The 388,495-nt window shown below is 69.1% G+C and carries 298 protein-coding genes, 2 tRNA genes, 1 other RNA gene, 5 pseudogenes and 1 riboswitch (1 of these 307 cut by a window edge); of the genes and pseudogenes, 144 read left to right on the top strand and 162 right to left on the bottom strand.

Going from position 1 to position 388,495, the window contains the following annotated elements:
* Positions 1 to 242: 242 nt before the first annotated feature.
* The gene (gene soxR / locus M3U25_RS09950; RefSeq protein WP_242080790.1) at positions 243 to 680 is read right to left on the bottom strand and encodes a redox-sensitive transcriptional activator SoxR; all 438 of its coding nucleotides are present in this window, start codon (positions 678 to 680) and stop codon (positions 243 to 245) included.
* Positions 681 to 781: 101 nt separating this feature from the next.
* Here soxR and M3U25_RS09945 point away from each other — a divergent pair, with 101 nt between their 5' ends.
* Entirely contained in the window at positions 782 to 2,167 is a 1,386-nt protein-coding gene (locus M3U25_RS09945; RefSeq protein ID WP_355497783.1) for an MFS transporter, read from the top strand.
* A 147-nt stretch (positions 2,168 to 2,314) separates the two neighbouring features.
* On the opposite strand, the gene M3U25_RS09940 is transcribed toward M3U25_RS09945, so the two are convergent.
* Both M3U25_RS09940 and pdxH read right to left on the bottom strand, forming a co-directional pair.
* A complete protein-coding gene (locus tag M3U25_RS09940; RefSeq protein WP_355498549.1) occupies positions 2,315 to 3,115 on the bottom strand; it encodes a cobalamin-binding protein in 801 nt (266 codons plus the stop codon).
* 67 nt (positions 3,116 to 3,182) lie between these two features.
* Complete coding sequence (gene pdxH, locus M3U25_RS09935) at positions 3,183 to 3,782, bottom strand: pyridoxamine 5'-phosphate oxidase (protein ID WP_160946412.1); 600 nt, start codon at positions 3,780 to 3,782, stop codon at positions 3,183 to 3,185.
* Positions 3,783 to 3,915: 133 nt separating this feature from the next.
* On the opposite strand from pdxH, the gene M3U25_RS09930 reads away from it, so the two are divergent.
* Together M3U25_RS09930 and aroB are read left to right on the top strand one after the other, a co-directional pair.
* On the top strand, positions 3,916 to 4,458 hold the full coding sequence (locus M3U25_RS09930; protein ID WP_017910873.1) for a shikimate kinase: 543 nt from the start codon (positions 3,916 to 3,918) through the stop codon (positions 4,456 to 4,458).
* Positions 4,455 to 5,564: a 3-dehydroquinate synthase gene (gene aroB, locus M3U25_RS09925; RefSeq protein WP_355497787.1), complete on the top strand. Its 1,110-nt coding sequence runs from the start codon at positions 4,455 to 4,457 to the stop codon at positions 5,562 to 5,564. The genes M3U25_RS09930 and aroB overlap by 4 nt, the downstream gene beginning before the upstream one ends.
* A gap of 77 nt (positions 5,565 to 5,641) precedes the next feature.
* Here the strand turns inward: aroB and M3U25_RS09920 are convergent, their stop codons facing one another.
* Complete coding sequence (locus tag M3U25_RS09920) at positions 5,642 to 6,460, bottom strand: AraC family transcriptional regulator (protein ID WP_355497790.1); 819 nt, start codon at positions 6,458 to 6,460, stop codon at positions 5,642 to 5,644.
* 111 nt (positions 6,461 to 6,571) lie between these two features.
* On the opposite strand from M3U25_RS09920, the gene M3U25_RS09915 reads away from it, so the two are divergent.
* A complete protein-coding gene (locus M3U25_RS09915; protein ID WP_355497793.1) occupies positions 6,572 to 7,597 on the top strand; it encodes an alpha/beta hydrolase in 1,026 nt (341 codons plus the stop codon).
* Positions 7,598 to 7,665: 68 nt separating this feature from the next.
* Here the strand turns inward: M3U25_RS09915 and M3U25_RS09910 are convergent, their stop codons facing one another.
* From M3U25_RS09910 to M3U25_RS09890, 5 genes are all read right to left on the bottom strand, one after another.
* Positions 7,666 to 9,108, bottom strand: coding sequence for an efflux transporter outer membrane subunit (locus tag M3U25_RS09910; RefSeq protein ID WP_355497796.1), 1,443 nt, complete (start codon positions 9,106 to 9,108; stop codon positions 7,666 to 7,668).
* Positions 9,108 to 12,308: an efflux RND transporter permease subunit gene (locus M3U25_RS09905; RefSeq protein ID WP_355497799.1), complete on the bottom strand. Its 3,201-nt coding sequence runs from the start codon at positions 12,306 to 12,308 to the stop codon at positions 9,108 to 9,110. The genes M3U25_RS09910 and M3U25_RS09905 overlap by 1 nt, the downstream gene beginning before the upstream one ends.
* Positions 12,305 to 13,519: an efflux RND transporter periplasmic adaptor subunit gene (locus tag M3U25_RS09900; RefSeq protein WP_355497802.1), complete on the bottom strand. Its 1,215-nt coding sequence runs from the start codon at positions 13,517 to 13,519 to the stop codon at positions 12,305 to 12,307. Before M3U25_RS09900 ends, M3U25_RS09905 begins: the two co-directional genes overlap by 4 nt.
* 334 nt (positions 13,520 to 13,853) lie before the next feature.
* Complete coding sequence (locus M3U25_RS09895; protein ID WP_242159436.1) at positions 13,854 to 14,177, bottom strand: cupin; 324 nt, start codon at positions 14,175 to 14,177, stop codon at positions 13,854 to 13,856.
* Positions 14,174 to 14,797, bottom strand: a complete 624-nt coding sequence (locus M3U25_RS09890) for a cysteine hydrolase family protein (RefSeq protein ID WP_355497806.1) — start codon at positions 14,795 to 14,797, stop codon at positions 14,174 to 14,176. The genes M3U25_RS09895 and M3U25_RS09890 overlap by 4 nt, the downstream gene beginning before the upstream one ends.
* 92 nt (positions 14,798 to 14,889) lie before the next feature.
* Between M3U25_RS09890 and M3U25_RS09885 the strand changes: the two genes are divergently transcribed.
* The 4 genes from M3U25_RS09885 (at position 14,890) to mdtD (ending at position 18,977) form a co-directional block, all read left to right on the top strand.
* On the top strand, positions 14,890 to 15,843 hold the full coding sequence (locus tag M3U25_RS09885; protein ID WP_355497809.1) for a helix-turn-helix domain-containing protein: 954 nt from the start codon (positions 14,890 to 14,892) through the stop codon (positions 15,841 to 15,843).
* A 66-nt stretch (positions 15,844 to 15,909) separates the two neighbouring features.
* Positions 15,910 to 16,164, top strand: coding sequence for a WGR domain-containing protein (locus tag M3U25_RS09880; protein ID WP_355497812.1), 255 nt, complete (start codon positions 15,910 to 15,912; stop codon positions 16,162 to 16,164).
* A gap of 10 nt (positions 16,165 to 16,174) precedes the next feature.
* The gene (gene hemE / locus M3U25_RS09875; protein WP_355497815.1) at positions 16,175 to 17,242 is read left to right on the top strand and encodes a uroporphyrinogen decarboxylase; all 1,068 of its coding nucleotides are present in this window, start codon (positions 16,175 to 16,177) and stop codon (positions 17,240 to 17,242) included.
* A 304-nt stretch (positions 17,243 to 17,546) separates the two neighbouring features.
* The gene (gene mdtD, locus M3U25_RS09870) at positions 17,547 to 18,977 is read left to right on the top strand and encodes a multidrug transporter subunit MdtD (protein ID WP_355497818.1); all 1,431 of its coding nucleotides are present in this window, start codon (positions 17,547 to 17,549) and stop codon (positions 18,975 to 18,977) included.
* 150 nt (positions 18,978 to 19,127) lie between these two features.
* On the opposite strand, the gene M3U25_RS09865 is transcribed toward mdtD, so the two are convergent.
* Both M3U25_RS09865 and M3U25_RS09860 read right to left on the bottom strand, forming a co-directional pair.
* Complete coding sequence (locus M3U25_RS09865) at positions 19,128 to 22,703, bottom strand: ATP-binding protein (RefSeq protein ID WP_242159442.1); 3,576 nt, start codon at positions 22,701 to 22,703, stop codon at positions 19,128 to 19,130.
* Positions 22,704 to 22,795: 92 nt separating this feature from the next.
* The gene (locus M3U25_RS09860) at positions 22,796 to 26,368 is read right to left on the bottom strand and encodes an ATP-binding protein (protein WP_355497821.1); all 3,573 of its coding nucleotides are present in this window, start codon (positions 26,366 to 26,368) and stop codon (positions 22,796 to 22,798) included.
* Positions 26,369 to 26,599: 231 nt separating this feature from the next.
* Here M3U25_RS09860 and M3U25_RS09855 point away from each other — a divergent pair, with 231 nt between their 5' ends.
* Genes M3U25_RS09855 through M3U25_RS09845 form a run of 3 tightly spaced genes read left to right on the top strand, consistent with a single transcriptional unit; the run spans position 26,600 to position 28,422 of the window.
* The gene (locus M3U25_RS09855) at positions 26,600 to 27,277 is read left to right on the top strand and encodes a YceI family protein (protein ID WP_355497824.1); all 678 of its coding nucleotides are present in this window, start codon (positions 26,600 to 26,602) and stop codon (positions 27,275 to 27,277) included.
* Complete coding sequence (locus M3U25_RS09850) at positions 27,274 to 27,840, top strand: cytochrome b (RefSeq protein WP_242159445.1); 567 nt, start codon at positions 27,274 to 27,276, stop codon at positions 27,838 to 27,840. Before M3U25_RS09855 ends, M3U25_RS09850 begins: the two co-directional genes overlap by 4 nt.
* A 12-nt stretch (positions 27,841 to 27,852) precedes the next feature.
* The gene (locus tag M3U25_RS09845) at positions 27,853 to 28,422 is read left to right on the top strand and encodes a YceI family protein (protein ID WP_160946428.1); all 570 of its coding nucleotides are present in this window, start codon (positions 27,853 to 27,855) and stop codon (positions 28,420 to 28,422) included.
* Positions 28,423 to 28,498: 76 nt separating this feature from the next.
* Here M3U25_RS09845 and M3U25_RS09840 read toward each other — a convergent pair whose 3' ends face one another.
* The gene (locus M3U25_RS09840) at positions 28,499 to 28,738 is read right to left on the bottom strand and encodes a glutaredoxin family protein (protein ID WP_355497828.1); all 240 of its coding nucleotides are present in this window, start codon (positions 28,736 to 28,738) and stop codon (positions 28,499 to 28,501) included.
* A gap of 86 nt (positions 28,739 to 28,824) precedes the next feature.
* Between M3U25_RS09840 and M3U25_RS09835 the strand changes: the two genes are divergently transcribed.
* The 5 genes and pseudogenes from M3U25_RS09835 to M3U25_RS09815 all read left to right on the top strand — a co-directional run bounded on the left by M3U25_RS09835 (position 28,825) and on the right by M3U25_RS09815 (position 36,958).
* A complete protein-coding gene (locus M3U25_RS09835; RefSeq protein WP_355497831.1) occupies positions 28,825 to 30,207 on the top strand; it encodes an L-serine ammonia-lyase in 1,383 nt (460 codons plus the stop codon).
* 111 nt (positions 30,208 to 30,318) lie between these two features.
* Positions 30,319 to 33,405, top strand: coding sequence for a two-component regulator propeller domain-containing protein (locus M3U25_RS09830; protein WP_355497834.1), 3,087 nt, complete (start codon positions 30,319 to 30,321; stop codon positions 33,403 to 33,405).
* Positions 33,406 to 33,473: 68 nt separating this feature from the next.
* A complete protein-coding gene (locus M3U25_RS09825; RefSeq protein ID WP_355497837.1) occupies positions 33,474 to 34,484 on the top strand; it encodes an alpha/beta hydrolase in 1,011 nt (336 codons plus the stop codon).
* 422 nt (positions 34,485 to 34,906) lie between these two features.
* Positions 34,907 to 35,368 (top strand): annotated as a pseudogene (locus tag M3U25_RS09820) (Ig-like domain-containing protein); the annotation flags it as partial.
* Positions 35,369 to 35,719: 351 nt separating this feature from the next.
* A complete protein-coding gene (locus tag M3U25_RS09815) occupies positions 35,720 to 36,958 on the top strand; it encodes a glycoside hydrolase family 18 protein (RefSeq protein WP_355498552.1) in 1,239 nt (412 codons plus the stop codon).
* A gap of 165 nt (positions 36,959 to 37,123) precedes the next feature.
* Here M3U25_RS09815 and M3U25_RS09810 read toward each other — a convergent pair whose 3' ends face one another.
* The 3 genes from M3U25_RS09810 to M3U25_RS09800 are packed head-to-tail and all read right to left on the bottom strand — an operon-like array spanning position 37,124 to position 40,457.
* The gene (locus M3U25_RS09810; RefSeq protein WP_355497840.1) at positions 37,124 to 38,209 is read right to left on the bottom strand and encodes a homoserine dehydrogenase; all 1,086 of its coding nucleotides are present in this window, start codon (positions 38,207 to 38,209) and stop codon (positions 37,124 to 37,126) included.
* On the bottom strand, positions 38,206 to 39,423 hold the full coding sequence (locus tag M3U25_RS09805; RefSeq protein ID WP_160946433.1) for an O-succinylhomoserine (thiol)-lyase: 1,218 nt from the start codon (positions 39,421 to 39,423) through the stop codon (positions 38,206 to 38,208). The genes M3U25_RS09810 and M3U25_RS09805 overlap by 4 nt, the downstream gene beginning before the upstream one ends.
* The gene (locus tag M3U25_RS09800; RefSeq protein ID WP_355497844.1) at positions 39,420 to 40,457 is read right to left on the bottom strand and encodes a homoserine O-succinyltransferase; all 1,038 of its coding nucleotides are present in this window, start codon (positions 40,455 to 40,457) and stop codon (positions 39,420 to 39,422) included. The genes M3U25_RS09805 and M3U25_RS09800 overlap by 4 nt, the downstream gene beginning before the upstream one ends.
* A gap of 70 nt (positions 40,458 to 40,527) precedes the next feature.
* Positions 40,528 to 40,646, bottom strand: a riboswitch (SAM riboswitch).
* 244 nt (positions 40,647 to 40,890) lie between these two features.
* Here M3U25_RS09800 and M3U25_RS09795 point away from each other — a divergent pair.
* The 7 genes from M3U25_RS09795 to M3U25_RS09765 all read left to right on the top strand — a co-directional run bounded on the left by M3U25_RS09795 (position 40,891) and on the right by M3U25_RS09765 (position 48,861).
* On the top strand, positions 40,891 to 41,625 hold the full coding sequence (locus M3U25_RS09795) for a M23 family metallopeptidase (RefSeq protein WP_355498555.1): 735 nt from the start codon (positions 40,891 to 40,893) through the stop codon (positions 41,623 to 41,625).
* Between the two features lie 67 nt (positions 41,626 to 41,692).
* The gene (locus tag M3U25_RS09790) at positions 41,693 to 42,088 is read left to right on the top strand and encodes a GntR family transcriptional regulator (RefSeq protein ID WP_355497847.1); all 396 of its coding nucleotides are present in this window, start codon (positions 41,693 to 41,695) and stop codon (positions 42,086 to 42,088) included.
* A complete protein-coding gene (locus M3U25_RS09785; protein WP_355497850.1) occupies positions 42,054 to 42,992 on the top strand; it encodes an ABC transporter ATP-binding protein in 939 nt (312 codons plus the stop codon). Before M3U25_RS09790 ends, M3U25_RS09785 begins: the two co-directional genes overlap by 35 nt.
* Positions 42,989 to 44,377 carry a hypothetical protein gene (locus M3U25_RS09780; protein ID WP_355497853.1) on the top strand — a complete coding sequence of 463 codons (1,389 nt, stop codon included), beginning with the start codon at positions 42,989 to 42,991 and terminating at the stop codon, positions 44,375 to 44,377. The genes M3U25_RS09785 and M3U25_RS09780 overlap by 4 nt, the downstream gene beginning before the upstream one ends.
* Positions 44,378 to 44,453: 76 nt before the next feature.
* A complete protein-coding gene (locus M3U25_RS09775; RefSeq protein WP_160946436.1) occupies positions 44,454 to 46,058 on the top strand; it encodes a peptide chain release factor 3 in 1,605 nt (534 codons plus the stop codon).
* Between the two features lie 108 nt (positions 46,059 to 46,166).
* The gene (locus tag M3U25_RS09770) at positions 46,167 to 46,838 is read left to right on the top strand and encodes a hemolysin III family protein (protein ID WP_010344180.1); all 672 of its coding nucleotides are present in this window, start codon (positions 46,167 to 46,169) and stop codon (positions 46,836 to 46,838) included.
* Positions 46,839 to 46,890: 52 nt separating this feature from the next.
* Entirely contained in the window at positions 46,891 to 48,861 is a 1,971-nt protein-coding gene (locus tag M3U25_RS09765) for an AsmA family protein (protein ID WP_355497858.1), read from the top strand.
* A 154-nt stretch (positions 48,862 to 49,015) separates the two neighbouring features.
* Here M3U25_RS09765 and M3U25_RS09760 read toward each other — a convergent pair whose 3' ends face one another.
* The 3 genes from M3U25_RS09760 to mtgA form a co-directional block, all read right to left on the bottom strand.
* A complete protein-coding gene (locus tag M3U25_RS09760) occupies positions 49,016 to 49,444 on the bottom strand; it encodes a CBS domain-containing protein (protein ID WP_242159464.1) in 429 nt (142 codons plus the stop codon).
* A complete protein-coding gene (locus tag M3U25_RS09755) occupies positions 49,404 to 50,426 on the bottom strand; it encodes a glycosyltransferase family 2 protein (RefSeq protein ID WP_355497861.1) in 1,023 nt (340 codons plus the stop codon). The genes M3U25_RS09760 and M3U25_RS09755 overlap by 41 nt, the downstream gene beginning before the upstream one ends.
* A 453-nt stretch (positions 50,427 to 50,879) precedes the next feature.
* Positions 50,880 to 51,623, bottom strand: a complete 744-nt coding sequence (mtgA, locus tag M3U25_RS09750; RefSeq protein WP_355498558.1) for a monofunctional biosynthetic peptidoglycan transglycosylase — start codon at positions 51,621 to 51,623, stop codon at positions 50,880 to 50,882.
* 81 nt (positions 51,624 to 51,704) lie between these two features.
* Between mtgA and M3U25_RS09745 the strand changes: the two genes are divergently transcribed.
* From M3U25_RS09745 to M3U25_RS09725, 5 genes are all read left to right on the top strand, one after another.
* Entirely contained in the window at positions 51,705 to 52,598 is an 894-nt protein-coding gene (locus M3U25_RS09745) for an Hsp33 family molecular chaperone HslO (protein WP_160946440.1), read from the top strand.
* 115 nt (positions 52,599 to 52,713) lie between these two features.
* Positions 52,714 to 53,574 carry a hypothetical protein gene (locus M3U25_RS09740; RefSeq protein WP_242159466.1) on the top strand — a complete coding sequence of 287 codons (861 nt, stop codon included), beginning with the start codon at positions 52,714 to 52,716 and terminating at the stop codon, positions 53,572 to 53,574.
* A 227-nt stretch (positions 53,575 to 53,801) separates the two neighbouring features.
* Positions 53,802 to 56,687, top strand: a complete 2,886-nt coding sequence (locus tag M3U25_RS09735; protein ID WP_355497866.1) for a TonB-dependent receptor — start codon at positions 53,802 to 53,804, stop codon at positions 56,685 to 56,687.
* A gap of 78 nt (positions 56,688 to 56,765) precedes the next feature.
* Entirely contained in the window at positions 56,766 to 58,604 is a 1,839-nt protein-coding gene (locus tag M3U25_RS09730) for a sulfotransferase (protein WP_355497869.1), read from the top strand.
* A complete protein-coding gene (locus M3U25_RS09725) occupies positions 58,601 to 59,167 on the top strand; it encodes a 2OG-Fe(II) oxygenase (RefSeq protein WP_355497872.1) in 567 nt (188 codons plus the stop codon). The genes M3U25_RS09730 and M3U25_RS09725 overlap by 4 nt, the downstream gene beginning before the upstream one ends.
* Before the next feature lie 43 nt (positions 59,168 to 59,210).
* Here the strand turns inward: M3U25_RS09725 and M3U25_RS09720 are convergent, their stop codons facing one another.
* Both M3U25_RS09720 and M3U25_RS09715 read right to left on the bottom strand, forming a co-directional pair.
* Complete coding sequence (locus tag M3U25_RS09720; RefSeq protein WP_355497875.1) at positions 59,211 to 60,503, bottom strand: aspartyl/asparaginyl beta-hydroxylase domain-containing protein; 1,293 nt, start codon at positions 60,501 to 60,503, stop codon at positions 59,211 to 59,213.
* Positions 60,503 to 61,114, bottom strand: coding sequence for a TetR/AcrR family transcriptional regulator (locus tag M3U25_RS09715; RefSeq protein ID WP_209029670.1), 612 nt, complete (start codon positions 61,112 to 61,114; stop codon positions 60,503 to 60,505). The genes M3U25_RS09720 and M3U25_RS09715 overlap by 1 nt, the downstream gene beginning before the upstream one ends.
* 139 nt (positions 61,115 to 61,253) lie before the next feature.
* Here M3U25_RS09715 and M3U25_RS09710 point away from each other — a divergent pair, with 139 nt between their 5' ends.
* The 3 genes from M3U25_RS09710 to M3U25_RS09700 all read left to right on the top strand — a co-directional run bounded on the left by M3U25_RS09710 (position 61,254) and on the right by M3U25_RS09700 (position 65,202).
* Positions 61,254 to 62,174 (top strand): alpha/beta fold hydrolase, encoded by a 921-nt coding sequence (locus tag M3U25_RS09710; protein WP_355497879.1) that lies wholly within the window; start codon positions 61,254 to 61,256, stop codon positions 62,172 to 62,174.
* Positions 62,171 to 64,657 carry an acyl-CoA dehydrogenase gene (locus M3U25_RS09705; RefSeq protein ID WP_160946445.1) on the top strand — a complete coding sequence of 829 codons (2,487 nt, stop codon included), beginning with the start codon at positions 62,171 to 62,173 and terminating at the stop codon, positions 64,655 to 64,657. Before M3U25_RS09710 ends, M3U25_RS09705 begins: the two co-directional genes overlap by 4 nt.
* A gap of 68 nt (positions 64,658 to 64,725) precedes the next feature.
* Entirely contained in the window at positions 64,726 to 65,202 is a 477-nt protein-coding gene (locus M3U25_RS09700) for a hotdog fold domain-containing protein (protein ID WP_355497883.1), read from the top strand.
* A gap of 42 nt (positions 65,203 to 65,244) precedes the next feature.
* Here the strand turns inward: M3U25_RS09700 and M3U25_RS09695 are convergent, their stop codons facing one another.
* Together M3U25_RS09695 and M3U25_RS09690 are read right to left on the bottom strand one after the other, a co-directional pair.
* The gene (locus M3U25_RS09695) at positions 65,245 to 65,598 is read right to left on the bottom strand and encodes a DUF1304 domain-containing protein (protein WP_010344196.1); all 354 of its coding nucleotides are present in this window, start codon (positions 65,596 to 65,598) and stop codon (positions 65,245 to 65,247) included.
* 82 nt (positions 65,599 to 65,680) lie between these two features.
* Positions 65,681 to 67,027 carry an MFS transporter gene (locus M3U25_RS09690; RefSeq protein ID WP_355497887.1) on the bottom strand — a complete coding sequence of 449 codons (1,347 nt, stop codon included), beginning with the start codon at positions 67,025 to 67,027 and terminating at the stop codon, positions 65,681 to 65,683.
* A 209-nt stretch (positions 67,028 to 67,236) separates the two neighbouring features.
* On the opposite strand from M3U25_RS09690, the gene M3U25_RS09685 reads away from it, so the two are divergent.
* On the top strand, positions 67,237 to 68,835 hold the full coding sequence (locus tag M3U25_RS09685; RefSeq protein ID WP_355497890.1) for a choline dehydrogenase: 1,599 nt from the start codon (positions 67,237 to 67,239) through the stop codon (positions 68,833 to 68,835).
* Positions 68,836 to 69,208: 373 nt separating this feature from the next.
* A complete protein-coding gene (locus tag M3U25_RS09680; RefSeq protein WP_355497893.1) occupies positions 69,209 to 70,561 on the top strand; it encodes a serine hydrolase domain-containing protein in 1,353 nt (450 codons plus the stop codon).
* Between the two features lie 1,281 nt (positions 70,562 to 71,842).
* On the opposite strand, the gene M3U25_RS09675 is transcribed toward M3U25_RS09680, so the two are convergent.
* The 11 genes from M3U25_RS09675 to nudE form a co-directional block, all read right to left on the bottom strand.
* On the bottom strand, positions 71,843 to 72,283 hold the full coding sequence (locus M3U25_RS09675) for a hypothetical protein (protein ID WP_355497896.1): 441 nt from the start codon (positions 72,281 to 72,283) through the stop codon (positions 71,843 to 71,845).
* Between the two features lie 314 nt (positions 72,284 to 72,597).
* A complete protein-coding gene (locus M3U25_RS09670; protein WP_355497898.1) occupies positions 72,598 to 72,942 on the bottom strand; it encodes a hypothetical protein in 345 nt (114 codons plus the stop codon).
* 566 nt (positions 72,943 to 73,508) lie between these two features.
* Complete coding sequence (gene gcvH, locus M3U25_RS09665; RefSeq protein WP_017910465.1) at positions 73,509 to 73,904, bottom strand: glycine cleavage system protein GcvH; 396 nt, start codon at positions 73,902 to 73,904, stop codon at positions 73,509 to 73,511.
* Positions 73,905 to 74,004: 100 nt separating this feature from the next.
* On the bottom strand, positions 74,005 to 75,111 hold the full coding sequence (gene gcvT / locus M3U25_RS09660; protein ID WP_242159482.1) for a glycine cleavage system aminomethyltransferase GcvT: 1,107 nt from the start codon (positions 75,109 to 75,111) through the stop codon (positions 74,005 to 74,007).
* Between the two features lie 335 nt (positions 75,112 to 75,446).
* On the bottom strand, positions 75,447 to 75,878 hold the full coding sequence (locus M3U25_RS09655) for an NfeD family protein (protein ID WP_160946452.1): 432 nt from the start codon (positions 75,876 to 75,878) through the stop codon (positions 75,447 to 75,449).
* A gap of 3 nt (positions 75,879 to 75,881) precedes the next feature.
* The gene (locus M3U25_RS09650) at positions 75,882 to 76,844 is read right to left on the bottom strand and encodes an SPFH domain-containing protein (protein WP_355497905.1); all 963 of its coding nucleotides are present in this window, start codon (positions 76,842 to 76,844) and stop codon (positions 75,882 to 75,884) included.
* A gap of 68 nt (positions 76,845 to 76,912) precedes the next feature.
* Complete coding sequence (locus M3U25_RS09645) at positions 76,913 to 77,215, bottom strand: DUF962 domain-containing protein (RefSeq protein WP_355497908.1); 303 nt, start codon at positions 77,213 to 77,215, stop codon at positions 76,913 to 76,915.
* Between the two features lie 420 nt (positions 77,216 to 77,635).
* A complete protein-coding gene (locus M3U25_RS09640; protein ID WP_355497910.1) occupies positions 77,636 to 77,959 on the bottom strand; it encodes a YnfA family protein in 324 nt (107 codons plus the stop codon).
* Positions 77,956 to 78,732 (bottom strand): nucleoside triphosphate pyrophosphohydrolase, encoded by a 777-nt coding sequence (gene mazG / locus M3U25_RS09635; RefSeq protein ID WP_242161153.1) that lies wholly within the window; start codon positions 78,730 to 78,732, stop codon positions 77,956 to 77,958. Before mazG ends, M3U25_RS09640 begins: the two co-directional genes overlap by 4 nt.
* Before the next feature lie 129 nt (positions 78,733 to 78,861).
* Positions 78,862 to 79,662 carry a 3'(2'),5'-bisphosphate nucleotidase CysQ gene (cysQ, locus tag M3U25_RS09630; protein WP_355497913.1) on the bottom strand — a complete coding sequence of 267 codons (801 nt, stop codon included), beginning with the start codon at positions 79,660 to 79,662 and terminating at the stop codon, positions 78,862 to 78,864.
* Positions 79,659 to 80,201 carry an ADP compounds hydrolase NudE gene (gene nudE / locus M3U25_RS09625; RefSeq protein ID WP_202406913.1) on the bottom strand — a complete coding sequence of 181 codons (543 nt, stop codon included), beginning with the start codon at positions 80,199 to 80,201 and terminating at the stop codon, positions 79,659 to 79,661. The genes cysQ and nudE overlap by 4 nt, the downstream gene beginning before the upstream one ends.
* A gap of 86 nt (positions 80,202 to 80,287) precedes the next feature.
* On the opposite strand from nudE, the gene bioA reads away from it, so the two are divergent.
* Positions 80,288 to 81,679: an adenosylmethionine--8-amino-7-oxononanoate transaminase gene (bioA, locus tag M3U25_RS09620; RefSeq protein ID WP_355497916.1), complete on the top strand. Its 1,392-nt coding sequence runs from the start codon at positions 80,288 to 80,290 to the stop codon at positions 81,677 to 81,679.
* A complete protein-coding gene (locus M3U25_RS09615; RefSeq protein ID WP_355497919.1) occupies positions 81,670 to 82,401 on the top strand; it encodes a 16S rRNA (uracil(1498)-N(3))-methyltransferase in 732 nt (243 codons plus the stop codon). Before bioA ends, M3U25_RS09615 begins: the two co-directional genes overlap by 10 nt.
* A 186-nt stretch (positions 82,402 to 82,587) precedes the next feature.
* Here M3U25_RS09615 and M3U25_RS09610 read toward each other — a convergent pair.
* Together M3U25_RS09610 and M3U25_RS09605 are read right to left on the bottom strand one after the other, a co-directional pair.
* Positions 82,588 to 82,857, bottom strand: a pseudogene (locus M3U25_RS09610) (ester cyclase); the annotation flags it as partial.
* Between the two features lie 195 nt (positions 82,858 to 83,052).
* Positions 83,053 to 84,075 (bottom strand): glucokinase family protein, encoded by a 1,023-nt coding sequence (locus M3U25_RS09605; RefSeq protein WP_355497922.1) that lies wholly within the window; start codon positions 84,073 to 84,075, stop codon positions 83,053 to 83,055.
* A gap of 874 nt (positions 84,076 to 84,949) precedes the next feature.
* Here M3U25_RS09605 and M3U25_RS09600 point away from each other — a divergent pair.
* The 22 genes from M3U25_RS09600 (at position 84,950) to M3U25_RS09495 (ending at position 121,243) form a co-directional block, all read left to right on the top strand.
* The gene (locus M3U25_RS09600) at positions 84,950 to 87,601 is read left to right on the top strand and encodes a TonB-dependent receptor (RefSeq protein WP_355497925.1); all 2,652 of its coding nucleotides are present in this window, start codon (positions 84,950 to 84,952) and stop codon (positions 87,599 to 87,601) included.
* A 99-nt stretch (positions 87,602 to 87,700) separates the two neighbouring features.
* Entirely contained in the window at positions 87,701 to 89,395 is a 1,695-nt protein-coding gene (locus M3U25_RS09595) for an alpha-L-fucosidase (protein WP_263392610.1), read from the top strand.
* Positions 89,392 to 90,447: a glycosyl hydrolase family 18 protein gene (locus M3U25_RS09590; RefSeq protein ID WP_355497929.1), complete on the top strand. Its 1,056-nt coding sequence runs from the start codon at positions 89,392 to 89,394 to the stop codon at positions 90,445 to 90,447. The genes M3U25_RS09595 and M3U25_RS09590 overlap by 4 nt, the downstream gene beginning before the upstream one ends.
* A gap of 119 nt (positions 90,448 to 90,566) precedes the next feature.
* Positions 90,567 to 93,059, top strand: coding sequence for a family 20 glycosylhydrolase (locus tag M3U25_RS09585; protein WP_355497932.1), 2,493 nt, complete (start codon positions 90,567 to 90,569; stop codon positions 93,057 to 93,059).
* Between the two features lie 16 nt (positions 93,060 to 93,075).
* Entirely contained in the window at positions 93,076 to 95,775 is a 2,700-nt protein-coding gene (locus M3U25_RS09580) for a glycoside hydrolase family 2 protein (RefSeq protein ID WP_355497935.1), read from the top strand.
* 11 nt (positions 95,776 to 95,786) lie between these two features.
* Complete coding sequence (locus M3U25_RS09575) at positions 95,787 to 98,462, top strand: glycoside hydrolase family 3 C-terminal domain-containing protein (RefSeq protein ID WP_355497938.1); 2,676 nt, start codon at positions 95,787 to 95,789, stop codon at positions 98,460 to 98,462.
* Between the two features lie 636 nt (positions 98,463 to 99,098).
* Complete coding sequence (locus M3U25_RS09570; protein WP_355497941.1) at positions 99,099 to 102,071, top strand: TonB-dependent receptor; 2,973 nt, start codon at positions 99,099 to 99,101, stop codon at positions 102,069 to 102,071.
* 859 nt (positions 102,072 to 102,930) lie between these two features.
* Positions 102,931 to 104,850: a beta-galactosidase gene (locus M3U25_RS09565; protein ID WP_355497944.1), complete on the top strand. Its 1,920-nt coding sequence runs from the start codon at positions 102,931 to 102,933 to the stop codon at positions 104,848 to 104,850.
* The gene (locus M3U25_RS09560) at positions 104,847 to 106,217 is read left to right on the top strand and encodes an APC family permease (protein WP_355497947.1); all 1,371 of its coding nucleotides are present in this window, start codon (positions 104,847 to 104,849) and stop codon (positions 106,215 to 106,217) included. The genes M3U25_RS09565 and M3U25_RS09560 overlap by 4 nt, the downstream gene beginning before the upstream one ends.
* Entirely contained in the window at positions 106,214 to 107,149 is a 936-nt protein-coding gene (locus tag M3U25_RS09555; RefSeq protein ID WP_355497950.1) for a carbohydrate kinase family protein, read from the top strand. Before M3U25_RS09560 ends, M3U25_RS09555 begins: the two co-directional genes overlap by 4 nt.
* Positions 107,124 to 108,566 carry a 6-phospho-beta-glucosidase gene (locus tag M3U25_RS09550; protein ID WP_355497953.1) on the top strand — a complete coding sequence of 481 codons (1,443 nt, stop codon included), beginning with the start codon at positions 107,124 to 107,126 and terminating at the stop codon, positions 108,564 to 108,566. Before M3U25_RS09555 ends, M3U25_RS09550 begins: the two co-directional genes overlap by 26 nt.
* Positions 108,567 to 108,736: 170 nt before the next feature.
* Positions 108,737 to 110,176, top strand: a complete 1,440-nt coding sequence (locus tag M3U25_RS09545) for a glycoside hydrolase family 125 protein (protein ID WP_355497956.1) — start codon at positions 108,737 to 108,739, stop codon at positions 110,174 to 110,176.
* 113 nt (positions 110,177 to 110,289) lie between these two features.
* Positions 110,290 to 112,632 carry a GH92 family glycosyl hydrolase gene (locus tag M3U25_RS09540; protein ID WP_355497959.1) on the top strand — a complete coding sequence of 781 codons (2,343 nt, stop codon included), beginning with the start codon at positions 110,290 to 110,292 and terminating at the stop codon, positions 112,630 to 112,632.
* 134 nt (positions 112,633 to 112,766) lie between these two features.
* Positions 112,767 to 114,617 carry a beta-galactosidase family protein gene (locus M3U25_RS09535; protein ID WP_355497962.1) on the top strand — a complete coding sequence of 617 codons (1,851 nt, stop codon included), beginning with the start codon at positions 112,767 to 112,769 and terminating at the stop codon, positions 114,615 to 114,617.
* Positions 114,618 to 114,935: 318 nt separating this feature from the next.
* Positions 114,936 to 115,817, top strand: a complete 882-nt coding sequence (locus M3U25_RS09530) for a hypothetical protein (RefSeq protein ID WP_355497965.1) — start codon at positions 114,936 to 114,938, stop codon at positions 115,815 to 115,817.
* A gap of 71 nt (positions 115,818 to 115,888) precedes the next feature.
* A complete protein-coding gene (locus M3U25_RS09525; protein ID WP_355497968.1) occupies positions 115,889 to 116,722 on the top strand; it encodes a hypothetical protein in 834 nt (277 codons plus the stop codon).
* A gap of 587 nt (positions 116,723 to 117,309) precedes the next feature.
* Entirely contained in the window at positions 117,310 to 117,984 is a 675-nt protein-coding gene (locus tag M3U25_RS09520; RefSeq protein WP_295946827.1) for a hypothetical protein, read from the top strand.
* A 329-nt stretch (positions 117,985 to 118,313) separates the two neighbouring features.
* On the top strand, positions 118,314 to 118,673 hold the full coding sequence (locus M3U25_RS09515; RefSeq protein WP_355497971.1) for a SymE family type I addiction module toxin: 360 nt from the start codon (positions 118,314 to 118,316) through the stop codon (positions 118,671 to 118,673).
* A gap of 249 nt (positions 118,674 to 118,922) precedes the next feature.
* Entirely contained in the window at positions 118,923 to 119,378 is a 456-nt protein-coding gene (locus M3U25_RS09510; protein ID WP_160946479.1) for a hypothetical protein, read from the top strand.
* Positions 119,379 to 119,820: 442 nt separating this feature from the next.
* The gene (locus tag M3U25_RS09505; protein ID WP_355497976.1) at positions 119,821 to 120,351 is read left to right on the top strand and encodes a hypothetical protein; all 531 of its coding nucleotides are present in this window, start codon (positions 119,821 to 119,823) and stop codon (positions 120,349 to 120,351) included.
* A gap of 119 nt (positions 120,352 to 120,470) precedes the next feature.
* Positions 120,471 to 120,827 (top strand): hypothetical protein, encoded by a 357-nt coding sequence (locus M3U25_RS09500; RefSeq protein ID WP_355497979.1) that lies wholly within the window; start codon positions 120,471 to 120,473, stop codon positions 120,825 to 120,827.
* Positions 120,828 to 120,847: 20 nt separating this feature from the next.
* Positions 120,848 to 121,243, top strand: a complete 396-nt coding sequence (locus tag M3U25_RS09495; RefSeq protein ID WP_355497982.1) for a hypothetical protein — start codon at positions 120,848 to 120,850, stop codon at positions 121,241 to 121,243.
* 114 nt (positions 121,244 to 121,357) lie between these two features.
* Here the strand turns inward: M3U25_RS09495 and M3U25_RS09490 are convergent, their stop codons facing one another.
* Together M3U25_RS09490 and M3U25_RS09485 are read right to left on the bottom strand one after the other, a co-directional pair.
* On the bottom strand, positions 121,358 to 122,233 hold the full coding sequence (locus M3U25_RS09490; RefSeq protein ID WP_355497985.1) for a hypothetical protein: 876 nt from the start codon (positions 122,231 to 122,233) through the stop codon (positions 121,358 to 121,360).
* Between the two features lie 227 nt (positions 122,234 to 122,460).
* Positions 122,461 to 123,468 (bottom strand): NAD(P)-dependent alcohol dehydrogenase, encoded by a 1,008-nt coding sequence (locus M3U25_RS09485; RefSeq protein ID WP_355497988.1) that lies wholly within the window; start codon positions 123,466 to 123,468, stop codon positions 122,461 to 122,463.
* Positions 123,469 to 123,616: 148 nt separating this feature from the next.
* On the opposite strand from M3U25_RS09485, the gene M3U25_RS09480 reads away from it, so the two are divergent.
* Positions 123,617 to 124,003, top strand: coding sequence for a helix-turn-helix domain-containing protein (locus tag M3U25_RS09480; protein ID WP_355498563.1), 387 nt, complete (start codon positions 123,617 to 123,619; stop codon positions 124,001 to 124,003).
* 409 nt (positions 124,004 to 124,412) lie between these two features.
* Here M3U25_RS09480 and M3U25_RS09475 read toward each other — a convergent pair whose 3' ends face one another.
* The 3 genes from M3U25_RS09475 to M3U25_RS09465 form a co-directional block, all read right to left on the bottom strand.
* Positions 124,413 to 125,135, bottom strand: coding sequence for a hypothetical protein (locus M3U25_RS09475; protein ID WP_355497991.1), 723 nt, complete (start codon positions 125,133 to 125,135; stop codon positions 124,413 to 124,415).
* A gap of 82 nt (positions 125,136 to 125,217) precedes the next feature.
* Positions 125,218 to 125,676 carry a hypothetical protein gene (locus M3U25_RS09470; RefSeq protein WP_355497994.1) on the bottom strand — a complete coding sequence of 153 codons (459 nt, stop codon included), beginning with the start codon at positions 125,674 to 125,676 and terminating at the stop codon, positions 125,218 to 125,220.
* Positions 125,677 to 126,033: 357 nt separating this feature from the next.
* Positions 126,034 to 127,410: an alpha-L-fucosidase gene (locus tag M3U25_RS09465; RefSeq protein WP_160946483.1), complete on the bottom strand. Its 1,377-nt coding sequence runs from the start codon at positions 127,408 to 127,410 to the stop codon at positions 126,034 to 126,036.
* A gap of 114 nt (positions 127,411 to 127,524) precedes the next feature.
* On the opposite strand from M3U25_RS09465, the gene M3U25_RS09460 reads away from it, so the two are divergent.
* Entirely contained in the window at positions 127,525 to 128,613 is a 1,089-nt protein-coding gene (locus M3U25_RS09460) for a sialidase family protein (protein WP_355497998.1), read from the top strand.
* 263 nt (positions 128,614 to 128,876) lie between these two features.
* Here the strand turns inward: M3U25_RS09460 and M3U25_RS09455 are convergent, their stop codons facing one another.
* From M3U25_RS09455 to pilG, 15 genes are all read right to left on the bottom strand, one after another.
* Positions 128,877 to 129,596, bottom strand: a complete 720-nt coding sequence (locus tag M3U25_RS09455) for a copper homeostasis protein CutC (RefSeq protein ID WP_355498566.1) — start codon at positions 129,594 to 129,596, stop codon at positions 128,877 to 128,879.
* 14 nt (positions 129,597 to 129,610) lie between these two features.
* Positions 129,611 to 130,675 (bottom strand): N(4)-(beta-N-acetylglucosaminyl)-L-asparaginase, encoded by a 1,065-nt coding sequence (locus M3U25_RS09450; protein WP_355498001.1) that lies wholly within the window; start codon positions 130,673 to 130,675, stop codon positions 129,611 to 129,613.
* Between the two features lie 94 nt (positions 130,676 to 130,769).
* Positions 130,770 to 131,153 carry an ankyrin repeat domain-containing protein gene (locus M3U25_RS09445; protein WP_355498004.1) on the bottom strand — a complete coding sequence of 128 codons (384 nt, stop codon included), beginning with the start codon at positions 131,151 to 131,153 and terminating at the stop codon, positions 130,770 to 130,772.
* Between the two features lie 58 nt (positions 131,154 to 131,211).
* Complete coding sequence (locus M3U25_RS09440) at positions 131,212 to 131,595, bottom strand: hypothetical protein (protein ID WP_355498007.1); 384 nt, start codon at positions 131,593 to 131,595, stop codon at positions 131,212 to 131,214.
* Between the two features lie 245 nt (positions 131,596 to 131,840).
* Complete coding sequence (locus tag M3U25_RS09435) at positions 131,841 to 132,173, bottom strand: hypothetical protein (protein WP_355498010.1); 333 nt, start codon at positions 132,171 to 132,173, stop codon at positions 131,841 to 131,843.
* Complete coding sequence (locus M3U25_RS09430) at positions 132,160 to 133,098, bottom strand: RHS repeat-associated core domain-containing protein (RefSeq protein WP_355498013.1); 939 nt, start codon at positions 133,096 to 133,098, stop codon at positions 132,160 to 132,162. Before M3U25_RS09430 ends, M3U25_RS09435 begins: the two co-directional genes overlap by 14 nt.
* Before the next feature lie 100 nt (positions 133,099 to 133,198).
* The gene (locus M3U25_RS09425; RefSeq protein ID WP_355498016.1) at positions 133,199 to 133,558 is read right to left on the bottom strand and encodes an ankyrin repeat domain-containing protein; all 360 of its coding nucleotides are present in this window, start codon (positions 133,556 to 133,558) and stop codon (positions 133,199 to 133,201) included.
* Positions 133,559 to 133,565: 7 nt separating this feature from the next.
* Entirely contained in the window at positions 133,566 to 138,347 is a 4,782-nt protein-coding gene (locus tag M3U25_RS09420; RefSeq protein ID WP_355498019.1) for an RHS repeat-associated core domain-containing protein, read from the bottom strand.
* A 316-nt stretch (positions 138,348 to 138,663) separates the two neighbouring features.
* Entirely contained in the window at positions 138,664 to 139,140 is a 477-nt protein-coding gene (locus M3U25_RS09415; RefSeq protein WP_355498022.1) for a chemotaxis protein CheW, read from the bottom strand.
* 73 nt (positions 139,141 to 139,213) lie between these two features.
* Positions 139,214 to 140,551 carry a chemotaxis protein CheB gene (locus tag M3U25_RS09410; protein ID WP_355498025.1) on the bottom strand — a complete coding sequence of 446 codons (1,338 nt, stop codon included), beginning with the start codon at positions 140,549 to 140,551 and terminating at the stop codon, positions 139,214 to 139,216.
* The gene (locus M3U25_RS09405; protein WP_355498028.1) at positions 140,538 to 147,842 is read right to left on the bottom strand and encodes an Hpt domain-containing protein; all 7,305 of its coding nucleotides are present in this window, start codon (positions 147,840 to 147,842) and stop codon (positions 140,538 to 140,540) included. The genes M3U25_RS09410 and M3U25_RS09405 overlap by 14 nt, the downstream gene beginning before the upstream one ends.
* A 111-nt stretch (positions 147,843 to 147,953) precedes the next feature.
* On the bottom strand, positions 147,954 to 149,990 hold the full coding sequence (locus tag M3U25_RS09400) for a methyl-accepting chemotaxis protein (protein ID WP_355498031.1): 2,037 nt from the start codon (positions 149,988 to 149,990) through the stop codon (positions 147,954 to 147,956).
* Between the two features lie 40 nt (positions 149,991 to 150,030).
* The gene (locus M3U25_RS09395) at positions 150,031 to 150,561 is read right to left on the bottom strand and encodes a chemotaxis protein CheW (protein WP_017910264.1); all 531 of its coding nucleotides are present in this window, start codon (positions 150,559 to 150,561) and stop codon (positions 150,031 to 150,033) included.
* Position 150,562: 1 nt separating this feature from the next.
* Positions 150,563 to 150,925: a response regulator gene (locus M3U25_RS09390; protein WP_010343242.1), complete on the bottom strand. Its 363-nt coding sequence runs from the start codon at positions 150,923 to 150,925 to the stop codon at positions 150,563 to 150,565.
* Between the two features lie 17 nt (positions 150,926 to 150,942).
* Positions 150,943 to 151,344 carry a twitching motility response regulator PilG gene (pilG, locus tag M3U25_RS09385; protein WP_003472648.1) on the bottom strand — a complete coding sequence of 134 codons (402 nt, stop codon included), beginning with the start codon at positions 151,342 to 151,344 and terminating at the stop codon, positions 150,943 to 150,945.
* 242 nt (positions 151,345 to 151,586) lie between these two features.
* Here pilG and gshB point away from each other — a divergent pair, with 242 nt between their 5' ends.
* The 3 genes from gshB (at position 151,587) to M3U25_RS09370 (ending at position 156,944) form a co-directional block, all read left to right on the top strand.
* The gene (gshB, locus tag M3U25_RS09380; protein ID WP_355498036.1) at positions 151,587 to 152,537 is read left to right on the top strand and encodes a glutathione synthase; all 951 of its coding nucleotides are present in this window, start codon (positions 151,587 to 151,589) and stop codon (positions 152,535 to 152,537) included.
* Complete coding sequence (locus M3U25_RS09375; RefSeq protein WP_355498040.1) at positions 152,534 to 153,415, top strand: energy transducer TonB; 882 nt, start codon at positions 152,534 to 152,536, stop codon at positions 153,413 to 153,415. The genes gshB and M3U25_RS09375 overlap by 4 nt, the downstream gene beginning before the upstream one ends.
* Positions 153,416 to 153,944: 529 nt before the next feature.
* The gene (locus M3U25_RS09370) at positions 153,945 to 156,944 is read left to right on the top strand and encodes a TonB-dependent receptor (RefSeq protein ID WP_355498042.1); all 3,000 of its coding nucleotides are present in this window, start codon (positions 153,945 to 153,947) and stop codon (positions 156,942 to 156,944) included.
* 4 nt (positions 156,945 to 156,948) lie between these two features.
* Here the strand turns inward: M3U25_RS09370 and M3U25_RS09365 are convergent.
* The 6 genes from M3U25_RS09365 to mrcB form a co-directional block, all read right to left on the bottom strand.
* A non-coding RNA gene (locus M3U25_RS09365) (sX9 sRNA) lies at positions 156,949 to 157,024 on the bottom strand.
* 122 nt (positions 157,025 to 157,146) lie between these two features.
* Positions 157,147 to 158,067 carry an ADP-ribosylglycohydrolase family protein gene (locus M3U25_RS09360; RefSeq protein WP_355498045.1) on the bottom strand — a complete coding sequence of 307 codons (921 nt, stop codon included), beginning with the start codon at positions 158,065 to 158,067 and terminating at the stop codon, positions 157,147 to 157,149.
* On the bottom strand, positions 158,064 to 158,768 hold the full coding sequence (gene tsaB / locus M3U25_RS09355) for a tRNA (adenosine(37)-N6)-threonylcarbamoyltransferase complex dimerization subunit type 1 TsaB (protein ID WP_355498048.1): 705 nt from the start codon (positions 158,766 to 158,768) through the stop codon (positions 158,064 to 158,066). Before tsaB ends, M3U25_RS09360 begins: the two co-directional genes overlap by 4 nt.
* 61 nt (positions 158,769 to 158,829) lie before the next feature.
* The gene (locus tag M3U25_RS09350; protein ID WP_355498051.1) at positions 158,830 to 160,833 is read right to left on the bottom strand and encodes an ATP-dependent DNA helicase; all 2,004 of its coding nucleotides are present in this window, start codon (positions 160,831 to 160,833) and stop codon (positions 158,830 to 158,832) included.
* Between the two features lie 162 nt (positions 160,834 to 160,995).
* Positions 160,996 to 161,517: a tetratricopeptide repeat protein gene (locus M3U25_RS09345; RefSeq protein ID WP_355498053.1), complete on the bottom strand. Its 522-nt coding sequence runs from the start codon at positions 161,515 to 161,517 to the stop codon at positions 160,996 to 160,998.
* Between the two features lie 23 nt (positions 161,518 to 161,540).
* On the bottom strand, positions 161,541 to 163,973 hold the full coding sequence (gene mrcB / locus M3U25_RS09340) for a penicillin-binding protein 1B (protein WP_355498056.1): 2,433 nt from the start codon (positions 163,971 to 163,973) through the stop codon (positions 161,541 to 161,543).
* A 93-nt stretch (positions 163,974 to 164,066) separates the two neighbouring features.
* Here mrcB and M3U25_RS09335 point away from each other — a divergent pair, with 93 nt between their 5' ends.
* Complete coding sequence (locus M3U25_RS09335) at positions 164,067 to 166,163, top strand: glycosyltransferase (RefSeq protein ID WP_355498059.1); 2,097 nt, start codon at positions 164,067 to 164,069, stop codon at positions 166,161 to 166,163.
* A 219-nt stretch (positions 166,164 to 166,382) separates the two neighbouring features.
* On the opposite strand, the gene M3U25_RS09330 is transcribed toward M3U25_RS09335, so the two are convergent.
* Both M3U25_RS09330 and M3U25_RS09325 read right to left on the bottom strand, forming a co-directional pair.
* Positions 166,383 to 167,906, bottom strand: coding sequence for a hypothetical protein (locus M3U25_RS09330; protein ID WP_355498572.1), 1,524 nt, complete (start codon positions 167,904 to 167,906; stop codon positions 166,383 to 166,385).
* A gap of 122 nt (positions 167,907 to 168,028) precedes the next feature.
* On the bottom strand, positions 168,029 to 170,182 hold the full coding sequence (locus tag M3U25_RS09325; RefSeq protein ID WP_355498062.1) for a bifunctional (p)ppGpp synthetase/guanosine-3',5'-bis(diphosphate) 3'-pyrophosphohydrolase: 2,154 nt from the start codon (positions 170,180 to 170,182) through the stop codon (positions 168,029 to 168,031).
* A 195-nt stretch (positions 170,183 to 170,377) separates the two neighbouring features.
* On the opposite strand from M3U25_RS09325, the gene pqqA reads away from it, so the two are divergent.
* The 7 genes from pqqA to M3U25_RS09290 all read left to right on the top strand — a co-directional run bounded on the left by pqqA (position 170,378) and on the right by M3U25_RS09290 (position 176,240).
* Positions 170,378 to 170,527, top strand: a complete 150-nt coding sequence (pqqA, locus tag M3U25_RS09320; protein WP_355588567.1) for a pyrroloquinoline quinone precursor peptide PqqA — start codon at positions 170,378 to 170,380, stop codon at positions 170,525 to 170,527.
* Positions 170,528 to 170,773: 246 nt separating this feature from the next.
* Positions 170,774 to 171,673 carry a pyrroloquinoline quinone biosynthesis protein PqqB gene (pqqB, locus tag M3U25_RS09315; RefSeq protein WP_242161115.1) on the top strand — a complete coding sequence of 300 codons (900 nt, stop codon included), beginning with the start codon at positions 170,774 to 170,776 and terminating at the stop codon, positions 171,671 to 171,673.
* 34 nt (positions 171,674 to 171,707) lie between these two features.
* Positions 171,708 to 172,454: a pyrroloquinoline-quinone synthase PqqC gene (gene pqqC, locus M3U25_RS09310; RefSeq protein ID WP_242161116.1), complete on the top strand. Its 747-nt coding sequence runs from the start codon at positions 171,708 to 171,710 to the stop codon at positions 172,452 to 172,454.
* Entirely contained in the window at positions 172,451 to 172,729 is a 279-nt protein-coding gene (pqqD, locus tag M3U25_RS09305; protein ID WP_242161117.1) for a pyrroloquinoline quinone biosynthesis peptide chaperone PqqD, read from the top strand. The genes pqqC and pqqD overlap by 4 nt, the downstream gene beginning before the upstream one ends.
* Positions 172,726 to 173,844, top strand: coding sequence for a pyrroloquinoline quinone biosynthesis protein PqqE (gene pqqE / locus M3U25_RS09300; protein ID WP_242161118.1), 1,119 nt, complete (start codon positions 172,726 to 172,728; stop codon positions 173,842 to 173,844). Before pqqD ends, pqqE begins: the two co-directional genes overlap by 4 nt.
* Positions 173,845 to 173,941: 97 nt before the next feature.
* The gene (locus M3U25_RS09295; RefSeq protein ID WP_355498069.1) at positions 173,942 to 174,454 is read left to right on the top strand and encodes a hypothetical protein; all 513 of its coding nucleotides are present in this window, start codon (positions 173,942 to 173,944) and stop codon (positions 174,452 to 174,454) included.
* A gap of 10 nt (positions 174,455 to 174,464) precedes the next feature.
* On the top strand, positions 174,465 to 176,240 hold the full coding sequence (locus tag M3U25_RS09290; RefSeq protein ID WP_355498073.1) for a chloride channel protein: 1,776 nt from the start codon (positions 174,465 to 174,467) through the stop codon (positions 176,238 to 176,240).
* Between the two features lie 622 nt (positions 176,241 to 176,862).
* On the opposite strand, the gene hrpA is transcribed toward M3U25_RS09290, so the two are convergent.
* Positions 176,863 to 180,999: an ATP-dependent RNA helicase HrpA gene (hrpA, locus tag M3U25_RS09285; protein ID WP_355498076.1), complete on the bottom strand. Its 4,137-nt coding sequence runs from the start codon at positions 180,997 to 180,999 to the stop codon at positions 176,863 to 176,865.
* A gap of 93 nt (positions 181,000 to 181,092) precedes the next feature.
* On the opposite strand from hrpA, the gene M3U25_RS09280 reads away from it, so the two are divergent.
* The 4 genes from M3U25_RS09280 (at position 181,093) to M3U25_RS09265 (ending at position 185,738) form a co-directional block, all read left to right on the top strand.
* The gene (locus M3U25_RS09280; protein WP_355498079.1) at positions 181,093 to 181,659 is read left to right on the top strand and encodes a Dps family protein; all 567 of its coding nucleotides are present in this window, start codon (positions 181,093 to 181,095) and stop codon (positions 181,657 to 181,659) included.
* 421 nt (positions 181,660 to 182,080) lie between these two features.
* Positions 182,081 to 183,889, top strand: a complete 1,809-nt coding sequence (gene recQ, locus M3U25_RS09275) for a DNA helicase RecQ (RefSeq protein WP_263392568.1) — start codon at positions 182,081 to 182,083, stop codon at positions 183,887 to 183,889.
* Between the two features lie 148 nt (positions 183,890 to 184,037).
* Entirely contained in the window at positions 184,038 to 184,532 is a 495-nt protein-coding gene (locus tag M3U25_RS09270) for a hypothetical protein (RefSeq protein ID WP_242161124.1), read from the top strand.
* Between the two features lie 579 nt (positions 184,533 to 185,111).
* Complete coding sequence (locus M3U25_RS09265) at positions 185,112 to 185,738, top strand: TetR/AcrR family transcriptional regulator (RefSeq protein ID WP_355498084.1); 627 nt, start codon at positions 185,112 to 185,114, stop codon at positions 185,736 to 185,738.
* Between the two features lie 282 nt (positions 185,739 to 186,020).
* Here M3U25_RS09265 and M3U25_RS09260 read toward each other — a convergent pair whose 3' ends face one another.
* Entirely contained in the window at positions 186,021 to 186,932 is a 912-nt protein-coding gene (locus M3U25_RS09260; RefSeq protein ID WP_355498087.1) for a LysR family transcriptional regulator ArgP, read from the bottom strand.
* A 105-nt stretch (positions 186,933 to 187,037) separates the two neighbouring features.
* Between M3U25_RS09260 and M3U25_RS09255 the strand changes: the two genes are divergently transcribed.
* Entirely contained in the window at positions 187,038 to 187,655 is a 618-nt protein-coding gene (locus M3U25_RS09255; protein ID WP_355498090.1) for a LysE/ArgO family amino acid transporter, read from the top strand.
* A gap of 263 nt (positions 187,656 to 187,918) precedes the next feature.
* Here the strand turns inward: M3U25_RS09255 and M3U25_RS09250 are convergent.
* The 15 genes from M3U25_RS09250 to M3U25_RS09180 form a co-directional block, all read right to left on the bottom strand.
* A tRNA-Lys gene (locus M3U25_RS09250) sits at positions 187,919 to 187,994 on the bottom strand.
* A gap of 64 nt (positions 187,995 to 188,058) precedes the next feature.
* Positions 188,059 to 188,724, bottom strand: coding sequence for a 7-cyano-7-deazaguanine synthase QueC (gene queC / locus M3U25_RS09245; protein ID WP_026143259.1), 666 nt, complete (start codon positions 188,722 to 188,724; stop codon positions 188,059 to 188,061).
* Positions 188,725 to 188,907: 183 nt separating this feature from the next.
* On the bottom strand, positions 188,908 to 189,585 hold the full coding sequence (gene queE / locus M3U25_RS09240) for a 7-carboxy-7-deazaguanine synthase QueE (RefSeq protein ID WP_355498095.1): 678 nt from the start codon (positions 189,583 to 189,585) through the stop codon (positions 188,908 to 188,910).
* A 46-nt stretch (positions 189,586 to 189,631) separates the two neighbouring features.
* Positions 189,632 to 190,459: a tol-pal system protein YbgF gene (gene ybgF, locus M3U25_RS09235; RefSeq protein ID WP_242161130.1), complete on the bottom strand. Its 828-nt coding sequence runs from the start codon at positions 190,457 to 190,459 to the stop codon at positions 189,632 to 189,634.
* Positions 190,460 to 190,465: 6 nt separating this feature from the next.
* Positions 190,466 to 190,984 carry a peptidoglycan-associated lipoprotein Pal gene (gene pal, locus M3U25_RS09230; protein ID WP_010344309.1) on the bottom strand — a complete coding sequence of 173 codons (519 nt, stop codon included), beginning with the start codon at positions 190,982 to 190,984 and terminating at the stop codon, positions 190,466 to 190,468.
* Between the two features lie 68 nt (positions 190,985 to 191,052).
* Complete coding sequence (tolB, locus tag M3U25_RS09225; protein ID WP_010344310.1) at positions 191,053 to 192,372, bottom strand: Tol-Pal system beta propeller repeat protein TolB; 1,320 nt, start codon at positions 192,370 to 192,372, stop codon at positions 191,053 to 191,055.
* 171 nt (positions 192,373 to 192,543) lie between these two features.
* Entirely contained in the window at positions 192,544 to 193,545 is a 1,002-nt protein-coding gene (gene tolA, locus M3U25_RS09220; RefSeq protein ID WP_242161131.1) for a cell envelope integrity protein TolA, read from the bottom strand.
* Positions 193,535 to 193,972, bottom strand: coding sequence for a protein TolR (tolR, locus tag M3U25_RS09215; RefSeq protein WP_010344312.1), 438 nt, complete (start codon positions 193,970 to 193,972; stop codon positions 193,535 to 193,537). Before tolR ends, tolA begins: the two co-directional genes overlap by 11 nt.
* A gap of 37 nt (positions 193,973 to 194,009) precedes the next feature.
* Positions 194,010 to 194,786, bottom strand: a complete 777-nt coding sequence (gene tolQ, locus M3U25_RS09210; RefSeq protein ID WP_017907448.1) for a protein TolQ — start codon at positions 194,784 to 194,786, stop codon at positions 194,010 to 194,012.
* Entirely contained in the window at positions 194,783 to 195,256 is a 474-nt protein-coding gene (ybgC, locus tag M3U25_RS09205; RefSeq protein WP_039725849.1) for a tol-pal system-associated acyl-CoA thioesterase, read from the bottom strand. Before ybgC ends, tolQ begins: the two co-directional genes overlap by 4 nt.
* A 39-nt stretch (positions 195,257 to 195,295) precedes the next feature.
* Entirely contained in the window at positions 195,296 to 196,333 is a 1,038-nt protein-coding gene (gene ruvB / locus M3U25_RS09200) for a Holliday junction branch migration DNA helicase RuvB (protein WP_355498106.1), read from the bottom strand.
* 185 nt (positions 196,334 to 196,518) lie between these two features.
* Positions 196,519 to 198,360, bottom strand: coding sequence for a potassium transporter Kup (locus tag M3U25_RS09195; RefSeq protein WP_242161157.1), 1,842 nt, complete (start codon positions 198,358 to 198,360; stop codon positions 196,519 to 196,521).
* Positions 198,361 to 198,491: 131 nt separating this feature from the next.
* Entirely contained in the window at positions 198,492 to 199,076 is a 585-nt protein-coding gene (gene ruvA / locus M3U25_RS09190) for a Holliday junction branch migration protein RuvA (RefSeq protein ID WP_010344317.1), read from the bottom strand.
* A gap of 124 nt (positions 199,077 to 199,200) precedes the next feature.
* On the bottom strand, positions 199,201 to 199,797 hold the full coding sequence (gene ruvC, locus M3U25_RS09185; RefSeq protein ID WP_242161134.1) for a crossover junction endodeoxyribonuclease RuvC: 597 nt from the start codon (positions 199,795 to 199,797) through the stop codon (positions 199,201 to 199,203).
* A gap of 82 nt (positions 199,798 to 199,879) precedes the next feature.
* Positions 199,880 to 200,614: a YebC/PmpR family DNA-binding transcriptional regulator gene (locus tag M3U25_RS09180; protein WP_010344319.1), complete on the bottom strand. Its 735-nt coding sequence runs from the start codon at positions 200,612 to 200,614 to the stop codon at positions 199,880 to 199,882.
* Between the two features lie 282 nt (positions 200,615 to 200,896).
* Between M3U25_RS09180 and M3U25_RS09175 the strand changes: the two genes are divergently transcribed.
* A complete protein-coding gene (locus tag M3U25_RS09175; RefSeq protein WP_355498112.1) occupies positions 200,897 to 201,799 on the top strand; it encodes a hypothetical protein in 903 nt (300 codons plus the stop codon).
* A 92-nt stretch (positions 201,800 to 201,891) separates the two neighbouring features.
* On the opposite strand, the gene M3U25_RS09170 is transcribed toward M3U25_RS09175, so the two are convergent.
* The 5 genes from M3U25_RS09170 to aspS all read right to left on the bottom strand — a co-directional run bounded on the left by M3U25_RS09170 (position 201,892) and on the right by aspS (position 205,558).
* A complete protein-coding gene (locus M3U25_RS09170) occupies positions 201,892 to 202,515 on the bottom strand; it encodes an alpha/beta fold hydrolase (RefSeq protein WP_355498115.1) in 624 nt (207 codons plus the stop codon).
* Between the two features lie 7 nt (positions 202,516 to 202,522).
* Positions 202,523 to 202,834, bottom strand: a complete 312-nt coding sequence (locus tag M3U25_RS09165; RefSeq protein WP_237473103.1) for an I78 family peptidase inhibitor — start codon at positions 202,832 to 202,834, stop codon at positions 202,523 to 202,525.
* A gap of 98 nt (positions 202,835 to 202,932) precedes the next feature.
* Positions 202,933 to 203,451 carry a GNAT family N-acetyltransferase gene (locus M3U25_RS09160; RefSeq protein WP_160946517.1) on the bottom strand — a complete coding sequence of 173 codons (519 nt, stop codon included), beginning with the start codon at positions 203,449 to 203,451 and terminating at the stop codon, positions 202,933 to 202,935.
* Positions 203,452 to 203,454: 3 nt separating this feature from the next.
* A complete protein-coding gene (locus tag M3U25_RS09155) occupies positions 203,455 to 203,775 on the bottom strand; it encodes a DNA primase (protein ID WP_355498120.1) in 321 nt (106 codons plus the stop codon).
* Positions 203,776 to 203,806: 31 nt separating this feature from the next.
* Positions 203,807 to 205,558, bottom strand: coding sequence for an aspartate--tRNA ligase (gene aspS, locus M3U25_RS09150; protein ID WP_355498123.1), 1,752 nt, complete (start codon positions 205,556 to 205,558; stop codon positions 203,807 to 203,809).
* A gap of 157 nt (positions 205,559 to 205,715) precedes the next feature.
* Here aspS and M3U25_RS09145 point away from each other — a divergent pair, with 157 nt between their 5' ends.
* Positions 205,716 to 206,669 (top strand): DUF3011 domain-containing protein, encoded by a 954-nt coding sequence (locus M3U25_RS09145; RefSeq protein ID WP_355498127.1) that lies wholly within the window; start codon positions 205,716 to 205,718, stop codon positions 206,667 to 206,669.
* A gap of 176 nt (positions 206,670 to 206,845) precedes the next feature.
* Here M3U25_RS09145 and M3U25_RS09140 read toward each other — a convergent pair whose 3' ends face one another.
* Together M3U25_RS09140 and M3U25_RS09135 are read right to left on the bottom strand one after the other, a co-directional pair.
* Positions 206,846 to 207,184, bottom strand: a complete 339-nt coding sequence (locus M3U25_RS09140) for a zinc ribbon domain-containing protein (RefSeq protein WP_355498130.1) — start codon at positions 207,182 to 207,184, stop codon at positions 206,846 to 206,848.
* A 71-nt stretch (positions 207,185 to 207,255) separates the two neighbouring features.
* Positions 207,256 to 208,539, bottom strand: a complete 1,284-nt coding sequence (locus M3U25_RS09135; protein WP_242080623.1) for a cation:proton antiporter — start codon at positions 208,537 to 208,539, stop codon at positions 207,256 to 207,258.
* A gap of 440 nt (positions 208,540 to 208,979) precedes the next feature.
* Between M3U25_RS09135 and M3U25_RS09130 the strand changes: the two genes are divergently transcribed.
* Both M3U25_RS09130 and M3U25_RS09125 read left to right on the top strand, forming a co-directional pair.
* Complete coding sequence (locus M3U25_RS09130) at positions 208,980 to 211,322, top strand: TonB-dependent receptor (protein WP_355498576.1); 2,343 nt, start codon at positions 208,980 to 208,982, stop codon at positions 211,320 to 211,322.
* Positions 211,323 to 211,392: 70 nt separating this feature from the next.
* Complete coding sequence (locus M3U25_RS09125; protein WP_355498135.1) at positions 211,393 to 213,561, top strand: phosphocholine-specific phospholipase C; 2,169 nt, start codon at positions 211,393 to 211,395, stop codon at positions 213,559 to 213,561.
* Between the two features lie 114 nt (positions 213,562 to 213,675).
* Here M3U25_RS09125 and M3U25_RS09120 read toward each other — a convergent pair whose 3' ends face one another.
* Together M3U25_RS09120 and bla are read right to left on the bottom strand one after the other, a co-directional pair.
* Positions 213,676 to 214,617: an alpha/beta hydrolase gene (locus M3U25_RS09120; protein ID WP_355498579.1), complete on the bottom strand. Its 942-nt coding sequence runs from the start codon at positions 214,615 to 214,617 to the stop codon at positions 213,676 to 213,678.
* A 318-nt stretch (positions 214,618 to 214,935) separates the two neighbouring features.
* Positions 214,936 to 215,844, bottom strand: coding sequence for a class A beta-lactamase (gene bla, locus M3U25_RS09115; protein ID WP_355498138.1), 909 nt, complete (start codon positions 215,842 to 215,844; stop codon positions 214,936 to 214,938).
* A gap of 98 nt (positions 215,845 to 215,942) precedes the next feature.
* On the opposite strand from bla, the gene ampR reads away from it, so the two are divergent.
* Positions 215,943 to 216,821 (top strand): LysR family transcriptional regulator AmpR, encoded by an 879-nt coding sequence (ampR, locus tag M3U25_RS09110; protein WP_355498141.1) that lies wholly within the window; start codon positions 215,943 to 215,945, stop codon positions 216,819 to 216,821.
* A 207-nt stretch (positions 216,822 to 217,028) separates the two neighbouring features.
* Complete coding sequence (locus M3U25_RS09105) at positions 217,029 to 217,319, top strand: hypothetical protein (RefSeq protein WP_355498144.1); 291 nt, start codon at positions 217,029 to 217,031, stop codon at positions 217,317 to 217,319.
* A gap of 439 nt (positions 217,320 to 217,758) precedes the next feature.
* On the opposite strand, the gene M3U25_RS09100 is transcribed toward M3U25_RS09105, so the two are convergent.
* The 3 genes from M3U25_RS09100 to M3U25_RS09090 all read right to left on the bottom strand — a co-directional run bounded on the left by M3U25_RS09100 (position 217,759) and on the right by M3U25_RS09090 (position 220,228).
* A complete protein-coding gene (locus tag M3U25_RS09100) occupies positions 217,759 to 218,052 on the bottom strand; it encodes a YcxB family protein (RefSeq protein ID WP_355498147.1) in 294 nt (97 codons plus the stop codon).
* Between the two features lie 6 nt (positions 218,053 to 218,058).
* The gene (locus M3U25_RS09095; RefSeq protein WP_355498150.1) at positions 218,059 to 218,274 is read right to left on the bottom strand and encodes a hypothetical protein; all 216 of its coding nucleotides are present in this window, start codon (positions 218,272 to 218,274) and stop codon (positions 218,059 to 218,061) included.
* 94 nt (positions 218,275 to 218,368) lie between these two features.
* A complete protein-coding gene (locus M3U25_RS09090; protein WP_242080618.1) occupies positions 218,369 to 220,228 on the bottom strand; it encodes an ABC-F family ATP-binding cassette domain-containing protein in 1,860 nt (619 codons plus the stop codon).
* A gap of 253 nt (positions 220,229 to 220,481) precedes the next feature.
* Here M3U25_RS09090 and M3U25_RS09085 point away from each other — a divergent pair, with 253 nt between their 5' ends.
* The 5 genes from M3U25_RS09085 (at position 220,482) to M3U25_RS09065 (ending at position 229,974) form a co-directional block, all read left to right on the top strand.
* On the top strand, positions 220,482 to 222,872 hold the full coding sequence (locus M3U25_RS09085; protein ID WP_355498155.1) for a TonB-dependent receptor: 2,391 nt from the start codon (positions 220,482 to 220,484) through the stop codon (positions 222,870 to 222,872).
* A gap of 202 nt (positions 222,873 to 223,074) precedes the next feature.
* On the top strand, positions 223,075 to 225,456 hold the full coding sequence (locus tag M3U25_RS09080) for a TonB-dependent receptor (protein WP_355498158.1): 2,382 nt from the start codon (positions 223,075 to 223,077) through the stop codon (positions 225,454 to 225,456).
* 885 nt (positions 225,457 to 226,341) lie between these two features.
* Positions 226,342 to 228,726: a TonB-dependent receptor gene (locus M3U25_RS09075; protein ID WP_355498161.1), complete on the top strand. Its 2,385-nt coding sequence runs from the start codon at positions 226,342 to 226,344 to the stop codon at positions 228,724 to 228,726.
* Between the two features lie 157 nt (positions 228,727 to 228,883).
* Positions 228,884 to 229,168: a hypothetical protein gene (locus M3U25_RS09070; RefSeq protein WP_355498164.1), complete on the top strand. Its 285-nt coding sequence runs from the start codon at positions 228,884 to 228,886 to the stop codon at positions 229,166 to 229,168.
* A gap of 374 nt (positions 229,169 to 229,542) precedes the next feature.
* On the top strand, positions 229,543 to 229,974 hold the full coding sequence (locus M3U25_RS09065) for a hypothetical protein (protein ID WP_355498167.1): 432 nt from the start codon (positions 229,543 to 229,545) through the stop codon (positions 229,972 to 229,974).
* Here M3U25_RS09065 and M3U25_RS09060 read toward each other — a convergent pair.
* Positions 229,964 to 231,478 carry an MASE1 domain-containing protein gene (locus tag M3U25_RS09060; protein WP_355498170.1) on the bottom strand — a complete coding sequence of 505 codons (1,515 nt, stop codon included), beginning with the start codon at positions 231,476 to 231,478 and terminating at the stop codon, positions 229,964 to 229,966. The genes M3U25_RS09065 and M3U25_RS09060 overlap by 11 nt on opposite strands.
* Positions 231,479 to 232,000: 522 nt before the next feature.
* Here M3U25_RS09060 and ybaL point away from each other — a divergent pair.
* From ybaL to M3U25_RS09015, 9 genes are all read left to right on the top strand, one after another.
* Positions 232,001 to 233,680 (top strand): YbaL family putative K(+) efflux transporter, encoded by a 1,680-nt coding sequence (ybaL, locus tag M3U25_RS09055; RefSeq protein WP_242161055.1) that lies wholly within the window; start codon positions 232,001 to 232,003, stop codon positions 233,678 to 233,680.
* 203 nt (positions 233,681 to 233,883) lie between these two features.
* Complete coding sequence (locus M3U25_RS09050; RefSeq protein WP_355498175.1) at positions 233,884 to 234,615, top strand: aldolase/citrate lyase family protein; 732 nt, start codon at positions 233,884 to 233,886, stop codon at positions 234,613 to 234,615.
* Positions 234,616 to 234,643: 28 nt separating this feature from the next.
* Positions 234,644 to 236,773: a TonB-dependent siderophore receptor gene (locus tag M3U25_RS09045; RefSeq protein WP_355498178.1), complete on the top strand. Its 2,130-nt coding sequence runs from the start codon at positions 234,644 to 234,646 to the stop codon at positions 236,771 to 236,773.
* A 246-nt stretch (positions 236,774 to 237,019) separates the two neighbouring features.
* The gene (locus M3U25_RS09040) at positions 237,020 to 238,246 is read left to right on the top strand and encodes a siderophore biosynthesis protein PvsA (RefSeq protein ID WP_355498181.1); all 1,227 of its coding nucleotides are present in this window, start codon (positions 237,020 to 237,022) and stop codon (positions 238,244 to 238,246) included.
* Positions 238,243 to 240,039, top strand: coding sequence for an IucA/IucC family protein (locus M3U25_RS09035; RefSeq protein WP_355498184.1), 1,797 nt, complete (start codon positions 238,243 to 238,245; stop codon positions 240,037 to 240,039). Before M3U25_RS09040 ends, M3U25_RS09035 begins: the two co-directional genes overlap by 4 nt.
* Positions 240,036 to 241,208 carry an MFS transporter gene (locus M3U25_RS09030; protein ID WP_355498187.1) on the top strand — a complete coding sequence of 391 codons (1,173 nt, stop codon included), beginning with the start codon at positions 240,036 to 240,038 and terminating at the stop codon, positions 241,206 to 241,208. The genes M3U25_RS09035 and M3U25_RS09030 overlap by 4 nt, the downstream gene beginning before the upstream one ends.
* Positions 241,186 to 242,943 (top strand): IucA/IucC family protein, encoded by a 1,758-nt coding sequence (locus tag M3U25_RS09025; RefSeq protein ID WP_355498190.1) that lies wholly within the window; start codon positions 241,186 to 241,188, stop codon positions 242,941 to 242,943. The genes M3U25_RS09030 and M3U25_RS09025 overlap by 23 nt, the downstream gene beginning before the upstream one ends.
* Positions 242,940 to 244,193: a type III PLP-dependent enzyme gene (locus tag M3U25_RS09020; RefSeq protein WP_355498193.1), complete on the top strand. Its 1,254-nt coding sequence runs from the start codon at positions 242,940 to 242,942 to the stop codon at positions 244,191 to 244,193. The genes M3U25_RS09025 and M3U25_RS09020 overlap by 4 nt, the downstream gene beginning before the upstream one ends.
* Before the next feature lie 53 nt (positions 244,194 to 244,246).
* Positions 244,247 to 244,561, top strand: coding sequence for a PsiF family protein (locus tag M3U25_RS09015; RefSeq protein ID WP_017910801.1), 315 nt, complete (start codon positions 244,247 to 244,249; stop codon positions 244,559 to 244,561).
* A gap of 254 nt (positions 244,562 to 244,815) precedes the next feature.
* Here the strand turns inward: M3U25_RS09015 and M3U25_RS09010 are convergent, their stop codons facing one another.
* Both M3U25_RS09010 and M3U25_RS09005 read right to left on the bottom strand, forming a co-directional pair.
* Positions 244,816 to 245,886 carry a sterol desaturase family protein gene (locus M3U25_RS09010; protein WP_355498196.1) on the bottom strand — a complete coding sequence of 357 codons (1,071 nt, stop codon included), beginning with the start codon at positions 245,884 to 245,886 and terminating at the stop codon, positions 244,816 to 244,818.
* 117 nt (positions 245,887 to 246,003) lie between these two features.
* Positions 246,004 to 247,272: an MFS transporter gene (locus M3U25_RS09005; RefSeq protein ID WP_355498199.1), complete on the bottom strand. Its 1,269-nt coding sequence runs from the start codon at positions 247,270 to 247,272 to the stop codon at positions 246,004 to 246,006.
* A 29-nt stretch (positions 247,273 to 247,301) separates the two neighbouring features.
* Here M3U25_RS09005 and M3U25_RS09000 point away from each other — a divergent pair, with 29 nt between their 5' ends.
* Positions 247,302 to 248,132 (top strand): helix-turn-helix transcriptional regulator, encoded by an 831-nt coding sequence (locus tag M3U25_RS09000; RefSeq protein ID WP_355498202.1) that lies wholly within the window; start codon positions 247,302 to 247,304, stop codon positions 248,130 to 248,132.
* A 100-nt stretch (positions 248,133 to 248,232) separates the two neighbouring features.
* Here M3U25_RS09000 and M3U25_RS08995 read toward each other — a convergent pair whose 3' ends face one another.
* The gene (locus M3U25_RS08995; protein ID WP_355498205.1) at positions 248,233 to 248,604 is read right to left on the bottom strand and encodes a helix-turn-helix domain-containing protein; all 372 of its coding nucleotides are present in this window, start codon (positions 248,602 to 248,604) and stop codon (positions 248,233 to 248,235) included.
* 97 nt (positions 248,605 to 248,701) lie between these two features.
* On the opposite strand from M3U25_RS08995, the gene M3U25_RS08990 reads away from it, so the two are divergent.
* On the top strand, positions 248,702 to 249,448 hold the full coding sequence (locus M3U25_RS08990; RefSeq protein WP_355498208.1) for an SDR family oxidoreductase: 747 nt from the start codon (positions 248,702 to 248,704) through the stop codon (positions 249,446 to 249,448).
* 62 nt (positions 249,449 to 249,510) lie between these two features.
* Here the strand turns inward: M3U25_RS08990 and M3U25_RS08985 are convergent, their stop codons facing one another.
* Positions 249,511 to 251,547, bottom strand: a complete 2,037-nt coding sequence (locus M3U25_RS08985; protein WP_355498211.1) for an FUSC family protein — start codon at positions 251,545 to 251,547, stop codon at positions 249,511 to 249,513.
* Between the two features lie 47 nt (positions 251,548 to 251,594).
* Between M3U25_RS08985 and M3U25_RS08980 the strand changes: the two genes are divergently transcribed.
* Positions 251,595 to 252,545 carry a LysR family transcriptional regulator gene (locus tag M3U25_RS08980; protein ID WP_355498214.1) on the top strand — a complete coding sequence of 317 codons (951 nt, stop codon included), beginning with the start codon at positions 251,595 to 251,597 and terminating at the stop codon, positions 252,543 to 252,545.
* 192 nt (positions 252,546 to 252,737) lie between these two features.
* Here the strand turns inward: M3U25_RS08980 and M3U25_RS08975 are convergent, their stop codons facing one another.
* The 3 genes from M3U25_RS08975 to clpB all read right to left on the bottom strand — a co-directional run bounded on the left by M3U25_RS08975 (position 252,738) and on the right by clpB (position 257,386).
* Positions 252,738 to 254,024 (bottom strand): O-acetylhomoserine aminocarboxypropyltransferase/cysteine synthase family protein, encoded by a 1,287-nt coding sequence (locus M3U25_RS08975; protein ID WP_017917425.1) that lies wholly within the window; start codon positions 254,022 to 254,024, stop codon positions 252,738 to 252,740.
* A gap of 126 nt (positions 254,025 to 254,150) precedes the next feature.
* Positions 254,151 to 254,801: an HAD-IA family hydrolase gene (locus M3U25_RS08970; protein ID WP_242161040.1), complete on the bottom strand. Its 651-nt coding sequence runs from the start codon at positions 254,799 to 254,801 to the stop codon at positions 254,151 to 254,153.
* The gene (gene clpB / locus M3U25_RS08965) at positions 254,801 to 257,386 is read right to left on the bottom strand and encodes an ATP-dependent chaperone ClpB (RefSeq protein WP_242161039.1); all 2,586 of its coding nucleotides are present in this window, start codon (positions 257,384 to 257,386) and stop codon (positions 254,801 to 254,803) included. Before clpB ends, M3U25_RS08970 begins: the two co-directional genes overlap by 1 nt.
* A gap of 216 nt (positions 257,387 to 257,602) precedes the next feature.
* Here clpB and M3U25_RS08960 point away from each other — a divergent pair, with 216 nt between their 5' ends.
* Entirely contained in the window at positions 257,603 to 258,307 is a 705-nt protein-coding gene (locus M3U25_RS08960) for a glutathione S-transferase (protein ID WP_160948382.1), read from the top strand.
* A gap of 215 nt (positions 258,308 to 258,522) precedes the next feature.
* Here M3U25_RS08960 and M3U25_RS08955 read toward each other — a convergent pair whose 3' ends face one another.
* From M3U25_RS08955 to M3U25_RS08940, 4 genes are all read right to left on the bottom strand, one after another.
* The gene (locus M3U25_RS08955) at positions 258,523 to 259,356 is read right to left on the bottom strand and encodes a DUF3014 domain-containing protein (RefSeq protein ID WP_355498221.1); all 834 of its coding nucleotides are present in this window, start codon (positions 259,354 to 259,356) and stop codon (positions 258,523 to 258,525) included.
* A gap of 302 nt (positions 259,357 to 259,658) precedes the next feature.
* Positions 259,659 to 261,257: a hypothetical protein gene (locus tag M3U25_RS08950; protein WP_355498224.1), complete on the bottom strand. Its 1,599-nt coding sequence runs from the start codon at positions 261,255 to 261,257 to the stop codon at positions 259,659 to 259,661.
* A gap of 97 nt (positions 261,258 to 261,354) precedes the next feature.
* Positions 261,355 to 261,813 (bottom strand): GNAT family N-acetyltransferase, encoded by a 459-nt coding sequence (locus M3U25_RS08945; protein WP_355498227.1) that lies wholly within the window; start codon positions 261,811 to 261,813, stop codon positions 261,355 to 261,357.
* Between the two features lie 94 nt (positions 261,814 to 261,907).
* Complete coding sequence (locus tag M3U25_RS08940) at positions 261,908 to 262,387, bottom strand: DUF3574 domain-containing protein (protein ID WP_355498230.1); 480 nt, start codon at positions 262,385 to 262,387, stop codon at positions 261,908 to 261,910.
* A gap of 244 nt (positions 262,388 to 262,631) precedes the next feature.
* On the opposite strand from M3U25_RS08940, the gene M3U25_RS08935 reads away from it, so the two are divergent.
* From M3U25_RS08935 to M3U25_RS08910, 6 genes are all read left to right on the top strand, one after another.
* Positions 262,632 to 265,070: a TonB-dependent receptor gene (locus M3U25_RS08935; RefSeq protein WP_355498233.1), complete on the top strand. Its 2,439-nt coding sequence runs from the start codon at positions 262,632 to 262,634 to the stop codon at positions 265,068 to 265,070.
* A 163-nt stretch (positions 265,071 to 265,233) separates the two neighbouring features.
* Positions 265,234 to 265,986, top strand: coding sequence for a trehalose-phosphatase (otsB, locus tag M3U25_RS08930; RefSeq protein WP_355498236.1), 753 nt, complete (start codon positions 265,234 to 265,236; stop codon positions 265,984 to 265,986).
* A gap of 76 nt (positions 265,987 to 266,062) precedes the next feature.
* Positions 266,063 to 267,844, top strand: a complete 1,782-nt coding sequence (locus M3U25_RS08925; RefSeq protein ID WP_355498239.1) for a glycoside hydrolase family 15 protein — start codon at positions 266,063 to 266,065, stop codon at positions 267,842 to 267,844.
* Positions 267,841 to 269,211 carry an alpha,alpha-trehalose-phosphate synthase (UDP-forming) gene (gene otsA / locus M3U25_RS08920; protein WP_160948496.1) on the top strand — a complete coding sequence of 457 codons (1,371 nt, stop codon included), beginning with the start codon at positions 267,841 to 267,843 and terminating at the stop codon, positions 269,209 to 269,211. Before M3U25_RS08925 ends, otsA begins: the two co-directional genes overlap by 4 nt.
* Before the next feature lie 363 nt (positions 269,212 to 269,574).
* Positions 269,575 to 272,007, top strand: a complete 2,433-nt coding sequence (locus M3U25_RS08915; RefSeq protein ID WP_355498582.1) for a membrane-bound PQQ-dependent dehydrogenase, glucose/quinate/shikimate family — start codon at positions 269,575 to 269,577, stop codon at positions 272,005 to 272,007.
* A gap of 309 nt (positions 272,008 to 272,316) precedes the next feature.
* Positions 272,317 to 274,173: a methyl-accepting chemotaxis protein gene (locus M3U25_RS08910; protein ID WP_355498243.1), complete on the top strand. Its 1,857-nt coding sequence runs from the start codon at positions 272,317 to 272,319 to the stop codon at positions 274,171 to 274,173.
* Between the two features lie 19 nt (positions 274,174 to 274,192).
* Here the strand turns inward: M3U25_RS08910 and M3U25_RS08905 are convergent, their stop codons facing one another.
* The 4 genes from M3U25_RS08905 to rluD form a co-directional block, all read right to left on the bottom strand.
* Positions 274,193 to 274,612: a thiol-disulfide oxidoreductase DCC family protein gene (locus tag M3U25_RS08905; RefSeq protein ID WP_355498585.1), complete on the bottom strand. Its 420-nt coding sequence runs from the start codon at positions 274,610 to 274,612 to the stop codon at positions 274,193 to 274,195.
* A gap of 10 nt (positions 274,613 to 274,622) precedes the next feature.
* On the bottom strand, positions 274,623 to 275,165 hold the full coding sequence (locus tag M3U25_RS08900; protein ID WP_160947592.1) for a DUF4166 domain-containing protein: 543 nt from the start codon (positions 275,163 to 275,165) through the stop codon (positions 274,623 to 274,625).
* Positions 275,150 to 275,923, bottom strand: coding sequence for a peptidoglycan editing factor PgeF (gene pgeF, locus M3U25_RS08895; RefSeq protein ID WP_355498247.1), 774 nt, complete (start codon positions 275,921 to 275,923; stop codon positions 275,150 to 275,152). The genes M3U25_RS08900 and pgeF overlap by 16 nt, the downstream gene beginning before the upstream one ends.
* A 112-nt stretch (positions 275,924 to 276,035) precedes the next feature.
* Positions 276,036 to 277,043: a 23S rRNA pseudouridine(1911/1915/1917) synthase RluD gene (gene rluD, locus M3U25_RS08890; RefSeq protein WP_160947590.1), complete on the bottom strand. Its 1,008-nt coding sequence runs from the start codon at positions 277,041 to 277,043 to the stop codon at positions 276,036 to 276,038.
* A gap of 116 nt (positions 277,044 to 277,159) precedes the next feature.
* Between rluD and M3U25_RS08885 the strand changes: the two genes are divergently transcribed.
* The 4 genes from M3U25_RS08885 to M3U25_RS08870 all read left to right on the top strand — a co-directional run bounded on the left by M3U25_RS08885 (position 277,160) and on the right by M3U25_RS08870 (position 281,544).
* Complete coding sequence (locus M3U25_RS08885) at positions 277,160 to 278,035, top strand: outer membrane protein assembly factor BamD (RefSeq protein WP_019797124.1); 876 nt, start codon at positions 277,160 to 277,162, stop codon at positions 278,033 to 278,035.
* A gap of 275 nt (positions 278,036 to 278,310) precedes the next feature.
* On the top strand, positions 278,311 to 279,255 hold the full coding sequence (locus M3U25_RS08880) for a hypothetical protein (RefSeq protein WP_355498252.1): 945 nt from the start codon (positions 278,311 to 278,313) through the stop codon (positions 279,253 to 279,255).
* A gap of 52 nt (positions 279,256 to 279,307) precedes the next feature.
* Positions 279,308 to 280,045: an ATP-binding cassette domain-containing protein gene (locus M3U25_RS08875; RefSeq protein ID WP_355498255.1), complete on the top strand. Its 738-nt coding sequence runs from the start codon at positions 279,308 to 279,310 to the stop codon at positions 280,043 to 280,045.
* A gap of 41 nt (positions 280,046 to 280,086) precedes the next feature.
* Complete coding sequence (locus M3U25_RS08870) at positions 280,087 to 281,544, top strand: glycine betaine ABC transporter substrate-binding protein (protein WP_355498588.1); 1,458 nt, start codon at positions 280,087 to 280,089, stop codon at positions 281,542 to 281,544.
* A 250-nt stretch (positions 281,545 to 281,794) separates the two neighbouring features.
* Here the strand turns inward: M3U25_RS08870 and M3U25_RS08865 are convergent, their stop codons facing one another.
* Positions 281,795 to 283,003: an aminotransferase class V-fold PLP-dependent enzyme gene (locus M3U25_RS08865; protein WP_355498258.1), complete on the bottom strand. Its 1,209-nt coding sequence runs from the start codon at positions 283,001 to 283,003 to the stop codon at positions 281,795 to 281,797.
* Positions 283,004 to 283,073: 70 nt separating this feature from the next.
* On the opposite strand from M3U25_RS08865, the gene egtB reads away from it, so the two are divergent.
* On the top strand, positions 283,074 to 284,363 hold the full coding sequence (egtB, locus tag M3U25_RS08860; RefSeq protein WP_355498261.1) for an ergothioneine biosynthesis protein EgtB: 1,290 nt from the start codon (positions 283,074 to 283,076) through the stop codon (positions 284,361 to 284,363).
* Positions 284,360 to 285,343 carry an L-histidine N(alpha)-methyltransferase gene (gene egtD, locus M3U25_RS08855; RefSeq protein ID WP_355498264.1) on the top strand — a complete coding sequence of 328 codons (984 nt, stop codon included), beginning with the start codon at positions 284,360 to 284,362 and terminating at the stop codon, positions 285,341 to 285,343. Before egtB ends, egtD begins: the two co-directional genes overlap by 4 nt.
* A 213-nt stretch (positions 285,344 to 285,556) precedes the next feature.
* Here the strand turns inward: egtD and M3U25_RS08850 are convergent, their stop codons facing one another.
* The 4 genes from M3U25_RS08850 to sucC all read right to left on the bottom strand — a co-directional run bounded on the left by M3U25_RS08850 (position 285,557) and on the right by sucC (position 292,154).
* The gene (locus M3U25_RS08850) at positions 285,557 to 287,194 is read right to left on the bottom strand and encodes an NAD+ synthase (protein WP_242161025.1); all 1,638 of its coding nucleotides are present in this window, start codon (positions 287,192 to 287,194) and stop codon (positions 285,557 to 285,559) included.
* A gap of 455 nt (positions 287,195 to 287,649) precedes the next feature.
* Entirely contained in the window at positions 287,650 to 289,746 is a 2,097-nt protein-coding gene (locus tag M3U25_RS08845) for a pyrroloquinoline quinone-dependent dehydrogenase (RefSeq protein WP_355498269.1), read from the bottom strand.
* 340 nt (positions 289,747 to 290,086) lie between these two features.
* The gene (gene sucD / locus M3U25_RS08840; protein ID WP_355498272.1) at positions 290,087 to 290,962 is read right to left on the bottom strand and encodes a succinate--CoA ligase subunit alpha; all 876 of its coding nucleotides are present in this window, start codon (positions 290,960 to 290,962) and stop codon (positions 290,087 to 290,089) included.
* 22 nt (positions 290,963 to 290,984) lie between these two features.
* Positions 290,985 to 292,154: an ADP-forming succinate--CoA ligase subunit beta gene (gene sucC / locus M3U25_RS08835; protein ID WP_010342227.1), complete on the bottom strand. Its 1,170-nt coding sequence runs from the start codon at positions 292,152 to 292,154 to the stop codon at positions 290,985 to 290,987.
* A 375-nt stretch (positions 292,155 to 292,529) separates the two neighbouring features.
* On the opposite strand from sucC, the gene M3U25_RS08830 reads away from it, so the two are divergent.
* Together M3U25_RS08830 and M3U25_RS08825 are read left to right on the top strand one after the other, a co-directional pair.
* The gene (locus tag M3U25_RS08830; RefSeq protein ID WP_355498276.1) at positions 292,530 to 294,143 is read left to right on the top strand and encodes an ATP-binding protein; all 1,614 of its coding nucleotides are present in this window, start codon (positions 292,530 to 292,532) and stop codon (positions 294,141 to 294,143) included.
* A gap of 82 nt (positions 294,144 to 294,225) precedes the next feature.
* On the top strand, positions 294,226 to 295,614 hold the full coding sequence (locus tag M3U25_RS08825) for a sigma-54 dependent transcriptional regulator (RefSeq protein WP_242080579.1): 1,389 nt from the start codon (positions 294,226 to 294,228) through the stop codon (positions 295,612 to 295,614).
* Between the two features lie 236 nt (positions 295,615 to 295,850).
* Here the strand turns inward: M3U25_RS08825 and pilB are convergent, their stop codons facing one another.
* The 3 genes from pilB to M3U25_RS08810 all read right to left on the bottom strand — a co-directional run bounded on the left by pilB (position 295,851) and on the right by M3U25_RS08810 (position 298,666).
* Positions 295,851 to 297,584, bottom strand: a complete 1,734-nt coding sequence (gene pilB, locus M3U25_RS08820) for a type IV-A pilus assembly ATPase PilB (protein ID WP_355498280.1) — start codon at positions 297,582 to 297,584, stop codon at positions 295,851 to 295,853.
* A gap of 34 nt (positions 297,585 to 297,618) precedes the next feature.
* A complete protein-coding gene (locus tag M3U25_RS08815; protein ID WP_355498283.1) occupies positions 297,619 to 298,020 on the bottom strand; it encodes a pilin in 402 nt (133 codons plus the stop codon).
* 238 nt (positions 298,021 to 298,258) lie between these two features.
* On the bottom strand, positions 298,259 to 298,666 hold the full coding sequence (locus M3U25_RS08810) for a pilin (RefSeq protein ID WP_295938320.1): 408 nt from the start codon (positions 298,664 to 298,666) through the stop codon (positions 298,259 to 298,261).
* A 369-nt stretch (positions 298,667 to 299,035) separates the two neighbouring features.
* Between M3U25_RS08810 and M3U25_RS08805 the strand changes: the two genes are divergently transcribed.
* From M3U25_RS08805 to coaE, 3 genes are read left to right on the top strand one after another with little or no spacing between them, the layout of a single operon-like run.
* Positions 299,036 to 300,295 (top strand): type II secretion system F family protein, encoded by a 1,260-nt coding sequence (locus M3U25_RS08805; RefSeq protein WP_355498287.1) that lies wholly within the window; start codon positions 299,036 to 299,038, stop codon positions 300,293 to 300,295.
* A gap of 6 nt (positions 300,296 to 300,301) precedes the next feature.
* The gene (locus M3U25_RS08800; protein ID WP_355498290.1) at positions 300,302 to 301,165 is read left to right on the top strand and encodes an A24 family peptidase; all 864 of its coding nucleotides are present in this window, start codon (positions 300,302 to 300,304) and stop codon (positions 301,163 to 301,165) included.
* A 13-nt stretch (positions 301,166 to 301,178) separates the two neighbouring features.
* Positions 301,179 to 301,802 carry a dephospho-CoA kinase gene (gene coaE, locus M3U25_RS08795; protein WP_355498293.1) on the top strand — a complete coding sequence of 208 codons (624 nt, stop codon included), beginning with the start codon at positions 301,179 to 301,181 and terminating at the stop codon, positions 301,800 to 301,802.
* A gap of 111 nt (positions 301,803 to 301,913) precedes the next feature.
* Here the strand turns inward: coaE and M3U25_RS08790 are convergent, their stop codons facing one another.
* From M3U25_RS08790 to rimK, 4 genes are all read right to left on the bottom strand, one after another.
* On the bottom strand, positions 301,914 to 303,248 hold the full coding sequence (locus tag M3U25_RS08790) for a HAMP domain-containing sensor histidine kinase (protein WP_355498296.1): 1,335 nt from the start codon (positions 303,246 to 303,248) through the stop codon (positions 301,914 to 301,916).
* Entirely contained in the window at positions 303,241 to 303,918 is a 678-nt protein-coding gene (locus M3U25_RS08785) for a response regulator transcription factor (RefSeq protein ID WP_010340533.1), read from the bottom strand. Before M3U25_RS08785 ends, M3U25_RS08790 begins: the two co-directional genes overlap by 8 nt.
* A 14-nt stretch (positions 303,919 to 303,932) precedes the next feature.
* On the bottom strand, positions 303,933 to 304,379 hold the full coding sequence (locus M3U25_RS08780) for a hypothetical protein (RefSeq protein ID WP_355498299.1): 447 nt from the start codon (positions 304,377 to 304,379) through the stop codon (positions 303,933 to 303,935).
* Between the two features lie 258 nt (positions 304,380 to 304,637).
* On the bottom strand, positions 304,638 to 305,531 hold the full coding sequence (gene rimK, locus M3U25_RS08775) for a 30S ribosomal protein S6--L-glutamate ligase (protein WP_355498302.1): 894 nt from the start codon (positions 305,529 to 305,531) through the stop codon (positions 304,638 to 304,640).
* Positions 305,532 to 305,815: 284 nt separating this feature from the next.
* Here rimK and M3U25_RS08770 point away from each other — a divergent pair, with 284 nt between their 5' ends.
* Entirely contained in the window at positions 305,816 to 308,125 is a 2,310-nt protein-coding gene (locus M3U25_RS08770) for a TonB-dependent receptor (protein WP_355498305.1), read from the top strand.
* Positions 308,126 to 308,344: 219 nt separating this feature from the next.
* Here the strand turns inward: M3U25_RS08770 and M3U25_RS08765 are convergent, their stop codons facing one another.
* A complete protein-coding gene (locus M3U25_RS08765; protein WP_355498308.1) occupies positions 308,345 to 310,369 on the bottom strand; it encodes a phosphocholine-specific phospholipase C in 2,025 nt (674 codons plus the stop codon).
* A gap of 230 nt (positions 310,370 to 310,599) precedes the next feature.
* On the opposite strand from M3U25_RS08765, the gene M3U25_RS08760 reads away from it, so the two are divergent.
* Positions 310,600 to 311,220 carry a histidine phosphatase family protein gene (locus M3U25_RS08760; protein WP_355498311.1) on the top strand — a complete coding sequence of 207 codons (621 nt, stop codon included), beginning with the start codon at positions 310,600 to 310,602 and terminating at the stop codon, positions 311,218 to 311,220.
* 153 nt (positions 311,221 to 311,373) lie between these two features.
* Here M3U25_RS08760 and M3U25_RS08755 read toward each other — a convergent pair whose 3' ends face one another.
* Positions 311,374 to 311,982 (bottom strand): NAD(P)H-dependent oxidoreductase, encoded by a 609-nt coding sequence (locus M3U25_RS08755; protein WP_355498314.1) that lies wholly within the window; start codon positions 311,980 to 311,982, stop codon positions 311,374 to 311,376.
* Positions 311,983 to 312,053: 71 nt separating this feature from the next.
* Here M3U25_RS08755 and M3U25_RS08750 point away from each other — a divergent pair.
* A pseudogene (locus M3U25_RS08750) lies at positions 312,054 to 312,209 on the top strand (LysR family transcriptional regulator); the annotation flags it as partial.
* A 250-nt stretch (positions 312,210 to 312,459) separates the two neighbouring features.
* Positions 312,460 to 313,014 (top strand): substrate-binding domain-containing protein, encoded by a 555-nt coding sequence (locus tag M3U25_RS08745; protein WP_355498317.1) that lies wholly within the window; start codon positions 312,460 to 312,462, stop codon positions 313,012 to 313,014.
* 412 nt (positions 313,015 to 313,426) lie between these two features.
* Here the strand turns inward: M3U25_RS08745 and M3U25_RS08740 are convergent, their stop codons facing one another.
* Complete coding sequence (locus tag M3U25_RS08740) at positions 313,427 to 313,651, bottom strand: hypothetical protein (RefSeq protein ID WP_355498320.1); 225 nt, start codon at positions 313,649 to 313,651, stop codon at positions 313,427 to 313,429.
* A gap of 173 nt (positions 313,652 to 313,824) precedes the next feature.
* On the opposite strand from M3U25_RS08740, the gene M3U25_RS08735 reads away from it, so the two are divergent.
* Positions 313,825 to 314,832 (top strand): hypothetical protein, encoded by a 1,008-nt coding sequence (locus M3U25_RS08735; RefSeq protein ID WP_355498323.1) that lies wholly within the window; start codon positions 313,825 to 313,827, stop codon positions 314,830 to 314,832.
* 426 nt (positions 314,833 to 315,258) lie between these two features.
* Here M3U25_RS08735 and M3U25_RS08730 read toward each other — a convergent pair whose 3' ends face one another.
* From M3U25_RS08730 to M3U25_RS08715, 4 genes are all read right to left on the bottom strand, one after another.
* Positions 315,259 to 316,104 carry a hypothetical protein gene (locus M3U25_RS08730; protein ID WP_355498326.1) on the bottom strand — a complete coding sequence of 282 codons (846 nt, stop codon included), beginning with the start codon at positions 316,102 to 316,104 and terminating at the stop codon, positions 315,259 to 315,261.
* A 14-nt stretch (positions 316,105 to 316,118) separates the two neighbouring features.
* The gene (locus tag M3U25_RS08725; protein ID WP_355498329.1) at positions 316,119 to 318,971 is read right to left on the bottom strand and encodes an RHS repeat-associated core domain-containing protein; all 2,853 of its coding nucleotides are present in this window, start codon (positions 318,969 to 318,971) and stop codon (positions 316,119 to 316,121) included.
* Between the two features lie 76 nt (positions 318,972 to 319,047).
* Positions 319,048 to 320,898 carry a DUF6531 domain-containing protein gene (locus M3U25_RS08720; RefSeq protein WP_355498332.1) on the bottom strand — a complete coding sequence of 617 codons (1,851 nt, stop codon included), beginning with the start codon at positions 320,896 to 320,898 and terminating at the stop codon, positions 319,048 to 319,050.
* 217 nt (positions 320,899 to 321,115) lie between these two features.
* Complete coding sequence (locus M3U25_RS08715) at positions 321,116 to 321,511, bottom strand: H-NS family nucleoid-associated regulatory protein (RefSeq protein ID WP_355498335.1); 396 nt, start codon at positions 321,509 to 321,511, stop codon at positions 321,116 to 321,118.
* A gap of 89 nt (positions 321,512 to 321,600) precedes the next feature.
* On the opposite strand from M3U25_RS08715, the gene M3U25_RS08710 reads away from it, so the two are divergent.
* Positions 321,601 to 321,864: a hypothetical protein gene (locus M3U25_RS08710; RefSeq protein WP_355498338.1), complete on the top strand. Its 264-nt coding sequence runs from the start codon at positions 321,601 to 321,603 to the stop codon at positions 321,862 to 321,864.
* Here M3U25_RS08710 and M3U25_RS08705 read toward each other — a convergent pair.
* The 4 genes and pseudogenes from M3U25_RS08705 to M3U25_RS08690 form a co-directional block, all read right to left on the bottom strand.
* Positions 321,861 to 322,319, bottom strand: coding sequence for a hypothetical protein (locus tag M3U25_RS08705; RefSeq protein ID WP_355498341.1), 459 nt, complete (start codon positions 322,317 to 322,319; stop codon positions 321,861 to 321,863). The genes M3U25_RS08710 and M3U25_RS08705 overlap by 4 nt on opposite strands.
* A gap of 79 nt (positions 322,320 to 322,398) precedes the next feature.
* Positions 322,399 to 323,723 (bottom strand): annotated as a pseudogene (locus tag M3U25_RS08700) (site-specific integrase).
* 252 nt (positions 323,724 to 323,975) lie between these two features.
* Positions 323,976 to 324,049 (bottom strand) — tRNA-Gly (locus tag M3U25_RS08695).
* Positions 324,050 to 324,310: 261 nt separating this feature from the next.
* Positions 324,311 to 326,134: an autotransporter domain-containing protein gene (locus M3U25_RS08690; RefSeq protein ID WP_355498344.1), complete on the bottom strand. Its 1,824-nt coding sequence runs from the start codon at positions 326,132 to 326,134 to the stop codon at positions 324,311 to 324,313.
* 171 nt (positions 326,135 to 326,305) lie between these two features.
* On the opposite strand from M3U25_RS08690, the gene thiS reads away from it, so the two are divergent.
* The 4 genes from thiS to M3U25_RS08670 all read left to right on the top strand — a co-directional run bounded on the left by thiS (position 326,306) and on the right by M3U25_RS08670 (position 330,096).
* Entirely contained in the window at positions 326,306 to 326,506 is a 201-nt protein-coding gene (thiS, locus tag M3U25_RS08685) for a sulfur carrier protein ThiS (RefSeq protein WP_017914741.1), read from the top strand.
* Between the two features lie 64 nt (positions 326,507 to 326,570).
* Positions 326,571 to 327,365: a thiazole synthase gene (locus M3U25_RS08680; RefSeq protein WP_019796478.1), complete on the top strand. Its 795-nt coding sequence runs from the start codon at positions 326,571 to 326,573 to the stop codon at positions 327,363 to 327,365.
* A 10-nt stretch (positions 327,366 to 327,375) separates the two neighbouring features.
* Positions 327,376 to 328,161, top strand: coding sequence for a tRNA (guanosine(46)-N7)-methyltransferase TrmB (trmB, locus tag M3U25_RS08675; protein ID WP_355498349.1), 786 nt, complete (start codon positions 327,376 to 327,378; stop codon positions 328,159 to 328,161).
* Positions 328,162 to 328,227: 66 nt separating this feature from the next.
* Positions 328,228 to 330,096: an SLC13 family permease gene (locus M3U25_RS08670; protein ID WP_355498351.1), complete on the top strand. Its 1,869-nt coding sequence runs from the start codon at positions 328,228 to 328,230 to the stop codon at positions 330,094 to 330,096.
* A gap of 31 nt (positions 330,097 to 330,127) precedes the next feature.
* Here M3U25_RS08670 and M3U25_RS08665 read toward each other — a convergent pair whose 3' ends face one another.
* Positions 330,128 to 330,466, bottom strand: a complete 339-nt coding sequence (locus M3U25_RS08665) for a Rieske (2Fe-2S) protein (protein ID WP_160947568.1) — start codon at positions 330,464 to 330,466, stop codon at positions 330,128 to 330,130.
* Positions 330,467 to 330,669: 203 nt separating this feature from the next.
* On the opposite strand from M3U25_RS08665, the gene M3U25_RS08660 reads away from it, so the two are divergent.
* From M3U25_RS08660 to M3U25_RS08640, 5 genes are all read left to right on the top strand, one after another.
* Positions 330,670 to 330,942 (top strand): hypothetical protein, encoded by a 273-nt coding sequence (locus M3U25_RS08660; protein ID WP_017910413.1) that lies wholly within the window; start codon positions 330,670 to 330,672, stop codon positions 330,940 to 330,942.
* Between the two features lie 119 nt (positions 330,943 to 331,061).
* A complete protein-coding gene (locus M3U25_RS08655; RefSeq protein WP_355498356.1) occupies positions 331,062 to 331,769 on the top strand; it encodes a fumarylacetoacetate hydrolase family protein in 708 nt (235 codons plus the stop codon).
* 110 nt (positions 331,770 to 331,879) lie between these two features.
* Complete coding sequence (gene mscL / locus M3U25_RS08650) at positions 331,880 to 332,299, top strand: large-conductance mechanosensitive channel protein MscL (RefSeq protein WP_019798175.1); 420 nt, start codon at positions 331,880 to 331,882, stop codon at positions 332,297 to 332,299.
* 93 nt (positions 332,300 to 332,392) lie between these two features.
* Complete coding sequence (locus M3U25_RS08645; protein ID WP_355498361.1) at positions 332,393 to 333,808, top strand: M28 family peptidase; 1,416 nt, start codon at positions 332,393 to 332,395, stop codon at positions 333,806 to 333,808.
* 61 nt (positions 333,809 to 333,869) lie between these two features.
* Positions 333,870 to 334,922, top strand: a complete 1,053-nt coding sequence (locus M3U25_RS08640) for a LacI family DNA-binding transcriptional regulator (RefSeq protein WP_355498364.1) — start codon at positions 333,870 to 333,872, stop codon at positions 334,920 to 334,922.
* Between the two features lie 27 nt (positions 334,923 to 334,949).
* On the opposite strand, the gene M3U25_RS08635 is transcribed toward M3U25_RS08640, so the two are convergent.
* The 3 genes and pseudogenes from M3U25_RS08635 to M3U25_RS08625 all read right to left on the bottom strand — a co-directional run bounded on the left by M3U25_RS08635 (position 334,950) and on the right by M3U25_RS08625 (position 336,499).
* The gene (locus tag M3U25_RS08635; protein ID WP_355498598.1) at positions 334,950 to 335,222 is read right to left on the bottom strand and encodes a hypothetical protein; all 273 of its coding nucleotides are present in this window, start codon (positions 335,220 to 335,222) and stop codon (positions 334,950 to 334,952) included.
* Positions 335,212 to 335,544 (bottom strand): annotated as a pseudogene (locus M3U25_RS08630) (cytochrome P450); the annotation flags it as partial. The pseudogene M3U25_RS08630 and the gene M3U25_RS08635, both read right to left, overlap by 11 nt.
* A 112-nt stretch (positions 335,545 to 335,656) precedes the next feature.
* Entirely contained in the window at positions 335,657 to 336,499 is an 843-nt protein-coding gene (locus M3U25_RS08625) for a TrmH family RNA methyltransferase (RefSeq protein WP_355498367.1), read from the bottom strand.
* 470 nt (positions 336,500 to 336,969) lie between these two features.
* Here M3U25_RS08625 and M3U25_RS08620 point away from each other — a divergent pair, with 470 nt between their 5' ends.
* Entirely contained in the window at positions 336,970 to 338,031 is a 1,062-nt protein-coding gene (locus tag M3U25_RS08620; RefSeq protein WP_355498371.1) for a hypothetical protein, read from the top strand.
* 43 nt (positions 338,032 to 338,074) lie between these two features.
* Here the strand turns inward: M3U25_RS08620 and M3U25_RS08615 are convergent, their stop codons facing one another.
* The gene (locus M3U25_RS08615) at positions 338,075 to 338,632 is read right to left on the bottom strand and encodes a GNAT family protein (RefSeq protein WP_355498374.1); all 558 of its coding nucleotides are present in this window, start codon (positions 338,630 to 338,632) and stop codon (positions 338,075 to 338,077) included.
* A gap of 153 nt (positions 338,633 to 338,785) precedes the next feature.
* Here M3U25_RS08615 and M3U25_RS08610 point away from each other — a divergent pair, with 153 nt between their 5' ends.
* Together M3U25_RS08610 and M3U25_RS08605 are read left to right on the top strand one after the other, a co-directional pair.
* A complete protein-coding gene (locus M3U25_RS08610; RefSeq protein WP_242161000.1) occupies positions 338,786 to 339,529 on the top strand; it encodes a polysaccharide deacetylase family protein in 744 nt (247 codons plus the stop codon).
* Complete coding sequence (locus M3U25_RS08605; protein WP_160947559.1) at positions 339,526 to 340,647, top strand: glycosyltransferase family 4 protein; 1,122 nt, start codon at positions 339,526 to 339,528, stop codon at positions 340,645 to 340,647. The genes M3U25_RS08610 and M3U25_RS08605 overlap by 4 nt, the downstream gene beginning before the upstream one ends.
* A gap of 37 nt (positions 340,648 to 340,684) precedes the next feature.
* Here M3U25_RS08605 and M3U25_RS08600 read toward each other — a convergent pair whose 3' ends face one another.
* The 5 genes from M3U25_RS08600 to cysD form a co-directional block, all read right to left on the bottom strand.
* Complete coding sequence (locus tag M3U25_RS08600) at positions 340,685 to 343,810, bottom strand: efflux RND transporter permease subunit (RefSeq protein WP_355498378.1); 3,126 nt, start codon at positions 343,808 to 343,810, stop codon at positions 340,685 to 340,687.
* Positions 343,807 to 344,901, bottom strand: coding sequence for an efflux RND transporter periplasmic adaptor subunit (locus M3U25_RS08595; RefSeq protein ID WP_355498381.1), 1,095 nt, complete (start codon positions 344,899 to 344,901; stop codon positions 343,807 to 343,809). Before M3U25_RS08595 ends, M3U25_RS08600 begins: the two co-directional genes overlap by 4 nt.
* Before the next feature lie 163 nt (positions 344,902 to 345,064).
* Positions 345,065 to 347,743, bottom strand: a complete 2,679-nt coding sequence (locus M3U25_RS08590) for a M1 family aminopeptidase (protein ID WP_355498385.1) — start codon at positions 347,741 to 347,743, stop codon at positions 345,065 to 345,067.
* 166 nt (positions 347,744 to 347,909) lie between these two features.
* A complete protein-coding gene (cysN, locus tag M3U25_RS08585; protein ID WP_355498388.1) occupies positions 347,910 to 349,910 on the bottom strand; it encodes a sulfate adenylyltransferase subunit CysN in 2,001 nt (666 codons plus the stop codon).
* Positions 349,910 to 350,818 (bottom strand): sulfate adenylyltransferase subunit CysD, encoded by a 909-nt coding sequence (cysD, locus tag M3U25_RS08580; RefSeq protein WP_355498391.1) that lies wholly within the window; start codon positions 350,816 to 350,818, stop codon positions 349,910 to 349,912. Before cysD ends, cysN begins: the two co-directional genes overlap by 1 nt.
* A 193-nt stretch (positions 350,819 to 351,011) precedes the next feature.
* On the opposite strand from cysD, the gene M3U25_RS08575 reads away from it, so the two are divergent.
* The 3 genes from M3U25_RS08575 to M3U25_RS08565 all read left to right on the top strand — a co-directional run bounded on the left by M3U25_RS08575 (position 351,012) and on the right by M3U25_RS08565 (position 355,466).
* Positions 351,012 to 352,886 (top strand): assimilatory sulfite reductase (NADPH) flavoprotein subunit, encoded by a 1,875-nt coding sequence (locus M3U25_RS08575; RefSeq protein WP_355498394.1) that lies wholly within the window; start codon positions 351,012 to 351,014, stop codon positions 352,884 to 352,886.
* A gap of 118 nt (positions 352,887 to 353,004) precedes the next feature.
* The gene (gene cysI, locus M3U25_RS08570; protein ID WP_355498397.1) at positions 353,005 to 354,729 is read left to right on the top strand and encodes an assimilatory sulfite reductase (NADPH) hemoprotein subunit; all 1,725 of its coding nucleotides are present in this window, start codon (positions 353,005 to 353,007) and stop codon (positions 354,727 to 354,729) included.
* Positions 354,726 to 355,466, top strand: coding sequence for a phosphoadenylyl-sulfate reductase (locus M3U25_RS08565; RefSeq protein WP_242160991.1), 741 nt, complete (start codon positions 354,726 to 354,728; stop codon positions 355,464 to 355,466). Before cysI ends, M3U25_RS08565 begins: the two co-directional genes overlap by 4 nt.
* Before the next feature lie 357 nt (positions 355,467 to 355,823).
* On the opposite strand, the gene M3U25_RS08560 is transcribed toward M3U25_RS08565, so the two are convergent.
* From M3U25_RS08560 to M3U25_RS08550, 3 genes are all read right to left on the bottom strand, one after another.
* Positions 355,824 to 357,248 (bottom strand): PepSY domain-containing protein, encoded by a 1,425-nt coding sequence (locus M3U25_RS08560; protein WP_355498401.1) that lies wholly within the window; start codon positions 357,246 to 357,248, stop codon positions 355,824 to 355,826.
* Positions 357,248 to 359,302: a TonB-dependent receptor gene (locus tag M3U25_RS08555; protein ID WP_355498404.1), complete on the bottom strand. Its 2,055-nt coding sequence runs from the start codon at positions 359,300 to 359,302 to the stop codon at positions 357,248 to 357,250. Before M3U25_RS08555 ends, M3U25_RS08560 begins: the two co-directional genes overlap by 1 nt.
* Positions 359,303 to 359,369: 67 nt before the next feature.
* Complete coding sequence (locus M3U25_RS08550) at positions 359,370 to 359,774, bottom strand: DUF2946 family protein (RefSeq protein WP_355498407.1); 405 nt, start codon at positions 359,772 to 359,774, stop codon at positions 359,370 to 359,372.
* Between the two features lie 413 nt (positions 359,775 to 360,187).
* On the opposite strand from M3U25_RS08550, the gene arsC reads away from it, so the two are divergent.
* The gene (arsC, locus tag M3U25_RS08545) at positions 360,188 to 360,613 is read left to right on the top strand and encodes an arsenate reductase (glutaredoxin) (RefSeq protein ID WP_355498410.1); all 426 of its coding nucleotides are present in this window, start codon (positions 360,188 to 360,190) and stop codon (positions 360,611 to 360,613) included.
* A gap of 132 nt (positions 360,614 to 360,745) precedes the next feature.
* Positions 360,746 to 361,948 carry a GAF domain-containing sensor histidine kinase gene (locus M3U25_RS08540; protein ID WP_355498413.1) on the top strand — a complete coding sequence of 401 codons (1,203 nt, stop codon included), beginning with the start codon at positions 360,746 to 360,748 and terminating at the stop codon, positions 361,946 to 361,948.
* A 351-nt stretch (positions 361,949 to 362,299) separates the two neighbouring features.
* On the opposite strand, the gene M3U25_RS08535 is transcribed toward M3U25_RS08540, so the two are convergent.
* A complete protein-coding gene (locus M3U25_RS08535) occupies positions 362,300 to 362,887 on the bottom strand; it encodes a phospholipid scramblase-related protein (RefSeq protein WP_160947545.1) in 588 nt (195 codons plus the stop codon).
* A gap of 632 nt (positions 362,888 to 363,519) precedes the next feature.
* A complete protein-coding gene (locus tag M3U25_RS08530) occupies positions 363,520 to 364,503 on the bottom strand; it encodes a LysR family transcriptional regulator (protein ID WP_242160985.1) in 984 nt (327 codons plus the stop codon).
* A 167-nt stretch (positions 364,504 to 364,670) separates the two neighbouring features.
* On the opposite strand from M3U25_RS08530, the gene cobA reads away from it, so the two are divergent.
* A complete protein-coding gene (cobA, locus tag M3U25_RS08525; RefSeq protein WP_355498418.1) occupies positions 364,671 to 365,855 on the top strand; it encodes a uroporphyrinogen-III C-methyltransferase in 1,185 nt (394 codons plus the stop codon).
* Positions 365,856 to 365,880: 25 nt separating this feature from the next.
* A complete protein-coding gene (gene cysK / locus M3U25_RS08520; protein ID WP_242080543.1) occupies positions 365,881 to 366,840 on the top strand; it encodes a cysteine synthase A in 960 nt (319 codons plus the stop codon).
* Between the two features lie 699 nt (positions 366,841 to 367,539).
* Here cysK and xdhC read toward each other — a convergent pair.
* The 15 genes from xdhC to M3U25_RS08445 all read right to left on the bottom strand — a co-directional run bounded on the left by xdhC (position 367,540) and on the right by M3U25_RS08445 (position 384,970).
* A complete protein-coding gene (gene xdhC / locus M3U25_RS08515) occupies positions 367,540 to 368,601 on the bottom strand; it encodes a xanthine dehydrogenase accessory protein XdhC (protein ID WP_242160983.1) in 1,062 nt (353 codons plus the stop codon).
* Complete coding sequence (gene xdhB / locus M3U25_RS08510; RefSeq protein WP_355498423.1) at positions 368,591 to 370,924, bottom strand: xanthine dehydrogenase molybdopterin binding subunit; 2,334 nt, start codon at positions 370,922 to 370,924, stop codon at positions 368,591 to 368,593. The genes xdhC and xdhB overlap by 11 nt, the downstream gene beginning before the upstream one ends.
* Positions 370,917 to 372,389: a xanthine dehydrogenase small subunit gene (gene xdhA, locus M3U25_RS08505; RefSeq protein ID WP_355498426.1), complete on the bottom strand. Its 1,473-nt coding sequence runs from the start codon at positions 372,387 to 372,389 to the stop codon at positions 370,917 to 370,919. The genes xdhB and xdhA overlap by 8 nt, the downstream gene beginning before the upstream one ends.
* A gap of 1 nt (position 372,390) precedes the next feature.
* Positions 372,391 to 372,756, bottom strand: coding sequence for a hydroxyisourate hydrolase (uraH, locus tag M3U25_RS08500; RefSeq protein ID WP_355498429.1), 366 nt, complete (start codon positions 372,754 to 372,756; stop codon positions 372,391 to 372,393).
* A complete protein-coding gene (locus M3U25_RS08495; RefSeq protein WP_355498432.1) occupies positions 372,720 to 374,162 on the bottom strand; it encodes an FAD/NAD(P)-binding protein in 1,443 nt (480 codons plus the stop codon). Before M3U25_RS08495 ends, uraH begins: the two co-directional genes overlap by 37 nt.
* Positions 374,159 to 374,650 carry a 2-oxo-4-hydroxy-4-carboxy-5-ureidoimidazoline decarboxylase gene (gene uraD, locus M3U25_RS08490; RefSeq protein WP_355498434.1) on the bottom strand — a complete coding sequence of 164 codons (492 nt, stop codon included), beginning with the start codon at positions 374,648 to 374,650 and terminating at the stop codon, positions 374,159 to 374,161. Before uraD ends, M3U25_RS08495 begins: the two co-directional genes overlap by 4 nt.
* Positions 374,647 to 375,027: an oxalurate catabolism protein HpxZ gene (gene hpxZ / locus M3U25_RS08485; protein ID WP_242160978.1), complete on the bottom strand. Its 381-nt coding sequence runs from the start codon at positions 375,025 to 375,027 to the stop codon at positions 374,647 to 374,649. The genes uraD and hpxZ overlap by 4 nt, the downstream gene beginning before the upstream one ends.
* The gene (gene puuE, locus M3U25_RS08480) at positions 375,024 to 375,914 is read right to left on the bottom strand and encodes an allantoinase PuuE (RefSeq protein ID WP_355498437.1); all 891 of its coding nucleotides are present in this window, start codon (positions 375,912 to 375,914) and stop codon (positions 375,024 to 375,026) included. Before puuE ends, hpxZ begins: the two co-directional genes overlap by 4 nt.
* Positions 375,911 to 377,107 carry an alanine--glyoxylate aminotransferase family protein gene (locus M3U25_RS08475; RefSeq protein WP_355498592.1) on the bottom strand — a complete coding sequence of 399 codons (1,197 nt, stop codon included), beginning with the start codon at positions 377,105 to 377,107 and terminating at the stop codon, positions 375,911 to 375,913. Before M3U25_RS08475 ends, puuE begins: the two co-directional genes overlap by 4 nt.
* A 52-nt stretch (positions 377,108 to 377,159) precedes the next feature.
* Positions 377,160 to 378,404 (bottom strand): allantoate amidohydrolase, encoded by a 1,245-nt coding sequence (locus M3U25_RS08470; protein WP_355498439.1) that lies wholly within the window; start codon positions 378,402 to 378,404, stop codon positions 377,160 to 377,162.
* Positions 378,405 to 379,124: 720 nt separating this feature from the next.
* Positions 379,125 to 380,048, bottom strand: a complete 924-nt coding sequence (locus tag M3U25_RS08465; protein ID WP_242160975.1) for a LysR family transcriptional regulator — start codon at positions 380,046 to 380,048, stop codon at positions 379,125 to 379,127.
* 145 nt (positions 380,049 to 380,193) lie between these two features.
* Complete coding sequence (locus tag M3U25_RS08460) at positions 380,194 to 380,607, bottom strand: tetratricopeptide repeat protein (RefSeq protein ID WP_355498441.1); 414 nt, start codon at positions 380,605 to 380,607, stop codon at positions 380,194 to 380,196.
* Between the two features lie 11 nt (positions 380,608 to 380,618).
* On the bottom strand, positions 380,619 to 382,199 hold the full coding sequence (locus M3U25_RS08455) for a gamma-glutamyltransferase (protein WP_355498444.1): 1,581 nt from the start codon (positions 382,197 to 382,199) through the stop codon (positions 380,619 to 380,621).
* The gene (locus M3U25_RS08450) at positions 382,199 to 383,656 is read right to left on the bottom strand and encodes an AtzE family amidohydrolase (RefSeq protein WP_242160972.1); all 1,458 of its coding nucleotides are present in this window, start codon (positions 383,654 to 383,656) and stop codon (positions 382,199 to 382,201) included. The genes M3U25_RS08455 and M3U25_RS08450 overlap by 1 nt, the downstream gene beginning before the upstream one ends.
* Before the next feature lie 189 nt (positions 383,657 to 383,845).
* Positions 383,846 to 384,970: a nucleoside hydrolase gene (locus M3U25_RS08445; RefSeq protein WP_355498447.1), complete on the bottom strand. Its 1,125-nt coding sequence runs from the start codon at positions 384,968 to 384,970 to the stop codon at positions 383,846 to 383,848.
* Positions 384,971 to 385,255: 285 nt separating this feature from the next.
* Between M3U25_RS08445 and M3U25_RS08440 the strand changes: the two genes are divergently transcribed.
* Positions 385,256 to 385,762: an isoprenylcysteine carboxylmethyltransferase family protein gene (locus M3U25_RS08440; RefSeq protein ID WP_355498449.1), complete on the top strand. Its 507-nt coding sequence runs from the start codon at positions 385,256 to 385,258 to the stop codon at positions 385,760 to 385,762.
* Between the two features lie 22 nt (positions 385,763 to 385,784).
* On the opposite strand, the gene M3U25_RS08435 is transcribed toward M3U25_RS08440, so the two are convergent.
* On the bottom strand, positions 385,785 to 386,288 hold the full coding sequence (locus M3U25_RS08435) for a hypothetical protein (RefSeq protein ID WP_355498452.1): 504 nt from the start codon (positions 386,286 to 386,288) through the stop codon (positions 385,785 to 385,787).
* 125 nt (positions 386,289 to 386,413) lie between these two features.
* Between M3U25_RS08435 and M3U25_RS08430 the strand changes: the two genes are divergently transcribed.
* Both M3U25_RS08430 and M3U25_RS08425 read left to right on the top strand, forming a co-directional pair.
* The gene (locus M3U25_RS08430; protein WP_355498455.1) at positions 386,414 to 386,956 is read left to right on the top strand and encodes an O-acetyl-ADP-ribose deacetylase; all 543 of its coding nucleotides are present in this window, start codon (positions 386,414 to 386,416) and stop codon (positions 386,954 to 386,956) included.
* Between the two features lie 251 nt (positions 386,957 to 387,207).
* A protein-coding gene (locus M3U25_RS08425) for a ShlB/FhaC/HecB family hemolysin secretion/activation protein (RefSeq protein WP_355498458.1) crosses the window boundary here: on the top strand, positions 387,208 to 388,495 show its 5' portion. 410 nt of this gene lie beyond the right edge of the window; 1,288 of the gene's 1,698 nt are visible here — the first part of the coding sequence; its start codon is at positions 387,208 to 387,210; its stop codon lies off the right edge, out of view.

Genomic DNA, 388,495 nt, shown 5'->3' with positions numbered 1-388,495 from the left:
CACAAGCGGCAGCGCCGCGACATCCACCTGTACCGCGTCGGGACTGAAGTCCCTCCCACACCACTCGACCCCACATTGCGTCGCCGTCGCGTCTCGTAGGAGCGGCTCTTGTCCCCGGTTTTGGATCAGCCGCGACCGGGCGTGACCGGGAAAGCCCCGTCGCGGCTGACGCCGCTCCTACGCAGGCCAGACCTGGCGACCGCACCGACACCACACGTGGTTGCCGCGCGCAGACGCGCCGCTCAGTCCTCTGCCCAGCGCTGCGGGCCATCACCGTGCGCGGCGAGAGTATCGGCCGGGTTGCTCAGCCGGCAGCGGCGCAGCGACAGGCAGCCGCAGCCGATGCAGTCGGTGAGCTGGTGGCGTAGGCGAGTGAGCTGCAGGATGCGCGCGTCCAGTTCCTCGCGCCAGGCCGCCGACATCCGCGCCCATTCGGCACGGGTCGGCGTGCGCGCGTCGGGCAGCTGTGCGAAGGCGGCCTTGACACTGTCCAGCGGCACGCCGACGCGTTGCGCCACGCGGATCACCGCCAGCCGGCGCAGCACGTCGCGGGTGTAGCGGCGCTGGTTGCCGGCGGTGCGTGCGCTGCGGATCAGGCCCTTGCTCTCGTAGAAATGCAGCGCCGACACCGCCACGCCGCTGCGCGCGGCAACCTGCCCCACGCTCAGTTCCTCCTGCATCGCTTGACCTCGAGTCCGGTTGAGGTTGCATGCTGCATGGCCTGCAGGCGCCGATGCAAGTCGCCACCGGCAGCCGTCCATCCGCTTTCCCAGGTATCCCGATGCAAGACCACGCCACCGCCGCCGATGTCCCGCCCGCCCCCGCCGCTGCCGGCTCCGTGCTGGCGCCGGCCTATCGCGCCACGACCATCGGGATGGTCGCGCTGGTCTCGCTGATCGCCTTCGAGGCGCTGGCGGTGGCCGCGGCGATGCCGACCGTGGCCCGCGAACTGGACGGCCTGCGGCTGTATGCGCTGGCCTTCGGCGGGACCCTGGCCACCAGCGTGATCGGCATGACCGTGGCCGGGCGCTGGAGCGACCTGCACGGGCCGGCGGCGCCGCTGTGGGCCGGGCTGGCCTGCTTCGTGTGCGGCCTGCTGCTGGCCGGCTTCGCTCCGTCGATGACGCTGCTGCTGGCCGGTCGATTGGTGCAAGGCCTGGGCGCCGGCGCGATCTCGGTGGTGCTGTACGTGCTGGTCGCGCGGCTGTATCCGCAGACGATCCGCCCGCGCATGTTCGCCGCGTTCTCCGCCGGCTGGGTGGTGCCGTCGCTGATCGGCCCCAGCATCAGCGGGCTGATCGTCGAGCACGTCGGCTGGCGCTGGGTGTTCCTGGCGGTGCCGCTGCTGGCGCTACCCGCGGCAGCACTGCTGTGGCCGGCGTTGCGGCGCCTGCCGCCCGCCGCGAGCGCGGACGGCGCCAGCGGCGCGTCGCGGCTGTGGTCGCTGGGCGCGGCGGCCGGTGTCTGCCTGCTGTACCTGGGCGGCCAGCAGCGCGGCCTGTGGGCGGCGCTGCTGCTGCCAGCCGCATTGGCGCTGCTGGTGCTGTGCACCTGGCGGCTGCTGCCTGCTGGCACGTTACGTGCCGCACGCGGCCTGCCCAGCGTGATCGCGCTGCGCGGCATCGCCGGGTCGGCATTCTTCGGCTGCGAGGCGTTCCTGCCGCTGCTGCTGTCGCGCGAACGCGGGCTGTCGCCGGTGTGGGCGGGCGTGGCGCTGAGCGCCGGCGCGCTGGGCTGGTTCGCCGGCTCCTGGTACCAGGGCCACTACGGCCGCGACGCCACCCGCCTGCGGCGGCTGCGGCTGGGCTGCACGCTGATGGCGCTGGGCATCGCGGCCACGACGCTGGCGCTGCTGCCGGCGGTGCCGGCGGTGCTGGCGATCGGCGGCTGGACCGCCACCGGCCTGGGCATGGGCCTGATCTACCCGACCCTGGCGGTGCTGACCCTGACCCTGTCGCCGCCGGCGCGGCAGGGCCGCAACAGTTCGGCGCTGCAGTTGAGCGAGGCGATCGCGGTGGCGACCACGCTGGCGATCGGCGGCTCGCTGTTCGCCGCGCTGCTGGCGTATTCGGCGGCCGCGGCCTATCTGTCGACGTTCGCCGTGGCCGCGCTCATGGCCCTGCTCGGCCTGGGCATCGCCGGCCGTACCCAGCCTGCGTCCGGCTGACGGAATCGCCGCGTCTGGCGCCTGCCGCGGCGTGGTGGCGTGCGCGACAAGAAGGATCGCGGAAGCGGCGATCGTCCATGGCCGCACGATGACGCGGCCATGGATGCGCGTTGCGCCCGTTCGGCTGGTGGCCTGGCAGGCGCGCGCCTAGCGCGCGCCCACGCCCTTGGCCCAGGCCTGGATGATGTCGGCGATGGCGCGCACGCCGTCGGTGAGCGCGGCCGGCCCCGGCTGCAGGATCAGCGGCGACTTGATCTCGAACAGTTGCCCGTCGCGCACCGCCGGAATCGCCGCCCAGCCCGGCCGCGCGGCGACGCGCTCGGGGCGGAAGCGCTTGCCGCACCAGGAGCCGAGGATGATGTCCGGCGCACGCCGCACCACCTCGTCGCCATTGGCGAGGATCCGCGCCTTGGCCAGCGGCTGCACCGACAGTTCCGGGAACACGTCGTCGCCGCCAGCGATGCCCACCAGTTCGGCCACCCAGCGGATGCCGGTGATGATGGGCTCGTCCCATTCCTCCAGGTACACCCGCGGCCGGCGCGGCAAGGTGGCGGCCTGCGCGGCGATGGCGTCGAGGCCGCGCTGCAGCTCGTCGGCGTAGGCGTCAGCGCGCGGTCCGGCGCCGACCAGCGCGCCGAGCCGGCGCACGTAGTCGAGGATGCCGTCGACGCTGCGGTGGTTGGCGATCCAGACCTCCATGCCGTGCCGCACCAGTTCGGCGGCGATGTCGGCCTGGATGTCGGAGAAGCCGATCGCCAGGTCCGGCTGCAGCTTCAGGATCTCGCCGATCTTGGCGCTGGTGAAGGCGCTGACCTTGGGTTTGTCGCGGCGCGCCTGCGGCGGGCGCACGGTGAAGCCGCTGATGCCGACGATGCGCTGCTGCTCGCCGAGCGCGTACAGCGTTTCGGTCGGCTCTTCGGTCAGGCAGACGATGCGCTGCGGGCCCATGCTCACCGCGCCTCGCGCGGACACGCGTTGACAGCGGCGGCGACGCGGCAGGCCGGGCCGGCACCCCTCACGGGAACAGCATCCGCTTGCTCCAGTGGCCGGCGGCGTCGGCTTCGTAGCGCCAGCGCTCGTGCAGGCGGTACTTGGCGCCGTACCAGAACTCGACACTGCGCGGCACCACGCGGAACCCGCCCCAGCCGTCCGGGCGCGGCACCTCGCGGCCCTCGAAGGTGGCCTCGGCCTTGGCCACGCGCTCCTCGAATTCCTCGCGCGAGGCCAGCGTGCGCGACTGCGCCGAGGCCCAGGCGCCGATCTGGCTCATGCGCGGCCGCGAGGCGAAATAGGCGTCGGCCTCGGCCGCGGCGACCAGTTGCACCTCGCCGTCGATGCGTACCTGCACCCCGTCCTCGCGCATGCGCCGCCACAGGAACAGCAGCGAGGCCTGCGGATTGGCCTGCAGCTCGCGGCCCTTCTGGCTGTCCAGGTGGGTGTAGAACACGAACCCGCGCGCGTCGTAGGCCTTCAGCAGCACCACCCGCGACGACGGACGCGCCTCCAGCGTGGCCGAGGACACGACCATGGCGTTGTATTCGGCCTCATCGCTGGTGCGCGCCTCGGCGAACAGGTCGGCGAACGTGGACAGGGCTTCGGCGTAGAGATCGGGCATGGCGACAGGCACTCGGCGGACGATGCGCCATTGTCGCGCCATGCACCGCGCGACGCACGCCTCGCCGCGCGGCGCCCGCCCGAGGGGTCTGCGCGGCGCGCGAGGCGGCACCGGTCTCTGCTAGCATCGGCGGATGAATCCCGCCCCCAACCTGGTGCTGGTCGGCCCGATGGGTGCCGGCAAGAGCGTCATCGGCCGCCGCCTGGCCGAGCGCTTCGGCCTGGTCTTCGTCGACAGCGACCAGACCATCGTCGAGCGCACCGGCGCCAGCATCGCCTCGCTGTTCGAGCACGCCGGCGAAGCCGGCTTCCGCGAGCACGAGCGCGCGGTGCTGGAAAGCATCCTGAGCACGCCTGGCCACCTGATCTCCACCGGCGGCGGCGCCGTGCTCAACGCCGACAGCCGCCGCGAGATGCGCGAACACGGCTTCGTGGTGTACCTGCGGGTCGGCGTGGCCGCGCAACTGCAGCGGCTGCACCGCGATCGCAGCCGTCCGCTGCTGCAGCGCGGCGACCGCGAGCAGGTGCTGCGCGACCTGCATGCGGTGCGCGAACCGCTGTACCGCGAGGTCGCCGACCTGATCCTGGACACCGACCACTTCACCCCGGCCGAAGCCACCGCACAGCTGGTCGTGCGCCTGGCCGCGTCGTGGAAACTTCCGGAACCCACTGCATGACGGCAGCATCGCGCACGGTCGAGGTCGCTGGCGACCCGGCCTACACCATCCGCATCGGCCCCGGCCTGCTCGACGACGGCACCGCCCTCGCCACCCACGTGCGCGGACGCCACGTCCTGCTGCTCAGCGACAGCCAGGTGGCGCCGCTGTATGCCGCGCAGGTCCGCGACGCGCTGCTGGCGGCGCGCCCCGAATTGCAGATCGGCGACTTCGTGATCCCCGCCGGCGAGGCCTCCAAGACCCTGGACCACTTCGCCGCGGCGATCGCCGCGCTGGCCGCCCTGGGCGCCACCCGCGACGCCTGCGTGCTGGCGCTGGGCGGCGGCGTGGTCGGCGACCTGGCCGGCTTCGCCGCCGCCTGCTGGATGCGCGGCGTGGATTGCGTGCAACTGCCGACCACGCTGCTGGCGATGGTCGACTCCTCGGTCGGCGGCAAGACCGCGGTGGACATCCCACAGGGCAAGAACCTGGTCGGCGCGTTCCATCCGCCGCGCGCAGTGCTGGCCGACACCGCCACGCTGCGCAGCCTGCCGCCGCGCGAACTGCGCGCCGGGCTGGCCGAGGTGATCAAGTACGGCGCCATCCGCGACCCGCTGTTCTTCGAATGGCTGCATGCCGAGCGGCGCGCGCTGCTGGCCGGCGAGCCGGCGGCGCTGGCGCAGGCCATCGCGCGCAGCTGCGAGCACAAGGCCGAGATCGTCGCCCGCGATCCGCTGGAGAAGGGCGAGCGCGCCCTGCTCAACCTCGGCCACACCTTCGGCCACGCCATCGAGACCGAACAGGGCTACGGCGCCCCGGACAACGCCAACCTCAACCACGGCGAAGCGGTGGCGGTGGGCATGGTGCTGGCTGCCGAACTGTCGGCCCGGCTGGGCATGGCCAGCGCGCAGGACACGGAGAAACTGCGCGCGCTGCTGCAGGACTTCGGCCTGCCGACCGCGCTGCCGGCGGGGCTGGCGCCGGAGGCGCTGCTGGCGCGCATGCGCCTGGACAAGAAGAACCTGGCCGGTCGCCTGCGGCTGGTGCTGTGGCGCGGCATCGGCCACGCCGAGATCGTGCCCGACGTGGACGAGGCCGAGGTGCTGGCGGTACTGGCCGCCGGCTGAGCCGGCGCAGCGCTTACGCAGCAGTCGCCCGCGCGCGCCGGTGGCGCTGGCGCGCCTGCACACGCCCCCAGCCGCACTCAGCGTGCCTGCCGCCACGCGCGCGGGGTCTGCCCGACCTGCGCCTTGAACACGCGCGACACCGCGGCCTCGCTGCCGTAACCCACCTCGTCGGCAAGCTGCTTCAGCGGCCGTCCTTCGCGCAGGCCGCGCTGCACCAGGGCAATGCGCCAGTCCTGCAGGTACTGGCCCGGCGTGCAGCCGAGGGTCTCGCGAAAACTGCGCGCGAACGCACTGCGCGACATGCCGGCACGGGCGGCCAGGCTCTCCAGCGTCCACGGCTGCGCCGGGGCGTCGTGGATGCTGGTCAACGCCAGCCGCAGCCGCGCATCGGCCATCCCGGCGAGCATGCCGCCATCGGTAAGCCCCTGCTCCATCAGTTCGCGGATCACGTGCACCAGCACCACCTCGAACAGGCGATTCAACACCGCCTGGCGCCCGCAATGCTGGGCGAACGCTTCCTCGAACAGCAGGTGCAGCAGCGTCTCACCCTGGCGCAGCGCGTCCAGCGGCAGGCAGATGCAGGCCGGCAAGGCGCGCACCAGCGGATTGGCCGCGCCGCCGCTGAAGCGCAAATGCGCGCAGGCGAAATCCGCGCCGCGCTGCGCATCGGTCTCGAAGCGGTGCGGCATGGCCTGCGGGTACAGCAGCAGGCTGGGCCGGTCGATCCGCAGCACGCTGCCATCGCCGTTGTGGACGACCACGCTGCCCTGGCGCAGCAGATGCAACTGGCCGCGGTCGCCATCGTCGAGCCGGTGCAGGCCGCACAGCGTGCCGGCGTGGAAGACCTCGGCGCTGACCGAGAAGTGGGTCAACAAGGCGGCCAGGCGGTCGGTCACTCAGGACTCCGGGTAAAGTTTCGCGGACGATTCGCCACCCATCGTATCGCCTTGGCGCGCAAAGTCACTCCTGTCGCCGGCACCCTGCCCGGCATGCCACAGGAAACCGCCATGAAGACCCTGCTTCCCTTGCTCGCCACCTCGCTGCTGGCCGGTGCGATCGGCGCCGCCAGCGCCGCAACGCCGGCCGACCAGCCCGCGCCGTTGCGCCCGGTCGCGACGTTCCTCGATGCGCTCAACGGCAGCGGCGGCAAGCCGATCGAGCAGCTCACGCCGGCGCAGGCGCGGCAGGTGCTGCGCGATGCCCAGGCCAATACGCCGTTGCCGCCGGCCGAGGTCAGCCGCACCACCATCCAGGCCGACGGCAAGCCACTGAACCTGGTGATCGTGCGGCCGCCGCACACCGCCGGCCAGGTGTTGCCGGCCTTCATGTTCTTCCACGGCGGCGGCTGGGTGCTGGGCGACTTCCCGACCCACGAACGCCTGATCCGCGACCTGGTCAACGCCTCCGGCGCGGTGGCGGTCTATGTGGACTACACGCCGTCGCCGGAAGCGCAGTATCCGGTCGCCATCCACCAGGCCTACGCCGCCACCCGCTGGGTCGCCGAGCACGGCGCGCAGATCGGCGTGGACGGCCAGCGCCTGGCGCTGGCCGGCAACAGCGTCGGCGGCAACATGGTCGCGGCCGTGGCGCTGCAGGCCAAGGCCGCGGGGACGCCGGCGCTGCGCTACGACCTGATGCTGTGGCCGGTGACCGACGCCCGCTTCGACGATGGCTCGTACCAGCAGTTCCAGAGCGGCTACTTCCTCACCCGCAACATGATGACCTGGTTCTGGGACAACTACACCACCGACCCCAAGGCCCGTGCCGAGATCACCGCCTCGCCGCTGCGCGCCACCCCGGCGCAACTGGCCGGCCTGCCGCCGACGCTGATCCAGACCGCCGAACTGGACGTGCTGCGCGACGAGGGCGAAGCCTTCGGCCGCAAGCTGGACCAGGCCGGAGTGACGGTCACGGTGACCCGCTACAACGGGCTGATCCACGATTTCGGCCTGCTCAATGCCCTGCGCGACGTGCCCGCGGTGCGGACCGCCATCCAGCAGGCGGGCGACGGCCTGCGCGAGCACCTGAAGTAAGCGCACCACCGGCGGCACGCCATGCAGCGTCCCGGCTGCAGCGTCCCGCCAACCCGCGCCCCGCGCACTCAGGGCTGGGCGCGCTCCAGCGACGCATCCCCGCCCAGGGTGCGATACAGCGTCACCCGATTGGTGGCCGCGGTCAGTTCCACCGCGACCAGGCTGCGCTGCGCGGCGTAGTAGCTGCGCTGCGCATCCAGGTTGGACAGCGCGCTCTCCACGCCGACGCGGTAGCGCTGCGCGCTGGCATCGTAGGTATTGGCGGCATCGGCGAGCAGAGCGTGCTGCGCGCGCAACTGCGCATCGATGGTGCCGCGCCGGGCCAGGGCATCGGCCACTTCGCCGAAGGCGGTCTGCAAGGACTTCTCGTAGCTGGCCACGGCAGCGTCGCGCTGCGCCTCGGTGTAGCGCACGTTGGCACGCGCCGCGCCGCCATCGAACAAGGTGTAGGCGGCGCTAGCACCCAACAAGCCGTTGAAGGCGTCATGGGTGAACAGGTCCGACAGCGCCGTGCTGGTCAGCCCCAACAGGCCACTCAGGCTGATGCGCGGAAACAGCGCGGCGCGGGCGGCGCCGATCTCGGCATTGACCGCGCGCAGTTCGTACTCGGCCTGCACCACGTCGGGCCGGCGCAGCAGGATGGCCGTATCCAGGCCGGCCGGCGGATCGCCGATGCGCGCCGCGGCCTCCTCGATCGAGGCCGGCAGCAGTGCCGGATCGACCGGAGCGCCCACCAGCAACTGCAGCGCATTGACGTCCTGCGCCATCGCCGTGGTTTGCGCGGCCAGGTCGGCCTGCGCGGCATGCAGCACCTGGTTGGCCTGGTCCAGCGCCGAATGCGGCACGATGCCGCCGTCCACGCGCTGTGCGGTCAGCGCCACGCTGGCGCCGGCACTGCGCACGGTGTCCTGCGCGATCGTCAGCAGGCTGCGGTCGCTGGCATAGGTCAGCCAGGCCGTGGCGATGTCGCCGACCAGGGTCAGGCGGGTGGCGCGTGCCGCCGCCTCCTGTTCCAGGTAGCGCTGCTGCGCGGCCGCGGTCATCGCATGCAGCCGGCCGAACAGATCGAGTTCGAAGGCGGTGACGCCCAGGCCCAGGTCGTAGCTGCTCGCATAGCCCGCCGCTGGCGCGGCCGCGGTGGTGCCGCCCTGCGCCCCGTCGGCCGGGGCCGCGCCCTTGCCGTGGTAGGAACGCGCATAGGTCGCGCTGGCGCCGACCTCCGGCAGCAACGCGGCGCGCTGGATCCGGTACTGCGCCCGCGCCTGGGCGATAGCGGCGAGGGCGATCCGCAGATCGCGGTTGTGGTCCAGCGCCTGCGCGATCAGCGCCTGCAGCCGCGGGTCGCCGAACACCTGACGGTAGCCCAGCGACGGCAGCGTGGCCTCGTGTTGCGCCAGGTAGGCATCGCCGACCGGCCACGACGGCGGGATCGGCGCAGCGGGCCGCACATAGGCCGGCGTCAGGCTGCACGCCGACAGCAGGCACGCGGCGCCTAGCACGAGCGCGCGCATCAGGCCGGCTCCGGCCGCGTCGGCGCAGACGGTGGCGCCGCGCCGTCGCGGCGCGCGCGGCGGCGCGCCAGCCATTCGGCCATCGCGATGTGGAAGGCCGGGGTCAGGTACAGGGTCAGCGCCTGCGAGAACAGCAGGCCGCCGACCACCGCGATGCCGAGCGGGCGGCGCGCCTCGGCGCCGGCGCCGACGCCCAGCGCGATCGGCAACGACCCCAGCACTGCCGCCAGCGTGGTCATCATGATCGGGCGGAAGCGCACCGTCGCCGCTTCCAGCATCGCCGCACGCGGCTGTTTCCAGCGTTCCTCGCCCGAGCGCTCCAGGTCCAGCGCGTAGTCCACCATCATGATGCCGTTCTTCTTGACCAGCCCGACCAGCAGGATCAGGCCGACGAAGCTGAAGAGATTGAGCTCCTGGCGGAACAGCACCAGCATGAGGATGGCGCCGAACCCCGCCAGCGGCAGCGAGGTCAGGATGGTGATCGGATGCAGCGCGTTCTCGTACAGGATCGCCAGCACGCCGTAGATCAGCAGCACGGTGATCAGCAGCAGCATCGGCAGCGTCTTCATCGAATTCTCGAAGGCCTGCGCCGAACCGGCGAACTGGCCGCTGATGGCGCGGGCGTCGCCCTTGCCCAGGGTCTGCGCCATCAGGTTGCCGATGCCGGCGGCGGCATCGCCCAGCGACACGCCCGGCGCCAGGTTCATCGACAAGGTCACCGCCGGCAAGCCGGCGTAATGGTTGATCGCCACCGGCCCCACGCCCATGCGCACGTCGGCCACCGCGCGCAGCGGCACCATCGGCCCGCCGGCCGCGGTCAGCACCGCGCTGGTGCCGGAACTGCTGTTGGAGGTCTGCGTGCCGATCGCGGTGATGCCCGGGTTCTGGTTGCCGTTGAACGACAGCGCATCCAGGCCGTTGAGGTCGGCCTGTGCCGCGGGGTCGACCTGCAGCAGCACCTCGTATTGGTCGGTGTCGCCGTAGATGGTGCTGATCTTGCGGCCGCCGTAGGCGCTGGCCAGGGTGTCCTGCAGGCCGGCGGCAGTGACGCCCAGCGCGGCCGCCTGCTCGCGGTGCAGCACCACCTCGATCTCCGGGTTCTTGAGCTGCAGGTCGCTCTGCGGATCCTGCACGTCGCGCAGTTGCCGCAGGCGTTGCAGGATGGTGTCGGACTGGGCGTACAGCGCCTTCTGGTCGGTGGACTGCAGCACGTACTGCAGCGAGCCGTTCGAGGCCGTCGGCCCCATGTCGATCGCCGGCGGATTGCGCATGTTGAGGGTGATGCCCTGGATCGCGGCGACCTGCTTGCGCACGTCCTGGATCACCTCCTCGGCGCTGCCGCTGCGCTCGGACAGCGGCTTGAGCCCGATCAGCAGGCGCCCGCTGTTGCTGAGCGAATTGTCCGAACCGATCACCGATTCGACATTGGCCACGTTGGGATTGCGCTGGATGATCTTCACCACCGCCGCCTGCTTGGCGACGAAGTCGGCGAACGCGGTGCCCTCCGGCACGCGGGTGTCGCCGTCGATCTTTCCCGAATCCACCTGCGGGATGAAGCCTTTCTCGACCACCGCGTAGACGCCGGCGGTGCCGACCAGGGTGGCCAGGCCGATGACGCACATCAGGCCGATACGCTCGGTCGCCCAGGCCAGCGAGCGCGCATAGCCGCGTTCGCTGGCGTCGACCAGCCGGTCGAAGCGCTCGAACACCCAGCCCGTGCTCTTCCTCGGGTCGAGCCAGCGGCTGGCCAGCATCGGCGTGAGGGTCAGCGAGACGATGCCGGACAGGATCACCGCGATCGCGATGACCATGCCGAACTCGGAGAACAGCCGCCCCACCAGCCCGCCCATGAACACGATCGGCAAGAACACCGCCGACAGCGACACCGTCATCGACAGCACGGTGAAGCCGATCTCGCGCGAGGCGGCGATGGCCGCGTCCATGCGGCTGGCGCCCTGCTCGGCATGGCGGACGATGTTCTCGATGACCACGATGGCATCGTCGACCACGAAGCCGACCGACAGCGTCAGCGCCAGCATCGAGATGTTGTCGAGGCTGAAGTGCAGCAGGCGCATCACCGCGAAGGTGCCGATCAGCGAGGTCGGCAGCACCAGCGCCACGATCAGGGTCGCCATCCAGCTGCGCAGGAACAGAAGAATCACCACGATCACCAGCACCAGCGAGCCGACCAGGGTCCATTCCACGTCCTCCACCGAGGCGCCGATGTAGTCGCCGCGGTCGTAGAGCACGTCGAGCTGGGCGTCGCCGGGCAGCTGCGCACGGATTCCCGGCAGCGCCGCCTGGATGCCCTGGGTCACCGACAGCGTGTTGGCGCCGGGCTGGCGGTGGATGTTGATCTCGATCGCGCGCTGGCCGTTGAGCGAGGCGGCGGTCTGCAGGTTCTCGACGCTGTCCTCGGCATGGCCGACGTCGCGCAGGCGCACCGGCGCGCCGTCGGCATAGGTCAGCACCATGGCATCGAAATCGGCCGCGCGCTTGAGCTGGCCGTCGGCGCGCACGGTGTAGGACCGCGCACGCCCCATCAGCGTGCCGGCCGGCGCGTTGCTGTTGCCCGCCTGCACCGCCGAGACCACCTGATCGAAGCCCAGGTGGCGGGCGGCGAGCAGGTGCGGATTGACGAACAGGCGCACCGCGTACTTCTGCGCGCCGTTGACGTCGATCTGGCCGGCACCCGGCACCGAGGCCAGGCGCAGCGCCACGCGATCCTTGGCGAACTGGTTGAGCAGCGGCAGCGCGATGGTTTCGGAGCGCAGGATCAGGTGCATGATCGGTGCGGCGCTGGGATCCTCCTTCTGGATCTGTGCCGGGTTGATCTCGCGCGGCAGCAGCCCCGCCGCCTGCGAGACCGCGTTCTGCACGTCCTGCGCCGCGGCATCGACATTGCGGCTCAAGGCGAACTGCAACACGATGCGGGTGCTGCCCACGCTGCTGGTCGAGCTCATCGTGTCCAGCCCGGGCAGGCCGCTGAACTGCCGCTCCAGCGGCGTCGCCACCGCCGCGGCCATGGTCTCGGGATTGGCGCCGGGCAGCGACATGTTGACGGTGATGGTCGGGAAGCTGACGTCGGGCAGCTCGCTCACCGGCAGCGCAAAGTAGGCCATGGCGCCGGCCAGCATCAGCCCGATCATCAGCACCGAGGTCATCACCGCGCGGTGGATGAACAGCGCCGACAGGTTCACGCAGGCCGTCCCGCCGCCGCTTTCGGCGTGGCGTGCGGGTTGCCGGATTGCACGGCGGTGCCGTCGCGCAGTTCGTTGGGCATCGTGAGGATGACGCGGTCGCCCGCACGCAGGCCCTTGGCGATCACCGCCTGCCCGTCGATCATCCGCGCCACGCTGAGTGGCCGCGCCACGGCGCGCCCACCGACCACGCAGTACACGTACGGCCCCTGCTGTCCCTGCTGCAAGGCGCTCTCGGGCACCGACAGCGCCTGCGGGTCCTCTGCCAGGATCACCCGCACGGTGACGAACTGTCCCGGCCACAGCGTGGCGCCGGCGTTGGCGAAGCGCGCGCGCAGCTCCAGGGTGCCGCTGCTGGTGTCGAAGGCATTGTCGAGAAACGCCAGCTCGCCGCGATCGAGCAGCGTGCCGTTCACCGCATCCAGCGCCAGCACCGGCAGCCCCAGGCCCTGGTGCCCCAGCGGTGCGGCGCGCACGGCATCGACCTGCACATGCGCCAGGGCGAAGCGCACCTCGATCGGCGTGCTGACGTTGAGCGTCACCAGCGCGGTGCTGGACCCGCTGGACACCAAATTGCCCGGCTTGACCGCGATGGCGCCGGCGCGGCCATCGATGGGGGCGCGGACCTGGGTGTAGGCCAGCGACAGCTGCGTCTGCTCGACCTGCGCCTGGTCGGCGGCGACGGTGCCGCGCAGCGAGCGCAGCGTGTCGGCCGCGGTGGTGTAGGTCTTGGGATCGACCGCGCCGGTGCTGGACAGCTTGGCGTAACGCGCCTCGGTGTCGGCCGCATCCGCCGCCAGCGCCTGGTCGCGGGCCAGGGTGGCGCGCGCCTGCGCCAACGCCGCCCGCAGCGGCCGCGGATCGATGGTGAACAGCAATTGCCCGGCGTGGACCTGTTCGCCGTCATGGATCAGCACCGACTGCAGCACCCCGTCGGCCTGCGCGCGCACCTCCACGGTCTGCGGCGACAGCAGGGTGCCGGAGGTCTCGATGATGTCGGGCACCCGGTGCGGTGCGACGGTCATGGTCTGCACGCGCAAGGGTTCGGGCGCCGGCGCGGGCTGCTGGCGGTGCGCGGCCCAGTACCAGCCGCCGAGGATCAGCAGGCACAGCGCGGCCAGTCCGGCGAAGACGGTGATCCGCCCCAGGCCGCGCGCCTTGCGTGGCGTTTGATCAGCGCTCGCGCGCCGCCGTGGCGCGCGCAGCGGCATGACATCGTCGAAGGTGGCAGCAGGCCTCGCGGGATCCCGTCCCGCGCCGACATCAAGGTGCTGTCCAGGGAATCGCCCATCGCTCTGGCTTCGCATGCCGGCCGCGTCCGCACTCGTGGTGAATGGCGATGCCGTGACACCAGGATCTCTGTGCGCACGCAGCGGCATAGCCTGTCCCAATGACGCCAGATCGACAGTGATGGCTCCGTGATAGAACGCACAGCATCAGGTGCGGTGTGCGCCGCGCTGTGCACACGTCATCGACGGACCCACGTCTCCGCCACCGCGTGGGCGAGGACCGCAGCGCGCGCCGGCCAAGAGTGCGCCCGAACGCTCACGGACTGCCGTCGCGCTCCACCACCAGCACCCGCGCCGCGCCCTGCGGGTGCGCCACGTGCTCGGTGCCCTCCGGCGCATGGAACACGTCGCCGGCCTGCAGCAGCGCGGCCTGCTCGACGCCGTGCACGCGCCAGTGCATCTGCACCTGCCCGTCCAGCACCACGAACACCTCCTGGCCATCGTTGACGTGCCAGACATAGGGCTGGTCGGTCCAGTGGATGCGCACGCCGATCCCGTCCAGCAGCGCCACCGGCAGCGCCTCCCAGGCGCGGGTGCCGGTGAAGTCGCGCGCCCGCAGCACCCGCGGCGCGGCGCTCATGCCAGGCCCCGCGCGCGGCGGCTGGACTGCAGCACGTTGTCGCGCGGCAGCGGCCGCCCCGCCTGCACCGCCGCGATCCACTGCGCGGTGTCGGCGACCGCGGCGAAATTGCTGTGGAACACCACGCCGAACACCCGGTGGATCTCCTCGGCGCTGGCCTGGCCGGCGGCGTTGGCGTACGGCAGCGCACCGCTGGCGTCGCCCAGCACTTCCACCGCCAGCCCGCGGTGGAAGGCCTCGTACACGGTGGAGGCGTTGCAGTTGTGGGTCATGTAGCCGGCCACGGTCAGGGTGTCGATCGCCTGTGCCTGCAGCCAGTCGGCCAGGTCAGTCCCGGCGAACACGCTGGGCTTGGTCTTGCGCAGCAGCCGCGTGTGCGGCCGCGCGGCGACCTGCGGGTGCAGGTCCCAGCCGGGGCTGCCGTCGGCGAACACCGGGGACTGCGCCGGCGCGGTGTGCTGCACCACCAGCACCGGCACGCCGTGCGCCTGGGCCGCGTCCATCGCCTGCAGGAGGTTGGGCAACGACTGCGCCACCGGCGGATAGGCGATGGGTAGCGCGCCGTCGAAGTAGGCATTCTGGACATCGATGACCAGCAGGGCGCGGCGGGGAGAGGACATGCGGTGGCTCCGGGGCGAAAGGATCGCCAGTGTCGGCGGGCGCCCGCGGCCCGACGAGTGGCCCGAAACACCGTTTTCGCTAAAATCGGGCCATGTCGCCGCATCGCATCGCCGTGGTCGCCTTCGACCGCATCAGCCCCTTCCACCTCGCGGTGCCCTGCCAGGTGTTCGAGGCGCGGCCCGACACCGGCCTGCCGGCCTTCGACCTGCACGTGTGCGCCGCCGAGCCGGGCCTGCTGCGCACCGATGCCGGCTTCGCCATCCAGGTGCAGCACGGCCTGGACGCGCTGGACGGCGCCGACACGGTGATCGTGCCGTCCTGGCGCGATGCCGCCGAGCCGGCGCCGGCAGCGCTGTGCCAGGCGCTGCGCCGCGCCCATGCCGCCGGCGCGCAGGTGGTGGGCCTGTGCCTGGGCACCTTCGTGCTGGCCGACGCCGGCCTGCTCGACGGCCGCCCCGCCACCACCCACTGGGCGGCGCTGGCGCGCTTCGCGCAGCGCCACCCGCAAGTGCGGCTGCAGCCGGACGTGCTGTACGTGGACGACGGCGACGTGCTGACCTCGGCCGGCACCGTGGCCGGCATCGATTGCTGCCTGCACCTGGTCCGGCGCCGCCACGGCGCCGAGGTCGCCAACCGCATCGCCCGGCGCCTGGTAGTGGCGCCGCACCGCCAGGGCGGGCAGGCGCAGTACGTCGAACAGCCGCTGCCGGCCAATCGCCGCGACGCGCTGCTCGGCCCGACCCTGGACTGGATGCTGCAGCGGCTGGAGCAGCCGCTGCGCCTGGACGCGCTGGCGGCGCACGCGCGGATGAGCCGGCGCAGCTTCACCCGGCAGTTCCGCCAGGTGACCGGGACCACCGTGGTGCAGTGGCTGGCGCACCAGCGCCTGGTCCGCGCCCAGCAGCTGCTGGAGCGCACTGACCTGGCCCTGGAGCGGATCGCCGCCAGCTGCGGCTTCGGCAGCGCCGGCGCGCTGCGCCAGCAGTTCGCGCGCGCCCTGGGCGTGCCGCCCTCGGCCTACCGCCGCGGCTTCCGTGCCGGTTGAGGCCGGCCCGCTGCGTTCCGCCGGCCGCGCCACGTCGCCCACACCGGCACCCGCTACAATCGGCGCATGCGCGTCTTCCTCCAGCAACGCCCCGACGGCAACGAGCCGCCACGCTACCTGCAGTTGACCCTGCAGCCGGACCTGTTCGGCGGCTGGGAGCTGCTGCGCGAAAGCGGCCAGATCGGCGGCCGCGCGCAGCTGCGGCGCGAACTCTACCTGCAGCAGGAAGAAGCCAACGCCGCCTTCGAGAAAGCCCGCGACGCCCAGCTCAAGCGCGGCTTCCAGGTCATGTTCACCCGTGGCGCCGACGCGCCGCGCTAAGGAATCCCCCATGCTCAAGAACGACCGCCTGCTGCGCGCGCTGCGCCGCGAGCCCGTGGACCAGACCCCCGTGTGGCTGATGCGCCAGGCCGGGCGCTACCTGCCCGAGTACCGCGCCACCCGCGCCCGCGCCGGCAGCTTCCTGGCCATGGCCAAGACCCCGGAGCTGGCCTGCGAGGTGACCCTGCAGCCGCTGGCGCGGTTCCCGCTGGACGCGGCGATCCTGTTCTCGGACATCCTCACCATTCCCGATGCGATGGGCCTGGAGCTGTACTTCGTCGAAGGCGAAGGCCCCAAGTTCCGCCACCCCGTGCGCGACGCGGCGGCGATCGCCAAGCTCGGCGTGCCGGACATGGAGACCGAGCTGCGCTACGTGATGGACGCGGTGCGGGTGATCCGCCGCGAACTGGACGGCAGCGTGCCGCTGATCGGCTTCTCCGGCAGCCCCTGGACCCTGGCCTGCTACATGGTCGAGGGCGGCGGCAGCGACAACTATGCGCGGATCAAGGCGCTGGCGCTGAACGATCCGGCCGCGCTGCACGCGCTGCTGTCGGTCAACACCGACGCGGTGATCGCCTACCTGGCGGCGCAGCGCGCGGCCGGCGCGCAGGCGCTGCAGGTGTTCGACACCTGGGGCGGCGTGCTGAGCCCGGCGATGTACCGCGAGTTCTCCCTGCCCTACCTGCAGCGCATCGCCCGCGAACTGGCGCGCGGCGACGGCGCCGAGCGCACCCCGCTGATCCTGTTCGGCAAGGGCAATGCGCCCTACCTGGAAGAACTGGCCGGCTCCGGCGCCGAAGGCGTGGGCGTGGACTGGACCATCGACCTGGCCGACGCCGCGCGCCGCACCGGCGGCCGCGTCGCCCTGCAGGGCAACCTGGACCCGGCGATGCTGTACGGCGCGCCGGAGGCGATCGACCGCGAAGTGCAGCGCGTGCTGCGCAGCTACGCCGACGGCAACGGCGGCTCGCTGGACGGCCACGTGTTCAACCTCGGCCACGGCCTGTCGCCGGACATGCAGCCCGAGCATGTCGGGGCGTTGGTGGCGGCGGTGCAGCGGCATAGTCGGCGTGGTTGAACGCCGGGATTCGGGATTCGGGATTCGGGATTGCAGTCTCGCGCACGGTCGGCGATCTGACCGCGCGCTCGATCTCTTGCGCTTCGTAGGAGCGGCTTCAGCCGCGACAGGATGTTGCGGGAATGCCCGTCGCGGCTGAAGCCGCTCCTACAAAAACACGCGCATGCCGCCGTCTGCGGAGGCCTGCACGGCGCCGCTCGCTGAGCGCGGGCTGCATCGCCTACACGCACTGCACGCGACTGCACGACACGGCGACGCGATCTGCGCGATCCTAGTGTCCCCCTCGCGTCGCCCCTGCGTGCCGATGTCCGCGCCCTCCTCCGATCCGATCGCCGTTCCCAACGCGCGCAGTTTCCGTCCGCTGCTGTGGCTGGTGTCGCTGGCCATCTTCATGCAGATGCTCGATGCCACCATCGTCAACACCGCGTTGCCGGCGATGGCGCGCAGCCTCGGCGAAAGCCCGCTGCAGATGCAGTCGGTGGTCTTCAGCTATGCGCTGGCGGTGGCGATGTTCATTCCCGCCTCGGGCTGGATCGCCGACCGCTACGGCACGCGCCGCACCTTCCTGACCGCGATCGTGCTGTTCACCCTCGGCTCGCTGCTGTGCGCGGCGGCGCCACGGCTGCCGTATCTGGTGGCCGCGCGCGTGCTGCAGGGCATCGGCGGCGCGATGCTGCTGCCGGTCGGCCGGCTGGCGGTGATGCGCTCGGTGTCGCGCGCGCAGTTCCTCAGCGCGATGAGCTTCATCGCCATCCCTGCGCTGATCGGGCCGCTGGTCGGGCCGACCCTGGGCGGCTGGCTGGTGCAGGTGGCGTCCTGGCACTGGGTGTTCCTGATCAACCTGCCGATCGGCGCGATCGGGTTCGCCGCGGCGCTGAAGATCATGCCGGACTTCTACGGCGAGCAGCGCACCCGCTTCGATTTGGTCGGCTACGCGATGCTGGCCTTCGGCATGGTCGCGCTGTCGCTGGCGCTGGACGGCATCTCCGAGCTGGGCCTGCGCCACGCCTTCGTGATGCTGCTGGCGATCGGCGGGCTGGCGGCACTGATCGGTTACTGGCTGCACGCGGCCAACGCGGCGGCGCCGCTGTTCCCGCTGCACCTGTTCAAGGTCGTCAGCTTCCGCATCGGCATCCTCGGCAACCTGTTCTCGCGCGTGGGCAGCGGCAGCATGCCGTTCCTGATCCCGCTGCTGCTGCAGGTGGGCCTGGGCATGAGCCCGATGGACGCCGGCCTGATGATGATCCCCGTGGCGCTGGCCGGCATGGCCTCCAAGCGCGCGGCGGTGAAGCTGGTGGAACGCTTCGGCTACCGCCGGGTGCTGATGACCAACACGATGCTGGTCGGCACCGCGATGGCCAGCTTCCTGCTGTTCGACGCCGGCCAGCCGCTCGGCTGGCGGCTGCTGCAACTGGCGCTGTTCGGCGCGGTCAACTCGCTGCAGTTCACCGTCATGAACACGGTGACCCTGCGCGACCTGGACCGCGACCAGGCCAGCGCCGGCAACAGCCTGCTGTCGATGGTGATGATGCTGGCCACCGGCTTCGGTGCCGCGGCGGCCGGTAGCCTGCTGGCGGCGTTCAACACCCACCTCGGCGATACCCACGGCGCCACCGCGGCGCTGCATGCGACCTTCGTCTGCGTCGGCGCCATCACCCTGACCTCGACGCTGATCTTCTGGCAGTTGCCGGATACCCGGCCGCATCCGAAGCAGGTGGAAGAGGTGGCGGAGTAGCCGGGATTGGGGATTGGGGATTCGTAACGGCGGCGCGTTACGGGCTGGGGCTCTCGCAGGAGCGGCTTCAGCCGCGACGGGGCATCACCGGGAACGCCCCGTCGCGGCTGAAGCCGCTCCTACGACGACGATGGCGGCGCGACGCGCGGGCTAAGGGCCACCGTCGTTGCCATCGCGCTCCCCGGCTCCTGGCACTTCGTCGACGCCCGGCTCCCCCTCCACCGCGTCGGCCAGCATCTCGCCGGTCACCGGTTTGCGCAGGAAGCCGCTGAAGCCGGCGGCGCGTGCCTGCGGTTCGGCGTCGGCGTCGGCGCGGGCGGTGACCGCGATCAGCGGCATGGCGTAGCCGAAGGCGCGCAACTGCCGCGCCAGGGCCAGGCCGTCCAGGCCCGGCAGGTCCAGATCCAGCAGCGCGATGTCGAAGCTGCTCGCCGCCGCTTCGGTCAGCGCGGCCAGCGCGTGCGCGGCGTGGGTGACGTGGTGGCCGCGTGCGCGCAGCAGGCCGCCGACCACCTCGGCCACGGTCGGGTCGTCCTCGACCAGCAGGATCCGCTGCGGCGTCGCGGCGCTGCTGGAGCCGCGGGTGTCGCGCGGCGCCTGCGGCAGCGGCTCGGGCGTCCACGGCAACGGCAGTTCGACCAGGAAACGGGTGCCGGCACCGAGGCGGCTGCGCAGTTCGATGCGTCCGCCCATCGCCACCGCCAGTTCCTGGCTGATCGCCAGGCCCAGGCCGCTGCCGCCGTAGCGCGCGGCGGTACGCGGTCCGTCGGCCTGCTCGAAGCGCTGGAACAGCCGCGCCTGCTGTTCGGCATTGATGCCCGGCCCGGTATCGGCGACCTCGAAACGCACGCCCTGCTGCGGCTGCAGCGGCGCCACCCGCAACTGCACGCTGCCGTGCTCGGTGAACTTGATGGCGTTGTTGAGCAGGTTCAGCAGGATCTGCCGCACCCGCGTGGCGTCGCCGCGCGCGGTGACGTGCGGCGGCATGGCGTTGTCCAGGGCGAAGGCGAGGCCGCGGCCGCGCGCCATCGGCCCCATCATCGCTTCCAGTTCGGCGATCAGCCGGACCAGGTCGAACGGCTGCTGCTCCAGTTCCAACCGCCCGGCCTCGATCCGCGCCAGATCCAGCGCATCGTTGACCAGGCGCAGCAGGTGCGAGCCGGCGTCGCGGATCGATTCGGTGTAGCGGCGCTGCTTGGGGTCCAGCGGCGTGGCCAGCAGCAGTTCGCTCATGCCCAGCACGCCGGTCATCGGCGTGCGCACTTCGTGGCCGAGCGTGGCCAGGAAGCGGGTCTTGGCCAGCGAGGCCTGCTCGGCCACTTCCTGCTTGTGCACCGCCAGTTGCCAGGCGGCGCGCCGGCGCAGGCGGCGCCGGTACAGGTAGGCCAGCAGCCACAGCGCCAGCACCGCCAGCACCGCCAGCCCGGCCACGCCCCAGGGGCTGCGCCACCACGGCGGCAAGACGCGGAAGTGCAGCGTGATCACCTTCGACCATACCTTGTCGGCCGTACGCGCCTGCATCTCCAGGGTGTAGTGGCCCGACGGCAGCCGCGAGAACAGCCGCTCGCCGCTGGCACCCACGTCGACCCAGTCCGGGTCGTAGCCGCTGAGGCGGAAGCGGTAGGTATTGGCGTCGGTGTCGGAGAACGACAGCAGGCGCGCGACCACGTGCAGATCACGGTCGCCTTCCTGCAGCGCGATATGGTCGGCGTGCAGCAGATCCAGCCCGCGCTCGCCGCGGCGCACGCCGATGCGCTCGATCACCAGCGGCGGCTGTCGCCGCGACGGCACCACCTGCGCCGGCTCGAACAGCACCACCCCGTCCGGGGTGCCGCCGAGGATCTGCCCGCTGCGCGCCTGCACCAGGGTGCGGGCGCGGAACTCCTGGTTCGGCAGGCCGTCGTGCACGCCATAGGAGCGGATCGCCTTGCTCGCCGGATCGACCCGGATCAGCCCGCGCACGCTGCTCAGCCAGGCCACGCCACTGGCGTCGACCACCAGGCCATTCGGCGCCAGGGCCGGGAATTCCTGATCGGCATCGATGCGGTCGAGCAGGCTCAACCGGCGGCCATCCCAAAGATAGCGCTCCAGTTGGCCGACGCCGGCCAGCCACACCACATTGCCGTCGCTGATCGCGAAGGTGCTCAGCGGCCGCTGCGGCGCGCCGGGCACGGGCGCGAAACGCGCCTGCGCCGGATCCCAGGCGAGCAGGCCGTGCTGCCCCAGCAGCCAGAGCTGGCCCTGCGGCCCGGGCCGCACTTCCGCCACCACCAGTTCCGCGGGCAGGCCGGCGGTTCCCGGCGCCATGGTGCGCAGCACGCGGCCGTCGAGGTCGCGCACCTGCACGCCGCCGATATCGCTGAAGATCCACGCGTGGCGGTCGCTGCTGAAGGCGATTTTCTCCACTTCCGCCGGCATCGCCGGGTCGACGGCGGCATCCTTGGCCCAGCGCCGCACCTCGCCGCTGACCGGGTCGTAGCGCAGCAGCCCGCCGAAGGTCGCCGCCCACAGCCGCCCTTGCGGATCCTCGGCGATCGCGCGCGACCAATCGCGCCCGAACATCGCCTGCATGTGCCGATGCACGACACCGGTGCCCGGATCCAGCTTGTCCAGCACGCCACGCGTGCCGGCCAGCCACACGCCGCCATCGCGGGAGGCGGCGGTGCCGAGCACGTAGGGATTGCCCATCGACTCCGGGTCGTCCACGCGGTAGGACAGTACCGAGAACTGCTGCCAATTCGCCGGCAGGTGCCACAGGCCGGCATTGGAACTGGCGAACCACAGGCCGCCCTCGCGGTCCTCGAAGGCCAGCGCCCAGTTCGGCTTGACCAGCCCGTGCGCGGAGTTGCTGTACAGCGGCACGTTGCGGATCACGCCGGACTCGCTCTCGCGGCCCAGCCCGTCCATGGTGTCGAACCAGCGCGTGCCGTGGCGGTCGTGGACCAGCATCGCCAGCACGCTCTCGTCGGGCACGTTGCGCCAGTACGGCTCCACCACGCTGGCATCGGCGCGCAGCAGGCGCACCCCGCCCTGGGTGGACACCCACAGGGTATCGTCGCGTTCGGGCGTCAGTCCCTGCACCTCCGGCCGCGGCAGCGCGGCGGCGTCGACGCGCTGGAAGTCGTGCCCGGTCCAGCGCGCCAGGCCACTGCGGGTTCCCACCCACAGGGTGCCGTCGGCCGTGGTCGCCAAGTGCGTGACGGTCGCCGAAGGCAGGCTGCGCGCATCGCCGGGGATCGGCATGAAGCGGCGCAGGCGGCCGTCCGGCTGCACCTGGTGCAGGCCGCCGGTGGCGGTGCCGAACCAGATGCTGCCGTCCGGCGTGGAGGCGATCGCCCACACCGTGGTGCCGCCGATCTGCGGATACGTGCTGCGATCGTAATAGCGGAACTGGCGGCGGTCGGCCGAGAGCATGCCCAGGCCGGCGCCGTCGGTCCCGAACCAGACCCGGTTCTGCGCGTCCACGTGCACGCACCAGATCTTGTTGGCGTGCAGGCCGTCCTCGATCCGCCAGATGCGGTAGCCGCGTCCGTCGAAGCGGGCCAGGCCGTCGCTGCTGGCCAGCCACAGGTAGCCGAGCTTGTCCTCGGCAAAGCCGTTGATGCTGTTGGACGGCAGGCCGTCGGCCACGGTCAGCTGGCGCGGCTGCGGCGTCGGCGGCACTGCCGCGCCGGCGACGGCGGACCACGCCAGCAGCAGCCATCCCAAGATCCGTCTCGACCGCATCGCCTCTGTCTCCCCCGACGGGCATCCGTCCCGCGTCACCGGTGCCATCGTCGGCGATAAGCGCCGGCGCTGGCAACCGGCCCGGCATCGGCTCAGAGCGGCGGCGGCGCGCCGTCCAGCACCGCGTCGATCGCGGCTTCCAGCATCTGCCCGGTGACCGGCTTGCGCACGAATCCGGCGAATCCGGCCGCGCGTGCCGCCGCCTCGGCCTCGCCGTCGGAACGCGCGGTCACCGCCAGCAGCGGGAAGCCGTAGCCCAGCATGCGCAACTGCCGCGCCAGCGCCAGGCCGTCGAGTGCCGGCAGGTCCAGGTCGAGCAGGCCGATGTCGAAGCTGCCCTGGCTGGCCTCGGTCAGCGCCTCCAGGCCGTGCGCGGCCCACACCACCTTGTGCCCGCGGCCGCGCAGCAGTTCGACCATCACTTGGGCCACGGTCGGTTCGTCCTCGACCAGCAGGATGCGCAGCGCGGTGCGCGCCCGCGGGGCCGCCGCCGGCACCACCACCGCCGGTTCCTGCGCCGGGCGCCAGCGCAGCGGCAGCCCCACGCGGAAACGCGCGCCGTGCCCGAGCCGGCTCTCGACCTGAATGCGCCCGCCCATCGCCATCGCCAGTTCCTGGCTGATCGCCAGGCCCAGGCCGCTGCCGCCCTGGCGCACCGCGGTGCGCGGACCGTCGCCCTGTTCGAAACGCTGGAACAGCCGCGCCTGCTGCTCGGCACCGATGCCCGGGCCGGTGTCGGCCACCTCGATGCACAGCCCGTGGCTGTCCTGCGCCGGCGCCACCGTCAGCGCCACCGAGCCGCTGTTGGTGAACTTGATCGCGTTGCCGAGCAGGTTCAACAGGATCTGCCGCACCCGCAGCGCATCGCCTTCCACCGTGGTCGGGCCGGGCATGGCGTCGTGCAGATCGAAGCGCAGCCCGCGCGCCTGCGCCAGCGGCGCCATCAGGTTGACCACCTCGGCGATCAGCGCCTGCAGCGCGAACGGCTGCGACTCCAGGCGCAGGCGCCCGGCCTCGATCCGCGCCAGGTCCAGCGCGTCGTTGACCAGGTGCAGCAGGTGGGTGCCGGCGCGGCGGATCGACTCGGTATAGCCGCGCTGCTTGGGATCCAGCGGCGTGGCCAGCAACAGTTCGCTCATGCCCAGCACCCCGGTCAGCGGCGTGCGCACCTCGTGGCCGAGCGTGGCCAGGAACCGGGTCTTGGCCAGCGAGGCCTGCTCGGCCAGTTCCTGCTTGTGCAGGGCCAGTTCCCAAGCATGCTGGCGGCCCAGGCGGCGCCGGTAGGCGCGCAGCGACACCAGCAGCAGCAGGCCGGCGGTGGCGAGCATCCCGACGATGCCCCAGACGCTGCGCCACCACGGCGGCTGCACCCGGAACGGCAGGCGCAGCGTCGGCGACCAGGCACCGTTGCGGGTGCGCGCCTGGATCTCCAGCACCTGCGCGCCGTCGGGCAGCTGCGGCAGGGTGCGTTCGCCGCTGGCGCCGGTGCTGACCCAGTCGCGGTCGTAGCCCGGCAGGCGGAAGCGGTAGACGATGTGCTCGGGATCGATGTAGGACAGCAGCCGCACCGCCACGCGCAGGTCGCGGTCGTCCGAGCGCAGGGTGAAGTCGCCGCGCGTCGGCAGGGTCAGCAGGCGCGGGCCACGCCGCACCTGCACGCTCTCCATGCTCAGGGACAGCGGCACCGGCACCGGATCCGGCTGCTGCGTGTCCAGCAGCGCCACGCTGCCGTCGGCAGCAGCGGCCACCAGCACGCCGTCGGCGGTCATCAACAGGCCGCGCCGCACCAGCTCCTGGCTGCCGAGCCCGTCGCGGGTGCCGAACGCGCGCACCGCCGGGGTGCGCCGCGGATCGACCCGGAACAGGCCGCGGCGCATGCCCAGCCAGGCGCGGCCCTGCGGATCGGCGACCAGCGCGCTGGACTCGGTGGCCGGCAGGCCGTCGGCCACCGCGTAGCGCTGGCTGCGCTGCCAGTGCGTGCCGGTGTACCGCCACAGCTCCAGGCCGGACAGGCGATGCAGCCACAGCGTGCGCGCGTCGGCGAAGGCGAACGACTGCACCTTCTCGCCGGCCAGCTCCGGCGGCGTACGGAACTGCCCGGCCGCCTCGTCCCAGTGCTGGAAGCGCTCGGCGGCCACCCATGGCACCCCGTCGGGGGCCATCGCGAAGGCGGCGATGTCGGTCCCGGCCAGGCCGTGCTGGCCGCCGGGGATGTTCTGCAGGACGTGGCCGGCGCCATCGCGCACCTGCAGGCCGTAGCCCGGCGCGGCGATCCACAACCGCTGGCGGGCGTCCAGTTGCAGCCAGGCCAGGGTGCCGTCCGGGATCGCATCGGCCTCGCCGGCGGCGCGGGTCCAGCGCTGCAGGTTGCCGCCGTCCAGCGGGCCGCGCAGCAGCGTGCTGCTGCCGCCGATCCATAGCGCCCCACGCGGGTCATCCAGCACCGACAGCATGCGTCCGCTCGGCGCGCCGTTGGCCCAGTGCGGCGCGCTCAGCGCACCGTTGGTGGTGTCGAGGCGGAAGACGCTGGCGCCGGAGCCGAGCAGCCAGGCTCCGCCGGCCCGCGCCGGCGCTAGGCCGACGTACTGGTCGGCGGGCAGGCCCTGCGCGGTGCTCAGCACCGCCAGGCGGCGCCAGTCCGGGCGCAGGTAGCCCAGGCCGCGCGTCGGCAGCGGTACCCACAGGCCGCCTTCGCGGTCGCGCAGCACCGCCTCCACCACGCTGGCGCCGGACACCGCCGCGCCACCGGTATCCACCCGCCGCGCCGGCCCGTCGGCCGGCTTGTGCCACAGGCCCTCGCCATTGCCGAGCCAGTAGCCGCCGGCGCCGTCCTCGGCGATGGCGCTGACCGCGCGGTGCAGCGCGTCGACCCAGTCCGCGCGCAGCCAGCGCCCGGCGCTGTCGCGCCGGAACAGGCCGGTATTGCCGCTGAACCACAGGCCGTCGCCGAGCGGGGTGATCGACGTGATCACCTGCGCCTTGTCCGGCACGCCGTCGTCGATGCGATACGCGCTGACGCGCTGGCCGTCGTAGCGCAGCAGCCCCTTGAAGGTGCCCACCCACAACACCCCGGCATCGTCGAAGGCCAGGGTCAGCACCGCGCTGTCGAGCATCGCGTCCACCGCCGGGTCGCCGGCGCGGATGCGCTGCACCCGGCCATCGCCGCCCAGCCGGTACAGGCCGCCGCGGTAGGTGCCGAAGAACACCGCGTCGCCGCGGCTGGCGATGGCGAACACCTCGTCGCTGCGCATCGCCGGCTGCGTGGCCATGTTGAAGTGGCGGAAGCCGCGCCGGTCCGCGCCGAGCACGCTCAGCCCGCCGCCCTCGCAGGCCACCCAGATGCGGTCGCGCGCGTCGATATGCATGTCCTGCACGTAGTTGCAGCGCAGCGAGGCCGGATCGGCCGGGTCGTGGCGCCAGACCCGGAACTCGCGCCCGTCGTAGCGGGCCAGGCCGTCGCCGCTGGCGATCCAGAGATAGCCGTCGCGGTCCAGCTGCAGCGCGGAGATGTCGCTGGACGGCAGCCCCTGCTCGCTGGAGAACACCCGGAACCGCGGCAGTTCCGGCACGCCGGCGCAGGCGTCGGCGCAGAGGCCGGCCAGCGCCAACAGGCACAGCAGCCCCCAGCGGCGCCACGGGCGTGGGGAACGCGGGATGGGGGACATGGACATCGGCTCCGGCAAAAGACGTCGGCGGATGAACACCGGCGCACTGCCGGGGCCGGACGCGCGCGGCGGCCGCTCCGTGTGCCGCTCGCCGCGGCAGCGTTCTTATACCCCGCGCCGGCGTAAAAATCACACCTGTCGCGGCATGCAACGAACCGTTACGCGCCGCAGGTACGCAGCCGGGCCGGACTGTGACTAGAATCCGGCGACCTCCCCGCGCGGCCCCGCTCCATGCTCAAACCCTCTCTCGTGGCCCTCCTGCTGGCCTTGCCGGGCGCCGTCTTCGCCGCGCCGGCGCAGTACGCGCTGGACCCGGTGCACACGCGGGTGCTGTTCGCGATCGAGCACGCCGGGTTCTCCAAGGCGCTGGGCACCGTGTCCGGCAGCACCGGCACCCTGGTGTTCGACCCGGACGACTGGCGCAGCGCGCGGCTGCAGGCGCGGGTGCCGTTGCAGCGGCTGGACCTGGGCGACGAGAAATGGAACCGCGCCGCGCTGGCGCACAACCTGCTCGATGGCGAGCACTACCCGGAGGCGCAGTTCGTCTCCACCCGCGTGGAGCCGATCGACGCGCAGCACGCCAAGGTGATCGGGCAGTTGACCCTGCACGGCGTCACCCGCGAGGTGACCCTGGACGTGACCCTGAACGCTGTGAAGCGCCATCCGCTGCCGCCGTTCCGCCGCACCGCCGGCTTCTCCGCCACCGCCACGCTGCAGCGCGCCGACTTCGGCATCAGTGCCTGGCCGTCGGTGATCGGCGGCACGGTGGACCTGCGCATCGAGGCCGAGGCCACCCGCGAAGGCGGCGCCAAGGCCGAGCCGGAGCCGGCACCGAGCAGCAGCACACCGGCCGCACCCACCGATACCCCCGCGCCGGCGGCGCCGGCCGCGCAGGACGACACGCCATGAGCGCACGCAACAGCGCCGAACGCTGGGGGAGCGTCAGCCAGACCCTGCACTGGTTGATCGCCGCCCTGATCCTGCTGCTCGGCGTGGTCGGCCTGACCATGGGCGAGCTGCCGAAGACGCCCAAGTATTTCTGGGTCTACACCGCGCACAAGTCGCTGGGCCTGACCGTGCTGGCGCTGGTGATCGTGCGGCTGGGCTGGCGCCTGTACGCCGGCGCGCCCAAGCCGGTGCCGGGCACGCCCAGCTGGCAGGAGCGCATCGCCAGCGCCACCCATGTGCTGCTGTACGTGATGATCTTCGCCCTCCCGCTGTCCGGCTGGCTGTACGACTCCAGCAGCGGCCTGCGCCCGTTCCGCTGGTTCGGCCTGGTCGCCGTGCCCAAGCTCAGCGCTCCGAACGAGCATCTGCGCGACCTGTCGCACGCGGTGCACGAGTGGGGCTTCTGGCTGCTGATCGCGGTGGTCCTGGCGCATGCCGGCGCCGCCTTCTACCACCACCTGTTCCAACGCGATGCCACCCTGGCGCGGATGCTGCCGCGCGGTTGGCTCACCCCCAAGTCCTGAGGAGCCGTTTCGATGTCGACCCGTTTCGCGTCCCCCGCCGCCGTCGCCGCCAGCCTGGTGGCCCTGCTCGCCGCCGCTCCGGCGGTCCAGGCCGCCGACTATGTGCAGGCCCCCGGCTCGACCCTGGTGTTCGCCAGCAAGTACGACGGCGAAGTGTTCACCGGCCAGTTCCCCGGCTTCGACACCAAGCTCAGCTTCGACCCGGCCAACCTGGCCGGCGCCAAGCTCGACGTGACCATCCCGCTGGCCGGCGCCAAGAGCGGCAACAACGACCGCGACTCCACCCTGCAGGGCCCGGACTTCTTCAACGTCGCCAAGTTCGCCACCGCGCACTACCGCGCCGACAAGTTCCGCGCACTGGGCAACAACCAGTTCGCCGCCGACGGCACCCTGGAGTTGCGCGGCGTGTCCAAGCCGGTGACCCTGACCTTCACCTGGACCCCGGGCGCGCAACCGGTGCTGGCCGGCAAGGCCACGGTCAAGCGCCTGGACTTCGGCGTGGGCGGCGGCGACTGGGCCGATACCAAGACCATCCCCAACGAAACCGCGATCAGCACCAAGGTGGTATTCAAGGCGAAGTGATTCGCCACAGGCCGCGGCGCGCGGCCGCTGAGCGGCGGATTTCCTCGTCGGGTCCGCCGCTTTTTTTATGCGAGGCTCAGGCGCGTTCGTCCAACGCGGCCAGCCAGGCGCGCACGCCGGCGGCATCGAACGGCCAGTCCAGTTCGCGCCCGTCCGCGGCGCGCAGCACCGGCACGCGCACGCCGTAGCGCGCCTCCAGCACCGCGTCGTCGTCGATGAACACGCTGTCCGGCTCGGCCACGCGCGCCTGCGCCAGCACCTGCAGGGCCTGGTCGCACAGATGGCAGTCGTCGCGCTGGTACAGGATCAGGGACATGCTCGCGTCCAATGCTGCGCTGCGGACCTGTGCCGTGCGCCGGAAGCATAGAATAGACGGTCTTTCGCCCACCCTTCGGCACGCGCATGGCTGTCAGCACCTTCGACCTGTTCAAGATCGGCATCGGGCCGAGTTCCTCGCATACCGTGGGGCCGATGCGCGCCGCCGAGCGCTTCGTGCACCGCTGGCTGTTCGACCAGGGTCGCCTGCAGGACGTAGTGCGGGTGCGTGCGGAGGTGTTCGGCTCGCTGGCCCTGACCGGGCGCGGCCACGGCACCGACAAGGCAGTGCTGCTGGGCCTGGAAGGCCAGCGTCCGAACCTGATCGACCCGGACATCATTCCCGGCGCGCTGGAGCGCATCCGCGGCAGCAAGCGCATCAACCTGCTCGGCCAGCACGAGATCGCCTTCGACGAGAAGCGCGACCTGGCGATGAACAAGCGGCAGAAGCTGCCGTACCACACCAACGGCATGCGCTTCACCGCCTATGCCGCCAACGACGAAGTCGTCGCCACCCGCGACTACTACTCGGTCGGCGGCGGATTCGTGGTCAACCAGGACGACGCCGCCGACGACCGCATCGTCGCCGACGAGACGCCGCTGCCCTACCCGTTCAAGAGCGGCGACGAGCTGCTGGCGCAGGCCGCGCGCAGCGGCCTGAGCATCGCCGCGCTGATGTTCGAGAACGAGAAGTGCTGGCGCAGCGAGGACGAGATCCGCGACGGCCTGCGCGAGATCTGGGGCGCGATGCAGGCCTGCGTGACGCGCGGCATCCGCGAGGAAGGCACCCTGCCCGGCGGCCTGCACGTCTCGCGGCGCGCGCCGGCGCTGTACCGCGAACTGTCGTCCAAGCCGGAAGCGGCGATGCGCGATCCGCTGACCACGCTGGACTGGGTCAACCTGTACGCGCTGGCGGTCAACGAAGAAAACGCCGCCGGCGGCCGCGTGGTCACCGCGCCCACCAATGGCGCAGCCGGCATCATTCCGGCGGTGCTGCATTACTTCGACCGGTTCTGCCCCGGCGCCGACGAACAGCGCGTGTTCGACTTCCTGCTCACCGCCGCGGCGATCGGCATCCTGTACAAGGAAAACGCCTCCATCTCCGGCGCCGAGGTCGGCTGCCAGGGCGAGGTCGGCGTGGCCTGCTCGATGGCGGCCGGCGGCCTGGTCGCCGCGCTCGGCGGCAAGCCGGGGCAGATCGAGAACGCGGCCGAGATCGGCATGGAGCACAACCTGGGCCTGACCTGCGACCCGATCGGCGGCCTGGTGCAGATTCCGTGCATCGAGCGCAATGCGATGGGGGCGGTCAAGGCGATCAACGCCAGCCGCATGGCGATGCGCGGCGACGGCAAGCACAAGGTGTCCCTGGACAAGGTGATCCGCACCATGCGCGACACCGGCCGCGACATGCAGGACAAGTACAAGGAAACCAGCCGCGGCGGGCTGGCGGTGAACGTGATCGAGTGCTGAGCCGCCTTGGACGCTGGCCCGTGCGATCGCCAGCGTCCCCGTCGCTGCGCGGATAAAGATCGGCGCGGCGATGCCGCTAACGCAAGAGACGTCGGCCGATCCGGCATTGGCATGCTCTTGCGTTTCCCACACGCCTCCTGGCGCCTGCTGGCGCTACAGCTGGCCATGCTCTCGACAGCGTGGAGCGCGTGTGTGCCGCAGGCGCGGGCACTGCAGCCGGACAAGCAGTTCAACCACTACGAGCGTGAAGGCTGGGGCCTGGACCAGGGCCTGCCGCAGCTGAGCGTGCAGGCGTTCGCGCAGGACCGCCAGGGCTATCTGTGGATCGGCACGATGGGCGGGCTGACCCGCTTTGACGGCGTGCGCATGACCTCGTTCAACGAAGGCGCGCCGGCGCACCTGCCGGGCAACCTGATCAAGGCGCTGCACGTCGATCCCGCCGGCACGTTGTGGATCGGCACCTACCGCGGCCTGTCGCGCTACCGCGACGGACGCTTCGCCACGCTGCTGCCGCAGGATCCCCAGGCGCCGCTGCTCAACATCGAGGCGATCGCCACCGATGCGCGCGGCACCGTGCTGGTCGCGGCGCAGGATGGCGTGTACGCGGTGCAGGACGATCGCCTGCAGCTGCGCTACCGCATCGCCGGCGGCGCCTCTGCGCTGCTGCCGCGCACCGACGCGCTGTGGGTGGGGACGCGCGGCGCCGTGCTGCGCTTCGTCGCCGGCCAGGACGCGCCGGAGGCGCTGGCACTGCCGCAGGAGGCCGGCGCCGCGCCGGTGCAGCACCTGCTGGAGGCGCAAGGCACGGTCTGGGCCGGCACCCACGACGGCCTGCTGTTGCGCCGCGACGGGCGCTGGCAATGGCTGCCCGATGCCAGCGGCCTGAGCCGACGCGCGGTGCAGGCCCTGTTCGAAGACAGCGACCGCAACCTGTGGGTGGGACAGCCCGGCGCGCTGCTGCGCGTGCGCGATGGCGCGATCGTCGAGCGCAGCCCGGAAAGCAAGCCGAACATCGGCGTCAACGCCATCTTCGAGGATCGCGAGCGCAACCTGTGGCTGGGCAGCAGCTGGAACGGCGCGACCCGGCTGTGGAACGGCTGGACCCGCCGCTACAGCACCCACGAAGGGCTGGACGACGCGCTGGTCTGGACCCTGGCCCGCGACCCGGACGGATCGCTGTGGGTCGGCACCGACAGCGGCCTGTCGCAGTTGCGCGCTGGCCGCTACCAGCAGCACCTGAGCCTGGCCCAGTTGCACAACGAGGCGCCCTACACCTTGCTGGCCGAACCCGGGCAACTGTGGATCGGCACGCGCCATGGCGCCGCCCTGTACCGCGACGGCCGGCTCAGCCAGCCGGCCTGGATGGCGCCGCTGCGCGACCTGCAGGTCAGCGGCATCGTCCGCGACCGTGCGCAGCGGCTGTGGTTCGCCAGCGACGACGGCCTGTTCCGCAGCGACGGCACGCGGCTGCGCCGCTACGGCACGACCGACGGCCTGCGCGATCCGCGCGTGCGCCTGGTCCACGAGACCCGTGGCGGCCGCCTGCTGGTCGGCGCGCAGTCGGGCCTGTACGAACTGCGCGGCGAGCGCCTGGTCGCCCTCGCCCCGCCGGGCTCGGCGCTGGCCAGCGCCGACATCACCGCGATCCACGAACTGCCCGATGGGCAGTGGCTGGTCGGCACCCTCAACGAGCAGTTGTGGTTGTTCGACGGGACGCACTGGTATGCGTTCGGCGAGCAGGACGGGCTGCCGGTGAACGCCGCCTTCTTCATCGCCGACGACGGCCGCGGCGGGATCTGGGTGGCCGGCCTGCGCGGGGTCTACCGCGTGCGCCTGGCCGACCTGCAGCGCCACGCGGCGTCGCCGCAGGCGCCGCTGAACGCCGAACTGATGCTCACCGAGCGCGCGCAGCGCCATGGCGGTGTGCAGGGCATGTGCTGCAACGGCGCCGGCAACGGCAAGGGCTTCATCGAGCACGGCGCGCTGTGGCTGCCTAGCCGCGACGGCGTGGTCGCCCTGGACACCGCCGGCATCGTCAAGAATCCGGTAGCGCCGCAGCCGGTGGTGGAGCGGGTACGCGCGCTGGGCCAGTGGCTGACACCGCAGGCGCTGCCCGCGCCGCTGCCCGAAGCCGCGCGCGACCTCGACTTCGAGTTCACCGCCGCCTCGTTCCAGGCGCCGCAGAACGTCGAGCTGCGCTACCGGCTGCTCGGCTACGACCGCAACTGGCGCACCCTCGACGACATCCGCCAGCGGTCGGTCAGCTACACCAACCTGCCCGGCGGCGACTACGTGTTCGAGGTCACCGGCAGCAACAACGCCGGCGTGTGGGCGGCGGCGCCGGCGCGGCTGCCGCTGCGCATCGCGCTGCGCTTCCAGGAAACGGCGTCCTACAAGCTGCTGCTGGCACTGGGCGCGTTCGCCCTGCTGCTGTCTGCCGTGTGCCTGGCGCGGCTGCACAACCGGCGCCAGCGCGAGATCCTGGAGCGCCAGGTGCGCGATCGCACGCAGGCGCTGCAGGCAGCCAACCAGCGCCTGCAGGAGGCCAGCTTCACCGACGAACTGACCCAGTTGCGCAACCGCCGCTACCTGTCGCTGCACATTCCCAGCGACATCGCGCTGTACCGGCGCATGGCCGCCAACGACGAGGACATGCTGTCCTCGGGCATGCTGTTCGCGCTGATCGACATCGATCACTTCAAGTCGATCAACGACAGCGGCGGCCATCACACCGGCGACGCGGTGCTGCAGCAGATGGCGCAGTTGCTGGTGCGGCTGACCCGCGAAAGCGACTACGTGGTGCGCTGGGGCGGCGAGGAGTTCCTGCTGGTGCTGCGCTCCGCGCCGCGCGAGAACCTCACCATGGCCGCCGAACGGCTGTGCCGCGCGGTGGCCGCGCACCCGTTCGTGTTCGACCACGGCCGCCAGGGCCGGGTCACCTGCTCGATCGGACTGGCCGAATTCCCGTTCGTGCACGATCCCGACAACCTGCTCGGCTGGGAACAGCTGCTGGTGCTGGCCGACCGCGCGCTGTACCAGGCCAAGGCCAAGGGCCGCAACGGCTGGGCCGCGTACCGGCCGGTGCTCGGCGCACAGGCCGAACAGGTGCTGGCGGCGCTGCAGGAACCGCTGGGGCAGATGCAGCGCCACGCCTGCCTGACCCTGGTGCACAACGGCGGCAGCCTGCCGCCGGCGTAATGCGTTGACGCCTCGCACGCGTGGGCCGGGCTAAGGTCGTGCTCCATCACGCCTGCCGCCCCGCTCCCATGCGCCATTGCCTGCTGCTCGCCGCCCTCGCCCTGTCGCCGCTCGCATCCGCCACGGCCACCGACGCATCGCCGCGCTACGGCGCGCAACTGGAAGGCTTCGCCTATCCCTACCCGGTGCACTGGTACCGCTTCGAGTCGCAGCGCCAGTCGCTGCAGATGGCGTACATGGACGTGGCCCCGACCGGCACGCCGAACGGGCGCACGGTGGTGGTGCTGCACGGCAAGAACTTCTGCGCGGCGACCTGGGCATCGACGATCGCCGCGCTGGTGGCACAGGGCTACCGGGTGCTGGCGCCGGACCAGATCGGCTTCTGCAAGTCGAGCAAGCCGCAGGCCTACCAGTTCACCTTCGCGCAACTGGCGGCCAACACCCATGCGTTGCTGCAACAGGCCGGGGTGACCCGCGCCGTGGTCGTCGGCCATTCGATGGGCGGCATGCTCGCCGCGCACTACGCGCTGCAGTATCCGCAGGACGTGAGCCAGTTGCTGCTGGTGAACCCGATCGGGCTGGAGGACTGGAAGGCGGCCGGCGTGCCCTGGCGCAGCGTCGACGCCTGGTACGCCAAGGAGCGCAGGACCGACGCGGCCTCGATCAAGCAGTACCAGCAAACCGTCTACTACGGCGGCCAGTGGAAGCCCGAGTACGACCGTTGGGTGAGCATGCAGGCGGGCATGTACGCCGGCCCCGGCGGCGATCGCGTGGCCTGGGACCAGGCGCTGACCTCGGACATGGTGTTCAACCAGCCGGTGGTGCAGCGCTTCCCGCAACTGCGGGTACCGACCACGCTGTTCATCGGCCAGCGCGACCGCACCGCGATCGGCAAGGATCTGGCCCCACCAGCGCTGGCCGCGACCCTGGGCGACTATCCAGCCCTGGGCAAGCGCGCGGCCGCGGCGATCCCCGGCGCGCGTCTGGTCGCCTTCGACGACCTCGGCCATTCCCCGCAGGTGGAAGCGCCGCAGCGCTTCAATGCCGCGTTGCTCGAGGCGCTGGTCAAGGCGCCCTGACCCCACATTCGCCACGCCATTGGTGCCGGCACGGCGGCACGAACGCGGCGTGTCGCGCATCGTGGCGGCGTGCCGGCGGCGACAGCACGTCGCCTGGGGCGCCGCACGCACCTCGCCCCGCCACGCACCGTGCCAGCCCGCGCCCCGCATACGCAGACGTGCCCGATATGCAGCCATTGCGCTGCAGCATCAGCCGTTCATGAAAACGTTGTCATCGCGGTGATTTTGGATACATCTCGCATTCGTCTGAATTGTCTGTTGACAACGTTGTCTTCTGGCCAGAACCCTGCGCCTGCCCGGTCCGCGCACGAACGCCACACGACGTCGGCGCCACACGCTCCCGGGTGATCGGATCCAAGGAACCAGACAGCGGCGAACCGCCGCTCCTCAGTCGCGTTACCTACCGCATCGGAGGCGTCACCATGCACACGAAATCCGCTGGATCGTGGTTGCTGTTCTGCTGTTTCGTCCTGGCCGGCCTCATGCCCGGCCAGGCCTGGGCCGCCGCGTGCAGCGGGGTCGCCGCCTGGAATCCGGCCACGATCTACGCCGCCGGCGATACCCTGACCTACGCCGGTCACCTGTACCGCGCCAACGGTCCGATCTGGAACACCGCGCCGACCTACTGCACCAGTTGCGGCTGGTATCAGGACCTGGGCACCTGCGACGGCAGTTCGGCCAACCAGCCGCCGAGCGTGGCCCTGACCGCGCCCACCGCCGGCACCCGCTTCGTGGTCGGCAACACCATCACCCTGCAGGCCTCGGCCAATGATGCGGACGGCAGCGTCGCGCGGGTCGAATTCTTCCGCGGCGCCACCTCGCTGGGCAGCGTGAGCGGCGCGCCCTACACGCTCGCCTGGAGCGGCGCGGCGGCCGGCAGCTACAGCCTGACCGCCGTGGCCACCGACAACGCCGGCGCGCGCAGCACCTCCGCGGCGGTCGCGATCACCGTCGCGGCGCCATCGAGCGACACCACCGCACCCAGCGTGCCGACCGGCCTGGCCGCGGCCACACGCGCCAGCAACGCCATCACCCTGAGCTGGAATGCCGCCGCCGACAATGCCGGCGGCAGCGGCCTGGCCGGCTACGACATCCTCCGCGACGGCAACCGCGTGGGCACCTCCACCACCACCGCTTACACCGATTCGGCGCTGACCGCCGACACCGCGTACGCCTACGCGGTCCGCGCCCGCGACAACGCCGGCAACGTCTCGGCGAGTAGCGCCACGCTAAGCGTGCGCACCCTGCCCGCCAGCGCCGGCGGCGGCAAGCGCGTGATCGGCTACTTCACCCAATGGGGCATCTACGGCCGCAACTACCAGGTGCGCGACATCCAGACCAGCGGCGCGGCCGGCTACCTGACCCATATCAACTACGCGTTCGGCAACGTCCGCAACAACCGCTGCGAAGTCGGCGTCACCCAGCCCTCCGACAGCAGCACCGGCGCCGGCGGCGACGCCTTCGCCGACTACACCAAGGCGTTCTCCGCCGCGCAGAGCGTGGACGGCGTGGGCGACACCTGGGACCAGCCGCTGCGCGGCAACTGGAACCAGTTGAAGAAGCTCAAGGCCGCGCACCCCGGGTTGAAGGTGCTGATCTCGCTGGGCGGCTGGACCTGGTCGCGCGGATTCTCCAGCGCCGCGCGCGCCGAGAACCGCCAGGCCTTCGTCGCCTCCTGCATCGACGCCTACATCCGCGGCAACCTGCCGATCACCGACGGCGCCGGCGGCAACGCGGCCGCGGCTGGCGTGTTCGACGGCATCGACATCGACTGGGAATACCCGGTGGCCTGCGGCATCGCCTGCGGCACGCCCGAGGACCGGCAGAACTTCACCGCGTTGCTGGCCGAGTTCCGCCGCCAGCTCGACCAAGTGCGGCCGGGACTGCTGCTGACCGTGGCGGTCGGCGCCGGCATCGACAAGATCCGCGTCACCGACCCGAACCTGTACGCGCAATACCTGGACTACCTCAACGTGATGACCTACGACTTCCACGGCGCCTGGGATCCGCAGACCAACCATCACTCGGCGCTGTTCGAATCGCCGGCCGATCCATCCAGCGGCGACCAGCGTTACTACAACAGCAACGACGCCATCCAGGCCTTCCTCGACCGTGGCGTGCCGGCCGCCAAGCTCAACCTCGGCATCGGTTTCTACGGGCGCGGCTGGACCAACGTGCCCAACGTCAACCACGGCCTGTACCAGAGCGGCAGCGCCGCGGCGGGCACTTACGAAGCCGGCATCGAGGACTACAAGGTGTTGCGCGGCCGCGCCGGCACCAGCTACGTCGACGCCCAGGCGCGCGCGCACTGGAAGTACGACGGCAGCACCTTCTGGAGTTACGACGACCCGGCACTGGTCACCGAGAAGATGAACTACGTCAAGGCCCAGGGCCTGGGCGGCGCGTTCTTCTGGGAATTCAGCGGCGACTACCAGGGCGAGTTGCTGAAGACCATGGGCCAGGGTCTGCAATGAGGTGAGGCGCCAGCCGCCGCGCGACGCGCGATGGCCGCACCACGTGGCCCGCACCGCAGCCGCCTCTGCGTTGCGGGCCATGCCCACAACTTGCCGGCTGGCCGTCATCGCCAGCCAAGCCCGATCGCGATGCCCGCGACTGAGTGCGGGCGTCGTTCACTTCGTTCAGCGCACCGCGATCCGCAGCACGTCGTCGAGCAAGGCCGCCGCGGTGACATCGGCACCGGCGCCCGGCCCCTGGATCAGCAGCGGCTGCTGCAGGTAGCGGTCGCTGTGGATGGCGACGCGGTTGTCGGTGCCGGCGCCGCTGGCCAGCGGATGCGTCAGCGGCAGCGCGCGCAGGCCGACCGAGGCGCCGTGCGCATCGAAGCGGCCGACGAAGCGCAGGCAGGCACCGTCGGCCTGCGCCTGCGCCAGGCGCGCCGACAACGGCGCGTCCAGTAGTTCCAACGCGGCATCCAGCTGCGCCAGCGGCACTGCGGCCAGCTCTGCCGGCACCAGCGACGCCACCTGCACCTGCTCGGCGCGCAACGGCAGGCCCGCGGCACGGGCCAGGATCAGCAACTTGCGCCGCACGTCCTCGCCGGACAGGTCCTCGCGCGGATCGGGTTCGGTGTAGCCGGCGGCCGCGGCCTCGCGCACGCACTCGGAAAAGGAACGACGGCCGTCGTAGCGGTGCAACAGCCAGGCCAGCGAGCCGGACAGCACGCCTTCCACCGCGTGGATGTGGTCGCCGCCGGCGACCAGCGCGCGCAGGCTGCTCAGCAACGGCAGCCCGGCGCCGACCGTGGCGCTGTCGCCGTAGTGGGTGCTGGCGGCATGCCGCGCCGCATGGATCTGTTCGGCGCGCGCCAACGCGGCGCCCTGGCCGAGCTTGTTGGCGGTGACCACGTGCACGCCGCGCCGCAGCCACTCGGCATGGCGCTGCGCCACCGCCTCGCTGGCGGTGGCGTCGACCACGATGTCGCCCCGGCCCAGGTCGTCCGGAAGCGTCACCGCCTGCGCCGTGCGCGCGGCGGCATTGGCTGCGGCCAGCGCCTGCGCCGGTGCCAGCGCGCAGTCGGCGACGGTGCGCGAATTGGCCAGCCAGGCGAAGGTCGGCAAGCCGGGCCGGCGCTGCTGCAGCGCCTGGTAACGCGCGACGAAGGCGCGACCGACCGTGCCGGTACCCAGCAGGCCCAGCCGCGCAGTTGCGGTGGCGGGCGCCGCACGCAGCGGCGCCGCCGGCGCATCGGCCAACCCGCTGCTCACGCGTCCACCCGTTTGCGTGCCAGCGCCTCGCCGGCGCGCTGCGCGCGCTGCAGGCCGGCCTGCAGGTCGGCGACCAGGTCCGCGCTGGATTCGATGCCCACCGACAGGCGCAGCAGGCCGTCGGAAATGCCGGCCTTGGCGCGCGCCTCGGCGGTCATCGCCGCATGGGTCATGGTCGCCGGGTGCGCGATCAGGCTCTCCACGCCGCCCAGCGATTCGGCCAGGGTGAAGTAGCGCAGGCCGTCGACGAAGGCGCGCACCTCGGCCTCGCCGCCAGCCAGTTCGAAACTGATCATCGCGCCGAAGCCGCGCTGCTGCCGCGCCGCCACCGCGTGGCCCGGATGCGAGGCCAGGCCGGGGTAGTACACCTGGCGCACCGCGGCGTGCGTGGTCAGCAGCTCCACCACCGCCTGCGCGTTTTCCTGGTGCGCGCGCAGGCGCGCGTCCAGCGTGCGCAGGCCGCGCAGGGTCAGGAACGCATCGAACGGCGAGCCGGTCAGGCCCAGCGCATTGGCCCACCACACCAGTTGCTGGTGCAGCTCGGGATCGGCGGCGATCACCGCGCCGCCGACCACGTCGCTGTGGCCGTTGACGTACTTGGTGGTGGAGTGGATCACCAAGTCGGCGCCGAACGCGATCGGGGTCTGCAGCGCCGGCGACAGGAAGGTGTTGTCGACCACCGCCAGCGCGCCGGCCTTGTGCGTGGCGTCGATGACGAAGCGCAGGTCGGTGATGCGCAGCAGCGGGTTGGACGGGGTCTCGATCAACACCAGCTTCGGCGCCTGCGCCAGCGCATCGGCCAGCGAGCGCGGATCGGTCAGGTCGGCGGTGATCAGCTCGAAGTGGCCCTTCTTGGCCAGCGCGTTGAACAGCCGCCAGCTGCCGCCGTATGCGTCGTGCGGCACCACCAGCTTGTCGCCGGGCTGCAGCAGCGCGTTGAGCACCAGATTGATCGCACCCATGCCGGTGGCGGTGATCACGCCGCCGGCGCCGCCTTCCAGTTCCGCCAGCGCTTCGCCGAGCAGGTCCCGGGTGGGGTTGCCGCTGCGGGTGTAGTCGTACTGGCGCTTGTTGCCGAAGCCGTCGAAGCTGAAGTTCGACGACAGCACGATCGGCGGGGTCACCGCGCCGTAGGCGGTGTCGCGGTCGATACCGGCGCGGACCGCAGCGGTGGCGGCACTACAGGGCAGATCGGTGTCGTGGGCAGTGCTCATGCGGCAACTCCGGTGGGGCGAAGGGCGGTGGCGAGAATCGCGTCGATGCGATCGGTTTCTTTCAGGAAGGCGTCGTGGCCGTAGGGCGAACGCAGCACGCGCAGGCTGCCGCGCGGGCCCAGCCCTTCGACCAGGGTGACCAGGTCCGACAGCGGCACCAGGCGGTCGCCTTCGACCGCCACCACCACCGTGGGCACGGCGACGGCGGCCGGATCGATGCGGTGCAGGTCGATGGATTCGGACAGGCGCAGGTAGGCGTTGACCTGGGTGCGCGCCACGTACTGCGCGCCGGCGGCGTCCAGGTAGTCTTCGGCGGCGACGCGGACGCGGCCGTTGATCACTTCCGGCGCCGCGTCGAAGCGCTCGCCGAATTCCTCGGGCGTGCGATAGCTGAGCATGGCGAACTGCCGCGCCAACGACAGCCCGTGGCTCTCGGCGCACTGCAGCTGCCCCAGCGCCACCGCGCGGCGCTGCAGCGCGCGCCAGGCCGCGGCATACGGATGCGCGCGGTGCGCGCCGCTGACCGCGATCAGCTTGTGCAGGCGTTGCGGATGCCGCACCGCCAGTTGCAGGCCGACCAGCGCGCCGTAGGAGTAGCCGACGAACCCCTGCAGTTGCGCGATGTCCAGCGCGTCCAGCAGCGCGGCGATGGCATCGGCCTGGTCTGCGCTGTCGATCGGCGCGTCCAGGCTGCCGTCGGCGCCGACGAAATCGAATGCCAGCAGCCGCCGCTGGGTCGGATCCAGCGCCCGCCCCGGCCCGACCAGGCCTTCGGCCCAGCCCTTCTCGGGAAAGCTGGCGTTGGCGGCCAGATGACGGTGCGCGGAGATGCCGCCGGCGACGAACACCACCGGTGCGGCGACCGGGCCGCTCAACTCGTAGCGCAGGCGCAGCAGTTGCACGCCGGCATGGCGCAGCGGCAACGCGACGGCGATCTCGCCACGCATCGCGTGCACGCCGTCGGCCGGCGCAGCAACGCGGTCGTGGGACGGAATGGCGGAGGTGGGGCGATCAGGCGAGTTCACGAGGCGCATGGCGGTATCCGGAGAGGAACGGCCATCGAGCTTCGCGGAGCTCGCGTTCGCCATGCAGAGGGCATGGATCGAACCATCTTTCGGCGGACGCGTGGGTCCCCGCAGGATTTGGCACCTACACGAACGCTTGCGCGTCCGCTGGCTGCCCCGGCATCAAAGGGCCTGTCCCTCCGCCGGTCTCGATGGTGGAGCCACGATGCCAGCGATTTTCGGCAATGTCAATCTCTTTATTCGGATGAAGCGATATGATTTTTCGATCCCTGGCCTCGGCCATACTCCGTTTCCCCCATCGCGCCTCACGTCCGTGCGCCGACGCCGTCCCCGCCGCTGGCTTGCCGTGGTCTTGTCGCTGGCGGCAGCGACCGGCGCGCAGGCGCAGCCGCTGCTGCGCTGGAATGCCCCGCGGGCCGTGCCACCACCACCCCCGGCATGGCTGGAGGTGAAGGCCCGCGACAGCGGCCTGCGCGAGGTCGCGCTGGGCAATCCGCTCGGCGGCCCGGTGCAGATCCGCCTGCTGGGCGATAACGACGACTTCACCGCCGTGCCCGCGCTGCCGCTGACCGTGGAGCTGGCCGCCGGCGAGCGCCGCGTGGTCGCACGCCTGTATCCGCCCGGCAACTTGGCCGAGACGGGCGCCGATGGCGCCCGGCTGCGCATCGAGGCGGTGCCCGGCTCGCCGCGCGCCCATGCCGACGCGGTGCTGTACGCCCTGCCCTTCGCCGATCGCCCGGTGCGCATCGACCAGGGCTTCGGCGGCGCGTTCAGCCATCGCGATCCGGCCAATGCCTATGCGCTGGACTTCGCCCTGCCCGAGGGCACGCCGATACTGGCCGCGCGCGAGGGCGTGGTGATGGAGGTACGCGACGACTTCCGCGAGTCCGGCACCGATCCACGCCTGGGCCAGGCCGCCAATCTGGTGCGGGTGGTGCACGCCGACGGCAGCATGGCGATCTATGCGCACCTGGCCGCCGGCGGCGTGCAGGTGCGGGTCGGCCAGGCGGTGCGGCGCGGCGAGCGTCTCGGCCTGTCCGGCAATACCGGCCTGAGCAGCGGCCCGCACCTGCATTTCGCCCTCCAGCTCAACCGCGGCCTGCGCCTGCAATCGGTGCCGTTCCGGATGGCCGGCCCACTGGGCGAACTGCGCTTCGCCCATCCCACCCCACCCTGAGCGCACCGCCTACCGTTCGTCGGCAGACGCCTTGACATGCGCCAAGTGTATTGATGTATTAATACACATGGATGCAACCCACCTGCACGTGCAACCCAGCGCCCCCGAGCCGATCTACCGGCAGATCGCCGAGCAGATCCGGCGCCTGGTCGCCGCCGGGCAACTGCGCCCGGGCGACGGCCTGCCCTCGGTGCGCGAGGTCGCCGCCGCCCACGCGGTGAACCCGATGACGGTCTCGCGCGCCTACAGCCAGCTCGAGGCAGAGGGTGTGCTGGAACGCCTGCGCGGCCGCGGCATGGCCATCGCCGCGACCGCCGCCGCACCGCAGCGGCAAGGGCAGCGCCTGGAGCTGATCGAACCGCGCCTGCAGGAACTGGTCCGGCATTGCCGCGAACTGGGCCTGCCGGCGCATCCCGTGATCGAACGTCTTGAACAGTTGTTTGGAGAACCTGGCGATGAGTAGCGTGGCGATGGCGGCCGCAGAACCGGCCGAACTGGACATGGACCTGCCGGTGGCGGCGCACGACCTGGACCTGGCCTTCGGCACCAGCACGGTGCTGCAGGGCGTTGACCTGCAGGTGGCACGTGGCGAGGTGGTCGGGCTGATCGGCTGCAACGGCGCCGGCAAGAGCACCCTGCTGGCCTGCCTGCTCGGCCTGCTGCAGCCGCAACGCGGCCAGGCGCGGGTGTTCGGCGGCCCGGCCTTGCGCCTGGACGATGCGCGCAAGGCGCAGTTGGGCTTCGTGCCGCAGCAGCCGCAGGCCTTCGGCTGGATGCGCGTGGAGGAACTGCTCGCCTTCGCCGCACAGCTCTACCCGCACTGGGACGCGCAGCGCGCGGACACGCTGCTGCGCCGCTGGGAACTTGACCGTACCCAGAGCATCGGCAAGCTCTCGCCCGGCCAGGCCCAGCGTCTGGCCCTGGTGCGCGCGCTGGCCGCACGGCCGGCACTGCTGGTCCTGGACGAACCCGCCTCGGCGCTGGATCCGGTCGCACGCCGCGATCTGATGCGCGAGATCGTCACCGAAACCTGCGACGCCGGCACCACCGTGCTGTTCTCCAGCCACATCGTCAGCGACCTGGAACGCGTGGCCTCGCGCGTGGCGTTCCTGCACCAGGGCCGGCTGTTGCTGGACCAGCCGCTGGACGAACTCAAGGACCGCGTACTGCGCATCGGCATCCCCGCGTCGGCGGCCGCGACGCTGGAGGCACCGCTGCGCGGCGAACTGGCGCGCCGCCAAGGCGCCGACGGCGGCATCGTGGTGGTACTGCATGCCACCGAGCTGCCGTCCGCGCTGTTGACCGTCCCCGGCATCCGCATCGACCGGCTGGGCCTGGAAGACCTGTTCATCGAGGTGGTCGGATGAGCCGTCTTCCTGCAGATCTGCGACTGCTCTACAGGGCATCGGGCGTAACCGGGTGGCTGTACCCGCCAGCCCTGGCCGCCGCCTTCGCCTGCACCTGGCTGCCTGAAAAAGCCGCTTACATCCTGCCGCCGATCCTCACGGCGATCCTGGCGATGTTCGTGTGGATGCTGCTGGGCGCTCGTCTGCTGAGCCTGCTCGAGCAGGGGCGCCAACTCCGCCTGCCCGGCGTGGCAACGCGCTGCGCCAGCCTGTTCGGCGCCGCGCTGATCATGACGGTGTTGCTGCCGACGCTGCTGTTGGCCGCGCGTTCCGTCGACCCTGGCCTCTCCCTCTCTGTCCTGCTGCTCAGCGCAAGCTTCGGCATGTTGGTCGCCACCCTGCCGGCGTGGTGTGCACCCTTGATCGGCATCTTGCCGGGGACGTTCGGCGGCCTGTTCCCCGAGGCCAGTTTCGCGCCACTGGCCATGCATCCGCGCGCCAGCATGCTGCTCGCCGCGCTCGCCTGCGGCCTGACCAGCATGTGGTCGTACCGGTACCTGCGTGGTCGCCCGGCCGATGCGCTGTCGGCATGGACGCGCCCGATGTGGATCGGCCTGCAGCAGCGCCAACCCGGCGACGGCACCACCAAGCAGGCGGTCGAGTCGCAGGGTGGGCGCCTGGGCTGGATCCAGGGCATCGCACGCCCCGCCTTTCCCTCCGATCTGCGCCATCAACCAGAACGCACCATGCGCTATGCGCTCGGCCCCGGCTTCGCTCCCGGCAGCGCGGCCAACACCCTCCTGGCCGCGCTGGTCACGCCGGCGCTGCTGCTGGTGTTGTGGACGCCCCTGTTGCTGCGCACGCAATCGCCGACGCTGCCGCTGGTCATGGCCAACGTCATGGCCAACCTGTCCAGCGTGAAGTTCCTGCAACGGTTGTGGCTGTGGCGCAAGCACGGCAACCTGGGGCTGATGGAAAGCGCGCTACTGCCCGGCCTGGGCGCCCCCGGGCAGGCCGGCAAGCTGTTCAACCAGGTAATCCTGAAGCGCGCGATCGCGGCGATGCTGCCCTGGCTGGGCATGTCCTGGCTACTTGGCGTGCTCAAGCATGCGCCACCGGCCTATTACCCGCTGACCGTGTCGATCACCCTATCCGCGACCCTGGCAGCCAGCAGCCTGCTGCTGGCCTGCATGCGCTGGCCGCGTGGCGCGCTGGCGCTGAGCGCGGTCCAGTTCGTCCTGGCCATGCTGGGCGGGATCAGCATCGGCCAGGTCGGCCTGCCCGGCGCCATGGCGCCGCACTGGCTGGCACCAGCCTGGAGCCTGCTGCTGCTCGGCATGGTCATCGCCTACAACCTGGTGGCGCGCCAGTCCAGCAAGCGCCCGCATCCCTGGCTGCTCAACTGAACGGCCCATACGGGAAGCCCGCTATAATCGCCGGCTTCCTCCGTTGCCGATGACGCCCCTTGCGGGCGTGCCGCCCATGTCCGAAGTCGCCACCGAAGCTGCGCGCCGCCGCACCTTCGCCATCATTTCCCACCCCGACGCCGGCAAGACCACGCTGACCGAAAAGCTGCTGCTGTTCGGCGGGGCGATCCAGATGGCTGGCTCGGTGAAGGGCCGCAAGGCCGCGCGCCACGCCACCTCGGACTGGATGGCGCTGGAAAAGGAGCGCGGCATCTCGGTGACCTCGTCGGTGATGCAGTTCCCGTACGAAGGCAAGATCATCAACCTGCTCGACACCCCCGGCCACGCCGACTTCGGCGAGGACACCTACCGCGTGCTCACCGCGGTGGACTCGGCGCTGATGGTGATCGACGTGGCCAAGGGCGTGGAAGAGCGCACCATTAAGCTGATGGAAGTCTGCCGGCTGCGCGACACGCCGATCATGACCTTCATCAACAAGCTCGACCGCGAGGGCAAGGATCCGATCGACCTGCTCGACGAGGTGGAGACGGTGCTGGGCATCGAGTGCGCCCCGGTGACCTGGCCGATCGGCATGGGCCAGCGCCTGAAGGGCGTGGTGCATCTGGTGACCGGCGAAGTGCACCTGTACGAGCCAGGCCGCAACTTCACCCGCCAGGATTCGACCATCTTCCCGTCGCTGGACGCGCCTGGTCTGGCCGAGAAGATCGGCGAGCAGATGCTGGCCGAACTGCGCGAGGAACTGGAACTGGTACAGGGCGCCAGCCACGCCTTCGATCTGGCGGCCTACCGCGCCGGCAAGCAGACCCCGGTGTTCTTCGGCTCCGGCGTCAACAACTTCGGCGTGCAGCCGCTGCTGGACTTCTTCGCCGAGCACGCGCCGCCGCCGCAGCCGCGCGCCACCACCGGCCGCCAGGTGCAGGCCGGCGAGGACAAGCTCACCGGCTTCGTGTTCAAGATCCAGGCCAACATGGATCCGCAGCACCGCGATCGCGTCGCCTTCATGCGCATCTGCTCGGGCCGCTTCGCCGCCGGCATGAAGACCCTGCACGTGCGCACCGGCAAGGAGGTCAAGCTGGCCAACGCACTGACCTTCATGGCCAGCGACCGCGAAATCGCCGCCGAGGCCTACCCCGGCGATGTCATCGGCATCCACAACCACGGCACCATCTCCATCGGCGACACCTTCACCGAAGGCGAGTCGCTGTCGTTCACCGGCATTCCCAACTTCGCCCCGGAACTGTTCCGCCGCGCGCGCCTGCGCGATCCGCTCAAGCTCAAGCAGTTGCAGAAGGGCCTGGCGCAGCTGTCCGAGGAAGGCGCCACCCAGTTCTTCCGCCCGTTGATGAGTAACGACCTGATCCTGGGCGCGGTCGGCACCCTGCAGTTCGACGTGGTCGCCTACCGGCTCAAGGACGAGTACGGCGTGGACGCCAGCTTCGAGCCGGTCGGCGTGGTCACCGCGCGCTGGGTGCACTGCGACAACCCCAAGAAGCTGGAAGAGTTCCGCGAGAAGAACGCGATGAACCTGGGCATCGACGCCGCCGGCGAACTGGTCTACCTGGCGCCGACCCGGGTCAACCTGCAACTGGCGCAGGAACGTGCGCCGGACGTGCGCTTCGCCGCCACCCGCGAACACGCGCACAGCGTGGCGGTGGAATGACCGCCATGTGACCGCGGGCGTGCGCCGGCTGAGCGCACGCCCAACGGCGTCGCAGTCCTGCGCTGCAGCGGATGCGAACCGCTCGCAATTGCGCTACCGTGCGGACCCATGGATGCAGACCGGTCGCCCGCTTACTCGAACGCCGACGCGCAGCCTTCCACGGACTGGCGCGATGAACTCGCCAGTGCGCTGACCCACGGCCTCGGCGCGATCGCCGCGCTGGCCGGCGGCTCGGTGCTGATCACCCTCGCCGCCATCTACGGCGACGGCTGGCAGCTCGCCACCGCCATCGTGTTCAGCGTCACCTTGCTGCTGCTGTACGTGGCGTCCACCCTGTACCACGCCATTCCGCATCCCGGCGCCAAGGCGCGCCTGCAGATCTTCGACCACTGCGCGATCTACCTGCTGATCGCCGGCACCTACACCCCGTTCACCCTGATCGGCCTGCGCGGCCCGTGGGGCTGGGGCCTGTTCGCGGCGATCTGGACCATCGCCGTGGCCGGCGTGATCTTCAAACTGTTCTTCACCGGCCGCTTCCGCCTGCTCTCCACCATCCTGTACATCGCCATGGGCTGGCTGATCGTGGTGGCGATCGAACCACTGCTGCGCTCCATCGACGCCTGGACGTTGGGCTGGCTGCTGGCCGGCGGCCTGTTCTACACCCTGGGCACGTATTTCTATCAGCGCGACACCGTGCGCTACTTCCACGCCATCTGGCATCTGTTCGTGCTCGCCGGCAGCGTCTGCCACTTCGTGGCGGTGACCGGCCAGGTGCTCTGAGGCAGCAGTTCGCTTTCGCACCCCGTGCACGGCGGCTGCCTAGGATGGCCGCATGGCACCCGACCCTGCTTCCGCATCCGGCGCACGCCGCCGCTCCTGGCCCTGGCGGCGCAACGACGGCCGCCTGCGGCGTTGGCCGTTCGTGCTCGGCGCGCTGGTGCTGCTCCTGCTCGTCATCATCCTGATCTTCGACTGGAACTGGTTCAAGGCGCCGGTGGAACGCGCGGTGCAGGCACGCACCGGCCGCGCCTTCCATATCGACGGCAACCTCGACGTGGACCTGGGCCGCGTCATCACCGTGCGCGGCGATCGCCTGCGCTTCGCCAATGCGGACTGGTCGAAGCAGCCGCAGATGGCCAGCGCCGACCGCGCCGAACTGGATATCGCGCTGTGGCCGCTGCTGCGCGGCCGCGTGCGCATTCCCGAGATCCGCCTGACCAAGCCCGATCTGCTGCTGGAGACCGGCCCGGCCGGACAGCCCGGCAACTGGGCGTTCGGCCAGTCCGACGACGGCGGCAGGCCGGTGGTCCTGGGCGCCTTGCTGGTGCAGCAGGGACATCTTCGTTTCCAGGATCCGGTCGGGCGCACCGAGATCGACATTGCCGTCGACAGCCAGGTCGGGCAGCGCCGCCGTGGCGATGCCGCCCCGCCGATCGCGGTCAGCGGCGACGGCCGCTGGCGCGGCAATCCCTTCACCCTGAAAGGCAATACCGCCTCGCCGCTGGAACTGAGCGAGAGCGACCATCCGTTCCGCGTCGACCTGCGCGGCAGCGCCGGCAGCACCCGCGCACACATGCGCGGCACGCTGACCAATCCGTTCCAGTTGCGTGTGTTCGACCTGCAACTGCAACTGGCCGGCACCGACATGGCGCACCTGTATCCGCTGCTGGGCATCGCCATCCCCTCCACGCCGCCCTACCAACTCGACGGGCGCCTGCAGCGCGACGGCGAGCGCTGGCGCTACCAGGACTTCCGCGGCCGCGCCGGTGACAGCGACCTGGCCGGCACGGTGCAGATCGACACCGCCGGGCAACGCCCGTTCCTGCGCGCCGACCTGCGTTCGCAGCGGCTGGATTTCGACGACCTGGCCGGCTTCGTCGGCGCGCCGCCGCGCACCGGCGCCGGGGAGACCGCCAACGCCGAGCAGAAGGCGCAGGCAGCCAAGCTCGCCGCCACCGACAAGGTGCTACCGTCCACGCCGTACGACCTCGGCAAGCTGCGCGCGATGGATGCCGACGTGCGCTGGAAAGCGCAGCGCATCAATGCGCCGTCGCTGCCGCTGGACGACATGGACGCACACCTGAAGCTCGATGATGGTGTGCTCTTGCTGCAACCGCTGAACTTCGGCGTGGCCGGCGGCGACCTGCGCTCGGATATCCGCATGGATGCGCGCAAACCCACGCTGTTCACCCGCGCGCAGGTGTCGATCCGCGGCGTGCAGTTGGGCAAGCTGTTCCCCGACGGCAAACTGGCCAAGGAAGCGGCCGGCGCGATCGGCGGCGAGATCGCGCTGGCCGGCAGCGGCAACTCCATCGCGCAGATGCTCGGCAGCGCCGACGGCAACGTCGCCATCGGCATGGGCAAGGGCCGCATCAGCAACCTGGTGATGGAACTGGCCGGCCTGGATATCGCCGAATCGCTGAAGTACCTGGTGACCAAGGACCGCGAGATCCCGGTGCGCTGCGCGTTCGGCGACTTCGGCGTCCAGCACGGATTGATGACCTCGCGCGGCCTGGCCTTCGACAGCACCGATACCCTGCTGGTGGGCAGCGGCACCATCGACCTGAGCCAGGAACGCCTGGACTTGCTGCTGAAGGCGCAACCGAAGGACCACAGCATCCTCGCCCTGCGCTCGCCGCTGCGCGTCGGCGGCACCTTCAAGGACCCGAGCTTCCGCCCCGACTTCAAGGCCCTGGGCGTCCGCGGCGCGATCGCCATCGCCCTGGGCAGCATCGCCCCGCCCGCCGCGCTGCTGGCCACCATCGAGACCGGGCCGGGCAAGGATATTCAGTGCGGGCATTGAAGCCGGGAATGGGGAATCGGGAATAGGGAGTCGCAGGATCAAAAGCGGATTCCGCGCATCCATCTCGTCGGGCCACCGATGTCTCAAGGTGGATTAAGGAGATCGGCGCTTTTGATTTCCTGTTCCCGATTCCCAACTCCCGATTCCCAGCCCCTCAGCTCCTGATGTACTCCTGCAACTGATCCAGCTCCTGGCGCTGCTCCTCGATCACCGCCTTGACCAGGTCGCCGATCGAGATCACGCCGATCACGCGGCCGGCGTCCACCACCGGCAGGTGGCGGATGCGGTGCCCGGTCATCAGTTCCATGCACTGCTGCACGCTCTGTGCGGAATCCACGGTGTGCACCTTGCTGCTCATGATGTCGCGCACCGGCGTGGTCGCCGAGGAGCGGTCCTGCAGCACCACCTTGCGCGCGTAGTCGCGCTCGGACAGGATGCCGGACAGCTGTCCGTCCTGCAGCACCAGTACCGCGCCGATGCCCTTGGCGGCCATCAGCCGCAGCGCCTCGATCACCGCCGTGTCCGGCGCGACCGCATGGATCTCATTGCCCTTTTCGCTCAAGACCTGCCGTACCGTGCGCATCGCTGCCTCCCGGTTCGCTGGATCGCACGGCCGAGCATACTCCTTCGCCCGGTGCACGCCAGGTCTCCACCAGGTACAGCGGACGTTGCTTGGATTCCTCGTACAGGCGGCCCAGGTATTCGCCGATCAGGCCCAGCGCGATCAGCTGCACGCCGCCCAGGAACAGGATGACCGCCATCATCGTCGGCCAGCCCGCTACCGGGTCGCCCCACAGCGCCGCCTTGACCACCACCCAGATCGCGAACAGGAAGGCGCCGACCGCCGTCGCCAGCCCCAGGTAGGTCGCCACCCGCAACGGTGCGGTGGAGAACCCGGTGATGCCGTCCAGGGCGAAATTCCACAGCCGCCACAGACTGAACTTGCTGCGCCCGGCCAGCCGCGGCGCGCGCCGGTACGGCACCGCCAGGCGGCGGAAGCCGATCCAGCCGAACAACCCCTTCATGAAGCGGTGGCGCTCGCGCAACTGCCGCAGCGCGGCCAGCGCGCGCGGCGACAACAGGCGGAAATCGCCGGTATCGGCGGGGATCGGCGTCTTCGACAGGCGCCCGATCACCCGGTAGAACAACGCCGCGGTGCCGCGCTTGAGCCAGCCCTCGCCTTCGCGCACCAGGCGCGTGCCGTAGATGTCGTCGTAGCCGGCGCGCCAATGCGCCACGAACTGCCCGATCAGTTCCGGCGGATCCTGCCCATCGGCATCCAGCAGCATCGCCGCGCCGCGCTCGACACAGTCCAGGCCCGCAGTCAGCGCCAGTTCCTTGCCGAAGTTGCGCGACAGGCGCAGCGCGCCGACCCGCGGATCGGACGCGGCCAGGGTCTGGATCGTGTCCCAGGTTGCGTCGCGGCTGCCGTCGTCCACGTACAGCACGCGCCCCTCCAGCCCCGGCACGGCGTCGAGCGCGGCGAGGATGCGGGGGTGCAACAGCGGCAGGGTCTGCGCCTCGTTGAACGCAGTGACGACGACGGTGAGGCGTTCGGATTCCATCGGCGGATGGTACGGAGCGGCCTGCGCGTTCACCAGCGGCGGGCGCTTCGCTTGGCAAAAGCGGGAGCTCTTCCCTTCTCCCACTGGGAGAAGGTGCCCCGAAGGGGCGGATGAGGGTCCGCCTGCCGCCGAACCCCAATGCGCACGTGCGGCCGCACCCTCACCCCAACCCCTCTCCCGAGGGGAGAGGGGCTCAGACTTCCTTCTCCCACTGGGAGACGGCGCCCCGAAGGGACGGATGAGGGTCCACCTGCCGCCGACCCCACACGCGCGCGCCGCCGTACCCTCACCCCAACCCCTCTCCCGAGGGGAGAGGGGCTCAGACTTCCTTCTCCCACTGGGAGAAGGTGCCCCGAAGGGGCGGATGAGGGTCCGCCTGCCGCTGAACCCCAATGCGCACGTGCGGCCGCACCCTCACCCCAACCCCTCTCCCGAGGGGAGAGGGCTTCAGGCCTACGGCGCCTGCAGGTAGGCCGGGCCGCCCAGTTGCCGGGTCTGGCGCTGGATCCAGTTGGCCCGCCCCTGCACATAGGGGCCGGGGCGCGTGGCGTTGTAGCGCTGCGGCGCCGGCAGCACCGCCGCCAGCAGCGCGCTCTGCGCCGGGGTCAGTTGCGCCGCGTCCTTGTTCCAGAAGCTGCGCGCCGCCGCCTGGGCGCCGTACACGCCGTCGCCGAACTCGGCCACGTTGGCGTACACCTCGAGAATGCGCTGCTTCGACCACAGTGCCTCGATCAGCACCGTGTACCAGGCCTCCAGCCCCTTGCGCAACCAACTCCGGCCCTGCCACAGGAACAGGTTCTTGGCGACCTGCTGGCTGATCGTGCTGGCGCCGCGCAGGCGCCCGCCACGCGCGTTGTGGTCGCGCGCCTTCTCGATCGCGTCCAGGTCGAAGCCATGGTGGCTGGGAAAGCGCTGGTCCTCCGCGGCGACCAGCGAGATCGGCAGGCTCGGCGCGATCTGCGCGGTATCGCGCCAGTCGTAGGCGATGCGGTACGACCAGTCGCCGCCGGCCCAGGCGCCGAGCTGGCGCTCCAGCATCATCGCCGAGAACGGCGGGTCGACGAAGCGCAGCAGAAGCACCTGCGACACGCTCGCCAGCACGAAGACCAACGGCGCCAGCAGCAGCCAGCGCCGCCAGCGCCTGGCCCGCGGACGCACCGGCGCAGCACCACTTGCATCGCGGCGCGCCGCCCCCATTCCTATGCTCTCTTCGATCTGGTCCACCGTGACGATCCACTCTCGTGCGGTCGCCATCTTCCCATGCGCAGCGAGGCCGCAATGCATTCTTCCGACGATCGTCTGACCCGCTTCCTGCTACCCGGCGCCGGTGTGCGCGGTGTGCACGTGCGCCTGCACGACACCTGGCGCGAGATCCTGGCGCCGGCCAGCTACCCCGCCGCGGCCACCGAACTGCTGGGCGAGGCCTGCGTCGCCGCGGCCCTGTTCACCGGCCACACCAAGGTCGACGGTCGCCTGTCGGTGCAGTTGCGCAGCCAGGGCGCGCTGCGCACCCTGTTCGCCGAGTGCACCGCGGCCGGCACGCTGCGCGGCATCGTCCAGTTGAGCGAAGGCCAGGACGCGCCGCGCGACCTACGCGCGCTGGGCGACGACGCCCTGCTGGCGATCACCATCGAGAACCCCGGCCTGGACCCGCGCGAACCGCAGCGCTACCAGAGCCTGGTGGCGATGTCCTCGGCCGAGCTGGACGAAGCCTTCGAGGACTACTTCCGCCAGTCCGAACAGTTGCCGACGCGGCTGATCCTGGCCGCCGACGGCAGCCACGCCGCCGGCCTGCTGCTGCAGAAGCTGCCCGGCGACGCCGGCGACGAGGACGGCTGGAACCGCGCCGGTGCGCTGTTCGAGACCGTCGGCGAGGCCGAACTGCTGGCGACGCCGGCCGAGACCCTGCTGCACCGGCTGTTCCATGAGGAGACCCCGGAACTGCTCGGCGACCGTCCGCTGCGCTTCGGCTGCTCCTGCTCGCGCGAACGGGTGGCCGCGATGCTGCGCTCCCTCGGAGAGGAGGAAGCCCGGGCCGCGGCCGAGGCCACCGGCCAAGTTGAGATCCGCTGCGAATTCTGCGGCCGGCACTATGACTTCCCCTTGACGGAATTCGGAGTATTGTTTGCCGTAACGCAGGCTGAACCGACGTCCTCGGAGCGCTTGCACTAGCGGAAATGCGCGTCGCGACCGGGGAGTCCGACTTGTTAAAGAAACATAAACCCACTAGCATCAACCACCCTGTCCGGCGGGAACTTTCGTGCCCGCCCCAAGTCTCAGACTGCTGATGCGACCCTTCCTGCGCCTACCGCTCGCCCTGCTGATCGCCCTCGCGGCGAGCACGGGCGCGCACGCGCAGAGCAAGCCGGCCAACGGCCAGGACCGCACCGTGCTGCCGGTCTGGAACAAAGGCAGCGGCAAGGTCGAGGCGCTGCTGTACCTGGAGCCCACCGGCGAACAGGCGGTCGGCGCGCGCTGGCACTTCGGCCGCAACTCCCTGGATGCCGCGTTCGGCCTGTCCTCCGGCGACTCGTTGGGCCTGTTGTGCAACAGCGCCAGCGGCAGCAGCATCAGCGGGCTGGCGAGCCACTGCATGCTGGCCAGCCTGGGCGACGACGACGGCACCAGCGGCCACCATGTCGCCGCCACCACCACCTTCAACCGCCCCGGCGGGCGTCTGTCGCTGTCGGCCGGCACCGGCCGCGAGAACCTCCCCGCCTGGCTGGCCGGCGCCAACAAGACGCCGTCGATGCGGATGGAGCAGAACGATCTGACCGTCTTCGCGCAGCAGAACATCGGCCGCGAGGGCTTCGTCTCGATCGGCGGCACCTACGCCAAGGCGCGCCTGGTGCCGATCGCCGACGCCACCCCGGCCATGCTCGACCGCTGGGACAGCAAGAGCCTGAGCATCGGCGGCGGCTACGGCTCGTTCAGCGCCAACGTCATCGGCCGCGTGGTCGACGCCCCCGGTCAGCCGGGCAAGTGGACCGGCCTGGGCGTGGGCCTGACCTGGCGCACCCCGTGGAGCGGCCAGCTGACCGTCGGTGCCGAGAACGTCATCACCCGCGGCAAGAACCCGTTCTCGCCGAACAACATCAGCACCGAAGAGGGGACCATCCCCTATGTGCGCTACGAGCAGGACCTCTAGCGAACGGTCGCAACACGTTGTTCCGCAAAGAAAAAGCCTCCTCGCGGAGGCTTTTTTGTTGCCTGAGTTTACGTGATGCACATCACTTAAATTGCACCCTCATTAACGACTCTTTAATTTCTCTGAAGACAAAGTTAACATCGGCTCACCCCGCGGTTTTTGGCATCGCATTTTCGGCGCCTCCGCAGGAGAACTCAGCTGACATACACCTTTCGGAGAGAGAGCCAATGAATTGCAAGACCCATCGCTTGCGCGACGCGATCGCGTTCGCACTCGCTGCCGGCACCACCGCGTTGCTCAGCACCGGCGCTGCCGCGGCCCAGGACACCGCGTCCAACGATGCGTCCAAGACCCTGGACACCATCCAGGTCACCGGCTCGCGCGTTGCCCGCGTTGAAACCGAGACCGCCAGCCCGGTGGTCGTGATCGATCGCGCCGCGATCGAGCAGACCGGCAAGCTGACCCTCGGCGACCTGGTGCAGGAACTGCCGGCGATGTCCGGCGCGCCGGCCACCCCGGCGGTCAACAACGGCGGCGGCGACGGCAAGTCCTCGGTCGACCTGCGCGGCCTCGGCGACGAGCGCACCCTGCTGCTGGTCAACGGCCGTCGCGTCGTCAACAACGACGTCAACTCGATCCCCGCCAGCGCCGTGGAGCGCATCGAAGTGCTGACCAGCGGCGCCTCGGCGGTGTACGGCTCCGACGCCGTGGCCGGCGTGGTCAACTTCATCCTGCGCAAGGACTTCGAAGGCCTGGCGGTCACCCTCGATTACGGTCAGGCGACCCACCTGAGCGACGGCGCGCGCAGCGGCGGCTCGCTGACCTTCGGTCAGGTCGGCGACCGCGGCAACATCATGGTCGGCCTGAACTACAACAAGTTCGACGGCATCTCCTCGGCCAACCGCAAGTACTCCAAGGACGCGACCTACCTGTACAGCGGCGCGGTCACCGTGCTCGGCTCCAGCCGCAATCCGCGCGGCCGCATCACCGTGCCGACCGCACTGCGTCCGCAGTACGGCGGCTGCTCCACCGTCACCCTGAAGCCCGGCGCGACCGGCGCCTCGCAGGGCGATTATCGCTGCTACTCCGGCGCGACCGACTCCTTCAACTACCAGGCCACCAACCTGATCATGACACCGCAGGAGCGCACCAACGCGTTCTTCCTGGCCAACTATCAGATCACCGACAGCATCAACGCCTTCGCCCAGGTCTACCACAACAAGACCAGCTCCAACTTCGCGATCGCGCCGCTGCCGTTCGACGCCCGTGGCGACAAGGTGGTGATCTCCGCCAACAACTTCTACAACCCGTTCGGCACCAACTTCGGCGCGGACAACGGCGGCAACCAGTACAACCAGCTGCTCACCCGCTTCACCTCGCTGGGCCAGCGTCGTTCCTACTACAGCACCATCACCGACCAGGTCGTGGCCGGCCTGGAAGGCTTCGTCGGCGACAGCACCTGGAAGTGGGACGCGGCCATGAACTACGGCCACTACACCCGCGAAAACACCAGCTACGGCTACGTGTACTACGCCGGCCTGCGCGACGCGCTGGGCCCGTCGTTCCGCGACACCGATGGCGTGGTCAAGTGCGGCAGCGCCGGCGCGGTGATCGCTGGCTGCACCCCGTTGAACATCTTCAACATCAACGACCCGCAGACGGTCGCGACGCTCGGCAAGTACGAAGCGCGTCCGACCTACTCCACCACCTACCAGATGCGCAGCTTCGAAGCCAACGCCAGCGGCGAGCTGTTCTCGCTGCCGGCCGGCGCCACCCAATTGGCGGTGGGCGTGTCCTGGCGCGAGGAGTACCAGAAGAACGCGGTCGACTACATCGCCATCGCCAATGCCAACGGCAACTGCTTCATCTCGCAGGAAGCCTGCGGCACGCCGCTGAGCGGCAAGTACAACGTGAAGGAGCTGTACGCCGAACTGTACGTCCCGCTGCTGTCCGAGGTCCCGTTCGCGCATCTGCTGGCGCTGACTCTGGGCTCGCGCTACTCGGACTACAACACCTTCGGCAACACCACCAACAGCAAGGTCCAGCTGGAGTGGCGTCCGATCCAGAACCTGCTGCTGCGCGGCACGGTCGCCGAAGTGTTCCGCGCCCCGACGATCGAGAACCTGTATGCGGGCGCCAGCGGCGATGCGCCGAACTTCGCCGACCCCTGCATCGGCTACGGCCGCACCGGCACCCCGCGCGACCATGAAGCGGCGTGCGGCGCCGGCGCCGGCGCGACCGCCATCCCGGGCGCCACCGGCATCACCCCGAGCGGCATGTCGCAGACCACCGGCGTGTGGTCGGGTTCGACCGCTGCCGGTTTCGCTCTGAAGCCGGAGCAGGGCAAGTCGTTCGACTGGGGCGTGGTCTATGACCCGGAATGGCTGCCGGGCTTCTCGGCCAGCCTGGACTACTGGCGCCTGTACCTGAACGACACGATCAACCGCGCCGATGCGCAGACCGTGGCCGACATCTGCTACAGCGACAACAGCAGCCCGTTCTGCGGCTTCATCAACCGTTACTCCGACGGCCAGGTGAACTTCATCCGCGAGCCGATCGTCAACCTGGGCCGCCTGGACACCAAGGGCTGGGATCTGGCGCTGCGCTACCGTCTGCCGGACACCGCCTGGGGTAGCTACACCTTCGGCCTGGACGGCACCTACATCGCGCGCTACGACAACAAGACCAACCCGGCCGATCCGGCGGGCGTGGTGACCCATATCGCCGGCACCTACAACAAGAGCTACGGCCTGTACTCGCGTGTCCGCGGCCGCCTGTTCGTGAACTGGCAGAAGGGCGACTTGGGCGCGAGCTGGCGCGTGCGCTACGTCGGTCCGTTCGACATCGGCAGCGCCGATCCGGCGCAGAACCGCAGCGCCGACGCCGGCTATCCGAACGTGGTGGTCCCCTACGGTTCCTACTTCCTGCACAGCGTCAGCGTGAACTACGCGCTGCCGTGGTTCAATTCGAAGGTGGAAGTGGGCCTGGACAACGTGTTCGACAAGCAGCCGCCCATGCTGTATCAGAACAACGTGCTGAACGCCAACACGGACGTGAACAGCTTCGACACCGTTGGCCGCTACCTGTGGGCTCGCTACAGCATGAGCTTCTGAGTTCGCTCAGTCCGCTCCTGACGTGACGACGAGGGCCGCGCGACGCATTCGCGCGGCCCTCTTTTTTGGCAGACCGGAATGAACGCACCACAGCTGCAACACGCGATCCATCTCATCGAACAAGGCCGGGCCGACACCGCAGCAGACCTGTGCCGGCAAGCGCTGGCCACAATGCCGCACGACGCCGGCTGGCTCACGCTGCTGGCAATGGCGCTGCAACAGAGCGGCGACGTGGCCGGAGCCGCCACGCACTACGGCACCCTGACCCGTCTGCAGCCGCACGAGTCGGCGCACTGGGCCAATCTCGGCATGGCGCTGCGCACCCTTGGCGAGCATGCCAACGCCGACCAGGCCTACCGCCAGGCGCTTGCGCTGGCGCCGCAGACCTATCACTACCTGGTCGACCACGGCCTGCTGTTGTTGGACATGGGCGACATCGCGCGTGCACGGCACCGCCTGCTGGATGCGGTCGACCTGGATCCGGCGCAACCGGAAGCGCGCATCCACGCCGCCATCGCCTGCTTCGAATGCGGCGACGCGCAACGCGCCGCCGCCCTGCTCCCGCCACCAGCGCTGTGGCCACACCTGCCCGACGACCTGCGCGAGGACCTGGCCGGTGCACTGATCCAGGTCGGCAGAACCGACGAAGCCGAGGCACTGCTGTCGCAGACGCTGCACGGCCAGGCGCCGTCGCTCTCCAACCTGATCCGCCTGGCGCAACTGCACGAACGCACCAATCGCATCCCCGAGGCCGAGGCGCTGTGGCAGCAGGCGAGCGCCATCGCCGTGCAGGACGACCGGCAGACCCGCATCGACCTGCTGCAACTGCAGGCGGCGCTGGCGCTGCGCCGCAAGGACTACGCCGCTGCACGCGGCGCCAATGTCGAATTGCTGGACCTGCGGCCGCAGGTGCAGATCGAGGCCAATGCGTACTTTGCGCTGGCCGGCATCGACGACAAGCAGGGCGAGCCCGCCGCGGCGATGACCATGCTGGAGAAGGCGCATGCGCTCCAGTTCAAGCTCGCCGCCGAGACCGTGCCGGACATCGCCCACTCCGGCGAAGAACCGCTGCAGATCTCCAGCCAGTGGCTGCAGACCCCGTTCGCGACCGACACGCATGACACGGCGCCGCACAGCGACGCCTCGCCGGTGTTCATCGTCGGCTTCCCCCGCTCGGGCACCACCATGCTGGAACAGATGCTCGATGCGCATCCGCGCTACGCGTCGATGGACGAGCGCGCGATCCTGCAGCGCTGCATCGAATGGATGGAAGCGCAGGGCAAGCGCTATCCGTACGACCTGGATGCCCTGGACCACGCCCAGGTCGAGGCAATGCGCCAGGTGTACTGGGCGGAAGTCGCCAAGGTCGTGGCCCTGGCCCCAGGCCAGCAACTGGTCGACAAGAATCCGCTGAACATGTTGCGCCTGCCGGTCATCCTGCGCATGTTCCCCGCCGCGAAGATCATTCTCGCCCTGCGCCACCCCTGCGACGTGCTGTTGAGCTGCTACATGCAGAACTTCCGCTCGCCCGCCTTCATGGTGCTGTGCTCCACGCTCGAGCGCCTGGCCAAGAGCTACGTGAACGCGATGCGCTTCTGGATCCACCATCAGGCGCTACTGCAGCCGCAGCTGCTGGTCCTCAAGTACGAGGAAACGGTGGCCGATTTCCCTGCGCAGGTGCAACGCATCGGCGATTTCCTGGGCATCGACCAGGCCGGCTTCCTGGCCGATTTCGCGCAACATGCCGCACGCAAGGGCTACATCAGCACCCCCAGTTACGCGCAGGTGGTGGAACCGGTGAACCAGCGCGCGGTGGGACGCTGGCATCCCTATGCGCCCTGGCTGGCCAGTGCGCTGCCGATCCTGCAGCCGGTCGCGACACATTGGGGCTATGACCTGGAGGCGCGCGCACCATGAAAGCGCTGAGCGACTACATCCGCACCTACGACGACGCGCTACCCATCCCGTTCTGCCAGCAGTTGATCGACGGGTTCGAATCTTCCCGCACGCACCACCTGCGCAACGGCAGCACGCTCCACGCCGCGCTCGGCGAGAGCAACTGGACCGAACTGGACATCGGCAAACTGGCCGATCCGGCCTTCCTGGGCTTCTTCCTGGACAGGGTCGAGCGCTACCTGGCCCGCTATAACCAGGAGCTGGGCCTGACCCTGCCCATTCCGTACCGGCCGACCATCGACCGGCTGATCCTGAAGAAGTACCAGGTCGGCGGCACCGATCGTTTCCAGCCGCACTTCGACGCGGTCGACGCGGTCTCGGAACGCTACCTGGTGTTCCTGTGGTACCTCAACGACGTCCGCGAGGGAGGAACCACACGCTTCTGCGACCTCGACGTGGAAACCACGCCCCGCGCAGGCAGGCTGCTGATGTTCCCGCCCTACTGGATGTACCAGCACGTCGGCGAGCCGCCGGTGTCCAACGACAAGTACATCCTGTCGACCTACCTCATGTTCAAGCGCTGAGCGTCGCCACGAACTAAACGGTACGCGACGCGGCAGGCACGGCTCACACGCCGGCGCGCAGGTTGAACGCGCCGATCGTCTCCACCAGTTGCCGCAGCGCCAGCGTCTCGGCTTCGTCCAGATCCGGGTGCCAGGTGTCGAGGATCATCACCACCCGCACCCGATCGCTGTGGTTCCAGGCCTGGTGCAGGCAGGTGTCGTTGAACGTCACCAGGCGTCCGACCTCCCAGGCATGGGCGATGCCGGCCACCTCGAGCGCGCAGTCCGGCGGCACGATCAACGGCAGGTGGGTCACGACGCGCGCGTTGGTCACGCCGTAATGCGGCTTGATCGTGGTGCCGGGCGCCAGGATCGAGAACAAGACCTCCGGTGCGTGCCCATCGATCCGGGTCAACGGCACCTGCGCCAACGCGGCCGCCGTCCGCGGGCAGCGCTGCTGGTTCTCCGCGTAGGCCTGCCCGTGCCGGTAGAAGAAATACGCATCCCAGGCACCGTCGCCCCGCTGGCCGGCGAGATAGTCCTGCGGCGAGGTGCCGTTGCTGAAATCCAGGAACGGTTGCACCGACTGCCGCGACGCCAGGACCTGATGCGCCTCCTCGACGATTCCGGCGGCGGCATCCTGCAGCCGGTCGTACCAGGGGAACCGCGCGGCCCCCAGGTAGGGAGACGGATCCAGCTCCGGGATGTACAGGAAGGTCGGGTGCTGGCCATCGTCCGCCGGGCGCGGCTGCAGCCCGAGATAGATGCGCAATGCCGCCATTACCCGGCGCAGCGCGGTCTCGCCGAAGCGATCGAGCAACGGCTGGATCGCCGCGACGAACAACGCATGCCGCCCCTGATCGATCCGCTGCATCGCGGCCACCACGCGCGTCCGCAACTCGGGCGCGGTACTGGCCTGATCCAGCCAGCGTCCCCTGGCCTGCGCCGTGCGCACCGCCGCGAAGTACATCGGCAGCGCATCGTCGTGGCGCCCGAGCGCCTCCAGGCTTTCGGCATACCACAGCCGCACCAGGAAGGCGTCGGCAGCCAGCCGCAAGGCGTGCTCGAACGCGGGCACGGCCTGCGCATGCTCGCCTAGCCGGGCCAGGCAGATCGCGCTCCGGCTCCAGGCCTCCGCACTGGGTTCGGCCGCCGTCACCAGCGCCCAGGCCTCGGCGGCACGCGCGAACGCGCCGCTGTCCATCAGCAACATCGCATGTGTGCGGCGCAGCGCCAGATCGGCGGGCGCTGCGCTCAGGGCTCGCTCGCACAACGCATCGGCAGCCCGGTAGTCGCCCTCGGCCACGTGCCGATGCACGGCCTCCAGCACGTCGGCAGCAACCGGACCGCGCGCCATCAGCCGGGAATCAAGGTCACGATGACGTGCTCGACGTAGGCCTCGAAGTCCTCGCGCGCCTGCTTGGGCTGGTGCAACTGCAGCGACAGCTGCAGGAAGCCGACGTAGGCGGCATAGGCCAGCCGAGCGCGGTGTTGCGCGTCGGTCCGGCTGAGCCCGGCCTGGCGGAACGAGGCGATCAGATACTCCATGCGCCGCTGCGAGACCCGGTCGATCACCGGCCGCACCGCGGGATGGTCGAGCGCCTTCAACAGTTCGCTGTAGATGACATGCGGCTTGACCTCGTGCGCGACCAACTGGAACAGCGCGCGCAGGCGCGTGCGCGGATCCGGCACCTCTTCCAGGCTGCCGAACACCTGCTGCTGCTCGACCAGTTCCCAGCGTTCCAGCGCGGCCTGCAGCAGCGCATCGCGCGAGGGGAAGTGCCAGTAGAAGCTACCCTTGGTGACGCCCAGGCGCCGCGCCAGCGGCTCCACCGCCACCGCGCTCACGCCCTGTTCGGCGATCAGGTCCAGGGCAGCCTGCGCCCAGTCTTCGGCACTGAGCCGGTTGTTGCGGCCACCGCCGGAAGCGGCGCCGTCGTCGGAGGAAGGAGCGGGCGCGGTATTCATCCGTGGATTTAACCATACGGGGACGTCGGTTGCAGTATGTGGCCTTCGCGGGGCGGGCGCAAATGCCCGGCAGCATTGGCTTTTCGCACCCATACTGCATCGTATTGACATGCCGCGCATGGCGACCATACTATCTCGTATGGTTTCCGCACCCGCCACCGTCCCGCATGCCGCCTCGGCCACCCTCTCGGGTGCCGGCGAGTTGGCGCTGGCCGCGACCGTCACCGGTCCCGGCGAGGCCGGTTCGGTGTTGTTCGCGCATGGCTTCGGCCAGACCCGGCACGCGTGGGCGACGACCGCCGCGGCGCTGCAGGCGCACGGCTACCGCAGCGTTGCCTACGATGCGCGCGGCCATGGTGATTCCGCACGCAACCCGGCGGACCTTCCTTATCGCGGCGAGCAGTTCACCGACGACCTGATCGTGGTCGCCGGCGAGATGTCGCCGCCGCCGGTGCTGGTCGCCGCCTCGATGGGCGGGCTGTTCGGGCTGATCGCCGAATCGCGCTGGCCGGGCCTGTTCCGCGCGATGGTGCTGGTGGACATCACCCCGCGTTGGCAGCCGGCCGGAGTCGAGCGCATCCTCGCCTTCATGAGCGCGCATCCGCAGGGCTTCGCCAGCCTGGACGACGCTGGCGACGCCATTGCCGCCTACCTGCCGCAGCGCGCGCGCAAATCGCCGGAGGCGCTGCGCAGCGTGCTGCGCCAGCACACCGACGGCCGCTGGTACTGGCACTGGGATCCGCGCCTGGTCGAAGAGCTGGCGCGCGACAGCGACCAGCACCAGGGCGCGATCGCGCAGGCCGCCGCGCACGTGCAGTGTCCGCTGCTGCTGATCAGCGGCGGCCGCAGCGACCTGGTCACGCCGCAGACCATCGAAGAATTCCTGTCGCTGGTGCCGCATGCGCAGCATGCGCATCTGCCCGAGGCCACGCATATGCTGGCCGGCGACGACAACGCCGCATTTACCGCCACTGTGTTGCACTACCTGGACGCCCTGCCACCGGCCTGCGCCGGCGCATCGTCCGCCGTCACCGAGTACCTCCCCGGAGCACGCCCATGAGCATCATTGCCCCCTTCCTCGTGTTGTTGCTGGCCGGCGCGTTCGCCGCCTATCACCGCATGCGGCTCGCCGTCTGGGCCGCGTTGAGCGCCACGCTGCTGGTCGCGTGCTGGCTGCTCGGCGCCAGCCACGTCGCCACCATCGTCGCGGCCGTCGTGCTGGCGGTGATCGCGGTGCCGCTGCTGTTGCCGTTCGTGCGCAAGCCGCTGCTCACCGCACCGATGCTGAAAGTGTTCCGCAAGGTGCTGCCGCCGCTGTCGCAGACCGAGCGCATCGCCCTGGAAACCGGTTCGGTCGGTTTCGAAGGCGAACTGTTCACCGGCGATCCGGATTGGCAGAAGCTGCTGAACTATCCCAAGCCGCAGCTGACCGCCGAAGAGCAGGCCTTCCTCGATGGCCCGGTCGAAGAGCTGTGCCGGATGACCAACGACTGGGAGATCACCCACGTCCATGCCGACCTGCCGCCGGAGATCTGGAGCTTCATCAAGAAGAACAAGTTCTTCGGCATGATCATTCCGAAGGAGTACGGCGGCCTCGGCTTCTCCGCGCTGGCGCACCACAAGGTGATCCAGAAGATCGCCTCGGTCTCCAGCGTGGTCAGCTCCACCGTCGGCGTGCCCAACTCGCTGGGCCCGGGCGAACTGCTGCTGCACTACGGCTCCAAGGAGCAGAAGGACTACTACCTGCCGCGTCTGGCGGTGGGCCAGGAAGTGCCCTGCTTCGGCCTGACCGGTCCGTTCGCCGGCTCCGACGCCACCTCGATCCCCGACTACGGCATCGTCTGCAAGGGCGAGTGGAACGGCGCCAACGTGCTCGGCGTCAAGCTGACCTTCGACAAGCGCTACATCACCCTGGCCCCGGTGGCGACCCTGGTCGGCCTGGCGTTCCGCATGTACGACCCGGAAGGCCTGATCGGCGACACCAAGGACATCGGCATCACCCTGGCGCTGCTGCCGCGCGAGACCCCCGGGGTCGAGATCGGCCGCCGTCACTTCCCGCTGAACTCGCCGTTCCAGAACGGCCCGATCCATGGCCGCGAGGTGTTCATCCCGCTGAGCCAGCTGATCGGCGGCGTGGAGATGGTCGGCAAGGGCTGGAACATGCTCAACGAGTGCCTGGCCGTGGGCCGCTCGATCACCCTGCCCTCCACCGCCAGCGGCGGCGCCAAGTTCGGCGCGGTCGTCACCGGTGCGTATGCGCGCATCCGCAAGCAGTTCGGCCTGTCGGTCGGCCGCTTCGAAGGCGTGGAAGAGGCGCTGGCGCGGATCGGCGGCAAGGCCTATGCGATCAGCGCCCTGTCGCAGGCCACCGCCGCGGCGGTGGACCGCGGCGACGTGCCGTCGGTGCCGTCGGCGATCGCCAAGTATCACTGCACCACCATGAGCCGTGAGGTCATCAGCGACGTGATGGACGTGGTCGGCGGCAAGGGCATCATCCTCGGCCCGCGCAACTTCGCCGGCCGCAGCTGGCAGGCCGCGCCGATCGCGATCACCGTGGAAGGCGCCAACATCATGACCCGCAGCCTGCTGATCTTCGGCCAGGGTGCGATCCTGTGCCATCCGTGGGTGATGAAGGAAATGAAGGCCGCCGGCAACCCGGACCACAAGGCCGGCGTCGACGAGTTCGACCGCAACCTGTTCGGCCACATCGGCTTCGCCATCTCCAACGCGGTGCGTTCGCTGTGGTTCGGCCTGACCGCCGCGCGCATCGGTGCCGCGCCGGGCGATGCCTACACCCGCCGCTACTTCCGCAAGCTGGACCGCTATTCGGCGAACCTGGCGCTGATGGCCGACGTGTCGATGCTGATGCTCGGCGGCAAGCTGAAGTTCAAGGAGTCGCTGTCCGGGCGCCTGGGCGACGTGCTGAGCCACATCTACATGACCAGCGCCATGCTCAAGCGCTACCACGACGATGGCGCACCGGCCACCGACCAGCCGCTGCTGGCCTGGGCCTTCCACGACAGCGTGCACAAGATCGAGCTGGCGCTGTCGGCGGCGCTGCGCAACTTCCCGATCCGTCCGGTCGGCTGGCTGATGTGGGCGCTGATCTTCCCGTGGGGCCGCCGTGCCGAAGCGCCGGGCGACCGCCTGGGCCACCGCGTCGCCGCGCTGCTGATGACCCCCAACGAAGCCCGCGACCGCCTGGGCCAGGGCGTGTTCCTGACCCCGTGCGAGAACAACCCCGGCGGCCGCATCGCCAGCTACCTGACCAAGGCCGTGCTGGCCGAGCCGGTGGAGCGCAAGTTCCTGAAGGCGCTCAAGAGCAAGGGCATCGAGTCGCTGGACTTTGCCTCGCAGCTGGACGAGGCGGTGCGCGAAGGCGTGTTGTCTGCCGACGAGCGCCGTCAGCTGGAGGAACTGCGCGAGATCACCATGGACACGATCAGCGTCGACGACTTCGACACCGACGAGCTGCGTTCGGCGAGCTATTACCAGCGCGCCGCTGCGGCGGCCGACGACGGGCATTCGCGCGAAGCGGCCTGATCGTCCCGGCCATGCGACACCCACGACGGCGGACTTCGGTCCGCCGTCGTGCGTTTGAGGAGACAGCCATGAGCCAACTGCTTTCGCTCTATCGCCGCATGCAACGCTGGCCAGCCGGTTCCTGGCTGTTCGCGCGCGCGGTCTGCTTCAAGGCGCCCTACTTCGCCAGCATCGCGCCGCGCATCACCGTCCTGCAGCCGGGCCGCTGCGAGGCGCGCATCGCGCATCGGCGGCGGGTCAGCAACCACATCGGCACCGTGCACGCGATCGCGCTGTGCAACCTGGCGGAACTGGCCGGCGGTCTCATGGTCGACGCCAGCCTGCCGCCGTCGATGCGCTGGATCCCCAAGGGCATGCAGGTGGAATACCGCAGCAAGGCGCTCGGCCCGATGCATGCGGTGGCCACCCCGGACGTGGCGATCGTCGCCGCCGAGCGCAGCTACGACCTGCCGGTCAGCGTGGAGATCCGCGACGCACGCGAACAGGTGGTGTGTTTCGCGCGCATCGCGATGTGGGTGTCGCCACGCGCGTCGACCTCGGCCTGATCGCTGCGCCGCGTGTGCGGTGTGCGGTGTGCGGTGTGCGGCTCAGTACGCCAGCAGCACCGCGGCGATGGCCAGCGCCGCCGGCAGCGCCTGCACGAACACGATGCGGCGGCTGACGCTCCAGCCGCCGTACAGGCCGGCCACGACCACGCAGCCGAGGAAGAACAGCATCACGTCGACCCGCTGCGCGACCAGGCCCCAGGCCAGGCCGGCGGCTAGGAAGCCGTTGTAGAGCCCCTGGTTGGCCGCCAGCACGCGCGTGGCCTGCGCCTTCTCCGGGCTGTTGCGGAACACCTTCATGCCCAGCGGACGCGTCCACAGGACCATCTCCAGCACCAGGATGTACAGGTGCAGCAGCGCGACCGCGCCCACCAGGATCGAAGCCAACAGGATCATCGTGCTATCCGGCACAGGAAACAGGGCGCCAGCATAGCCAGCGTCCCGATGGGCGGCCAGTCCCCTGCTTCGCGGCGCCGCCTCAGCGCGTCGGCGGCGTGCGTTCCGGCGGCAGCTTGGCCGCCTCGCGCAGCAGCCGCCACGCGCCCAGGGTCATGCCGGAGGCGGCCAGCAGGCCCGCGACGAACACCACCTGCGAGCCGAAGCCCGACAGCAGTTTGTACAGCCAGGCGAAGCTGAGGTCGCTGCCACGGTAGATCACCGTATCGATCGCCGCGCCGGCCTTGTAGCGCCATTCGCGGCCGACCCGCGTGTACAGGGTCTCGCGGGCCGGCTTGGCCAGGGAGAACTCGCCGGCGCGGGTCATCACCTGCACCACCGCCACCAGCATCGGCAACGGCGAGACCGCCAGCACCGAATAGCCAATCAGGATCGCGCAGCCGGGGATCAGCAGCGCCGGCCCGATGCCGAAGCGCGACAGCAGCGCGCGGGTGACCAGCAGTTGCAGGACCAGGGTCAGCGCGTTCACCGCCAGGTCGATGCTGGCGTAGAAGGCGGTACTGGCCGCCGCATCGGTGTACAGGCGGCGCACGATCGCCGCCTGTTCGTTGTACAGCAAGGTGCCCACGCCCACCCCGAACACCGACATCAGGGCCAGCCAGCGCAGCAGCGGTTCGCGCGCGATCAGCTTCAGCCCGGCCAGCACGTCGCCGCCCATCGGCGCCTCGCCGCCAAGCACGCCGCGCTCGCGTTCGCGGGCGACCGCCCACAGCCGCAGGCGCAGCAGGCAGATCACGCTGACCACCAGGAAGCCGGCCGATACCAGCATCAGGTTGGCGATGCCGATGCGCTCGACCAGGCTGCTGGCGATCACCGGCCCCAGGAACGCGCCGAGCGTGCCGGCGGCGCCGATGTAGCCATAGCAGGCGCGCGCTTCGGCGTTGCTAAAGACATCGGCCATGAAGCTCCAGAACACCGCCACCGCGAACAGGTTGAATACCGAGATCCACAGGAAGAAGGCCATGCCGCGCCCGGGCACGCCACTGTCGAACAGCACGTAGAACAGCAGCAACGTGGCGATGAAGAAGCCGTACACCACCGGCAGGAACACCCGCCGCGGATAGCGGCTGACCAACGCACCGTAGACCGGCTGCAGCAACAGCATGATCAGGAAGGTGCAGGTGAACAGCACCTGCAGCGCGAACTCCTTCAGCGGCATGCCGTGCGCCGCGAAGAACGCGATCATCGCCGGCGGGAACACCGCGGCCACGTCGGCGGAGGCCCCCATGGCCTCGCGCACCGGCCGCAGCACGTAGTAGCCGCTGAGCAGCGAGAAGAAGTACAGGAACGCCCACGCCAGCGGCGGCGAATCGCGCAGGGCGCCGCGCAGCCGCGCCAGCGCGCCGGGAGCATGCGGGGTGGCGCTCATCGGCGGCGGACCCTGGCGCAGGAACGGGACATCGGCGATTTTCGGGGGCGGAAAACGCGCACGGTAGCTGATGCACCGCAACACCGCCAGCGTGCGCGCCCTCCGCCACCCGCGCCCCGCGCGCGCTGCGCCCGGCGGCGGTCCACGCCGAGCATATGCTCTATCCTCGGCGACTAGCGTCGGCGCCAGAAACTCAGGGGACACCGCGGGTGTACGACTTCATCATCATCGGCGCAGGCTCGGCCGGCTGCGTGCTCGCCAACCGCCTGAGCGAGGACCGCGACTGCAAGGTGCTGCTGATCGAGGCCGGCCCGCGCGACCGCAATCCCTTCATCCACATGCCCGCCGGCCTGGCGCGCCTGGCCAACAACCGCCGCATCAACTGGAACTATCTCACCGAGGCCGAGCCGGCCTTGAACGATCGGCGGCTGTGGTGGCCGCGCGGCAAGGTGCTGGGCGGCTCCAGTTCGATCAACGCGATGTGCTACGTGCGCGGCGTGCCCGCCGACTACGACGACTGGGCGGCCGACGGTGCCGATGGCTGGGACTGGCGCGGCGTGCTGCCCTATTTCCGCCGCAGCGAATGCAACAGCCGCGGCGGCGATGCGCTGCATGGTGGCGACGGCCCGCTGCACGTCTCCGACCTGCGCTACCACAACCCGCTCTCGGACGTGTTCGTGGCCGCGGCGCAGGAGGCGGGCTTCCCGCACAACTCCGATTTCAACGGCCCGCAGCAACAGGGCGTGGGCCTGTACCAGGTCACCCAGAAGGACGGCGCGCGCTGCTCGGCCGCGGTCGCCTACCTGGCGCCGGCGCGCGCACGGGAGAACCTGCAGGTGGTCACCGACGCGCTGGTGCTGCGCCTGCTGATCGAAGGCGGACGCGCGGTCGGCGTCGCCTATGCCCAGGGCGGCCGCGAGGTGCAGGCGCGCGCGGCGCGCGAGGTGCTGCTCAGCGCCGGCGCGGTGAACTCGCCGCAGGTGCTGATGCTCTCGGGCATCGGCCCGGCCGACGCGCTGCGCCGCCACGGCATCACGGTGCAGTTGGACCAGCCGCAGGTCGGCGCCAACCTGCAGGATCATCTGGACGTCTGCACGCTGTACCGCACCCGCCCGGGCATCAGCTACGACCGCCGCAACCAGGCCAAGATCGCCTTCGACTATTTCCTGCGCGGGCACCGTGGCGCCGGCAGCAGCAACATCGCCGAGGCCGGTGGCTTCATCCGCTCGTCGTTGGCGCCGGATGCGCGCGCCGACATCCAGTTGCACTTCGTGCCGGCCATGCTCGACGACCACGGCCGCAACCGCCTGCCCGGCGACGGCTTCACCCTGCACGCGTGCCACCTGCAGCCGCGCAGCCGCGGCCGCATCGCGCTCAACGACGCCGACCCGCGCACGCCGGCGCGGATCCAGGCCAACTACCTGAGCGATCCCGACGGCTTCGACCTGCGCATGCTGGTCGAATGCGCGCGCCTGGCGCGGCACATCCTGCGGCAGCCGGCGTTCGATGCGTGGCGCGGCGCGCCGCTGCTGCCGACGCGCGAGGACCTGGACGAGGCTGGGCTGATCGCCTTCATCCGCGCCAAGGCAGAGACCATCTATCACCCGATCGGCACCTGCCGCATGGGCAGCGACGCGCAGGCGGTGGTCGACCCGCAGCTGCGCCTGCGCGGTCTCGACGGCCTGCGCGTGGTCGATGCCTCAGTGATGCCGCGCCTGGTCAGCGGCAATACCAACGGCCCGACGATGATGATCGCCGAGCGCGCTGCCGACCTGATCCGTGGGCGTGCCGTTCTGCGGGAGGGCTGAGACGGCGGCGGGACGATGCAGGAGGTCTGCTTCGTGGGGGGCGATTGCCGATCGGCGCTAGGGCGGTTTCGCTGGTGCGGGCTGACGCACCCTCACCCCAACCCCTCTCCCGTGGGAGAGGGGCTAAGGCGGGCTTGCGCGGCACGGCGATTGCATGTCCGTGGGCATCCGCCGCAGTCCCCGCCACCGCTCCGCCGGCAGGCCTGCACACCCCCGTCCGACGCGGGAAATCCCCAGCAGGATCAAGGCGATGCCTATTCATCTTCTCCCAGTTTGTGCATTCGAGAAATCCGGCGCTAGAATCGTTGCCGGCAGCACCTCACAGGCCTCAGGCGCAATGACACAGAACAGCAGGCACCGGCTCCTTCGACCGGTGGCAACCGGGTTGCTCGGGGCATTGTTGCCCTTTGCGATGTCCTCCACCGCACAGACGCCGGCGCCCGCCCAACCGCTGCCGCCGCCGCTGCATACCGAAGCCACCCGCTATACCTCGCCGACCCAGCCGCTGCCCTACCGCGCGTCGCTGACCCAGAGCCAGGTACTGCCGCTGGCCAAGGACTTCGACGTGGCCGCGCTGGAGTCGGTCGCCGAACAATTGACCTATGGCGAGCGCGTGCCCGGTCTGGCAATGGCCATCGTGCACAACGGTCAGGTGCTCAGCGCGCGCGGCTACGGCGTGACCGACGTCAACCGTCCCGAACCGGTCGATGCGCACACCGTGTTCCGCCTGGCCTCGCTGTCCAAGGCCTTCGCCGGCACCATGGCCGGCCTGCTGGTCACCGACGGCACCCTGCGCTGGGACAGCAAGGTGGTCGACTACGTGCCCGGCTTCCAGCTCAGCGACCCGGTGGCCACGCGCCAGTTGAACGTGGCCGACCTGCTCAGCCACCGCGTCGGCCTCACCTACAACGCCTACGACCGCGACGTCGAATCCAACCTCGACTACTACACCCTCAGCCACAAGCTGGCCTATGCGCCGCTGAAATGCGCGCCGGGCGAGTGCTACGCCTACCAGAACGTCGCCTTCAGCCTGATCGGCGACGTGGTGTTCGCCGCGTCCGGCAGCTTCTACGAGCAGTCGGTGGAACGCCGCATCTTCAAGCCGTTGGGCATGAACGACGCCAGCATGGGCCTGGCCGGCATCCAGGCCAGCCCGCGCTGGGCGCGCCCGCACGTGCGCAGTCGCAACGGCTGGGTCTCGCTGACGCCCAAGCCGACCTACTACCGCCTGGCGCCGGCCGCCGGCGTCAACGCCAGCATCAGCGACATGGCGCAGTGGCTGATCGCGCAGACCGGGCATCGCCCGGACGTGCTGCCGGAGCCGCTGCTGGCGACCCTGCACGCGCCGCTGATCCTGACCCCCGGCGAGATGCGCTCGGGCTGGCGCCGCGCACGCGTCAACTCGGCCAGCTACGCGCTGGGCTGGCGCGTGTTCGACTACTCCGGCCACCAGGTGATCTTCCATGCCGGCGCGGTGCAGGGCTACCGCGGCCTGATCGCGCTGGTGCCGGAACGCGACCTCGGCGTGGCGATCCTGTGGAACGGCGAAAGCGGCCTGCCTTCGGGCCTGCTGCCGACCGTGCTCGACCGCGCGATCGGCCTGCCGGCGCAGCGCTGGCTGGACGTGGACACCGACTTCGGCAGCGACAACCTGATGGCCGAGCGTCCGGACCCGAAGGACAAGAAGGGCGCGTCCTCGTCCAAGTCGGTGGCCTCGCCGCACTGAGCGCGGCCTCCCGCAGCATCCTCGCAGCAAGGCGGCGCAAGCCGCCTTTCTGCTGTCTGCAGCGCTGATCTGCGCTGCGTTGCAATACACCCTGCTCCGTTGCAGAGACGCAGCCTTGCCCCGCTTGCGACGATGCGGTGATGCGGCGGCAGGGCCACATCGCGAAGGCGCGGGCGCGGAAGCAACAGCCGACGACCTTGCACGACGAACGTCCAGCGACTGCGTCAGCCCGACGGCAGCGGCGGTCGAAGCGCACGGTTAAAGCCACGGCAATGGCGGGCCCTGACCTCCACGATCACGCGCAGGGCGTGCACTGCGCCCTCTTGGCGTCCTCCGCGGTCCCACGTCGGATGGGCAAGGCACCCCGAATCGCCGCACGCTGCCGCTGGCGTGCTGGCGGCGTGGCTCACCGCCGCGCGAGCGCTGGGCAGCACGCACACGCAGATCGCGCCTGCTGGCCACTCTCTCCACGACGAGAAGTAGTTTGTACGACGGGCTTTACCCGGAACACCCGTCGTGGCGCTGCTCCAACAGGACAAGCGGTCCCCGGCTCAAGGTGGCGAAAACAGGTGCTCAGAGATCCACTGCAATCCACGCAATGCGCGGAAGCAGCGATGTGCTGCCCACCGTCGGGCAAGGCACGCTGACGCGCTGCATGCGTAGTGCACGCTGCCTGGCTGAGCCGCTGGATGTCAGGCGCGCCTCGGTAGCCGCAGCGGCCCCCATTCCGACGACCAGCCGATCCATGGTCGGTCGGTGCATTCAATGCGATCCCCTCCACTGCCGCCCACCGCCGCATGGTGGCTGACCTGCCGCTTTCGCGCAGGCCCGTCGCCGCACCCGCGTGCACGTGCGGTGCGCACGTGATCGCCGGGGCGGCACATGCACTCGGGATGACCTGATGGATGCGCAGCCGTCGCAGGTATCCGATCGCGCAGCGGTCGTCCCGACATGCAGCCGCGTCCCCATGCGAGACCCACAGGCAGATCCCCACCTGCCGATCTGGCGATCAGGGCACGGAGAACGGTCGAGGTGGTTGAAACGGGCGGACGCGGCAGGCGGCCGCTGATCGGCGGTGCGAGACACAGGGGCACGATGACCACATCGCCACCTGGCCAGCCGCACGCAGCGAGCAGTCTTCGAGGATCGAGAACACGGATGCCGCCGCCAGCGTCGGGCAGAGAAGCGCGATGCAATCGCGCACGGCAGGACGCCGCAAATAAAAAACTCCCTCCCCGCTGGGCACCGGGGAGAGAGTCTAGGAACAGCGATCGGGATGGATCAGATCAGCGGCGCGGGCGTGGCCGGCAGCGCGACCGGAGCGGCCTTCTTCTTGCGAGCGGCCGGCTTCTTCTTCGCCACGGTCTTCTTGGCGGTGGCCTTCTTCGCGGCCGGCTTCTTGGCAGCCGACTTCTTCACCGTCTTCTTCGCCGCGGTCTTCTTGGTCGCAGCCTTCTTCGCGGTCTTCTTCACCGCCTTCTTGGCGACGGCCTTCTTCGCGGTCTTCTTGGTGGCGGCCTTCTTCGCCGTCTTCTTCACTGCCTTCTTGGCAACGGCCTTCTTGACCGCCTTCTTCACCTTGGCGACCTTCTTGGCCACCTTCTTAGCGACCTTCTTGACCGCCTTCTTTACCGAAACCTTCTTCGCTGCCGGCTTCTTGGCGGCAGTCTTCTTGACCGCCTTCTTAGCGGCCGGCTTTTTCGCAGCTTTTTTCGTGGCCATGGGATGGCTCCTCGTCAGTGAACTATGGATTGAAAATGCCCAGTTAAAGCAACCTCGCGGCGATGCTCCGCCTGCGGGAACCGCCGGCGCGCGCTGCGGGCCGGATCGGATACAGAAACACCCGTACCGGATGTCGATACGGGTGCGATGCCAGGGGAGACGTTGCGTTTCTCGGAGGGAAGCGACTCCAACTCCACCATCTTCGGGTTCCTGGCGGATGTCCAAGTTGTGCTTCGCGTTCTGATGTCGATCCGATTCACTCGCTTGCGCAGCAACGTCTGCTGGGCGAAACCTAATCACGGTTTTTTTTACTGTCAACACTTCCGCGCAATTTTTTTTTCGCTGGCGCGCGCGCCGCGACCGCCGCATGCCGCGCCAGCCGCCTTGCCGACGCCACCGATCGCCGATGCCGGCACCACAAGGAAAACGGCGCGCGCAAAAAAAGCAGGGAAATTTCCGTGTTTTCTGTAACGACACGACGCCGCGATCGCATTGCGGACCGGTCGCGACGACGCGTCGGCAGCAATCGCGGGAGTAGACGCCAGGCTGTCCGCTAGCTGAAAAAAAATTTCGCGACCACGCGCGGTTCCGGCATCGCACAAGTGCAAATGCGCAAAAGTGCGCAAACTTTTTTGCGTCGTGCGCCGGTCGCGACGCATGCGATGCGTCGCGCGAGGCGCCACCGAAACGTGGCGCCTCGCGTCACTGCGACGCGACCTGCGCGCACGTCGCCGCCATGCCACAACGCAGGCGACCACCCTCGCCCACCTCCACGCCATGCCGTCGCCGACACCTTCGCGCGGTTGCGTCGAGCGACACCGATCGAACAGGTCGCCGACTGGCGCCGGCGCGCGCCTCGCCGGCGCGCAGCGACGACATGCGAGACGCACACCGCGTCGCCGCTGTCTGTTCCCCCCTGATCCACACCGTGCCGCATGCCGTGCCGCACCTGTGCCGCGTCGGAAAACCGGCGCCGCGCGGCGCGCGGGTCGCATGCAGCGGACGCGGCCACGCGCGGCAACCGTGCTGCACTCGCGGTGCAGCCCGGCCATAACCTCACGCCGTCTTCGCATCGACGCATGCCACGACGCCAGCGACGCAGGTTGCCGCGACGGCCATGCCGAGGAGGGCGACGCCGATGCGGACGACGTGGCCGCTGCGCGCAGCCCCAAAAAAAACCGGCCGCACGAGGCGGCCGGTTCGGGTGTCGCGACGGGCGGTCGGCTCAGTGGCCGTCGTCCTCGAGCAGTTCGGCGTACTCGTCCGGCGACAGCAGTTCGTTCAACTGCTCGGCATCGTCCGCTTCCAGCACCAGGATCCAGCCTTCGCCGTAGGCGTCTTCGTTGATCGTTTCCGGCTTGTCGCTCAGCGCGGTGTTGACCTCGACCACCTTGCCGCTCAGCGGGCTGTACACGTCCGAGGCGGCCTTGACCGACTCGACCACGGCCACGCCGTTGCCGGCTTCGACGTGATCGCCGACGTTCGGCAGCTCGACGTAGACCAGGTCGCCAAGCAGGCCCTGGGCGTGGTCGGAGATGCCGATGGTCACGCGACCGTTGCCCTCGACGCGGGCCCACTCGTGGGACTTGAGGAATTTGAGGTCGCCAGGGATCTCGCTCATGGGGCTGCTCCGGAAGAAGACGGTATCGAGGATGGGAGGCTAGTGTAGCGAACCGCGCGCGTGGGAACGACGTCGCACGCGCCGCGGCCGAGGACGGGACTCAGCCGAGCACGCCGGGCTGGACCTGGCCTTCGCGCACGAACGGGAACTTGACCACGCGCACCGGCACCTCCTTGCCGCGGATGTCCACGCGCACCGCGCCCGGCTCGCCGGCCGGCACCCGCGCGAAGGCGATCGCCTTGCCCAGCGTCGGCGAGAAGGTGCCGGACAGGATCTCGCCGTCGCCGTTCGCGGTCAGCACCTTCTGCCCGTGGCGCAGCACGCCCTTCTCGTCCATCACCAGGCCGATCATCTGCCGCGGCGCGCCGCCGGCCTTCTGCGCCTCAAGCACGGCGCGGCCGATGAAGTCGCGGCCCTCGTCGAGGGTCACGGTCCAGGCCAGCGCGGCCTCGTAGGGCGACACGCTGTCGTCCATGTCCTGGCCGTACAGGTTCATGCCCGCCTCCAGGCGCAGCGTGTCGCGCGCGCCCAGGCCGGCCGGCTTGACCCCGGCGCCGATCAACGCCTCCCAGAACGCCGGCGCCTGCTGCTGCGGCAGCACGATCTCGAAGCCGTCCTCGCCGGTGTAACCGGTGCGCGCGACGAACAGCGGCACGCCGTCGACCGAGGTCGCCTCGAGCGCGGCGAAGCGGCCGAGCTTCTGGGCGGCGGCGCGGTCCTGCTCGCGCAGCAGGCCAATCGCCTTGGCGCGCGCGTTCGGCCCCTGCACCGCGATCATCGCGAAGTCGTCGCGCTCGCGCACCTGCACGCCGAACGCCTGCGCCTGCTCGCCGATCCAGGCCAGGTCCTTGGCGCGGGTGGCGGCGTTGACCACCAGGCGGAAGAACGCATCGGACATGTAATAGACGATCAGATCGTCGATCACCCCGCCCTGCGGGTTGAGCATGCAGGTGTACAGCGCCTTGCCCGGCACCTTCAGCTTGTCCACCGAATTGGCCAGCAGGTGGCGCAGGAACGCGCGGACCTGCTCGCCGTGCAGATCGACCACGGTCATGTGGCTGACGTCGAACATGCCGGCGTCGCGGCGCACCTGGTGGTGCTCGTCGATCTGCGAGCCGTAGTGGATCGGCATGTCCCAGCCGCCGAAGTCGACCATCTTGGCGCCGAGGGCGCGGTGGCTGTCGTTGAGGATGGTCTTCTGGGTCATGGCGCGGGTCCGTGAGAAAAGTCCCCCATTATCGCTGGCTGTGAGCCGGGATTGGGGAGTCGGGAATGGGGAATCGTAAGAGCGGCTGTCCTGGATCCGAAGGACTGGCGCTCGATCGCCGCTACCGTAGGAGCGGCTTCAGCCGCGCCCCGCAGAAGGGCCGGGGATTGGGGAATCGGGATTCGGGATTCGCAAGAGCGGGCGTCCTGAGCCGAAGGACTCGCGCTTGATCGCCGCTCCTACGCGCAGGAAGATTAGGAAGGCAGAGGTGCCGCGCACTCGCGGCACCAATCCCGAATCCCCAATCCCCAATCCCCAATCCCCAATCCCGGCTTTCAAGCCGCCTGGACCAGCAGCGTCATCCCGTCCACGCCGACGATGCGCACGGTGCTGCCGGCCGGCAGGTCGGGGCCGCCGACGACCCAGAAGGCGTCGTCGACCTTGGCGCGGCCGCGGCCGCCGTGGATCGGCTGGTCCAGGGTCACCACGCGGCCGATCAGTTGCTCGGCACGGCGGTTGAGCAACGGCTGGTCGCTGGTCCGGCCGCGGTTGCGGAACCAGGTGCGGTACACCTGGATCGAGACGAAGCTCAGCACCACGAACGCGCCGACCTGCAGCAGCAGGGAGATGTCCGGGAACACCAGCACCGCGAGGAACACCGCCGCCGCGGCAAAGCCCATCCACAGCATGAAGGCGCCCGGCGCGAGCGACTCGGCAGCGAACAGCAACAAGGTCAGGGCACCCCAGGCCACTACCTCAATGCGCATGGCTCAGACTCCGCTGCGCGGCGGCACGCGCGGCACTGCCGGCGGGGTGGCCTGCTTGTTCAGCGCCTCGCGCGCCAGTTCGGCGATGCCGGCAATGGAGCCGATGATGCCGCTGGACTCCATCGGCATCAGCACGAACTTCTGGTTCGGGGCGGTGGCCAGCTCCTTGAACGCCTCCACGTACTTCTGCGCGATGAAGTAGTTGATCGCCTGCACGTCGCCTTCGGCGATCGCCTTGGACACCATCGCCGTCGCCCGCGCTTCGGCCTCGGCCAGCCGCTCGCGCGCCTCGGCGTCGCGGAACGCGGCCTCCTTGCGGCCTTCGGCCTCCAGCACCGCCGCCTGCTTCTCGCCGTCGGCGCGCAGGATCTCCGACTGCCGCGAGCCCTCCGCCTCGAGGATCTGCGCGCGCTTCTCGCGCTCGGCCTTCATCTGCCGGGCCATCGCATCGACCAGGTCGCGCGGCGGCTGGATGTCGCGGATCTCGATGCGGGTGACCTTGATGCCCCACGGATTGGTGGCATGGTCGACCACGTTCAACAGCTGCGCATTGATGGTCTCGCGCTGGCTCAGCGACTCATCCAGGTCCATCGAGCCGATCACGGTACGGATGTTGGTCTGCACCAGGGCGATGGTGGCGATTTCCAGATTCGACACTTCATACGCGGCCTTGGCGGCATCCAGCACCTGGAAGAACACGACGCCGTCCACGCGCACCACCGCGTTGTCCTTGGTGATGACGTCCTGGCTGGGCACGTCCAGCACCTGCTCCATCATGTTGACCTTGCGGCCCACGCCATACACCCACGGGATCAGGAAGTGCAGGCCGGGCGACAGCGTGTGGGTGTAGCGGCCGAAGCGCTCCACCGTCCATTGGAATCCCTGCGGCACCATGCGCACGGTCTTGAACAGCACCACCACGCCGAAGAACAGGATCACCAGCGTAAGGAAAAAGGTAGACGGCATCAGGTTGCTCCATTAACCAGAATAAGGAATCGAATCGGCAGTATAGCCAGCGCACGCAAGCGTGCCGGTCACCAGCGGATGCGGCCCAGCAGCATGTCCTTGAACATCACCCAGTCGCCGGCGAGCGAGTACAGCGGGTGCTTGAAGGTGGCCGGGCGGTTGTTCTCGAACACGAAATGGCCGATCCAGGCGCAGCCGTAACCGCAGACCGGCGCGGCCCATAGCCAGCGCGGCTGACCGGTGCACAGTGCCAGCAGCAGGCTCGCCAGCACGCCGACACTGCCGACGAAATGCAGCCGACGCGACAGCGGATGGCGGTGCTCGCTCAGATAGAACGAATAGAACTCGCGGAAACTGGCGAAGCGGCGCATGCGATGGCCCTCCCGAGGCGACGCAGGACACCAGCATACGCCGGGAGCATGGGCGTATGCTCGCAGCGTGTGACGCCTCCTGGGGCGCAGGCGCCGGACACGGACAGGTGGTGAGCGACAGTGCCGCGCCAGGCATGCCCGCAACGCTGCAGCCTGGTGTAAACCGCGTACCTGGAGGGCACCACCAGCAAATCGCATCGCCTCGGCACAATGGGCTGCGAACTCCCCTGCAGGAGCGGCTTCAGGGCACCTCTAACGCGCTGTGCCGCGACTCCGCGGGGCACGCCGTGCGCGTCGTAGGAGCGGCTTCAGCCGCAACGCGCGTCACCGAGAGCGCCCGTCGCGGCTGAAGCCGCTCCTACGGAGTCCGCCTCTCATTCGTCGCAATAGACTTTTCGAGGATCGCCTATCGCGCAGGCCTCAACCCTGCCGCGGCGCGAACATGATCACCGCCATGCCGAGCATGCACAGGCCGGCACCGAGCAGGTCCCAGCGCGTGGGACGCATGCCCTGCACCGCCCACAGCCACAGCAAGGCGACGGCGACATAGACGCCGCCGTAGGCCGCATAGACGCGGCCGCTGGCGGCCGGGTGCAGGGTCAGCAGCCAGACGAAGACCGCCAGGCTGCCTGCGGCCGGCACCAGCAGCCAGGCGCTGCGTTGTTCGCGCAGCCAGAGATAAGGAAGGTAGCAGCCGACGATTTCCGCGACGGCGGTCAGCACGAACAGCAGCAGCGTCTTCATCCGGCCGCGGCGCGCTCTTCGTCCTTGGCGCGCTGCCAGTACGCCTCCTGCTCTACCAGGGCCAGACCGTCCAGCGCGCCGCCGTCCTGCTGCGCCAGCCGTTCCATGGCGCGGAAGCGGCGCTCGAACTTGAGGTTGGCATGGCGCAGCGCGGCGCCGACGTCGACCTTGGCATGCCGCGCCAGGTTGGCACAGACGAACAGCAGGTCACCGATCTCGTCCTGCAGGCGGGCCGGGTCGGCCGCGGCGCCGTGCGCCAGCTCCGCCCGCACTTCTTCCAGTTCTTCCTGCACCTTGTCCAGCACCGGCGCCGGGCCGGGCCAATCGAAGCCGACCCGCGCCGCGCGCGACTGCAGCTTCAGCGCGCGCTGCCATTCCGGCAGGCCACGGGCGATGCCGGCCAGCGCCGAGCCGTCGCGCTCGCCGGCGGCGGCACGCTCGGCGCGCTTGATCTCTTCCCACTTCAGCGTCTGCTGCTGGGCATCGGCCACCTGGCTGTCGCCGAACACGTGCGGGTGGCGGCGCACCATCTTGTCGCAGATCGCCGCGACCACGTCGTCGAAGCCGAACGCGCCCTGCTCGCGCGCCATCTGCGCATGGAACACCACCTGCAGCAGCAGATCGCCGAGTTCGTCCTTCAGCCCGGCCAGGTCCTGGCGGTCGATCGCGTCGGCCACTTCGTAGGCCTCTTCGACCGTGTAGGCGGCGATGCTGGCGAAGTCCTGCTCCAGGTCCCAGGGACAGCCCTGCGCGGGATCGCGCAGGCGCGCCATGATGTCGAGCAGGGCGGGAAGGTCGTAGCGGGCTGGGGTCACGGGCGGGTTCCGGTGCGACGGCACCGCTGCCGCCTGTCCCCTAGTGTGGCAGAGCGCGCGCCATGCGGCGCGCGCGTGCGGTGCGGCTCAGCCCAGCCAGTCGCGCCAGGGCTGCGCCGGATCGCCGAGCGCCACGAAGTCGCCATTGAGCAGCGATTCGCGGCGGTTGTAGCGGAACGGCTTGCCGGTCGCGGCGGCCAGCAGCGCACCGCCGGCGGATTGCAGCACGCACTGCCCGGCGGCGGTGTCCCACTCGGAGGTCGGGCCGAAGCGCGGGTACACGTCCAGGTCGCCGTCGGCGATGCGGCAGAACTTCAGCGAGGAGCCCTGCGCGACCAATTCGATCTCGCCCATGCGCTGCAGCAGCGCGTCGGTGCGCGCGTCGCGGTGCGAGCGGCTCGCCGCCACCCGCAGCGGCGCGGTGGCCGGGCACCGCGTGTTCAACGCGGTATCGCGAAAGCCCTCGCGGCGGTACGCCTGCTCGCCGCGCACGGCGTGCCAGACGCGGCCATCGACCGGCGCCTGGACCACGCCGAACACCGGCGCGCCCTGGTGGATCAGCGCGATGTTGACGCTGAACTCGCCATTGCGCTTGACGAACTCGCGGGTGCCGTCGAGCGGGTCGACCAGCCAGTAGGTGGTCCAGTGCTGGCGCACCTCCCACGGAATCTGTGCCGATTCCTCGGACAGCACCGGCAGGTCCGGGGTCAGCCGTTCCAGGCCTTCGACGATGATCTGGTGCGCGGCCAGGTCGGCCTGGGTCAACGGACTGGTATCGGCCTTGTGCTCCACCTCGAAGCCGGTGGCGTAGACGGACATGATCGCCGCGGCGGCATCGATGGCGATGGCGATCACGGTTTCGCGCAAATCACTGGTCAGACGGATCATTCGGCGCGACCCAGCCACTCGCGGGCGATGAACAGCGCCGCCAGCGAACGCCCCTCGGAAAAATCCTCACGCAACATCAGTTGATCCAGTTCAGCCAGTTTCCAGGGCACCACTTCCAATTCCTCCGGCTCGTCGCCGGCTAGTCGTTCGGGATAGAGATCTTGCGCCAGCACCAGCCACGACTGGTGGCTCATGTAGGTCGGCGCCAGGGTCATCGCGCGCAGCACGCGCAGTTGCCGCGCACCATAACCGGCCTCTTCCTTGAGCTCGCGGTCGGCCGCCTGCAGCGGCGTCTCGCCGGCGTCGATCCGGCCCTTGACCAGGCCCAGCTCGTAGCGGTGCACTCCGGCGGCGTACTCGCGCACCAGCAGCACGGTCTGCGCATCCAGCATCGGCACCACCACCACCGCGCCGTGGCCCGGCGCCTTGAGCCGGTGGAACACGCGGCGTTCGCCGTTGCTGAACTCCAGGTCCAGTTCCTCGACCCGGCGCTCGGTGGCCGATTCGCTGCGCTCGCGCACGGCATGGATGACCGGCAACGGACGGGTCACGCCGGCACCCTGCGGCGCCGGGCGGCGTCGATCGATAGAATGCGCGGAGCGAAGAACCTGTTCATGAGCGCGAAATGCTATCAGACCTGACCGCAGCACAGATGGCCGACGCGTGGCGCCAGCGCGACCTGGCCGTGCTCTGGCACCCGTGCACGCAGATGCGCGAGCACCCCGATACCCTGCCCCTGGTCCCGATCGCACGCGGTGAAGGCGCCTGGCTGATCGACCACGGCGGCCGCCGCTACCTGGATGCGGTGAGCAGTTGGTGGACCAACCTGTTCGGCCACGGCGAACCGCGCATCGCCGCGGCCATCGCCGCCCAGGCCACGCAGCTGGAACAGGTGATGCTGGCCGGTTTCAGCCACGAACCGGCGGTGCTGCTGGCCGAACAGCTGCTGGCGCTGGCGCCGCGCCAGGAGGGCCGCGCGCCGCTGGCCAAGGTGTTCTATGCCGACAACGGCTCGGCCGGCGTGGAAGTGGCGCTGAAGATGGCCTTCCATTATTTCCAGAACCGCGGCGAGCCCGGGCGCACCCGCTTCGTCGCGCTGGAGAACGGCTACCACGGCGAGACCATCGGCGCACTGGCGGTCGGCGACATCCCGCTGTACCGGCGTGTGTATGCGCCGCTGCTGGCCGAGGCGCTGTTCGCGCCCTCGCCCGACGCCTACCAGGCCGCGCCCGGGCAGAGCGCGCGCGAACGCGCCGATGCCGCCGCCGATGCGCTGGCCGACCTGTTCGACCGCCATCCCGGCGAGATCTGCGCGGTGATCCTGGAGCCACGCCTGCAGTGCGCCGGTGGCATGCGCATGCACGACCCGGCCTATCTGCGCCGGGCGCGCGAACTGTGCGACGCCAACGGCGCCTTCCTGATCGCCGACGAGATCGCCACCGGCTTCGGCCGCACCGGCACCCTGTTCGCCTGCGAGCAGGCCGGGGTGATGCCGGACCTGCTGTGCCTGTCCAAGGGCCTGACCGGCGGCTTCCTGCCGCTGTCGGCGGTGCTGGCCACCCAGCATCTCTATGACGCCTTCCTCGACGACAGCCGCGAGCGCGCCTTCCTGCATTCGCACAGCTACACCGGCAACCCGCTGGCCTGCGCGGCGGCGCTGGCGTCGCTGCGGATCCTGCAGGAGGACGATGTGATCGCGCGCAACCGCAGCACCGCCGAAACCATGCGCGCGCTGTCGGCGCCGTTCGCCGAGCATGCGCACGTGGCCGACGTGCGCCAGGCCGGCATGGTGGTGGCGTTCGAACTCACCCGTAACGGCGACAAGCGCACGCCCTTCCCGGCGGCGGCGCGCGTGGGCCTGCATGCCTACCGTGCCGCGCTGGCGCGCGGCGTGGTGCTGCGCCCGCTGGGCGACGTGCTGTACTGGATGCCGCCCTACTGCGTGGATGCCGCGCAGCTGGCACTGCTGGCCGAGACCACCTTGGCGGCGATCGACGAGGCGGTGGCATGCGCCTGACCCGCTGCCATGTGGACCTGCCGCTGCATGCCGGCGCCGAGCTGAGCCTGCCGGAGGACGTCGCCAACCATCTGCTGCGCGTGCTGCGGCTGCGCGAAGGCGACCCCTGCGTGCTGTTCAACGGCGACGGCAGCGATTACCACGCCGAACTGCTGCAGGCCGGCAAGCGCAACGCCAGCGTGCGCATCGGTGCGGCGCGGCCGGCCGACAACGAGTCGCCGCTGGCGATCACCCTGCTGCAGGGCGTCGCGCGCGGCGAGAAGATGGACCTGATCCTGCAGAAGGCCACCGAGCTCGGCGTCGCCGCGATCGTGCCGGTGTGGGCCGAGCGCACCGAAGTGAAGCTGGACGCGGCGCGAGTGGACAAGCGCGTGGCGCACTGGCGCAGCGTGGTGATCGCGGCCTGCGAACAGTCCGGTCGCGCGCGCGTGCCGCAACTGAGCGCGCCGCTGGCCCTGGCCGACGCCGCGCGCGCCGCCGCGCACAGCCCATGCCGACTGATCCTCGACCCGCAGGGCGAACACCGCCTGCGCGCGCTGGAGATCAGCGGCGACGCGGCAACGATCGCGATCGGCCCGGAAGGCGGCTGGTCGCCGCGCGACCGCGCCACGCTGGAGGCGGCCGGCTTCGTCGGCCTGCGCCTGGGGCCGCGCATCCTGCGCACCGAAACCGCCGGCCTGGCCGCGATCGCGGCGCTGCAGGCGCATCACGGCGACTTGTGAGTTCGCGCACGCCGCAATGTAGGCGGCGACGCCGCGCCGGACGCGCCGCAGGCGTTGGCGTGCCACCGGACGCGACGCGATGCCATCGGGCCTCCGTCGGCGTCCTTCCTTCTTATATGTAGCGACACGGGCGCAGCCACCCACCTGGACTGCAGCCCACCCCGTCGGGAACGGCGAATCATCGGCTCATGCCGAAGCTGACCTTGCCCTGCGGAAGCGATGCGTCGGGCGCCGTTCATCACTACGGCCAGCGCACACACGCAGGAGCGGCTTCAGCCGCGACCAGGCTTCCCGTTCCACCCCGAACAGCGTGCCCGTGTGCCTGCCCGACACGGTCTTGCGGGTGGTCACCTTGTCGCCCTCGGCGACCTGGTCGTGAATCGTCACCGTCAATCCGGCCAATGCGGGCCGGAGAATGTCATGGAAGGTGCTCCACATGCTCTCGCTTCCTGCAGGAGCGCCGGGCGGGGAAGTCCGTCGCGGCTGAAGCCGCTCCTACAGGACACTTCCTGTTGCTGCCAGGCACGCCCTGTAGGCGCGATGCGGCAGCGCAAGCGCCGGCATGCACCAGAGATCAAAGCCTGCGGGATGCACTCGCACGCACGCCGACCGCAGGACGCGGCCTGTGCCGACGCGACCGGACCCAGCGCCTCAGTCGCGCTGCTGCAGGAACCAGTTCGCCGCACCGATCACCCCGAGCTGGCCGTGTTCGACCAGCTTCACCGGGATCTGCTCCAGCGCCGGCCGCATCGCACCCTTGTTCAAGTAGCGCTCGACGAAACTGCTCGCGGACAGGAACGCGCCGATCTGCGGCAGGAAGCCGCCGGCCAGGTAGATGCCGCCCTGCACACCGTACAGCAGCGCCATGTCGCCGACCACGCTGCCGAGCAGGCCGCAGAACGCCGACAGCGCCTCGTGCGCGAGCGGATCGTCGCCGGCCAGCGCCGCCGCGGTGACGTCGCTCGGCGCGGCATGCGTGGGCGTGGCACCACGCAGGTCGCACAGCACGCGATATAGATTGAGCAGACCGGGGCCGGACAGGAAATGCTCCACCGGCACATAGGAACGGTCGCGCAACAAGCGCTGCGCCAACGCCAGCTCCAGATCGTTGCCGACCGGCAGCGCGGCATGGCCGGCCTCGGTGGCCAGCACCACGGCGCCGCCGTGGGTCGGAATCCACACCGCGGCACCGAGGCCGGTGCCCGGGCCGATCACCAAGGCCGGCCCACGCTGCGCCTTGCGCGGCCCGGCCAGATGCAGCACTTCGCTGGCGTCCATCGACGCCGCCGCATACGCCACCGCTTCGAAATCGTTGACCAGGGGCAGCGCCGTCAGTCCCAGGCGTTCGCGAATCTCCGGCGGCGACAGCGTCCACGGCAGATTGGTGGTGATGACGCGTCCATCCTCGAGTGCATAACCGGCGCTGGCGATCACGCCGCGGGTCGGCTTCGGCCCCTGCACCTGATCGAGGAATTCGCCAATGATCTCGGCCAGGCCGGGATAGTCGGCGCAGCGGTACTTGCGATAGTCCAGCACATCGACCGCCGGCGCAGGGCCAGCGCCGGCAGCGCGTGCGACTAGGCCGATCCGGACATGGGTTCCGCCGACATCGGCAGCAATGAAAGGCTCGGCGCGCGGCACGGCCGCTGCCACTGATGAACTGCTTGCGGACACGTCTTCTCCCGTTGCGCCAGAGCAGGCGCGCGCCGATTCGGCCGATTGATCGATCGAGTGTCCGACCACCTTGACAACGTTGTCAAGGTGAAATTCACCGGTTCGTCGTTTTGTCTTCACCACGTCGCTTTCTTATGGGTGATCGCCTGGCGCTCCGGAGGGTCGGTCGCGTTGCCCGTTGCATGGGTGAACATCCGTCGCAAAATTTCGCCGCATCGCACAAATTTTTGCCACATGCGGGGCAAGCCCGCAGACCTTGCCGCGCCGGGGCCGGTCGGCCACAACGGCGGTGGCGCCACCAGCTTCCGGCATGTTTTCTTTTGTAGACAAGCACCTAGACCAGCCCGCGGACACCCTGTGAAAGCCAGCAGAAAGATGCCGCGGCGAGCCTTGCTTGCAATAGTCAAAACCGCGTGAAACGGGTGTTGACAACGCTGTCAGCGCTACGACAGACTCGGCTCACACAAGTTTTACAACTTCAAGACATGCCACGTTCAGGGGATTCAGATACAGCGACGCATCGCCGCTCCTCCCGCGCCAAGTGGCAGGACGCGCGCTGACGCCGCAATCGGCATCCCCCGAACCGACGAGACCACGCCCGCGCCGGGCACGGACGCAGCCGCGCCCGGACCAGGCAGCAGGTGCACTGCTTCATTGCTGGACTTGGTTGTTACCTGCAGGAACACAGGAAGAACCGGCGCCCTCGATGCCGCCGGTTGGCTACTTCCGCGTCAGCGACCGGACGACGCGCATCGAGATGCGATCCGCGCAGCGCCACCAGGCGCGGCGCCCATCCACAAGGCCGGGCAGCGGCCAGCACGCCGGAACATCGGTTGGCACCTCATGCCCAAGTACTCACCCAGAGGTTTAGCCAATGAATAGCCGCACCACGACCTTAGCCATCAGCATCATGGCCGCGCTGTACCTGTCCGGTAACGCCGCCGCGCAGGAAGCGCCCGCTTCCGCCAACGCGGATTCCAAGAACGTCCAGCAGTTGGATGCCATCACCGTCACCGGCTACCGCGCCTCGCTGGAGAAGAGCCAGTCGGTGAAGCGCTCGGCCAACTCCATCGTCGATGCGATCAGCGCCGAAGACATCGGCAAGTTCCCGGACACCAACGCCGCCGAGTCGCTGGCGCACCTGCCGGGCATCAGCGTGGACCGCCAGTTCGGCGAAGGCGAGAAGGTCAGCATCAACGGCACCGACCCGGCGCTGAACCGCGTGCTGCTCAATGGCCAGACCATCGCCTCGGGCGACTGGGGCGGCAACCCGACCGACACCAGCGGCCGCACCTTCAACTACACCCTGCTGTCGCCGGAAATCATCGGCCTGATGGAGGTCTACAAGACCCCGGAAGCGCGCATCGACGAAGGCTCGATCGGCGGCACCGTGATCGTGCACACCCGCAAGCCGCTGGACCTGCCGAAGAACACCATCCGCGGCTCGATCGGCTATAACTACAACGACCGTTCGGAAGAAGGCAATCCGCGCGGCTCGGCGCTGTGGAGCTGGAAGAACGACGACGAGACCTTCGGTGCGTTGATCTCCGCCACCCACGACAAGGAAGACCTGTCGCGCGCCGGCATCGAGTTCTTCGGCTACAACACCGGCGCCGGCATCCCGCCGACCGCGCGCATCTCCGGCGACGGTGGTAACGTCGCGACCGCCAAGATCCCGGTGGGTATCAACAGTTCCTTCTTCCAGCAGACCCGCGAGCGCAACGGCCTGCAGGGCGCACTGCAGTGGAAGCCGAACGATCAGAACGAGTTCAACCTGACCGGCCTCTACATCAAGGGCAAGTACAACAACTTCAGCGAATCGCGCTACGTCTGCCCGGGCTGTGGCGATCAGGACAAGATCACCAGCGCGACCGTGCAGAACGGCTACATCACCCAGGCCACGGTCACCGACGGCGCCGGCAACGGCAAGCAGCCGTATGCGCAGTTGGACACCAACTACCGCGAAAGCAACGTCACCACCAAGAGCCTGAACCTGCGCCACGACTTCTATGGCGACAAGTGGGTGTTCACCACCCAGGCCGGCGCCACCAAGGCCACCGGCGGCAAGGACCCCGAGTACCTGATGAAGTTCCTGCTGCAGGACGGTGGCTACAACTTCAACTATGACGGGACCAACACCGGGGTTACCTACGGCAACAATAGCGCTAGCAACTGGGGCCTGAAGTCGGGTCAACAGGCCGGTGGTATCGAGTACACCACCACCCAGGACAAAGAGAAGTACTTCCAGTTCGATGCCGCACGCGATCTGGACTGGGGTCCGCTGAACAAGCTGCAGGTCGGCTACAAGTACATCAACCACGAAAACGGCCAGGACTCGCGCGGCAATGCGATCTATGCCAACCAAGACATTCTGCTGACGTCATTCAACCCGGGCACCACTCCGAGCGGCTTGTACGATGGACTCCACGCCAGTTCGGACCTGGTCAACTGGCCGACCGCCAACCTGAACTCGGTGCTGTCCTATCTGAAGTCTCTTCCGCAGGGCGCCTTGGAGAGCAAGTACGGCCAGATGTTCGATGTCAAGGAGATCACCAGCGATCTCTATGCGCAGATGAATTTCGAGTCCGGCAAGTGGCGCGGTAACTTGGGCGTGCGCTATGTCGACACCAAGGACAAGTCGCTGTACTGGCTCAGCTCCAATGGCGGCACCTACACCCCGGTGACCTCGACCAAGCAGTACTACAAGCCGTTGCCGAGCTTCAACATCGCGTACGACTTGGATGACAACAAGGTGCTGCGCTTCTCTGCAGCGAAGGTGATCGCGCGTCCCCGTTACCAGGATCTTGCAGGATCTGTTTCGCTCAACAGCACCAGCAGCGATGGCACGACCTGTAACGGCAATACGTCGTGCAACCTGACCGGTAGCGGCGGCAACCCGGACCTGAAGCCCTACGAGTCGACCAACTACGATCTGGCCGCGGAGTGGTACTTTGCCCCGTCCAGCATGCTGTCTGGTGAAGTGTTTTATCGGGACATCGGCTCTTATATCGTGACCGTTACCACCGCGCAGCAGTTGACCGACCCGATCAATGGGGTGAGCGGCATCTACCAGATCAGCTCGCCGGTCAATGTCTCCAACGCCAAGGTCAAGGGCGCCTCGCTGAACTACCAGCAGGCGTTCGGCTACGGTTTCGGCCTGCAGGCGAACTACACCTACGCCACCGCCGACGCCAGCACCGGCCTGAACCTGCCGTACCTGTCGAAGAACACCTACAACGTGATCCCCTACTGGGAAAACGGCCCGTGGATGGTGCGCGTCAACTACAGCTACCGCTCCAAGTACTTCACCCAGGTCGGCCGCCTGAACTCGCAGGTGTTCACCGACGAGTACAAGCAGTTGGATCTGACCGCCTCGTACGAGATCAACGACTGGATGAGCGTGAGCTTCAGCGCGACCAACCTGCTCGACTCGACCTACTACTGGTACAACGAGGTCAAGTACGCGCCGATCGGCATGTACAAGAACGGCCGCGGCTACCAGGCGCAGTTGAACTTCAAGTTCTGATGTAGCACCGGCGCGCCACCGTCCCTCCACGGTGGCGCGCCGTTTCGTGTCCGGCGCGGCGGCGCCGGCATCGTCTTCTGCAACAAGGAGTGCCGTTCCATGACGACCGAGACCCGCCCCCGTGCGGACCGATCCCGCCACGCCGGAGCCGCACGCCAGACCCTGGCCAGCGCGCTGGCCCTCATTCTTGCGCTGACGGCCCTGCCCGCCGGCGCCGCGGACGCGCCGTCGCCGACGGCCCCCACCGCCACCACCCTCAGTCCGGAACAGATCGACCAGCAGTGGCTGCAGGCCACCGCCAAGTACGCGCCCGAACGCGCGCGCCTGGTGCGCGAAGCCAACGATGGCGCGCGCGGCGGACCGTTCCGACCCGACTGGACCTCGCTCAAGCAGTACCGCTCGCCGTCCTGGTACGACAACGCCAAGTTCGGCATCTTCATCCATTGGGGCGTGTTCTCGGTGCCGGCCTTCGGCAACGAGTGGTACTCGCGCAACATGTACCAGCAGGGCAGCAAGGACTACCTGCATCACCGTGAGACCTACGGCCCGCAGTCGCGCTTCGGCTACAAGGACCTGATCCCGCTGTTCACCGCGCCCAAGTTCGATCCGCAGGCCTGGGCCACGCTGTTCCGCGAATCCGGCGCCCGTTACGTGGTGCCGGTGGCCGAGCACCACGACGGCTTCGCGATGTACGACTCGCAGCTGTCGGACTGGACCGCGGTCAAGATGGGCCCCAAGCGCGACGTGATCGGCGAGCTGTCCAAGGCGATCCGCGCGCAGGGCCTGCATTTCGGCCTGTCCTCGCACCGCGCCGAGCACGACTGGTTCTTCGACGGTGGCCGCCAGTTCGACTCGGACGTCAACGACCCGCGCTACGCCGGCCTGTACGGCCCCGCACAGGTCCGCCTGCCGGGCAAGGACGACGCCGACGTGCACAACGACTGGACTCCGGTCTCGCAAGCCTGGCTGGACGACTGGCTGGCGCGCACCACCGAACTGATCGACCGCTACGACCCGGATCTGATCTATTTCGACTGGTGGATCGCGCACCCGACCTTCCGCGGCACGTTGCCGACCATGCTCTCGTACTACTACAACCACGGCGCGGCCAAGGGCGGCGTGGTGGTGAACTACAAGCTCGGCGCCTTCCCCGAGGGCGCCGGCACGTTGGACATCGAACGCGGCCAGCTCACCGGCATCCATCCCACCCACTGGCAGACCGACACCTCGGTCAGCAACGCCTCGTGGGGCTATGTCGAGAACGACACCTACAAGACGCCGACCTTCATCATCCACATGCTGGTGGACGTGGTCAGCAAGAACGGCAACCTGATGCTCAACATCGGCCCGCGCGCCGACGGCTCGATCCCGGACACCGAACGCGCGATCCTGCTGTCGATCGGTAAATGGCTCAAGACCAATGGCGAGGCGATCTACGACAGCACGCCGTGGCGCAGCTACGGCGAAGGCCCGACCGAAGTGGTCGGCGGCACCTTCCAGGACACCAAGACCAAGCCGTACACGCCCGCGGATTTCCGCTTCACCACCGGCCACGGCGCGCTGTACGCGATCGAGCTGGGCTGGCCGGCTGACGGCCAGGCGCTGATCCGCTCGCTGAAGCCGTCCGACGGCGTGCGAGGCGTCACCCTGCTCGCCAGCGGCAAGCCGGTGCCGTTCGAGCAGCGCGCCGACGGCCTGCACCTGCGCCTGCCGGCCAAGCCGGTGGGCGAACACGCCTACGTGTTCCGCATCGATCTGTCCTCCCCCACCCCGCCAACGGATCCCTCCCGATGATGAAGCGTTTCGCAGGGCTGCTGTTCGCCCTCGCCCTGGTCTGCGCCCCAGCCATGGCCAAGAACCCGACTGCGCTGTTCTATCTGATGAACACGCAGAAATCGACCAATTCGTTCCTGGCCCACCTCGACAAGATCGATGTGGTGGTGCCGACCTGGTACGGCGTGGACCAGAGCGGCCTGGTCAACGGCACCCCGAACCTGTACCTGTACGAGATCGCCAAGCAGCACAAGCTGCGGGTGATGCCGATCCTGTCGATGACCGCCGGCCGCGACGGCTTCCACAAGCTGCTGCACGACGAGGACGCCAAGCAGCGGATGATCGCCGCGCTGCTGATCCACGGCCGCAAGCACGGCTATTACGGCTTCCAGTTCGATTTCGAGAGCATCGCCTGGACCGACCGCGACGCCTACTCGCTGATGGTCAAGCAGACCGCCGAGGCGCTGCACAAGGCCGGCTTCAAGCTGTCGGTGGCGGTGGTGCCGAACGCACCGGGCTATGCCGAGGGCGGCGCATTCGCAAAGTGGATGTGGGAGTACTGGCGCGGCGCCTACGACCTCAAGGCGCTGAGCGCCTCGGCCGACCTGATCAGCCTGATGACCTACGACCAGCACACCCGCTGGACCACGCCCGGCCCGGTGGACGGCATGGTGTGGATGAAGAAGCACCTGGACTACGCGCTGACCCAGGTGCCGAAGGACAAGCTGTCGCTGGGCATCGCCACCTATGGCTACCGCTGGTACACCGGCAATCCGGTCAAGCCCGACGGCACCGAAGCCTCCAACATCACCGCCGACTACATCGACGCCGACGAGTCGTTCCCGCTGGCGGTGGAGCAGAACGCCACCGTGCAATGGGATCCGGTGGAGCAGGAGTCGTGGTTCTATTTCTACCGCGACGACATGCGCGAATGGGTGTTCCGCCCGGACGCGCGCAGCTTCCGCGCCCGCTACGACCTGGTCAAGCAGTACGGCCTGGAAGGCTTCAGCTGCTGGGTGCTGGGCGCCGAAGATCCCAAGGTCTGGGACGAATTGCCGACCGCGGCGCGCTGAGCGGCCGCGCGCTCGAGATGCGACACGCGGCGCATGCGGCGCGCGCCGAACGCGCCGCGCTCACCTCAGGCTACCCCGCAGCCTCTACGATACGCATCTCGATCGCTTGAGGTAGACCGATGACTGCAGTGGGTGCACACCCCCGATTGCCGCACCGCCCGATGCCCGCCGCCGCGCGCATCGCGGCGGCCTCCCGCAACGCCTGGCTGGGGTTGTCCCTGCTCGCCTGTGGCAGCCTGCTCGGCGGCTGCGACCGCGCACCGCCGCCGACTCCGGCGCCCGCGGCCAAGCCCGCCGCGGCGCCGCCGCCGGCCCCGAAACACGATGACGACGACGACAAGACGCCGTTGCCGCTGATCCCGGCGCCGGCCAAGGCCGAGCGCGACGGCGGCACCCTGACCATCCGCGCCGGCGCTGCGCTGTCGGTGCCCCTCGACGACCCCGGCGCGCAGCGCGTGGCCGAGCAACTGTCGCAGTTGCTGAGCAAGACCCGCGGGCTGTCGCTGGAAGTGCGCGAGGAGACCATCCCCGCCGACGGCAGCATCCGCCTGCAGCTCAATCCCAATACCGAGGTGGCGCAAGCCGAGGGCTACACGCTGGACGTGGACCCGCGCACCATGCTGATCCAGGCGCGCGAGGAACGCGGCCTGTTCTACGGCGCGATCAGCGCCTGGCAGCTGATGACCCCCGACGCCGGCAAGGGCGAAGTGGACGTGCCGCAGGTGCACATCCGCGACTGGCCCCGTTTCGGCTGGCGCGGCGTGCTGCTCGACGTGGCGCGGCACTTCCACGGCCCTGACACGGTCAAGCGCCTGATCGACGCGATGGCCCAGCACAAGCTCAACTTGCTGCATCTGCACCTGACCGACGACCAGGGCTGGCGCATCGAGATCAAGCGCTATCCCAAGCTCACCGAGATCGGTGCCTGGCGCACCCCGCCCGGCGCCGGCACCCATGGCCTGCCCGATCGCTACGGCGGCTTCTACACCCAGGATCAGATCCGCGACCTGGTGGCCTACGCCGCCGCGCGCCACATCACCATCGTGCCGGAGCTGGACATGCCCGGGCACGCGCAGGCCGCGGTGGCGGCGTACCCGGAGCTGGTCGGGGTGACCCGGCAGCGGCCCAAGGTGTCGGTGGACTGGGGCGTCAATCCCTACCTGTTCAATACCAACGACAAGAGCATGACCTTCATCCAGGGCGTGCTGGACGAAGTGCTGCAGCTGTTCCCCTCGCCGTACATCCACATCGGCGGCGACGAAGCGGTCAAGGACCAGTGGGAACGCTCGCCGGCGGTGCGCGCGCAGATGCGCAAGCTCGGCATCAAGGATGCGCACGCGCTGCAGGGCTGGTTCAACCAGCAGCTGGCCGACTACCTGACCCAGCACCAGCGGCGCCTGATCGGCTGGGACGAGATCCTGGAAGGCGGGCTGCCCGCGAGTGCCTCGGTGATGTCCTGGCGCGGCGTGGACGGCGCAGTCGCCGCCGCCAAGCAGGGCCACGACGTGGTGCTGGCGCCGGCCGGCTGGATGTACCTGGACAACCTGCAGAGCGCGCGCAACGACGAGCCCAACGGCCGCCTGGCGACGCTGCCGCTGCAGAAGGTCTACGGTTTCGACCCGGTGCCGGCGGCGCTCAGCCCCGAAGAGAGCAAGCACGTGCTCGGCGTGCAGGCGGCGCTGTGGAGCGAGTACATCCCCTCCGCCTGGCATATCGACCATGCGCTGTTCCCGCGGCTGAGCGCGGTGGCCGAGGCCGGCTGGTCGCCGATGGCCGCGCGCGACTGGAACGGCTTCCTGCAGCGCATGCCGGCGCAGCTGGACCGCTACCGCCTGCAGGGCATCGCCTATGGCGACGGCGCCTTCGCCCCGGACATCGCCGTGCAGGGCGGCGACAACGCGGCGCTGGACAGCGGCCAGGCCACCGTGGTGCTGGGCAACCAAGCCAAGTTCGGCAGCTTCCGCTACACCACCGACGGCAGCGAGCCCAAGGCCGACTCGCCGCGCTACACCGCGCCGTTCGCGGTGACCCTGCCGGTCACCGTACGTGCGGCCACCTTCGCCGACGACGGCCGCCTGCTGGCCGCGCCGCGCAGCCGCATCCTCGACCGCGCCAACCTGCTCAGCCGCGACACCCAGGGCCTGAGCTCGTGCGCCGGCGGCGAACTGGGCCTGCGCGTGCCGCTGCTGCCGGACCTGGCGGAGCAGGACACGCCGGTGTTCAACATCGACCTGTTCACCAGTTGCTGGCGCTATGCCGACGCACGCCTGGACGGCATCGACCGCATCCGCATCGACGCCGCACGCCTGGCGCGCAACTACGGGCTGGCGCACGACCAAGCCAAGGTCAAGCGCTACCCGGCGCACAGCGCGCGCGGCGAGTTCGAGGTGCGGCTGGGCGACTGCAAGGGCAAACTGCTGGCGCGGCTGCCGCTGCCGGCCGGCAAGACCCTGGGCGACCAGTTCGCGCTGGAAGCGCGGCTGCCCAAGCAGACCGGCGTGCACGACCTGTGCCTGCGCTCCACCGCGCCCATCGCCGGCCCGTACTACGCCATCGGCGCCATCCATCTGATCGACACCGCGGCGCAGGCGCCCCCCGCCGCCGCGCACTGACCACGGAGACCCTCGCATGACCCAGCCGCCCCGCCGCTCCCGTTCCGCGTCGCGCACGCGCCTTCCCGCCCGCCTCGGGCTGCTGCTGGCGCTGGTGTTGCCGGCGCTGGGGCAGGCGGCGGCGCCGACGACGCTGTCGCTGCAGCAGGGCTGGCAGGTGCGGCTGGCGCCGGGCGATGCCAACGCCAAGGCGCATCCGAAGGCGGCGCAATGGCTGCCGGCGCAGGTGCCGGGCACGGTGCAGACCGACCTGATCGCCGCCGGGGTCGTGCCCAATCCGTTCTATCGCGACAACGAAGCGCAGATCCAGTGGGCCGGGCTGAGCGACTGGCAGTACCAGACCCGGTTCCAGGTCGACGCGGCCCTGCTGGCGCGCCCGCACCTGGAGTTGGTGTTCGACGGCCTGGACACCTTCGCCGAGGTCTATCTCAACGGCAGGAAGCTGCTCGCCGCCGACAATATGTTCCGGCAGTGGCGGGTCGACGCCAAACCGTTGCTCAAGCGCGGCGACAACGTGCTGGAAGTGCGCATCGCCTCGCCGATCAAGAAGATCCAGCCGTGGCTGTCCAAGCAGCCGTATGCGCTGCCCGGCGCCTACGACTCGGCATTCGGCGACGAGCCGGTGGCGCGGCACAGCTCCACCTACGTGCGCAAGGCCCCGTACAACTTCGGCTGGGACTGGGGCCCGCGCATCGTCACCGCCGGCATCTGGCAGGGCGTGCGCCTGGAGGCCTGGGACGACCTGCGCGTGGATGGCCTGCGCATCACCCAGCAGCGCGTGGACGCCGACGCGGCGCAGTTGCTGGCGCAACTGCAGGTGCAGGCCGGCCGCAGCGGCGAGGTGCAGCTTGACCTGGACGTGCTCGGCCCCGACGGCCAGCGCGTCGGCCAGTTCAGCCAGCGCGCGGTGCTCGACCCGGGCGCCAACACGCTGACCGTGCCGGTGCGCATCGCCAAGCCGCAGCGCTGGTTCCCGGCCGGCTACGGCCGCCAGGACCTGTACACGTTCAAGGCGCACCTGCGCGATGCCGCCGGCGAGCGCCTGGACGTGCAGCGCGTCACCGGCCTGCGCAGCGTCGAACTGCGCCGCGAGAAGGACCAGTGGGGCAAGAGCTTCGCCCTGGTGGTCAACGGCATCCCGGTGTTCGCCAAGGGCGCCAACCTGATTCCGTTCGACAGCTTCCCCACCCGCGTCGACGCCGCGCGCATGCGCGGCTTCCTGCAGTCCGCACGCGACGCCAACATGAACATGCTGCGCATGTGGGGCGGCGGCCACTACCAGCCGGACAGCTTCTACGAGGACGCCGACCGCCTGGGCATCATGATCTGGCAGGACTTCATGTTCGGCGGCGCGATCCCGCCCTACGACGTCGCCTTCCGCGAGAACACCCGCGCCGAGGCCGAAGAGCAGGTGCGGCGCCTCGGCGACCACCCCAGCATCGTGATCTGGTGCGGCAACAACGAAGTGCAGACCGGCTGGGAGAACTGGGGCGACCGCATCAAGTTCAAGCAGTCGATCGACCCGGAAGAGCGCGAGCGCATCGTCCGCGGCATGACCACGCTGTTCGGCACGGTGCTGCGCGAGGCGGTACAGAAGTACGACAGCGACACCCCGTACTGGGCGACCTCGCCGGGCACCGACTTCGACGGCGCCGCGGACCAGCCCGACGACGGCGACATGCATTACTGGAAGGTCTGGGGCGGCCCGGCATTGCCGGTCACCGAGTACCTCAACGTGACCCCGCGCTTCATGTCCGAGTATGGCCTGCAGTCGTTCCCGGAACTGCGCACCATCCGCGCCTTCGCCGAACCCGGCGACCTGCAGCCCGAATCGCCGGTGATGCGCGCGCACCAGAAGTTCGACAAGGGCAACGGCAACCAGCGCCTGCTGCTGTACATCCGTCGTGCGTTCGGCGAGCCCAAGGACTTCGCCAGCTTCGTCTATTTGAGCCAGATCATGCAGGCCGAGGGCATCACCCTGGCCGCCGAGCACCTGCGCGCGTCGCGGCCGCAGGCGATGGGCTCGCTGTACTGGCAGCTCAACGACGTGTGGCCCGGCGCCTCGTGGTCGAGCCTGGACTACTTCGGCCGCTGGAAGGCGCTGCAGTACCACGCGCGCCGCTTCTACGCGCCGGAACTGATCGCCGCACTGCGCGACGACAAGGGCCAGACTACCGTGTCGCTGGTCTCCGACCGCACCACGCCGCTGGCCGCGCGCTGGCGCATGCGGGTGATGGACCTGTCCGGCAAGGTGCTGAGCAAGACCGAGAAGCCGGTGACCCTGGCGCCGCTGTCCAGCGTGCGCGTGGGCAGCTTCAGCGATGCGCAGTTGCTGCGCCGCGCCGATCCGCGCCGCAGCGTGGCGGTGTTCGAACTGCTCGACGGCGAGCGCGTGCTGTCGCGCACCCTGGTGTACTTCGACGCGGCCAAGCACCTGCAGTGGCCTCAGGCCGATATCCGCAGCGACCTGCGCGCCGATGGCGACGGCTACGCGCTGACCCTGAGCAGCGCCACGCTCGCGGCGCAGGTGTGGCTGAGCGTCGGCGACCTCGACGTGACCCTGTCCGACAACGCCTTCGACCTGCTGCCGGGCGAGCCGCTGACCGTGCGCGTGCGCAGCAGCGCGACGCTGGAGCAGGTGCGCGCGGCGCTGCAGGTGCGCGACCTGGGCAGCACCCTGGCGGGTGCCCCGGCCGAACCGGCGGAGGCGAAGTGATGGGCGGGGAGATGCTCCGCGGATCGGCCGGCGTGCGGTCGCGGCTGAAGCCGCTCCTACAGCCGCTGGCACAGGCGCTGTGTGCGATCGGCCTGCTCGCCGCCCCGTTCGCCCACGCCGACGAGGCCGAGGACCGCGCCGCCGCGCTGGTGGCGAAGATGACCCGCGCCGAGAAGATCGCGCAGGCGATGAACGCTGCACCGGCGATTCCACGCCTGGGCGTACCCGCCTACGAGTGGTGGAGCGAGGGCCTGCACGGCATCGCCCGCAATGGCGAGGCCACGGTGTTCCCGCAGGCGATCGGCCTGGCCGCGACCTGGAACCCCGAACTGCTGCACGACGTCGGCACCGTCACCTCCACCGAGGCGCGGGCCAAGTTCAACCTCGCCGGCGGGCCCGGCAAGGACCATCCGCGCTACGCCGGGCTGACCATCTGGTCGCCCAACATCAACATCTTCCGCGACCCGCGTTGGGGTCGCGGCATGGAGACCTACGGCGAGGACCCCTACCTCACCGGACGGCTGGCGGTCGGCTTCATCCGCGGCCTGCAGGGCGACGATCCGGCGCACCCGCGCACCATCGCCACGCCGAAGCACCTGGCCGTGCACAGCGGGCCGGAACCGGGCCGCCACGGTTTCGACGTGGACGTGTCGCCGCACGATTTCGAGGCCACCTACTCGCCGGCGTTCCGCGCCGCCATCGTCGACGGCCAGGCCGGCTCGGTGATGTGCGCGTACAACGCGCTGCACGGCACGCCCGCCTGCGCCGCCGACTGGCTGCTCGATGGCCGCGTGCGTGGCGACTGGGGCTTCAAGGGCTTCGTCGTGTCCGATTGCGACGCGATCGACGACATGACCCAGTTCCACTACTACCGCCCCGACAATGCCGGCTCGTCCGCCGCGGCACTCAAGGCCGGGCATGACCTGAACTGCGGCTACGCCTATCGCGACCTCGGCCTCGCCTTCGACCGCGGCGAGGCCGACGAGGCGCTGCTCGACCGCTCGCTGGTGCGCCTGTTCGCCGCGCGCTACCGGCTCGGCGAGCTGCAGCCGCCGCGCCGCGATGCGTATGCGCGGCTGGGCGCCAGGGACATCGACAGCGCCGCGCACCGCGCCCTGGCGCTGCAGGCCGCGCAGCAATCGCTGGTACTGCTGAAGAACGCGAATGCCACCCTGCCGCTGCGCCCGGGCCTGCGCCTGGCCGTGCTCGGCCCCAACGCCGACGCGCTGGCCGCGCTGGAAGCCAACTACCAGGGCACCTCGGTGCAGCCGGTGACGCCGCTGCAAGGGCTGCGCACGCGTTTCGGCACCGCCCAGGTCGCCTATGCGCAGGGCGCGCCGCTGGCCGCGGGCGTGCCCGGCATGATCCCCGAGACCGCGCTGCGCAGCGACGGCCAGCCTGGGCTGCGGGGCGAATACTTCGACAACCTGGACCTGGCCGGGACGCCGCGCGTGCAGCGCCAGGACCGCGTGGTCGGCTTCAACTGGGACCACGTGGCCCCGGCCAAGGGTGTGGACAAGGACCGCTACTCGGTGCGCTGGAGCGGCGAACTGCTGCCGCCGGGCCCCGGCGACTACACCCTGGCGGTGCGGGTGGCGCGCTGCTTCGACTGCGCCGGCCACGACCCGGTGCGCCTGTACGTCGACGACCAGTTGGTGATCGCCGGCAACGCCGAGGACAAGCACCTGCCGGCCGGCATGCACAACGCCGACGGCCGCAACGTCGAGACCGTGCTGCATTTCGACGACGCGCGGCCGCGCCGCATCCGCCTGGAGCTGGAACACCGCGGCCAGGACCAGGGCCTGCGCCTGGAGTGGCTGGCGCCGCCGGCGCTGCAACTGGCCGAGGCCAAACGCGCGGTGGCGCAGGCCGACGCGGTGGTGGCCTTCGTCGGCCTGTCGCCGGACGTGGAAGGCGAGGAACTGCGCATCGACGTGCCCGGCTTCGACGGCGGCGACCGCAACGACCTGGCCCTGCCGGCGGCGCAGCAGGCCTTGCTGGAACGGGCCAAGGCCAGCGGCAAGCCGCTGGTCGTGGTGCTGATGAGCGGCAGCGCGGTGGCGTTGAGCTGGGCCAAGCAGCACGCCGACGCGATCATCGCCGCGTGGTATCCGGGCCAGTCCGGCGGCACCGCCATCGCCCAGGCGCTGGCCGGCGACATCAATCCCGGCGGCCGCCTGCCGGTGACCTTCTACCGCTCGACCAAGGACCTGCCGCCCTACGTCAGCTACGACATGAAGGGCCGCACCTACCGCTACTTCAAGGGCGAGCCGCTGTTCCCGTTCGGCTACGGCCTCAGCTACACCCAGTTCGCCTACGACACGCCGCAACTGTCGACCGCGACGCTGCAGGCCGGCCAGCCGCTGCAGGTGAGCACCACCGTGCGCAACACCGGCGCGCGCGCCGGCGACGAGGTGGTGCAGGTGTACCTGCAATACCCGCCGCGCGCGCAGTCGCCACTGCGCAGCCTGGTCGGCTTCCAGCGGGTGCACCTGCAGCCGGGCGAGGCGCGCACGCTGACCTTCGCGCTGGATGCGCGCCAGCTCAGCGACGTCGACCGCAGCGGCCAGCGCGCGGTCGAGGCCGGCGACTACCGCCTGTTCGTCGGCGGCGGCCAGCCCGGGACCGGCGCCCCCGGCGAGGACGCCGCCTTCTCGATCAACGGGCGCATGGCCCTGCCGAAGTGAGCCATTGGGCCGCCTGGCCCCATGTCTACGAAATGCGCCAGCGCATGCGGCGGTGCAGCGTAACTGCCCGGCCGCGTTCGCGCCGCCGGGCCGACCGACCGCGGTGCGCGGCGCCGGATGAATTTATTTTTCACACCCTATTGACAGTCTTCCGAGACGGAGGTATCGATAACACGTCGGTGCCACGCGCCGACGATGCCAGACGCGCCGAACGCCGCAGCAACTGCGGCGTTTTCCAGGGCAGTTCCAGGGGTGATGTGCCATGTCATGCAGTCGTCGCAGCCAGGATCGATGCCTCGCCGGAGTTCCGGCGCCCTGCCTGTCGTCCGCGCACCACGCGGGCACGCACGGGGGCCGCTGCGCATGACCCGCCGCTACAAGCTGAGCGCGCTGCGTTCGCGCTCCAAGTGCATCGCCGGCTACTCGCCGCCACGCCACTGATCGCCGTCTAACGGTCCGCCCAGCCGGCAGACGCCACGCGTCGGTCGCCGTCCGCTCGTCTTGTCCTGTTCGCACGCCGCCCGGCGTGCGGTCCGAGCGTGCGCGCCTTCCGTCCACCGTGTCTGCCTCCCAGGAACGCAGCGGCGCGTCGCCTTCGGCGCGTGCCCGCACCGATCACGATCAGCGAGGTGTCACGTGGCAACCCATCCGTATTGCAAGCGCAAGGCGCTGTGCGCCGCCATTCTGGCCATCACCGGCCTTGCCGCCACCGCACCGGCGCTGGCCGGCACCGTGCAGGGCGAACTCAAGGAGCGCAGCAGCGGCAAGCCCGCCGCGCACGCCAAGGTCGCCATCGCCGGCACCGCGCTCAGCGCCATCACCGACGCGCAGGGCCGCTTCGTCATCGCCGACGTGCCGGCCGGGCAGTACGCACTGCAACTGGACTATCCCGGTTTCAGCGCCCCGGAAACCACCGTGCAGGTCGCCGACAGCGGCGCCGCCACGGTGTCGATCGCGCTGGACGAGGCCAAGCAGTTGCAGACCATCAGCGTGGCGGCCAACCGCTATGACGCCAGCACGCTGAAGATGAACTCCTCGAACACGGTGGACGTGCTGTCGGCCAACGACCTCGAGCACACCGCCGTGCGCAACGTCGCCGAGGCGCTGGGTTTGATCGCCGGCATCAACATCACCTACAGCGGCTCGGGCTACTTCGGCGGCGTCGACGGCGCCGCGCGCGGCGAAGGCATGTTCGCCTCGGTGCGCGGCCTGCCCTCCGAGTACAACGTCAACCTGATCGACGGCGTCACCGTCGCCCAGGGCATGCCGTACAGCCGCAGCGTGCAGCTGAGCCTGCTGCCGCCCTCGGGCCTGCAGACCATCGTCGCCAACAAGACCTCCACCGCCGACATGGACGGCGACGCCATCGGCGGCACCCTGGATTTCCGCACGCCCACTGCCTACGACTACAAGGACGCCACCAGCGGCAGCGTCACCGTCAGCGGCCGCGTCGAGAGCCGCGCGCGCGACTACGGCGGCGACGGCCTCGGCGGCGGCCTGGCCGGCGAGTTCCAGCACAAGTTCGGCGACGAGCAGCAGTTCGGCTTCTACGCCAGCGCCTACTACGACTACCGCACCTCGACCAACAGCGAGGTGGCCGCGGCCACCAGCGCGCTCAATGACGGCTCCTGGAAATTCCTGCATGCCAATGCCGACGGCAGCAACGCGGCCGGCTATGCGCCACAGGACAACCTGACCAGCACCGGCATGAACGTCGGCGTGGTCGCCGGCTGGGAGCGCCGCTACGGCGGCAACGCCGCCTTCGACTGGAACGTGGACGACACCCTGTCGGTGTACGCGCGCGCCACCTACGCCTACGCCAAGACCGACCAGGGCACCACCTTCGTGCAGTTGCTGCCGCAGGACGTCAGCTTCGTGCCGAGCGCCACGCCGGGCGTGTATTCGCCCAACATCAACCGCATCGCCGCGCGCTTCTGGTACGAGACCAACCCGGAAATCGCCGACCTGGCCACCTTCCAGGTGGGCGCGCGCAAGACCGCCGGCAACTGGACGCTGTCGCCGAACCTGTTCTACAGCTTCGGCGACAACGACCGCCCCGACCATATCGAGATCGACGGGCGCGAGGACAAGTTCAGCCAGGCCAACTTCGCCTACTCCGGCAGCAGCCTGATGCAATACGGCAGCGGCGCCTTCCCCTACCCGCAGCTGACCCCGGCGCTGCTGGCCCAGGTCAACAACATTCCGTCGCTGTACGCCAGCAGCTACGGCGAATCGACCAAGATCTACTCCGGGCAGAAGAAAGGCGGCGCCAAGTTCGATGCGCGCTACGACTTCGCCGACGGCGCGCTGACCACGCTGCAGTTCGGCGTGAAGTACAGCAAGAGCAGCCGCCACTACAGCAACCGCGACTGGTGGACCGGCCCGGTGCCCGACACCAGCACCCTGGGCGACCTGGGCATCTTCAACGGCGGCTACGCGGCGATCTTCCCCGGCAAGTACCACTGGGCCACGCCGCGGGTCAGCGAAGGCGCGGTGGCGCAGGTCATCGCCGACCACCTCACCGACGACGACCTGGACACCTGCGGCAGCGCGTTCTACGTCAACAACTACAACTGCAACACGATGCGCGGCACCGAAGCGGTCAGCGCCGCCTACGCGATGGCGACCTTCTCCTTCGGCAGCCTGGAAGTGGTGCCGGGCGTGCGCTTCGAGCACACCAGCATCCACAACACCTTCTGGACCACGCCCACCGACAGCGACGGCAACCAGCAGGTCGGCTACTTCGCCGCCAACAGCACGCACTACGACCAGCCGCTGCCGAGCGTGTTCCTGACCTGGCGCCCGGACAGCGCCACCACCTACCGCGCCGCGCTGTGGACCAGCTATACGCGGCCGGCGTTCGTGCAGTTGGGCGGCGGTACCCAGATCAACATCTCCAACGGCATCACCACCATCACCCAGGGCAATCCGGACCTGAAGGCGATCACCTCGACCAACCTGGATCTGTCCGGCGAGTGGGCGACCGATCATGGCGGATTCTTCTCGGTGGCCGGCTTCTACAAGCGCCTGCACCACTACATCTACGATGCCGGTTCCGGCCAGGCCAATTCGGGCACCAGCGGCAGCGGCACGGTGTTCTACCAGATGCCGACCAACGGCGGCGACGGCCGCGTCTATGGCGTGGAAGTCAGCGCGCGGCAGCGCTTCCAGGATCTGCCGGCGCCGTTCGACGGGCTGGGCGTCAGCGCCAATGCCACGCGCCAGCATGCGCACGCGGATCTGGGCATGGTCGGCTTCGAAGACGAGCAGATGCAATCGGCGCCGAATGCGATGGCCAATCTGGAGCTGTTCTACGAGCGCTCGAAGTTCTCGGTGAACCTGAGCTATCACTTCAGCAGTTCGTATCTGCTGAACTACGACTTCCTGCACCAGAACGCGCCGTGGGACGATCTGTGGGCGCGGCCGACGCGGCGGGTGGATCTGCATGCGGGCTATCGGTTCGACAATGGGGTGAATGTGGATCTGTCGATCTCCAATCTCACCAAGGAATACAGTTACTGGGGACACGTGGGCCGGCACAATCTGGCGGTGTCGGACATCGTCGATGCCGGCATGATGACGCTGTTGACCGTCAAGTACGCGTTCTAGGCCGCGGCGGCGTGCGCACTGGAATGCCATTACGGAGAGGTGCCACGCGCTCTGCGGGAGGGACTTCGGCCCCGGCGGGCCTTATCGACTCCGCATGGACCACGCTTTTTGTGGGAGGGACTTCAGTCCCGACGGGCGTTACCGGCGCGGCCTGGCTCAGGCTGCATCGGGAGCCCACTCAAGCAGCGCGCGCCCCGCTTGTCGTAGGAGCGGCTTCAGCCGCGACAGGCTCCACCGACAAAGCCTGGACTATGGCTCTTGCGGGAGGGACTTCAGTCCCGACGGGCTTTCCCGATGCTGCCAGATTGCATCGGCAGCCTCGAGCAAAGCGCGCCTCGGCTGTTGTAGGAGCGGCTTCAGCCGCGACAGGCCTTACCGACTTCGACTGCACCACGCTTTTTGTGGGAGGGACTTCAGTCCCGACGGGCTTTCCCGGTACTGCTTGGGCAGACAAGCAAAAGCAAAAGCTTTCGCCTGACGGCGAGTCACTTTTCTTTGCTTGTGCAAAGAAAAGTAACCAAAAGAAGCCGCTTTACAGCAGCCGAATGGCTGATCAAGCACACCCCGCCTTCGCGCCCGCTGCGCGGGTCCGCTCCGCTAGCGGGATTTTCGGACGGGGCTTGTCTGCTTCGCAGCCAAGTCCGGGGCAGTCGCCTCGCGGCGCCTGCCCGCCTGCCGGGGCTAAGCAGTGCTTCGCCTTTTCCCGGCGAGCCCTGCCCCGGCCGAAAACGGCGCACATCCTTGTGCGCCGCCCCCCTGCGGGGGGTTTTGCCCGCCAGCTCCGCCGCTGCGGAGGGAACCCGGGAAAAGCAAAAGCTGAAGAACAACAGCAACAGCAATGCTCCGGCTGGAGCCCACAATGAAGCGCCGCGCGTTCTGCCGATTCGGTTTGCTGGCGCCATTGGGCTTGGCCGCGATGCCGGTGTTGCGCGCAGCTGCACCAAGGCTAGCTCCCATCCCTGATGGCAAACCACACACCTTCGGTTTCGCACAGGGCCGCTTCACGCTGGACGGGCAGCCGTGGCAGATCCGCAGTGGAGAACTGCATCCGCTACGGATCGCGAAGGCGGATTGGTTGCATCGCATCCGCATGGCCAAAGCGATGGGGCTGAATACCATCGCGCTGTACCTGATGTGGAACACGCTGGAAACGGCGCCCGGGCAGTTCGATCTGGACAGCGGCGAGCGCGATTTCGTCGGGTTCATCCGGCTGTGCCAGCAGGAGGGGCTGTGGGTGTATCTGCGCCCAGGGCCGTACGTGTGCGCGGAGTGGACGCTGGGCGGGTTGCCGCCGTATCTGCTGCGCGAGGCGAACATCCGTCTGCGCGATCGCCACGATGCGCGGTACATGGCGGCGGTGGAACGCTACATCGGGGCGATCGCGCCGCGCATCGCGCCGTTGATGGCCAGTGCCGGCGGGCCGGTGCTGATGCTGCAGATCGAGAACGAGTACTCGATGCACGGCAGCGACGTCGGCTATCTGCAGGCGCTGGCCGCGCTGTGGCGGGCGCATGGGGTCGACGGACCGTTCTCGCTGGCCGAAGGGCTCAAGGATCTACGGCGGCGCCAGGCGATGCTGCCCGGCGCCGCGCTGGGGCTCGATGGTCCCGATCTGCACGATCTGCAGGCGGCCACGGCCTTCGCCGGGCAGGCGCCGGTGTGGGTGTCCGAGGGCTACCCGGGCTGGCTCACGCACTGGGGCGAGCCGCAGTTCGCGCGCCGCGACTACGCGCCGCTGCTGCGCCGCATCGCCGCCGCCGGCTATTCGTTCAATCTGTACGTGGTGCACGGCGGCACCAACTTCGGCCTCAGTGCCGGGGCCAATGCCGAGGACGACGGCTCGCAGTTCCAGCCGGCGCTGACCAGCTACGACTACGGCGCGCCGATCGACGAGGCCGGCCGCGCCACACCCGCCTATTTCGCGCTGCGCAAGATCATCGCCGCGCGGGCCGATATGCCCGCGCCACCGGTGCCCGCCGCACCGCACCGCGCACACTTCGATGCGGTGCAGGCCAATCCCGTGGCCGCGCTGTGGGACAACCTCGGCCCCGCGCTGCAGACCGACACCCCGATCGACAACCAGCGCCTGCTCGGCCAGGACCAGGGCCTGGTGCTGTATCGGCGGCGAATCGGCGTGGGCCAGGCGCTGCATCTGGGGCAGGTCCACGACTACGCGGTGGTGCATCTGGACGGCCGCGAACTGGACCACGTGTCGCGGATGCGGCATCCGCGCGTGCATAGCGCGCTGCAACTGCGTTTGCCGGATGCAGAGCGGGACACGCGCGATCTGGAGGTGCTGGTCGACAGCTTCGGCCACATCAACTTCGGCCCGGCGTTGGGCGATCGCAAGGGGCTGCTCGGTCCGGTGCGGCTCGATGGGCAGGACCTGCACGGCTGGGAGGTGCGCGGGCTGGCGCTGGACGCGGACCCGACGCCGTCGCTGCGCCCGCTGCAGACATCACCGCAACGCCCGGGCCTGTTCTTCGCCACCACGTTCACCCTGGACCAGCCCGGCGACGTGCACCTGGACATGCGCGACTGGCGCAAGGGCTATCTGTGGGTCAACGGGCGCCTGCTCGGGCGCTATTGGGACATCGGCCCGCAGCAATGCCTGTATTGCCCGGGCGCCTGGCTGCGCGCCGGCGCCAACCAGGTGCTGATCCTGGATCTGCATCGCCTGCAGCCGGGCCTGCTGCGCTGCGCCGACGGCCTGGTACCCGCGCCTGCCACGCAAGCCTTCGCTCCCCTTCCCTCCCCGCAGGATCGCGCATGCACATGACGTCGCTCGCCGCCCCCGTCGCGTCCTCCGCCGCAGACCAGGGCGCGCCGCCGCGCACGCTCGGGTTCTGGAGCGCGCTGTCGGCCAACCTGCTCAACATGATCGGGATCGGCCCGTTCATCACCATCCCGCTGGCACTGTCGGCGCTGGCCGGGCCGGCGGTGCTGCTGGGCTGGGTGGTCGGCGCGCTGCTGTGCCTGTGCGATGGCCTGGTGTGGGCCGAACTGGGCTCGGCGATCCCGCGCTCGGGCGGGCCCTACCACTACCTGCGCGAAGCCTACGGCCGCGACCGCGCCGGGCGCCTGTTCGGCTTCCTGTACCTGTGGCAGACGCTGCTGACCGCACCGCTGTCGGTGGCCGCGGCGGCAGTCGGCTGCGCGCAGTACCTGGCCTACCTGATGCCGGGGCTGAGCCACACCGCGCTCACCGGCATCGCCATGGCGCTGTGCCTGTTCAACACCGCGCTGCTATATCGACAGGTGCGCTTGGTGCAGGTGCTGTCGCTGCTGGTCAGCGCGGTGGTGATCGCCGCCTGCGTGTGGATCGTGCTCAGCGGCGCGCTGCATTTCGACATGGCGCTGGCGCGCGAGTTCCTGCAGGCGCGGCCGGCCTCGCCGCACGGCTTCTGGCTGGGCTTCGGTGCGGTGGCGCTGATCGCGGTGTACGACTACGGCGGCTACAACAACGTGTGCATGCTCGGCGGCGAGATCCGCAAGCCGCGCCGCACGATTCCGCGCGCGGTGCTGTGGTCGATCCCGATCGTGGCGGTGCTGTACCTGGGCCTGAACGTGACCCTGCTCGGCGTGCTGCCGTGGCAGCAGGCCGCGCAGTCAAAAGCGGTGGTCGCCGACTTCATGCAGGCCATCTATGGCCCGGTGGGCAGCACCGTCGCGGTGGTGCTGATCGTGCTCGCCAGTTGGGGCTCGGCGCTGGTGGTGCTGCTGGGCTATTCGCGGGTGCCGTATGCCGCGGCCGCGTCCGGCCAGTTCTTCGGCGTGTTCGCGCGGCTGCATCCGCGCGGGCGTTTTCCCACCGTGTCGCTGCTGTTCGTCGGCATCACCTCGGCGCTGGCCTGTCCGCTGTCGCTGGACGACCTGATCGCCACGCTGATGATCATCCAGATCCTGTTCCAGTTCCTGGCGCAATGCCTGGCGGTGGTGCTGCTGCGGCGGCAGCCGCGGCGCCGTGCGCGCTTCGCCATGCCGCTGTATCCGTGGCCGCTGCTGATCAGCGTCGGCGGCTGGCTGGCGCTGCTGGCCACCAGCCCGCTGCCACGGCTGCTGGCGGCGGTACTGGCGCTGTGCGCGGGCACCGCGCTCTATCTCATCCAGGCCAAACGCGAGGCAGCATGGCCCTTCCAGCAATGAAAACCCATGACGTCGCGGTGGTCGGCGAGGTCTACCTCGACCACATCTTCAGCGGCTTCAGCGCCTGGCCCGGGCCGGGCGAGGAAGCGATGGCGCGGCACTACCACCGCGATCTCGGCGGCGGCACCGTCAACACCGCCTGCGGGTTGGCGCGGCTGGGGCGCAAGGTCACGCTGATCGGCGCGATCGGCGCTGGCGACCGCGCCTGGTTCGCGCAGCGCCTGGGCGCCTTCGGCGTCGGCACCGAGGGCCTGGTCGATCATCCCGCTGGCACCGGCGTCACCGCCAGCGTGTCGCTGCGCGAGGACCGTTCGTTCTTCACCTATCCCGGCGCCAACGCCGCGCTGGAGCCGCTGCTGGGCAGCGCGACCGCGCTGGAGGCGATGTGCGCCGCACGCCACGTGCACTTCGCGCTGCCGCTGCCGGCGACGCTGGCGCGCACGTTGCTGCCGGCGTTGCGCGCGGCCGGCTGCAGTACCTCGCTGGACGTCGGCTTCAACCCGGCCTGGCTGGCCGATCCGGACAACCACGCCACCTGCCGCGCGGTCGATCACTTCCTGCCCAACCAGAAGGAAGCGGCCCTGGCCGGCTGCGCCGGCGACGATGCCGCGTCCTGCGCCGCCTGGGCGCAGACGCTGGGCCTGGCGCAGGTGACGATCAAGCTCGGCGGCGCCGGCGCCTGCGTGGTGGATGCCACCGGCGCGCGGCGGGTCGCCGCGCCCACGGTCGCCGTGCAGGACACCACCGGCGCCGGCGACGCCTTCGATGCCGGCTTCATCGACGCGCTGCTGGACCACGCCTCCCTCGATGCCTGCGCGCAGCGCGGCTGCCTGTGCGGCGCCGCCTGCTGCACCGCGCTCGGCGCGCTCGACGGCCTTCCCGATCCCCCACGTCTCAGGAGTCTCCATGAGCAGTTCCTCTCCCAACCGTAAACTCGCCCTGATCGGCGGTGGCGGCGTGCGCGCGCCGCTGGTGGTGTACGGCGTCAACGATGCCGCCGAAGCGCTCGGCGCGCGCGAGATCGTGCTCTACGATCCGGACCAGGATCGGCTGGCGCTGATGGTCGCGCTGGGCCGCGCGGTGGTCGCCGAGTTCGGCGGCGAGCTGCAGGTCAACGCGGCCAGTTCGGCGGAAGCGGCGATCGACGGCGCGCACTTCGTGCTCAACAGCATCCGCATCGGCGGCATCCATCAGCGCGCCACCGACGAGCACACCATCATCCGCCACGGCTACGCCGGGCAGGAGACCACCGGCCCCGGCGGCGTCGCCAAGGCGCTGCGCACGGTGCCAGTGGCGATCGAGCAGGCGCGGATGGTGGAGCGGCTCAGCCCCGACGCCTGGCTGGTCAGCTTCACCAACCCGGCCGGGCTGATCACCCAGGCCATCAGCCGCCACACCCGCGCGCGCGTGGTCGGCATCTGCGACACGCCGGTGGAGCTGTTCCACAACATCGCCCGCGCGCTCGGCGAGCCGCCCGCGGACGTGGACTGCGAGTACGTCGGCCTCAACCACCTGGGCTGGATCCGCGCGGTGCGCGTGCGCGGCGAGGACGTGCTCGACCGCATCCTGGCCGACGATGCGATCCTGCGCCAGCTCTACCTGGCGCCGTTGTTCGACTTCGACATGCTGCGCACGCTGCGGCTGATCCCCACCGAGTACCTGTACTTCTACTACGAGCGCAGTCGCGCCCTGGAGAACCAGCGCGCCAGCGGCGCCAGCCGCGGCAGCGAGATCGAACAGCTCAACCACACTCTGATCGCCAACCTGCGCAGCCGCCTCAACGCCGGCGACGGCAGCGGCGCGGTGCAGACCTACGCCGCCTACCTGCAGCAGCGCTCCGGCTCGTACATGCGGCTGGAGGCCGAGGCCGGCTCGGCCTTCGCCGACGACCTCGCGCCGCAGCCGGATCCGTTCCGCGCCAGCACCGGCTACCACCGCATCGCCGTGGACGTGATGAGCGCGCTGACCGGCGCGCTGCCGGGGCGGCACGTGGTCAACGTGCGCAACCAGGGCTGCATGCCGGAACTGGCCGACGACGACATCGTCGAGATCTCCTCCACCATCGAGCGTGACCGCATCACCCCGCTGCCGGCACGGCCGATGCCCGAGGCGATCCAGGGCCTGGTGCGCACGGTCAAGGCCTACGAACACGCCGCCATCGACGCCGCGCTCAGCGGCAGCCACCTGGAGGCCTGCAAGGCGATGCTGATCCACCCGGCCATCGGCGAGTGGAGCCCATCGCGGCGGCTGCTGGAGGCCTTGTTCGGCCATGCCGGAAACGGCGACGACGACGGCGACTGCGTATGCTCGGGACCGATGCACTGGCATGGCGCGCACCACCACCACTGAGCCGGCAGCGTGTGCGGTCGCAGGATGCATCGAACGGCCACACGTTGTAAGGTCGTCGCAAATTGGTCCGTTATAGGTACCATCAACCTGCCCTCCCGGCCGCGGCCGGCGCCTCTTGGTGCCGGCCGCGCGCGGGGAGCGTTCGTCGATTCCACGGAGCGTTCCAGGCCATGCCCACCCGCCGCGACATCCTCCACTTCCTCGGCGCCAGCGCCGGCGCCGCACTGCTGAGCGGAGCGCTGCCGGCCGCCGCCGCGGCATCGGCCTCCGCCGCCCTGCCCAGCAAGCGGCCGCCGCCGGGCAAGCGCCGCTTCGTCAGCGCCGCGGTCGAGCGCCAGTTGCGCACGGTCAAGGCCGGCATCGCCGATCCGCGCCTGGCCTGGCTGTTCGAGAACTGCTACCCCAACACCCTCGACACCACGGTCGAAACCGGCACCCGCAACGGCAAGCCGGACACCTTCGTCATCACCGGCGACATCGAGGCGATGTGGCTGCGCGATTCCTCCGCGCAGGTGCATCCCTACGTGCCGCTGGCCAGGCGCGACCCGGCGCTGCGACGCATGTACCACGGGCTGATCCAGCGCCAGGCGGCCTGCATCCGCCTGGATCCCTACGCCAACGCGTTCCTGCCGGACGGCACCAGCCAGCGCCTGAAGTGGTCGGTGGCCGACATCACCGAGATGAAGCCCGGCGTCGGCGAGCGCAAGTGGGAAGTGGATTCGCTGTGCTATCCGATCCGCCTGGCGCACGAGTACTGGCGCGCCAGCGGCGATGCCGCGCCGTTCGACGACAACTGGCGCGCCGCCATGCACGTGGTGGTGCGCACCTTCCGCGAACAGCAGCGCCTGCACGGCCGCGGCCCGTACAGCTTCCAGCGGCCCTCGCCGCTGGCCACCGAGACCCTGGTCCTGGACGGCTACGGGCAGCCGACCCGGCCCAACGGCATGATCCACTCGATGTTCCGCCCGTCCGACGACGCCTGCCTGTACCCGCTGTTCGTCCCCGCCAACCTGTTCGCGGTGACCTCGCTGCGGCAACTGGCGACGATGAGCGAGGCGCTGCACCACGACGCCGCCTTCGCCGGCGAGTGCCGCGTCCTGGCCGACCAGGTCGAGACCGCCACCCGTCAGTTCGGGCAGATGCGCGACGCCGACGGCCAGCCGTTCTGGGCCTATGAGGTGGACGGCTACGGCAACCAGTTGTTCATCGACGACGCCAACGCGCCCGGCCTGCTGAGCCTGGCCTACCTGGGCTGCTGCGATCGCCGCGATCCGGTGTTCCTGCGCACGCGGCAACTGGCCTGGAGCGAGCGCAACCCGTACTTCTATCGCGGCCGCGCCGCCGAGGGCGTGGGCAGCCCGCACAGCGGCCTGGGCACGATCTGGCCGATGTCGCTGATGCAGTACGCGCTGGCCAGCGACGACGACGCGCAGATCCGCCAGTGCCTGCAGTGGCTCAAGACCACCGACGCCGACAGCGGCTTCATGCACGAAGCCTTCGACAAGGACAACCCGAGCACCTTCACCCGCCCCTGGTTCGCCTGGGCCAACACCTTGTTCGGCGAACTGATCATCGATCTGCATCAGCGCAAGCCGCACCTGTTGTCGTAGGAGCGGCTTCAGCCGCGACCGGGCGTTTTCGGTCATGCCCCATCACGGCTGAAGCCGCTCCTACAAAAAACCGAACCCCCACCGCACCGCCGCACACCCCCGAGGACAGCACCATGGCCACACGACGCGGTTTCCTGCAGGGCGCCATCGCCCTGGCCCTGTTCGGCAGCAGCGGCATCGCGCGCCTGGCGCAGGCACGCGCCGGCAGCTACGCGCTGCCGGCCGACGCGCGCGCCAAGGCCGAGCTCACCCGCAACGTCGACGTGTTCATCGGCACCGGCGGCCACGGCCACACCTTCCCCGGCGCCACGCTGCCGTTCGGCATGGTGCAACTGAGCCCGGATACCTCCAACGCCGACTGGGACGCCTGCTCGGGCTACCACGCCGACAACGGCTCGATCATGGGCTTCTCGCACACCCACCTGTCCGGCACCGGCGTCGGCGACATGCTCGATTTCCTGGTGGTGCCGGCCGTGGGCGAGGTGAAACTGCAGCCCGGCCCGCTCGACGACCCCGACGCCGGCTACCGCTCGCGCTTCGACCATGCCGACGAAGCCGCCTCGCCCGGCTACTACCGCGTGCGCCTGAAGGACAGCGGCGTGCATGCCGAACTCACTGCCACCGCGCGCGCCGGCCTGCACCGGTACCACTTCCCCAAGGGCAAGCCGGCGCACCTGCTGCTGGACCTGTGCCACGGCATGCAGGACAAGCCCGAGATCCCCACCCGCGTCGAGGACGCCAGCCTGCGCCTGGTCGACGCGCAGACCGTCACCGGCGGCCGCCGCGTCTACCAATGGGCCAAGGGCCGCTACATCTACTTCGCCATGCGCCTGTCGCGGCCGTTCGCCAGCGCGCAGTTGTACGCCGACGACCAGCCGCTGGCCGCGGGCGCGCGCAGCGCCGACGGCAACCGCCTGAAACTGGCGCTGCACTACCCCGATGCCGCGCGGGCGCCGCTGCTGGTCAAGGTCGGCATTTCCGCGGTCAGCGCCGAGAACGCCCTGGCCAACCTCGACGCGGAACTGCCCGACTTCGACTTCGCCCGCGTGCATGCCGCCGCCGTGGCCGAATGGGAAAAGGAACTGGGGCGCGTGCGCATCGACAGCGACGACGAGGCGCAGCGCCGCATCTTCTACACCGCGCTGTACCACAGCCTGATCGCGCCGACCCTGTTCAGCGACACCGACGGCCGCTACCGCGGCATGGACCTGCAGGTGCACCAGGCGCCGGCCGGCTACCACAACTACAGCACCTACTCGCTGTGGGACACCTACCGCGCCCTGCATCCCTTGCTGACCCTGGTGCAGCCCGAGCGCGTGCCCGACCTGGTGCAGTGCCTGGTGCGCGGCGCCCACGAATCGCCGCAGGGCGTCGCCATCTGGCCGCTGCAGGGCGTGGAGACCGACTGCATGATCGGCTACCACTCCGCCGTGGTGCTGGCCGAAGCGCACGCCAAGGGCTTCACCGGCATCGACTGGAAGGCCGCGTATCCGGCGTGGCGCAAGCGCGCGATGGACGACGACGTGCACGGCCTGGGGCTGTACCGGACGATGGGCTACATCCCCTGCGACAAGGTCGACGAATCGGTCAGCCGCACCCTGGAATTCGCCTACGACGACTGGGCGGTGGCGCACCTGGCGCAGGCGGTCGGCGCCAACGACGACGCCAAGCACCTGCGCGAACGCTCGCGTCAGTACCGCAACGTGTTCAACCGCGAAAGCACCTTCGTGCAGCCGCGCCTGAGCAATGGCCAGTGGGCCACCCCGTTCGATCCGCGCGCGATGGGCCACAGCGCGCAGTGGCGCGACTTCACCGAGTCCAACGCCTGGCAGGCCACCTTCCTCAACCAGCACGACCTGTACGGCTACATGGAGCTGTTCGGCGGCCGCGACCACTTCGTCGCCAAGCTCGACGAACTGTTCACCACCAGCTCCGAACTGCCGGCGGACGCGCCGCCGGACATCGACGGCATGGTCGGCCAGTACGCGCACGGCAACGAACCCAGCCACCACGTCGCCTACCTCTACGCCTACGCCGGGCAACCGTACAAGACCCAGGCGATGGTGCGGCGGCTGCTGCGCGAGCAATACCACGACGCGCGCAACGGCCTGTCCGGCAACGAGGACTGCGGGCAGATGAGCGCCTGGTTCGTGCTCAGCGCGCTGGGCCTGTACGCGGTGGACCCGGTCAGCGCCAACTACGTGCTGGGCAGCCCGCTGTTCAAGCGTGCGGAACTGGACGTGGGCAACGGCCGCACCTTGCGCATCGTCGCCCACGGCAACAGCGCGGCCAACGTCTACATCCAGAGCGCCCGCTGGAACGGCAAGCCGTACACCCGCAGCTGGCTGCGCCATGCCGACCTCGCCGCCGGCGGCACGCTGGAACTGGAGATGGGGCCGAAGCCCAACACCGCGTTCGGCGCGGGCAAGGATGATCTGCCGCCCTCGTTTAGCTGACGGCCGGGAATGGGGATTGGGGAATCGGGATTGGTGGTTCCCCACATCCGCGCCTGTGCGTGACCCGATGCAATTTGGCGCGCGCTCCGGTCGTCCTACTGTCGCAATCGCATCGCTTTTTTCGAGAATCCCCCATGCCGCGTAAGACCCTCGCCGCTCTCGCCCTCGCCCTGGCGTTCGCCCTGCCCGCCACACGCGTACGCGCGGCCGAAGGCGGCACCGCCTGGCCCGCCTTCGCCACCCAGGGCGATCACTTCATCCGCGACGGCAAGCCGTACCAGGTCATTTCCGGCGCCATCCACTTTCAGCGCATTCCCCGCGCCTACTGGAAAGACCGCCTGCAGAAAGCGCGCGCGATGGGCCTGAACACGGTGGAGACCTACGTGTTCTGGAACCTTGTGGAACCGCACCAGGGCCAGTTCGATTTCAGCGGCAACAACGACATCGCCGCCTTCGTCGACGAAGCCGCCGCACAAGGCCTCAACGTGATCCTGCGCCCCGGCCCGTACGTGTGCGCCGAGTGGGAAGCCGGCGGCTATCCCGCCTGGCTGTTCGCCGAACCCGGCATGCGCGTGCGCAGCCAGGACCCGCGCTTCCTCGCCGCCAGTCAGGCCTACCTCGACGCGCTCGCCGCCCAGGTCAAACCGCGGCTCAACGGCAACGGCGGCCCGATCGTCGCCGTGCAGGTGGAGAACGAATACGGCTCCTACGGCGACGACCACGCCTACATGCGCCGCAACCGCGCCATGTTCGTCCAGGCCGGCTTCGACAAGGCGCTGCTGTTCACCGCCGACGGCCCTGACGTGCTCGCCAACGGCACCCTGCCCGACACCCTGGCCGTGGTGAACTTCGCCCCCGGCGACGCCAAGAACGCCTTCGAGACCCTGGCCAAGTTCCGCCCCGGGCAACCGCAGATGGTCGGCGAATACTGGGCCGGCTGGTTCGACCAGTGGGGCGAGAAGCACGCGGCCACCGATGGCGCCAAGCAGGCCAGCGAATTCGAATGGATCCTGCGCCAGGGCCACTCCGCGAACCTCTACATGTTCGTCGGCGGCACCAGTTTCGGCTTCATGAACGGCGCCAACTTCCAGAAGAACCCCAGCGACCACTACGCCCCGCAGACCACCAGCTATGACTACGACGCCGTGCTCGACGAAGCCGGCCGCCCCACCCCCAAGTTCACCCTGTTCCGCGACGCCATCCAGCGGGTTACTGGCATCGCTCCGCCGGCGCTGCCCAAGCCGATCCGCTTCGCCGAACTACCGGCAACACCGCTGCGCGAATCCGCCTCGCTGTGGGACAACCTGCCCGCCCCGGCCGCCACCACCGACATCCCACAGCCGATGGAGCGCTACGGCCAGGCCTACGGCTACATCCTCTACCGCACCACCGTCACCGGCCCGCGCAAGGGCAGCCTGTACCTGGGCGAAGTGCGCGACTACGCCCGCGTCTACGTCGACCGCACACTGGCCGGCAGCGCCGAGCGCCGCCTGCAGCAGGTGGCGGTGGACGTGGACATCCCCGCCGGCCCCCACACCCTCGACGTGCTGGTGGAGAACACCGGCCGCATCAACTACGGCGCCCACCTCCCCGATGGCCACGCCGGCCTGGTCGACCCCGTGCTGCTCGACGACAAGCCCCTCACCGGCTGGCAGACCTTCCCCCTGCCGATGGACGACCCGAGCAAGCTCACCGGCTGGACCACCGCCAAGGTCGATGGCCCGGCCTTCCACCGCGGCACGCTGAAGATCGGCACGCCTGCCGATACGTTCCTAGACATGCAGGCCTTCGGCAAAGGCTTCGCCTGGGCCAATGGCCATAACCTGGGAAGGCACTGGAAGATTGGGCCGCAGCGGGCGTTGTATTTTCCGGCGCCTTGGCAGCGGAGCGGCGGGAATAGCGTGATTGTGTTTGATTTGGATAGCACGCCTGATGCGAGCGTGCGGGGAGTTACGGGGCAGGTTTGGAGTACGCCCAGTAACTGACTTATCCGCGGAGCGCGCCGCCCGGTAAATCCGGATGGCGCGGGGTCAAACAACTTGTCTACAAATTAAGGCCGCCGGCGGTTCGCCGAGCGGCCTTTAACTTGTGACGTTCGTCAACAAGTGGTAGCGTCGACCTTGTGCGGGATGCACTGGGGGAATGGCTGTGGGTTTAGACGCAAGTATTAGGCGACGGCTTGAACCACGAAAGATCGAAACTGCAACAGGTGCTGCTACGAAAAACGGCTGTATCGGCACGCTACACACCTGTTTTACACATCATCTTGTCGCCGAATAGTAGTTAGAACGAGTTGGGGGCTCATGGAAATCGTAGAGATTCCGCGCGAAGCGGACCGCTTCGTACTACATTTCGACACCGATCGCAGGGAGATCAACGCATACGCCCTGGCGACCTCTTTGGTCGGCCTGGCAAATGCGATCAAAGAAGCGAACTCGATCATCAACCCGGGTCACTCGATCGAAGTGGTCGTCGAGCGATTGGATGACGGTAGCTTTCGAGCGACTATCAAAACGATAGTAAAGAAAGCCAAGAACATCTTCTCCCATGAGGCCTCAAAGGCGATCATCTACGGCCTTATCGCTACGTGGATATACGACCAAACAATAGGGTCGGATAAACAGCCAACCGTCATCGTTAATGACGGGTCCGTAGAAATTCGCTCGGGGGATAAGATAATCATCGTCCCGAGAGATGTATACGAGGCAAAGAAGTCTGTCGAAAATTCGCAGCGCTTTGAGAACTCCATGGGTCAGGTTTTCAGTGGCGCCATGCTTGATCGTGACGTGTCAGGATTGAAGATCACGCCGACAGGCAACTGGCCAGCCCTCCCGGTAATTCCTCGGAGCCAGTTCAAAGCTCTAATAGATCGCCACTCGCCGGACGACGCGAACACCATCATCGAGGATGCTCACTTGGAAATATCCAGGGCAATCCTAGCCAGAGGGCGACGCAAGTGGGAGTTCTATTGGCGCGGCATACGCATCTCTGCTCCTGTACTTGACGAGTCGTTCTATGACAACTTCTTCTCGCACGCGATTACTATCGCTCCAGGCGACGTGCTACACGCCGCTTTGAAGATTCATCGCCGTCCCGATCCAGATAGCGGCATAATGATAAATGTCAAGTACGAAGTCGTTCAGGTGTATAACCACGAGCCGAGAGCTGCGCAGAGTTCGTTCTAACAAGTCATTCAAGCCGACGCCGCCTTGCGGCGCGTCTTAATTCGGGCGTTATGCAACAGGGGGATGGAACCATGGCTGATACGGCCAAAAGCAAAGACTGCTTCATCATCATGCCTATCGCGGATACGGATGGTTACCCGGCGGGCCACTTCAAACAAGTGTACGACAACGTAGTGGGCCCAGCTTGCGAGATGGCTGGCTACACAGCAGTAAGAGCGGATGACGTAAAAGCAACAAACCTAATTCACTTAGACATACTCAAGAAATTAATTGAAACGCCTGTTGCCATATGCGACCTAAGTAGCCGAAATCCGAATGTATTTTTTGAACTTGGAATAAGGCAAGCATTTGATAGGCCTGTCGTCCTAATTCAGGAGGTAGGAACACCAAAGATCTTTGATATCGCGCCCTTGCGTTACCTTGAATATTCAAAGGACATGAAGTATCACGACGTACTAAGAAGTCAAAGGGAGCTAAAAGATGCAATCGAAGCTACTGTCACCGCTGGTGGTGAAGCGGGCAACATCAATTCAATCGTAAAGCTTCTTGCGCTCAGTCAATCCGCAAAGATTCCCGAATTGAAGGGCGATAAGGAGGGACTAGCTCTCGGTGTTCTACGTGCTGAAATGCAGGAAATGAGAAAGCTCATGGAGCTTTCAATGCACGACAGAGGGCGCGGTGCTCGGAGAGGTTCAATATCCGCAATCGAGTACGAGCGAATCTTAAATACCCTAGAGAAAATTCAATCCTCGAGGCGAGTGCCCCCTCCGGAGAGAGCAGAACAGCTACACGCGCTTATGCGAGATGCCGAAGAGCTAATGATGCGATGCGAGGAGAAAACAGATCACATGCATTTTCGGCACCTCCTGGAGAGGATTCATCGCGCGAGTCTGGAAGTTGCATAAAAGTTCATTCAAGCCGACGAAAACAGGGGTCAGAGTGTACTTTCCTATAAGATGCTGGGCGGCACAAGGGAAAACAGGGGTGAGAGTGCACTTCCATCTTCTTCTACTACCAATCTGACCTTCGGCGGCCGCCCGATTCGTGCAGGGCCGGCTCGACGGCCAAGCTGGCGTTCAATCGCCTCACGGAAACGGTCGTTGCCCAGCGCGTGTTGACGCTTCAAGTTGAGGCGGATGGCCGCTGTCTCATCTGGGTCGATCGCATCCAGCACGAAGCAGCGATAGTGGTCTGCGCGCTAGCCAGCTTCGTGCGTTCGAACAACCCTTCCCAGCGGGCAACGTCCAGACTCTCCGCAGGGAAAGTGCACCCTGACCCTGGTTTTCTTGGCCCTCCACCCAACCCTGACCTCTGCAATGTCCCTCGTCTTGCCGTCCTACTGTGGCATCCTCTTTGGCTTAATCACTGTCGCCCGGATGAGGTCAGAGACTATATTTCCAGAAAAGGAGGCGGGGCCGATGGCTAACAGCTCATTAAGCCAAGGCCGCTTAGCGACGCTGCCTAGTTTAAGCGTTAAACTCTTGGAGGCGTCATGGAAGGCCATAGACTGAACCGCAGCGCCCCAGCAACGGACGGATTGCTCAAGGCAAGACTGTCTCTTGGGCATATAATAAGTGACACTGATCCGCTTTCAGCTCAAGATTATGAACTGATTGGAACGTTTATTCAGACCTACTGCATCGCAGATCTTGAATCGCGACGCGTGGTAAATTGCCTCACCCACATCAGACTCGGCGAACCCACAGCCTTTGCTTTAAAACTCATCGAAAAGGACGTATTAGATCATCTTGTAGCTAGCGCTGACAGTTGCACTTGGAATATTGATCTGGCAAAAGGAATTTTGAAAGCCGCAGAGATCTTCGTACAGCATCGCCAAATTCGTCATATCTTCGCTCACTGGGCAGGCCGCAGGGTTCCTGGCCATGACGCTTTCATCTTCTTCACCGCAAGCCTGGACAAGCAAAAGACACCGGTAGACGCGACATTTTTTGAAAAGAGCGATGATGCGAACATAAAGTACGCCTTGATGCCAATATCCAACCTTGTCGAAGAGCAGAAAAAACTCAAGGGACATGCTCAGTATCTGGCAACAATAGCTGCGGAGCTAGAGAGCAAGGCCCCACAGATTGCTGAACAATTTGCTCAAGATATCGCGACCGGAAAGCTTCAGCTTAGACCTTATAGAGTTTCTGGCGGCCGCACCTAGAAATTTTTCAAGCAGAGGCGCTTGCATAGCCGGAGTCAATTCACTTTAGAAACCTTCACTCGCCGAAAGCAGTTGACATCCTCAAAAACCAGTAGCACCATCCCCTCCAAGGAGCGTAGAAACTCCTCACACAGCGGCACCCACCTCCGTCAAACCGGTGGGTTTTTTGTGCCTGTTCGCAGGCACACTCCGACGCGCTGTCTGCGTCGGGAGGGCGGCGAATACAACACCCTTCGGGGAAATAAGCCCGCCGGCTGTGTGCGGTTTCTAACCTCCCGACATCCCGTCGCCGTTCGGCGCGGGTTCCTGTCTGCCAAGGAGGCTGTGTCATGCGTCAACCGTCACCCCGCCCCGCCGCTCCCTGCAAGCGCAAGTCGCACAAGCATCGCCACTGCCCGCAGTGGACGATCGTCGAGTCGTCGCTCACCCCCATGCTGACACCCGAACAGGTCGCCGCCGCCAACGCCGCCGATCTTGCCCGCGCCTCGCGACCGCCCCGCCGCCCACGCCCGCCACAGCAGTGCACCGTCGGCTGCGGCCACTCCGCCAACGGCAAGCGCACGCCCGCGCTGCGCCTGGGTGGCCGCTGGATGGAAGAACTGGGCTTCACCATCGGCAGTACGCTGCGCGTGCAGGTGCGCGACGGCGAACTGGTGGTGAGCGTGGCCAGAGAAACGGGGTCAGATTGACTTCCCGCGTAGAGCTGACCGGTTACAAGATCCAAGCGAAGACAAGGTACTTAGTAAGTATTAGGCCCACATACAGCCCCGCAAAACATCCAACTCAACGGAACCTGACCCCGTTAGTCCAGGGCTGAGATCTCGCTCTGGTCTAGCTGAACGGCTTTATCTTGTAGACAAATGTCACCAGGTGTTGTGGCTGGTTAGGGATGGGAATAGCGTGTTGGTGTGAGCGCCTATCCGCCATGGAAGATCACCATGAACCTCGCAAAGAACCTGCTGAAAGTCGTATTCGCGGCTCAGCTTCTCGTTGCCCCGCTTTTCGCCGGCGCTGCCCCCTCGTCGCCATTCATCATCACGACCACGGCAACCTATGCCGACAAGTCTCCTGAGCAGCAGGCGGTTGTGGCTTGGCTTCGGCAGCATGCTCAGTATGTAAACGGGCATCTGATCGGGGAGTTCGATAAGCTGCAGGACGTTACCGTCACATATACCCGTACAACGGACGGTCGTGTACGCCCGCAGTCGCCTGGGGATGGCCCGCCGGGCCCGCTACCGCCCGGACAGCCCGGAGACACGTATTCGGTCTCGAACTGCAGTGGTGGCGTCTCCCAGTCGTGGAGCTACAAGTTCGTTTCTGGCTCGAACGGAGGCACTTGGGTGTTGGTCGACTACAAGTACGCTAGGAAAGCCTGCGGCTCCGAAGGGGCTTGAGCTAAGCGTAGGTCGACATCTGCGGCAAGTATCTGCGAACAAGAAAAACGGGCCTAAAGGCCCGTTTTCTTTGCTGAAATCTTAGCCTGACAGGCAACCTGTCAGTCCAGATCACCGGCACTACCTCCCAGGCTGCCTACCAACGAAGCGGCCGGTCGCATCCAGGCCTTGCAGAAGCGCGGTCAAGTTGACTTTCTAAGTGCACCTGATCCGCTGTACGGTCCGAGCCAGGACTAAGCTGCGCATCAGGCCCGGATATTGTCCGCGTGAGGCATCCAAATCGACCGCCAAGTGATCTGACCCCGTTAGTCGTGTCATTCTTATAAAGCATCGGTCGCAATGCGCTTATTTCTGTAAGCTCGTCGACGGCCCGGCCGTCCAGGTGACCGAGCCAGGGCCGCCTCCCTAGCGCACCACACCCACATCGCCTCCCAGCCACCGCATGATCGCGCTCCTGCTTCCCCTGCTGGTGCTCGCCGCACTCGGCTTCGTCCTCAGCCTCATCGTCCACGTGATGGCGCTTGCCGGGTATGTACCGCCAGGTGGCGAGGCCGTCTTCGCCATGCACTTCGGCGTCTTCGTTGTCTGGTTGCCGACCGTGCTGCTTTCCCTGCGGCTCAATCACACCCTGAAATCCCGCCATAGCTGGAAGCGCTCGCTGGCGGGATCTCCACGCTGGATGCGCTACGCCACCTACGGCCTGTTCGCCTACGCCATCGTGAACTTCTTGATCGTCGCCCACCTGACGGGCGATCAACCGAAAGTGCAAGGGGTGACACCCACCCTGCTGCGCGGATTCTCCGGGCACTGGATGTTTTTCTATGGCATGGCTTTCTCGATGCTGTACTCCCTCTACCGCAAGCCTTGGCTGCTCAGCGTTGCCAAGTGCCCGTCGGGTCACCACGTGGACCACGCGGATCGTTTCTGCTCGTCCTGCGGCGCCGCACTTCCGCAGCGCGATGCAGGCGTTTGATTACGCGCCCGGGCCAGCAGCCTCCACACGATGACACCAGGGCATCGCAGGCTGTCGCGCGCCTGATGTCGCCAGGCCCTAGACTCCGACCAGCACATCTGCATCCGGACAGGACATCCATGCACCTCACGCCCCAACAGTTGAACGAACTCTATCCCTACCTCTTCGGGTTCTGGGCCGCGATCGGGCTTCTGGCGCTGGCGTTCTTCACCTTCAACAAGAATGCGCCCCTGAAGCGGCGGGTGTTCATTGTTGGCAGCATCGCCACCGATGTGATGCTGCTGGTCTTCTTCTGGGCGACTGACGCGCCGCCTCTTTTCCTGGCCGCTGCCGTCGGTTTCATGGCATACGGGCTCTGGCAGACCATTCGCTTGATACGCTTCTGCGACGCCTGTGCCGCGCTCAACGCGCCACAAGGCCATCGACAGGCACGCACGGAATGCCGGAAGTGCGGCGCTGCGCTCGCGACGCCATGACCACACACGGCGCGACTCCCATGACGATCCTGAAAGCCGCCATCTGCCTCGCACTGCTGTCGCCGATCGGCGCTCTGGCCAGTACGCCGCATCCCAAGCTCCCGAAGAACGCGAGCGCGGCCATCGCCGCCGTGCATCGGGCCGCGGCGCACCGCGATCTGCAGTCCCTTCGCGGGCTGATGGTGCAGGAATTCGTCTGGAGCTTCGGTGGGGACGGCGATGCCGACCAGGCCATCCAGAGCTGGCGCACGTCGCCATCCGAGTTGCGCACGCTTGCCCGGCTCACGGCACACGCATGCGGGTATGTCGACAAGAACATGATTCAATGCCCGACCCACGCCGGTATCGATTACCGCGCAGGCTTCTCCAAGACGGATCAGGGCTGGCGCATGGTCTACTTCGTGGCGGGCGACTAGCCCGTCAGGCCGAGCCGGCGCGGTTCCGTGGCGGGACTTACGCAGCCACCAGGTACGCACGATGCCGCCATCCCCACTTTGCGAAGGCGAAACCCCATCAATTGGATGGCGCGGTCATTTCCGACCAAGCAGAGAATCTATGCGCGCTATGTTTCTATCCAAGCGCTCACCCTCTCCCTTGGGCAACAGGTCTCTGCGAACCAACTGCTCGTAGTTCGAGGCGCAGGCACCATTCAAGCAAGACCCTTCAATGACCGCCGATCCAGCACCACACTCCGCGCCCATCCGACACGCGACGATTCCCCAGGCATATGCGGATGCCTCATCTCCAGCAACGGTCTCGAACGGCCCCAGTTCTGCATCGGACGGCTGAGTCGACAGCAGATCCGCAAGTTCGAACATCGCTTCGGAATCTCGCCTCTCGACCGCCGCCTGCACCAGATCGGCGACACTCTCCCTTGCCTCGCCCGCATATCTCACATGAAATCTTATTTTTGCAGCCAGATTTCCTGAAGCCGCAGATGCCTTCAACCATTCCTTTTGCGCATCCAGCGGAATGGGAGAACCGCCTTCAACCAACGCGCAGTCGTCTGCAATGCGCCTGGCAGTTGCTTTCATGGCGGCTGCAGCCTTGGCTGCCTGAAGTGCCATTGCATCCACACCGGAGAGATACTGCTGCCGAGACATGCTGACGGAGAAGCAGCGATCGTACATCCGGGACAGCTCCAATTGAGCCGCTGCATCCCCACGCAACGCCTTATCCTTTACTGCTTCAAACCTGGACAGATACTCCGCCGATCGCGATCTAGCGACACCAGATTCGACATGGATACCGTCACTTGGCGTTTCCTTGGGTTCGACTGCAGAGGGAATTGACACCTCACCGCCGCTGAGATCGCCAACCCGCTTCTCGCCTCCGACAACGCCACGCACCATCAGCCCTGCGATGAGGGCGACAATGACCAGAGAAACGGGAAGGTACTTTTTCACGCCACCCCCAGATATAGCGCGTAACGGCAGGAACACTGAGGATGGCGCTAAGCGCTGCCGTCACCAGACATCCGTGACGCCTGGGCCCCGTTGCGCGTGAAGCCTACCACCACGAGCAGCGTTCCATGCTGCTCGTCGGCCAAGATTCCGCCATCGAAGATCGCCAGGGCCGTGCAACGGCGTTATCAATCTCCTGCCCCGGCCCTGTCTTCCTTCGCCCGCCCGATTCAGATCGACAAGCACAGCTTCCCGAAATGCTTCCCCGCCGCCTGATGCGCAAACGCATCGGCGATGTCTTCCAGCGCGAAGGTCTGGTCGACCACCGGCTTGATGCCAGTTGCGTCGAGGGCGCGGACCATGTCGCGCTGGTGGCTGCGGCTGCCGACGATCAGGCCCTGCAGAGCCTGGTGGCGTTGCATCAGCGCCACCGTCGGCACCTGGCCGGCAATGCCGGTCAGCACGCCGATCAGGGCAATGTGGCCGCCGATGCGGCAGGCGCGGATGGACTGGCCCAGCGTGTCCGGTCCGCCCACTTCGATCACCACGTCGACGCCGCGGCCGTTGGTGTAGTCGAGCACCTTGGCCGCCCAGTCGGTATGGCGGCGGTAGTTGATGGTGAAGTCGGCGCCCAGCGCCTGCGCACGCGCCAGCTTCTCGTCGGAGGACGAGGTGGCGATCACCGTGGCGCCCATGTGCTTGGCGAACTGCAGGGCGAAGATCGACACGCCGCCGGTGCCGAGCACCAGCACGGTGTCGCCGGCCTTCAGGCGCGCATCCACCACCAGTGCGCGCCACGCGGTGAGCCCTGCGGTCGTCAACGTCGCCGCTTCGGCATGGCTGTAGCCGCGCGGGGCGTGCGTGAACCAGTGCGCGGGACGAACGACGTATTCGCGTGCATAGCCGTCGACGCCGTCGCCGGGCACGGTGGCGAAATCGGCGATGGTCGGGCCGCCATCCAGCCAGGTCGGAAAGAACGTCGAGACGACCGCGTCGCCCACGGCGAACTCGTCCACGCCTTCGCCCACCGCCTCCACCACGCCGGCGCCGTCGGACATCGGGATGCGGCCGTCGGCGCTGGGCATCCGACCGGTCACCACGCCCAGGTCGTGGAAGTTGAGCGAGCTGGCATGCACGCGCACGCGGAGTTCGCCGGCGCCCGGCTCGCCGGGATCGGGCAGATCGACAAGGTGGAGGTTCTCGAGGCCAGCGGGCTGGCGCAAGGTAATGGCTTTCATGGGCACGACATCCTTCGAAAAAGTGGCGAGGGGCGGCGCCGCATCGGTTGCAGCGAAGCCGCGTTGCAGGCATTGTCGGGATGCACTTCCTGCATCGCAAGAACGTACAATTTTCGCAGGTACTATCAATTCTGTAGGTATAAAGACCATGCGTCTGAAACGTCTGGATGGCAAGAGCGGCTGCGCGGTCGAAGTCACGCTTTCGGTGATCGGCGGGGTTTGGAAGCCGGTGATCCTGTTCCACCTGCTCTCCGGCAAGAAGCGCTTCATGGAACTGACGCGCTTGATTCCCAATGCCACGCAGCGCATGCTGACCCTGCAGTTGCGCGAGCTCGAGGAGGACGGCGTCATCGTGCGGCACGTCTATCCGCAGGTGCCGCCCAAGGTCGAATATGCGCTGACGCCGCTGGGTGAATCCCTCGCGCCGGTGCTGATCAGCCTGCGCGAATGGGGCGAGGCGTACCGCAGCAGCGAGATGTCGCGTGCACCGGCCGACACGCCGGAATGCGTGCGCGGTGCAGCGATGGCTACTTGATTCAGGCAAGCGCTTCCAGAAAAAACGGTCGCACGCGTCACGAGGCGACGTCAGCGTGGCTGGAAGCACCCCGTGGTGTAGCGGAACGTCGATCGTCGTGCGCGACGCCGCTGCGGATGCGAGGTCCGACGGGGCTAGTGAGCCTTCAATCGCGAGGGGCCGCCTACTGGCAGGCGTCAACGATCATGCGCTTCGATCAACGAGGTCTCCCGATTACCCAACCTTGTTCGGCGTCGGGACTGAAGTCCCTCCCACAGTGCACCTGACCAACGCACCGCAAGTTCTTGGGAGCTACCGCCGCCGCGACGCGCGTTAGCGGGATTGCCCGTCGCGGATGCAGCGGCTGCCGCAATAAACGCAACGACGTGCCGCGCTGCACCGTCGCGCAGCGTGTCGTCAGCAATGAGGCTCAAGACTTCGGCGGGGTATTGTTCTTGAACGCCTGCAGCACCACCAGCAAGCTGGCCAGATTGTCGGGGACACCGGCCTGAGCGATCTTCTCCACCGCGCCGGCCGTGGCACCCGGGCCGCGCGTCTGCCCCATCTCCGGGAGGGACGCCTGCGCCAGCGTACTGCTCTGCCGCTGCGCAGACACTGCGCTCTCGAACAGCGTGCCGACCGATGATGGCGGCGGCGCAATCGGGTCCTGCGCACGCGCTGCGCCGACCACTGCCTGCATCTGTTGTGCGAGCGCGGCGAACTGGCGATCGACCTCCTCCTTTACCTGACGCCTGATCGTGTCGGCCAGCAGGTCGGCCTGTTGGCCCACCGACGTCGGTCCATCGGGGGCCAGGCCCGCGGGCCCGTTCGGCCAACTCCTGTCCTGCGCCGCTGCGGCCGCGATCGCATCCTGGACCGTCTGGTCGCCCTCGCGCATGGCGGTATCGGCGCTGCGCCCGGCGGTATCGGTGGCGTGCCTGGCCGCATCGATCCGCTGCTGCGTGCGTTCGATCTCGGCAGCGCGTGACGACGCAGCCGGGTTGGGCGTCGCGTTTGTCACCTGCGGCATTTCCTGGGTCGACGCTGCGAATGCGCGCAATTGCGCGCGCTCGTCGTCGGACAGTTCACGTCCCAACCACTGGCGGGTCATGTCGTACAAGGCCTGGGTTTTCGAATCCGGCGTGTCAGTCATGCGCTGCTCCCTGCGAATGGTGTGTGTGGTGGATGCAGTCGTGCGGCGACGCGTGGCCGCCTGCGCAGCGTGCGCTCAGTGGCTACCTGGCATCGGAGTGATCCGGCGCGTCGTTGGTGTTTCCGGCCTGCTCGGCTCCCGGGCCCGGTGCAGCCGTCGCCACGGCGAGGATGGCATCGGCCGGCGGGTCGATTCGCTGAAGTTGCGAAGCATCGTCGGCCGGCGGCGCTTCCATCTTCTTGAGCAAAACGGCTTGCGCCGCCAAGGCCGCCTTGCTGTCCCCGCCGACATACGTGACCGCCGCCGTCGTCACCAGGCCCGGTGCCTGGCTGATGCGCGCCTCACCTCCGACCGGCACTGACGCACTGGCCAGGATCGCGACGGGCGCAGGCTCGGATGCATCGCCGGCTGCTGTCGGCGATGCACCGATCGCTGTGGCGGGATCGCCACGAGGGTCGCTCTGCCCGGCGGCTGTGGGTGCCCGGGCGGTGGCATGCCCCGCCTCGCCTGACGTGGTTTCGTCGCCTGCATTCGGCAGCATCGCGTTCTCCTCGCATGAGTGTGGCAGGGTCGGTCGCTTCGAGGCGTGCGTGCGTACCGGCCAGACACGGGTGTGACGTTGCAGCGTACCGCGCCGGACGGCTTCGCCATCGACCTTCGATCACGAATCGTGGAGAGGCTGCGCTTGTGCCCTACTCTCTACCGGCACCCGTACCCTCACCCCCGACCCCTCTCCCGGGGGGAGCGGGGAGTTGACCGGCGGCACTCGCCTGCCTTCGCCGGAACTGTCGCGCCTACACACCGGTGCCCTCGCTACAAATGCAGCGCATAGCTCCAACGAAAAAGCCGCACCCGGCTTCACGCCGGGCACGGCTTCGTTCGTACGTCGCGGGCAGATTCAACGCGTCGCGGAGGCTCCCACGTTGAACAACTGGAACTCGCGGATATGTGCGGCATCGACGCTGGACAGGATGTTCAGGCGCACGCGCGAGGCGGTGACCGCGGGGAAGTGGTCGATCTTCATGTGGCCGATCGCCTGCGCTTGCGCCACCTTGACCCAGGCGCCGTCGCGGAACACTTCCACCGCGTACTTCTGCACCAGTTGGCCGTCGTTGAGCCATTCCATCGACATTGCCGTGTCGAAGGTCACCGGCTGCTTGAACTGCAGCTCCAGCGTGGCGTGGTGCGTGCCGTCCGGCGCGCTCCAGAACGTATCGCGGTCGCCGTCCACCGCCGCGGCAATGCCGTCGTCGTTCTTGAGCCGGCCACGCACCAGGTTGCGGTCGGCGCCGTAGCGCGCCTGCAGCGCCTGGCCCATTTCCTCCAGCCGCTTCACGTCGGCCTCGGGCAGCAGGCCGCGCTTGTCCGGGGCGATGCCCAGCACCAGCTGACCGCCGCGGCCGACGCTGTCTTCCCAGATCTGCACCAGCTCGTCGACGCTCTTCAGCGTCTGGTCGCTGTTCGGGTGCCAGAACCACTGCAGCTTGTGCAGCGGCGTGTCCACCTCGACCGGGCGCCAGCGCAGGTAGCCATGGCGATCGATGGTGTTCCAGTTCTCGCCCTCGATCACGCCCGCCTCGTTGCCGACCCAGCGCACGTCGCCGTACTCGAACAGCGCGGTGTCGGCGAAGACCATGGCGTTGGGCTGGTAGGTGCGCAGCTCCTCCATGTACTTGTCGAAGTTGTACACGTGGCCGGCGCTGCCGGCGCCGTCCAGCCACCACTCGGTGAGCGGGCCGTAGTGCGAGGCCAGGTCCACCAGTTGCGCGGCGTAGAACTTGTCGTAGGCCTTGGGATCGGCGTACTTGGGCTCGTGGCGATCCCACGGCGACAGGTAGATGCCGAAGCCCATGCCTTCCTTGCGCACGGCCTCGCTGGTCATCTTCACCAGGTCGCCCTTGCCGCCGAGCCACGGGCTGTTCTTCACCGAATAGGCGCTGTCCTCGGTGGGCCACAGCGCGAAGCCGTCATGGTGCTTGGCGACCAGGATCAGGTACTTGGCGCCGGCCGCCTTGGAGGCGCGCGCCCACTGCGCCGGGTCCACCTGATCGGGCGCGAACACCTTGGGACTGGCGGTGCCGTCGCCCCACTCGCGATCCAGGAAGGTATTGGTGCCGAAATGCACGATCACCCCGAATTCCAGGTCCTGCCAGGCCACCTGCTGCGGCGACGGTTTGACCTCGGCAAAGTTCTCGGCGAGCAGCGGCGGCGCGGCCAGGGCGGTCAGGCCGAGCGCGGCCAGCCAGCGGAGCGGAGAGAGCGGGCGGTTCGGCATGGCGGATCCTCGCAATCGTCGTCGGTTGGCAGGCGGCGCTGCCGGTGGTGTCAGCATATGGTATTTAATTGATGATAAATAGGTATCCCCTTTTACGGGACAGGACCGGACCACATGATGTCGCCTTCGCTGTTTCCCCTGCTGTCGCTGTTCGCCGTGCGCGCCATCGCCGGTCCGGCCGCCGTCGCCCCGCCGCAGGTGCCGCCCTCGCCCATCGTCCACAGCGAATTCGTCAACGCGCAGGCGCCGACCGCGCAATGCCACGCTTCCACCCTGGTGGAAACCCGCGATGGCCTGCTCGTGGCCTGGTTCGGCGGCCGCCACGAAGGCGCCGACGATGTCGGCATCTGGGTGGCGAGACGCGACGCGCACGGCTGGCAGCCGGCGCAGCGCGTGGCCGACGGCGCGCAGGCGCAGGGCGCGGCGCTGCCGACCTGGAATCCGGTGCTGTTCCAGCCCGCGCAAGGGCCGCTGCGGCTGTTCTACAAGGTGGGCCCCGACCCGAAGCGCTGGTGGGGCATGCAGACCACTTCCAGCGACGGCGGCCACCACTGGTCCACGCCCGAGCGCCTGCCCGCCGGCATCCTCGGCCCGATCAAGAACAAGCCGGTGCAGTTGCCCAGCGGCCGCATCCTCAGCCCCAGCAGCAGCGAGGACGCCGGCTGGGTCGCGCACATGGAGTGGTCCGACGACAACGGCGCGCACTGGACCCGCGGGCCGGCGATGAACGACCCGGCCAGGATCGGCGCCATCCAGCCCAGCGTGCTGCTGCACAAGGACGGCCGCCTGCAGGCCGTGGGCCGCAGCCAGCAGAATCACGTGTTCAGCACCTGGTCGCGCGACCAGGGCCGCACCTGGGAACCGATGACCCTGCTCGACCTGGCCAATCCCAATTCCGGCACCGACGCGGTGGTCCTGGCCGACGGCCGCTCCCTGCTGGTCTACAACCCCACCGAGGCCGGCAAGGACTGGTGGGACGGCCGCGGCATCCTCGCCGTCGCCCTGTCCGACGACGGCCTGCACTGGACCCGCGTGCTGACCCTGGAAGACAGCCCCAAGGACGAGTTCTCCTACCCCGCGGTGATCCAGACCCGCGACGGCAAGGTGCACATCAGCTACACCTGGAAGCGCACCCGCATAAAGCATGTGGTGCTGGATCCGAAGCGGTTGACCGGCACGCCCGCAGCGGGCGGGCCGCGCTGACCGCGATGCGGGAGCGCGCCGCGCGTCACCCATCAGCGGTGGTCTGCGCGGTGCAGCCTCCGTCCAAATCGCCGCCCCTCGTAGGAGCGGCTTCAGCCGCGACCGAAGTACCCACCAGCACCCAACAACGCAACCGTTGAAACACGCGGCCCGACAGCCGCCACCGCAGCCTCGTGTGGGAGCGGCGTCAGCCGCGATGCGCGAATCTCGCCACCATCCGCCGCACCATTGCGATCCGATGCTCACCACGCATCGGCGACGTCCTACTCCGCCAGCAACGCCACCATCCGCCGCACCCGCGCCACATCGGTCTGCATGCGGTCGCCGCCCAGGCTGCGCACATACGGATGCGGCGCCAGCGCCCGCGACGCCAGCGGCCCGCGCGCCGAGCCATGGAACTCCCGCGCCCCGGTGCGCGTACGCAGCTGCGCCAGGTTGGCCTCGGTGACGCCGGACCCCGGCATCACGCTCAAACGCGCGCCGGCCTGCTGCACCAACGCGGCAATGAGGTCGGCGCCCTCTTCGGCAGTCTCGCGCGCACCGGAGGTCAGCACCCGCTCGCAGCCCAGCGCGATCACGTCCTCCAACGCACGCCGCGGATCGGCACTGACATCGAAGGCGCGATGGAAGGTGACGCCGAGCGGCCCCGCTGCGGCGATCAGCTCGCGCATCGTCGCCATGTCGACCTCGCCGTCCGCAGTCAGCGCACCGAGCACTACCCCGTCGCAGCCCAGGCGCACACATTGCTCCACGTCGCGGCGCATCGCCTCCACTTCCGCCGCGTCGAACACGAAATCGCCCACCCGCGGGCGGATCAGCACGTACAGCGGAATCCGCAACCGATCGCGCACCGCCGCCAGCGTGCCGAACGACGGCGTCAGCCCACCGCCATCCAGGCCGCCGCACAACTCCACCCGCATTGCACCGCCCTCCTGCGCGGCCAGCGCCGAGCCGATCGCATCGGCCGCCACTTCCAGGCCCATCGGTACGCTCCCGCTCATGCCGCCGGCGCCGCGAAATGGCTCTGTCCGGGCAGCAACAGATCCTGCCGCTGCGCATCGCAGACCGCGTAACTGAAACCGGGCTGGATCGCGAACGCGCCGACCTCGCCGCGCTTGTTCATCGCCAGGAACCCGACCTGCAGATCGCGGGTGAGCTGTGGCTTGCGCCGCACGATGCGCATCACCACCTCGCGGCAGGCCTCGGCCGGGCTCTTGCCCTGCCGCATCATCTCCACCACCGCGAAACTGCCGACGTTGCGGATCACCTCCTCGCCGACGCCGGTGGAGGTCGCCCCGCCCACCTCGTTGTCCACGTACAGCCCCGCCCCGATGATCGGGCTGTCGCCGACCCGGCCGTGCATCTTCCAGGCCATGCCACTGGTGGTGCAGGCGCCGGACAAGTTGCCGTGCGCATCCAGCGCCAGCATGCCGATGGTGTCGTGGTTGTCCTTGCCGCCGGGCAGCGTGCCGCGGCGATAGGCGCGGTTCTCGATATTGGCCTCGGGCGCGTAGTGCGACGTCTTCAACCACTCCTTCCACGCCTGCTCGGATTCGGGCGTGAGCAGCTTGGTGCGCTCGAAGCCCTGCGCCAACGCGAACTGCAGCGCGCCATCGCCGACCAGCATCACATGCGGCGTCTTCTCCATCACCCGCCGCGCCACCGAGATCGCATGCACGATGTCTTCCAGCGCCGCGACCGACCCGCAGCCACCGGTGTGATCCATGATGCAGGCATCCAGCGTGACCCGCCCATCCCGGTCCGGATACCCGCCCAGCCCCACCGTGTGATTGTCCGGATCCGCCTCCGGCACCCGCACCCCAGCCTCCACCGCATCCAGCGCCGCGCCACCGCGCGACAGCACCTGCCACGCCGCCTGGTTGGCGGCGACGCCGAAGTCCCAGGTCGAGATCACCCGTGCTGCGCCGCGCGGCAAGGGGCCGACGCCGGCCTTGGCTTGCGCCTTGGCCACGGCGGCGCGTGCGCCAGGAAGCAGACCGCCCAACCCGGCGGCCAGGGCGCCGAAGGCGGCGGTTTTCAGGAAGTGACGGCGTTGCGGCATGCGAGGCTCCGGCGTTGGGAGGGCACGCGGGAGGGCGCGCGCGTGGCCTTACATCATGCGGCAGAGTGGGAGGAGATCAAACGGCTGCTTGGTTTCACGGAGCAGCTTGGCTCGCTCGCTCCTGCAGGATTGCGTGGAAGCACGCCTTGCCTTTCATCAGGCTCAAGGGCGTGTCCCCATAGTCGTCCTGCAAGTTGATATCTGCGCCATGCCTCAAAAGAAGCTTCGCAACCTCAGGATGGCCCCATCTGACAGCATAGTGAAGAGGCGAAGAACCAATGCCGCCCCTGAGGTCGATGTTTTTTACGAACGGGATAAAAAGCTCGACCACCTTAAGATCACCGTCCATTGCTGCAATGTGCAACGGCGTATCGCCATCCATACCGGGACTTTCAGGCCCACTTATCTCGCAATCCTCGAACATTGCCAGTTGCCTAAAAGCGGAAAGCGCAGCCTGCAAATTACCTGAGCCATTCATTTACTACACCCACACTCATAACCACAAAGTTTCCATTGCTCAATGTAAATCCCGATCATCAATACTCATCTATCGAAATGATGATGGTCCGCACATAACCCTCAAAATCAAGATAGAGATGCGCTGGCCGTGGATGCCAAGAGAGTTGGTCGATGAGGTCTGCTAGACGACGGGCTGCATCCTCACCGATGCGCCACAGGACGCCTGCGGGCAAATCGCTCGCTGTTGAGGAATGCGGTGAGTTGTGCCGCTGCAACATGATTTCGACACCCTCGTATCCACGTATTATCGAGGAGAGAGGCACCTGATCTGAATACGCGATACAGGCACGCAGGCCCGCACTAAATGCCTGCATCTCCAACGCAGACCCCGTGACAACCAGTACATCGTCACTTTTGAAGTTGTCTCGAATTTCAGTTCGCATCATGGTGCTATTGAACAACCCGCTGGTTACGCAAGGGCGACCTCACCCATTAACAGCAAACCGCACCAAGCCTCAATCAACGCTTCACCCGCCACTAGAAATCTGGCATCACCCACAGCAAACGCTTGATTCAACCGGAGAAATCTGATGATCATTGGCACCTTTACAGATGAAGTACACAATATTATCAGAGGCACCCAAGAATACATCAATGTCTTTCAGCATCGCCAGAAATAATTTTGCATGAAATTAATTTATCATTATTACATCCTACCCCAGAAGCTCGCCACCAACCCAGCCAGTAAAACCAAAAAAAGCATCAACCACAGAGCCAAAGTAAGTAAAGACACAATTCCAATGGCAGAATTTTTATTCTCAATAAATATTCGAAAAAAAATTGATATGAAAGAGATCAGCTGACTGATGGTATTCAAAGGAATCAATTCCATCTCAGCAGCATCGGCTAGAGCACCAACCCGCGCTTCACTATTGCGGGCAGCGATTATCACAAAAGCACGAAGAAAAGAAAAAATAACGAACGCAGACAGGAAAACCAGGAGTAGCACGCCATAATTGAACTTATCAATTGCAACCACATTCCACCCACCTTACGGGATTTGCAAAACTAGAGTATCCAAACGGATAACCATATACGCTTGCATCCCAGCCACCCTGCCCTCCCAATGAGCAAGAGGACTTGCCATTTCCCAAATTAAAACAAGAATAGGCAGCACCCCCACCTACAGCTATACCCGCCCCCATCAAAGAAGAAGAACCAACAAGATTATTAGGATCAATCACTTTCGATCCATCATCAATAGACACATTCGATATTGTATATGTAACAGGAACACCTAAGCCCAAGCCAACAAAATCAGAATTCAAGTCGACAATCGCACGCCTTCCATTTATGCACTCAGATTGAACATGGACATAGTAGTGAGCCGCCGCTATGGCCACGTGCCCCAGTCCAAGCCCATGCATATAGCCGCTCCACTTCACCAATCCCTTTGAGTCAGAGAAGGAAATAGGATCTCCGGCGACATAGCCATAAAGAGAAATATCTCCATACACTCCAAGAGGATCACTCTGCACATACCGGCCAGTGCCCGGCTCGTAGTCACGGAAGTAGTTCTGGTTGAGCCCGCTCAGCGCATCATAACGCTGCCCCGGGAACCGCATATCGAACACGAAGGCAGTGCCGTCCTTGTCCGGATCCTGGTCCGGCGCGGTGGTGCCGAAGGCTTCGCCCTTCAGGTCCCAGCGCCAGATCGCCACGTCGCGGGTCGGGTCGATCACCGCGCGTGGGGTGCCCAGGTGGTCCGGCTGCACGTAGCGCAGCGTGGTCTTGGCCAGCACGCCGACCGGTAGGTCGTCCAGCCAGATCGCCTGCTGTACGACGGCGCCGTTGTTGTCGTAGTCGCCCAGCCAGTGACCGCTCTCGTCGTACAGCGTGTAGACGTTGGTCTTGCCCACCCGCCGCACCTGCTCGCCACGGCCGTTGTAGGCATAGTTCGCCACGGTGGTGCCGCTGCGCTTGACCTGTGTCGCCGGCCGCGGATGCCATACGACTACTGCATGGTCGTAATCAAGGCAGCGTCAAGCATCTTAAAAACACACCTCAACAAGAATTCAAGATCGACCCAATTAAAGTCTCACACAAAATGTTTGCCAAATCAGCGGGAGTTTCACCTGCCGAGTTAAGCAAACTCTTATCTGCACCATTCTCTAAAAGCCACCTAACCGCATCAATATTACCTTGCTCAACCGCATTATGAAGAGGCGTATATCCATGTTCACCAGAAGCATTAAGGTCTGCACCAGAAATAAAGAGAGCAGACATCTCTCGCACAGAGCCCCGCGTCGCTGCAACATTAATTGGATAGTCGCCGAATAGACTCACCCTTTTCACACTATCCAAATCAATTCCAGCATATTCAGGAAGATCTTTGTACAATGAAAAAACATCCTCTATTTTCATGACAACCTCAGCTAATGATCGTTGCGGGACAATTGCGACCAATAAAATCCTCCAACTTCTTAATTGCCCTCCGAGTATTTTCAACCTCGATTACGTGCCCGACATCCTGATCATTAAACCATTTTTTACTAAAAGCGTCCCTCAACTGCAGGCACTGTTTAAGACGCTGGAGGTTCGCAAGAGCATCCTTACATTTATCGCCCGTAGGCGGTATTGGCGATTTACAAATCCGACTATACTCCCGCCTTTCTATCGCTTGCTGTGCGCGCCCAACAGCGACGTTAGTGGCAATCCAGGGCAACCCCTTGATGCTGAAAACACTTTGCGGACCGACCAATTCAAATAAATTTGCAAGCAACGAAACATTCTCTTCCGTAACCTTTGGTCCGCAGCTATTTAAGTCGTATTTATTCTCAATGTTATTTGAGCCATTTGCCGCAGCGGCACCAGCAGCACCAGTCATACCGGGCCCAAAGCTAATGGGGAAAGCCTGCAAACCGCTGGCATCACTTAACATTAGTGAAGAACCGGCCACATAGCCATATGTACTAATACCCCCATCCAACCCAATCGGATCACTCTGCACATACCGCCCAGTGCCCGGCTCGTAGTCGCGGAAATAGTTCTGATTGAGCCCGCTCAGCGCGTCGTAGCGCTGGCCCGGGAAGCGCATGTCGAACACGAATACCGTGCCGTCCTTGTCCGGATCCTGGTCCGGCGCGGTGGCACCGAAGGCCTCGCCCTTCAAGTCCCAGCGCCAGATCGCCACATCGCGAACCGGGTCGATCACCGCGCGCGGCGTGCCCAAGTGATCCGGCTGCACGTAACGCAGCGTGGTCTTGGCCAGCACGCCCACCGGCAGGTCATCCAGCCAGATCGCCTGCTGCACGACCGCGCCGTTGTTGTCGTAGTCGCCCAGCCAGTGGCCGCTCTCGTCGTACAGCGTGTAGACGTTGGTCTTGCCCACCCGCCGCACCTGCTCGCCACGGCCGTTGTAGGCGTAGTTCGCCACCTTGGTGCCGTTGCGATTGACCTGGGATAGCCGGCCATTGGCGCCGTACACGTACTGCACGGCCGTGCCGCCGATCGCGGTGGTGTTGCCGGCCGCGTCGTAGCTGCGTGCGGTGCCGGCCACGCTGCTCAGGCGGTGACTGGTGGTCGGATAGCTGTAGGTCTGCGTAGTGGTATTGACCTTGGCGCTGAGGCGGTTGCCGGTGGCGTCGTAGGTATATCCGTCGATCACCGTGTCGGTCGGGCCGTCCTTGAACGCGGTCAGCCGGCCCAGCGGGTCGTAGTCCAGTTTGATCACCGGCGCGGTGTTGCCCGGCGCGGTCAGTGCGCTGAGATTGCCGACCGGGTCGAAGGCGAAGCCCACCGCCAGGCCATCGCTGCGGGTGTCGTTGACTGCTAGCGGGCGATAGTCCTGGTCCAGCACGCGCTGCATCGGACGGCCGTTGCCGTAGGTCCACCCGGCGACCGGGCCGAACGGATAGTAGGTCGCCTGGTTCAGCAGCACCTGACGGGTGCCGCCGGGCGGAGTCACGCCGACCTCGGTGGTCTGGCCCTGGGCGTTGCGCACGTAGTCCACCACCGCCCCATCCGGGTAGGTCAGGCGGCTCAGCTGCCCAGCCTTGGTGTAGGCATAGCGAACCACGAACACCTTGCCGTTGGTGGCCTGCACCTTGCGTACCAACTCGCCGAAGCGGTCATAGCAGTAGTCGGTGCTGCCGCTGCCGTCCTGCATCCGGGTCAGGCGGCCGATGCCAAAGGTCTCGCCGCTGGCGCAGGTGCTCTGGCTGACGTCGTAGGTGTAGCTGACGTTGAGGCTGGTGGTCGGATAGGTGACCTGGGTGAGGCGGTTCAGCGCGTCGTAGCCGTAGCTGGTCTTGATGTTGCGCGCATCGGTCTGGGTGGCGCGGTTGCCGGCGCTGTCGTAGGTGTAGGTCGTGCTGCTGGTGTCCGGGCTGGTGAGCTTGGTCAGGTCGCCCAGGCCGTTGTAGGCGTAGGTGGTGTCCAGGCCCTTGGGGTCGGTGACCTTGGTGAGGTTATCCAGTGCGTCGTAGCCGAATTTGGTCTCAGCGGCGATGCCACCCACGTCCTGCAGCGTGCGCACCAGGCGGTTGAGCGGGTCGTAGTCGTTCTGGGTGGCATGCCCGAGCGCGTCGGTGACGGTCTTGGTGTTGCCGTTGCCGTCGTAGCCGAAGTCGGTCGGATCGCCTTGGGCGGTGGCCTGCGTCGCCAGTTGGCCGAGCTGGTTGTACACGCGCGAAAGCGTGCGCTTGAGCACGCCCGATGCGTCCTTGGTGTCTTCCTTGAGCCGGTTGCCGGCATTGTCCAGGGTGTAGTGGATGGTATTGCCGGCGTTGTCGGCGATATCGGTCAGCCGGTGCGCGGCATCGTAGGTAAAGCGGGTGAACCCGCCATCGGGCTGGGTCACCTGCTTGACCAGCCCGGTCGGCCAATAATCGATCGCGGTGATGCGGTCATCGCTCTCGCTGCTGTCATCGGCCCCACGCATCTTGCTGGCGGTCAGCCAGCCACGCGGGTGGTAAATGAAGTCGGTGACCACGCCATTGGCGTCTTTCACCGACAGCACGCGGCCGGCGCCGTCGTAGGCCAGGTACTCGGTGACCTGGCCCAACGCATTGGTCGCTTTCCACAGGTCGCCCTTGCGGTGCGGGCAGGTGGTCGGGGACGCGGCGCAGGTGCTGTCGTCGGTGGCGTAGTAAGTGAAGCTGGTGGTGTCGTTGACGTCGGTGCGCGCGCCGTCGACCGTCTTGGGCAGGCCCAGGATCGGACAGGTACTGTCGGTCGCGGCCACGTCGGATGCTTCGCAGTAGCTGTAGGTGACCGTGCGCTGCTTGCCTGCGGCCGTGTCGCTGCTCGTCATCTGCGCCGGCTGCAGGCGATCGTTGTAGCTGTAGGACACGGTACGCCCACCGGTCTGCACCGACAGCAGGCGATTGCTGCCGGCCGCGGTACGCGTCGTTGTGGTGCGCTCCTGTGGTTGCCCGACCGCCTCGCGCACGGTGTGAATGTTCACCGCCACACCGTTCTCTGTCGCTTCGGCGTAGCTGTGCTGGGTCTGGACGCCACGGCGATCGGTGTAGCTGCTGAGCCGGCGGCGGAAGTCGCTGGACTGATCGTTGTAGCTGTACTGTAGCGTCCCGTCGGTTCTGGCAACGGCGGCGACCTTCGGCGAAGCACCACCGGCATCGGTCATCGTGTAATCGTTGACATCGCCCAGCGCATCGGTCACACGTGTGCCGGCAGCCGAGTACGCCAACGTGATGCCGTCGATGCCACCGGCGTGCTGGCTGGAGATTGCACGCCCGATCTCGTCGTAGGCGAAGGTGCTGAAGCGCTGGCCATCTTCCGTGGTCACGCCGGTCAGATGGCGCGGGAAGCGCGTGTCCTCGTAGTGATAGATCCGGCTGTTGCCGTCGGCATAGGTGACGCTCGTCAGGCGCTGCTGGTCGTAGACGTAGCTGGCCAATTGCACCCCACCTGAGACGATGCCGGTGATCAGCGCGTCGTCGTTGTCGTCGGCATACACCAGTTCGATGGAGCGCCCCTGCAGCGACGCGATGCTTTGCAAGCGTCCACGCGCGTTGTAGCCGTACACCCACCCACTGCCATCCTCGGCCATGCGCGAGACCAGCTTGCCCTTGGCATCGAAGGTGTAGATCGCATCCTGGCGATACAGGACCCACTGGTCGCCGTTGGCGACGATGCGTTCGCCCGAGGCATTGGCTGCGCGATACTCGGCCCCCAGCTTGCGGAACGGCACGGCATAGCCACTACCCTCAATCAGGCCCAGCGTATCGCCCTGGATGGTGAGGTGCAGACTATGCGAGAAGGTCCATCCAGGGCCGAATCCACCCGTGTTCAGTGCGATACCCGAGTGGTAGTAACGCGTCAGGGTGATCCAGCCCAGATCGAGATCGCGCTCGGCCTGGAATTTCTCGCCGGTCTTGACGTCGCAGGGGTTGCCCCGCATTCCGGAGTTGCCGCCATCCTGTTGCTTCTCGCATTGCAACGTCGATACTTCGATGGTGGCGAAGATCTCTTTGTTCGTGCAACCTTGGTCGCTAATGTGCCAGGACGCGTAAGGCTTCGGACATTCGGAACGCCGCGTACGGCTCATGTACGTGATGTACTCGTCGGGGCCGCTGCAATCTTCATAATAGGTATGAGCGTTGTATCCTCTGCTCTGACCTTCGATGCCGATGTCATACTCGGGATACGGGCCAGAGATAGCTCGCCAAGCCTCTGCCGGCGAGACTGAAGCTGGAGGGCACGCGGGCTTTGTAGCGCTGACTTCCTGGGCAAGAATGACGGCTGCCTGCTCTTCGGTCGGAATCTTGGATGTATGCCAAGTGGTATACATCCACTCTTCGTCAATGGCTTTGGTACGCCCCATCCAATAGGTGATCACCGAGGCCCCATTTTCCTTGACGACGGTGTCCTTGATCGTATCGACGTACTGGTACGCGGCCTCCATGCCTTGAGGCCCAGGAATCGCCTTGATCGCGGCCTCCGCCTCGGCTTGGGTGGAATAGACACCGCGGTCATTCCCCTCCGCATCGCGTAGCTGGAATTGCTGCTTCTTCCCTTCTGCCGCTGCGAATGCGGCCCCTGACAGAAGGAACAGCATCGCGATCAGAGGCGCGAAGCGCATGGCGCCAGAATAAATGGGAGTGCGGGGCGTAGTGAACATTGCGTGTCCTTGCAAGAAGTCCATCAATCCAATCGAATCAGGGAGCAGCGGGATGTCGAGCGGGTCCATGGGACTCGACCGGCCTCCTTCTGGCGCGAAATAGCGCATAGCCGACGGCGGCCGCTGGCGCGGTCGCGAGATCGGGGACATCCAAATAAAACGCCCGGCATCGGGCCAGATCGGCTGATCCCTGAGCGAAGCAGCACAGCGAACGGAAACCACACGTTGCGCATACGACAATCCTTGTCATGACGATCGATGATGCTAGACGAAGCCAATTACCCTGGCAACGGGCTGAAACGCGCTCTGCTCAAGCAGGCAGACCATCGGCGATGGAAGTTGCAGCGTGCAGTCAGAAGCAAGATGGCCGCAGGACTGGTCGACCCTACTCCGCCGCAGCAAACCGCTCCACCATCATCCCCTCGATCGCCTCCAGATCCGGCAGCAAGGCGCTCTGCTCGCCCAGCAGTACGCGCATGTGCACGCCGGGCGGAAGGGTTTCTTCGGAGGCGTCGGCGAGCAGGCCGTCGCGAGGGACGGAGATCAGCTGCGGGAAGGATTGGGTGAGCAGGGCCACGTATGGCAGGTCGGGATTGCCGCCCAGGGCCTTGAGCACGACGATCTTGTTGTTGGTAGCGACGGTCTCGGCGCCCAGGCCGGTCAGGCGGGCGAAGGAGACCAGCGGGACTTTCCAGCCGTACCAGGCGATCTGGCCGAGCAGCCAGTGCGGGGCGTCGGGCAGCGGTTCGACCGGGACGCGCGACATCACTTCGGCGATGGTGGCGTTGGGCAGCAACACACGCTCGCTGCCGGCCAGGATGAGGACACCGCGGATTTCGTCGTTGCTGGCGTAGCTGCTCATGGAGTGACTTCGTCCTGAAAGCGGAAAAAACGCGCGGTGCGGGCACAGCGGGGAATGGCGTGTGCCGCCTCGCTCAGCTGCTCCACCGCGCGGTCAAGGCCTGGGCCAGCTGCGCCGGATCGCCGCCGGGATGGCCCTGCAGGATCAGTTGCGCGCCGGCGGCGGGGTCGTAGCAGCCGTCGCCGGATTGCCCGGCCACCCAGGCGCCCTGCGCGGCCAGCGCCAGCACGGCCTCCACCTGCTGCGGGTCGCTGCCGCTGAGCAACAGCACCGCGCTATGTGCGGCCGGCAGGCCGGCGACCACGGAGGCGCCGGCGTCCTGGGCGACGAAGCGCAGGCCGGCGGTGCCCTGTACGCCGACGTCGTCGGGCAGGATGTAGACGTTGCCGGGGGCCACCGGCTCGCCGGCCTCGGCCAGCAGCACCGGCAGCGCGGACACGCGCGCGATCTGCTTGACCAGGTTGCCGTAGCGGCCGCCATCCAGGCGCAACTGCACCAGCAGCGGCAGCGGGAAGCGTTCCGGCAGTGCGGCAAGCAGGCGGCGGATCGCGTCGGGGCCGCCGATGCCGGCCATCACCAGCACCGCCCCACGCGCGACGTCGGCGCGGGTGCCGGCGCCGCTGGTGGACGCGGGCTCTTCCGACTCCAGCGCGACCAGCGACAGGCCTTCGGTCGAAAATTGCGGTTCGCGTTGCGGCACGCGCGGCGTCGCGATCAGCGGCGTGTCGTCGTCGACCAGCGACCAGGCACTGGCCGGCAGCGCCGCGGGTGCGGATGCGGGTGCAGCCGGCGTGGCATCGGCATGCGGTGCGGCCGGCACCGCAGATGCTTCGCTGGCGGCGGCCTCGGCGCGCGCGAACTGCAGTTCCTCGAAGCCGGGGGCGACGTCGGCCGGCGGCTGCCAGGTGTACATGCCGTCTTGCGGGGCGGCCTCGGCGAAGCTGGTGGCTTCGTCGACGTGCAGGCCGATCGGCGCGTCGTCGTGCAATTGCGCCGGCGTCGCCGGCAGGCCCGGCTCCGGCTGCAGGCCGGTCTCGGTCTCGCGGCCGGGCGGCAGCACGTCCTGGTGGCCTTGCAGCTTGGCCGCCAAGTGCCGCGCCCAGCGCTGCGCTTCCCAGCCCTCGCGGCGCGCGGCCAGCTCGGCCTCGTCGAAGATCACGGTGACGCCGGGCAGCGCCAGCGCCGCATCCAGCCGCTCCAGCGCGTCCTCGATCGCCGGCTCCAGCGCGATCAGCACCGCACTGGGGCCGGCATCGGCCAGGGTCTGCGCGTCGATCGCACCGGGGTCGTCCTCCAGCACGATCGCCGCGCCGACCAGATGCAGGGCTTCGCGCAGGCGCTCGCGCGCCTTTCCGGGGCGGGCCAGCAACGCGACCGGCGTGGCAGTGGCGTCGCCGTCATTCGCGAACACGGGCGATCCCCAGCAGGTCGTAGACGTTGCGCATCAGATCCAACTCTTGATAAGGCTTGCCGAGGTAGCGCTGCACGCCCAGTTCGAAGGCGCGCTGGCGGTGCTTTTCGCCGCTGCGCGAGGTGATCATCACGATCGGCACGGCGGCGTAGCGCGGGTCGGCACGCATCGCGGTCGCCAGTTCGTAGCCGTCCATGCGCGGCATCTCGATGTCCAGCAGCATCAGGTCGGGCACGCGCTCTTCCAGGCGTTCCAGCGCCTCGACGCCGTCGCGCGCGGACACCACGTCGAAGTTGTGCCGTTCCAGCACGCGGCCGGTGACCTTACGCATGGTCAGCGAGTCGTCGACCACCATCACCAGCGGCACGCGGCGCTGTTCGGTCGGCACCGCCTCCACCACCGGCCGCTGCGGCTGCGCCAGGTAGCGGCGCACCAGCGGGGCGATGTCGAGGATCACCACCACGCGGCCGTCACCGGTGATGGTCGCGCCGTAGATGCCGGGCACCGAAGCGATCTGCAGGCCGACCGGCTTGACCACGATTTCGCGGTTGCCGAGCACCTGGTCGATCGCCACCGCCGCGCGCAGATCGCCCGCGCGCACCAGCAGCAGCGGCACCTGCGCCTGGCCTTCGGCGCGCGCCGGCGCCTGCCCGACCAGCGAGCCGAGGTCGTACAGCGCGTACTCCTCGCCGCTGTAGCGGTAGCCGCCGGTGCCGGCCTCGAAGCGTTCGCGGCCAATGCGACCGATGCCGCTGACCGACGCCACCGGCACCGCGAAGGTGGTGTCGCCGATCTGCACGAACACCGCCTGGGTCACCGCCAGGGTCTGCGGCAGGCGCAGGGTGAAGGTCACGCCCTGGCCGCGTACCGAGTGGATGTCCACCGAGCCGCCGAGCTGGCGCACTTCGTTGCGCACCACGTCCATGCCCACGCCGCGGCCGGCCAGCTGGCTGACCTGGTCGTAGGTGCTGAACCCGGGCGCGAAGATCAGCGCATCCAGTTCGTCGTCGGACAGCGCCGCGTCGGCGGCGACCAGCCCGCGCTGCTCGGCGCGGCGGCGGATCGCCTCGCGGTCGAGCCCGGCGCCGTCGTCGGCCACTTCCAGCACGATTTCCGAACCCTCGCGGCGCAGGCGGATGGCGATGTTGCCCTCCTCCGCCTTGCCCGCGGCGCGGCGCTGTTCCGGCGCTTCCAGACCGTGCGCGACCGAGTTGCGCAGCATGTGCTCCAGCGGCGCGACCATGCGATCGAGCACGTTGCGGTCGAGTTCGCCATGGGTGCCTTCCAGGCTCAGGTGCACCTGCTTGCCGGTTTCGCTGGCAGCCTGGCGCACCACGCGCCGCAGCCGCGGCACCAGGCCGTCGAACGGCACCATGCGCGCGCGCATCAGCCCGTCCTGCAGCTCCGAACTGACGCGCGACTGCTGTTGCAGCAGGCCGTCGTACTGGCGTGCCAGGTCGTCGAGCACGCCCTGCAGGCCGCCCAGGTCGGCCGCGGACTCGTTGAGCGCGCGGCTGAGTTGCTGCAGCGTGGAGAAGCGGTCCAGTTCCAGCGGGTCGAAGCTCTGCTCGGCCTGGTCCTGCTCGCGCTGGTAGCGGGCGACGATCTGCGCCTCGGTTTCCAGGTCCAGACGCCGCAGCTGGTCGCGCAGACGCGCGTTGGTGCGGTCCAGTTCGGCCATCGCGCCACGGAATGCGCCCAACTGCTGCTCCAGCCGCGAGCGGTAGATCGCCACTTCGCCGGCGTGGTTGACCAGGCGGTCGAGCAGGTCGGCGCGCACGCGCACCTGTTCCTGCATCGGCCGCGCGATCGTCGACTCGTCGTCGAGCGCGCCCTCCACCGGCAGCGGGGCCGACAGCGGCGCCGCCACGGCGGCCAGTGCCGCCGTGGTCAGCGCGGCGTCGGCCGTCGCGACCGGCGGAGCGGCATCGGCCTCGGCATCGCCAGCGACGGCAGGCACCTGCCCGTGCGTGCGCGCGTCGAACGCGCCGATCAGATCCTGCGGCATCGCCACCGCGCGGTGGTTGCCGGTCAGGGTCAACAACTGGTGCAGGCGATCGAAGCCGCGTTCCAGCAGCTGCACGTCCTGGCGGTCGAGCTCGGTGCGATGGGCGGCGACTGCCTCCAGCAAGGACTCGATGCCATGGCCGAGGTCGCCGATGGCGTTGATGCCGGCCATGCGCGCACCGCCCTTGAGCGTGTGCAGGTCGCGCTGCAGGCCGCCGAGCACGTCGCGGTCCTGCGGCGCGGCGCGCAGCTCGGCGATCAGGCGATCGCAGTGGTCGAGCAGATCCTTGCCTTCGTCGACGAAGATATCGACCAGTTCGCGATCGAGGTCGGCGAAGTCCAGCGGGCCGAGATCGGCGGCCGACAGATCGATCCGCGCGCCATCGGCCGCGGCATGCGCGGCGTCGACCTCGGACGGCGCGGATGCGGCCGCCTCCGACGCGTGCTGATGGGTGTCTTCGTGGAGGTCGTCGGCAGACGCTGCCGCGTCGGCATCGGCCGCCGTGGTCGTGTCGTCCTGAGCGGTGTCGGCATGAGGCGCATGGTGCGCTTCGTCGGACGCCGCGTGATGCGTGTCCGTCGCCTCTGCGGTATCGGACAGCGGCATGTGCGCGGCATGGTCCGCTGCAGCGGCTGCGTCCTGCGGCACGCCATCGCGTGCGCCGTCGATCGGCTCGACGTGCTCTGCCTGCGCCTCGGCGTCGGTGTGCGCGCCCGCCGCGTCCGCGGCGAGGGAAGCTGCACCGTCCGCGTCGGTCACCTCGTCCGGATGCGATGCGCCATCCGGCGTGGCATCGCCATGCTCGGCGGCGGCCTCGGTATCGTCGTTGGCCGAGGCTGTGCCGTCGTGGCGCCAGCCGTTCGACGACGCCGACGGCTGCTGCCGCAGACCGATTGCAGGAGCCTCCTCGTTGAGCTGCTGCTCGTGCGCTTCGTCGGCGTCGTCGGTGGGCGCATCGGCGTCGCGGTGCGCGGCGTCGTGATCCGGTCCCTGCGTCGCTTCCGCGTGTGCGGACGCATCCTGGCTGTCGTTCGCCTGCGCGTCGGTTGCCTGGTCCTCGCCATCGCGGTCTGCCGCCGTGTGGTCGGACGCCTGCGCATCCTGCGCGTGGACGGCTGCGTCCTGGGTGTCCTCGGCCTGCGCGTCGATTGCGTGAGCCTGGGCATCACCGTCCGCTGCCGCGTGATCGGGTGCCCGCGCATCCTGCGCGTGCGTGGATGCATCCTGGGTCTCCTCGGTTTGCGCGTCGGTCGCGCGATCCTCGGAACCCTGCGCCTCGCCATCGTGTTCCGGCGCTTGCAGTTCCTGCGCATCGACTTGGGTGCCGGTGGCAGCATCGGCGGCGATCGCATCCGCGGTCGCGTCCTGCTCCGCGCCCGGGTCCAGCGCCTCCGGCGCCGACTCGGCCGGCACCTGCTCGGCGCTCAATGGCGCCTCGACCGTCAGCTCGTCGAGCTGACCCTCCTGCGCCAATGCCGCCTGTTCGTCGGCCTCGCGGTCGTCGTGCGTCGTCGCGTCGACCGACGCCGTGTCGTGGCTCGGTGGCTGGTCCTGCGCGGACGCCTCTGCCGCAGGCGACGCGTGCTCGCTCGCCGATGCCGGCACGGCCGCCTCAGCCTCAGCCTCAGCCTCAGCCTCAGCATCGAGCGTGGCCCCGGCTTCAGCCTGCGTGGACTCCGGTAGCGCGTCCGCGGGGACGTCGACAGCACGCGGGTCGGAGGCGCGTTCGTCGGCCTGCCCGACCGCGTCGTCCGCCGGCAGCGTCTCGTGCAGATGCGCGGCATCGCCCACGAACGCCGACAGGTCGTCGGCCGCGGTGAGTTCCACCGCCTGCACGGCCTGTGCATCCAGGCCGGCGTCGGCCGGTGCCGACGCGGACAGGTCTTCCTCTTCCTCGTCGTACGCGATCGGCGGCCACTGCACTTCCGGCAGCGTGTCCACCAGCGCACGCAGGCGCTGCGACAGTTCGGTGAACGGCGGAATCACCGGGGATGGCGCCTGCAATTCCGCGATGGTGGCGGCGATGGCACGCGCCGACTCCTCGAGCGCGCGCACGCCGTCGGCGCTCGGCACGCTGCCCGACGCCAGCGCGCGCTTGACGTAGCTCTCGGCCGGGCCGGTGACGGCGGTGATTTCCGGCACGTCGGTCATCGCGAACGCACCACTCATGGTGTGCATCGCGCGCAGCAGCGCTTCGGTCGCCGGTTGCGGCGCGTGCTGCAGCCAGTCGTGCACGGTCTCCAAGTGGGTGGCGACCTCGGCTTCGAGGATCTCGCGCAGCACGCTGTCCACCGATGCCGGCGTGCCCGCGCGCGGCACGGCCGCGGCCTGCGGGGTCGCGAAATAGAAGGCGTCCTCGCCGGCGGCGATGCGCTCGGCCACGGCCTGGATCGCATCCAGGTCGGCCTGCACCGCGCCGTCGCCGCGCAGCGCGGCATTGAGCTGCGGGAGCACTGCGTAGGCCTGCTCGACCATGGCCACGACCGCCGGGCTGGCGGGGCGCGAGCCGTCGAGCACGCGGTTGAGCATGCTCTCGATCTTCCAGCTGAACTCGCCGAGCACGCGCGCACCGACCAGGCGGCCACTGCCCTTCAAGGTGTGGAACACGCGGCGGATCGGCCGCAGGCTTTCCATGTGGCCGGGCGCGGCGCGCCAGGCCGGCAGCAACGTGCCGAGATTGACCAGTTCCTCGTCGAACTCCTCGAGGAACACTGCGCGGATTTCCTCATCGATCTCGCCATCGCCGTCGATGAAACCGGTCTCGAGGGCAGGCTTTGCAGTAGCGGGCACGGCGCTCGCCTCCGCGGCGGCGGGTGCGGCATGCTCGCCGCCGGTCGCGGCAGCGGTGACATCGAATTGCGCCGCGGCCGCTTCCAGGTCGGCGAGGAACGCCGCTTCGGCGTCCGACACCGGCACAGCGGTCTCGGCAGTCGCAGCGTGTTCCGACGCCGGCTCCGGCGTCGCATGGTGCCCGGGTTCCGGCTCGGCCTGTGCCGGCACCGATGGTGCGTCGGCCACGGCATCGCTGTGCGCGTCCTCGCCGATGCTGGCGAGGTCGGCATCGGCATGCGCCGCGCCATCGAGGGCAGCGGGAGAATCGGTCTCGCGTACGCCGTCGGGGACGGCGACTTCCTGCGTCCAGGTGGGGCTCGCGTGCGCGGCACCTTCGTCTTGGACAGCGGCATCGAAAGGCTCCGCCTCCCCTGCCGCGTCGAGACGCTCGCCGTGCGCGATGTCGGCGCCAACGTCGGCCAGCATGGACGCCGGCCCCTCGTCCTGCGAGGCCGGGGTGGCATGCCAATCGAGTGCAGGTTCTTCGTCGGCCGCCATGCTCGGCACATCGGCGAACGCCGGCGCGTCCTCCAGTTCGATGATCAGCGGCGGCGTGGAAGCGTCGGTGTCTTCTGCAGCGGCCGGCGCGTCGACGATGATCAGGTTGGGATCGTCGTGCTCGCCCAGGCCCGCGAACGCGGCCGGCGTCTCGGCTGGCGCCGCGTCGCTGTACTCGGCGGCCACCGGATCGAAGCCGGCGACCTCGGAAGCGGACGCCGCGGAAGCGGCTGCCGCCTCGTCTTCCTGCGCGAACGCGGGCGGCGTCTCCGGCCGCAGCGCGTCCTGCTCCAGCACCAGGGAATCGAGGCTGATGTGCAGCGGCTCGGCGGTGCCGGTCCAGCTGTCCTGTTCGGCCGCGACCGGATCGAAACTGAGCCCCTGCGACGGCGCCGTGGACTCCTGCGCGGCTTCGTTGCGCACGGCACCCTCGTCGGCCGGCAGGGAGGCGGGTTCGGCCGCAGCGTCGGGCTCGTCCGTGGCCAGGCTCCATTGCGGCGCCTGCGGTGCGGACGGCGCGGCGTCCTGCGTGCGCGGCGTGGTCTCCGGCGCGTCCTCGGCCGGCGCCAGATCCCAGGCCGGCACGGCCGGCGGGGCGATGGGCTGGGGCGCGGACTCGACGCCGCGATCGGCGGCCACCGGTGGCGGCGCAACCGATCCGGCCGCCTCGCTCCCGCTCGGCAACACGCCCGGCGCGGCCGGCGCGGTCTCGGGCAACGGCCAGTAGCGCAGCGCTTCCAGGCTGCTGCGGGTGATGTCGAGGATCTCCTCGCGCCCCGGACGGCGCTCGCGCAGCGCTTCCAGGTAGTACTCGAGGCTGGCCATCGCGTCGGCCAGGGTGTCGAGCTGGCGGCCGCTGGGCACGCGGCGCTTGCCGATCAGTTCGGTGGCGACGTAGCGGCGCACGCCTTCCAGGTAGTCGGCCGGCTGCGGCAGTTCCAGCATGCGCAGGGCGCCGGCGACCTCGCCGAGCAGGCGCGGCACCTCGTCCAGGCGCGCATGGTCCCAGTTGGTCTCGATGAAGGCGACGAAATGCTCGCGGGCGCTGCCGAAGTTGGCGATCGCCTCGTGCGCCAGCACTTCCACCGTCCGCCGCGCCTCGGCAGCGCTGGCGTCGTCGTGCACGTCGCCGCCGGCGCCCAGGTAGGCGACCTGGTCGTCGAGCGAGGCATCCACGTACAGCAGCGCGCCGGCGATATCCAGCAACAGGCCTTCGTCGGCCTCGCGCGCGCCGTCGACGATGCTGCGCAGCGCATCGCGCTGCTGCACCACCACGCTGCGCGCCACGCCCAGGCCCATCACGCCCAGGGTATCGGCGACGCTGCCCAGCTCGTCGACCTGGGTCTGCAGCGCGGCGACGTCGCCGCCGGTGCGCAGGTGCAGGTCCAGCGCGTCCTTGACCCGCAGCAATTCTTCCTTGATCGCGGTGCCGACGGTGTCGAGCAGTTCGCGATTGCGCCCGGCAAGGCTGCCGCGCGCATGGTCCAGTTCGGCCTCGGTGGCGGCGGCAGCGTCGGGCGCCAGCGCGAACAGCGCGCCCTCGCTGAGCCCGGCTTCGCCGCGCGCGGCGCGGATCTCGTTGAGCAAGGGCAGCAGCACGATCGGAATGTCGCGATGGCCGTCCTGCAGGCGCTCCAGGTAGTCCGGCAGCAGCACGGTGCCGCGCATCAGCGTGGCGCAGGCCTCGTTGCGGTCGGCCGCCTGGCCGTTCTGCACTGCCGTGGCCAGCAGTTCCAGCTCCTCGGCGACCATCGCCGGCGCGTACAGCTCGACCATGCGCAAGGTGCCCTGCACCTGGTGCAGGTAGCCGGCGCAGAAACGCATGCGCCCGGTGTCGGCCGGTTCCTCGACGAAGGCTTCGATCTCGCCGCGCACCTGGCGCAGGGTCTCGTCCAGTTCCGGCTTGACCCAGCCCAGCGCGGCATGGCTCATCGCATCGCGCAGCGCGCTCATCGCCGCGTCTCCACGGCCGGGCACGCGCCGCGCCGCGCGAGCGCGACGACGGCATGCGGGAGTTGTTCACGGTACGTCATGTGCGCTTCCTTCCACCCGGTTCCGGCCCGCTTACGCCGGCAGCTTGAAGTCGGCGACCGAGCGCCGCAGGTCCGCCGCCAGTTGCGCCAGGCGGCCGATCGATTCGGCGGTCTGTCCCGCGCCTTGCGAGGTCTGTCCGGTGATCTGCCGGATCACGTCCATCGTCTGGGTGATGTCGATCGCCGCCGCCGACTGCTGGTGCGCGGCGATGGAGATGTTCTTGATGAGGGTGTTGAGCGCGTTGGACACGCGCTCGATCTCGGTCAGCGCGGTGCCGGCGTCCTCGGCCAGGCGCGCGCCGGACACCACTTCGGAGGTGGTCTGCTCCATCGAGCTGACCGCTTCGTTGGTATCGGCCTGAATGGTCTGCACCAGGCCTTCGATGCGGCGGGTGGCGCCGGAGGTGCGTTCGGCCAGGCGCTGCACTTCGTCGGCGACCAGAGCGAAACCGCGGCCGGCCTCGCCGGCCGAGGCGGCCTGCACCGCGGCGTTGAGCGCCAGGATGTTGGTCTGCTCGGAAATGTCGTTGATCAGTTCCACGATCGAGCCGATCTCCTGGGTCGACTCGCCCAGGCGCTTGATGCGCTTGGAGGTCTCCTGGATCTGGTCGCGGATCTGGTCCATGCCCTGGATGGTCTCGCGGACCACGCCGGCGCCCTCGGCGGCGATCACCACCGAGCGTTGCGCCACTTCCGCCGATTCGGTGGAGTTGCGCGAGACCTGCTCGATGCTGGCGGCGATTTCGTTGATGCGAACCGAGGCCGAACCGATCTGCTCGGCCTGGTGGCCGGCCGCCTCGGCCAGTTGCCGCGCGGTGGCCTGGGTTTCCTCGGTGGACACGGCGACCTTGGCCGAGGTGTCGTTGATGGTGGTCACCAGGTGGCGCAGCTCGTCGACGGCGTAGTTGATCGCGTCGGCGATGGCGCCGGTCATGTCCTCGGTGACCGAGGCCTTGACCGTCAGGTCGCCTTCGCCGAGTGAGCTGATTTCGTCGAGCAGGCGCATGATCGCCTGCTGGTTGCGGCTGTTGTATTCGACCTGGGTCTGCAGGCGGATTTCCTGCTCGCGGCTGCGGCTGCGCACCGTGGTCCAGACGAAGCCGACGATCGACAGCAGCGCCAGCAGGCCGGAGATCACGCCCAGCCAGAAGTTCGGGAACAGGCGGGTGTCGCGGGTGGAGCCGAACGCGGAGAACGCGTCGAACAGCTTCTTGCTGTCCTCCAGCATCTTGCCCGAGCCGGCGGTCAGCGCCGCAGCGGCGGATTGCGCGGCGAACAGGCTGCGCGAGCTGGCCTGCAGCGCGTCCAGGTCCTTCTTCATTTCCGCCCATTGCGCCTGCGACTGCTCCAGCGCGGCCAAGGCGGCGGCGTTGCGCACCGGGGCGATGCCCAGTTCCTCGTTGCCGTTGCGCAGGCCCTCGAGCATCTGCCCGAACACCACCGAGTCGCGCGCCAGCGCGTCGCCGGCGCTGGCGGCGCCGCGGCCGCCGGCGCGCATTTCGGTGACGCGGCGGGCCATGGTGCCGGCCACCACCACCTGCTGCAGGGTGTTGTAGATCTGCGCGGCGGGGGCGCCGCCGACGGTCATCGCGCGCACCACCTCGTTCAACTGCGCCTGCAGCTGCGGCACGCCGCCGACGAAGCGGTCGGCATTGCCGGCCAGCGCCAGCACCGCCGGTTCGCTGTCCACCACCTGCTGTGCGTTCTTGGCCAGCGGCGCCCAGGTGCCGTTGAGGGTCTGCAACGGCCCGGACACGCCGGTCTCGTTGGCGTAGCGCGCGTTGAGCTCGGCGACGGTGCTCTCCACCTTCGCCTTGGTCTGCTTGAACTGCTTGAAGGTCTCGGCGTTGCCGGACACCGCGTCGCGGGCCTGGTTGGCCAGCTGTTGCGACAGCACCTGCAGGTCGGCCGCGCCGGTGCTGGCGCCGGCCAGGCGGTTGCCCTGCCAGGTGGCCACGCCGGTGTTGGCGCCGAACACGACCAGCGACAGCGCCAGCAGGCCCAGCCAGAAACTCGTGCCCACGCTGCCGAGCTTGCTGGCCTTGCGGGCGTCCGGAGCAGTACTCATGATGCGACCTCGGTCTTCGATGCGGAGGCAGCGCGCGCGCTCAGGCGGCGGCTTGCCGGAATTCGGGAGTGCGCGACAGCAGCGACAGCGAGAACACGCCCCAGTCCTGGGCGTCGCCGCGGAAGGCGCGGTCGATGAAGTGCGCGTAGCGGCCCTGGGCCAGATCGCCCGGCTCCACCGCCTGCGCCTCGGTGAAACTGCGCTGACCGAACAGTTCGTCGATGGTCAGGGCCACGTCGCCGCCGCTCTGGCGCATGATCAGCACGCGCTGGCCTTCCTGCAGCGCGGTGCGCTCGCCTTCCAGGAACTGCTTCAGGTCGACCACCGGGAACAGGTTGCCGCGCAGGTTGCCGACGCCCAGCAGCCACGGCTGCGCGCCCGGCACCGGGGTGACCGGCGGCATGCGCACGATTTCCACCACTTCGCGGAAGTCCGAGACCAGGTGGCGCTTGCCGACGCGGTAGCCGACCCCGCGCCAGACGTCGTCGTCGAAGGCGCGTTCGGGCATCTGCACGGCGTGCGCCAGGCTGCGCCGCTCGTAGGCCTCGAGGATGTCGAAGGGCGAGCGCATGTCAGCCCACCAGCTGGTTGATGCGGGCGATCAGTTCGTCTTCCCGCGGCGGCTTGACGATGTAGTCGGTGGCGCCCTGGCGCATGCCCCAGACCTTGTCGGTCTCCATGCTCTTGGTGCTGATGATCAGCACCGGGATGTGCCGGGTGGCCTCGTCGCGCGACAGCGCGCGGGTGGCCTGGAAGCCGCTCATGCCCGGCAGCACCACGTCCATCAGCACCAGGCTCGGCGCCTGCTCGCGCACCAACTTGATCCCGTCCTCCGCATTGTCGGTGGACAGGACCTGGTGCCCGGCTTTTTCCAGCCATTGCGTGAACACCGCCCGGTCGGTCGGTGAGTCCTCGATCAACAAGATACGGGCCATGCTGCCTTTCCCCCTGGTCAGGCGTTGACGTATGTACGGATCGCGCCCAGCAGCTCTTCGCGTGTAAAGGGTTTGGTGAGGTACTGCTCGGAACCGACGATGCGCCCGCGCGCCTTGTCGAACAGGCCGTCCTTGGAAGACAGCATGATCACCGGCGTGGCCTTGAACAGCTGGTTGCCCTTGATCAGCGCGCAGGTCTGATAGCCGTCCAGCCGCGGCATCATGATGTCCACGAAGATGATCTGCGGCTGCTGGTCGGCGATCTTGGCCAGGGCCTCGAAGCCGTCGGTCGCCGTCACCACTTCGCACCCTTCGCGCTTCAGCAACGTTTCGGCGGTACGACGGATTGTTTTCGAATCGTCGATCACCATCACCCGCAAGCCTGCGAGTTCCCCACCCGCAGTCGTGTTTTCACTCATCACTTGCCCCCAAGCGCGCGACGCTTCATCGGATCCGGCTTCGCTGCGAAACGCCATGTATCCCAAGACCCGCTGCGACTGTCAAGGCCGCCGCTGCCGGTCTGCGTTGAACCACGTAACAGCACAAACTATGTCACAGTTTGACGGATGACGTGCGACACCGCGCGGCCGCGGCCAGCACCCGGTGCGCGGCGCCCCCGCCGACCCGCTACCATCTTCCGCTCAGTCTCTCAGGTGCCCCCATGCCGTTCGATGTCATCGTGGTGATGGACCCCATCGCCAGCATCAAGATCGCCAAAGACACGAGCTTCGCGATGCTGCTGGAAGCGCAGCGCCGCGGGCACCGCCTGCACTACGTGCGCCCCGGCGGGTTGACCCTGCGCGACGGCCGCGCACTGGCCCAGGCCGCGCCGCTGCGGGTGCGCGACGACAAGGCCGGCTGGTTCGAGCTGGACGGCTTCGCCGAGCTGGCGTTCGGCCCCGGGCAGGTGGTGCTGATGCGCAAGGACCCGCCGTTCGATGCCGAGTTCCTGTACGACACCCACGTGCTGAGCGTGGCCCAGCGCGCCGGCGCGCAGGTGGTCAACGACCCGCAGGGCCTGCGCGATTTCAACGAGAAGCTGGCCGCCCTGCTGTTCCCGCAGTGCTGTCCGCCGACCCTGGTGAGCCGCGACGCCGCCACGCTGAAGGCGTTCGTGCTCGAGCATGGCCAGGCGGTGCTGAAGCCGCTGGACGGCATGGGCGGGCGCTCGATCTTCCGCAGCGGCACGGGCGACCCCAACCTCAACGTGATCCTGGAGACGCTGACCGACGGCGGCCGCAAGCTGGCCCTGGCGCAGCGCTTCATCCCGGACATCAGCGCCGGCGACAAGCGCATCCTGCTGGTCGACGGCGTGGCGGTCGACTACTGCCTGGCGCGGATTCCGCAGGGCGACGAGTTCCGCGGCAACCTGGCCGCCGGCGGCCGCGGCGAAGGCCGCCCGCTGAGCGAGCGCGACCGCTGGATCGCCGCCCAGGTCGGCCCGGAGATGAAACGGCGCGGCATGCGCTTCGTCGGCCTGGACGTGATCGGCGACTACCTCACCGAGGTCAACGTCACCAGCCCCACCTGCGTGCGCGAGCTGGACGCGCAGTTCGGGCTCAACATCGCCGGGCTGCTGTTCGACGCCATCGAGGCCTACCCGGCGCGATGAGCGCGGCCGCCGCGACGCCCGCGCCGCGCATCGGCGAGCGCGAACGGCTCAGCGCCACCCTGGTGCTGTCGCTGATCGTGCACGGGCTGCTGATCCTCGGCGTGGGCTTTGCGATCGACGACGATGCGCCGCTGGTGCCGACCCTGGACGTGATCTTCAGCCAGACCAGCACGCCGCTGACCCCGAAACAGGCCGACTTCCTGGCCCAGGCCAACCAGCAGGGCGGCGGCGACCACGACAAACCCCAGCGGCCCCGCGACAGCCAGCCGGGCGTGGTGCCGCAACGCCAGGACGGCCTGGCGCCGCAGGCGCTGCGCGCGCAGACCGCGGCTGCCGCGCCGGAGCCGACCCCGCGCGTGGTCAGCAGCGCGCGCGGCGAGCAGCCGCTGCCGGTGGCACAGACCCAGCCGCGCACCGACGACCCACAGCGGCCGGTGGACGCCCAGCGCGAACAGCGCGATGCCGAAATGGCGCGGCTGGCCGCCGAAGTACATCTGCGTTCGGAGCAGTACGCCAAGCGCCCCAACCGCAAGTTCGTCTCCGCGAGCACCCGCGAATACGCCTACGCCAACTACCTGCGCGCCTGGGTCGACCGCGCCGAGCGCGTCGGCAACCTCAACTACCCCGACGAAGCGCGGCGGCGCCGGCTCGGCGGCCAGGTGGTGATCAGCGTGGGCGTGCGTCGCGACGGCAGCCTGGAAAGCAGCCGCATCCTGCGCTCCAGCGGCGTGCCGATGCTCGATGCCGCCGCGTTGCGGATCGTGCAACTGGCGCAGCCATTCCCGCCGCTGCCGCGCACCGACGACAACGTCGACATCCTGCAGGTGACCCGCACCTGGGTGTTCCTGCCCGGCGGCAGCCTGATCGACGACCGCTGAGCGTAGAGCAGATCAGCCCCTCCCCCACCGGGAGAGGGGTTGGGGTGAGGGTCCGGCGCGTAGCGAGTCGCGAAGTTCGGGCGGGTGAGGCTTCGCCCGCACCCTCATCCGCCCCTTCGGGGCACCTTCTCCCAAGGGGAGAAGGAAGGCGCTGCCCCTCTCCCACCGGGAGAGGGGTTGGGGTGAGGGTCCGGCGCGCAGCGTCTCGGGGTGTTTGGGCACACGAGGCTTCGCCCGCACCCTCATCCGCCCCTGCGGGGCACCTTCTCCCGAGGGGAAAAGGAAAGGCGCTAGCCCCTCTCCCCTCGGGAAAGGGGGTGGGGTGAGGGTATGGCCGCCATGGAGCACCCGGCGGCAAGAGACATAACCATTGGTGCCGCCGACATAACCACGCGGCATTTCTGTGATGGCGGCCCATTAAGGTTAATGGAGCGGGGGAACGTTACCGCGCACATCGCATCATCCAGGACGGGCGGATTCGAGTCGGCGCGGCGTGTCCCCGCCCCACCACCACCCGAGTCACCCCCGCATGCACAACCACCGCTCCCTCCGCAGGCCCGCCCTGCTCGCCCTGGCACTGAGTGCCGCCCTCGCCCTCCCGCCGGCCCAGGCCCAGTCCACCACCGGCGCCGTCGCCGGCCAGGCGCCGGCCGAGACCCAGCGCATCCTGGTCCGCAGCGACAGCGGCCTCAGCCGCGAGGTCACCGTCGACGCGCGCGGCCGCTACAGCATCGGCCAGTTGCCGCTGGGCACCTACACCATCATCGCCAAGGGCGCCGACGGCAGCGTGCTGGGCAGCCGCGACGGCGTCGGCCTCACCGTCGGCGGCGTCACCGAGGTCTCCTTCGCTCCGGCCACCACCAGCCTGGCCGGCGTCCAGGTCAGCGCCGACCGCGCCGCCGCCGCGATCGACGTGAGCAGCGTGGACTCGCGCACGGTGATCAATGCCGAGCAGCTGCAGCGCCTGCCGCTGGGCCGCTCGGCGGAGGCCATCGCGCAACTGGCGCCCGGCGTGGCCGGCAACAGCGGCAGCGGCACCTACATCGGCCCGACCGGCGCGCAGTTGCTCAGCTTCGGCGGTGCCTCCTCGGCGGAGAACGCGTATTACATCAATGGCTTCAACACCACCGACCCGCTGCGCGGCCTGGGCGGGCTGACCCTGCCCTACGGCAGCATCGACCAGTTGGAGGTCTACACCGGCGGCTACAGCGCCAAGTACGGGCGTTCCGACGGCGGCGTGATCAATGCGGTCGGCAAGCGCGGCAGCAACGAATGGCATTTCGGTGGCCAGGCGACCTGGGAGCCGGACGGGCTGCGCTCCTCGCAGCAGGACGTCTACTCGCCTGGCGACGGCAGCCTTTACCGGCCGGACAGCAAGAGCGGCTCCACCCTCAGCACCCAGAGCATCTACGCCGGCGGCCCGCTGATCCAGGACAAGCTGTTCTTCTTCGGCGCGTACGAACTGCAACGGCAGGACGGCGACCGCTTCTACGGCGCGCGCGAGACCACGCCGGGAACCTACTACTACGACTACCAGTACCGCCGGCCGAGCTGGTACGCCAAGCTCGACTGGAACATCAGCGACAGCCAACTGCTGGAGATCACCGGCGCCTCCAGCCGCTACATCACCCGCGGCAAGTACTACGACTACAGCGGTTACGACATCGGCAGCCTGCGCGGCGACGCCAACACCACCAAGACCGGCGGCGACCTGTGGACCGCCAAGTACACCGGCTATCTCACCGACCGCCTGACCTTCAGCGCCCAGTACGGCAAGCAGCGCACCGACGACTACACCGGCAATCCCAGCTACAACGGCGCGCTGACCTACCTCAGCGGCACCTCGTTCCAGAACCCGGCCTACACCGGCGGTACCCCGATCACCAATGCGCAGACCACCTCGCTGCTGGTCGACCCCGCGCGCGGCAACCGCACCGACAACCTGCGCCTGGATCTGAACTACGCCATCGGCGCGCACAGCATCACCATCGGCATCGACAACCAGAACGCGCGCGCACTCAACCGCGGCTCGGTGGCCTCGGGCGATGGCTACTACTGGATCTACGGCCAGGCCAGCCCCAACGTGCCGATCAACACCGGGCTCGGCGTGCCGGCCACCGGCGGTTTCCCCAACGGCCAGGACGGCTACTACGTGCGCAAGTACATCTACAGCGCGCTGGCCTCGGTGCGCTCGGCGCAGCGCGCGCAATACGTGGAGGACAACTGGCAGGTGACGGACCGGTTGCTGCTCAACCTCGGCCTGCGCCTGGACCAGTTCACCAACTACAACCGCGACGGCGCGCCGTACATCAAGCAGACCAGCGGGCAATGGGCGCCGCGGCTGGGCTTCAGCTGGGACGTCGACGGCGATGCGCGCTTCAAGGTCTACGGCAACGCCGGCCGCTACTACCTGGCGCTGCCGCTGAACCCGGCGTTCAACGCCGCCGGCGCCACCCTGGCGACGTCGACCTATTACACCTACGGCGGCATCGACGCCAACGGCTATCCCACCGGCCTGACCCAGATCTCCGGCGCGGTCTCGGCCAACAACAACTACGGCATCCTGCCCGATCCCAAGACCGTCGCCACGCAAGGCATCAAGCCCTCGTTCCAGGACGAGTTCATCCTCGGCTTCACCAAGGCCTGGGGCGACAGCTGGGTCTACGGCGCAAAGGGCACCTACCGCGTCCTGCGCAGCGGCGTGGACGACTACTGCGACAGCGATACCGTATTTGCCGCCGCCGCGGCGCAAGGGCACACGGTGACCCTGGCCAGCAATCCGGTCAGCTGCTGGCTGATCAACCCGGGCCGGGCCAACACCTTCACCCTGGTCGACACCTCGGGCAACTACGTCAAGGTGCCGCTGAGCAACGCGCAGTTCGGCTTCCCGGCATTCAAGCGCAACTACTACGGGCTCAACCTGTCGCTGGAGCACCCCTTCGACCAGCGCTGGTACGGCCGCCTCGACTACACTTGGTCGCGCAGCTACGGCACCACCGAGGGCCAGTTGCTGTCGGGCATCGGCCAGACCGCGGTGTCCACCACCCAGGCGTGGGACTTCGCGCAGTTGATGGAGCACACCAATGGCCCGCAGAGCAACGACCACACCCATCAGTTCAAGTTCTACGGCTACTACCAGATCAACCCCGCGTGGCTGGTGTCGGCCAACTTCAAGCTGATCTCCGGCTCGCCGTTCAGTGCGTTGGGCTCCTACGGCCCCGACCACAGCGACCCCTCCGGCTACGGCATCGCCTATCACTACTACCAGGGCCAGCCGGCGCCTCCGGGCAGCCAGGGCCGCCTGCCGTGGCTGCAGCAACTGGATCTCGGCGTGTCGTGGCGACCGGCCTATGCCGACCGCAAACTGGCTTTCAGCCTGGACGTGTTCAACGTCTTCAACGGCCAGGCCACGCTGTGGAAGTACCCGTACTCGGAGTCGGACCCGGGCAACCCGGACCCGGTATACGGCGCGGCCCTGCTGCGCCAGTCGCCGCGTTCGCTGCGCCTGAGCGTCAGCTACGACTACTGAGAGTGGCCGACAAACCGTCGTGAGCAGTCGCCAGGTGGGTGCCGGCGGCGCGCAGGAACCGCAGCGTGCAAGTGGTACATGCGGATCCCGAGCACCGTCCGCGCCCGCCTGGCGGCTGCGCAGTCGTTTTGTTCGCCGCGTTGAGGCGCGCTGGCGATGCGCACGGGGCGCCGGTCGCGTGTGGCAGGCTTCCTGCCCGGCCTCACGGCACGAGGCTGGCCGCATGCAGGCGATCGGCCAACGCCACGATCTCCGTCGCATCCTGGACCCGCGCGCGCCATGCCGCGGGAATGCCGTGAAGGCCGTAGAACGCGCCAGCGAGCTGGCCGCAGATCGCCGCGGTGGTGTCGGCGTCGTCGCCCAGGTTGGCCGCGCGCAGCACCGCATCGGCGAAGCACTCGGTCGTGGCGAAACACCACAGCGCCGCCGACAGCGCATCGACCACGTAGCCGGTGCCGCGGATCTGCGTCGCCGGCACCGCGGCGTGGTCGCGGATGGCCAGCGCACGCAGCGCCGGTGTCTGCATCGGCGGCGCGCCCGTCGGCTGCAGCACCTGCGCACGGTCCTCGCCCAGCAAGGCGGCACGCAGTTGGAACGCGAACAGCCGGCTGGCATCCAGCACCTCGGCCGCGGCGTGCGTGGTGCGCGAACTGTCGGCGGCACGCGCGGCCAGTTCATCGAGCCGCTGCGCGTAGAACATCGCCACCGGCGCCAGCCGCATCAGTGCGCCGTTGCCGGCCGCGCGCGGGTCGTCGCTGCCGCTGAATGCCGGCCCGCCCTGCAGATAGCGCTCCAGCGCGGCGCGTACCGTATTGCCGATGTCGAAGCACACGCCGGTGCTGCTCATGTAGCCGTGCCGGTACCAGTTGCAGTAGCGGTTCATCTGGTCGGCGGCGTCGAAGCCCTGCCGGTACAGCAGGCTGTGCGCCAGGCACAGCGCCATCGAGGTGTCGTCGGTCCACTGCCCCGGCTGCAGCTCGAACGGGCCGCCGCCGACCATGTCGTCGATCGGCGTAAAGCTGCCGGGCGCCTTGAATTCCAGGGTGGTCCCCAGCGCGTCGCCGACCGCCAGTCCCAGCAGGCACCCGCGGAAGCGGTCGCCGGGCGTCACCGCGACGCTCATCGCGCGGCCCGCTGCGCCTGTTGCTCGGCCAGGGTCAGGGCGACGTTGTCGCGCAGGTACGCCGGTTCGGCGCGTTCCGGTGCGATCGCCTCGCCGCGCGCGTACGCGGCCGCGGCCAGGGTCAGCACGTCGGCGGCATGCGGCAGCGCCTGCACGTCGGCGCTGCGCCAGTGCGCACCGAAGCGCCGCTGCAAGGTGCCATCGACCGCCGCCAAGCCGGTGCCGACCGCGGCCCAGGCCGCCTCCGGTTCCGGCAACACGAAGGCCTCCGGACTCAACACCTGCTCCGCGGTCAGCGCCTGCAGGCCGCCATCGGCCTGCCGCGCGTAGGCCGCGGTGTAGACCTCGCCCATGCGCGCGTCGATCGCCGCCAGCACCCGCGGCGCATCGGCCGGCGCGCGCAGCGCCAGCACCTGCAGCGTGGACACCGGCAGCACCGGCAGCTCCAGGGCCAGGGCGATGCCCTGCGCCACCGCGATCGCCAGGCGCACCCCGGTGAACGCGCCGGGGCCGCGGCCGAAGGCCACCGCATCGAGCTGGCGGCGGCCGATGCCAGCCTCGCTCAGCAACTGCTCGGCCCAGGGCAGCGCCAGTTCGGCATGCCGCCGCGGCGCCAGGTCGAAGCGCTCCAGCACGCGGTCGCCGACCAGCACGGCGACGGAGCAGGCTTCGGTGGAGGTTTCGAAGGCGAGAAGGTTCATCGAGAAGCCGGGAGTGGGGATTCGGGATTGGGGATTCGCAAAAGCAGGAGCGGCGCGGCGGCTAGTCGGATGGCGACAGGCCGGCCTCGGGATTATCGCCCAGCGGCGGGGCCTCGGCGGCGAAGAACTGGCGGACGTCCTCCACGTCGCGGGTGCGGGCGAACGGCGGCAGCGATTCCAGGAAGGTGCGGCCATAGGACTTGGACAGCAGGCGCGGGTCGCACAGCACCAGCACGCCGCGGTCGCGCTCGCTGCGGATCAGCCGGCCCACGCCCTGCTTGAGCGCGATCACCGCCTGCGGCAACTGCTCGTCGCGGAACGGGTTGCCGCCGTCGCGTCGGATCGCCTCAAGGCGCGCCTCGAACACCGGATCGTCGGGTGCGGCGAACGGCAGCTTGTCGATCACCACCACGCTCAGCGCATCGCCGACCACGTCCACGCCTTCGCGGAAGCTGGCCGAGCCAAGCAGCACGCCGTTGCCGGAGGCGCGGAAGCGCTGCAACAGGGTCGCGCGCGGCGCCTCGCCCTGCACGAACAGCGGCCAGGGTCCGTCGCGCAGTGCTTCGGCCGCCTCGCGCAGCGCCCGGTGCGAGGCGAACAGCAGGAAGGCGCGACCTTGCGAGGCCTCCAGCACCGGCTGCAGCGCGGCGATCAGCGCGGTGCCGAAGCCGCGCGCCGCCGGATCGGGCAGCGCCGGCAGGTAGCACAGCGCCTGCCGCGCCCAATCGAACGGGCTGGGCTGCAGCAAGGTCATCGGGTCGCTCAGGCCCAGGCGCGTGGCGATGTGTTCGAACTCGCCCTTCACCGCCAGCGTCGCCGAGGTGAACACCCAGGCCGCGTGCGACGCCTCGCGATGCGCGCGCAGCGGCCCGGACACGTCCAGCGGCGTGCGCTGGCAGCGGAAGCCGCGCGGCGTCAACTCGTACCACAGCACGTCGTTGGACGGCGCGTCCGGTTCCGGCTCGGCCTCGAAATCCGGAATCGGCGCATCCTCGCCGAGCCAGCGGCCCAGCCGCGTGCGCAGTTCGCGCGCGCGCGCCGCGCAGGCGTCGAAGCCGGGCGAGGCCTCGCGCAACACCGCCAGCGGTTCCTGCAGCCGCGCCAGATCGGCCAGCAGCGCGTCGAAGCCGTCGCGCACCTGCGGCTTGGCCAGCAGCCGCCACTGCGTGCCGCGTGCCGGCAGTCCTTCCATCGCCGCGCGCAGTTCGCGCAGGGTCTGTTCCAGCGCCTGCGCCGGCGCCTGCAGGCTGGCCAGCGCGCCGGCGACATGCCGGCTCTCGGCCAGGCAGTCGCGCGCCAGCTCCTGCAGCGGACGCATGCCGAAGCCTTCGCCGAAAAAGTTCGCCGCCAGTTCCGGCAACTGGTGCGCCTCGTCGATCACGAAGGCCTGCGCGCCGGGCAGGATCTCGCCGAAGCCCTCCTGCTTCAGCGCCAGGTCGGCCAGCAGCAGGTGATGGTTGACCACCACCAGGTCGGCCGCCTGCGCGCGCTGCCGCGCCTGCACCACGAAGCACTCGCCCCAGAACGGACACTCGGTGCCCAGGCAGTTGTCCACGGTGGAGGTGACCAGCGGCAGCAGCGGCGAATCGTCGGCCAGCGCGTCCAGCTCGGCGATGTCGCCGAAGCGGGTGCGCCCGCTCCAGGCGACGATGCGCTGGAACTGCGCGATCTGCTCGCGCGCGGTGAACCGCGGCTCGCCGCGGGCCTGCTGCAGGCGATACTTGCACAGGTAGTTGGCGCGCCCCTTCAGCAGCGCGCTGCTCAGGCCCACGCCCAGCGCGGCCCGTACCCGCGGCAGATCGCGGTGGTAGAGCTGATCCTGCAGCGCGCGGGTACCGGTGGAGACGATGGTCTTCAGCCCCGACAGCAACGCCGGCACCAGATACGCATAGGTCTTGCCGGTGCCGGTCCCGGCCTCGGCGAGCAGCACGTCGCGCTGCTCGAACGCCTCGGCGATCGCCGCGGTCAACCGCAACTGCGCCGGCCGCGGCACGAACGCATCGAGCTGGCGTGCAAGCGCACCGCCTTCGCTGAGCGCTTCGGTGCTTGCGTGAGCTAACGACATGGGAATGGGGAGTCGGGAATAGGGAATGGTTGGAGCAGCAGCGCTACCAGCTCACTGTTACTGCCGTCGGCAGAGCGGGAAGACCGAACGCCGCCAGGGTGACGAGCCGCCAGAAACGCAGCTTTTACCCATTCCCCATTCCCGACTCCCCATTCCCGGCCCTTAGTACCGCTTGATCCCCGGCACCGTGCACCCCGCGATCTGCGCGTGCGCCGAGGCGGCGTTTTCCTTCTGCCCGCGGGCCAGGCGTGCCTGTTCGATGGTCGCCCAATGGCGGCGGCACAGCGGGCCGGTCTGCGAGCCCAGGTCGATGGCGCGCTTGGCGAAGGCTTCGGCCTGCGCATCGTCCTTCTGCAGCAGCGCCACTTCGGCGCGGTCCTGCAACAGCGCCGGGTCGTCCGGCACCAGCTTCAGCGCCTGGTCCAGGGCCGCGGCGGCGCCGGCAAGGTCGCCGGCGGTGCGCTTGCGCTTGGCGCTCTCGCGCAGGTCCTCGACTTCCGGATCGCGCAGCGGCTGCACGCTCAGTTCGGTGTCGTCGGCACCGCCGCTGGCGTCGATCGCGGCGAGGCGCTGCGCCGGCGTGGTGGTGTCCACCGGCACGGCCGGGGGCGGCGGCGGCGGCGCGCTGACGCAGGAGGCGAGCAGCAGGCTGAAGGCGGCGATGGCGGGAAGACGTGCGGTCATGAGCGGTATCCGGAATCCGGGAATCAATGCGCCGGCGGCGGCGTGGCCGCGTCGGCAGGCGGGTCTTTCTTCTTGTCCAGGCCGAACCAGCTACGCCAGCCGCCGCCCTGGTGTTCGCCCTCGGCGGGCGCGGCCTCTTCCGGCAGCGCCTGCGGCGGCGTGCACGCGGCGTACGCCGGCACGAAGCCGACCACGAACGGGAACTGGCGCGCGCCGGGGCATGTCGCGTCGGTGCTGTTGTACCCCACCGGGTCCATCCACTGCCAGTCGATGCCCTTGCCCTGCACCTGCAACGGCGCGCTCGGCAGCCGCGAGAAAATGCCCGACCACACCCGCATCGCGCCGGTGGCGCCGTACAGACCAGTCTGCTTGTTCTGGTCGTTGCCGATCCAGATCACCGCCAGGTGATCGCCCGTGTAGCCGGCGTACCAGCTGTCCACGCCGTCGTTGCTGGTGCCGGTCTTGCCGGCCGGCGACAGCTTGCCCAGGCCGTCGCTGAGCAGTTGCCGCGCGGTGCCGTTGCTGACCACCTGCTGCAGCGCCATGCCGACCAGGTTGGCGGCGATGGAGTCGCCCTCCTGCGCCGGCGCCGGGGTCTTGTCGTAGCGCTTGAGCAGCTTGCCCTGCGGATCGAGCACGCCGCGCACCGCATGCAACGGCTGGATCTCGCCGCCGGAGGCCAGGAACTGGTACAGCTGCGCCATCGCGTACGGGCTCTGGTCGGTGGCGCCGAGGATCAGCGAGGGATTGACCTCGGCCTCGATGCCGGCCAGCACCTTCACCAGTTGCGCCACGCGCTCCGGCCCGACCTGCATGCCGACGCGCACCGTGGCCTGGTTGTAGGAATGCGCCAGCGCATCGACCACGCGCACGGTGCCGTGACTGCGGCCATCGGAATTGCCCGGACTCCAGGTGCGGCCGCGGCCCAGTTGCACGGTGACCGGCGTGTCGTCGACCCAGCTGGCCAGCGAAAAACGGTCCGGCTGCGCCAGCGCCAGCAGGTACACGAACGGCTTGAGCAGCGAACCGACCTGGCGCTGCGCCTCGATCGCGCGGTTGAAGCCGGGCTGGGCCACGTCGCGGCTGCCGACCACCGCCAGCACCTCGCCGTTGTGGGTGTCGGTGAGCACCAGGCCGGCCTGCAGCGGCGGGCGCTTCTTGTTGGTCTCCAGCGCGGTGATGGTGCGCGTGACTGCGCCTTCGGCATAGGCCTGCGCCGACGGCGACATGCCGGTGAGCACGCTCAGGCCGGCGCCCTGCAGCGCGCTTTCGGGGTAATCGCGCGCCAGCTGGCGCCGCACCAGGTCGACATAGGCCGGGAAGCGGTTGGCGGCGACCAGGCCGGGTTCGGCCGGCACGCCCAGCGGTGCGGCCAGCGCCTTGCGGTAGGTGGGTTCGTCGATCAGCTCGCTCTCGCGCAGCTTGCCCAGCACGAAGTTGCGCCGGTCCAGCGCGCGCTCGGGATAGCGCCGCGGGTCGTAGTAGGACGGCCCCTTGACCAGGCCGATCAGCAGCGCCACCTGCTCCGGCGCCAGCGCATCGAGTTCGCGGCCGAACCAGAACTCCGCACCGGACGCGACACCATGCACCGCCTGGCTACCGCGCTGGCCCAGGTACACCTGGTTGAGATACGCCTCCAGGATGGTGCGCTTGTCGTAGCGCGCCTCCATGATCAGCGCGTACAGGATCTCGTTGAACTTGCGGGTGACCGTCTGTTCCTTGCCGATGCCGAGCAGGCCGCTGCGCGCCAACTGCTGGGTCAGGGTGCTGGCGCCCTGCCGGCTCTTGCCGCCGGAGCGCACCATCACCCAGGCCGCGCGGACCATGCCGCTCAGGTCGATGCCGTGGTGCGAATTGAAGTCGCGGTCCTCGACCGCCTGCAAGCCGGTGACCAGCAGTTCCGGCACCTCGTCCACGCGCACCAGGCGCCGCTCTTCCTGCTTCTGCCCGTACAGCGTGGCGATGCGCGCCGGATCCAGCCGCGCGGCCTTGAGCGCCTTGCGCGTCTGCGCATCGCGCAGCGCCACCACGCGGCCGCCGGCCAAGCCGACCTCGATGCGCCGCGGCGCGACCCGCCCGTCGACGTCGACGTAGCCGCGGCTGGCGATGGTGAAGCGGCTGCCGTCCTGCTGGTAGCTGCCGGGGCGCTCGGCACCGGCGTCGGCGCGATAGCTGGCCGCATCCAGTTCGGTCTTCAGCGTCTGCGGGTCCATCGCCGTGTCCGGCGCCAGCACCAGCGGGCGCGCGTAGACACGGGTGGGGATCTGCCAGCGCAGTTCGCCGAAACGCTGGGTGACCTGTTTGTTCAGATAGACCGTGTATGGAATCAGGAAGCCCAGGCCGAGTGCGGCGGCGGCCAGGCCCCAGGTGAGCAGGCGCCGGCGCCATACGGCGGCGGGGCTGTCCAGGGCGTCGTCCTGATCGTCGGTGTCGTGATCGTCGTAGCGTCGGGGCACGGGAATGCGAGAATGTAAATTCCGCCGAGTCTAGCGCAGCCCAGCGGGCAGCGCGGCGCGGCGGCCTCTTCGTTTAAGTTGGAGTGGTGCCGGATGTCGATGTCGTGGGCGAATGCGCGCTACGCCCTGAACCGCCTGGCCGGCCTGGTCCGGCGCGGCCTGACCAGCCTGCGCACGCGCGGCTGGCGCAGCACCTGGCAACGCCTGCGCGTGCATGCGCAACCGCTGCCGCCGCCGCAGCGCGCGCTGTTTGCGGTGGCGCCGGCGCCGTTCGCGCCGTTCGCGGTGCCGAACAGTCCGGCGCCCTTGGTCAGCATCGTGATCCCGGTCTACAACCACGTCGACCATACGCTCGCCTGCCTGCGCGCGCTGGCCGCGCATCCGCCAGCCGCCCCTTGCGAGATCCTGGTCATCGACGACGGCAGCAGCGATGCCACCGCGCAGTGGCTGCCGCAGATCGTCGGCCTGCACTACCACGTGCGCGAGCACAACGGCGGCTTCATCGCCACCTGCAACGACGGCGCTGCACGTGCGAAGGGCCGCTACCTGGTGTTCCTCAACAACGACACGGTGCCGCAACCGGGCTGGCTGGACGCGCTGCTGGACACCTTCGCGCAACTGCCGGAGGCCGGCCTGGTCAGCGCGCAACTGCTGTATCCCGACGGCCGCCTGCAGGACGCCGGCGGCGTGGTCTTCGCCGACGGCAGCGCGTGGAGCTACGGCCGCTTCGAGTCGCCCGAGGATCCGCGCTACGCCTACCTGCGCGACGTCGACTACGGCAGCGGCGCGGCGCTGGCGATCGAACGTGCGCGCTTCCTGGCGCTGGGCGGCTTCGATACGCGCTACATGCCGGCGTACTACGAGGACACCGATCTCGCCTTCGCGGTGCGCGCCGCCGGCTTGCGCACGCTGGTGCAACCGGCCAGCCGCGTGGTCCACGACGAAGGCACCAGCAACGGCACCGACACCGGCAGCGGGGTCAAGGCCTACCAGGTGCGCAACCGCGCGGTCTTCGCCGCCAAGTGGGCCGACGTGTTGCCGCGGCACCTGGCGCCGGGCACGGTGCCGACGCCAGCGCTGCTGCACCGCCAGCAGCGCCAGGTGCTGATCCTTGACGAAGCGCTGCCGCAGCCGGACCGCGACTCCGCCTCGCTGCGCCAGCTCAACCTGATCCGCCTGTTGCTGCAGGAAGGCGCCCACGTGGTGTTCGTGCCCAGCGAGCGCAGCTACGCCAGCCGCCACAGCGAGGCCTTGCAGCGGCTGGGTGTGGAGGTATGGCACGCGCCGTACCTGAAGACCCTCACTGGGTTCCTGCAGCAGCACGGCGCGCGCTTCCACAGCGTGCTGCTGGTGCGCCACCACGTCGCCCACGCCTGCCTGCCGCTGCTGCGCCGGTTCGCGCCGCAGGCACGGCGGCTGTTCGATACCGTGGACCTGCACTACCTGCGCGAACGCCGCGGCGCCGAACTCGCCGGCGACGCGCGCCTGCTGCGCGAGGCCGAGCGGACGCGCGCGCGCGAACTGGAGGTGATGGCGCAGGTCGACGTGACCGTGCTGGTCAGCGCGGTCGAACGCGAACAGTTGCAGCGCGAAGCGCCGCAAGTGCGCACGGCGCTGATCTCGAACCTGCACGAGGTCGCCGGTCCCGGCCTGCCGTGGGCGCAGCGCCGCGACCTGGTGTTCGTCGGCGGCTTCCGCCATGCGCCCAACGTGGATGCGGTGCGCTGGTTCCTGCAGGAGGTGTTCCCGGCGGTGCGCCTGCGCTTGCCGGAGGTGCGCTTCCACTGCATCGGTGCGGACATGCCGGAGGACATCCGCCGCCTCGGCGAGGCCACCGCCGGTGTCGAACTGCTCGGCCACGTCCCCGACATCGCCGCCTACATGGACGGCATGCGCATCGCCGTGGCGCCGCTGCGCTTCGGCGCGGGGGTCAAGGGCAAGGTCAACCTGAGCATGGCCCACGGCCAGCCGGTGGTGGCCACCGCCTGCGCGGTGGAAGGCATGCACCTGCGCGATGGCGAGGACGTGCTGATCGCCGACGAGGCCGCAGCATTTGCCGACGCCATCGCGCAGCTGTACGCCGATCCGGCGTTGTGGCAGCGGCTGGCCGACAACGGCCTGCGCAACATCGAGACCCACTTCTCGCTGGACGCTGCGCGCGCCACGGTGCGGGAGGCGTTCCTGGCGTGAGCGGCGGTGGCGCGCCGTTTTCTATCGCGTCGGGACTGACGTCCCTCCCACAACGGTGCCGCGCGCATCGCCGCTGCCTTAGGCCGTGCTGAGCAGATAACGCCCGCGCCGTAAAAAGTTCACGACACATGCGCTGTCCGAGTGCACCTGTGGGAGGGGCTTCAGCCCCGACGCATTGCAGCCTCAGCCAGCAGAAAAGCCTAACCCGTACTGCATGCACTAACGCCCAGGGCTGAGGCTGCGCAGGCGGCGCTCGAACGCGGCCAGTTCCGGGGTGGACGAATCGATCGCGCGGGCGCGCTGCAGCGCCTGCCGCGCAAAGGTGGCATCGCCGCCGCCCAGGCGCTCGTCGCCGACCGCCAGCCAGCGCTGCGCCAGGCGCCGGCGGGCGGTGACCAGGCCGTTGCCGCCCGGGGCCAAGGCGCGCCAGGCGTCGTAGCAGGCGCTTGCCGCCAGCACCCGGTTGCCGCGCATGGCATCGTCGAAACAGCGTCGCAGCGCCGCCAGCACCCGCTGCTCGGCCGCGCGCACCCGCGCGTCGCGCGGTGCCAGGGTCTGTGCCGCGAGCAAGGTGTCGTAGGCGCTGGCGCCGGGCGGGGTGACCCAGTCGCCACGCGCCTCGGCGGCCTGCAGGTCGGCCAGCAGGCGCTGCAGGCGCCGCTCGCGCTCGGCCGGCGACACCCGCGCTTGCGGCGTGGCCTGGCTCTGCCGGGCGCGCTGCAGCGCCTGCTTGGCGTCGGCCACGGCGCGGCTGTCGGGCGCCAGCGCCTGGCCCTTGCGCAGCGCGCGCTCGGCCTCGCCGAAACGGAAATCGGCGGCGGCCCGGCTCGCCTGCAGGGCATAGCCCGCGGCGACCCGCTCCAGGCCGTCGCTGGCGCCCGCCGCATCCGGTACCGCCGCGCGCCACTGCGCGAAGGCGCGCGCTGCCGCGTCCAGGCGCTGCCGACGCAGGGCCTGCTCGGCGTCGTGCTGCAGGCGCTCCAGCGCCCGGTTCAGTTCCGCCTGGGTCTCGGGCAGGTCGACATGGCCGGCGTCGTAACCGCGCGCGCGCTCCACCAGCGCCGCGGCGGCGGCCAGGTCGCCGCGCGCCAGCGCGCTGCGCGCGTGCTGCAGCAGTTCCGACAGCGCATCCTCGCGGCCTTCCAGCGCCGCGGTGCGCTCAGGCGCGAACTCCAGCACCCGCTGGTACAGCGGCAGGGCCGCGTCCGGGCCATCGTCCAGATGCCCGTCGCGGCGCGCCTGCGCCGCCCGCTGCAGCAGTTGATCGATACCGGCATGCGCGGCCTCGCGCGCACGCAACGCCGCCTCGATGCGATCGGCATCGGCGCGCGGTACCTGCAGCGCACGCGCCAGGGCCAACGCCTCGCGCGCCTGCGGATAACGGCCGGCGGCCAGCGCCGCGCGCGCCTGGCCCAGCGCCGCGCGCCCGGTCGCGGCCAGCCCGACGCGCGCCTGCATGCGGTCGCCGTCCAGCGCCAGCGCGGCCTCGAAACGCTCGCGCGCGCCGCTGCCGTCGGCGGCGCTGAGCCGGCCCGCGCGCAGCGCCGCGTGGCCCTGGTCGAGCAATTGCTGGATGCGCGTCTCCGGCCAGATCAGGTCGGCCAGCGGGCGGCGAAACAGCACCAGCGTCGTGCCCAGCACCAGCAGCACCGCCAGCGCCCAGCGCCAGACACGCCGGTCGCGCCACAGCGGCACCGGCCGCGGCCTGCGCTGGGGTTCGTCCCTGACCTGATCTGGCGGCATGCTCACCGCGCAAGCTTAGCGTCGGCCCGATGACGAACAGCTGTGCGTCGCCTCGCCCCCGCCCCGCCGGGGACGGCCAGAGCGGCCGCAGGCACGCCTGCGGCCCCGCGCGGCGCCGGCGCTCAGCCCAGCCGCCGCGCCTCGTGCACGCCCGGCAGCGCGTCGAGCTTGCCGAGCAAGGTGGACAGTTGCCCGTAGTCGCCGACCTTCAGCCGCAGCCGCAGTTGCGCCAGGCCACTGTCGCGCACGTTGTCGCTGTTGATCTCCAGCACGTGCGCCTCTTCCTGGGCGATCAGGTTGGTGATGTCCTTGAGCAACCAGCGCCGGTCCACTGCGCGCACCAGCACGTCGACCTCGTAGCCGCCGCCGGCCTGGCCCCACTCCACCGGCAGCACCCGCTGCGGATGGCTGGCGGCCAGCCGCGCGAAGGCCGCGCAGTCGCTGCGGTGCACGGTGACGCCGCGGGTGCGGGTGAGATACCCGGCGATCGGCTCGCCGGCCACCGGCTGGCAGCAGCGCGCCAGTTGCACCAGCAGATTGCCCACGCCCTGCACGGTGAACTTGGATTTGCCCAGGCCGGTGCGCCGCGCGGTCGGCCGCGGCATGGCCGGCGCGGCCGGCTGCGCCGCGGCGCGCTCGGCCTCGTGCAGCGCGCGCCCGACCTGGCTGGGGCCGACATCGCCCAGCGCGACCTGGATGTACAGCTCCTCCACGCCGTCGGCATGGAACTTCTTCGCCGCCTGCAGCAGGTCGGCCTGCTGCAGGCCCAGGCGCTTGAGTTCGCGCTCCAGCAGTTCCTTGCCGGCCTGCACGTTGCGCGCGCGGTCCAGCTTGTGGAACCAGGCGCGCACCTTGTCGCGCGAGCGCCCGCTGGCCAGGTAACCGTTGGCCGGCAGCAGCCAGTCGCGGCGCGGCTCGGCCTCCTTGCCGGTGAGGATCTCCACGCGGTCGCCGCTGCGCAGCTTGTGGGTCAGCGGCACGATGCGGTTGTTGACCTTGGCGCCGCGGCAGCGGTGCCCGACCATGGTGTGCACGTGGTAGGCGAAGTCCAGCGGCGTGGCGCCCTGCGGCAGGTCGATCACCTCGCCCATCGGGGTCAGCGCATAGACCCGGTCCTCGACCAGCTCGGCGTCCAGCGCACCGGCCAGCCCGCCCTGCTCGCCGTCCTGCGACTGCTCCAGCAGCTGCCGCATCCAGGTGATCTTGCGGTCGAAGGCCTTCTCCGCCCCCTTGCCGCCTTCCTTGTACTTCCAGTGCGCCGCCACGCCCAGCTCGGCCTGCGCGTGCATGTCGTGGGTGCGGATCTGCACCTCGATCGTGCGCCCTTCCGGGCCGACCACCGCGGTGTGCAGCGAGCGGTAGTCGTTGGCCTTGGGCCGGGCGATGTAGTCGTCGAACTCGCTGGGCACCGGCGCCCACAGCGCGTGCACCACGCCCAGCGCGGCGTAGCAGGCGGCGACGTCGTCGACCATCACCCGTACCGCGCGCAGGTCGTACAACTGGTCGAAGGCCAGGCGCTTCTTCTGCATCTTCCGCCAGATGCTGTAGATGTGCTTGGGCCGCCCGCTGATCTCCGCGCGCAGGCCCTGCTCGGCCAGCGCCTTGGACAGGATTTTCTTGACCGCCTCGATGTAGCGCTCGCGCGCCACCCGGCTCTCGTCGACCTCGCGGGCGATGCGCCGGTAGGTGTCCGGCTCCAGGTGCCGGAACGCCAGGTCCTCCAGCTCCCATTTCAGCTGCCAGATGCCCAGGCGATTGGCCAGCGGCGCGTGGATGTCGCGGGTCAGCTGCGCCAGCGCGCGGCGCTGCGCCTCCGGCGCCTTGTCGGCCACGCGCATCTGCGCCAGTTGCCGCGCCAGCAGGATCGGCACCACCCGCAGGTCCTGCACGATCGACAGCAGCAGCCGGCGCAGGCCCTCGCTGTTGCGCCCGGCCTCGCGCCCGGCATGCAGCGCCCACACCTGGTCGGCGGCGTCCTGCGCCTCCAGCAACCCGACCACCGCCTGCGCCCGCGCCGGCGGCGCCACCGGCAGTTGCGGCAACTGCGCGCGCAAGCCCGGCAGGTCGAACAGCACCGCGGCCAGCAGCGCAGCCTCGTCGGCCGACAGCAACGCCAGCGCATCCAGCGTGTCGGCCAGCACCGGCCACGGCAGCCGCGGCGGCTCGGGCTGCGCCTGCCAGGCCTGCAGCAGCGCCGCGCGCAGGGCGGGCGCCAGGGTCGCGGCCGCCGGGCGCTGCAGCAACGCCTCCAGGCCGGAGTGGACGGTGTGGTTCAAGGACGGACGCAGTCGACGAAAACGGGGCCGCCTACACTAACGCGCTTGTGCGCGTTCTCACAATTGCGCCGAGCGCACGCCTGCGCAGCACCACGCGCATACGCACCGCCAGCTCACTGTGACCCGGTTGCGACTTGCCACGCTTTTACCTGAATTTCACAACCGCCCCGACCCCCGCGCCTATGCTCGAACGCGATGGCAACCGCATGCTGTCCTGCATGCGCCGCTGCCGTCGCCCCTGGACCGACTCGAAGAGGAACGCACATGAAGAAGTGGAACAAGCCTGTGATCCGTGAGATCTGCGTCGGTGCGGAAATCAACTGCTACGCCTCCGGCGAGCTCTGACCCGCGCAACCCTCCTTTCCCGCGACCGAAGCGCGACCGGCCGGGGTATGTCTTCCATCCCCGAGCATGCCGCGCCGTGCTTGCGCGCGCCTGTGGCAAGAAAGAGCGAGGACGTGGACATCTGTCCACGCCCGAGCGATGACGCAGCCACGTGCGTGGGCAAACGCGGCCCATCGGGTTGAACCGCCAGGCTCGACGCGGCGTGTTCGGGGATGGGGGGCATCCCCTTATGCCAACGGAGACCGGATGCACCTCATCGTATTGGGATCGGCGGCAGGCGGAGGGCACCCGCAGTGGAACTGCCACACGCCCGCGAGCCAACGCGCGTGGCAGCAACACCCGGGTGCCCAACGCCGTACCCAGGCCAGCATCGCGGTCAGCGTCGACCGCCAGCGCTGGCTGTTGATCAATGCCTCACCGGATTTTCGCCAGCAGGTGCTGGCCACGCCGGCACTGTGGCCGCAGCGCGAGCAGCGCCATTCCCCGATCGAGGCCGTGCTGCTGACCAGCGGCGAGATCGACCATATCGCCGGCCTGCTGTCGATGCGCGAGAGCCAGCGCTTCGACCTGTATGCCAGCGGCCGCGTGCTCGAGTTGCTGGCGCAGAACCCGGTGTTCGACGCGTTGCATCCGGCCTACGTGCACCGCCACCCGTTCGCCCTGGACACGCCGCTGTCGCTGCTGGGGTTGCAGGTCACGCCGTTCGCGGTGCCGGGCAAGGTGCCGCTGTTCATGGAAAGCCGCCACAGCGGCGACCTGGCCGGCTCCGTCGAGGAAACGCTGGGCCTGACCATCGACGACGGCCAGCACCGCGTGCACTACATCCCCGGCTGCGCCGCGCTGACCGATGCCCTGCGCGCGCGGCTGGACGGCGCCGAGTTGGTGTTCTTCGACGGCACGCTGTGGTGCGACGACGAACTGGTGCAACTCGGCGTCAGCGCCAAGACCGGCCAGCGCATGGGCCACATGAGCATCGACGGCGCGGCCGGCACCCTGCGCGCCTTCGCCGATCTGCAGGTGGCGCGCAAGGTCTTCATCCACATCAACACCACCAACCCGATCCTCGACGCCGGTTCCCCGGAGCGCGCCACCGTCGCCGCGCACGGTTGGGACGTGGCCCACGACGGCATGGAGATCGCGCTATGACCCGAACCCCCGTATCGCCTGCGAGGCCGAGCCCGTGAGCGCCTTGCTGAGCCCTGAGCAACTGGAAACCGCGCTGCGCGCGATCGGCGCGCGGCTGTACCACGACCAGCATCCCTTCCACGCGCTGCTGCACAGCGGGCGCCTGAACCGCGGCCAGGTCCAGGCCTGGGCGCTGAACCGCTACGAGTACCAGCGCTGCATCCCGCTCAAGGACGCGGCGATCCTGGCGCGGATGGACGATCCGGCGTTGCGCCGGATCTGGCGCCAACGCATCGTCGACCACGATGGCAGCAGCGACGGCGAAGGCGGCATCGCCCGCTGGCTGCACCTGACCGACGCGCTCGGGCTGGACCGCGACCTGGTGCAGTCCGGCCGCGGCCTGCTGCCCGGCACCCGCTTCGCGGTGCAGGGCTACCTGCACTTCGTGCGCGAGAAGAGCCTGCTGGAGGCCATCGCCTCGTCGCTGACCGAGCTGTTCGCGCCGGGCATCATCAGCCACCGCGTGGCCGGCATGCTGCAGCACTACGACTTCGTTTCGCGCGAGGCGCTGGCGTATTTCGAGCATCGCCTGCACGAAGCCCCGCGCGATTCGGACTTCGCGCTGGACTACGTCAAGCGCCACGCCGACACCGTGGAGAAGCAGCGCCTGGTGCAGGACGCGCTGCGTTTCAAGTGCGGCGTGCTGTGGTCGCAACTGGACGCGTTGCACTTCGCCTACGTGCAGCCGGGTGTGGCCTGGCCGGACGCGTTCGCTCCCGACGCCGCGCAGGCAGCGGCATGAGCACGCTGGACGCTAGCAGCCAGCCGCGGCTCGCCGTTGGCGTGCGCCTGCAGCACGACCGCGCCCGCGACCAATGGGTGCTGCTGGCGCCGGAGCGGGTGATCGAGCTGGACGAGATCGCCCACGCCATCGTCTCGCGCTGCGACGGCACCCGCAGCCTGGCGGCGATCGCCGCGGACCTGGCCACCGAATTCGAGGCCGACCCGACCGAGGTCGAACGCGACGTGCGCGAACTGGCGCAGCAGTTGCACGCCAAGCGGCTGCTGCGCGCATGAGCGCGCCGGTGCCACCGCCGCTGTCGATCCTGCTGGAGCTGACCCACCGCTGCCCGCTGGCCTGCCCGTATTGCTCCAACCCGATCGAACTGGCCGGCCTGCGCGAGGAACTGGACACCGCCGGCTGGCGCTCGGCGCTGGACCAGGCCGCGGCGATGGGCGTGCTGCAGGCGCACTTCTCCGGCGGCGAGCCGATGCTGCGCAAGGACCTGCCCGAGCTGGTCGCGCATGCGCGCGCACTGGGCCTGTACAGCAACCTGATCACCTCCGGCGTGGCCGGCGGCGCGCCGATGCTGGCGGCCCTGGCCGCCGCCGGGCTGGAACACGTGCAGTTGAGCGTCCAGGACGCCGACGCCGCCGGCGCCGACCGCATCGCCGGCTACCGCGACAGCCTGGCGAAGAAACGCGCGTTCGCCGCGGCGGTGCGCGCGCTCGACCTGCCGCTGACGATCAATGCGGTGATCCACCGGCACAACGCCGAACGTGTTCCGGCAATGATCGAGCTGGCGCTGGAGCTCGGCGCCGAGCGCCTGGAAGTGGCCCATACCCAGTACTACGGCTGGGGCCTGCGCAATCGCGCCGCGCTGATGCCCAGCCGCGCGCAGATCGACGCCACCGTGGCCGCGGTGGACGCCGCGCGCCTGCGCCTGCAGGACCGCCTGCACATCGATTTCGTCACCCCCGACTACTACGCGCACCGGCCCAAGGCCTGCATGGGCGGCTGGGGCCAGCGCTTCGTCAACATTTCCCCGCGCGGCGACGTGCTGCCCTGCCACGCCGCCGAGACCCTGCCGGACATGCGCTTCGAGAACCTGCGCACGCGGCCGCTGGCGGCGATCTGGGCAGACGGCGAGGCCTTCGTGCGCTTCCGCGGCAGCGCCTGGATGCCCGAGGTGTGCCAGGGCTGCCCGAAGCGCGAGATCGACTGGGGCGGCTGCCGCTGCCAGGCGCTGGCGCTGAGCGGCGATGCCGCGACCCTGGACCCGGTCTGCGAACGCGCCCCGGCGCACGCGGCACTGCAGGCGCTGGCGCAGCGCGAAGCCGCCGCGCCGGCGCCGGACTTCGTGTACCGGCGGCCGCCACGCGCGGCCGTCGCGCCCGCCGCCGACGACTGAGGCCGGGCGCCGACGCGGCCCCGGGTGCGCCGGCGGGCGGTGCGCCGTCACCGCTTGCGACTACACTACCGCGCATCCCACTGCCCGGATCCCCGCCATGTCCCTTGCGCGTCTCGCCTCCCTGGTCCTGTGCGCGGCGCTCGCCGTATCCGCCGCCCCGGCACTCGCCCAGCGCACCGTCTCCGGCGATCTGCAGACGCAGATGTCGCCGCAGGAGTTCAAGGCCGCCGGGCTGGACAAGCTGTCGCCGCAGGAACTGGCCGCGCTGAACGACTGGCTGCAGGGCAAGGTCGCCAAGGAGACCGCGGTGGCGCTGGAAAAGGCCAAGGAGGAAGGCCGCCGCGAGGTGATCACCAAGAACCGCGGCTTCTTCGACTTCGGCAGCGCCGAGCCGATCGAGAGCACCCTGGTCGGCGAGTTCACCGGCTTCGGCAAGGGCCGCAAGTACGTGCTGGCCAACGGCCAGGAGTGGGAACAGACCGAGGCGGCAAGCCTGTCCAGCGTGCGCCTCACCGCGCCCAAGGTGAAGATCACCCCCGGCATCGCCGGCGTCTGGTACATGCAGGTCGGCACCTACAACACTCGCGCCAAGGTCCGCCGCGTCAAATAGGGTCGCAGCCATGCACCTGCGTCCGCGGCCGGGCCTGGCCGACGCCTCGCACAGCGTCGCCGATGCGCTGCGCCGGCGCCTGCGCGCCAGCGATGTGTGGTTCATCGCCCTGGCCCTGCTGGTCGGCGTGATCGCCGGCCTGCTGACCCTGTTGCAGAGCAGCCTGGCGCACGGCGCGCAGGCTTTGCTGTACGGCCTGGACGCCGACGAGCGGCTCAGCGCCATGTCCGAACTGAGCGTGCAGCAGTTGCTGGTGCTGCCGCTGGGCGGGCTGCTGGTCGGCCTGCTGGGCATGGCCGCGCGCGCGCGCAAGCGCCAGTTGGTCGACGCCGTTGAAGCCAACGCGCTGTACGGCGGGCGCATGTCGATGCGCGACAACCTGATCGTCTCCGTGCAGACCCTGTTCTCCAACGGCGTCGGCGCCTCGGTGGGCCTGGAAGCGGCGTATACGCAGATGGGCGCGGGCACCGGCTCGCACCTGGGCCGGGTGCTGCGCCTGCGCCGCGCCGACATCCGCACCCTGGTCGGCGCCGGCGCCGGCGCGGCCATCGCCGCCGCCTTCGGCGCGCCGCTGGCCGGCGCGTTCTACGCGTTCGAGATCGTCATCGGCGCGTACTCGCCCTCGGCGCTGGCGCCGGTGGCGGTGGCCTCGCTGGGCGCGGTGTTCGTGTCGCAGCTGGCCGGGGTGCAGCCGTACCTGCTGCCGGCGTCGGCGGCCTCGGCGCTGGAGGCGCGCGACTACCTGCTGTATGCGCTGCTCGGCGTGCTCTGCGCGCTGCTGGCGGTCGCGGTGATGCGCCTGATCGGCGCGATCGAACAGGCGATCAACCGCAGTCCGCTGCCGCGCTGGGCGCGCCCGGTGGCCGGTGGCCTGCTGCTGATCCCGCTGGCACTGATCACCCCGCAGGTGCTGTCCTCCGGGCACGGCGCGCTGCACCTGGACCTGACCAGCCCGACCTCGCTGCGCTGGCTCGGCATCCTGTTGCTGCTCAAGTGCCTGGGCTCGGCGATCTCGCTGGGCTTCGGCTTCCGCGGCGGCCTGTTCTTCGCCTCGCTGTTCATGGGCTCGCTGGTCGGTGGGCTGTTCGCCGGCGTGCTGAATCTCGGCAGCGGCATGGCCCTGGTCGACGGCACCGCCGCCTCGCTGGCCGGCATGGCGGCGATGGCCGCCGCCGTGGTCGGCGCGCCGATGACGATGGCGATGCTGGTGCTCGAGGGCACCCACGACTTCGTGCTGGCCAGCGCGGTGATGGTGGCGGTGCTGGTGGCCAACACCATCGTCCGGCAGATCTTCGGCTACTCGTTCTCCACCTGGCGCCTGCACCTGCGCGGCGAAACCATCAAGAGCGCGCGCGACGTGGGTTGGGTCAAGCATCTCAGCGCCGGACGGATGATGCGCAAGGACGTGCATCCGCTGGCCGCCACCACCAGCGTCGCCGAGTTCCGCCGCCGTTTCCCGCTCGGGTCGGGCACCCGCGTGGTGCTGGAGGACGAGAACGGCCACTACGCCGGCCTGGTCACCCTGGCCGCCGCCTATGCCGACGGCGTCAACGCCGACGCGGCCATCGTCGACTACGCCGGCAACCGCGACGTCGCCCTGCCCGCCGACACCGACGTGGTCACCGCCATGCGCCAGTTCGACCTGACCCAGAGCGACGAACTGGCCGTGGTCGACGAACAGGGCAAGGTGCTGGGCGTGCTCAGCGAAAGCTTCGTGCGCAAGCGCTATGCCGAGGAACTGGACAAGCGCCAGCGCGAGCTGATGGGCGAGCGGGTGGATGATTGAGGGCGGGGAGTGGGGAGTGGGGATTCGCAGGACTGCTGGCCCCTGAGAGGTTTAGGGCCGTGATCGCATGTCGTAGGAGCGGCTTCAGCCGCAACGCGTTGGCGCAAAAAGGTCGCGGCTAAAGCCGCTCCTACCCCGCACCGGCAAGATGCTGCTGCGCCGGCGCTTGGCTCCCCGAAAGACGTGCCATTACCGCGCAACTCGCTTGCCCTCCACACGGCGCAACTTTCTTGTGCAAGGGCTTCAGTCCCGACGCTTTTTGCGTCAATGCGTCGGGACTAAAGTCCCTCCCACAACGGTCGCCGTGACCACTCCACGCGGGGCATCTCCCTTTGTGGGAGGGGCTTCAGCCCCGACGCAGTATCGCCAGAGCATCGGGAATGCAGGGCACCTTCAACCATCCCGGGGGCGTACGCGTAGGAGCGGTGTCAGCCGCGACGAGGCCTTGCCGGTAACACCGTGGCGGCTGAAGCCGCTCCTACAGATGCAATGACACGTATGACGAACGCGGGTGATGAAACCTGCCCTGAAATCCCTCCCACAGAACGCTGCAAAAGCGAACGCCGCGGCCACGGGCAGCAGGAACAGCACGGGAATCCTGCCACCAATCCCCAATCCCGAATCACCGCAATTGCGCCACCCGCTGCGCCAGCTTCTTGGCCGAGATGCCGGCGCGGGCACCAAGCTCCTGGGCGAACAGCGACACCCGCAGTTCTTCCAGGTCCCAGCGCAGCGCCTGCCACTCCGGCGTATCTGCGCGTGCAGCCGCGGCCGCGTCGGCCAGTGCGTCGACGAAGGGCTTCAGCTCCAGCATGCGCGCCTGGTCGCGGGCCGGGTCGCGCTTGGCGCGTTCGGCGCGCAGGATCATCGCGCGCAGATAGCGCGGGAACTGCGCCAGCGCGGTAGCCGGGGTCTCGCGCAGGAAGCCCGGATGCAGCAAGGCCGCCAGTTGCGTGCGCAGGTCGTCGAGGTTGCCGCTGGCCCAACCCATCAGCGGCGATTCCAGTTGCGGCTTCAGTTCGGCGGCCGCGCCCATGATCGCCTCGGCCAGCTTCAGCCGTTCCATCGCCTCGCCGAACAGCTGCCTGGCGGCAGCGTCGCGGCGCTGGGCGAAGCTGTCCGCGTCGCGGATCGCCTCCAGCCCCTGCTCCAGCAGCGCGTTCAACGCCGCCTCCACCAGGTCGCCGCGCAGGCGCTCCTGCGACTCGATCGCCGCATACAGCAGCCCGGTCTTGGGCGACACCGGCAACTGCTTTCGCGCCTGCTTGACCTTGTCGGCCAGGCCGATCTCCAGCAGCCGGCGCACGCCGCGCGGATGCGCGGACTCGGCCTGCGCACGGTCGGCGAAGATGCGCAGCGCGGCGCTGTCGCCCTCGTCCACCAGCGCCGGATACGCCGGCACGCCGGCTTCGCCCGGCACCTGCAGCGGAATCGGCGTGGCCGGGAATTCGCGCAGCCCGGTCGCGGCCATGGCACGGCCGGCGCGCGCGGCAAAGGCCTGCCCGGCACGTTCGCCGAAACGCGCACGCAGCGCGTCCAGGTCGCGCGATTCGGCCAGCACCTTGCCGGCATCGTCGCGCAGGCGCAGGTTCATGCGCAGATGCGGCTCCAGCGTGCTCTCGTCGAACTCCAGCGCACTGAGCGGCGCGCCGGTGGCACGCTGCAGGAAGCGCGCCAACTCGCCACGCATGTCGTCGGCGCTGGGCTGCGGGAATGCCTCGTAGAACGCACGGGCGAAGTCCGGCGCCGGCACGTAGTTGCGGCGCAGCGCCTTGGGCAGGCTGCGGATCAGCGCCGCGGCCTTGTCGGTCACGAAGCCGGGCGCCAGCCACGACAGCCGTGCCGGGTCGAGCGCGTTGAGCAGGTGCACCGGCACCTCCAGGGTCACGCCATCGTCGGCCGCGCCCGGTTCGAACCGGTACTGCAGCGGCAGCCGCGCATCGCCCAGCGGGAAGTACTTGGGATAGCGCTCGGCCTCGCTGCCCTCGCCCGGCAGCAGGTCGGCCAGCGACCAGTGCAGCGCGCGCCGCTGCTCCGGCGCCAGCGCCTTCCACCAGGCATCCAGGCCGGAGGCGGAATGGATCTCGCCGGGAATCCGGTCCAGGTACCAGCGCGCCTGCCAGTCCTCGTCGGCGACGATGCCGGCGCGGCGCAGCTTGGCCTCTTCCTCGTGCGCCTGCGCCAGCACCTTCTGGTTGTCGGCGACGAAGCTGGCTCGGGTGTTGATCTCGCCCGGCACCAGGCCCTGGCGCACGAACAACTCGTGCGCACCCGGCGGATCGATGCGGCCGTAGTGCACCGGCTTCTTCGGCGCCAGCACCAGCCCGAACAGGCTGATCTGCTCGGAGGCCAGCACCTGCCCCTGCGCGCGCGACCAGTGCGGATCGAAATGCTTGCGGGCGAGCAGGTGCGGCAACTCGGCGATCACCCAATCCGGCTCGATCGCGGCGTTGGTCAGGCCCCAAACCTTCTGCGTGTCCAGCAACGTCGCCGGCAGCACCCACGGCGGCGGCTTGCGCGCCAGCGCCGAGCCGGGGAACAGCAGGAAACGGCGCTGCCGCGGCGCCTGGAAATCGCCCTTCTCGGTGCGGTGGCCGACCTGGGTCGGCAGGCCGGCCAGCAACGCGCGGTGCAGCGCCTGGTAGGCCGCGGCGCGCTCGCGCTCGCTGGCGCGCGGCGCCTCGCCCGACTCGGCGGGCGCCGGTGGCGGGGCCTGGGCCGCCGGTGCGGGCGTGGCCGGCGTGCCGGTGCCACGGCCTTCGCGGGCCAGGCGCGCGGCGCGGTGCAGCTGCCCGCGGGTCGCGCGCGCCGCGGTCTCGGCATCGCGCGCCGGCGCGGGCGCGGAAGCGCCGGCCAGCAGCGGCCGCAGGGAGGCCTCCTCCGGCTCCTCGGTCCAGCCCAGTTCCGCGCACAGCAGATGCAACTGGCGGTGCAGTTCGCGCCACTCGCGCATCCGCAGGAAGCCGAGGAAATGCCGCCCGCACCAGTCGCGCAGCTTGGATTGGGTCAGCTCCTCGTGCGCCTGCCGGTAGCCGTCCCACAGGCGCAGGATGCCGACGAATTCCGAGCGCGCGTCGGCGAACCTGGCATGTGCGTTGTCGGCCGCCTCGCGCGCCTCCGGCGGGCGCTCGCGCGGGTCCTGGATGCCCAGGAACGCGGCGATCACCAGCATCGGCCGCAGGCAGCCATGCTGCTGCGCCGCCACCAGCATCCGCGCCAGCTTCACGTCCACCGGCAGCCGCGCCATTTTGCGGCCGATCTCGGTGAGCTTGCGCAGGCCGTGGCGGTCCGGCTCGCCGACCGCGCCCAGTTCCACCAGTTGCTGCCAGCCGTCGGCCACCGCACGCTCGTCCGGCGGCTCCAGGAACGGGAAATCCTCGATCCGTCCCAGCCCCAGCTGCAGCATGCGCAGGATCACCCCGGCCAGGCTGGAGCGGCGGATCTCCGGATCGGTGAACGCCGGCCGCGCCTGGAAATCCGCCTCGGCGTAGAGCCGGTAGCAGATGCCTTCGGCGATGCGGCCGCAGCGGCCCTTGCGCTGGTTGGCGCTGGCCTGCGAGATCGGCTCGATGTGCAGGCGGTCGAGCTTCTGCCGCGGGCTGTAGCGCTTGACCCGCGCGTAGCCGGGATCGACCACGTAGCGGATCCGCGGCACCGTCAGCGAGGTTTCGGCGACGTTGGTGGCCAGCACCAGGCGCCGCCGCGGGCCGGGGTTGAACACCCGGTCCTGATCGGCGTTGGAGAGCCGCGCGTACAGCGGCAGCACCTCGGTCTCGCGGTACTTGCGCCGTTCCAGCGCATGGTGCGCATCGCGGATCTCGCGCTCGCCGGGCAGGAACACCAGCACGTCGCCGCGCGGATCCAGCCGGGTGATGTCGTCGATCGCCGCCACGATCGCCTGGTTGACCGTTCGGTCGCCGGCGTTGTCGCCACTCTCGGCGTCGGCCTCCTCGCCGCCCGCCTCCTCGAGCGGCCTGTAGCGCACCTCTACCGGATAGGTGCGGCCTTCCACGCTGATCACCGGCGCATCGTCGAAATGCGCGGCGAAGCGCGCGGTGTCGATCGTCGCCGAGGTCACGATGACCTTCAGATCCGGGCGCTTGCGCAGCAGCTGCTTCAGATAGCCGAGCAGGAAATCGATGTTGAGGCTGCGCTCGTGCGCCTCGTCCACGATGATCGTGTCGTAGCTGGACAGCCAGCGGTCGCTGGCGATCTCGGCCAGCAGGATGCCGTCGGTCATGAACTTGATGCGGGTCTGCTCGCCGACGCGGTCGTTGAAGCGCACCTGGAAGCCCACCGTCTCGCCCACTGGCGTGCGCAGCTCCTCGGCCACACGGCTGGCCACCGCGCGCGCGGCGATGCGCCGCGGCTGGGTGCAGCCGATCATGCCGGCGGCGCCGCGACCGGCGGCCAGGCACAGCTTCGGCAACTGCGTGGTCTTGCCCGAGCCGGTCTCGCCGGCGATCACCACCACCTGGTGGTCGCGGATCAGCGCCACGATGCGCTCTGCCTCGCGCGCGATCGGCAACTGTGGATCCAGGATGATCGCCGGCTGCTGCGCCGCGCGCGCGGCGCAACGCGCCTGCGACGCCTGCAGCGCCTGCTCGAACGTGGCCTCCAGCGCGGCATTGCCGGGCGCGGCCTGCCAGCGCGACCATAGGCCCAGCAGGCGGCCGCGGTCGCGGGTCAGCGCGCCGTCGATCGCGGCGCGACGTTCGCGCAGGCGTGCCGGTACGGAGGGTTTTTCGATAGCGTTCATCAATCGGATGCCATTGAACGTTGAATCACAGCACATGCTTTAGTCTGTCTATTGTGACGCCATCTCATCCGTAACCCCCAGGAGGAACTTCCCATGGCCAAGAGCAAGACCCCCGGCAAGACCAAGAACTCCGCCAGCAAGGCCATCGCCGGCCAGCCGCTGGCCGGGCTGGCGCCGTCTGCGCCCAACATCGATATCGGGATCGGCGGCGGGGATCGCAAGAAGATCGCCGACGGCCTGTCGCACTACATGGCCGACGCCTTCACCCTGTACCTGAAGACCCACAACTTCCACTGGAACGTGACCGGGTCGATGTTCAACTCGCTGCACCTGATGTTCGAGACCCAGTACACCGAGCAGTGGGCGGCGCTGGACGACGTCGCCGAGCGCATTCGCGCCCTGGGCTTCAACGCCCCCGGTTCGTACAAGGAATACGCGGCGCTGACCTCGATTCCGGAAGAGGAAGGCCTCAGCGACAGCGCCGACTGGCGCGAGATGGTGCGCCAGCTGGTGGTCGGCAACGAAGCGGTGTGCCGCACCGCGCGCAAGGTGCTCAAGACCGCCGACGACGCCGGCGACGACCCGTCGGTGGACCTGCTGACCCAGCGCCTGCAGACCCACGAGAAGTACGCCTGGATGCTGCGCTCGCTGCTGCAGTAAGGGATGCCGCCCTGCCTGCCTGGCAGGCAGGGCGCGCCGCTAGGTCGGGCGACGCCACGTGCGCTCCGCCGCGCGAATTGGGCGGCAATGCATGCCGATCGCTGCCTCGTCACGCCTGGCTCCCGTTTAGGAACTGCTTCTTGTAGGAGCGGCTTCAGCCGCGACCAACGCTCAGGACAAGGCCCGGTCGCGGCTGATTCCGAAAGAAGACAGGCGCCGCTGCTACCGGGACCTGCGAGGCGCCAGCCGGGTGCATTGTAGGGGGACTTCAGCCCCGACGCCTTGCAAGGTCGGCCAGGCAAGCTTGGTTCGTCATCGCCGCACTAGCCGTGAGTCCTACAGCACGCCGCACCTTCGCCTGATACCCGCCTGCGGACATCCGGAAGGCAACCGCCCTTGCGCGGCGCGGTATCCTACACAGATGTCTTCCCCCGCCCACGCCTTGCTCAGCCGCGTCTTCGGCTACGACCAGTTCCGCGGCCTGCAACAGGACATTGTCGAACACGTCGCCGCCGGTCACGATGCGCTGGTGCTGATGCCCACCGGCGGCGGCAAGTCGCTGTGCTACCAGATCCCCTCGCTGCTGCGCGACGGCACCGGCATCGTGATTTCGCCGCTGATCGCGCTGATGCAGGACCAGGTCGAGGCGCTGCGCCAGCTCGGCGTACGGGCCGAATACCTCAACTCCACCCTGGACGGCGAGACCGCGCAGCGGGTCGAGCGTGCCCTGCTGGCCGGCGAGCTGGACCTGCTCTACGTCGCCCCGGAACGGCTGCTGACCCCGCGCTTCCTGTCGCTGATCGAGCGCAGCCGCATCGCCCTGTTCGCCATCGACGAGGCGCACTGCGTGTCGCAGTGGGGCCACGACTTCCGCCCCGAGTACCGCCAGCTCACCGTGCTGCACGAGCGCTGGCCGCAGACCCCGCGCATCGCCCTCACCGCCACCGCCGATCCGCCGACCCAGCGCGAGATCGCCGAGCGCCTGGACCTGGCGCAGGCCCGCCACTTCGTCAGCTCCTTCGACCGCCCCAACATCCGCTACACCGTGGTGCAGAAGGACAATGCGCGGCGCCAGTTGCTGGACTTCCTGCGCGCGCACCGCGGCAGCGCCGGCATCGTCTACTGCATGTCGCGGCGCAAGGTCGAGGAGACCGCCGACTTCCTGGCCCGCGAAGGCCTCAACGCCCTGCCCTACCACGCCGGCCTGCCGGCCGAGGTGCGCGCCGACAACCAGCGCCGCTTCCTGCGCGAGGACGGCATCGTGATGTGCGCCACCATCGCCTTCGGCATGGGCATCGACAAGCCCGACGTGCGCTTTGTCGCCCATACCGACCTGCCCAAGTCGCTGGAGGGCTACTACCAGGAGACCGGCCGCGCCGGCCGCGACGGCGAGGCCGCCGAGGCCTGGCTGTGCTACGGCCTGGGCGACGTGGTGCTGCTCAAGCAGATGATCGAGCAGGGCGAGGCCGGCGAAGAGCGCAAGCGCGTGGAACGGCGCAAGCTCGACCAGTTGCTGGGCTACTGCGAATCGATGCAGTGCCGCCGCCAGGTGCTGCTGGCCGGCTTCGGCGAGACCTATCCGCAACCCTGCGGCAACTGCGACAACTGCCTGCAGCCGGCCGACGCCTGGGACGCCACGGTGGCCGTGCAGAAGGCGCTGAGCTGCGTGTACCGCAGCGGCCAGCGCTTCGGCGTCGGCCACCTGATCGACATCCTGCGCGGCAACGAAGGCGAGAAGATCAAGCAGTTCGGCCACGACCAGCTCAGCACCTACGGCATCGGCAAGGACCTGGACGCGCGCGCCTGGCGCGGCGTGTTCCGGCAACTGGTCGCCACCGGCCTGCTGGAAGTGGACAGCGACGCCTACGGCGGCCTGCGCCTCACCGACGCCAGCCGCCAGGTGCTCAAGGGCGAACGCAAGATCATGATGCGCCGCGAACTGCCCAGCCGCGGTCGCGAACGCGGCGACCGCAGCGGCAGCCCGCGCACCGGCGTGCCGGTGCAGGCGCAGGACCTGCCCCTGTTCAACGCCCTGCGCGACCTGCGCGCCGGCCTGGCCAAGGAGCAGAACGTGCCGGCCTTCGTGATCTTCCACGACAGCACCTTGCGCAACATCGCCGAGCAGCGCCCGAGCAGCCTGGACGAGCTGGCGCGGGTCGGTGGCATCGGCGGCAGCAAGCTGGCCCGCTATGGCCAGCAATTGCTGGACGTGGTGCACGCGCAGGGCTGAGCCGCGGCACCGGTGCCCGCAGCGTCGGCGCGCCGCCGCACGCCGCGCGGCACCGACAGGCCGGGTTCAACGTGGTATTGATAGCGTCAGCGTCATGGCGGAGCGTTCCATCGGCCCCGCCCGGCCCCTTTCTCCTGGCGGATGCCCGATGAACCGCAGCCTCCTTCTCCTCGTCTGCACCCTGCTTGCCGGCCCGGCCCTGGCCCAGACCGCCGATGCCACCGGCGACAGCGAGGCGGCCAAGCGCAAACTCGACCTGAGCGTGCCGCAGCAGCCGATCACCTATGCCGATCCCGGCACCAAGGCCGATCCGCCGGGTGCCTATTACGGCGACACCAGCGGTACTTCGGCCTCGGCACAGAAGGCCGCGGCAGCGCAGGCGCGCGCCGAGGCCCTGCAGGCGCAGGCCGACCGCTGCAACGGCGACGTGCACGGCAGCGTCGCCACCGGCATCGGCTATTCCACGCATGGCGGCAACAGCAACTACCAGGCCGCCAATCTGAACATGTGCAAGACCTCGTACACCGACGACGGCAAGCCGCGGCAGATGGGCATCAGCATCAGCGTCGGCCGCGGCGATGGTCCGGTATTCGGCCGCGGCTACTACCCCGGCGCCTACGGCCCGCCGCCGTTCGGCTGGTAAGCGCGGCGACGCACGAGCAGCGCCAAACACAACAACCCGCTGCCGCCGCGATCGAACCTCGTAGGAGCGGCTTCAGCCGCGACGGGGCGTTCCCGGCAAGCCGGTCGCGGCTGAAGCCGTTCCTACCGCACACTTCCCCAAATTGCTGGCAGTGCCGCCAATCGCCCAGGTGCGTATGGACGCAGCCTGAGGTTCTCCGGCAGCCACGCGCCCCCCATTCCCCACAGTCGCCGCACTGCGCAGTACGTCGTGTCGTGCTAGCAACGCTGAGTCCGCCCCGCGCCTGCTCATGCTCCTGTGCAGGCAGACGCCCCCGATCATGCGGACATGCCAGCGGCGCTCTTTGCCAGCGCGAAGCGCGCACCAGCGCACCCATTCAAGAGTGCTGCCGTCACGCTCGTGGCAACAGGATCGACCGACGCGCCACCGCACGCGCGGCAACGACGCATCGCGTCTACAATCGCGCTGCACCGGCGTCTGCGCGTGCGACGGCGACACGCCCAGCAGCATGCGCCTCGCCGGTCGGCACCAGGCCGCCTTCCTCCTTCATGTGGCACCGCTTCCCCCCGAGCTCACGCCATGTCCAACGTAGTCCGGCTGCACAGCGCCCGCGAACGCGAGCAGCGCCTGCACGATGACGTCCTCGATGCGGCCGAACGCTGCATCGTCGAGAACGGCCTCGGCGCCACCACCTTCGAACTGATCGCCGGGACCGCCGACGTGCCCAGCAGCGCGGTGCGCCGGCAATTCGACGACAAGCGCAGCCTGGTCCAGGCGCTGATGGAACGCGGCTACGAGCGCGCGATCCGCACGATGTGGCTGCTGCAGCCACCGCCGCACCAGGACGCCACCGCCTTCATCGCCGGGGCGTTGGAAGAGTGGCTGGTCGCCGACGCCAACCAGCGGCGGCGGCGCCTGGACCTGGAAATGGACCTGGCCGCGGCACGCGATCCCGAACTGGCGCAGTACGCGCGCCGGCTCAACGTGTCCCTGGTGCAGAACCTGGGCGACCTGCTGCGGCGCATGCTGCGCGACCATGGCTGGAGCGGCGGCGAGGCGGAATTCCAGGCCCGCGTCTATGCGGTCGCGGCGATGTGCGGCGGTCTGCACATGATGATGACCACCGGCTTGGAGCTCAACCGCATGCACCTACAGTTGATCCTCAGCGAGAGCCTGGCCGGGATCTTCAGTACGGCGCGCGCGTAACGCGGCCCGGGGTCGCCTGACGTGCGCGCCTCACGCGTACACGTCGCGGGATGCTGATGAACACCCGGCATGCCAAGCGGATGCCACGCTCAGTTGGGATCGCATGCACCGTGCATGGTCGAGCGCCACTGTTGCATGCGCCTCGAACGAGGTGGGTGAGCTCGCGGGACAGCCGCGCCATCGGCACCGCATGCCATCCGATCCAGCGTGACACGCGAACACGATCTCCGCGGCACCCAGACCGCAACCGCGTCCGCGCGCGGCCCGCACCTTCGCAACACGTCAGTGCGCAAGCACCGACCACCCCTGCATGCGCTGTGCCGCGCTGCGCATGGCCTGGCCGATGTGCTGCAAGGTCCTGGAACGGACCGCAACGTGCTGCCAGTACAGCGGCACGTCGAGCCAGCGCTGCGGATCGACGACGACGATCTGCTGCTGGCGCAGGGCGGCTGCAAGCATCTGCTCCGGCGCCAGGCACCAGCCCAGTCCACGCGCGGCCGCCTCGACGAAGCCGATGGAGGTCGGCAGATAGTGGATCGGCGGGCTCAGCCGCGAGCGGGTGATACGGCGCACGAAGCGCGCCTGCAGTGCGTCCTTGCGGTTGTAGACGATCATCGGGGCGCGCGCCAGCGCCACCGCATCCAGACCATCGGCAAAGTACTGGGCGAAAAAGGCCGGCGAGGCGATCGCACGGTAGCGCATCGCACCCAGCGGCAGCACATTGCAGCCCTGCAAGGCCTTGCCGACGGAGGTGACGGCTCCGAGCACCGCACCACTGCGCAGCAACTCCAGTGTGTGGTCCTGGTCGTCCACGCGGATGTCGAACAGGAACCCGTGCGCGTCGTGCAGGGCCGCCAACGCGTCCAGGAACCAGGTCTGCAGCGAGTCGTCGTTCACCGCGATGGCGATGCTGCGCGCCACGGCGCTGCCGGTGGGCGCTGGCAGCAAGTCGGCCACCGCCTCGGCTTCCAGCGCCTGCATCGGCCGCACGCTGCGCAGCAGGCGCTCGCCGGCCGGTGTCGGCCGGCAGGGAGCCTGGCGCACGATCAGCACCTGGCCGAGCCGGTCTTCCAGTGCCTTGATCCGCTGCGACACTGCCGACGGCGTCAACGCCAGGCGGCGCGCGGCGGCCTCGAAACTTCCTTCTTCCAGCACGGCGGCGAAGGCGGACAGTTGGGGATGAAGCAGATCCATGGCAACGACGCAGATTAGAAACGCTTCACAGCGTACAGAAAAACGAGTTTGGCTAATGCGGGCGGCGCGTGCAGCATGCTCGCCCCACCCACCAGGACCTTGCGCATGTGGCTGCACGCACTGTTGGCCGGCCTCGTCGCCGGCGCCGGCCTGATCGTCGCCATCGGCGCGCAGAACGCCTTCGTGCTGCGCCAGGGACTGCAGCGTCGGCACGTCGGCCTGGTCGTGGCCGTGTGCGCCGCCAGCGACATTGCGCTGATCGTCCTCGGCGTGTCGGGCATCGGCGCCGTGGTGGATGCCTGGCCAGGCGTGCTGCAGGGATTGCGTTTCGGCGGCGCGGCCTTCCTCGGCGCATACGCGCTGCTGGCGGCGCGCCGCGCCTGGCGCGGCAGCGGCGGCCTGCTGGCGCAAGGCCAGGACCAGCAAAGCTGGCGACGCGCCCTGCTGACCTGCCTGGCCTTCACCTTCCTCAACCCGCACGTGTACCTGGACACCATGGTGCTGTTGGGCAGCCTCTCGACCCGTTACCCGGGACAACTGCGCTGGGCGTTCGCACTCGGCGCCTGCTTGGCCAGCGTGACCTGGTTCTGCAGCCTCGGCTACGGCGCGCGGCTGCTGCAGCCGGTGTTCCGCAAGCCCGCTGCGTGGCGCTTGCTGGATGCGGCAGTCGCGCTGTTCATGCTGGGACTGTGCCTGTCGTTGCTCCTGCAGCCCTTGGCATGAGCGATCGGCCGCCCGCGCGGCTACGCCGCCGCACCAGGCGGCCAGACGCACATCTGCTTTGCCCACGTGACGCAGTCCTCAGGCATCAAGGCAGTCCCGGTTCCCATGACTGGAACGCCTGTAACAACAACACGGATGCGGCGTAACAGCCCTAAGACCACGCAGCGGCGACCGTGGCACCAGCGAAACTGCCGTTAATTTCAGGAGTGATGTCAGTAGCCGGCGAAAAACACCAAGGGCGACGCCTAACGCGTGGATCGAAGTGGTGGGCCGTGATGGATTCGAACCATCGACCAAAAGATTAAAAGTCTTCTGCTCTACCGACTGAGCTAACGGCCCAAAACAAGACCCCGGCGTTGCACCGGGGCGCGTAGTCTACCCCAGCACGGGGCGTTTCGCGAAATCAGGCGTAGCGGGTCGGGTCGGCGACGCCTGCGTCGGCGAAACCGGCCGCGCGCAGGCGGCAGGCGTCGCAATGGCCGCAGGCGCGGCCGGCGTCGTCGGCGCGGTAGCAGGACACGGTCAGGCCGAAATCCACGCCCAGGCGCACGCCCTCGCGCACGATGTCCGCCTTGCTCATGTGCTGCAACGGCGCATGCACGCGCAGCCCGGCGCCCTCCACCCCGGCCTTGGTCGCCAGGTTGGCCAGGGTCTGGAACGCGTCGATGAACTCGGGGCGGCAGTCGGGATAGCCGGAGTAGTCCACGGCGTTGACCCCGCAGAAGATGTCGGCCGCGCCCAGCACCTCGGCCCAGCCCAATGCCACCGACAACATGATGGTGTTGCGCGCCGGCACGTAGGTGACCGGGATGCCGTCGCCGCCGGCGTCCGGCACCTCGATGTCGTCGGTCAGCGCGGAGCCGCCGATGCTGCGCAGGTCGACGTTGACGGTCTTGTGCGCCACCGCGCCCAGCGCCGAGGCGACGCGCGCGGCCGCATCCAGTTCGGAGGTGTGGCGCTGGCCGTAGCGCACGCTCAGGGCATGCACCGCGAAACCCTGCGCACGGGCGATGGCGACGACGACGGCGGAGTCCATGCCACCGGAGAGAAGGACGACGGCGTTTTTCATCTGGGTGCTGGGAGTGGGGAGTGGGGAAACGGGAATGGGAAGAGCGTAGCAGCCGAGCCGGACCGGGAAGATCGAAGATCTTCGAGAAGAGAAAGCGGATCAGGTAGAGCCACGCCGACCGTGCGGCGCTCTTCCGATTCCCGTTTCTCCATTCCCGATTCCCAGCTGCGCGCCAGCGCTCAGCTACCGCCCCGGCTCGTCGTTCCACAGCAGCTTGTGCAACTGCATCTGGAACCGCACCGGCAGGCGGTCGGCGACGATCCAGTCGGCCAGGTCGCGCGCGCTCAGTTCGCTCTTGCTGGGCGAGAACCAGACCGTGCAGCGCGTCTGGAGCCGGTGTTCGGCGACCACCGCACGCGCCCATTCGTAGTCGGCGCGGCCGCACAGCACGAACTTGATCTGGTCGCGCGCGGTCAGCAGCGGCAGGTTCTCCCAGCGGTTGCGGTGCGCCTCCTGCGACGCCGGGGTCTTGATGTCGACCACCCGCGACACCCGCGGGTCGACCTCGGCGATATCCAGCGCGCCGGAAGTCTCCAGCGAGACGTCGTAGCCGGCATCGCACAGGCGCTGCAGCAGCTGCAGGCAGCGCTTCTGCGCCAGCGGCTCGCCGCCGGTGACGCAGACGTGGCGCACGCCGTGGCGCGCCACCTCTTCCAGGATCGCGTCGATGTCCCACCATTGCCCGCCGTGGAAGGCGTAGGCGGTGTCGCAGTAACTGCAGCGCAACGGGCAACCGGTCAGGCGCACGAACACGGTGGGCCAGCCGGCGCTCTCGGCCTCGCCCTGCAGCGACAGGAAGATCTCCGTCAGCTTCAGGCGGGGCAGCGGGCTTTGGACGATATCGCTGGGAACGGCGGCCATGGCGGGAGAAGAGTGCTCCCGCGACGGCGGCGGCAGCGTAAGGGGCTCAGCGCAGCTGCTGGCCGATACGGATCGACTGCAGGCGGTCCTGCGCGGTGCGCGCGGCATCGGACCCAGGATACTTCGCGCCGACCTGTTGCAGGGTCTGCTCGGCGTCCTGGACGCGGCCTTCGCCGTACTGGGACAGGCCCAGCTTGAGCAGCGCGCCCGGTGCCTTGTCGTGGGTCGGATAGCGGCCGATCAGGTCCTGGAACTGGGCCTCGGCCAACTGGAAATTCTTGGTGGCGTAATAGCTCTCGCCGAGCCAGTACAGCGCGTTCGGCGCATACACGCCGTTCGGGTAGGCCTGCAGGAAGCTCTGGAACAGGTTCGCCGAATCGGCGTACTTGCCTGCCTTCAGGGCGTCGAAGGCAACGTTGTAGGCCGCCCGCTCATCGCCGGCGGCCGCCAGGGTACCGGCGTCGCCGTGCACCGACGGCGGCGGCTCGGCGACGGCAGACGGCTTGCCTGCGGGCGCGGCCGGCGCGGCAGCCGGTGCGGCGCCATTGGCCGGCGGCAACGGCGGCGTCGCCCCTGCCCCTGCACCACTTTCGAGCCGGCCCACGCGGCCATCCAGGTCCAGGTACTGGTCCTTGATCTGCTGCTTGAGCTGGTCGTTGCTGTGCTGCAGTTGTTCGATCGTGGCCTCCATCGACTGCATCTGCGTCCGCAGCTGGTTGAGCTGGTTCAGGATGTCGGTGTTGGCCTGGGTATTCATGGCCTGCTGCTCGAGCGCGGAAACGCGGTCGGCCAGGCTCGCGCGCTGCGCATGAGCCGGCGCGGCGGCCACGAGGGCCGCCGCGACGATCATCGATGTAAGGACACCGATACGCATCTTTTCTTACTGCGCCGTGTAGACGATCTCGACGCGACGGTTCTGCGACCAGCAGGACTCGTTCGACTCGGTGCAGACCGGACGCTCTTCACCGTAGCTGACCACGGTCAGCTGCGCAGCCGAACCACCGTTGGCCTGCAGCGCCGAGGACACGGCGTTGGCACGACGCTCGCCCAGGCCCATGTTGTACTCGCGCGAACCGCGCTCGTCGGTGTTGCCCTGCAGGGTGATGCGCGAGGACGGACGGTCACGCAGGTACTTGGCGTGGCAAGCCATGATCGCCTGGAACTCCGGCTTCACGGTGTCCTTGTCCAGGTCGAAGTAGACCACGCGCTGACGCAGGCAGGAATCGGTGTCCAGGTCGCCCGGGCCATACAGACCGGAGGTCGACGGACCGGTCGGAGCGGTGGTACCGGTGGTGCCGGTGGTGTCGGTCTGGGGCTGTTCCTTGACCTTCTTGGCGCAGCCGGCCAGAGCTGCAACGGACAACAGCGAAACAAGCAGAACGCGGGTGGTCTTGTTCATGGGGATACCTTGTGGCTCCTGGGCCGATGAGGGGTTCAACAGCGAAATATTAACACCAAACTTACATGTCAACGTGCAGTGCGATACGGCGACCAGGACGGCTCGCGCACGTCGCCATCGGCGAGCACCAGACGCTGCCGCACGCGGGCATCGGCCGAGACCGCGTACAGCACGCCACGGCCGCCTTCACGCGCCGCATACAGCACCATGCTGGCGTTGGGAGCGAAGCTCGGCGATTCGTCCAGCGAGCCGGTCGACAGCGTGCTCCAGCGCGGCGAACCCAGGCTGCGGTCCATCATCGCGATCTTGTAGGTGTTGCCGCTGCCCTGGGCCACGACCAGCTTGTTGCCGTCGAAGGACACGCTCGGGGTCGCGTTGTAGTTGCCCTGGAAGGTGATGCGGGTGGCGCTGCCACCGGTGGCCGGCACCTGGTAAATCTGCGGGCGGCCGCTGCGGTCGGAGGTGAAGTAGATGCTGTTGCCGTCCGGCGCCCAGGTCGGCTCGGTGTCGATGCCGAAGTGGTTGGTCAGCTGGGTCAGCTGCTTGCTGCCCAGATCCATCACGTAGATCTCCGGGTTGCCGCTGCGCGACAGCGCCAGCGCCAGCTTCTTGCCGTCCGGCGAGAACGACGGCGCGCCGTTGATGCCGCGGAAGCTGGAGACCAGTTGGCGCGCACCGGTGGCGATGTCCTGGATGTAGATCGACGAGTTGCCGCGCTCGAAGCTCACGTAGGCCAGCTTCTTGCCGTCCGGGCTCCAGTTCGGCGACAGCAGCGGCTCGGCCGAGCGAACGATGGTCTGCGGGTTGTAGCCGTCGGAGTCAGCCACCATCAGCGCATAGCGCATCGCCCCACCCTTGCCGCTGGCAGTGACATAGGCGATACGGGTCCAGAACGCGCCGCGCACGCCGGTGATCTTCTCGTAGATGGCATCGGCCATCTGGTGGGCGACGTCGCGCATGGCGTTGGCGCGCGCGGTCATCGCCAGGCCGAGCATGCGCTCGCCCTTGCCCACGTCGAACAGTTCGTACTCGACGCGGTAGGCGCCCTCGCCGGCATCCATCACCCGGCCGACGACCAGATAGCTCTGCTTGAGCGCGCGCCAGGTGGCGAACTGCACTTCGCTGCCGCGGGTCGGACGCTCGACGATCTGCGACTCGGGCAGATTGCGGAACTGGCCGGAGCGATCCAGGTCGGCGCGGACCACCGCGGCGACGTCGGTGCTCGGCGGGGTCGCCGAGCCCTGGTACGGCATCGGCACGACGGTGATCGGGGTCGCCGAGGCATTGCCGCCGACGATGTCGATTTCCAGGCCCTTGTCCTGCGCGGACGCGGCGAGAGGCAGCAACAGGGCGGTGAGAACGGCAAGCCAGCGCGGCAGTTTCTTCATGGGTCGCTCAGCAGGATCGGAAAGGCGCAAGAGATAGCAATGCGCGGGTGAACGTATTCGCAATCATGAACCATCGCCATGTGAAGCCGATGGCAGGACGCGGCACATTATCGCCCATCGCCCGTGGGGTGGATGGCCGGCCGTGCGCAAACGCAGCGGCGGCGGCCGATCTCACTGGTCCTGGGCGGTGAAGTTGAACGTCAGGTTGCGCGCGAACACGGTCTCGAAGCCGCGGTAGGGCAGCGGCTGCGCGCGCAGCACGGCGGCCTCGATCGAGCGGCGGCCGGCCTCGTCGTACGGGCAGTCGGGACTGACCTTGGCCTCCATCACCTGGCCGCCGGGAATCTGCGTGATCGAGATCTTGCACTTCTGCCCCAGCGGCACCGAATCCGGACGCACCCACTGACTCAGCACCGCCTGCTGGATCGCCGCGGCGTACTTGGCCTGCAGGTCGGTGTTGGTGCCGTTCTGGCCCGGCGCCTGCTGCGGCGTGGTGGCCGCGGCCGCCGAGGCCTTCTTGGCGTTCAAGTCGGCGATCTGCTGCAGCTTCTGCTGGGCCAGTTGGGCCTCGCGCTCCAGCTTCTCGCGCTGCTTGCGGATGTCGGCGATCTTCTTCTGCCGCTCCTCTTCCTGCTGCGCGGCCAGCCGCTGCTTCTGCTCGGCTTCCTGCTGGCGCTTCTGCTCGGTCAGGTCGATCTGTTCCTGGCGGCGCTTGGCCTCCTGCTCCTGCTTCTCCTTCTCCTGGGAGATCGCGGTGCGGGTGGCACGGTCCTGGTCGACCTTGTCGGGGACCGGGACGAAATCCTGTGCCTTCTGCTGCTGCGGCGTCGGCGCCTGCTGCGGCTTGGGCGTGGGAATCGGCTGCGGCGGCGGCACCGTGTCTTCCTCGGCGACGTCCTTGACCGGCTCGGGCAGCGGCTCGGGCAAGGGCTTAGGCGCGTCCTTGACCGCCTTCTGCGCCGAGCGCACGTCGGCAGCCGAGACCACCAGCGAGGCCTCGACCATCGGCGAACCGGCGGCCGGTTCGACCTGGCGCACCGGCGACCACCACCAGGCCAGGAAGAACAGCAGCGCGATCAGCACATGCACCAGCAGCGCCAGGGCGACCCCGTAGATCAGGCCCTTGTCGTCGCCGCGGTGCAGCGGCGGGCGGGAGTCGGCTTCAGCGTGCATTGTTTCCGGGCTGACTCATCAGGCCGACCTTGGGCACGCCGGCCTGCTGCAGCATGACCATGGTGTCCATGACCAATTGATAGTTGGAGCTGCCGGGCGCGGCGACGAACACCGGCACGTCCTTGTTCTGGCCGACGAAGGCCTGGATCTTCGCCTTCAGTTCCGGCGCGGCGATCTTCTCCGGCTTGCCGTCCTGCAGGGTCAGCGTGTAGCGGCCCTCGGCATCGACGGTGACGATCACCGGATCCTTCTTGCTCTCCACCGAGCGCGCGGTGGAATCGGGCAGGTCCACGTCCACGCTCAGGCTGAGCAAGGGCGCGGTGACCATGAAGATGATCAGCAGCACCAGCATCACGTCGATGTACGGCACGACGTTGATCTCGGACTTGAGCTTGCGGCGCTTGCGGCGGGAAATGGCGGCAGTCATGCGGGAATCCTGGAAGTCGTGGGCAGGCGGGCGACGCTCAGTCGCCGCTGGCCTGGCGCTGCAGGATGGAGCTGAACTCTTCGGAGAAGGTCTCGAAGCGCACGGCCAGGCGCTCGACCCGGGTGGTGAAGCGGTTGTAGGCCCACACCGCCGGGATCGCCACGAACAGGCCGATGGCAGTGGCGAACAGCGCTTCGGAGATGCCCGGCGCGACCGCGGCGATGCCTGCCTGCTGACCGCTGTTGATCATGTCGTGCATGGTCACCATGATGCCGAACACGGTGCCGACCAGGCCCACGTAGGGCGCGGTGGAGCCGATGTTGGCGAGCAGTTCCAGGTTGCGCTCCAGGCGGTCCACTTCGCGCGCGTAGGTGGCGCGCATCGCCCGTTGCGCACCCTCCAGCTGGATGCGTGCATCGAGCCGGCGCTTGTCGCGCAGGCGGGTGAATTCGCGGAAGCCGGCCTCGAAGATCGCCTCCAGCCCGCCGACCACGCGGTTGCGGTCGGTGGCGCCGGCGTAGAGCTTGCTCAGGTCGGTGCCGGACCAGAAGCGGTTCTCGAAGTCGTCGGCCTCGCGGTTGGCGTCCTTGAACACCTTGCCCTTGCGGAAGATGATGACCCAGCTGATCAGCGAGCCGAGCAGCAGCAGCAGCACGATCACCTTGACCGGCAGGCTGGCCTTGACCATCAGGTCCAGGTAGTTGATGCCGCCGTGGGCGGCGGTGCTGGCGACGGCCTGGGTGGCGGTCTGGGTCACGTCCTGCGGCAGCGCCTCCACCACCGTGTCCTGCAGGGCCAGGAGCAATGCGATCATCCGTCGTTCCTCAGTAATTCGGCTTCAGTGATTTCAAGAACTTTCAATGCATCGTGCAGCGCGTCGTCCATGCCGCGCGGGCGGAAGCTGCCGGCGCTGAGCGCCGCCACCCGCACCTGCGCGCGCAACAGCAGTTCCCCGTCGTCGCGGCGGATCGACTGCGCGAACACCAGGCTGGCGCGCTTGCACTGCGACAGCGCGACGCCGACCTGCAGGGAGTCGTCCAGGCGTGCCGGGCGCAGGAAGTCGAGTTGCATCGCGCGCACCGCGAACACCAGGTCGTGTTGCAGGCGCAGGCGTTCCTGACCATACCCCAGCGCCCGCAACCACTCCGTGCGCGCCCGCTCCAGGAAGGCCACGTAGCGCGCGTGGTAGACCACGCCACCGGCGTCGGTATCTTCCCAGTAGACGCGTGTCGGCCAACTGAATAGCCGGGAATCGGGAACGGGGAATGGGGAATCGGCAGTCAAGAGCGGCGCTCCTGTCGATAGCTGGGTAACCAAAACATCCTAGAACAGCGCCCCCGATTCCCCATTCCCGATTCCCAATTCCCGGCTCTTGGGCTGCAGGCCCAGGTGCAGATAGGCCTTGTTGGTGGCCATGCGGCCGCGGGCGGTGCGGATCAGGTAGCCCTGCTGAATCAGGTAGGGCTCGATCACGTCCTCCAGGGTGCCGCGTTCCTCCGACAGCGAGGCGGCCAGCGACTCGACGCCGACCGGGCCGCCGTCGAAGTACTCGATGATGGTGCGCAGCATGCGCCGGTCCAGCTCGTCGAAGCCCTCGGCGTCGACCTTGAGCATCTGCGTGGCGGCCTGCGCCACCGCCAGGTCGATCTGCCCGCCGGCGCGGACCTGGGCGAAGTCGCGGACCCGCCGCAGCAGGCGGTTGGCGATGCGCGGGGTGCCGCGCGCGCGCCGGGCGATCTCGGCGCAGCCGTCGGCGTCGCAGGCGATGCCGAGGATGCTGGCGGAGCGGCGCACGATCTGCGCCAGCTCGTCCGGGGTGTAGAAGGCCAGGCGCTGGACGATGCCGAAGCGGTCGCGCAGCGGCGCGGTCAGCAGGCCGGCGCGGGTGGTGGCGCCGATCAGGGTGAACGGCGGCAGGTCGATCTTGATCGAGCGCGCGGCCGGGCCCTCGCCGATCATGATGTCGATCTGGAAGTCTTCCATCGCCGGATACAGCACTTCCTCCACCACCGGCGACAGCCGGTGGATCTCGTCGACGAACAGCACGTCGTGCGGCTGCAGGTTGGTCAGCAGCGCGGCCAGGTCGCCGGCCTTCTCGATCACCGGACCGGAGGTGACCCGCAGGTTGACCCCCAGCTCGTTGGCGATGACGTGGCTCAGCGTGGTCTTGCCCAGGCCCGGAGGCCCGAAGATCAGCACATGGTCCATCGCCTCGCCGCGCGCCTTGGCCGCCTCGATGTAGATCGACAGCTGCTCGCGCACCGGCTGCTGGCCGAGGTAGTCGTCCAGCCGCTTGGGGCGGATGCTGGCCTCGGCGACCTCATCCTCGCGGGTGGCGCTGCTGGCGATGATGCGGTCCATGGAAAGCCGGGATTGGGGAATCGGGAATGGGGAATCGAGCGGACAATAGTAGCGGTTGGCGGCACGGCTGGCGCCTACTTCCGTGGTCGCCGCTGCGTTTTTTCAGGCCGGACGCCGCGGCCGTTGCCTTTCCCTATTCCCCATTCGCGCTTCCCCATTCCCAAGGCCGCGACCCCGTCGCGGCCTCAGATCTCCACCTGCGCGCCCAGTTCCACCAAGCGGTTGCCGGGGATGCGGAAGAAGCCGGTGGCGGGGGCGGCGTTGCGGTGCATGATCGCGAACAGCTTGTCGCGCCAGATCGGCATGCCGCGGTTGGCGCTGGCCACGATGGTCTCGCGGCTGGCGAAATAGGTAGTGTCCATGGGGTCGAAGTAGATCCCGCCCTGGTCGCAGGAGCGCATCAGCGCCAGCGGCACGTCCGGGGTCTCCATGAAGCCGAAGCGCACGTAGACACGGTAGAACTCGTCGCCGATCGCGTCGATCTTCAGCCGCTGCCCCGCCGCCGCGTACGGCACCTGCAGGGTCTCCACGGTCAGGAACACGTTGCGCTCGTGCAGCACCTTGTTGTGCTTGAGGTTGTGCATCAGCGCATGCGGCACCACCATCGGGTCGGCGGTCAGGAACACCGCGGTGCCGGGCACGCGCACCGGCGGCGCCAGCATCAGCCCAGGCAGGAAGGTGTCGAGCTTGATGCCGTCCTTGCGGATCTCGTCGTGCAGCAGCTTGCGGCCGCGGCGCCAGGTGCGCATCAGGGTGAACAGGATCAGGCCCAGCAGCAGCGGGAACCAGGCGCCGTCCAGGAACTTGATGATGTTGGCGTAGAAGAACGCGCAGTCCACCGCCAGGAACACCAGGGCGAACAGCCACAGCAGCGGCGCCGGCACCCGCGGGTTGGCGCGCGCGTAGATGACCATCAGCACGGTGGTGATCAGCATGGTGCCGGTCACCGAGACGCCGTAGGCGGTGGCCAGCGAGGTCGAGTCGCCGAACCCGATCACCGCCACCACCACCAGCGCCAGCAGGCACCAGTTCACCGCCGGCACGTAGATCTGGCCGATGGTGGAGTGCGAGGTGTGGCGGATGTGCATGCGCGGGATGTAGCCCAGTTGCATGGCCTGGCTGGCCACCGAGTAGGCGCCGGTGATCAGCGCCTGCGAGGCGATCACCGTGGCCGCGGTGGCCAGCACGATCATCGGGTACAGCGCCCACTCGGGCACCGCCTCGTAGAACGGGTTGCTGACCGCGGCCGGGTCGCGCAGCACCAGCGCGCCCTGCCCCAGGTAGGTCAGGGTCAGCATCGGCAGCACCACGAACTGCCAGGAGCGGCGGATCGCCTTGGCGCCGAAATGGCCCATGTCCGCGTACAGTGCCTCGCCGCCGGTGACCGCCAGCACCACCGCGCCGAGCACGAACACCGCGTGCCAGTTGTGCTCGGCGAAGAAGCGCACGCCCCACCATGGGTTCAGCGCATGCAGCACTTCCGGCGCGCGCGTCATGTTGTAGACGCCGATCGCGCCCAGCGCCACGAACCAGACCAGGGTGATCGGCCCGAACGCCTTGCCCACCCGCTCGGTGCCGTAGCGCTGGGCCATGAACAGCATCCCCAGCACCACCAGGGTGATCGGCACCACGAACGGCTCCAGCTTGGGCGCGGCCACCTCCAGGCCTTCCACCGCCGACAGCACCGAGATGGCCGGGGTGATGACGCCGTCGCCGAAGAACAGCGAGGCGCCGAAGATACCGAGGATGCCGACCACGTACATCGAGCGCGAGCCGCCCGGCAGGGTCCGCTGCGCCAGCGCGGTCAGCGCCATGATGCCGCCCTCGCCGTCGTTGTCGGCGCGCATGATCACGGTGACGTACTTGACCGTGACCACCAGCATCAGCGCCCAGAACACCAGCGACAGGATGCCCAGCACGGTGTCGTGGTCCGGGGTCAACCCGTAGTGCGGCGAGAACGCCTCCTTGAGCGTGTACAGCGGACTGGTGCCGATGTCGCCGAAGACCACGCCGATGGCGGTCAGCATCACCCCAAAGCCCGTCTTGGCGTGCGGATCGTGGCTGCCCGGGCGGGCGGCGGAACTGGAGGAGCTGGACATGGTGGGAAGAGTAGCGCCAGAACGTGAAGAAAGAGCGGGGAGCCGAGCCGACCGGGCGGTCAGCGCAGCGCCGCCTGCAGGGCCTTGCGGATCACCGTGGCGACCTCGTCGCCATCGGCGGCGGCGTCGCGCGCCATCTTCGCCGCCTCGGCCGGCTTGTAGCCGAGCTGCTGCAGCGCCACCGTGGCCTCGGACACCGCGTCGGTGCCCAGCTGCCCGGTCACCGGTGCGCCGCCGCTGAAGTCGGCCGCACGGTCGCGCAGTTCCACCACCATGCGCTCGGCGGTCTTCTTGCCGATACCGGGGATGCGGGTCAGCGCGGTGACGTCGGCGGCGGTGATCAGCCGCGCGAACTCGTCCACGCTGACCCCGGACAGCACCGCCAGCGCGATCTTCGCGCCGATCCCGCTGACCCGCTGCACGTCGCGGAACAGGCGCCGCTCGCCCTCGCGCAGGAAGCCGTACAGCGACACGCTGTCCTCCTTCTGCGCATAGTGGGTGAACAGGATCACGTCGCGACCGACGTCGGGCAGGTCGTAGAAGGTGCTCATCGGCGCCTCCAGCTCATACCCCACCCCACCCACGTCAATCACCAGCCACGGCGGCTGCTTGTAGGCCAGGATCCCGCGCAGACGGCCGATCATTGGGCGCCTCCGTGGAGGCGCCGGGAATGGGGAAACGGGAATGGGGAATGGGCAAAGCGGACGCCCGCTTCATCGCTTCTGCTGTTCCCATTCCCGATTCCCGACTCCCGATTCCCAGCCTTTCTCATTTTCTACTCCACGCCTGCTGCGTGCTGACGCCCAGGCGCTGCGCGGTGGCGCGCACGTGGGCATGGGTGATGGCGACGGCCAGCGCGTCGGCGGCGTCGGCCTGAAGTTTGCCGGTCAGGCTCAGCATGAGACCGACCATGTGTTGCACTTGTTGCTTCTCCGCCGCGCCCTTGCCGACCACGGCGAGCTTGATCTCCTTGGCGGCGTACTCGTGCACCGGCAGCTCGCGCAGCACCGCCGCGCAGATCGCCGCGCCACGTGCGTGGCCGAGCTTCAGCGCCGCGTCGGCGCTCTTGCCCATGAACACCCGCTCGATCGCCACTTCCTGCGGGCGGTACTCCTCGATCAACGCATCCAGCCCGAGCAGCAGGCGCTTGAGCCGCAAGGCGAAATCGCCCTCGCCCAGCAACACCAGCGGCGCATGGTGCACGTGCCGGGTACGGCCGGCCGCGTCCACGTCGATGATGCCCACGCCGGTGCGCTGCGAGCCGGGGTCGATGCCGAGGATGCGGGTGGAGCCGGGATTGGGGATTCGGGAATCGGGAATCGGGAAAGCAGCGCCCGTGCGGGCAGAGATGCCCGTGGCAGCCATCGATGTCTGCGATGCCTCCGGCACAGGCACGGCGCTCTTCCGGGTGCCGGGTCCCGGGCCCCGGGCCCCGGCGTTCATGGTGTCAGCCCCCGTCACTCAGCGCGGCCTGGTCCACGTTGGAATAGACGTTCTGCACGTCGTCCAGGTCTTCCAGCATGTCCAGCAGCTTGCGCACCTGCACCGCGGTGTCGCCGTCCACGGCGATGTCGTTGTCGGCGCGGAAGGTGATCTCGGCATGGTCGGCGGCCAGGCCGGCCGCGTCCATGGCGTCCTTGACCGCCTGGAACGCCTCCGGTGCGGTCAGCACGTCGATGGCGCCGTCCTCCGGATAGACCACGATGTCGTCGGCGCCGGCCTCGATCGCCGCCTCGGTGATCTTCTCCTCGTCGGCGCCGGCGGCGAAGCTGAGCACGCCCAGGCGCTTGAACATGAAGGCCACCGAGCCATCGGTGCCCATGTTGCCGCCGCACTTGCTGAAGGCATGGCGCACGTCGGCCACGGTGCGCACGCGGTTGTCGGTCAGGCAGTCCACGATCACCGCCACCCCGCCCGGGGCATAGCCCTCGTAGCGCACTTCCTCGTACTCCACGCCTTCCAGTTCGCCGGTGGCCTTCTTGATCGCCCGCTCGATCACGTCCTTGGACATGTTGGAGGCCAGCCCCTTGTCCATCGCCACGCGCAGCCGCGGGTTGTTGGACGGATCGCCGCCACCGGCGCGCGCGGCGACGCCGATCTCGCGGATGATCTTGGTGAAAATCTTGCCGCGCTTCGCATCGGATGCGTTCTTGCGGGCTTCGATCGAGGGGCCTCTACCCATGGGGCGTTCCGGACAGTTGTAAGGACAAGGCGCGGATTTTACCTGATGCCGCGCACATCCCGGGGTTCGGCCACGCCGGCGAGCGGCCGCGCGTGCGGCCGGCGCATGCCGCGCGTTCCCCGGGCGACGCCGGCGCCAGCGCGTGCCGGCCCGTGCTACCTGTCAAACCTTGGCGGACTGTCTACCCATGCGCGCCGCATCGCTGCCAGAACTGTCATGCCCCACCGGGAGGCTGAACGCGTCAGTCGCGCCCGCCTTCCATCGCACTAGAAGGAGATCCCCATGTCCCGCAACATCCCCGCACCCGTCCCCTTCCTGTCGCTGGCCCTGCGCTGCCTGGGCCTGCTCGCCCTGGCTGCCCCGGGCCTGGCCAGCGCCCAGACCGACGCCTTCAGGGGCCGCTACAGCGCCGGCTTCACCACCTATGCGATCAGCGGCCAGGAACCCCGCGCGACAGGCAAGTACCCGGTCTACGTGCATATCGGCGGGACCGGCGAGAACTACCAGAGCAATTGGGCGATGGCCGCGGTGAACGCCGCGGCGGCCAAGGGCTTCGTGGCCGCCTCGGTGGAGTACGACAACGCCAGCTTCGGCAGCTGCGGCGTCATCGGCAACCGCGCCAAGGCCATCTTCGATGCGCAGAACCTCAACAGCGCCATCGCCCAGATTTGCGCCCGCGACAAGGCCGACTGCTCCAAGGGCGTGGTGACCGGCGGGCTCAGCCAGGGTTCGATCATCTCGGTGCTGGCGCACGACTACGAGCCGCGGGTCGCCGCCTCGTTCGGCCAGGGCACCGGCGCGACCTACACCGCCTACTACAACCTGGCGTCCTGCATCGCCGACGGCAACCACTCGCTGCCGTCCGATCGCCTGCGCATCATCAACGGCGAGCGCGACATGTTCGTCGGCGGCACCGAGAACATCGCCCGCACGCAGGCGCAACTGGTCACCGGCCTGCGCTGCGACGGGCAGCAGTCGTGCTTCCGCAGCAACGGCAGCGGCTGGTACATCGTCAAGGACCGGGAGGTGCAGGACCTCTACGCCGACCACTGCTTCATGGGCTTCGGCGGCTACCCCGGCACCCAGTGCGCGGGCATTCTGGTCGACGGCAACTACCGCAGCGGCACCGCCGCCTGGGCGCTCAACCCCACGCTGGACTGGTTGAAGACCTTCGTGACGCCATAAGGGGCGGCATCGCCCCGCACCGGCGCCAAGGCGTCGCGGAGACAACGCGGCGCGGCTGGCGCCACAGGACGCCGGGTTCTGGCAGGCACCGCTCAGGTGGCGAAGCGGCCGTCGCGCAGGAACGCGGCGGTCTGCCGCGCGGCCTGTACCGAGAACAGCAGGCCGCTGTGGCTTGCGCGGACCCGGCAGTGATCGCCCAGGCCGGGCACGCGGGTTTCCGCCAGGGCCACGCTGCCGTCGGACTCGGGGCCGAGCGCAACGAAGCGCGCGCCCAGCCCACGCGGCACGGTGCCGGCGACCATGCCGACCTCGGCCGGCCCATCCCAAGGCGCCACGCCCTGCTGCAACAGCGCTGCGCTGCGGCCCAGCGCCAATCCGAGCCGCCGTTGCGCCAGTGCGCGCGCGGCGGCGCTGCCGGCCAGCGGACTGCCCAGGCACACCACCCGGGTCACCGGGAGCGAGGGCGCCTGCCGCAAGGCCTGCAAGGCGATCAGGCCGCCGAGGCTATGCCCGACCAGCGCCACCGGACCGGTGGCGGCCATACGTTCGATGCGGGCATGCAGCCGCGGGAGCGCGGCCTCGGCGCCGCCGAACGCGGTCGAATAGCCGAAGCTGGCCACGCACCAGCCATCGCGACGCAGGCGCAGCGCCAGCGGCAACAGCCACGGCCGCGCGTTCCAGATGCCATGCAGCAACAGCACCTGCGGCGCGGCCATGCGCGGTTCAACCGCAGGTGGTGCGGACGATGTGATTGCTGCCATCCAGGAACACGTTGAGCCGATCCAGGCGCAGATCGCGGGTCACCGCCTGACCAGGGGCGATCGGCCGCACCACGCCGGCGCCGCTCTCCTTCCAGACCCGGCTCATGGTCGCCTGGGTCGCCTCCTGGCCGACCGCCCAGGCTACGGCCTCGACGTTGCAGCGGCCATCGCCCTGCACGGTCGGCCCGCCACTGGCCGGCTGCAGTCTGGCCGGCGGCGCGCACGCGGCCAGCAACGGCAACACGGCGGCGATTCCCATCCACGGTCGGAACATGACGCGTTCTCCTGCAGGCTGGACAGGCCAGCACTCTAGCGCGCCTGCGTTGCCGCGGTGTCGACGTGGCGGCGCCGGGCCGTGCCCGGCTGCAGGCCTCAGGCCGCGCGCGGCGGCCGACGCAGGATGAATTCCAGGTCGCGCACCTGCCCCACTGGGAACTCGTAGGTGCCGACCTTCTCGAAGCCGTAGCGGGCGTAGAAACGCTGCGCGCCCAGGTTCTCCGACCACACGCCGACCCACAGCGTGCGCGGGCCGTCGCGTTCCAGCCAGGCCAGGGCAGTCTCGAACAGCCGCGCGCCCCAGCCGCCGTTCTGGTGTGCGCGCAGCAGGTAAAGCCGCTTCAGTTCGCCGTCGCCGGGACGCACCTCGGCATGCGGCAGGCCGCAGGGACCGGCCGCGGCGTGCCCGACCACGGCGCCGTCGTGCTCGACCAGCCAGATCGCGTAGTCCGGATGCGCCAGCACCACCTGGGCGCGCTCCAGCGAATAGGCCTCGTCGAGGAAGGCCTGCAGGTCCTGCGCCGGATACAGATGGCCGAAGGTTTCGCAGAAGGTGGCCGCGGCGATGCGGGTCACCGCAGCGGCATCGTCCGGCGTGGCGCGGCGAATCAGCACGGCTCAGCGCGCCGGGTGCGCGGCGTCGGCGTCGGACTCTTCGCCGTCGTCCTCGTCCTCGTCCTCGTCCTCGTCCTCGTCGTCGCCGTCTTCCTCGTCCTCTTCTTCCTCGTCGTCTTCCTCGTACTCGTAATCGTCCTCGCCGAAATCCTCGCCGTCCCAACGGCCTTCCGGATCCGGCACGAACGCCAGCGGCGCGTTGGCGCCGCTGCCGGCACGCACCAACCAGCCGCCGAACACGCGCGCGCGCTGGGTGACGATGGCCTCCACTGCGCCCTCGTTGCCGAGGGTTTCCCACTCCAGATTGAATGCGGTCTCGCTCATGTGTCGGCCTGCTACGGTTGGAAGAACGGGATCACTGCGCCTGCGGGCGCACCTGCACGTGCACCTCGGCGAGTTGCGCGTCGGCGATCGGCGACGGCGCGTCGGTCATCAGGTCCTGCGCGCCGGTGGTCTTGGGGAACGGAATCACGTCGCGGATCGACTCGGTACCGGCCATCAGCGCGGCGATGCGGTCGATGCCGAAGGCGATGCCGCCGTGCGGCGGCGCGCCGTAGTTCAGCGCATCCAGCAGGAAGCCGAACTTGGCGCGCGCTTCCTCGGCGCCGATGCCGAGCAGCTCGAAGACCGCGCTCTGCATGTCCGGGCGATGGATACGGATCGAACCGCCGCCGATCTCGTTGCCGTTGAGCACCATGTCGTAGCCGCGCGAGACCGCGGTCTTGGCGTGCGTGCGCAACTCGGCGATGTCGTCCACCGCCGGCGCGGTGAACGGGTGATGCAGGGCCACGTAGCGCTGCGCCTCCTCGTCCCACTCGAACATCGGGAAATCGGTGACCCACAGCGGCCGCCAGCCCTCGGCGACCAGGTTGAAGTCCTTGCCCGCCTTCAGGCGCAGCGCGCCCATGAAGTCGGAGACCTTGCCGTAGGCGCCGGCGCCGAAGAACACGATGTCGCCGTTGCCCGCACCAACGTGGGCGAGCAGCGCAGCGAACGCGGCCTCGCCGAAGAACTTCTGGATCGGCGAGCTGATCTCGCCGCTGTCGGCGATCTTGATGTAGGCCAGGCCCTTGGCGCCGTACTTGGCGGCGTGCGCGGCGTATTCGTCGATCTGCTTGCGCGAGAGGCTGGCGCCGCCGGGAATGCGCAGCGCGGCGACGCGGCCATCGGGATCGGCGGCCGCGGCGCTGAACACCGCGAAGTCGCTGTCCTTGACCAGCTCGGCCACGTCGGTCAGCTCCAGCGCGATGCGCAGGTCCGGCTTGTCCGAGCCGTAGCGGCGCATGGCCTCGGCCCAGGTCATGCGCGGGAATTCGGCGGCCAGTTCGACGTCGACCACCTCCTTGAAGATGGCGCGGACCATCGCCTCGACGAAGTCCTGCACGTCGCGCTCGCGCACGAAGGCGAACTCCATGTCGAGCTGGGTGAACTCGAGCTGGCGGTCGGCACGCAGCGCCTCGTCACGGAAGCAGCGCGCGATCTGGTAGTAGCGGTCGAAGCCGGCCACCATCAGGATCTGCTTGAACAGCTGCGGCGACTGCGGCAGCGCGTAGAACTCGCCCGGGTGCATGCGCGCCGGCACCAGGAAGTCGCGCGCGCCTTCCGGGGTGGCCTTGGTCAGGATCGGGGTCTCGATGTCCTGGAAGCCGCGCTCGTCCAGGTAGCGGCGCAGCGCCTGCACCAGCTTGATGCGGGTGCGCTGCATGCGCTGCATCTCCGGACGGCGCAAGTCCAGATACCGGTACTTCAGGCGGGTTTCCTCGCCCGGGTTCTCGTGCGCGTGGAACGGCAGCGGCGCGGCCTTGTTGAGCACGGTGATGGCGGTGGCGATGACCTCGACCTTGCCACTGCGCAGTTTGTCGTTGACCGCATGCCGCGCGCGCACCACGCCCTCGACCTGCAGCACGTCCTCGTAGCCGAGGCTGGCGGCGACCTTGAACACCTCCGCGTTCTCCGGCTCCACCATCACCTGCACGATGCCTTCGTGGTCGCGCAGGTCGATGAAGCACACGCCACCGAGGTTGCGGGCCACGTCGGTCCAGCCGGCCAGGGTGACGGTTTGGCCGATCAGGGTCTCGTCGACCAGGCCGCAGAAGTGGGTACGCATCGCTAGCTCCAAACAGGGGGCGGCCGGCGCAGAAGGCGCCGGCAAGCCCGGTATTCTGCGGCGGCGCGTCGGCCCGGGCAAATCGCGCATGACTCATCCTGGCTTAAGTTGGCCTGCGGCTATAGTCCGCGCACCATTCACGGGGAGGAGAGAACCCATGTTGAAGCCCCTTGGCACCTGGCTGGTGATCGCCGCGCTGGCCCTGGCCAGCGCCCCGGCCGCGGCCCAGAGCGCCCGCGCCTACGCCCCGCAGGACCTGCGGCAACTGTCGATCCCCGGCCGGGTCCGGGTGATCGAGCGCGAATACGCCGATCAGTCGCGCGGCCGGCAGATTCCCGTCGACCAGCTCGAGTTCTACCTGGACCAGATCGACCGCGGCTGGGGCTTCGGCAACATCCAGCAGGACATCGCCACCTCGCTGCGCGGCAGCGGCGGCGGCTGGCGGCAGGAACCGGGCTTCGACGGCCGCACCGTCGCCTGCTCCAGCAACGATCGCCGCCGCCAACAGTGCGCAACCCCGTTCCGCGGGCCTGCCCGCCTGGTCGGCACCCTCTCCGACTCGCCCTGCATCGAGGGCCGTACCTGGGGCTCGGCGCCGGGCGTGGTGTGGGTGGACCAGGGCTGCCGCGGCCGCTTCGTCGAAGGTCGCGGCGATTGGGGCGGCAACTGGGGCGGTGGCGGCGGTGGCGCGGCCGGCACCGTGCGCTGCGAGAGCCAGGACCAGCGCCAGCGCGTGTGCCCGACCGGCTGGCGCAACGCCATGCTGGTACGCCAGCTGTCGGACACCCGCTGCATCGAGGGCAGCACCTGGGGCTCGCGCGATGGCGCGGTGTGGGTCGACGACGGCTGCCGCGGCGAGTTCGCCCCGGGCCGCGGCGGTGGTGGCGGTGGCTGGGGACCGGGCCGGCCGCCGCTGGACAGCGGCTACACGGTGACCTGCAGCAGCGACGACAAGCGCCTGCGCACCTGCGCCTGGGACCGCCGCCAGGGCCGCCCGGTGCTGATCGAACAGCTGTCGGGCACCACCTGCGCGGAAGGCCGCAGCTGGGGCTACGAAGGCAATACGGTGTGGGTCAACGGCGGCTGCCGGGCACGCTTCGGCGCGCGTTGAGCAAGGCGAATGCGGGCCGCCCGCGATGTCGGGCGGCCCGACGCCGGCGTGAGACGTCGATTTCCAGGGGCGGCTCGTACCGCTTTTGGATGACCGCGACCGGGTGATGCCTGGTCGCGGCTGAAGCCGCTCCTACGATGAGCCGCGCGCCTGGCGCGGCTTGGCAAGGGCGGGACTCAGGTCGCCGCAGGCTTGGCCGCGGCGGGCGCCGGCGCCGGGGCGGCGGCAGCCGCCGGCTTGGCCGGGGCGTCGGACGCAAGTGCAGCCGCGGGCTTGGCCTCGCTGCTGCCGCCGGTGCTGCCCGACTCGGCGAGGTTGCGCTTCTTGTCGCCGTCCTTCTTGAAGTCGGTCTCGTACCAGCCACTGCCGGACAGGCGGAACGCCGGTGCGGTGAGCTGGCGCTTGACCGTCGGGGCGGCGCAGGACGGACAGGTCTCAGGATCCGGATCGGACAGTTTCTGCAGGCGGTCGAAGCTGTGACCGCATGCGGCACATTGGAAAGCGTAGATCGGCATGGCGGCAAAAACGCGAGAGCAACGGAGGCGGCCAGTATGGGGGCCGCACGCCGGCTTTCAAGCGCTCTTGCTCATGCCGGCCCGGGCTGGGGCCGCGGCGCCGTCTCCGGCGCGCCCACGGGCGGCGTTGGCGCCTCCGCTACCGGCGCCTCGGCGACCGGCGCGTCCGGCGCCGTCGGTGCCTGCGCCGACGCGGCATCCGCCGGCGCGGCCGGCGCCGCTTCCAGCGGGCTGACGTCGAACGGCATGCGCAGCAGCAGCGCCGGCAGCAGCGTGGTCAGGGCCGCGTACAGCAGCAGGGCGCCGAACAGGGCGTCGGCGATGGCGAAGCGGTCGCGCAGGATGCCGGCCAGCACCAGGGTGAAGATCAGCGTCGGCGACAGCGCCAGCGACACCCGCAGGCTGCTGCGCGCGCCTTCGCCGAACAGCACCCGCCGCTGCAGCCACAGAATGCCGATGCGCAGCGGCAGCACGCAGGCGGTCATGGCCAGGCCCAGGCCCAGCGCCTGCAGGCTCAGCGCCCCGCTCGGCACCTTGGTGCCGGCATTGAAGAAGTAGAACGGCACGAAGAACGAGGCGAACAGGCGCACCGCCTGCAGGTTCTCGTCGGAGGCCAGCAGCGGCATGCGCTGGCGCAGCAGCCGCGCCACCAGCCCGGCGATGAACGCACCGACCAGGTAGTACACGCCCAGAGAATAGGTGATGTAGGCGGCAATCAGGCCGACCATCACCAGCAACGAGAATTCCGAGCCCGGCGCTTGCGGCGCCACCCAGCGCCCCAGGGCCACGAACAGCAGCGGCAGGCCGACCAGCATCGCCACCAGCGCCAGGCTGGACAGGCCCATCTGCCAGGGATCGCCGGCCTGCAGGATCACGAACAGCGCTGCCAGCGCCAGCAGTTCGCCGGCGATGGCCTTGCTGGTGACCCAGAAGCGTTCTTCCTCGTCCAGCCCCAGCCGCCCCAGCGACTCGATGATGAAACCGGTGGATGGGGTCAGCAGGGCCAGCGCCAGCAATCCGGCCGCCTGCCACGGCAGCGCGGCGTAGCGCCAGGCCAGCCAGCCGACGCCGAACAGGGTGCCGCCGCGCACCACCAGGTGCAGCAGCAGCGGCCACAGGCCGCGGCGCAGCGCCTTCGGGTCCACTTCCAGACCGGCGAACAGGAACAGCGACGAGATGCCGAGCGTGGCCAGCAGGGTCACCACCGGGTCGTGCGCGCGCGGCCCCATCGCCAGCATCGCGATGATGCCGAACAGCAGACAGGTCAGCGGCGCCGGCATCTTGAAGCGCTGCAGCGCGCGCGGGATCACCAGCAGGGCGAAGATCAGCAGCAGGTAGATCAGTTCGTGGCTCATCGGGCAGGAGATTCCAATGCGGGCCCGCCGGCGGCGGCAGCGGCGATGATGCCGGTTCGCCCGTGTTGTGCGCCATCACGGCGAAGCGCCGGCTGCGGTCGCGGGCCCTGCATAGCGTCTGCGTGCAGCGGCGCGTCCACGCGAGGCATTCCCTGCCTGCGGCGCATACGCCGCGCACGCGAACGCCCTAACGGACAGCCGCGCAAACGCAACGGCTCCGCCTCGGCCGCAGCCCCTCCCCCGTTGCCGCTGCGCGTGGCTCGCGACATCGCCCTGTCTCGATTCATGCCGATTTGCGCATGATGCATGGATCCGCAAGATCCCGGTCATATGCACGAAACCGCTCGATCGGACCATGAGCGCCCCTCACGCAAGCCACGCAACCGATGACCGTTTCGGCGTATTTCCGCACCCCCGCCCCAACCCTGCTGGCCCTGGCGCTGGCCGCCAGCATCGCCTCCGCCCACGCCGCCGAGGCCGCCAACGCAGCGGAGCCCGCCGCGCCTGCCGACGGCAGCGACCGGGTCTCGACCCTGGACCAGGTGCAGGTGCTCGGCCAGGCCACCACCTACGCCAAGATCAACGTCAGCAAGGAGGCGCTGGACCGCCAGTTCGCGATGAGCAGCGTCAACGACGCGCTCAACGAACTGCCCGGCGTGATCGCCACCGAGGCCGACGCGTTCGGCTCCTCCGACTGGGGCACGCAGATCAGCATGCGCGGCTTCGTCACCAACCGCGACGACCAGCAGATCGGCACCACCATCGACGGCGTGCCCAACGGCGGCTCGGCCTACGGTGGCGGCTCCAAGGCCAACCGCTTCATCGACACGCTGGACCTGGAGACGGTGGAGGTCAGCCAGGGCACCGCCGACATCGCCTCGCGCTCCAACGAAGCGCTGGGCGGCACCCTCAACTTCCTCACCAGCGAACCGCTGGACCAGCAGCGCGTGCGCATGGCCTTCGGCATCGGCGACAACCAGGCGCGCAAGTACTACGCGCGCTACGACAGCGGCGACCTCGGCGGCACCCGCGCCTGGGTCAGCGGTTCGCATGCCAGCAACGACGACTGGATCGACGGCAGCGGCCACACCACCCGCGACCACCTGGCCGGCAAGTTCGTCAGCGGCCTCGGCGCATGGACGCTCAGCGGCTACCTGTCCTACGACGATGCCAACGAATCCGAATACAGCAGCGTCACCCCGGCGCAGTTCGCCACCGATCCGGACCACGACCTGCTCACCGGCAAGCTCACCGGCATCCCCTACTACGACCAGAACTACCGCTCCGGCTCGCGCGCGCTGCGCAAGAACACCTTCGGCTACTTGCGCGGCCTGTTCGACGGCGGCAACGGCTTCAAGGCCACCCTGACCGGCTACGCGCACCGCATGAAGGGCCGTGGCGACTGGATTCCGCCGTACCTGGTCGACGTCACCAACGACGGCGCGGGCCAGCCCGAGTCCGAATACACCGGCGGCCATACCGTGTACGGCGGCAGCGCGCTGGGCAAGCTCTACTTCGTCACCCCGGGCGGCGCGGCCGCGAGCATGCTGCCGGGCTGCGCCGACACCGCGACCCTGCCCGCCGAGTCCAACCCGGCCTGCTATCCGGCCGGCTCGCTGCCGGTGCAGTCCTACCGCCACAGCCACTACGACAACCAGCGCGGCGGCGTCACCGCCGACGTGAAATGGGCGCAGGACTTTGGTGGACTGCACAACACCGTGCGCGGCGGCATGTGGCTGGAACGCTACGACCGCAGCGTCACCCGCGACTGGCACCGCCTGCTCGACGTCGGCACCAACATCGCCTTCGATCACGTGCCGTACTGGGTGCAGTTCAAGGACGACTACCGCACCGACGAGCAGATGTACTACGCCGAGGACATGATGCGCTACGGCGACTTCGCCTGGCGCGTGGGCGTCAAGCAGTTCTTCGTCGACCAGACCCGCGACCGCCGCATCGGCGACGCGGCGCACATCGAATCGGATTCGCACTCCGATCCACTGTTCTCCGCCGGCCTGACCTGGACCACGCCGCTCAAGGGCGTGGAGGCCTTTGCCGGTTTCTCGCAGAACTTCGCCGCGATCCCCTCCGGCGTGCTCGGCGAGACCGATCCGCTGGTGCTGAGCAAGGTCAAGCCGGAAACCGCCGACAACATCGAGGTGGGCCTGCGCATGAGCCGCTGGCCGCTGACCGGCAGCATCACCCTGTACGACATCCGATTCGACAACCGCATCGTCTACGTGCCGGCCAACTTCGTCACCGGCATCGACTACCTGGGCGAGACCGACGGCGTCTACGAGAACTTCGGCGGCGTGCACGCGCGCGGCGTTGAACTGGCGCTGGGCTACGCCTGGGACAACGGCTGGCGGCTCAACGGCGCCTACACCTACAACAAGGCGACCTACCTGGGCAGCGGCAACGCCGCGCGCGACCAGGCGCTGGAGATCGCGCCGGGCTCGCAGGTGATCGGCCAGCCGCGCCAGACCCTGGTGCTGTCGGCCGACTGGCAGGGAGAGCGCTGGCACGGCGGCCTGTCCGGCCGCTACCTCGGCCGGCGTTACCTGGATGCGGCCAACAGCGCGGCGCTGGATGCGGTGACCACCTTCGACGCCAATCTCGGCATCGCCCTGGGCGGGCTGTCGCCGCAGTTGCAGCAGGCCAGGCTGGACCTGGTGATCAGCAACCTCACCGACAAGCGCTACCTCAACGGCGTGGACGGCAGCGACAGCGCCTTCATCGCGCCGCCGCGCACCGTCGGCCTGACCTTCACGGTCGACCTGTAACCGGCGCCGTGGCAGTCTCGCGGCGGCGGCCGCTCCCGGCCGCCGCCGCGTTGCGTTTTCCCGGACCACCATGACCGACCAGACCCGCCGCCGGCTGCTCCGCGCCGGCCTCACCGCCAGCGCCGCCGCCCTGTTGCCGCCAAGCATCGCCCGCGCCGCGGCGATCGCCCCGGACGTGCGCAGCGGCACCCTCGACGACCTGCAGCACGTGGTGATCCTGATGCAGGAGAACCGCGCCTTCGACCATTACTTCGGCAGCCTGCCCGGCGTGCGCGGCTTCGGCGACCGCTTCCCGATCCCGGCACCGACGCTGCCCGGCATCGCCCCGCGCACGGTCTGGCTGCAACCCAGCGCCGACGGCAGCCGCCAGTTGGCGCCGTTCCCGCTGCGCACCGCGCACAATTTCGCGACCATGCGCGTGCAAGGCACGCCGCACACCTGGCCGAACGCGCAGCAGGCCTGGGACCACGGCCGCATGGGCCAGTGGCCGGCGGCCAAGCGCGACCACGCGCTGGCCTATTACGAACGCGACGACCTGCCGTTCCAGTTCGCCCTGGCCGAGGCGTTCACCGTGTGCGATGCCTACCATTGCGCGATCCAGGCCGGCACCAATCCGAACCGCGTGTTCCTGTGGACCGGGCAGAACGATCCGCACGCCCGCGCCGGCGGCCCGGTCATCGCCAACTCACACGACAACTTCCCGGAACTGGGCGGCGACCCGGACGACTACCGCTGGCCAAGCTATGTCGAGGCGCTGCAGCAGGCCGGCGTGTCCTGGCAGATCTACCAGGACATGGCCGACAACTTCACCGACAACCCGCTGGCCGGCTTCGCGCCGTTCCGCGCGGCCTGGCGCGGTGCGCCCGGGCACGATCCGCAACTGCGCGCACGCGGCGTCTCCAGCCGCAGCCTGGCCCAGTTGCGCGAAGATGTATTGGCGGCGCGGCTGCCGTCGGTGAGCTTCATCATCGCCGACGCCGCCGGCAGCGAGCATCCCGATCCGTCCAGCCCGGCGCAGGGCGCGGCCTACACCGCGCGCGTGCTCGACGCGCTGACCGCCGACCCCAAGGTGTGGGCGCGCACCGCGCTGCTGCTGATGTTCGACGAGAACGACGGCTTCTTCGACCACGTGCCGCCACCGGCGCCGCCTTCGCCCGACCCGTCTGCGGCCGGCGGCCGGGCCGGCGCTTCCAGCGTCGACACCGACGGCGAATACCACCTGCACCCGGCGCCGGGCGACGCCAAGGCCGACCCGCCGGAACTGCGCGGGCGTCCCTACGGCCTCGGCCCGCGCGTGCCGCTGTATGTGATCTCGCCGTGGAGCCGCGGCGGCTGGGTGGATTCGCAGGTCTACGACCACACCTCGGTGCTGCGCCTGCTGGAGCGCCGCTTCGGCGTCGCCGCCAGCGGCGTAAGCGAGTGGCGCCGCGCGGTCTGCGGCGATCTGCTCGACGCCTTCGATTTCCGCCAGGCCGATACCCGCCCGTTCGTCGCCGACCTGCCCGACGTGCGCGCGGCGGCAGCGCGTGCCGCCGCATTGCGCGAGCACGCACTGCCGCCGCTGCCAGCGCAGGTGCAGGCGCCGCGCCAGGCGTTCGGCGTGCGCCGCGCGCGTGCCCTGCCGTATCGGCCGACGGTGCAGTTGCAGTACGGACGCGAACGCGGCGAGGTACAACTGCACATGGCCAACACCGGGGCGGCGGCGGTGCTGCACGTCTACGACCGCTACGACCTGGCCGCACTCCCGCGCCGCTACACGGTGGGCGCCGGCGCGACGCTGGACGGCACCTGGACCACCTACGACGGCGACTACGATCTGTGGCTGCTCGGCCCCAACGGCTTCCATCGCCACTACCGCGGTGACCTGAGCGCTCCGCTGCTGCAGGCCGACATCACCCAGGACCCGGACGATGCGCAGGCGCTGTGCCTGCTGTTGCGCAATCCTGGGACCGCGCCACTCAGCGTGTCGCTTGAACCGGCCGCCTACGCACAGGTACAACCCCGCCAACGCGTGACGCTGGCACCGGGCACCGAGCAGCGCATGCGCTGGAACGCCAGGCCGAGCGGCGGCTGGTACGACCTGTGGCTGGTCCAGGACAACGCCCGCCAGCGCCTGGCCGGGCGCGCGGAAAACGGCAAGCCCGGCATCAGCGATCCGGCGATGGGCGGACCGGCGCGGCTGTATCAGGAGCCCGCCGGAGGCGGGCGGGATTGGGGAGTCGGGAGTGGGGATTCGTGACAACGTCCGGGATTGGGGATTAGGGATTTGGGATTCGTGAAAGCGCAATCCGCGCGCCGACACGCTTTTGCCAATCCCGAATCCCCAATCCCGGCTGTTACGAATCCCGAATCCCTAATCCCGGCTCTTTAGCACCCCGATCGTCCGCAGCCAGGTCTCCACCAGCTGCGGCCACTGTGCGATCGGCAGAGTCTCGGCGCGCAGGCCGAAGGCATGGCCGCCCTTGGCGTAGATATGCATTTCCGTCGGCACGTCGGCGTGGTTGAGCGCGACGAAGTACGCCAGTACCTGCGAGATGCCGTCCACATCATCGTCCTGGGCCTGCAGCAGGAAGGTCGGCGGGGTGTCGGCGACGACGCGGATGTCCGGACGCAAGGCCAGATCGGTGAAATCGCGGGTGTCGGCATCCTCGTCCTCGTGCACCCACAGATGGCCCGGATACACGGCGATGGCGAAGTCCGGGCGGCAGCTGACGCGATCGGCGGCATCCACCAGCGGATAGGTGCGCTGGGCGAAGTGCGTGCTCACCGCGGCCACCAGGTGGCCGCCGGCGGAAAAGCCCATCACCCCGATCTTGTGCGGGTCCACGCCCCAGGTGGCGGCCTGCTGGCGCACCAGGCCCAGCGTGCGCTGGGCGTCCTGCAGCGCGGTCTGGACCTTGGGGTAGTAGCGATGGCCATCGACCCAGGTCGGTCCCGAGTTCGGCACGCGGTACTTCAACAGCACGCAGGTGATGCCGCGCGCGGTCAGCCAGTCGCAGATCTCCGTGCCCTCCAGGTCCATCGCCAGCATCTGGTAGCCGCCGCCGGGAAACACCACCACCGCGGCGCCGGTGTTGTGGCCCTGCGCGGGGTACACGGTCATGGTCGGCCGGCTGACGTCGTGGATGGCCGGCCACCACGGCTTGCCCGGACCGGGTCCGGCCGATTCCGGCTTCGGATGCGGCAAGGCATCCGGCACCGCGCCGGGCCAGATCGGCACCTGCACGTGGCCCGGCGTGGGCTCCCACACCCGCGCCTGCGCGGCGTGGGCAAACAGACCGAGGGCGATGGCCAAGGAACAGCACACGAATCGACGCATGGGACGCTCCGAACAGGATGGGGAATGGATGGGACCGCACGCGCAGGGCGCACGGCCGCGGCGGCTGTGGCCGTTGGGTGCAGCGAAGGCGATCGCGCGCGGCATCGGCACGATGGCGCCGCCAGTGATGGCCAGCGGCGTCCGGCAGGAATGGCTGTTGTCCCCGTTTGTGGGATCAGCCGCGACGGACCTTCCCGGTAAAGCCCGTCGCGGCTGAAGCCGCTCCTACGGAAGAGCGACCTGCATCCGGCGCGATTGCGGCGAACGCAGGCGATACAGCGCGCGCAATGCCGCCTAGCCGGTACGCAGCGGCTGCGCAGGCAGCGACGCCACCACCGCCTGCGCCACCGCTTTCAGCGCCGCATCGCGCGCGGCGCTGTCGACGGTCGCGCCGTTGAGATACGCGGTGAGCAACAGCGGCGTGGCCCGCCCCGGCGCCCACACGATGGCGATGTCGTTGCGGGTATCGGTGCCGTTGCTGCCGGTCTTGTCGCCGATCCGCCAATCCGCCGGCAGGCCGGCGCGCAAGCAGTCATTGCCGGTGCGGTTGTCGCGCATCCAGGCGATCAGGCGCTGCCGCGACGCGGGCTGCAGTGCCTCGCCGAGCAGCAGGGTGCGCATCGTCGCGGCCATCGCCGCCGGCGTGGTGGTGTCGCGCGGATCGCCGGCGACGACGTCGTTCATGCTTGGCTCGTTGCGGTCCAGGCGGGTCTGCGCGTCGCCCAGCGCACGCAGGAAGCGGGTCACGCCAGGCGGGTCGCCGACCAGCGGCAACAGCAGGTTGGCGGCGGTGTTGTCGCTGTAGATCATCGCCGCCTGGCAGAGCTCGGCCACACTGAGCGTGCGGCCGACATGGCGCTCGGACACCGGCGCATACGCCAGCAGATCCGCCTTGCGCACCGGCAGGCGCCGCTCCAGGGCCAGTTCGCCGCGATCAACCCGCTGCAGCACCGCCCCCGCCAATAGAAATTTGAAGGTACTGCACAGCGGGAAGCGCTCGTCCTGGCGCTGTCCGCCGAGCGTCGCGCCGCTGCCGTCGAGCAGGCTCACGCCGAGCCGGCCGCCACTGCGGCGCTCGATCTCGGCCAGCCGCTGCTGCAGCGTTTGCGCTGGGTTTTGCACCGTTTTCGCCTGTACCGCAGCCACCGCCAGCAGGCTCGCGCCCATGCCCACGCCCTGCAGGAACCGTCGTCTCGTCAGCATCGTCCACCTCCGTCGGGAGCCAGGATGATGTCCGCATTGACCCGCCCCCACCAGCGAGGTTATTCAATCGCACCCATGAGCCGAATTGATACCTGGCGATGACCCGCCCGCACCTGCCGCTGAACGCCCTGCGCGCCTTCGAGGCCGCGGCGCGGCACCAGAACCTGACCCGTGCCGCCGCCGAGCTGTGCGTGACCCAGGCCGCGCTGAGCCACCAGATCAAGCACCTGGAGGCGCGCCTGGGCGTGGTCCTGTTCCAGCGTCTGCCGCGCGGCGTGGCCCTGACCGACGAGGGCCTGCGCCTGCATCCGGTGCTGACCGAGGCCTTCGACCGCATCGCCGGGACGCTGCAGCGCTTCGCCGGCGGCCGCTACCGCGAGACCCTGAGCGTGGGCGTGGTCGGCACCTTCGCGGTCGGATGGCTGCTGCCGCGGCTCGACGCCTTCCATGCCGCGCATCCGGATATCGAACTGCGCGTGTACACCCACAACAACCGCGTCGACCTGGCCGGCGAAGGCCTGGACCTGGCGATCCGCTTCGGCGACGGCGACTGGCAGGGTCAGCACGCCACGCCGATCCTGGATGCGCCATTCGCGCCGGTGTGCGCGCCAGCGCTGGCGCCGCTGCTGCGCACGCCCGCCGACCTTGCCAGGACTACGCTGCTGCGCTCCTACCGGCAGGACGAATGGCCGCGCTGGCTGCAGGCCGCCGGCGCGCCCGAGGTGCAGGCGGGCGGCCCGATCTGCGACGCCTCGCTGACCCTGGCCAGCATCGCCGCGGCCGGCCACGGCGTGGCCCTGCTGCCACTGCGGCTGTTCGCCCAGGACCTGGACGCCGGGCGCCTGGTCTGTCCGTTCGCCACCCGGATCGACCTGGGCCGATACTGGCTGACCCGGCTGCGCTCGCGCGCGGAAAGCGACGCCGGGCGACGCCTGCGCGAATGGTTGCTGGCCGAGCAGGCGCTGCGCCCGGATTGAGCGGCGCCGCCAGCGCTGCACGCGCGCCCCCAGCCCACTCGCCGCCCATCCGGCACGTGCTTTGCTAGTCCTACCAGCAAGGTCTGACAGCAATGTGAAGAATTTGTGCACTGCCGCTTGGCGGCCGTCCAGGCCCGAAATATGATCCTCGTCGCAGTGACAATGTGCGCCGGGGATGGCGCTCACCGTTCAGGGGGAAACATGCTGATGAACCGTGTTGTCCTGACCGCCCGTCCGGGCCTGGTCTCGCGTGACGTCGTGCTGGCAGCCGCATTGAGCTGCCTGTGTGTCCTGCATCTGGCCTACTTTCTGCGTGGCGGCGCCAGCGAGTGGCATTGGGCGCTCAGCGCCGCGGGCCTGGCGCTGATGGCGCTCAAGGCCGGCCTGCGGCCGACGCCGACCGCCCGCCCCTCGCTGCAAAGCCTGCGCTCGCGCATGCCGCTGGACTGGGCCGCGATCGCCGGCGGCCTGCTGGTCGTGGCCAGCGCCGCCGCCTGAGCGTTACAGATCGGCGCTCTCGCGCTCTGGCCTCGCCTGGAGACGCGTCAAGAAGCGATTGAAGCCCCTCTCCCACCCGGAGAGGGGTTGGGGTGAGGGTAGGCCGGCACGCACGGCCGGCTGCTCCGACTCCCTAGGTTCCCGCACCCTCATCCGACCATTAGGGGCACCTTCTCCCGCGGGAAGAAGGAACCACTGGCAATGTCTGACACATGAGCCAACACCTCCACTGCTGATCGAATTACTAGAAGCCGAGTTGCGCCTCTCCACGCGCGACCATCGCCCTTCCGGGTAGAGCTTTCCGCTGGCTGGGGGGGGTGAGACGTCGGGGCTGAAGCCCCTCCCACAGGGGTCCCGCTCGCGCTCCCGCCGTGCCTGAACCAGGCACGGACATCCACATCTCATGCATATCCCGCGCAGGCCGCAAGCGCGGCGCCTGCTATACGCTGCGCCTGCCGGTTCCGGTCCCCACCCGCGCCGCCAGCCGCCGGAACGCATCGCGCTGCGCGGCATCGGCGAACCAGGAGGTCGGCACCACGTCGAACGCGCGCGCATCGTGGTACAGCAGCAACACCTGCGGACTCTCGCGATAGCGGACGTAATCGCGCCAGCGGCGGCGCACCTCGCCGTTCGGCCAGGTAATGCGGATGCCCGCCTCGTCCCATGCATAGGTGTAGCGATGCTGCAGCTGCTCCTGCTGCGCATAGAGGAACAACAGCTTGCTCGGCAACACCCAGCCTTACCACAGCCCCAGCCAGATCGGGCCACCGCAGCCAACCCCGAGCAGCAGCGTGCCCAGCATGCTCGCCAAGGACCCGGGCGCGGTAAACAACAGCAGCCCCAAGCCGAGCACGAACGCAACACCCACCACGATCAGCGCGCGGCGCAAGCGATATCGATAATGCAGACGCTGCGCGGCGCGGTAATCGTCCAGGCGGATGTTGCCGCTGATCATCGTCGTCTCTCCCTGAGGGCGTGACCGACGCGGGCCGGGAGTAAGGGACGCACAGCCGGACGTGGGGCACGCCTGGCCGCCGCAGCGCAACGCCTCAGGCGCCGTCGATCAATTCCATCCACGTCTGCTCGGCCTGGGCCAGGTCGCGCGCGGCGGCCTCGCGCTCGCGGCCCAGCACCGCCATCTTCTCCGCATCGGCGTAGTGCTTGGGATCGGCGAGCTGGCGGTCGAGCTCGGCCAGGGTCGCTTCCAGTTCGCCCACGCGCTTCTCGGCGGCGGCCAGCTTGTGCGGGTTCGGCGGCTTCTTCGCCGGCAGCGGCTTGACCGGCGGCGGCGGGGTCGGCGCGGCCTCGGCCAGCTTCTGCTTGGTGCCCTGCGCGGCCGGCCGCGTGCGCAGCCACGCGGCGTAGGCGTCGAGGTCGCCGTCGAACGGCTCCACCACGCCGTCGGCCACGCGCCAGAACGTGTCGCAGACCAGGCCGATCAGGTGGCGGTCGTGCGAGACCATCACGATCGCGCCCTCGAAATCGCTCAAGGCTTCGGCCAGCGCCTCGCGCATCTCCAGGTCGAGGTGGTTGGTCGGTTCGTCGAGCAGCAGCACGTTGGGCTGCTGCCAGGCGATCAGCGCCAGCGCCAGGCGCGCGCGCTCGCCACCGGAGAAGCCATCGACCGGCTCGAACGCGCGGTCGCCGGGGAAATTCCACTTGCCGAGGAAATCGCGGAACGCCTGGTTGCTGGCCTCCTTGTCGATCTCGCGCATGTGGTCCATCGGCGACTGCCCTTCGTGCAGCGACTCCACCGTGTGCTGGGCGAAGTAGCCGATGCGCAGGTCCGGATGCGCCATGCGCTCGCCGGCGATCGGCGGCAGTTCGCCGACCAGGGTCTTGACCAGAGTGGTCTTGCCGGCGCCGTTGGGGCCGAGCAGGCCGATGCGCTGGCCGGCCTCCAGGCCGAAGCCGACGTTGTGCAGAATCACCGCGTCCGCGCCGTAGCCGGCCTCGGCGTGGTTGAGGCGGATCAGCGAGAACGGCAGCTTGGCCGGCGGCGCCAGCTCGATGCGGAACTCGCGCTCAGCGCGCACCGCCTCGGTGCCGGCCAGCTTCTCCAGGCGCTTCATCCGGCTCTGCGCCTGCGCCGCCTTGGACGCCTTGGCCTTGAAGCGGTCGATGAAGCTCTGCAGGTGGGCGCGCTCGGCCTGCTCCTTCTCGTGCGCGATCTGCTGCTGGCGCAACTGCTCGGCGCGCTGGCGCTCGAAATCGGTGTAGCCGCCGGTGTACAGCTTGGCGCCGCCGTTGTGCAGATGCAGGGTGTGGGTGGCGACGTTGTCGAGGAACTCGCGGTCGTGCGAGATCAGCAGCAGCGTGCCCGGATACTTCAGCAGCCACTGCTCCAGCCAGTACACCGCGTCCAGGTCGAGGTGGTTGGTCGGCTCGTCGAGCAGCAGCAGGTCGCTGGGCATCATCAGCGCGCGCGCCAGGTTCAGGCGCACGCGCCAGCCGCCGGAGAACGAGGACACCGCGCGCTGGTGGGTCTCGGCCGGGAAGCCGAGGCCGTGCAGCAGCTTGCCGGCGCGCGCCTCGGCATCGTAGGCGCCCATCTCGGCCATCTTGGTGTGCGCCGCGGCAACCGCCTCCCAGTCCTCGCGCGCGGTCGCCTCGGCCTCTTCGGCCAGCACCGCGGCCACCGCGGTGTCGCCGCCGAGCACGAAGCTCAGCGCCGGGTCCGGCAGCGACGGGGTCTCCTGGGCGACGCTGGCGATGCGCACCTTGCCGGGCAGGTCGACGTCGCCCTTGTCGGCCTCCAGTTCGCCCTTCACCGCCGCGAACAGGCTGGACTTGCCGGCCCCGTTGCGGCCGACCACGCCCACCCGGTAACCGGCATGCAGGGTGAGGTCGACATTGGACAGCAACAGCCGCTCGCCGCGGCGCAAGGCGAAATTACGTAGGGAAATCAAGGCAGGGCACTCGGCTAGCGAGGCGGAAGTGTAGCCGCTTCGCCCGCGGCGGCCCACCCGCGAGGCCACCCGGCGCGGTCCGGGGCCGCCTCCGGGGCGCCGCAAAAATCCGACCCAGGTCCATTTTTGTATACGCGTCGGCGTGAAAAACGGATTTCAATCCGATGGCACGCGCTGCACTGCAGCATTCACCCGCCCCCACCGGAAATCGCCAGACCCACGCCAATCCCCCAGCCACTGGAGTCTCCGCCCGATGACGCAACGCCGCCTCCCCCTCGTCAGTGCCGTCCTGCTCGCGCTCGCCTCCGCCAACAGCCTCGCCCAGTCCCAGCAGGCACCGACCACGCTGGACAACATCATCGTCACCGGCACCCGCATCGCCGACCGCACGGTGGCCGAATCGCAATCGCCGATCGACATCATCGCGCCCGAGGCGCTGCAGGCCACCGGTGCCAGCGACCTCGCCAGCGCGCTCGGCAAGCTGTTGCCGTCGCTGAACTTCCCGCGCCCGGCGATCAACGACGGCAACGACGCGCTGCGCCCGGCGACCCTGCGCGGCCTGTCGCCGGATGCGGTGCTGGTGCTGCTGGACGGCAAGCGCTACCACACCACCTCGCTGGTCAACTACAACCCCTCGGTCGGCCGCGGTTCGGCGCCCGCCGACCTCAACTCGATCCCGATGTCGGCGATCGCGCGCATCGAAGTGCTGCGCGACGGCGCTTCGGCGCAATACGGTTCCGACGCCATCGCCGGTGTCATCAACATCGTGCTCAAGCACGGCGCCAAGGCCGGCAGCAACAGCGTCGCGGTCAACGGCGGCATCATGGACAAGGGTGACGGCGCGCAGAACGGCATCGACGGCTCCTACGGCCTGGCCTTCGGCGGCGCGCCGGACGGCGAGGCGCCGGGCTGGGTGCGGGTGTCGTGGAACTACCAGAACGCGATGAACACCAATCGGGCCGAGAACACCGACAAGGCCACCACCCTCGCCGGCGCCGCCAACCCCAGCGGCGTTCCCTACCAGCGCTACGGCGACCCGGCGGTCAAGACCTACCAGGGGCTGGTCAATTTCGGCTACGCGCTCACCCCGCACGTCGACCTGTACGGCTATGCCACCTTCAGCCGCCGCGAGGTGCTGTCCAACGGCTACTACCGCGCCTGGGACAACAGCGACCGCAACGTGCAGGCGGTCTATCCCAACGGCTACCTGCCGCAGATCTACAACCCGTCCAACGACCGCGCCGCCGTGCTCGGCGTCAAGGGCAGCACCGACAACGGCTGGACCTGGGACGTCTCCGCCGACTACGGCAAGAACGACGTCACCTTCGACCTGCGCAACACCATCAACACCAACCTGTACTGGAGCACCGGCGCCTCGCCGACCCGCTTCAACGCCGGCGGCTTCCGCAACGAGCAGAACGCGCTCAACGCCGACTTCAGCAAGTCCCTGGACTGGGGCCTGGCCTACCCGGTGAACCTGGCCTTCGGCGCCGAGTACCGGCAGGACAAGTACGCCGTGGTGGCCGGCTCGCCCACCTCGATCTACTTCGACCCGAACGCCATCAACCCCGAGACCGGCGCGCCCTACCCCGGCGGCTCGCAGGTGTTTCCCGGCCTGTCGCCTTCGGTGGCCGGGCGGTTCCAGCGCCACAGCAAGGCGGTGTACGCCGACCTGGAAGCGGACCTGAGCGAGCGCCTGTCCGGCGGCGTGGCCGCACGCTACGAGGACTACAGCGATGCCGGCACCACCCGCTCGGGCAAGCTGTCGGCGCGCTACCAACTCAACGACGCCTTCGCCGTCCGCGGTACGCTCTCCAACGGCTTCCGCGCGCCCTCGCTGGCGCAACAGAACTACGCCTCGGTGGTGACCCTGCCGGTGGACGGCGTGCTCAGCCAGATCGGCACCTACCGCACCTCCGACCCGGTGGCCATCGCGCTCGGCGCCAAGCCGCTGTCCCCGGAGAAATCCACCAACTACAGCGTCGGCGTGGTCTGGCAGCCCGGCGGCGGCTTCAACGCCACCCTGGACCTGTACCAGATCCGCATCTGGGACCAGATCCTGTATTCGGACCAGATCTCGCTGGCCGAACCGATCGGCCAGGTCAGCGCCGCGCAGTTCTTCGTCAACGGCGCCACCACCCGCACCCGCGGCGTGGACTGGGTGAACAACTACCTGCTCGACCTCGACCGCGCCGGCACCCTCAACCTCAGTTTCAGCGCCAACTACAACAAGATCGAGATCCTGGAGATCTCCGATCCGAACTTCGGCCGCGCCAGCCAGGGCCTGCTGACCGACGCCACCCCGCGCACCAAGTACGTGCTCAGCGGCGACTGGACCCTGGCCGGCTGGACCCTGCACGGCGACGCCACCCGCTACGGCGCCATCACCCGCCGTGGCGACGAGGCCGACGGCAGCCAGGACCAGGCCTTCGCCGCGCGCTGGCTGCTCAACCTGTCCACCAGCTACGCCTGGCACGACCTCACCTTCACCGTCGGCGCCGACAACGTCACCAACCAGTACCCGACCCGGACCGCCCTCAACAACATCTACGACGACCGCCCCAACGGCCTGCAGTACTCGCCGCTATCGCCGTTCGGCTTCAACGGGCGCTACTGGTATGGGCGGGTGAGCTACCGCTTCTGAGACAGCCAGGGAACGCGGCATGGCTGCAGGGGCGCGGCCATGCTCCGGCGCGGGCGACTTAGAACGTAAAGGAATAAGAACATGCGCTTGCATCCTGCGACGCAGCACGCATGTTAAAAAATAATAAGACGCCCCTTGGGACGCGGCCCGCCATGCCAGCCGCCGCGCCCCGCCTGCCGTTTCGGCACCTGCTGGAGTTTTCATGAACCGTCCGTTGTCGCTGCTGGCGAGCGCCGTGCTCGCCGCCCTCGCCGCTCCCTCCGCCTTCGCCCAAACCGCCGACGCGCCCAGCACGCTGGACACGGTGATCGTCACCGGCACCCGCGTCAGCGACCGCACCGTCGCCGAGTCGCAATCGCCGATCGACATCATCACCCCCGAGGCGCTGCAGGCCACCGGCACCTCGGAACTGGCGACCGCGCTGTCGCGCGCGCTGCCCTCGCTGAACTTCCCGCGCCCGGCGCTGACCGACGGTACCAGCGGCATCCGCCCGGCGCAGTTGCGCGGGCTCTCGCCCGACCAGGTGCTGGTGCTGGTCAACGGCAAGCGCCGCCACACCTCGGCGATGATCAACGTCAACGGCACCATCGGCCGCGGCGCCTCGGCGGTGGATCTCAACGCGATCCCGATCGCCGCGATCGAGCGGGTGGAAGTGCTGCGCGACGGCGCCTCGGCGCAGTACGGCTCCGACGCCATCGCCGGCGTGGTCAACATCGTGCTCAAGGGCGCCGGCGAAGGCGGCAGCCTGGCGGTGGAGCACGGCCAGTATTCGGCCGGCGACGGCGCCAAGTCGCAACTCTCCGGCGATGCCGGGGTCGGCTTCGGCGACGGCCGCGGCACCCTGCACGTGGCCGGGCAGATCAGCCAGCAGGACGCCACCAACCGCGCCGGCCCGTACCAGGGCACCGCGCCGAACACCGGCAACTATCCCGGCATCGGCCAGACCACCTTCGTCTACGGCGATCCCAAGGTCGACGCCACCGCGGTCTCGGCCAACGGCGAGTTCCGCTTCAGCGACCACCTCACCGGCTATGCCACCGCGATCGCCAGCAACCGCGACATCACCTCGTTCGCGTTCTACCGCTCGCGCAACCACAGCGGCCAGACCGCGCTGCTGGCCCAGGTGTATCCCGACGGCTACGTGCCGCAGATCGAGCAGTACTCCAAGGACCGCTCGCTGGTCGCCGGGCTGAAGGGCAGCACCGCCGGCGGCTTCGCCTGGGACATCAGCTACAACTACGGCTACAACAAGGTCGATTTCCACACCGCCAACAGCATCAACTACAGCCTCGGCGCGGAGAGCCCGCGGCGCTTCTACGACGGCGCGCTGGAGTACACCCAGAACGCGGTCAACGCCGACTTCACCCAGCCGCTGGAGTGGGGCCTGGCCTATCCGGTGACGCTGTCCTTCGGCGCCGAATACCGCCAGGAGAAGTGGAACCAGTCGCCGGGCGAGCCGGCCTCGTACACCGGCACCACCGGCGGTGCGCAGGGCTTTGCCGGTTTCGCGCCGCTCAACGCGGTGCATTCGGACCGCCACAACTACGCGGTGTACGCGGGCCTGGAGGCCGACCTCACCGACAAGTTCTCCGCCGGCCTCACCGGCCGCTACGAGGACTACTCGGACTTCGGCAGCAAGACCTCCGGCAAGCTGTCGGCGCGCTATGCGTTCACCGACAAGGTGGCGCTGCGCGGCACCGTCGCCAGCGGCTTCCGCGCGCCGTCGCTGGCGCAGCAGCAGTACCAGGCGGTGACCAGCAGCTACATCAACGGCAGCTTCTTCGAATCCGGCACCTTCCCGGTGAACAGCGCCGTGGCCCAGGCGCTGGGCGCCGCGCCGCTGAAGGCCGAGACCTCGCTGTCCTACAGCCTGGGCCTGGTGCTGCAGCCGGTCGAGCGCCTGTACCTGACCGTGGACGCGTACCAGATCGAGATCGACGACCGCATCCTGCTGTCGTCCAATCTCAACGATGCGGCGGTGCTGGCGCAATTGCGCCAGCTCGGCTACAGCAATGTCACCAGCGTGCGCTACTTCAGCAACGCCGCCGACACCCGCACCCGCGGCGTCGACGTGGTCGGCACCTACAGCATCCCGTTCGCGGCCAGCACGCTGGACCTCACCGCCAGCTACGGCTACAGCAAGACCGACATCACCCATGCGGTGACCCAGCCGCAGGCGCTGGCCGCGATCGGCTCGACCCAGACCACGCTAGGCCGCGACGAGATCGGCCGCCTGGAGGACAGCTATCCGAAGGACAAGCTGATCCTCAGCGGCACCTGGAAGCTGCCGAAGTGGGACCTGAGCCTGGCCGCCACCCGCTACGGCGAATTCACCGTGCGCAATTCGGCCACCGCCGCGCGCGACCAGACCTACGGCGCGGACTGGGTGGTCGACGCCTCGGCCAGCTTCAAGCCCAGCACCAACTGGACGCTGACGCTGGGCGCGGACAACGTGTTCGACCAGTACCCGGACAAGACCGCCAACCTGATCAACTCGACCTACGGCATGCTCCCGTACAGCAACTACTCGCCGTACGGCTTCAACGGCGCCTACGTGTACGGGCGGATCAATTACCGCTGGTGATCGCGGCCCGGGCGTGGATGGCGCCTACGTTATGCGGCATGACGACGGCCCGGGTTTCCGGGCCGTTGTTTTTGGGGCGGGGATTGGGGATTGGGGCCGGGATTGGGGATTCGGGATTCGGGATTCGGGATTCGGGATCGGCAATTTATCGGTTGCGACGTGTTCGCCTGCCTAGGCTTTTGTGGGAGCGGCTTCAGCCGCGACGCGATCGCGCATGGGTCGCGGCTGAAGCCGCTCCTACGAAACGCGAACGTACCAAACGCGAACGACGTTGCCGCACGGCATCTCCCCTGGCTCAACCCAGCGACAACCGCTGGAGATGGTGACTTCGCCACCACCGTCGCCTGCGTGCCTCTCCATCGCGTCATCAAGGCACGAGACGAACGCACCGCACGCGCCGGCCTGCCTCCGCAGCATACGCGGTGACACCCGTAGGAGCGGCTTCAGCCGCGACGCTTCATCGATAGCGCGTCGAAGCGGACGATGTTGCTGAAACGACCAGCCGCGCGCTGGCGACCACCTATGGCAACGCCGCCGCGGTCAATCCACAGGATGACGCCCGCGGTCACGTGGCCCGCAACTCACGGCCGCGCAGCCCGCAGCGTCACGCAGGATGCGCACACGATCCCGCGCAGGCACGGCGCAGGCACCGCGCCGTCGCGCGTGCCCGGCCATTTTGTCTACAACTCCGGCAAATCCGCGGATCTGCGCTGCCGCAATGCCTGCAGCGGTGGTTGCAATTGCAACCGCAGCATCGTGTTTAACGGAATATTGACTCCGCTGACATCAACCGGTAATCCCTAGCGGGCGTCGCCGCATCCGCCAGGGGACAAGGGGAGCGCGCATGCAGCGACGCACTCCCCCACTACTGGAGCCGCCTCCCCCATGACGCGCACGCTCACTCCGCTCGCACACGCCGTCGCCCTGTGCGTGGCCACGTCCGCCGTTTCCGTCCACGCGCAGACCACCGGCAACGCGCAAACGCTGGACACCGTCATCGTCACCGGCACCCGCGTGGCCGACCGCACCGTGGCCGAATCGGCCTCGCCGATCGACATCATCGCGCCGGAAACGCTGCAGTCCACCGGCACCACCGAACTGGCGACCGCGCTGTCGCGCGCGGTGCCCTCGCTGAACTTCCCGCGCCCGGCGATCACCGACGGCTCGGACGCGGTGCGCCCGGCGCAATTGCGTGGGCTCTCGCCGGACCAGGTGCTGGTGCTGGTCAACGGCAAGCGCTACCACACCACCGCCCTGGTCAACCTCAACGGCGCGCAGGGCCGCGGCTCGTCGCCGGCCGATCTCAACACCATTCCCATCGCCGCGGTCGAACGCATCGAAGTGCTGCGCGACGGCGCCTCGGCGCAATACGGCTCCGACGCCATCGCCGGCGTCATCAACATCGTGCTCAAGGGCAGCGGCAGCGGCGGCAGCCTGGCCGCGCGCTACGGCAAGTACAGCGCCGGCGACGGCGAGCAGTACCAGCTCTCCGGCGATGCCGGGCTCACCTTCGCCGAGACCGGCAGCGTGCACTTCGCTGCGCAGGCCGGCCACCAGGACCAGACCGACCGCGCCACGCCGTACCAGGGCCAGGTACAGCAGCGCTACGGCGACCCCGACGTCGACCAGGGTGCGTTCTCCTACAACGGCCAGTACAGCCCGGCCGACTACATCACCTTCTATTCCTACGCGATGCTCAGCCGCCGCGAAGTGCTGTCCAACGGCTACTTCCGCTGGTCCGGCGACAACCGCAACCGCCCGGAGATCTACCCGGACGGTTTCCTGCCGCAGATCTACAACGTCAGCAAGGACGTGTCCTGGGTCGGTGGGGTCAAGTCCAGCACCGCCGGCGGCCTGGCCATCGACCTGAGCTACAACTACGGCCGCAACGATCTGAGTTTCGACGTGCGCCACAGCCTCAACAACAGCCTGGGCCTGGCCAGCCCCACCGAGTTCTATGCCGGCGCGCTGCAGGTCACCCAGAACGTGCTCAACGCCGACTTCAGCAAATCGCTGGAGGTCGGCCTGGCCTACCCGCTCACGCTGGCCTTCGGCTCCGAATGGCGCGGCGAGAAGTTCAACGAATCGCCGGGCGCGCCGGCGTCCTACGTCAACGGCGGCATCCCCTCGGCCAACGGCACCCTGCTGCCGGGCGCGCAGGTGTTCGCCGGCTTCAAGCCCAGCGACTCCGGCCACTACGACCGCAACAGCTATTCGGCCTACCTCGACCTGGAAGGCGACATCACCGACAAGTTCTCCGCCGGCCTGGCCGGACGCTACGAGAACTACAGCGACTTCGGCGACACCGCCACCGGCAAGCTGTCGCTGCGCTATGCCTTCAGCCCCAAGGTCGCGCTGCGCGCCACCGTCTCCACCGGCTTCCGCGCGCCCTCGCTGCAGCAGCAGTACTTCCAGTCGGTCGCCACCAACTTCATCAACGTCGCCCAGCCCGACGGCAGCATCGCCGCCACGCCGTTCGAGATCGGCACCTTCCGCACCGACAACCCGGCGGCGATCGCGCTCGGCGCCGAACCGCTGAAGGCCGAGAAGTCCAAGAACTACGGCCTGGGCCTGGTGCTGCAGCCGGTGGACGCGCTGTACATCACCCTCGACGCCTACCGCATCGACATCGACGACCGCATCGTGCTCTCGGAGAACCTCACCTCCACGGCCGTGCGCAATTACCTGCAGGGCAACGGCTACGCCGGCATCGGCGGCGGCCGCTATTTCACCAACGCCATCGATACCAAGACCCAGGGCGTGGACGCGATCGGCACCTACAAGCTGGCGCTGCCCGCCAGCAGCCTCGATCTGACCGCCGGCTACAACTACAACAAGACCGACATCGAGAAGATTGCCGGCAACCCGGCGGTGCTGGAAGCGATCGACCCGACCGCGGTGCGCATCGGCCGTGCCGAGATCGGCCGCATCACCCGCGGCTCGCCGCGCGACAAGTTTTTCCTGAGCAGCGTGTGGTCGCCCGGCGCCTGGGCCTTCACCGCCACCGCCACGCGCTGGGGCGAGTTCACCGACTTCGGCACCACGCCCGCGGCCGATCAGACCTATGCGGCCAAGTGGACGCTGGACCTGTCGGCCGCCTACACCCTGGGTCGGTGGCGCGTGACTGTCGGCGGCGACAACGTGCTCAACGAGTACCCCGACCGCTCGCGCGCCGGTGCCGGCACCCGCACCTACCTGCCGTACAGCACCTCCTCGCCGTTCGGCTTCAATGGCGCCTTCGCCTACGCCAACGTCAACTACAGTTGGTAAAGCGCAGGCGGCGGCGGTGCCCCGGCACCGCCGCCGTCTTTGTCGTGGCAACGCCGCGACCGCACGCGCGCGCCGGTGGCGTGCGATGGCATGCGGCAGCACGGCCGCGCAACAGGATTGGACTACGTGCCAAACGCGGTGGCGATACGGATTTGGCATGACGCATGCGCGCCCGACCTGCCAGATGCCGTTCGGCCGCGCATCGCGCTCCGACCATCGCCATTCTTATCGCGTTTTACAGCGCGGCCTCGACCTGATCACGGCGGCGGCGACGCACATGCGTCAAACATTCGTCGCGCGATGGAAATGCATCGGTGAATACGTGGCAGCCGTTTGCTTGCATCCAATGATCGCGATGTCCGACACAGGACCGCCGCGCCGCACTCGCAAAACGCCGGGCGACACAATGCGTTTTTCCCGCGACGCAGTGCGCGGACGATAGACAGCGCCATTCGATCCAAGCCACCGTCAGCGAAGACCCGCACGTATTTAGGTGCGCATCCAATGCGACCGGCCACGCTCGGCCACCACGCCGCGCAGGGATGGCCGCTTATGGCATGGAAACTGCACCAAGCACGGCGCCCGACACCCCGGCGACGCCGGACCGGTCACGCGATGCTGCGATGACCTGGGGCCATACCTGAGCAAGCCGATGCGGCCCACTTTTTTGGGAATCATTTCCCAGAATATAAAAGTGATACACATCACAAGTATGAATCGCTTGATTATTTGTCAACAGTGGCCTGTTGCGATTCGCGTAATGTGGAATCGCCTGAACGGCAGGCAAAAAAACCCCATCAGGGGAAGGACGTAATTATGTGGAAGACCTCTAAACTCGCGACGCTTTCGGGCATCGTGCTCTGCTCTGCGCTGGTGTCCAATGCCTATGCGCAAAGCTGCTGTCCGGGCGGTGGTGTCGGCACGCCGATCGCCATTCGTGGCCTTGGCGAAAGCGCCCCGGCGGCGACCAATCTGTCCAGCAACCCGTCGGCACGCATCTACCAGTTCGAGCGTAACGGCGTGACCTATCTGCAGATCAACGACACCACCGGCCAGGTGCGTGGCGCGATCGGCCGCGTCGGCGACACAGCATGGGTGACGCCGATGGGCAAGGACGTGGATCGGGTGAGCACCGTCGACACCTTCGACAGCAGCCACGGCACCGTGGTCTACGACGCGCGTTACTTCACCGTGCAGCTGGCCAGCGGCGCCGACGGCGACGTCTGGACCGTGACCATCAAGAAGTAACGGTCCTTTCCAGCGGCTCGGAGATCAGAAAACTGATCTTCTGCTCATGGCGGCGCCGGCAGGTGCCGTCATGAGCCTTCAACCGGCTGGCCAACTCCCAGTCCATCTCGTCGGCGTTGTGAGGCTTGCGCCCAGCACCCGGCATCGCCGCATCGGCTTCCACCGTCACCACCACGCCGCGCTTGCCACGGGCCGACCAGACCCGCGCCGTGATCGTGTGCCGGCCCGCATCGGGCAGGATTTGCATGGCATTGAGTACGCAGCGATACGCCGCCAGTTGCAGCCCGATCGACAGCCGCCGCGAATCTCCGTGCAGGCGCGCCTCGACCTCGGTATCGCAGGCATTGGCGAAGGCGATGGAATTCAGCGCGCCATACAGGCCATGGGTTTCGATATCCAGCGGATACAGTGCGGCGACGTAGTCGTCCAGCAGCTGCGCCTGGATCACCCCGGTGCGGTTCATTTCCATCGCCGCCGCGTAGTGGCCGTGCTGCTTCAGCGTGGTGGCGATGTCGCGGCGCAGCTTGTTGATATGCACGTGGATGTCGGTGTACTCGATCACCCGGTTGCGCAGGGTACGCTCGGCCGACATGTAGCTGGCCTGGGCGACCTGCAGCGCCTCCCTTTCGGCAAAGCCGAAGCGTTGCACCTGGTCGAAGGCGACGGACAGCTTGGCGCCGAGTGAGGCAAGCGCGGTGACGGCAAATGCGATCAACAACTGCACCTGCAAGGTGTCCGCGTCGTAGGCACCGGCATAGTTGGTCTTCGGCAGGGACATGGCCACCGCAAAATTGGCCATCACCACACCGATGGCAGCGCCCCGCCAGGCATGCTTGAACGTCAGCCAGACGGCAGGCGTGATCATGAGCACCAGGAGGAACTGGCGCAGGACGCCCTCGACCTGCATCGCGATGCCGAACAGGACGCCCATCAGCAGCGCGGCGATGCCGGCGCTGTGCAGCACCGCCCGTCGCGTACCTGCGTCCCCCTCTGCTCGCCTGACCCACAGCAGTGCGGGAAAGACGAACATGACGATACCCAGATAGAAACCGATCCAGAACTTCAGCGTGTTTTCCAGGTTGATGTAGGCGGCAGGTCCACCGAGCAGCCAGTTGGCGCCCTTGTTGACCAGCACGGCCCACAACGCCGCACACAGGCAGATCAGCGGCAGCCAACTCTGCTCGACCCGGAAATCGGGAAGGTTACGCCGGACCGCCCAGGGCAGCAGCGAGAAGGCCGGCATCAACAGCAAGGAACTGCCATACACCCAGACCGGATTTGCGCCCTCCGCATCGATCATCGGCACACGCATGCTCAGCAGCGCCGCCGCGTCTCCCAGAAAAACGTAGGGCCAAAGCCGATACGGGAGAAACAGCAGTGCTGCCGTGCGCAGTCCGATCGGCAGGAACCATTGATCCAGAGAGCAGTGCCACACGGCCAGGTAGGCCGCGCAGTACAAAGCACTCAGAAGGATTCCGCTCGCGAAGGTCTTCAGTCTAGCCATGCCACCCTGTCCTGGCAGGACACCAATGGCGCAAACATACACCAGGGAATGGGCCGAAACAGTAGACAGTTAACGTCCAACATTGGGTGTAATGCCTTTCCTGACAGGGAGTTGCGTGCGACACCCGATCCCTGCGACCTCCATCCCAATCACGCTGTCGGGGAGTGGCCGTCAGGGCCACGGTGGAGGACCGACGCCGGTACCGACTGCGCAACGATCGGCGCCGCGCCGCCCGCTTCGACCATACCTGACCGAACGGATCGGTCGCGTGCCGGGACGGGCGGATCCACTTCCTCCGAGCCAGCCTCACCTGATCCGATCAGGACACGGCCGGCCAAGCCTGGCTGCGCACGGAGCGCTGGCCGGGCTCTTCCTGTCGCGCCACTGCGTTCCGCGGCCGAGGACGCAGAGGCGCGCGCCCAGTACCTGCAGCCACTGTTGTCACGCCATGCCTGCTACAGCGATTTGCCGACAAAAGCCCCGATCGGCGACACTCGACGCCTACTTGTTCTGCGATCCTGAATGCATCACGACACCAGTCTCATCGACATCATCGCGGTCGGGCTCGCGCTCGCCTTCCTCCTTGGCACGCTGGCCCATCGCCTCAAACTCTCGCCGCTGGTCGGCTACCTGGTGGCGGGCATCTGCGTGGGCCCGTTCACGCCGGGCTTCGTCGCCGACCAGGCCCTGGCCACCCAGCTGTCGGAACTGGGGGTGATGCTGCTGATGTTCGGGGTGGGGCTGCACTTCTCGCTCGAAGACCTGATGGAAGTGAAGTGGATCGCGATCCCCGGCGCGCTGGCGCAGATCGCGGTCGCCACCCTGCTCGGCTGGGGGCTGGCCTGGAGCATGGGCTGGCCGACTCTGCACGGCCTGGTGTTCGGCCTGGCGCTGTCAGTGGCCAGTACCGTGGTGCTGCTGCGGGCAATGGAGGAACGGCGCCTGCTGGAGACGCTGCGCGGGCGCATCGCGGTCGGCTGGCTGATCGTGGAAGACCTGGTGATGGTGCTGGCACTGGTGCTGCTGCCGGCGCTGGCCGACGTGCTCGGCGGCAAGGGCGCCGATACCGGCTCGATCCTCGGCGCGCTCGGCGTCACCCTGCTGAAGATGGCCGCGTTCGTGGCGGTGATGCTGGTGGTGGGCCGCCGCGCCATCCCGTGGGCGCTGGAAAAGGTGGCCGCGACCGGTTCGCGCGAGTTGTTCACCCTGTCGGTGCTGGCGATCGCGCTGGGCGTGGCGTTCGGCTCGGCGACCCTGTTCGGCGTGTCGTTCGCACTGGGCGCGTTCTTCGCCGGCATGCTGCTGAAGGAATCGGAACTCAGCCACAAGGCCGCCAACGATTCGCTGCCGTTACGCGACGCCTTCGCGGTGCTGTTCTTCGTCTCGGTGGGCATGCTGTTCGATCCGCACATCCTGCTCGAGCATCCGTGGCAGGTGCTGGCCACCTTCCTGACCATCACCGTCGGCAAGTCGCTGGCCGCGTTCGTGATCGTGCGGGCCTTCGGCCATCCCACCGGCATCGCCCTGACCATCTCCACCAGCCTGGCGCAGATCGGCGAGTTCTCCTTCATCCTCGCCGGCCTGGGCGTGAGCCTGGCGATCCTGCCAGAGACCGGCCGCGACCTGATCCTGGCCGGCGCGCTGCTGTCGATCATCGCCAACCCGCTGCTGTTCACCTGGCTGGACCGCTGGCAGGCGCGGCAGGCGGTGGAGGCGCCGGTGACGGTGGAACCGGAACTGCCGCCGGGCCCATCGCTGGACCTGGTCGACCATGCCATCGTGATCGGCTACGGCCGGGTCGGCAGCGCGCTGGCGGCGGTGCTGCGCGAGCGCGGCGTGCCGGTGCTGGTGATCGACGACAACCGCGACCACGTCGAACGCGCGCATGCCGACGGCATCCCCGGCATCCGCGGCAGCGCCGCTGCCGACCGCGTGCTGGCCGAGGCGCATCCGGAAAAGGCCAAGATCGCGATCCTGGCGATCCCGCAGCCGCTGGAGGCCGGCGAGGCCCTGGCCAAGCTGCGCGCGCTGAACCCGGCGCTGACCCTGCTGGCGCGGGCGCACAGCGATGCCGAGGTCAAGCATCTGCTCGACCACGGCGCCGACGGCACGGTGATGGCCGAGCGCGAGCTGGCGTATTCGCTGGCGGAAATGGTGATGGCGACGCCGCCGTACCGGGGGATGCGCGCTGCCGCACGCTGAGGCCTTGACCGCAGGGATTGGGGATTAGGGATCGGGGATTCGCAAAAGCGGCTCCTCTTCGAAGAGTGAGTCGCAGCGAGAAGCGCGGTAGCGCACAGAAAGCGTCTACAGCGGCCGTGACGACGCGCAGCGAATCTTCTTGATAAGCATTCTCGTTTGCGGCAGGATTGCGCTCCCTTCCCCAGTTCCGCTCGCCCTCCCCCATGGCCTGCAAGATCGGGTTGCTCAACTCCGTGCCCAGTGCCCTGCTGTGCGAGATGTTCGGGCATGTCGGCTACGACTTCGCGGTGCTCGATCTGGAACACGTGCTGCGCTCGCCGGCCGAGCTGGAGCATGCCATCCGCGCCTGCGAGCTGGGCGGCTGCGAACCCTGGGTGCGGGTGCCCGAGGTCGATGCCAAGCTGATCGGCCGGGTACTCGACGCCGGCGCCCGTGGCGTGGTCCTGGCCGGGCTGGACAGCGCCGAGCAGGCCGAGCGCGCGGTCGCCGCCGCGCACTTCCCGCCGCACGGCCGCCGCGGCATCACCGGCGGCCGCGTCACCGGCTTCGGCAGCGTGGCCCTGGCCGACTACATCGCCCGCAGCCGAGAGCGTCTGCGCGTGATCCCGATGATCGAAAGCGCCGCCGGCGTGCGCGCGCTGCCGCAGATCCTGCAGGTGCCCGGCGTGTCGCTGGTGATGGAAGGCGCGCTCGACCTGGCGCTGGACCTGGGCGTCGGCCCGCAGCCCACCCACCCGCAGGTCTGGGATCACCTGCTGGCGATCGATGCGGCCTGCCGCGCCGCCGGCGTTGCGTTCTGCCCCAATCCCCGCGACGCCGCACAGCGCGCGCACTGGCTGGCACAGCCGGACCTGCAGTGGCTGTTCGCCGGCGAAGACCGCGCGCTGCTGCAGGCCGCATTGCGCCAGCGCGCGGCCGACCTGCGCCGTCCCTGACCGTTTTCGCGCCTTTGGAGTCGTCGTCTTGATCGCTTCGCTTTCCCCTTCGCTGCTGGCCGTCGCCCTCGTCGCCGCCATGCTCGCTCCCACCAGCGTGCGCGCCGAGGATGTCCCGCCCGATGCCGACGCGCAGGCGCGGATCCGCCAGCTCGACGCGGTGCAGGTGCAGGGCAGCCTGCTCGGCCGCTCCACCGTCGAGGACGTGCAGCACTACGCCGGCAGCCGCCAGGTGATCGACAGCACGCAGCTGCGCAGCGGCGCCAACCGCTCGCTGGACGAGGCGCTGCAGAAGGTGCCGGGCATCAAGGTGTTCGACGAGACCGGCACCGGCGCGCTGCCGCAGATCATGCTGCGCGGCCTGTACGAGAGCCGCAGCGGCCGTGTACAGGTGCTGGAGGACGGCATTCCGCTGGCGCTGGCGCCGTACGGGCAGACCAGCCTGTCGCTGTTCCCGGTCGGCATGAACCAGGTCGACCGCATCGACATCGTGCGCGGCGGCGCGGCGGTGCAGTACGGCCCCAACAACGTCGGCGGCGTGATCAACCTGATCAGCCCGGACATCCCCACCACCTGGACCACCACGCTGGGCCAGAAGGTCACCGCCGGCGGCGCCGGGCATTACCTGAGCGATACCGCGATCAGCACCGGCGGCTACGTCAGCGAGACCTTCGGCCTGCAACTGGATGCGAACTGGACCAAGGGCGACTATTGGCGCGAACACAGCGCCACCGACATCAAGAACCTGCGCCTGCGCGCAGAGTGGTGGCTGGCGCCGGACAAGCTGCTCAAGGCCAGCGTGCAGCGCTATGTCGCCGACATGGACATGGCCGGCGCCTTGTCCACCGCCGACTACCTGCGCGATCCGCGCCAGTCGACGCGGCCGCTGGATGCATTCACCGGCCGTACCACCCGCGCCTCGCTGGTCTACCAGCAGGACTTCGGCGACGTGGGGCCGTTCCAGGACCTGCGCCTGGACTGGAGCAACTTCAGCGCGCGCAGCAGCCGCAATTTCATCGTCGGCATGCGTTCGGCCTCCAGCGAGACCTGGCGCCCCGACCTGCCGCCGCAACTGCGGCAGAGCGCGCCGCGCGATTTCCGGGTCTACGGCAGCGAACCGCGGCTGAGCTGGACGATGGGCGACGGTGCAGTGCGCCAGCAGTGGACGCTGGGCGCGCGCGCGATCAACGAGGACATCGACTTCCTGGTCGGCAACACCCGCCTCAGCGACGGCGTCTACACCCTGGTGCGCGACTGGCGCTTCAAGGATCGCGGCGCGGCGGCCTATGTCAGCGACGCGATCGCGTTCGCCGACGGCCGCCTCACCGTCACCCCCGGCCTGCGCTACGAGCAGGTCGATTCGCGCTACTACAACCTGGCCAGCGGCGCGCGCACGCGCAACAAGACCGACGACGTGTTGCCCGGCCTGACCGTGGGTTTCCAGGCCAGCCCGCAGTGGTACCTGTACGCCGACGGCCAGCGCTCGCTGCGCGCGCCGCAGGTCACCCAGATCATCTTCGGCGACAACCTCGACGCCGAACTGGCCTGGAACTACGAGGCCGGCGCGCGCTACCAGCCCAACGAGCGCACCCGTGTGCAGTTCGGCGGCTACCTGATCGACTTCGACCAGCAGATCCAGCTCGACAACACCACCCGCACCTACCGCAACCTCGGCAAGACCCGCCACCAGGGCGGCGAAGTGGAACTGCAGTGGAGCCCGGCGCACCTGCGCGCGCTGACCCTCAACGCCGGCTACGCCTACCTGGACGCGCGGCAGGAATCGGGCGTGTACGACGGCAATCGCGTGCCCTACACCTCGCGCAACCAGCTCACCCTCGGCGCGTCGTACCGGCCCGAATCCGGTCATACCACCGTCGCCGTTTCCAGCTATTACTTCAGCCGTGCCTTCAGCGATGCGGCCAACACCGTGCAGGAGAACGCGATCGCCTCGGTCGGCGAACTGCCCTCCTACTGGGTGTGGAACGCGCAGCTGAGCCAGGTGCTCAGCGAAGGGACCAGCGGCAAGCTCAGCGCGTCGCTGGCGGTCAACAATCTGTTCGATCGCAAGTACTGGTACCGCGGCATCGACACCAGCCCCTGGGGCCGGCAGCCGGCGCCGGGCCGCAGCGTCACCGTCGGCCTCGAGTACACGTTCTGATCCATCCCGGCGTCGGACGACGACGCCGGACGCCGCACCACCGCGCGCCAGCACGGCGCGCCGCCGCCCGCGGGAGACGCGGGCCAGTGCAACGGACGCAGCCGCGTCCTTCCCTACCCAGCGCGCGCCCGATGCGATGCGCCAGGCAACCACGCGACCCTGCCGCAGCCGCGGCGCATGCCTCCCGTGTCCGCCTCCGCGCGGCCGCGCCGGCGTGCGTGCGCCTGCGCCCGACGAGACCCGCACATGACCCCGCACGACGCTCCCCTGCTGATCCTCAGCCACGTCTGCCACCCGGCGGTGACCGATGGCTTCCTTCCCGCCGCGCAGCGCCTGGGCGTGCCGGTGCTGCTGTTGACCGACCACCGCCACGCCCACCTCGACCACTTCCGCCGCCATCCGCCCGCCGCACCGGTGCAGGTGCTGGAGTGCGACGTGTTCAATCCGCTGGGCGTGCTCGACCTGCTCGGCAGCCTGCCGCAGCCGCCGCGCGCGGTGTTCAGCAACAGCGACCACCTGCAGACCAGCGCCGCCGTGGTCGCCGCCGCGCTCGGCGTGCCCGGCAAGGACTGGCAGGTCTGCTACGCGGCCAAGAACAAGGCGGCGATGCGCCAGCGCTTGCGCGCACTCGGCCTGCCGACGCCGTGGTTCTGCAGCCTGGCGCCGGGCGCGACGGCGCCGGCGCAGGTCTCCTGGCCGCTGATCGCCAAGCCGCGCGAAGGCGTGGCGAGCATGGACGTGCGCCACTGCGCCGACGCGACGGCGCTGCTGGCCTACCTCGACGATTTCTGGCAGCGCCACCCGCAGCGCAGCGTGCTGCTGGAAAGCGTGCTGGACGGCCCGCTGTTCACCCTGGAAACGCTCGGCGACGGGCGCAGCCTGCAGCCGATCGGCGGCTTCGACGTGCAACTGTCGGCACCGCCGCATTTCGTCGAGTGCGAGGCGCGCTGGCGCGGCGCCACCGACACGCCGGTGCTGCAGCAGGCGCTGGCGCAACTGCAAGCGTTCGGCATCGGCTTCGGCGTGTGCCACAGCGAATTCATCCTCACCGCCGACGGCCCGGTGCTGGTGGAGATCAACTACCGCAGCATCGGCGACGGCCGCGAATTCCTGCTCGACCGGCTGTTCGGCGGGCACTGGTTCGACAGCGTGCTCGGCCTGCACCTGGGCCGGCCGCTGCCGACGCTGCAGGCGCGCCGCGCGCACGCCCTGGTGCGCTACTACGTGGCCGAGCACGACGGCACGCTGGCGGTGGCCAGCGCCGACCACGGCAGCAGCGACACGCATTGGGAGGCGCGCTACCGGCGCCTGCGGCAACCCGGCGACGCGATCCGCCTGAGCCACTCCAACAAGGATTACCTGGGCGTGCTGGACGTGCTCGCCGACACCGAATCGGACCTGCAGCGAGCGCTGGCCAGCACCGAGGCGGCCCTGCACTGGCGCATCGACACCACCACCGGAGTGGCGGCATGAGCCAGGACGCCGATCGCCGTTACATCGACCTGCGCGTGATCGATGCCTGCCTGCGCGAAGACCTGCGCGGCATCGTCAGCCGCGGCGCCGCCGCCACGCCACCGCCGGCGGTGCTCGCCGCCTGGGCGCAGGCGCCGCTGCCTGCGGACGCCATCTGGTGGCGCATCGCGCACCTGCCCGACGGCGAACTGTGGCTGCCGCTGCGCCGCGCCGGCTACCTGCAGACCGTGAGCGCCTGCAGCGACGGCTGGGTGCTGCACTCCGCGCAGCACAGCGCCTACGAATCCGGCGCGGCGCAGTGGCTGGCGCGGCTCGGCGCCGGGCTCGACGCAGAGACCCAGGCGCTGCACCGCGCCTACGTCGAGGAAGCCGACTGCGCAGTGCGCCAGCGCGCGCTGGCGCGGCAGGCCTACACGCAGCAACAGCCCCTGCTGGCCACCGCGCTGGACGCGGCCGACGCGCACGAACGCGCCTACCGCTGCGAACAACTGGCCAGCCACCGCGACCATCCCTTCTATCCCAGCGCGCGCGCCAAGCTCGGCCTGGACGACGCCGACCTGCCGCGCTACGCGCCGGAGTTCGGCCCCAGCTTCGCGCTGCGCTGGCTGGCGCTGCCGGCCGCGCAGGTCACCCAGACCACGCCGCCGCCGGCGTTCTGGCCGCGCCCGAGCATGCTCGGCCTGGGCCCGACGCTGGACGCCGATCACGTCGCCTGGCCGCTGCATCCGCTGATCTTCGCGCGGCTGGGCGAGGACGGCTTCGCCGTGCCCGAGGGCGCGATCGCCGCGCCGCAGCCGTGGCTGCAGGTACGCCCGTCGCTGTCGCTGCGCACGGTGATCCCGCTGGCGTTTCCCGATCATCATCTGAAGCTGCCGGTGCCGATGCGCACGCTCGGCGCGCTCAACCTGCGCCTGATCAAGCCGTCCACGCTGTACGACGGACACTGGTTCGAACGCGTGCTGCGCGATCTTGCCGCGCACGATCCGGCGCTGGGCGAACGCTACCTGCACGTGGACGAGGCGCATGCCGGCCATGTCGGCGAGACCCGGCACCTGTCCTACCTGCTGCGCCGCTATCCGGCGCTGCCGGAGGCGACCCTGGTCCCCGTGGCAGGCCTGTGCGCGCTGCTGCCCGATGGCCGCCCATTGGCCATGCACCTGGCCGAGCGCTTCCATGGCGGCGACCTGACCGCCTGGTGGGACAGCTACCTGGCGCTGATGTGCGAGGTGCACCTGCGGCTGTGGCTGTGCTACGGCATCGCGCTGGAGGCCAACCAGCAGAACAGCGTGCTGATCTACGCTGCCGGGCGCGCGCCGCGGCTGCTGCTCAAGGACAACGATGCGGCGCGGGTGCTGCTGTCGCGGCTGCACGCGCAACGGCCGGCGCTGGCCGCGTTGGGCACGCCGCGCGACACACGCATCGCGGTGCAGGACGACGCCGCACTGGCGCGGATGTTCTGCACCATCATTTTGCAGCTGGATCTGCAGGCGGTGCTCGAAGGACTTGCGGAATGGCAGCCGGCACTGCGTGCAACGCTCTACGCGCTGCTGCGCGCGCGCCTGCACGGCACCCTGCGTACCTTGCGCGAAGAGGGCATCGATATCGCCCCGGCGCAGGCGCTGCTGGATGCACCGAAGCTGCCGGTGAAGTACCTGCTCAGCGCCGGCAGCCTGCTCGGCAAGCAGATCACCGGCGCGGCGGACATCAACAAGTTCTACGGCGACAGCGCGCCCAACCTGCTGCGCGAGGATGCGCTGGCAGCGCGCGCGGCCGCGGCCGGGGCGGCGCGATGAAGCGCCTGCTCGGCCCGGTGCTGGCCGCGCACTACCTGGCCGCCTTCACCGCGCTGGGCATGCCGCTGTTCCTGCCGCAGGTGCTGCAGCAGCTGGCGCCGGGCGCGGCGATCGGCTGGAGCGGCGTGCTCTACGTGCTGCCGACCCTGTGCACTGCGCTCACCGCCAGCGCCTGGGGCCGGCTGGCGGATCGCTACGGACGCAAGCGCTCGCTGCTGCGCGCGCAACTCGGCCTGGCGCTGGGCTTCGTCATGGCCGGCTTCGCGCCGAACCTGGGCTGGCTGGTCGCCGGCCTGGTCGTGCAGGGCGCCTGCGGCGGCTCGCTGGCCGCGACCAACGCCTATCTCAGCAGCCAGGCGCAGAGTGGCTCGCTGGCGCGGGCGCTGGACTGGACCCAGTTCTCGGCGCGGCTGGCGATGGTCACCGCCCCGGCGCTGCTCGGCCTGGCCACCGCGCTGGGGCCGGCGCAGTCGCTGTACCGCTATCTGGCGCTGCTGCCGCTGCTCGCCTTCGCGCTGAGCTGGCGCTTGCCGGCCGATCCGCCGCGCGCACCGGCGCCACGCGCGTCCACGTCCGCCGCGCCACACCTGGATGCGGCGCAGCGCCGCCAGCGCTGGGCGCTGTGGACCACGCAGTTCCTGTTCTGCTTCGCGATGGTGGTGACGTTTCCCTATTTCCTGCCGTACGCGCAGGCGCACGGCATCGGCAGCAGCGCGGTCGCCGGCCTGCTGTACAGCCTGCCGCACCTGGTCTACCTGGTGTTGATGCCGTGCTGGCGCGGTCGCGATCACCGCACCTCGCCGCTGCCGGCGGGGCTGGCGCTGTTCGCGCTGGCCTGCCTGCTGCAGATCGCGCCGCCGGCGCCGGGCTGGTTGATCGCGGCGCGGCTGCTGTTTGGCCTGGGCATGTGGATGGCGCTGCGCGGCCTCAACCGCAGCCTGGCCGAGATCGCCGGCGGGCACGGCGCCGGCCAGTTGTTCGGCCGTTTCGATGCCGCCGGCAAGTACGCCGGCGTCGCCGGCGGCGCCCTCGCCGGCGCCCTGGTGCAAGGCCATGGCCTGGCCGTGCCGTTCCTCGCCGCCGCCGCGGCCGCCCTGCTGGCGCTGCTGCCGGCCCTGATGCTCACGTCCGTTCGGAGAACCGTCCATGTCCCCGTTGCCGATGCATGACCCGTGGTACGACAGCCTGGCGCAAGCGCAGGCGATCACTTGCTGGCTCAACTGCTACCTGCGCGAGGTCGCGCTCGGTCGCGGCCTGGCCGACTTCGACTACCGCGGCCTGGACCGGCCCGGCGTGGCCGCCGCCGGCGAACGCTGGCTACGCCTGCAGTTCCCCTCGGGCGCGACGCTCTGCGTACGCCTGGCGCATGCCGACGGCCTGGGCCGCTGCCGCTTCGCCTCGGCGCCCTACCTCAAGGCCGACGGCCGTCCCTGGCACTGCCTGGACGCAGAGGCGCTGGTGCGCCTGCTGCTGCAGGAGCTGAGCGAAGGCGAGCAGGCGCCGAACCTGGAACTGCTGGCGCAGAGCGCCAACAGCATCGCCATCACCGCGCAGCTGTTGCGCCAGGCCGAGGTCGCGTCGCCCACCGGCGAGGCGCTGATCGATGCCGAGCAATCGATGCTGTGGGGCCACGCCTTCCATCCCACGCCCAAGAGCCGCGAAGGCGTGCCGCTGGAGCAGGTGCTGGCCTGCGCGCCGGAAGCGCGCAGTGCCTTCCCGCTGTTCTGGTTCCGCATCGACCCACGCCTGTACCGCGCGCAGGGCGATGACGTGCGTGCCACGCTGGCGCAGGCCGGCGGCGGCGCCGACCTGTACCCCTGCCATCCATGGGAGGCCGAGCGCGTGCTGGCGCATCCGCTGCTGCGCCAGGCGCAGGCGCGCGGCTGGATCGAACCGCTGGGCGAACGCGGCCTGGCGCTGCGCCCGACCTCGTCGGTGCGCACGCTGTACCACGCCGACCTCGATCATTTCCTCAAGCTGTCGGTGCACGTGCGCCTGACCAACTGCGTGCGCAAGAACGCCTGGTACGAACTGGAAAGCGCGGTGGCGCTGACCCGCCTGCTGGCCCCGGACTGGCAGGCGCTGGCGCAGCGCGTGCCCGGCTTCCACGTGCTGCTGGAGCCGGCCGCCACCGACCTGGACTTCTCCGCGCTGGAGGCCGATGCGCAGGCCTGCCGCGAACTCGGCGAAAGCTTCGGCGTGCTGTACCGGCAGGCGATCCCGGCAGCGCAACGGGCACGCTATCGCCCGCAGGTGGCCGGCGCGCTGTTCACCCACGACGCGCGTGGCCAGCCGGCCTGCGCCGCCGCGCTGCAGGCGCTGGCAAAGCGCAGCGGCAGCAGCGTGGAGGCCGCCACCGCTACCTGGTTCCGCGCCTACGCGCAGTTGCTGCTGGACGGCGTGTGGAGCGCCTGGTTCGGCTACGGCATCGTGCTGGAGCCGCACCTGCAGAACACCGTGTTCGGCTGCGAAGAGGGCTTGCCGACGCAGGTGTGGATCCGCGACCTGGAAGGCACCAAGCTGCTGCCGTCGAGCTGGCCGGCCGCGCGCCTGCCCGGCATGTCCGAGACCGCGCGGCAGTCGCTGTACTACAGCGCCGAACGCGGCTGGAACCGCATCGCCTATTGCGCGCTGGTCAACAACCTGGCCGAAGCGATCTTCCACCTCGCCGACGGCCACGACCGCCGCGAACGCCAGCTGTGGCAGATCGTCGGCGACATCGCCCGCCGCTGGCAGCAGCGCCACGGCGCGCAACCGGCGCTGCAGGCCCTGCTCGATGGCGCGCCGCTGCCGGCCAAGAACAACCTGCGCCTGCGCCTGCTGCAGCGCGCCGACCGCCATGCCGACTACAGCTTCCTGCCCAACCCGATCGGCAGCGCCGCCCTGCGGCAGGTGGCGGCATGAGCCTGCGCATCGACTCCACCCCGCTGCACGCAGCGCTGGCAACGTTGCGCGCCCAGGCCGACGGCCCGGTCTGCGCCTACGTCTACGACCTGGCGGCGCTGCAGGCGCACGCGGCGATGCTGCGCGCACACCTGCCGGCCGGGTGCGAGCTGTTCTATGCGGCCAAGGCCAACGCCGAGCCGCCCGTGCTGCGCACCCTGGCGCCGTGGGTGGACGGCTTCGAAGCGGCCTCCGGCGGCGAGCTGCAGTGGCTGCACAGGCATCAGCCAGGCCGCCGGCTGCTGTTCGGTGGCCCTGGCAAGCTCGATGCCGAACTGCAGTTGGCCGCCAGCCTGCCCGATTGCAGCGTGCACGTGGAAAGCCTGGGCGAGCTGCAGCGACTGGCCCGCATCGCCGCGTCGAGGGAGCGGCCGCTGTCGGTGTTCCTGCGCCTGAACATCGTGGTGCCGGGCATGCAGGACACGCGCCTGGTGATGGGCGGGCGGCCCTCGCCGTTCGGCCTGGACGTGGACGACCTGGACGCGGCCATGCAGGTGCTGCGCGGCGCGCGCGGGCTGCGCCTGGACGGCTTCCACTTCCACCTGCTGTCGCACCAGCGCGATGCGCAGCTGCAGTTGCGCCTGATCGCACACTACCTGCAGACCGTGCAGGGCTGGCGCCAGGCGTATGGGTTGGGACCGCTGACGGTGAACGCCGGCGGCGGCTTCGGCGTGGACTATGCCGCTCCGGCAGCCTCGTTCGATTGGGCGACGTTCTGCGCGGGATTGCCGATGCTGCTGCACACGCATGGCGAGGGCCTGCGCCTGCGCCTGGAACCGGGCCGCTACGTCAGCGCCGCCTGCGGCTGGTACCTGATGGAGGTGCTGGATATCAAACGCAGCCATGGCGCGCAGTTCGCCATCGGCCGCGGCGGCACCCATCATTTCCGCACGCCGGCCGCGCAGGGCCACGATCATCCGTTCCTGGTCCTGCGCGGCACGCAGCCGCCGGTGCTGCGCGATGCGCGGGTGACCCTGGTCGGGCAGCTGTGCACGCCCAAGGACGTGCTGGCCCGCGACCAGCCGGTGGCCGCGCTGGCGCCGGGCGACTGCCTGGCGTTCCCGCTGGCCGGCGCCTACGCCTGGAACATCTCGCACCAGCAGTTCCTGATGCATCCGCCGCCGCAGATGCTGTTCCTCGACGGCCCGGCGCAGGCCGCCGACGCCATGCCGCAGCGCCGCATTGCCGACCCGGCCACCGCCGCGTCATGATCCGCTCGCCCGTGCCGGCACACCCTGCCGGCACACCATCCGGAGCTGCCGCCATGACCCGTTCCGCTCGCTTCGCCGCCACCTGTTTGCTGCTGAGCTTCACCGCCGCCCCGCTGCTGGCCACCGCCGCGACCAAGCCACAAACCGCACAACAGACCTTGATGGCCAAGTGTTCGGCCCAGAACAAGGGCAAGAAAGGCGACGAGTACAAGAGCGCGCAAAAAGCCTGCCTCAGCGGTGGCACCGCCCCGGCGGCGGGCAACGCCTCGCAGCAACGGATGAAGGACTGCAACGCGCAAGCCGCGACGCAGAAACTGCAGGGCGACGCCCGCAAGACCTTCATGAGCGGCTGCCTCAAAAAGCAGTGAGCCCACTCGCCCTCTCCCCCTGGGAGAGGGGTTGGGGTGAGGGTACGGCGCCTAGCGTCTCGCGATGGTTGGGTGCACGAGGCTACGCCCGCACCCTCATCCGCCCCTGCGGGGCACCTTCTCCCAAAAAGGGGGCCATGGTCCCGAAGGGAGAAGGAAAGGCGCTAGCCCCTCTCCCCCCGGGAGAGGGGTTGGGGTGAGGGTACGACAGCCAGCGAGACCGGCAACAACCGCGTTGCCAACCGCCACTGCTCCTACGAATCCCGACTCCCCACTCCCGAATCCCCGCCGTTCAACGGCATCCCCGCATGATCCACCGGGATCGGCGCGTAGTCCTCGCCGAACGCGACCTCGCCCGGCGTCCATCCGGAGCGGCGCCGCACCGCGCCCCAGAAGCGCTTGAGTCCTTCTACCTGCAGCGCCACCAGGCCCAACTCGTTGTCGCGGTCGACCATCGGATCGCCCACCCCGGTCGGCCGCACCGGCTCGCCGTAGAGCGCCGTGCCGAACAGCACGTCCCAGAACGCGAACACCTGGCCGAAGTTGCAGTTGTGCAGACCGGGCCGCTCCGGATCCACGCGCATGTGGTGCAGGCGATGGAACGGCGGATCGACCAGGAGTTTGTTGAGCACCGGGCCAAAGCCGAAACGCACGTTGGCGTGCGACAGGTTCTGCACCAGTTCGCCGAGCAGCATCAGCCAGGCGAACTCATCGGCCTCGATGCCGAAGGCGATGCCCACCGCGGCCAGCACGAACGACTGCAGCATGCCGTCCAGGTAGTTGCTGCGGTCGTTGGCCCAGCAGCTGAGCTGGCGCTGGCTGTGGTGCATGCTGTGCATGGCCCACCACCACGGCATCCAGTGCTGCACCCGGTGCATCCAGTAGTAGGTGAAGTCGTAGGCCAGGTAGTACAGCGCGAACAGCACCAGCGGATGCTGGTCCAGCCACGGCCACATATGCCGAAGGCCGGTCTCCGGCGCCGCCGCGGCATTGGGGTCGGCGCCGCCCAGCGCGTTGACCACCGGCGTCAGGATCAGGAACGAGAACAGCGGGAACACCCCGATCAGCATCAGCCAGGTGTAGTGGAAGTCGATCCGCGCCAGCCGCCGGTGTTCCCAGCGCTCGGCCGGCCACAGGCTCTCCAGCGGACGGAACAGCACGCCGATGATGGACAGTTGCAGCGCGGCCACCAGCAACGAGGCGGCGATGTCGTGCGGATCGTCGCTGAGCCCGGTCAGGTGCAGCGCCGCCAGCAGCGGCGCCACCGCATGGCTGGCGACCAGGTCGACCAGCGTGGACCAGGCGTGGGCAATGGACGCAACCATGGCGATGGCAGGCATGCGGAGACGGCGATGGGGGCGCGACGGCCGGCGCGACAGCATGCTGCCGCTGGCTTTCGCCAAGCTGTCCGCGTCGACCGAGGCCGGCCGCCACTGCCCGCGCTAGTGCGCCGCGGCGTTGCCCGGCCGCCGGCTCGGCAGAAACGCCGCGACGATGCCCAGCAGCGGCAGGAACGACATCACCTGGTACACGAAGACGATGCCGCGGTGGTCGGCGAGCAGGCCCAGCACCGCCGCGCCCAGCCCGCCCATGCCGAAGGCGAAGCCGAAGAACAGCCCGGAGATGGTGCCGATGCGCCCGGGCATCATTTCCTGCGCGTACACCAGGATCGCCGAGAACGCCGAGGACAGCACGAAGCCGATCAGCACGGTCAGCGCGGTGGCCGCATGCAGACCCACGTGCGGCAGCGCCAGCGCGAACGGCGCCACGCCCAGGATCGACACCCAGATCACCGGCTTACGGCCGATGCGGTCGCCGACCGGGCCGCCGATCAGCGTGCCCAGCGCCGACGCCAGCAGGAACGCGAACAGATGCAACTGCGCGCTCTGCACCGAGACGCCGAAGCGCTGGATCAGATAGAACGTGTAGTAGCTGCTCAGCCCGGCGATGTAGAAGTACTTGGAGAAGATCAGCAGCAGCAGGATGCCGACGATGCGCACCACCGTGGCGCGCGGCAACGCCGGTACCACCGCGACCGGCCGCGGCGCCGCACGCGCGGCCTGCAGGTGCAGTGCGTACCAGCGGCCGACGTAGGACAGCAGGGCGATGCCGAGCAGCGCCGCGCCGCCGAACCAGGCCACGCTGTGGCGGCCGTTGGGCACGATCACCGCCGCGGCGATCAGCGGCCCCAGCGCGGTACCGGTATTGCCGCCGACCTGGAACACCGACTGGGCAAGGCCGTGGCGGCCGCCCGAGGCCAGCCGCGCGATGCGCGAGGATTCGGGATGGAAGATCGCCGAGCCGATCCCGACCAGGGCCGCGGCCAGCAGCACCATGCCGAAGCTGGGCGCGTAGGCCAGCAGCAGCAACCCGCACAGCGTGGAACTCATGCCCATCGGCAGCGAATACGGCGCCGGCCGGCGATCGGTGCGCAGCCCGATCAGCGGCTGGAACAGCGAGGCAGTGATCTGGTACGTGAGGGTGATCAGGCCGACCTGGGCGAAGCTGAGCTGGAACTGGCCCTTGAGCACCGGGTACAGCGCCAGGATCAGCGACTGCATCATGTCGTTGATCAGGTGCGAGGAGGTGATGGCCGCGAGCACGCCGGCGGCAAGCCTGCGCGGCGCGGCAGTGGGGCTGGAGACGGTGGGGCTGGCGGCAGGTGCGGAGGCGGGGGTGGCCGCGGACGCGGCGGGGCGCAGAGAGGACATGGCGGAACGGGCAGCGCGAGGGTGGACGCATGGTAGGCTTCCCGGCCCCGACCTTCCCGCGCGACATGACCATTCCCTATCGCGAAAAGGACATGCCGCAACCGCCGTCGCCGCGCAATGCGGACGACGCCGTGGCCGACGTGGTGTGCAAGGCCACCGACTACCCCGGCGACAGCGCCATCCCCCCGCATCGCCATGCCCGTCACCAATTGGTCTACGCGGTGTCCGGGCTGATGGTGGTGCGCTCGGGCCAGGGCCACTGGGTGGTGCCGAGCACGCGTGCGCTGTGGATGCCGGCCGGCACCGAGCACAGCGTGCGCTGGATCGGCACGCTGCGCATGCGCAGCCTGTACATCCGCCCCGACGCCATCGCCGGCATGCCCGACACGCCGGCCGTGGTGGCGGTGGAGCCGTTGCTGGAAGCGCTGATCCGCAGCGCCGCCGAGATCCCCTGGGACCACGCCACCGACTCGCGCGACGGGCGGCTGATGCGGCTGATCCTGGACGAACTGCATGCGCTGCCGGCGCTGCCGCTGTACCTGCCGCAGCCGCGCGATCCGCGCCTGCTGCGCATCGGCGCCGCGCTCGACGCCGACCCGGCCGACCCCACCACCCTGCACGCCTGGGCCGCGCAACTGGAGGTGGACGTCAAGACCATCCAGCGCCTGTGCCAGCGCGACCTGCGGATGCGCTTCGGCCAGTGGCGGCAGCAACTGCGCCTGCTGCGCGGACTCGAACGGCTGGCCGCCGGCGATCGCATCATCGACGTGGCGATGGACCTGGGCTACGACAGCCCCAGCGCGTTCACCGCCATGTTCAAGCGCCAGTTCGGGCAGCCGCCCAGCCAGTTCTTCCGGTAGCGGTTCCGAGGCGGCGGCGCAGCGACCGCGCAGTCACCAGCACGCGGCCAGGCACCGACGTCTGACCATGCGGCGTCGCTGCCGGCCATGGCACCGGCGATCAGGCGTTGGACCTGGATTTGGAGACGGCGGACGCGCGACGCGCGCTGATGCGCTCGACCATCTGCATGTGCTGCGTGCCCCACTCGCACAACCCTGCCAGCGCCCCCGCCAGGGACTGCCCGAACGGCGTCAGCGCGTACTCGACCCTGGGCGGGATCTCCTGGAAGTCGGTGCGGGCCACGACCTGGTCGCGTTCCAGCTCCTTGAGCTGCTGGATCAGCACCTTGTCGGTCACGCCGCCGATGGCACGCCGCAACTCGCCATAGCGGTGCACGTGCTTCGCCAGGTGGTAGAGGATCAGCGGCTTCCACTTGCCGCCAAGCACGGACAGGGCGGCCTCCAGACCGCAACTGAAAGTGGCGTTCGCCATGATCCGACCGCTCCGAAGGCACTTACCAAGTGGTGCATACTATTCAAAAGAATAGCCTAGTTCTACAGTGGCGCCTCCCCATTCCCTGGAGCGCAGCATGCGCAGGCTAAACGGCAAGATTGCAGTGGTGACCGGCGGCAACAGCGGCATCGGTCTGGCAAGCGCGATCCGCTTCGCCGCCGAGGGCGCGCAGGTCGTCATCGTCGGGCGTCGGCAGGAGGAACTGGACAAGGCGCTGCGCCTGATCGGTGCCGACGCCATCGCCATCCAGGGCGACATTTCCAGGCTGGACGACCTGGACCGCGTCTTCGCCCAGGTCCAGGCCAGCAAGGGCCGCATCGACGTGTTGTTCGCCAATGCGGGGCTGGGCGACTTCCAGCCGCTTGGCGCGATCACCGAGGATTCCTTCGATCGCACCTTCGGCGTCAACGTCAAAGGCACGCTGTTCACCGTGCAAAAGGCGCTGCCGCTGATGGGCGCCGGCGGTTCGGTGATCCTCACCGGTTCCACCACCGGCAGCATGGGCACGGCGGCATTCAGCGTGTACAGCGCCACCAAGGCCGCCCTGCGCAACTTCGCCCGCAGCTGGGCGCTGGACCTGAAAGGCACGGGCATCCGCGTCAACGTGCTCTCGCCCGGGCCGATCGCGACGCCCGGGCTGGACGCGGTGCTGTCCGGCACGGGCCAGGAGGCGATCCTCGACGGCATGACTGCGCAGCTCCCGCTGGGCCGGATCGGGCGCGCGGAAGAGGTCGCGGCGACGGCGCTGTTCCTGGCCTCGGACGAGAGCAGCTTCATGACCGGCAGCGAGGTGTTCGTGGACGGCGGATTCGCGCAGGTCTGAACGACGCGCGGCCGTTCCACCCTGCCGGCATAGCCCGGCCGACCGGTCGAATCGCGCGCCGATCAGGACGGCAGCGGCGCCGAAGGCATCAGCGGCGCCTGCTCTTGCACGTGTTCCTGCGCGCCGGCCTGCAGATATTCGCGTGCGCACAGCGCCATGTCCCACAGCAGCATCGCCGTATGCCAGTGCGCCTGGGCCTGCGCGTCCAGGCGGTCGCTGGCCAGGACCGCATGGTGGCGCGCCGCGCGCATGGCCTGGTGGGCAACGCCCGGCAGGTCGCCGCGCGCGAGCCGGCGCAGCACCGCACGCACCCGCGGCCCCGGCGCGCCATCGGTCCGCGCCAGATCAAGCGCGTCGCTGCCCATGCCCAGCGCGCCGAGCAAGGCGGCCAGGTCGCGCTGCAGCGTCGACTCCGGCAGCGCGGCGGCCAGGCCCAGGCGCGCGCGCATGCGATCGGCCATCAGGCCGAACCAGACCCGTCGCTTTATGCGCCGCGGATGCAGCGCGATCGCCGCGAGATCGGCATCGACCGAACGCCGCAGCCGGCGCACGTACCGCCCGGCCCCACTGGGCAGCAGCACGGTGAACATCAGCACGCCGATGCCGATCCCCAGCAAGAGCGTCAGCGCGCCATTGAACAGTTGCACCACACCGGTCGTGGTGCCGTTGAGCGGCCCCACCAGATCGATGAAGAAGATCGAGCCGCTGGCGCCCAGCGCGGCGGTCGACGGCCGCCGCATCGCCAGGCCGGCCAGGATCAGGAACGGCGCCAGCACCGCCACCAGCCCGGCGAAATCCTCCACCCAGGGCAGCAGCCAGACGATGCACACGAAGGCCGCCAGTGCCGCCAGCCCGGCGCCCTTGAGAAAGCCGAGGCCGCCGGACACCGGATCGGGTCGGGTCGCATACAGCGCGCACACCACGCCGACGATGGTCACCATGCCCGAACCGGCACTCCAGCCGCTGTAGACCCAGAACAAGGACGCCGCCCCCACCGCCAGGAAGGCGCGCAGTGCGTTGTACGCCGCCTCGTGCAGGTCCCGATGGCGGCGTGTGGCGAAGCGGTGGCGCGACGGCCGGCCCTGTTCGAGCGCCGCCTGTTCGTGCTGGCTGGCCTGCAGGTCGCGCACGATGTTGCGCGCGTGTTCCAGCGCGAACGCACGGTCGAAGGCCTCGCGCCGATGCGCGCACAACCGGCGCAGGCGGCGATGGCGCAGGTCGAGCAGATCCAGTGCGGCGGCCAGTTGTTCCTGGCCAGGCAGCCGGCCCTCGGCACGCTGGACCAGCACGTCGTGCACGCCGCGCAGCGCGCGCGAAGGCGCGCGTCCATCCAGGCCGACCCGGCACGATTGCGCCGCCGACAGCTGCGCCAGCATCAGGTAACTGAGGTGGCGCAGGCGCCCGCCCAGCCGCGCGATCTCGCGCGAGCGCGCGGCGGCATAGTCGACCGCATCGTTGAGCGCCAGCGCGCTGGCGAAGAAGCCGTGGATCTGCGTGCCGGTCGCCTCGCCGCGCAGCAGCCGCGCGGCCAGCGCGCTGCCCTGGCGCAGATACGCCTCCAGCCGCGACTCCAGTGCCGGGCGCGGCGACGCCGGCGAGAAGATCGACGCCATCGCGCCTTCGACCAGGATGCCGAGCAGGATCTCGGTGGCGCGCGCCACGGCGATGTCGAACACCTGCTGCGGATGGGCGGTGGAGGACATGCCCACGATCATCGCCGTGTAGCCGGCCAGCACCACGCCATAGCTGCGGAAGGCCGAGACCACGCTGGCCATGCCGGTGCACACGCCCAGCCACAGCGCCAGCGCGATCATGAACAAGGGCGGCGCCTGGCCGAACAGGCCCATCAGCACCACGGCCATGCTGGCCCCCACCAGCGTGCCGACGATGCGGTTGCGCGCCTTGACCACGCTCATGCCGCGGTCGGCCTGGGCCACGATGAAGACCGTCATCGCCGCCCACTTGGGGTCTTCCATCGAACACAGCAGCGCGATGGCCAGCGCCAGCAGCGCGGCAGCCGTGGTCCGCAGCGCAAACCACAACGCGGGCGAAGGACGGAAGCGGACCATCGACACCGGGTCGAAGCAGGGCAGGCGCATGGCCGTCATCGTAGAAGCAGTTCGCCTGCGAGATAATGGCACCATAGATGGATAGACTCTTGCCACAAACGGAAGAAAACCGGCGCGCCGACAGCGTGGACTTCGACAGCGTGCGGCTGTTCCTGCGCGTGGTCGAACACGGCAGCCTGACCGCCGCCGCGCGTCAGGCGCGCGTGCCGCTGACCAGCGTCAGCCGTCGCATCAAGGCGCTGGAACGGGCACTGGGCGTGCAACTGCTCCATCGCACCACCCGGCGGCTGGCGGTGTCCGAGGCCGGGCGTGCCTTCTATGCCAGTTGCGTGGAGGCCGAGCAGACCCTGCAGGATGCCGTGCAGGCCGCGCGCGACCTGCGCGCGCAGGCGCGCGGCACCCTGCGCGTGCTGGCCCCCTATGCGCTGGGCCTGCTGGTGCTGGAACCGCAGTTGGCGCGATTCCGCCAGCGCCACCCGGGCGTGCAACTGGCGCTGACCTACGACGATCAGCCGCTGGACCTGCTCCGCCATGGCCTGGACGTTGCGGTCCATGTGGGGCCGCCGGTCCATTCCAGCTACGTGGCGCGGCCGTTGGGCGCCTCACGCGGCATCCTGGTGAGCAGCCCCGAGTATCTGGCCCGCGCCGGCACCCCCGCCCACCCCAAGGAGCTCATTGGCCATGCCGTGCTCGCGGTCGGCGCGGATGCGCCGCTGGTCGCCTGGGCGTTGCGGCACAGCGCCGGCGAAGCGATCGAGCTGACCCTGCGGCCGGTGCTGATTTCAAACGAATCGACCACGGTGATCCGCCAGGTCGCCCAAGGCGCCGGGGTCGCCCTGCTCTCCCAGCCGCTGGTCCAGTCGCGGCTGGACCAAGGCCGACTGGTGCGCCTGTTGCCAGGCTGGCAGCGCTGGCCGGACCTGGAGATCACCGCGCTCTACCCCCGTCGCGCCACCCAGGAGCGCAAGGTGCGCGCCTTCGTCGATTTCCTGCTGGAGATCTTCGCCGATTGGCGCGTGTCCGATTGAAAGGCGCCGCTCATCACCCGCCTCCGGCCCAGCGCGCCGGAGGCGAGTTGCCCGGGAGGAGCGGCTTCAGCCGCGATGGGCTGCCGGGAACACCCCGTCGCGGCTGAAGCCACTCCTACAGGGCACTTCAGTGCGCTAAAGCCCCACAAGCAGGGTTGCAGAAGCCCCCATCGCGGCGAGGCTGCCGCGCGCTCAGGCCTGCGCCAGCGCCTGCTGCAGGTCAGCGAGCAGGTCGTCGATGTGCTCGATGCCCACCGACAGCCGCACCGTGTCCTCGCTGACGCCGCTGCGTTGCAGTTCCTCGGGCGAAAGCTGGCGATGGGTGGTGGATGCCGGATGCGTGGCCAGCGACTTGGCGTCGCCGATGTTGACCAGGCGGGTGAACAATTGCAGCGCGTCGAGGAAGCGTGCGCCAGCGGCGCGGCCGCCGCGCAGGCCGAAGGTCAGCACGCCGGAACCATGGCCGCGCAGGTACTTCTGCGCCAGCGCGTGTTCGGGATGGTCCGGCAGGCCGGCGTAGTTCACCCACTCCACCTTCGCTTCGCCCTGCAGGTGCCGCGCCAGCGCCAGGGTGTTCTGGTTGATCCGGTCCATGCGCAGCGGCAGCGTCTCGATGCCCTGCAGGATCTGGAACGCGTTGAACGGCGACAGCGCCGCGCCGGTGTTGCGCAGCGGCACCACCCGCGCACGGCCGATGTAGGCGGCCTCGCCCAGCGCTTCGGTGTAGACCACGCCGTGGTAGCTCACGTCCGGCTCGTTGAGGCGGCGGAAGCGCTGCGCGTGCGCCGCCCACGGGAAGCGCCCGGAATCGACGATCGCCCCGCCCAGGCTGGTGCCATGGCCGCCCAGGTACTTGGTCAGCGAATGCACCACGATGTCGGCGCCGAAGTCGAATGGCCGCAGCAGGTATGGCGTGGGCACGGTGTTGTCGACGATCAGCGGCACGCCGTGGGCGTGGGCGATGGCGGCCACCGCTTCCAGGTCGGTGACGTTGCCGCGCGGATTGCCGATCGACTCGACGAAGATGGCCTTGGTGCGTTCGTCGATCAGCCCGGCGAATGCGCCGGGATCGCGGTAGTCGGCGAAGCGGGTCTGGATGCCGGACAGGGGCAGCGTATGCGCGAACAGGTTGTAGGTGCCGCCGTACAGCGCGCTGGAGGAGACGATGTTGTCGCCGGCCTCGGCGATGGTCTGGATGGCATAGGTCACCGCCGCCTGCCCGGAAGCCACCGCCAGCGCGCCGATGCCGCCTTCCAGTGCGGCGATGCGCTGCTCCAGCACGTCGGTGGTGGGGTTCATGATGCGGCTGTAGATGTTGCCCTGCACCTTCAGGTCGAACAGGTCGGCGCCGTGCTGGGTGTCGTCGAAGGCGTAGGCCACGGTCTGGTAGATCGGCACCGCCACCGCGCGGGTGGTCGGATCGGGACGGTAGCCGCCGTGCACGGCGATGGTTTCCAGCTTCCAGTTCGGGTCGGACATGGGCGGCTCTCGGCAACGGGAGCGCAGACGATAGCGCCGCGCGCGGCGGCGAATGCAAACCTGCGGTTATGAGGCCATGCCGCGGGGTTGTCAGCGCTTCGGCGGCACCGTGGCGGCATGCCGGCCTCAGTCGTCGCCGAGTGCGCCCTCGGCGAGCAGCCAGGCACGCAATGCCGCAGCGTCGACATAGCGCTCGGCACGCAGGCCCAGGCCACGCGCGGCCTCGACATGGGCCGCCGTGTCATCGACGAACAGCACCTCGTCGGCGGCCATCCCCAGCTGCGCCAGCGCATGCGTAAAGATCGCCGGTTCCGGCTTGATCGCGCCGACCTCGCTGGAGTTCACCACCGCATCGAACGCATCGGCGATGCCGAGCGCCTGCAGATCGCGCGACAGGCGCGAGGTGGCATTGCTCAGCAGCACCACCGGCAGGCGCTGGCGCACCTCGCGCAGCAGTGCCAGTACCGGCGCATTGAGGCGGGCCGCCGTCGGCGCGGACCATGCGGCGACCAGCGCAGTGGCGTCCGCAGCCGGGGCCAGCGCGGCGATGCGCGTGGCGACCTCGGCCAACCAGTGCGCGTCGCTGGTGGCGCCACGGATCGCCGGCTCCAACAACGCCGGCGCGAACGCCACCGCGCGCAGGCTGCCTGGCGGCACGCCATGCGCGCGTTCCAGCGCAGCGTCGTCGTCGGGCCACAGCCGCAGCACGCCATCCATGTCGATCAACAGTGCGCGTGCCGCAGGCGCGGCAGCGCGCGCCTGCACGACGAGCCCCATCAGGCCTTCTCGAACACCAGCTTGCCGCCCTCGGCCTCGACCTTGATGGTGTCGCCGCTGACGAACTGGCCGGACAGGATCTGCTGCGCCAGCGGATTCTCCAGTTGCGCCTGGATCGCGCGCTTCAGCGGGCGCGCACCGTACACCGGGTCGAAGCCGACATTGCCGAGCAGTTCCAGCGCGCGGTCGCTCAGTTCGATCTTCAGGCCGCGCTCGGCCAGGCGCTTTTCCAGGCCGTGCAACTGGATGCGCGCGATCGACTTGATCTGCGCCTTGTCCAACGGATGGAACACCACGATGTCGTCCAGGCGGTTGATGAACTCCGGGCGGAAATGCGCCTGCACCACGCCCATCACCGCCGCCTTCATCTGCGTGTAGGCCTCGGCGCTGCCATCGCCGCTCAGCTCCTGGATCTGGTGCGAGCCCAGGTTGGAGGTCATCACGATGACGGTGTTGCGGAAGTCCACGGTGCGGCCCTGGCCGTCGGTGAGGCGGCCGTCGTCGAGCACCTGCAGCAGGATGTTGAACACGTCGCTGTGCGCCTTCTCGACCTCGTCGAGCAGGATCAGCGAGTATGGCCGGCGCCGCACCGCCTCGGTGAGGTAGCCGCCTTCTTCATAACCCACGTAGCCCGGAGGCGCACCGATCAGCCGCGCCACCGAGTGCTTCTCCATGAACTCGCTCATGTCGATGCGGATCATCGCGTCGCTGCTGTCGAACAGGAACTCGGCCAGCGCCTTGCACAGCTCGGTCTTGCCGACACCGGTGGGGCCGAGGAACAGGAACGAGCCGCTGGGCCGGTGCGGATCGGACAGGCCGGCGCGCGAGCGGCGCACCGCATCGGACACCACCTTGATCGCCTCTTCCTGGCCGACCACGCGCTGGTGCAGTTCGTCCTCCATGCGCAGCAGCTTGTCGCGCTCGCCCTCGAGCATCTTGTTGACCGGGATGCCGGTCCAGCGCGACACCACCTCGGCGATTTCCTCGGCGGTGACGCGGTCCTGCACCAGCTTGAAGTCGTGCTGTTCGGCTTCGTTGGCCGCGGCCAGCTGCTTTTCCAGGTTCGGCAGCAGGCCGTACTGGATCTCGCTCATCTTGGCGTAGTCCTGGCGCCGCTGCGCCGCCTCCAGCTCGACCCGCGCCTGCTCAATCTGCTCCTTGATCTTGGTCGCGCCCTGCAGCGCCGCCTTCTCCGAACGCCACACCTCGTCCAGGTCGGAGAACTCGCGCTCGAGCTTGTCGATGTCGCTCTCCAGGTCGGCCAGGCGCTGCCGCGAGGCCTCGTCCTTCTCCTTCTTCAGCATCTCGCGCTGGATCTTGAGCTGGATCAGGCGCCGTTCCAGGCGATCCAGTTCCTCCGGCTTGGAGTCGATCTCCATGCGGATGCGGCTGGCGGCCTCGTCCATCAGGTCGATGGCCTTGTCCGGCAGTTGGCGGTCGGTGATATAGCGGTTGGACAGCGTGGCCGCGGCAACGATCGCCGGGTCGGTGATCTCCACGCCGTGGTGCACCGCGTAGCGTTCCTTGAGCCCGCGCAGGATGGCGATGGTGTCCTCCACGCTCGGCTCGCCGACGAACACCTTCTGGAAGCGCCGCTCCAGCGCCGCGTCCTTCTCAATGTACTTGCGGTACTCGTCCAGGGTGGTGGCGCCGATGCAGTGCAACTCGCCGCGCGCCAGCGCCGGCTTGAGCATGTTGCCCGCATCCATGGCGCCATCGGCCTTGCCGGCGCCGACCATGGTATGCAGTTCGTCGATGAACAGGATGATCTGGCCTTCGTTCTTGGCCAGGTCGTTGAGCACGCCCTTGAGCCGCTCCTCGAACTCGCCGCGGAACTTGGCGCCGGCGATCAGCGCGCCCATGTCCAGCGACAGCACGCGCTTGCCGCGCAGGCCTTCCGGCACCTCGCCGTTGACGATGCGCTGGGCTAGGCCCTCGACGATCGCGGTCTTGCCGACGCCGGGCTCGCCGATCAGCACCGGGTTGTTCTTGGTACGCCGCTGCAGCACCTGCACGGTGCGGCGGATTTCCTCGTCGCGGCCGATCACCGGATCGAGCTTGCCGCTCTCGGCGCGCGCGGTGAGGTCGATGGTGTACTTCTCCAGCGCCTGGCGCTGTTCCTCGGCGTTCTCCGACTGCACGGTCTCGCCGCCGCGCAACTTGTCGATGGCGGCCTCGAGCTTCTTCCTGTCGGCGCCGGCCGCGCGCAGCGCCAGGCCCAGTGGCCCGCTGTCGTCGACGGCGGCCAGCACGAACCACTCGCTGGCGATGAACTGGTCGTTGTGCTGCTGCGCCAGCTTGTCGGTCTGGTTGAGCAGGCGGCTGAGATCGTTGCCCATCGACACGTTGCCGGGCTGGCCGCTGACCTTGGGCAGCTTGTCCAGCGCTTCGCCGAGCCGCTCGCGCAGCACCGGCACATTGACGCCGGCCTGCGCCAGCAACGGCCGGGTGCTGCCGCCGGCCTGGTCGAGCAGCGCCACGAACACGTGCACCGGTTCGATGATGGTGTGATCGCGGCCCACGGCCAGCGATTGCGCGTCGGCCAGGGCCTGCTGGAAGCGCGAGGTGAGCTTGTCCATCCGCATCGGGAAGTCCTCTGAAGGAAAGGGCCGGCCGCGCCGGCATGCCAGCAAAATGCGGCTGTCCGCCCCTGTTTCAAGACCACCGGCGGCGTCCGTATACGCTACGCAGGAGCACCGCGACGCGGTGTGCCGTTGGCCGCACTTTGGCACCCGCCAGTCACACACCGCTACCGCAAGGGCGCTACCCTCGGCGCTTCGTTCCCACGCGCAGGCCCCGCCATGCACTACGAGCTCTACTATTGGACCGGCATCCAGGGCCGCGGCGAGTTCGTGCGGCTGGCGCTGGAAGATGCCGGCGCCGGCTATCGCGATGTCGCCCGCGAACAGGGCGACGCGGCGATGCAGCCCTTCCTCGACGGCGCCCATGCCGGCGCGCGGCCGTTCGCGCCGCCGTTCCTCAAGGCCGGCCGCTTGGTGATCGCGCAGGTCGCCAACATCCTGCACTACCTCGGCCCGCCGCTGGGCCTGGTGCCGGACAGCGAATCGCGGCGGCTGCAGGCGCTGCAATTGCAATTGACCATCGCCGACCTGGTCGCCGAGGTCCACGATAGCCACCACCCCATCGCCAGCGGGCTGTACTACGAAGACCAGAAGGCCGAGGCGCAGCGCCGCGCCGAGGACCTGCGCAAGCAACGGCTGCCGAAGTTCCTGGGCTACTTCGAGCAGGTCCTGGACCAGGGCGGCGGCCGCCACGTGCTGCGCGAGCACTCCTACGTGGACCTGTCGCTGTTCCAGCTGATGAGCGGACTGGACTACGCCTTCCCGCAGGCGATGAAGAAACTGTCGCCGAAGCTGCCACGGCTGCGCGCGCTGCAGCAGCGCGTGTGCGAGCGCCCGGCGATCGCCGCCTACCTGGCGTCGCCACGGCGCCTGCCGTTCAACGAGAACGGCATCTTCCGGCATTACCCGGAGCTGGATGGGTGAGCGGGGCGAGGGCCTTGTCATTTACCGGAAGACCGCTGTCCCGGCGGGCTGGCAGATGACGAATAAAAGGGGTACGCCGAAGCATCGCGACTGTAGGAGCGGCTTCAGCCGCGATGGGCATTACCGGTAACGCCCGTCGCGGCTGAAGTCGCTCCTACAAGAACAAAAAGCCCGCAGGCGCGGCCACGTGACGCGGCACGCGCCTCGCGTCCGGCTCAGGTCCGTGTCAGCGCCTCGCGCACCGCACGCAATTGCGCCTTGACCGCGGCGGCCTGGGTCGGGCCCATGCGCAGCAGCGCCTTCTGCCCGATCGACAGCGACTCCAGCGCCGGATCCACGAAACGGTACTTGCCGCGCACCGGGTCGACCTCCACCGCCAGCGGCCCCGCCGGCGTCGGGGTCTGCAGCAGATGGTCGATCACCTGCACCAGGCGGTCGTTGAAGTAGCCCTGCGGATAGCCCAGTTCCACATAGGCCTGCTGGAACAGCGGATAGAAGCGCCGATAGGCCGCCACCGCCGTGCCCGGATCGGCCCGGGTGAACGCCTCCACGTAGGGCGCATAACGCTGCGCATTGGCGTCGGCAATGACGCTGGCGCCGCTGGCATCGGTGCTCACCTGCAGCTCCCCCGGCACCGACTTGAGCGCCAGCGCACGCGCGGTGACGCGGCGCTGGGTCAGGTTGTCGACCATGGTCACCAGGCGCTGGATCAGGTGGTCGCGCACCAGCAGCGCCAGCGGTGCGTCGCCGCCGGCCAGCGTGCTCAGCGCCGCCCAGGCGGCGTCGTCGCTGGCGGCCAGCGCCGGAATCGCCGCATCGGCGGCTTCCGCGGCATCGATGGGGTGCTGGATCGGCGGCGGCGCTGCCGCCGCGGCCGGCGCGTCGGGTGCGGCAGGCGGCGCCACGGTGGAGGGCGGCGCGACCGCGGCAGGCGCCGGCGCGGCGGCGGGCCACAGCGCCGCGATGTTGTCGCGGAACAACCACGCCGCGGCAGCGGCCACCAGCACGGCGACCAGGATCCACGGCCAGAACGAATGACGCGGCTGCATGGGATGCACATCTCCATCGGACAATGGAGGTGTGACCGCAGTGATGTGTGCCGGTTCCAGCAAGGGACGGCTGGCGTTCAGTCTCGACGCACCTCACGGTGAGAGCACCGACTACGCATCGCCGCGCCATGAGCGTCGCGGGCCTGCGACACCTCCGTCACGCCGCAGGCCGCAGGCGGGCGCGGCGGCGCGGGAATGTCAGCAGCCCCTGGCGGTGGTGCCAGCGGAACGGCACCGCCGCCGTGCGATCGAGCGACGGCCGCACGACCTCACGCCGGACGGCACGCGCACCGCAGCGCCGCTCACTCCACCAGCACCGCGCGCGGCTTCTGCAGCGACAGCAGGCCGAGCAAGGCGGCCAGCACCAGGTAGCCGCCGACGAACTGCCAGGCGATCAGTTTCGGCACGCCGCTCAGCGTCCACGGCAGGTACAGGCCGCCGCGCGGATCCACCGAGTGGATCAGTCCGAACAAGGTCAGCCCAGCCGCCACCAGCAGGAACGCCGCGGCGCGACGCAGGCGGCCGTCGACCATCGCCGCCACCGTGGCGATCCACAGCATCGCGGTGATGATGAAGCCGTTGCCCAGGGTCAGGATCACCGCCAGCTCCGGCAGGCCGTGGCCGTCCAGGGTGGTGGTGAGCTTGGCCAACTGCTCCGGGGCGATCCAGCCCGGCGCCTTGATCGCCAGCAGGTAGGCCACCGACGGCAGGAAGCCCAGCACCATCGCCCCGGCGTGGCGCTTGGGCGTGGCCTGGAAGGCCTGGGTGGTGATGTCGATGGCGACGTAGACGATGATCGGCGCCAGCACCGCCATCGGCAGCCACTGCACCAGGCCGGCGACCAGCCCGAACATGCCACCCAGGCCGATGAACAGACCGGTGAGCAGGGTGTAGCCGCTGCGCGCGCCCATGTGCTTGTAGGCCGGCTGGCCGATGTAGGGCGTGGTCTGGGCGACGCCGCCGCAGACGCCGGCGATGAGGGTCGCGCCGGCCTCGACCAGCAGGATGTCGCGGGTGCGGTAGTCGTCGCCGGCGGCGCGCGCGCTTTCGCTGACGTTGATGCCGCCCACCACCATCAGCAGGCCGAACGGCAGCAGCAGCGGCAGCAGCGGCACGGTGTCGGGCAGGCCGGCGACGAAGCCCAGGCTCGGCCACGGCAGCACCAGTTGCGGCGCGATCCACTGCGGCGCCTGGTGACCGGGAATGCCGATTCCCGCCGCATTGGCCCAGTAGTACAGGCCGGTACCCAATGCCAGCGCCACGGGCACCCCGGGCAGGCGCCACGGCAGCCGCCCCTTGGCGATCAGCACGTACAGCAGCAGGCCCAGCACCACCAACCCGACCAGCGGCGTGCGCAGCGTCTCCAGCAGCGGCAGGAAGCCCATCAGCACGATGGCGATGCCGGCGATGGAGCCGAGCAGCGCGGCGCGGGGCAAGGCGCGGGTGACCGCGTCGCCGAAGAACGACAGCACGGTCTTCAGCGCGCCCATCACCACCAGCGACGCCATGCCCAGGTGCCAGGTGGCCAGCGCCGCGGCCTGCGGGTCCAGGCCCTGCTGCTTGTAGCGCACGAACGCCGGGCCGAGCACCAGCAGGGCCATGCCGATGCTGGTCGGCGCGTCCAGGCCCAGCGGCATCGCGGTGACGTCGCTGCGCCCGCTGCGCGTGGCCAGCCGCCGCGCCATCCAGGTGTACAGCAGGTTGCCGACCAGCACGCCGAAGGCGGTGCCGGGAATCATCCGGGTGTAGATGACCTCGGCGGGGAACTGGAAGAGGCCGACCAGCGCCAGGGTGATGAAGCCGAGGATCGACAGGTTGTCGACCACCAGGCCGAAGAAGCCGTTGAGGTCGCCGGCGACGAACCAGCGCAGGCGCGGTGAAACGGGAGCGGGACTGGACATGCGGGCAGTGGCGGCGTGGGGAGTCGAGGGATGGTAAGGGGAAGCGGCACCGGCGGATCGGTGCACGCGCAGGATGCCGTTTTCCGGGGCAGCGCGCCTACGGCGACAGCTCCAGATGCAGGAACTGGTTGAACGCGCTCGGCGCGTAGTCGCCGAACGCCGGCCCGTTGCGGAAGCCGCGTCGGCGATACAACGCCAGCGCCGGCTCGAACGCCGCGCCGCTGCCGGTCTCCAGGCTCAGCCGTTGCAGGCCTTCGGCGCGGGCGAGCGCGATCAGGTGGTCGAGCAGCGCCGCAGCCGCGCCCTGGCGGAGAAACGAAGGATGCGTGCGCATCGACTTCAGTTCGCCACCGCCATCGTCCAGCGTCCGCAACGCGCCGACCGCAACCAGCGCCTCGTCGCGCCACACGCTCCACACCCGCACCTGCGGCTGCCGCAGACCCGACAGGTCCAGCGCATACACGCTGCCCGGCGGCGACTGCGCATGCATCTGCTGCACGTGGTACTCCAGCAACCCGCGCACCGCCGGATCGTCGAGATCACCGGGCCGGATCACGAACGACCCCACCGTCACCGCAGCACCCCGCCCTTGCGAATCCCCGCTTTCCACAGCCGAACGGCTGGTCATCCCCACTCCCGAATCCCCGCAGTCAAAACGACACGTCCACCGCCTGCCGCGCCCACAGCACCGACTGGTGCCCGGTGGCCTGCTTCCATGCCAGCCGGATCGCCTCGATGTCGGCGCGGCGCTGCGGGGTGTCCTCGTGCAGGATCACCAGCACCTTGGTGTTGAGCCGGTTCGGCTCCTTGGCGCCACGGAACAGCCACTGGCCGTAAGCGTCGAACACGGTCAGACCATCGGGAAAGCGCGGCGTGACCTCCTTGTCCAGGAACGCGCGCCAGCGCGCCTCGCTGATCGGCTCGGCCTGCGGGCGGTCGGCCGGGCCGCTCTCCTCGCCCACGCCGAAGTACAGCTCGCTGCGCACCCAGCCGCTGGCCTGCGCCGGCCGCGCCGCATCGCCCTGCATGGTCGCGCTGACCTTGCTCGACGGGGTCGGCGTGGACGGCGCGACGCTGGCGCAAGCGCCCAGGGCCAGGAGGACGGCGATCAACGGGGCACGCAGCAGCATTGGCAGGGTCTCGGTGGGAACGGAAAGGGAGCGGGCGATCGTAGGCCAGGCGCGGTCCGGACCCGGATAACCGGCGGGCATGAGCTCATGCCCGACAGCACCGAACACGCGGCTCGCACATCGCCTTAACGTCGGGCTAATATATCGCTTCATCCGGATGGATGCAGCAACCTTTGCCGACCCCAGTCGCCGCCACGGCCGGCGCGGCCGGTCTTGATGGTCATCGTTTCAGGAGAGAACCCCCATGTCGTCCCCGTTCGTCAGGCCGTTGAGCCTGGCCATCGCCCTGGCCCTGGCGGCCCCCGCCCTCGCCCAGGAGGCCGCCCCCGCCACCGCGACCAATCTGGACACGGTGATCGTCACCGGCACCCGCGCCAGCGGCCGCACCGTGCTCGAATCCACCGCCCCGGTGGACGTGCTCAGCGCCGAGGACATCCGCAAGGCCGGCGTGGTCAACGGCGAACTCGGCAGCGCGCTGCAGGCGCTGCTGCCCTCCTTCAACTTCCCGCGCCAGTCCAACTCCGGCGGCGCCGACCACGTGCGCGCCGCGCAGTTGCGCGGGCTCTCGCCCGATCAGGTGCTGGTGCTGGTGAACGGCAAGCGCCGCCACACCTCGGCGCTGGTCAACACCGACAGCAAGATCGGCAAGGGCACCACGCCGGTGGACTTCAACGCCATCCCGATCAGCGCGATCAAGCGCATCGAGGTGCTGCGCGACGGCGCCGGCGCGCAGTACGGCTCCGACGCGGTGGCCGGGGTGATCAACGTGATCCTGGACGACGACCCGGACAGCGGCGCGCTGGAAGCCAGCTATGGCGCCAACCATACCGACGTCAAGCCGATCCACCGCACCCTCACCGACGGCCAGACCGGCTATGCCAGCGGCAAGGTCGGCACGCGCCTGGGCGAGGACGGCGGCTTCTTCAAGGTCGGCCTGGAGCTGAAGAATCACGAGGCCACCAACCGCGCCGGCTTCGACCAGATCCCCTCGTTCGAGGAGCAGACCCCGGCCAACCTGGCGCTGGCCGGCAAGCGCAACTACGCGCTCGGCGACGGCGCCAGCAAGGATCTCAACGCCTGGCTCAACGGCAAGCTGCCGTTCGGCCAGGGCAGCGAGGTCTATGCCTTCGGCACCTACAACCAGCGCGACACGCAGGGCGACAACTACTTCCGCTACCCCGACGGTGCCGCCAACTGGACCCAGGTGTATCCGCAGGGCTACCGCCCGGTGTCGCTGGGCGAGAACCGCGACCTGCAGGCGGTGGTCGGCGCGCGCGGCCAGTGGGGCGAATGGGCCTACGACGCCAGCCTCGACTACGGCCGCAACGACTTCACCTACCGGCTCAAGCACTCGCTCAACGCCTCGCTGGGCCCGGGCAGCCCGACCCGCTTCAAGACCGGCGACTACGCGTTCGAGCAAGGCGTGGCCAACCTCGACCTGAGCCGCAGCTTCGACGCCGCCGGCGCCACCCACACCCTGGGTACCGGCGTGGAGCTGCGCCGCGAGCACTACCGCACCCGTCCGGGCGACCCGGCCAGCTACGCCGCTGGCCCCTACACCGACCGTCCCACCGGCGCCCAGGCCGGCGGCGGCCTGACCCCGCAGGACGCGGCCGACCTGTCGCGCAACGTCGCCAGCGTCTACGCCAGCGTGTCCAGCCAATTCGGCGACAAGCTCTCCACCGACCTGGCCGCGCGCTACGAGCACTACCAGGATTTCGGCGGCGAACTGACCGGCAAGCTGGCCGCGCGCTACGAGTTCGTCCCGGCGTTCGCCCTGCGCGGCGCGATCTCCAACAACTTCCGCGCGCCGTCGCTGAGCCAGATCGGCTACGAAGCCAGCTCCACCGGCTACAACGCCAACGGCCAGTTGCTGCAGGGCCGCCTGCTCTCGGTCGACAACCCGATCGCGCAGGCGCTGGGCGCCCGCACGCTGCAGCCGGAAAAGTCGCGCAACTACAGCCTGGGCTTCACCAGCCGCGTCGGCAGCCATTTCGACCTGTCGCTGGACCTGTTCCAGATCGACATCGACAAGCGCATCGCGCTGTCGGAAAGCATCGACGGCGACGCCCTGACCGACTTCGTCGCGCAGCGCTTCGGCATCACCGGCCTGCAGAGCGCCAGCTTCTTCGTCAACGCCGCCGACACCCGCACCCGCGGCGCCGAACTGGTCAGCAACTGGCGGCAGGCACTGGGCGATGGCCAACTGCAGTTGACCGGCACCTGGAGCTACGCCAAGACCGAACTGGAGAACGTGGTCGCCACGCCGGCGCAGCTGCTGGCACTGAATCCGGACTACGTGCTGTTCGGCGTGGAAGAGCGCAACACCCTGACCGAAGCGACCCCACGCACCCGCGCGCAGCTGGCGGCGAACTGGAGCGATGCGCGCTGGTCGCTGCAGACCCGCGTCACCCGCTACGGCAGCGCCACCCGCGTGTTCGACTTCGGCGGCGGCTTCGCCCCGGAACAGACCTACAGCGCCAAGTGGCAACTCGACGCCGAGGTCGAATACCACCTCACCCCGCAGTGGAGCGTGGCGGTGGGCGGACAGAACCTCACCGACGCCTACGCCGACCGCTCCAAGCCGGACATCGCCTACTTCGGCAACCTGCCCTACGACGTGCTCTCGCCGATCGGCAGCAACGGCGCTTACTACTATGGGCGGGTGCGGTACACCTTCTGACGAAGGTGTGGGGAATGGGGAGACGGGAATCGGGAATGGGTAAAAGCAACAGCAGCGCGCGCATGCACCGCTTTTGCTCCTCCCATTCCCGTTTCCCCATTCCCGTTTCCCGGCCCCCGACCAATCCACCTGGCGCTAACGCTGTCTCGTTCATCATGAAAGGATGGCAGACGCGCTCCCCCTCCGACCGCCGCCGCCGCGCCTGGACGATGCCTGCGCATTGTTCCTGGACGTGGACGGCACTCTCATCGCCTTTGCCGAACGCCCCGACCAGGTGCAGTTGCTGCCCGAGGTCCGTGAGGCGATCGGCCGCCTGCACCAGCGCCTCGGCGGCGCGGTGGCGTTGGTCAGCGGACGTCCGCTGACGCAACTGGATGCCCTGTTCGCGCCGCTGCGGCTGCCTGCCGCCGGCCTGCACGGCCACGAGTTGCGCAGCGACGCCGACGCGCAGGCGGCGATGCCCGCCGATACCTCGCAGTTTCTGCATGCGCTGCATGCGCGCGCCGCGCACCTGCGCCAGGCGCATCCGGGCGTGCTGGTCGAAGACAAGGGCGCGAGCATGGCGCTGCACTGGCGCGCGGCGCCGAGCGCCGCCGAGGCGGTGCTTGGGTTCGCCCACGCCCAGATCGCCGACCTGCCCGGTTACCGCCTGCAGCCCGGCGACCACGTGGTCGAGTTCGTGCCCGAAGGCAGCGACAAGGGCGTGGCGCTGACCACGCTGCTGCAGCAGCCGCCGTTCCGCGGCCGCCGCCCGGTGTTCGTCGGCGACGATCTCACCGACGAGTTCGGCTTCGCCGCGGCCAACCAGGCCGGCGGCTGGAGCGTGCTGGTCGGCACCCGCGCCGACAGCGTCGCCACCTATGCGCTGCCCGATCCACGCGGCGTACACGCCTGGCTGCGCGATGACGCCGGATGAGGGCGCCGCCGCGCCCGCCCGCCTGCGTCCCGTGGCCGCTTCCCCCACTGCTTCCGCACAAGGATCCGTCCGTTCCATGAGTTCCCCCAATCTCGACCTCGGCGTCATCGGCAACGGCAGCTTCGGCGCCCTGATCGACAAACGGGCCAGCGTGGTGTGGAGCTGCCTGCCGGCCTTCGACGGCGACCCGGCGTTCTGCGCCCTGCTCTCCCCGCGCGCGCATCCCGGCGGCGATTTCAGCATCGAGCTGGAAGACTTCGTCGACAGCGACCAGCACTACCTGGCCAATACCGCGATCCTGCGCACGGTGCTGCGCGATGCCCACGGCGGCGCGGTGGAAGTGATCGACTTCGCGCCGCGCTGGCGCAACCACGGCCGCTTCTACCGCCCGGTCAGCATCATCCGCCAGGTGCGGCCGCTGGCCGGCAACCCCCGCATCCGCGTACGCGCACGGCCGCTGGCCGACTGGGGTGCGCGCCAGCCGGAGAGCACCTGGGGCAGCAACCACGTGCGCTGGCTGCTGCCGGACTTCACCCTGCGCCTGACCACCGACGTGCCGGTGCGCTTCATCCGCGACGAGTTGCCGTTCGTGCTCGCCCACCCGGTCAACCTGATGCTGGGCGTGGACGAATCGCTGACCCGCTCGCTGACCGGCTACATCCAGGAGGCGCAGGAGCGCACCGAGGAATACTGGCGCGAGTGGGTGCGCTACCTGTCGGTGCCGCTGGACTGGCAGGACGCGGTGATCCGCAGCGCCATCACCCTGAAGCTGTGCCAGTACGAGGACAGCGGCGCGATCATCGCGGCGATGACCACCTCCATTCCGGAAGCGCCGGACACCCCGCGCAACTGGGACTACCGCTACTGCTGGCTGCGCGACGCCGCCTTCGTGGTGCGTGCGCTGAACCGGCTCGGCGCCACCCGCACCATGGAGCAGTTCCTCGGCTACATCTTCAACATCGCCACCACCGACGGCAGCCTGCAGCCGCTGTACGGCATCGGCTTCGAGGCGGCGCTGGAGGAACACGAGGTCGAGTCGCTGGCCGGCTACCGCGGCATGGGCCCGGTGCGGCGCGGCAACCTGGCCTGGATCCAGAAGCAGCACGACGTGTACGGCAGCGTGGTGCTGGCCTCCACCCAGCTGTTCTTCGACCTGCGCCTGAAGGACCCCGGCGACACCCACACCTTCCTGCGCCTGGAGCCGCTGGGCGAGCGCGCCTTCGCGCTGCACGACGTGCCCGACGCCGGCCTGTGGGAGTTCCGCGGCCGTGCCGAGGTGCACACCTACACCAGCGCGATGTGCTGGGCCGCCTGCGACCGCCTGGCCAAGATCGCCGCGCGCCTGGGCCTGGACGAGCGCGTGGCGCACTGGCGCGAGCGCGCCGACCGCATCCACGCGCGCGTGCTGGCCGAGGCCTGGAGCGCGGAGCTGGGGCACTTCACCGACACCTTCAACGGCCACCGGCTGGACGCCTCGCTGCTGTTGCTGGCCGACATCGGCTTCATCGCCCCGGACGATCCGCGCTTCATCGCCACGGTCGAGGCGATCGGCCGCGACCTCAAGCATGGCGATGCGCTGTACCGCTACGTGGCGCCGGACGACTTCGGCGAACCGGAGACGAGCTTCACCATCTGCACGTTCTGGTACATCGACGCGCTGGCCGCGATCGGCCGCAAGGAGGAAGCGCGCGAGCTGTTCGAGCGCATCCTCGCCCGGCGCAATCACCTGGGCCTGCTGTCGGAGGATCTGGCCTTCGACAATGGCGAAGCCTGGGGCAATTTTCCGCAGACCTATTCGCATGTCGGCCTGATCATCGCCGCCATGCGCTTGTCGCGCAGTTGGCAGGAGGCATCATGAGCAGACTGGTCGTGGTATCCAACCGTGTCGCACTGCCCGGCGAGAACCGCGCCGGCGGCCTGGCGGTGGGCTTGCTGGCGGCGCTGAAGGAACGCGGCGGTGTCTGGTTCGGCTGGAGCGGCAAGACCGTGCGCGGCGACAGCGGCGCCATGCACGAGCAGACCCAGGGCGACATCCGCTTCGTCACCATGGACCTCAATCGCGCGGATCTGGACGCGTACTACAACGGCTTCGCCAATCGCACGCTGTGGCCGCTGCTGCACTTCCGCCTGGACCTGGTCGACTACGACCGCGCCACCCGCGAGGGCTACCGCCGGGTCAACGCCATGTTCGCCGACAAGCTCGCGCCGATGCTGCGCGAGGACGATACGGTGTGGATCCACGACTATCACCTGATCCCGCTGGCCTCGCTGCTGCGCGAGCGCGGCATCGGCTGTCGCATCGGCTTCTTCCTGCACGTGCCGTTCCCCTCGGCCGACCTGATCCAGGCGCTGCCGGACCACGCGCGACTGTTCTCCGGCTTCTACGCCTACGACCTGATCGGCTTCCAGACCCGCCGCGACGTCGACCGTTTCCAGGCCTACGTGCGCCTGTTCGGCGGCGGCAAGGTGATCAAGGACGGCGTGCTGGAAGCGCCGGGCGGCCGCCGTTTCCGCGCAGCCATGTTCCCGATCGGCATCGACACCGAACTGATCGCGCAGCAGGCGCGTGCGGCGATGTCCAAGCCGGCGGTGCGCGACCTGCGCAGCAGCCTGCGCGATCGCCAGCTGGCGATCGGCGTGGACCGACTGGACTACTCCAAGGGCCTGCCGGAACGCTTCCTCGGCTTCGAGCGCTACCTGGAGCGGCATGCGGACCAGCGCGGCAGCCTCACCTACCTGCAGATCGCGCCGGTCTCGCGCGGCGACGTCACCGAGTACAAGCAACTGCGCAACCAGCTCGAGCAGATCGCCGGCCACATCAACGGCGGCCATGCCGAGCCGGACTGGACGCCACTGCGCTACGTCAACCGCAACTTCACCCACGCCACCCTGACCGGCTTCTACCGCGCCGCGCAGGTCGGCCTGGTGACGCCGCTGCGCGACGGCATGAACCTGGTGGCCAAGGAATACGTGGCCGCGCAGGACCCGGAGAATCCCGGCGTGCTGGTGCTGTCGCTGCTGGCCGGCGCCGCCGACGAACTGAAGGAAGCGCTGCTGGTCAATCCGCACGACCTGGACGGCGTCGCCGACGCCATCGCCACCGGCGCGTCGCTGCCCAAGGCCAAGCGCATCGAACGCTGGCAGGCGATGATGGATCACCTGCGCAAGCACGACATCAACGCCTGGCGCCAGCGCTATCTGCAGGCGCTGGAAAGCCTGCGCTAGCGGCGGCACGCGCTTCGCACGACGTCGCGCGCCCCGCGCCTGCGCGCGCCGCGATCTGCCTCACCACGTCACCATGCGGCGTCCGCCACGGCGCCGCATGACGCACTGTTCCGCGTGCCGTCACGGCCCGACGACCTGCACCGCCTAAAATAGCCTGCACGCGCCGCGCCGATTCCGCTGCTTTCCCAGAACGCGGCAGCGCGGTCGCTGCCTTGCGATGCGCGCCGCGGTTGCGGCCCTGCCCTCGCCTTCCCCCCTCCACGATCCGCCTGCACCGCCGCCATTCGCGCCACGCGCCAGGGATCCTCGTCGGATGTTTCGCTCATGACTGCTGCTTCCTCCCCACCCGGACCTGGCCGCTGGCTGTTCGCCGGCTACGCCATCCTCATCGCCGTGATCGGCGTCGCGCTCGCCGTCATGGGCGGGCAACTCGTCGCCGTCGGCGGCTCCTGGTACTACCTGCTCGCCGGCGTGGCGCTGGCCGTGTCCGGCCTGATGCTCGCACTGGGCCGCAGCGTCGGCCTGTGGCTGTTCGGCGTCACCCTGGCCGCCACCATCGCCTGGGCCCTGGCCGAGGTCGGCCTGGACGGCTGGGCACTGATCCCGCGCCTGGCGATGATCTCGGTGCTGGGCCTGCTGCTGTTGCCGTTCTGGAAGGTGGCGCGCTGGCGCCTGGCGCCGGTCTCCGGCATCGGCTACCTGCTGGTCGCTGGCGTGCTGCCGGTGCTCGGCGCGGCGCTGGTGTTCGTGCCGCTGCTGTTCCCGCGCACGGTGGAACTGGCCGACCCCGGCCTGGCTGCGCAGCGCCCGCAGGCCGCCTTCAGCCGCGCCACGGTGGACAGCCCCGACGGCAACGTCGCCGGCAACCACGACGCCGGCAACTGGACCGCCTATGCCGGGTCCAACCTGTCCAACCACTACAGCCCCGGCGCACAGATCACCCCGGACAACGTCAAGGACCTGAAGATCGCCTGGGAATTCCACACCGGCGACCTCAAGCCGGCCGGCTCCAAGCTCGGCTACGCGTTCCAAAATACCCCGCTGAAGGTCGGCGACCTGGTCTACATCTGCACGCCCACGCAGAAGGTGATCGCGGTGGAGGCCACCACCGGCAAGGAGCGCTGGCGCTTCGATCCGCACACCGACCCGAAGGCCATGGCCGGTGTCGCCGCCACCACCTGTCGCGGCGTGTCCTACTTCGAGGCCACCACGCCGGTCGCCGAGTGCGCCAAGCGCATCTTCTGGCCGATGGTGGACGGCCGCCTGGGCGCGCTCGACGCGCTCACCGGCAAGCTCTGCGACAGCTTCGGCAGCCACGGCTATGTCGACCTGAACAAGGACACCGGCAACACCAAGCCCGGCTTCGTCGGCCCGACCTCGCCGCCGGTGGTGATGCGCGGCGTGGTGATCCAGCCCACCGGGCAGGTCCGCGACGGCCAGGAGCGCGATGCGCCGTCCGGCGTGGTGCGCGCCTTCGATGCGGTCAGCGGGCAGCTGCGCTGGGCCTGGGACCTGGGCAACCCGACGATCGATGCGGCCCCGCCGGCCGGGCAGACCTACACCCGCTCGACCCCGAACGTGTGGTCGCTGATGGCCGCCGACGACCAGCTGGGCCTGGTCTACCTGCCCACCGGCAACGCCTCCGGGGATTTCTTCGGCAGGCAGCGCACGCCGCAGGAAGAGGAGTACACCGCCTCGCTGGTCGCGCTGGATGCGGCCACCGGCAAGGAGCGCTGGCATTTCCGCACCATCAACCACGACCTGTGGGACTACGACATCGGCCCGCAGCCGAACCTGGTGGACTTCCCGGTCCCCGGCGGCGGCACCCGCCCGGCGGTGATCCAGGCCACCAAGTCCGGCCAGGTGTTCGTGCTCGACCGCGAGACCGGCGCACCGATCATGCCGGTGGAGCAGAAGCCGGTGCCGCAGGGCACCGACCACGGCGACTGGACCGCCAGGACCCAGCCGGTGTCGCCGGGCATGCCCAACACCGTCGGCGCGCCCAGCCACGAGTACGAGACCCTGGTCGAATCCGATGCCTGGGGCATCACCCCGTTCGACCAGCTGGTGTGCCGCATCCAGTTCAAGCGGCTGCGCTACGAGGGCATGTTCACCCCGCCGAGCCTGGGCGGTTCGCTGGCTTTCACCGGCAACCACGGCGGCATCAACTGGGGCGGCGTGTCGGTGGACCTGCAGCGCGGCATCATGGTGATGAACAGCAACCGCCTGCCCTACACCGAGCAGGTGTATCCGCGCCAGGAAATGCAGGCGCTGGGCGTGGTGTCGGTGTTCAACGGCAAGAGCAGGACGCCCGGCTACATGGCCCAGGAAGGCTTGCCCTACGGCGCGCGCAAGGAGCCCTGGATGTCGCCGCTCAACACCCCGTGCGTGGCGCCGCCGTGGGGCTATATCTCCGGCGTGGACCTGCGCACCCAGCAGGTGATCTGGCGGCGTCCGCTGGGCACCGGCTACGACCAGGGCCCGATGGGCATTCCGTCGAAGATGAAGTTCGAACTGGGCACGCCCAACAACAGCGGCTCGCTGGCCACCGCCGGCGGCGTGACCTTCATCGGCGCGGCGCTGGACAACTTCCTGCGCGGCTACGACACCCAGACCGGCAAGCTGCTGTGGGAAGTGCGCGTGCCGGCCGGGCCGCAGGCCGCGCCGCTGAGCTACACCGTCGATGGCAAGCAGTACATCGTCGCCGCGATCGGCGGCCACGACCGCATGGACACCAAGGCCGGCGACAGCGTGATCGCCTGGACCCTGCCCGACGCGCAGGCGCCGGCCAAGTAAGCGTCCGCCCCATCCCGCGACCGGCCCACAGTGGGCCGGTGGCGAGGACGGTCAGCCCGGCCACGCTCGAGCCGGCACGCCCGTCTGGCCTGCCGCGGATTGCCCGCGCAGCGCCCACCCTGCTGCAGCGCATCACCGACTCGCGCCTTGCCGCCCACGCCGCACAGGCGTGCAGGTCATGTGAAGTTTCCGACGAACGGCAGCTGCCGGCGATCCAGCACACCGCGCAATGCGCAGATACTGGCTGTACCCCCGCGAGATCGCGTCGCCCCTGCGGCGTTGCCCGTTGTTTCCCAGCCGGTGCACACCATGCCCTCGCCATCCGCCGCTCTCCGCCCCACCATTCCCGCGTGGCTGCGCCCGCAGTCGGCGCTGCTCGTCCTGGCCCACGTGTTGGTGCTGCTGGCGCTGACTGCCTACGCGCTGCAGGTCGGCCGCACGGTCGGGCCGACCGGATCGGCGTTGCCGCGCGTGCTGCCGGCGCTACTGGTTGCAGCCGCGGTCGCCGCGGCGCTGGCCTGGGCCGGCAGACGCAGCGCGCCACGCGCCCTGGACCGGGCCACGCAGGCGCTGCAGGCGCTGGGCGAAGGCCGCTTCGAGTACCGCATGGACCTGGCCGGCGATGCGGCCGAGGTGGCCTTGCTGCGCGCGGTGCAGAACGCACAACACGCGCTGGCCGCACGCCAGGCGCAGACCGAGGCGGAACTGCGCCATGGCCGCTTCGTGATCCAGGCGCTGGACGATCTCGACACCATGGTGCGCATCGCCGACGACGATGGCCGCGTGCATTTCGCCAACCGCAAGCTGCTGCAGATGCTGCAGACCATCGAACCGGACGTGCAGCGCTTCCGCCCGGAATTTCGCGCCGAGCAGTTCGTCGGCGGCAGCATCGGCGACATCTATCCGGACAGCCAGGCGGCGATCGCCCGCATGCGTGCGCTGACCGGCTCCAAGCGCGTGCGCGCGCCGTTCTTCGGCCGCCAGATCGATTTCGTGTACAGCCCGATCAACGGCGCCGACGGCCGCCGCCTCGGCACTATCGCGCAGTGGGAAGAGGTGACCGCGCAGGTCAGCGCCGAACAGGCGCTGGCCACGGTGATCGAGGCCGCCGCGCGCGGCGATTTCAGTCAGCGCATCGAGACGGCGGCGATGGACGGGGTGCTCAAGTCGCTGGCCGAAGGCGTCAACCGCATCGCCGATGCGGTGGAGAGCAACCTGGCGCACCTGGCGGCGGCACTGGCGGCGCTGGCCGAGGGCGACCTCACCCATCGCGTCGACGGCCAGGCCCAGGGCGTGTTCGCGCAGTTGCGCGAGGACACCAACCGCACCGTGGCCAAGCTCACCGAGATCATCGTCGGCATCCAGGACGCGGCCGAGACCATCCGCCGCGCCGCCGCGGAAATCGCCGCGGGCAACACCGACCTGTCCGATCGCACCGAGCAGCAGGCGGCGAGCCTGGAAGAGACCGCCAGTTCGATGGAGGAACTGACCTCGGCGGTGAAGCAGAACGCGGACAACGCGCAGCAGGCCAACGGCCTGGTGCAGAACACCGGCGAGATCGCCCGGTCCGGTGGACAGGTGATGGACGAGGTGGTGGCGACGATGCGCGCGATCAGCGCGTCCTCGCAGCGCATCGGCGAGATCATCGGAGTGATCGACGGCATCGCCTTCCAGACCAACATCCTGGCGCTCAACGCCGCGGTGGAGGCCGCACGCGCCGGCGAACAGGGCCGCGGTTTCGCCGTGGTCGCCACCGAAGTGCGTTCCCTGGCGCAGCGCTCGGCCGATGCGGCCAAGGAGATCAAGGACCTGATCGAGGCGTCCACGCGCACCGTCGGCGAAGGTGCGGCACTGGTCAACCGTGCCGGCGCCACCATGCACGAGATCGTCGGTTCGGTGCAGCGGGTGACCGGCCTGATCGGCGAGATCAGCGCCGCCAGCGGCGAGCAGTCCAGCGGCATCGAACAGGTCAACCGCACCGTGGCGCAGCTGGACGAAGTGACCCAGCGCAACGCCGCCCTGGTCGAGGAAGCCACCGCCGCCGCACGCAGCATGGAGGAACAGGCCGGCGGCCTGGCCGCGGCGGTCGGCGTGTTCCGCCTCGACAGCCGCCGTGCCGGCGCTGCCGACGGCAAGGTGCTGCCGTTCGCGCGCGGCAGCGGCTGAGCCGGTCCGCCCAGCGCGCTCACTCCAGGAAACGCGCGCGCTGTTGCGGCTCCGGCAGGAAACACTGCGCGGTGGTGCCGAACCAGCGATGGCGGTTGCGCGCCAGCAGCCGATAGCCGGCGTCGCGCCAGCGCCGCGGCAGCAGGCGCAGCGCCGCGACGCTGCGCCACACCCCGCCAAGCCCGGCGATCACCGCGATCGCCGCGTCCGAGTCGGTGAGTGCAGCATCTGGCGTCAGCAGCAGGAACGACAGCGGATCGGCCGGATCCAGCCCGTGGTCGCGCAACAGCGCGCTGCCGCGCGGCGACTGCATCGCCGCAAAGCGGTAGCGGCCGCGGCGGTCATGGCGCAGCAGGAACCGCACCCAGCGGCTGCACAGCGCACACACCCCGTCGAACACGACGATGGCCGCGTCCTCCGGCGCCGTGGGCGTCACCACCGGCGGCGGCTCAGGCCGGCGCAAGCCAGCCCTCGTAGCGGATGAACGGGCCGATCCACGGCAGCGTCACCGCAATCAGAAACGCATAGCGGCCGTCGCGCTGGTCTTCGCGGCAGTGCACGCCGGCCAGCCAGCGCCGCGGCAGCGGCAGCACGCCGAACGCCCAGGCCCGCGCCGCGCGCCATTCGATGCCCGCGCCGTCGACCCGCAGGGCGAATTCGAACACCACCGCACCCAGGCGCTCGCGCAGCCGGCCGCGGTGCAGCCACAGCCGCGAGGGCATGGCATGCCGACCGAAACGGCGCTCCCAGCACTCCCCGCGCGCGTCGGCGCGGAACACCACCTCCACCGGCGTGGCCGGTCCGGTGCGCGGCAGCCGCACCAGCCACGCGCACAGCGGCAGCAGCGGATGTCGGCCGCGGGCGACCTCGGCCTGGCCGACGTAGCGCGACCGCGGCCCCGGCGTGTGCAGCGCGCGCAGCACCGGCGGCAACTGCGCGAACGCCGGCCCCAGCACCTGCGCGAACAGCGGCGCGGTCAGGGCGCGATCCACGCCAGGGTCGCCATGCGCCCGCTGCGGCGGTCGCGCCGGTAGGAGTAGAAGCGCTGCGCGTCGGCGATGGTGCACAGGCCGCCGCCGTGGACCTGGTCCGGCGCCATGCCGGCCGCGACCAGGCGCTGCCGCGCCAGCGCGTACAGGTCCACCAACCAGTGCTCGGGACGGGTCGCGACGAAGGCGCTGGCCGCGGCCGGATCGTGGCGCAGGAAGGCCTCGCGGACGTCGACGCCGATCTCGTAGCGCTGCGGCCCGGCGGCCGGGCCGAGCCAGGCCTGCAGTTGCGCCGGGGGGGTGCGCAGCGCGGCGACGGTGGCCTCCAGCACGCCGCCGGCCAGGCCCTGCCAGCCGGCATGCGCGGCGCCCACCTCGCTGCCGTCGCGGGCGGCAAACACCACCGGCAGGCAGTCGGCGGTCAGGATCGCCAGCACCACGCTCGGTTCGGCGGTGACCGCGGCATCGGCGGTCGGCTCGGCGTCGATGCCAATGGCGTGCGGCGGCCCGTCGAAGCGCAGCACCTGCACCCCGTGCACCTGCCGCAGCCAGTGCGGCGGCGTCGGCAGCGCCAGCCGCACGGCCAGTTCGTCGCGGTTGCGCTGCACCGTGGCCGGGTCGTCGCCGTCGGCGGCACTGCGGTTGCCCAGGTTGAAGCGGTCGAACGGCGGCTGCGAGGCGCCAGCGCCAGTCCGCAGGGTGGTCAGCGCGTGGACCCGCGGCGGGACCGGCCAATCGGCCTGCAAGGCGAAGTCCGGCATCAGCAGCACCCTCGGCCGACAGCGGCCGCCTTGCCGCTTCGCGGGCGTCCCCGGCCGCAGCCCGAGACGGTGCCGCGTGCCACGGCGCAGGAACCCGGCGACGTGGCCATGCTCAGCGCCGCGCCCGCTCGGCCGCCGCCTGCGCATCCGCGCGCAGGGAGGCCATCAGCTGCTGCAGGTCGGCCGGCACTGCGGCGGTGGCGCGGACCGGTTCGCCACTCAGCGGATGCTTGAACTCCAGGGTCTCGGCGTGCAGCGCCTGGCGCTTGAAGCCGCGCAGTTCGCCGATCAGTTCCTCGCTTGCGCCCTTGGGCAGCTTGAGCGGGCCGCCGTACAGCGGGTCGCCGACGATGGGGTGCTTCAGGTGCGCCATGTGCACGCGGATCTGGTGGGTGCGGCCGGTCTCCAGGCGGCATTCCAGGGCCGTATGCGCACGGAAGCGCTCGCGCAGCCGGTAGTGGGTGACCGCGTCGCGGCCGTCCTCGCGCACCGCCATGCGCAGGCGGTCGCGCGGATGGCGGTCGATCGGCGCGTTGGCGGTGCCGCCGGAGACCAGCGCCCCGACCACCACCGCCAGGTACTGCCGGTGCACGTCGCGCGCGGACAGCTGCGCCACCAGCGAGGTGTGCGCCTGCAGGGTCCGCGCCACCACCATGGCGCCGCTGGTGTCCTTGTCCAGGCGGTGCACGATGCCGGCGCGCGGCAGCGCCGACAGCCCCGGATCGCGGTACAGCAAGGCGTTGACCAGGGTGCCGCTGGGGTTGCCGGCGCCCGGGTGCACCACCAGCCCGGCCGGCTTGTTCAGCACGATGACCTGGTCGTCCTCGTAGAGCACCTCCAGCGGGATGTCCTCGGGCAGGGCGTGGGTCTGGGTATCCAGCACCGCATGCAGGCTGGCGATCTCGCCGCCGCGCAGCGGATCGCGCGGCCGCGCCGGGGCGCCGTCGAGCAGGGCGTCGCCGGATTTGATCCATTCGGCCAGGCGCGAGCGCGAGTATTCGGGGAACAGTTCGGCCAGCACCGCGTCGAAACGGCGGCCGGCGGCATGGTCGGGCACGCGCGCCTGGCGCGGGCCGTCGCTGGCGGCGTCCTCGGGGAGGTCCGGGGGGGTATTGGGCATGGCAGGGGCACGGCTTGGGTCGGAAAAGGAGGGTCGCGGCGGCCGTAGTCAGTCGCAGGACAGGCCACTAGGCTATCATCGCCCCTTCGTATTCCTGCCCTGCCGCGCCCGAACCCATGATCCGACGCTCCGTCCCGCTGTCCGCGCACGTCCGTTTCATCGCCCTGCTGCTGGTCACGCTGGTCGTGGCGACGGGTTGCCACCGTCAGAAGAAGAACCCCGAGGAAGGGATGCCGGTGGAGCAGCTCTACCAGAAGGCGCATGCGCAGATGGAGAGCGGCAACTGGGCCGGCGCCGAGAGCAGCTTCAAGCGGCTGATCGCGCAGTACCCGTACGGCAACTACACCGAGCAGGCGATGATCGAGAGCGCCTACGCCCAGTACAAGGCCGGCAAGCACGACGACGCGGTGTCCACCATCGACCGCTTCATCCGCACCTATCCGACCCAGCGCAACATCGCCTACATGTACTACCTGCGCGGGTTGTCCAACTCCAACCGCGACACGGTGTTCCTGCGCCGGGTGTGGTCGCTGGATCCCAGCCGCCGCGACCTGTCCACCCCGCAGCAGGCCTACGCCGACTTCAACACCGTCGCCGAGCGCTACCCGAACAGCCGCTACGCCGCCGACGCGCGCGAGCGCATGATCGCCCTGCGCAACGTGTTCGCCCAGCACGAGCTGGACAACGCGCTGTACTACCTGCGTCGCGACGCCTGGGTGTCGGCCGCCTCGCGCGCCACCTACCTGCTAGAGACCTACCCGCAGAGCGCCTACCAGTACGACGCGGTGGCGGTGCTGGCCGATGCCTACACCCACCTCGGCAACAAGACCCTGGCCGCCGACGCGCGCCGCGTGCTGGAGCTCAACGATCCGCAGCATCCGTGGCTGACCGGCAACTGGCCGAAGTACCCGTGGATGATCCGCAAGCTCAATCCGTTCGCCGGCGAGAAGTCCGCCGCCACCGGACAGTCCAACTCGCAGATGCAGCGCTGATCCACCGCGCCGGCGGGATGTACACCGACAGGGGCCGCAAGGCCCCTGTCGCGTTCTGGGGGACCACTACGGCGCCGCCCTACCCTGCAATGGCGGGCCGATCCGGCACGGCACTCGGCGGCTGACACCCGCGGCAGCGCGACGGTGCCGGGCCTGCCCCGCGTCGCGGACTGCGACGCGCGCCCCAATCCGGACGATTGTCGGCCAGACCGCTGCGCAGCCTTGCTAGGCTGCCCCCACACCTCCTCCGTGCCGATCCGCTGGGACCCCTGCCCATGCCCATCCTGCGCCCGCTGTCGTGGTTGTTCGCCGCCGTCTTCTCCGCCGCCGCTCTGCCGGCCGCCGCAGCACCGGCCATCGTGTACGGCGTCAACGGCCACGACGGCCGCCAGGCCTACCCGCTCAGCCAGAGCGAGGCGGTGTTCCGTTTGCTCGACCAGCGCAACCTGCGCAGCTACCGCTTCGACGTCGACCCGCGCAACTTCACCGTGCTCGACAAGTTGGTGCAGCTCTCGCGCAAGTACAACATCGCGCTGCGGCCGATGGTGTATCCGATGTCGCAGGAGATCGGCTACGCGTTGGCGCGACGCTATGCCAACGACATCAAGGTCTGGGAGATCGGCAACGAGCAGGACCTGGACCGTGCCGCCGCCCCGGCGCGGATCGCGGCGATGACCACGATGTACCGCGGCATGAAGCAGGCCTCCGACGAAGTGGGCGCCGGCCTGCAGTTCACCATCAACATCACCGCCTGCAACAGCGACGATCATTCGGCCAACGCGCGCTGCCCCGGCGACCGCAACGGCTCGCTGTGGTTCCTCGACCAGGCCAAGGCCGCCGGCTTCGACTTCGACCGGATCAGCTTCCACTACTACGCCTTCCACGGCGAGCGCGGCTACTGGATGGACCTGTATCTCGGACAATTGCGCGCCGCCGCGCAGAAATACGGCACCAAGGTGTACGTCAACGAGCTCAACTGCGCCGAGATCTACACCGGCAACACCGATGGCGGCTACCCCGGCGACGGCGCCTGCTACGACAGCGTGGCGGAACTGCTGCAGACCCTGCGCAGCGACTACGCCGACGTGGTCGCCGAGATCAATCTCTACGAACTGCTCGACCAGCCGGACCAGCAGGGCGCGGAGGCCCATTTCGGCCTGATGTACGACCTGAGCCGGCCGAAGCCGACCCTGGGCCTGCTGACCGACGCCGCCCGCTGAGCGCGCCGCGTCTTCGCGCGGCGTGGTCCCCACCTGCGGCTATGCTGCGGCGATGTTCGAACTGCATCGGGTCACCCGCCGCTACGGCGACACGCTGGCACTGGACCAGGTCGATCTTTGCATCGCCCCGGGCCGCACCACCGCGTTGATCGGCCCCAGCGGCGCCGGCAAGTCCAGCGTGCTGCGCCTGCTGCTGGGACTGGAATGGCCGGATAGCGGCGAGGTGCGCTTCCAGGGCGAGCCGCTGCGCCGCGCCACCCTGCTGGCGCAGCGCCGGCGCATCGGCTACGTGATCCAGGAAGGCGGCTTGTTCCCGCACCTGAGCGCGCGCGACAACGCCGCCTTGCTGGCGCGCACGCTGGGCTGGACGCGGCCGCGCATCGCCGCGCGCCTGCACGAGCTGGCGGCCTTGTGCCGGCTGCCGGAGGCGCTGCTGGCGCGCTATCCGGCCGAGCTGTCCGGCGGCCAGCGCCAGCGCGTGGGACTGATCCGCGCGCTGCTGCTTGACCCGCCGGTGCTGCTGCTGGACGAACCGCTGGGCGCGCTCGATCCGATCGTGCGCCGCGAACTGCAGACACAGATGCGCGAACTGTTCGCGCTGCTGGGCAAGACCGTGGTACTGGTGACCCACGACGTCGCCGAGGCCGCCTACCTGGGCGACACCCTGGTGCTGATGCGCGGTGGCCGCGTGCTGCAGGAAGGCAGCGCGCTCCACCTGCTGGAGGCGCCGGCCGATCCGTTCGTCGGCCAGTTCCTGCAGGCGCAGCGCACCCTGGAGGATGCGCGGTGACGTCGCCGGGCGCGCGCTGGCGCGCGGTCGTGCTGGTCGCCTTGGCCGCTGTGGCCAGCCTGTCGGGCCTGCCGGCCGCTGCCGCGGAGACCAAGGTGGTGGTCGGCTCGAAGAACTTCACCGAAGCGGTGGTGCTGGGCGAGATCGCCGCCGGCGCCGGGCGCCAGGCCGGGGTCGAGGTCGAGCACCGGCGCCAGCTCGGCGGCACCCGCATCCTGTGGCGCGCGCTGGAGCAAGGCTCGATCGACGCCTATGCCGAATACACCGGCACCCTGGCCGCCGAACTGCTGCAGATGCCGGGCGCCGACGACGCCGCGCTGCGGCAGGCGCTGGCGCAGCGCGGCCTGGCGATGAGCGCGCCGCTGGGCTTCGACAACACCTATGCGTTCGGCATGCGCCGGCAACGTGCGCAGGCGCTGGGCATCGTGCGCCTGTCCGACCTGGCCGCGCATCCGACGCTCAAGTTCGGGCTGAGCAACGAATTCGTCTCGCGCGCCGACGGCTGGCCCGGCGTGCGCGACGCCTACGGGCTGCCGCAGACGCCGACCGGCCTGGACCACGACCTCGCCTACCGCGCACTGGACAGTGGCGCGATCGACCTCACCGACCTGTACAGCACCGACGCCGAAATCCCCGCGCACGACCTGCTGGTGCTGCAGGACGACAGGCATTACTTCCCGCGCTACGCCGCGGTGTTCCTGTACCGCGCCGACCTGGCGCAGCGCGCGCCGCGTTTCGTGCAGGCGCTGCAAGGACTGGGCGGACGCATCGACGCGGCGACCATGCAGCGGCTCAACGCCGAGGCCAAGCTCGACAAGCGCGCCGAGAGCGCCATCGCCGCGCACTGGCTGGGCATCGCCGCACCGGCGCAGGACGGACGCCTGCAACGGCTGCTGCAACGCACCCGCGAACACCTGGCACTGGTCGGGCTGTCGCTGGGCCTGGCCCTGCTGGTGGCGCTGCCGCTGGGCATCCTGGCGGCGTACCGGCCACGGCTCGGCCAGGGAGTGCTGGCGCTGACCGGCGTGCTGCAGACGCTGCCGTCGCTGGCGGTGTTCGTGTTCATGATCCCGCTGTTCGGCATCGGCGCCAAGCCGGCGATCGCCGCGCTGTTCCTGTACAGCCTGCTGCCGATCGTGCGCAACACGCACGCCGGCATCACCGGCATGCCTCGCGAGCTGCGTGAGACCGCCGCCGCGCTCGGCCTGCCGCCGGGCACCCGGCTGGGGCGGATCGAACTGCCGCTGGCGCTGCGCACCATCCTTGCCGGCATCAAGACCGCGGCGGTGATCAACGTCGGCACCGCGACCCTGGGCGCACTGATCGGCGCCGGCGGCTACGGCCAGCCGATCCTCACCGGCATTCGCCTGGACGACCTCGGCCTGATCCTGGAAGGCGCGGTACCGGCCGCGCTGCTGGCGCTGCTGGTGCAGGGCCTGTTCGAGCTGCTGGAACGGGCGCTGACCCCGCGTGGATTGCGCCTGGCAGCGCGGCGGTGAACCAGGCGCCACGCCACGGGCGTCAGAGGTGCGACCGGCCGTGGCAACCGCCACCCGCACGAAACGCATCACACCGGCAGTGGGTCGCGGCCGAAGCCGCGCCTACGGCCTGCATGCCGTTTCTCCCGTAGGAGCGGCTTCAGCCGCGACCAACGAAGCCATGCACCCAACAGGATCGCCGATCCGGACCGGTAGTCGACTGCGTTCCCCATAGAAACTGAAGCCAGGCAACGATCGCACACACGTGCGTTCAAGCACGCACCACCGCCACTATCTCTCGCGCCAGGCCGCGCATCGCCTCCGCCGTCAGCTGCAGGTACGGCGCGATGCGCAGCGCACCATGGCGATGGGTACAGATGACCTGCGCAGGCTGCAGCCATGGCAGCAACACCGGCATCGTCGATGCTGGCGGACGCAGTGCGTACAAGTGCGGCGCGTGCCCGGGCACGGTCCAGTCGCCCGCGCCCAGCGCGTGCAGTTCCGCGTCGAAGGCCGCGCCAAGCTCGCCGAGCCGCTGTGCGATGCGCGCCGGCCGCCACCGCTGCACCTGCTGCAGCGCGGCGCTGGCCATCGCCAGGCGCAGCGGATCGGCGACGCCGCCGGCATCGAAGCGGCGCGCGCCGCTGCGGTAGGGCGGCGGCGCGTCGGCCGGGAACTGCCAGTCGCTGCCCGGATCGCGCGCCTGCCAGTGCTGCTCGAACGGCACGCCGTGCGCGCGCCAGTGCGGGGAGGCCCACAGCCACGCCAGCCCCATCGGACCGAGCAGCCATTTGTGCCCGACCGACACCACGAAATCCGGCCGCCAGGCGTCCAGGCGCACCGGCAGCACGCCCAGGCTCTGGCTCAGGTCCAGCACCAGCATCGCGCCGGCCGCATGCACGCGCGGCGCGATGCGGTCCAGATCCAGCAGGCTGCCGTCGCGCCAGTAGACATTGGGCAGGGTGGCCACGCGCACGCGCGGCTGCGCCTCGAGTGTGGCCAGCACCGCGTCGGTCCAGTCCTGGCCCGGCGCCGGCCGCACCACCGCGAGGTGCGCGCCGCTCTCGGCGCAGCGTTGCTGCCACGCCAGCAGGTTGGAGGGGAACTGGCCATCGAGCAGCAGCACCGCATCGCCGGGCGCCAGCGGCACCTGCCGCGCCGCGATGGCCAGCCCGTAGGCCGCCGACGGCACCATCGCCACCCCTTCGCTGTCGCCCGAGAAGACGGTGGCTGCGGCCAGCGCACGCAGGTCGTCGATCTGCGCGCGCCAGGCATCGAAGGACAGCGTCCACGGCGCGATCGCGTCGGCCAACGCCGCCTGCCCCGCGGCCAGCGCACGGTGCAGGCGCGGCCCCTTGCTGGCGGTGTCGAGGTAGCGCACTCCGGCCGGCAAGGCGAACGCATCCGCCGCGGCATCGAGGTCGACCAGTTCGCCGGCGCAAGCCGGACCGGCAGCATGGGGCGAGGCGTTCGTAGACATGTGTCTAGGGTAACGCCGCGGCCCGCGACGCGTGACGGTCCGTTCACGCCGCTGCGCTAAGACTGGGTCGATGCAAGCGATCTCTCCGGCGTCACCGCCCTCGCCCATCGCGTCCGTCGCGACGCTGGCGGACCGCCTGCGCCGCGTGCGCGCCCGCAGCCGTCATCTCGCCGCGCCATTGAGCGAAGAAGATGCGATGGTGCAGAGCATGGACGATGCCAGCCCGGCCAAATGGCATCTGGCGCACACCACCTGGTTCTTCGAGCGTTTCGTGCTCGGCGCCGATCCGGCGTACCGCGCGCACGATCCGCAGTGGGACTACCTGTTCAACAGTTACTACCAGAGCATCGGCCCGGCGCATGCGCGGCCGCATCGCGGCCTGCTGTCGCGGCCCTCGCTGGCGCAGGTGCTGGAGTACCGGGACGAGATCGAAACCCGTGTGCTGGCGCAGTTGCAGGCCGGCACGCTGGCGCCGCAGACCCTGCAGATCCTGGAGTTGGGCCTGCAGCACGAGCAGCAGCACCAGGAGTTGCTGCTCACCGACATCAAGCACGCGTTCTGGCGCAATCCACTGGGCCCGGCCTATCGCGCCGACCTGGCGACGCAGCACGCGCCGGCGTCCCCCCTGCGCTGGCTGCAGCGCGATGAGCAGATCAGCGAGATCGGTGCCGCGCCGTGGCCGGCGCATGCCGACTTCGCCTACGACAACGAATCGCCGCGGTATCGCGTGCTGGTGCCGGCGCATGCGCTGGCCAGCCGCCCGGTGAGCAATGCCGAATACGCCGAGTTCATCGCCGATGGCGGCTATCGCACGGTCGGGTTGTGGCTCAGCGACGGCTGGGCCAAGCGTTGCGCCGAGGACTGGCAGCGCCCGCTGTACTGGCATGCCGACGGCGCGCGCGAATTCACCCTCGGCGGCTGGCGCGAACGCGATCCGCATGCACCGGTATGCCATCTCAGCCTGTTCGAAGCCGATGCGTTCGCGCGCTGGGCCGGCGCACGCCTGCCGACCGAGGCGGAGTGGGAACAGGCGGCCGCCGGCGTCGCTATCGCCGGCAACTTCGTCGAGCGCGACGCGCTGCATCCGCAGTCGAAGGCGCCGGCCAGTACCGGCCTGCAGCAGTTGTTCGGCGATGTCTGGGAATGGACTGGCAGTGCCTACCTCCCCTACCCCGGCTTCCGCCCGTGGTCGGGCACGCTGGGCGAATACAACGGCAAGTTCATGAACGCGCAGTGGGTGTTGCGCGGCGGCAGTTGCGCCACGCCGCACGATCACATCCGCGCCAGCTACCGCAATTTCTTCCCCTCCGATGCGCGGTGGCAGTTCGCCGGCGTGCGCCTGGCCAAGGATCCCGCATGAATGCCGCAACCGCCCGCGCCCTGACCGAAGCCGCCCTCACCGATCTGCACCCGCAGGCCGACGACATCGCCGCCGACGCGATCGCCGGCCTGTCGCGCAGCCCCAAGCAGTTGCCGTCCAAGTACTTCTACGACGCCGAGGGCTCGCGCCTGTTCGAGGCGATCACCCGCCAGCCCGAGTACTACCTGACCCGCACCGAGCTGGACCTGCTGGAAGCGCGGATGCCGTCGATCGCGCAGGCGGTGGGCACCGGCGCGCACGTGGTGGAACTGGGCAGCGGCAGCGGCCGCAAGACCCAGCTGCTGCTGGACGGCCTGCGCATGCCGGTGGCCTACACCCCCATCGAGATCTCCCGCGACATGCTGATGTCCAGCACCGCGCGGCTGGCCGAGCGCTTCCCGCACATCCAGATGCTGCCGGTATGCGCCGACTTCACCGCGCCGGTGGCGCTGCCGGCGCCGCAGCGCGGCGCGCGCCGCACCCTGGTGTTCTTCCCCGGCTCGACCCTGGGCAACTTCACCCGCGAGGACGGCATCGCCCTGCTGCGCTCGATGCGCCAGACCATGGGCGCGGACGGCTGCGCGCTGATCGGCATCGACCTGGTCAAGGACACGGCGCTGCTGGAGGCGGCCTACAACGACGCCGCCGGAGTCACTGCCGCCTTCACCCTGAACCTGCTGCGCCGGCTCAACCGCGAGATCGGCAGCGACTTCGACCTCGCGCAGTTCCGCCATCATGCGGTGTACTCGAAAGCGCGCGAGCGCATCGAGACCTTCCTGGTCAGCCAGTGCGCCCAACAGGTGACGGTGGCCGGGCAGCGCTTCGATTTCGCCAATGGCGAAGCGATGCAGGTCGAGTACAGCCACAAGTACACCGACCAGAGTTTCGCGGCGATGGCCGCCGAAGCCGGCCTGCGTGTCAGCCATGGCTGGAATGCGCAGGACGATGCGTTCGGGCTGCGGTTGCTGCAGGTGGTCTGAAGGGCGGGATTGGGGAATCGGGATTGGGGAATCGGGATTGGGGATTGGGGATTGGCAAAAGCGAATACAGCGCGATGCCGTAGTTTCCTGTGAACCAGACCCGCGTAACATCCCTAGTAGGAGCGGCTTCAGCCGCGACTGGCTTTAGTGGTAACGCCCGTCGCGGCTGAAGCCGCTCCTACAGATGAGACAGATGCCAGGTCGAAAACCGCGTCAGGCCTGGTACCCGTTGCTGATCGGATAGCGGCGCTCGCGCCCGAAGGCGCGGCGCGACACCTTGGGCCCCGGCGCGGCCTGGTGGCGCTTCCATTCGCTGATGCGCACCAAGCGCACCACCCGGTCGACCACCTCGGCGGCATAGCCGGCGGCGACGATTTCGTCGCGCGATTCTTCCTGGTCGACGTAGCGGTACAGAATGCCGTCGAGCACGTCGTAGGGCGGCAGCGAATCCTGGTCGGTCTGGTTGGCGCGCAGTTCCGCCGAGGGCGGCCGCGCGATCACCGCCGGCGGGATCACCGGCGTGCCGCCGACCGTGTTGCGCCATTTCGCCAGGCCGAACACCTCGGTCTTGTACAAGTCCTTCAGCGGCGCATAGCCGCCGCACATGTCGCCGTAGATGGTGGCGTAGCCCACCGCGTACTCGCTCTTGTTGCCGGTGGTGAGCAGCAGGCCGCCGAACTTGTTGGCCAGCGCCATCAGGATCACGCCGCGGCTGCGCGACTGCAGGTTCTCCTCGGTGACGTCGGGTTCGGTGCCGGCGAACAGCGGGCCGAGCGCGCTCAGCAAGCCCTCGAACGCCGGCTCGATCGCCACCGTCTCCAGCTTCACGCCGAGGACGCGGCACTGGTCCGCGGCCAGGTCGTTGGACAGGTCGGCGGTATAGCGCGACGGCAAGCGCACCGCGGTGACGTTGTCCGCGCCCAGCGCGTCCACCGCCATCGCCAGCACCAGCGCCGAATCGATGCCACCGGACAGGCCAAGCCAGACCTTGGAAAAACGATTCTTGGCGCAGTAGTCCTGCAGCCCGCGCACCACCGCGCGCCAGGCCAGCGCGTCCATGCTCTCGTCGCCGTCGTCGGTCCAGCGCAGCGGCGCGAAACGGCGTGCGGCGGTGTCGTATTCCACCACCAGCCACTGGTCGGTGAAGGCGGCCGCCGCCGGATGAACGGTGCCGTCGCCGTCGGCCACCACCGAGGCGCCGTCGAACACCAGCGCGTCCTGGCCGCCGACCACGTTGAGATAGGCCAGCGCCGCGCCGCTCTCGCGGCTGCGCTCGGCCAGCAGGGCATCGCGCTGCGCATGCTTGCCGCGCTCGTAGGGCGAGGCGTTGGGCACCAGCACCAGTTCCGCGCCCGCCCGCACGGTCGCCGCCAACGGCTCCGGGAACCACAGGTCCTCGCAGATCACCAGGCCCACCGGCGTGCCCTTGACCTCGAACACGCAGTTCTCGCCGTCCGGGTCGACGTCGAAATAGCGGCGCTCGTCGAACACCGCGTAATTGGGCAGTTCGCGCTTGCGATAGGTCCGCTCGATGCGGCCGCCGCGCAGCACGCTGGCAGCGTTGTAGACCACGCTGCCGGCACTCTGCGGCCAGCCGACCACCGCGACGATGCCGTGCACCTGCGCGGCGACGCGCTGTACCGCGCGCTCGCAATCGGCCAGGAAGCCCGGCCGCAGCAGCAGGTCCTCCGGCGGATAGCCGCTGACCGCCAGTTCCGGGAACAACACCACGTCGGCGCCGTATTCGTCGCGCGCCTCCTCGATCAACGCGATGATCCGGTCGGTGTTCTGGGCCACGGCGCCGACCGGGAAATCGAACTGGGCCATGGCGAGACGGAGGGAGGCGGACATAGGCAACCTTGCAGGAACGATGGGAAGACACGCAGGCGCCACGCGAGCGCATCGCACCTGCCGCGGCGCCGCGGCTTCGCGTGGCGCCCTGCGCAGTGTAGCGCCGTGCCGGGTTGCGGCCGGTGATGCGCATGCCGCCACGTTGGAGTGCAGGCATGTCGCCCGGGCAAGCCACATCTTCGATGCGCACATGGCGGCAGCCACGGCGATGCCACAGGACGCGCGCTCTGCTGCGCGCGCCCGAGAAAGTCGCTTGGCCAGGCACCCCGCGTCGCGACTGAAGTCGCTCCCACAGCAACATGCACGACCAACAGCAATCGCTGGCGCATGTACCGCGCGTCGCCGCCGAAGCCGCGCTCACTCCAGGGACAGCACGTGCTGAGGCGTCACTGTGGGCGTGACTTCAGTCCCGACTGCAGCAATCCCGCAGCGCCGACCCGCCACCGCCCTGTGCTTCAGCGGGCGCCAGCGCCAGACCGTGCAGGCCGCCGCCGGCGCCAACGCCGCAGCAGCATCGCCATTCCCGCACACAGCCCCAGCGCGGCAGCGCCCAGCACCGCCATGCGCACGCCGACGCCGTGCTGAAACACCACGTCCTTGCCTTCGCCGTCGAGCGTATAGGCGACCACGTAGTCGCCCATCGTGCCCATGCCCTCGCGCCCACCGGCGGCGATCACCACGTACTGCTTGCCGCCCACCGCATAGACCGAGGGCGTGGCCTGGCCGCCGGCCGGCAGCTTGGCCTCCCACAGGGTCTTGCCGGTGGCAGTGTCGAGCGCGCGCAGGCGCGCATCGGCCGCCGCGGCGATGAAGGTCAGGCCACTGGCCGTGGTCACCGCACCGCCAAGCAGTGGCGTGCCCACCTCCAGCGGCAGCCAGGGCAGCTTCTCTTCCAGGGTGCCGAGCGGGCGCTCCCAGGCGATCTTGCGCGTGCGCAGGTCCACCGCCACCAGCCGCCCCCACGGCGGCTTGACGCAGGGAATGCCGCCGGAGGAACTCAGCATGCCGCGGCGCATGTCGTACGGCGTGCCCTCCATGTCGTTGAACTGCTGGTCCGGATGGCGCGCGTGTTCGGCCTCGCTGAAACGGTCGCGCGGGATCAGCGCCACCTGCATCGGCAGGTCCGACACCGGCAGGATCGCCAGCTGCCGCTGCGGATCCACGGCGATCCCGCCCCAGTTCACCCCGCCGGCCCAGCCAGGCAGCGCGATCGTGCCGCGCACGCTGGGTGGAGTGAACAGGCCTTCCGAGCGCAGCCCGGCGATCAGCGCCGCGCATTCGCGGCGCGCGCCCGGCGTCGCCCCCCAGGCATCGGCGGCGGTCAGCGGCGCATGCCGCGCCAGGCGCAACGCCGGCTCGGGCATCGGCTGGGTCGGCGAGGCGCGTTCGCCCGGCACGTCGGAGGCCGGCACCGGCACCTCGCTGATCGGGAACAGCGGCGTGCCGTCGCGACGGTCGAAGGCGAACAGAAAGCCGGTCTTGGTCGCCTGCAGCACCGCCGCGCGCGGCCCCTGCACGGTCTGCACCGTGGTCAGCACCGGCTGCGAGGCCAGGTCGTAGTCCCACAGATCGTGATGCACCAGTTGCTGCGCCCACACCCGGCGCCCGCCGTGCAGGTCCAGCGCCACCAGCGCGTCGGTATCGCGGTTGTCGCCGAGGCGCTCGCCGCCGTAGTAATCGGGGCTGGCCGAGCCGGTCGGCACGTAGACCAGGCCCAGCGCCGGATCCACCGACAGCGGCGCCCAGGCATTGCCGCCACCGACCGTGGCCGCCTGCGCCGGCTGCCAGCCGGCGGCGGTGGCCTTGGCCGGGTCGCGCGGCACCGGATCCCAGCGCCACAGCTCACGGCCGCTGCGCGCGTCGTAGCCGCGCACCACGCCCTGCTCCAGCGCATGCCCGCGGTTGTCGCCGATCGAGCTGCCGACCACCAGCACGTCGCCGGCCACCACCGGCGGCGAGGTCACCGCATAGTTGGACCAGGCATCGCTGGCGTTGTCGTGCACGGCGATGCCGGCATGCAGGTCGATCGTGCCGTCCTTGCCGAACCCGGCACAGGGTCGGCCGTCGGCCGCATCCAGCGCGATCAGCCGCGTATCCAGGGTGCCGAACACGATGCGCTCGCGGCACGCGCCTGCCGCAGCCTGGGTGTCGCGCCAGAAACTCACCCCGCGCGAGGCCGGGTCGCTGTAGTGCTTGTCGCGCCGCACCTTGGCATCGAACGACCACAGCTCGCGGCCGCTGGCCGCATCCAGCGCGAAGGCGATGCCGGTCCCGGTGGTGAGGTACATGCGCCCGCCCAGCACCAGCGGATTGGCTTCGAAGCGCCGCCGTTCCGGGTCGGGCAGGCCCGCGCCGAGTTCGCCGGTGCGGAACGACCAGGCGATGCGCAGCCGGCCGATGTTGTCCGGGGTGATCTGGGTCAGCGGCGAGTACTGCCCGCCACCGGGCGCGCCGGCATAACTGGCCCAGTCGCCCGGCGCCGCCACGCAGAGACCACCGATGCCCATCGCCATGCCCGCCCCGCATACCGCCGCCCGCCATCGCCTGATCACGCATCCGCTCCTGTCGCTGCCGAAGAAAGTGGCGCCAGGGTCGGCGCGGCGCCCGGCCATGTCAGCGCCGCAGGGACGGCATCACCCGGCCAGGGGACCAATGGCGGGGCGGCAGGGACGAATGGCGACCATCGGGATGGCGCAACTGCTTGATTACGCAGATGTTGGCGGGGCGCCAGTGCGTGGCCGCCCCATCCGCCTCGTCGCGCCAGGGACGCCGCGCCGGTGCCGCGCACCGGATCCTCGAAACGAAAAAGGCCTCGCTCGCGCGAGGCCCTTCCGGACAGCGGCGGCGACAACGACGCACCCGAAGGCGGGTCGCTGCCGCGGCGCTGGCGGCTTACTTCACCAGCGAGGCGATCGCCGCACCCAGGTCGCCCGGCGAGCGGACGGTCTTGACGCCAGCGGCTTCCATCGCCGCGAACTTGCCCTCGGCCGTGCCCTTGCCGCCCGAGGCGATCGCACCGGCGTGGCCCATGCGCTTGCCGGCCGGCGCCGAAGCACCGGCGATGAAGCCGACCACCGGCTTCTTGACGTGCTTGGCGATGTACTCGGCACCGGCTTCCTCGGCGTCGCCGCCGATTTCGCCGACCATGATGATGCCTTCGGTCTGCGGATCCTCGTTGAACAGCTTGAGGCAGTCGACGAAGTTCAGGCCGTTGATCGGGTCGCCACCGATGCCGATGCAGGTGGACTGGCCCAGGCCGACTTCGGTGGTCTGCTTGACCGCTTCATAGGTCAGCGTGCCCGAACGCGAGACGATGCCGATCTTGCCCGGCTTGTGGATGTGGCCCGGCATGATGCCGATCTTGCACTCGCCCGGGGTGATCACGCCGGGGCAGTTCGGCCCGATCAGCACGGTGTCCGGATGCGAGCGGGTCAGCACGTTCTTGACGCGCAGCATGTCCAGCACCGGGATGCCTTCGGTGATGCAGACGATGACCTTGATGCCGGCCGCAGCCGCTTCCAGGATCGCGTCGGCCGCGAACGGCGGCGGCACGTAGATCACCGAGGCGTCGGCGCCGGTGCTATGCACGGCATCGGCCACGGTGTTGAACACCGGCAGGTCGATGTGGGTGGTGCCGCCCTTGCCCGGCGTGACACCGCCGACGACCTGGGTGCCGTACTCGATCATCTGGGTGGCGTGGAAGGTGCCCTGCTGGCCGGTGAAGCCCTGCACGATCACCTTGGTGTTCTTGTTGATCAAAACAGACATTGGAGTTCCTTGGTGTCGTGGATCAGGCGGCGTTCTTGACAGCTTCAACGACCTTCTTGGCGCCGTCGTTGATGTTGTCGGCCGGGATGATGGCCATGCCGCTGTCGCGCAGCAATTGCTTGCCCTCTTCCACGTTGGTGCCTTCCAGGCGCACCACGACCGGAACCTTGACGCCCACTTCCTTGACCGCCGCGATGATGCCCTCGGCGATCATGTCGCAGCGGACGATGCCGCCGAAGATGTTGACGAAGATGCCTTCGACTTTGTCCGAGGACAGGATCAGCTTGAACGCCTCGATCACGCGCTGCTTGTTGGCACCACCGCCCACGTCGAGGAAGTTCGCCGGCTCGCCGCCGTTGAGCTTGATCACGTCCATGGTCGCCATCGCCAGACCGGCGCCATTGACCATGCACCCGATGTTGCCGTCCATGGTGACGTAGTTGATGTCCAGCTCCGAAGCGGTCACTTCGGTCTCGTCTTCCTGGGACTTGTCGCGCATGGCGACCAGTTCCTTGTGGCGGAAGTTGGCGTTGTCGTCGCTGTTGAACTTGCCGTCCAGCGCGTACAGGTTGCCGTCGTCCAGGATGGCCAGCGGATTGATCTCCACCAGGGCCAGGTCCTTCTCGTTGAAGATGCGGTACAGGTTGACCATGATGCTGGCGAACTGGCCCGCCTGCTTGGCGGTCAGGCCCATCTTGAAGCCGATGTCGCGGCCGTGGTAACCCTGCACGCCCTCGACGAAGTCGACGTTGAGCGTGTGGATCTTGTCCGGGGTCTCGGCGGCGACCTGTTCGATCTCCATGCCGCCCTCGGAGGAGGCGATGTAGCTGATGGTGCGGGTGCCGCGGTCGACCAGCACCGACAGGTACAGCTCCTTGACGATCTCGCCGGCGGTGGTCACCAGCACCAGGTTGATCGGCAGCTCGACGCCGGCGGTCTGGTAGGTGGCCATCTTGGTGCCGAGCAGCTTCTCGGCAACGGCCTTCACGTCGTCGGTGGTCTTGCAGAACTTGACACCGCCGGCCTTGCCGCGGCCACCTGCGTGGATCTGCGCCTTGACCATCCAAGGGCCAGCGCCCAGCGACTTGGCGGCTTCAACCGCTTCTTCCGGAGTCGCCGCGACCTTGCCGGCCGGGACCGGGATGCCGTACTCGGCAAGCAGTTGTTTTGCCTGATATTCGTGGAAATTCATGCGTCACCGTGGGAAAAGGAACGGCCGTCCCGCAGCGATCCGGGCCCTGAGTGGCGGCCGGGAGCGGTACGGACGGGACGCCTATTGTCGCCGACCCAGGGCGGCGGCGCAAAAGCGCCGGTGGTGTGGCCCGGCCGAGGCCTCCGGGGAGGTCCGCGGTGGCGGGGTGCAGCAGGCACCGCGCCACACGCGCCCTGCCCCGCTCGCTCGTCCTTGCCCTTGCCCTGCCCGGGCGCCGGACCACCAGCGGCGACAATCGTGGCTTCCCGTCATGGGCGGCGACGGCCCAGGCAGGTCGTCGCCACGCCGGCCGCCATCCACGTACACGGCACCGCCCCTATACTCGCGCCGTCCGCTGCCCGCCCGGAGTCCGGCTTGCCCACCAGCGCCTCGCTCATCGATCGCATCGAGTCCATTCCGCGCCGCGAGCTGTACTTCTTCGCGCTGTACCGCGTGCTGGTGGCCGGATTGATCGCCGCCCTGGTGTTCAGCCCGCTCAGCGTGCTGGTGGGCGAGCCGCGCTATCCGCAGCTGGCCAGCACCCTGTCCACCGCCTACCTGGCGGTGGCGCTGGCGCTGCTGGTGTGGGGACGCAACGAGGCGCACCTGGCGCCGATCGTCGGCTTCAGCGCCGTGGCCGACATCGTCGCCGCGACCCTGGCCGCGCACGCCCTGCCCGCGGCCAGCGCCGGCATCGCGATGATGCTGCTGTTCAACGTCGCCGCCGCGGCGATGCTGCTGCGCCTGCGCGGCGGCCTGGCCATCGCCCTGACCGCCTCGGCGGCGACGCTGGCCGAGTACATCTGGAGCGTGCTGGACGGTGCCGACAACACCCGCAGCCTGGCCGAACTGGCGATGTTCGCCACCAGCTACCTGGCGGTGGCCTACATCTGCAACGGCCTCGGCCAGCGCGCCCGCACCAGCCAGAGCCTGGCCGAACGCCGCGGCGCCGAGGTGGCCAACCTCTACGAAATCAACGAACTGATCATCCGCCGCATGCGCACCGGGGTGCTGGTGGTGGACGCGCAGAACCGGGTGACCCTGGCCAACGAGGCCGCGTCGGCCCTGCTCGGCGACACCGACGGCAACAGCGAGAGCGGCCGCCTCGACCTGCTCAGCGCCGCGCCGGAACTGGCCCGGCGCCTGCAGCGCTGGCGCAACGGCTGGAACCAGGACGAAAGCCCGCTGCAGCTGTCGCCGGACCAGCCGGAAGTGCAGCCGCGCTTCGCCCGGCTGCTGGCCGAGGGCGACCTGACCCTGGTGTTCCTGGACGACGCCACGGTGGTGTCGCGGCGCGCCGAGTCGCTGACCCTGTCGGCGCTGGGCCGTTTCTCGGCCAGCCTGGCCCACGAGATCCGCAATCCGCTGGCCGCGATCAACTACGCCTCGCAGCTGCTGGAGGAATCGCCGGCGATCGGCGATGCCGACCGCCGCCTGCTGCAGATCATCCACCAGCAGTGCCAGCGCACCAACGGCATCGTCGAGAGCGTGCTCGGCCTGGCCCGGCGCGAGCGCTCCAATCCGGAGAACCTGGACCTGGGCGCGTTCGTGCGCCGCTTCGTCCTGGAGTACCGGCAGACCCTGTCGATCGAGACCGACAGCCTCGAGGCGATCCTCGCCCCGCAGCCGGTGCATGCGCTGGTCGATCCCAAGCACCTGCACCAGATCCTCAGCGCGCTGGTGCACAACGCGCTCAAGTACGGGCGGGTGATGGAAGAACCGGCGCGGGTGCGCCTGCGTGTGGCGTTGCAGGAGCGCAACGCCATCGTCGACGTGATGGACCGCGGCCCCGGCATTCCCGAGGCGGTGGCGGCGCAGTTGTTCCGGCCGTTCTTCACCACCTCCGAGCACGGCACCGGGCTGGGCCTGTATATCGCCCGCGAACTGTGCCGGGCCAACCAGGCGCGACTGGAGTACGTGCCGGTGCCGGCCGGCGGCGCGTGTTTCCGCGTCGCCCTTCCCGGGCCACATGCCATGCTCAGCGGCTGATAGGTGAGAATCGCTCCGCCAGCGCGCGGCCGGCGCCGGTAAATTGGCGCATGCCCCGGTTCCTACGCTATCTTCCCTGCACATGAACGAAACCCGAAGTGCCCTGGTCGTCGACGACGAGCGCGACATCCGCGAGTTGCTGGTCCTGACCCTGGGCCGGATGGGGCTGCGCATCAGCACCGCCGCCAACCTCGCCGAAGCGCGCGAACTGCTGGCGAGCAACCCCTACGACCTTTGCATCACCGACATGCGCCTGCCCGACGGCAACGGCATCGAGCTGGTCAGCGAGATCGCCAAGCACTACCCGCGCACGCCGGTGGCGATGATCACCGCCTTCGGCAGCATGGACCTGGCGGTGGAAGCGCTGAAGGCCGGCGCCTTCGACTTCGTCAGCAAGCCGGTGGACATCCAGGTGCTGCGCGGCCTGGTCAAGCATGCACTGGAACTCAACAACGAGAGCCGCGCCGCGCCGCCGCAGCCGGCCCCGGAACAGGCCAGCCGCCTGCTCGGCGCCTCGGCGGCGATGGACGCGCTGCGCAGCACCATCGCCAAGGTCGCGCGCAATCAGGCGCCGGTCTACATCCTCGGCGAGTCCGGCGTGGGCAAGGAGCTGGTCGCGCGCACCATCCACGAACAGGGCGCCCGCTCTGCCGGCCCGTTCGTGCCGGTGAACTGCGGCGCGATCCCGGCCGAACTGATGGAAAGCGAGTTCTTCGGCCACAAGAAAGGCAGCTTCACCGGCGCCCATGCCGACCAGGCCGGCCTGTTCCAGGCCGCGCATGGCGGCACCCTGTTCCTCGACGAGGTCGCCGAACTGCCGCTGCCGATGCAGGTCAAGCTACTGCGCGCGATCCAGGAGAAATCGGTGCGCCCGGTCGGCGCCGCCAGCGAAGTGCCGGTAGACGTGCGCATCCTCTCGGCCACGCACAAGGACCTGGCCGACCTGGTCGCCGAGGGCCGCTTCCGCCACGACCTGTATTACCGCATCAACGTCATCGAACTGCGCGTGCCGCCGCTGCGCGAGCGCGGCGGCGACCTGCCGCAGCTGGCCGCGGCGATCCTGGCACGGCTGGCCAAGAGCCACGGCCGCCCCACCCCGCTGCTGTCGCCCTCGGCGCTGGACGCGCTGAGCAGCTACGCCTTCCCCGGCAACGTGCGCGAACTGGAGAACATCCTCGAGCGCGCCCTGGCGATGGCCGAAGACGATCAGATCAGCGCCACCGACCTGCGCCTGCCGCAACCCGGCAACCATGCCCGCAGCGCCGCCGAGGCCGCCCCCGCCCTGCCGCGCGGCGTGGTCGACATCGACCCCAGTTCCTCCGCACTGCCGTCCTACATCGAGCAACTCGAACGCGCCGCCATCCAGAAGGCACTGGAAGAGAACCGCTGGAACAAGACCCGCACCGCCGCGCAGCTGGGCATCACCTTTCGGGCGCTGCGCTACAAGCTGAAGAAGCTGGGGATGGAGTAGGAGGGCCGGGAATGGGGAGTCGGGAGTGGGAAATAGGAAAAGCGGGCTTCCCGGATGCTCCCGGCCCTTCGCCTCAGGGAATGATCCGGCCAGGCTGACGATGCGGTGGCTGCAGCCGGCATCGTCCGCCCTGCGCTACACGTCGGCGAGCCAGGGAATAGGGCTTGGACTGAGCGACAGGAATGGGAAACCCCGCTTTTCCCATTCCCCACTCCCGATTCCCCATTCCCAGCTTCTCAGTCCTTCGTCACCCGATTGATCTCCGCCAAACTGGTGATGCCGTTGCGGGCCTTGAGCAGGGCCGATTGGCGCAGGTCCTTGACCCCGATCTTCTGCGCGGCGCTGGCGATGTCCATCGCGTTGCCGCCCTGCAGCACGATCGCCGCGATCTCGTCGTTCATCGGCATCACTTGGTAGATGCCGGTGCGGCCCTTGTAGCCCTCGGTACAGTCGTCGCAGCCGACCGCTTCGTACAACTGGATGCCGGCGGCGACCTCCGCCTCGGTGAAGCCCTCGGCCAGCAGGGCCTTCTCCGGCAACTGGACCGGGCGCTTGCAGTTGTTGCACAGGCGCCGCGCCAGGCGCTGGGCGATGACCAGGGTCACCGAACTGGTGATGTTGTAGGGCGCGATGCCCATGTTCATCAGGCGCGCGATGGTCTGCGGCGCGTCGTTGGTGTGCAGGGTGGACAACACCATGTGGCCGGTCTGCGCGGCCTTGATCGCGATCTCGGCGGTCTCCAGGTCGCGGATTTCGCCGACCATGATGATGTCCGGATCCTGGCGCAGGAACGAGCGCAGCGCTGCGGCGAAGGTCATGCCCCGCTTGTTGTTCTGCTGCACCTGGTTGACCCCGGGCAGGCGGATTTCGACCGGATCCTCGGCGGTGGAGATGTTGCGGGTGTCGTCGTTGAGGATGCCCAGCGCGGTGTATAGCGACACCGTCTTGCCGGAGCCGGTGGGGCCGGTGACCAGGACCATGCCATAGGGTTTGTGGATCGCATCCAGGAACAGCTTCTGCTGCTCCGGTTCGTAGCCGAGCTTGTCGATGCCCAGCTTGGCCGCGCTGCCGTCGAGGATACGCAGCACGATCTTCTCGCCGAACAGCGTCGGCAGCGTGCTGACGCGGAAATCGATCTGCTTGTTCTTGGACAGGTTGAGCTTGATGCGCCCGTCCTGCGGCACCCGCTTCTCGGCGATGTCCAACTGCGCCATCACCTTCAGGCGCGCGGCGATGCGCTGGTTGAGCTTGACCGGCGCCTTGGCCACGCTCTTGAGCAGGCCATCGATGCGCAGGCGCACCCGGTAATCGTCCTCGTAGGGTTCGAAATGGATGTCGGACGCGCCGCGGCGGATCGCGTCGACCAGCACCTTGTTCACGAACTTGACGACCGGGGTGTCCTCGCCCTTGGCGTCGATGCCGGTGTCGCCGCTGCTGCCCATGTCCTCGTCGCCGCCGCCGACATCGAGGTTGTCCATGCCCTCGTCGTCGCCCAGCGCGCTGCCGAGGGAGTCGTTGCTGGCCTGCCACTGCTCCAGGGTCCGGCGGATCTGGTCCTCGTCGACCAGGATCGGCTCCACCGTCAGGTTGGTGTGGAACTTGATGTCATCCAGCGCCCGGGTCTGGGTCGGGTTGCTGATGCCGACGAACAGGCGGCCGCCGCGCTTGAACAACGGCAGCACCTGGTACTTCTGCAGCAGTTCCTCGCTGACCAGCTTCATGGCGTTCTGGCTGGCGTCGAAAACCGAGACATCCATCAACGGCATGCCGAACTCCACCGCATTGGCGGCGGCCAACTGCGCGGCGGTAACCAGCTTCTTCTCGGAGAACCACTGCGGCAGCGGGACCTTGGCCTCGCCCGCCTGGGCCATCGCGGCCCGCGCCGCGGCTTCGTCCAGCGCACCGTCCTGCACGAGACGGCGGGCGATACCGGTGATGCCGACCAAATTAGGAGCCATCAACGTGCTCATCTTGTCTACCTCAAGCGCAAAAAACAGGTAAGGATCAGCTGCAGCCTCCCGGCCTGTAAGGTACATCAAAGGCGCTTGCATCACATGTCCATACACCTTCGGTGTCACGCCTCAGGTACAGCGCCTTTCCGTCCACCTTCGGACTCCCTGAAACATGACACTCAATCCAGGCCGCATAATCACTAGTAACCTCTACTCTTACCGAAGAACAAGACGCGGATGCCTTAATTCCGATGTAATCTGCATCGAGGAGCGAAGCGTCTCGCTGCTCCGCGATGGCAGTTTCGATCATGGTCTTTCCCGGCCTTACGGTCGCCAGTGCAGCCGTCGTCTGACTCCTAGCAACATATCCCTGATAGGTGGGAAAACCGATAGCGGCGAGGATAGCCACTATCGCAACGACCACCATCAACTCAACCAAAGCGAATCCGCGCATACGCCCCCCTTATCGCGCAACGAGAAACACTCTCTTAAAAAGCCTCACCCAACTGCCGGACATGGCCGGGATTGAAGCTGGGCGAAATGCTAACGTGGCCTATGGCATTGACAAGAAAGACCAAAGCCATCAGGCGCACTGCCGATGACTGCTACCGTGATGAAAGGCCTCTTCGCAAGAAAAAAGCGCCCCTAGGGGCGCTTTTTTCTTGCGAAGAGCGAAAGGAGCACCAACTGAATTAGGTGCAACCGTTCGGCTTGTACTTGGTAACGGCGGTCGTCGCGCAGGTCCAAGAACCATCGGCAGTGGCGCGGGTCAGGGTGACGGTCTTGTCCTTAACCTGAGAATTGCCCGCGATGGTGCACTGGATGCTGGCCGCGCCACTGCTGGCGGTACCCGAAACAGTCAGGGTCGGGCAGCGAGTGGAGGTCTTCAGACCGATGTCGGCAGCAGCCGCAAAGTCCTTGCCTTCGTTGAGGAGCACTTCAGCCTGCGTCTTCCCGGGGGTGATCTCGGCCAGCGCAGCGGTGACCTGCGACTTGGCAACATAGTCCTGATACATCGGCAGCGCGATGGCGGCCAGGATGGCGATGATCGCGACCACGATCATCAGTTCGATCAGGGTAAAGCCCTGCTGCTTCTTCATTGTGAACCCCTAGAGATGGAATGTTAGGTGGTGGTGGTAGGCACTCGCCCGCGGATCCTACTCCCCGAGCGCCGCGGCGAAGCGCCACGTGCGAGGTAAGCAAAGCAGACTGCGTGCCAACTTCTCAAACATGCCTGATGCTCTCCCCGGGGCGTATCATGCCCTAGCGCCACAGGCACTGTGCAGGCAAATCAGGAATCTGCGACCGAATGGACCAACTGCCCACAAGCGGCATAAAGTGACGCACTACGTCACGCCAATCGCACAGACCCTCTCCACGGCAGCGACTTCCGGGTGCCAGGCGCCGCGGAAACCGATACCATGCCTCATATGTCCGCCCGGGGATGGCCGGACGGGGGAGACGACCTGATGTCCGCAACGCGCAGCGCAGTCAAGAAAGAGCCGGTCGCACGCAGCACCAGCCAGCAGGTGCCCTTCGTTTGGGAGGGTACCGACAAGCGCGGCGTCAAGATGAAGGGCGAGCAGACCGCCAAGAACGCCAATCTATTGCGCGCCGAACTGCGCAGGCAAGGCATCACGCCGTCGGTGGTCAAGCCAAAGCCCAAGCCGCTGTTCGGCGCCGCCGGCAAGAAGATCAGCCCCAAAGATATCGCCTTCTTCAGCCGGCAGATGGCGACGATGATGAAATCGGGCGTGCCGATTGTGGGCGCGCTGGAGATCATCGCCAGCGGGCACAAAAACCCGCGCATGAAGAAGATGGTCGACCAGATCCGCACGGATATCGAGGGAGGCTCCTCGCTCTTCGAGGCGATCAGCAAGCATCCAGTCCAGTTCGACGAGTTGTACCGCAACTTGGTCAGAGCCGGCGAAGGGGCCGGCGTGCTGGAGACCGTGCTGGAGACGGTGGCTGACTACAAAGAGAACATCGAGGCACTGAAGGGCAAGATCAAGAAGGCCTTGTTCTACCCGGCCATGGTAATGGCGGTTGCCCTGATCGTTACCTCGATCCTGCTGGTCTGGGTCGTCCCGCAATTTGAAGACGTGTTCAAGGGCTTCGGCGCGGAACTGCCAGCCTTCACCCAGATGATCGTCGCAGCATCGCGCTTCATGGTGTCGTATTGGTGGATGCTGTTGCTCCTGCTGATCGGCACCATCGGCGGCTTCATCTTCGCCTACAAACGTTCGCCTGCGATGCAGCACGGGATGGACCGATTGGTGCTCAAGGTGCCGATTATCGGCCAGATCATGCACAACAGCTCGGTGGCGCGTTTCTCGCGCACTCTTGCAGTCACCTTCCGCGCCGGCGTGCCGCTGGTGGAGGCACTGGACATCGTCGCTGGCGCCACCGGCAACAGCGTCTACGAAACTGCCGTGCTGCGCATGCGCGACGACGTGGCGGTCGGCTACCCAGTCAACGTGGCGATGAAGCAGACAAATCTGTTCCCGCACATGGTCATCCAGATGACCGCGATCGGCGAAGAAGCCGGTGCGCTGGATGCGATGCTGTTCAAGGTGGCCGAGTACTTCGAGCAGGAAGTGAACAATGCGGTCGATGCCTTGAGCAGCCTGATCGAGCCCTTGATCATGGTGTTCATCGGCACCATCGTCGGCGGCATGGTCATCGGCATGTACCTGCCGATCTTCAAGCTGGCCTCCGTCGTTGGATAAGCATTAATGGCATTTCTCGATCAACACCCCGGCCTCGGCTTCCCGGCCGCGGCCGGACTTGGCCTGCTGGTGGGCAGCTTCCTCAACGTGGTGATCCTGCGCATGCCCAAGCGCATGGAGTGGCAGTGGAAGCGCGATTCGCGCGAGATCCTGGAGCTGCCGGACATCTACGATCCGCCGCCGCCCGGCATCGTGGTGGAGCCGTCGCACTGCCCGCACTGCAAGCACAAGCTGGCCTGGTTCGAGAACATTCCGCTGTTCAGCTGGCTGGCGCTGCGCGGCAAGTGCCGCTACTGCCATGCGCCGATTTCGCCGCAATACCCGCTGGTGGAACTGCTCACCAGCCTGCTGGTGGTCGCCAGCGTGTGGCGCTTCGGCTTCGGCTGGCAGGGTTTCGGCGCGATCGTGTTCAGTTGTTTCCTGGTGGCGCTGTCCGGCATCGACCTGCGCACCCGCCTGCTGCCGGACCAGTTGACGCTGCCACTGATGTGGCTCGGCCTGATCGGCAGCATGGACAACCTGTACATGCCGGCCAAACCCGCTCTGCTCGGCGCGGCGGTCGGCTATCTCTCGCTGTGGTCGGTGTGGTGGCTGTTCAAGCAGATCACCGGCAAGGAAGGCATGGGCCATGGCGATTTCAAGCTGCTGGCCGCGATCGGCGCCTGGTGCGGCCTGAAGGGCATCCTGCCCACCATCCTGATCTCCTCGCTGGTCGGTGCGATCCTGGGTTCGCTGTGGCTGGCGGCCAAGGGCCGCGACCGCGCCACGCCGATCCCGTTCGGCCCCTACCTGGCAATCGCCGGCTGGATCACCTTCTTCTGGGGCACGGAGATCGTGGAGACCTACATGCGCTGGTCGGGACTGCGCTGACGGAGCCTGCGGCTTGACTGATTTCGTCGTCGGCCTGACCGGAGGCGTGGCCTCCGGCAAGAGCGAACTGAGCCGCCGCTTCGAGGCCAAGGGTGTCGTCGTCGCCGATGCCGACCTCGCCGCTCGCGCAGTCGTCGCGCCGGGCCATCCGGCGCTGGCGCAGATCGTGGCGCGCTTCGGGCCGCTGCTCCTGCAGGACGATGGGCGGCTCGACCGCGCTGCCTTGCGCCAGCGCATCTTCGAGGACGCGACGGCGCGCCGCGACCTGGAAGCGATCACCCATCCCGCCATCCGCAAGTTACTGCAGGAACAGTGCCGCGAGGCCGCAGGACCGTATGCGATCGCGGCCATTCCCCTGCTGACCGAGGTCGGCGCACGCGCCGCCTATCCCTGGCTCGACCGGATCCTGGTGATCGACGCCCCCGAGGCGCTGCAGCATGCGCGCCTGATGCAGCGCGACGGCATCACCGCCGACCTGGCGCAGCGCATGCTGGCGGCGCAAGCGACCCGCGCCGCGCGCCTGGCCATCGCCGACGACGTGGTGGTCAACGACGGCGCCGCCGCCGAACTGCAGGAGGCGGTGGAGCGGCTGGATCGGCAGTACCGCGACCTGGCCGCAGCAAAGTCTTCGCTGTAGAAAAGCGTTTATTCCGCCATCAAGGATCAGAAGCGACCCGCATTGACTGGAACAGCCTGGTCGCGGCTGAAGCCGCTCCTACCGCGGGGAGAGGACGGCCTGCCGCCAGCCTCAAGCCGGCTTGAACCACAGCGTCGCCACCACGCCCTTGGTCGCGCCCGGACGCACGTTGACCTGCCAGCCGTAGAGGTCGCAGAGCCGGCTGACGATCGACAGACCGATGCCGCCGCCCTGCGAATGGCCAGCATGGGTGCCGCGGTAGCCGCGCTGGAACAGCTTGGCCGCGTCCTCCTCGCTCAGGCCCGGGCCGGAGTCGATCACCTGCACCGCATCGCTCAGCACCCGCACCACTACCTGCCCTTCCTGGGTGTACTTGACCGCATTGCCGATCAGATTGCCCAGCGCCACCGACAACGCCGCTTCCGGTGCATCGATGGCCAGGTTGCGCTCGCCTTCCAATAGCAGTTGCAGCGGCTTGCCACCCAACTGCGCGCGATGCGATTCGATCAACTGCTCGGCGACCTTGGCGACGTTGCTGTGGCCCTGCCCGCGCTCGTTGCGCGACAGCAGCAGCAGCGACCCGATCAGGTCGCTGCACTGCTGTTCGGCACGCTGGATGCGCTGCAGGCGCTGCAGGACCTTCTCGTCGAGATTGGGCCGGGTCAGCAGCAGCTCGGTGGCGCCGCGAATCACTGCCAACGGCGTGCGCAGCTCATGGCTGACGTCGGCGTTGAACTCGCGGTCGCGCTGCACCACTTCGGTCAGGCGCGCCGAGTAGTCGTCCAGCGCCTCGGCCAGCTGGCCGACCTCGTCGTCGGGGAAGTGCGGCGCCAACGGCTTGGGATCGCTGCTGCCGCGATAGGCGCGCAGACGCGCGGCCAGGTCCGACACCGGCCGCATCACCCGCGACGCCGACCACCAGCCGATCACCAGCGACAACGCACTGAACACCAGCACCGACAGGATCAGGGTGCGCTTGAGCTGGACCTCGCCCTGCATGGTCTGGGTCAGGTCGTAGGCCATGAAGAACCACGCGTCCGGTGTTTTGCGGACGCCGACCTTGTAGGCGAACGCTTTGCCGTCGGCGTCGGTACCCGACATCATGTGGATGCCGTCGCTCAGACGCTCCCATTCCGGGAAATCGCGACGCAGGCCATCCAGCTTGTCGGGGCGGTAGACGAAGCCCTTCATCTGCTGGACCGGGATCGCCAGGTTGCGCCCACCGCTGGCCACGTAACTGCGCCAGGACGCTTCCAGGTTGCGGTTCATCACGTCCTCGACCAGCTGGTTCTCCACGCGCGCGCGCGCCCAGTTGGTGGCGAACGCGAACAGCGCGGTCAGGCCGAAGCCCAACAGCACGAACGAGAGGATGATGCGGCTGCGGAGACGGCGGCGGTAGCGCCCGCGCCGCCGCACGACCCGCGGCAACGCCGGCGCTTCAGGCATCGGGCGCGGCGATGCGGTAACCGATGCCGTGGCGGGTCTGGATCATCGGCACGTCGAACGGCTTGTCCACCACCGCGCGCAGGCCGTGGATATGCACGCGCAGCGAATCGGAGTCGGGCAATTCCTCGCCCCACACGCGGGTCTCCAGCTCCTGCCGGGTCACCACCGCCGGAGCGGCCTCCATCAGCGCCTGCAGGATCTTCAGCGCGGTGGGATTGAGCTGCAGCAGCTTGCCCTGGCGGCGCACTTCCAGCGTATCCAGGTTGTATTCCAGGTCGCCGGTCTCCAGCACCCGGGTGTGCACGCCCTTGCCGCGACGCGACAGCGCGTTGAGCCGCACTTCCACTTCCTGCAGCGCGAACGGCTTGATCAGATAGTCGTCGGCGCCGGAATCGAATCCGGCAAGCTTGTTGTCCAGCGAATCGCGCGCCGTCAGCATCAGCACCGGGGTCTGCTTGCGCGCCTCGTTGCGCAGCTTGCGGCAGACTTCGATGCCGTCCATGCCCGGCAGGTTGAGGTCGAGCACGATCGCATCGAACTCGTGCACCACCGCCAGGTGCAGGCCAGTGACGCCATCGGCGGCGAAATCGACGGTGTGGCCGCGATCCTCGAGGTAGTCGCCCAGATTGGCAGCGATGTCGCTGTTGTCTTCGATCACTAGAATTCGCACCAACATTTACCCCGTCAGTCGTACTTGCCAGTTGGATTGCGCCGCATCAGTTCCTGCGCATCCTCGTTGTCGCGGCGGCGTTCCGCCACGGTCCTGCATTGCGTGGTCGTGCGCAGCGAGCCCGTCACGGCCTCGCGCCTGCACACCATCCGGCTGTCCGCTGCCGCTTTGGTCAGCAACGTATTCACCGTTTCCTGATCGTTGAACAATGCGACCTTCTGCTCTTCCTTCAAGGTCTCCACGTCCTGGTGGGCGTCGAGTATCGCAGCCATTCGCGCCAATGCAGCTTCGACCCTGCCGCGATCGTCAGCATTGATTTCGGAATAGGTCTTACCATCGTTCAATTGCTGCCGAATTGTACTGAGTTGCTGCGCGAACGCTTTCTTCACGTTCATGGGCGCCTCACCTTTGGGCGCCGCCATCGCCGTGCATGCCAGGAGCATGCCCAGCACCAATGCCATCGACCGTTTCATCCCTTCCCCCGCAGTTGAACGCGCCTGGCAATGTAGCCCCCGCGCAAACACCGCCGCAAGCAGTGGACGGGCTGGGCCGGGTAGGTGCTCGCCAACAAAAAGACCCAGGCAGCGGGGCTGCCTGGGCCGAAAAAGTTCTATCCCGATTACCGTTCCTGCTGAGGAGGGCAGAGCTGCGGTTCGACGAAGCTTACGCAGGGCGGAATTAAACCGGTGTTAAGCCAGAACCCTTAGCCACAGATTCCGCTAACCCGCTGATTTCTTTCGCTTCAGGCAAGCTTCGAGGTGTTCGATGACCTTGCCGGCGATATCCAGCTCGCAGACCGTCTCGATGCCTTCCAGGCCCGGGGTCGAATTGACCTCCAACACCAGCGGCCCGCGCTTGGAGCGAATCAGGTCGACGCCGGCCACGCCCAGGCCCAGCGCCTTGGCCGAGCGGACCGCCACCTCCTGTTCGCCGCGGCTGGCCGTGGTGCGCTCGGCGGTGCCGCCCAGGTGCAGGTTGGAGCGGAAGTCGCCCTCCGGCGCGGTGCGGCGCATCGCCGCCACCACCTGGTTGCCGACCACGAAGCAGCGCAGGTCGGCGCCCTCGGCCTCACCGATGAATTCCTGCACCAGGAAGTTGGCATACAGCCCGCGCAGTGCCTCCACCACGCCGCGCGAGGCGCTGGCCTTCTCGGTCAGGATCACCCCGGTGCCCTGGGTTCCTTCGTTCAACTTCACCACATGCGGTGGCGGGCCGAGCATGGACAGCAGGTCGCCGGTGTCGTCCGGGTTGTCGCCGAACACGGTCATCGGCATGTCGATGCCCTTGGCCGCCAGCAGCTGGTGTGCACGCAGCTTGTCGCGGGCGCGCAGGATGGCGTCGGAGGGATTGGGTGTACAGACGCCCATCATCTCCAGTTGCCGCAGCACCGCGGTGCCGTAGCGGGTGACCGAGTTGCCGATGCGCGGGATCACCGCGTCGTAGCCGGTGATCGGCTTGCCCTTGTAATGCATGGTGAAGGCGCCGGCGGCGATGCGCATGTAGCAGCGCAGCGGGTCCAGCACCCGCACCGTGTGCCCGCGTTCGCGGCCGGCCTCGACCAGGCGCCGGGTCGAGTACAGCTTGGTGTTGCGGGACAGGATGGCGAGCTTCATCGAGGGCGGCGGCGGTGGCAGGCCCGGCATCATACGTCGCGTCACCGGCACTGCGATGCCGCGCGTCGTCGCAGCCGCCGCCGGCGCGGCAAGGCCGAGGATGCGCGGTGATCGCCATCACCCACGGTCCGCGCGCTGTCCCACAGCCGACATCGGACCGCCCCGAAACGTTCACAAAACCGTTGCATCGTGGCGGGCGGGCCGCGTCTCGGCCCGGTATACCGGCTGCCCGCGCCCCGCGCGGCAGGTCCGGCACGTCTCCCCCTCATGATTGGTGACTTTCGATGACCCCCACTTCCAGATCCTTGCGCCCGCACGCGCTGGTGCTTGCCGTTGCGTCCGCCCTGCCGGCCTTCGCCGCGCTGGCCGAGACCGCGCCGGCCGCCGCCACCGCAACCGCCGATGCGGCGGCCAGCGCGAGCGGCAACGATGCCACGATGCTCGACGCGATCACCGTCGTGTCCAGCGGCACCACCCGCCAGGTGCAGCGCATCACCCGTGAGGACATCGGAATCGCCGCTCCCGGCACCAGCGCGCTGAAGGTGCTGGACAAGCTGCCGGGCGTGCAGTTCCAGTCGGCCGACCCATTCGGCGCCTACGAATGGTCCACCGCGATCAGCCTGCACGGCTTCGACCAGAGCCGGCTCGGCTTCACCCTGGACGGCGTGCCGCTGGGCAACATGAGCTACAGCGTCAGCGACGGCCTGCAGGTGACCCGCGCGATCATTTCCGAGAACGTGGCCTCGGTGGAACTGGCGCAGGGCGCCGGCGGCCTGGGCACGCCCTCGAGCAGCAACCTCGGCGGCACCGTGCGCTACTACTCCGCCGATCCGGATGCCGACGCCGGCATCCGTTTCAGCCAGACCCTCGGTTCCGACAGCACCCGCCGCACCTACCTGCGCGGCGACACCGGCGACATCCACGGCTTCTCGCTGTACACCTCGCTGGTGCATGGCGAAATGGACAAGTGGAAGGGCTACGGCAACAACGAGTACAACCAGGCCAACGCCAAGGCGCTGTACCAGTGGGGCGACGGCAACCGGGTCAGCCTGTACCTGGACAGCTCGCACCGCAAGGAATACGACATCATGGACCTGTCGCTGACCTCGCAGCGGGTCCTCGGCTGGGATTGGGACTACCTGATGCCGGACTGGAACAGCGCGGTGCAGATCGCCAACGCGCTCAACGGCAAGGGCAGCTACCCGGCCAGCCTCAACGGCCTGCCCGCCGACTACGGCAAGGCCGATGCGTCCTACTACTCCGGCGCCGGCCTGCGCCGCGACAACCTGGCCGCGCTCAGCGGCACGTTCAACCTCGGCGGCAGCGCCACGCTGAACCTGACCGGCTACTACCACGACAACAACGGCGAAGGCCAGTGGACCACGCCGTACGCGGCGTCCTCGGCCAGCGTGCCGCTGTCGATGCGCACCACCGACTACCGCCTGAACCGCCATGGCGTCACCGGCTCGCTGAACTTCACCGTGGCCGGCAACGAGATCGAGATCGGCGGCTGGTACCAGAACGCCAAGACCGTGCAGGAGCGCAACTACTTCCTGCTCGACGGCCCGTTCACCGATCTGTACTACTTCAACAAGAACGGCACCCTGTTCGCGCGTGGTTTCGCCCAGCACTACGACACCGACACCACCATGTTCTACGCGCAGGACACGCTGCGCCTGATGGACGAGCGCCTGACCCTGAACTTCGGCGCCAAGAAGCTGATCGTCGACACCACCGCGCAGTCGCAGGTGCCGTCCGCGTCCAACGCCGCCGGCGAGATCAAGGCCGACTCCGACCTGCTGCCGCAGGTGGGCGCCAACTTCAAGATCGACGAGCACCAGGAGGTCTACGCCTCCTACAACAAGAACATGGCCGGCTTCGGCTTCACCCCGTTCCAGGAATCGCAGGCCGCGTTCAACGCGATCAAGGGCTCGCTGGAGCCGGAGACCGCACAGACCTACGAACTGGGCTACCGCGTGCGCGGCGACGGCGTGGAAGCGTCGCTGGCGCTGTACCACACCACCTTCGACGACCGCCTGCTGGTGACCTCGCCATGCAGCGCGATCCAGACCTGCTCGGCCACGCTCAACAACGTCGGCTCGGTGCGCAGCCAGGGTGCCGACCTGGCGGTGATCTGGCGCCCGATCGAACAACTGCGCTGGCTGAACTCGCTGTCCTACGACGACTCCACCTACCAGGACGACTACCTCAACGGCGGCGTGGTGGCGACCTCCGGCAAGCGCGTGGTCGGCATCCCCGAATGGATGTTCTCCAGCAGCCTGGCCTACGAGAACGCCGGCTGGCACGCCTCGCTGGACGGCAAGTACACCGGCCGCCGCTACATCAGCTACCTCAACGACTCGTCGGTGCCCAGCTACTGGCGCTTCGACCTGAGCGCCGGCTACGACTTCGGCCAGGTCGGCATGTTCCAGAACCTGGGGCTGAGCGCGAACGTCACCAACCTGTTCGACAAGCGCTACTTCGCCACCGTCGGCACCAACGGCTACGTCGTCTCCGACCCCAACGGCTACAACCAGACGCTGATGGCCGGCGCGCCGCGCCAGTTCTTCGTCACCTTCAGCGGCAAGTTCTGAGCCGAGGCGACACCGCCAGGGAAGGCACCCTGCGCCGCCGCTGCACTTGCAGCGGCGGCGTTTGTTTTTGGGGTCATGCAAACGTGCGGAGTGCTGTAGATGAGCCGGCGCGGAACAGAACTGGTGTATCCCGTGACACGCGCGCGAAGCGGTCGCGGCTGAAGCCGCGACCGGGCACCGCCACCAGCAACCACGTCCCGCGCTGAAAGGCGGCGACCGCTACGCGTCGACCACGCGGCCGATCGCCGGATCGCTCATGCTGGGGCGGCCGGTTTCGATGTGTCCGGCCAGACGCCGACGCCATTGCGGCAGGGTCGCACTGTCGATGGTCAGGTCGTACCAGTGGTGCTGCGCCTGCAGCGGCAGGCGAAGGACGATGCGATCGCCGGCGGCCAGCGTGAGCGTCTGCTCGGTGCCATCGCCGCGATACCCGTCGTGCACGCGCAGCGTGCACGGCTGCGTGCCGGCATTGCCGAGCGTCAGCAGCAGGCACTGCGCGGCCGCATCGTAGTCGGCCTCCGCCTGCAGCCCGGCATCGCCGATCCCGTCGCCATGGAACTCGCGCAGGAACCCGTTAGGCCCGTGCACGCGCACCGCGTAGCCGGCATCGGCCGCATCGCCGCGCCACGCGCGCGCATCCTGCAGCTCGCTGCCGGCGGCCAGCGTGTAGAACCAGGGCCCGGCCATGCCACCGTCGGCATAGGCATTGAGCGCCACGCCAGCATCGCCGCGATTGCGCATGCGCAACACCCGCGCATCCGCCTGCACCTGCAGCCGCACGTCGAAATCGTAGGGCAACGCCCGCGCCGGGCGCTGGCCAGGCTCCTGCACCGGCAGCGCCTGTTGCGCAGGACGCTGCGGCGGCGGCAGCGTCGCGGTGGCGTCGATGCGGGCGATGTAGTCGCGGGTGTCCGGCAACGCCACCGGCGCCGGATCGTGGCCGACGAAGTCCAGCGTGGAAGTCAGATCGCCGGCGACGGCGCGGCGCCACGGATTGATGTTCGGCTCCATCACGCCGAAACGGCGCTCCAGGAAGCGCAGCACCGAGGTGTGGTCGAACACCTGCGAGTTCACCCAGCCGCCGCGGCTCCACGGCGACACCACCAGCATCGGCACCCGCGGCCCCAGGCCGACCGGCACGCCGTGATAATCCTCGCCATGCAGGTCCACGTTGCTGGCGCCCAGCTCCGGCCGGATCGCCGGCAGCGCCGGCGGCACGTGGTCGAAGAAGCCGTCGTTCTCGTCGTAGTTGATCAGGAACACAGTCTTCGACCAGACCTCCGGCGAAGCCGCCAGCACCTCCAGCAGTCGCGCACTCAAGGATTCGCCATAGGCCGGGGTGGCCTCAGGATGCTCGCTGAGCAGGTACGGCGCGACGATCCACGACACCTGCGGCAGCGTGCCGGCGCGCACGTCGCGCGCGAATGCCGCGACCAAGTGCTCGCCGCGCGAGGCCTTGGCGTTGTCGGCGGTGGAGCCGGGCACGATGGCGCGGCCGCGGCGGTACAACGGCGACGCGCGGTCCAGCCTGCGAAAGTTGGCGAAGTACGGATGGCTGTTGTCGCCGTAGTTGTCGAACTCCTGATAGACCTGCCAGCTGACGCCGGCCGCCTGCAGACGCTCGGAGTAAGTGCTCCAGGTGTAGCCGGGGAAGCGCGGATTGTCGCGCGCCATGTCCGCGGTCCAGTTGCCGTCGTCGCGGTTGTTCACCGCCTGCTCGCCGTCGTTGCCGACGCTCAGGCCGCTGGTGCCGGTGAACATGTACATGCGGTTGGGATTGGTGGGGCCGAACAGCGAGGCGTGGTAGCCGTCGCAGAGGGTGAAGGCGTCGGCCAGGGCGTAGTAGAACGGCAGATCCTCGCGCTGGAAGTGCCCCATGCTCATCGCGCTCTTCTGCGCGATCCAGGCGTCGTGGTGTTTCCAGGTCTCGTGGGAGCCCTTCCAGTCGTGGTTGAGATCCTTCATCCACTGCGCGCTGCTGGTCTGGCTGTTGAGCCGGAACGGCAGCACATAGCGATCGCTGCCCTTGCGCTCGGGCTGGTACCAGACCGGCTTGCCGCTGGGCAGCCGCAACGGCCGCGGATCGCCATAGCCGCGTACCCCGCGCAGGCAGCCGAAGTAATGATCGAAGGACCGGTTCTCCTGCATCAGGATCACCACGTGCTGCACGTCCTGCAACGTACCGGTGACCCGCGCCGGCGGCACCGCCAGCGCGCTGCGGATGACGCCGGGCAACAGCGGCATGGCCGCACCGGCCCCCAGGGCCACGGACGTGCGGGCGAGGAAACGACGACGGCTGTGTTCGACCACGGGAAGCAGGACCGGCAACGAGCAAACGCTCAGGCGTCGGCCAGCCTAGCGCTGGTCGATGAAGCGGGTTTGACAGTTCGCGAATGGCTGCAGAGCGCGCCGGAGATCGCGCTGGCTCGAGACCGCTCAGCATTGGTTCGACAAGACAATGCGAGAAAGGCGCCATGACCACCATGATCCTCGCCCGCCATGGGCATGTCGACTGGATTGCACCCGAGCGCTTCCGTGGGCGCGCGGAACTGCCGCTATCGAAGCTTGGTGAGCTGCAGGCCGCCGCCCTTGCGACGCGCGTCGCGCAAAGCTGGGCACCGGACGCGATCTACACAAGCCCGCTGTCGCGATGCGTACGGACCGGCGCAGCGATCGCGCAGGCGACCGGCGTGCCGGCCCAGATCCTGGACGACCTCTCCGACATCGATTACGGCCAGTGGCAGGGGCTGACGCACGACGAAGTGACTGCGCGCTGGCCCGATCTCGCAAGGACCTGGTTTGCGACGCCGGATCTCGCAGTGATTCCAGGAGGCGAAACGCTGGCGGACGTGCTGGTTCGCGCCATGAAGGTGCTGCACAACGTCCTGCATCATCATAGTGGCCAGACCGTCGTCCTGGTCGGCCACGACAGCATCAACCGGGTGCTCCTCCTGCAATGTCTCGGGCTGCCGCTGGCGCGCTACTGGCGCATCAAGCAGGAGCCGTGTTGCGTGAATGAAATCGTGATCGAGGATGGCAACTTCACCCTGCATCGCCTCAACGAAACCCATCACACGCTGGGGCTTCGCGTCTAGTGCAATCCAACGCCCTTGCTTGCGGCGCTGGAGTGCATTGCCGCGCAGGTCTCCGCGGAGGCCTGCGCTGAACCAAGCGCAATTCGGATTGAACGACTGACCAAACCGGCGCTGACGCTTTGCTCCCAGCGCCGCGGTTCAAGACCATCAGATTCACCCTAACGGCGACACCAGCGCCGCGGCCTCCGCCACGGCCTTTTCTCGAATGGCCGCCACGTCGCCGAGCGCCGTACCTTCCGCACGCACCGCCCGCACATCAGACAGACCAATCAGGGACAGGATGGTTTTCAAGTAAGGCAACAGATAATCGTAGTTTGCGCCATCGCCATGCGAATAGATGCCTCCGCTAGCGACCAGCGCGATCACCTGCTTCCCCGCGGGCAAAAGCCCTTGCGGCCCTTCTGGCGTGTAACGGAATGTCTTGCCGGCACACACCACATAGTCGAGCCATGCCTTGACCGAGGCGGGCAAGGAAAAGTTGTACATCGACAGGCCCATGACGATGACGTCGGCCTGTTCCACCTCGCGGATCAGTGCATCGCAGAGCGCCGCGGCAGCGTCGTCCGCCTGTTCCGGGCGGCCGAGATACAGAGGAAGCATCTCCGGCTGCATCGCCGGCAATGGGTCCTTGACCAGGTCGCGCTGCACCACCACGGTCGCAGGATGAGCAAGCAGTTGCGCTTGCACGTAGGCATGCACCATTGCACGGGAAATCGAGCCAGACACATTGATGCTGCTGTTGAGAACGAGAAGCCGCGTCATCGAGAAACTCCGTCAGGAAAGATGCGCTACGCTAACGAAGCTCGAAAACTTAAAAAACTGCTGCCAACCTGATGATGACCATCAAGATTCCAGATGGAGATGCGTTCTCGCTCGATCAACTGCGCATTTTCATCGCGGCAGCCGACCACGGAAGTTTTTCTGCTGCGGCACGCGCACTGGGCAAGGCGCAATCGTTGGTGAGCCACAGCATTCAACGCATGGAAGAGCAACTTGGCGTGACGCTTTTTGACCGAAGCGCCTACCGCCCTGCGATCACGAGCGCCGGCAGTGCCCTCCTGACGCGGGCGCGTCGCATCTGCGACGAGGTGAATGTGTTCCAAGCGCTGTCGAGAGACCTGGCGTCTGGCGCCGAGGCGGAAGTCAGGCTGGCCGTGGACACGTTGTTCCCGATGTGCGACCTCTCGCGCCCTACGCGCTTTCAGCACTGCCTGGCCAGCCGTTTCGCCCAGCGTGCTCATGCACAACGCAGGCGAGGCGGCGGAAAAGGTGCTGGACCGACAGGCCAGCATCGGCTTGTTGGACGGGACGTCCGAGGTTCACCCGGAGCTGGAAGCGGTGACCGTGGCCACCGTGCCGATCATTACCGTGGCCTCGGCACATCATCCTTTGGCCGCGATCGCGAAGACCGTCGCAGCGGAAGACCTGAAGGACCATGTGCAAATCGCCCTGCTCGATCCAGCGGCGAGGTCCAGAACGGACATGTCCTTCCATTCGCCCAATGTCTGGCACATCGACGACCTGGGCGCCGCCTACGGCATGTTGCTCGCCGGACTGGGATGGGGAGGCATGCCACAGCACATGGTGATCAACGACCTGGCGGCGGAACGGCTCGTCGAATTGGCCTCCGCGACCTGGAAATCCGACCAGACGCTTCGAATCACGGTAGCGAAACGCAAAGACGCCGCGCTTCGGCCCGCAGCGGATTGGTTGTGGCGCCAGCTTGCAGGGATTGACTCCGGTCATCCAGGCCCACGAGCCCCTCTGTCCCAAGGCATGGAGCGCGCTCGATAGCGTCGCCGGCATGCGGGCCGACGCCAGATGCGCCGGATCGCCCGGGACTGGAGAGGGTGAGCAAGGACGACACGAGCCCAGTCGCCACAGCAGGTTGGCGTTATCGGGACACGGACACGGCGACCACAGCGGCGCGACAGCAGGAAAGGTCGCGGGACATCAACAGCGTGATTGTGGAGCGGTCCGGCGATTGCGGAGCGCGCACAGTGTCCCGGAAGCTTGCAGGACGTGGAGCGGGCGAAGGGAACAGAACCCAACTCACCCTAACCCATTGATCCGCCTAGATTTCAAGCAGAACAAGGAACCCAAAAAACAACACCTCGAACGATACCTAATCTAGCAAGGCTCACATCCTGACTCAAGCTGGCAGAGTCCCATTTCGAGCGGTAGCACTTCCCAGGGCTGCGCTTGATCAACGACGCTTGCGAGGCTTTTCCCAAGTCAACTCGCCCGTGAGTTCGGGCAAGCCCCCGTCGTCCTCCCAGCTCTTCCCGAAGCGGTCGTGCTCAACTTCCGGAAGCTCTTCTTGATCGAACCACAACAAGGATATCGTGGTGTCCCTGAGCGAAAAGTGCCTTGCGATCTCGCAAAGCTCAAGACCCTTTTCCCAGTTCTCAAACCAGATGTCTTGTGCCACCCAGGCCGAGTCGGCGCCGTTCTCCCCCGACTCGCGCGGATATCCTGGGGCTTGCTTGCCTGATGGTGCGTGCGCCACGTGTTTACACGGCGCTTCGAAAAGATCCGCACCCTTTTGTCATAGAGATCTCTGACCAGGAAGGCAACGAGAGAAAGCAGAAGCACAAGGCGTCAATGGATAAGCTCTTTGACCGCAGCCCAAACGCGGACGCTGTTCGACGCCTTGTGCATCATCTCTTTCCGGCTGCTGCCCAAGCCAGTGGGGGCCACTCCCACATCCGCTCTTCGGAGGTGGAAGGCCATATTGCAGCACCAGGTCGGCTTGGCATCGCCTTGGGCATGTCCATCGGCCAAAGTGATGCCTCAATCGCCGACGCTAGACGCTATCTGCTGGATGCAACAAGTAGACAAAAAATCAACGCAAAACTGACGACTGAGAACATCTACGGCTTCATGGACATCTTGGGGAAAACAAGGGCAGCACTTCCCATTGGCTGGGTGAAGGACAAGGTCACTCTTTGCCAGGATGTCGCGATGCTGATCGATCAACCCACGCTCAAATGGGATCGAGAAGTCTTGCGCCGATCACCATTGAGCATCGAAGACTCCTGCCTCAAAGCAATCGAAAGCATTGCAGCGGGGGAGACACCCAATATCGCCGGTCAAGTTGCCGATGCGATTGTGCGCAACCCAAGGGCCCTCACGATTGCAAGTTTGATCATTACCAACACCATAGATCAGAGCGTAGCCAAACACCCCTACTCTATTGTCCTGAGCAAGCCTCAGTTGAAAAGGGCAGCGGAGCGGTTCACCGCGAGCGTGGAAGCTTCCGTATCCCGTGGAGCGCTATGGGTGTTGCGAAGTCCTGGCCGGATCCTCAACGCGGTCACCAGTGCCAATGTCAAAGGCACCAAATCGGTTTTCGCTGCATTGAAGAAGCAAGATCCTTCGCTGGACCTGTTCGCTACCCACTTCTTTGAGAGTGGTTATAGCTCAGCGCACGGCGTTTCGTTTTCCGTGCGTTCTTACCTTTGCACCGAAAAATTCATCAGCCTCAACAGCCTTCGTGCCCACGCGCGTCAGCGTTTGAAAAATGAGCTTCCTCGGGACGTTACGATGGCATGGCGGTCAGTGGCCGAGGATCAATCGTTCTACATCGATGGCGAAAAAGGGCGTTGGTGATTCGCATCATACGAGGTTTTCTGTTGGCTCTTGCTGAGCCTGCTGCTGCTCGGGCCAGTCGAGTTCATCGTCGGCCCCCTGATGTCCCGGCGGCCCTGCGCAAAGCCCCTCAGCCATGCCATGGTGGGTGAAGTGGCCTGGACGATGGGGCTAGTTTGGCTTGGTGAGCTTCAAAGTCCTATCGGGTGAGTTCGCATGATGGCATCAGAAAAATCTGAGAAGTGGCGCGGCCACCACCTATGCCTAGAACCACTGCGTCGCTCCAAGATCAATCCCATCATAGTGTCAGCTAGAGCATCCTAGATCGAACGGATGACCAACGAAATCAGCATCACAAGATCTTCTAGCTCACAAAAAAGCCCCGATCAGATCGGGGCTTCTCTTCTGCTGACGATTGGGGACATCAGTCAGGATACTTGGGAAACTTCAACCCTTCTTGGGCGGGCCACCGAAAAATCCCAGTTCGATCCACAGCGCCAAGGCGCGCACAGCAATTTCTAGTGAGTGACTGTCTTCATATCTCCCTAGACGCAGCGCCGCTAGCGACTGGACCTCAGGTGGCATCATGAATGCCGCTTTCTTCTCGCCTTTAGCTCTCTTCTTGACGACGAAGCTAAACGGCATCAAAGGCCAATATCGAATGGTCGGCCACGTGTGAGTCGAATATACCCTGGTGAGCGATGAAGGCTCCATCTGCGCCGAGATCTTGGCACCATCGCTTCCGACGCCAGAGAAGCGAAGCAACCCGTCCTTTTCGCCGGCAACAGATAGCCCGATTTTCGCAAAAGCGTCTCTCGCTACCTCATTGAATATTTGCTTCCGCGCAACAATCGCTTCGCCTCCTTTCAAATCAATGGCCGCTCCACGCGTGACGATGCAGAGATTTTCAACCTCTTGTTCGACGCTTTCTTGATAGGCCGGCAGATGCGCAGAGAGCATCTGTCCGAGTTGCTCAGGAAAGAACCGCACGAGCAAATCACGCTTTCGCAAGAAATCGAGAATAGGGTCATCCAAGATAAGACCGACGGCTTTTTTCACTTCTTCTCGAGAGGTGGCTTCCGACTCCGCAAGTCGAACGCCAAGCTCACTCTCGCGGCCGTTGGCAGCAACAAATAATTCTGGGGATGACTGATTTTCAATGAACTTCTGATAGCTATCAGACCCAAAAATAGTCGTTGCGAGAGCCATCTCACCTTGAATACTGGAAAATCCCCGATCGACGAAAATCTCGTCAATCGGGGCCAGGCCTAGCTTTTCGTTTGAAATTTGCAAAATGAAGATCGCCCTTACTTTTCCGGATACAACCGGTTTCCGAATGTGGGCAACACATACCAAGGAGATACGTTTTTCATATCCCTCAAGGTGCGATCAATCTCTTGACCCACTGGATAATCCACCAAGTCCGCCCTATAAAAAACCAAGCCCGTATTCCCAGGGTGCGTGTCGTGATAGAGCGTTAGCTGATAGACTTGACGCAAAAATCCCCTGCCAACCTGGATAGTCCCAAGATAATCGCCATCCTTGAAAAGATTACCAGTTGACTGACCGGCAGTCCAGCCTGTGCACATCTTACTTTTTTCGTCTGTGACAGGCCTATTCGCAGACTTCAAGTAACGAGTTATCTGAGGCTTTGCTATCCGGCGGTAAAGCTCTTCGTTATCACGATTCGAGATTGGCTTCAACTCAAAGACAGTCTTTCTGATTGGATTATAAGCGTCAGGGCGGCCGCTCTCAAAGGTTCCGCCATACGTGTCGTTGGCACCGTATCCCATGCCCGTGACTTTTGCGCTAAAAAATTGATGAGCGGCTGTGCCTACCATCAGCTTATTCCACCAGCCCGGGACCTCATCACCCGCAGGCTCCCACTCCAACCCAAACGGATCGGCTGCCGAAAAGGGCTGAGAACCCGCATAGCTGAAAGTGGAAACGCCTCCATTTAGCCCTATTGGATCGGATTGAATATAGCGACCACTAACCGGATCATAATCCCGAAATGCGTTCTGATTAAGGCCGCTGGCAGGGTCATATAGCTGGCCCGGATAGCGCATATCCAGAGAAAATCCAGCCCCGTCCATGTCCGGATCTTCGTTTGGAGGACTCGCTCCAAAAGACTCGCCCATCAAGTCCCACTTCCATACCGCCTTGTCTTGGGCAGGGTCAATGACGACCCGTGGGGTGCCGAGATGATCGGCCTCCACATACTTCAAACGATTGGTTGAACTACTGGCACCTTGCAGCAGGCCAACCGGCTGGTCATCAAGCCAGATTGCTTGCTGGATGGCTTGCCCGGCGCCGTCGAAGTCACCCAGCCAATGACCCGCAGGATCGTAAAGCCTGTGAATTGCCCCACCTGCGGTGGTGCGCTTCGCCTGCTGGCCATGGCCGTTATAGACGTATGTGCCAAGCACGGCACCGCTGGATTTGGATTCGGACATCCGACCAGCATCGTTGTAGATGAACTCTTTCGAAGCGCCCCCAATCGACATCGTGTTGCCAGAGCTATCGTAGGAACGCGCCTGCCCAGCGATGCTCGATAGCCGATTGGTGTTTGCCTGATACGAGTAGGCCTGGTTTCCGGAGGCTGTTGACAGCCCGGAGCGATTTCCAACCGCGTCATAAGAATAGGACTCGATCGAAACCCCAGTCGCGCCGTCTCGGAAGTGCGCGAGTCGTCCTACACCATCGTAGTCCAGCGTAGCGCGCTGCGTCGTTCCAGCAGCATAGCCAAGCCCAACCAAGCGCCCCGATGCGTCATAGCTTAGGCCTACGTCAATGCCACCGTTCCCAGCGTCCTTGATCGATTTGGCACGATAACTGCCGTCAAATGTCCGCGACAACGTTCTGCCGTTGCCGTAGGACCAAGCGGTAGCAGGTCCGAAGGGCGCATAAGTCACCCCCTCAAGCAGCGCTTCCACACCGGTGCTTGGCGTATCGATACGCAGAGCAGAAACACGCCCCTGCGCACCGTAGGCATAATTGACGATTGAGCCGTCCGGATAGGTTCTTGAAGAAATCCTTCCTGCGGCATCGTAGGTGTCCACAACGCTCAGAAGCGTGCCGTCACTTGCGGTGAAAGACGTCCGAACCAGGTCTCCAAAACTGTTGTAGCAGTATTTGGTCTCGCCACTCTGATCCAGCATGCGAGTCAATCTTCCCACGACGAATGTCTCCGCCTGAGCGCAGCTATTCTGCACCTCGTCATACACATAATGGATTAAGGCGTCGCTACCGGACTTTACTGAGGTCAGACGGTTGAGCGCATCAAAAGTTCGGGTTGTAACCACACCACGCGCATCCGTCGTCTCAACCCTATTGCCAGCAGCATCTACGCCATGTTTGCTGATCCCGGTGTCCGGGCTCTCAAGTCCGACAGAATCGCCAAGCGTATTGAACGAGTAAGTCGTGGTCAGTCCATTGGGATCCTTCACCGAATCCAGGTTGCCCAACGAATCGTAATGGTAGTCGGTTTTCTGATTAAGGCCCGTCGCATCATTTACAGCCTGCGTCAGTCGTCCTAACGCATCGTAGTGCCGTTCATTCACGATGTTCAACGCCGACGTGGTCGAGGTCAGCCGGCCCTCGGCGTCATACCCCAACTCGGTCGCGTTGCCATCATGATCTGCCTGGGTCACAGCCTGACCCAACGAGTTGTAGATCGTGGAGTTCTGACGACGCACCACGTTGTTGCTGTCGGTTATGGTCTCCTGGATACGATTTCCATCGTTGTCCAATGTGTAGGCAAGCTGTGCCCCGGAATTGTCGGTGACCTTTATCAGGCGCCAAGCTGCGTCGTAGTCGAACTTCCTCCAAGTGCCGTCCGGGCTTGTGATTTTCTTAACCTTCCCGGTTGGCCAATACTCATATAGCGTGACCCGATCATACGATGACGGCGCGCCTTGGGCTCGAACGGTGACGGAAGATACGTCGCCTCTCGGTGTATACGTAGTAGACGTCACAACCCCGTTTCTATCTTTGGCCGAGGTCACGCGCCCCATTGGGTCATAGGAAAGCATCTCGGTGCTTTGCCCCAGAGCATTGACTACCTTCCATAGATCGCCGTTGCGATAAGCGCAAGCACCCCCGGTTGAGCAAGAAGGATCGTCAGAGGCGTAATAGAAATACTGGGTGACATCGTTCACGTCGAGGCGCGGACCATCAATTGCCTTGAGCAGCCCCAAAAGCGGGCAGTTGCCACCCGCTGCAACATCCGCAGCCTCACAGTAGGAGTAGGTGGTGGTTCTTTCTCCCACCGCCTGCACCTATCTGGCTTGCCGCTGCCAGTTGGAGCCTCCCATTTCTGATGAATTCGGTTGACCCACCAGCATCCTGCACGCTCGCCACGCGATTTGACTGGTCCATGATGCGTTCGACAACAACACGCTCTGATGGCGTCCCCGCAGCTTCGGTTCTGCTCTGCAAGCGGTAGGTCGTCCCATCTACGGACTCTGACGAATACGCATAGTTGGTCACTATCCCCGATCGACTGCTCGATGAGGAAAGACGCCCTGCGTTCGGGCTATTTGTGCCGAAATATGAATACGTCCGTGTTCCCGCCGAGTCAGCGATCGAGATTATCTGCCGAGAGCCTCCTACCGTCGTAATTGCATAGGTCTCAACCTCTCCCAACGCATTAGTGACCTCAGCACCGCTCGGCGTGTAGGTGATAGAGGTCGCCCCGACACCGCCCGCCAGGTTGCTGCTTATTGCGCGCCCCTTTGCATCATAGGTGAAAGTGCTTTGCCTTGATCCAGACTCGTCGGTGATTCCAGTCAAATGGCCTGGAAAGCGGCTGTCCTCATAGTGGTAGATGCGTGAGTTGCCGTCGGGGTATGTCACCGACTGGAGGATCCGATCAGCATAGGCGAAGGTCGCCAAGGCCACCCCTGAGGATTCGATCGACGTAATCAATGCGCCGCTCGAATCGTCGCTATACTTATATTCTATATACCTGCCCTGCCCGGAGTGGACCTTCCAAAGCCTCGAGTATTGGTCATACTCGTAGTTGAGCGTCTGTCCATTTTCCTGGACAAACGATTGCAAGCGTCCACTCTGGTCAAACTGATAAATTCCAGAGGCTCTTCTCAGATCCCAGCCCGTGCTCGACGAGACTAAGACATCTCCGCTTCCGTCGGTGGCAGAGTAGCTTGTGCTGTCTACTGGGGCGAAGGTGGTTGTGTAGCCCGCGCCATTGATCAGGATGGCACTGGCTGTGGTTACGTTTAGTCTTAATCTATGACTGTCCGACCAGCCGGGACCATAGGCGCCAGCCTGGGTTGAGTAGCCCGAGTGGTAGGATCGAGTTAGGTCGATCCAAGCCAAACTTGCGTCACTCTCCTGCTCTACTTGCTCTCCTGTCTTAATATCGCAGGGATAACCGACCTGGGCACTCGGCGCGCCTTCGTCAGCTTGGCATTCGGATTTCTGCGTGACGATTGATGCGATAGCCCATTCGTTGACACAGCCGCCGAACGCATTCTTCCAGTTGGTAAAATATTGTTGCGGCGGACAGTCGTAATATCTAGTCCGCACGAGCTGCATCTGATCTTGAGCCACGTCGCAATCGTCTGAGTAATAGCGCGTCAGCGTGTAATCTTTGTTCTGCGCCTGGCCTCCGTCCGTGCCATCAGAATCGGTCGCATACCAGTCGCTGGTTAATTGGATACTCGGATATGGGCACGTCGGCTCGTTGGAGTATGTTATATCCAACTGCTCTTGCAGCGCTTCTTGTTCAGTTGGCCAGGAGTTGGCCATCTGATAGGCCCACTCTTTATCGTTGGGCTGCTTTATCCCTATCCAATAATTGATCTTAATGAGCCCTTGCCCTATATCCTCAACATCCCTTATCTCCTTAACATAAGAGAATATCCCATCATAAATTGATACAGGCGCCGGGATAGTCGAGATGGCTGCCTCAGCTTCTTGCTGTGTTTCGTATATGCCAACTTGCTGCCCGTTCAAATCATAAAGAGTAAAGGCCTGATCACTCTCTTGCGCAAAGCCAGTCTGAGCGACAAGCAAAAGCAGTAATGAAATGACAGCCAATGCCGCATTCGCAATCTTTTTCATCGCAACTCCTTTTTGCGAAGCGCGCCGTTCAATCAATTGAGATCGAAAACGACGCTCCTAGCAATCCATGCCATTTGGCGGGCTCAACCGCCTTGATAGATATCACGCTCGTGGACACCGATCAAGTGACCAATGTCGCATTACGAAGCGCAATGAAGTCTGCCCGCAAAAAAGCCCCCAGCTGATCGGGGCTTTGGGTCTACCGCCTACTGAGATATCAGCCAGGATACTTCGGAAACTTCTCTTCCGGGTGGTTCTTTTTCCACTCTTGATAAGCCGAGGTTCCTTCCCAAGCCTTGAACGCCAAGGGCGTGCGTCCGCGACCAGACCAAGTCTCTTGAGTGTGCGGAAGCCAGTATTTTGGAGCCACTTCCTTTTTAGAGGTAGCTGCCTTCTTAGGCCTTGCCGCACCATTGATGACAAAGCCCGCAATTTCAGAGCGCTGCTTGGCGTTGAAATACTCAGCAAACTCGCCGAGCAGCTTCACTACTTCGGTGAAAGCCTCGGTGGCCTGATCCTGCCGAAGTTGGGCTTCTTGCTCTTCCAGCTTGCGAAGCTCTTCCTCCAACTTGGCCTTAGCGGAGGTGATCGATTCCAAAGATTTTTTACTCACAGACGCCCTTTAATAAGATAGAACCAACGGCTTGACATGCTCCGTTATTCGATTACAAAAAGCAAGCCACCCTCATCGACGACACTAACATGAAAGTTGAACAATTTTGGAATAAGGCATTTCTTGCCGCGCTTACCCGTTTGCCTGCTGAAGAAGCCAAGACTGAAGCTGACCAAGCCACCGAGCTTTGCATTCAACATTGGCAGTCGAATTACCGCCATTTTGCTCCTCAATACAGGACACGCTGGCAAGACCAAAACATTGCAAGCGTCCCTGGCCCTTTGAAACCTTCGGTCCGACTTAGCGAGGAAGAGCCGGCAGAACCGGCAAGAAAGAAGAGCAAGGTCAACTAAAGCAACCGCCGGAACCCTGGCTGGTTTGAGTCTTTTTTTGGTGAGGAGGGAGCCTTCTCATGTGCCGGGGGTAGAGCATCCTCGAGTCGCAGCTTGACTCCACTCACATTGCCAAGCTCAAAGCGAACGTATCCTATAGTTTCAGTTTCCAAAACCCCATGAACATACTTAACTAACCGCCTGACTGTGGTCCCGGAGGATGCATCATAAAAAACGCTCATTGCGTCGAAATCCTCAAAGCCCGATTGGAACCATTCTTTAGCGATTTTCTCAACGGAAGAAGGATCGTCGTCCAGCTCAAATTTCACTGAAAGCTCATCCAGACAGTCGATAAAATCCCCGGCCGCGGATTCGACATTCATATGAGTGTCATTGGTAATCGCGATCGCTCCCAGCACCTGCCCTTCCATATCTTGGACGCAAAGCGCAACAGCACTCGGTTTTTTCTGATTCATGCCCGTTCCTTGAAATGAGTTGATGCTCAGATTAGCCCACGGCCAGCGTTGTTGCTCTCACCCTATTCCGCCTAATTCGCTACATCCTTACACAGCCAAAGAGTATAGGGAGGGAGAGAAATAGAGGATCGAACTTGGCAAGCGTGGCCACACGATCAGGCAAGGTCCGGCGATCAATGTAGAACTTCTCCAACACCCCCTGCCCGCGCGCATGACCCGTGATTGCCGCGATGGCTGAGGCCGACACACCCGCCTCATCCAAACGCGACGCGATGGTGTGGCGAAAGCCATGGAAGCCTTGCCCCTTCGCGGTGATTCCTTGACGTTTAATGTAGACCGAAAACTGTCGACTCAACTGTCGACCAAAGCCCAGTCCGGTGCTATTGGGCAGATGAGGAAAGATCTGCGTGTGTCCTGCCTGGCGCACTTCATCGATGTAGATCAGAAAACCCGCATCGATCACGGGCTTGGCCAACGGCACAAAACGGCGGCTGTTCTTGTTCTTGACGCTTTGGCCCTTCCCGCCCTGCCGCACGAAAAACCCTGGCACCCCATCGATCGTGTCGATGTCCTCCACCCGAAGCTGCGCGATCTCGTTCACGCGCGCTCCCGAGTAGAGCCCAAGCATCGGGCCAAACCACCTGTGCGGATACTTTTTGGCCCATGCCGGGAAGGCCACCGGATCGAAGATGGCCTTCAACTGGTCATCAGTGAAGGGCTCACCTGTGTCGTCGGCGTCAGGCGTGGCAATCGCCCGGATACCCGCCAGCGGGTTGCTTGCCAAAAGCCCTGCCGAGACCAGCGACACGAAGAACACCGACAGACGCTGACGGTGCTTGGCAACCGTCCAGGCGGCAGGCTCGGGAACCTGATTGGTTTGGGCAAGCGCCACCACCTCCATGACGGGAAGGCCCTTGTAGGGCGCGCGCTTGGTCGCATTCGACGGCCACCACCGCACGACATCGAAAAAGGTGCGCACATGGTCTGCCGTCAACTCAGACACCGCCAAGTCTTGCCCCACGCGCCCGCGAACAAACGCAGCGAGTGGCGGCTTTCAAGCACTGTCTTGCTGTGGAGCTTGGCGCGGCCCAAGTCCCCCAAGTGATCCGCAATCGCTTTGGACAACAGCGGGCCAGACGCTTTGGCCTTGCCGGTGCGCCAGCCACTTGGCTTGGTGGGCGCGGCAACCTCGGCGGCTGGCTCGCGCAACAGCTCAGCAAACAATGCTGCGTCCTCGGGGGTATCGATCTGGGCCTTACCGAGATGCGTGCCATTAGGCAGCGTCACATCGGTCAATGTGAGTTCGCGTAGTCCTTGCTCTCGGATGCGGCGCAGCACTTCGTCCAGATCCACCGGCTTCCCCTGCCTCAATGCTTGGAACGCGTTCGATAGTGCCATCCCCATGTAGGCAGACACCAGACGCGCAGCATCGCCGGGGCGAAGATGGAGAGGACGAACGAGATATCGCGAGCCGACTTGCCCCCGCAAATCAGCAGGAACCAAGAAGCGCACATAGAGGCCTGATGGCCGATGCAGCAAGAGGGGTTTTGGCAAAAACGATACCTCAAACGATACCTAGGGAGGTCGTTCGAGGCGGTCTTCAGCCGGGATGAATAGTCGGCGCGATCAACAACTTAGCGCTAGCATTCGCGAGACTGGAGCGGGCGATGGGAATCGAACCCACGTCAGTAGCTTGGGAAGCTACAGCTCTACCATTGAGCTACGCCCGCGTTGCCGGTGCAGTCTATGCGCTGGGCCGGGGGTTGCGCAAGAAATCGACGCGATGCGGACTGCAGCCTACGGACAAAACCGACACGGCTCGGCAGGGCGCCGTGGATATGCAGAAGGGCTTCAGTCCCGACAGCTCGAGATCCGAGGCGTCGGGGCTGAAGCCCCTCCCACATCTGGCATCCAATGCCGTCGGTCTACGCACCCTATCCGCCCTACCTCGCCCGGCACGCAGCCGGACAAGGCGGGCGAACGGACGGTGCTTAGAAGCTGCCGCCGAAGTTCACGAACAGCGAGGTGTCGTGCGCGCGCGACTGGCCGGTGGTGGTGGCGATGCCGACGTTGCTCTCGAAACCCCACAGCTTGGTCCGCGCACCCAGCACCACCGACGCGTAGTTGCGGTCGAAGTCGATGCCCGGCACCGCGTACTCGCCCAGGTCGGACATGGTCTGCAGCCACGCGGTGGCTTCCTGGTTCTTCTTGAACTCGTGGTCGTAGGTGGCCTGCAGGTACGGCTTCACCGTGCCGGCGTCGATGCTGGCCTTCCAGCCGATGCGGCCAACCATCGACTCCACGTCGCGGTCGCTGTAGCCCAGCGCGCTGGAGTTGGGGTTGCTCTCGGTGTAGCCGTCGAGCTTGACCTTCTGCCAGATCGCCGCGGCCACCGGGCCGTGCTTGAAGCTGCCTTCGCCGAACTCGTAGCCGCCCTGCAGCGCCGCGGTCAGGTTGCTGCCGTCCGGCGAGCCCTTGTGCTCGATGGTGGCCGGGCCGAGGTTGACCTTGCGGGTGACGTCGTAGCTCAGCCAGGTGTAGCTGACCTGGGCGTTGACCCAGGCATGCTCGCCGTACCAGCCGGCGAAGCCGCCCAGGGTGCTGTCGTCCTGGGTGTAGTCGCCGCCGCGGTTGCCGAAGTCGGCATCGGTGCGACCGAAGCCGCCGAAGCCGCCGAACACCCACTCGCCGCGCGACCAGTCCACGCCGAACAGGCCGGCCGGCGCCATGCCGTCGTACAGGTCGCCGTGCTGGTAGCGCTGCATGTCGCCGCGCAGGTTGCCCCACCAGCGCACGCCGTCCGATTCCGGGCGGCCATCCACGTGCCAGGCGACCTGGTCGGCGCGCGAGCGGCCGACCATCTGCGCCGAGTGGGTCAGGATCTGCTGGGTGCGCGGACCTTCCAGGATCGACAGCGCGTACTGCGCCAGCAGTTCGTGGGTGCGGCCGGTCGGATGCACGCCGTCGGCGAACACATAGGTGTCGGCCGCGTCGGCGCTGACGTAGCTGGTCGGGTTGCAGGTCAGCGACTGCGCGGTGACCTGCGGCTGGCAGGCGGTGCCGGTGACATTGCTGAAGCCGTAGGTGCCCGGGTTGGCCACCACTTCCTGCAGCAGGTGGAAGGTGTCGACCGGGATCACCCGCAGCCCGGCGCTCTTGAGGCCGGCGAACAGCGCGTTGTTGTAGGCGGCCGCCAGCGCGGTGCCCTGCGCCATCGCCGCGGCGCCGCCGGCGCGGAAGCGCGGGGTGATGCCGACGTCGGGCAGGTTGTTGACCATGACGTAGCGCGCGCCGGCGTTCTGCAGGCTGGCGACGATGCCCACCTCGGCGGTCACCGCATTGCCGATGGTGGCCTGCACCGGCGCACCGCCGGCGATCGCGAACAGGTCGTTGGCGCCGCCCCACACCGAGTACAGCGCATTCGGGTCGGCCTTGCCGCCGTTGGCGGCCAGGTAGTTGCTGGCCTGGGTCGCCAGCGACGGCGCCACGCCCAGGGCGCTGGCGTTGGCCACGCCGACGCGGGCATTGCCGGCGGCATAGTCGTCGCCGATCTGGCCGTTGCCGTTGGCGGCGGCGTTGGTGCCGTAGTACTGGGCCACGTACTGCGCCCAGACGAAGTCCGGGTTGGTGGTGAACTGGCCGGTCACCGCCTGCACCGAGGCCGGCAGCAGCGGACGGTAATAGCCGGCGTCGGTCAGGCTGTCGCCGAAGAACACGGTGCGGCTGTAGGTGGTGGACTGCGCGAACGCAGGCGCGGCGGCGAGCACGATCGCGGCGGCGAGCAGCGAGCGGAGCGGACGGACGGACGAAGTCATGGAAGCCCTCCCGGGCAGAAATGGAACACGAAGTGGAACGAAACCGAGGTGCGGCCGCACCATACGTCGCCGCATGGCCGGCATCATTTCACCTCTGCCGGACACGCTCACGTTGCACTGCCGCAAGAACACGACTCGCACGCCAGCGGGCGCGCATTGCACAATGATGGCATGAACATCGAATTGAACGGCAGACAATGCACGCTGGCGCCGGCCACCACGGTGGCCGCGCTGCTGCAGGCCGAGGGGCTGGGGCAGCGGCGGGTGGCGGTCGAGGTCAACGGCGAGATCGTGCCCCGAGGCGCGCACGCCGAACACGAACTGCATGCCGGCGACCGGGTCGAGATCGTGCACGCGCTGGGCGGCGGCTGAATCGCGCCGCCGCGCGCCACGGCGCGGACTCGGCAGGGCCGGTGCGATGGGCGATAATCCGCCGATGAACGCTCCCGCCCCCCACGATGCGCTGGTGATCGCCGGCAAACCCTACCGTTCGCGCCTGCTCACCGGCACCGGCAAGTTCGCCGATCTCGAACAGACCCGCCTGGCCACCGAGGCCGCCGCCGCGCAGATCGTCACCGTGGCGATCCGCCGCAGCAACATCGGCCAGAACCCGGGCGAGCCCAACCTTCTCGACGTGCTGCCGCCCGAGCAGTACACCATCCTGCCCAACACCGCCGGCTGCTATACCGCCGAGGATGCGGTGCGCACCTGCCGACTGGCACGCGAACTGCTCGACGGACACAACCTGACCAAGCTGGAAGTGCTGGGCGACCAGCGCACGCTGTTCCCGGACGTGGTGCAGACGCTCAAGGCGGCCGAAATGCTGGTGGCCGACGGCTTCGAGGTAATGGTCTATACCAGCGACGACCCGATCCTGGCCAAGCGCCTGGAAGAGATCGGCTGCGTGGCGGTGATGCCGCTGGCCGCGCCGATCGGCTCCGGCCTGGGCATCCAGAACCGCTACAACCTGCTGGAGATCATCGACAACGCCAAGGTGCCGATCATCGTCGATGCCGGCGTCGGCACCGCCTCGGACGCGGCGATCGCGATGGAGCTGGGCTGTGACGGCGTGCTGATGAACACGGCCATTGCCGGCGCGCGCAATCCGGTGCTGATGGCCAGCGCCATGCGCAAGGCGGTGGAAGCCGGCCGCGAGGCGTTCCTGGCCGGGCGCATCCCGCGCAAGCGCTACGCCAGCGCCTCCTCGCCGGTGGACGGGCTGATCGGGTGAGGCCGCAGGCATGACCGATCCGTTCTCCAGCGCCGGCGCCAAGACCCCGCCGAAACCCTTCACCGTCGAGGAAGGGCACCGCCAGGTGCGCAGCTTCGTGCTGCGCCAGGGCCGCTTCACCCCGGCCCAGCAGCGCGCGTTCGATGCGTTGTGGCCGCGTTTCGGCCTGGATTACAGCGGCCAGCCGCGCGACCTGGACGCCACCTTCGGCCGCAGCGCGCCCAAGGTGCTGGAGATCGGCTTCGGCAACGGCGCCGCCTTGCGCCATGCCGCGCAGCACGACCCCAGCCGCGACTACATCGGCATCGAGGTGCACGCGCCGGGCGTCGGCCGCCTGCTCAACGCGCTGGCCGAGGACGGCGCCGACCACGTGCGCCTGTACCACCACGATGCGGTGGAGGTGCTGCAGCACGAGATCGCCGACGGCAGCCTGGACGAGGTGCGCATCTACTTCCCCGACCCCTGGCACAAGAAGCGCCACAACAAGCGGCGCCTGCTGCAGCCGGCCTTCGCCGCGCTGCTGGTGCGCAAGCTGCGCGACGGCGGCCGCCTGCACTGCGCCACCGACTGGGCCGACTACGCCGAGCAGATGTGGGACGTGCTCGACGCCACCCCCGGCCTGGTCAACCGCGCCGGCCCGCGCGGCCACGTGCCGCGCCCGGACTGGCGCCCGCAGACCCACTTCGAGACCCGCGGCCAGAATCTGGGGCATGGGGTGTGGGATTTGCTGTATGACCGGGAATCGGGAACGGGGAATGGGGAATCGGAAGCGCCCTCGTCTGCCGCCCCCCGATAGCGTCGACCTGCGACGACCGGCCGCTTCTGCCATTCTCCATTCCCGATTCCCCATTCCCGGCCTCGCATGGACACCGCGCTGACGCTGACCACCGATATGAAGCTCGTGCTCGGGCTGGTGGGCTTCACCATGGCGATGTTCGTGTTCGAGCGGATCCGTGCCGACGTGGTGGCGCTGGTGGTGCTGGTGGTGCTGGGGGTGACCGGCCTGATCGCGCCGGAGGAGCTGTTCAGCGGCTTCTCCGGTAATGCGGTGATGAGCATCATCGCCACCACCATCCTCGGTGCCGGGCTGGAACGCACCGGTGCGCTGAACCGGCTGGCGTCGTGGCTGCTGCGGCGCGCGCGCGGGGTCGAGGAGCGGCTGATGCTGCTCACCACCGCCATCGCCGGGCTCAATTCCTCGTTCATGCAGAACCCCTCGGTGATGGCGCTGTACCTGCCGGTAGCCTCGCGCCTGGCCGGGCGCACCGGGCTGACCCTGCAGCGGCTGCTGCTGCCGATCGCCGCGGCCATCGTGATGGGCGGCGCATTGACCATGGTCGGCAACTCGCCGCTGATCCTGCTCAACGATCTGCTGCAGTCGGCCAACAACAACCTGCCTTCGGGCATGGCCACCATCGAGCCGCTGCGCATGTTCGCGCCGCTGCCGATCGGCGTGGCGCTGCTGCTGGCCTCGCTGATCTACTTCCGCGTGCGCGGCGACAAGGCGCTGGCCGAAGAAGAGCGGCTGATCAACGACGGCGTCACCCCGGCGCGCACCGAGAGCTATTTCGCCCGCACCTACGGCATCGAGGGCGATGTGTTCGAGCTGATCGTCAGTGCCGACAGCCCGCTGGTCGGCATGACCCTGGGCGAGGCCGAGACCGTGCACAACGCCCCCCTGCTGCTGGCCCTGAAGACCGGCAACGACACCCGCCTGGCACCGCCGGCGGACATGCGCATCTGGGTCGGCAGCGTGCTCGGGGTGATGGGCGCGCGCCAGCAGGTCGCCGATTTCGCGCAGAACCAGTTCCTGCGCCTGTCCTCGCGCCTGCGCAACCTGGGCGACCTGTTCAACCCCAGCCGCGCCGGCATCTCCGAGGCGGTGATCCCGCCGACCTCGCGCTTCATCGGCAAGAGCGCGGCCGAGTTGCGGCTGCGCAAGCAGGCCGGCATCAGCCTGCTGGCGATCAACCGCGACAAGCAGGTGATCCGCGAGGACGTGCGCAAGGTGCCGCTGCGCGCCGGCGACATGCTGGTGTTCCACAGCATCTGGCAGGACCTGGCGCAGGCCTCGGAGAGCCGCGATTTCGTGGTGGTCACCGACTACCCCAAGGGCGAGCACCGCCCGCACAAGTTCAAGATCGCGATGACGATCTTCGCCTTGACCATCCTGATCGCGCTGACCTCCAAGCTGCCGGTGGCGCTGACCCTGATGACCGGCGTGGCCGGCATGCTGCTGACCGGCGTGCTGCGCATGGACGAGGCCTATGCCTCGATCAACTGGAAGACCGTGTTCCTGATGGCCGGGCTGATCCCGCTGGGCTGGGCGATGGACAGCAGCGGCGCGGCGGCCTGGGTCGCCGGCCACACCATCGCGCGCTTGCCCGAGGGCATCCCGATATGGGCGCTGGAGATCGCCCTGGGCCTGCTGACCACCGCGTTCTCGCTGGTGATCAGCCATGTCGGCGCGACCATCGTGATGGTGCCGATCGCGGTCAACCTGGCGCTGGCGGCCGGCGGCAATCCCACCGCGTTCGCGCTGATCGTGGCGCTGTCGGCGTCCAACAACCTGATGACCGCGTCCAATCCGGTGATCTCGATGATCACCGGCCCGGCCAACTACCAGCCGCGCGAACTGTGGCGCGTCGGCGGTCCGCTGTCGCTGATCTACACCCTGGTGGTGGTGCTGATGGTCAACCTGATGTCGATGGGCTGGTGGCACGCGCTGTAGCGCGCGCCGCATCGCAAGCGCGACCTGCGCCCTAGACCAGCACCACCTGCCCTGCCTGCACGTCCACCGGCACCGCGTGCAGGCTCTGGCCGCGGCACGGGCCGGACACGCACAGGCCGTCCTGCAGGTCGAACGCGGCGCCGTGCGCGGCGCATACCACATGGCCCTCGCGGCTCTTCAGGAACTGCCCCGGCGCCCAGTCCAGGCGGCGCCCGGCATGCGGGCACACGTTCAACCACGCGCGCACACTGTCGCCTTCGCGGTACAGCAGCAGCGATTCGGACTCGCCGCCGAGCAGCGCCTCGGCCTCGGCCAGTTCGCCGGGGACGAGGTCGTGCAGCGACGCCAGCACGTTGGAAGGGTCGGTCATGGGCTACAGGCGCGCACAGCGATGGGGCCGCAATTCTGGCACGGACGCGCGGACCCCGCGCCGGCGCGCGGCTTCACTCCGCGAGGACATGCAAGCGATTGAACGCAAAGTGTTAATTTTTCGCTTAACGAAGTTTTCACTCCGTCACATAAAACAGCGCCGATACTGCGCCCCTTCGGTTCAAACTGAAACAGAGTTCTGCCATGCGTGCTCGCCTCTTCAATTTCGACCAATTCCGGCATGTCTTCGCGCCGCGCAAGCCGCGCCATCCGCTGGTCAAGCTGGCGGTCGGCCTGCTGGGCCTGGCGATCCTGGCCGGGCTGGTGTTCGTCAGCGTGTTCGTGGGTGCGGCAATGATCCTGGGCGGCATCGCCATGAAGCTGCTGAGCCAGCGCGGCAAACGCCCGGCCACCGCGCGCCGGCATGTCGTCGATGGCGAGTACCGGGTGGTGCGCAAGCCGGCGTTGCCGTTGTAAAGCCGGGAGTGGGGAATCGGGATTGGGGATTCGTAAAAGCCGCATTCCTAGGCCTGTTGAAGTCGGGTTGAACCCGACACGCTAGACTGCTGCATCCCCTTCTCGTTGGATGCATGCCCATGAAAGACCTGTTCACCGCTGCCGAGGCTCCGCGCGTTCCCGTGCGCGGCCAGGGCCTGTTTCCGGTGCATCGCATCTACTGTGTGGGCCGCAACTTCGCCGACCATGCGCGCGAGATGGGCGCCAGCGCGCCGGCCTCCAAGGCCGAGCGCGGCCAGCCGACCTTCTTCATGAAACCGGCCGATGCGCTGGTGATCGGCGACGAGGCCATCCCCTACCCCTCCGCGACCCAGGACCTGCACCACGAGGTGGAACTGGTGGTGGCGCTGGGCCAGGACGCGCCGGCCGGCGTGCTGCCGGTGGAAGGCGCCGACGCGCTGATCCTGGCCTACGGCGTGGGCCTGGACCTGACCCGTCGCGACCTGCAGGCCGCGGCCAAGGCCAAGGGCCTGCCATGGGATATCGCCAAGGGCTTCGATGCGTCCGCGCCGATCAGCGAGCTGATCCCGGCCGGCGAAGTCGGTGCGCTGGAGGCGCTGAACCTGTCGCTGGAAGTCAACGGCGAGGTGCGTCAGCAATCGCTGCTGGATCAGATGATCTGGAACGTGCCGGAGATCCTGCACGAGCTGTCCAAGCTGTTCGCGCTGCGCGCCGGCGACCTGGTGTTCATGGGCACGCCGGCCGGCGTGGCCGCGCTGCGCCCGGGCGACCGCTTCAGCGCGCGCCTGGAGAACGTGGCCGAACGGCACGGCAGCATCGTCGGCTGAAGCCAAGCGCATGGTCGCGCGCCGTGCGCATGCCGTGATCCGACGACCACAGTCACTGCGCTAGGCTAGCGCCGCGGCGACAGGCCCGCACTGACAAGAGAGGAGTTCCGATGAGCATGATCCGCGAATTCAAGGAATTCGCCATGCGCGGCAACGTGCTGGACCTGGCGGTCGGCGTGGTGCTCGGCGCCGCGTTCGGCAAGATCGTCACCGCGCTGGTGGAGAAGATCATCATGCCGCCGATCGGACTGCTCGTGGGCGGCGTGGATTTCTCGCGTTGGGCCTGGACGCTGAAGGCGGCCACGGTGGACGCGGCGGGCAAGCCGGTGCCGGCCGTGGTGATCGGCATCGGCGATTTCCTCAACACCATCATCCAGTTCGTGATCGTGGCCTTCGCCATCTTCATGCTGGTCAAGGCGATCAACCGCATCGCGCGCAAGGAACCGCCGGCGCCGAAGGCCCCGAGCGAAGAAGTGCTGCTGCTGCGCGAGATCCGCGATTCGCTCAAGCACGAGCCGCGCCCCGAGTAAGCGTGACGGCGTGCGCGGCCTTCGCATGGAGGCCGCGCCGTGCACGACGGCGAGGCACTGCTAAGCTCGCCGTTCCTGTCCGCGGAGTCTTCCATGCGCCGTCTCGCCGTCGTCATCGCTGCCGTCCTGAGCCTGTCCTCCCCTGCCGTCGCCGCCGAGGCCACGCGCATTCCGGAGGCGGCGCTGCGCGATGCGGCGACGTTGCGCGAGCGTGCGCTGGCCGACGACACCGGCTGGAAAGTGGTCGAATCGCTGACCACCGAAATCGGCCCGCGCCTGGCCGGCAGCGAGGCCGATGCACGCGCGGTGGCCTGGGCCACGGCGAAATTCAAGGCACTGGGTTTCGACAAGGTGTGGACCGAGCCGGTGACCTTCCCGAAGTGGGAGCGACGCAGCGAACACGCGCAGGTGCTCGGCGCGCATGCGCAACCGCTGACCGTCACCGCGTTGGGCGGCAGCCCCGGCGGCACGGTCGAGGCCGAGGTGGTGCGCTTTGCCGACCTGGCCGCGTTGCAGGCGGCGCCCGCGGACGCGCTGCGCGGCAAGATCGCCTTCGTCGATTACCAGATGCTGCGCACGCGCGACGGCAAGGACTACGGCAATGGCGGCGCGGTGCGCAGCAAGGGGCCGTCGGAAGCGATCCGCAAGGGGGCCATCGGCTTCGTGATGCGCTCGGCCGGCACCGATTCGCACCGCGTGCCGCATACCGGCATCACCCGCTATGACGAGGGACTGACGCCGGTGCCGGCGGCGGCGCTGTCGGTGCCCGATGCCAACCAACTCACGCGCCTGCTCGCGCGCGGCCCGGTGCGCCTGCGCCTGGCGCTGGACTGCGGCTGGGACGGCACCGCCACCTCCTACAACGTGATCGGGCAGATCACCGGGCGCTCGCTGCCCAACGAGGTCGTGCTGATCGGCGGGCACCTGGATTCGTGGGACCTGGGCACCGGCGCGGTCGACGACGGTGCCGGCGTGGCCATCAGCATGGCCGCCGGGCATCTGATCGGCCAGCTCAAGCAGGCGCCCAAGCGCAGCATCCGCGTGGTCGCCTTCGCCAACGAGGAGCAGGGATTGTACGGCGGCAAGGCCTACGCGCAGGCGCATGCCAAGGACGTGGCGCGGCACCAGATCGCCGCCGAGAGCGACTTCGGCGCCGGCCGCATCTACGCGTTCAACACCGGCTCCGGCGACGCCGCCGGCTCGCGCGAGGCGACCCGGCAGATCGCCGAGGCGCTGGCGCCGCTCGGCATCGCCTATGCGCCCGATGCCGGCGGCCCCGGCCCGGATGTCGGTCCGCTCGCGGCCAAGGGCGGCGCCTGGGCGTGGCTGGCGCAGGACGGCAGCGACTACTTCGATTTGCATCACACCGCCGACGACACCCTGGACAAGATCGACCCGAAGGCGCTGGCGCAGAACGTCGCCGCGTATGCGGTGTTCGCGTATCTGGCGGCGCAGGCCGATGGCGGTTTCGGCAGCCAGGCCAAGACAGTGAAACCGCCCAGGGAGTAAAGTGCACCGGACCTGCGCAGGACGCGCGCAGGGGTTCCCTTCCGCAGCAGCGCCAGGACCTTTGATGGGCATACGGCAACGCCGCGCGGGCTCAGCGGTGACGTTGCTGGATGTGGCCCGCCATGCGGGCGTGTCGCCGATGACCGCTTCGCGCGTGATCAACCGCCACCCGCGCGTGAGCGCGACCATGCGCGAACGCGTCGAGGCGTCGATCCAGGCGCTCGGCTACCGCCCCAACCTCGCCGGCCGCTCGCTGCGCACTGCAGGACTGGCGCGCATCGGCGTGCTGTACAGCAATCCCAGCGCGGCCTACCTCAACCAGTTCATGCTCGGCGTGCTCGAGCGGAGCAGCCTGGAAGGCTGCCAGGTGCTGGTGGAGAAGAGCGAAGACAGCGACAGCCAGCGCGCCGCCACCGAACGCCTGCTCGATGCCGGTGCCGATGGCCTGATCCTGCCGCCGCCGCTGTGCGATGCGCGGCAGACCATCGCCGAACTGGACGCGCGCGGCATCCCGCTGGTGGCGGTGGCCACCGGCGCGCCGTTGCCCGGCGTCAGCTCGGTGCGCATCGACGACTACGCGGCCGCATGCGCGCTCACCCAGCACCTGCTCGACCTGGGCCACCACGACATCGGCTTCGTCAGCGGCGATCCCGGCCACACGCCCAGCGCGCTGCGCAGCCGCGGTTTCTTCGACACCATGGCCCGGGCCGGACTGACGGTGGCGCCGGAGCGCGTGGCCGAGGGCATGTTCACCTACCGCTCCGGCCTGCTCGCGGCCACCGCACTGCTGCAGGTCGCGCCGCGCCCCAGCGCGATCCTGTGCAGCAACGACGACATGGCCGCAGCGGCGCTGGCGATCGCGCACGGGTTGCGCCTGCGCGTGCCGGAAGATCTGTCCATCGCCGGCTTCGACGACACGCCGGTGGCGACCACGATCTGGCCGGAGCTGACCACCATCCACCAGCCGGTGGCGGCGATGGGCGGGGCGGCGGTGACGCTGCTGCTCGGCGAGATCCGCCAGCGCCGCGATGGCCTGCCCAGCCGCGGCACCCACCAGGTGCTGGACTACACCCTGGTCACGCGCGCGTCCACCGCGCCGCCTGCGGCGGGCTGATCGCGACGGCGACGCGTGCGCTGCCGCTCAGGCGCGCGCGTGCCGGACCGCGTCGACCTGGGCGACGCCCAGCAGGCCGGTCAACGGCACGTCGGCGCGGCGTTGCCGCGGGTCGGCCACCAACCCCTGGTTGCGCAGCAGGTCCAGCAGCCGCTCGGCCAGCGGCATGACCATGTGCCGGCCCCAGCACCGTTCGGACGCATGCCCGAACGGCAGGTAGCCCGGCAGCGCATCCGGGTCCAGGCCGTCCCAGCGTTCGGGGCGGAACGCGTCCGGCTCCTCCCACGAGGTGGCCGACATGCGGCCATGGGCCGGACAGGTCGAGCGTTTCAGGCACCGGACGCTTCAACGCCTCGCGCACGTCGCAGCCGATCGCCTGCATCAACTTCGCCGCTTCGCTGCGCGCGATCGAGCGGCCATGCAGTGGCTTGAAGGTCGGCCGTTCGTGTTCGGTGGCCGGCCGCGCCGCGAGCAGGCGATCGCTCAGCGCGGCGCCGGCGACGCCGATGGTGTCCGCATCCAGGCGGAACGCGTCCTGCCCCAGATGCGTGCCCAGCAATGCCTGCAGACGCGGGGCGAACACGGTGGCGCGCGCATCGCGGTCGACCATGATGGCGGACATCCCGATTCTCCCGAAGCATCGGAGCCCGGCGAAGCGCATCCGCCGGACACCGGCCGCCGCGCGCACTATCGCGTAGCCCAATGCAGCCCGCCCTCAGTCCGTGACGCCGTGCTCAGCTCACCGCGTGGGCGTGCGGATGCCGGCTGCGCCAGGTCCCCAGCAACACCGCCGTGGCGGCGGCGACGTTGAGGCTTTCCACCGCGCCGCTGCCCGGGATGGACAGCCGCAGGTCGCAGGCCTGCGCGAAGTCGCGGTCCATGCCGTCGCTCTCGGCGCCCATCACGTAGACAAGCCGTTGCGGCAACGCCGTGGCGAACAGATCGTCGCCGCCGGCCACCAGCGTCGCCGCCAGGGCGAAGCCCGCGCCGCGCAATTGCGCCTGGGCCTGCGCCGCGGGCGGCAGGCGTACCAGCGGCACCGCCTCGGCGCCGCCCTCGGCCACGCGGGCGGCGGCACCGGACAGCGCCAGCGCGGCCTGCTCCGGCAACAGGATCGCACCCACGCCGAAATGCGCCGCCGAGCGCAGGATCGCGCCGAAGTTGTGCGGATTGCCGACGCCATCCAGCCACAGCGCCACCACCGGTCCCGGCGCCAGCGTCTGCAGCCAGTCGGCCAAGGCCAGCGGCGCAACGCGCAGCACGTCGGCGACCACGCCCTCGTGGTGGCTGCTGGCGGCGAGCTTGTGCAGATCGGCCTCGTCCACCACGCGGTAGCCGACCCGATTGGCCACGCACCACTTCAGCAGCGGCTGCAGCGCCGGGATCCGCGCCTCGCTCAGGTACAGCTTGCGGATCGCCTCCGGGCGCCGCGCGTACACCGCGCGCACGGCGTTGAGGCCGTACAGGCGCAGTTCGCTGCGGTTGGTCGCGGACGCCGCACCCTCACCCCCGGCCCCTCTGCCGGGGGGAGCGGGGGGATTGCCGCCGCGCGGGCGATTGCCCCACGGCGAGGTCATTGGCGCACGCCCGTGGCGCAGCGGGAACGAAGGGCATGACGCATGGCAATCTCCTGAAAAAAGCGTGGGCCGCTCGTCGGGAACGGCGGGTTGCGGGCATTTTCGCTCATCCGCGCGCCGCCGGCTGCCCCGGCGTGGTCAATCGCGGCACCGCCACTTGTCTACATCGCGCGACACGAAGCGCAAACCAGATCGCGGCGGCGACCGAGAAGCAGTTCACCCTCGCCCGCACCATGCGGGATTCGCGGCGCGGCATGCGGAAATCCGACAAGCGCGCGCTGCGCGTTGGGTCCATCGTCGCCGCTTCCTCAGCAATCACGCAGGCCTTTATCGAGCACAGCCACGTCCCATCCCACTCGCTTCGCAGGCGGGAGGCACACCGCGACCGTGGGCGCCGCAACGCGCCGCGCCGCTGCGCCGGATGGCCTCCCGAGAACGCATTCCGCATTCTCACGACAAGGCGAACTTCCATGCACTCCGAGCTCCGCACCTCCTCCTGGACCGCGCGCCACCATGCCTGCGCCGCATTGCTGCTGATGCTGGCGCTGTTCGGCCTCAGCGCGAGCGCGCTGGCGCAGACCGCCGCGCCCGATGCGCGCCTGGCCCGGGCCGGCGCCCTGCGCGCCGCGCACAAACCCGCCGACGTCCCCGACGACTACATCCAGACGCCCTTCGGCTACTTCGCGCCTGCCTGCGTGCGCCAGGTCCATCGCAACGAACGCATCCTGGGCGACGGGCTCGTGCAGCGCGCCGACGGCGTGCGCGAACAGGCGCAGGCCTGCACGCAGGACAACTTCACGCCCAGCGGTATCCGGGTACGACCTGACGGACGCGGCGTGGATGGCCGGCAAGTCCGCGGCAACGCCGCACTGGCGGCCTCCAGCGCCCGCCGCGCGGTGCCGCCGCCGATCACCCACGACTGGGTGCAAGCAGCCATCGACGTGACCGGCAACAAGATGGGCCGCATCGTGGCCAGTTGGACGGTGCCGCAGAACCCGACCAACGTGGCGCAGCAGACGGTGTACTTCTTCCCCGGGATGCAGAGCGACGACCCGACCATCCTGCAACCGGTGCTGGGCTACCGCGGCGACAGCGACACCTGGGATCTGAGCAGTTGGAACTGCTGCCAGGACGGCATGGTGTGGTACAGCGATTTCATCCCGGCCAAGGCCGGCGACCGCATCGTAAGCGACACCTATGCCACCTGCAACAACGGCAGCCCCTGCGCGAACTGGAACGTCGACACGCGCAACGTGACCAGCGGCCAGAGCGTGCGGCTCAGCACCACCTACGACATCAATTCCCGGACGCACCTGGTGGTGGGCGGCGCGCTGGAGGTGTATGCGGTGGACAGTTGCGACCAGTATCCGCCCGACCGCCGCATCACCTTCGAGTCGATCGGCGTGTACGACTACCGCATGCAACGGGTGACGTCACCGGCGTGGGTGTCGTACATCGACAGCTCCGGCCTGGACGTGCAGTGCGACTACGCCGTGGATACCACCGCCACCTCGGCGACCATTTCCTACTGAGGTCGTGACCCCCGCGCGTCGCTCCGAACGAGCGACGCGCGGATCAGGCTGCCGGCCAGGTCCGGGCAAACAGCCGCAAATCGCGTCGTTTCCCGTCGCGTACCGACACCTCGGGGCGCACGCCGATCTCGGCGAAGCCGTTCTTCTGCAGCACCCGCGCCGAGCGGTGATTGTCCGGCAGCACCAGCGCCTCGATCCGCTGCAGTCGCAATGCCGGCACCGCCCAGCCCAGGTAGGCGGCGACGATGCGGGTCATCCGCCCCTGGCCCCAGTGCGCACTGCCCAGCCAGTAGCCGAGCTCGGCCCGGTCCGGCGCCGGCTGCGCCGCCGCATGCAGGCCGATCCCGCCGCAGGCCTCGCCGCCGATCTCGATCGCCAGCACCGGGTCGTTCAGGTCGATCACCTGTCCGCCCAGAAAGGCCGCGCCGTCGGCACGCGTGTAGGGGTGCGGAAACCGCCGGCTCAGCCCGCACGCCACCTGGGCATCGTCGGCGTGGCGGACCAGCGCGTCCAGGTCGCTGGCACGCCAACGCCGCAGCACGATGCCATCCAGATGCAGTTGCAGATCGCGCCAGGGGGCGTCGGCGGCGGTCTCGGACATCGGCGGCTCCTGTGCTGCGGGCACCCAGCATAGCCGCCGGCTGCGGCGCGCGATCGTCCACGGCTGAGGGTTTTCCCTGACAGACCAGCGAAAGCCAGGGCCGCTAGACTGCCGCGCCGCACCTCGCCCTTCCGTCCAAAGAGCCGTTCCCCGATGCCCTCCGACACCGCCGCCACGGCCCGCATTCCGATCTTCATGTACCACAACGTGGCCGAGGCGCCGCGCCACCTGCAGGTGTACCGCAGCCTGTACGTGAGCCCGGGCCGTTTCGCCCGGCAGATGCGCCTGCTGCAGCGGCTGGGCTACCGCGGCCTGTCCATGTCCGACGCCATGCCGTACCTGCGCGGCGAGCGCCAGGGCAAGGTCGCGGTGGTCACCCTGGACGACGGCTACCTGGACAACCTGCATGCGGCGCTGCCGGTGCTGCAGCGGCTGGGCTTCACCGCCACGGTGTACATGGTCAGCGGCTGCATCGGCCGCCACAACGTGTGGGATGCGCAGAAGCTGGGCATCGAGAAGCCGCTGATGAACCTCGCCGAGCTGCGCCAGTGGCGCGCCGGCGGCATGGAGATCGGCGCGCACACCCGCTCGCACCCGCACCTGACCGGCTGCAGCGATGCGGCGCTGCGCGAGGAGATCGGCGGCTGCAAGCGCGAGCTGGAGGACCTGCTCGGCGAGGCGGTGCCGCAGTTCTGCTACCCCTACGGCGATGTCGACGACCGCGTCGCCGATGTGGTGCGCGAGGCCGGCTACACCGCCGCCACCAGCACCCGCCGCGGCCGCGCGCCGGCCGGCTCGGACCCGATGCGCTATCCGCGCATCCAGGTCGCCCGCCACCACCTGCTGCCGCAATTCGCGCTGCGCGCCTTCACCGCCTACGAGGACCGGCGCGGATGAAATTCCTGTTCGTCGGCACCAATCCCGAAAACACCGGCGCGGCCACGCATTTCGTGGCGCTGGCGCAGGCCCTGGCCGGCGTCGGCCACCAGGTCGAAGTGATCGCCTGCGAGGGCGGCCTGATCGCCGACGAGCTGCGCCGCAGCGGCATCACAGTGCACGTCGGGCACTTCCGCAACGTGCTGGATCCGGACGGCTACGGGCCGCTGCTGCGCGTGGCGCGACGCAGCCGGCCGGACTGGCTGGTCGGCAACTTCGGCAAGGAGTACTGGCCGCTGCTGCTGGCCGGGCGGGCGCTGGGCATCCCCGTCACGCTGTTCCGCCACCGCACCCCGGCGATGAGCGCGCTGTCCGGCTATGCCATCCCGCGGCTGGCGGCGCGCTTCTTCGCGGTGTCGCACTACGCGCGCCAGGCCTACCTGGAGCGCGGCGTCCCGGAGGCGCTGGTGCAGGTGCTGTACAACCCGGTGACGATGGAGCGGCTGCGCCCGGATCCCGAACGCGGCCGCGCCATCCGCGCCGCGCAGGGCTTGCCCGAGGATGCGATCGTGCTCGGCTACAGCGGGCGCATGCATGCCGGCAAGGGCATCTTCCCGCTGCTGGAGGCGGCCTCGGCGGCGATGGCGCAGGAGCCGCGGCTGCACTGCCTGTGGCTGGGCGACGGCCCGGACGCGGCGCAGTTGCAGGCGCAGGCCGCGACGCAGCCGCATGGCGAACGCCACCGCTTCGTCGGCTGGGTCAACGACACCACGCCGTACTACAACGCGATGTCGATGCTGGCGTTCCCGTCGCTGGCACCGGAAACCTTCGGCCGGGTCTCGGTGGAGGCGCAGGCCAGCGGCGTGCCGGTGCTGGCCAGCCACGTCGGCGGCACCGCCGAGACGCTGGACCCTGGGGTCAGCGGCGAACTGCTCACGCCCGGCGACGTGGATAGCTGGCGCGATGCGATCCTGCGCCTGTGCGACGGCGAACGCCGCCAGCGCATGGGCCAGGCCGGGCGCGACTTCGTGCAGCGCCATTTCGGCGGCGCGGTGATCGCCGCGCAGTTCGTGCACCTGCTGCAGCAGCCGCGCTGCGCGCCGCAGCCGCTGGCGTCGTCGCGCACCGATCCGGCCTGAGCGCTCTCGCTGCGCCAACGCGCCTGGGCGATCCGGCTCAGGCGTGGCCGCCGACCGGCGGCGTCCGCGCTTCCAGTTCCTGCAGGCGCTGCTGCACTGCGTCCGGCGAGCGCGTGTACGGCGCCAGCAGCGCGTAGAACGCCGGCACCACGAACAGCGACAGCAGCGTGGACACCGACACGCCGAAGATCACCACGATGCCGATGGTGGCGCGGCTGGCCGACCCGGGGCCACCGGCGACCACCAGCGGGATCGCGCCGACCACGGTGGCCAGCGAGGTCATCAGGATCGGCCGCAGCCGCACCGCGGAGGCTTCGACGATGGCCTCGCGCACGCTGCGCCCGGCGTCGCGCAACTGGTTGGCGAACTCGACGATCAGGATGCCGTTCTTGGCCGCCAGCCCCACCAGCATGACGATGCCGATCTGGCTGAACAGGTTGAGCGTGCCGCCGCTGATCGCCAGGCCGATCAGCGCGCCGAGCACGCCCAGGGGCACGGTCAGCATGATCACCAGCGGGTGGATGAAACTCTCGAACTGCGCCGCCAGCACCAGGTACACGATCAGCAATGCCAGGGCGAAGGTCAGCAGCACTGCGCCACCGGCCTGCTGGTACTCGCGCGATTCGCCCTTCCAGTCGAGCTGCGCGTAGTCGGGCAGTTCCTCGCGCGCCACCTGCTGCGCCCAGGCGATCGCCTCACCGAGCGGATAGCCCGGGGCCAGGCCGGCGTTGATGGTGATGGCGCGCAGGCGGTTGAAGCGGTGCAGGTTGCCCGGCTCGGCCACTTCGCGCAGGGTCACCAGGTTGGACAGCGGGATCAGTTGGCCGCTGTCGGCACGCACGCGGATTGCCGCCAGGTCCGCCGGGTTGGCGCGGCCGTCGCGGCTGGCCTGCAACATCACGTCGTATTCCTCGCCGTTGTCGACGAAGGTGGTGACCTGGCGCGAGCCCATCAGCGTCTCCAGCGCGCGGCCGATCTCGGTCACCGGCACGCCGAGGTCGGCCGCGCGCTGGCGGTCGATCTCCACGCGCATCTGCGGCCGGGTTTCCTTGTAGTCCGAGTCGGCGCCGACCAGGCCCGGGTTGTCGGCGATGCGCGCGAGCAGGCGGTCGCGCCATTGCGCGATCTCGGCGTAGTCGGGGCCGCCGAGCACGATCTGGAACGGCTGCCCGCGACTGTTGACCAGCCCGCCGCCGACCTGGGTGCGCGCGCGCACGCCGGGCAAGGCACGCAGTTCCTCCTGCAGCGTGGCGGCAACGTCGGCAGTGGCCACGTCGCGCTCGCTCCAGTCGCGCAGGAACACGCTGACCCGGCCGGTGTGCATCTCCTCGCTGGCGCCGAAGCTGCCGGGCACGCGCGGGTTGGCGCGCGCGATCGGCTGGCCGTCGCCGCGGTGGCGGTCGAGGATGGCCTCGACCTGGTGCATCTGCCCCACGGTGTAGTCGAAGCCGGCGCCTTCCGGCGCATCGATCATCACCTGGAACGAGCCGCGGTCCTCGGCCGGCGCCAGTTCCGAGGGAATCATCCGCGCCAGCAGCGCACTGGCCGCCAGCGCCGCCAGCATCAGCGCGCCGAACAGCCAGGCGCGGCCGACGTGGCGTTCGAGCACGCGCCGATAGCGCCCGCTCAGCCCCTGCAGCCGCGCCTCGACCCAGCCATGCACGCGGTTGGGCCGTTCGCTGGCATGCGCCTTGAGCAGCTTGGACGACATCATCGGGGTCAGGGTCAGCGCGACGAAGGCGGAGATCGCCACCGCCGCGGCCAGCGCCACCGCCAGTTCGCGGAACAGGCGGCCGGTGTTGCCTTCGAGGAAGCCGACCGGCAGGAACACCGCCACCAGCACTGCGGTGGTGGCGATCACCGCGAAGGCGACCTGCGCGGTGCCGCGCCGCGCCGCCACCAGCGCCGGTTCGCCAATGTCGACGCGGCGCTGGATGTTCTCCACCACCACGATCGCATCATCCACCACCAGGCCGATGCACAGCACCAGCGCGAGCAGGGTCAGCAGGTTGATCGAGAAGCCGAACGCATACAGCGCGATGAACGCAGCGACCAGGCACACCGGCACCGTCACCGCCGGAATCAGTGCCGCGCGCACGCTGCCCAGGAACAGCCAGATCACCACCAGCACCAGCACCACCGCCTCGATCAGGGTGTGGTAGACGCGTTCCACCGAGGCATCGATGAACACCGTGGAATCGAAGGCGACGAAGATCTGCGTGCCCTTGGGCAGGGTCTGCTGGATCTGCTGCGCCGCCGCGCGCGCGGCGCGGGCCACGTCCAGGCTGTTGGCGGTGGAGGTCTTGACGATGCCCAGGCCGACGTTGGGCACGCCGTTGCTGCGGAAGTAGGCGCGGCGCTCGGCCGAGGCCAGTTCCACCTTGGCCACGTCGCCCAGCCGCACCACGTAGCCGTCGCGGCCCTTGCCCAGCGGGATGGCGGCGAAGTCCGCCGGCGTGCGATAGCCGCGCTCCACGCGCAGGGTGAAGTCGCGATCGGCCGATTCCAGGCGGCCGGCCGGCAGTTCCACGTTCTCGCGGGCCAGCGCGTTCTCCACGTCGGTCACGGTGAGCGCGCGCGCGGCCAACTGGTCGCGGTCCAGCCAGATCCGCATCGCATAGCGCTGGCGCCCGCCCAGGCGCACCTGGGCGACGCCGTCGATGCTGGAGAGCCGGTCCACCACGTAGCGTTCGGCGTAGTCGGACAACTGCAGCGCGTCCATCGTGCTGGAGCTCATGTTGAGCCACAGGATGGCATCGGCATCGGCCTCGACCTTGGCGATCTCCGGCGCGTCGGCCTCGTCGGGCAGGCGGTCGAGCACGCGGCTGACCGCGTCGCGCACGTCGTTGGCAGCGGCCTCGATGTCGCGGGTGGCGCGGAACTCGATGCTGATGTCGGCCACGCCATTGGAGCTACGCGCCTGGATCGTCTCGATGCCTTCGATGCCGGCCAGCGCGTCCTCCAGCACCTGGGTGATGCGGCTTTCCACCACCGCCGCCGAGGCGCCGGGGTAACGCACCTCCACCGAGACGATCGGCGGATCGATCGCCGGCAGCTCACGCAGGGTCAGCCGGCTGTACGCCATCACCCCCAGCACCACCAGCAACAGGCTCATCACCGCGGCGAACACCGGCCGGGTGATGGAGACGTCGGACAGCTTCATCGCGCCAGATCCGCCGCGGCGCTGCCGCTGCGCGCGCCGCCGTGAGCGCTGGCGGCGGCATCGACCACCGCCACGCCCGGACGCAGCTTGCCGGTGCCCTCGACCACGATGCGCTGGCCGGGTTGCAGGCCGTCGACGATCTCGACCAGGCCGTCGCGGCGCGCGCCGGTGCGCACATCGGCGCGGGCCACGGTGGCGTCGGCGCCGACCCGATAGACGAAGGCGTCGCGTCCCACCTGCACCACCGCGATCTCCGGGATCACCAGCGCCTGCCGGGCGGGCCGGTACAGGCGCACGTCCATCAGCATGCCCGGGCGCAGCGCGCGGTCGGCGTTGTCGAACGCGGCGCGCACGGTGACCGCACGGGTGGCGCTGTCCACGCGCGCATCCACCGTGGCGACCTTGCCTTCGAAGGCGCGTCCCGGATAGGCCACGCTGCGGCCGCCGACGGTATCGCCCGCCTGCACCGTCGACAGCGCCGCTTCCGGCACCTGGAAATCCACGTAGACCTGGGCCACGTCGTCGAGCGTGGCGATGGTGGCGTCCGGCGTCAGCAGCGCGCCGGGGCTGACCTGGCGCAGGCCGAGCACGCCGGCGAACGGCGCGCGCACGCTGCGGTCGCCGATCTCCGCGCGCATCTGCAGCACCCGCGCCTGTGCGGCGTCGCGCAGGGCGCGTTGCGTGTCCAGTTGCGCGCGCGAGACCAGTTGCCGCCCGACCAGCTCGCTCTGCCGCCGGTACAGTTGCTCGGCCTCGGTGTAGGTGGCCTCGGCCTCGCGCAGCGCCGCCTGCTGGCCCTGCCCGCGCAGCGTCACCAGCGGCGCGCCGGCCGCCACTTCCTGGCCGCTCTCGAAATGCACGCGCTCCACGATCTCGCTGACCTTGGCGGTCAGCGTCACCGACTCGCGCGCCTTGACCGTGCCCAGCGAGGACAGGCTGTCGTTCCACTCGCGGGGCTGCACCGTCTGCAGCGTCACCGGAACCGCAGTGCCGGCGCTCGTCGGCGCCGACGGCTTGCAGCAGCCAGCGAGCGCGAGCGACGACAACAGGAGGCACACCAGGCGGACGCCGGCGCGTGGTCGGTGCGGCATGGAGATCCCGGACGCGTGGAGTTCGACGCAGTCTAACGGCCCGGCGTGACGAGCGTTGACACACGGCGACCATGACCGACGACCCTTGCCGGCCCCGGCATGCGCTGCGCGGTGAGACGCAGCGCACGGGTGGCGCGGCCTGCGCCGCGCCCGTTCGTCACCCTCAGCGCGGCGCGACGGCGATGTGTTGCCGCTCGCGCAGCGCACTGCACAGGCGAATGGTTTCGGCGGTCTGCGCCAGGCCGCGGTCCGCACCGCTGAGCGCCTTCAGGCGCGGGGTGAAGAACGCCTCCAGCCGATCCGCTTCGGCAGCGTCGCAGCCGCCGGCGGCAGCCAACGCCGGCAAGCGGCCGCCGTCGAAGGAGCCGGAGCGCGCCACGATGCGATCGAAGTGCGCGGTGTACCAGGGCCACATCGACGCATGCGTGGCCGGCTCGGCATGCGCACCCATCAGCAGGCGGGTCATCTCGCCGACCTTGATCGCATCGGTCAGGGCGAAATCGCGCACCTTCTGCAACTGCTGCGGATCGCGCACGGCGCCGAGCGCGGCGATCATCGCGTTGCGCTGGGCCGGTTCGCCGTGACCGCGCAGGGCGGCGATCAACGCGTCCACCGCCGTGGCGCCGCGCTCCTGCACCGCCACGGTCAGCGCGGCATCGAGCAGATCCGGATTGGCGGCGGCGAAGTCCAATGCGCCGCCCTTGCCCGCCAGCACCGCATCGCCCTGGGCCAGCAGCGCCTGCCGCACCGCCGGCACCCCCATGGTCACCCCGAGCAGCTCGGCCAGCTCGGAGCGCAACGCAACATCGTCGTCGCTGTCGCCGGCGCGGCGCTGATACCCCAGCGCCTGCAGGCGTGCGCCGAATGCGGCCTCGGTGGCCTGACGCAGCATGGCGCGCTGTGCGTCGTCGCGGGCCAGGACCCGCCAGATCCAGCCGATGCGGTCGTTCAGCGCGGTCGCCACCGCCGTGGCCTTGGCCGGCGCCAACTGCTGCATCGCCGCGATCACATCGCCGGTGTCGGCCTCCCCGGTGCGGAACGCGCTGTCGATGGCGTCGGCATAGGCCAGCTTCTCGGCGTCGTCGAGCGCATCGAGGTGGCGGCCGAGCGCCGTCAGTTGCGGCTTGGGCAGGGCGAAGCGGTAGTAGCCGGTGCCGCCGGCGTTGGGCATCACCCAGCTGTCGGCATCGGCGCCGGCGAGCGCGAGGCGGCCGTCGCTGGCGGACAGCATCTGACAGGCGCGGCGCACGCCCTGGCGCGTGCCGTACTTGACGCACACCGGCACGCCCCAGGTCTGCGCGGCGCTGCCGCGCGAGCCCAGCGGCAGGAAGCGCTGCTGGTGCAACTGCAGCACCGCACCGCCCGCCTCCGGCTGCAAGCGCACCTGCAGCGAGGGCACGCCCGGCTGATCCAGGAAACTGCGGAACGCCGCCTTGAAGTCGGCGCCCTTGCCGGCCGCGGCGGCGATGGCGTCGACCAGGTCGTCGGCGGTGGCGTTACCGAAGCGGTGCGCGCGGATATAGGCGCGCATGCCGCTGCGGAAGGTATCCTCGCCGACGAACTGTTCGAACATGCCCAGCACCGCGGCGCCCTTGCGGTAAGTGATGCTGTCGAAGGCGGTCTCGATGTCGCCGTTGCCGGTGATCGGCTGGCGGATCTTGCGTGCGCTGACCAGGCTGTCGTTGTTCATCGCGTCCTGCGCGGCACTGATGCGGTCCAGGTCGGCGCGGTACTGCGGCCGCAGGCGCATGGTGATCTTCTGCTGCATCCAGGTGGCGAAGGCCTCGTTGAGCCACAGGTCGTCCCACCAGGCCATGGTCACCGTGTCGCCGGTCCACTGGTGCGCCAGCTCGTGCGCGGTGACGTTGAACGAGCCCTCGACGTTGTGCCGCGGCGAATCGTCGTCCAGCAACAGCAGCCAGTCGCGGAACGTCACAAAGCCGGGGTTTTCCATCGCACCGGCGGAGAAGTCCGGCGCGGCCACCAGGTCCAGCTTGTCGAACGGATAGCCGAAGTCGTAATAGTCCTCCAGCGCGGCGATGATCTCCGGCGTCTGCTGCAGCGCGCGCCGGATGCGCGGCCCCTGCCCATGCGCGGCCACGCCGCGCAGCGGGACGGATTGCGGACGCTGCGGTGTGGCCGGCAATGCCGGTCCGTCGACCACGTCCCACGGCCCGACCGCATAGGCCACCAGATAGGTCGGCAGCGGCACGGTCTCGGCGAAGCGCACGGTCTTCCAGCCCTTGCCGGCCGGTTCGGTGGATGCGGCGCGGGTATTGGCCAGCGCCTGCTCGCCCTCGGGCACGGTCAGGCGCAGTGCGAACGGCGTCTTCAGCGCCGGCTCGTCGAAGCCGGGAAAGGCGTAGCGCGCGCTGATCGGCTCCATCTGGGTCAAGGCATAGGCGTGTCCCTGCGCCTTGACCTGGTACAGGCCCTGCAGCTGCTGGTTGAACGGCGCGCGGTAGACGAAGGTGAGGGTCAGTTCCTGCGGCTGCAGCGTGCGTCCGAAGGCGATGCGGGCCACGCCCGCCCGCGCGTCGGCCTGCGTGTAGCGCACCGGGAACAAGGCGCCATCGGCGGTGCGCAGCGTGGCCTTGCTCACGCGCAATTCCTTGCCGTGCAGCCACAGATGATCGGACGCGCGCTCTAGGCGCACGCGGATGGTGGCGGTGCCGTCGAAGTCGGTGCGTTCCGGATCGATCTTCAGATCCAGCGCATAATGCTCGGGGACCGCCCAGGCCGGCAGGCGCCCGGTCGGCACCGCATCGGGCGCCTGCGCGCAGGCCGCGCCGCAGCACAGCGCGAGGACGGAGAACAGCACGCGACGGGACAGAGCTGGCATGGACGGGGCCTTCGCCGATGAGGAGGGCGACGACTTAAGCATGCGCAGCGGCGACTGTCACGTGATGACGCCAGCAGACCCTCGCGCGGCGGGAGAAGGTCTCGTAGGAGCGGCTTCAGCCGCGACCGGGCATCACCGGCCACGCCAGTTGCAACGCCGCGATCCCTCAGTCCTGCAGCCCCAGCGCCGCCAGCACCTGCGCGGCCAACGCTTCGACGTTGTCGCCATCGGCGTGCAGGTGCAGTTCCGGGCGCTCCGGCGCTTCGTACGGCGAATCGATGCCGGTGAAGTTGGGGATCAGGCCCGCGCGCGCCTTGGCATACAAGCCCTTGACGTCGCGCGCCTCGGCCACCGGCAGCGGCACGTCGACGAACACCTCAAGGAATTCGCCCTCGCCGAAACGCTCGCGCGCCAGTTGCCGCTCGGCACGGAACGGCGAGATGAAGCTGACCAGCACGATCAATCCGGCATCGGTCATCAGCCTGGCCACTTCGGCGACGCGGCGGATGTTCTCGACGCGGTCCTCGGCGGTGAAGCCCAGGTCGCGGTTCAGGCCATGGCGCACGTTGTCGCCGTCGAGGATGAAGGTGTGGTAGCCCAGCGCGTGCAGGCGCTTGTCGACCAGGTTGGCGATGGTCGACTTGCCGGCGCCGGACAGGCCGGTGAACCACAGCACCTTCGGCGTCTGCCCCTTGATCCGCGCACGCGCGGCCTTGTCCACGTCCAGGTGCTGCCAGTGCACGTTGCCTGCCCGGCGCAGCGCGAAATCCAGGGTGCCGGCGGCGACGGTGGCGTTGCTGTGGCGGTCGATCAAGATGAAGCCGCCGAGCGTGCGATCCTGCGCATACGGCGCGAAGGCGATCGGCTGGTCCAGCGCCAGGTTGCAGTAGCCGACCTCGTTGAGTTCCAGTCGCTTGGCGGCCAGCCGCTCCTGCGTGTTGACGTCGATGCGATGCTTGATCTCGGTGACGCTGGCGGCCACGGTGCGCGCACCGATCTTCAACCAGTACGGACGACCGGGCAGCAGCGCGGCATCGTCCATCCACAGCACGTGCGCGGCGAACTGGTCGGCAACCTCCGGCGGATCGTCGGCGGCGGCGATCACGTCGCCACGGCTGACGTCGATCTCCTCGGTCAGGGTCAGCGTCACCGCCTGCCCGGCCACGGCGCGCGGCACCGGTTCGGCGCCGACCAGCACCTGCGCGACCTGCGCGCGCCGCGCCGACGGCAGCACCACCACCGCATCGCCGGGCTGCACCGCGCCGGCCGCCACGGTGCCGGCGAAGCCGCGGAACTGCGCGTGCGGGCGGTTGACCCATTGCACCGGCAGGCGCAGGCCGCTGTCGCCGCTGCGCGCGTCCAACTGCACGCCTTCCAGATGTTCGAGCAGCGCCGGGCCGGCATACCAGGGCATGCGCACCGAGCGCTGCGACAGGTTGTCGCCCTCCAGCGCCGACAGCGGGATGCACTGCACATCGGCAATGCCCAGTTGCGTGGCGAGCGCGCGGTACTCGGCGGCGATCGCCTCGAACGTGTCCTGCGCGAAGTCGACCAGGTCCATCTTGTTGACCGCCAGCACCACGTGGCGGATGCCCAGCAGGGCGACGATGTAGCTGTGCCGGCGGGTCTGGGTCAGCACGCCCTTGGCGGCATCGACCAGCACCACCGCCACGTCCGCGGTAGAGGCGCCGGTGGCCATGTTGCGGGTGTACTGCGCATGCCCGGGGCAGTCGGCGACGATGAACTTGCGCCGGTCGGTGTCGAAATAGCGGTAGGCCACGTCGATGGTGATGCCCTGCTCGCGCTCGGCGGCCAGGCCATCCAGCAACAGCGCATAGTCGATGGCCCCGCCGCGGGTGCCGTGGCGCTTGCTGTCGGCACCGAGCGCGGCCAGCTGGTCGTCGAACAGCCGCTTGCTGTCGTACAGCAAGCGCCCGATCAAGGTGCTCTTGCCATCGTCGACACTGCCGCAGGTGATGAAGCGCAGCAGCGGCTTGTGTTCGTGTTGCTGCAGGTAGGCGGCGACGGCGGCGCCGTCGCGGCCGGGAATCGAGCATGGGGAATCGGGAATGGGAACAGCGGTCTCCCGCGGCGACGCGTCAGAGGGCGGCGATGCTTGCTTTTGCACTTGCGATTCCCGATTCCCTGTTCCCGATTCCCAGCCCATCAGAAATACCCCTCCACCTTCTTCTGCTCCATCGAGGCACCCGGGTCCTGGTCGATGATCCGGCCCTGGCGTTCGGAGGTGGTGGCCTGCAGCATCTCGGCGATGATCGTCTCCAGGGTGTCGGCCTGCGACTCGATCGCGCCGGTCAGGGGGTAGCAGCCAAGGGTGCGGAAGCGCACGCGCCGCAGTTGCGGGGTTTCGCCGGGGCGCAGCGGCAGGCGCGCGTCGTCGACCATGATCAGCGCGCCGTCGCGCTCCACCACCGGGCGTTCGGCGGCGAAGTACAGCGGCACCACCGGAATCGCTTCGCGGTAGATGTACAGCCAGATGTCCAGCTCGGTCCAGTTGGACAGCGGGAACACGCGCACGCTCTCGCCAGGGTGGATGCGCGGGTTGTACAGGTTCCACAGCTCCGGGCGCTGCTGCTTGGGATCCCAGCGATGGTGCGCGTTGCGGAACGAGAACACCCGCTCCTTGGCCCGCGCCTTCTCCTCGTCGCGGCGCGCCCCGCCGATGGCGGCATCGAACTTCCACAGGTCCAGGGCCTGCTTCAGCGCCTGGGTCTTCATCACGTCGGTGTGCACGCTGGCGCCGTGGCTGAACGGGCCGACGTCCTGGGCGACGCCATCGGGATTGATGTGCACGCGCAGCTCCACCCCGGTCTCGGCGGCGCGGCGGTCGCGGAAGGCGATCATCTCGCGGAACTTCCAGCGCGTGTCCACGTGCAGCAGCGGGATGGGCGGCGGCGCCGGCGCGAATGCCTTGAGCAGCAGATGCAGCAGCACCGAGCTGTCCTTGCCCACCGAATACAGCAGCACCGGGTTGCGGAACTCCGCGGCGACCTCGCGCAGGATGTGGATGCTCTCGGCCTCGAGACGGTCGAGATGGGACAGGGTGGGCGAACTCATCGAAACGGCGGCGGCAGGCAGTGGAGACCGGACCGAAGCGTAGCAGCGGTCGTGGCAGTCGGGGCGGCAGTGTGCGTCGCGCCGGGCACCTCGCAGAAATAAGCCCCGGGCATGAGCCGATAACCCCTGTTCCTTTCTGCACCGGGCAACGCTTCCCTAACATCGGTCATCCCTTCCCAAACCCGGACCGGCCATGACCGCCGCCTCGCCCGCGTTGCCGCCCAGCCCCTTGCCCGAGGAGCGCAAGGCATTGCTGGCGCGGACCGTGGAGGGCCTGGATGCGGCCGGGCTGTGGTGGCTGTCCGGCTACGCCGCCGGCCTGGCCCAGGCGCAGGGTCCGGCGACGCCGGCCCTGGCTGTGGTCGCCGGCGCCGCCGCGGCACCCTCGCCCACGCCGCAGCTGAGCATTGTCTACGGCAGCCAGACCGGCAACGCACGCCGCGCCGCCGAACAGGTGGCGGCCGAGGCCGAGGCGGCCGGGCTGGCGGTGCGCCTGCTGCGCGCCGACGCCTATCCCACCCGCGAGCTGGGCAACGAGCGCCTGCTCTATGTGGTCATCAGCACCCAGGGCGAGGGCGACCCGCCGGACGATGCGATCGGCTTCGTCGAGTTCCTGCAGGGCCGGCGCGCACCCAAGCTGCCGCAGTTGCAGTACGCCGTGCTCGGCCTGGGCGACTCCAGCTACGCCGACTTCTGCGGCATCGCCCGGCGCCTGGATGCGCGCCTGGCCGAACTGGGCGCGCAGCGGCTGCTGCCGCTGGGCGAGGCCGACCTGGAGATCGAGACGGTGGCGGCGCCGTGGCGCGCGCAGGCACTGGCGCAGGCACGCGACATCCTGGGCCGCACGCCCGCGACGCCGTCGGCCACGGTGACGCCGCTGCGTGGCACCGCTGCGGCAGCGTGGAGCCGCACCCAGCCGTTCGCCGCCGAGGTGCTGGCCAACCAGGCGATCAGCGGCCGCGACTTCAAGGGACCGCGCTACGCCGCGCACGGCCAGGCCGACAAGGACGTGCGCCACCTCGAACTGTCGCTGGCCGGCAGCGGCCTGCACTACGAACCCGGCGACGCCCTGGGCGTGCGCCATCGCAATCCACCCGCGCTGGTCGAGGCGGTGTTGACCGCGAGTCGACTGGACGGTGATGTCGAATTCACTGCCGATGGGCACACGCTGCCCCTGCACGAATGGCTGGCCGGCCATCGCGAACTGACCCGGGCCTCGCGCCCGTTGCTCGCCGCGGTGGCCGACCGCGCCGGCGCCAAGGCGCTGGCCGAGCTGCTCGACCCCACCCAGACCGCCGGCCTGGCGGCGCTGCTCGCCGATCACCAAGTGATCGACGTGCTGCGTCGCTGGCCGGCGGATTGGGACCACGCCGCGCTGCTGCAGGCGCTGCGGCCGATGGTCCCGCGCCTGTACTCGATCGCCTCCAGCCGCAAGCGGGTCGGCGACGAAGCCCACCTCACCGTCGACGTGCTGGCCTACGACGCCCACGGCCATGCCCACGGCGGCGCCGCCAGCGGCTATCTGGCGGCCCTGGCCGAAGGCGACAGCGCCCCCGTGTACATCGAACCCAACGAACGCTTCCGGGTACCCGCCGACGACAGCCGCGACATCCTGATGATCGGCCCCGGCACCGGCGTGGCACCGTTCCGCGGTTTCGTGCAGGAGCGCGCCGAGCGCGGCGCCAGCGGGCGCAACTGGCTGTTCTTCGGCGCCCGCCACTTCAACCGCGACTTCCTCTACCAGGCCGAATGGCAACAGGCGCTGCGCAGCGGCGAACTGCACCGGCTGGACCTGGCGTTCTCGCGCGACGTGCAGCCGCTGCGCGGCAGCGCCGCCCCGTCCAAGATCTACGTGCAGCAGCGCCTGCGCGAACACGGCCGCGCCGTCTACGACTGGCTGCAGAACGGCGCGCACCTGTACGTGTGCGGCGCCATCGCCATGGGCAAGGACGTACACGCCACCCTGCTGGGCATCGTCGCCGAACACGGCGCCCGCAGCCCCGAAGACGCTGCCGCCTACCTCAGCCAGCTACAGCAGGAGGGGCGGTATGCGCGCGATGTGTATTGAAGCTGGAAATCGGGAAAAGAAAATGGGGAATGGGCAACAGCCGACCTCGACAGGCTTTCCGTAATCCGACGTACCCGCATTTGCCATTCCCCATTCCCTATTCTCGATTCCCTGCCCAATGTCCCACTCCGTCGAAGACATCAAGCACCACAGCCAGCGGTTGCGCGGGTCGCTGCTGCAGAGCCTGGCCGATCCGGTCACCGGGGCGCTGCGCGAGGACGATCAGACCCTGATCAAGTACCACGGCAGCTACCAGCAGGACGACCGCGATCTGCGCGAGGAGCGGCGCCGGCAGAAGCTGGAGCCGGCCTACCAGTTCATGATCCGCACGCGCACCCCGGGCGGGGTGGTGGATCCGGTGCAGTGGCTCAAGCTCGATGCCATCGCCACCACCTACGGCGACCACTCGCTGCGCATCACCACGCGCCAGGCGTTCCAGTTCCATGGGGTGATCAAGCGCGAACTGAAGGCGACCATGCAGGCGATCAACGCCGCGCTGATCGACACCCTCGCCGCCTGCGGCGACGTCAATCGCAACGTGCAGGTCGCCGCCAATCCGCTGGCCTCGCAGGCGCACGCCACGCTCTACGCGGATGCCGCACGTGTGTCCGAGCACCTGCTGCCCAACACCCGCGCCTACTACGAGATCTGGCTGGACGAGGAGCAGGTTGCCGGCAGCGGCCAGGAGGCCGAGCCGATCTACGGCAATGCCTACCTGCCGCGCAAGTTCAAGATCGGCTTCGCGCTGCCGCCGGTCAACGACGTCGACGTGTTCGCCAACGACCTGGGCTTCATCGGCGTGCTCGACGCCGATGGCGCGCTGGCCGGCTACAACGTCAGCCTCGGCGGCGGCATGGGCGCCAGCCATGGCGATGCGGAGACCTACCCGCGCGTGGCCAACGTGGTCGGTTTCATCGACCGCGCGCAGTTGCTCGACGTCGCCACCGCCGTGGTCACCACCCAACGCGACCTGGGCAACCGCACCGTGCGCAAGCGCGCGCGCTTCAAGTACACCATCGACGACCACGGCCTGGACACGGTGCTGGCGGAAATCGAGCGCCGCGCCGGCGTGCGTCTGCAGCCGGTGCGGGACTTCGCCTTCGAGCACAACGGCGACCGCGAGGGCTGGCACGCCGGCGAGGACGGCCGCTGGCACCTGACGCTGTCGCTGCCGGCCGGACGCATCGCCGACCACGTCGACGGCGCGCAGCACCTCAGCGGCCTGCGCGCGATCGCCGTGCACCTGCGCGACGCCGGCGACGGCGCGCACTTCCGCATGACCGCGAACCAGAACCTGGTGATCGCCGGCGTCCCCGCCGCGCAACGCGAGGCGATCGACACGCTGGTCCGCGCGCATGCGCTGGACGCCGGCAACCGCGCGCCGACCGCCCTGGCGCGCGCGGCCATGGCCTGCGTGGCCCTGCCCACCTGCGGCCTGGCGATGGCCGAGGCCGAACGCTACCTGCCGGCCTTCGCCGCGCAGCTGCAGCCGCTGCTGGCCCGCCACGGCCTGGAGGACGCGCCGATCCTGCTGCGCCTTTCCGGCTGCCCGAACGGCTGTTCGCGGCCGTACCTGGCCGAGATCGCCCTGGTCGGCAAGGGGCCGGGCCGCTACAACCTGATGCTCGGCGGCGACCACCGCGGCCAGCGCCTCAACACCCTGTACCGCGAGAACATCGCCGAGCCGGAGATCCTTGCCGCGCTGGAACCGCTGTTCGCGCGCTATGCCAACGAGCGGGACGCGGACGAGCGCTTCGGCGACTTCCTGCACCGCACCGGCGTGGTCGCCCTGCCCGCCTATCCCACCCACCGCCACCTGATTCCGTCGGAACTGCACGCATGAGCGCTCTGCCCGCCGCCTCCCAAGACGCCCCCGCCAACGCACCGGTGCCGGCCCTGGATCTCGATGCCGCCAATGCGCTGCTGGCGACGCTGTCCGCGCCGGAGCGCGTGGCCTGGGCGTTGCAGCACGGCCCGGCCGAAGCCGCGCTGTCGTCCAGCTTCGGCGCGCAATCGGCGGCCACTCTGCACCTGCTGACCCGGCAGCGCCCGGACATCCCGGTGATCCTGATCGACACCGGCTACCTGTTCGCCGAGACCTACCGCTTCGCCGACGCGCTGACCGAGCGGCTCAAGCTGAACCTCAAGATCTACCGCCCGCTGGTCAGCCGCGCCTGGATGGAAGCGCGCCACGGCCGCCTGTGGGAACAGGGCATGGTCGGCATCGAGCAATACAACAACCTGCGCAAGGTCGAACCGATGCGCCGCGCCCTGGACGAACTGAAGGTCGGCACCTGGTTCACCGGCCTGCGCCGCAGCCAGTCCGACAGCCGCGCGCAGACCCCATTCGTGCAGAAGCGTGGCGAGCGCTACAAGATCAACCCGATCGCCGACTGGAGCGACCGCGACCTGTGGCAATACATGCAGCAGCACGACCTGCCCTATCACCCGCTGTGGGAACAGGGCTATGTCTCGATCGGCGACTTCCACACCACCCGCCGCTGGGAACCGGGCATGCGCGAGGAAGACACCCGTTTCTTCGGCCTCAAGCGCGAGTGCGGGATCCACGAAGATTTGTAAGGCCCTCCAGCACGCGTTCGGCCTTTGTGTAGGCGCGGCTTCGCCCGCGGCAGACGTGGCCGCCGTACCGCATCTTTTCGTAGGAGCGGCTTCAGCCGCGATCAGCGCTAACCGACCGTACCGGTCTTTTCCGTAGGAGCAGCTTCAGCCGCGATCGGGCGTTCCCATGAATGTCCGGTCGCGGCTGAAGCCGCTCCTACGCGTGTAGCCCCGTGTCTCCGGCGCAAGTGCTGACGGCAGTAATGACCGCTGACCCGCGCCTTGCGGGAGGGACTTCAGTCCCGACTGCAACGAGCCGGATGCGCCGATGGATCGGCTTATCGCGGCGAAATCACAGTGGACTGCGACCTCGACCCGCTAAGCCCCCACCGCCGGCTCGCGCCGCAGCACCAGCGCCCAGTCCAGCGCCAACATCAGCAGCAACGACACACCGACCAGCGGGAACAGCATCCCGCCCAGCACCAGCAGCGCGACCACGCCGCGCAGGGTGCGTCGGTCTGCCGGCAGCGGCGGCACCCCGAGCCCGCCGTGCGGGCGCCGCTTCCACCACATCACTGCGGCACTGACGCACAACAGCACGATGCCCAGGCAGGCGCCGATCAGCACGAGTTGGTTGAGCACCCCGTACTCCTGGCCTAGGTGCACGTTGATGCCCCACTCCAGCGCCTTGGCCAGCGGGCCGTAGTCGGCATAGCGCATGTCCAGCAGCACCTGGCCGCTGTACTGGTCCAGGTGGATCACCCGTTGCTGGGCCAGGTCCGGCGGATACACCGAGGCCGTATAGACCCCACGCACGCCGCGCGGCAATGCCACGCTGTAGCCCGGCGCGATGCCGCGCGCCTGGAACCGCGCCACCGCCGCATCCAGGCCGATCGCCCCCGCCGCCGGCGCGGCATCCGCCATGCCGGCCATGCCGTCGTGCTCGCCCTGACCGCCGTGCGCCGCATGCGGGTCCGCGGCCGGAGGCGACGACTGCGGCAGGCGCGCCTGCCGCAGCGACCATGCCGGCACCTCGCTGTCGCTCAGCCGCTGCGTCGACATCGGCAGGTCCACGCGCAGCCCGGCCGGATAGCCGTAGTGGTGACCGTTGGCCAGGCGATTGACCTGCGCGCCCCAGAACCACGACCACGGCATGCCGGTCAGCGCCAGGAACAGCAGCAGCGCGCCGACCACGCTGCCGGTGAGCGCATGCACATCGCGCCAGAACACGCGCTGCGCCGGCCGCCCGCGCACCGTGGTCACGCCGCCGTGGCGCCCGCGCGGCCACCACAGGTACACGCCGGTGAGCACCAGCAGGATCGCCCAGCCCGCCGCCACCTCGATCAGCGCGTTGGCGAACCAGCCGACGTAGTCGAGGCTGTGCAGGCGGCGGATGGTCCAGGCCACGGTGCCGTGCTCGGGCAACCGGCCCAGCACCCGCGCCCGGTAAGGGTCCACGTAGACGACTTCGCGGTGACCGTCGGCGGTGGCGATGGTCACTTCCGCCGCGGCATCGCGCCGCGGCGGCGTGGTGTAGCGCAGCGCCTGGCCCGGTTGCGCGGCCAGCGCCGCGTCCAGCAGCCGCTGTGGTGCCAGTGTCTGCGCGTGGTCCGGCACCGGCACGGTCTTCAGCGCGCGGTGGAAGTAGCCGTCGATCGGCTGCTGGTAGACGAAGGCCGCGCCGGTCAGCGCCAGCCAGACCAGCAGCGGCAGCACCAGCAGGCCGGCATAGAAATGCCAGCGCCACACGGCGCGATAGAAGCGCGCCGGCGCCGCCTCGGCCGTGCGGATGTGCGTGGCCATCACCACCCCCAGCTCAGCGTGGCGTACAGCGCGCGGCCGTCGCCGGGCGAGTAGCCGGAGGACCCGCTGTCGTACCAGGCGTAGACATAGTGCCGGTCGGTCAGGTTCTTCAGTTGCAGCGAGACCTCGCGCTGCGCGCGCCAGCGCCAGGTCGTGCCGAGATTGGCCAGCGCATAGCCGCCATAGCGGCCCAGGGTGTTGCTGCGCTCCACGTAGTAGTCGCCCTGCGCATTGCCCCAGGCCGACAGCGTCAGCCGCGGCGTGGCCTGCCAGTCGACACCGGCGGTGGCCAGGTAGTGCGGCACGTTCTCGATCTCCTTGCCGCGGGTGGCCGGCGCGCTCGGGTCGGGGGTGACGATGACCGCGCGCTGCCGCGAATACGCCAGCCACAACGTCCAGCGCTCGCCCGGACGCAGGTTCAGTTGCGCATCCCAGCCACGGCGCAAGGTCTTGCCGACGTTGCCGACCTCGCCGGTGCCGACGCTGCCGTTCACGCCGAGGATGGTGGCCACCTCGTCGGAGGCGCGCTGTTCCCAGTAGGCCACGCGCGCGTCCCAGCGCTGCTGCGCGCCGGCGAACTTGAGGCCGCTCTCCCAGCCATCGTTGAACGAGGGCGCAAGGTTGCGCGCCTGGGTGCGGTAGGCGCCGTTGCCGCTGCCGATCTGGAAGCTGCGGCCGATGTTGGCGTACAGGCTGGCCTGCGCGGTCAGCGCATACACCGCGCTGAACTTGGGTTGGCGGATCGTGCCGTAGGCATAGGTGGGATAGCGCGCACCGCTGGCGAGGTCGCGGAACTGCCCGCCGACCCGATCCACCCGGTAGCCGGGCACCAGTTGCAGGCGCGCGGTCGGGCGCAGCACCGCCTGCACGTAGGCGCCTTCGGTATGCAGGTCGAAGTCCCAGTCGCGCAGCGGCGCGGTGCGCACGCGCGCCACCGTGCGATAGCGCTGCGAGACGTTGTACTGCCACTGCGCATCGACCCCGCCCTCCAGCGCGAAGGCGTCGGCGCGGGCCAGCGCCGGGCGCCAGCTGAGCCTGGCCAGCACGCCGTGCTGGCGCTCGTCGGTATCGCGTTCCTGCTGCGCGCCGGCCGCGGTGAAGCGCACCCAGCGCTGATTGTCGTAGCGGTTCCAATACGCCTTGGCGCTGCCCTGCACGCTGTCGGCCAGGCGCGCATCCAGGTGCAGCGACACCTGCGTGGTGTGGCGTTGGCTGCGATCGTCGCGGGCGTAATCGGGGGAGCTGCGCGGTGCGCGCTGCGCCGTGGCGTAATCCAGATACCCCGCCTCCAGCGCCGTGTTGCGGTAGTCGCGCGCGCTGAGCCCGGCGCGCCAGCGCCCATCCGGATCGGTGTAGAACCACTTGCCGGAGAACGCATGCTTGCGCGCGTCGGCATGGTCGCGGTAACCGTCGCTGTCGCGCCAGGCGGCGACGTAGTTCTGGCTCCATGCGCCGCGCTCGATGCCCTGCGTCGCCTGCACCTCGCGGGTGCCGAAGCTGCCGATGGTGACGCTGGCGCGGCCGTCGTTGCCGCCGCTGCGGGTCAGCACGTCGACGCTGCCGGCGATCGCGTCCAGGCCGTAGCGCGGGTCGTTGGTGCCGCGCACGATCTCGATCGCGGCGATGTCCAGCGGGAACACCGCATCCAGGTAAGGCATCGCGCCGGCATTGTCGTTGCTGGGCACGCCGTCGATCAGCAGCTTGACCGCATTGACCCGGCCCTCGCCGTTGAAGCCGCGGAAGGAGAAGCGCCCGGCGTCGGTGCCCATCTTGAACTGGGTCACCTGCACGCCGGGCGCGCGCATCAGCAGTTCCCAGCTGTAGTCCACGTGCTGGTCCTGCAGCAGGTCGCCGCCAAGGATGTCGACGGAACTGAACACGCTGCGCGCGCTGGAACCGGCGGCAAGCGAGGAGGTGGCCTGGACCTTGCCCAGGGTCAGAACGGAATCGCCGGCGGCGCCGGGTGGCGCATCGGCGGCCTGGGCGGGCGCGGCCGCCGCGAGAACGACACAGCAGCACGCCGCCACGGGCGGCATGGCAGGAAAGCGGGTCATTGCAAAACTCCATCGGCACGAGGACGTGCCGCAGCGGCGCCGCGGCACGGAAACGGCAACCCGTGGATCAGGAGAACAGCGGCGGCCCGCGGACCGGGTGTGCACGGCGTGCGGTGGCCGTGACGACACGGCTGCGCAGCGCCGCGCCCGGGACCGGCGGACAGCACCAGGGCAGCAACGCCAGCAACAGCGCCACCCACGGCAGCAGCCGCGCGGCGAGCAGGCAGTAATCGCAGGCCGGCGCGTGCGCCAGGCCGGCATCGTCGTGGTGGCCGCCATGCGCCGCGGAGACGGCACCTGCCAGCGCCGCCAGGCGCAGGCCGCCGCTGGTGCACAGCGCCTGGTCCTGCAGCGCGGCAGCCTGGGCCTGCGCCTGCCGCCACTGGCTGATCGGCGGCGCCAGCAGCAACAGGCCGAGCGCCAGCGCAGCGAGCGCGGCCCAACACGACGGCAGCTGGCGGAGACGGACCATCGGCGCATTCTAGAGGGTGCGCTGGCCATTGAAACGCGTGCGACGCCGCATGCGGCGAAGTGACGCAGGCGCGTCGTGGCGGTGCAGGACGGAAGCGGCCTCGGTCGGCAGGCCACACCCCGCAATGGCGGCCGCGACCTCCGTCCGCCCATGGCCCCAGCGCCGTCGCCCCGCCGCCTGCCAGTCGCCCCGCAACGCGGTCCATCCGTTGCCCGCTCGGACCATGCCGTCTCAGCGGATCGACGACAGGTCGGCCGTTCCCGCCCGGCGACGACGGCCAAGGGCGCCGTGCACATGGCGTACCCGACGCGCGCCACTCTTGCATGGCGCCGCGATTGCGGCACCATCTGCCGCGGCCGCGTGGAGGATTCCGCAACGGCCGCCCTTGTCCGTCCCACGCAGCGAGCCGCCCCATGCCCACGATCACGATCTACCACAACCCCGCCTGCGGCACTTCGCGCAACGTGCTCGGGCTGATCCGCAACAGCGGCGTCGAACCGATCGTGATCGAGTACCTGAAGACGCCGCCGGACCGCGCCACCCTGCAGGCGCTGGCGGCGGCCAGCGGGCTGCCGCTGCGGGAGTTGATCCGGCAAAAGGGCACGCTCTACGCCGAACTCGGACTGGACGACCCGACGCTGGACGATGACGCGCTGCTGGACGCCATGCTGCAGCACCCGATCCTGCTCAACCGGCCGATCGTGGTCACCCCGCTGGGCACGCGCCTGTGCCGGCCCTCGGAGACCGTGCTGGGCATCTTGCCATCGCCGCAGCGTGGCGCCTTCGCCAAGGAGGACGGCACGCCGCTGGTCGACGCACAAGGCCGCTGGGTGGGCTGAAGCGCTGGCGGCGGGGACCGACGGATTCGCTAAGGGCGGGTGCAGCCCACGCGAGTGCCATGTGAACGCCGCGTCGGCAAAAACCGTGACAGGTACCATAGACTGCGCGTCTTCCTGATCGAGCCGCGCTGCATGTCCACCGTCGAACCCGCCGCCGACCCGGTCTACTGCGCGGTCAAGCCACGCAACGAAGCGCTGCGCCTGGACGCGTTGCACAGCTACGCGATCCTGGACACGCCGCGCGAGCCGGCATTCGACGACATCACCCGGCTGGCGGCGCTGATCTGCCAGGCGCCGATCGCGGTGGTCAACCTGATCGACAGCGAGCGCCAGTGGTTCAAGAGCGAGATCGGGCTGGGCACGCGCGAAACACCGCTGGCCACCTCGCTGTGCGCGCACGCGCTGCTCGAGGACGACCTGCTGCTGGTGCCGGATACCCGCGAGGACCCGCGCTTCGCCTGCAATCCGCTGGTGACCGGCGAGATGCGCCTGCACTTCTACGCCGGCGCGCTGCTGAAGACCTCCGACGGCCTGGCCCTGGGCACGGTATGCGTGCTGGACCGACGCCCGCGCCAGCTCAGCTACGAGCAGATCGAAGCGCTGCGCGCGCTGGCGCGGCAGGCGATGGGCCAACTGGAACTGCGCAAGGCGCTGCACATGGCGCAGGAATCCAACCACTACCGCAGCCGCCTGATGGCCATCGCCGGCCACGATCTGAAGACGCCGCTGCGCACCGCGTCCTACGCGCTGAGCAAGCTGCAGCGCCTGCACGACGCCGCGCAGGACGGCCCGCTGGAGACCGCACGCGCGGCCTTGAACCAGGTCGCCAGCGGGCTCGACCAGCTCGCCACCAATGCCGCCGCCGGCGAACTGCGCCTGCCGGCGCTGCACGACCTGGCCCTGGCCGACGTGCTGGCGCCGATCCTGGCCACCTGGCAGCCGCAGGCCGCGGCCAAGGGCGTACAGCTGCGCAGCGTGCCGACCTCGCTGCGCGTGCGCAGCAGCGCTCCCCTGCTGTCGACGCTGCTCGGCAACCTGCTGGGCAACGCGGTCAAGTACACCGCGCAGGGCAAGGTGCTGATCGGCTGCCGACGCCGTGGCGATCGCGTGGCGGTGGAAATCATCGACCGCGGCATCGGCATGGACGAAGCCGGCCTGCGCACGATGTTCCAGGCCTTCCAACAGGCCGACCCGCGCAGCGACGGCCTCGGCCTGGGCCTGTGGATCGTCCGCCGCGCCGCCGAGACCCTGGGCTGCACCGTCGAGGTCCGCAGCCAGCCCGGCCAAGGCAGCCGCTTCACCGTGCTGTTGCCGGCGGCAGCGGCCGACGCCTGAGTCGCGTGGGTGCAGGCCCCCGCACCCTCATCCGCCCCTTCGGGGCACCCTCTCCCGGGGGGAGAAGGGAGCATCGCCGGCGCGGCGGCAGCCGAGCGCGCCGTGAGCCAGCGGAGGCGATGCGTTACAGACAGACCGGTCGCGGCTGAAGCCGCTCCTACCGGGCAATCAGTGAAGTACTGGGGTCTTCCCGCAGCCTGCAGTCGGGACTGAAGTCCCTCCCACAACGTCCCCTCCCGCTCAGCGAGAGGGACCAGGCTGCAGCAGCCGCGGGAGTCCAGCTTTTGCGATTCCCCAATCCCGATTCCCGACTCCCGGCTTCACCGCGATTCCCCATTCCCGGCTTCACCATCACTCCTTCAACACCATATCGATGCACAACACCGCCGCCATGATCAGGATCCGCCGCGGATCCTCGGCCGGCAGGCTCTCGGCGATCGACAGCATGTAGTTGTCGGCGCTGGTGAACAGTTCCTTGCCCAGTCCGGCCCACTTCTTGGACACCTGCGCCAGTTCGCGCTCGCCCTGCACGAAGCGGAAATCCCAGCTGGTCCACTTGCCGCGCAGCGTGCACACCGGCGCGCCCTGGGCATCGAGCACATCGAACTTGCCGCCGATGGAGAAGAACTTCTGGCTGAAGGAGCCCACGCGCCGGTCGTGCTCGTCCAGCACCTCGACCGTGGACAGGAACAGCGACACGCCGCGCCTCACGGTCAGCACCTTGTGCCCGTCCGGAGTGCGCACTTCCACCTGGAACGGGGTCATGCGCTTGTAGTCGGTGAAGCGCAGCAGCTTGGTGAACACGCCCAGGTGCGGCTCGCGGCATTCCAGCAGCTTGCGGTTGCTGTGCGGATCGAACACGTCGTAGTTGTTGGCGGCCTTGAACATGCCGACCTGTTCCTTGACGAAGAACAGGTTGTGCTGGAGAACAGGATGCATCGGGCGTCCTTGCGTTTGGAAAGTCGACACGCCCCGGGGCGTCGACCGCACAGCGGCGGCGCATGGCCGGCAGCCGCCGGCAGTCCAGGGTCGCGATCTGCCAGGTGGCAGAAGGGGCCGCATGATAGGGGGCGGCTCGGGCCGCGGCAACGCACGCGGTGCCGTCGCGGCAGGCGCCCGCGCCGATGCCTGGTGTGTATTCCGGCATTCGAATACCAGACCGCGGTGTCGTTGCCGCAGGTCTTTTGCTCGGATGTCGGTCTGAAGCCAATCGACGCACCGGCCCCGGGACGCCGCCGTCACGATTCCCCAATCCCGATTCCCCATTCCCCATTCCCGGCTTCACCACACCTTGGCTGGCGATGGCCTGATCAGCCGCGCCAAGCGGCCATGTCGATGCGTCGACACGTGGTCTTCGTTCCCGCATCCAGCACAGGTCGCAGTGTCTTTGCCCGCACGTCTTTTGCTCGGATGCCGGTCCGAAGCCAATCAACACATCGAGCACGAGGCGCCGCCGTCACGATTCCCCAATCCCGATTCCCCATTCTCGGCTTCACCGCGATTCCCCAATCCCGATTCCCCATTCCCGGCTTCACCGCGATTCCCCAATCCCGATTCCCGACTCCCGGCGTCTAGCTGGTAATGGTCTGGGTAAGTTCTTCCCAGCTCGGCGGTGCCGGCCAGTCCGGCTGCTGGTTGCCTTCCATCACCCGGCGCAGGTCGCGGGTGTCGATCTGCGGCGCCAGCACGTGCACCAGCTCCAGCGCGTAGTCGCGCAGTACCCGGTCGCGCGGCAGCACCGCCCAGGCGATGCAGTCGGGAATCTCCGGCGGCGCCGGCCAGGCGCGCAGGTCGGTGTCGTTGGCGCTCACCGCCATCTCCGCCAGCAGGCCCACGCCCAGCCCGGTGCGCACGTAGGTCTTGATCAGGTCCGCGTCCAGCGCGGTCAGCGCGATCCGCGGCTCCAGCCCGAGCCGGCCGAAGGCGCGCTGCAGTGAGGAGCCGGCACGGGTCGAGGATTCGTAGCTGATCAGCGGCTGCGCCGCCAGCGCGGCCATGTCCGGTACCCGCTTCGGCACGTCCAGCGCATGCCCGCGCGGCACCAGCACCAGCCGCCGCCAGCGGTACAGCGGCACGGCGATGCCGGCGGCCGGCGCGGTGCCGGCAGTGCTGACGATGGCGATGTCGGCATCGCCCTGGCTGAGCAGGTCCAGCGCCGCGCTCTCGGCGGCCTGCTGCAGGTGCACGCTGACCTGCGGATAGGCCTGCTTGATCTGCGCCACCGCCGGCGGCAGCACGAAGCGCGCCTGGGTGTGGGTGGTGGTGAGGGTCAGCTGGCCCTGGCTCTCGCGGCGCTGGTTGGCCGCGTAGGTGCGGATGTTGTTGGCCTCGGCCAGCACCGCACGGGCGCGCTCGATCACCTCGCGCCCGGCCGGGGTCACCGTCTCCAGGCTGCGGCCCTTGCGCACGAACAGCAGAAAGCCCAGTTCGTCCTCCAGTTGCTTGAGCTGCTTGGACAGCCCCGGCTGGGTGGCATGCACGCGCGCCGCCGCCAGGGTGATGTTCAGATCGGCATCGGCAATGGCGACGAGATAGCGGAGTTGGGTCAGCGTCATCGGGACAAGGGCGAGGCGCCGCCAGGCGGGACGCTCGACTGTAGTGGAATTCGGCCTTTCACCTTATAACCGAAAGCTATCTGCCTGGGGCATGAAGTCATTTCCTGGGGCTATGAGCCGGCGCTACGGTCGTCGCTCCGCCCCTCCCCGCGTTGCGAGCCGTCCCTGTGAGCCCTGCCCCGATTGCCCTGTATCCGGACCTGCGCGACCGGGCCGTGTTGGTGATCGGCGGCGGTGCGGCCGCCGAGCGCCAGGTGCAGGCGCTGCTCGCCGCCGGCGCCCTGCCGCGGGTGGCAGCGCCGAGCCTCACCCCGGCGCTGCACGCGCTGGCCGCGGATGGCCGGCTGGCGTGGCTGCGTGGCAGCTTCGATGCGGCCTGGCTGGAGACGGTCTGGTACCTGATCGCCGCCAGCGAGGACGCCGCGACCAACCGCCAGGCACTGCAGGCGGCGGCCGCGCGGCGGGTATTGGCGCAGGCGTTGCCGGCCGAGCCTGCGTTCGCGACCGAGGCCGCCGATACGGCCACGGGCCAGGCGCTGCCACTGCGCCCGGGCAGCGTGACCCTGGTCGGCGCCGGCCCCGGCGATCCCGGCCTGCTTACCGGCCACGCGCTGCATGCGTTGCGCCAGGCCGACGTGGTGCTGCACGACCGCCTGGTCAGCGCCGCGATCCTGCAGCTTGTGCCAGCGGGCACCGAACGCATCGCCGTCGGCAAGTCGGCCGATGGCCACAGCGTGGCCCAGGAGCAGATCCACGCGCTGCTGCTGGACCACGCGCAGCGCGGACGCCGGGTGGTGCGGCTGAAGGGCGGCGACCCGTTCGTGTTCGGCCGCGGCGGCGAGGAACTGGAGTACCTGCGCGCGCATGGCGTGCCCTACGCGGTGGTGCCCGGCATCACCGCGGCGCTGGCCTGCGCCGCCTACGCCGGCATCCCGCTGACCCATCGCGACCATGCGCAGTCGCTGCGCCTGGTCACCGCACACTGCAAGGATTCGTTCGACACCCTGGACTGGGCCGCGCTGGCGCAGCAACGGCAGACCCTGGCGGTGTACATGGGCGTGGCCGGGCTGGACACGGTGCGCACGCGCCTGCTGCGCGCCGGCCGCGCCGCCGACACCCCGTTCGCCCTGGTCGAAAACGGCTCGCGCCCCGAACAGCGCGTGGTCACCGGCACCCTCGCCGACCTGCCCGACACCGCCCGCGCGCACGGCGTGCGCTCGCCGGCGCTGCTGATCCTGGGCGAAGTGGCGGCGCTGGCATCGACCCTGCACTGGTTCGGCGCCGCGCCGCTGGGCGCAGCGCCCTCACCTTCCCCGAAGCCGGCCGTGCCTACCCTGGCCCACGCCGCCTGACCCGCACTTTCCGGAGACTCCACGCATGGCCATCTACGACAACATCCTCGACACCATCGGCCACACCCCGATCGTCAAGCTGCAGCGCCTGGCGCCGGCGCACGTGGACCTGTACGTCAAGGTCGAGGCCTTCAATCCCGGCGGCTCGGTCAAGGACCGCCTGGCCTTGGCGATCGTGCTCGACGCCGAGGCGCGCGGCCTGCTCAAGCCCGGCGACACCATCGTCGAGGCGACCTCCGGCAACACCGGCGTGGCCCTGGCGATGGTCGCCGCCGCGCGCGGCTACAAGTTCGTGGCGACGATGGTGGAGACCTTCTCGATCGAGCGCCGCAAGCTGATGCGCGCCTACGGCGCCAAGGTCATCCTGACCCCGGCCGCCGAGCGCGGCAGCGGCATGGTGCGCAAGGCCGAGGAACTGGCCAAGCAGCACGGCTGGTTCCTGGCCCGGCAGTTCGCCAACCCGGCCAACCCGGCCTATCACCGCAGCACCACCGCCGCGGAGATCCTGCGCGATTTCGCCGGCCGCCGGCTCGACCACTTCGTCAGCGGCTGGGGCACCGGCGGCACCCTCACCGGCGTCGGCGAAGTGCTGCGCCTGGCCCGTCCGGAAGTCCGCATCACCGCCACCGAGCCGGCCGGCGCGGCCCTGCTGCAGGGCCAGGAGTGGAAGCCGCACAAGATCCAGGGCTGGACCCCGGACTTCGTGCCCGACGTGCTCAACCGCGAGGTCTACGACGAAGTGCTGAGCGTCGAGGACACCGACGCCATCACGGTGTCGCGCCGCCTCGCCGCCGAGGAAGGCATCTTCACCGGCATCTCCGGCGGCGGCACCGTCGCCACCGCGCTGCGCGTGGCCGAAACCGCGGCGCCCGGCGCGGTGATCCTGGCGATGCTGCCCGATACCGGCGAGCGCTACTTCTCCACGCCGCTGTTCGCCGACATCAACGAAGGCAGCGACGACGACTGGCTGGCCGGCTTGCCGTAAGCGTCTTCGGGTCGCGGGGTCGTGGCGACGCGGGGAGGCAGCCGCGCCGTCATGCCGTTGCGGCACGTCCGCCGGAGGCACGGCAGGGTCGACTTCGGTCCCAACGCACTGCGCCATCGGAACGCGCACCGCTTCGCTCGTCGCGGCTGAAGCCGCTCCCACAGGGGCTGACGGCAAGCTGGCTAGGGCACTGTGGGAGGGACTTCAGTCCCGACGCACTACGCCATCGGAGCGCGTACCGCTTCGCTCGTCGCGGCTGAAGCCGCTCCTACGGAGACTTGCGGCAAGCTGGCTGGGGCACTGTGGGAGGGACTTCAGTGCCGACGCACTACGCCATCGGAACGCGTACCGCTTCGCTCGTCGCGGCTGAAGCCGCTCCTACAGTGGCTTGCGGCAAGCTGGCTACGACACTGTGGGAGGGACTTCAGTCCCGACGCACTGCGCCATCGGAACGCGTACCGCTTCGCTCGTCGCGGCTGAAGCGGCTCCTACCGAGATTTGCGGCAAGCTGGCTGGGGCACTGTGGGAGGGACTTCAGTCCCGACGCATTGCGCCATCCGAAAGCGCACCGCTTCGCTTGTGGCGGCTGAAGCCGCGCCTACAGTGGCTTGCGGCAAGCTGGCTACGACACTGTGGGAGGGACTTCAGTCCCGACGCGCTGCGCCATCCGAAAGTGCACCGCTTCGCTCGATTGCGCCGTCATCGCGCAGCGAGCGCGGACTGCAATGGCAGCGACGCGGCGTCCCCCACGGGCGGACGACGCTGCGCGTCCAGCGCCGACATGCACTGCAGCAATTGCGCGGCTACCGCGATCGCGATCACCGCCGGTGCCTTGCCCTCGATCCCGGGCAGGCCGATCGGGCAGGTCAGCCGCGTCTGCGCAGCCGTGCCCAGGCCGTCGTGGCGCAGCCGCGACAGGAACCGCGCGCGCTTGGAAGCCGAGCCGATCAGGCCGACAAAGCCGGCACGGCCGGCCAGCGCCTCCGCGGTGAGCCGGTAATCCAGCGCGTGATCGTGGGTCAGGATCAGCAGCATCGCGTCGGTGGGCGCGTTGCGGGCACGCGCGAGCAATGCGGCTTCATCCAGGTGCGCTGCACCGGCAGCGGTGGCCAAGTCCGCGCGCGGATCGACCCAGTCCAGCGCGAACGGCAGCTCGCGCAACGCACGCGCGATGGCGATGCCGACGTGCCCGGCACCGAACAGGAGCAGCGGCGTGCGCGGTGGGCCGATCGCCTGCCGCAGCAGCGCGCCGGCCGCGGGCGCCGGCGCACGCAGCGATAGCGACTGCGGCGGCGCGTCGTCGATGGCGTGCGCGATGCCGTCCACCTGCAACCGGGTCGACAGCGTGCGTCCCAGCGTCGCCTGCCGCAGCCAGTCGCGGTGCGCCGGATCCAGCCGCTCCAGCAACAGGCGCACGCGGCCGCCGCAACACTGGCCGAGCAGGTCGTCGGCGCGGGCCTGCGCCGCGCAGTCCGCACATTGGCCGCTGCAGGGCGCCGCACGCGCCGGCGCCGCCGCACCCAGCGTGTAGTCCTGCACCTGCCAACTGCCCGGCGGCTGCGCCAGCAGGTCGCGCGCCAGCGCACAGGCGCGCCATTCGAGCACGCCGCCGCCGATGGTGCCGATGCTGCCGTCGGCACTCACCAGCATGCGCGTGCCGGCCTCGCGCGGGGTCGAGCCGGCCGTGGCCAGCACGGTGATCAGCGCGGTCGCGCCGCGCGCCAGCGCCGCTTCGGCGTGCAGGCTCCAGTCAGCGCGCATCGGCGCGCCGTGCCGCGATCGCGGCCAGGATGCGTTCCGGGGTGGCCGGCGCGTCCAGGGCCGGCACGCCGTTGCCCGGCGCCGCCGCGGCCACCGCCTGGGTCAGCGCCGAGAACACCGAGATCGCCAGCATCAACGGCGGCTCGCCGACCGCCTTGGAACGGTGGATGGTCGGTTCGTCGTTGCGTCCGCCGTCCCACAGGTCGATCCGCATGCGCGCCGGGCGATCCCCCGCGGTGGGAATCTTGTACGTGGACGGTGCATGGGTGAGCAGCCGGCCATCTGCGTCGTAGACCAGTTCCTCGGTAGTCAGCCAGCCCATGCCCTGGACGAAGCCGCCTTCGACCTGGCCCAGGTCGATCGCCGGGTTCAGCGAACGGCCGACGTCGTGCAACACGTCCACTGCCAGCACCTTGTGCTCGCCGGTCAGGGTGTCGATCACCACTTCGCTCAGCGCCGCGCCGTAGGCGAAGTAGTAGAACGGGCGGCCGCGATGGCTGGCGCGGTCGTAGTGGATCTTCGGCGTGGCGTAGTAGCCGCTGGCGGCCAGCGAGATGCGCGCCATGTGCGCCTGCCGGCACAGCGCGCCGAAGTCCAGGTCCAGGCGCCCGGCGACGACCTTGCCGTCGGCGAAGCGCACCTGCGCCGGCGTCACGCCGCCGCGCTCGGCGGCCAGCGCGGCCAGGCGCGCGCGGATCTCGCTGGCCGCGTTGTACGCCGCCATGCCGTTGAGGTCGGTGCCGGAAGACGCCGCAGTGGCCGAGGTGTTGGGCACCTTGTCGGTGCGCGTGGCGGTGATGCGCACGCGCGCGGTGTCGATGCCGAACACGTCGGCGACGATCTGCGCGACCTTGATCATCAGCCCCTGGCCCATCTCGGTGCCGCCGTGGTTGAGCTGCACCGAGCCGTCGGCATAGACCAGCACCAGCGCGCCGGCCTGGTTGAGATGGGTGGTGGTGAAGCTGATGCCGAACTTCACCGGGGTCAGCGCCAGGCCCTTCTTCAGCACGCGGTGGCGCGCGTTGAACGCCGCCACCGCCGCCTGCCGCGCGGGGTAGTCGGCGCGCGCGGCCAGTTCCTCGATCAGTGCCGGCGCGACGTTGTCCTCCACGGTCATGCCGTACGGAGTGACGTTGCGGTGCGGCGCCGCGTACAGGTTGGCCCGGCGCACCGCCAGCGCATCGCGGCCCAGCGCGGCGGCGACCGCGTCCAGCACGCGTTCGATCGCCAGCATGCCCTGCGGCCCGCCGAAGCCGCGGAACGCGGTGTTGGACACGGTGTGCGTGCGCAAGCGGTGCGAGACGATCTCCACCACCGGCAGCCAATAGCAGTTGTCGGCATGGAACATCGCGCGGTCGTTGATCGCCAGCGACAGGTCGGTGGTGGCGCCGCAGCGCGAGGCCAGTTCCAGGCGCAGCGCCAGCAGGCGGCCGTCGTCGTCGAAGCCGACCTGATAGTCGACCTGGAAGTCGTGGCGCTTGCCGGTGATGCGCATGTCGTCGTCGCGGTCGTAGCGCAGCTTGGCCGGGCGGCCGGTCAGCGCGGCGACCAGCGCGCAGGCCGCCGCTGGCGCCGCCGCCTGGGTCTCCTTGCCGCCGAACGCGCCGCCCATGCGCCGCACTTCCACGGTCACATCGGCGCTGTCCAGGCCGAGCAGCGCCGCGATCAGGTGCTGTACCTCGCTCGGATGCTGGGTCGAGGACAGCACGTGCAACTGGCCCTGTTCGCCGGGCAGGGCCACGGCGATCTGTCCTTCCAGGTAGAAATGCTCCTGCCCGCCGATCTCCAGCGCACCGCTGCAGCGGCGCGGCGCCGCCGCCAGGGCGGCATCGACGTCGCCGCCGCGGGCCATGCGCTGCGCCGGCTCCAGCACCGCGCCAGCGGCGCGCGCCTCGGCGATGGTCAGCAGCGCCGGCAACGGCGCGTACTCGACCCGCGCCAGGCGCGCCGCGCGCCGCGCCGCGGCCTGGCTGTCGGCGGCCACCACGAACAACGGTTGGCCGTGGTAGAGCACGGTGTCGCCGGCGAACAACGGATCGTCGTGCGCGACCGGGGCGACATTGTTCTCGCCGGGAATGTCGGCGGCGGCGAATACCGCCACCACGCCGGGTGCCGCGCGCACCGGCGCCAGGTCCAGGCGCAGCAGCCGCGCATGCGGGTGGTCGCTGAGGCCGAACGCCAGGTGCAGCATGCCGGGCGGTTCCGGCAGGTCGTCGATGTAGCGCGCCTGGCCGCTGACGTGCGCCGGCGCGCTGTCGTGGCGCAGCGCGCGGTGCACCTGCGAGGACGCAGCGGCGGTAGCGGCGATCGGACCGTCAGCCATCGGCCAGCTCCAGCACCGACAGCGGCTCGTGCGGATGCGCGTGCCCGATCCACACCCGCCGCAGCAGGTTCGCCGCGACCGCCAGGCGGTACCCGGCCGAGCCGCGCACGTCGCTGAGCGGGCGGAAGTCCTGCGCCAGCGCCGCGGCGGCGGCCTCGACCGTGGCCACGCTCCACGGCTGCCCGAGCAGGGCCTGCTCGGCGCCGCGCGCGCGTTGCGGCGTGCCGGCCATGCCGCCGAAGGCGATGCGCGCCTGGCGCACCGTGCCGCCGACGATGCGCAACGCGAACGCGCCGCAAACCGCGGAGATGTCGCTGTCGAAGCGCTTGCTCAGCTTGTCGACGCGGTACAGCAGGTCCGCAGGCGGCCGCGGCACGTCCACGTGTTCGACGAACTCGCCCGGCTGCAGCGCCTGGCGGCCGTAGGCCAGGAAGAAGTCCTCCAGCGGCAACGTGCGCCGCACGTCGCCGCGGCGCAGGGTGACGCTGGCGCCGAGCGCGATCAGCGCCGGCGGCATGTCGCCGATCGGCGAGCCATTGGCGATGTTGCCGCCGATGGTGCCGGCATTGCGCACCTGGGTGCCGCCGATGCGCCGCAGCAGCTCGCCCAGCGCCGGGTGCAGCGCCGCCAGCGCGGCCTGCGCCTCGCTGTAGCGCACGCAGGCGCCGATGCGCAGCCCGTCCGCCGTCTCCTGCAGCCGGCGCAGTTCGGGGATGTCGCCGATGAACACCACGTCGTCGAGCACACGCTGCTGCTTGGTCACCCACAGGCCGACATCGGTCGCGCCGGCGACCAGGCGCGCCTCGGGCCGCTGCAGCAGCAAGGCCGCAAGCGCGTCGGCGCTGCGCGGCGCGGTGGCACGGCGCGCGCGCCCGGTGGTGGCATCGGCATGGGGCTGCGCCAGCGCGGCGGTATGGCGCAGCGCGCGCAGGCCGGCCAGGGTGGCCGCATCGTCGCGCGGCGCCGGCGGCACCGCCGCGCCGGCGTCCAGGATCGGGCCATAGCCGGTGCAGCGGCACAGGTTGCCGGCAAGCACGTCGGCCAGGGCCGCCTGGCCAGTGCCGAGCGCGCCGATGCTGCGCGCGTACAGCGACATCACGAAGCCGGGCGTGCAGAAGCCGCACTGCGAACCGTGGCGCTGCACCAGCTCCTGCTGCACGGCATGCAGCGCGCCGCCGGCCGCCAGGCTTTCCACAGTCAGCAGCGCCTTGCCGTCGAGCATCGGCACGAACAGGATGCAGGCATTGAGCGCACGCCAGCGCACCTGCTCGTCGCCCTCGGCACCCTCGCCAGCGGTCAGTTCGCCGACCAGCACCGTGCACGCGCCGCAATCGCCTTCGGCGCAGCCTTCCTTGCTACCGGTGCGGCCGAGCCGATAGCGCAGCAGGTCGAGCACGCTGGCGGTCGGATCCGCCGCGTCCAGTTCCATCGCCTGTCCGTCGAGCAGGAAGCGCACCGTGTCCATCTCAGCTGCCCCGGTAGGTGGAGTAGCCGAACGGCGAGACCAGCAGCGGCACGTGGCAATGCCCCGCATCCGCCAGGCCGAACGCGATCGGCACCACGTCCAGGAACGGCGGCTCGGGCAAGGCCACGCCGGCACCGCGGAAGTAATCGGCCACGGCAAATTCCAGCCGATAGCGCCCAGCGGCCAACTCCAGCGTGCGCAGCGCCGGACAGCGGCCGTCGGCATCGGTGACATCCTCATGCAGCAAGGCCTCGCCGGCGAACAGGCGCAGCGCCACGCCGGCGGCGGGCAGCCCGCGGCTCAGGTCCAGCACATGGGTCGACAGGCTGCTCATCCGACGGATTCCTCCAGGTGCGGCATCGGCCATTGGCCGACGAATTCGGGTTCGGCGTAGTCCATGTACGCGGCAAGCATCGCCTCGCGCTCGTCCAGGAACAGTTGGTCGGCAACCGCCTTCACCAGCCGCGGCAACGCGTGCTTCAGCCCGGACAGCGCCGCCGCCGACAGGCCCAGGCTCAGCAGCGCCGAGTAGTTGAACGCGAACAGGCCATGCAACGCCGACGCGTGCGCCGGGGTGCGCGGCAGCAACTCGAAGCCCGGTCCCAGGTAGGGATGCGCATCCAGCAGCGGCAGTTCCTGTCCCGGCGGCGGGCGGTAGCGGTCGCGCCAGCGCGCGATGCCGTCGGCCACCGCCGCCAGTTCCGGGCGCAGCGCCGGGTCGGTGACCAGGCCGGTGGACAGCACCACGAAGTCGAACGGCAGGCGCCCGTGCGGCGTGGTCACCAGCACGCCGTCGGCGGTCTCGGCCACGTCCTGCCACGGGCTGCCCAGGTGCAGGTGGAAATTGGGCCAGGCCGCGGCGCGTTCGAAGGTGTCATTGGTCGGCGGCTGGTTGCGGCGGAAGAAGCTGGCCATCATCGCGTACTTGTCGGCGTCCGGCAGCGCGGCGAAGCGCGGGATGATGCCGCTGCGTTCCATGTGCCGGATCGGATTGACCCGCGGCAGCGCGTTGCGGCGCACGAACACGTGCACCTCGCCGACGCCGGCGGCCAGCGCGTGCTGGGCGTTGTCGAAGGCCGAGGCGCCACCGCCGAGGATGCCGATGCGGCGCCCGGGCAGCGCCGCGTAGTCGATCGCCTCGGAGGTGTGGGCGTAGCGCGCGCGGGCCAGCTTGCCGGCCACCAACGACGGCACGTGCCATTGCCCACCGCCCTGGATGCCGGTGGCCAGCACCACCTTGCGCGCCAACAGCGCGTCGCCGCTCTCCAGGTGCAGGCGCTGCAGGCGCCGGGTCGGCAGCGGTTCGATGCGCAGCAGCCGCGCCTGGTTGCGCACCGGCAGGCCGAGCACCTCGCGGTACCAGCGCAGGTAGTCCATCCAGTCCGCGCGCGGGATCTTGCCCAGCGCGTCCCAGGCGGCGGTGCCGTGCCGGGCTTCCCAGTAGGCGCGGAAGGTCAGCGACGGCATGCCGAAGTCCAGCGCGCTCAGTTCCTTGGGCGTGCGCAGGGTGACCATCCGCGCATAGGTGACCCACGGCCCTTCCCGGCCGGCCGGGTTCTCGTCGATCACCAGCAGGTTGGAGATGCGCTCGCGCAGCAGGCCGAAGGCCGCGCCCAGCCCGCTCTGGCCGCCGCCGACGATGACCACGTCGTAGACGTGCTCGCCGTCGTGCGACTGCACGCGGGTCCAGTCGGGCCCGCCGTGGCCGAGCCACTGCAGCTCGCGCGCGACCTGCGCCGACAGCGCCTGCAGCCCGCCTGCCGCGGCGCTCACGACAGCGCCTCCAGGCGCAACCGCGCGATCTTGCCGATCTCGTCGAGGGCGGTGACGATCTCGGCCTCGCGCGTATTCGCCAGCCGCGCCTGCATCGCGGCGAGGATGCCGGCCTTATCGGTCAGGCGCACGCAGATCACGAACGGAAAATCGAAGCGCGCACGATAGGTGGCATTGAGCGCGTGGAAGCGCGCGAACTCCTCGGCGGTGAGGCGGTCCAGCCCGGCCTGCGCCTGCTCGGCGGCCGAGGCGGCGGTCAGGCGGCCGTCGATCGCGGCCTTGCCGGCCAGTTCCGGATGCGCGCGGATCAAGGCCAGTTGCTCCGCGACGCTGGCCGCGTGCAGCACCTGCAGCAGGCCGGCATGCAGATCGGCGAACGGGCGCTGCGCCGCGGCGCGCTGCACCACCCATGGCGAATGCTCGAACAACCCATGCAGGCGCGCGACGAACTCGACTTCGGGCAGCGCGTTCCAGTCGACGGCGCTCATGCGTGATCCCCCTGCAGCGAGACGTGCGCCGACACCACCTTCCAGCCGTCGGCGAAGCGTACCCAGCTCTGGCTCTGCCGGCCGCGACGCGGGCTGCCGTGGCGCTGGAATTCGGCATCGGCGGTGGCGAAGTCGCGCCCGTAGGCAACGATCTGCACGCGCAGCAGCCGCCGTTGCGGCGAGCCGCCGCGGCCGCGGCGGAACGCGCGGATGGCGTCGGCGCCGTACAAGGCCTCGCCGACGCCGTAGCGCACCGTGGTCGGCGCATCGTGGAACAGCCGGTCCAGCGTGGCGACATCGTCGTCCATCAGCGCGCGTTCGTAGGCGGCGAACGCCGCCTGCACCTCGGCCAGGACCTCGGGCGCGTTGAGGATCATGCCGGGTGCACCTGCTGCCAGTGGCGGGCGATGTCGATGCGCCGCGCGATCCAGGCCTGGCCGCTGGCCAGGACGTGATCGAGGAAGCGGGCCAGCGCCAGGGCGCGCGCCGGACGTCCGGCGATGCGCCCGTGCAGGCCCACCGACATCATCCGCCCGCCCTCGGCGCACAACTGCTCGAAGCCATCGCGCAGGTAGCGGAAGAACGGCTCGCCGTCGGCGAAGCCGTTGTAGGCGACGAACTTCATGTCGTTGGCGTCCAGCGTGTACGGCACCACCAGCTGCGCGCGGCCGTGGCGGCGGTCGTAATACGGCAGGTCGTCGGCGTAGCTGTCGGCGTCGTAGACGAAGCCGCCCTCCTCGGCCACCAGCCGCGCGGTGTTGGGACTGGTGCGCCCCTGGTACCAGCCCAGCGGGCGCGCCCCGGTGACCTGCGTGTGCAAGGCGACTGCGGCGGCGATATGCGCGCGCTCGGTCGCTTCCGGCACCTGTTGGTAATCGATCCAGCGCAGGCCGTGACTGGCGATCTCCCAGTCGGCGTCGCGCATCGCCTGCACCGCCTCGGGATTGGCCGCCAGCGCCTGCGCCACGCCGAACACCGTGACCGGCACGCCGCGTGCGGCGAACAGCCGCTGCAGCCGCCAGAAACCGGCGCGGCTGCCGTATTCGTACAGGCTCTCCATCGCCATCGCGCGCGCGCCCGGCTGGCTGTGCGCGCCGACCATCTCCGACAGGAACGCCTCCGAACCGGCATCGCCGTTGAGCACGCTGTTCTCGGCGCCTTCCTCGTAGTTGAGCACGAACTGCACTGCCACGCGCGCGCCGCCCGGCCACTGCGGATCCGGCGGCTGCGCGCCATAGCCGACCAGGTCGCGCGCGGCGCTCATCGCGGCGCTCCGTCGGCGTGCCAGGCGGCCAGCGCCGCCTCCACCGCGGCGCCCGCCGCGCAGGCATGGCCTTCGGCGCGCAGCACCGCCTCCAGCGCGCCCAGGGTGATCAGCACCTTGTGCTTCATCGCGTTGTAGCCCATCGCGCCGATGCGCCACAGTTTTCCCTGCAACGGCCCGAACGCGGTGCCGATCTCGATCTCGAAATCCTCGCGCAGGCGCCGCCGCACCGCCTCGCCGTCGATGCCGGCGGGAATCGCCACGCCGGTGACGTTGGCCATGCGGTAGCGGTCGTCGCCGAACACCTGCAGCCCCAGCGCCCGCACGCCGGCGGCGACCGCGCGGCCGGCCGCGGCATGCCGCGCGAAGCGCGCCGGCAGGCCTTCCTGCAGCGCCACGCGCGCGCATTCGCGCGCCGCGTACAGCATGCTGGTGGCCTCGGTGTGGTGGTTCAGGCGCTTGTCGGACCAGTAGTCCATCACCATCGCCAGGTCGAAGTAGTTCGAGGCGATGCGCACGCCGCGGCCGTTGGCGATGTCGTCGCGGACGATGCCGCGCTCGACGTGGCGACGCGCGAAGATCGCCTCGGCGGCCTGCGCCGACACGGTGATCGGCGCCGAGCCGGACGGCCCGCCCAGGCACTTCTGCAGGCCGCCGGTGACCACGTCCACGCCCCAGGCGTCGCTGGCGATCGGCATGCCGCCGATGGTCGCGGTGGCATCGACGTAGGACAGCGCGCCGGCAGCGCGGCACAGCGCGCCGAGGCCGTCCAGCGGCTGCGCCATCGTGGTCGAGGTGTCGCCGTGCACGCAGGCGACCAACTTCGGCGCGAAGCGTTCGATCGCGTCGGCCACGGCCGTCATCGGCACCACCTCGCCCCACGGCGCCTCCACGTTCTCCACTACCGCGCCGATGCGGCCGAGGATTTCGCCCAGCAGCAGGCCGAAGCGGCCGAAGTTCAGCACCAGCACGCGCTCGCCCGGCGCCACCAGCGACACCAGCGCCGCCTCGATGCCGGCGCGCGCGGTGCCGTCGACCAGGAAGGTCCAGTGATTCTCGGTGCCGAACAATGGCCGGTACAGCGCCATCACCTGGTTCATGTAGCCGGTCATTTCCGGGTCGAACTGGCCGAGCAGGTCCGCGGACATCGCACGCAGCACGCGCGGATGCGCATTGACCGGACCCGGCCCCATCAGCAGGCGTTGCGGCGGATCGATCTCGCCGAACAGGTCGGCGGGCAGCGGCTCAACGGACAAGGGTGTCTCCCAGGGAATCGAGGAAGTGCAGCATCGCCGCCACCGCCAGTTCGGCGTCGGCGGGCTCCACGTGTTCGGCCGGGTGGTGGCTGACGCCGCCGGCACAGCGCAGGAACAGCATCGCGGTCGGGCACAGCGCGGCCATCACCATCGCGTCGTGGCCGGCACCGGACACCAGCCGCCGCGGCGCGATGCCCTGCGCGGCGATGGCCGTTTCCACCGCCGCGACCAGGCGCGGAGCGCAGGGACTGGCCGGCAGGTCCTGCACGCACTGCAGCTCCAACTGCACGCCGCGCGCAACGGCGATCGCGTGCAGGCGCTGCGTGATCGCCTCGGCCGCGGCATCGCGCGCGGCGTCGGTGCCGGCGCGCACGTCGATCGAGAACTCGACCCGCCCCGGCACCACGTTGACCGCGCCCGGCGCCACCTGCAGGCGCCCGACCGTGGCCACCAGGTCCGCCGGCCCGCTGCGCGCCACCTGCTCCACCGCCAGCACGCACTCGGCGGCGGCGGTGAGCGCATCGGCGCGCAGGTCCATGCGCGTGGTGCCGGCGTGGCCGGCGCGGCCCAGCAGCAGTGCGCGGTAGCGGCGCTGCGCAGCGATACCGCTGACCGCCCCCAGCGCCAGCCCCTCGGCCTCCAGCACCGGCCCTTGTTCGATATGCGCTTCCAGATAGGCCAGCACCTCCTGCGGCGCGCGCGCCGCATGCGGCAGCAGCGCGATGTCCAGGCCCCAGGCGGCCAGCGCCTCGGCCAGGGCGATGCCGTCGCCGTCGTGCACCTGCAGCGCTGCCGGGTCCAGCGTGCCGGCCACCGCGCGGCTGCTCAGCATCGATGCCGGGAAGCGCGAGCCTTCCTCGTCGCCGAAGGCGATCACCTCGATCGCGAACGGCAGCCGCCGACCCTGCGCGTGCAGCGCGGCCACGCATTCGATGCCGAGCATGATCCCCAGCGGACCGTCGTAGCGGCCGGCGTCGCGCACGCTGTCCAGGTGGCTGCCGATCAGCAGCGCCGGTGCATTCGCGACCGCGCCTTCGTAGCGGCCAAGCAGGTTGCCGGCCGGGTCGATGCGGGTATGCAGCCCGGCCTCGCCCATCCATGCCGCCACCGCCGCCACGGAGGCGCGATGCGCCGGGCTCAGCCAGCCGCGAAACAGGCCGTCCGCGGTGTCGCTGTAGGGCGCCACGCCGAGCGCGTCGCAGCGCGCGACCGCACGCAGGCCGGCGCTGGGCATCGGCGCCGTCGGGGCCGTGGCCGATGCAGGGGCCGTGGCGGCGGAGGGGACGTGGCTGGCGAACATGGCGCGGTCACGAAGGAGGAAAGAAGCGAGCTATAGCGGGCACCGAATCGGCGGAAAAATCCATCCGATTCAATGGATTAGCGATAAAAAAAAACGATTCGTAGCGGTTGTTGGCACTATACGAAGCGCCAGGATTGCAGGCAAACGCCGTTTTCGCGTGGAGGCATTGCAAAAAATGCAACGCACCCTCGCCCCCCCCCCCCCGACCCCTCTCCAGGCGGGAGAAGGGCCAGGCACTTCCCTTCTCCCGTCGGGAGAAGGTGCCCCGAAGGGGCGGATGAGGGTACGGGCGCAGCCTCGTGCACCCAGACTCCGCGAGTCGCTTTCGCGCCGGACCCTCACCCCAACCCCTCTCCCGGTGGGAGAGGGGCTAGGCGCTTCCCTTCTCCCGCTGGGAGAAGGTGCCCCGCAGGGGCGGATGAGGGTACGGGCGAAGCCTCGTGCACCTGACTCCGCAAGTCGCTTTCGCGCCGGACCCTCACCCCAACCCCTCGCCCGGTGGGAGAGGGGCCAGGCACTTCCCTTCTCCCTCCGGGAGAAGGTGCCCCGAAGGGGCGGATGAGGGTACGGGCGCAGCCTCGTGCACCTGACTCCGCGGGTCGCTTTCGCGCCGGACCCTCACCCCAACCCCTCCGGTGGGAGAGCGGCTAGGCGCTACGCGCCCGTGCGCGGCTCCAGGATCGCTTCCACCCGCGGCGCCAACACCTTGAGCATGGCCTGCGCCGCCCTGGACAGTTGCCGCTGCGGCGCCACGCACAGCGCCAGCGTCATCGGCCTGGCCAGGCCCTCGCGCAAGGGCACGAACGCCAGCCGCCCGTCGGCCAGGTCGGCGAGCACGTCCAGTTGCGACAGCAGGCCCACGCCGACGCCCTGGCGCACCAGCGCGCGCAGCGTGCGCACGTCGTTGCAGCGGATGCAGCGGCCCGTGTCGATGTGCTGGCGCTGGTACACCGCCTTGGCGTGCTCGTTGACGATCAGCGGCGCCGCCGGCAACAGCAGGCGATGTTCGCCGAGCAGGTCGTTCAACTGCAGGCTCGCCCTGCCGCTGAGCGGGTGCCCGACCGGCATGCACAAGCCCAGCGGGATCTCGGCGAAGGCGACCACCTCCAGGTCGATGCCGCTGACCGGATCCAGCAGCAGGCCGACATCCACTTCCGCGGCGACGACCTTGTCGGCCACCTTCTGGTTGTCCTCGGTCTGCAGGTTGAAGGTCAGGCCCGGGTGCGCGTCGATCAGGTGGGCCAGGGCATCGACCACGATGCCCTCGCTCAACGCATCGATCATCGCGATCTCGACATGGCCGCGGCGCAGCCCCTTCAATTCGTCGAACAGCTCCAGCGTGCGTTGGTAGCTCTTTTCCCAGCGCCGCATGTCGACCAGCAGCAGTTCGCCGGCGCTGGTCAGGCGCAGGCCGCCCGGCAGCCGCTCGAACAACTGCACGCCCAGCTCCTGCTCGGCCTTGAGGATCTGCCGGTCGATCGCCGAGGCCGATACGTGCAGCGCCTCGGAGGCGCGGCGGATGCTGCGCCAATGCGCCACTTCCATGAAATAGCGGGTGAAGCGGGAGAAGGTCAGCATGACGGCTCAAAGTTCCTGGGTGCGCAACACGCGGCGCGGACGCGGCGGCGATGGCGCGCCTGGGCCATGGTACGGAAGCGCTGCCGCCGGCGTGGCGTGCGCGGCGTTGCGGCGCAGACGTGGATGGCATGGCGCGCGCCGCGCCTCATTGCGCCTGCGGATCGAAATAGGCCTCCCAGGTCGCCGCCGATCCCGCCCGCGTGGCCGCCTGCCGAAACCGCTGCATCGCCTGCGCGTCGTCGCCGCTGTTGAGCAGCGCCACGCCGAGGTTGAAGTAGGTATGGCGGTCCTCCGGCTGCAGCCGCACGGCGCGCTGCAACGCGTCGACCGCATCGGCGTAGCGCCCCAGGTCGCACTGCACCGCCCCCAGGCCGGTGAGCAGCGCGGCATCGTCCGGCGCCGCCGCCAGCGCGGCCAGCAGCAGCGACTCGGCCTGCACCAATGCCGCGCCCCCGCCCTGCGGATCGGTCATCGCCGCATGCACCAGCACCCTGGCGCGCACGAGGGCGTCGCGGCCGTGGCCGTGGCCGTGGCCGTGGCCGGCGCCAGCATCGGCCACGGGCGACCCGCCTACCACCCCGCCACCGCCCCATCGCTGCGCGGGTCGCTGGCACCGCTCAGAGTGCCGTCGGCCTCGCGCACCAGCGCGCCGGCGTGGCCCATCACCGAGGAGAACGGCGGCAGCAGTTCGACGGCATGGCCGGCTGCGCGCAAGGCCTGCACCACCGCGGGATCGAAGCGGTCCTCCAGCTTCAGCGTGGTGCTGTCCTCGCCCCAGGTGCGGCCGAGCAGCCAGCGCGGCGCGCTGACCGCCTGCTGCAGCGGCACGCCGAAGCGGGCGTAGCGGCTGAACAGCGCCGCCTGGGTCTGCGGCTGGCCTTCGCCGCCCATGGTGCCGTAGGCCATCAGCCGGCCGTCGTCGAAGCGCGCCAGCGCCGGGTTGAGCGTATGGAACGGCTTGCGTCCGGGCGCCAGCGCGTTCCAGCCGTCGGCGGCGAGACGGAAGCTGCAGCCGCGGTTCTGCCAGACGATGCCGCTGCGCGGCAGCACCAGCCCGGAGCCGAATTCGAAATAGGTGGACTGGATGCAGCTGACCGCACGGCCGGCACCGTCGATCGCGCCGAACCAAACGGTGTCGCCGGCCTGCGACGGCTGCGGCCACGGCAGCGCGCGCGCCGGATCGATGCGGGCGGCCATCGCGTCGAGCGCGCCGGCATCGTCGAGCAGCGCCTGCGCGTCCAGGGTCATCCAGGCCGGGTCGCCGACGTGCGCATCGCGGACCAGGAACGCCTGCTTGGTCGCTTCGACCAGGCCGTGCAGGTGCGCGTAGCCATCGGCCCGGTCCGCGGCCAGGCGGTCGAACAGCGCCAGGATCAGCAGCGAGGCCAGGCCCTGGGTCGGCGGCGCGTGGTTGTACAGGCGCGCGCCGGCGACCGCCACCGACAACGGCACGCTGGCCTCGGCCTGGTGCGCGGCCAGATCGGCGGCGCGCAGCGGGCTGCCCAGCGCCTGCAGGTCGGCGGCGAGGTCGGCGGCCAGCGCGCCGCGGTAGAAATCGTCCAGGCCGGCCGCGGCCAGGCGCTGCAGGGTGGCGGCCAGTTGCGGCTGGCGCAGCAGCTCGCCCTCGCGCAGCGGCCGCCCGGCGGCTTCGAAGATCGCCGCGTAGGCGCCGGGCTGGGCACGCAGTTCGGCGCCCTTGGCCGCGGCGATGGCGCTGCCGCCGAGGGTGACCGGCACGCCGGCCGCGGCATGCTGGATGGCGTCGTCGAGCAGGCGCGCCAGCGGCAGCCGCGCCTCGCTCTGGCGCAAGGCCAACGCCCAGCCGGACACGGTCCCGGCCACGGTATTGGCCGCGCCCGGACCGCGCCAGGGAATCGCCGCCTGCCCGGCGTAGTGCTGCAGCGTGGCACCCTGCGCGGCGCGGCCGCAGGCGTCGATCGCGTGCACGCAGCCGTCGGGTTCGGCGATCAACCAGAAGCCGTCGCCGCCGATGCCGGTCATGTGCGGATAGACCACCGCCAGGCAGGCCGCGGTCGCCACCGCCGCCTCCACCGCGGTGCCGCCGTCGCGCAGCACGTCGCGCCCGGCCTGCGCGGCGAGATGATGCGGGGCGACCACCATGCCGCGCCGCGAACGCAAGGTGTGCAGCATCAGCGCGGCTCCAGCGACGGCGGGGTCGCGCCGATCAGGCCGGCGCCTTCCAGGTGCGCAGCGAGCGCGAACAAGCGGTCCTCGCGCCCCGGCGCGGCGATCAGTTGCACGCCCAGCGGCAACTGCCCCGGGCGGTACAGCGGCGCGGCCAGCACCGGGCAGCGCGCCAGGCCCAGCGGCTGGGTGAACACGCCGAGGTTGGCGCGCGCCGACACCGCCGCCCCGTCGAGTTGGATCGTCTCCTGGTCGATGCGCGGCGCCGCGCACGGTGTGGCCGGCGCCAGCAGCACGTCGACCCCGTCCCACAGGCGCTGCATCGCCTCGGCGAACCACGCACCGAAGCGCTGCGCGTCGGCAATGGCCGCGGCGGGCAGTTGCAGCCCGGCGAGCAGGCGATCGCGCGTGGCCGGATCGAAGCGGTCGCCGTGCGCGGCCAGCGCTTCGCGATGGCGATAGCCGCCCTCGGCCGCGGTCATCACGAACGCCGCCGCGCGGGCGCGTTCGGCCTGCGGCAGTTCGCGCCAGGCGTTGCCGCCCAGCGCGTCGTGCAGCGCGGCCAGGCCGGCCTCCAGCTCCGGATCGAGATTGCGCCGGAACCAGCCGTCCAGGCGCGCCACGCGCAAACCGGCGGCGTCCAGCGACGGCAGCCGCTGCCCGCGCATGGCCTCGTACACCACGCGCAGGTCGGCGACCGTGGTCGCAAACGGCCCGACCACGTCGAAGGCCTCGACGAACGGAAACACGCCATCCACCGCCAGGCTGCCATGGCTTGGGCGCAGCCCGTAGACGCCGCACAGCGCCGCCGGCACGCGGATCGAGCCGTTGGTGTCCGAGCCCAGCGCGAACGGCACCCAGCGCGCCGCCACCGCCGCCGCCGAGCCGCCGGAGGAACCGCCGGCCAGGCGCTGCGGATCGTGCGGATTGGCGGTGGTGCCGTAGTGCGCGTTGACCGTGGCGAAGCCGTAGGCGAACTCGTCCATGTTGGCGGTGCCGACCAACACCGCGCCGGCCTCGGCCAGGCGCCGCACCACCGCCGCATCGTGCGTGGCCGGCGCGGCATCGGCGCGCAGCGCGGCGCCGGCGGTGGTCGCCAGGCCGGCGACATCGAACAGGTCCTTGACCACGAACGGCACGCCGGCCAGCGCACCGCCATCGCTGCCGCCGGCCAATGCCGCCTGCACGCGCGCGGCGTCGGCCTCGGCACGCGCCGGCAGCGGTCGCGTCACCGCACACAGTTGCGGATTGTCGCGTTCGATCTGCGCCAGCGCCTGCCGCGCGTGCCGCTGCGCAGCGCCGCCGTCGGCACGCGTGGCCGCGACCAGCGGGGCGATGACCCCGCCCTCCTGCGGCGCCGACGGTGGCGGTGGCGCGGCGAAGTCCTGCAGCAGTTGCGCGTAGCCGCGCAGCAGTTCGGCGTTGCGCTGGATACCGGCCTGCCACGTCTCTGGGATCTGCATGAGGTCGCCTCGCTAAGGGGGAGCGGTGCACGCTGTCGATCGCCAGCGTCGCCTGCAAGGCGCGGTTCGCGCAACCGCCGCGAACCGCGGGCGTGTCCTCCCGCTACTCATCCGCCACCTTGGGCCTGGCCTGGACGGCGCCGGCGTCACGCGGTGCGGCGCCCGACCGATCGTAGGCCGATGGCCGGCCTACCGCGGCAGCGGCGCGCCCAGCGCCGGCGGCTGCGGCGCGGTCAGGCGCTCGACCAGCAACTGCTCGATCGCGGCCACGTCCACCTCGCGCACCACCTGCTGCGCCTGCTCGCCCAGGCCCGGCTGGTAGCCCGGCGCCCACGACAGGATGTCGCCGTAGCCGGCGCCGAACTCGGTGTTGGTGTCCACGTACAGGGTCTCGCTGACGGTAGCCAGTTCCGGACGCAGCCACACCGCGGTGGCCAGTTCGTCCCACATCGGGAAGCCGGGTTCGCGCCGGCGCAGCGCATGGCCGATCGGCGTGTCGGCGGCGCTCATCCGTGCCAGCAGCTGCGGGGTCAGTTCGGTGGCCGTGGACGGATCCACCGGCACCATCACCATGCGCCGCCACGGCGCACGCATCACGATGCTGGCCGCTTCCGGATCCCAGCGGATGTTGAACTCGCGCCGCGGCGAATTGACGAACTCGCGCGCGAACTGCGCCGCCGAGACGCTGTCGCGGCGCTGCCGCGGATTGAGGCTGCCGCCCATGTAGACCAGTTCCTTGGCCAGCGAGGCGAACGCCGGATCCAGCCGCTGCGCCAGCGCCAGGTTGGTCAGCGGCCCGGTGGCGACGATGCTGACCTCGCCCGGGAACTCGCGCACCTTGCGGATCATGAACAAGGCGGCAGGCTCGCTGGCCGCCTGCACCACGCTCGGATTACCCAGCGGCAGATCCGGGACCACGTCGTGGGCGTGGTAGCGCGGCGCGCTCTGCACCGTGTCGTGCTCGACCCATTGCCGGGTCCAGGCGCCCTTCCACAGCAGCTTGCCGTACAGCGCCTCCCAGCGCTCGGTGGCCCGCTCGCTGTTGAGCAGCGGGAACACCGGGCCGGGCAGCACCGGCACCTCGCCGCGCCCGGCGATCTCGAGCAGGCGCCGGGTGTGCGCCAGCGCCTCGTCGCGCCAGATGTTGCCGCTGACCACCGAGATGCCGAGCACCTCGACCTCGGGCGATTGCAGCAACAACAACTGCGCGGGGGTGAAGCCGTCGATGTCGTCCTCGAGGATGACGCGGCGGCGCGGCGCGATGGCGGATGGAGGAATGAGCGTGGTGGCTGTGCTGGCGGAGGCGATCGGCATGAGGCGGGACGGTCGATGGCGGAACGGGACACAAGGCGCGACCCGCGCGCGGGCACGCCGGTCGATGCGAGAAGGGCGGCGCGTCGAAACGGAACAGCCGGCGACGTGCCGCATGGGCAGTAGGGTAATCGGGTTTGCGTGCATCGCCACGCACGGCGATGCGCCGCGGTGTGCCGGCATGCGGCGCTCGTTGCCTCCATGAGGAGCGGCGACGATGTGCGACCCGCGCCGACGTCTTGGGCAGCCGCGTAAACTTGGCGCGTACTCGAACCAAGGAAGGACCGCATGCACGACCGAACCGATCGACCGCCGGCGCACGCACAGACGCGCGTGCCGCTGCTGGTCCGCACGACCTCGCCGGCGCATTTCCTGCTGGCGCTTCTGCTCGGCGCGAGCCTGCAGCGCGCGCTGCCCCTGCCGCTGCCGCAGGGCGCCACGCTGGCCTGGCTGCAACTGGGCGGCGGCGTGGTCGCGCTCGCCGGCCTGCTGCTGGCGTGCTGGTGCTTCGTGCTGTTCGCGCGCGATCGCACCACCCTGCTGCCCGAGCGCATGCCGGCGCAGTTGGTCTGCCACGGGCCGTACCGGCATACCCGCAATCCGATGTACGTCAGCCTGATCCTGAGCTACCTCGGCCTGAGCGTACAGATCGGCTGGCCCTGGTCGGCGCTGCTGCTGCCGTTGCCGCTGCTGGCCTTGCAGTGGGTGGTGATCCCCTACGAGGAAGCGCGCCTGCGCGAGCGCTTCGGCAGCGCCTACGACCACTACTGCGCGCAGGTCGCGCGCTGGCTGTAGCCGCCGGCCGCGCCGGCGCGCCTCAGCGCGCCAGCCACCAGGCCGCCGCCGCGGCCAGCAGCAGCGCCAGCAGGATCCAGCGCCAGCGCCCACCGTGGTCGCCGGCGCTCACCGCCGAGGCGGCGCCCAGGGTCGGCGCCGACCGCAGATGCCGCTGCACCAGGTCCAGTGCCTCGCGCAGCGACATGTCCGGGTAGTGCGCGAACACCAGCTTGGCCGCCTTGCGCCGCTCGCCGCGGCGTAGCGCCAGCTCCGCCGCCGGCGGCAGGCGCCGTTCCTCTGGCACGGTCGACGCCTGCAACCTGGCTGCGGTGTCCGGCCTCGTGCCCGCTGCCGGGCCGGAAGCGTGGCGATCGAGCAGCTCGGTCACCGAACGTGCCGCGCCGGCCAGCAGCCAGGCGTCGACCTGCTCCTTGGCGCTGCGCAGGTCCATGCCGGTGTGGGTCCGCAGCAGCTTGATCGCCTGGATGATCTGGCCCTGCGCGAGGGCATCGGCAACCTGCGGGGGCGGCGGGTTCGGGTTCATGTCGCAGGTGCTGAGATCGGGACGCGCCAGTCTTGCCGCTAGCCGGTTAAGCGGCTGTGGCAGCGCGCGACGGCGGCGGTCCCGCCCTCACGTGTCCATCATTCGGCTCCCCTAAAGATCGCGTCATGAACATCGAAATCTGGCAAGGCGACATCACCGAACTCGACGTGGACGCGATCGTCAACGCCGCCAACGAGTCCCTGCTCGGCGGCGGCGGCGTGGACGGCGCGATCCACCGTGCCGCCGGCCCGGACCTGCTGGAAGACTGCCGACGCCTGCCGGAACTCAAGACTGGCGTGCGCTGCCCGGTGGGCGAAGTCCGCGCGACCGCGGGCCACCGGCTCAAGGCGCGGCACGTGCTGCATACCGTCGGCCCGGTGTGGCGCGACGGCGCCCACAACGAATCCGCGCTGCTCGCCAACTGCTACTGGCGCACGCTGCGTCTGGCCGAGCAGATGGGCCTGCACTCGGTGGCGTTCCCGGCGATCAGTTGCGGCGTCTATGGCTATCCGCTGCACCAGGCCGCGCGCATCGCGGTCACCGAGACCGACGCCTGGCAGCGCGCGCACGCGGTGCCCAAGCGGATCATCCTGGTGGCCTACAACGAGGCCACCGCCAAGGCGTATCGGCAGGCGCTGCGCGACGTGCAGTGCGCCACCGCGGCCTGAGCGTCCGACCAACCGGCGGGGCTCACCAGGCAGCCATTGCCCACCTCTGACCTTGCAAGGCCTGCCTTTCACCCTATGGCGGGCGTTGAAGGGTCTGCAGTAACAACACCCGCATTGTCACTGTGGGTATTTCCCCGACACCGTGTCGGGGGACGCGGCAAAGAGTGATGCTGCGCTCAGATTTGCTCAGATTGATCCGCGGTCGGAAGGCTACATTGCGCGAGCCTCAATCCTAACGCCGCCTTAACATCATGACGATCTCCTGCCGTCCGCGTCCTAGCACGCTGGCGAATGCGCTGTTCGCGCTTCCGTGGGCCGCCGGCCTCGCCTTGACCCTGACCTGCGCGCCGGCCTTCGCCCAGGAGGCCGCCCCGGCCACCGGCACGGCCGCCGAGGCGACGACCCCGATCGCGGTACAGGCGATCCGCGTCACCGGCGTCGGCGACCATCCGCGCGAGCGGATCGATCCGGCGCGCCTGCAGGCGCTGGCCGACGCCCGCCTGCGTGCGCTCGGCGGCGGCACGCTGCCGGCCCAGCTCAGCTTCGCGCAATTGCAGCAGATCGCCGACGCGCTGACCCAGGCCTATCGCCAGGCCGGCTTCCTGGTCGCCCGCGCGTATCTGCCGGTGCAGACCCTGGGACCGGACCAGGTGGTCGAGATCCGCGTGATCGAAGGCCGGGTCGGCAAGATCACCGTCGAGGGCACGCGCCGCTACGACGACCGCCTGATCGCCAGCCCCGCCCTGGCCCTGCAGGGCCAGATCCTGCGCCAGCAGGACCTGCAATCGGCGTTGCTGTACACCCGCGACCTGCCCGGCGTCTCCGCCACCTCCGTGCTCAAGCCCGGCGCCAACCCCGGCGAGACCGACGTGGTGATCCAGGCCAGCGAGGAGCGTCCGCTGCAGGTCAGCGTCGGGGCCAGCAACTACGGCACCCCGAGCATCGGCCGCTACCGCGCCCAGCTCGGCGTGGACTGGAACAACCCGCTGGGCCTGGGCGACCACCTGTCGGCCAGCTACGCCTATGCGCTGGATCCGGCCAATACCTGGCAGGGCAGCTTCGCCTACCAGGTGCCGATCGCCGGCGTGGACGGCCTCAGCGCCAGCGCGTCCTACACGCGCAGCGTGGTCAACCTCGACAACGGCGCGTTCGCCGCGCTCGACATCCACGGCCCGACCCAGCAAACGGCACTGGGCCTGGACTGGAAATTCGTCAATTCCGACGCCTGGCGCGTGCAGAGCTGGCTGCACCTGGTCAAGGAGAGCTCGCGCCTGCAGGGCCTGGGCGTGCTGTTGTCCAAGCAGAAATTCGACGTGGCCGAACTCGGCACCAGCGTGCGCCACGACGACCGTCGGCTCCACGCCATCGACCTGCTGCAGCTCAGCGTGCGCGGCGCGCTCGACGACGACTCGCCGCAGACCGACTACCTGTACGCCCGCCACGACCGCCACTTCACGGTCGCCCGCCTGAGCTACACCCGGCTGCAAGGGCTGACCGCCACGCAGCGCCTGCAGCTGCGCTTCAACGGCCAGTACAGCG

Origin of the sequence: Xanthomonas sp. PPL134 (assembly GCF_040595915.1) — a bacterium.
Classification (GTDB): Bacteria; Pseudomonadota; Gammaproteobacteria; order Xanthomonadales; family Xanthomonadaceae; genus Xanthomonas_A; species Xanthomonas_A indica.
Note: the sequence above shows the minus strand (reverse complement) of the source record. Positions and strands in the feature narration are given on the sequence as shown.

Excerpts from the sequence above, each read along its gene's own strand:
- soxR (WP_242080790.1), bottom strand. The coding sequence starts at position 680 with ATGCAGGAGGAACTGAGCGTGGGGCAGGTTGCCGCGCGCAGCGGCGTG.
- M3U25_RS09945 (WP_355497783.1), top strand. The coding sequence starts at position 782 with ATGCAAGACCACGCCACCGCCGCCGATGTCCCGCCCGCCCCCGCCGCT.
- M3U25_RS09940 (WP_355498549.1), bottom strand. The coding sequence starts at position 3,115 with ATGGGCCCGCAGCGCATCGTCTGCCTGACCGAAGAGCCGACCGAAACG.
- pdxH (WP_160946412.1), bottom strand. The coding sequence starts at position 3,782 with ATGCCCGATCTCTACGCCGAAGCCCTGTCCACGTTCGCCGACCTGTTC.
- M3U25_RS09930 (WP_017910873.1), top strand. The coding sequence starts at position 3,916 with ATGAATCCCGCCCCCAACCTGGTGCTGGTCGGCCCGATGGGTGCCGGC.
- aroB (WP_355497787.1), top strand. The coding sequence starts at position 4,455 with ATGACGGCAGCATCGCGCACGGTCGAGGTCGCTGGCGACCCGGCCTAC.
- M3U25_RS09915 (WP_355497793.1), top strand. The coding sequence starts at position 6,572 with ATGAAGACCCTGCTTCCCTTGCTCGCCACCTCGCTGCTGGCCGGTGCG.
- M3U25_RS09910 (WP_355497796.1), bottom strand. The coding sequence starts at position 9,108 with ATGCGCGCGCTCGTGCTAGGCGCCGCGTGCCTGCTGTCGGCGTGCAGC.
- M3U25_RS09900 (WP_355497802.1), bottom strand. The coding sequence starts at position 13,519 with ATGCCGCTGCGCGCGCCACGGCGGCGCGCGAGCGCTGATCAAACGCCA.
- M3U25_RS09895 (WP_242159436.1), bottom strand. The coding sequence starts at position 14,177 with ATGAGCGCCGCGCCGCGGGTGCTGCGGGCGCGCGACTTCACCGGCACC.
- M3U25_RS09890 (WP_355497806.1), bottom strand. The coding sequence starts at position 14,797 with ATGTCCTCTCCCCGCCGCGCCCTGCTGGTCATCGATGTCCAGAATGCC.
- M3U25_RS09885 (WP_355497809.1), top strand. The coding sequence starts at position 14,890 with ATGTCGCCGCATCGCATCGCCGTGGTCGCCTTCGACCGCATCAGCCCC.
- M3U25_RS09880 (WP_355497812.1), top strand. The coding sequence starts at position 15,910 with ATGCGCGTCTTCCTCCAGCAACGCCCCGACGGCAACGAGCCGCCACGC.
- hemE (WP_355497815.1), top strand. The coding sequence starts at position 16,175 with ATGCTCAAGAACGACCGCCTGCTGCGCGCGCTGCGCCGCGAGCCCGTG.
- mdtD (WP_355497818.1), top strand. The coding sequence starts at position 17,547 with ATGTCCGCGCCCTCCTCCGATCCGATCGCCGTTCCCAACGCGCGCAGT.
- M3U25_RS09865 (WP_242159442.1), bottom strand. The coding sequence starts at position 22,703 with ATGCGGTCGAGACGGATCTTGGGATGGCTGCTGCTGGCGTGGTCCGCC.
- M3U25_RS09860 (WP_355497821.1), bottom strand. The coding sequence starts at position 26,368 with ATGTCCCCCATCCCGCGTTCCCCACGCCCGTGGCGCCGCTGGGGGCTG.
- M3U25_RS09855 (WP_355497824.1), top strand. The coding sequence starts at position 26,600 with ATGCTCAAACCCTCTCTCGTGGCCCTCCTGCTGGCCTTGCCGGGCGCC.
- M3U25_RS09850 (WP_242159445.1), top strand. The coding sequence starts at position 27,274 with ATGAGCGCACGCAACAGCGCCGAACGCTGGGGGAGCGTCAGCCAGACC.
- M3U25_RS09845 (WP_160946428.1), top strand. The coding sequence starts at position 27,853 with ATGTCGACCCGTTTCGCGTCCCCCGCCGCCGTCGCCGCCAGCCTGGTG.
- M3U25_RS09840 (WP_355497828.1), bottom strand. The coding sequence starts at position 28,738 with ATGTCCCTGATCCTGTACCAGCGCGACGACTGCCATCTGTGCGACCAG.
- M3U25_RS09835 (WP_355497831.1), top strand. The coding sequence starts at position 28,825 with ATGGCTGTCAGCACCTTCGACCTGTTCAAGATCGGCATCGGGCCGAGT.
- M3U25_RS09830 (WP_355497834.1), top strand. The coding sequence starts at position 30,319 with ATGCTCTTGCGTTTCCCACACGCCTCCTGGCGCCTGCTGGCGCTACAG.
- M3U25_RS09825 (WP_355497837.1), top strand. The coding sequence starts at position 33,474 with ATGCGCCATTGCCTGCTGCTCGCCGCCCTCGCCCTGTCGCCGCTCGCA.
- M3U25_RS09805 (WP_160946433.1), bottom strand. The coding sequence starts at position 39,423 with ATGAGCACTGCCCACGACACCGATCTGCCCTGTAGTGCCGCCACCGCT.
- M3U25_RS09800 (WP_355497844.1), bottom strand. The coding sequence starts at position 40,457 with ATGCGCCTCGTGAACTCGCCTGATCGCCCCACCTCCGCCATTCCGTCC.
- M3U25_RS09790 (WP_355497847.1), top strand. The coding sequence starts at position 41,693 with ATGGATGCAACCCACCTGCACGTGCAACCCAGCGCCCCCGAGCCGATC.
- M3U25_RS09780 (WP_355497853.1), top strand. The coding sequence starts at position 42,989 with ATGAGCCGTCTTCCTGCAGATCTGCGACTGCTCTACAGGGCATCGGGC.
- M3U25_RS09775 (WP_160946436.1), top strand. The coding sequence starts at position 44,454 with ATGTCCGAAGTCGCCACCGAAGCTGCGCGCCGCCGCACCTTCGCCATC.
- M3U25_RS09770 (WP_010344180.1), top strand. The coding sequence starts at position 46,167 with ATGGATGCAGACCGGTCGCCCGCTTACTCGAACGCCGACGCGCAGCCT.
- M3U25_RS09765 (WP_355497858.1), top strand. The coding sequence starts at position 46,891 with ATGGCACCCGACCCTGCTTCCGCATCCGGCGCACGCCGCCGCTCCTGG.
- M3U25_RS09760 (WP_242159464.1), bottom strand. The coding sequence starts at position 49,444 with ATGCGCACGGTACGGCAGGTCTTGAGCGAAAAGGGCAATGAGATCCAT.
- M3U25_RS09755 (WP_355497861.1), bottom strand. The coding sequence starts at position 50,426 with ATGGAATCCGAACGCCTCACCGTCGTCGTCACTGCGTTCAACGAGGCG.
- mtgA (WP_355498558.1), bottom strand. The coding sequence starts at position 51,623 with ATGGGGGCGGCGCGCCGCGATGCAAGTGGTGCTGCGCCGGTGCGTCCG.
- M3U25_RS09745 (WP_160946440.1), top strand. The coding sequence starts at position 51,705 with ATGCATTCTTCCGACGATCGTCTGACCCGCTTCCTGCTACCCGGCGCC.
- M3U25_RS09740 (WP_242159466.1), top strand. The coding sequence starts at position 52,714 with ATGCGACCCTTCCTGCGCCTACCGCTCGCCCTGCTGATCGCCCTCGCG.
- M3U25_RS09735 (WP_355497866.1), top strand. The coding sequence starts at position 53,802 with ATGAATTGCAAGACCCATCGCTTGCGCGACGCGATCGCGTTCGCACTC.
- M3U25_RS09730 (WP_355497869.1), top strand. The coding sequence starts at position 56,766 with ATGAACGCACCACAGCTGCAACACGCGATCCATCTCATCGAACAAGGC.
- M3U25_RS09725 (WP_355497872.1), top strand. The coding sequence starts at position 58,601 with ATGAAAGCGCTGAGCGACTACATCCGCACCTACGACGACGCGCTACCC.
- M3U25_RS09720 (WP_355497875.1), bottom strand. The coding sequence starts at position 60,503 with ATGGCGCGCGGTCCGGTTGCTGCCGACGTGCTGGAGGCCGTGCATCGG.
- M3U25_RS09715 (WP_209029670.1), bottom strand. The coding sequence starts at position 61,114 with ATGAATACCGCGCCCGCTCCTTCCTCCGACGACGGCGCCGCTTCCGGC.
- M3U25_RS09710 (WP_355497879.1), top strand. The coding sequence starts at position 61,254 with ATGGTTTCCGCACCCGCCACCGTCCCGCATGCCGCCTCGGCCACCCTC.
- M3U25_RS09705 (WP_160946445.1), top strand. The coding sequence starts at position 62,171 with ATGAGCATCATTGCCCCCTTCCTCGTGTTGTTGCTGGCCGGCGCGTTC.
- M3U25_RS09700 (WP_355497883.1), top strand. The coding sequence starts at position 64,726 with ATGAGCCAACTGCTTTCGCTCTATCGCCGCATGCAACGCTGGCCAGCC.
- M3U25_RS09695 (WP_010344196.1), bottom strand. The coding sequence starts at position 65,598 with ATGATCCTGTTGGCTTCGATCCTGGTGGGCGCGGTCGCGCTGCTGCAC.
- M3U25_RS09690 (WP_355497887.1), bottom strand. The coding sequence starts at position 67,027 with ATGAGCGCCACCCCGCATGCTCCCGGCGCGCTGGCGCGGCTGCGCGGC.
- M3U25_RS09675 (WP_355497896.1), bottom strand. The coding sequence starts at position 72,283 with ATGGCCACGAAAAAAGCTGCGAAAAAGCCGGCCGCTAAGAAGGCGGTC.
- M3U25_RS09670 (WP_355497898.1), bottom strand. The coding sequence starts at position 72,942 with ATGCGTCGCGACCGGCGCACGACGCAAAAAAGTTTGCGCACTTTTGCG.
- gcvH (WP_017910465.1), bottom strand. The coding sequence starts at position 73,904 with ATGAGCGAGATCCCTGGCGACCTCAAATTCCTCAAGTCCCACGAGTGG.
- gcvT (WP_242159482.1), bottom strand. The coding sequence starts at position 75,111 with ATGACCCAGAAGACCATCCTCAACGACAGCCACCGCGCCCTCGGCGCC.
- M3U25_RS09655 (WP_160946452.1), bottom strand. The coding sequence starts at position 75,878 with ATGCGCATTGAGGTAGTGGCCTGGGGTGCCCTGACCTTGTTGCTGTTC.
- M3U25_RS09650 (WP_355497905.1), bottom strand. The coding sequence starts at position 76,844 with ATGCCGTCTACCTTTTTCCTTACGCTGGTGATCCTGTTCTTCGGCGTG.
- M3U25_RS09645 (WP_355497908.1), bottom strand. The coding sequence starts at position 77,215 with ATGCGCCGCTTCGCCAGTTTCCGCGAGTTCTATTCGTTCTATCTGAGC.
- M3U25_RS09640 (WP_355497910.1), bottom strand. The coding sequence starts at position 77,959 with ATGAAGACGCTGCTGCTGTTCGTGCTGACCGCCGTCGCGGAAATCGTC.
- mazG (WP_242161153.1), bottom strand. The coding sequence starts at position 78,732 with ATGGCGCGCCTGCGCGATCCCGCGCAGGGCTGTCCCTGGGACCTGGAG.
- cysQ (WP_355497913.1), bottom strand. The coding sequence starts at position 79,662 with ATGATCCGTCTGACCAGTGATTTGCGCGAAACCGTGATCGCCATCGCC.
- bioA (WP_355497916.1), top strand. The coding sequence starts at position 80,288 with ATGCTATCAGACCTGACCGCAGCACAGATGGCCGACGCGTGGCGCCAG.
- M3U25_RS09615 (WP_355497919.1), top strand. The coding sequence starts at position 81,670 with ATGCGCCTGACCCGCTGCCATGTGGACCTGCCGCTGCATGCCGGCGCC.
- M3U25_RS09600 (WP_355497925.1), top strand. The coding sequence starts at position 84,950 with ATGAATAGCCGCACCACGACCTTAGCCATCAGCATCATGGCCGCGCTG.
- M3U25_RS09595 (WP_263392610.1), top strand. The coding sequence starts at position 87,701 with ATGACGACCGAGACCCGCCCCCGTGCGGACCGATCCCGCCACGCCGGA.
- M3U25_RS09590 (WP_355497929.1), top strand. The coding sequence starts at position 89,392 with ATGATGAAGCGTTTCGCAGGGCTGCTGTTCGCCCTCGCCCTGGTCTGC.
- M3U25_RS09585 (WP_355497932.1), top strand. The coding sequence starts at position 90,567 with ATGACTGCAGTGGGTGCACACCCCCGATTGCCGCACCGCCCGATGCCC.
- M3U25_RS09580 (WP_355497935.1), top strand. The coding sequence starts at position 93,076 with ATGACCCAGCCGCCCCGCCGCTCCCGTTCCGCGTCGCGCACGCGCCTT.
- M3U25_RS09575 (WP_355497938.1), top strand. The coding sequence starts at position 95,787 with ATGCTCCGCGGATCGGCCGGCGTGCGGTCGCGGCTGAAGCCGCTCCTA.
- M3U25_RS09565 (WP_355497944.1), top strand. The coding sequence starts at position 102,931 with ATGAAGCGCCGCGCGTTCTGCCGATTCGGTTTGCTGGCGCCATTGGGC.
- M3U25_RS09560 (WP_355497947.1), top strand. The coding sequence starts at position 104,847 with ATGACGTCGCTCGCCGCCCCCGTCGCGTCCTCCGCCGCAGACCAGGGC.
- M3U25_RS09555 (WP_355497950.1), top strand. The coding sequence starts at position 106,214 with ATGAAAACCCATGACGTCGCGGTGGTCGGCGAGGTCTACCTCGACCAC.
- M3U25_RS09550 (WP_355497953.1), top strand. The coding sequence starts at position 107,124 with ATGAGCAGTTCCTCTCCCAACCGTAAACTCGCCCTGATCGGCGGTGGC.
- M3U25_RS09545 (WP_355497956.1), top strand. The coding sequence starts at position 108,737 with ATGCCCACCCGCCGCGACATCCTCCACTTCCTCGGCGCCAGCGCCGGC.
- M3U25_RS09540 (WP_355497959.1), top strand. The coding sequence starts at position 110,290 with ATGGCCACACGACGCGGTTTCCTGCAGGGCGCCATCGCCCTGGCCCTG.
- M3U25_RS09535 (WP_355497962.1), top strand. The coding sequence starts at position 112,767 with ATGCCGCGTAAGACCCTCGCCGCTCTCGCCCTCGCCCTGGCGTTCGCC.
- M3U25_RS09530 (WP_355497965.1), top strand. The coding sequence starts at position 114,936 with ATGGAAATCGTAGAGATTCCGCGCGAAGCGGACCGCTTCGTACTACAT.
- M3U25_RS09525 (WP_355497968.1), top strand. The coding sequence starts at position 115,889 with ATGGCTGATACGGCCAAAAGCAAAGACTGCTTCATCATCATGCCTATC.
- M3U25_RS09520 (WP_295946827.1), top strand. The coding sequence starts at position 117,310 with ATGGAAGGCCATAGACTGAACCGCAGCGCCCCAGCAACGGACGGATTG.
- M3U25_RS09515 (WP_355497971.1), top strand. The coding sequence starts at position 118,314 with ATGCGTCAACCGTCACCCCGCCCCGCCGCTCCCTGCAAGCGCAAGTCG.
- M3U25_RS09510 (WP_160946479.1), top strand. The coding sequence starts at position 118,923 with ATGAACCTCGCAAAGAACCTGCTGAAAGTCGTATTCGCGGCTCAGCTT.
- M3U25_RS09505 (WP_355497976.1), top strand. The coding sequence starts at position 119,821 with ATGATCGCGCTCCTGCTTCCCCTGCTGGTGCTCGCCGCACTCGGCTTC.
- M3U25_RS09500 (WP_355497979.1), top strand. The coding sequence starts at position 120,471 with ATGCACCTCACGCCCCAACAGTTGAACGAACTCTATCCCTACCTCTTC.
- M3U25_RS09495 (WP_355497982.1), top strand. The coding sequence starts at position 120,848 with ATGACGATCCTGAAAGCCGCCATCTGCCTCGCACTGCTGTCGCCGATC.
- M3U25_RS09485 (WP_355497988.1), bottom strand. The coding sequence starts at position 123,468 with ATGAAAGCCATTACCTTGCGCCAGCCCGCTGGCCTCGAGAACCTCCAC.
- M3U25_RS09480 (WP_355498563.1), top strand. The coding sequence starts at position 123,617 with ATGCGTCTGAAACGTCTGGATGGCAAGAGCGGCTGCGCGGTCGAAGTC.
- M3U25_RS09475 (WP_355497991.1), bottom strand. The coding sequence starts at position 125,135 with ATGACTGACACGCCGGATTCGAAAACCCAGGCCTTGTACGACATGACC.
- M3U25_RS09470 (WP_355497994.1), bottom strand. The coding sequence starts at position 125,676 with ATGCTGCCGAATGCAGGCGACGAAACCACGTCAGGCGAGGCGGGGCAT.
- M3U25_RS09465 (WP_160946483.1), bottom strand. The coding sequence starts at position 127,410 with ATGCCGAACCGCCCGCTCTCTCCGCTCCGCTGGCTGGCCGCGCTCGGC.
- M3U25_RS09460 (WP_355497998.1), top strand. The coding sequence starts at position 127,525 with ATGATGTCGCCTTCGCTGTTTCCCCTGCTGTCGCTGTTCGCCGTGCGC.
- M3U25_RS09455 (WP_355498566.1), bottom strand. The coding sequence starts at position 129,596 with ATGGGCCTGGAAGTGGCGGCCGATGCGATCGGCTCGGCGCTGGCCGCG.
- M3U25_RS09450 (WP_355498001.1), bottom strand. The coding sequence starts at position 130,675 with ATGCCGCAACGCCGTCACTTCCTGAAAACCGCCGCCTTCGGCGCCCTG.
- M3U25_RS09445 (WP_355498004.1), bottom strand. The coding sequence starts at position 131,153 with ATGAATGGCTCAGGTAATTTGCAGGCTGCGCTTTCCGCTTTTAGGCAA.
- M3U25_RS09425 (WP_355498016.1), bottom strand. The coding sequence starts at position 133,558 with ATGAAAATAGAGGATGTTTTTTCATTGTACAAAGATCTTCCTGAATAT.
- M3U25_RS09420 (WP_355498019.1), bottom strand. The coding sequence starts at position 138,347 with ATGGACCCGCTCGACATCCCGCTGCTCCCTGATTCGATTGGATTGATG.
- M3U25_RS09415 (WP_355498022.1), bottom strand. The coding sequence starts at position 139,140 with ATGAGCAGCTACGCCAGCAACGACGAAATCCGCGGTGTCCTCATCCTG.
- M3U25_RS09405 (WP_355498028.1), bottom strand. The coding sequence starts at position 147,842 with ATGAGCGCGCTGCGCGATGCGATGAGCCATGCCGCGCTGGGCTGGGTC.
- M3U25_RS09400 (WP_355498031.1), bottom strand. The coding sequence starts at position 149,990 with ATGAGTACTGCTCCGGACGCCCGCAAGGCCAGCAAGCTCGGCAGCGTG.
- M3U25_RS09395 (WP_017910264.1), bottom strand. The coding sequence starts at position 150,561 with ATGCGCTCGCCCTTCGACATCCTCGAGGCCTACGAGCGGCGCAGCCTG.
- M3U25_RS09390 (WP_010343242.1), bottom strand. The coding sequence starts at position 150,925 with ATGGCCCGTATCTTGTTGATCGAGGACTCACCGACCGACCGGGCGGTG.
- pilG (WP_003472648.1), bottom strand. The coding sequence starts at position 151,344 with ATGAGTGAAAACACGACTGCGGGTGGGGAACTCGCAGGCTTGCGGGTG.
- gshB (WP_355498036.1), top strand. The coding sequence starts at position 151,587 with ATGCCGTTCGATGTCATCGTGGTGATGGACCCCATCGCCAGCATCAAG.
- M3U25_RS09375 (WP_355498040.1), top strand. The coding sequence starts at position 152,534 with ATGAGCGCGGCCGCCGCGACGCCCGCGCCGCGCATCGGCGAGCGCGAA.
- M3U25_RS09370 (WP_355498042.1), top strand. The coding sequence starts at position 153,945 with ATGCACAACCACCGCTCCCTCCGCAGGCCCGCCCTGCTCGCCCTGGCA.
- M3U25_RS09360 (WP_355498045.1), bottom strand. The coding sequence starts at position 158,067 with ATGAGCGTCGCGGTGACGCCCGGCGACCGCTTCCGCGGGTGCCTGCTG.
- tsaB (WP_355498048.1), bottom strand. The coding sequence starts at position 158,768 with ATGAACCTTCTCGCCTTCGAAACCTCCACCGAAGCCTGCTCCGTCGCC.
- M3U25_RS09350 (WP_355498051.1), bottom strand. The coding sequence starts at position 160,833 with ATGTCGTTAGCTCACGCAAGCACCGAAGCGCTCAGCGAAGGCGGTGCG.
- M3U25_RS09345 (WP_355498053.1), bottom strand. The coding sequence starts at position 161,517 with ATGACCGCACGTCTTCCCGCCATCGCCGCCTTCAGCCTGCTGCTCGCC.
- M3U25_RS09335 (WP_355498059.1), top strand. The coding sequence starts at position 164,067 with ATGTCGATGTCGTGGGCGAATGCGCGCTACGCCCTGAACCGCCTGGCC.
- M3U25_RS09330 (WP_355498572.1), bottom strand. The coding sequence starts at position 167,906 with ATGCCGCCAGATCAGGTCAGGGACGAACCCCAGCGCAGGCCGCGGCCG.
- pqqA (WP_355588567.1), top strand. The coding sequence starts at position 170,378 with ATGGCAACCGCATGCTGTCCTGCATGCGCCGCTGCCGTCGCCCCTGGA.
- pqqB (WP_242161115.1), top strand. The coding sequence starts at position 170,774 with ATGCACCTCATCGTATTGGGATCGGCGGCAGGCGGAGGGCACCCGCAG.
- pqqD (WP_242161117.1), top strand. The coding sequence starts at position 172,451 with ATGAGCACGCTGGACGCTAGCAGCCAGCCGCGGCTCGCCGTTGGCGTG.
- pqqE (WP_242161118.1), top strand. The coding sequence starts at position 172,726 with ATGAGCGCGCCGGTGCCACCGCCGCTGTCGATCCTGCTGGAGCTGACC.
- M3U25_RS09295 (WP_355498069.1), top strand. The coding sequence starts at position 173,942 with ATGTCCCTTGCGCGTCTCGCCTCCCTGGTCCTGTGCGCGGCGCTCGCC.
- M3U25_RS09290 (WP_355498073.1), top strand. The coding sequence starts at position 174,465 with ATGCACCTGCGTCCGCGGCCGGGCCTGGCCGACGCCTCGCACAGCGTC.
- hrpA (WP_355498076.1), bottom strand. The coding sequence starts at position 180,999 with ATGAACGCTATCGAAAAACCCTCCGTACCGGCACGCCTGCGCGAACGT.
- M3U25_RS09280 (WP_355498079.1), top strand. The coding sequence starts at position 181,093 with ATGGCCAAGAGCAAGACCCCCGGCAAGACCAAGAACTCCGCCAGCAAG.
- recQ (WP_263392568.1), top strand. The coding sequence starts at position 182,081 with ATGTCTTCCCCCGCCCACGCCTTGCTCAGCCGCGTCTTCGGCTACGAC.
- M3U25_RS09270 (WP_242161124.1), top strand. The coding sequence starts at position 184,038 with ATGAACCGCAGCCTCCTTCTCCTCGTCTGCACCCTGCTTGCCGGCCCG.
- M3U25_RS09265 (WP_355498084.1), top strand. The coding sequence starts at position 185,112 with ATGTCCAACGTAGTCCGGCTGCACAGCGCCCGCGAACGCGAGCAGCGC.
- M3U25_RS09260 (WP_355498087.1), bottom strand. The coding sequence starts at position 186,932 with ATGGATCTGCTTCATCCCCAACTGTCCGCCTTCGCCGCCGTGCTGGAA.
- M3U25_RS09255 (WP_355498090.1), top strand. The coding sequence starts at position 187,038 with ATGTGGCTGCACGCACTGTTGGCCGGCCTCGTCGCCGGCGCCGGCCTG.
- queC (WP_026143259.1), bottom strand. The coding sequence starts at position 188,724 with ATGAAAAACGCCGTCGTCCTTCTCTCCGGTGGCATGGACTCCGCCGTC.
- queE (WP_355498095.1), bottom strand. The coding sequence starts at position 189,585 with ATGGCCGCCGTTCCCAGCGATATCGTCCAAAGCCCGCTGCCCCGCCTG.
- ybgF (WP_242161130.1), bottom strand. The coding sequence starts at position 190,459 with ATGCGTATCGGTGTCCTTACATCGATGATCGTCGCGGCGGCCCTCGTG.
- pal (WP_010344309.1), bottom strand. The coding sequence starts at position 190,984 with ATGAACAAGACCACCCGCGTTCTGCTTGTTTCGCTGTTGTCCGTTGCA.
- tolB (WP_010344310.1), bottom strand. The coding sequence starts at position 192,372 with ATGAAGAAACTGCCGCGCTGGCTTGCCGTTCTCACCGCCCTGTTGCTG.
- tolA (WP_242161131.1), bottom strand. The coding sequence starts at position 193,545 with ATGCACGCTGAAGCCGACTCCCGCCCGCCGCTGCACCGCGGCGACGAC.
- tolR (WP_010344312.1), bottom strand. The coding sequence starts at position 193,972 with ATGACTGCCGCCATTTCCCGCCGCAAGCGCCGCAAGCTCAAGTCCGAG.
- tolQ (WP_017907448.1), bottom strand. The coding sequence starts at position 194,786 with ATGATCGCATTGCTCCTGGCCCTGCAGGACACGGTGGTGGAGGCGCTG.
- ruvB (WP_355498106.1), bottom strand. The coding sequence starts at position 196,333 with ATGGACCGCATCATCGCCAGCAGCGCCACCCGCGAGGATGAGGTCGCC.
- M3U25_RS09195 (WP_242161157.1), bottom strand. The coding sequence starts at position 198,360 with ATGCTGACCGCCATCGGCGTGGTCTTCGGCGACATCGGCACCAGTCCG.
- ruvA (WP_010344317.1), bottom strand. The coding sequence starts at position 199,076 with ATGATCGGCCGTCTGCGCGGGATCCTGGCCTACAAGCAGCCGCCGTGG.
- ruvC (WP_242161134.1), bottom strand. The coding sequence starts at position 199,797 with ATGGCTGCCACGGGCATCTCTGCCCGCACGGGCGCTGCTTTCCCGATT.
- M3U25_RS09180 (WP_010344319.1), bottom strand. The coding sequence starts at position 200,614 with ATGGGTAGAGGCCCCTCGATCGAAGCCCGCAAGAACGCATCCGATGCG.
- M3U25_RS09175 (WP_355498112.1), top strand. The coding sequence starts at position 200,897 with ATGTCCCGCAACATCCCCGCACCCGTCCCCTTCCTGTCGCTGGCCCTG.
- M3U25_RS09170 (WP_355498115.1), bottom strand. The coding sequence starts at position 202,515 with ATGGCCGCGCCGCAGGTGCTGTTGCTGCATGGCATCTGGAACGCGCGG.
- M3U25_RS09165 (WP_237473103.1), bottom strand. The coding sequence starts at position 202,834 with ATGTTCCGACCGTGGATGGGAATCGCCGCCGTGTTGCCGTTGCTGGCC.
- M3U25_RS09155 (WP_355498120.1), bottom strand. The coding sequence starts at position 203,775 with ATGAGCGAGACCGCATTCAATCTGGAGTGGGAAACCCTCGGCAACGAG.
- aspS (WP_355498123.1), bottom strand. The coding sequence starts at position 205,558 with ATGCGTACCCACTTCTGCGGCCTGGTCGACGAGACCCTGATCGGCCAA.
- M3U25_RS09145 (WP_355498127.1), top strand. The coding sequence starts at position 205,716 with ATGTTGAAGCCCCTTGGCACCTGGCTGGTGATCGCCGCGCTGGCCCTG.
- M3U25_RS09140 (WP_355498130.1), bottom strand. The coding sequence starts at position 207,184 with ATGCCGATCTACGCTTTCCAATGTGCCGCATGCGGTCACAGCTTCGAC.
- M3U25_RS09135 (WP_242080623.1), bottom strand. The coding sequence starts at position 208,539 with ATGAGCCACGAACTGATCTACCTGCTGCTGATCTTCGCCCTGCTGGTG.
- M3U25_RS09125 (WP_355498135.1), top strand. The coding sequence starts at position 211,393 with ATGACCGACCAGACCCGCCGCCGGCTGCTCCGCGCCGGCCTCACCGCC.
- bla (WP_355498138.1), bottom strand. The coding sequence starts at position 215,844 with ATGCTGACGAGACGACGGTTCCTGCAGGGCGTGGGCATGGGCGCGAGC.
- ampR (WP_355498141.1), top strand. The coding sequence starts at position 215,943 with ATGACCCGCCCGCACCTGCCGCTGAACGCCCTGCGCGCCTTCGAGGCC.
- M3U25_RS09105 (WP_355498144.1), top strand. The coding sequence starts at position 217,029 with ATGAACCGTGTTGTCCTGACCGCCCGTCCGGGCCTGGTCTCGCGTGAC.
- M3U25_RS09095 (WP_355498150.1), bottom strand. The coding sequence starts at position 218,274 with ATGATCAGCGGCAACATCCGCCTGGACGATTACCGCGCCGCGCAGCGT.
- M3U25_RS09085 (WP_355498155.1), top strand. The coding sequence starts at position 220,482 with ATGACGCAACGCCGCCTCCCCCTCGTCAGTGCCGTCCTGCTCGCGCTC.
- M3U25_RS09080 (WP_355498158.1), top strand. The coding sequence starts at position 223,075 with ATGAACCGTCCGTTGTCGCTGCTGGCGAGCGCCGTGCTCGCCGCCCTC.
- M3U25_RS09075 (WP_355498161.1), top strand. The coding sequence starts at position 226,342 with ATGACGCGCACGCTCACTCCGCTCGCACACGCCGTCGCCCTGTGCGTG.
- M3U25_RS09070 (WP_355498164.1), top strand. The coding sequence starts at position 228,884 with ATGACGCATGCGCGCCCGACCTGCCAGATGCCGTTCGGCCGCGCATCG.
- M3U25_RS09065 (WP_355498167.1), top strand. The coding sequence starts at position 229,543 with ATGTGGAAGACCTCTAAACTCGCGACGCTTTCGGGCATCGTGCTCTGC.
- M3U25_RS09060 (WP_355498170.1), bottom strand. The coding sequence starts at position 231,478 with ATGGCTAGACTGAAGACCTTCGCGAGCGGAATCCTTCTGAGTGCTTTG.
- ybaL (WP_242161055.1), top strand. The coding sequence starts at position 232,001 with ATGCATCACGACACCAGTCTCATCGACATCATCGCGGTCGGGCTCGCG.
- M3U25_RS09050 (WP_355498175.1), top strand. The coding sequence starts at position 233,884 with ATGGCCTGCAAGATCGGGTTGCTCAACTCCGTGCCCAGTGCCCTGCTG.
- M3U25_RS09040 (WP_355498181.1), top strand. The coding sequence starts at position 237,020 with ATGACCCCGCACGACGCTCCCCTGCTGATCCTCAGCCACGTCTGCCAC.
- M3U25_RS09035 (WP_355498184.1), top strand. The coding sequence starts at position 238,243 with ATGAGCCAGGACGCCGATCGCCGTTACATCGACCTGCGCGTGATCGAT.
- M3U25_RS09030 (WP_355498187.1), top strand. The coding sequence starts at position 240,036 with ATGAAGCGCCTGCTCGGCCCGGTGCTGGCCGCGCACTACCTGGCCGCC.
- M3U25_RS09025 (WP_355498190.1), top strand. The coding sequence starts at position 241,186 with ATGTCCCCGTTGCCGATGCATGACCCGTGGTACGACAGCCTGGCGCAA.
- M3U25_RS09020 (WP_355498193.1), top strand. The coding sequence starts at position 242,940 with ATGAGCCTGCGCATCGACTCCACCCCGCTGCACGCAGCGCTGGCAACG.
- M3U25_RS09015 (WP_017910801.1), top strand. The coding sequence starts at position 244,247 with ATGACCCGTTCCGCTCGCTTCGCCGCCACCTGTTTGCTGCTGAGCTTC.
- M3U25_RS09010 (WP_355498196.1), bottom strand. The coding sequence starts at position 245,886 with ATGGTTGCGTCCATTGCCCACGCCTGGTCCACGCTGGTCGACCTGGTC.
- M3U25_RS09005 (WP_355498199.1), bottom strand. The coding sequence starts at position 247,272 with ATGTCCTCTCTGCGCCCCGCCGCGTCCGCGGCCACCCCCGCCTCCGCA.
- M3U25_RS09000 (WP_355498202.1), top strand. The coding sequence starts at position 247,302 with ATGGTAGGCTTCCCGGCCCCGACCTTCCCGCGCGACATGACCATTCCC.
- M3U25_RS08995 (WP_355498205.1), bottom strand. The coding sequence starts at position 248,604 with ATGGCGAACGCCACTTTCAGTTGCGGTCTGGAGGCCGCCCTGTCCGTG.
- M3U25_RS08990 (WP_355498208.1), top strand. The coding sequence starts at position 248,702 with ATGCGCAGGCTAAACGGCAAGATTGCAGTGGTGACCGGCGGCAACAGC.
- M3U25_RS08985 (WP_355498211.1), bottom strand. The coding sequence starts at position 251,547 with ATGCGCCTGCCCTGCTTCGACCCGGTGTCGATGGTCCGCTTCCGTCCT.
- M3U25_RS08980 (WP_355498214.1), top strand. The coding sequence starts at position 251,595 with ATGGATAGACTCTTGCCACAAACGGAAGAAAACCGGCGCGCCGACAGC.
- M3U25_RS08975 (WP_017917425.1), bottom strand. The coding sequence starts at position 254,024 with ATGTCCGACCCGAACTGGAAGCTGGAAACCATCGCCGTGCACGGCGGC.
- M3U25_RS08970 (WP_242161040.1), bottom strand. The coding sequence starts at position 254,801 with ATGGGGCTCGTCGTGCAGGCGCGCGCTGCCGCGCCTGCGGCACGCGCA.
- clpB (WP_242161039.1), bottom strand. The coding sequence starts at position 257,386 with ATGCGGATGGACAAGCTCACCTCGCGCTTCCAGCAGGCCCTGGCCGAC.
- M3U25_RS08960 (WP_160948382.1), top strand. The coding sequence starts at position 257,603 with ATGCACTACGAGCTCTACTATTGGACCGGCATCCAGGGCCGCGGCGAG.
- M3U25_RS08955 (WP_355498221.1), bottom strand. The coding sequence starts at position 259,356 with ATGCAGCCGCGTCATTCGTTCTGGCCGTGGATCCTGGTCGCCGTGCTG.
- M3U25_RS08950 (WP_355498224.1), bottom strand. The coding sequence starts at position 261,257 with ATGTCCAGTCCCGCTCCCGTTTCACCGCGCCTGCGCTGGTTCGTCGCC.
- M3U25_RS08940 (WP_355498230.1), bottom strand. The coding sequence starts at position 262,387 with ATGCTGCTGCGTGCCCCGTTGATCGCCGTCCTCCTGGCCCTGGGCGCT.
- M3U25_RS08935 (WP_355498233.1), top strand. The coding sequence starts at position 262,632 with ATGTCGTCCCCGTTCGTCAGGCCGTTGAGCCTGGCCATCGCCCTGGCC.
- otsB (WP_355498236.1), top strand. The coding sequence starts at position 265,234 with ATGGCAGACGCGCTCCCCCTCCGACCGCCGCCGCCGCGCCTGGACGAT.
- M3U25_RS08925 (WP_355498239.1), top strand. The coding sequence starts at position 266,063 with ATGAGTTCCCCCAATCTCGACCTCGGCGTCATCGGCAACGGCAGCTTC.
- otsA (WP_160948496.1), top strand. The coding sequence starts at position 267,841 with ATGAGCAGACTGGTCGTGGTATCCAACCGTGTCGCACTGCCCGGCGAG.
- M3U25_RS08910 (WP_355498243.1), top strand. The coding sequence starts at position 272,317 with ATGCCCTCGCCATCCGCCGCTCTCCGCCCCACCATTCCCGCGTGGCTG.
- pgeF (WP_355498247.1), bottom strand. The coding sequence starts at position 275,923 with ATGCCGGACTTCGCCTTGCAGGCCGATTGGCCGGTCCCGCCGCGGGTC.
- rluD (WP_160947590.1), bottom strand. The coding sequence starts at position 277,043 with ATGCCCAATACCCCCCCGGACCTCCCCGAGGACGCCGCCAGCGACGGC.
- M3U25_RS08885 (WP_019797124.1), top strand. The coding sequence starts at position 277,160 with ATGATCCGACGCTCCGTCCCGCTGTCCGCGCACGTCCGTTTCATCGCC.
- M3U25_RS08880 (WP_355498252.1), top strand. The coding sequence starts at position 278,311 with ATGCCCATCCTGCGCCCGCTGTCGTGGTTGTTCGCCGCCGTCTTCTCC.
- M3U25_RS08875 (WP_355498255.1), top strand. The coding sequence starts at position 279,308 with ATGTTCGAACTGCATCGGGTCACCCGCCGCTACGGCGACACGCTGGCA.
- M3U25_RS08865 (WP_355498258.1), bottom strand. The coding sequence starts at position 283,003 with ATGTCTACGAACGCCTCGCCCCATGCTGCCGGTCCGGCTTGCGCCGGC.
- egtB (WP_355498261.1), top strand. The coding sequence starts at position 283,074 with ATGCAAGCGATCTCTCCGGCGTCACCGCCCTCGCCCATCGCGTCCGTC.
- egtD (WP_355498264.1), top strand. The coding sequence starts at position 284,360 with ATGAATGCCGCAACCGCCCGCGCCCTGACCGAAGCCGCCCTCACCGAT.
- M3U25_RS08850 (WP_242161025.1), bottom strand. The coding sequence starts at position 287,194 with ATGTCCGCCTCCCTCCGTCTCGCCATGGCCCAGTTCGATTTCCCGGTC.
- sucD (WP_355498272.1), bottom strand. The coding sequence starts at position 290,962 with ATGTCTGTTTTGATCAACAAGAACACCAAGGTGATCGTGCAGGGCTTC.
- sucC (WP_010342227.1), bottom strand. The coding sequence starts at position 292,154 with ATGAATTTCCACGAATATCAGGCAAAACAACTGCTTGCCGAGTACGGC.
- M3U25_RS08825 (WP_242080579.1), top strand. The coding sequence starts at position 294,226 with ATGAACGAAACCCGAAGTGCCCTGGTCGTCGACGACGAGCGCGACATC.
- pilB (WP_355498280.1), bottom strand. The coding sequence starts at position 297,584 with ATGAGCACGTTGATGGCTCCTAATTTGGTCGGCATCACCGGTATCGCC.
- M3U25_RS08815 (WP_355498283.1), bottom strand. The coding sequence starts at position 298,020 with ATGCGCGGATTCGCTTTGGTTGAGTTGATGGTGGTCGTTGCGATAGTG.
- M3U25_RS08810 (WP_295938320.1), bottom strand. The coding sequence starts at position 298,666 with ATGAAGAAGCAGCAGGGCTTTACCCTGATCGAACTGATGATCGTGGTC.
- M3U25_RS08805 (WP_355498287.1), top strand. The coding sequence starts at position 299,036 with ATGTCCGCAACGCGCAGCGCAGTCAAGAAAGAGCCGGTCGCACGCAGC.
- M3U25_RS08800 (WP_355498290.1), top strand. The coding sequence starts at position 300,302 with ATGGCATTTCTCGATCAACACCCCGGCCTCGGCTTCCCGGCCGCGGCC.
- M3U25_RS08790 (WP_355498296.1), bottom strand. The coding sequence starts at position 303,248 with ATGCCTGAAGCGCCGGCGTTGCCGCGGGTCGTGCGGCGGCGCGGGCGC.
- M3U25_RS08780 (WP_355498299.1), bottom strand. The coding sequence starts at position 304,379 with ATGGCATTGGTGCTGGGCATGCTCCTGGCATGCACGGCGATGGCGGCG.
- rimK (WP_355498302.1), bottom strand. The coding sequence starts at position 305,531 with ATGAAGCTCGCCATCCTGTCCCGCAACACCAAGCTGTACTCGACCCGG.
- M3U25_RS08770 (WP_355498305.1), top strand. The coding sequence starts at position 305,816 with ATGACCCCCACTTCCAGATCCTTGCGCCCGCACGCGCTGGTGCTTGCC.
- M3U25_RS08765 (WP_355498308.1), bottom strand. The coding sequence starts at position 310,369 with ATGCCGCTGTTGCCCGGCGTCATCCGCAGCGCGCTGGCGGTGCCGCCG.
- M3U25_RS08760 (WP_355498311.1), top strand. The coding sequence starts at position 310,600 with ATGACCACCATGATCCTCGCCCGCCATGGGCATGTCGACTGGATTGCA.
- M3U25_RS08755 (WP_355498314.1), bottom strand. The coding sequence starts at position 311,982 with ATGACGCGGCTTCTCGTTCTCAACAGCAGCATCAATGTGTCTGGCTCG.
- M3U25_RS08745 (WP_355498317.1), top strand. The coding sequence starts at position 312,460 with ATGCACAACGCAGGCGAGGCGGCGGAAAAGGTGCTGGACCGACAGGCC.
- M3U25_RS08735 (WP_355498323.1), top strand. The coding sequence starts at position 313,825 with ATGGATAAGCTCTTTGACCGCAGCCCAAACGCGGACGCTGTTCGACGC.
- M3U25_RS08720 (WP_355498332.1), bottom strand. The coding sequence starts at position 320,898 with ATGAAAAAGATTGCGAATGCGGCATTGGCTGTCATTTCATTACTGCTT.
- M3U25_RS08710 (WP_355498338.1), top strand. The coding sequence starts at position 321,601 with ATGAAAGTTGAACAATTTTGGAATAAGGCATTTCTTGCCGCGCTTACC.
- M3U25_RS08705 (WP_355498341.1), bottom strand. The coding sequence starts at position 322,319 with ATGAATCAGAAAAAACCGAGTGCTGTTGCGCTTTGCGTCCAAGATATG.
- M3U25_RS08690 (WP_355498344.1), bottom strand. The coding sequence starts at position 326,134 with ATGACTTCGTCCGTCCGTCCGCTCCGCTCGCTGCTCGCCGCCGCGATC.
- thiS (WP_017914741.1), top strand. The coding sequence starts at position 326,306 with ATGAACATCGAATTGAACGGCAGACAATGCACGCTGGCGCCGGCCACC.
- M3U25_RS08680 (WP_019796478.1), top strand. The coding sequence starts at position 326,571 with ATGAACGCTCCCGCCCCCCACGATGCGCTGGTGATCGCCGGCAAACCC.
- trmB (WP_355498349.1), top strand. The coding sequence starts at position 327,376 with ATGACCGATCCGTTCTCCAGCGCCGGCGCCAAGACCCCGCCGAAACCC.
- M3U25_RS08670 (WP_355498351.1), top strand. The coding sequence starts at position 328,228 with ATGGACACCGCGCTGACGCTGACCACCGATATGAAGCTCGTGCTCGGG.
- M3U25_RS08665 (WP_160947568.1), bottom strand. The coding sequence starts at position 330,466 with ATGACCGACCCTTCCAACGTGCTGGCGTCGCTGCACGACCTCGTCCCC.
- M3U25_RS08660 (WP_017910413.1), top strand. The coding sequence starts at position 330,670 with ATGCGTGCTCGCCTCTTCAATTTCGACCAATTCCGGCATGTCTTCGCG.
- M3U25_RS08655 (WP_355498356.1), top strand. The coding sequence starts at position 331,062 with ATGAAAGACCTGTTCACCGCTGCCGAGGCTCCGCGCGTTCCCGTGCGC.
- mscL (WP_019798175.1), top strand. The coding sequence starts at position 331,880 with ATGAGCATGATCCGCGAATTCAAGGAATTCGCCATGCGCGGCAACGTG.
- M3U25_RS08645 (WP_355498361.1), top strand. The coding sequence starts at position 332,393 with ATGCGCCGTCTCGCCGTCGTCATCGCTGCCGTCCTGAGCCTGTCCTCC.
- M3U25_RS08635 (WP_355498598.1), bottom strand. The coding sequence starts at position 335,222 with ATGTCGGCCACCTCGTGGGAGGAGCCGGACGCGTTCCGCCCCGAACGC.
- M3U25_RS08625 (WP_355498367.1), bottom strand. The coding sequence starts at position 336,499 with ATGACCTCGCCGTGGGGCAATCGCCCGCGCGGCGGCAATCCCCCCGCT.
- M3U25_RS08620 (WP_355498371.1), top strand. The coding sequence starts at position 336,970 with ATGCACTCCGAGCTCCGCACCTCCTCCTGGACCGCGCGCCACCATGCC.
- M3U25_RS08615 (WP_355498374.1), bottom strand. The coding sequence starts at position 338,632 with ATGTCCGAGACCGCCGCCGACGCCCCCTGGCGCGATCTGCAACTGCAT.
- M3U25_RS08610 (WP_242161000.1), top strand. The coding sequence starts at position 338,786 with ATGCCCTCCGACACCGCCGCCACGGCCCGCATTCCGATCTTCATGTAC.
- M3U25_RS08605 (WP_160947559.1), top strand. The coding sequence starts at position 339,526 with ATGAAATTCCTGTTCGTCGGCACCAATCCCGAAAACACCGGCGCGGCC.
- M3U25_RS08600 (WP_355498378.1), bottom strand. The coding sequence starts at position 343,810 with ATGAAGCTGTCCGACGTCTCCATCACCCGGCCGGTGTTCGCCGCGGTG.
- M3U25_RS08595 (WP_355498381.1), bottom strand. The coding sequence starts at position 344,901 with ATGCCGCACCGACCACGCGCCGGCGTCCGCCTGGTGTGCCTCCTGTTG.
- M3U25_RS08590 (WP_355498385.1), bottom strand. The coding sequence starts at position 347,743 with ATGCCAGCTCTGTCCCGTCGCGTGCTGTTCTCCGTCCTCGCGCTGTGC.
- cysN (WP_355498388.1), bottom strand. The coding sequence starts at position 349,910 with ATGGGCTGGGAATCGGGAACAGGGAATCGGGAATCGCAAGTGCAAAAG.
- cysD (WP_355498391.1), bottom strand. The coding sequence starts at position 350,818 with ATGAGTTCGCCCACCCTGTCCCATCTCGACCGTCTCGAGGCCGAGAGC.
- M3U25_RS08575 (WP_355498394.1), top strand. The coding sequence starts at position 351,012 with ATGACCGCCGCCTCGCCCGCGTTGCCGCCCAGCCCCTTGCCCGAGGAG.
- cysI (WP_355498397.1), top strand. The coding sequence starts at position 353,005 with ATGTCCCACTCCGTCGAAGACATCAAGCACCACAGCCAGCGGTTGCGC.
- M3U25_RS08565 (WP_242160991.1), top strand. The coding sequence starts at position 354,726 with ATGAGCGCTCTGCCCGCCGCCTCCCAAGACGCCCCCGCCAACGCACCG.
- M3U25_RS08560 (WP_355498401.1), bottom strand. The coding sequence starts at position 357,248 with ATGGCCACGCACATCCGCACGGCCGAGGCGGCGCCGGCGCGCTTCTAT.
- M3U25_RS08555 (WP_355498404.1), bottom strand. The coding sequence starts at position 359,302 with ATGACCCGCTTTCCTGCCATGCCGCCCGTGGCGGCGTGCTGCTGTGTC.
- M3U25_RS08550 (WP_355498407.1), bottom strand. The coding sequence starts at position 359,774 with ATGGTCCGTCTCCGCCAGCTGCCGTCGTGTTGGGCCGCGCTCGCTGCG.
- arsC (WP_355498410.1), top strand. The coding sequence starts at position 360,188 with ATGCCCACGATCACGATCTACCACAACCCCGCCTGCGGCACTTCGCGC.
- M3U25_RS08540 (WP_355498413.1), top strand. The coding sequence starts at position 360,746 with ATGTCCACCGTCGAACCCGCCGCCGACCCGGTCTACTGCGCGGTCAAG.
- M3U25_RS08535 (WP_160947545.1), bottom strand. The coding sequence starts at position 362,887 with ATGCATCCTGTTCTCCAGCACAACCTGTTCTTCGTCAAGGAACAGGTC.
- M3U25_RS08530 (WP_242160985.1), bottom strand. The coding sequence starts at position 364,503 with ATGACGCTGACCCAACTCCGCTATCTCGTCGCCATTGCCGATGCCGAT.
- cysK (WP_242080543.1), top strand. The coding sequence starts at position 365,881 with ATGGCCATCTACGACAACATCCTCGACACCATCGGCCACACCCCGATC.
- xdhC (WP_242160983.1), bottom strand. The coding sequence starts at position 368,601 with ATGCGCGCTGACTGGAGCCTGCACGCCGAAGCGGCGCTGGCGCGCGGC.
- xdhB (WP_355498423.1), bottom strand. The coding sequence starts at position 370,924 with ATGGCTGACGGTCCGATCGCCGCTACCGCCGCTGCGTCCTCGCAGGTG.
- xdhA (WP_355498426.1), bottom strand. The coding sequence starts at position 372,389 with ATGGACACGGTGCGCTTCCTGCTCGACGGACAGGCGATGGAACTGGAC.
- uraH (WP_355498429.1), bottom strand. The coding sequence starts at position 372,756 with ATGGCCGATGCCGCACCTGGAGGAATCCGTCGGATGAGCAGCCTGTCG.
- uraD (WP_355498434.1), bottom strand. The coding sequence starts at position 374,650 with ATGAGCGCCGTCGACTGGAACGCGCTGCCCGAAGTCGAGTTCGTCGCG.
- hpxZ (WP_242160978.1), bottom strand. The coding sequence starts at position 375,027 with ATGATCCTCAACGCGCCCGAGGTCCTGGCCGAGGTGCAGGCGGCGTTC.
- puuE (WP_355498437.1), bottom strand. The coding sequence starts at position 375,914 with ATGAGCGCCGCGCGCGACCTGGTCGGCTATGGCGCGCAGCCGCCGGAT.
- M3U25_RS08475 (WP_355498592.1), bottom strand. The coding sequence starts at position 377,107 with ATGGGGCCGGGTCCGGTCAATGCGCATCCGCGCGTGCTGCGTGCGATG.
- M3U25_RS08470 (WP_355498439.1), bottom strand. The coding sequence starts at position 378,404 with ATGCCCAGCGCCGGCCTGCGTGCGGTCGCGCGCTGCGACGCGCTCGGC.
- M3U25_RS08465 (WP_242160975.1), bottom strand. The coding sequence starts at position 380,048 with ATGCTGACCTTCTCCCGCTTCACCCGCTATTTCATGGAAGTGGCGCAT.
- M3U25_RS08455 (WP_355498444.1), bottom strand. The coding sequence starts at position 382,199 with ATGCTGCACACCTTGCGTTCGCGGCGCGGCATGGTGGTCGCCCCGCAT.
- M3U25_RS08450 (WP_242160972.1), bottom strand. The coding sequence starts at position 383,656 with ATGCAGATCCCAGAGACGTGGCAGGCCGGTATCCAGCGCAACGCCGAA.
- M3U25_RS08445 (WP_355498447.1), bottom strand. The coding sequence starts at position 384,970 with ATGCCGATCGCCTCCGCCAGCACAGCCACCACGCTCATTCCTCCATCC.
- M3U25_RS08440 (WP_355498449.1), top strand. The coding sequence starts at position 385,256 with ATGCACGACCGAACCGATCGACCGCCGGCGCACGCACAGACGCGCGTG.
- M3U25_RS08435 (WP_355498452.1), bottom strand. The coding sequence starts at position 386,288 with ATGAACCCGAACCCGCCGCCCCCGCAGGTTGCCGATGCCCTCGCGCAG.
- M3U25_RS08430 (WP_355498455.1), top strand. The coding sequence starts at position 386,414 with ATGAACATCGAAATCTGGCAAGGCGACATCACCGAACTCGACGTGGAC.